475 protein-coding genes, 6 tRNA genes and 2 pseudogenes (2 of these 483 cut by a window edge) are annotated in these 439,354 nt (G+C 66.0%); 207 read left to right on the forward strand and 276 right to left on the reverse strand.

Annotated features, from left to right (window positions below):
* Positions 1-891, forward strand: the 3' portion of a protein-coding gene (locus tag ASF34_RS00485) for a multidrug efflux RND transporter permease subunit (protein WP_056157542.1). 2,271 nt of this gene lie to the left of the window's left edge; the window shows 891 of its 3,162 coding nt (coding positions 2,272-3,162); its start codon lies off the left edge, out of view; it ends in the stop codon at positions 889-891.
* 146 nt (positions 892-1,037) lie between these two features.
* On the opposite strand, the gene ASF34_RS00490 is transcribed toward ASF34_RS00485, so the two are convergent.
* A complete protein-coding gene (locus ASF34_RS00490; RefSeq protein ID WP_018043054.1) occupies positions 1,038-2,720 on the reverse strand; it encodes an acyl-CoA dehydrogenase family protein in 1,683 nt (560 codons plus the stop codon).
* Positions 2,721-2,910: 190 nt separating this feature from the next.
* On the reverse strand, positions 2,911-3,810 hold the full coding sequence (locus ASF34_RS00495) for a DMT family transporter (RefSeq protein ID WP_056157547.1): 900 nt from the start codon (positions 3,808-3,810) through the stop codon (positions 2,911-2,913).
* Between the two features lie 168 nt (positions 3,811-3,978).
* Between ASF34_RS00495 and ASF34_RS00500 the strand changes: the two genes are divergently transcribed.
* Complete coding sequence (locus ASF34_RS00500) at positions 3,979-4,863, forward strand: YihY/virulence factor BrkB family protein (protein ID WP_056141417.1); 885 nt, start codon at positions 3,979-3,981, stop codon at positions 4,861-4,863.
* Between the two features lie 124 nt (positions 4,864-4,987).
* Entirely contained in the window at positions 4,988-5,815 is an 828-nt protein-coding gene (locus ASF34_RS00505; RefSeq protein ID WP_056157550.1) for a transglutaminase-like domain-containing protein, read from the forward strand.
* Between the two features lie 46 nt (positions 5,816-5,861).
* Here ASF34_RS00505 and ASF34_RS00510 read toward each other — a convergent pair whose 3' ends face one another.
* Positions 5,862-7,643 carry a glucan ABC transporter ATP-binding protein/ permease gene (locus tag ASF34_RS00510; protein ID WP_056157553.1) on the reverse strand — a complete coding sequence of 594 codons (1,782 nt, stop codon included), beginning with the start codon at positions 7,641-7,643 and terminating at the stop codon, positions 5,862-5,864.
* Positions 7,644-7,921: 278 nt separating this feature from the next.
* Here ASF34_RS00510 and ASF34_RS00515 point away from each other — a divergent pair, with 278 nt between their 5' ends.
* Entirely contained in the window at positions 7,922-8,695 is a 774-nt protein-coding gene (locus ASF34_RS00515; RefSeq protein WP_018043049.1) for a motility protein A, read from the forward strand.
* 21 nt (positions 8,696-8,716) lie between these two features.
* Positions 8,717-9,547, forward strand: a complete 831-nt coding sequence (locus ASF34_RS00520; RefSeq protein WP_056157556.1) for an OmpA/MotB family protein — start codon at positions 8,717-8,719, stop codon at positions 9,545-9,547.
* A 13-nt stretch (positions 9,548-9,560) separates the two neighbouring features.
* Here ASF34_RS00520 and ASF34_RS00525 read toward each other — a convergent pair whose 3' ends face one another.
* The gene (locus tag ASF34_RS00525; protein ID WP_082493976.1) at positions 9,561-10,058 is read right to left on the reverse strand and encodes a CAP domain-containing protein; all 498 of its coding nucleotides are present in this window, start codon (positions 10,056-10,058) and stop codon (positions 9,561-9,563) included.
* Positions 10,059-10,094: 36 nt separating this feature from the next.
* On the reverse strand, positions 10,095-12,767 hold the full coding sequence (locus ASF34_RS00530; RefSeq protein WP_244478852.1) for a DUF3772 domain-containing protein: 2,673 nt from the start codon (positions 12,765-12,767) through the stop codon (positions 10,095-10,097).
* Between the two features lie 646 nt (positions 12,768-13,413).
* Here ASF34_RS00530 and ASF34_RS00535 point away from each other — a divergent pair.
* Positions 13,414-13,962, forward strand: a complete 549-nt coding sequence (locus ASF34_RS00535) for an HNH endonuclease (RefSeq protein ID WP_018043045.1) — start codon at positions 13,414-13,416, stop codon at positions 13,960-13,962.
* Between the two features lie 374 nt (positions 13,963-14,336).
* Here the strand turns inward: ASF34_RS00535 and ASF34_RS00540 are convergent, their stop codons facing one another.
* From ASF34_RS00540 to ASF34_RS00550, 3 genes are all read right to left on the reverse strand, one after another.
* On the reverse strand, positions 14,337-15,164 hold the full coding sequence (locus ASF34_RS00540) for an outer membrane protein (RefSeq protein WP_056157562.1): 828 nt from the start codon (positions 15,162-15,164) through the stop codon (positions 14,337-14,339).
* Between the two features lie 218 nt (positions 15,165-15,382).
* The gene (locus tag ASF34_RS00545; RefSeq protein ID WP_056158840.1) at positions 15,383-16,240 is read right to left on the reverse strand and encodes an outer membrane protein; all 858 of its coding nucleotides are present in this window, start codon (positions 16,238-16,240) and stop codon (positions 15,383-15,385) included.
* Positions 16,241-16,466: 226 nt separating this feature from the next.
* Positions 16,467-17,318: an outer membrane protein gene (locus ASF34_RS00550; RefSeq protein ID WP_018043042.1), complete on the reverse strand. Its 852-nt coding sequence runs from the start codon at positions 17,316-17,318 to the stop codon at positions 16,467-16,469.
* 229 nt (positions 17,319-17,547) lie between these two features.
* Between ASF34_RS00550 and ASF34_RS00555 the strand changes: the two genes are divergently transcribed.
* Entirely contained in the window at positions 17,548-17,871 is a 324-nt protein-coding gene (locus ASF34_RS00555) for an MmcQ/YjbR family DNA-binding protein (RefSeq protein WP_026175801.1), read from the forward strand.
* Here the strand turns inward: ASF34_RS00555 and glmM are convergent.
* The 7 genes from glmM to ASF34_RS00590 form a co-directional block, all read right to left on the reverse strand.
* Positions 17,868-19,208, reverse strand: a complete 1,341-nt coding sequence (glmM, locus tag ASF34_RS00560; RefSeq protein WP_026175800.1) for a phosphoglucosamine mutase — start codon at positions 19,206-19,208, stop codon at positions 17,868-17,870. The two genes, ASF34_RS00555 and glmM, sit on opposite strands and share 4 nt — an antisense overlap.
* Positions 19,209-19,306: 98 nt before the next feature.
* Complete coding sequence (locus ASF34_RS00565) at positions 19,307-21,223, reverse strand: hypothetical protein (RefSeq protein ID WP_244478853.1); 1,917 nt, start codon at positions 21,221-21,223, stop codon at positions 19,307-19,309.
* A gap of 320 nt (positions 21,224-21,543) precedes the next feature.
* Positions 21,544-23,463 carry an ATP-dependent zinc metalloprotease FtsH gene (gene ftsH / locus ASF34_RS00570; RefSeq protein WP_056157567.1) on the reverse strand — a complete coding sequence of 640 codons (1,920 nt, stop codon included), beginning with the start codon at positions 23,461-23,463 and terminating at the stop codon, positions 21,544-21,546.
* Between the two features lie 145 nt (positions 23,464-23,608).
* Complete coding sequence (tilS, locus tag ASF34_RS00575; RefSeq protein WP_056157570.1) at positions 23,609-24,616, reverse strand: tRNA lysidine(34) synthetase TilS; 1,008 nt, start codon at positions 24,614-24,616, stop codon at positions 23,609-23,611.
* Complete coding sequence (gene ybgF, locus ASF34_RS00580) at positions 24,613-25,581, reverse strand: tol-pal system protein YbgF (RefSeq protein ID WP_018043036.1); 969 nt, start codon at positions 25,579-25,581, stop codon at positions 24,613-24,615. The genes tilS and ybgF overlap by 4 nt, the downstream gene beginning before the upstream one ends.
* A 116-nt stretch (positions 25,582-25,697) precedes the next feature.
* Entirely contained in the window at positions 25,698-26,198 is a 501-nt protein-coding gene (pal, locus tag ASF34_RS00585) for a peptidoglycan-associated lipoprotein Pal (protein ID WP_018043035.1), read from the reverse strand.
* Positions 26,199-26,521: 323 nt separating this feature from the next.
* Positions 26,522-26,920, reverse strand: a complete 399-nt coding sequence (locus ASF34_RS00590; protein WP_018043034.1) for an Hpt domain-containing protein — start codon at positions 26,918-26,920, stop codon at positions 26,522-26,524.
* A 93-nt stretch (positions 26,921-27,013) separates the two neighbouring features.
* On the opposite strand from ASF34_RS00590, the gene ASF34_RS00595 reads away from it, so the two are divergent.
* Complete coding sequence (locus tag ASF34_RS00595; RefSeq protein ID WP_018043033.1) at positions 27,014-27,421, forward strand: response regulator; 408 nt, start codon at positions 27,014-27,016, stop codon at positions 27,419-27,421.
* An 11-nt stretch (positions 27,422-27,432) separates the two neighbouring features.
* Here ASF34_RS00595 and ASF34_RS00600 read toward each other — a convergent pair whose 3' ends face one another.
* Together ASF34_RS00600 and hemC are read right to left on the reverse strand one after the other, a co-directional pair.
* Complete coding sequence (locus ASF34_RS00600; protein ID WP_026175799.1) at positions 27,433-28,473, reverse strand: diguanylate cyclase domain-containing protein; 1,041 nt, start codon at positions 28,471-28,473, stop codon at positions 27,433-27,435.
* Positions 28,474-28,616: 143 nt separating this feature from the next.
* Positions 28,617-29,540: a hydroxymethylbilane synthase gene (hemC, locus tag ASF34_RS00605; RefSeq protein ID WP_026175798.1), complete on the reverse strand. Its 924-nt coding sequence runs from the start codon at positions 29,538-29,540 to the stop codon at positions 28,617-28,619.
* Between the two features lie 304 nt (positions 29,541-29,844).
* Here hemC and ASF34_RS00610 point away from each other — a divergent pair, with 304 nt between their 5' ends.
* Positions 29,845-30,120, forward strand: a complete 276-nt coding sequence (locus tag ASF34_RS00610) for a hypothetical protein (protein ID WP_244478854.1) — start codon at positions 29,845-29,847, stop codon at positions 30,118-30,120.
* 369 nt (positions 30,121-30,489) lie between these two features.
* On the opposite strand, the gene ASF34_RS00615 is transcribed toward ASF34_RS00610, so the two are convergent.
* Positions 30,490-30,789, reverse strand: coding sequence for an antibiotic biosynthesis monooxygenase family protein (locus tag ASF34_RS00615; protein WP_018043029.1), 300 nt, complete (start codon positions 30,787-30,789; stop codon positions 30,490-30,492).
* A 39-nt stretch (positions 30,790-30,828) separates the two neighbouring features.
* Positions 30,829-31,695: a Kdo hydroxylase family protein gene (locus tag ASF34_RS00620; protein WP_056157573.1), complete on the reverse strand. Its 867-nt coding sequence runs from the start codon at positions 31,693-31,695 to the stop codon at positions 30,829-30,831.
* Between the two features lie 332 nt (positions 31,696-32,027).
* Here ASF34_RS00620 and ASF34_RS00625 point away from each other — a divergent pair, with 332 nt between their 5' ends.
* Positions 32,028-32,471, forward strand: coding sequence for a hypothetical protein (locus tag ASF34_RS00625; protein ID WP_056157576.1), 444 nt, complete (start codon positions 32,028-32,030; stop codon positions 32,469-32,471).
* 453 nt (positions 32,472-32,924) lie between these two features.
* Here ASF34_RS00625 and ASF34_RS00635 read toward each other — a convergent pair whose 3' ends face one another.
* Complete coding sequence (locus ASF34_RS00635) at positions 32,925-33,398, reverse strand: Hsp20 family protein (protein WP_018043025.1); 474 nt, start codon at positions 33,396-33,398, stop codon at positions 32,925-32,927.
* Positions 33,399-33,577: 179 nt separating this feature from the next.
* Between ASF34_RS00635 and ASF34_RS00640 the strand changes: the two genes are divergently transcribed.
* A complete protein-coding gene (locus ASF34_RS00640; protein ID WP_056157579.1) occupies positions 33,578-34,582 on the forward strand; it encodes an alpha/beta fold hydrolase in 1,005 nt (334 codons plus the stop codon).
* Between the two features lie 88 nt (positions 34,583-34,670).
* Here the strand turns inward: ASF34_RS00640 and hisN are convergent, their stop codons facing one another.
* The 3 genes from hisN to ASF34_RS00655 form a co-directional block, all read right to left on the reverse strand.
* Positions 34,671-35,459: a histidinol-phosphatase gene (hisN, locus tag ASF34_RS00645; RefSeq protein WP_056157581.1), complete on the reverse strand. Its 789-nt coding sequence runs from the start codon at positions 35,457-35,459 to the stop codon at positions 34,671-34,673.
* Positions 35,460-35,616: 157 nt separating this feature from the next.
* Positions 35,617-37,563: an AI-2E family transporter gene (locus tag ASF34_RS00650; RefSeq protein WP_056157585.1), complete on the reverse strand. Its 1,947-nt coding sequence runs from the start codon at positions 37,561-37,563 to the stop codon at positions 35,617-35,619.
* A 265-nt stretch (positions 37,564-37,828) separates the two neighbouring features.
* Positions 37,829-38,629 carry a LamB/YcsF family protein gene (locus ASF34_RS00655; protein WP_056157588.1) on the reverse strand — a complete coding sequence of 267 codons (801 nt, stop codon included), beginning with the start codon at positions 38,627-38,629 and terminating at the stop codon, positions 37,829-37,831.
* A 340-nt stretch (positions 38,630-38,969) separates the two neighbouring features.
* On the opposite strand from ASF34_RS00655, the gene ASF34_RS00660 reads away from it, so the two are divergent.
* Positions 38,970-40,073, forward strand: coding sequence for a methyl-accepting chemotaxis protein (locus ASF34_RS00660; protein WP_056157590.1), 1,104 nt, complete (start codon positions 38,970-38,972; stop codon positions 40,071-40,073).
* Here the strand turns inward: ASF34_RS00660 and ASF34_RS00665 are convergent.
* Both ASF34_RS00665 and ASF34_RS00670 read right to left on the reverse strand, forming a co-directional pair.
* Positions 40,063-41,355 (reverse strand): nicotinate phosphoribosyltransferase, encoded by a 1,293-nt coding sequence (locus ASF34_RS00665; protein ID WP_056157593.1) that lies wholly within the window; start codon positions 41,353-41,355, stop codon positions 40,063-40,065. The two genes, ASF34_RS00660 and ASF34_RS00665, sit on opposite strands and share 11 nt — an antisense overlap.
* A gap of 379 nt (positions 41,356-41,734) precedes the next feature.
* Positions 41,735-42,238: a pyridoxamine 5'-phosphate oxidase family protein gene (locus tag ASF34_RS00670; protein ID WP_056144830.1), complete on the reverse strand. Its 504-nt coding sequence runs from the start codon at positions 42,236-42,238 to the stop codon at positions 41,735-41,737.
* Between the two features lie 187 nt (positions 42,239-42,425).
* On the opposite strand from ASF34_RS00670, the gene ASF34_RS00675 reads away from it, so the two are divergent.
* From ASF34_RS00675 to mobA, 3 genes are all read left to right on the forward strand, one after another.
* The gene (locus tag ASF34_RS00675) at positions 42,426-42,686 is read left to right on the forward strand and encodes a hypothetical protein (protein WP_156465617.1); all 261 of its coding nucleotides are present in this window, start codon (positions 42,426-42,428) and stop codon (positions 42,684-42,686) included.
* Positions 42,687-42,811: 125 nt separating this feature from the next.
* Positions 42,812-43,948, forward strand: coding sequence for an Mrp/NBP35 family ATP-binding protein (locus ASF34_RS00680; RefSeq protein WP_056157600.1), 1,137 nt, complete (start codon positions 42,812-42,814; stop codon positions 43,946-43,948).
* A gap of 5 nt (positions 43,949-43,953) precedes the next feature.
* Positions 43,954-44,568, forward strand: a complete 615-nt coding sequence (mobA, locus tag ASF34_RS00685) for a molybdenum cofactor guanylyltransferase MobA (protein ID WP_200913183.1) — start codon at positions 43,954-43,956, stop codon at positions 44,566-44,568.
* 3 nt (positions 44,569-44,571) lie between these two features.
* Here mobA and ASF34_RS00690 read toward each other — a convergent pair whose 3' ends face one another.
* The 7 genes from ASF34_RS00690 to ASF34_RS00720 all read right to left on the reverse strand — a co-directional run bounded on the left by ASF34_RS00690 (position 44,572) and on the right by ASF34_RS00720 (position 51,794).
* Positions 44,572-45,660, reverse strand: a complete 1,089-nt coding sequence (locus ASF34_RS00690; protein WP_056157604.1) for a nucleotidyltransferase family protein — start codon at positions 45,658-45,660, stop codon at positions 44,572-44,574.
* Between the two features lie 125 nt (positions 45,661-45,785).
* The gene (locus ASF34_RS00695) at positions 45,786-46,244 is read right to left on the reverse strand and encodes a peptidylprolyl isomerase (protein WP_018043013.1); all 459 of its coding nucleotides are present in this window, start codon (positions 46,242-46,244) and stop codon (positions 45,786-45,788) included.
* A gap of 4 nt (positions 46,245-46,248) precedes the next feature.
* Positions 46,249-46,722 (reverse strand): hypothetical protein, encoded by a 474-nt coding sequence (locus ASF34_RS00700; protein ID WP_156465561.1) that lies wholly within the window; start codon positions 46,720-46,722, stop codon positions 46,249-46,251.
* Between the two features lie 23 nt (positions 46,723-46,745).
* A complete protein-coding gene (locus ASF34_RS00705) occupies positions 46,746-47,312 on the reverse strand; it encodes a peptidylprolyl isomerase (protein WP_018043011.1) in 567 nt (188 codons plus the stop codon).
* 44 nt (positions 47,313-47,356) lie between these two features.
* Positions 47,357-47,857 carry a pantetheine-phosphate adenylyltransferase gene (coaD, locus tag ASF34_RS00710; protein WP_056157607.1) on the reverse strand — a complete coding sequence of 167 codons (501 nt, stop codon included), beginning with the start codon at positions 47,855-47,857 and terminating at the stop codon, positions 47,357-47,359.
* 446 nt (positions 47,858-48,303) lie between these two features.
* Complete coding sequence (gyrA, locus tag ASF34_RS00715; protein ID WP_056157610.1) at positions 48,304-51,060, reverse strand: DNA gyrase subunit A; 2,757 nt, start codon at positions 51,058-51,060, stop codon at positions 48,304-48,306.
* Between the two features lie 359 nt (positions 51,061-51,419).
* Positions 51,420-51,794: a YciI family protein gene (locus ASF34_RS00720; protein ID WP_056157613.1), complete on the reverse strand. Its 375-nt coding sequence runs from the start codon at positions 51,792-51,794 to the stop codon at positions 51,420-51,422.
* A 127-nt stretch (positions 51,795-51,921) separates the two neighbouring features.
* On the opposite strand from ASF34_RS00720, the gene ASF34_RS00725 reads away from it, so the two are divergent.
* Complete coding sequence (locus tag ASF34_RS00725) at positions 51,922-52,614, forward strand: HAD-IA family hydrolase (RefSeq protein WP_018043007.1); 693 nt, start codon at positions 51,922-51,924, stop codon at positions 52,612-52,614.
* 251 nt (positions 52,615-52,865) lie between these two features.
* On the opposite strand, the gene ssb is transcribed toward ASF34_RS00725, so the two are convergent.
* Together ssb and ASF34_RS00735 are read right to left on the reverse strand one after the other, a co-directional pair.
* The gene (ssb, locus tag ASF34_RS00730; RefSeq protein ID WP_056157616.1) at positions 52,866-53,435 is read right to left on the reverse strand and encodes a single-stranded DNA-binding protein; all 570 of its coding nucleotides are present in this window, start codon (positions 53,433-53,435) and stop codon (positions 52,866-52,868) included.
* A 181-nt stretch (positions 53,436-53,616) separates the two neighbouring features.
* Positions 53,617-54,633 (reverse strand): NADP-dependent oxidoreductase, encoded by a 1,017-nt coding sequence (locus tag ASF34_RS00735; RefSeq protein WP_056157622.1) that lies wholly within the window; start codon positions 54,631-54,633, stop codon positions 53,617-53,619.
* Between the two features lie 179 nt (positions 54,634-54,812).
* Here ASF34_RS00735 and ASF34_RS00740 point away from each other — a divergent pair, with 179 nt between their 5' ends.
* Complete coding sequence (locus ASF34_RS00740; protein WP_056157624.1) at positions 54,813-55,217, forward strand: DUF4174 domain-containing protein; 405 nt, start codon at positions 54,813-54,815, stop codon at positions 55,215-55,217.
* A 74-nt stretch (positions 55,218-55,291) separates the two neighbouring features.
* Here the strand turns inward: ASF34_RS00740 and ASF34_RS00745 are convergent, their stop codons facing one another.
* Complete coding sequence (locus ASF34_RS00745; RefSeq protein ID WP_056157627.1) at positions 55,292-55,804, reverse strand: hypothetical protein; 513 nt, start codon at positions 55,802-55,804, stop codon at positions 55,292-55,294.
* Between the two features lie 224 nt (positions 55,805-56,028).
* Between ASF34_RS00745 and ASF34_RS00750 the strand changes: the two genes are divergently transcribed.
* Complete coding sequence (locus ASF34_RS00750) at positions 56,029-56,790, forward strand: phosphodiester glycosidase family protein (protein ID WP_156465562.1); 762 nt, start codon at positions 56,029-56,031, stop codon at positions 56,788-56,790.
* Positions 56,791-56,800: 10 nt separating this feature from the next.
* Here ASF34_RS00750 and ASF34_RS00755 read toward each other — a convergent pair whose 3' ends face one another.
* The 4 genes from ASF34_RS00755 to ASF34_RS00770 all read right to left on the reverse strand — a co-directional run bounded on the left by ASF34_RS00755 (position 56,801) and on the right by ASF34_RS00770 (position 60,767).
* The gene (locus ASF34_RS00755) at positions 56,801-57,157 is read right to left on the reverse strand and encodes a hypothetical protein (protein ID WP_018043001.1); all 357 of its coding nucleotides are present in this window, start codon (positions 57,155-57,157) and stop codon (positions 56,801-56,803) included.
* Between the two features lie 20 nt (positions 57,158-57,177).
* The gene (locus ASF34_RS00760; RefSeq protein WP_056157630.1) at positions 57,178-58,296 is read right to left on the reverse strand and encodes an NADH:flavin oxidoreductase/NADH oxidase; all 1,119 of its coding nucleotides are present in this window, start codon (positions 58,294-58,296) and stop codon (positions 57,178-57,180) included.
* A 164-nt stretch (positions 58,297-58,460) separates the two neighbouring features.
* A complete protein-coding gene (locus tag ASF34_RS00765; RefSeq protein WP_056157632.1) occupies positions 58,461-60,404 on the reverse strand; it encodes a propionyl-CoA synthetase in 1,944 nt (647 codons plus the stop codon).
* A gap of 180 nt (positions 60,405-60,584) precedes the next feature.
* A complete protein-coding gene (locus ASF34_RS00770; RefSeq protein ID WP_018042998.1) occupies positions 60,585-60,767 on the reverse strand; it encodes a YdcH family protein in 183 nt (60 codons plus the stop codon).
* Between the two features lie 221 nt (positions 60,768-60,988).
* On the opposite strand from ASF34_RS00770, the gene ASF34_RS00775 reads away from it, so the two are divergent.
* From ASF34_RS00775 to ASF34_RS00785, 3 genes are all read left to right on the forward strand, one after another.
* The gene (locus ASF34_RS00775) at positions 60,989-61,207 is read left to right on the forward strand and encodes a YdcH family protein (RefSeq protein ID WP_018042997.1); all 219 of its coding nucleotides are present in this window, start codon (positions 60,989-60,991) and stop codon (positions 61,205-61,207) included.
* Positions 61,208-61,390: 183 nt separating this feature from the next.
* A complete protein-coding gene (gene purE / locus ASF34_RS00780; RefSeq protein WP_018042996.1) occupies positions 61,391-61,888 on the forward strand; it encodes a 5-(carboxyamino)imidazole ribonucleotide mutase in 498 nt (165 codons plus the stop codon).
* Positions 61,885-62,988, forward strand: a complete 1,104-nt coding sequence (locus ASF34_RS00785; protein WP_443136513.1) for a 5-(carboxyamino)imidazole ribonucleotide synthase — start codon at positions 61,885-61,887, stop codon at positions 62,986-62,988. Before purE ends, ASF34_RS00785 begins: the two co-directional genes overlap by 4 nt.
* Positions 62,989-62,995: 7 nt before the next feature.
* Here ASF34_RS00785 and ASF34_RS00790 read toward each other — a convergent pair whose 3' ends face one another.
* Positions 62,996-63,748, reverse strand: coding sequence for a helix-turn-helix domain-containing protein (locus tag ASF34_RS00790; protein WP_210166708.1), 753 nt, complete (start codon positions 63,746-63,748; stop codon positions 62,996-62,998).
* A gap of 959 nt (positions 63,749-64,707) precedes the next feature.
* On the opposite strand from ASF34_RS00790, the gene ASF34_RS22540 reads away from it, so the two are divergent.
* The 3 genes from ASF34_RS22540 to ASF34_RS00800 all read left to right on the forward strand — a co-directional run bounded on the left by ASF34_RS22540 (position 64,708) and on the right by ASF34_RS00800 (position 66,949).
* Positions 64,708-64,935 carry a hypothetical protein gene (locus ASF34_RS22540; protein ID WP_156465563.1) on the forward strand — a complete coding sequence of 76 codons (228 nt, stop codon included), beginning with the start codon at positions 64,708-64,710 and terminating at the stop codon, positions 64,933-64,935.
* A 273-nt stretch (positions 64,936-65,208) separates the two neighbouring features.
* Positions 65,209-65,496: a hypothetical protein gene (locus ASF34_RS00795; protein WP_056144612.1), complete on the forward strand. Its 288-nt coding sequence runs from the start codon at positions 65,209-65,211 to the stop codon at positions 65,494-65,496.
* A 580-nt stretch (positions 65,497-66,076) separates the two neighbouring features.
* Positions 66,077-66,949, forward strand: a complete 873-nt coding sequence (locus ASF34_RS00800) for a tetratricopeptide repeat protein (RefSeq protein WP_043764308.1) — start codon at positions 66,077-66,079, stop codon at positions 66,947-66,949.
* A gap of 160 nt (positions 66,950-67,109) precedes the next feature.
* Here ASF34_RS00800 and ASF34_RS00805 read toward each other — a convergent pair whose 3' ends face one another.
* From ASF34_RS00805 to ASF34_RS00830, 6 genes are all read right to left on the reverse strand, one after another.
* Positions 67,110-69,617, reverse strand: a complete 2,508-nt coding sequence (locus tag ASF34_RS00805; RefSeq protein ID WP_056157638.1) for a PAS domain-containing protein — start codon at positions 69,615-69,617, stop codon at positions 67,110-67,112.
* The gene (locus ASF34_RS00810) at positions 69,617-69,808 is read right to left on the reverse strand and encodes a type II toxin-antitoxin system ParD family antitoxin (RefSeq protein WP_056157641.1); all 192 of its coding nucleotides are present in this window, start codon (positions 69,806-69,808) and stop codon (positions 69,617-69,619) included. Before ASF34_RS00810 ends, ASF34_RS00805 begins: the two co-directional genes overlap by 1 nt.
* A gap of 179 nt (positions 69,809-69,987) precedes the next feature.
* A complete protein-coding gene (locus ASF34_RS00815; RefSeq protein WP_056157644.1) occupies positions 69,988-70,443 on the reverse strand; it encodes a GNAT family N-acetyltransferase in 456 nt (151 codons plus the stop codon).
* 5 nt (positions 70,444-70,448) lie between these two features.
* Complete coding sequence (gene glpX / locus ASF34_RS00820) at positions 70,449-71,444, reverse strand: class II fructose-bisphosphatase (RefSeq protein ID WP_056157646.1); 996 nt, start codon at positions 71,442-71,444, stop codon at positions 70,449-70,451.
* Between the two features lie 48 nt (positions 71,445-71,492).
* A complete protein-coding gene (locus ASF34_RS00825; RefSeq protein WP_018042987.1) occupies positions 71,493-72,815 on the reverse strand; it encodes a homoserine dehydrogenase in 1,323 nt (440 codons plus the stop codon).
* A 187-nt stretch (positions 72,816-73,002) separates the two neighbouring features.
* Positions 73,003-73,725, reverse strand: coding sequence for a ceramidase domain-containing protein (locus tag ASF34_RS00830; RefSeq protein WP_056157650.1), 723 nt, complete (start codon positions 73,723-73,725; stop codon positions 73,003-73,005).
* 86 nt (positions 73,726-73,811) lie between these two features.
* Here ASF34_RS00830 and xth point away from each other — a divergent pair, with 86 nt between their 5' ends.
* The 4 genes from xth (at position 73,812) to ASF34_RS00850 (ending at position 77,355) form a co-directional block, all read left to right on the forward strand.
* Positions 73,812-74,606 (forward strand): exodeoxyribonuclease III, encoded by a 795-nt coding sequence (gene xth / locus ASF34_RS00835; RefSeq protein WP_056157653.1) that lies wholly within the window; start codon positions 73,812-73,814, stop codon positions 74,604-74,606.
* Between the two features lie 159 nt (positions 74,607-74,765).
* A complete protein-coding gene (locus tag ASF34_RS00840) occupies positions 74,766-76,013 on the forward strand; it encodes a DUF3419 family protein (RefSeq protein ID WP_056157656.1) in 1,248 nt (415 codons plus the stop codon).
* Positions 76,014-76,039: 26 nt separating this feature from the next.
* Positions 76,040-76,666, forward strand: a complete 627-nt coding sequence (locus ASF34_RS00845) for a class I SAM-dependent methyltransferase (RefSeq protein ID WP_056157659.1) — start codon at positions 76,040-76,042, stop codon at positions 76,664-76,666.
* A 65-nt stretch (positions 76,667-76,731) separates the two neighbouring features.
* Complete coding sequence (locus ASF34_RS00850) at positions 76,732-77,355, forward strand: glutathione S-transferase family protein (RefSeq protein ID WP_056158854.1); 624 nt, start codon at positions 76,732-76,734, stop codon at positions 77,353-77,355.
* Between the two features lie 141 nt (positions 77,356-77,496).
* On the opposite strand, the gene ASF34_RS00855 is transcribed toward ASF34_RS00850, so the two are convergent.
* The 11 genes from ASF34_RS00855 to ASF34_RS00905 form a co-directional block, all read right to left on the reverse strand.
* The gene (locus tag ASF34_RS00855) at positions 77,497-78,396 is read right to left on the reverse strand and encodes a tetratricopeptide repeat protein (protein ID WP_056144582.1); all 900 of its coding nucleotides are present in this window, start codon (positions 78,394-78,396) and stop codon (positions 77,497-77,499) included.
* Positions 78,383-80,113 (reverse strand): dihydroxy-acid dehydratase, encoded by a 1,731-nt coding sequence (gene ilvD / locus ASF34_RS00860; RefSeq protein WP_018042980.1) that lies wholly within the window; start codon positions 80,111-80,113, stop codon positions 78,383-78,385. The genes ASF34_RS00855 and ilvD overlap by 14 nt, the downstream gene beginning before the upstream one ends.
* Before the next feature lie 417 nt (positions 80,114-80,530).
* Positions 80,531-81,340 carry an ethanolamine ammonia-lyase subunit EutC gene (gene eutC, locus ASF34_RS00865; RefSeq protein WP_018042979.1) on the reverse strand — a complete coding sequence of 270 codons (810 nt, stop codon included), beginning with the start codon at positions 81,338-81,340 and terminating at the stop codon, positions 80,531-80,533.
* Positions 81,337-82,737 (reverse strand): ethanolamine ammonia-lyase subunit EutB, encoded by a 1,401-nt coding sequence (locus ASF34_RS00870; protein WP_056157662.1) that lies wholly within the window; start codon positions 82,735-82,737, stop codon positions 81,337-81,339. The genes eutC and ASF34_RS00870 overlap by 4 nt, the downstream gene beginning before the upstream one ends.
* 69 nt (positions 82,738-82,806) lie before the next feature.
* On the reverse strand, positions 82,807-83,562 hold the full coding sequence (locus tag ASF34_RS00875; RefSeq protein ID WP_056157665.1) for a hypothetical protein: 756 nt from the start codon (positions 83,560-83,562) through the stop codon (positions 82,807-82,809).
* 256 nt (positions 83,563-83,818) lie between these two features.
* Positions 83,819-84,679, reverse strand: a complete 861-nt coding sequence (locus tag ASF34_RS00880; RefSeq protein ID WP_056144572.1) for a transglutaminase-like domain-containing protein — start codon at positions 84,677-84,679, stop codon at positions 83,819-83,821.
* 149 nt (positions 84,680-84,828) lie between these two features.
* Entirely contained in the window at positions 84,829-85,422 is a 594-nt protein-coding gene (locus ASF34_RS00885) for a LutC/YkgG family protein (RefSeq protein ID WP_056157668.1), read from the reverse strand.
* A 196-nt stretch (positions 85,423-85,618) separates the two neighbouring features.
* A complete protein-coding gene (locus tag ASF34_RS00890) occupies positions 85,619-87,208 on the reverse strand; it encodes a lactate utilization protein B (RefSeq protein WP_056157671.1) in 1,590 nt (529 codons plus the stop codon).
* Positions 87,205-87,948 (reverse strand): (Fe-S)-binding protein, encoded by a 744-nt coding sequence (locus ASF34_RS00895; RefSeq protein WP_056157674.1) that lies wholly within the window; start codon positions 87,946-87,948, stop codon positions 87,205-87,207. The genes ASF34_RS00890 and ASF34_RS00895 overlap by 4 nt, the downstream gene beginning before the upstream one ends.
* 93 nt (positions 87,949-88,041) lie before the next feature.
* Complete coding sequence (gene poxB, locus ASF34_RS00900; protein ID WP_056157676.1) at positions 88,042-89,802, reverse strand: ubiquinone-dependent pyruvate dehydrogenase; 1,761 nt, start codon at positions 89,800-89,802, stop codon at positions 88,042-88,044.
* Positions 89,803-89,883: 81 nt separating this feature from the next.
* Entirely contained in the window at positions 89,884-90,483 is a 600-nt protein-coding gene (locus tag ASF34_RS00905; protein ID WP_018042971.1) for a cysteine hydrolase family protein, read from the reverse strand.
* Positions 90,484-90,782: 299 nt separating this feature from the next.
* Here ASF34_RS00905 and ASF34_RS00910 point away from each other — a divergent pair, with 299 nt between their 5' ends.
* From ASF34_RS00910 to ASF34_RS00965, 11 genes are all read left to right on the forward strand, one after another.
* Positions 90,783-91,073: a GCG_CRPN prefix-to-repeats domain-containing protein gene (locus ASF34_RS00910; RefSeq protein ID WP_056157678.1), complete on the forward strand. Its 291-nt coding sequence runs from the start codon at positions 90,783-90,785 to the stop codon at positions 91,071-91,073.
* Positions 91,074-91,404: 331 nt separating this feature from the next.
* Positions 91,405-91,824 (forward strand): GIY-YIG nuclease family protein, encoded by a 420-nt coding sequence (locus ASF34_RS00915; RefSeq protein ID WP_156465564.1) that lies wholly within the window; start codon positions 91,405-91,407, stop codon positions 91,822-91,824.
* Positions 91,825-91,868: 44 nt separating this feature from the next.
* Positions 91,869-92,627, forward strand: a complete 759-nt coding sequence (locus tag ASF34_RS00920) for a phosphoadenosine phosphosulfate reductase family protein (protein WP_056157685.1) — start codon at positions 91,869-91,871, stop codon at positions 92,625-92,627.
* A gap of 53 nt (positions 92,628-92,680) precedes the next feature.
* Positions 92,681-92,833 (forward strand): hypothetical protein, encoded by a 153-nt coding sequence (locus tag ASF34_RS00925; protein ID WP_156465565.1) that lies wholly within the window; start codon positions 92,681-92,683, stop codon positions 92,831-92,833.
* Positions 92,834-92,903: 70 nt separating this feature from the next.
* Positions 92,904-93,173: a hypothetical protein gene (locus ASF34_RS00930; protein ID WP_056157690.1), complete on the forward strand. Its 270-nt coding sequence runs from the start codon at positions 92,904-92,906 to the stop codon at positions 93,171-93,173.
* Positions 93,173-93,424: a hypothetical protein gene (locus ASF34_RS22545; protein ID WP_156465566.1), complete on the forward strand. Its 252-nt coding sequence runs from the start codon at positions 93,173-93,175 to the stop codon at positions 93,422-93,424. The genes ASF34_RS00930 and ASF34_RS22545 overlap by 1 nt, the downstream gene beginning before the upstream one ends.
* A 234-nt stretch (positions 93,425-93,658) precedes the next feature.
* Positions 93,659-93,910, forward strand: coding sequence for a hypothetical protein (locus ASF34_RS00940; RefSeq protein ID WP_156465567.1), 252 nt, complete (start codon positions 93,659-93,661; stop codon positions 93,908-93,910).
* On the forward strand, positions 93,907-94,095 hold the full coding sequence (locus ASF34_RS00945; RefSeq protein ID WP_056157699.1) for a hypothetical protein: 189 nt from the start codon (positions 93,907-93,909) through the stop codon (positions 94,093-94,095). The genes ASF34_RS00940 and ASF34_RS00945 overlap by 4 nt, the downstream gene beginning before the upstream one ends.
* The gene (locus tag ASF34_RS23220) at positions 94,092-94,391 is read left to right on the forward strand and encodes a hypothetical protein (RefSeq protein WP_210166709.1); all 300 of its coding nucleotides are present in this window, start codon (positions 94,092-94,094) and stop codon (positions 94,389-94,391) included. The genes ASF34_RS00945 and ASF34_RS23220 overlap by 4 nt, the downstream gene beginning before the upstream one ends.
* Before the next feature lie 314 nt (positions 94,392-94,705).
* Positions 94,706-95,269, forward strand: coding sequence for a hypothetical protein (locus tag ASF34_RS00955; RefSeq protein ID WP_056157707.1), 564 nt, complete (start codon positions 94,706-94,708; stop codon positions 95,267-95,269).
* Between the two features lie 380 nt (positions 95,270-95,649).
* Positions 95,650-95,982 carry a hypothetical protein gene (locus ASF34_RS00965; protein ID WP_056157711.1) on the forward strand — a complete coding sequence of 111 codons (333 nt, stop codon included), beginning with the start codon at positions 95,650-95,652 and terminating at the stop codon, positions 95,980-95,982.
* A gap of 3 nt (positions 95,983-95,985) precedes the next feature.
* On the opposite strand, the gene ASF34_RS00970 is transcribed toward ASF34_RS00965, so the two are convergent.
* The 3 genes from ASF34_RS00970 to ASF34_RS00980 all read right to left on the reverse strand — a co-directional run bounded on the left by ASF34_RS00970 (position 95,986) and on the right by ASF34_RS00980 (position 96,742).
* Positions 95,986-96,195 (reverse strand): hypothetical protein, encoded by a 210-nt coding sequence (locus ASF34_RS00970; protein ID WP_056157714.1) that lies wholly within the window; start codon positions 96,193-96,195, stop codon positions 95,986-95,988.
* A gap of 120 nt (positions 96,196-96,315) precedes the next feature.
* On the reverse strand, positions 96,316-96,552 hold the full coding sequence (locus ASF34_RS00975) for a hypothetical protein (RefSeq protein WP_156465568.1): 237 nt from the start codon (positions 96,550-96,552) through the stop codon (positions 96,316-96,318).
* Between the two features lie 4 nt (positions 96,553-96,556).
* Positions 96,557-96,742, reverse strand: a complete 186-nt coding sequence (locus tag ASF34_RS00980; protein WP_056157719.1) for a hypothetical protein — start codon at positions 96,740-96,742, stop codon at positions 96,557-96,559.
* A gap of 130 nt (positions 96,743-96,872) precedes the next feature.
* Here ASF34_RS00980 and ASF34_RS00985 point away from each other — a divergent pair, with 130 nt between their 5' ends.
* The 12 genes from ASF34_RS00985 (at position 96,873) to ASF34_RS22550 (ending at position 100,404) form a co-directional block, all read left to right on the forward strand.
* Entirely contained in the window at positions 96,873-97,454 is a 582-nt protein-coding gene (locus tag ASF34_RS00985) for a hypothetical protein (protein WP_156465569.1), read from the forward strand.
* Positions 97,455-97,498: 44 nt separating this feature from the next.
* Positions 97,499-97,684 (forward strand): hypothetical protein, encoded by a 186-nt coding sequence (locus ASF34_RS00990; protein ID WP_210166710.1) that lies wholly within the window; start codon positions 97,499-97,501, stop codon positions 97,682-97,684.
* Positions 97,681-97,887, forward strand: a complete 207-nt coding sequence (locus ASF34_RS00995; RefSeq protein WP_056157730.1) for a hypothetical protein — start codon at positions 97,681-97,683, stop codon at positions 97,885-97,887. The genes ASF34_RS00990 and ASF34_RS00995 overlap by 4 nt, the downstream gene beginning before the upstream one ends.
* Positions 97,884-98,105 (forward strand): hypothetical protein, encoded by a 222-nt coding sequence (locus ASF34_RS01000; protein WP_056157733.1) that lies wholly within the window; start codon positions 97,884-97,886, stop codon positions 98,103-98,105. The genes ASF34_RS00995 and ASF34_RS01000 overlap by 4 nt, the downstream gene beginning before the upstream one ends.
* A complete protein-coding gene (locus tag ASF34_RS01005; protein WP_156465571.1) occupies positions 98,102-98,350 on the forward strand; it encodes a hypothetical protein in 249 nt (82 codons plus the stop codon). Before ASF34_RS01000 ends, ASF34_RS01005 begins: the two co-directional genes overlap by 4 nt.
* Entirely contained in the window at positions 98,347-98,613 is a 267-nt protein-coding gene (locus ASF34_RS01010) for a hypothetical protein (protein WP_056157740.1), read from the forward strand. The genes ASF34_RS01005 and ASF34_RS01010 overlap by 4 nt, the downstream gene beginning before the upstream one ends.
* Positions 98,610-98,738: a hypothetical protein gene (locus ASF34_RS23565; protein ID WP_274533735.1), complete on the forward strand. Its 129-nt coding sequence runs from the start codon at positions 98,610-98,612 to the stop codon at positions 98,736-98,738. Before ASF34_RS01010 ends, ASF34_RS23565 begins: the two co-directional genes overlap by 4 nt.
* Positions 98,735-98,935, forward strand: coding sequence for a hypothetical protein (locus ASF34_RS01015; RefSeq protein WP_056157744.1), 201 nt, complete (start codon positions 98,735-98,737; stop codon positions 98,933-98,935). The genes ASF34_RS23565 and ASF34_RS01015 overlap by 4 nt, the downstream gene beginning before the upstream one ends.
* Positions 98,936-99,005: 70 nt before the next feature.
* Positions 99,006-99,233 (forward strand): hypothetical protein, encoded by a 228-nt coding sequence (locus ASF34_RS01020; protein ID WP_056157746.1) that lies wholly within the window; start codon positions 99,006-99,008, stop codon positions 99,231-99,233.
* A 63-nt stretch (positions 99,234-99,296) separates the two neighbouring features.
* The gene (locus ASF34_RS01025; protein ID WP_156465572.1) at positions 99,297-99,533 is read left to right on the forward strand and encodes a hypothetical protein; all 237 of its coding nucleotides are present in this window, start codon (positions 99,297-99,299) and stop codon (positions 99,531-99,533) included.
* A gap of 28 nt (positions 99,534-99,561) precedes the next feature.
* Positions 99,562-99,810: a hypothetical protein gene (locus ASF34_RS01030; protein WP_056157752.1), complete on the forward strand. Its 249-nt coding sequence runs from the start codon at positions 99,562-99,564 to the stop codon at positions 99,808-99,810.
* 234 nt (positions 99,811-100,044) lie between these two features.
* Positions 100,045-100,404: a hypothetical protein gene (locus ASF34_RS22550; RefSeq protein WP_156465573.1), complete on the forward strand. Its 360-nt coding sequence runs from the start codon at positions 100,045-100,047 to the stop codon at positions 100,402-100,404.
* Positions 100,405-100,615: 211 nt separating this feature from the next.
* On the opposite strand, the gene ASF34_RS01035 is transcribed toward ASF34_RS22550, so the two are convergent.
* From ASF34_RS01035 to ASF34_RS01060, 5 genes are all read right to left on the reverse strand, one after another.
* Positions 100,616-101,200, reverse strand: coding sequence for a hypothetical protein (locus tag ASF34_RS01035; protein WP_056157755.1), 585 nt, complete (start codon positions 101,198-101,200; stop codon positions 100,616-100,618).
* Positions 101,201-101,507: 307 nt separating this feature from the next.
* Entirely contained in the window at positions 101,508-101,927 is a 420-nt protein-coding gene (locus ASF34_RS01045) for a hypothetical protein (protein ID WP_056157763.1), read from the reverse strand.
* Between the two features lie 11 nt (positions 101,928-101,938).
* Complete coding sequence (locus ASF34_RS01050; protein ID WP_244478855.1) at positions 101,939-102,622, reverse strand: hypothetical protein; 684 nt, start codon at positions 102,620-102,622, stop codon at positions 101,939-101,941.
* Between the two features lie 117 nt (positions 102,623-102,739).
* Positions 102,740-103,543 carry a hypothetical protein gene (locus tag ASF34_RS01055; RefSeq protein ID WP_244478856.1) on the reverse strand — a complete coding sequence of 268 codons (804 nt, stop codon included), beginning with the start codon at positions 103,541-103,543 and terminating at the stop codon, positions 102,740-102,742.
* Between the two features lie 120 nt (positions 103,544-103,663).
* Complete coding sequence (locus ASF34_RS01060) at positions 103,664-103,807, reverse strand: hypothetical protein (RefSeq protein ID WP_156465574.1); 144 nt, start codon at positions 103,805-103,807, stop codon at positions 103,664-103,666.
* A gap of 416 nt (positions 103,808-104,223) precedes the next feature.
* Between ASF34_RS01060 and ASF34_RS22555 the strand changes: the two genes are divergently transcribed.
* Positions 104,224-104,382, forward strand: a complete 159-nt coding sequence (locus ASF34_RS22555) for a hypothetical protein (protein WP_156465575.1) — start codon at positions 104,224-104,226, stop codon at positions 104,380-104,382.
* Between the two features lie 4 nt (positions 104,383-104,386).
* Here ASF34_RS22555 and ASF34_RS01070 read toward each other — a convergent pair whose 3' ends face one another.
* The 20 genes from ASF34_RS01070 to ASF34_RS01155 form a co-directional block, all read right to left on the reverse strand.
* Positions 104,387-105,178 (reverse strand): hypothetical protein, encoded by a 792-nt coding sequence (locus tag ASF34_RS01070; protein WP_056157771.1) that lies wholly within the window; start codon positions 105,176-105,178, stop codon positions 104,387-104,389.
* Between the two features lie 3 nt (positions 105,179-105,181).
* Complete coding sequence (locus ASF34_RS01075; RefSeq protein WP_156465576.1) at positions 105,182-107,641, reverse strand: hypothetical protein; 2,460 nt, start codon at positions 107,639-107,641, stop codon at positions 105,182-105,184.
* Between the two features lie 78 nt (positions 107,642-107,719).
* Positions 107,720-111,445, reverse strand: a complete 3,726-nt coding sequence (gene gpJ, locus ASF34_RS01080; protein WP_056157777.1) for a TipJ family phage tail tip protein — start codon at positions 111,443-111,445, stop codon at positions 107,720-107,722.
* Positions 111,446-111,516: 71 nt separating this feature from the next.
* Positions 111,517-111,969 carry a C40 family peptidase gene (locus ASF34_RS01085; RefSeq protein WP_056157779.1) on the reverse strand — a complete coding sequence of 151 codons (453 nt, stop codon included), beginning with the start codon at positions 111,967-111,969 and terminating at the stop codon, positions 111,517-111,519.
* Between the two features lie 144 nt (positions 111,970-112,113).
* A complete protein-coding gene (locus ASF34_RS01090; protein WP_056157782.1) occupies positions 112,114-112,626 on the reverse strand; it encodes a hypothetical protein in 513 nt (170 codons plus the stop codon).
* Complete coding sequence (locus ASF34_RS01095) at positions 112,626-113,042, reverse strand: hypothetical protein (RefSeq protein WP_156465577.1); 417 nt, start codon at positions 113,040-113,042, stop codon at positions 112,626-112,628. Before ASF34_RS01095 ends, ASF34_RS01090 begins: the two co-directional genes overlap by 1 nt.
* A 354-nt stretch (positions 113,043-113,396) precedes the next feature.
* Positions 113,397-117,038, reverse strand: coding sequence for a phage tail length tape measure family protein (locus tag ASF34_RS01100; protein ID WP_056157789.1), 3,642 nt, complete (start codon positions 117,036-117,038; stop codon positions 113,397-113,399).
* Entirely contained in the window at positions 117,039-117,359 is a 321-nt protein-coding gene (locus ASF34_RS23715; RefSeq protein WP_443136519.1) for a phage tail assembly chaperone, read from the reverse strand.
* A 20-nt stretch (positions 117,360-117,379) separates the two neighbouring features.
* Positions 117,380-117,790: a hypothetical protein gene (locus ASF34_RS01105; RefSeq protein WP_056157792.1), complete on the reverse strand. Its 411-nt coding sequence runs from the start codon at positions 117,788-117,790 to the stop codon at positions 117,380-117,382.
* Positions 117,787-117,987, reverse strand: coding sequence for a DUF7302 family protein (locus tag ASF34_RS01110; protein WP_056157795.1), 201 nt, complete (start codon positions 117,985-117,987; stop codon positions 117,787-117,789). Before ASF34_RS01110 ends, ASF34_RS01105 begins: the two co-directional genes overlap by 4 nt.
* Positions 117,987-118,919: a phage tail tube protein gene (locus tag ASF34_RS01115; RefSeq protein WP_056157798.1), complete on the reverse strand. Its 933-nt coding sequence runs from the start codon at positions 118,917-118,919 to the stop codon at positions 117,987-117,989. The genes ASF34_RS01110 and ASF34_RS01115 overlap by 1 nt, the downstream gene beginning before the upstream one ends.
* 37 nt (positions 118,920-118,956) lie before the next feature.
* Positions 118,957-119,367: a phage tail terminator-like protein gene (locus tag ASF34_RS01120; protein ID WP_082493983.1), complete on the reverse strand. Its 411-nt coding sequence runs from the start codon at positions 119,365-119,367 to the stop codon at positions 118,957-118,959.
* A 3-nt stretch (positions 119,368-119,370) separates the two neighbouring features.
* Positions 119,371-120,051 carry a hypothetical protein gene (locus ASF34_RS01125; protein WP_056157800.1) on the reverse strand — a complete coding sequence of 227 codons (681 nt, stop codon included), beginning with the start codon at positions 120,049-120,051 and terminating at the stop codon, positions 119,371-119,373.
* Positions 120,051-120,380, reverse strand: a complete 330-nt coding sequence (locus ASF34_RS01130; RefSeq protein WP_056157803.1) for a hypothetical protein — start codon at positions 120,378-120,380, stop codon at positions 120,051-120,053. The genes ASF34_RS01125 and ASF34_RS01130 overlap by 1 nt, the downstream gene beginning before the upstream one ends.
* Complete coding sequence (locus tag ASF34_RS01135) at positions 120,377-121,030, reverse strand: hypothetical protein (protein WP_056157806.1); 654 nt, start codon at positions 121,028-121,030, stop codon at positions 120,377-120,379. Before ASF34_RS01135 ends, ASF34_RS01130 begins: the two co-directional genes overlap by 4 nt.
* A complete protein-coding gene (locus ASF34_RS23280; RefSeq protein WP_227441005.1) occupies positions 121,030-121,173 on the reverse strand; it encodes a hypothetical protein in 144 nt (47 codons plus the stop codon). Before ASF34_RS23280 ends, ASF34_RS01135 begins: the two co-directional genes overlap by 1 nt.
* Before the next feature lie 164 nt (positions 121,174-121,337).
* Entirely contained in the window at positions 121,338-121,601 is a 264-nt protein-coding gene (locus tag ASF34_RS23285; protein ID WP_056157809.1) for a hypothetical protein, read from the reverse strand.
* Positions 121,602-121,694: 93 nt separating this feature from the next.
* Complete coding sequence (locus ASF34_RS01145; protein WP_056157811.1) at positions 121,695-122,198, reverse strand: hypothetical protein; 504 nt, start codon at positions 122,196-122,198, stop codon at positions 121,695-121,697.
* A gap of 5 nt (positions 122,199-122,203) precedes the next feature.
* Positions 122,204-122,482 (reverse strand): hypothetical protein, encoded by a 279-nt coding sequence (locus tag ASF34_RS01150; protein ID WP_156465578.1) that lies wholly within the window; start codon positions 122,480-122,482, stop codon positions 122,204-122,206.
* A 239-nt stretch (positions 122,483-122,721) separates the two neighbouring features.
* A complete protein-coding gene (locus tag ASF34_RS01155; protein WP_056157817.1) occupies positions 122,722-123,912 on the reverse strand; it encodes a site-specific integrase in 1,191 nt (396 codons plus the stop codon).
* A 694-nt stretch (positions 123,913-124,606) separates the two neighbouring features.
* Here ASF34_RS01155 and ASF34_RS22560 point away from each other — a divergent pair.
* The 3 genes from ASF34_RS22560 to ASF34_RS21925 all read left to right on the forward strand — a co-directional run bounded on the left by ASF34_RS22560 (position 124,607) and on the right by ASF34_RS21925 (position 128,474).
* Complete coding sequence (locus ASF34_RS22560) at positions 124,607-125,353, forward strand: hypothetical protein (protein ID WP_156465580.1); 747 nt, start codon at positions 124,607-124,609, stop codon at positions 125,351-125,353.
* Between the two features lie 121 nt (positions 125,354-125,474).
* A complete protein-coding gene (locus ASF34_RS01160) occupies positions 125,475-125,711 on the forward strand; it encodes a hypothetical protein (protein WP_056157820.1) in 237 nt (78 codons plus the stop codon).
* Positions 125,712-126,590: 879 nt separating this feature from the next.
* The gene (locus ASF34_RS21925) at positions 126,591-128,474 is read left to right on the forward strand and encodes an ATP-dependent nuclease (protein WP_162240019.1); all 1,884 of its coding nucleotides are present in this window, start codon (positions 126,591-126,593) and stop codon (positions 128,472-128,474) included.
* 313 nt (positions 128,475-128,787) lie between these two features.
* On the opposite strand, the gene ASF34_RS01165 is transcribed toward ASF34_RS21925, so the two are convergent.
* From ASF34_RS01165 to ASF34_RS01180, 4 genes are all read right to left on the reverse strand, one after another.
* Positions 128,788-129,018, reverse strand: a complete 231-nt coding sequence (locus ASF34_RS01165; RefSeq protein ID WP_056157822.1) for a hypothetical protein — start codon at positions 129,016-129,018, stop codon at positions 128,788-128,790.
* A gap of 11 nt (positions 129,019-129,029) precedes the next feature.
* The gene (locus ASF34_RS01170; protein ID WP_056157825.1) at positions 129,030-130,301 is read right to left on the reverse strand and encodes a phage major capsid protein; all 1,272 of its coding nucleotides are present in this window, start codon (positions 130,299-130,301) and stop codon (positions 129,030-129,032) included.
* A complete protein-coding gene (locus ASF34_RS01175) occupies positions 130,298-130,993 on the reverse strand; it encodes an HK97 family phage prohead protease (RefSeq protein ID WP_056157828.1) in 696 nt (231 codons plus the stop codon). The genes ASF34_RS01170 and ASF34_RS01175 overlap by 4 nt, the downstream gene beginning before the upstream one ends.
* A 197-nt stretch (positions 130,994-131,190) precedes the next feature.
* Positions 131,191-131,475, reverse strand: coding sequence for a hypothetical protein (locus ASF34_RS01180; RefSeq protein ID WP_056157830.1), 285 nt, complete (start codon positions 131,473-131,475; stop codon positions 131,191-131,193).
* Positions 131,476-132,355: 880 nt separating this feature from the next.
* Here ASF34_RS01180 and ASF34_RS22565 point away from each other — a divergent pair.
* The gene (locus ASF34_RS22565) at positions 132,356-133,096 is read left to right on the forward strand and encodes a hypothetical protein (protein ID WP_156465581.1); all 741 of its coding nucleotides are present in this window, start codon (positions 132,356-132,358) and stop codon (positions 133,094-133,096) included.
* A 23-nt stretch (positions 133,097-133,119) separates the two neighbouring features.
* Here ASF34_RS22565 and ASF34_RS01190 read toward each other — a convergent pair whose 3' ends face one another.
* From ASF34_RS01190 to ASF34_RS01215, 7 genes are all read right to left on the reverse strand, one after another.
* Complete coding sequence (locus tag ASF34_RS01190; protein ID WP_056157836.1) at positions 133,120-133,434, reverse strand: HNH endonuclease; 315 nt, start codon at positions 133,432-133,434, stop codon at positions 133,120-133,122.
* Between the two features lie 9 nt (positions 133,435-133,443).
* Positions 133,444-133,779, reverse strand: a complete 336-nt coding sequence (locus tag ASF34_RS01195; protein ID WP_056157838.1) for a hypothetical protein — start codon at positions 133,777-133,779, stop codon at positions 133,444-133,446.
* Positions 133,780-133,875: 96 nt separating this feature from the next.
* Positions 133,876-134,085 (reverse strand): hypothetical protein, encoded by a 210-nt coding sequence (locus ASF34_RS22570; RefSeq protein ID WP_156465582.1) that lies wholly within the window; start codon positions 134,083-134,085, stop codon positions 133,876-133,878.
* A 194-nt stretch (positions 134,086-134,279) separates the two neighbouring features.
* Positions 134,280-134,534, reverse strand: coding sequence for a hypothetical protein (locus tag ASF34_RS01200; RefSeq protein ID WP_056157841.1), 255 nt, complete (start codon positions 134,532-134,534; stop codon positions 134,280-134,282).
* Positions 134,535-134,702: 168 nt separating this feature from the next.
* Positions 134,703-135,131: a hypothetical protein gene (locus ASF34_RS01205; RefSeq protein ID WP_056157844.1), complete on the reverse strand. Its 429-nt coding sequence runs from the start codon at positions 135,129-135,131 to the stop codon at positions 134,703-134,705.
* Between the two features lie 30 nt (positions 135,132-135,161).
* Positions 135,162-137,003, reverse strand: coding sequence for an AAA family ATPase (locus ASF34_RS01210; RefSeq protein ID WP_156465583.1), 1,842 nt, complete (start codon positions 137,001-137,003; stop codon positions 135,162-135,164).
* Positions 137,000-137,368, reverse strand: coding sequence for a hypothetical protein (locus tag ASF34_RS01215; protein WP_156465584.1), 369 nt, complete (start codon positions 137,366-137,368; stop codon positions 137,000-137,002). Before ASF34_RS01215 ends, ASF34_RS01210 begins: the two co-directional genes overlap by 4 nt.
* Before the next feature lie 147 nt (positions 137,369-137,515).
* On the opposite strand from ASF34_RS01215, the gene ASF34_RS22575 reads away from it, so the two are divergent.
* Positions 137,516-137,944 carry a hypothetical protein gene (locus ASF34_RS22575; RefSeq protein WP_156465585.1) on the forward strand — a complete coding sequence of 143 codons (429 nt, stop codon included), beginning with the start codon at positions 137,516-137,518 and terminating at the stop codon, positions 137,942-137,944.
* 550 nt (positions 137,945-138,494) lie between these two features.
* On the opposite strand, the pseudogene ASF34_RS01230 reads toward ASF34_RS22575, so the two are convergent.
* The 5 genes and pseudogenes from ASF34_RS01230 to ASF34_RS01255 all read right to left on the reverse strand — a co-directional run.
* Positions 138,495-138,740, reverse strand: a pseudogene (locus ASF34_RS01230) (phage major capsid protein); the annotation flags it as partial.
* 64 nt (positions 138,741-138,804) lie between these two features.
* Positions 138,805-140,004, reverse strand: a complete 1,200-nt coding sequence (locus ASF34_RS01235) for a tyrosine-type recombinase/integrase (protein ID WP_056157860.1) — start codon at positions 140,002-140,004, stop codon at positions 138,805-138,807.
* A 1-nt stretch (position 140,005) separates the two neighbouring features.
* Entirely contained in the window at positions 140,006-140,599 is a 594-nt protein-coding gene (locus ASF34_RS01240) for a phage antirepressor N-terminal domain-containing protein (RefSeq protein WP_056158864.1), read from the reverse strand.
* A gap of 398 nt (positions 140,600-140,997) precedes the next feature.
* Positions 140,998-141,366 (reverse strand): hypothetical protein, encoded by a 369-nt coding sequence (locus ASF34_RS01250; RefSeq protein WP_056157867.1) that lies wholly within the window; start codon positions 141,364-141,366, stop codon positions 140,998-141,000.
* Positions 141,363-141,944: a hypothetical protein gene (locus ASF34_RS01255; RefSeq protein WP_156465586.1), complete on the reverse strand. Its 582-nt coding sequence runs from the start codon at positions 141,942-141,944 to the stop codon at positions 141,363-141,365. Before ASF34_RS01255 ends, ASF34_RS01250 begins: the two co-directional genes overlap by 4 nt.
* Positions 141,945-142,303: 359 nt before the next feature.
* On the opposite strand from ASF34_RS01255, the gene ASF34_RS22580 reads away from it, so the two are divergent.
* The 4 genes from ASF34_RS22580 to ASF34_RS01270 all read left to right on the forward strand — a co-directional run bounded on the left by ASF34_RS22580 (position 142,304) and on the right by ASF34_RS01270 (position 144,937).
* Entirely contained in the window at positions 142,304-142,759 is a 456-nt protein-coding gene (locus ASF34_RS22580; RefSeq protein WP_156465587.1) for a hypothetical protein, read from the forward strand.
* 151 nt (positions 142,760-142,910) lie between these two features.
* The gene (locus ASF34_RS01260) at positions 142,911-143,180 is read left to right on the forward strand and encodes a BrnT family toxin (protein WP_056157873.1); all 270 of its coding nucleotides are present in this window, start codon (positions 142,911-142,913) and stop codon (positions 143,178-143,180) included.
* Positions 143,162-143,641, forward strand: a complete 480-nt coding sequence (locus tag ASF34_RS01265) for a helix-turn-helix domain-containing protein (protein WP_082493995.1) — start codon at positions 143,162-143,164, stop codon at positions 143,639-143,641. The genes ASF34_RS01260 and ASF34_RS01265 overlap by 19 nt, the downstream gene beginning before the upstream one ends.
* 852 nt (positions 143,642-144,493) lie before the next feature.
* Positions 144,494-144,937, forward strand: a complete 444-nt coding sequence (locus ASF34_RS01270; RefSeq protein WP_156465588.1) for a hypothetical protein — start codon at positions 144,494-144,496, stop codon at positions 144,935-144,937.
* 7 nt (positions 144,938-144,944) lie between these two features.
* Here ASF34_RS01270 and ASF34_RS01275 read toward each other — a convergent pair whose 3' ends face one another.
* The 7 genes from ASF34_RS01275 to ASF34_RS01305 form a co-directional block, all read right to left on the reverse strand.
* A complete protein-coding gene (locus ASF34_RS01275) occupies positions 144,945-145,388 on the reverse strand; it encodes a hypothetical protein (RefSeq protein ID WP_156465589.1) in 444 nt (147 codons plus the stop codon).
* The gene (locus ASF34_RS01280; protein WP_162240020.1) at positions 145,378-145,809 is read right to left on the reverse strand and encodes an NlpC/P60 family protein; all 432 of its coding nucleotides are present in this window, start codon (positions 145,807-145,809) and stop codon (positions 145,378-145,380) included. The genes ASF34_RS01275 and ASF34_RS01280 overlap by 11 nt, the downstream gene beginning before the upstream one ends.
* 8 nt (positions 145,810-145,817) lie before the next feature.
* Positions 145,818-146,261 (reverse strand): hypothetical protein, encoded by a 444-nt coding sequence (locus ASF34_RS01285; RefSeq protein WP_156465590.1) that lies wholly within the window; start codon positions 146,259-146,261, stop codon positions 145,818-145,820.
* A 56-nt stretch (positions 146,262-146,317) separates the two neighbouring features.
* Positions 146,318-146,974, reverse strand: a complete 657-nt coding sequence (locus ASF34_RS01290; RefSeq protein WP_056157889.1) for a hypothetical protein — start codon at positions 146,972-146,974, stop codon at positions 146,318-146,320.
* Between the two features lie 141 nt (positions 146,975-147,115).
* Positions 147,116-147,346, reverse strand: coding sequence for a hypothetical protein (locus ASF34_RS01295; protein ID WP_056157891.1), 231 nt, complete (start codon positions 147,344-147,346; stop codon positions 147,116-147,118).
* A gap of 9 nt (positions 147,347-147,355) precedes the next feature.
* Positions 147,356-148,573 (reverse strand): phage major capsid protein, encoded by a 1,218-nt coding sequence (locus tag ASF34_RS01300; protein WP_056157894.1) that lies wholly within the window; start codon positions 148,571-148,573, stop codon positions 147,356-147,358.
* 279 nt (positions 148,574-148,852) lie between these two features.
* The gene (locus ASF34_RS01305; protein ID WP_056157897.1) at positions 148,853-149,134 is read right to left on the reverse strand and encodes a hypothetical protein; all 282 of its coding nucleotides are present in this window, start codon (positions 149,132-149,134) and stop codon (positions 148,853-148,855) included.
* A 472-nt stretch (positions 149,135-149,606) separates the two neighbouring features.
* Between ASF34_RS01305 and ASF34_RS22585 the strand changes: the two genes are divergently transcribed.
* Positions 149,607-150,089 carry a hypothetical protein gene (locus ASF34_RS22585; protein ID WP_156465591.1) on the forward strand — a complete coding sequence of 161 codons (483 nt, stop codon included), beginning with the start codon at positions 149,607-149,609 and terminating at the stop codon, positions 150,087-150,089.
* Positions 150,090-150,132: 43 nt separating this feature from the next.
* Here ASF34_RS22585 and ASF34_RS21930 read toward each other — a convergent pair whose 3' ends face one another.
* Entirely contained in the window at positions 150,133-150,447 is a 315-nt protein-coding gene (locus ASF34_RS21930) for an HNH endonuclease (protein ID WP_082493998.1), read from the reverse strand.
* 147 nt (positions 150,448-150,594) lie between these two features.
* Between ASF34_RS21930 and ASF34_RS22590 the strand changes: the two genes are divergently transcribed.
* Complete coding sequence (locus tag ASF34_RS22590; RefSeq protein ID WP_156465592.1) at positions 150,595-151,296, forward strand: hypothetical protein; 702 nt, start codon at positions 150,595-150,597, stop codon at positions 151,294-151,296.
* A gap of 17 nt (positions 151,297-151,313) precedes the next feature.
* Here the strand turns inward: ASF34_RS22590 and ASF34_RS01310 are convergent, their stop codons facing one another.
* From ASF34_RS01310 to ASF34_RS21940, 10 genes and pseudogenes are all read right to left on the reverse strand, one after another.
* Positions 151,314-151,592 carry a hypothetical protein gene (locus tag ASF34_RS01310; protein ID WP_056157900.1) on the reverse strand — a complete coding sequence of 93 codons (279 nt, stop codon included), beginning with the start codon at positions 151,590-151,592 and terminating at the stop codon, positions 151,314-151,316.
* Positions 151,585-152,343 carry a hypothetical protein gene (locus ASF34_RS22970; protein ID WP_244478858.1) on the reverse strand — a complete coding sequence of 253 codons (759 nt, stop codon included), beginning with the start codon at positions 152,341-152,343 and terminating at the stop codon, positions 151,585-151,587. The genes ASF34_RS01310 and ASF34_RS22970 overlap by 8 nt, the downstream gene beginning before the upstream one ends.
* Before the next feature lie 583 nt (positions 152,344-152,926).
* A pseudogene (locus ASF34_RS23720) lies at positions 152,927-153,253 on the reverse strand (helix-turn-helix domain-containing protein); the annotation flags it as partial.
* A gap of 41 nt (positions 153,254-153,294) precedes the next feature.
* Positions 153,295-153,528 (reverse strand): hypothetical protein, encoded by a 234-nt coding sequence (locus ASF34_RS22595; protein ID WP_156465593.1) that lies wholly within the window; start codon positions 153,526-153,528, stop codon positions 153,295-153,297.
* A 273-nt stretch (positions 153,529-153,801) separates the two neighbouring features.
* A complete protein-coding gene (locus ASF34_RS01330) occupies positions 153,802-154,938 on the reverse strand; it encodes a phage major capsid protein (protein WP_056157912.1) in 1,137 nt (378 codons plus the stop codon).
* Between the two features lie 20 nt (positions 154,939-154,958).
* Complete coding sequence (locus ASF34_RS01335) at positions 154,959-155,876, reverse strand: HK97 family phage prohead protease (RefSeq protein WP_056157917.1); 918 nt, start codon at positions 155,874-155,876, stop codon at positions 154,959-154,961.
* 146 nt (positions 155,877-156,022) lie between these two features.
* On the reverse strand, positions 156,023-157,777 hold the full coding sequence (locus ASF34_RS01340; RefSeq protein ID WP_162240023.1) for a phage portal protein: 1,755 nt from the start codon (positions 157,775-157,777) through the stop codon (positions 156,023-156,025).
* A gap of 10 nt (positions 157,778-157,787) precedes the next feature.
* Positions 157,788-159,476, reverse strand: coding sequence for a terminase large subunit (locus ASF34_RS01345; protein WP_056157920.1), 1,689 nt, complete (start codon positions 159,474-159,476; stop codon positions 157,788-157,790).
* Positions 159,473-159,712, reverse strand: a complete 240-nt coding sequence (locus tag ASF34_RS22600; RefSeq protein WP_156465594.1) for a hypothetical protein — start codon at positions 159,710-159,712, stop codon at positions 159,473-159,475. The genes ASF34_RS01345 and ASF34_RS22600 overlap by 4 nt, the downstream gene beginning before the upstream one ends.
* Before the next feature lie 324 nt (positions 159,713-160,036).
* Positions 160,037-160,372, reverse strand: a complete 336-nt coding sequence (locus tag ASF34_RS21940; protein ID WP_082494015.1) for an HNH endonuclease signature motif containing protein — start codon at positions 160,370-160,372, stop codon at positions 160,037-160,039.
* Positions 160,373-160,426: 54 nt separating this feature from the next.
* Here ASF34_RS21940 and ASF34_RS01355 point away from each other — a divergent pair, with 54 nt between their 5' ends.
* Both ASF34_RS01355 and ASF34_RS01360 read left to right on the forward strand, forming a co-directional pair.
* Entirely contained in the window at positions 160,427-160,615 is a 189-nt protein-coding gene (locus ASF34_RS01355) for a type II toxin-antitoxin system HicA family toxin (RefSeq protein ID WP_056158867.1), read from the forward strand.
* Positions 160,615-161,034 carry a type II toxin-antitoxin system HicB family antitoxin gene (locus tag ASF34_RS01360; RefSeq protein WP_056157926.1) on the forward strand — a complete coding sequence of 140 codons (420 nt, stop codon included), beginning with the start codon at positions 160,615-160,617 and terminating at the stop codon, positions 161,032-161,034. The genes ASF34_RS01355 and ASF34_RS01360 overlap by 1 nt, the downstream gene beginning before the upstream one ends.
* Before the next feature lie 77 nt (positions 161,035-161,111).
* Here ASF34_RS01360 and ASF34_RS01365 read toward each other — a convergent pair whose 3' ends face one another.
* The 20 genes from ASF34_RS01365 to ASF34_RS23725 all read right to left on the reverse strand — a co-directional run bounded on the left by ASF34_RS01365 (position 161,112) and on the right by ASF34_RS23725 (position 171,017).
* Positions 161,112-161,348 carry a hypothetical protein gene (locus ASF34_RS01365; RefSeq protein ID WP_056157929.1) on the reverse strand — a complete coding sequence of 79 codons (237 nt, stop codon included), beginning with the start codon at positions 161,346-161,348 and terminating at the stop codon, positions 161,112-161,114.
* A 321-nt stretch (positions 161,349-161,669) separates the two neighbouring features.
* Positions 161,670-161,745 (reverse strand) — tRNA-Thr (locus ASF34_RS01370).
* Positions 161,746-161,887: 142 nt separating this feature from the next.
* The gene (locus tag ASF34_RS01375) at positions 161,888-162,499 is read right to left on the reverse strand and encodes a hypothetical protein (RefSeq protein ID WP_056157930.1); all 612 of its coding nucleotides are present in this window, start codon (positions 162,497-162,499) and stop codon (positions 161,888-161,890) included.
* Positions 162,500-162,527: 28 nt separating this feature from the next.
* A complete protein-coding gene (locus ASF34_RS01380) occupies positions 162,528-162,857 on the reverse strand; it encodes a hypothetical protein (protein ID WP_056157933.1) in 330 nt (109 codons plus the stop codon).
* Positions 162,857-163,153, reverse strand: coding sequence for a hypothetical protein (locus tag ASF34_RS01385; RefSeq protein WP_056157938.1), 297 nt, complete (start codon positions 163,151-163,153; stop codon positions 162,857-162,859). The genes ASF34_RS01380 and ASF34_RS01385 overlap by 1 nt, the downstream gene beginning before the upstream one ends.
* Positions 163,153-163,323, reverse strand: coding sequence for a hypothetical protein (locus ASF34_RS01390; RefSeq protein WP_156465595.1), 171 nt, complete (start codon positions 163,321-163,323; stop codon positions 163,153-163,155). The genes ASF34_RS01385 and ASF34_RS01390 overlap by 1 nt, the downstream gene beginning before the upstream one ends.
* Positions 163,324-163,370: 47 nt before the next feature.
* Positions 163,371-164,618, reverse strand: coding sequence for a DNA cytosine methyltransferase (locus ASF34_RS21945; protein WP_082494018.1), 1,248 nt, complete (start codon positions 164,616-164,618; stop codon positions 163,371-163,373).
* A complete protein-coding gene (locus tag ASF34_RS01400; protein ID WP_056157944.1) occupies positions 164,615-164,809 on the reverse strand; it encodes a hypothetical protein in 195 nt (64 codons plus the stop codon). The genes ASF34_RS21945 and ASF34_RS01400 overlap by 4 nt, the downstream gene beginning before the upstream one ends.
* A complete protein-coding gene (locus ASF34_RS01405; protein ID WP_056157947.1) occupies positions 164,806-165,732 on the reverse strand; it encodes a YdaU family protein in 927 nt (308 codons plus the stop codon). The genes ASF34_RS01400 and ASF34_RS01405 overlap by 4 nt, the downstream gene beginning before the upstream one ends.
* On the reverse strand, positions 165,729-167,141 hold the full coding sequence (locus tag ASF34_RS01410; RefSeq protein ID WP_056157950.1) for a replicative DNA helicase: 1,413 nt from the start codon (positions 167,139-167,141) through the stop codon (positions 165,729-165,731). The genes ASF34_RS01405 and ASF34_RS01410 overlap by 4 nt, the downstream gene beginning before the upstream one ends.
* Positions 167,138-167,359, reverse strand: a complete 222-nt coding sequence (locus tag ASF34_RS01415) for a hypothetical protein (RefSeq protein ID WP_056157953.1) — start codon at positions 167,357-167,359, stop codon at positions 167,138-167,140. The genes ASF34_RS01410 and ASF34_RS01415 overlap by 4 nt, the downstream gene beginning before the upstream one ends.
* 4 nt (positions 167,360-167,363) lie before the next feature.
* Positions 167,364-167,621, reverse strand: coding sequence for a hypothetical protein (locus ASF34_RS01420; protein WP_156465596.1), 258 nt, complete (start codon positions 167,619-167,621; stop codon positions 167,364-167,366).
* The gene (locus tag ASF34_RS01425; protein ID WP_056157955.1) at positions 167,618-167,815 is read right to left on the reverse strand and encodes a hypothetical protein; all 198 of its coding nucleotides are present in this window, start codon (positions 167,813-167,815) and stop codon (positions 167,618-167,620) included. Before ASF34_RS01425 ends, ASF34_RS01420 begins: the two co-directional genes overlap by 4 nt.
* Positions 167,812-168,207, reverse strand: a complete 396-nt coding sequence (locus ASF34_RS01430; protein ID WP_056157958.1) for a RusA family crossover junction endodeoxyribonuclease — start codon at positions 168,205-168,207, stop codon at positions 167,812-167,814. Before ASF34_RS01430 ends, ASF34_RS01425 begins: the two co-directional genes overlap by 4 nt.
* Positions 168,204-168,695 carry a dCTP deaminase gene (gene dcd, locus ASF34_RS01435; RefSeq protein WP_244478860.1) on the reverse strand — a complete coding sequence of 164 codons (492 nt, stop codon included), beginning with the start codon at positions 168,693-168,695 and terminating at the stop codon, positions 168,204-168,206. Before dcd ends, ASF34_RS01430 begins: the two co-directional genes overlap by 4 nt.
* A complete protein-coding gene (locus ASF34_RS01440) occupies positions 168,692-169,051 on the reverse strand; it encodes a hypothetical protein (protein WP_056157960.1) in 360 nt (119 codons plus the stop codon). The genes dcd and ASF34_RS01440 overlap by 4 nt, the downstream gene beginning before the upstream one ends.
* Before the next feature lie 691 nt (positions 169,052-169,742).
* Positions 169,743-169,946 (reverse strand): hypothetical protein, encoded by a 204-nt coding sequence (locus tag ASF34_RS01445; protein ID WP_056157963.1) that lies wholly within the window; start codon positions 169,944-169,946, stop codon positions 169,743-169,745.
* On the reverse strand, positions 169,943-170,077 hold the full coding sequence (locus ASF34_RS23570; RefSeq protein WP_274533736.1) for a hypothetical protein: 135 nt from the start codon (positions 170,075-170,077) through the stop codon (positions 169,943-169,945). The genes ASF34_RS01445 and ASF34_RS23570 overlap by 4 nt, the downstream gene beginning before the upstream one ends.
* The gene (locus ASF34_RS01450) at positions 170,074-170,763 is read right to left on the reverse strand and encodes a GIY-YIG nuclease family protein (protein ID WP_056157966.1); all 690 of its coding nucleotides are present in this window, start codon (positions 170,761-170,763) and stop codon (positions 170,074-170,076) included. Before ASF34_RS01450 ends, ASF34_RS23570 begins: the two co-directional genes overlap by 4 nt.
* Complete coding sequence (locus ASF34_RS23725) at positions 170,763-171,017, reverse strand: YdaS family helix-turn-helix protein (protein ID WP_082494021.1); 255 nt, start codon at positions 171,015-171,017, stop codon at positions 170,763-170,765. Before ASF34_RS23725 ends, ASF34_RS01450 begins: the two co-directional genes overlap by 1 nt.
* A gap of 83 nt (positions 171,018-171,100) precedes the next feature.
* Here ASF34_RS23725 and ASF34_RS21955 point away from each other — a divergent pair, with 83 nt between their 5' ends.
* The 22 genes from ASF34_RS21955 (at position 171,101) to ASF34_RS01550 (ending at position 180,787) form a co-directional block, all read left to right on the forward strand.
* Positions 171,101-171,829, forward strand: a complete 729-nt coding sequence (locus ASF34_RS21955) for an XRE family transcriptional regulator (protein ID WP_082494024.1) — start codon at positions 171,101-171,103, stop codon at positions 171,827-171,829.
* Between the two features lie 200 nt (positions 171,830-172,029).
* Positions 172,030-172,392 carry a hypothetical protein gene (locus ASF34_RS01460; RefSeq protein WP_056157972.1) on the forward strand — a complete coding sequence of 121 codons (363 nt, stop codon included), beginning with the start codon at positions 172,030-172,032 and terminating at the stop codon, positions 172,390-172,392.
* 3 nt (positions 172,393-172,395) lie between these two features.
* Positions 172,396-172,545, forward strand: coding sequence for a hypothetical protein (locus tag ASF34_RS22605; RefSeq protein WP_156465597.1), 150 nt, complete (start codon positions 172,396-172,398; stop codon positions 172,543-172,545).
* A 1-nt stretch (position 172,546) separates the two neighbouring features.
* A complete protein-coding gene (locus ASF34_RS01465; RefSeq protein WP_056157975.1) occupies positions 172,547-172,750 on the forward strand; it encodes a hypothetical protein in 204 nt (67 codons plus the stop codon).
* Positions 172,751-172,753: 3 nt separating this feature from the next.
* Positions 172,754-173,251, forward strand: coding sequence for a hypothetical protein (locus tag ASF34_RS01470; protein ID WP_056157978.1), 498 nt, complete (start codon positions 172,754-172,756; stop codon positions 173,249-173,251).
* Positions 173,251-173,553: a hypothetical protein gene (locus ASF34_RS01475; protein ID WP_056157981.1), complete on the forward strand. Its 303-nt coding sequence runs from the start codon at positions 173,251-173,253 to the stop codon at positions 173,551-173,553. The genes ASF34_RS01470 and ASF34_RS01475 overlap by 1 nt, the downstream gene beginning before the upstream one ends.
* Positions 173,550-174,050, forward strand: a complete 501-nt coding sequence (locus ASF34_RS01480) for a siphovirus Gp157 family protein (RefSeq protein WP_056157984.1) — start codon at positions 173,550-173,552, stop codon at positions 174,048-174,050. The genes ASF34_RS01475 and ASF34_RS01480 overlap by 4 nt, the downstream gene beginning before the upstream one ends.
* On the forward strand, positions 174,047-174,727 hold the full coding sequence (locus ASF34_RS01485; protein ID WP_056157987.1) for an RAD52 family DNA repair protein: 681 nt from the start codon (positions 174,047-174,049) through the stop codon (positions 174,725-174,727). Before ASF34_RS01480 ends, ASF34_RS01485 begins: the two co-directional genes overlap by 4 nt.
* On the forward strand, positions 174,724-175,194 hold the full coding sequence (locus tag ASF34_RS01490) for a hypothetical protein (RefSeq protein WP_056157990.1): 471 nt from the start codon (positions 174,724-174,726) through the stop codon (positions 175,192-175,194). The genes ASF34_RS01485 and ASF34_RS01490 overlap by 4 nt, the downstream gene beginning before the upstream one ends.
* Positions 175,191-175,445 (forward strand): hypothetical protein, encoded by a 255-nt coding sequence (locus ASF34_RS01495; RefSeq protein ID WP_056157994.1) that lies wholly within the window; start codon positions 175,191-175,193, stop codon positions 175,443-175,445. Before ASF34_RS01490 ends, ASF34_RS01495 begins: the two co-directional genes overlap by 4 nt.
* Positions 175,442-175,921 (forward strand): hypothetical protein, encoded by a 480-nt coding sequence (locus ASF34_RS01500; protein WP_056157997.1) that lies wholly within the window; start codon positions 175,442-175,444, stop codon positions 175,919-175,921. The genes ASF34_RS01495 and ASF34_RS01500 overlap by 4 nt, the downstream gene beginning before the upstream one ends.
* Complete coding sequence (locus tag ASF34_RS01505; RefSeq protein ID WP_056158001.1) at positions 175,918-176,517, forward strand: hypothetical protein; 600 nt, start codon at positions 175,918-175,920, stop codon at positions 176,515-176,517. The genes ASF34_RS01500 and ASF34_RS01505 overlap by 4 nt, the downstream gene beginning before the upstream one ends.
* Positions 176,517-176,852, forward strand: coding sequence for a hypothetical protein (locus tag ASF34_RS22610; protein WP_156465598.1), 336 nt, complete (start codon positions 176,517-176,519; stop codon positions 176,850-176,852). Before ASF34_RS01505 ends, ASF34_RS22610 begins: the two co-directional genes overlap by 1 nt.
* Complete coding sequence (locus tag ASF34_RS01510; protein WP_156465599.1) at positions 176,849-177,547, forward strand: hypothetical protein; 699 nt, start codon at positions 176,849-176,851, stop codon at positions 177,545-177,547. Before ASF34_RS22610 ends, ASF34_RS01510 begins: the two co-directional genes overlap by 4 nt.
* The gene (locus tag ASF34_RS01515; protein WP_056158006.1) at positions 177,537-177,803 is read left to right on the forward strand and encodes a hypothetical protein; all 267 of its coding nucleotides are present in this window, start codon (positions 177,537-177,539) and stop codon (positions 177,801-177,803) included. The genes ASF34_RS01510 and ASF34_RS01515 overlap by 11 nt, the downstream gene beginning before the upstream one ends.
* The gene (locus ASF34_RS01520) at positions 177,793-178,209 is read left to right on the forward strand and encodes a hypothetical protein (RefSeq protein ID WP_056158009.1); all 417 of its coding nucleotides are present in this window, start codon (positions 177,793-177,795) and stop codon (positions 178,207-178,209) included. The genes ASF34_RS01515 and ASF34_RS01520 overlap by 11 nt, the downstream gene beginning before the upstream one ends.
* Positions 178,196-178,663, forward strand: coding sequence for a hypothetical protein (locus ASF34_RS01525; protein WP_056158011.1), 468 nt, complete (start codon positions 178,196-178,198; stop codon positions 178,661-178,663). Before ASF34_RS01520 ends, ASF34_RS01525 begins: the two co-directional genes overlap by 14 nt.
* Positions 178,650-178,883 (forward strand): hypothetical protein, encoded by a 234-nt coding sequence (locus ASF34_RS01530; RefSeq protein WP_056158015.1) that lies wholly within the window; start codon positions 178,650-178,652, stop codon positions 178,881-178,883. Before ASF34_RS01525 ends, ASF34_RS01530 begins: the two co-directional genes overlap by 14 nt.
* The gene (locus ASF34_RS01535) at positions 178,873-179,136 is read left to right on the forward strand and encodes a hypothetical protein (protein WP_056158017.1); all 264 of its coding nucleotides are present in this window, start codon (positions 178,873-178,875) and stop codon (positions 179,134-179,136) included. Before ASF34_RS01530 ends, ASF34_RS01535 begins: the two co-directional genes overlap by 11 nt.
* On the forward strand, positions 179,129-179,371 hold the full coding sequence (locus tag ASF34_RS01540; protein WP_056158021.1) for a hypothetical protein: 243 nt from the start codon (positions 179,129-179,131) through the stop codon (positions 179,369-179,371). The genes ASF34_RS01535 and ASF34_RS01540 overlap by 8 nt, the downstream gene beginning before the upstream one ends.
* Positions 179,358-179,636, forward strand: a complete 279-nt coding sequence (locus ASF34_RS01545) for a helix-turn-helix transcriptional regulator (protein WP_244478861.1) — start codon at positions 179,358-179,360, stop codon at positions 179,634-179,636. The genes ASF34_RS01540 and ASF34_RS01545 overlap by 14 nt, the downstream gene beginning before the upstream one ends.
* Before the next feature lie 50 nt (positions 179,637-179,686).
* The gene (locus ASF34_RS01550) at positions 179,687-180,787 is read left to right on the forward strand and encodes a tyrosine-type recombinase/integrase (protein WP_162240024.1); all 1,101 of its coding nucleotides are present in this window, start codon (positions 179,687-179,689) and stop codon (positions 180,785-180,787) included.
* Between the two features lie 34 nt (positions 180,788-180,821).
* Here the strand turns inward: ASF34_RS01550 and ASF34_RS01555 are convergent.
* The 3 genes from ASF34_RS01555 to argC form a co-directional block, all read right to left on the reverse strand.
* Positions 180,822-180,898, reverse strand: a tRNA-Arg gene (locus ASF34_RS01555).
* A gap of 715 nt (positions 180,899-181,613) precedes the next feature.
* The gene (locus ASF34_RS01560) at positions 181,614-182,147 is read right to left on the reverse strand and encodes a MucR family transcriptional regulator (RefSeq protein ID WP_056158029.1); all 534 of its coding nucleotides are present in this window, start codon (positions 182,145-182,147) and stop codon (positions 181,614-181,616) included.
* Between the two features lie 1,433 nt (positions 182,148-183,580).
* A complete protein-coding gene (gene argC / locus ASF34_RS01565) occupies positions 183,581-184,516 on the reverse strand; it encodes an N-acetyl-gamma-glutamyl-phosphate reductase (RefSeq protein WP_056158033.1) in 936 nt (311 codons plus the stop codon).
* A 217-nt stretch (positions 184,517-184,733) separates the two neighbouring features.
* On the opposite strand from argC, the gene ASF34_RS01570 reads away from it, so the two are divergent.
* The 3 genes from ASF34_RS01570 to ASF34_RS22620 all read left to right on the forward strand — a co-directional run bounded on the left by ASF34_RS01570 (position 184,734) and on the right by ASF34_RS22620 (position 186,241).
* Entirely contained in the window at positions 184,734-185,261 is a 528-nt protein-coding gene (locus ASF34_RS01570; RefSeq protein WP_026175764.1) for a hypothetical protein, read from the forward strand.
* A gap of 110 nt (positions 185,262-185,371) precedes the next feature.
* Complete coding sequence (locus ASF34_RS22615; protein ID WP_156465600.1) at positions 185,372-185,722, forward strand: hypothetical protein; 351 nt, start codon at positions 185,372-185,374, stop codon at positions 185,720-185,722.
* A gap of 345 nt (positions 185,723-186,067) precedes the next feature.
* Complete coding sequence (locus tag ASF34_RS22620) at positions 186,068-186,241, forward strand: hypothetical protein (RefSeq protein WP_156465601.1); 174 nt, start codon at positions 186,068-186,070, stop codon at positions 186,239-186,241.
* 73 nt (positions 186,242-186,314) lie between these two features.
* Here the strand turns inward: ASF34_RS22620 and ASF34_RS01580 are convergent, their stop codons facing one another.
* The gene (locus tag ASF34_RS01580; RefSeq protein ID WP_018042806.1) at positions 186,315-187,646 is read right to left on the reverse strand and encodes an MFS transporter; all 1,332 of its coding nucleotides are present in this window, start codon (positions 187,644-187,646) and stop codon (positions 186,315-186,317) included.
* Between the two features lie 368 nt (positions 187,647-188,014).
* On the opposite strand from ASF34_RS01580, the gene cyoA reads away from it, so the two are divergent.
* The 5 genes from cyoA to ASF34_RS01605 all read left to right on the forward strand — a co-directional run bounded on the left by cyoA (position 188,015) and on the right by ASF34_RS01605 (position 193,169).
* Entirely contained in the window at positions 188,015-189,136 is a 1,122-nt protein-coding gene (gene cyoA, locus ASF34_RS01585) for a ubiquinol oxidase subunit II (protein ID WP_056158040.1), read from the forward strand.
* A 132-nt stretch (positions 189,137-189,268) separates the two neighbouring features.
* Positions 189,269-191,272 carry a cytochrome o ubiquinol oxidase subunit I gene (cyoB, locus tag ASF34_RS01590; protein WP_018042804.1) on the forward strand — a complete coding sequence of 668 codons (2,004 nt, stop codon included), beginning with the start codon at positions 189,269-189,271 and terminating at the stop codon, positions 191,270-191,272.
* A gap of 5 nt (positions 191,273-191,277) precedes the next feature.
* Positions 191,278-191,907: a cytochrome o ubiquinol oxidase subunit III gene (gene cyoC / locus ASF34_RS01595; RefSeq protein WP_056158042.1), complete on the forward strand. Its 630-nt coding sequence runs from the start codon at positions 191,278-191,280 to the stop codon at positions 191,905-191,907.
* On the forward strand, positions 191,904-192,305 hold the full coding sequence (cyoD, locus tag ASF34_RS01600; RefSeq protein ID WP_018042802.1) for a cytochrome o ubiquinol oxidase subunit IV: 402 nt from the start codon (positions 191,904-191,906) through the stop codon (positions 192,303-192,305). Before cyoC ends, cyoD begins: the two co-directional genes overlap by 4 nt.
* A 120-nt stretch (positions 192,306-192,425) precedes the next feature.
* Complete coding sequence (locus tag ASF34_RS01605) at positions 192,426-193,169, forward strand: SURF1 family protein (RefSeq protein ID WP_056158044.1); 744 nt, start codon at positions 192,426-192,428, stop codon at positions 193,167-193,169.
* A gap of 4 nt (positions 193,170-193,173) precedes the next feature.
* On the opposite strand, the gene ASF34_RS01610 is transcribed toward ASF34_RS01605, so the two are convergent.
* The 5 genes from ASF34_RS01610 to ASF34_RS01630 form a co-directional block, all read right to left on the reverse strand.
* Entirely contained in the window at positions 193,174-195,264 is a 2,091-nt protein-coding gene (locus ASF34_RS01610; RefSeq protein WP_056158047.1) for a prolyl oligopeptidase family serine peptidase, read from the reverse strand.
* A gap of 98 nt (positions 195,265-195,362) precedes the next feature.
* Positions 195,363-195,614 (reverse strand): hypothetical protein, encoded by a 252-nt coding sequence (locus ASF34_RS01615; RefSeq protein WP_056158050.1) that lies wholly within the window; start codon positions 195,612-195,614, stop codon positions 195,363-195,365.
* 83 nt (positions 195,615-195,697) lie between these two features.
* Positions 195,698-196,177: a 30S ribosomal protein S9 gene (gene rpsI / locus ASF34_RS01620; protein ID WP_026175762.1), complete on the reverse strand. Its 480-nt coding sequence runs from the start codon at positions 196,175-196,177 to the stop codon at positions 195,698-195,700.
* 2 nt (positions 196,178-196,179) lie between these two features.
* The gene (gene rplM / locus ASF34_RS01625) at positions 196,180-196,641 is read right to left on the reverse strand and encodes a 50S ribosomal protein L13 (RefSeq protein WP_018042797.1); all 462 of its coding nucleotides are present in this window, start codon (positions 196,639-196,641) and stop codon (positions 196,180-196,182) included.
* A 922-nt stretch (positions 196,642-197,563) separates the two neighbouring features.
* Positions 197,564-197,980, reverse strand: a complete 417-nt coding sequence (locus ASF34_RS01630; RefSeq protein WP_443136514.1) for a PaaI family thioesterase — start codon at positions 197,978-197,980, stop codon at positions 197,564-197,566.
* A gap of 77 nt (positions 197,981-198,057) precedes the next feature.
* On the opposite strand from ASF34_RS01630, the gene ASF34_RS01635 reads away from it, so the two are divergent.
* Positions 198,058-198,615 (forward strand): CoA-binding protein, encoded by a 558-nt coding sequence (locus tag ASF34_RS01635; RefSeq protein WP_056158056.1) that lies wholly within the window; start codon positions 198,058-198,060, stop codon positions 198,613-198,615.
* Entirely contained in the window at positions 198,612-199,619 is a 1,008-nt protein-coding gene (locus ASF34_RS22625; protein ID WP_156465602.1) for an HNH endonuclease, read from the forward strand. Before ASF34_RS01635 ends, ASF34_RS22625 begins: the two co-directional genes overlap by 4 nt.
* Before the next feature lie 36 nt (positions 199,620-199,655).
* Here ASF34_RS22625 and ASF34_RS01640 read toward each other — a convergent pair whose 3' ends face one another.
* Positions 199,656-200,942, reverse strand: coding sequence for an MFS transporter (locus ASF34_RS01640; RefSeq protein ID WP_056158059.1), 1,287 nt, complete (start codon positions 200,940-200,942; stop codon positions 199,656-199,658).
* Between the two features lie 433 nt (positions 200,943-201,375).
* On the opposite strand from ASF34_RS01640, the gene ASF34_RS01645 reads away from it, so the two are divergent.
* From ASF34_RS01645 to ASF34_RS01655, 3 genes are all read left to right on the forward strand, one after another.
* The gene (locus tag ASF34_RS01645; protein WP_056158061.1) at positions 201,376-202,656 is read left to right on the forward strand and encodes an O-acetylhomoserine aminocarboxypropyltransferase; all 1,281 of its coding nucleotides are present in this window, start codon (positions 201,376-201,378) and stop codon (positions 202,654-202,656) included.
* Between the two features lie 109 nt (positions 202,657-202,765).
* On the forward strand, positions 202,766-203,164 hold the full coding sequence (locus ASF34_RS01650; protein ID WP_018042792.1) for a response regulator: 399 nt from the start codon (positions 202,766-202,768) through the stop codon (positions 203,162-203,164).
* A gap of 35 nt (positions 203,165-203,199) precedes the next feature.
* On the forward strand, positions 203,200-204,498 hold the full coding sequence (locus tag ASF34_RS01655) for an O-acetylhomoserine aminocarboxypropyltransferase/cysteine synthase family protein (RefSeq protein WP_056158064.1): 1,299 nt from the start codon (positions 203,200-203,202) through the stop codon (positions 204,496-204,498).
* Here ASF34_RS01655 and ASF34_RS01660 read toward each other — a convergent pair whose 3' ends face one another.
* The 3 genes from ASF34_RS01660 to ASF34_RS01670 form a co-directional block, all read right to left on the reverse strand.
* Entirely contained in the window at positions 204,499-206,844 is a 2,346-nt protein-coding gene (locus ASF34_RS01660; RefSeq protein WP_056158068.1) for a putative bifunctional diguanylate cyclase/phosphodiesterase, read from the reverse strand.
* A gap of 65 nt (positions 206,845-206,909) precedes the next feature.
* Complete coding sequence (locus ASF34_RS01665) at positions 206,910-207,632, reverse strand: RNA methyltransferase (RefSeq protein ID WP_056158070.1); 723 nt, start codon at positions 207,630-207,632, stop codon at positions 206,910-206,912.
* A gap of 317 nt (positions 207,633-207,949) precedes the next feature.
* Positions 207,950-208,498: a formaldehyde-activating enzyme gene (locus ASF34_RS01670; RefSeq protein WP_018042789.1), complete on the reverse strand. Its 549-nt coding sequence runs from the start codon at positions 208,496-208,498 to the stop codon at positions 207,950-207,952.
* A 205-nt stretch (positions 208,499-208,703) separates the two neighbouring features.
* Between ASF34_RS01670 and ASF34_RS01675 the strand changes: the two genes are divergently transcribed.
* Positions 208,704-209,915 (forward strand): NADP-dependent isocitrate dehydrogenase, encoded by a 1,212-nt coding sequence (locus tag ASF34_RS01675; protein WP_018042787.1) that lies wholly within the window; start codon positions 208,704-208,706, stop codon positions 209,913-209,915.
* A 66-nt stretch (positions 209,916-209,981) separates the two neighbouring features.
* On the opposite strand, the gene ASF34_RS01680 is transcribed toward ASF34_RS01675, so the two are convergent.
* From ASF34_RS01680 to glgX, 3 genes are all read right to left on the reverse strand, one after another.
* Complete coding sequence (locus ASF34_RS01680; protein ID WP_056144496.1) at positions 209,982-210,305, reverse strand: hypothetical protein; 324 nt, start codon at positions 210,303-210,305, stop codon at positions 209,982-209,984.
* Between the two features lie 35 nt (positions 210,306-210,340).
* Positions 210,341-211,978 carry a hybrid sensor histidine kinase/response regulator gene (locus ASF34_RS01685; protein WP_056158875.1) on the reverse strand — a complete coding sequence of 546 codons (1,638 nt, stop codon included), beginning with the start codon at positions 211,976-211,978 and terminating at the stop codon, positions 210,341-210,343.
* Between the two features lie 231 nt (positions 211,979-212,209).
* Positions 212,210-214,486, reverse strand: coding sequence for a glycogen debranching protein GlgX (gene glgX, locus ASF34_RS01690; RefSeq protein ID WP_244478862.1), 2,277 nt, complete (start codon positions 214,484-214,486; stop codon positions 212,210-212,212).
* 196 nt (positions 214,487-214,682) lie between these two features.
* Between glgX and ASF34_RS01695 the strand changes: the two genes are divergently transcribed.
* Positions 214,683-215,438, forward strand: coding sequence for an SHOCT domain-containing protein (locus ASF34_RS01695; RefSeq protein WP_043764302.1), 756 nt, complete (start codon positions 214,683-214,685; stop codon positions 215,436-215,438).
* Positions 215,439-215,540: 102 nt separating this feature from the next.
* Here the strand turns inward: ASF34_RS01695 and ASF34_RS01700 are convergent, their stop codons facing one another.
* The 9 genes from ASF34_RS01700 to ASF34_RS01740 form a co-directional block, all read right to left on the reverse strand.
* Positions 215,541-216,413: an NAD-dependent epimerase/dehydratase family protein gene (locus tag ASF34_RS01700; RefSeq protein WP_082494026.1), complete on the reverse strand. Its 873-nt coding sequence runs from the start codon at positions 216,411-216,413 to the stop codon at positions 215,541-215,543.
* Between the two features lie 42 nt (positions 216,414-216,455).
* Complete coding sequence (gene rfbG / locus ASF34_RS01705; protein ID WP_056158074.1) at positions 216,456-217,559, reverse strand: CDP-glucose 4,6-dehydratase; 1,104 nt, start codon at positions 217,557-217,559, stop codon at positions 216,456-216,458.
* Positions 217,556-218,329, reverse strand: coding sequence for a glucose-1-phosphate cytidylyltransferase (rfbF, locus tag ASF34_RS01710; RefSeq protein ID WP_056158076.1), 774 nt, complete (start codon positions 218,327-218,329; stop codon positions 217,556-217,558). The genes rfbG and rfbF overlap by 4 nt, the downstream gene beginning before the upstream one ends.
* 46 nt (positions 218,330-218,375) lie before the next feature.
* The gene (locus tag ASF34_RS01715; RefSeq protein ID WP_056158078.1) at positions 218,376-219,788 is read right to left on the reverse strand and encodes a glycosyltransferase family 61 protein; all 1,413 of its coding nucleotides are present in this window, start codon (positions 219,786-219,788) and stop codon (positions 218,376-218,378) included.
* Positions 219,789-220,398: 610 nt separating this feature from the next.
* Positions 220,399-220,710: an ETC complex I subunit gene (locus ASF34_RS01720; protein WP_018042781.1), complete on the reverse strand. Its 312-nt coding sequence runs from the start codon at positions 220,708-220,710 to the stop codon at positions 220,399-220,401.
* Between the two features lie 49 nt (positions 220,711-220,759).
* Positions 220,760-220,836: transfer RNA gene (locus tag ASF34_RS01725), tRNA-Pro, on the reverse strand.
* A gap of 128 nt (positions 220,837-220,964) precedes the next feature.
* Entirely contained in the window at positions 220,965-221,216 is a 252-nt protein-coding gene (locus ASF34_RS01730) for a PilZ domain-containing protein (protein WP_018042780.1), read from the reverse strand.
* Positions 221,217-221,288: 72 nt separating this feature from the next.
* Positions 221,289-221,483: a hypothetical protein gene (locus ASF34_RS01735; protein WP_056158080.1), complete on the reverse strand. Its 195-nt coding sequence runs from the start codon at positions 221,481-221,483 to the stop codon at positions 221,289-221,291.
* A gap of 53 nt (positions 221,484-221,536) precedes the next feature.
* Positions 221,537-221,800: a hypothetical protein gene (locus ASF34_RS01740; RefSeq protein ID WP_147832538.1), complete on the reverse strand. Its 264-nt coding sequence runs from the start codon at positions 221,798-221,800 to the stop codon at positions 221,537-221,539.
* A gap of 212 nt (positions 221,801-222,012) precedes the next feature.
* On the opposite strand from ASF34_RS01740, the gene ASF34_RS01745 reads away from it, so the two are divergent.
* Positions 222,013-222,714, forward strand: a complete 702-nt coding sequence (locus ASF34_RS01745; protein WP_056158083.1) for a glutathione binding-like protein — start codon at positions 222,013-222,015, stop codon at positions 222,712-222,714.
* Position 222,715: 1 nt separating this feature from the next.
* Here the strand turns inward: ASF34_RS01745 and ASF34_RS01750 are convergent, their stop codons facing one another.
* Positions 222,716-223,630 carry an MBL fold metallo-hydrolase gene (locus tag ASF34_RS01750; protein WP_056158086.1) on the reverse strand — a complete coding sequence of 305 codons (915 nt, stop codon included), beginning with the start codon at positions 223,628-223,630 and terminating at the stop codon, positions 222,716-222,718.
* A gap of 185 nt (positions 223,631-223,815) precedes the next feature.
* Here ASF34_RS01750 and ASF34_RS01755 point away from each other — a divergent pair, with 185 nt between their 5' ends.
* Both ASF34_RS01755 and ASF34_RS01760 read left to right on the forward strand, forming a co-directional pair.
* Complete coding sequence (locus ASF34_RS01755; protein ID WP_026175756.1) at positions 223,816-224,838, forward strand: LLM class flavin-dependent oxidoreductase; 1,023 nt, start codon at positions 223,816-223,818, stop codon at positions 224,836-224,838.
* A gap of 76 nt (positions 224,839-224,914) precedes the next feature.
* Complete coding sequence (locus tag ASF34_RS01760) at positions 224,915-225,283, forward strand: hypothetical protein (RefSeq protein ID WP_056158094.1); 369 nt, start codon at positions 224,915-224,917, stop codon at positions 225,281-225,283.
* Between the two features lie 157 nt (positions 225,284-225,440).
* On the opposite strand, the gene ASF34_RS01765 is transcribed toward ASF34_RS01760, so the two are convergent.
* A complete protein-coding gene (locus ASF34_RS01765; RefSeq protein WP_056158103.1) occupies positions 225,441-226,670 on the reverse strand; it encodes a GGDEF domain-containing protein in 1,230 nt (409 codons plus the stop codon).
* A gap of 403 nt (positions 226,671-227,073) precedes the next feature.
* Here ASF34_RS01765 and ASF34_RS01770 point away from each other — a divergent pair, with 403 nt between their 5' ends.
* From ASF34_RS01770 to rimM, 4 genes are all read left to right on the forward strand, one after another.
* Entirely contained in the window at positions 227,074-227,304 is a 231-nt protein-coding gene (locus ASF34_RS01770; RefSeq protein WP_056144470.1) for a hypothetical protein, read from the forward strand.
* A 17-nt stretch (positions 227,305-227,321) separates the two neighbouring features.
* Complete coding sequence (gene ffh / locus ASF34_RS01775) at positions 227,322-228,896, forward strand: signal recognition particle protein (protein WP_018042770.1); 1,575 nt, start codon at positions 227,322-227,324, stop codon at positions 228,894-228,896.
* Between the two features lie 111 nt (positions 228,897-229,007).
* Positions 229,008-229,370, forward strand: a complete 363-nt coding sequence (gene rpsP, locus ASF34_RS01780; protein WP_018042769.1) for a 30S ribosomal protein S16 — start codon at positions 229,008-229,010, stop codon at positions 229,368-229,370.
* Between the two features lie 12 nt (positions 229,371-229,382).
* Positions 229,383-230,069 (forward strand): ribosome maturation factor RimM, encoded by a 687-nt coding sequence (gene rimM, locus ASF34_RS01785; RefSeq protein WP_056158106.1) that lies wholly within the window; start codon positions 229,383-229,385, stop codon positions 230,067-230,069.
* 28 nt (positions 230,070-230,097) lie between these two features.
* Here rimM and ASF34_RS01790 read toward each other — a convergent pair whose 3' ends face one another.
* Together ASF34_RS01790 and ASF34_RS01795 are read right to left on the reverse strand one after the other, a co-directional pair.
* Positions 230,098-230,889, reverse strand: coding sequence for a bestrophin-like domain (locus tag ASF34_RS01790; RefSeq protein WP_056158109.1), 792 nt, complete (start codon positions 230,887-230,889; stop codon positions 230,098-230,100).
* Between the two features lie 79 nt (positions 230,890-230,968).
* Entirely contained in the window at positions 230,969-231,709 is a 741-nt protein-coding gene (locus ASF34_RS01795) for a class I SAM-dependent methyltransferase (RefSeq protein ID WP_056158111.1), read from the reverse strand.
* 137 nt (positions 231,710-231,846) lie between these two features.
* Here ASF34_RS01795 and trmD point away from each other — a divergent pair, with 137 nt between their 5' ends.
* The 4 genes from trmD (at position 231,847) to mtnA (ending at position 237,055) form a co-directional block, all read left to right on the forward strand.
* On the forward strand, positions 231,847-232,563 hold the full coding sequence (gene trmD / locus ASF34_RS01800; RefSeq protein ID WP_056158114.1) for a tRNA (guanosine(37)-N1)-methyltransferase TrmD: 717 nt from the start codon (positions 231,847-231,849) through the stop codon (positions 232,561-232,563).
* A gap of 157 nt (positions 232,564-232,720) precedes the next feature.
* Positions 232,721-233,887 (forward strand): phosphoserine transaminase, encoded by a 1,167-nt coding sequence (locus tag ASF34_RS01805; protein WP_056158116.1) that lies wholly within the window; start codon positions 232,721-232,723, stop codon positions 233,885-233,887.
* A gap of 209 nt (positions 233,888-234,096) precedes the next feature.
* Positions 234,097-235,689 (forward strand): phosphoglycerate dehydrogenase, encoded by a 1,593-nt coding sequence (gene serA, locus ASF34_RS01810; RefSeq protein WP_056158119.1) that lies wholly within the window; start codon positions 234,097-234,099, stop codon positions 235,687-235,689.
* Positions 235,690-235,957: 268 nt separating this feature from the next.
* The gene (gene mtnA / locus ASF34_RS01815) at positions 235,958-237,055 is read left to right on the forward strand and encodes an S-methyl-5-thioribose-1-phosphate isomerase (protein WP_056158122.1); all 1,098 of its coding nucleotides are present in this window, start codon (positions 235,958-235,960) and stop codon (positions 237,053-237,055) included.
* A 61-nt stretch (positions 237,056-237,116) separates the two neighbouring features.
* Here mtnA and ASF34_RS01820 read toward each other — a convergent pair whose 3' ends face one another.
* From ASF34_RS01820 to ASF34_RS01855, 8 genes are all read right to left on the reverse strand, one after another.
* On the reverse strand, positions 237,117-237,449 hold the full coding sequence (locus ASF34_RS01820) for a type II toxin-antitoxin system PemK/MazF family toxin (protein ID WP_026175753.1): 333 nt from the start codon (positions 237,447-237,449) through the stop codon (positions 237,117-237,119).
* A complete protein-coding gene (locus ASF34_RS01825; RefSeq protein WP_026175752.1) occupies positions 237,446-237,670 on the reverse strand; it encodes an antitoxin MazE family protein in 225 nt (74 codons plus the stop codon). Before ASF34_RS01825 ends, ASF34_RS01820 begins: the two co-directional genes overlap by 4 nt.
* A gap of 87 nt (positions 237,671-237,757) precedes the next feature.
* A complete protein-coding gene (locus ASF34_RS01830) occupies positions 237,758-238,753 on the reverse strand; it encodes a MaoC family dehydratase (protein WP_056158125.1) in 996 nt (331 codons plus the stop codon).
* A gap of 300 nt (positions 238,754-239,053) precedes the next feature.
* Positions 239,054-240,151, reverse strand: a complete 1,098-nt coding sequence (gene ychF, locus ASF34_RS01835; protein WP_018042758.1) for a redox-regulated ATPase YchF — start codon at positions 240,149-240,151, stop codon at positions 239,054-239,056.
* 13 nt (positions 240,152-240,164) lie between these two features.
* A complete protein-coding gene (locus tag ASF34_RS01840; RefSeq protein ID WP_082494031.1) occupies positions 240,165-240,611 on the reverse strand; it encodes a PIN domain-containing protein in 447 nt (148 codons plus the stop codon).
* The gene (locus tag ASF34_RS01845) at positions 240,547-240,828 is read right to left on the reverse strand and encodes a hypothetical protein (protein ID WP_082494065.1); all 282 of its coding nucleotides are present in this window, start codon (positions 240,826-240,828) and stop codon (positions 240,547-240,549) included. The genes ASF34_RS01840 and ASF34_RS01845 overlap by 65 nt, the downstream gene beginning before the upstream one ends.
* A 47-nt stretch (positions 240,829-240,875) precedes the next feature.
* Complete coding sequence (pth, locus tag ASF34_RS01850) at positions 240,876-241,496, reverse strand: aminoacyl-tRNA hydrolase (RefSeq protein WP_018042755.1); 621 nt, start codon at positions 241,494-241,496, stop codon at positions 240,876-240,878.
* Between the two features lie 234 nt (positions 241,497-241,730).
* The gene (locus ASF34_RS01855; RefSeq protein ID WP_026175751.1) at positions 241,731-242,426 is read right to left on the reverse strand and encodes a 50S ribosomal protein L25/general stress protein Ctc; all 696 of its coding nucleotides are present in this window, start codon (positions 242,424-242,426) and stop codon (positions 241,731-241,733) included.
* A 323-nt stretch (positions 242,427-242,749) separates the two neighbouring features.
* Here ASF34_RS01855 and ASF34_RS01860 point away from each other — a divergent pair, with 323 nt between their 5' ends.
* Positions 242,750-243,289: a retropepsin-like aspartic protease family protein gene (locus ASF34_RS01860; RefSeq protein WP_056158132.1), complete on the forward strand. Its 540-nt coding sequence runs from the start codon at positions 242,750-242,752 to the stop codon at positions 243,287-243,289.
* 24 nt (positions 243,290-243,313) lie between these two features.
* Here ASF34_RS01860 and ASF34_RS01865 read toward each other — a convergent pair whose 3' ends face one another.
* Positions 243,314-243,811 (reverse strand): pilus assembly protein N-terminal domain-containing protein, encoded by a 498-nt coding sequence (locus ASF34_RS01865; RefSeq protein ID WP_056158135.1) that lies wholly within the window; start codon positions 243,809-243,811, stop codon positions 243,314-243,316.
* 456 nt (positions 243,812-244,267) lie between these two features.
* Here ASF34_RS01865 and ASF34_RS01870 point away from each other — a divergent pair, with 456 nt between their 5' ends.
* From ASF34_RS01870 to ASF34_RS01910, 9 genes are all read left to right on the forward strand, one after another.
* Positions 244,268-244,435: a Flp family type IVb pilin gene (locus ASF34_RS01870; protein WP_056144408.1), complete on the forward strand. Its 168-nt coding sequence runs from the start codon at positions 244,268-244,270 to the stop codon at positions 244,433-244,435.
* Positions 244,436-244,715: 280 nt separating this feature from the next.
* A complete protein-coding gene (locus ASF34_RS01875; RefSeq protein WP_056158138.1) occupies positions 244,716-245,222 on the forward strand; it encodes an A24 family peptidase in 507 nt (168 codons plus the stop codon).
* 194 nt (positions 245,223-245,416) lie between these two features.
* Positions 245,417-246,223, forward strand: coding sequence for a Flp pilus assembly protein CpaB (gene cpaB, locus ASF34_RS01880; RefSeq protein ID WP_056158141.1), 807 nt, complete (start codon positions 245,417-245,419; stop codon positions 246,221-246,223).
* Between the two features lie 34 nt (positions 246,224-246,257).
* Positions 246,258-247,736: a type II and III secretion system protein family protein gene (locus ASF34_RS01885; RefSeq protein WP_056158879.1), complete on the forward strand. Its 1,479-nt coding sequence runs from the start codon at positions 246,258-246,260 to the stop codon at positions 247,734-247,736.
* Between the two features lie 76 nt (positions 247,737-247,812).
* Complete coding sequence (locus tag ASF34_RS01890) at positions 247,813-248,547, forward strand: CpaD family pilus assembly protein (RefSeq protein ID WP_056144399.1); 735 nt, start codon at positions 247,813-247,815, stop codon at positions 248,545-248,547.
* Positions 248,548-248,618: 71 nt separating this feature from the next.
* Entirely contained in the window at positions 248,619-249,863 is a 1,245-nt protein-coding gene (locus ASF34_RS01895) for an AAA family ATPase (RefSeq protein ID WP_056158144.1), read from the forward strand.
* 27 nt (positions 249,864-249,890) lie between these two features.
* Positions 249,891-251,339, forward strand: a complete 1,449-nt coding sequence (locus tag ASF34_RS01900; RefSeq protein WP_056158147.1) for a CpaF family protein — start codon at positions 249,891-249,893, stop codon at positions 251,337-251,339.
* Entirely contained in the window at positions 251,336-252,304 is a 969-nt protein-coding gene (locus tag ASF34_RS01905) for a type II secretion system F family protein (protein WP_056158150.1), read from the forward strand. Before ASF34_RS01900 ends, ASF34_RS01905 begins: the two co-directional genes overlap by 4 nt.
* A gap of 6 nt (positions 252,305-252,310) precedes the next feature.
* A complete protein-coding gene (locus ASF34_RS01910; protein ID WP_056158153.1) occupies positions 252,311-253,273 on the forward strand; it encodes a type II secretion system F family protein in 963 nt (320 codons plus the stop codon).
* An 8-nt stretch (positions 253,274-253,281) separates the two neighbouring features.
* Here ASF34_RS01910 and ASF34_RS01915 read toward each other — a convergent pair whose 3' ends face one another.
* Complete coding sequence (locus tag ASF34_RS01915; protein WP_082494034.1) at positions 253,282-254,091, reverse strand: tetratricopeptide repeat protein; 810 nt, start codon at positions 254,089-254,091, stop codon at positions 253,282-253,284.
* Between the two features lie 200 nt (positions 254,092-254,291).
* Here ASF34_RS01915 and ASF34_RS01920 point away from each other — a divergent pair, with 200 nt between their 5' ends.
* Positions 254,292-255,662, forward strand: coding sequence for a leucyl aminopeptidase family protein (locus ASF34_RS01920; RefSeq protein ID WP_056158160.1), 1,371 nt, complete (start codon positions 254,292-254,294; stop codon positions 255,660-255,662).
* A gap of 9 nt (positions 255,663-255,671) precedes the next feature.
* Here the strand turns inward: ASF34_RS01920 and ASF34_RS01925 are convergent, their stop codons facing one another.
* Positions 255,672-256,634 (reverse strand): EcsC family protein, encoded by a 963-nt coding sequence (locus ASF34_RS01925; RefSeq protein WP_056158163.1) that lies wholly within the window; start codon positions 256,632-256,634, stop codon positions 255,672-255,674.
* Complete coding sequence (locus ASF34_RS01930) at positions 256,631-258,091, reverse strand: AmpG family muropeptide MFS transporter (protein WP_056158166.1); 1,461 nt, start codon at positions 258,089-258,091, stop codon at positions 256,631-256,633. Before ASF34_RS01930 ends, ASF34_RS01925 begins: the two co-directional genes overlap by 4 nt.
* Before the next feature lie 321 nt (positions 258,092-258,412).
* Here ASF34_RS01930 and ASF34_RS01935 point away from each other — a divergent pair, with 321 nt between their 5' ends.
* Together ASF34_RS01935 and ASF34_RS01940 are read left to right on the forward strand one after the other, a co-directional pair.
* Entirely contained in the window at positions 258,413-259,579 is a 1,167-nt protein-coding gene (locus tag ASF34_RS01935) for a PAS domain-containing protein (protein WP_244474495.1), read from the forward strand.
* On the forward strand, positions 259,576-260,055 hold the full coding sequence (locus ASF34_RS01940; protein ID WP_056158168.1) for a response regulator: 480 nt from the start codon (positions 259,576-259,578) through the stop codon (positions 260,053-260,055). The genes ASF34_RS01935 and ASF34_RS01940 overlap by 4 nt, the downstream gene beginning before the upstream one ends.
* Positions 260,056-260,067: 12 nt before the next feature.
* Here the strand turns inward: ASF34_RS01940 and mutS are convergent, their stop codons facing one another.
* Positions 260,068-262,821 carry a DNA mismatch repair protein MutS gene (gene mutS / locus ASF34_RS01945; RefSeq protein ID WP_056158170.1) on the reverse strand — a complete coding sequence of 918 codons (2,754 nt, stop codon included), beginning with the start codon at positions 262,819-262,821 and terminating at the stop codon, positions 260,068-260,070.
* A 133-nt stretch (positions 262,822-262,954) separates the two neighbouring features.
* Positions 262,955-263,275 (reverse strand): hypothetical protein, encoded by a 321-nt coding sequence (locus ASF34_RS01950; protein ID WP_026175744.1) that lies wholly within the window; start codon positions 263,273-263,275, stop codon positions 262,955-262,957.
* A gap of 217 nt (positions 263,276-263,492) precedes the next feature.
* Between ASF34_RS01950 and hrpB the strand changes: the two genes are divergently transcribed.
* Both hrpB and ASF34_RS01960 read left to right on the forward strand, forming a co-directional pair.
* Positions 263,493-265,979, forward strand: a complete 2,487-nt coding sequence (gene hrpB, locus ASF34_RS01955) for an ATP-dependent helicase HrpB (RefSeq protein ID WP_056158883.1) — start codon at positions 263,493-263,495, stop codon at positions 265,977-265,979.
* Positions 265,976-266,419, forward strand: a complete 444-nt coding sequence (locus ASF34_RS01960; protein ID WP_018042730.1) for a DUF805 domain-containing protein — start codon at positions 265,976-265,978, stop codon at positions 266,417-266,419. Before hrpB ends, ASF34_RS01960 begins: the two co-directional genes overlap by 4 nt.
* A gap of 7 nt (positions 266,420-266,426) precedes the next feature.
* On the opposite strand, the gene cmk is transcribed toward ASF34_RS01960, so the two are convergent.
* Together cmk and aroA are read right to left on the reverse strand one after the other, a co-directional pair.
* Positions 266,427-267,059, reverse strand: a complete 633-nt coding sequence (gene cmk, locus ASF34_RS01965) for a (d)CMP kinase (RefSeq protein WP_018042729.1) — start codon at positions 267,057-267,059, stop codon at positions 266,427-266,429.
* A 5-nt stretch (positions 267,060-267,064) separates the two neighbouring features.
* Positions 267,065-268,414: a 3-phosphoshikimate 1-carboxyvinyltransferase gene (aroA, locus tag ASF34_RS01970; protein WP_056158172.1), complete on the reverse strand. Its 1,350-nt coding sequence runs from the start codon at positions 268,412-268,414 to the stop codon at positions 267,065-267,067.
* 250 nt (positions 268,415-268,664) lie between these two features.
* On the opposite strand from aroA, the gene ASF34_RS01975 reads away from it, so the two are divergent.
* The 4 genes from ASF34_RS01975 to ASF34_RS22630 all read left to right on the forward strand — a co-directional run bounded on the left by ASF34_RS01975 (position 268,665) and on the right by ASF34_RS22630 (position 269,865).
* Entirely contained in the window at positions 268,665-269,054 is a 390-nt protein-coding gene (locus ASF34_RS01975; protein ID WP_026175741.1) for a TIGR02300 family protein, read from the forward strand.
* 179 nt (positions 269,055-269,233) lie between these two features.
* Positions 269,234-269,309, forward strand: a tRNA-Ala gene (locus tag ASF34_RS01980).
* Between the two features lie 130 nt (positions 269,310-269,439).
* Positions 269,440-269,515 (forward strand) — tRNA-Ala (locus ASF34_RS01985).
* A 134-nt stretch (positions 269,516-269,649) separates the two neighbouring features.
* On the forward strand, positions 269,650-269,865 hold the full coding sequence (locus tag ASF34_RS22630) for a hypothetical protein (RefSeq protein WP_156465605.1): 216 nt from the start codon (positions 269,650-269,652) through the stop codon (positions 269,863-269,865).
* A gap of 173 nt (positions 269,866-270,038) precedes the next feature.
* Here the strand turns inward: ASF34_RS22630 and ASF34_RS01990 are convergent, their stop codons facing one another.
* Positions 270,039-271,916 carry a calcium-binding protein gene (locus ASF34_RS01990; RefSeq protein ID WP_056158173.1) on the reverse strand — a complete coding sequence of 626 codons (1,878 nt, stop codon included), beginning with the start codon at positions 271,914-271,916 and terminating at the stop codon, positions 270,039-270,041.
* A 327-nt stretch (positions 271,917-272,243) separates the two neighbouring features.
* On the opposite strand from ASF34_RS01990, the gene ASF34_RS01995 reads away from it, so the two are divergent.
* Positions 272,244-272,810 (forward strand): hypothetical protein, encoded by a 567-nt coding sequence (locus tag ASF34_RS01995; protein WP_056158176.1) that lies wholly within the window; start codon positions 272,244-272,246, stop codon positions 272,808-272,810.
* Positions 272,811-272,819: 9 nt separating this feature from the next.
* On the opposite strand, the gene rfbA is transcribed toward ASF34_RS01995, so the two are convergent.
* The 4 genes from rfbA to rfbC form a co-directional block, all read right to left on the reverse strand.
* Positions 272,820-273,710 carry a glucose-1-phosphate thymidylyltransferase RfbA gene (gene rfbA, locus ASF34_RS02000; RefSeq protein ID WP_056158179.1) on the reverse strand — a complete coding sequence of 297 codons (891 nt, stop codon included), beginning with the start codon at positions 273,708-273,710 and terminating at the stop codon, positions 272,820-272,822.
* Positions 273,707-274,615 (reverse strand): dTDP-4-dehydrorhamnose reductase, encoded by a 909-nt coding sequence (gene rfbD / locus ASF34_RS02005; RefSeq protein WP_018042722.1) that lies wholly within the window; start codon positions 274,613-274,615, stop codon positions 273,707-273,709. Before rfbD ends, rfbA begins: the two co-directional genes overlap by 4 nt.
* A gap of 1 nt (position 274,616) precedes the next feature.
* Positions 274,617-275,699: a dTDP-glucose 4,6-dehydratase gene (gene rfbB, locus ASF34_RS02010; RefSeq protein ID WP_200913185.1), complete on the reverse strand. Its 1,083-nt coding sequence runs from the start codon at positions 275,697-275,699 to the stop codon at positions 274,617-274,619.
* 77 nt (positions 275,700-275,776) lie between these two features.
* Positions 275,777-276,328: a dTDP-4-dehydrorhamnose 3,5-epimerase gene (gene rfbC, locus ASF34_RS02015; RefSeq protein ID WP_056158180.1), complete on the reverse strand. Its 552-nt coding sequence runs from the start codon at positions 276,326-276,328 to the stop codon at positions 275,777-275,779.
* 205 nt (positions 276,329-276,533) lie between these two features.
* Here rfbC and ASF34_RS02020 point away from each other — a divergent pair, with 205 nt between their 5' ends.
* A complete protein-coding gene (locus ASF34_RS02020; RefSeq protein ID WP_056144775.1) occupies positions 276,534-276,944 on the forward strand; it encodes a DUF2147 domain-containing protein in 411 nt (136 codons plus the stop codon).
* Here the strand turns inward: ASF34_RS02020 and alaS are convergent.
* The 9 genes from alaS to flgB all read right to left on the reverse strand — a co-directional run bounded on the left by alaS (position 276,937) and on the right by flgB (position 287,667).
* The gene (alaS, locus tag ASF34_RS02025; protein ID WP_056158182.1) at positions 276,937-279,615 is read right to left on the reverse strand and encodes an alanine--tRNA ligase; all 2,679 of its coding nucleotides are present in this window, start codon (positions 279,613-279,615) and stop codon (positions 276,937-276,939) included. The two genes, ASF34_RS02020 and alaS, sit on opposite strands and share 8 nt — an antisense overlap.
* 358 nt (positions 279,616-279,973) lie before the next feature.
* A complete protein-coding gene (gene recA, locus ASF34_RS02030; RefSeq protein ID WP_018042716.1) occupies positions 279,974-281,065 on the reverse strand; it encodes a recombinase RecA in 1,092 nt (363 codons plus the stop codon).
* 132 nt (positions 281,066-281,197) lie between these two features.
* Positions 281,198-283,867, reverse strand: a complete 2,670-nt coding sequence (gene cckA / locus ASF34_RS02035) for a cell cycle histidine kinase CckA (RefSeq protein ID WP_056158184.1) — start codon at positions 283,865-283,867, stop codon at positions 281,198-281,200.
* Positions 283,868-283,987: 120 nt separating this feature from the next.
* The gene (gene flhB / locus ASF34_RS02040) at positions 283,988-285,055 is read right to left on the reverse strand and encodes a flagellar biosynthesis protein FlhB (protein WP_056158185.1); all 1,068 of its coding nucleotides are present in this window, start codon (positions 285,053-285,055) and stop codon (positions 283,988-283,990) included.
* A gap of 50 nt (positions 285,056-285,105) precedes the next feature.
* Complete coding sequence (fliR, locus tag ASF34_RS02045) at positions 285,106-285,870, reverse strand: flagellar biosynthetic protein FliR (RefSeq protein ID WP_018042713.1); 765 nt, start codon at positions 285,868-285,870, stop codon at positions 285,106-285,108.
* Between the two features lie 31 nt (positions 285,871-285,901).
* Positions 285,902-286,168, reverse strand: coding sequence for a flagellar biosynthesis protein FliQ (gene fliQ, locus ASF34_RS02050; protein WP_018042712.1), 267 nt, complete (start codon positions 286,166-286,168; stop codon positions 285,902-285,904).
* A gap of 278 nt (positions 286,169-286,446) precedes the next feature.
* Complete coding sequence (gene fliE / locus ASF34_RS02055) at positions 286,447-286,764, reverse strand: flagellar hook-basal body complex protein FliE (RefSeq protein ID WP_018042711.1); 318 nt, start codon at positions 286,762-286,764, stop codon at positions 286,447-286,449.
* A gap of 29 nt (positions 286,765-286,793) precedes the next feature.
* Positions 286,794-287,204, reverse strand: coding sequence for a flagellar basal body rod protein FlgC (gene flgC, locus ASF34_RS02060; protein ID WP_018042710.1), 411 nt, complete (start codon positions 287,202-287,204; stop codon positions 286,794-286,796).
* 37 nt (positions 287,205-287,241) lie between these two features.
* Complete coding sequence (flgB, locus tag ASF34_RS02065; RefSeq protein ID WP_027174273.1) at positions 287,242-287,667, reverse strand: flagellar basal body rod protein FlgB; 426 nt, start codon at positions 287,665-287,667, stop codon at positions 287,242-287,244.
* A gap of 230 nt (positions 287,668-287,897) precedes the next feature.
* On the opposite strand from flgB, the gene ASF34_RS02070 reads away from it, so the two are divergent.
* The gene (locus tag ASF34_RS02070; protein ID WP_056158188.1) at positions 287,898-289,331 is read left to right on the forward strand and encodes a hypothetical protein; all 1,434 of its coding nucleotides are present in this window, start codon (positions 287,898-287,900) and stop codon (positions 289,329-289,331) included.
* An 11-nt stretch (positions 289,332-289,342) separates the two neighbouring features.
* Here ASF34_RS02070 and ASF34_RS02075 read toward each other — a convergent pair whose 3' ends face one another.
* Complete coding sequence (locus tag ASF34_RS02075; RefSeq protein ID WP_056158191.1) at positions 289,343-292,480, reverse strand: efflux RND transporter permease subunit; 3,138 nt, start codon at positions 292,478-292,480, stop codon at positions 289,343-289,345.
* 19 nt (positions 292,481-292,499) lie between these two features.
* The gene (locus ASF34_RS02080; RefSeq protein ID WP_056158197.1) at positions 292,500-293,693 is read right to left on the reverse strand and encodes an efflux RND transporter periplasmic adaptor subunit; all 1,194 of its coding nucleotides are present in this window, start codon (positions 293,691-293,693) and stop codon (positions 292,500-292,502) included.
* Between ASF34_RS02080 and ASF34_RS23575 the strand changes: the two genes are divergently transcribed.
* Positions 293,692-293,823, forward strand: coding sequence for a hypothetical protein (locus tag ASF34_RS23575; protein WP_274533737.1), 132 nt, complete (start codon positions 293,692-293,694; stop codon positions 293,821-293,823). The genes ASF34_RS02080 and ASF34_RS23575 overlap by 2 nt on opposite strands.
* A 55-nt stretch (positions 293,824-293,878) precedes the next feature.
* On the opposite strand, the gene ASF34_RS02085 is transcribed toward ASF34_RS23575, so the two are convergent.
* A complete protein-coding gene (locus ASF34_RS02085; protein WP_056158890.1) occupies positions 293,879-295,117 on the reverse strand; it encodes an amidase in 1,239 nt (412 codons plus the stop codon).
* A gap of 408 nt (positions 295,118-295,525) precedes the next feature.
* On the opposite strand from ASF34_RS02085, the gene ASF34_RS02090 reads away from it, so the two are divergent.
* From ASF34_RS02090 to ASF34_RS02100, 3 genes are all read left to right on the forward strand, one after another.
* Positions 295,526-296,254 carry a GntR family transcriptional regulator gene (locus tag ASF34_RS02090; protein ID WP_018042702.1) on the forward strand — a complete coding sequence of 243 codons (729 nt, stop codon included), beginning with the start codon at positions 295,526-295,528 and terminating at the stop codon, positions 296,252-296,254.
* 126 nt (positions 296,255-296,380) lie between these two features.
* Positions 296,381-296,605, forward strand: coding sequence for a hypothetical protein (locus tag ASF34_RS02095; protein ID WP_018042701.1), 225 nt, complete (start codon positions 296,381-296,383; stop codon positions 296,603-296,605).
* Positions 296,606-296,675: 70 nt separating this feature from the next.
* On the forward strand, positions 296,676-298,307 hold the full coding sequence (locus ASF34_RS02100) for a DEAD/DEAH box helicase (RefSeq protein WP_056158200.1): 1,632 nt from the start codon (positions 296,676-296,678) through the stop codon (positions 298,305-298,307).
* A 10-nt stretch (positions 298,308-298,317) separates the two neighbouring features.
* Here the strand turns inward: ASF34_RS02100 and ASF34_RS02105 are convergent, their stop codons facing one another.
* On the reverse strand, positions 298,318-298,731 hold the full coding sequence (locus tag ASF34_RS02105; RefSeq protein ID WP_056158892.1) for a nuclear transport factor 2 family protein: 414 nt from the start codon (positions 298,729-298,731) through the stop codon (positions 298,318-298,320).
* Positions 298,732-298,920: 189 nt separating this feature from the next.
* On the opposite strand from ASF34_RS02105, the gene ASF34_RS02110 reads away from it, so the two are divergent.
* From ASF34_RS02110 to ASF34_RS02135, 6 genes are all read left to right on the forward strand, one after another.
* Positions 298,921-300,108, forward strand: coding sequence for an ABC transporter substrate-binding protein (locus ASF34_RS02110; protein ID WP_056158203.1), 1,188 nt, complete (start codon positions 298,921-298,923; stop codon positions 300,106-300,108).
* Positions 300,109-300,298: 190 nt separating this feature from the next.
* Positions 300,299-301,168: a branched-chain amino acid ABC transporter permease gene (locus ASF34_RS02115; protein WP_018042697.1), complete on the forward strand. Its 870-nt coding sequence runs from the start codon at positions 300,299-300,301 to the stop codon at positions 301,166-301,168.
* Positions 301,169-301,172: 4 nt separating this feature from the next.
* Positions 301,173-303,638 (forward strand): branched-chain amino acid ABC transporter ATP-binding protein/permease, encoded by a 2,466-nt coding sequence (locus ASF34_RS02120; RefSeq protein WP_056158206.1) that lies wholly within the window; start codon positions 301,173-301,175, stop codon positions 303,636-303,638.
* A gap of 21 nt (positions 303,639-303,659) precedes the next feature.
* The gene (locus ASF34_RS02125) at positions 303,660-304,574 is read left to right on the forward strand and encodes a polysaccharide deacetylase family protein (RefSeq protein ID WP_056158208.1); all 915 of its coding nucleotides are present in this window, start codon (positions 303,660-303,662) and stop codon (positions 304,572-304,574) included.
* 121 nt (positions 304,575-304,695) lie between these two features.
* Positions 304,696-304,893 (forward strand): hypothetical protein, encoded by a 198-nt coding sequence (locus ASF34_RS02130; protein ID WP_018042694.1) that lies wholly within the window; start codon positions 304,696-304,698, stop codon positions 304,891-304,893.
* Positions 304,894-305,516: 623 nt separating this feature from the next.
* Positions 305,517-305,819, forward strand: a complete 303-nt coding sequence (locus tag ASF34_RS02135; protein WP_018042693.1) for a hypothetical protein — start codon at positions 305,517-305,519, stop codon at positions 305,817-305,819.
* Positions 305,820-305,954: 135 nt separating this feature from the next.
* On the opposite strand, the gene ASF34_RS02140 is transcribed toward ASF34_RS02135, so the two are convergent.
* From ASF34_RS02140 to ASF34_RS02170, 7 genes are all read right to left on the reverse strand, one after another.
* Positions 305,955-309,062 (reverse strand): efflux RND transporter permease subunit, encoded by a 3,108-nt coding sequence (locus tag ASF34_RS02140; protein WP_056158211.1) that lies wholly within the window; start codon positions 309,060-309,062, stop codon positions 305,955-305,957.
* A complete protein-coding gene (locus ASF34_RS02145; RefSeq protein ID WP_056158895.1) occupies positions 309,059-310,144 on the reverse strand; it encodes an efflux RND transporter periplasmic adaptor subunit in 1,086 nt (361 codons plus the stop codon). Before ASF34_RS02145 ends, ASF34_RS02140 begins: the two co-directional genes overlap by 4 nt.
* Before the next feature lie 390 nt (positions 310,145-310,534).
* Positions 310,535-310,798, reverse strand: coding sequence for a hypothetical protein (locus tag ASF34_RS02150; RefSeq protein ID WP_018042690.1), 264 nt, complete (start codon positions 310,796-310,798; stop codon positions 310,535-310,537).
* A 90-nt stretch (positions 310,799-310,888) separates the two neighbouring features.
* Positions 310,889-311,158 (reverse strand): hypothetical protein, encoded by a 270-nt coding sequence (locus ASF34_RS02155; RefSeq protein ID WP_018042689.1) that lies wholly within the window; start codon positions 311,156-311,158, stop codon positions 310,889-310,891.
* 337 nt (positions 311,159-311,495) lie between these two features.
* Positions 311,496-311,942, reverse strand: a complete 447-nt coding sequence (locus ASF34_RS02160; RefSeq protein WP_056158213.1) for a hypothetical protein — start codon at positions 311,940-311,942, stop codon at positions 311,496-311,498.
* A 158-nt stretch (positions 311,943-312,100) separates the two neighbouring features.
* Positions 312,101-312,688 (reverse strand): metallophosphoesterase, encoded by a 588-nt coding sequence (locus ASF34_RS02165; RefSeq protein WP_056158216.1) that lies wholly within the window; start codon positions 312,686-312,688, stop codon positions 312,101-312,103.
* A gap of 249 nt (positions 312,689-312,937) precedes the next feature.
* A tRNA-Ser gene (locus ASF34_RS02170) sits at positions 312,938-313,027 on the reverse strand.
* 458 nt (positions 313,028-313,485) lie between these two features.
* Between ASF34_RS02170 and flhA the strand changes: the two genes are divergently transcribed.
* Positions 313,486-315,603 (forward strand): flagellar biosynthesis protein FlhA, encoded by a 2,118-nt coding sequence (flhA, locus tag ASF34_RS02175; RefSeq protein WP_244478880.1) that lies wholly within the window; start codon positions 313,486-313,488, stop codon positions 315,601-315,603.
* A gap of 259 nt (positions 315,604-315,862) precedes the next feature.
* Here flhA and ASF34_RS02180 read toward each other — a convergent pair whose 3' ends face one another.
* The 3 genes from ASF34_RS02180 to fliI form a co-directional block, all read right to left on the reverse strand.
* Complete coding sequence (locus ASF34_RS02180; RefSeq protein WP_056158222.1) at positions 315,863-316,918, reverse strand: lysylphosphatidylglycerol synthase domain-containing protein; 1,056 nt, start codon at positions 316,916-316,918, stop codon at positions 315,863-315,865.
* A 141-nt stretch (positions 316,919-317,059) separates the two neighbouring features.
* The gene (gene fliJ / locus ASF34_RS02185) at positions 317,060-317,467 is read right to left on the reverse strand and encodes a flagellar export protein FliJ (RefSeq protein ID WP_018042684.1); all 408 of its coding nucleotides are present in this window, start codon (positions 317,465-317,467) and stop codon (positions 317,060-317,062) included.
* Between the two features lie 83 nt (positions 317,468-317,550).
* Entirely contained in the window at positions 317,551-318,906 is a 1,356-nt protein-coding gene (fliI, locus tag ASF34_RS02190) for a flagellar protein export ATPase FliI (RefSeq protein ID WP_018042683.1), read from the reverse strand.
* A gap of 419 nt (positions 318,907-319,325) precedes the next feature.
* On the opposite strand from fliI, the gene ctrA reads away from it, so the two are divergent.
* The gene (gene ctrA / locus ASF34_RS02195; protein ID WP_018042682.1) at positions 319,326-320,027 is read left to right on the forward strand and encodes a response regulator transcription factor CtrA; all 702 of its coding nucleotides are present in this window, start codon (positions 319,326-319,328) and stop codon (positions 320,025-320,027) included.
* Between the two features lie 412 nt (positions 320,028-320,439).
* On the opposite strand, the gene ASF34_RS02200 is transcribed toward ctrA, so the two are convergent.
* The 6 genes from ASF34_RS02200 to chpT form a co-directional block, all read right to left on the reverse strand.
* Positions 320,440-321,315, reverse strand: coding sequence for a CheR family methyltransferase (locus tag ASF34_RS02200; RefSeq protein WP_056158225.1), 876 nt, complete (start codon positions 321,313-321,315; stop codon positions 320,440-320,442).
* Positions 321,312-322,481, reverse strand: coding sequence for a chemotaxis-specific protein-glutamate methyltransferase CheB (gene cheB / locus ASF34_RS02205; protein ID WP_018042679.1), 1,170 nt, complete (start codon positions 322,479-322,481; stop codon positions 321,312-321,314). Before cheB ends, ASF34_RS02200 begins: the two co-directional genes overlap by 4 nt.
* 80 nt (positions 322,482-322,561) lie before the next feature.
* Entirely contained in the window at positions 322,562-322,945 is a 384-nt protein-coding gene (locus ASF34_RS02210) for a response regulator (protein ID WP_018042678.1), read from the reverse strand.
* A 23-nt stretch (positions 322,946-322,968) separates the two neighbouring features.
* Entirely contained in the window at positions 322,969-323,457 is a 489-nt protein-coding gene (locus ASF34_RS02215; RefSeq protein WP_026175731.1) for a chemotaxis protein CheW, read from the reverse strand.
* A gap of 38 nt (positions 323,458-323,495) precedes the next feature.
* Positions 323,496-326,210 (reverse strand): hybrid sensor histidine kinase/response regulator, encoded by a 2,715-nt coding sequence (locus ASF34_RS02220; RefSeq protein WP_056158227.1) that lies wholly within the window; start codon positions 326,208-326,210, stop codon positions 323,496-323,498.
* A 144-nt stretch (positions 326,211-326,354) separates the two neighbouring features.
* Positions 326,355-327,089, reverse strand: coding sequence for a histidine phosphotransferase ChpT (gene chpT, locus ASF34_RS02225; protein WP_056158229.1), 735 nt, complete (start codon positions 327,087-327,089; stop codon positions 326,355-326,357).
* Positions 327,090-327,281: 192 nt separating this feature from the next.
* Here chpT and ASF34_RS02230 point away from each other — a divergent pair, with 192 nt between their 5' ends.
* Positions 327,282-328,151, forward strand: coding sequence for a 3'(2'),5'-bisphosphate nucleotidase CysQ family protein (locus tag ASF34_RS02230; protein ID WP_056158233.1), 870 nt, complete (start codon positions 327,282-327,284; stop codon positions 328,149-328,151).
* Positions 328,152-328,161: 10 nt separating this feature from the next.
* Here ASF34_RS02230 and ASF34_RS02235 read toward each other — a convergent pair whose 3' ends face one another.
* Positions 328,162-328,638 carry a YHS domain-containing (seleno)protein gene (locus ASF34_RS02235; RefSeq protein ID WP_244478864.1) on the reverse strand — a complete coding sequence of 159 codons (477 nt, stop codon included), beginning with the start codon at positions 328,636-328,638 and terminating at the stop codon, positions 328,162-328,164.
* Positions 328,639-328,773: 135 nt separating this feature from the next.
* Between ASF34_RS02235 and ASF34_RS02240 the strand changes: the two genes are divergently transcribed.
* The 12 genes from ASF34_RS02240 (at position 328,774) to ASF34_RS02295 (ending at position 340,012) form a co-directional block, all read left to right on the forward strand.
* Positions 328,774-329,406 (forward strand): DUF1134 domain-containing protein, encoded by a 633-nt coding sequence (locus ASF34_RS02240; protein WP_056144752.1) that lies wholly within the window; start codon positions 328,774-328,776, stop codon positions 329,404-329,406.
* A gap of 142 nt (positions 329,407-329,548) precedes the next feature.
* The gene (locus tag ASF34_RS02245; RefSeq protein ID WP_056158239.1) at positions 329,549-330,271 is read left to right on the forward strand and encodes a hypothetical protein; all 723 of its coding nucleotides are present in this window, start codon (positions 329,549-329,551) and stop codon (positions 330,269-330,271) included.
* Between the two features lie 158 nt (positions 330,272-330,429).
* Positions 330,430-330,702: a hypothetical protein gene (locus ASF34_RS02250; RefSeq protein WP_018042670.1), complete on the forward strand. Its 273-nt coding sequence runs from the start codon at positions 330,430-330,432 to the stop codon at positions 330,700-330,702.
* A gap of 113 nt (positions 330,703-330,815) precedes the next feature.
* Positions 330,816-331,124: a hypothetical protein gene (locus tag ASF34_RS02255; protein WP_018042669.1), complete on the forward strand. Its 309-nt coding sequence runs from the start codon at positions 330,816-330,818 to the stop codon at positions 331,122-331,124.
* A 76-nt stretch (positions 331,125-331,200) separates the two neighbouring features.
* Positions 331,201-332,475: a diaminopimelate decarboxylase gene (gene lysA, locus ASF34_RS02260; RefSeq protein ID WP_056144296.1), complete on the forward strand. Its 1,275-nt coding sequence runs from the start codon at positions 331,201-331,203 to the stop codon at positions 332,473-332,475.
* A gap of 112 nt (positions 332,476-332,587) precedes the next feature.
* Positions 332,588-335,218, forward strand: a complete 2,631-nt coding sequence (locus ASF34_RS02265; RefSeq protein WP_056158242.1) for a TIGR02302 family protein — start codon at positions 332,588-332,590, stop codon at positions 335,216-335,218.
* Between the two features lie 99 nt (positions 335,219-335,317).
* Positions 335,318-335,503: a twin transmembrane helix small protein gene (locus tag ASF34_RS02270; protein WP_056158245.1), complete on the forward strand. Its 186-nt coding sequence runs from the start codon at positions 335,318-335,320 to the stop codon at positions 335,501-335,503.
* Between the two features lie 145 nt (positions 335,504-335,648).
* On the forward strand, positions 335,649-336,266 hold the full coding sequence (locus ASF34_RS02275) for an acyloxyacyl hydrolase (RefSeq protein WP_018042665.1): 618 nt from the start codon (positions 335,649-335,651) through the stop codon (positions 336,264-336,266).
* Positions 336,267-336,298: 32 nt separating this feature from the next.
* A complete protein-coding gene (locus ASF34_RS02280) occupies positions 336,299-336,871 on the forward strand; it encodes a cob(I)yrinic acid a,c-diamide adenosyltransferase (protein ID WP_018042664.1) in 573 nt (190 codons plus the stop codon).
* A 220-nt stretch (positions 336,872-337,091) separates the two neighbouring features.
* Positions 337,092-337,841 carry an electron transfer flavoprotein subunit beta/FixA family protein gene (locus tag ASF34_RS02285; protein ID WP_056158248.1) on the forward strand — a complete coding sequence of 250 codons (750 nt, stop codon included), beginning with the start codon at positions 337,092-337,094 and terminating at the stop codon, positions 337,839-337,841.
* Between the two features lie 128 nt (positions 337,842-337,969).
* Positions 337,970-338,920, forward strand: a complete 951-nt coding sequence (locus tag ASF34_RS02290; RefSeq protein ID WP_018042662.1) for an electron transfer flavoprotein subunit alpha/FixB family protein — start codon at positions 337,970-337,972, stop codon at positions 338,918-338,920.
* Between the two features lie 210 nt (positions 338,921-339,130).
* The gene (locus ASF34_RS02295) at positions 339,131-340,012 is read left to right on the forward strand and encodes a 3-hydroxybutyryl-CoA dehydrogenase (RefSeq protein WP_018042661.1); all 882 of its coding nucleotides are present in this window, start codon (positions 339,131-339,133) and stop codon (positions 340,010-340,012) included.
* Positions 340,013-340,207: 195 nt separating this feature from the next.
* Here ASF34_RS02295 and ASF34_RS02300 read toward each other — a convergent pair whose 3' ends face one another.
* From ASF34_RS02300 to upp, 3 genes are all read right to left on the reverse strand, one after another.
* Positions 340,208-340,510 (reverse strand): hypothetical protein, encoded by a 303-nt coding sequence (locus tag ASF34_RS02300; RefSeq protein ID WP_056158250.1) that lies wholly within the window; start codon positions 340,508-340,510, stop codon positions 340,208-340,210.
* 169 nt (positions 340,511-340,679) lie between these two features.
* Positions 340,680-341,696 (reverse strand): NAD(P)H-quinone oxidoreductase, encoded by a 1,017-nt coding sequence (locus tag ASF34_RS02305; protein ID WP_056158252.1) that lies wholly within the window; start codon positions 341,694-341,696, stop codon positions 340,680-340,682.
* Positions 341,697-341,781: 85 nt separating this feature from the next.
* Positions 341,782-342,444 carry a uracil phosphoribosyltransferase gene (gene upp, locus ASF34_RS02310; protein WP_018042658.1) on the reverse strand — a complete coding sequence of 221 codons (663 nt, stop codon included), beginning with the start codon at positions 342,442-342,444 and terminating at the stop codon, positions 341,782-341,784.
* A 214-nt stretch (positions 342,445-342,658) separates the two neighbouring features.
* On the opposite strand from upp, the gene ASF34_RS02315 reads away from it, so the two are divergent.
* The gene (locus ASF34_RS02315) at positions 342,659-342,925 is read left to right on the forward strand and encodes a hypothetical protein (RefSeq protein ID WP_018042657.1); all 267 of its coding nucleotides are present in this window, start codon (positions 342,659-342,661) and stop codon (positions 342,923-342,925) included.
* A gap of 77 nt (positions 342,926-343,002) precedes the next feature.
* On the opposite strand, the gene ASF34_RS02320 is transcribed toward ASF34_RS02315, so the two are convergent.
* Entirely contained in the window at positions 343,003-343,458 is a 456-nt protein-coding gene (locus tag ASF34_RS02320) for a DUF2852 domain-containing protein (RefSeq protein WP_056144279.1), read from the reverse strand.
* Positions 343,459-343,540: 82 nt separating this feature from the next.
* Entirely contained in the window at positions 343,541-344,185 is a 645-nt protein-coding gene (locus ASF34_RS02325; protein WP_018042655.1) for a TetR/AcrR family transcriptional regulator, read from the reverse strand.
* 195 nt (positions 344,186-344,380) lie between these two features.
* Here ASF34_RS02325 and zigA point away from each other — a divergent pair, with 195 nt between their 5' ends.
* Together zigA and ASF34_RS02335 are read left to right on the forward strand one after the other, a co-directional pair.
* Positions 344,381-345,601, forward strand: a complete 1,221-nt coding sequence (gene zigA / locus ASF34_RS02330) for a zinc metallochaperone GTPase ZigA (RefSeq protein WP_056158255.1) — start codon at positions 344,381-344,383, stop codon at positions 345,599-345,601.
* Positions 345,601-345,930 carry a hypothetical protein gene (locus ASF34_RS02335; protein WP_056158258.1) on the forward strand — a complete coding sequence of 110 codons (330 nt, stop codon included), beginning with the start codon at positions 345,601-345,603 and terminating at the stop codon, positions 345,928-345,930. Before zigA ends, ASF34_RS02335 begins: the two co-directional genes overlap by 1 nt.
* Here ASF34_RS02335 and ASF34_RS02340 read toward each other — a convergent pair.
* The 3 genes from ASF34_RS02340 to ASF34_RS02350 form a co-directional block, all read right to left on the reverse strand.
* The gene (locus tag ASF34_RS02340) at positions 345,920-346,111 is read right to left on the reverse strand and encodes a DUF1192 domain-containing protein (protein ID WP_018042652.1); all 192 of its coding nucleotides are present in this window, start codon (positions 346,109-346,111) and stop codon (positions 345,920-345,922) included. The genes ASF34_RS02335 and ASF34_RS02340 overlap by 11 nt on opposite strands.
* Before the next feature lie 29 nt (positions 346,112-346,140).
* Positions 346,141-347,055 (reverse strand): alpha/beta hydrolase, encoded by a 915-nt coding sequence (locus ASF34_RS02345; RefSeq protein ID WP_056158261.1) that lies wholly within the window; start codon positions 347,053-347,055, stop codon positions 346,141-346,143.
* 82 nt (positions 347,056-347,137) lie between these two features.
* Entirely contained in the window at positions 347,138-348,019 is an 882-nt protein-coding gene (locus tag ASF34_RS02350; protein ID WP_018042650.1) for a lytic transglycosylase domain-containing protein, read from the reverse strand.
* Positions 348,020-348,132: 113 nt separating this feature from the next.
* On the opposite strand from ASF34_RS02350, the gene ASF34_RS02355 reads away from it, so the two are divergent.
* Positions 348,133-349,761 (forward strand): ABC transporter ATP-binding protein, encoded by a 1,629-nt coding sequence (locus ASF34_RS02355; protein WP_056158264.1) that lies wholly within the window; start codon positions 348,133-348,135, stop codon positions 349,759-349,761.
* Positions 349,762-349,775: 14 nt separating this feature from the next.
* Positions 349,776-350,996 (forward strand): phosphopentomutase, encoded by a 1,221-nt coding sequence (locus tag ASF34_RS02360; protein WP_056158266.1) that lies wholly within the window; start codon positions 349,776-349,778, stop codon positions 350,994-350,996.
* Between the two features lie 33 nt (positions 350,997-351,029).
* Here ASF34_RS02360 and ASF34_RS02365 read toward each other — a convergent pair whose 3' ends face one another.
* The 7 genes from ASF34_RS02365 to ASF34_RS02395 form a co-directional block, all read right to left on the reverse strand.
* Positions 351,030-351,455, reverse strand: a complete 426-nt coding sequence (locus ASF34_RS02365; protein ID WP_018042647.1) for an acyl-CoA thioesterase — start codon at positions 351,453-351,455, stop codon at positions 351,030-351,032.
* Positions 351,456-351,585: 130 nt separating this feature from the next.
* Positions 351,586-352,110: a hypothetical protein gene (locus tag ASF34_RS02370; protein ID WP_043764301.1), complete on the reverse strand. Its 525-nt coding sequence runs from the start codon at positions 352,108-352,110 to the stop codon at positions 351,586-351,588.
* A 238-nt stretch (positions 352,111-352,348) separates the two neighbouring features.
* The gene (locus ASF34_RS02375; RefSeq protein ID WP_244478865.1) at positions 352,349-354,127 is read right to left on the reverse strand and encodes a pyrroloquinoline quinone-dependent dehydrogenase; all 1,779 of its coding nucleotides are present in this window, start codon (positions 354,125-354,127) and stop codon (positions 352,349-352,351) included.
* Between the two features lie 35 nt (positions 354,128-354,162).
* The gene (locus ASF34_RS02380) at positions 354,163-354,723 is read right to left on the reverse strand and encodes an ankyrin repeat domain-containing protein (protein ID WP_056158272.1); all 561 of its coding nucleotides are present in this window, start codon (positions 354,721-354,723) and stop codon (positions 354,163-354,165) included.
* Between the two features lie 29 nt (positions 354,724-354,752).
* The gene (locus tag ASF34_RS02385; protein WP_026175727.1) at positions 354,753-355,811 is read right to left on the reverse strand and encodes an SDR family oxidoreductase; all 1,059 of its coding nucleotides are present in this window, start codon (positions 355,809-355,811) and stop codon (positions 354,753-354,755) included.
* Positions 355,812-355,939: 128 nt separating this feature from the next.
* Positions 355,940-356,770, reverse strand: a complete 831-nt coding sequence (locus ASF34_RS02390; protein ID WP_018042642.1) for a transglutaminase-like domain-containing protein — start codon at positions 356,768-356,770, stop codon at positions 355,940-355,942.
* Positions 356,771-356,990: 220 nt separating this feature from the next.
* Entirely contained in the window at positions 356,991-357,491 is a 501-nt protein-coding gene (locus ASF34_RS02395) for a VOC family protein (protein ID WP_018042641.1), read from the reverse strand.
* 77 nt (positions 357,492-357,568) lie between these two features.
* On the opposite strand from ASF34_RS02395, the gene uvrB reads away from it, so the two are divergent.
* The 3 genes from uvrB (at position 357,569) to ASF34_RS02410 (ending at position 361,451) form a co-directional block, all read left to right on the forward strand.
* Positions 357,569-360,256: an excinuclease ABC subunit UvrB gene (uvrB, locus tag ASF34_RS02400; RefSeq protein ID WP_056158275.1), complete on the forward strand. Its 2,688-nt coding sequence runs from the start codon at positions 357,569-357,571 to the stop codon at positions 360,254-360,256.
* Between the two features lie 107 nt (positions 360,257-360,363).
* Positions 360,364-360,663 carry a hypothetical protein gene (locus ASF34_RS02405; RefSeq protein ID WP_056158278.1) on the forward strand — a complete coding sequence of 100 codons (300 nt, stop codon included), beginning with the start codon at positions 360,364-360,366 and terminating at the stop codon, positions 360,661-360,663.
* Between the two features lie 38 nt (positions 360,664-360,701).
* Entirely contained in the window at positions 360,702-361,451 is a 750-nt protein-coding gene (locus tag ASF34_RS02410; RefSeq protein ID WP_056158281.1) for a YidB family protein, read from the forward strand.
* Positions 361,452-361,458: 7 nt separating this feature from the next.
* On the opposite strand, the gene mutM is transcribed toward ASF34_RS02410, so the two are convergent.
* Positions 361,459-362,379: a bifunctional DNA-formamidopyrimidine glycosylase/DNA-(apurinic or apyrimidinic site) lyase gene (gene mutM / locus ASF34_RS02415; protein WP_056158283.1), complete on the reverse strand. Its 921-nt coding sequence runs from the start codon at positions 362,377-362,379 to the stop codon at positions 361,459-361,461.
* 144 nt (positions 362,380-362,523) lie between these two features.
* Between mutM and ubiE the strand changes: the two genes are divergently transcribed.
* From ubiE to ASF34_RS02435, 4 genes are all read left to right on the forward strand, one after another.
* The gene (ubiE, locus tag ASF34_RS02420) at positions 362,524-363,297 is read left to right on the forward strand and encodes a bifunctional demethylmenaquinone methyltransferase/2-methoxy-6-polyprenyl-1,4-benzoquinol methylase UbiE (protein ID WP_056158898.1); all 774 of its coding nucleotides are present in this window, start codon (positions 362,524-362,526) and stop codon (positions 363,295-363,297) included.
* A 211-nt stretch (positions 363,298-363,508) separates the two neighbouring features.
* Positions 363,509-365,065, forward strand: coding sequence for a 2-polyprenylphenol 6-hydroxylase (gene ubiB, locus ASF34_RS02425; RefSeq protein WP_056158286.1), 1,557 nt, complete (start codon positions 363,509-363,511; stop codon positions 365,063-365,065).
* 100 nt (positions 365,066-365,165) lie between these two features.
* A complete protein-coding gene (locus ASF34_RS02430) occupies positions 365,166-366,437 on the forward strand; it encodes a phosphopantothenoylcysteine decarboxylase domain-containing protein (RefSeq protein WP_056158289.1) in 1,272 nt (423 codons plus the stop codon).
* Positions 366,438-366,682: 245 nt separating this feature from the next.
* On the forward strand, positions 366,683-366,892 hold the full coding sequence (locus ASF34_RS02435) for a hypothetical protein (RefSeq protein ID WP_056158291.1): 210 nt from the start codon (positions 366,683-366,685) through the stop codon (positions 366,890-366,892).
* 23 nt (positions 366,893-366,915) lie between these two features.
* Here the strand turns inward: ASF34_RS02435 and ASF34_RS02440 are convergent, their stop codons facing one another.
* Positions 366,916-367,323 (reverse strand): VOC family protein, encoded by a 408-nt coding sequence (locus ASF34_RS02440; RefSeq protein WP_056158294.1) that lies wholly within the window; start codon positions 367,321-367,323, stop codon positions 366,916-366,918.
* A gap of 53 nt (positions 367,324-367,376) precedes the next feature.
* Positions 367,377-368,009, reverse strand: a complete 633-nt coding sequence (locus ASF34_RS02445) for a glutathione S-transferase family protein (protein WP_056158297.1) — start codon at positions 368,007-368,009, stop codon at positions 367,377-367,379.
* A gap of 459 nt (positions 368,010-368,468) precedes the next feature.
* On the opposite strand from ASF34_RS02445, the gene rpsT reads away from it, so the two are divergent.
* From rpsT to recF, 4 genes are all read left to right on the forward strand, one after another.
* Positions 368,469-368,735 carry a 30S ribosomal protein S20 gene (rpsT, locus tag ASF34_RS02450; RefSeq protein WP_018042629.1) on the forward strand — a complete coding sequence of 89 codons (267 nt, stop codon included), beginning with the start codon at positions 368,469-368,471 and terminating at the stop codon, positions 368,733-368,735.
* Between the two features lie 563 nt (positions 368,736-369,298).
* On the forward strand, positions 369,299-370,810 hold the full coding sequence (gene dnaA, locus ASF34_RS02455; protein WP_056158902.1) for a chromosomal replication initiator protein DnaA: 1,512 nt from the start codon (positions 369,299-369,301) through the stop codon (positions 370,808-370,810).
* Positions 370,811-370,987: 177 nt separating this feature from the next.
* Positions 370,988-372,109, forward strand: coding sequence for a DNA polymerase III subunit beta (gene dnaN, locus ASF34_RS02460; RefSeq protein ID WP_018042627.1), 1,122 nt, complete (start codon positions 370,988-370,990; stop codon positions 372,107-372,109).
* Positions 372,110-372,150: 41 nt separating this feature from the next.
* Complete coding sequence (gene recF, locus ASF34_RS02465) at positions 372,151-373,314, forward strand: DNA replication/repair protein RecF (protein WP_056158906.1); 1,164 nt, start codon at positions 372,151-372,153, stop codon at positions 373,312-373,314.
* A gap of 1 nt (position 373,315) precedes the next feature.
* On the opposite strand, the gene ASF34_RS02470 is transcribed toward recF, so the two are convergent.
* Entirely contained in the window at positions 373,316-373,942 is a 627-nt protein-coding gene (locus tag ASF34_RS02470) for a disulfide bond formation protein B (RefSeq protein ID WP_018042625.1), read from the reverse strand.
* A 10-nt stretch (positions 373,943-373,952) separates the two neighbouring features.
* Positions 373,953-374,108, reverse strand: a complete 156-nt coding sequence (locus tag ASF34_RS23040) for a DUF5993 family protein (protein WP_018042624.1) — start codon at positions 374,106-374,108, stop codon at positions 373,953-373,955.
* Between the two features lie 116 nt (positions 374,109-374,224).
* Here ASF34_RS23040 and ASF34_RS02475 point away from each other — a divergent pair, with 116 nt between their 5' ends.
* From ASF34_RS02475 to ASF34_RS23290, 8 genes are all read left to right on the forward strand, one after another.
* On the forward strand, positions 374,225-374,863 hold the full coding sequence (locus ASF34_RS02475) for a LysE family translocator (RefSeq protein WP_244478866.1): 639 nt from the start codon (positions 374,225-374,227) through the stop codon (positions 374,861-374,863).
* A 170-nt stretch (positions 374,864-375,033) separates the two neighbouring features.
* A complete protein-coding gene (recQ, locus tag ASF34_RS02480) occupies positions 375,034-376,890 on the forward strand; it encodes a DNA helicase RecQ (protein ID WP_056158300.1) in 1,857 nt (618 codons plus the stop codon).
* Between the two features lie 244 nt (positions 376,891-377,134).
* Positions 377,135-378,196, forward strand: a complete 1,062-nt coding sequence (locus tag ASF34_RS02485; protein ID WP_244478867.1) for a hydrolase — start codon at positions 377,135-377,137, stop codon at positions 378,194-378,196.
* Positions 378,197-378,354: 158 nt separating this feature from the next.
* Positions 378,355-380,574 carry a phosphoribosylformylglycinamidine synthase subunit PurL gene (gene purL, locus ASF34_RS02490; RefSeq protein WP_018042620.1) on the forward strand — a complete coding sequence of 740 codons (2,220 nt, stop codon included), beginning with the start codon at positions 378,355-378,357 and terminating at the stop codon, positions 380,572-380,574.
* A gap of 26 nt (positions 380,575-380,600) precedes the next feature.
* Positions 380,601-380,837 carry a BolA family protein gene (locus ASF34_RS02495; RefSeq protein WP_018042619.1) on the forward strand — a complete coding sequence of 79 codons (237 nt, stop codon included), beginning with the start codon at positions 380,601-380,603 and terminating at the stop codon, positions 380,835-380,837.
* A 22-nt stretch (positions 380,838-380,859) separates the two neighbouring features.
* Positions 380,860-381,366, forward strand: coding sequence for a DUF29 family protein (locus ASF34_RS02500; protein WP_056158303.1), 507 nt, complete (start codon positions 380,860-380,862; stop codon positions 381,364-381,366).
* Between the two features lie 45 nt (positions 381,367-381,411).
* The gene (grxD, locus tag ASF34_RS02505; RefSeq protein WP_018042617.1) at positions 381,412-381,753 is read left to right on the forward strand and encodes a Grx4 family monothiol glutaredoxin; all 342 of its coding nucleotides are present in this window, start codon (positions 381,412-381,414) and stop codon (positions 381,751-381,753) included.
* Positions 381,754-382,246: 493 nt separating this feature from the next.
* Entirely contained in the window at positions 382,247-382,642 is a 396-nt protein-coding gene (locus ASF34_RS23290) for a hypothetical protein (RefSeq protein ID WP_244478868.1), read from the forward strand.
* Positions 382,643-382,672: 30 nt separating this feature from the next.
* On the opposite strand, the gene ASF34_RS02510 is transcribed toward ASF34_RS23290, so the two are convergent.
* Positions 382,673-383,497, reverse strand: coding sequence for a hypothetical protein (locus ASF34_RS02510; RefSeq protein WP_056158308.1), 825 nt, complete (start codon positions 383,495-383,497; stop codon positions 382,673-382,675).
* Positions 383,498-383,729: 232 nt separating this feature from the next.
* Between ASF34_RS02510 and ASF34_RS02515 the strand changes: the two genes are divergently transcribed.
* Positions 383,730-383,978: a porin gene (locus ASF34_RS02515; RefSeq protein WP_244478881.1), complete on the forward strand. Its 249-nt coding sequence runs from the start codon at positions 383,730-383,732 to the stop codon at positions 383,976-383,978.
* Between the two features lie 7 nt (positions 383,979-383,985).
* On the opposite strand, the gene ASF34_RS02520 is transcribed toward ASF34_RS02515, so the two are convergent.
* Genes ASF34_RS02520 through ASF34_RS02530 form a run of 3 tightly spaced genes read right to left on the reverse strand, consistent with a single transcriptional unit; the run spans position 383,986 to position 386,060 of the window.
* Positions 383,986-384,474, reverse strand: coding sequence for a hypothetical protein (locus ASF34_RS02520; RefSeq protein ID WP_018042613.1), 489 nt, complete (start codon positions 384,472-384,474; stop codon positions 383,986-383,988).
* Complete coding sequence (locus tag ASF34_RS02525; protein WP_156465606.1) at positions 384,458-384,883, reverse strand: rod-binding protein; 426 nt, start codon at positions 384,881-384,883, stop codon at positions 384,458-384,460. Before ASF34_RS02525 ends, ASF34_RS02520 begins: the two co-directional genes overlap by 17 nt.
* A gap of 37 nt (positions 384,884-384,920) precedes the next feature.
* Positions 384,921-386,060 carry a flagellar basal body P-ring protein FlgI gene (locus tag ASF34_RS02530; RefSeq protein WP_026175720.1) on the reverse strand — a complete coding sequence of 380 codons (1,140 nt, stop codon included), beginning with the start codon at positions 386,058-386,060 and terminating at the stop codon, positions 384,921-384,923.
* 281 nt (positions 386,061-386,341) lie between these two features.
* Between ASF34_RS02530 and ASF34_RS02535 the strand changes: the two genes are divergently transcribed.
* Positions 386,342-386,773: a flagellar assembly protein FliX gene (locus ASF34_RS02535; protein WP_056158313.1), complete on the forward strand. Its 432-nt coding sequence runs from the start codon at positions 386,342-386,344 to the stop codon at positions 386,771-386,773.
* A 37-nt stretch (positions 386,774-386,810) separates the two neighbouring features.
* Here the strand turns inward: ASF34_RS02535 and ASF34_RS02540 are convergent, their stop codons facing one another.
* The gene (locus ASF34_RS02540) at positions 386,811-389,819 is read right to left on the reverse strand and encodes a PAS domain-containing protein (protein ID WP_056158914.1); all 3,009 of its coding nucleotides are present in this window, start codon (positions 389,817-389,819) and stop codon (positions 386,811-386,813) included.
* A 478-nt stretch (positions 389,820-390,297) separates the two neighbouring features.
* Between ASF34_RS02540 and dksA the strand changes: the two genes are divergently transcribed.
* Both dksA and ASF34_RS23045 read left to right on the forward strand, forming a co-directional pair.
* Positions 390,298-390,717 (forward strand): RNA polymerase-binding protein DksA, encoded by a 420-nt coding sequence (dksA, locus tag ASF34_RS02545; RefSeq protein ID WP_018042608.1) that lies wholly within the window; start codon positions 390,298-390,300, stop codon positions 390,715-390,717.
* Between the two features lie 206 nt (positions 390,718-390,923).
* Positions 390,924-391,100, forward strand: coding sequence for a hypothetical protein (locus ASF34_RS23045; protein WP_018042607.1), 177 nt, complete (start codon positions 390,924-390,926; stop codon positions 391,098-391,100).
* 278 nt (positions 391,101-391,378) lie between these two features.
* Here ASF34_RS23045 and flgH read toward each other — a convergent pair whose 3' ends face one another.
* From flgH to flgF, 4 genes are all read right to left on the reverse strand, one after another.
* Positions 391,379-392,146 (reverse strand): flagellar basal body L-ring protein FlgH, encoded by a 768-nt coding sequence (flgH, locus tag ASF34_RS02550; RefSeq protein ID WP_056158917.1) that lies wholly within the window; start codon positions 392,144-392,146, stop codon positions 391,379-391,381.
* Between the two features lie 50 nt (positions 392,147-392,196).
* A complete protein-coding gene (gene flgA, locus ASF34_RS02555; RefSeq protein ID WP_056158316.1) occupies positions 392,197-393,246 on the reverse strand; it encodes a flagellar basal body P-ring formation chaperone FlgA in 1,050 nt (349 codons plus the stop codon).
* Between the two features lie 67 nt (positions 393,247-393,313).
* Positions 393,314-394,105, reverse strand: coding sequence for a flagellar basal-body rod protein FlgG (flgG, locus tag ASF34_RS02560; protein ID WP_018042604.1), 792 nt, complete (start codon positions 394,103-394,105; stop codon positions 393,314-393,316).
* Positions 394,106-394,117: 12 nt separating this feature from the next.
* On the reverse strand, positions 394,118-394,858 hold the full coding sequence (gene flgF, locus ASF34_RS02565; protein ID WP_018042603.1) for a flagellar basal-body rod protein FlgF: 741 nt from the start codon (positions 394,856-394,858) through the stop codon (positions 394,118-394,120).
* Between the two features lie 273 nt (positions 394,859-395,131).
* Here flgF and fliL point away from each other — a divergent pair, with 273 nt between their 5' ends.
* The 6 genes from fliL (at position 395,132) to ASF34_RS02595 (ending at position 399,501) form a co-directional block, all read left to right on the forward strand.
* On the forward strand, positions 395,132-395,629 hold the full coding sequence (gene fliL, locus ASF34_RS02570; protein WP_056144178.1) for a flagellar basal body-associated protein FliL: 498 nt from the start codon (positions 395,132-395,134) through the stop codon (positions 395,627-395,629).
* Between the two features lie 23 nt (positions 395,630-395,652).
* Positions 395,653-396,870: a flagellar motor switch protein FliM gene (gene fliM, locus ASF34_RS02575; RefSeq protein WP_018042601.1), complete on the forward strand. Its 1,218-nt coding sequence runs from the start codon at positions 395,653-395,655 to the stop codon at positions 396,868-396,870.
* A gap of 7 nt (positions 396,871-396,877) precedes the next feature.
* Positions 396,878-397,393 carry a DUF6468 domain-containing protein gene (locus ASF34_RS02580; RefSeq protein ID WP_018042600.1) on the forward strand — a complete coding sequence of 172 codons (516 nt, stop codon included), beginning with the start codon at positions 396,878-396,880 and terminating at the stop codon, positions 397,391-397,393.
* Positions 397,390-398,238, forward strand: a complete 849-nt coding sequence (locus ASF34_RS02585) for a MotE family protein (protein WP_244478870.1) — start codon at positions 397,390-397,392, stop codon at positions 398,236-398,238. The genes ASF34_RS02580 and ASF34_RS02585 overlap by 4 nt, the downstream gene beginning before the upstream one ends.
* A 169-nt stretch (positions 398,239-398,407) precedes the next feature.
* Positions 398,408-399,079, forward strand: a complete 672-nt coding sequence (locus ASF34_RS02590) for an invasion associated locus B family protein (protein WP_156465607.1) — start codon at positions 398,408-398,410, stop codon at positions 399,077-399,079.
* Positions 399,080-399,126: 47 nt separating this feature from the next.
* Complete coding sequence (locus tag ASF34_RS02595) at positions 399,127-399,501, forward strand: hypothetical protein (RefSeq protein ID WP_018042597.1); 375 nt, start codon at positions 399,127-399,129, stop codon at positions 399,499-399,501.
* Positions 399,502-399,570: 69 nt separating this feature from the next.
* On the opposite strand, the gene ASF34_RS02600 is transcribed toward ASF34_RS02595, so the two are convergent.
* The 4 genes from ASF34_RS02600 to ASF34_RS02610 form a co-directional block, all read right to left on the reverse strand.
* Positions 399,571-400,086: a hypothetical protein gene (locus ASF34_RS02600; protein WP_082494039.1), complete on the reverse strand. Its 516-nt coding sequence runs from the start codon at positions 400,084-400,086 to the stop codon at positions 399,571-399,573.
* 623 nt (positions 400,087-400,709) lie between these two features.
* Positions 400,710-400,922, reverse strand: coding sequence for a hypothetical protein (locus ASF34_RS02605; RefSeq protein ID WP_026175717.1), 213 nt, complete (start codon positions 400,920-400,922; stop codon positions 400,710-400,712).
* Positions 400,922-401,047 (reverse strand): hypothetical protein, encoded by a 126-nt coding sequence (locus tag ASF34_RS23580; RefSeq protein ID WP_018042593.1) that lies wholly within the window; start codon positions 401,045-401,047, stop codon positions 400,922-400,924. Before ASF34_RS23580 ends, ASF34_RS02605 begins: the two co-directional genes overlap by 1 nt.
* A gap of 65 nt (positions 401,048-401,112) precedes the next feature.
* Positions 401,113-401,556, reverse strand: a complete 444-nt coding sequence (locus ASF34_RS02610) for a DMT family transporter (RefSeq protein ID WP_056144166.1) — start codon at positions 401,554-401,556, stop codon at positions 401,113-401,115.
* Between the two features lie 262 nt (positions 401,557-401,818).
* On the opposite strand from ASF34_RS02610, the gene ASF34_RS02615 reads away from it, so the two are divergent.
* Positions 401,819-402,067: a hypothetical protein gene (locus ASF34_RS02615; protein ID WP_018042591.1), complete on the forward strand. Its 249-nt coding sequence runs from the start codon at positions 401,819-401,821 to the stop codon at positions 402,065-402,067.
* 438 nt (positions 402,068-402,505) lie between these two features.
* The gene (locus tag ASF34_RS02620; RefSeq protein WP_082494043.1) at positions 402,506-405,820 is read left to right on the forward strand and encodes a hypothetical protein; all 3,315 of its coding nucleotides are present in this window, start codon (positions 402,506-402,508) and stop codon (positions 405,818-405,820) included.
* A gap of 29 nt (positions 405,821-405,849) precedes the next feature.
* Here the strand turns inward: ASF34_RS02620 and ASF34_RS02625 are convergent, their stop codons facing one another.
* Entirely contained in the window at positions 405,850-406,953 is a 1,104-nt protein-coding gene (locus tag ASF34_RS02625) for an alkene reductase (protein ID WP_056158322.1), read from the reverse strand.
* A 430-nt stretch (positions 406,954-407,383) separates the two neighbouring features.
* Entirely contained in the window at positions 407,384-408,268 is an 885-nt protein-coding gene (locus ASF34_RS02630; RefSeq protein ID WP_018042588.1) for an HpcH/HpaI aldolase/citrate lyase family protein, read from the reverse strand.
* A 214-nt stretch (positions 408,269-408,482) separates the two neighbouring features.
* Here ASF34_RS02630 and ASF34_RS02635 point away from each other — a divergent pair, with 214 nt between their 5' ends.
* Positions 408,483-408,827: a DUF167 family protein gene (locus ASF34_RS02635; RefSeq protein ID WP_056158325.1), complete on the forward strand. Its 345-nt coding sequence runs from the start codon at positions 408,483-408,485 to the stop codon at positions 408,825-408,827.
* A 2-nt stretch (positions 408,828-408,829) separates the two neighbouring features.
* Here ASF34_RS02635 and ASF34_RS02640 read toward each other — a convergent pair whose 3' ends face one another.
* From ASF34_RS02640 to ASF34_RS02660, 5 genes are read right to left on the reverse strand one after another with little or no spacing between them, the layout of a single operon-like run.
* Positions 408,830-409,201: a tRNA-binding protein gene (locus ASF34_RS02640; RefSeq protein ID WP_056158327.1), complete on the reverse strand. Its 372-nt coding sequence runs from the start codon at positions 409,199-409,201 to the stop codon at positions 408,830-408,832.
* A gap of 16 nt (positions 409,202-409,217) precedes the next feature.
* On the reverse strand, positions 409,218-410,045 hold the full coding sequence (locus tag ASF34_RS02645) for an FTR1 family iron permease (RefSeq protein ID WP_056158330.1): 828 nt from the start codon (positions 410,043-410,045) through the stop codon (positions 409,218-409,220).
* Between the two features lie 43 nt (positions 410,046-410,088).
* Positions 410,089-411,489, reverse strand: a complete 1,401-nt coding sequence (locus ASF34_RS02650; RefSeq protein WP_056158335.1) for a 4Fe-4S binding protein — start codon at positions 411,487-411,489, stop codon at positions 410,089-410,091.
* Positions 411,490-411,493: 4 nt separating this feature from the next.
* Entirely contained in the window at positions 411,494-411,829 is a 336-nt protein-coding gene (locus ASF34_RS02655) for a cupredoxin domain-containing protein (RefSeq protein WP_018042583.1), read from the reverse strand.
* A gap of 8 nt (positions 411,830-411,837) precedes the next feature.
* Positions 411,838-412,401, reverse strand: coding sequence for an iron transporter (locus ASF34_RS02660; RefSeq protein ID WP_056158337.1), 564 nt, complete (start codon positions 412,399-412,401; stop codon positions 411,838-411,840).
* Positions 412,402-412,670: 269 nt separating this feature from the next.
* Here ASF34_RS02660 and ASF34_RS02665 point away from each other — a divergent pair, with 269 nt between their 5' ends.
* Entirely contained in the window at positions 412,671-413,687 is a 1,017-nt protein-coding gene (locus ASF34_RS02665) for a DUF2336 domain-containing protein (RefSeq protein ID WP_056158339.1), read from the forward strand.
* A 94-nt stretch (positions 413,688-413,781) separates the two neighbouring features.
* Complete coding sequence (locus ASF34_RS02670) at positions 413,782-414,141, forward strand: hypothetical protein (RefSeq protein WP_018042580.1); 360 nt, start codon at positions 413,782-413,784, stop codon at positions 414,139-414,141.
* Positions 414,142-414,171: 30 nt separating this feature from the next.
* On the opposite strand, the gene ASF34_RS02675 is transcribed toward ASF34_RS02670, so the two are convergent.
* From ASF34_RS02675 to ASF34_RS02685, 3 genes are all read right to left on the reverse strand, one after another.
* Positions 414,172-415,353: a glycosyltransferase gene (locus ASF34_RS02675; protein ID WP_056158927.1), complete on the reverse strand. Its 1,182-nt coding sequence runs from the start codon at positions 415,351-415,353 to the stop codon at positions 414,172-414,174.
* 144 nt (positions 415,354-415,497) lie between these two features.
* The gene (locus ASF34_RS02680) at positions 415,498-416,865 is read right to left on the reverse strand and encodes an MATE family efflux transporter (protein ID WP_056158342.1); all 1,368 of its coding nucleotides are present in this window, start codon (positions 416,863-416,865) and stop codon (positions 415,498-415,500) included.
* Complete coding sequence (locus ASF34_RS02685; protein ID WP_056158345.1) at positions 416,856-417,341, reverse strand: gamma-butyrobetaine hydroxylase-like domain-containing protein; 486 nt, start codon at positions 417,339-417,341, stop codon at positions 416,856-416,858. The genes ASF34_RS02680 and ASF34_RS02685 overlap by 10 nt, the downstream gene beginning before the upstream one ends.
* 174 nt (positions 417,342-417,515) lie before the next feature.
* Between ASF34_RS02685 and moaA the strand changes: the two genes are divergently transcribed.
* Both moaA and ASF34_RS02695 read left to right on the forward strand, forming a co-directional pair.
* The gene (gene moaA / locus ASF34_RS02690; protein WP_056158350.1) at positions 417,516-418,550 is read left to right on the forward strand and encodes a GTP 3',8-cyclase MoaA; all 1,035 of its coding nucleotides are present in this window, start codon (positions 417,516-417,518) and stop codon (positions 418,548-418,550) included.
* A 77-nt stretch (positions 418,551-418,627) separates the two neighbouring features.
* Complete coding sequence (locus ASF34_RS02695; RefSeq protein WP_056158931.1) at positions 418,628-419,494, forward strand: NAD(P)-dependent oxidoreductase; 867 nt, start codon at positions 418,628-418,630, stop codon at positions 419,492-419,494.
* Here ASF34_RS02695 and miaA read toward each other — a convergent pair.
* Positions 419,472-420,425: a tRNA (adenosine(37)-N6)-dimethylallyltransferase MiaA gene (miaA, locus tag ASF34_RS02700; RefSeq protein ID WP_056158352.1), complete on the reverse strand. Its 954-nt coding sequence runs from the start codon at positions 420,423-420,425 to the stop codon at positions 419,472-419,474. The genes ASF34_RS02695 and miaA overlap by 23 nt on opposite strands.
* A 17-nt stretch (positions 420,426-420,442) precedes the next feature.
* Here miaA and serB point away from each other — a divergent pair, with 17 nt between their 5' ends.
* On the forward strand, positions 420,443-421,339 hold the full coding sequence (gene serB, locus ASF34_RS02705; protein WP_056158354.1) for a phosphoserine phosphatase SerB: 897 nt from the start codon (positions 420,443-420,445) through the stop codon (positions 421,337-421,339).
* Positions 421,340-421,352: 13 nt separating this feature from the next.
* On the opposite strand, the gene ASF34_RS02710 is transcribed toward serB, so the two are convergent.
* The 7 genes from ASF34_RS02710 to ASF34_RS02740 form a co-directional block, all read right to left on the reverse strand.
* On the reverse strand, positions 421,353-421,817 hold the full coding sequence (locus tag ASF34_RS02710) for a DUF1640 domain-containing protein (protein ID WP_056158356.1): 465 nt from the start codon (positions 421,815-421,817) through the stop codon (positions 421,353-421,355).
* A 138-nt stretch (positions 421,818-421,955) separates the two neighbouring features.
* The gene (locus tag ASF34_RS02715) at positions 421,956-423,482 is read right to left on the reverse strand and encodes a Do family serine endopeptidase (protein ID WP_056158934.1); all 1,527 of its coding nucleotides are present in this window, start codon (positions 423,480-423,482) and stop codon (positions 421,956-421,958) included.
* An 82-nt stretch (positions 423,483-423,564) separates the two neighbouring features.
* The gene (hflC, locus tag ASF34_RS02720) at positions 423,565-424,518 is read right to left on the reverse strand and encodes a protease modulator HflC (RefSeq protein WP_018042570.1); all 954 of its coding nucleotides are present in this window, start codon (positions 424,516-424,518) and stop codon (positions 423,565-423,567) included.
* Positions 424,515-425,693 (reverse strand): FtsH protease activity modulator HflK, encoded by a 1,179-nt coding sequence (hflK, locus tag ASF34_RS02725; protein WP_056158360.1) that lies wholly within the window; start codon positions 425,691-425,693, stop codon positions 424,515-424,517. The genes hflC and hflK overlap by 4 nt, the downstream gene beginning before the upstream one ends.
* A 185-nt stretch (positions 425,694-425,878) precedes the next feature.
* Positions 425,879-426,388 (reverse strand): dihydrofolate reductase, encoded by a 510-nt coding sequence (locus ASF34_RS02730; RefSeq protein WP_056158364.1) that lies wholly within the window; start codon positions 426,386-426,388, stop codon positions 425,879-425,881.
* On the reverse strand, positions 426,388-427,182 hold the full coding sequence (locus ASF34_RS02735) for a thymidylate synthase (protein ID WP_056158367.1): 795 nt from the start codon (positions 427,180-427,182) through the stop codon (positions 426,388-426,390). Before ASF34_RS02735 ends, ASF34_RS02730 begins: the two co-directional genes overlap by 1 nt.
* Positions 427,183-427,237: 55 nt before the next feature.
* Complete coding sequence (locus tag ASF34_RS02740) at positions 427,238-428,089, reverse strand: CPBP family intramembrane glutamic endopeptidase (RefSeq protein ID WP_244478871.1); 852 nt, start codon at positions 428,087-428,089, stop codon at positions 427,238-427,240.
* Between the two features lie 272 nt (positions 428,090-428,361).
* On the opposite strand from ASF34_RS02740, the gene ASF34_RS02745 reads away from it, so the two are divergent.
* Positions 428,362-429,006, forward strand: a complete 645-nt coding sequence (locus tag ASF34_RS02745; RefSeq protein WP_056158370.1) for an SspB family protein — start codon at positions 428,362-428,364, stop codon at positions 429,004-429,006.
* A 314-nt stretch (positions 429,007-429,320) separates the two neighbouring features.
* Here ASF34_RS02745 and ASF34_RS02750 read toward each other — a convergent pair whose 3' ends face one another.
* A complete protein-coding gene (locus tag ASF34_RS02750; protein WP_056158373.1) occupies positions 429,321-430,715 on the reverse strand; it encodes a cytochrome P450 in 1,395 nt (464 codons plus the stop codon).
* A gap of 138 nt (positions 430,716-430,853) precedes the next feature.
* Here ASF34_RS02750 and fumC point away from each other — a divergent pair, with 138 nt between their 5' ends.
* The 3 genes from fumC to ASF34_RS02765 all read left to right on the forward strand — a co-directional run bounded on the left by fumC (position 430,854) and on the right by ASF34_RS02765 (position 432,851).
* On the forward strand, positions 430,854-432,278 hold the full coding sequence (gene fumC / locus ASF34_RS02755) for a class II fumarate hydratase (RefSeq protein ID WP_027174402.1): 1,425 nt from the start codon (positions 430,854-430,856) through the stop codon (positions 432,276-432,278).
* An 11-nt stretch (positions 432,279-432,289) separates the two neighbouring features.
* On the forward strand, positions 432,290-432,481 hold the full coding sequence (locus ASF34_RS02760) for a DUF4169 family protein (protein ID WP_056158376.1): 192 nt from the start codon (positions 432,290-432,292) through the stop codon (positions 432,479-432,481).
* Between the two features lie 142 nt (positions 432,482-432,623).
* Complete coding sequence (locus tag ASF34_RS02765) at positions 432,624-432,851, forward strand: ribbon-helix-helix domain-containing protein (RefSeq protein WP_018042561.1); 228 nt, start codon at positions 432,624-432,626, stop codon at positions 432,849-432,851.
* A 12-nt stretch (positions 432,852-432,863) separates the two neighbouring features.
* Here ASF34_RS02765 and ASF34_RS02770 read toward each other — a convergent pair whose 3' ends face one another.
* Positions 432,864-433,631, reverse strand: coding sequence for a helix-turn-helix domain-containing protein (locus ASF34_RS02770; RefSeq protein WP_056158378.1), 768 nt, complete (start codon positions 433,629-433,631; stop codon positions 432,864-432,866).
* Between the two features lie 86 nt (positions 433,632-433,717).
* Between ASF34_RS02770 and ASF34_RS02775 the strand changes: the two genes are divergently transcribed.
* Positions 433,718-434,692 (forward strand): MBL fold metallo-hydrolase, encoded by a 975-nt coding sequence (locus tag ASF34_RS02775; protein ID WP_056158380.1) that lies wholly within the window; start codon positions 433,718-433,720, stop codon positions 434,690-434,692.
* Between the two features lie 91 nt (positions 434,693-434,783).
* Here ASF34_RS02775 and ASF34_RS02780 read toward each other — a convergent pair whose 3' ends face one another.
* From ASF34_RS02780 to ASF34_RS02790, 4 genes are all read right to left on the reverse strand, one after another.
* Complete coding sequence (locus ASF34_RS02780) at positions 434,784-436,169, reverse strand: heterodisulfide reductase-related iron-sulfur binding cluster (protein WP_056158383.1); 1,386 nt, start codon at positions 436,167-436,169, stop codon at positions 434,784-434,786.
* A 482-nt stretch (positions 436,170-436,651) separates the two neighbouring features.
* Positions 436,652-437,320, reverse strand: a complete 669-nt coding sequence (locus ASF34_RS22640; RefSeq protein ID WP_162240025.1) for a hypothetical protein — start codon at positions 437,318-437,320, stop codon at positions 436,652-436,654.
* Between the two features lies 1 nt (position 437,321).
* Positions 437,322-438,509, reverse strand: a complete 1,188-nt coding sequence (locus ASF34_RS02785) for an FAD-binding protein (RefSeq protein ID WP_056158385.1) — start codon at positions 438,507-438,509, stop codon at positions 437,322-437,324.
* An 88-nt stretch (positions 438,510-438,597) separates the two neighbouring features.
* A protein-coding gene (locus tag ASF34_RS02790) for a lipopolysaccharide biosynthesis protein (RefSeq protein WP_056158388.1) crosses the window boundary here: on the reverse strand, positions 438,598-439,354 show its 3' portion. Its footprint extends 692 nt past the window's final position; the window shows 757 of its 1,449 coding nt (coding positions 693-1,449); the start codon falls outside the window, past its right edge; the stop codon is at positions 438,598-438,600.

Raw genomic sequence — 439,354 nt, forward strand, 5'->3', positions numbered from 1 at the left:
CCGAACCGGGGCAAGATGCAGCGCGTGATCGTGCAAGCCGAGGACAGCCAGCGCCTCAAGGCGGCCGACCTGCTGAATTACGGGGTGAAGAACAGCCAGGGCGCGATGGTGCCGATGTCGTCCTTCGCCGATCTCAAATGGAGTGTCGGGCCGGCGCAGATCATCGGCTTCAACGGCTACCAGTCGGTGCGCATCACGGGCGAGCCGGCACCGGGCTACACCTCCGGCGATGCGATCGCCGAGATGGAGCGTCTGATGCAGCAGTTGCCCAAGGGTTTCGGCTACATTTGGACTGGCCAGTCGCTGCAGGAGAAGCAGGCCGGCAGTCAGGCGACGCTGCTGCTGGCCCTGTCGATCCTGATCGTGTTCCTGTGCCTCGCCGCCCTTTACGAGAGCTGGTCGATCCCGTTCTCGGTGCTGCTGGTGATCCCGCTCGGCGTCATCGGCTCGGTGGCGGCGGTCTACCTGAGGGGCATGCCCAACGACGTCTACTTCAAGATCGGGCTCATCACGATCATCGGCCTCTCGGCCAAGAACGCGATCCTGATCGTGGAGTTCGCCAAGGACCTGTGGCGGCCGGGCAAGTCCCTGGTCGATGCGACCATCGAAGCCTCCACGCTCCGCTTCCGGCCGATCGTGATGACCTCGCTGGCCTTCATCTTCGGTGTAGTGCCACTGGCCATCGCCTCGGGCGCGGCCTCGAAGAGCCAGCAGGCCATCGGTACCGGCGTGCTCGGCGGCATGATTTCCGCCACGATCCTGGCAGTCCTCTTCGTGCCGGTCTTCTTCGTCTTCGTCATGCGCCTGTTCAGGACGAAGCCGGTCGAGCACGAGCCGAAAGCGGCCGAGACGGGTTCGATTCCATCGAGCCATCACGCTCCGGCGGAGTAGGATCGGTTCTTCTCCGCATACCGGGAGAGGAGCCTCGACATGAAAAAGGCCTGGAGCCGGGGAGAAACCGGTTCCAGGCCTTTTTTCTTGAGATACTCACTTGGCGGCCGGGCTGACTGCCCGGTCGCCGCCTCCTAACGGAAGGCTCAGGCAGTCTCGAGCAGGCGGCGGGCGATGACCTGGGCCTGGATCTCCGCGGCACCCTCGAAGATCGAGAGGATGCGCGCATCGCAGAGCACACGGCTCACCGCGTATTCCAGCGCGAAGCCGTTGCCGCCATGGATCTGGAGGGCATTGTCCGCTGCCGCCCAGGCGACGCGGGCGCCGAGCAACTTGGCCATGCCGGCCTCGAGATCACAGCGCTTGCCCTCATCCTTCTCGCGGGCGGAGAAGTAGGTGAGCTGGCGCGCGATGTTGATCTCCACCGCCATCATGGCGATCTTGTCGGCGACGCGGGGGAAGTTGATCAGTGCCTTGCCGAACTGCACCCGATCCTCGGCGTAGCGGAGACCCAGGTCGAGGGCGTTCTGCGCCACGCCGATGGCGCGGGCCGCCGTTTGGATGCGGGCGGATTCGAAGGTCTGCATGAGCTGGGTGAAGCCCTTGCCTTCGACCTCGCCGAGGAGGTTGGCCGCCGGCACTTCGAAATTGTCGAAGGCGAGCTCGTATTCCTTCATGCCGCGATAGCCGAGCACGTGGATCTCGCCGCCGGACAGGCCGGCCACCGGGAAGGGATCCGCATCGGTGCCGCGCGGCTTTTCAGCAACGAGGAGCGACAGACCCCGGTGACCCTTTTCCTCGGGCTTGGTGCGCACGAGGCAGGTCATGATGTCGGCGCGGACCGGATGCGTGATCCAGGTCTTGTTGCCCGAGATCTTCCAGACGTCGCCGTCCTTCACGGCCTTGGTCCGGAGGGACGCGAGGTCGGAGCCGGTATTCGGCTCGGTGAACACGGCGGTCGGGAGGGTATCGCCCGACGCGATGCCGGGCAGGAAGCGGTGCTTCTGCTCCTCGGTGCCGCCGCACAGGATGAGCTCGGCGGCGATCTCCGAGCGGGTGCCGAGCGAGCCGACGCCGATATAGGCTCGGGACAGCTCCTCGGAGACGACGCACATGGAGATCTTGGGCAAGCCCATGCCGCCGTATTCCTCCGGAATCGTGAGGCCGAAGACGCCGAGCTCGGCCATCTTGGTGACGATCTCCATGGGGATGTAGGCGTTCTGGCTGTGCCACTCATGGGCGTGCGGCACGACTTCGGCGAGACCGAAGCGGCGCATCTCCGAACGGATCGCTTCCATGTCCTCGTCGAGACCGGATTTGCCGATAGTGGCAGAGCCGCCATTGTCGCGGATGCGTGCCACGAGTGCGGCGCGGTTCTCAGGCGTGTTGCCCTCGGCGATCATGCTCTCGACGGCATCCGTCCGGAACTTCATGACCTCGCGGGCGGACAGACCCAGCGAGCCGGTCGGACGCACGATCTCGCCCTGGCTCATGGGAATGCCGGAGAACATCTGGTCGAGATATTCTCCGATACCGATCTTCACGAGGAGCGCCTCCGTCTCCCCGAACTCACCGGTTTCGGTCAGGCGCGCCGCATAGGCGCCGAGTTCACGCACGCCCTCGGCATAGGTGGCGAGCCAGGCGAGGCCGTGGGCCGCATGCTGCTCGGCCTCGAGCTTCTCTGGCGAGATCTTGCCCTCGGCGGAGAGGACCTTCGCGCGAACCCGGCGGGTCGCCTCGGCGACGAGGGCCTTGGCGGCTTCGCCGGCGCCCTGGGCCAGTGTCAGGAGATCCTGCGGTTCGGTGGAGATGGCCGGGGAAGCGGACATGGTTCGAATCTCTCAAATCAGAATGAGGGTTGGCGCTCATTATAGGCAGGTTTGCCAAGTCTGTAGAGGCGTCTCGCCGCAGCGCGGCACTATCCCACCTGAATTCATTATTTCTCGCCGTGAAAAGCCTGGTTCTGCTCGGCAAAGCCAGGAGATCTGAATTTTATTGAGAGACGAATCAAAGAAAAACTCATCTTCGGCTGGCGACCGCGACCCCAATCGTGGCCACCGCCATGCCGGCCATCTGAATCGGGGCCAGTGTCTCGCCGAACAGGAGATAGGCCATCGCCGCCGAGACCGGAGGGACCAGAAAGAGCAGGGAGGCGACGCCGGCCACCTCGCCACGCCGGATCAGGGCGAGAAGAAGCAGGATACCCGCCACCGAATTCACCAGGATCGACCACGCCAGTCCGCCCCAGAGCGGCAGGGACGCGTCGAAACGGCCCTTGCCGAACAGAAGCGCCGCCGGCACGGCAAGGAGCGCGGCCCCGACGAACTGGATCGCCGCATTCGGCAGCAATTCGGCCTGCCCCGCATGGCTTTTCTGCCACAGAGTGCCGATGGTCATCGCCACCATCGCCCCGAAGCAGGCGACGAGAGGCAACGCCGGGATGCCGGACGCGTCCGCCGCACCGATCTTCGGGGCGAGTACGAGAAGCGCACCGGCGAAGCCCGTGGCGATCCCGGCCCAGCGACGCGGGCTGACGACCTCGCCAAGGAACGGCCGCGCCATCGCTGCCGTCAGAAGGGGCTGGAGACTGCCGACCAGGGCGGCGATGCCCGATGGCAGACCACGCTCCACCGACCAGAATACGCCGATGACGTAGATGCCCTGCATCAGCACGCCGGCCACCAGGGCATCGCGCCATCCCGCGCGGCTGCGAGGCCATCTCGCGCCGAGGCCGAAGGTGATGGCGCTCAGAACGATGGCGACGCCGACGAGCCGGATGGCGACGAAGGTGAAGGCCTCCGCATGGGGCGCCACGAAACGTGCGGCGACGAAGCCCGACGCCCAGATCAGGACGAAGACCGACGAGACCACGGAAGCGGGCAAGGTGCGGGTTGGGGAAGCCGGCGTATCGACTGACATGACGGTGGCGCAGGCAACACACCGAACCGCTGAACACAAGCCGCACCGGTAACGGGCGGTACTGCATCGACCTGACGACCGACCCGGACGTTGCGCCGTCGCCCGGCCTCGCGTTTAGACAGTCTGTATCGTCGAGCCCCACAGATCACGAGAAGCGCCCCACCTGCCGTGAGCCGTCTCCGCAACAGCGCCAACATCGCCAGCCTCGCCGCCCAGCGCTTCGTCTCACATGACGGCTGGGCGATCGCGAGCCATATCGCTCTCTCGATCCTGACCTCGCTGTTTCCCTTCCTGATCCTGCTCGCGGCTTTGGCCGGCCTCCTTGGCACCAAGTCGCTCGCCGACGAAGCCGGCATCCTTATTTTCGATGCGTGGCCTCGCGAGGTGGCCAAACCCATTGCCGGGGAGGTTCACCGGGTGCTCACCGAGCAGCGCGGCGGCGTGCTCACCATCGGTGCTCTCCTTGCCCTCTACTTCTCGTCCTCGGGTGTCGAAAGCCTGAGGGTGGGGCTCAACCGTGCCTATGGCCTGCGCGAGACCAGGCCATGGTGGCTCACCCGCCTCGAATCGATCGGCTATGTCGTCTGCGGCGCCTTCGCCATGCTCGCCTTCGCTCTGCTGGTTGTCCTGGGGCCGCTGATCTGGCGCAGGGTCATCGACGTGGCGCCGGGGCTCGAGCCGTTGAGCCTCACTGTCGCCCTCGGCCGCATCGGCATCACCGCCTTTCTTCTCGCGGCGGTTCTTGTCATCGCCCACAAATTCGTGGCGGCCGGCCGCCGTCCGATCCTCTCGGTGCTGCCCGGCGTCGTGGTGACGCTGGTGCTTTGGTTCCTGGCCGGCCTCGGGTTCGGCTTCTACCTCGACCGATTCTCCACCGCTTACGCCTCCACCTATGGCGGATTGGCGACCGCGATGGTCTTTCTGGTTTTTCTCTACTGGCTCGCCGCGATGTTCCTGTTCGGTGGCGAAATCAATGGCACCGTCATTGCAGCACGACGCCAGCGGCTCCAGGCCCGGATGCTGGCGAGACAGGCCGAGGCGCGCCGGCACTAAAGCAGGGTGCCGCCGGCCGGCATGCCGACATCCACCTGTGACCTTCGCGGCCTATGCCGAACGGTCTCGCGCGGGCATGAGGGCGGCAGGGCTGGCGCGATGGTCGGTCGGAGGTTCAAGGGTAATGCGCATCAGGTTCGGCTGCGAGATGGGCTACGACTTCGCCTATCCTACTCCGATGATCGTCCGGTTGACGGCGCATCCGAGCCGGTTCGCGCGCTCGACCGAGCCGGACCGTCTGGCCATCGGCCCCGAGACGCCGCACGAAGTGTTCATCGACGATTTCGGCAACCGGTGCTGCCGCCTCGTGGCACCGGCGGGGGCGGTGACCCTGTCGGTGGAGGGCTGGCTCGATGATGACGGCGATCTCGATCCGGTCGTGCCGCACGCGATCCAGCATCCCATCGAGGATCTGCCTCTGGAGGCCCTGCCCTTCCTGGTGGCGAGCCGCTACTGCGAATCCGATCTGCTCTCGAACGAAGCGTGGCGCCTGTTCGGCGATGTCCCGCCCGGATGGGCCCGCGCTCAGGCGGTCTGCGATTGGGTCCACGGCCATATCAGCTTCGGCTACGGCTATTCGAACGTAGACCGCACCGCTGCAGATGCCCTCGCCGTCGGGCGCGGGGTCTGTCGCGACTATGCTCACCTGTTCGTAGCGTTCTGCCGTGGCCTCAACATGCCGACGCGTTATTGCACCGGCTATCTCAGTTTCATCGGCGAACCAGAGCCGCATGCGCCCGGGGATTTCGCCGCCTGGACCGAAGTCTATCTCGGCGGCGCGTGGCATGTCTTCGACCCGCGCAACAACGCTCCTCGTCGGGGCCGCATCCTCGTCGCCCGGGGGCGCGATGCGGCGGACGTTCCATTGACCCATACGTTTGGATCGAACGTGCTGACGAAGTTCCGGGTCTGGGCTGAGGAAGAGGTGGAGATCGAGACCTCCGTCGGATAGTTCCCGGAGTGGCCCCCTCCCCGACTCCGGGGGAGGGGCGTTCATCCTAGGCCGCGAGTGCTAGGGCGGGCTCGGAGGCGTCCGCACCGGCCATGAACTGCGCTCGGGCGAGGTCGGCGAAGCGGCCGTTCTCCGCGACGAGTTCCTCGAAGGTTCCCGATTCGACGATCCGGCCCTCGTGGAAGACGAGGATACGGTCGGCGTTGCGAATCGTCGCCAGACGGTGGGCGATGACGAAGGTGGTCCGGCCTTCCATCACGGCCTCGAGGGCACCCTGCAGCTTGCGTTCTGTGGTCGCATCGAGAGCCGACGTCGCCTCGTCGAGGATCAGCACCGGCGGGTTCTTGAGCAACGCGCGGGCAATGGAGAGGCGCTGACGTTCGCCGCCGGAGAGCGAGCGGCCGCGCTCGCCGATGATCGTGTCGAGACCGTCGAACTGGCGATCCATGAACTCCGTCGCCTGGGCGCGGTCGAGGGCGTCGAGCATCTCCGCATCGGTAGCATCGGGACGGCCGACTTGGAGATTCTCGCGGATCGAGCGGGCGAACAGCATCGGCTCCTGGAACACCACGCCGATGTTGTGGCGCAGGGAGGCGAGGCCGATATCGCGGATGTCGGTACCGTCGATACGGATCGCGCCGGTATCCGGGTCGAACGCACGGTGCAGCAGACCCAGTGTGGTCGACTTACCCGAGCCGGTGGTTCCGACGAGGGCGATGGTTTGCCCGGCCTGCGCCGTGAAGGAGACACTCTCCACGGCCTTGCGGCGCGGGGTGTAGGAGAAGCCGACCTGATCGAAGGAGACCTCGCCCTCGAAACGGGCCACCTGCATGGCGCCGGGACGATCGTGGACGGCCGGGGTCGTGTCCAGAATCTCGAAATACTCGGCGATCTTGGGCATCTGCTGGAACAGACCGTTGATGCAAGTGGCGACCTGATCGAGGCGGGCGACGAGCATGGTGGCAAGGCTCATGAAGGCCACCACTTCGCCGATCGAGGCCATGCCGTGCTGATGCAGGGCGATACCCGTGATAAAGATGGCCGTCATGGTCAGGGTGGCGGCGGCGCGGGTCGCGACATTGGCGAGCGCCCACCACGACAGGACCGGGATCTGAGCCGCGAGCAGGTTGCGAATGATGCCGTGCATGGCCTCCTTCTCCGCCTTGGCGCGGGTGAAGGACTGGATGACGGCCACGTTGCCGAGGGCGTCGGAGGCATGGGCGGCAAGGCCCGACTGGTAGGCCTCGACCCGGCCCTGCAGCATCTCGGTGCGGCGCATGACGAAGGTGGTGAGCACGGTGAACATCGTCACCAGTACGACCAGGATCGAGCCGAGCTGCCAGTTCACGAACAGGGTCATCGGCAGGAGGACGGCCAGGGACACGACGGCGACGAAATGATCGCGGAAGAAGCCGAGCCAGAGCCAGAACATGCCGTTCGATCCTTCCAGCATCGCCTTCAGAACGCGGCCGGAATGGTTCGAGGAATGGAAGGCCAGGGGCAGTTCCAGCACATGCTCGAAGTAATTCGCCATCGAGGCGAGACGATTGCGATGGGCCAGCCGGTCCGCATGCAGTGCAATGGTGACGCCGGCCGCGATGGTGAACAGGCCGAAGGCGACCCATGCGCCGATGAGCGGCGCCAGTGTCGAGAAGGCGTTACCGTCGCTCTTCAGATGCGTCAGCTGATCGATGATGCGCCCCATGAGCAGCGGCTCGGCGAAAGCCGCGACCGCGAGGGCCACATTGGCGACAGCGAGTAGGGCTGCCAAGCGCCGATCGGCGCCCAGTAGGCCCATGACGCGCGCATAGAGACGAACCAACGGCATGACGACGTGTGCTCCGATGCCAATCACGGCGCGGTCCCTTTTGCCGGAACCTTCGCCCTCAACCCTTCGCCTTCGACCCGGCCCCCATTCATCGGAGATCACAAGCCATTCGGCGTGCTCGGCTTATCGCAAGGCCACCCTGAACGGCGAATGACAGGAATGCGCCGGGCGGACCGTTATCCTTTACGGTTCGTTCAGCGCGTCCGCCTAACTCTGGCCAAGTCGCTTTCCGCTCGGATGCTGTTCCGCGGTGCTGGGTAAGCCGACCAGGGTTCACCATGGATCTCGCAACCGGTATCGGGCTTCTCGGCGGCTTCGGTGTCGTCTTCACCCTGATCATGATCGATGGCGGCAACTTCGCCGCCTTTTTCGACAAGCACGCGGTCATCGTCATCTTCGGCGGTTCCACCGCGGCCACGATGATCCGTTTTCCGTTCGCCACGATGATGCATGGCCTGCCGATGGGCATGCGCTACGCCTTCACCATGCGGGCGATCAGACCGCGCGAACTCATCGAGGAGATCACCAAGATCGCCGACGTCGTGCGCAAATCCGGCCCGATGGCGCTGGAGAACATGGAGATCTCCGATCCCTTCCTGGCTCAGGGCGCTCGCTACATCGCCGACGGCTACGACCGCGAATTCATCCGCGACACGATGGAGCGCGACCGCGACAATTTCCTCATGCATCTCGATGAGGGCTCGAAGATCTACCGCGCCTTCGGGGACTGCGCCCCCGCCTGGGGCATGATCGGCACCATTCTCGGGATGGTGACGATGTTCGCCAACATGTCGGACCCCTCCAAGCTCGGCCCGGCCATGGCGACCGCGCTGCTCGCCACTCTCTACGGCGCGCTGATCTCCAACATGATCGCGCTCCCGCTCGCCGACAAGCTGCACGTGAAGCTGGAGGAGGAGGACGTCTCCCGCTCCCTCATCATCGACGGCATCCTGCTCATCCGCGACTCGAAGAGCTCGTCCCTCGTGCGCGAGATGCTGGTCGCTTATCTGCCGCACAACCACCGCGACGACCTCGCGGCGGAAGCAGCCTAGCGGGAAGAGGGGTAATCGGCCGTGGCCAGGAAGAAGCGCGGAGGCCATGGCGGTCACGGATGGTTCGTGACCTTCGCCGATCTCATGGCGCTGCTCATGAGCTTCTTCGTGATGATCGCAGCCTATTCCACCCAGGACCAGAAGAAGATGCAGGCCGTGGCCGGCTCCATGCGCGATGCGTTTGGCGTCAACAAGGAATCGCGCTTTTCCGGCATCATCGAGGTGAACGGCCTACCAACGCCGGGGCATATCAAGAACCGCAGCGATATCGCGCCGGAACAAGCCACCGATCGGCCAAAGCCGCCGGACAACGACTCGAATGCCCCGGAGGGGATTCAGGACAGCGGCTATCCGGAAGCGTTCGGCCTTGCCGCCGCCAGTCTGCGTCAGGCGATGCAGGACATGCCCGAGATCTCGGAACTCTCGAAGAACATCATCGTCAATCCGACGCAGAAGGGCGTTGATCTCTCGCTTGTGGATCAGGACGGCAGCACGATGTTCCCACACGGGTCGAGCCGCCCGAACGATCGGACCCGGCGCCTTCTTGAGAAACTCGCCCCCGTCATTCGAAAGCTGCCCAACCGTATCACCGTCACGGGCTATACCGCCACGGACCGGCCCGGCACGCGCCCCCCTGCCCCGCCCTGGGAGCTCTCGGCCGGTCGCGCCATCAGCGTGCGCGAAATCCTCGCCAGCGCCGGCGTGCCCGACGATCGCTTCGCTTCGGTCTCCGGCAAGGCGGATACCGAGCCGCTCTTTCCGGACAACCCGTACCTGTCCTCGAACCGGCGCGTGACGGTGACGCTCATGGGCGAGCAGGCACCGACGCCGCGCTCGATGAAGCTGCCCTGAGAAGAACGCGGGATCACTCGGCGACCAGCAACGCCCAATAGACCTTGTATTTCGAATTGGGTGCATAGGCCGTGGCGATGCCCATGCGTGTCGCCCGAGGGGCCAGCATGACGGCGTTATGGGCGGGGCTGTCGCGCCATCCCGAGAAGGCCTCCGCCAAGGTGTGGTAGCCGGCGGAAAGATTGGCCTGCGCGCCCGCATAGCCGAGCCGCTGCACCGCGATCTTCACCGTCTGGGCCTGGCTCGGCTTGTCTGCGGCCGCCATCGCCGCCGCCTCGGCTTCGGCCAGACGCTGCAGGTCCGGGTCGATCCGTAGTGGGGCACCGCCGCTTCGCGCACGATAGGCCGAGATCATATCACGCGCGGTCGCCGTATCGACCGATGCGCCGGAGGTGGTCATCGGCCAGTACAGGCTCGGAAGCGCACCGGTGGTCGGTGCTTCCTTGGCGCAGCCGGATAGCGCCAGACCGCCCAGAAGCGCGAGGCCGAACACCCGGAATCCCATCGTCATCGTTCTGGCCCCGCCTTCATCGTCGATCGTGTCGGTCTACGACACCTCCGCAGGGCTCCTACGCCGGTTCGGTTCACGGGGCGTTGCCGAGCGCATCGGCTCGGCTTCCTCGTTCGCGGAAGGGCTGACCTGCCGGTCATCGACCTCCTCCGCCTGAGCCGGCCGATCCTGGCTCCAGTTTTGCGCGAACACGCCGGCGATCTGCCCGAGCGCGGTCTGGACCGGCTCCAGGCCCTGGACGGTGACGACGCTCGATCCGGGGCCGAGAGCCGGGATGAACCCTGCGCCGGACAAGGCTTGAAACACGGAAAAGTTCAGGTCGCTCGTGACCTTCAGGCCCATGCTGACATCGATGATCATCGCGATCAGTTCGAATTCGAGGAAGGGATCGCCGATCTTGCGGAACACCACTCGCGGCGCCGGCTCCTTCAGCACGTCCGGATGGGCAGAGGCGCAGGCCACCAGCATCTCGGCGGCACGGACCGGATCCTGGTTGCGCAGGACGTTGACGGTGATGGTGACGCGGCCGGTGCGGTCGCCGCGAACCCGGTTCTTCACGATACCCGAGATGAGGTTCGAGTTCGGCACGATCACCGCCGAACGATCGAAGGTCTGGATCTCGGTGGAACGCACGGAGATGCGCTTCACGATGCCCTCGCTGTCGCCGATGAGCACCTGATCGCCGACGCGGATCGGTCGCTCCCAAAGCAGCAGCAGGCCCGAGACGAAGTTGTTGACGATGGATTGAAGGCCGAAACCGATACCGACCGAGAGCGCACCGGCGACGATGGTCAGCTTTTCGAGGCTCAAGCCCAGATAGGAGAAGGCCAGCGCCAGGGCGATCAGGAATCCGCAATAGCCGGTGATGGTGGAGATGGAGTTGCGCAAACCGGCGTCGAGGTCGGTGGCCGGCAGGTAGGTCTGTTCCAGCCAGCGCTGGACCGCGCGCGTGATGACGACGCCGATGACGAGAAGTCCCACCGCATACGCGATGGTCGAGAGCGAGATCGTCACGTCTCCGACCTTGAAGCCGAAGAAGGCGCTGCGTACGGAGGTGAAGACGTCGGTGGAATCGAGGCCCCAGGGCGCGAGCGCCAGCAGGGCGGCCACCAGGATCAGAACGACCCGGGCGAGCCCGGTCGACAGAACGGCGATCTGGTTGATCGAGCGCTTACGCAGCCCGGTATTGGCCTGAAGCGCTGTGGCGAAGCGGGTCTCGTCCTTGAGCGTACCGCCGATGAACGTGTCGGCGCTGGAGATCAGGAGGTAGAGCAACGCGATCAGGCACGCCGTCCAGACCAGCTGGTCGATGAGGAAGGCGGCGAAGGCGACATAGCCGACGAGGGGCGCGATGCCGATGACGATGACGGCCGCCCATCCGAGGAGGCGCGCCGGCCCGCCGATCGTGGTGGTGGATTCCGGCGCGACGTACGGACCGAAACACGCCTCCTCCTTGTCCGCCGTGTCAGCGAAACGATGCAGGCCGATGGCGAGGATCAGGATGGTGGCGAGGGCGCCGATGCCACGGGTGGCGATGGAGATCGACAGGGCGGCGTAGATGCCGGAATTGAGCGCCTCGATGGATTTCACCACCGTGATCACCGTGGCGATGCCGACGGCGAGCCGCGTCAGCCGCGACGCCGTCGAATCGCTGAGCGGAGCCGGGCGCCAGGACGGCTTTTCCGGCGACAGCAGCGCATCGCAAAGGGCTTCGACGAAGGCGATGAAGGCGAGGCCGCCGAGGATGGCGCCGGCCACCGGCATGAGTCGCTGCGGCAGCAGGTCCGTGGAATCGAGAGCGTAATAGACGGCGTAGCTTCCCACCACCGCCGGCACGGTGCCGAGGAGGAAGACGCGCCAGGCCGCCATCAGCTTCATGCGCTGAGTCGGATCGACCACGCTCTGGCTGCGCCGCCCGAGGCGCGGGGCGATGTTCCGGCGTCCGAAATACAGCGCCACGGAGATGCCCAGAGCTACCCCGAGTAGGAGGAGATTCCAGATCGATCCGTTGCGGCCGAACAGGCCGGCGATGTCGGTGACGGCGGCTTGCAGAGCCCGTATGTCGCGCGGGACATCGTCGGCGATACGCATCCAAAGGTCGGGATTCACCAGTGCCGACGAGCGCTCGAACAGGCCGCGAGTGAAAGCCGCCCTACGCTTGTTGGTGATCTGGTCGATGATCTGGTCGCTCTGCACGAGGAGCGATTTCGCCAGCCGCTGCGTCTCGTCGATCTCAGCGACCGCATGTTCGCGCTCGACCCGCTCCTTGGCGACGTCCTCGCCCTCCTCGCCTTCCTTCGGCTTCGGGCCGAGCTGCGTCAGGCGCTCGCGGGCGGCTTCGAGGCGCGGGGTGGTGGCATCGATGATTTGACGGATTCGGTCTGCGATGGCGTCGAGGCCGTCGCGTGCTTTCAGCAGGTTGGCGGGATCGACGTTGCGGCCTGCGAGAAGCTTCTCGCGCTCGTCGAGATTGGCCTTGGCTTCGTCGAGCCGGTCGCGGACATTCTTGATCGCCTCCGACACCGCCTGTTTCGGTGCTGGCGGCTTCGCGGCCGGAGCGGGGGCTGTAACAGCGGGTGGGACGGCGGCGGGCGGCGGCTTTGCCGGCTCCGTCTGCGCGGGGGCGGCGGGCGCCGCCTGGGCCAGAACCGGAAGGGGATTCAGTAGGGAAGCACCCATCCACGCGGCAAGGAGCGCTGCATGTCGCATTCTGCCCTTCATGAATCCCAGTTCCATGTCGTTCCTTTCATCGGCTCAGAACGCCCGCCCCTCTGGCGTCGGCAGGCGGACCCCGGCGCGTGGGGCAGGCACTTTGCAGGCCCCGTCTCTGGCAAGGGCCGTGGCCATCACGGGAGCGCCAGCGAAGGCACCTCACACGCCGCAAGCGGCCGCGGGTCAAAAGTCGGATCGTCGGATGGCCGATCAATGGGGCGAAAGGGTGCCGCAGACACATCATTCGCTGAGGCGGCCCGAAAGATTGTGGGCCGCGACGTCGGGGATCGACCGGGCAACCTTCACAAGCGTGTCATGCTGATATTAGACTACCGCGCAATGGACAGAGCCTTTTCGTATCGACGCGAGGAGGTGGCGTTGGCCGTCCATGTTGATGTGCCTCGCCACGAACCGGGCGTTCCCGCCCGATACGACCGCTTTTGGCTAAGCCCAGGCCGGTCCACCCTCCCCGATCATCTGTTCTCTTCGCATCCTGTGCCGGTCCGGCGACCGAGATTTGTTCGCCGGATGCCAAAGTCGAAGACCGAACTGCCGGGACCACCGATCTTTCATCATCCGGGGACGATGCCGCGCCGTAACGCGTTGCGTCGTCCCTTCGTCGATCCGTCAAGAGAGTAGCGCCATGCTGGATCTCCAAACGCTCGTCCTCAACGCGGATTACCGGCCGCTTTCGTATAATCCGCTGTCCCTATGGTCCTGGAAGGACGCTTTCACCGCCCTGTTCCTCGACAGGGTCACGTTGGTGGCCAGCTACGATGTCGAGGCCCGCTCGCCGAGCCGCGCCCTGCGGGTCCCGAGCGTCGTCGCCCTCAAGAACTACGTGACCCTGGCGCGCAGTCCGGCCTTCACGCGCTACAACATCTACCTGCGCGACACCTTCTCCTGTCAGTATTGCGGACTTCGGATGCCCTCGGGCGGGCTGACCTTCGACCACGTCATTCCGCGTTCGCGCGGCGGCTTGTCGAGCTGGGAGAATGTCGTAGCCGCCTGCTCACCCTGCAACCTGCGCAAGGCGAACCGCACTCCGGCGGAAGCGGAGATGCCGCTCCTGCATGAACCTCACCGGCCGACGCGGCATGAACTCCATCGTCGCCAGCCGGAATTCGATCACCGCGAATACCACCACACCTGGCTGGACTACCTGTACTGGGACAGCGAACTGGAAAGCTGACGCCGGTCAGTCGTTGGAAAAGCGCGGTGGAGGTTCGTTGTAGACCGGTGCGTTGGGGTTGTGTGTGGGAACGAGCTCCATGGCGAGCGGCGGCTGGTAGATGGTCCGCGCAATGCGTGGTGCTGGTCGGTAGCAATGGTCGCGATAGGGAAGCTGCGACGGCGGAAGGCTGCGATGGCGATCAACATCCGTGAGGTAATCATGTCCTACATGGACGCAGGATAGTCGGTCTCCCGCCTCGGCATTCGGCACAGAGACGAACGCGATAGCCGCAATGCCGACGACGATCGTAGATCGTAGCATGGCGCAATCTCTCGGAGTGAGGATGGGACAAGCGGCCGGGTGTCTTGAGTAGACTCCGGTTCAGGGGATAATCAGAACTTGATGCCGACCGCGCCACGAACAGTATTGACGTTTGCTTTCACGTCTCCGAATTTCGCGAACTGCAGATATTGGTACTCACCGCGTACGAATATGTTTTGTGTAAGCAGGTAATCTCCGCCGATACCAAGCGCATATCCAAGGCTGTATTTCTCTTTGATGGTGCCGCCGTTTTCGCTCAGGCCGCCGACCAGATTCGTTCGATTGATGTCCGAGTATTCCCTGAGATCGACGCTCACGTCATTGCCGACTACGGCTCGACCTATCGCCAACCCGGCTGTCACGAAGGGCAGAAATGCTCCCATCGGATAACCCGCTCGCATGCGTATCGTCGCATAATCCTGAAGGCTGGCATGCGCGGCGGTGGAAATCCTGTAAATATCATAGGTTCCGTTGCTGAGCATCACGCGCCGGGTGAGGCTGTCCTCTGATCGTCCTTTCTGATTGACGCTGGTATAATCGACCTCCAGGCCAATGACTGCCTCGTCGAATTGATAGTTGTAGCCGGCAAAGCCTCCAATCCCGACATCGTGGGGCCGAGCAGGTTTCAGAGTATTGCTTCCCGAGATGCGATACTCGCTCTCGATAGCTGTGCTGCGAAGGATCTGCGCAAGATCCGATTGACCGGAGGATCCGAAATTCAGCGACGTCGTGGTGTATCCGGCATGGCCACCGAAATAGCCACCGTTCCAATCAATCTCGGCCGAGGCCGTCTCGTAATCCGGGCCTCGCAACACGCCATAGTCAAGGTCGGCAGCGTGGGCTGCTGGATGGCAAACGAGGGCAACGCCGGTGAGGAGTGCAAGGGTGACGGTACGCATTGAGGTCGTCCTCAGGGCTGCAGCCCGATTGTTCTTTCCGAACCTTGCGTCGTTTCTAATACAGTAACCTTAATGGTCCGTTGCGGTCGGATTCAATGAATTACGGCAAGGTCTATTCTCGTGGTCGCACGACGAGAAAGCCCGCACGGCGCGGACCGGGCGGGCTTTAAGCGTGTATGTGTAAGACGCCCAAAGGTCTCGGCGCGCCGCGCCCTGCCCTACTCGTAGGGATTGCCGCCGCCGTAACCGCCGCCCCCGAAGGGAGCGGCACCGCCGGCGAAACTGTAGCGCAGTCCGACGCGGACCTCGTTGGCCGAGATGTCCTTCAGGCGTGTGCCGAAGCCGAAATCGTCGAGGCCAGTCTTGGCGCGGCCGAGATTGACGTAACGATAGTTCGCGTCGATCGCGAAGCCTGCGCCGATCTCGTAGGAGACGCCGCCGGTCAACGCCCAGGCCAGGGAGGTGACCGAACCGTTGCGACGCGCGGCAGCGGGGCGAGGGCCAACCACCGGGCTTCCGTCACAGAGCACGGGAACGGTGCAGGTCGTCTGAGTATAGGCGTTGCGGAAGTCCTTCTGAGCGATACCGATGCCGCCGCCGATGTAAGGGGTAAGCCCCCACCAGGTACCGAGATCCGCATAGACGTTCACGAGAGCCGTCAGCACGTCGAGCTTGCCGGCTTCGACGTTGTACCCGTTCGCGAAGTTCGAGCCCGACGAGTAGGTGCTGAAGCGGCTGGGCAGGCGCTGGTCGATGGTGGCGTCCATGCGCAGCCAGTTGTTGAAGCGGTAGCCGATGCCGCCGCCAAAGCCGGGCTGATGGCTCAGGCGCAGCCGCACCAGGGGCGGCGTGCCCGGTTCGACCAGCGTCGCGTCCTTGGGGTGATCGAAATAGCTCTCAGTGAAATCTGCGCGCAGGTACCAACCGGTGCCGATCTGGACCGGGGCGGGAGCCGGCGGAGGTGGCGGCGGCGGCAGGAGGTCCGCGGCGAGAGTCGGCGCGGCAGTGCCGATCGCCAGTCCGGCGAGGATCGCAGCGAGGGCTGCGGTGCGGTATGGGCGGGGCGGAGTCATCATGGTCCTCACGGAGGCATCGGCCGGAAAGCGCATGTTACGGATGCATGCCGGCGAGGGGGTCGACTGACCAAGATGATGAATTTAAAAGGTTATGATCGTCTTAACCCTAACGGCGCGTCAGCTGGAAAAGACAAATTGCGGCGGCGTTAACCCGGCGGTCGTGCGCGCACGAACGAAGACGGCGCGGATACCGATCCGCGCCGTCTTCGTGGTGTCATTGATACATTCAGTATTTACGGACGATCGGTTCCGGCATCGGTTGATACTCGACCGCCGGAGCAACGGCGCCGCCGAGGATCCAGCGCATGCCGACCTTCACATCATGCGAGGCGATGTCCTTCAGGTGGTAATCCGTTTTGCAGAAGGGCGGCGCGTCGCAGGTGATCGTGCCGGTCTGCGCTGAACCCATGTTGAGATAGCGATAGGCGAGCTCGAGCTTGAGGTTCGGCGTAATGGAATAGCCGAGACCGGCATGGGCCGCCCAAGCGAAACTGAGCTTCTGCTTCTCCGGACCCGAGCCAAAGCCGCCCTGATAAAGGCCTTGGCCGTTGTCGGTCACGCCGCCGAACATGTGGTGGGCAAAGCCGACACCTGCGCCCACGAACGGGGTGACGCCGTAATAAGTGCCGAGATCGACGTAGCCGTTGGCCATGCCGACCACTGAGGAGAACTTCCCGGACGTGCGATTGATGCCGCCGCTCGGCGTCTCGGCCGCATAGAAAATCCATTTCGCTTCCGAGCGGTACTCGCCGGTGAAATCGAAACGAAGCCAGGAATTGGCCTGATAGCCGATACCCGCGCCCACGAACGCCTGGTTGCCCAGATAATCCTTGAGGACATTGTACTTGTACGGGATCGGAGGGATGGTGACGTCCTTCGCGACGGTGTGCCCTTCGCCCAGAATACCGGCACCGGCGTCGCCGCGCAGATACCACGCCCCGCCGATCTCGATCGGCGGGGGCAGCGGCTCGGGCGGTAAAGTGGGAAGCAAGTCGGCGGCCTGCGCGAGGCATGGCGCTCCCACGCTCGCAAGGAGCGTGATCGAGCGCGCCAAGGCAGAAAGCTTGGAACGGCGCATAATGGATCCTTCAACTCGATCGTTCGGCTGAAGTGTGGGAGCACCAGCCTGGATGACGACTCCATCATCCGTCGGATGAGTTAAATCGTGCTTAACGTTAAACGTTAGCCTTTCCGAACCGTTAGAGTCCAAAGCCCTACTGCAACTTGCAGACGATATCGTCGCGTCGCAGGACTTGCATTCGCGCTGCGTCTCCCTGGTTGTCGTGAGTCATGAGGCGGAGAAATCGATGCGTCCTGAAGACGTGCGCGCCCTGGCGCTAATGCTGCCAGGCGTGGAGGAAGGCGCCCATATGGGCCATCCGGATTTTCGCATCGGCGGGCGGATCTTCGCCACCCTCTGGATCGACGACGAACGCGTCGTTCTCAAATTTCCGGCCGAGCATCAGGCGCTCTTGGTCGAGGCGGAGCCGGACCTGTTCGACCCCGTTCCCGGCGCCTGGGGGCGGCGTGGCTGGACCAACCTGTTCCTGGATGGAGCGGATGAGGAGACGCTCAGAAGCGCTCTCCTCACGGCATGGCGCTACCTCGCGCCGGAGGCGTTGCGTGATTAGGCCGCGGCCTTGGCAACGGCATCAACGATATCGTCCACTACTTCCGTGACGAGGCTACGGTCATCGCCCTCCGCCATCACGCGAATGACCGGCTCCGTGCCTGAGGGCCTGATGACGACGCGGCCGGTCTCACCGAGACGCTCGCGGCCATGGGCGATGGCGGTGACGACCGCATCCTGCTGCAGCGGCGCGCCGGAGCGGTAGCGCACGTTCTTGAGGATCTGCGGCAGCGGGTCGAAGCAATGGCAGACTTCGCTCACCGGCCGCTCCTGGCGCTTGACCACGCTCAGAAGCTGGAGTGCCGCTACGAGACCGTCCCCGGTGGTGGCATAATCCGACATGATGATGTGCCCCGACTGCTCGCCGCCGAGATTGTAGCCGTGCTCACGCATGTGCTCGAGGACGTAGCGATCACCGACCGCCGTGCGAGCGAGGCCGAGGCCGATCCCGCCGAGGAACCTCTCGAGGCCGAGATTGGACATGATCGTTGCGACGATGCCGGGCTGGGTCAGCCGGTCGTCGTCCTTCCAGGACCGCGCCACGACGGCCATCAACTGGTCGCCATCCACCGATTGGCCCTTCTCATCGACGATGAGAACACGGTCCGCGTCGCCGTCGAGGGCAATGCCGATATCCGCCCGCAACTCCCGCACCTTGGCGGCAAGGGCCGCGGGTGCCGTCGAGCCGACATCGTGGTTGATGTTGAAGCCGTCGGGGTCGACACCGATGGCGATCACTTCTGCGCCGAGCTCCCAGAGAGTTTCCGGCGCGACGCGGTAAGCTGCGCCGTTGGCGCAATCGACCACCACCCGCAGGCCGTCGAGGGTGACGTTGCGGGGCAGCGTGCGCTTAGCGAATTCGATGTAGCGGGCATGCACGCTCTCGATCCGCTTGGCGCGGCCGAGATCGCGCGGGCCGGCAAGCTTCTTGTGCAGCTCCCCGTCGATCAAGGCTTCGATGGCGCGCTCGACATCGTCGTTCAGTTTGAATCCGTCCGGGCCGAACAGCTTGATGCCATTGTCCTCGAACGGATTGTGCGAGGCGGAGATCATGACCCCGAGATCGGCGCGCATGGAGGGGGTGAGCATGGCCACGGCCGGCGTCGGCATCGGGCCGAGCAGCATCACGTCCATGCCCACCGATGTGAACCCCGCGACGAGAGCCGTCTCGATCATGTAGCCGGACAAGCGGGTGTCCTTGCCGATCACGACCCTGTGGCGGTGATCGCCCCGCTGGAACACCAATCCCGCCGCCTGCCCTACCTTGAGAGCGAGTTCAGGGGTGATCACCCCATTGGCGCGGCCCCGGATGCCGTCTGTGCCGAAATACTTACGCACGTTCTTCAATCCTGATCGTCACGGCCCGTCATAGCCGGTTTCGTTTCGCTGAATGGTATCGAAGCATGGCAAACGAATGGTGCTGCGTCCCAGTTCGGTCAAGCTTCGTCGCGGGTGAGGAGGCCGGTGAAGCCGGTGATGATCAGGGAAACGAGGACGGCGCCCTCGATCTGCTCTGCGATGCTGAAATAATAGAGCGCCACCCCTCGCCAGGTCGCCGTGTTCACCCGCCAAAACCGGTCCGTGCCGGCGTCGAAGAGCGGCATGAAGGTATCGAACGAATAGGCCAGCGGATCGAAGGCCGGGTAAAGGTTGACGAGCTTATCCCTCGCCTCGTCGCTGCTCGTGACGCCGGGCACGAAATCGGCCGCCGCCGTTCGGACGAAGATCTCTCCGTCCTGGCAGAGACGTGGCCCCGCTTTGCAGGATTCGAAGGCAGCGCCGGTATAGACGGCGGCCCAGACCACGATGACCACAATCGACCAGCCCACGGCCTTCCACGGATTGAACCCATAATCGGCCAGGACGTGCAGCAGCCAGTTGATGCAGCGCAGGAACCACCCGGTTTCACGCGCGTGCCGTTCGGCCACGCGGCGGGCGATTGCGATGCGGTGAGCATCCTCCTCGTAACCCTGGCTCGCCAGCACCTTGGCGAGATGGCGCCAAGGTTGCGGGCGAAGCCGGGTGAAGAGATCGTCGCGGGATTGCCCGCGGAGCCAGCGCTGCCTCGCCGTATGCGTCGGCAGCGAGGGCACTGCGTCGCCGTCTGGATTGTCTAGATGCTGGTATTCGAACCCGTCTAAGATGAGGTGATCGGCGTCGCGATCCTTCGCATCGCGAAACCTGTCAGGACCGAGACTACGGCGGAGGGGCACAGGAACTGGCCAGGCGGAGGCAAAATCCACATAGGTGCCCACCTTCAGCCGGGAGAGATCGACGATTCCGCGCGGGCGTCCGCATCCCGGATACCGCATGTCTGTGGCATCCGGCATGATCAGGTGCGAAATATTGGATTCGCTGAGATCGAGGGCAACGAAGCGCAAGGGATCGTCTTCAAAGCTCGCCACCCCATGCGCAGCTTCGCCGTGGGTGTCCTGGGCAATTGCGCTTGACAGGATGTGGCTGCCGGAGAGATCGAGGGAGCCGCGAATCTCGACCCCCGAGAGCAGGATCGCACCGGTGACATAGGCGTCGCGCCCTATGATGAATCGTCCCTTCGTCTCGATGCCGCGCCCATCGAGCGCACCGGACGGGCCACCCGTCAGAGTGCCTCCGCTGATCTCGAAATGATGCTCCACGGTTGCGCGGCTGAAATTGAGGCCACCGTTGATCGTGCTGGGAATGGGGACGTTGTCAGGTCCGACTCCGCCGCGCAGGATGACGCTGCCGATACGGCTGCCCTGGGCATTGATGGCGGTACCGTTCGGTTGGTGGAATGTCGCCCCCTCGGCGGCAAACTGCGCGGCAATGTGAGCGCTGACGAGGTGGCAGGTGCCCATGATGGTCGCGCCATCGAGGAAGATCCCCGCTACCGTCATGTCCTGCACATCAATGGCATCGCCGGCGGGGTTGTCGAAGACCGCACCCACGGCGACGAATTGCCCTCGGATCGTCGCACCGAGGAAGCGGCACCCTCCCTTCACCGTGGCATGATTGAGGAAAGACCCAGCCATGGAACTGCGCTGGGCGTTGATCGCATCTCCATTGGGGTGATCGAACACGGCTCCGTCTGCCGTGAATGTGCTGGCGATCGAGGCTCCGCTGATATCGCAGGTGCCGGTGAAGGTGGCATTCGAGATGAAGAGCGGTCCGGCAATTGTCACGCCTTGAGCCGACAAGCCGTTACCGATGCGGCTCTTCTCGAAAGACAATGTCCGCGTATGGCTGTTGCTGATGTCGATGCCGTCCGGGATCTCCGCATCGTCGATCCAGAGCGGCCGGACGAGGTAGCGGTCGGCACAGGCAAGGAGGCCCAAGACACGGCCGCCGACGAGCCGCACGCCCTCGGGAGCCACGGGCCAGTCCGTTCTCTCGGCGCAGACGAGAGCCCGGATCACGCTGGCGCGGATGGCCTCCTCGGGGGCGAGCCTTAGGATGTCGCCTGCACGGCCGGCCTCGACGAGACGGTATTCCGGATCAGTCAGTTCACCGATTGCGTCCTGTGCCGCTTCGTGCATCGATAGTGGCGCCTTATCGCGACGATGGACACGGCCGACCCGCGCCTCGCCATATGGTCGATCCGCGATGCCGTCCAGATCGGGCTTTGGCAACCAAAAGAAAAGCGGCGAGGTTGCCCTCGCCGCTTTGTTATCTTCGTAGAGTGATCACGTGGGCGTCACGCCTGCGGTTGGGGCTCCAGCCCACCCTCGCTGTCCCGCGGACGGCCGCGACCAGCGGAGGGGACGGAAGAACCGCGAATAGGCGCTGGTCCATCGCCCGCATCGCGGATGGGCGGCTTTCCCGCGATCAGGTTCTTGATTTCTTCCCCCGACAGGGTCTCGTACTCAAGGAGCCCCTGGGCGAGTGCCTCGAGATCGTCCTTGTGCTCACCGAGGATGCGACGGGCTTCCTCGAGGCCGGTCTCGACGAGACGACGGACCTCGGCGTCGATCTTCTGGGCGGTGGCCTCGGAAACCGTCTGCTGACGGCCCATGGACATCCCGAGGAAGACCTCGTCGTTGTTCTCGCCGTAGGCCACGGTACCGAGCTCAGGAGAGAAGCCCCACCGGGTCACCATCATGCGGGCGAGACGGGTCGCCTGCTCGATGTCGGACTGGGCGCCCGATGTCACCTTGTCGGCACCGAAGGTCATCTCCTCGGCGATGCGGCCGCCCATCATGATGGCAAGACGGGAGGTCATCTGCTCGAAGCTCATGGACAGCTTGTCGCGTTCCGGCAGCTGCATGACCATGCCGAGCGCCCGGCCGCGCGGAATGATCGTCGCCTTGTGGACGGGATCGGTGGCCGGCACGTTGAAGGCGACGATGGCATGGCCGCCCTCGTGATAGGCGGTGAGCCGCTTCTCATCCTCGGTCATGACCAGAGTCCGCCGCTCGGCGCCCATCATCACCTTGTCCTTGGCGTCTTCGAACTCGTGCATCGTGACGATCCGCTTGCCACGACGGGCCGCGAGGAGAGCGGATTCGTTGACGAGGTTCATCAGGTCGGCGCCGGAGAAGCCCGGGGTGCCGCGCGCGATGACCTTGAGGTCGACATCCGGTGCCAAGGGCACCTTGCGGACGTGGACACGCAGGATGCGCTCACGGCCGACGACGTCGGGATTCGGCACCATGATCTGACGATCGAACCGACCAGGACGCAGCAGGGCGGGGTCGAGCACGTCAGGGCGGTTCGTGGCCGCGATGATGATCACGCCCTCGTTGGCCTCGAACCCATCCATCTCCACGAGGAGCTGGTTCAGGGTCTGCTCGCGTTCGTCGTTGCCACCGCCCAGGCCCGCACCGCGATGGCGGCCGACTGCGTCGATCTCGTCGATGAAGATGATGCAGGGTGCGTTCTTCTTCGCCTGCTCGAACATGTCGCGGACACGCGACGCGCCGACGCCGACGAACATCTCGACGAAGTCGGAGCCCGAGATCGTGAAGAACGGCACGTTGGCTTCACCCGCCACCGCACGGGCAATGAGGGTCTTACCCGTGCCGGGAGGGCCGACGAGGAGCACACCGCGCGGAATGCGGCCGCCGAGACGCTGGAACTTCTGGGGATCGCGCAGGAACTCAACGATCTCCTGCAGGTCTTCCTTGGCTTCCTCGACGCCGGCGACGTCGTCGAAGCTCACACGGCCCGACGCCTCGGTAAGAAGCTTGGCCTTCGACTTCCCAAAGCCCATGGCGCGCCCGGCACCCGACTGCATCTGACGACTCAGGAAGATCCAGGCACCGATGAAGACAAGGATGGGCAGCCAGCTCACGAGCAGCTGAATGAACCAGGGCGTGTTGTCCGAGGGGGGACGCGCGGTGATCTGCACGCCTTTGCTCTGAAGCTTGGACACCAGGTTCGGATCGTTGGGCGCGTAGGAGGTGAAATTGCCACCACCGACATAGGTACCGCTCACGTCCTGCCCGGAGATCACCACCGTCTGGATCTTGCCGGAATCGGCATCGTTCAGAAGCTGGCTATAGGCGATCTCGCTGCCGCCGCCGCGATGTCCCGGATTCTGGAACAAGGTGACGAGCGCCAGCACGAGCAGGAAGATGACGACCCACAAGGCAAAGTTGCGGAAGTTCGGGTTCATCGATCAATCCCTGGGGGCGTCCGGTCCCGCGTTTGGTGTACGGATCACGCGGATGCATGTCGGCAATGTAGGCAGTGCCGCCCCCCTTGCCAAGTAAATCGGGCCAGCCTGCGGCAAGCCAGTCAGGGGAAAGGTGAGCGCGCCCCTAAGATGGAGACCGCCGGGGCGGGGCTGTGCGTAAGGAGAGGACGCCCTCCGCGTTCAGATCGACGAGGATGCCGCGAAGGGTCCTCCGCATGGCGGTGCCTGCAACGAGAGCCGGCCGGAGACCGTCGACGACGAGACGTTCCAGGCGTTCGAGGCGAATAGCCCCTCCCCCGCCAGCCTCGTGCAATGCGAGTCCGACAACGCGGATGAGGATCGCGTCCGGCAAAGCGGCCAGCTGAGGGGCATCCAATACGACGGCATCTGCGGTGATGCGGAGTGCGGCGAAGGCGGCGCAGGCGGCGTCGCGTAACGCGTCTTCGTCGCGAGCCATGCGGGCGGCGAGGCGGCGGAGCCGTTCGGGGCTGAGGCCTTCCGCCGCGAGATCTGGCATGAGGCGACGCAGGCGCGCGCGCGCGAAGCGCTCATCCACATTCGAGGGATCGCGCGCGGAAACCAGCCCATGGGCAGCGCAGTAGGCGACGAGGTCCGCCTTCGGGATATCGAGGAAGGGCCTCGCTAGGCGCATTCCCGGCGCGAGGTCGCGTTCGCGCCGCATCCCGGCGAGCCCCCCCGGACCGCTTCCGGCGAGGAGCCGCATCAGCACGGTCTCCGCCTGATCGTCGGCGGTATGACCGGTGAGAATGGTATCGGCACCGATCCGGCCCGCGCATCCTGCGAGGAGGGTGTAGCGCGCGCGACGGGCGGCGGCTTGAATACCACGTATCGGCTTGTCGCCGTCCCAGGTCAGGATGTGATGGCTCAGTCCGAGTGCCCTGGCGGTGAGACCGACGCTCCGGGCCTCGTCGCCTCCTTCTGCTCGGAGGCGATGATCCACCGTTGCAACCTGGATCGGATGCGCCGAACCGAGCCGGGCGGCCGCATGCATCAACGCGGTGGAATCCGGTCCGCCGGAGACGGCGATGAGAAGGCGGCTGGACCTGAGATACGGCGCTAGCGCGACGGCGAGCGTCGCATCGATGCCGTCACTCGATGGAGCGGCGTTCAAGCGGCGCAGCGTGCGCGTTTCTGCTCGCGGACCACGCTCTGGCGGACACCCTGTGCGGCGGAAGGAAATTTGCGTTCCAGTTCCGCGAGGGTCGCGCAGGCCTGTTCGCGAGCGCCGAGGGCATTCAGCGAGATTCCGAGCTTCAGCATCGCGTCCGGCGCCTGGGGCGAGCGGGCGTAATCCGTGGAGACCTTCAGGAACTGCTCGGCCGCCTCGCGGTTGCGGTTTCGCTGGAGGTAGCTCTCACCGAGCCAGTAGGTCGCCGACGGCACCTGCGCGTCGCGCGGATGCGACTGAATGAACTGGCGCAGGCTCATCTCCGCCTGTTCGTAATGCCGTCCGGCGATGTAGCCGTAGGCCGTCTCGTAATCCGCCCGTGCGTCACCCGTCGTGGTCGCGGCCACGCTGGTCATTGGGCGTGCCGGGCTCGGCAGCGTGCCGGTTGTGGGCACGCGTGAGGGGGGCGTGAGGTCGACGGGGCCGCCCAGGCCGGGAGGAGACAGGCCACGCTCCTCGTCATCGGCATCGACCACGGTGGGCGGCACACTCGGGCCCCGTGACGACGGCGCAGCGGCGATGGCGGCGGAGGGGATGGTCGTGCCGAGTTGCATCGGCCCGCCGGGACGGCCCGGATTCTGCTCCGGGTCGAAGGCATCGCTGCGCTTCTGCTGCTTTGCTTGTCCGGGATTGGTGCCGGACGGAGGGGCAGCAGGCTTTCCACCGCCGCCCTTGCCTTCCTGCAGCCGGTATTCGACGTCCTCCTGGAACTTGCGAAGCTGTTCTTTGAGCTGGCGATTCTCGTATTGCAGCGTCTCGATCTGACCCGCCATCTGGCGAGACTGGTTCTCGATGCGGTTCAGGCGAACGACGAACTCCGACGCATCCTGAGCCGCCGCCGGACCGACGGCGGTCAGAGGGGCGAGGAATGCGAGAAACGTGGCCGTGAGAAGCAGGCGGCGGAGCATGGGAATCGGCACCTGTGGTCGGATCGGACGGGGATGCATCGGCAGCGCTCCGCCGATAGCAGATGTGCCGGGACGCGGCAAAAATAGGGCCACGCCTGCAAAGGTCACCTTCGCCGTCAGGAGCCGGCGCCCCGGTCGAGGACGGTCACGGCGCGGCGGTTCTGAGACCAGCAGGAGATGTCGTTACACACGGCGACCGGGCGCTCCTTGCCGTAGGAGACCGTCCGCATCCTTCCGGCGGCGAGTCCACGCGAGGACAGGTAGTCCTTGACGGATTGAGCCCGGCGCTCGCCGAGCGAGAAGTTGTACTCGCGGGTGCCGCGCTCGTCGGCATGGCCTTCGACAAGGAATGTGTAGCGAGGGTAGCGCTGCAACCACTGAGCCTGTTTGTCGAGGGTGGCGGTGGCAGTCGGCGTCAGGTCGGTCGAATCCGATTCGAAGAAGACGCGGTCGCCGATATTGACGACGAAGTCTTGAGCGCTGCCCGGCGTATTGGCGCCGCCTGCAAAACCCGAGGCGTCGGCGAGATCCTTGTCGTTGGTGCAGGCAGCGACACTGAGCGCGGCGCAAAGGGCTGCCGCGAGCGGAAACACGCGAAAGCGCGCGGTCATGGACATGGTCTTGCTCTCCTCGGGCGGGGCGTCCGGTTCCGGGACGTCCCCACGGGGCCGTTCGGTGGTGCGACCTGTGTAGGTCGAGCGGGTTAAGCGAAGGTTCCGTCAACCTTGACGGGGTGTTTCAAAGGCCGAATTCCAGTCGCCGTATGTGACGCTCGGCACCTCGATTTCCCAGAATGGCCTCGTGACCTGCGCAACGATCCGTGTCGCACCTCAAATGCGGCAGTCACGCGACGGATACGCCGCGCGCTCCGCACTCTTGGCCAGTGTGCCTTCGGCGCAACGGGTCAGTGCCATGAGCTTCTCAAGGAGCACGATGGCCATCACTCGCGCGCGCCCAAGACGGCGAGGGCGGTCAGCGCGCGGTCGGCGGCGATCCGCCCTTCCTGCAGCGGGATGGCGATGTCGTCGCCCTTCAGGCAGGCCTGTTCGATGACCGAACAGCACCGCGAAAGGTCGAGAAAACCGAGAGACCCGCTCGATGCCAACAGAGCATGGGCATCCTGCGCGATAGTGGCCCGATCGTCGTTCCCGGCGGGAAAGCGGACGCGGATCTCGACGACGAGCAGGGACAGAAGCCGTTTCAGATGGTCGTGCCCGAGAAGAACCTCGAGTTCGGCGAGCGTTGCCTCGTCGCAGACCGTCCCTCTCCCCTTGTCGGACGTGTGCTCCACCGCTGCCTCACGCATCGTCGAAGGGTATTTGAACGACCCACCGTCCATGTCGCCGACGATCTCCGAATCGACGCGACCATTGATGGAAGCTTAACCATTAATGCAGTTATTTGTTGATGTATGAAAGGGTCGACAGCCGGCATGAGTGGCGCACCGAACGTTCTGATCGTCGAGGACAATTTCCTCCTGCTGGATATGTTGATGATCCAGTGCGAGCGTGCCGGCCTCACGGCCGTCGCGGCGTCCAGTGGCGAAGACGCTCTGACGCTTCTCAGGACGCGTGGTGCCGATTTCGACTGGTTGCTGACGGATATCAATCTCCCGGGATTGATCGATGGATGGACGGTGGCTCGCGCCTTCCGCGAGGTTCGTCCTGACCGCCCGGTCATCTATGCGTCGACGAATGCCTATTTCGATCGCAGGCCACTTCGAGGAAGCCTCTCGGTCCGCAAGCCGTTTCAGATCCGCGAGATCGTCGCCCTTGCCCGGATGATGGCGGCGGAGCGCGCCCTATCCCCTGCTCTGGTATCGCACCACGCATCGGCGTGAGACGGTCGCCGTCATTTCGCCGGAGGGGCTAGGCGGAATGTCCCGCGCCCATCCGCCTTGGCCGCATAGAGGGCCATGTCGGCCTCCGCGAAGAGGTCCTCCGGACTGTGGCTCACCATCGTGGCGATGCCGATGGAGACGCCGATCGTGAAGGTCCCCTGCCCCCAGGCGATGGGCGGCGCCATGGCGGCGATGATCCGTTTCGCCAGGGTCGCGAGGCCCTGTGTGCCGATGGTGGCGCCGACGACGACCCCGAACTCGTCACCCCCGATGCGTGCGACGAATTCCGTGTGGCGGCACGTCTCTTTGAGGCGGCGCCCCACCTCGGCGAGACAGGCATCGCCGGCCATGTGGCCATGAAGGTCGTTGACCTGTTTGAAGCCGTCGAGGTCGAGGAGCAGCAGGGCTCCCAGTCGGTCCATCCGGGTGAGGCGGCCGTAGAAGCTTGTGCGGTTGGGCAGGCCCGTCAGGGTATCGAACTCCGCAAGATAGCGTGTCCGGTCGGCGAGAATCTTCTCCTCGGTAATGTCCTGCTTCATGCCGAAGATGCGGACCGGTATTCCTCCCTCGCATTCCACCGTAGCGGTCAGGCGGATCCAGCGTCGGTTGCCCAAAGCCGTTACGATCTCGGCGTCCAGGGTAAAGCCGCCTCGCTCGGCGATGGCCTCGCTCCGAAGTGTGTCGAGGCGGACGCGTGACTCCGGGCTGTAGCAGCCCAGGGTCGTTTCGCGGTCCACCGCGGAGCCCACCGGCAGGTCGAACATCCGGTAGACGGCATCGGTCCAGGTCAGCGCCTCGTCTTCGAGGCGGCATTCCCACACTCCGATCCTGGCCACGGCCGAGGCGCGTTCGAAGATCTTACGGCTGTGGGCAAGAGACAGGGCCTGCGCGTCGATGAAGCGGGCCTGGTCCTCGATACGGGCCTGGAGGGCCGCGATCACTTGCGCATCCTCGCGGCGCTCGACCGTGATCTCTTCCCGTCCTGGGGTATCCCCGTCGAGATGGATCAGCATCGGTGAGCGGGACGACGAGTGGGCGCAGACCTCATCCATCTGTATCCCCGGGCCGCAAAGAGTATAAGACTGTACACTAACCGTAGCCGATCAGCGATTAACCGTTCCTCTCCTATCCGCAACGCGCGAAGTTGCCGCGCCTACCCCGGATCGGCACTGATGCCGTTGGAGTGAGAGACCGCTTATTGCAGATGTTTGGCGTAGGTGTCGCCGGCTGCGCGTTTCAGTTCGGCTCCGGCATCCTGTCCGATCCGAGCGGCGTCCGATACCGCGCCCCTACGGCGGACCGCCCATTGGGCGCTGCCGTCAGGCAGGAACAACAGACCGTCGAGGGTCAGCACGTCGCCGTCGATCCGCGCCAGGGCCGCGATGGGTGTGCGGCACGATCCATCGAGTTCCGCCAGGAGCCCGCGCTCGGCGTCGAGTTCGGACGTGGCCGTGGCGGATCGCAGAGGGGCGAGCAACGCACGAACGTCGGAATCCGCCTCCCGGCATTCGATGCCGAGCGCGCCCTGCGCCACGGCGGGGAGCATCTCGTCCACGGCCAGGACGCTCCGGGCCATGTCGGCCATACCAAGGCGTTCGAGGCCGCAAAGGGCCAGGAGAGTCGCCTCGCAGGTGCCCTCCTGAAGCTTGCGCATCCGGGTATTGGCGTTGCCGCGCATGGGGACGATGCGCAGGTCCGGGCGGCGCATGAGGACCTGAGCGGCTCGGCGCAGGGAGGACGTGCCGACGCGGGCGCCCGGCGCGAGGCCGGCAAAACCCTCCGCTTGCGCAGAGAGGAAGGCATCGCGCGGATCGTCCCGTTCCAGGATGCAGGCGATGACCAGTCCTTCGGGCAACCAGGTCTCGACATCCTTCATCGAATGCACGGCCACATCGACCACGTCGGCGAAAAGGGCCTGTTCGAGTTCCTTCGTGAAGAGTCCCTTGCCGCCGATCTCTGAGAGCGGTCGGTCGAGGATGCGGTCGGCCACCGTGTTGACGACCACCAATTCTGTTTCCAGCCCCGGATTAGCCGCCACGATCTTGTCGCGGACCATTCCCGTCTGTGCGAGAGCCATTGGGCTACCGCGGGTGCCGATGCGGAGGGGGCGCTGGATCATGGGCGATGGACGCCTGTGCAAGGACGCTACGGATGAAGCCGCCTCTATCGAGGACGGTTTCCCTCAGTAAGCAGTCCACGGTCGGCTGTCACCGTGGCGAAGGCTTCGCTCGAATCGCGCGCCAGGGTGTGGAAGGATTCATTTCATCCAAACCCGATCATCGAATCCTTACGAAAGACGGCCGACTGTGGCGAGATCTGCGGTCGAGACGAGAGAGATGGCTCCGAGCAAGCTCGAACGGTTCCGAGACGCGCATTTTCCCCAGGCCGACGACGAAGCTTCTGGTCAGCCAACCGAGCGGAGCGTGCCGTTGCGTCGCATCGACCCGCCGCACTCCGAAAAGTCTTCTCCTCGACGGCGGCGTGGCGTCTTCGGCCGAGCCTATGTCGGTCTCAAGCTGATCCTGACACTCGGGCCGCTTGCCTTCCTGCTTCTCTCGGCCGTCGCCGAATGTGGACCCCGCTCGTCGGCGCTCTTGCCGGACTTCCTGCAGGCCAGTGCCTGCGCACGGCGCGACCTCACCCGCCACGTATGGTCCATCGAAAGTACGCTGAAGACCGTATCGGACCGTCTTCGCTGAAGCCGTACGGCAGCGGTGTGATCCACGAAAGAATTTTTAATCCTAACCGAACGTTACGGCGAGTTGCGCAGATTTCAGCTGCATGCCGCACAGGTTGGTCTGTACCCCCTCCAAGAGCAAAGCCTGGGAGCGTGATGCAACCGGATTCGCCCGCCGTTCTTCCGTTGCACTCAGGCACCGCTGACATCGGGCTGCGCCCTGGCAGAGTGGTAGCATCGCGGCACGCCGATCGGAGCGACGCCAAGGACGTTTTCGGCGATGTCACGACGGTGCGCCGAGGCTGGGTGATGGGTCTTTCGCTGGATGCCGCGTGAAGCCCTGGGCGCTCCTCGACAGCCGCATCGAAATGCTTATCCGGCAATCCGGGCGTCAGAACGCCTGGAGGGTGAGCTCCGTATGCTCGACGCTGGGCGGTCCTTCGAAGAACGGAGAGACCATCGCACGATAATCCTTCCACGCCTGCGACCCGGTGAAGAGTTCGGTATGGTCGGCGAGCGTCTCCCACTCGATTAGCAGCCGGTAGCGCTGGGGTTTCTCCACGGAACGGCGCACGGCGAAGCTCTTGCAGCCTTTGGCGACCTTGAAGATCTCGGATGCTTTGGCGATGCTCGCTTCGAAATCAGCCTCCATGCCGGATTTGATGTCGATCTGTGCAATCTCGAGGATCATGGCGTGGTCCTAAACCCGGTCTCTGTGGTGGGGGTGATCTTAACGGAGTTTGCGCCCGAGCTTCTTGGCGAGGATCCGCTGCGGGCTGCGCTCCGGATCCGCCTGGCTCGTCACGGGCAGGTAGGCCGTCTGTTCCAACATGTAGCGGCCGCCCATGGCGCCATGCATGACAAGGTCCGAGAACGTCACCCAGGTCTGGCCCGGGGCGAACTGCACGTCGGCCTGGGGACCCTTCTGCTGGTACTCCATGTCCTGCTTCAGCGCATCGTGGAGATGCAGCATCAGGTGGTCGTATTCGGAGCGGCGCGCCTTGGTGATACGCAGGGCCGCCAGCAGCCGCGCCGACAAGGGCGAGTAGCCGGGCAGGCGCGGCAAGAACTTCTCGGCCATCGAGCCGAAATCCTCGCCCACCCGCCACAGGCGGGGCTGCCCGTTCGGGTTGATGTTGCGGAAGATGCGAAGGATGCGCTTCTCGCCGATCGGGTTCGACGGAAAGGCGTCCACATGCAGGCGTGTATCGTCCCGGCGCCAGCTGAGCTTGCGCTGGTCCACCTCGAACGGGCGGTAGGAGGTGCCGGCCAGCGTGATCTTGCCGGTATAGGCCGGCAGATGGCGGTCGATCAGCCCCTGGGCGAAGGCTTTGTAGCGGATGAGAAGTTGGCGCAGAGCCTCCTGCTCCTCCGGCGTTCCGGCTGCCCCTCTCAGTGAGGCCTCTTTGCCGCGGATGTTGACGTTCTTGGCCTTGCCGTCGGCAAAGGGTCGTTCGACGAAGCGCGTCTCGAAATCGCTGAAGGGGAAGTCTTCATCGTGGAAGACGAGAACCGAGCCGCTCTCCAGAGCTTCGACAAGGGAGGGGACGCCGGGCGCTGATCCGTCGCGGGCGACGGAAAGGATCGGACTGATCATTGGGGAAGCGTCCTCGAAAGCCGCGTGTGCCGCGCGGTTTAGCCGAAGCTCGGGCTTTCCGCCAAGGGCAGGACGCCAGGGGCAGGCTGCCAAGAGAAAGGGCGAGCCCGTCGCGGGCGACGACGCGCGCCAGAACATCGATACGATCTCGAGCGACTGATGATGCATTAGCGGTGGATGAATTCTTCACCCGGTTGTCATTGCCGCGGTGTCGGCCCAACCCTGTTCAAGCGAGCGAGAGCATCCGTCGCAACCTTGGCGCATGCCCGACCGTTCTCTCGGTGACGGGCCGGTCCAATGGTTCGGCCGCGACGGCAGCGAGGAAGCCGACGATGGCGACGTTGAAGGAATTCGAAGAGGCCCTGCGCGAGCAGGGCATGAACATGGCGCTCGCCCTGCTCCAGCGTCTGCGCGAACGCGACCGGGCGACCCGCACGATCAAGCCGGCACGACGCCTCACGGGGCAGAAGATGACGCCGGATCTGGCGCGAGCCATCCTTGATCTCCACGCCTCCACGGGAATGACCCAGCAGGAGATCGCCTTCAAGGTCGGCGTGAACCAGGGGCGGGTCAACGAGGTGATCAAGCGCGGCAAATGGCTGAGCGACAACCCGAATGCACCTGAAGCCGTGGCCCGCGACAAAGCAAAAGCCCGGATGCGCGGCGAGCCGAGACAGCACCGTCCCTCATCAAAACCTCCGGTTCGCAAGGAGGCTCCGGTCGCTGGACGCCGCAGGCAAAGCCCGCAGGGGCAACTCGTCTTCGGCGACCTCTGAATCCCCTACCGAAACTTGGCTGATCGGCTTGGAGTTACCTCGGTGAGACCGCGTTTCCGTGCGGTGGAAGACGAGGGGCGTTGGGCTGTGTTGAAGGTTTTCCGTTTCGTCTGCGTTATGTGTACCGTCCTCGGCATCAGTTGGCCCGCCATGGCACAGCGGCCATCCACCCTCGACATGACCTGCCCAGAGGCGAGAGCCGTCGTGTCACGGAGCCGGAGCATCGTCCTCGGGACAGGTGGATCGACCTACGATCGCTTCGTGCGCGACCGTGGCGCATGCGAGGTCACTGAGCTCACCATCCCCGCCTACGCTCCCACCCGCGATATGGCGGATTGCTTCATCGGCTACCGATGCCGGGAGTCGGGCCGAGGCGACCGGTTCGATGGATTTTGAACGGGAGCAGGCGCCCCGACCTCCCGGTCGAGGCGCTCATGGTCGAAAGACCGGCGATTACGCCGCTGCTTGCACCTGACCTTCGATCACGGGCGCTTTCACGGCGCCCGACGTGGCGATCTGGATCTGGCGGGGCTTCTTAGCCTCCGGGATCTCTCGGACAAGATCGATATGGAGCAGGCCGTTCTCCAGGGCCGCACCCGTCACCTGAACATAGTCGGCGAGCTGGAACCGGCGTTCGAACCCACGCGCTGCGATCCCCTGATGAAGAACCTCGGCTTTCCGGGTCGTATCGGGGCTACGCTCGCCCTTGAGCGTGAGCGCGTTTTCCTTCACCTCGATGGTGAGGTCGGATTCGGTGAACCCAGCCACCGCGACGGTAATACGGTAAGCGTTCTCGCCTGTGCGCTCGATATTGTAGGGCGGATAGGTCGGGACCGCATCGGCGCTCACGAACTGGTCGAGGGCCGAGAAAAGACGGTCGAAGCCGACGGTAGAGCGATAGAGGGGAGCAAGATCGAACTGGCGCATGACATATTCTCCGTAGGAAGCAACATGTAACGTTATCGTCCGCCCAAAGGGCCGGACCGTTGCGCCGCCGTATCGGCCAGCGCTCCTCCAATATCGGAGGTGCGTCGGAAGGCTTCAAGAGTCTGGATAGCCCTTCTCATGCAAAATTTACCGCTGCTTCTCTTGTCTGGATCCTCCACATGCTGACCCTTGCTTCCACGCCTGGAAATCCGGCCCCTCCGGGGGGGACGTTGGTCGTCGTCCATGCAGATGACGGGATCCGGCTGAGGGCAGCTCATTGGCGCCCGACGACCCGGTTGGCGAAGGGAACAGTGTGCCTGCTGCAGGGCCGGGCCGAGTTCATCGAAAAATATTACGAGACCATCTCGGAGCTGCGCCGGCGCGGGTTCGCCGTTGTCGCGTTCGATTGGCGGGGCCAGGGGGAATCACAACGGCAGGTCTCCGATGCGCATCGCGGCCACGTCGCGCGTTTCGACGATTACCGCCGCGATCTCAAGGCGATCGAGGATGCGATCCTGCGGCCGCTGATGCCGCATCCGCATATGTGTCTCGCCCATTCCATGGGGGGCGCCGTGGCGCTGACCGGGGCGATGGATGGGTGGCTGCCCTTCGCCCGTCTCGTGACGGTGGCACCGATGCTGTCGATCCGGATGATCCGCTTCCCGGCGGCGTCGTTCTTCCTTGCTCGTGTCCTGCACAGGCTGGGTCTCGGGCGCAGCTACATCCCGTTCGGCAAGCCCGCCTCTTTGGCTACGAAGCCATTCGCGGGAAACCGCCTCTCGGGTGATCCCGCCCGCTATGAACGCAACGCCCAGGCGGCCCGGGCCGTCGGCGCCAGCGCCGTGGGGGATCCGAGCGTGGCCTGGATCGTCGGCGCGTTCCGGGCGATGGCGAAGCTCGCCGATCCGCGAAAGGCCGCCTCGATCCGCATTCCGACTCTCGTGATCGGCGCCGGTGCCGACCCAGTTTGCGACACCGCGATCACGGAACGGTTCGTGGGCCGCCTCTCCTCCGGTTTCCTCCTCGTCCTGCCCGACGCCCGTCATGAGATCCTCTCGGAACGCGACGCGATTCGAGACGATTTCTGGGCGGCGTTCGACGCCTTCGTACCGGGGACGGTCGTGTCGGAAAGGGTTGAACACGCCGATGCGGGGCGGGCCGTCGCCGCCGCGATGACGCCGTGAGACACGCCCCCGATTGACCGGAAGAGGCCATCGCTTCTCCTCGGCCAAACGAGTGACGCAGAGCCTAAGCCTCTAAAGAATCAGTGTATTACGGGTTGAGGTGGCGCAGGACCGCTGCGTGGAGCCGGACGTCCCCGGCGGCGACGATCCGGCCGCCCTTCGCGGCTGAACCGCCATCCCAGGCGGTGACGATGCCGCCGGCACCCTCGATGATCGGGATCAGCGCGACGATGTCGTGGGCCTTCAAACCGGCCTCGACCACGAGGTCGATCTGGCCTGCCGCGAGCATGCAATAGGCATAGCAATCGGTGCCGTAGCGCGACATGCGCACGGCGCCCTCGATGCTCCGGAAGCGATCCTGCTCGTCGCCCGGCGCGAACAGGCGCGGATCGGTGGTGGCGAGCAGCGAATCGGCGAGGCGCTCGCAGCGGCGGGTCATGAGCTTGCGAGGGCCGCGAATGCCGTGGAACGAGGCGCTTGCCCCATCCCCTACGAAGCGTTCGCCGAGATAGGGCTGGTTCATCAGCCCGCGCACCGGCACGCCGTCATGGAGCAGGCCGATCAGCGTTCCCCAAGTGGGAAGCCCCGTGATGAAGGCGCGGGTGCCGTCGATGGGGTCGAGGACCCAGACGCATTCGGCATCCGCGTGGTCGGAGCCGAACTCCTCCCCGACGATGCCGTGGGTGGGGAATGTGCTGCGGATCCGTCCGCGCAGGATCGTCTCCGCCGCCCGGTCGGCCTCGGTGACGGGATCGAAGGCGCCGGTGTCCCGGCCCTTGTCGTCCATGCCGAACGAGGCCCGGAAGAAGGGCAGGATGGCCTGGCCCGACTCGGTGGCGAGGTCTTCCATGAACCGTGCGAGATCGACGACGCTCATCGAAAGCCTCCCTGTGGAACCGCCCCGCAACCGAAGCGGTGACGGGCGACCCGCGTCAAGCCCGGACCGCCACGAACAGGCCCGAAACACCGCCATCCCCCGGGCGGAATCAGCGGAATCGCACGGCTCTTCGGCCGCGGCGGAAAACCCGCCGCGTTCAGGTCGGGATGGCGGCGGCGACCGGCGCCGATGGCGGCAATTCGGGTGGTGTTTCCGGCGGAATCTCGGGCGCTGAAGACTCCGGTTTCGCGACCGAGGCTGTGGTGCCGGCCCGGGCGAGGACGGCCTGCAACGCGGCGTCGAGGGACGACACATGCGTATCCGCGCCGATAGCCGCCCGCTGACCTTCGTCGTTGAGGATCTCGTGATCGGCCTGCCAGAGACCGACGACGATGGGCAGGCCCGGCATGCGGTTCTTCAGCCGTCCGACGAGGCGGCGCAGATGCGTCGGCTCCCCGTTGATGGCGAGGGATACGATGCAGAGCATCCGGGCCGGGCCGGGATCGAACCCGTCGATCTGAACCCGGGCCACGTCGGAGAAGGGAACGATTCGGGTGCCGATGCCGCGCTTGTTCAGCAGTTGGGCCAGGATCGTGCAGGCCGATTCGTCGACGAAGCTGCGGCCCGTCACGCACAGGACCGCGCCGTCCTGCTTCCAGGCCGCCGGGATGTCGTCGGGAATGGCGAAATCGTCGTCGGGCACCTCGACCTCGCGGCGGTCGAGGCCGGCGATGAGGACGGCCACCGTGTCGCGAATGTCGTTCTTCTGCTCCGGGGTGAGCACGCCGCGGGCAGCGTCGCGGGCGGCGAGTTCGAGGCCCTTCAGCACCACGTCGTCGTAATAGGAGGAGAGTGAGCACTCCTTGAGGATCAGCTCGGCATGCTCTTCGGCCTCCTCCGGGTCGTCGGCAAGGATGCGCTGGTAGAAATTCTCCACCGGGGTCAGGGCCGGCCGGTCGCCGAACAGCACGTCGAGGAATTCGAGCTTGTCCACGTGCCGCCCCAGCACCACGAGGCAGACGGTGAGCGGCGTCGACAGCAGCAGGCCGACCGGTCCCCATAGCCATGTCCAGAACAGGGCCGAGACCAGCACGGCGAAGGGCGACATCCCGGTGGACTGCCCATAAAGCATCGGCTCGATGACGTGCCCGGTCAGCGGTTCGAGGATCAGGAACACCGCGAGCGTCGCGATGACCATCGTCCAGCCGGGATCGACCGCCGCCGCCAGGGCCAGGGGGAACAGGGCTGCCAAGGCCGCGCCGATATAGGGCACGAACCGCATGAGCGCCGAGAAGATGCCCCAGAGGGCCGGGTTGGGCACGCCGATGACGGAGAGGCAGATGCCGATCACCAGGCCGAAGGCGGCGTTGAGGGCGAGCTGGACCAGGAAGTAGCGGCTGAGACGCCGCGCGGCATCGTCCATCGCCACGGTGGTCCGGTGGAGATCGCTCGACCCGACGAGGCGGATCATGCGGTCGCGCAGGTCTTCGCGCTGCATCAGCAGGAACAGCAGCACGATGAAGACGATGCCGGTGGTGGCCAGCGGATGCAGGATCGGCGACAGGATGGTGTTGGCCAGGGCCAACGGGTCCGGTGCCCGCTCCTTCATCTCGACGACGACCGGCTTCTCGGGTGGCGGAGCGTTGGGTTTCCCGGCCTCGGGCTTCGGAGCCTCGGGCTTGGCGCTCTCCTCGCCGCCCTGGTGCATCGTCCGGCCGATATTGGCGACGTAATCGGCCAGCCGGCCGGCCGGGCTGTCGCGCAGGCCCTTGACCTTCTGCTCGATGGTGGTTCGGTAGCGGGGCACGTCCTTGGCCAGATCCGCGAGCTGGACGCCGATGAGGGTGGCCAACGCCGCCGCCACCCCGAGCGCCATGACGACGGAGGTGGCGACCGACAGGAACCGCCCGAAGCGCAGGCGCCGCAGCAGGTAGACGATGGGGCCCAGCACGAAGGAGAGCAGGACCGCGATGGCGATGGGAATCAGGACGTCACGGCCGATATAAAGGCCGGAGACGATCAGCGCGGTGACGATGAGGGGCGAAACCAGCGAAGGAGGAAGCGCTTCGGCCGCCGCGATGCGCGTCGCCCGAGGCGGCAACATCGGTTCCCGCAAAGGCGTCGCCCGGGAGATGCCGATTTTGCCACTCGCGGAACTCTTGGAACCGGCAGAACCCTTGCCACTCGCGGACCCCGCCTTCGGCGCCTGCGGCGATGCGGCCTCAACCGGGGTGGGTGTCGCCATGTCGGTCCCGTCTCAACGCTACGCATACGATGGGCGGCGGTTTCGCCAGCGTCGTCGCCATGGGGAACGGAGTATCGGCGGGAAACGATCCCTGCTGCTTTCGACGTTTGTATTCATTCCGAGATCAGGCGGCGGCGAAGGCGGCCAGTTCGAAGCCCGCTTCCCCGAGGGCCAGCCGCACCGCGCGCGCCGTCTCCACCGCCTGCGGCGTGTCGCCATGGACGCAGATCGTGTCGATGGACACCGCGATCCTGCGGCCGGACAGGGTGATCACCGCCCCCTCCTCCACCATGCGGCGGACCCGCGCCGCCGCCCTGGCCGCATCGTGAATGACGGCCCCTGGACGCGAGCGCGCGCAGAGCTGCCCGTCCTCCTCATAAGCTCGGTCGGCATAGATCTCCCGCACTACGGCGAGGCCGGCATCGAGAGCCGCGCGCTCGGCCGCGAGGCCCGGCATCACCACCAGGGGCAGGGTCCGGTCGATGGCGTGGACCGCCCGCGCGAGAGCCTTGGCCACATCCACGTCGGAGTTCGACAGGTTGGCGAGGGCGCCGTGCGCCTTCACATGGGTGACGCGATGATGGCCGAGGGCCGCGCAGGCCTGGAGCGCGCCGATCTGGTAGGCCACCCCGGCCTCGATCTCCCCCGCGCTTTCGGCGATGACCCGGCGGCCGAAGCCGCGCAGATCCTGAAATCCCGGATGGGCGCCGATGGCCACGCCGCGTGCCCTGGCCGCCGAGGCGGTGGCGACCATGATCGAAGGATCGCCGCCATGGAAGCCGCAGGCGATGTTGGCCGAGGTGACGAGATCGAGGAGGGCCGCGTCGTCGCCGAGCGTGTAGGGGCCGTAGCCTTCGCCGAGGTCGGCATTGAGATCGATCCGCATGAGGTCCGCCTTGTGGGGTCTGCCTTCGTCCATCGTCATAGGTTCGCCGATGCGGTTGCGAAGTTACCGGGGCCATACGTCGAGTAACCGATCCCGCATCCAGGCGGCCGTCGAAGGTCGGCCAGTACAACATTGCTTTCAAGCCAAGACAGTGTCGTTGCCACGATATATCCATCGGGATCAGGGCCCGTGAGCCGCCGATCCGAAACCCGATGGCGTGCTGCCTGTTCATGATGTCGGGTTTGGTTGTTCGGCATCATTATTTCGATGTGGGCGATGTCGGATCTATTGCGCCAAGTTCAGTCAGGACAACATCATTCATCGATTCTTATAAGATCGTGCCTCATTTGATCGATCGATTTTATTTGTCGGCGGGCACATGGGCGACGTGGTTTTCATGCGGGATGATCGGGCGGGGTCTCCGGATGCCGAAACCGGTGATTCGAGCCTGCGCGGCGTCGCGGCCGAGCTCGCCGAGCTCAAACGCATTTCCTCGGACAAGAGCCGCCGCATCCAGGGCATCACGGCGCAGGTGAAGATACTGGCCTTGAACGCGCTCATCGAGGCGGCGCGGGCCGGTGAGATGGGGCGCGGCTTCGCGGTGGTGGCGCAGGAGGTGCGCGCCATCGGCGCGGAGGTCGAGACCGTGGCGAAGGCCCTCGAAGCCGAATTGTGCGGCGGGATCGTCTCGGTTCAGTCCCAGGTCGAGAGATTGTCCGAGCGATCCCATAACACGCGCCTCATCGATCTCGCCCTCAATGCCGTCGAGCTGATCGATCGCAACCTCTATGAGCGGACCTGCGACGTGCGCTGGTGGGCGACCGATAGGGACCTGGTGGAATGCGCCGCCTATCCGACGCCGGAGCGGGCCGCCCATGCCACGGAGCGCCTGGCCGTGATCCTCGGGGCCTACACGGTCTATCTCGATCTCTGGCTCTGCGGATTGGACGGACGGGTCATCGCGCATGGGCGGCCCGACCGCTTCGGCGACATCGTCGGCCGTGACGTTTCGGGCGAGCCCTGGTTCAGGAAGGCGGCCGGCCTACCCGATGGCGACGCCTATGTCGCCGCCGAGGTGGCTCCCCAACCGGGTCTCGGTGGCGCGCAGGTCGCCACCTTCTGCGCCGGCATCCGCGAAGGCGGCCGGAGCGAGGGACGGCCCATCGGCATCCTGGCGATCCATTTCGATTGGGAGCCGCAGGCCCGGTCCATCGTGGATGGCGTTCGCATCGACCCTGCGGATCGCGAGCGGACGCGGGTGCTGCTGGTCGACGCGCAGGGGCTCGTCCTCGCATCCTCCGGCCGCCGCTCCCTCCTCCGGGAGATTCTGCCGTTTCGGCCGGGCGAGCGGCGGAGCGGCGCCGATTCGGCAGGCGCCGTCACCGCCTTCCACCGTACCCCCGGCTACGAGACCTATGCCGGGCTCGGCTGGTACGGCGTCATCGTGCAGCAGCCCGAGGAATGGCGGACGCTCACACGATGACCGGCATCGCCGCCATCTCCCCGGTGCCGAAGACGTGCTTGTAACGGGCGATCTCGTCGGCCGGCCCGATGGCCTTGGACGGGTTGTCGGAGATCTTCACGGTGGGGCGGCCGTTGGCGGCGATGACCTTGCAGACGATGGAGATCGGATCGAGCCCGTGATCCGGCACCAGCCCGCGGAAATCGTTGGTGAGCAGGGTGCCCCAGCCGTAGCCGATGCGCATCCGCCCGTGGAAATGCGCGTGGATCTCCTCGATCGTCCCGACATCGAGCCCATCCGAGAAGATCGCGAGCTTTTCGTGCGGGTCGCAGCCGCGTGACGCCCACCAGGCGATGGCCTCCTCGCCGCCCTCGATCGGGTCCTTCGAATCGATGCGGATGCCGGTCCAGGCCGTCATCCAGTCCGGCGCATGGGCGAGGAACCCGGTGGTGCCGTAGGTGTCGGGCAGCATCACCAGCAGGTTGCCGGCATAATCCTGCTGCCAGTCGCGCAGCACGTCGTAGGGCGCCTGGGCCAGGGCCGCGTCGTCCTCCGCCAGCGCGGAATAGACCATCGGCAGTTCATGGGCGTTGGTGCCCACCGCCTCGACTTCGCGGCGCATGGCGATGAGGCAGTTCGACGTGCCGAGGAAGGCCTCGCCCAAGCCCTCGCGCATGGCCTCGACGCACCAATCCTGCCACAGGAAGCCGTGGCGGCGGCGGGTGCCGAAATCTGCGATGGAGAGGCCCGGCAGGCGCTTCAGCCGCTCGATCTTCTCCCACACCCGGGTCATCGCCCGCGCGTAGAGCACCTGCAGCTCGAACTTGCCGAGCCCGCGCAGGATTCCGCGCGAGCGCAACTCGTTGAGGATGGCCAGCGCCGGCACCTCCCACATGGTGGTCTCGATCCAGGGACCGTGGAAGGTGAGGACGTATTGTCCGTCGCGCGCCTCGAGTTCGTAGTCCGGCAGGCGGAAGCCTTCGAGCCAATCCATGAAATCGGCCGAGAACATCTGGCGGTTGCCGTAGAAGGTGTTGCCGCGCAGCCAAGTGGATTCCCCCCGGCTCAGGCGAACCGTGCGGGCGTGATCGAGCTGCTCGCGCAATTCGCCCACATCGACGAAATCGGCGATGCGGACGGAGCGGCTGCGGTTCTGGATGCCGAAGGTCACGTCGGCGTCGCGATGGCGGCGAAAGATCGTCTGCGCCATCAGGAGCTTGTAGAAATCCGTATCGAGCAGCGACCGGATGATCGGGTCGATCTTGAAATTGTGGTTGTAAACCCGCGTCGCGAGATCGAGCATGGTCGGGAGGGATCCGGCGCGGGACCCGGGCGCCCGCTCGCTGGCGAAGAGCGCATGGGCCTCGGGCGGGAGTCAATCGTACACCCGGCGATTGGCGGGGGCTGACGTCGACTGAACGGTTCGGCCCCTCGGGTGTATCGCGGGCGAGCGAGGGGAGGCGCGGGTCTCTCTCCCCCTTGTGGGGAGAGGTCAGGAGTGGGGGCGGTCCCGCCAGCCTCCACCGGCGGAGGGTCGCCCCACCACCCCCACCTCCAACTCCTCCCCACAAGGGGGGGAGGGTCCCGCACAGTCTCGCGGCAGAGAGAGGCGTGCGCTGGAAGACGCAGGAGGGCGGCCACCCGGTTGGATGACCGCCCCGCTGTCCGTCGGATCAAAAAAATCAGGCGAGATCGACCTTCTTGGTCTCGGTCTTGGGCGACTCGCCGGTGAGGGCGGCCTTCACGTAGCCGTAGATGTGCAGGGCCGTGGCGTTGGGGCTGTCCCAATACTCGCCCTTCTCCGGGTGGATGCGGATGAGCGCGACTTCCGGGTCGTCCTTGCCGTTGGGGAACCAGGTCTTCATGCTCTCGCTCCACTTGTCGTCGACGATGGCCTGATCGGTGACGATCTCGGCCTTGCCGGCGATGGAGACGTAAGTCTGGCTCGACGGGTCGGAATAGGCGAGGTTGACTTGGTTGTCCTTGCCGATCTCCGCGGTCTTGGGCGTGTGCAGCTTGGTGAAGAACCAGATGTCGCCGTTCTCGTCGATGTCCTGGCTCCACATCGGGCGGCTGTAGAGCTTCCCGTCCTGATCCGCCGTGGTCATCATCGCGACCTTGATGTCCTTGACGAGATCGAACAGCTTCTTCGCGCCCTCGTGGTCGCGGTGGTTGCCCTGATGCATGAACATGGTCTCCTGAAGGTCTGTCGTCCGTATCGGGGCGCGGCGCTCCCGGTCGCGGGCCGGCCCTGAAGGCTGCACTCACAACGGGCCAGGGCTCGCTTGGTTCAGCGCCGTTCGGAGAAGAGGAAGAATGTCTTTGCCCGTCCCGATCCGGGGAATCCCAGGCCTGTTCCTCCTTAACCTGCTCATGGGTGCGGCCTGCGCCCTCCCCGTCCTCACCGCGCCCGTCGTGGCGCAGGTCCGCTTCGGTCCCGGCGTGCGAATCGGCGGTCACGATTTCTCCCACCGGCGCTACGGCAGCGTCCATATCCAGCGGGTGAAGCGGCTCCCCGGTCCCCCCGGATGCCGCCATGTCCGCAACGGGACGTATCGGCGCGGCGACGGCTCGGTCGTGCGCGGGCCGATGGAGCGGTGCAACCTCATCGCCATCCCGCCGGGGCGGCGCTGAATCCGTCCTCGTCGCGCATATCGGGGGGGTGAGACCGCAAGAGGTCTGGCGTTCTCGTCTTCGTCGGTTACATGCAGAGGGGCGTCCGGTCCGCCGTGTCCGCCTGCCTCGCCCGGAGAACCATCTTGGCCATTACTCGCGACGACGTGCTCAAGGCGCTGTCCGCCGTCACCGTCGATGCCGGCGGGACCACGCTGCCCGCATCGGGCCGCCTCTCGCAGGTGGTGGTCGACCCCACCAACCGGGTCATGTTCTCGATCCTGATCGACCCGAGCGAGGCGGATCGGTTCGAACCGATCCGTCGCAAGGCCGAGGGCACCGTCCTGGCCATGGCGGGCGTCTCCGGCGTGTTCGCGAGCCTCACCTCGGAGCGCGGCCCGAACCAGCCCGCCCCGCCGGCGCAGGCCGCGGCCCCGCAACCGCCCCAGCCGGGACGGCCCGCCCCTCCCCGCACCGGCCCTGCTTTGCCGGGCGTGCGCCACATCGTGGCCGTCGCCTCCGGCAAGGGCGGCGTCGGCAAGTCGACCACCGCCTGCAACCTCGCCCTCGCCCTCTCGGCGCAGGGGCTCAAGGTCGGGCTGCTCGATGCCGATATCTACGGCCCCTCGGTGCCCAAGCTGTTCGGCCTCTCCGGCAAGCCGAAGGTGATCGAGGAGCGCCTGCTCGCGCCCATGGACGGCTACGGCATCAAGGTCATGTCCATCGGCTTCCTGATCGAGCCCGAGACGGCGATGATCTGGCGCGGCCCGATGGTGCAGTCCGCCATCACCCAGATGCTGCGCGAGGTCGCCTGGGGCGAGCTCGACATCCTCGTGGTCGACATGCCGCCCGGCACCGGCGACGCCCAGCTCACCATGGCCCAGGCGACGCCGCTTTCCGGGGCCGTCATCGTCTCGACGCCGCAGGACCTGGCGCTGATCGACGCGCGGCGCGGGGTGACGATGTTCCGCAAGGTTTCGGTGCCGATCCTCGGCGTCATCGAGAACATGGCGACCTTCATCTGCCCGAATTGCGGCCACGCCTCGCACATCTTCGGCCATGGTGGCGCCCGCGACGAGGCGGCGCGGCTCGACGTGCCGTTCCTCGGCGAGATCCCCCTGAACATGACCATTCGCGAGACCTCCGATTCCGGTCGTCCCGTGGTGGCGGTGGACCCGGACGGACCGCACGCGAAGGTCTATCGCGGCATCGCCGCGCAGCTCTGGGCCAACCTCACCGGCGGGCCGGCCCCCCGCGCCGCGCCGCGCATCGTCATCGAATAATCCCGATGGAGCCCGTGCTCGGCGTGATCCTGGCCGGCGGCCTGTCCCGCCGGATGGGCGGCGGCGACAAGCCGCTGAGACTCCTGGCGGGCCGCACCCTCCTCGACCGGGTGGTGGAGCGGTTCACGCCGCAATGCGGTCTCGGCATCGTCCTCAACGCCAACGGCGACCCGGCCCGGTTCGCGGAATTCCCCGGCCCGGTCGTGCCGGACGGGGTGCCCGACAATCCGGGGCCGCTCGCCGGAATCCTCGCCGCCCTCGATCACGCCGCCGCGCGCCACCCCTCGGCGACGCATGTCGCCAGCGTCACGGGCGACGCGCCGTTCCTGCCCCTCGACCTGGTGGAGCGTCTTCGAACCGGCCTGTCCGGCGCGCCCATCGCCATGGCCTCATCGGCGGGGCGTGAGCATTTCACCGTGGCGCTCTGGGCCGTGTCCCTGCGCGACGATCTCCGTGCCTCCCTCGTCGAGCGCGGCGAGCGCCGCGTCGGCGCATTCCTCCGCCGCCACGGTGCCGTGGCGGTGGACTGGCCGGCGGACCCGGTCGATCCGTTCCTCAACATCAACACTCCGGAGGATCTGGCGCTGGCGGAGGCGCTGCTTCCTCACGCCGATCGGTGACTGCTATGGAGACGATGCCGGAAACCCGACCTGCGTCGGCTCGTAGCCCAGCATTTCCCCATGCGCGCAGACGGCTTGCGTGATGGCGATGCGCCCGGTCTCGTCGAGGCGTGCGGCGCCTGTTTCCAGGTGACGGCGCCAGGAGGGATCTCGGCTCCACGCCTCGACCCAGGAGGCTGCCAGGGCAACGGGCTGGTTCCGGGCCAGGGCCGCGATCAGGAAGCTCGCCTGAGTCAGGTCCTTCGCCTGTTTCTCTCGCTCGGTCCGCTCGTTCGCCACGATGAGCTTGTGGACGGCGTAGCGCTCTGGAGCAGGCACCGTGACCGAGATTCCGCCGGCATGGAGCAGTGTCGAGCGGACCGGGTCCCTGATGAGGAAATCGAGATAGCGAAGCGGCTGGGCGCTGACACCGCCGAGGGCCGGCATCGGGATGAGCGCCCCGGTCAGATCGTCCGAGCCGCGGTTCGAGACGAGAAACTCGACCCGAAACCCGTTGGCGTTCGCGAAAGCGCTCGTGCGGTCCGGCCGCGACAGGTTCGGCACCGGATGGAAGCTCGCATCCACGGCCTGAAGTTCCTCGTGAACGGGAGGCATGCTCTCTCCGATCGCGACCGAGATGCCGTAATCTTGTGCGAGATCGATGTCGCCGGTCCTGAGCGCTCTCATCGGGCGCTCTCCGACGAGGCCCGGATAGGTCTGGAACGCCACCGTGCCGACCAGGACCCCACGCAGGCGAAAGAAGCCTGCCTGCGCCAGACGTTCGAGGACCCGGCCCGTCAGGGCGTCCGCTGTCGGAAACCCGGCGCTCCGCAACATCCGAACCGCGTCGATACGGGTGCGGTAATCGACCCGCTGGCGGTCATGGGCCTCGACCCGGCGCGTGGTCTCGGCATCCGCCACCGTGCCCACATAGCGGTTGGATTTCGTGCCGGTCGCGGCATCGTAGCCCTGATAGTACCAGTATTCGCGCGCCTTGATGGTGCGCTTGATGAACTTGCCGTTCTCCGGAAAGTCGCGGTCGAACTCCGCATCGGCGCAGCGCTGATTGAGATCGGCGAAGACCGTCTGCGCGGTGGCATCGATGGACGGCATGGCTCGTACCCGCGTTACAGGAAAATCGCCGTTTTCCTGTAACGCACGGGGCTGAGCCCCACAAATGTGAAAGGGCGTCCGCGCGGGTCACGCGCGGACGCCCTTTTCATGGACAGGCTGTCGGATCAGGCGGTGCCGACCGTGGCCTTGACGATCTTGTCCGGCGAGCGGGGCGGCTCGCCCTTGTTGAGGCTGTCCACCACGTCCATGCCTTCGGTCACCTTGCCCCAGACGGTGTATTGCTTGTCGAGGAAGCGGGCGTCGCCGAAGCAGAGGAAGAACTGCGAATTCGCCGAATGCGGGAAGTTGGTGCGGGCCATCGAGCAGGTGCCGCGCACATGCGGCTCGTCGTTGAACTCGGCCTTCAGGTCCGGCAGGTCGGAACCGCCCGAGCCGGTGCCCGTCGGGTCGCCGGTCTGGGCCATGAACCCGTCGATGACGCGGTGGAACGGCACGCCGTCGTAGAATCCCTGCCCCGCCAGCGTCTTGAGACGCTCGACATGGTTGGGGGCGAGATCCGGGCGCAGCCCGATGACGACGCGGCCCTTGGTGGTTTCGAGGATGAGGGTTTCGGTATCGGCCATGGGGTCAGACTCCTTGTCCCTGGGGACCTTGGTAGATGAACCGCAGGGCGATCGGGCGCCCCGCGATGGCGGCGCCGAGCGCCGGCGTGATCGCGACCGGCGTGCAGCGCCGGATCGCGTCGAGGGTTGAGCGGGTCAGGATGTCCCTGCCGCGCTGATCGGCATTCTGCATCGAGAAGGTGATGCGAGGCTCGCCGATGACGGACCCGTCGCGGCGGAGCGCGCAACGGGCGGTGATCTCGGTGCGCGGGAAGCCGGCGAGGCCTTGCGGCACCTCCCAGCAGGCGGCGAGTCGGGGGTAGAGCTCCTGGAGCGTGTCGGCCGGACTCGCGGCGATGCCGCCCTCCGGGGCCTGCACCGTGGAGCGCAGGGACGCGAGCGGCGTCAGCGGCAATCCGGCTCCCGCCAGGGCAGCCGATGCAAAAGCCGCCGCGAGCGGGATGGCGACCGCCGACCCAGCGACCGCGAGGCGCGTCATACGCCTCACTGTCGCGCTTCCGCTCATTTGGCGCCTTGGGCCATCTGCATCTTCACGATCTTGTCCGGGTTCTGGACCGCGCCACCCGGAGCGCCCGCCGCCGCCTTCTTGATCTTGTCGACGACCTCCATCCCAGAGGAGACCAGTCCGATCACGGTATACTGGCCGTTCAGGAACGGCGCGTCGCCGAGGCAGATGAAGAACTGCGAGTTCGCCGAGTTCGGATCCGACGAGCGGGCCATGCCGAGCGTGCCGCGCCGGAACGGCGATTGGGAGAATTCGGCCGGGATGTTCGGCAGTGAGGAACCGCCGGTGCCGTTGCCCTTCGGGTCGCCGGTCTGGGCCATGAACCCGTCCATGACGCGATGGAACTTCAGCCCGTCATAGAAGCCCTTCTTGATGAGGGTCTTCAGCTGGGCCACGTGCTGCGGCGCGAGATCGGGGCGCAGCTCGATGGTGACGCGGCCGTCCTTGGTGTCGAGATAGACCGTGTTGTCGTCCGCCGCCCGTGCCACGGGCGCGAACCCGATCATGGCGGCAAGCGCCAGGGACAGGAAGGCGGTCCGCCGATGGAGGGTCCGATGAGTCATGAGGGGGCGGTCTCCGGTCCGTTGAAGGAGGTGGATGGAAGGGATCAGGCTTGCGCGAAGCGCGCGGCGAGCCGTTCCGCCACGAGGGGAGGAACGAAGGGCGAGACATCGCCGCCCATGGCCGCGATCTGGCGCACCAGGGTGGCGGTGATCGGCCGAACGCCGGTGGAGGCGGGCAGGAACACGGTCTGCACCTCCGGCGCCATGGCGCCGTTCATGCCGGCGAGCTGCATCTCGTAGTCGAGATCCGTGCCGTCGCGCAGGCCGCGGATGAAGATGCTGGCGCCCGAGCGCCGCGCGGCCGACACCGCCAGATCGTCGAAGGTGACGATGTCGAGGCTGGCGCCTTCGGCCTCCGCCAGGGGCGCGCAGGTCGATTGCAGCAGATCCGCCCGTTCCTCAGGCGAGAACATGGGGGCCTTGCCCGGATGCACGCCGATGGCGATCACCAGGTGCTGCACGAGCCGGCATGCCTGACGGATGACGTCGAGGTGTCCGTTCGTGACCGGATCGAAAGAGCCAGCGTAGAGCGCGGTGCGGATCATCACCGGTGGGCGTAGAGCATTTCGCCCCGAAACGGAACCGCCCGCGACCATCCCGGCCCGATGGCGAATCCTCCCGGCAATGGACCGGCGCACGAAAAAGGGCGGATGCCCCGATGGAGCGCCCGCCCGAAGTTTCGGTCTTCGAAGTCTGGTCGACGACGTCCGGCTTATGGATTCGCCAAGCGACGTGCCGGAACGTCAGAGCCTTTTCGCAACTCCACGCTGCGCCGAACGTCTCGTTCGGTCCGGCGCGGACGATGGAGCGATATCTCTCTGGGGCCGAACTTATCCGTGCACCGCGGCGCCGGATATGACTTGGCTGCAACACCGAAGATCAGTGACCGAAACGAGAATGCCGGCCAAGTCTTGCGACATGACCGGCATTCGGGTCGAAAGTTTTCAGACTGATTCCGAATGATTCCAGATCAGTTGGAATAAGGCCTCTTTCAGGGGGCGTCTCCCGTGGGATCGATTGCCGTCACCTCTCCGGCATCGTCATCACCTTCGCCTTCACCCTCGATATGCTCGACCGAGACCACGCGCTCGGTCTTCTCGGTGTTGAACACCGTGACACCCTGCGAGGCGCGGCCGACGATGCGGATATCGTCCACCGGCACACGGATGAGTTGTCCGGCATTGGTCACCAGCATGATCTGGTCGGAGGGCTGGACCGGGAAAGACGCGACGAGGTTGCCGTTGCGCGGGTTGACCCGCATCGCGGTGATGCCTTTGCCGCCGCGACCCGAGATCCGATACTCGAAGGACGAGCTGCGCTTGCCGAAGCCGCGCTCGGAGAGGGTGAGCACGAATTGCTGGGCCGCGCCCATTTCGGCGTAGCGCTCCTGGGAGAGAAGCGGCGCATCGGTGGCGATGTCCTCGGAATCGGCATCGCCGCCCTCGGTGTCGCCGATCACGGCCCGCTGCATCTTGAGGAAGGCGCCACGCTCCTCGGGCGTCGCGTCGAAGCTGTTGAGGATCGTCATCGAGATGACGCGGTCGTCCTGCGCCAGGCTGATACCGCGCACGCCGGTGGAATCGCGGCCCTTGAAGACGCGGACATCTTCCACCGGGAAGCGGATGCACTGGCCGGCCTGTGTGGTGAGCAGGACGTTCTGGTCCGCGCGGCAGATCTCCACGTGGACGATGTGGTCGCCCTCATCGAGCTTCATGGCGATCTTGCCGGCGCGGTTCACCTGCACGAAGTCCGAGAGCTTGTTGCGCCTCACGCCGCCGCTGGCGGTGGCGAACATGACGTCGAGCGTCTCCCAGGACGCTTCGTCCTCGGGCAGCGGCATGATCGTGGTGATGCGCTCCGTGCCCGCATCCATGGCGAGGATGTTGACCAGCGCCTTGCCGCGGGCGTTGGGGGCCGCCATCGGCAGGCGCCAGACCTTCTCCTTGTAGACCTGCCCCTGGTTCGAGAAGAACAGGACCGGCGTGTGGGTGCTGGCCACGAACAGGCGGGTGACGAAATCCTCGTCGCGGGTGGACATGCCGGAGCGGCCCTTGCCGCCCCTGCGCTGGGCTCGATAGGTCGAGAGCGGCACGCGCTTGACGTAGCCGGCATGGGACACGGTGACGACCATGTCCTCGCGCTGGATTAGGTCCTCGTCCTCGACGTTGGAATCCCAGTCGAGGATCATGGTCTTGCGCGGCGTCGCGTAGGCCTCGCGGACTTCGCGCAGCTCGTCCTTGACGATGGTCATGATGCGCAGGCGCGAGCGCAGGATGTCGAGGTAGTCAGCGATCTCGTCGGCGAGCTTCTGGAGCTCGTCGCCGATCTCGTCGCGGCCCAGAGCCGTGAGTCGCTGCAGGCGCAGGTCGAGGATGGCGCGGGCCTGGATTTCCGACAGGCGGTAATTGCCGTTCTCGTCCACGCGGTGGCGCGGATCGTCCACCAGGGCGATGAGCGGCGCGATGTCGAGGGCCGGCCAGAGGCGGCCCATCAGCGCCTCGCGGGCGGTGTTCGGATCGGGCGAGGTGCGGATGAGGCGGATGACCTCGTCGATATTGGCCACCGCGATGGCGAGACCGCACAACACGTGGGCGCGCTCGCGGGCCTTGCCGAGGAGGAACTTGGTCCGCCGCGAGACGACTTCCTCGCGAAAATCGACGAAGGCCGTGAGCAGGTCCTTCAGGTTCATCAATTCGGGGCGGCCGCCGTTCAGCGCCACCATGTTGCAACCGAAGGAGGATTGCAGCGGCGTGAAGCGGTAGAGCTGGTTCAGCACCACGTCGGCCATCGAATCGCGCTTGATCTCGATGACGATGCGCATGCCGTCGCGGTCGGATTCGTCGCGCAGGTCGGAGATGCCCTCGACGCGCTTCTCCTTCACCAGCTCGGCGATCTTCTCCATGAGCGTCGCCTTGTTCACCTGATACGGGATCTCGGTGAAGATCAGCGCCTCGCGCTCCTTGCGCAGCTCCTCCACATGGGACTTCGCCCGCATGATGACCGAGCCGCGGCCCGTGGCGTAGGCCTGCCGCACGCCGGCGCGGCCGAGGATCGAGCCGCCGGTGGGGAAGTCCGGGCCGGGGACGTATTCGGTCAGCTGCTCGATGGTGAGGCCCGGATCGTCGATGAGGGCGATGCAGGCGTCGATGAGTTCGCCGAGATTGTGCGGCGGGATGTTGGTGGCCATGCCCACCGCGATGCCGCCCGCTCCGTTGACGAGGAGGTTCGGGAAGCGCGCCGGCAGAACCTTCGGCTCCTCGCGCGACTCGTCGTAGTTCGGCTGGAAGTCGACGGTGTTCTTGTCGATGTCGGCGAGCAGCGCGTTGGCGGGCTTGGCCAGACGCGACTCGGTGTAGCGCATGGCCGCCGGCGGATCGCCGTCCACGGAGCCGAAATTGCCCTGCCCGTCGATGAGCATGAGCCGCATCGAGAAGTCCTGGGCCATGCGGACCAAGGCGTCGTAGATCGATTGGTCGCCATGCGGATGGTACAGACCGATCACGTCGCCGACGATGCGGGCCGACTTGACGTATTTCCGCTCGGGCAGGTGCCCGCTCTCATAGGCCGAGTAGAGGATGCGCCGGTGCACCGGCTTCAGGCCGTCCCGCGCATCGGGCAGCGCCCGGCTCACGATCACGCTCATGGCGTAATCGAGATAGGAGCGGCGCATCTCGTCGGTGATGGAAACGGGCTTGATGTCCGAGGCGGGCGGCGTCGCGCCGGCGCCGGTATCGTCTTTCTCTGCCAAGGTCTTCGATCTCTGCCTGTGACGGTCCCGGCGGGCCGGGTCCGCGTGGAGCGACGGGCGCTACTGAAAGTGGGGGCGGGGCGTTCCGCGTGGCCTCGAAAAGGCCGGCCGCGTCACGTCCTGGCTCGGACGTCCTTCATACGCCATCCGGTGCCGCTGCGCCACCGCCGGACATGTCGCGACGACATCGACAAACCCCATGCGTCGCAAGCGCTTGCGACGCCGATTTCAGCGCATGAGCGCCGGTTGTTTCCCGGCCTCTTCCCCGGATGGGTGGAGGCTCGGCGGAACCCGATCCGGGGCCCATGTCGGAGTATCGCGAGGCGGCCTAGAATGATGGGGTCGGAGCGTCGTGCCCCTCACCCCGCCGCGGCGGCCGCAAAGTCGGACATCTCGTAGAGCGGCCGAATCTCGATCTCGCTCGGGCCGGGCATCGGGTTGGGACAGCGCTTAACCCAGTCCAGCGCTTCCGCCATGTCCTTAACCTGCCAGAGCCAGAAGCCGGCGACCAGTTCTCCGGTCGCGGCGAAGGGGCCGTCGCTGACGGTGCGGGAGGCGCCGTCGAAAGCGACCCGCTTGCCCTTGGAGGACGGGCGCAGGCCCTCTCCGGCGAGCAGGATGCCCGCCTTGGCGAGTTCCATGTTGAACTCGCCCATGGCGGTGAGCAGGTCGAGGGACGGCATGATCCACGCCTCGCTGTCCACGGTCGCCTTGACCAGAACCATGACGCGCATCGATTCGCCTCCCCCGCTCGATCGAGCCCATGGAAGCACGCCGATGCGGTCCGTGTGAACTGGCAGAGCGCGAGGCCGGTTACCCGAGATCATCGATCCCGCAGCATCCATCCAAAGGGGCATCGTCATGCTCAATCGCCCGAAAGCCGTCGCTTTCGACATCATCGGCACCGTGTTCAGCATGGAGCCGATGCGGCCCGCGCTGGTGGCGATGGGCCTGCCGCCCCTCGCCCTGGACTTCCTCTACACCGCCGGCCTGCGGGACATGTTCGCCCTGGCGGCGACAGGCACCTTCGCGCCGTTCCAGTCCGTGCTGTCGGGGTGCCTGGACGAGGTGCTCGCCATGCACGGCCTCTCCGCCTCGCCGGAGGACAGGAATGCGGTACTCGGCATGATGAAGGCTCTTCCGCCGCACGAGGACGCCAAGGCGGCATTCGAGGTTCTGGCCGATTCCGGCATCCGGGTTTTCGCCCTGAGCAACGGCGCGGCCGCCACCACGACGGGACTGCTCCGCGCGGCAGGCATGGAAGGGCTCGTGGAGCGGGTTCTGTCCGTGGAGGAGGTGAAGCTGTCGAAGCCGCGCGCCGAGGTCTATTGCCACGCCACGCGGGCCGCCGCCCTCTCTCCGGGTGACATGGCGATGATCGCAACCCACCCCTGGGACCTCCACGGCGCCAGGATCGCCGGCCTCAAGACAGGCTACGTCGCTCGGGGTGTGCCGTATTCACCTGCACTTGAGCCGCCGGACCTGACCGGGGAGACCCTGCTGGAGGTCGCATCGGCGATGGCGCGGCTCGCGCCGTCGCAACCCGACGCCTGATGCCTGTTCTCTATTAGGGAGCCCGTCCGTCCTCTCCATGAGCGGCTGCTGGAGTCACCCATCTGCTCGACGTCTGTTCCTCGGTTCACGAGGGGGCGATATGAGGCGCAACGGCACGCCCTCTCCTTCCAGGAGAGGGGCCCCGCGCTGTCCGCGAGATATGTGACTATCGTAGCCGTGAGCGGACTTGGTGGAGGCCGATACACAATGCTTCCCGTCTGTCGGATGCCGATGACGGGAGCGGCAGATCCCTAGAACGGGATATCGTCGTCGAGGTCGTAATTGGGCTTCGACGAAGCCGCCGCCGGCCGACGCTCACCGCCCGAGGAACGGCCGCCGCCGTATTCGCCGCCGCGATCGCCGCCCCGGTCTCCCCCGCGATCCCCGCCACGGCCGCCGCCGTAATCGCCGCCACGGCTGATCTGGCCGCCGCCCTCGTCGTCGGCGCCCATTTCTCCGCCGCCGCCGCTGCGACCGTCGAGGAGCGTGAGTTCACCACGGAAGCGCTGGAGAACCACCTCGGTGGTGTATTTCTCGACGCCGGACTGGTCCGCCCATTTCCGGGTCTGGAGCTGGCCCTCGATATAGACCTTCGAGCCCTTGCGCAGGTACTGCTCGGCCACGCGGGCGAGGTTCTCGTTATAGATCACCACCGAGTGCCACTCGGTCTTCTCCTTGCGCTCGCCCGAGGCCTTGTCCTTCCAGGATTCGGACGTGGCGATGCGCAGGTTGACCACGGGATCGCCGGAGGCGAGGCGCCGGGTCTCGGGGTCGCGCCCGAGATTGCCCACCAAAATCACCTTGTTGACGCTGCCGGCCATGCCTCTCTCCTCTCGATCGATCTCACTGACGGAAAGGGCCTCACACGCCCTCCATCCCGCTCGCCCTTCATGAACTTCGGACAGGCGACCCGCAATCGGGAGGGCGAATTTGTCCCCACCGATCACAGGCCAATGTTCTATCTTTGTTCGTTTGGGCGCGCAAGGATCGCGCGCTTGGCCGTCACGCGATCCGCGCCAGCATCTTGCCGAAATTCCGGCCCTTCAGCAGCCCGATGAAGGCCTCCGGCGCCGCCTCCAGTCCGTCGACGATGTCTTCCCGGTGCTGGATGCGTCCATCCCGCAGCCAGGTTCCGACCTCGCTCAGGAACTCCTCTTCCTGGTCGGCGAAATCCCACACGATGAAACCGCGCAGGGTCAGGCGCTTGGTCAGGATGGCTCGCATGATGACGGGGCTGCGGTCCGGCCCCGAAGGCAATTCGGTGAGGTTGTAGCCCGAGACGAGGCCGCAGACCGGGATGCGGGCGAAGTCGTTGAGGAGCGGCAGTACGGCGTCGAAGACCGCGCCGCCGACATTCTCGAAATACACGTCGATTCCGTCGGGGCAGGCGGCAGCCAGCGCGCCGGGCAGGTCGTCGGTGCGGTGATCGACCGCCGCGTCGAAGCCGAGCACGTCGGTGAGGTAGGCGCATTTCTCAGAACCGCCCGCGATGCCGACGGCGCGCGCGCCCTTCAGCTTGGCGATCTGGCCGACGAGGGAGCCTACCGGCCCGGCAGCGGCGGCGACCACCACGGTCTCCCCCGCCTTCGGCTGGCCGATGGTGAGAAGGCCGGTATAGGCGGTCATGCCCGGCATTCCGAGGACGCCGAGCGCCGTGCTGACCGGCGCCGCCTCGGGATCGAGCTTGCGCAGGCCACGGCCATCGGAGACGGCAAAGTCCTGCCAGCCCCCGAAAGCGGTCACCACGTCGCCCTCTTGAAAATCCGGATGCCGCGAGGCTGCGACCTCCGACACGGTGGCTCCGACCATGGGTGCGCCGATGGCGACGGGCTCGGCATAGGATTTCGCCGCGCTCATCCGCCCGCGCATGTAGGGATCGAGGGAGAGGATGCGATTGCGCAGCAGCACTTCCCCCTCCCCCGGCGTCGGGGTGCGGTTCTCCTCGAGCCGGAAATGCGCGGCCGTCGGCTCTCCGTGCGGGCGGGAGGCGAGGACGATGCTGCGGTTCATAGCGACCATGATCTGACGCTCCGGTTGGGTTGAAGGATCTTCTGGACGGGCGTTCCAGTCTCAGGGGACATCTCGACAAGGCCGATCGGGCGCCGGTGTTCCAGCAACGAGGCCGAGGCACCGCCTGCGCCGAGCGGCGTTGATGCGCAAGGATTTCTCCCCCGCTCCGTCCCGATAGGACCGTCTCGATGACCCGCATGCTCCCCCTCGCCGCCATCGCCGCGATGTCCGGCTTCGCAGCGCCGGCTTCGGCCGACGACCCCCTCGCCGCCCATCGCTGGAAGTCGCGGGTGCTCGTCATCGTGGCCCCGGAAGGCGGAGATCCGCGCATCGAGGCACAAAGGCGCGAGGCGCGGGCGAGACGGGCGGATTACGCCGAGCGCGACCTCCTTCTGGTGGAAGCGATCGGGACCGGTGCCGAGGCGGACCGCATCCGTCGTCGGTTCGGAATCGACGCGGGGGATTTCCGCGTCGTGCTGGTGGGCAAGGACGGCGAGGCGAAGCTCACCGAGGCCGTACCGATCCCGTCGACCCGCCTGTTCTCGACGATCGATGCCATGCCGATGCGGAGGGATGAGAAGGGCCGGCGGTGAACGCGGCCAGACGTAACGAAAAAGGGGCCGCCGAGGCGACCCCTTTCCAGATTGATCTTCCCGAGCGGAACCGCTCAGTAGCAGCGCTCGACCAGGATCCGGCGGGGTCCGTAGGGAGTCCAGCGGGTGCGCGGGACGGTGTAGCATTCACCACCGTATCCGCCGTAGGCGGCAGGAGCATAGCCGTAGCCATAGGCCGGGTATCCGCCATAGCCACCGTAGCCGCCATAGAGTCCGCCGGCGGCGAGGCCGAGGCCGACACCGAGGCCGAGACCGCCGAGGCCGTAACCGTAGCCGCGGCCGTAACCGCCGCGCCAGCCGTAGCCGCGATGTCCACCCCAGCCACCGCGATAGCCGAAGCCTGCGCTCCGGAAGCCGCCGCGATAGCCGCCGAAGCCGCCGTGACCGAAGCCCCCACGGCCAAAGCCGCCATGGGCGAAACCACCGCGCCCGAAGCCGCCATGGCCAAATCCGCCACCGTGGCCGAAGCCACCGTGTCCACCCCAGCCGCCGCGGGCTTCCGCCGTCGCCGGGATCATCGCCAGAGCGCCGACCATCGCGGTCGCTGCCAGAACAATGCGTTTCATCGTCTTGTCTCCAAAGACAGGTTCTTGTCCCCAGTGGTTATAGAACACCCAGGATCCATGAACGGTTCATGGCACATTTTGTCCCGCACGCGTTGGGCCGATCACAGGTCGGTGAGAGCGGCGGTCGGCACGCCTTGAAAACGCCTCCCGTTTCGGGCGAGGACACCGCGCGCCACCTCGTCCGCACGGGAGGGCGGAAGATGGCTCCGCCTCGGGATTCAACGATGATGTCACTGCGACGCGCATTTGCCGGAGCCATGCTGTTCGCGTTCGCTGCGGGTCTCGCTCCCCAGCCCGCGCGGGCCGCGCCCGCCGTCGCGTCGCCGTGCAAGGCGGTACAGTCCGAGGGCGAGACCTTCACGGTCTGCATGGTGGATCTGCGCCGCGAGCGGGTGCGGGTGTTCTGGCTCGGCGCCAACGGTCTGCCCTATTCGTCGCTCTCGACGCTGGGGGAAAAGATCGGCCCCAAGCTCAGCTTCGCCATGAATGGCGGCATGTACGACAAGAGCCAGGCGCCGGTGGGCCTCTATGTGGAGGAGGGCCGCGAGATGAAGGGCGTCTCCACCGCCAACGGGCCGGGCAACTTCCACCTCAAGCCCAATGGCATCTTCTACGTGAAAGGCGAGCGCGCCGGCGTCGCCGACACGGCCCGCTACCTGCGCCAGAAGATCAAGCCGGATTTCGCCACCCAATCGGGGCCGATGCTGGTGATCGACGGCAAGATCCACCCGAAGATCTCCACCGACGGGCCGAGCCAGAAGATCCGCAACGGCGTCGGCGTCCGCGACGACGGCCGCACCGCCATCTTCGCCATTTCCGAGCGCCCCGTGACCTTCGGTTCCTTCGCGCGGCTGTTCAAGGACACGCTCGGCTGCGCCAACGCCCTGTTCCTCGACGGCAGCGTCTCCAGCCTCTACGCGCCGGGTATCAACCGGTCGGACATCAGCCGGCCGTTGGGGCCGCTGGTGGGGGCGGTGGCGAAGTAGGGCGGGCGGATCAGGCCAGCCGTGCCCGCTTGCCGAAGGCGACCCTGAGCCGCGCCTTGGCGAGTTCGGCGATCTCCGTCATCGATTCGATCCGCACCATCGGCATCTCCGCCCCGATGAGGCTCGTCGGCTCGAAGCTGAAGAGCAGGTGGCGCACGCCGATCTCCAGGGCCGTCACCCCGTCGGACTGGGTGAGATCCTCGCCGAAGATCTCGATGAGCGGCCCGTCCGGGTCGCCCTTCTCGATCTGGATGATGAAATAGCCGGCGGGTTCCTCCTCGTCATCCGCGCCGGAGATCAGGCTGATGCCGTTCTCCTCGTCGTAGCGGACGCGCTGCACCGTGATCGTCGTGATGTCGTCGTCCATTGTCTTTGCCTGAAATCGGGTCAGCGTTGCCCGAACTGGGTATCGCGGAACAGGGTCTTGAACTGGCGCGGCTGGCAGCGCCAGTACTGCTTGGGCGCACTCACCTGGGCGCCGAGCTCGGCCGCCGCATGCCACGGCCAGCGCGGATCGTACAGCATGGCGCGGGCGAGCGAGACCGCGTCGGCCTTGCCCTCGGCCAGGATCGATTCCGCATGGGCCGCCTCGGTGATGAGACCGACCGCGATGGTGGTGAGCCCGGTCTCGGCCTTCACCCGCTCGGCGAAGGGAACCTGATAGCCGGGCGAGAGCGGGATCTCCTGGCGGGTGGACAGGCCCCCGGTGGAGACATGGATCGCCGCCGATCCGCGCCGCTTGAGCGCATGGGCCAGTTCCACGGTCTCATCGAGCGTCCAGCCGCCCTCGACCCAGTCGGTGGCCGAGACCCGCATCCAGACCGGCTTGCCCGCCGGCACGACTTCGCGCACCGCCTCGAAACATTCCAGCGGAAAGCGCATCCGGTTCGCGAGGCTGCCGCCGTAATCGTCCGTGCGCTGGTTGGAGAGCGGCGAGAGGAACTGGTGCAGCAGGTAGCCATGGGCGCCGTGGAGTTCGAACCCGTCGATCCCGATGCGCAGGGCGCGCCTCGCCGTCTCCACGAACCCGTCGCGGATGCGCTTCAACCCCTCCGAATCGAGGGCGTGGGGCGGCACCTCACCCTCGCCATGGGCGATGGCCGACGGCGCCTCGGTGCGCCAGCCGTCCGGCATCTCCGGCTCGATCTGCGAGCCGCCATCCCAGGGGGCGCGGCTCGAGGCCTTGCGGCCGGCATGGTTGATCTGGATCGCGATGGGGATCGGCGCACGGAGCCGCACCGCATCGAGCACCCGGCCCAGCGCCAGTTCGGTCTCGTCCGAGTAGAGGCCGAGATCGGTGGGCGAGATCCGCGCCTCCGGCGAGATCGCGGTGGCCTCCAGTGTCAGCAGGCCCGCGCCCGACATGGCGAGCTGCCCCAGATGCATCAGGTGCCAGTCGCCCGCCTGTCCCGCATGGGCCGAATACTGGCACATGGGGGCGACGATGATGCGGTTGGGCAGCGTCAGGCCATCGAGGGACAGGGGCTCGAACAGGCGTGCGGTCATGTGCGGGCTCCGGTCTTCGGCTGACAGCCTAGATGGAGCACCTGAGTCGCCCGCGCCAGGGATGGACGGCTCCGTATCCGCGTTTCCATGGCGCTACGCATCTCTTTATAGCTGGCCCCCGGATCGGGTTCCGCTGGAGCTGCACCGGTCGAGGGAGGGAACGCTCACCCCCCGATCCCCCTCCCCTTCAAGCTCTCGCCGATCTCGTCCAGCACGGCGGCGTCGTCGATGGTGGGCGGGGTGGTCCAGGCTTCGCCGTCGGCGATCTTCTTCATGGTGCCGCGCAGGATCTTGCCCGAGCGGGTTTTGGGCAGCCGTGCCACGGTGAGCGCGAGCTTGAACGCCGCCACGGGGCCGATGCGCTCGCGGATGGAGGCGACGAGTTCGCGCTCGATCTCGGCGGTGTCGCGGGAGACGCCGGATTTCAGCACCACGAAGCCGCAGGGCTGTTCGCCCTTCAGCGCGTCGCGGATGCCGATGACGGCGCATTCGGCGACATCGGGATGGGCGGCCAGAACCGCCTCCATGCCCCCGGTGGAGAGCCGGTGCCCGGCGACGTTGATGATGTCGTCGGTGCGCCCCAGCACCGTGACGTAGCCGTCCGCGTCGACGATCCCGGCATCCGAGGTGTCGTACCAGCCGGGATAGGTGGTGAGGTAGCTCTGGCGGAAACGCTCGTCCGAACCCCACAGGGTCGGCAGGCAGCCGGGCGGCAGCGGGAGCCGCAGGGCGATGGTGCCCATCGTGTCGGGCGGCAGCGGCTTGCCGGCCTCGTCGAGCACCGCGAGGTCGTAGCCCGGCATCGGCACGCAGGCACTGCCATGCTTCACCGGCAGCATGCCGATGCCCACCGGATTGCCGGCGATGGCCCAGCCGGTCTCTGTCTGCCACCAATGGTCGATCACCGGCCGGTCCAGCGCCCGCTCGGCCCAGGCCACGGAATCCGGGTCGGCCCGCTCGCCGGCGAGGAAGAGGGAGCGGAAGCCGGAGAGGTCGTAGGAGGCGACGAGTTCGGCGCGCGGGTCGTCCTTCTTGATCGCGCGCAGGGCCGTGGGCGCCGTGAACAGGCAGGCGACGCCGTATTCCGCGGCCACCCGCCAGAGCGCCCCGGCATCGGGTGTCCCCACCGGCTTGCCTTCGTAGAGGACGGTGGTGCAGCCGTGCAGCAGCGGCGCGTAGACGATGTAGGAATGGCCCACCACCCAGCCGATGTCGGAGGCGCAGAAATACACCTCGCCGGGCTTCACGTCGTAGAGGTTGGGCATCGACCACGACAGCGCGACGCAGTAGCCGCCGGTATCGCGCACCACGCCCTTCGGCTTGCCCGTCGTGCCCGAGGTATAGAGGATGTAGAGCGGGTCGGTGGCCGCGACGGGGACGCAATCGGCGCTGATCCCGGCGGCCTTCGCCCGGGCCACGGTCTCGGCCCAGTCGCGGTCCCGCCCCTCCACCAGGCCCGCCTCGGCCTGCGGGCGCTGGAGGATGAGGCAGGCGTCCGGCTTGTGCGGCGAGGCCGCGATGGCCGCGTCGAGGAGCGGCTTGTACGGCACGATCCGGCTCGGCTCGATGCCGCAGGAGGCGGCCAGCACCACCTTCGGGGCGGCGTCCGTGATGCGTATGGCGAGTTCGTTGGCGGCGAACCCGCCGAACACCACGGAATGGACCGCGCCGAGGCGCGCGCAGGCCAGCATCCCGAACAGGGCTTCGGGAATCATCGGCATGTAGATGACGACCCGGTCGCCCTTCTCCACGCCGAGCAGCGAGAGGATGCCGGCGAGCATCGCCACTTCGTCGCGCAAGGCCGCGTAGCTGATCGTCCGCTTCGTGCCCGTGACGGGCGAATCGTACAGGATCGCCGCCTGCTCGCCCCGCCCCATCGCCACGTGGCGGTCTACGGCATTGTGGCAGGCGTTCAGCGTCGCGTCGGGGAACCAGCGTCCATACGCGCCGGCCTCCGGGTCGAAGGCGCGGGAGGGAGCGGTCTCCCAGTCGAGGGCGGCGGCGGCCTTCAGCCAGAACCCTTCGGGATCGGCGAGGGACGCCGCATGGATCGGGCGGTAGGCGTCCGTCCCTTCGGTCGAATCGGGAGGTGTCGCAGCAGCCTGCATGGCGGTTCGTCCCCGGGCGGCCGGTCTGAGGATGCCGGCATCTGCGGGGGAATGTAGCCCAACCTGCCCATGACGATACAAGGGACGAAGATACAAGGGGTGACGGCACAAACGAAAACCGCCGCGCTGGGCAACGCGGCGGCGAAGGTCAATCAAGAAAGGGGAATGATGTGGAACAGGCTAATGCACCGAGTCCGTTTCGGCACGCAGCCGATTGATCTCGTCCTTCAGGTGAAGTTTGCGTCGCTTCAATTCCGCGATCCGTAGATCGTTCTCGGAAGGGCTTTGAATCGCGGAGTGGATTTCCCGCTCGAGGGCTTCGTGCTTGAGGGCGAGCTGGCTCAGATGCGTCTGCAGCGACATGAGTCGTTTCTCCTGTCTCGTTCCGACTCAGGCAGATTGGCACAGTATGAGCCGGCTGTCGAAACCGAAATCGGCCCTGGGGGCAACATTGGTTAATCACGATCGCCGGAGCCCCCCCGGTGGAAGAAGCGTCTTCCAGAGCCAATTGCGGGCATCGTCTTGCCGCAAGAGCGCCTGTGCCGCATGGTTTCGGGACGGTGCGTGTCGAGGCTGCAGGTGCGATGGCGGGCGAGTTCGAGGATAACGGGACGGCGGAATTCGTCGAGGAACTGGCGCGGCTCCGCCAGGAGCACCGCGACCTCGACGGGGCCATCGACGCATTGGAACTGAGCGTCGCCGGCGACCAGCTGCAGATCCAGCGCCTCAAGCGGCGCAAGCTCGGCCTGCGGGACCGGATTTCCTATCTGGAAGACCAGATCACGCCCGACATCATCGCCTAGCTTCGGTTTGCCTTGGTCACAGGATTGGCCCGGGCACCGTCTTGCGGGCGGTCGCCCGCCCGCGTATGCGGCACGGTCCGGGTGCAGGATCGCGTCCCGGGATCGCGCCGCCACGAAGACATGGCCTGAACCCGGCCAAGCAGACCAGGCGACCGCGATCGTCTCGGGAAGGAAGTGACGACGATGGCGGGAGCGCCCCCGGTCGCGATCATCATGGGAAGCCAGTCGGACTGGGCGACCATGCAGCACGCCGCCGACACCCTCGACGCCCTCGGCGTGCCGCACGAGGCGTTCATCGTCTCCGCCCATCGCACGCCGGATCGCCTCGTCGCCTTCGCCAAGGGTGCGAAGCAGGCGGGCTACAAGGTCGTGATCGCCGGCGCTGGCGGGGCCGCGCATCTGCCCGGCATGACCGCATCCATGACCCCGCTGCCGGTCTTCGGCGTTCCGGTGGAATCGAAAGCCCTGTCCGGCCAGGACAGCCTGCTCTCCATCGTGCAGATGCCGGCCGGCATTCCCGTGGGCACCCTCGCCATCGGCCGGGCCGGAGCCGTCAACGCGGCCCTCCTCGCCACCGCCGTCCTGGCGCTGACCGACACCGCCCTCGCCGAGCGCCTCGATGCGTGGCGGGCCGCGCAGACCGCATCCGTGGCCGAGAGGCCGGAGACACAGATTCCGTGACCGACATGTCCCTCGCGCCCGGTTCCACCCTCGGCATCGTCGGCGGCGGCCAGCTCGGCCGTATGATCGCGCTGGCCGCGGCCAATTACGGCCTCAAGGTCCATGTCTACGCTCCCGATGCGGCGAGCCCGGCCTTCGATGTCGCGGCCGAGACGACCTGCGCCGCCTATGACGATGCCGAGGCGCTCGCCCGCTTCGCGGCGAGCGTCGATGCCGTGACCTACGAGTTCGAGAACATCCCGCGCGAGACCGCCGACCTGCTGGCGCGCCACGCGCCCCTTCGTCCTAGCGCCGACGCATTGTCCACCACGCAGGACAGGCTCTCCGAAAAGAGCTTCATCAACGGCCTCGGCATCGCCACCGCGCCGTTCCGGCAGGTGGACACGCCGGACGACCTCGCTCGTGCGCTGGAGGCGATCGGCCTGCCGGCCGTGCTGAAGACCCGCCGCTTCGGCTATGACGGCAAGGGCCAGCGCATCATCCGCACCGCCGAAGAGGGCGACCGGAACGCGATCTTCGCCGAGTTCGGTGGCGCGCCGCTGATCCTCGAAGGGTTCGTGCCGTTCGAGCGCGAGGTTTCGGTGGTGGCGGCGCGGTCCCCCGACGGGAGCTTCGCGGCCTTCGACCTGTGCGAGAACGAGCACCGCGATCATATCCTGGCCCTCACCCGCGTGCCCGCCCCGAACCTGTCGGAGGAGACCGCCCGGATTGCGGTGGAGATCGCCCGCCGGATCGCCGAGGCGCTGGATTATGTCGGGATCCTCGCCGTCGAGATGTTCCTGGTGCGCGACGGGGCCGGCGAGCACCTGATCGTCAACGAGATCGCGCCGCGGGTGCACAATTCCGGTCACTGGACCATCGAGGGCGCGGTGACGTCGCAATTCGCCCAACATGTGCGCGCCGTCTGCGGCTGGCCCCTTGGCGATGCTTCGCGCGTCGCCGGCGCTTCCGTGGAGATGCGGAACCTGATCGGCGACGATATCGACGCCTGGCCGTCTCTCCTCGCCGAACCCGGCGCGCATCTCCACCTCTACGGCAAGGGCGACGCCCGGCCGGGCCGCAAGATGGGCCATGTCACGCGGGTGATCCCGGCTTCGTGAGGACGGCTCAACCCTGCCGGAGGGCGCGGACGTCCTTCGCCGACATGCCGAACCGCCGCTTGAAAGCCTTGCTGAAGCCGGGTGCATCGGTGAAGCCGCAGGCATGCATCAGGACGTTGATGGGCGTGCGGTCGTTGGAGGCCGATGTCAGCCAGCGATGGATGCGGTCCAGCCGGGCATCGCGGATCTCGGCGGCGATCCCTTCGCCGTCGGCGAAGGCACGATAGAGTTTCGAGCGGGAGACGTTGAGCGCCGCGGCCATCGCTCGAGGCCCATACGACGCGTCATGCGAATGCCGTTCGATGTGCACGCGCGCGAGAGACCGGAGTACCTCGGACGAAGCCCGATCCCCATCGTCCCGAGCTCCGACGAGCGCGCGCACGATGTGAAGCGCGCCCTCGACCGCGAGCCCGGCTTCGGCCTCCGACATCCCCGTGGCAGATCGCGCGACGTCGTGCATGTAGGTCGTCAGCAACTCGGTGGAGGGACTCGCGCGGATGCGACGGCCGGTCAGGGCGTCGGCGTTCCCGACCCGTGCCTCGAAATTCACGCGAGGGACGCTGAAACGGAGCTCCCGATACGGCGACAGACCTCCCACGGCAAAGGGGCGGTCGAGCCTGATGAAGCCGATATCCCCCACACCGACCACATGACCGCAACTGCCCTGTTCCAAGTAGCCATGCCCCGACAGGAAGAAGCTGACGACGACCTCGTCGCGGCCGGCCCGCCGGATATGGCGTAGATCGCCCTCGACGCTCACCGGGCTGCTCTCCGTGAGAAGCAACGTCGTGTGCGCTGAAAGGGCGGCCAACCGGTTGGCGGAAAATGCTTCGTGGGGGTTCGGCCGGTCCACGATGCCGAGATTCTTCAACGCGGTGTTTCGCCAGAATTCGAAGGCTCGAACAGGCTCGACGTGCTTCGTCGTTTCGACAACCGTGAGCACCTTCGCGGGGGGAAACACGCACTACTCCTGGTCTCGTTCGAGGGGAACTCATGGCCAGCGCCCGACGCACGCGTGGAGGGGCGCATCACGTCGTGCCGACGTCACGATCGTAATCGTCAGCCGACCCAACAACATTCGATGGCGTTTTTGGTTCACTGATGAAGTCTTGTGGTAGACTGCGTAAGTATGGAGCGGCCTGTCGCGCCGCTGCATCCGGAGCCATGATTTTGGGACGGAGAGACAATTTCTGAACGTTGACCCAATCCGCTCGATGCGGGTATTTCCATTGGTGCAGCCCGCACGTTGCGCTATCTATGATGATTGAAATTAATAAGTATTTCTTCCAATGTTTCCTAAATGCTGTGATCATATCAAGTGGTATGTTTCTTATAATAGAACGGTATTTTTCTTTCTATAACAAGACTTATTGCTATATAACGTTATGAAATTGCGGGATGTACTAACAACGTGACTATTTTTATCGAGAATGGTAACTCTGGTTGTAATGTATAACAGTCTTCTATTATTGATCTGCTATCGAAGTCACCAAGCGAGTCTTGCGCCGTATAGTTCGTTTCACCTCTCGCGAGATGGTGGGGAATGCTGCAAGACATCGGTCGTTCAGTCGCCGAGTTGCCTTCCGCGATCGTCATTGTTGAGATGTCGATCCACGTGACATGGACAAATACTGATCGAGCATCGTCGTCGCGCCATCAGTGAGACTGGCGACGAAACAAAGTTCAACTTGAAATAGCAGCATGAACAGGAGAAGTTCCATGGCTTGGATCAAGCTCACGAAGGGATCTGGTCAAGAAATTTACGTCAATACGTCTCTTCTGATTGATGTAACTGCGTCCGGTTCCGGCTCACGGATCAGATATGCCGGACATTCCGGGGCCGCAGGTACTGTGAAACCGATATCCAGCAACGTCAATCAACCGCCTGAAGAAGTCATGGATCTGATCGGTCAGATCGAGACATTGAGACAATCAGGCCATTACTAGGACACTCTCGACCTTGGGCCACCTTATTCGTCTGTCGAAGGTGATTCGTATGCCGGTCACGTCAGGGACACTAGTACATACATACTAGTGTCGATGTCGGAGACGCTTGGCGTTATCTTTGGTGAATCTTTAGATTATTAAGTGAATACAATTTATTTCACGGACATTTAACGGAACATCTCGTATTGTCGCGTTGTGGCCGCTGAAGGCTGGGTTTCAGGGCTCATATCAGATGAGTTCGCCAGTAAAATATGTTATTCGAGGGACCTCGCCGTGGAACGGACAATCGTCGCATTCGCCAAACCAATAGCTCTGGGACTCATTTGTTTCGTATCGATACTCTACATATCGAAGAATGTTGGAGCAGCCTTCGTCATCAGCCTCGTCCCGTTGCTGTTGGGCTGGCTCGGGATCATGGAAACGTTTGCCTACGCGGTTGCGGCGATGGTGTTCTTGGCGGCGGTGGCATGGGCCGCGACGCCGGTATCGGTCAAAAGTATTCTGGCCGAACATTCGGAGCGTGCGCTCACCGATATCCAGCAGGAAATAAAGACGCGATAGGGCGAGCCGGTTGTATCGGGCCGGCGTGCTGATCCGGGGCGGGCAAGGGCAAGGGCCGCAAGGATTCGCTGGCCTTGCCCGGCCCCGTTCCGTTGACTCGTCGTCCATCGCCAATCCGCTCAATGGATGCATTGCGCCGGGCGGAGCCCGCTGGGTTCCCTCACCCTTGGGTGTTCGAGCCAGAGGCGTCGCCTCGTCGGCCGGGCTCGCGAATCTTCGATCCGGACGCCGGGCGTCTGTCCGAGACGGCCGGTCGAGCCATGGCGGGATAACCTCCAGGGTCATCGTGTAGGGCGTCGAAACTGCGTCTTGTCGGACACAGTCTGTCCTCGCCGTGACCTGCCGGACGGCCTTCGCGACCCCGCGCGGAAGCGAGCCTTACCTTCGCCACATCGCGCCGCTTCAGCGGGTGAGCCGGCGGGTTTTAAGCGCGTGTTCACCGCGATGCGAGACTGTGCCGGCACTCGTCGTCCTGTCCGGCATCCGAGGCGCTTCGAGGCGCCATGGTGGATGGGATGATCGATTGCAGCGGACGGGAGCGTGCCTCGGGGGGCATGGCGATCCCGAGGGGAGAGGGGCAATGACGTTTGTAGTGCCGCGTGCGAAGGCGGGTCTGGTCGGGGCCGTAGCGATCGCGGCGGCTTTGGCCGGGTGTGAGACCTATGGCGGTGGCGGGGCTTCGGCGACGCGCCAGTTCGCCGTGGTCGAGAGCGACGCCACGGGTGCCACCAGCGTCAACATCGCCTCGCTCACCGAGGTGATCCAGCGTAATCCCAACGATGCCGGCGCCTACGTCACCCGCGGCGCGGCCTATGCCCGCTCGGGCCAGTTCAACGACGCCATCGGCGATTTCACGAAGGCCGTCCAGATCGATCCGAATTCGGCCTCCGCCTACTACAACCGGGCGCTGGCCTACCGCCAGACCGGCCGCAACGATGGGGCACTCGCCGACTTCTCGAAGGCCATCTCGGCCGATTCCAACTACGGTCCCGCCTATATCGGTCGCGCCAACGTGCTGCGTGCCCAGGGCGATCTCGACGGTGCGATGTCGGATCTCAACCAGGCGATCCGCCTGACGCCGGAATCGGCCGAGGCCTACCATGCGCGCGGCCTCGTGCGTCAGCGCCAGGGCCAGAACACCCAGGCCATCGGCGATTTCGATGCCGCCATCGACCGCAATCCCTTCGTGGCGGCGCCCTACGCCGCGCGGGGCCAGAGCCTCATCGCCACGAACCAGTTCGACAAGGCGATCGAGGATTACAACGCGGCCCTCAACGTCAACAACAAGGACGCCAGCTCCTGGGCCTATCGCGGCCTCGCCTACGAGAAGACGAACCGCAAGAAGGAGGCGATGGAGAGCTATCAGCGCGCCGCCCAGCTCGAACCGGGCAACCCCGTGGCCAAGCAGGGGCTGGGACGCGTCTCGGGCGGTGTCGGATCGCTGTTCAACTGATCCGTCGCTAAGGTTACGCCGCGGCTTCACGAAGGGCGTCGCCGCATCGGCGACGCTCGCGCCGTCGTCCAGACGGATCCGGGCCGTCGGGCCTCGTCCGACCTCGCGACGATCGAGCGCCGCGTCGGAGCCGCCAGCGACGGACGAAACGCCCCGCCGATCAGCCGACGAGCCGGTTCGTCCGCTTCGTCGTCAGTTGCCTCAGAATGCGCCCGAGCTGTTCGGCCGAGTATGGCTTGTGCAGGAGTTCGAAGCCCTCCGCGCCATCCTGCGCCAGGACGTGGCTGTACCCGGACGCGAGAAGCACCGGCAGGCTCGGCAGACGCTCGCGCAATCGCTGGGCCAGGGCGATGCCGCCGATGCCCGGCATCACCACGTCCGAGAACACCGCATCGTATCCGTTGCCGTCCGTCCCGAGCTGCTCCAGAGCTTCCTCGGCGTTGACGGCCCAGGTGGTCCGGTAACCGAGATCTTCCAGGATCTGCGTGGCGAAGCGGCCGACCTCGATATTGTCCTCGACCACCAGGATGCGCTGGCCCATCCCCATCGGCGAGCCCGGCTCCGGTTGAAGCATCTCCCGGTCCGCGCCGTTCTGCTCGATCACGATCGCGGGCAGGTAGAGCGTGAACGTCGTACCGTGCCCGAGCCTGGTCGACACGTCGACATCGCCGCCGGACTGCTTGGCGAAACCGAACACCTGGCTGAGGCCGAGGCCGGTTCCCTTGCCCACCTCCTTGGTGGTGAAGAACGGCTCGAAGATGCGGCCCAATTGCTCAGGCGCGATTCCGGTGCCCGTATCGGTCAGCGAGATCGCCGCGAAGGCTCCGGGAGCGACCGCATGCCCACGGATCGGCGGCAGCTTCTCCTGCTGCACCAAAGTCAGGGTCAGGGTCCCCTCCCCGTTCATCGCATCGCGGGCATTCACCGCCATGTTGACGAGGGCGGTCTCGAACTGGCTCAGATCCGCCTTGACGAAGCAGGGCTCGTCCGGCGTCTCGACCGTCAGGCGGATGCGGGCCCCCGTCACGGTGTCGATCATCTCGGAGACGGCGCGCAGGCGCTCGCCGACCTCGAAGACCTCGGGCTTGAGGGCCTGGCGGCGGGCGAAGGCGAGGAGCTGCCCGGTCAGCTTCGCGGCGCGGTCGACCGTATCGGACACCGCGTCGAGGTAGCGCCGCTTGCGCTCTTCGGGCAGCTCCGGCCGGCGCAGGAAATCGACGGAGGAGCGGATGATGGTCAGGAGGTTGTTGAAATCGTGCGCCACGCCGCCGGTCAGCTGCCCGACGGCCTCCATCTTCTGCGACTGGCGCAGCGCCTCCTGCGTGCTGGCGAGCTCGGCCTCGGCGCGCAGCCGCTCCGAGATGTCCTTGGCGTAGTGGAACGCCCCGACGATGCGTCCTCCCTCGTCGCGCAACGGCGAGTAGGACACCTCCCAATAGGGCTTCGCCAGGTCGGGGTCGCCGAACTCCTCGGTGACGGTGAACGTCTCGCCTCGGAGGGCGCGCTCCATCAGGCCGCGCATGACCGGGGCCTGGTCCGCCGGGAAGAGGTCGGGGAACACCTCGCCGACCTGCACGCGGTGGGCGAAGATGCGGAAGAACTCGTCGCTATGGGCTTGGTTGAACGCGATGAGCCGGTACGCGGTGTCGAAGGCGCAGATGGGCGCGGCGCTGGATTGGAGGATGTCGCGCGAGAGACGAAGCTCCGCCGTCCGCTCCGCGACCTGCCGCTCCAGGTCGTCGTTCAGGGCCTGCAGCGCCTCCGCCCCGGCTTGTCGCGCAGTCTCGGCCCGGTAGCGCTCGGTGATGTCGCGGGAGATGCCGACGAGCTTGAGGGCACCGCCCTCGTCGGGCTGGAACGGCGCGAAGCTCACCTCCCACCAGCGGAGGTCGTCGCCGACGGTCTGGGCCTGCCCCTCGATGCGTGAGACTTCTCCGGCGGCCGCCCGCCGGACGGCATCGCGCAGCTTCGTGCGCTCGCCTTCCGGCCAGAGCCCGGCATATTCCTGCCCGACCACGTCCTGGAGCGATCCGATCCGGTTCAGTTCCAGGCCCCGCGCACTCATGAATTCCAGCGTGCCGTCGGCGGAGAGCACCTTCACGCAATCCGGGCTCGCCCTGAGGATGCCTCTGACGAAGGCGTCGCTGCGCTGGAGCGCCTCCCGGTCGGCGAGGCGCCTGTGCGCGTCGAGATGGAAGCCGATGAGGTCGGCGAACATCCTGAACATGCCGATGATCTCCGGCGTGTTCAGCCGGGCCGGACGAGGGTCGATGGCGCAGAGGGTGCCGAAGAAGCTGCCGTCCGGCAGGTTGATCGGCATCGAGATGTAGCTCTGGAAGCCGTACATCTCCGGGGTCGGATGCGCCTGGAACGCCGGGTCCTCGGACACGTGATCGATGACCACGCCCGTCCCGGACGAGCGGATCGCGTCGCAGATCGTGGTGGCGACCGGCAGCTCGCCGCCGGGCACCAGACCGAAGGCGATGTCGTCCTTGACGCTGCAGGCGACCCAGCGGTCGTCCGTCACCCTGGCGACGGCGGCAAAGCCCATGCCCGTCGTCCGACAGACCACGTTCAGGATGGTCTGAACCGCGGCGATGCCCTCGACCGCAATGATATCCGCCTGGAAGTCGTTCTGGGCGGACGGAACGGCGATTGAGGTGGTCATCATCGGTCCGCCGCTTTAACGGAGCGATGGCCGCGGGAGCGAGGCACCTTGTGGTCACGCTCGATCAAAAGGCGGAGACCGGCGCGGACGACTTCGCTGGCATTCGCATAATGCCCACTCGCGACCTGACCCTTGATGTAGCTCTCCAGCTCATGGGTCAGGGCGATGTTGCGGGTCGGCGTATTCGACATGGCCGGACGGTGTCATAGGCCCCCGGAGCTGTCAAAAGTTGGCAGCCCTGAGTTCCGCCGGGCATCCGCGTGAACCGTCGGCAACGCCCCCGATCCGAAAGCGGCCGGCCTGACATCCGCGCGATTCTGAGAACCGGGGCGGGGCTCGCATGTGGGATGCCGGCCACCCCATCATCCGCTCAGCCCGGACCCAGGATCCGGCGGTACTGGATGAAGCCCGACCGGTCGGCGAGCCTGTCGTAGAGGGCGCGGGCTTGGGTATTGTCTTCCATGGTCAGCCAGTGGACGCGGTCGGCGCCGGCGTGCCGGGCCTGCGCGGTCACGGCCTCGATGAGCGCGCGGGCGATCCCCCTGCCCCGTGCCTCAGGCGCCGTGAACAGGTCCTGCAGGTAGCAGTAGGGGCCGCGTGTCCAGGCCGAGGCGTGGAAGAGGTAGTGGACGAGGCCGACGGTCTCGCCGTCCGTTTCCGCCACCAGGGCGTGGAGCGGCACCAGCGGATCGTGCAGACGAGACCATGTCAGGTCGCGCATCTCCGGTCCGATCGCGGCCCGGTAGAAGTCGAGATAGCCCGACCACAAGCCCTCCCAGGCCTCGCGCTCGTCGGGCCGTACCGGGCGGATCGTCGAATCCGACACGGCGCTCAGGCCTCGAAACGCTCGGGCCGGCGATGTTCACCGACGATGCGGCGGACCGTACCGGTGGCGGAACGGTAGATGACCGTCTCGGTCACGATCATGCCGGACTTGAACCGCACGCCCTGCAGGAGCGCACCGTCGGTGACACCGGTGGCGGCCACGATCACGTCGCCCCGCGCCATGTCGGCGAGCTCGTACTTCCGGTTCGGATCGCTGATGCCCATGCGGGCCGCGCGCTCGCGCTTGTCGTGGCTGTCGAGGATCAGCCGGCCCTGCATGTGGCCGCCGATGCAGCGCAGGACGCCGGCCGCGATGACCCCTTCGGGCGCCGCGCCGATGCCGAGATAGATGTCGGCACCGGTCTCGTCGGGGCTCGTCGTGTGGATGATGCCGGCGATGTCGCCGTCCGAGATCAGGCGGATTCCTGCGCCGGTCTCGCGCACGGCCGCCACGAGGGCCATGTGGCGCGGCCGGTCGAGGATGATCGCGGTGATCTCGGATGGGGCGCAGCCCTTGTGCCGGGCGAGCGCGGCGATGTTGTCGGCCGGGCTGGCGTCGAGATCGACGAGGCCCTGAGGATAGCCGGGGCCGATGGCGATCTTCTGCATGTAGACGTCGGGCGCCGCCAGCAGCGACCCGTGCTCGGCGAGCGCCATCACGGCGATGGCGCCGGGCATGTCCTTGGCGCAGAGGGTCGTCCCCTCCAGGGGGTCGACGGCGATGTCGACCTTCGGGCCGACGCCGGTGCCGAGCTGCTCGCCGATATAGAGCATCGGCGCTTCGTCGCGCTCGCCCTCGCCGATGACGACGGTGCCGTTGATGGGCAGGAGGTTGAGCTCGCGCCGCATGGCGTCGACGGCGGCCTGGTCGGCCTCCTTCTCCCGCCCCTGCCCGCGCAGGCGGGCGGCGGCGATGGCGGCGCGCTCGGTCACCCGCGCCAGTTCGAGGCTCATGGTGCGGGACACCGGACGTCCCACCCCCCCAACGATATCGTCCGCCATCTTGGTCCCGTCCCTCACCTGGTGTCTGGGCCGCGATGGGCGGCCTTCTTATTCGCGTTCGATCCGGATCAATTGCGGCGCCTCGGCGAGGAGGCCATCGGCCGCGATGGCGTCGAGCGCCGCGCGGATGGTCCCTTCGGTGGCGGCGTAGGTGATCAGCACCAGGGGCACCGGCTGGCCGGAGCGGCCATGCGGGTCCTTGCTGGCGGCGCTCTCCGAGCGGCGCTGCAGGATGCTCTCGATGGAGATGTCGCGCTCGGCCATCCGCGTGGCGACGCCGGCCGCGACGCCGGGCCGGTCATGGACCGTGAGGCGAATGTAGTAGCCGCCCTCGTGCCGCTGCATCGCCACCCGCTCCGACGGGGCGAGACTCGCGGCGGGGCGTCCGAAGGTCGGGCGCGCGACGCCGGCCGCGATGTCGGCGATGTCGGCGACCACCGCCGAGGCGGTCGCCTCGCCGCCGGCTCCCGGGCCGATCAGGGTGAGTTCACCCACCGCATCCGCATCGATGGTGACGGCGTTGGTGACGCCCATGACCTGGGCGATGGCGGAGGATTTCGGCACCATCGTCGGGTGGACGCGCTGCTCGATTCCGCCCTCGGCCACCTGCGCGACGCCGAGCAGCTTGATCCGGTAGCCGAGTTCCTCGGCCATGGTGAGATCGAGGGGTTGGATCGCCGAGATGCCTTCCACCGAGACACCCTCGGCATCGATCTCCACACCGAAGGCGAGGCTGACCAGGATGGCGAGCTTGTGGGCGGTGTCGAACCCCTCGACGTCGAAGGTCGGGTCGGCCTCGGCATAGCCCAAGGCCTGCGCGTCCTTGAGGCAGGCCTCGAAGGTCAGGCCCTCCCTCTCCATCCGGGTGAGGATGTAGTTGCAGGTGCCGTTCATGATTCCGTAGACGCGCGACACGGCATTGCCGGTGAGCCCCTCGCGCAGGGCCTTGATGACGGGGATGCCGCCGGCCACGGACGCCTCGTAGGCCAGGGTCACGCCCTTGGCCTCGGCGGCCTTCGCCAGGGCCGCGCCGTGATGGGCGAGCAGGGCCTTGTTGGCGGTGACCACGTGCTTGCCGGCAGCGATGGCGGCTTCCACCGTGGCCTTGGCCGGCCCTTCCGAGCCGCCGATGAGCTCCACCACGCAATCGACCTCGCCCGAGGAGGCCAGGGCGACGGGATCGTCGAACCAGGTCACGCCGGTGAGATCGAGGCCGCGGTCGCGGGTCTTGTCGCGGGAGGAGACGGCGGTGACGCGCACCTCGCGGCCCGTGGCGGCGGCGATGGCTCCTGCGCGGCGAGCCACCATCCGAACGACGGAAGCACCGACGGTGCCGAGACCGGCGACGCCGAGGCGGAGGCTCTGTGACATGGACGCGATCCGTATCTGACTTCGCTCGGCCGAGAGCGGGTTACCCGTCGTCCAAGCCTGTGCGCGACGCCGCTCCTTCGAACGGCCGGCTCTTCTGCAACGAATCCCTGTGTGGTGCAAGAAAACCCGTCGTTCCTCGCGACGCGGCGTCGAGGGAGAAAATCGGAGACCGACGGAGCCGTCCTCGTCAGGGCGCGGAACGCCGATCGTCAACCGCTGCCTCGAAGCGCCACGCCGTGGCGATGAGGCCGTACAGGACGGCGGCGTTGAGGCAATGCCAGAAGAAATGGGTGCCGATCGGCAGGCTCGGGCAGAGGGCGGCGTCCAGGGTCCGGAAGGTCAGGGAGAGGGCGAACAGGGCGGCGATGGCGAGGAGCGAGAGGCCGGCGCGGCTCCGTGCCGGGCCGAGGGAGCATGTCTGGGGCATCAGCAAGCCGGCGGCGACGCCGACGAGGGCCAGGATGGCGGGCGCGTAGGCGATGGAACCGTTGCTCAAGCGGTCGACCGATTGGCCCGTGAGCGCGTCGAGGGCCGGTTCCAGCCCGGCCGCGAAGCCGGCAAAGCCGAGTGTCGTCAGGATCGCCGGAACGAGGGAAAGGCCGAGGAGACGCCGAAGGGCCAGGAAGAAATAGGCGTAGATGAAGAGGGCGATGGGGATGACGTCGGCGAGCATCGCCCAGCGGACGGCGAGGGTGTGGAACAGGAACGACCCGATGCCGACGAGGGCGACGAGCCCGGCCAGCGCCGTCGCCGCCCGGTCGCGTTTCGGGCCGGAGCCGGCGAGGCGGAAGGCCAGGAACGCGGCGACGAGGAAGGCGCCGTTGGAGGCGGCGTTCAGCGGCTCGGCCCAGAAGCCCGCATCCCCGCGCTCGCAATAGGCCCGGATCGGTGCGAACCAGCCGTCGGACATCCTGACTTCCTCCCCCGCGCATGCCTTGCCAGCCCGACGCGAAGGCCCGATGACGGGCGGCCCTCTCCGACCGGATCTCAGAGCCCATGCGGATCGCCACCTGGAACGTCAATTCGATCAAGCAGCGGGTCGGCCATCTCGCCGGCTTCCTCGACGAGGCCAAGCCCGACGTGGTCTGTCTGCAGGAGTTGAAATGCCAGGACGAGGGCTTTCCCCGCGCCGAGCTCGAGGCGGCGGGTTACGCCGTCGAGACCTTGGGGCAGAAGGCCTATAACGGCGTGGCGCTGCTGGTGCGGACGCCGCTCGGCATGAGCGAGGTCCGCCGTGGCTTGCCCGGCGACGAGACCGACGAGCAATCCCGCTACATCGAGGCGCTGATCTCGGGAGAGGATCTGGCCCCCGTCCGGGTGGCCTCGATCTACCTGCCCAACGGCAATCCGACGCCGGGACCGAAATACACCTACAAGCTCGCCTTCATGGAGCGGTTGCGGCTGCATGCGCGCGCGCTCCTGGCCGATGAGGAGGCCCTGGTGCTGGCGGGCGATTACAACGTGATCCCCGAGCCCGAGGACGCGGCGGACGCGAGCGCCTGGGTGAACGACGCGCTGTTCCTTCCCGAGACCCGTTCCGCCTTCCGCGCGCTCCTGGCGGAGGGCTTCACCGAGGCCGTGCGCGCCTGCGACCCCTCCCCCGGCCTCTACACGTTCTGGGATTACCAGGCCGGCTGCTGGCAGCGGAACCAGGGCATCCGCATCGACCACCTGCTGCTCTCGCCGCAGGCCGCGGACCGTCTCGTCTCCGCCTCTGTGCAGAAGCACCTGCGCGGCCTGGAAAAACCCTCGGACCATGTGCCGGTGACGGTCGAGCTGCGACCGCGCTGAACGAGACCCGCGCCATGGATGTGCCGGGCGGGGCAGGACAGGTGAACGAATGATCCGTCCCCGGAGCCATCCGGAGACGATCCTCCGTCACCGGGCGGTCATGCGGATGCCGTAACGGCCCTGGCGTCGATCACGCCAACCAGCGACGCGAGACCTCGCATGACGCGCGCAGCACGGGCCATCCGCCGCGAGACGAGTCTGGGGCTCACCCAGGCCGTCCATCGCAACCGGGCTTTCTCGAAGGCGGGCGTGTCGGAACGCCTGTTCACGGCGGCCTTCAGCGGTCTGGTCTATCCGCAGATCTGGGAAGATCCGGTGGTGGACATGGCGGCACTCCGGCTGCAGCCCGACGACCACGTCGTCACCATCGCCTCCGGGGGCTGCAACGCGCTCTCCTACCTTACGGCCAACCCGGCCCGGATCAGCGCCGTCGACCTCAACGGCGCCCATGTGGCCCTGGGGAAGCTCAAGCTTGCCGCCCTCCGGCATCTGCCCGACCATGGCGCTTTCTTCGGCTTCTTCGGCCGCCCTGCCCGGCCCGAGAACGTCGCTGCCTATGACGAGATCATCCGCCCGCATCTCGACGCCACGTCCCGCGCCTATTGGGAGGCCCGACGCCTCGACGGGCGCCGCCGCATCTCGGCCTTCGAGCACGGCTTCTACCGCTACGGCCTGCTCGGGCGTTTCATCGGCGCGGGCCATTGGCTCGCCCGCCGCTATGGCTGCGATCTCGGTGCCGTTCTGAAGGCGCGGGACCTCGCCGAACAGCGGACGATCTTCGAGAAGGAACTGGCCCCGCTCTTCGAGAAGGCCTTCATCGGCTGGCTCATTCGCCAGCCGGCCTCGCTCTACGGTCTCGGCATCCCGCCCGCGCAATACGTAGCCCTGGCGGGCGACGGCCCCGGCGGGATGGCGGCCGTCTTGCGCCACCGTCTCGAGCGTCTCGCCTGCGGCTTCCCGATCCGGTCCAACTACTTCGCCTGGCAGGCCTTCGGCCGCGCCTACGACACCGCGCCCGACGCATCGCTGCCGCCCTATCTGCAGGCCGGGAACCACGCGGCCCTGCGCGAGCGCGCCGGCCGCCTCGACTTCCGCCAGCAATCGATGACCGGATTCTTGCGGGAGAGCCCGGCCGCCAGCGTCGATGCCGTGATCCTCCTCGATGCGCAGGACTGGATGACGGATGCCGACCTCACCGACCTGTGGACCCAGATCACCCGCGCGGCCCGGCCCGGCGCCCGCGTGATCTTCAGGACGGCGGCGGACGAGCGCCGGCTGCCCGGCCGGGTGCCGGATTCCATCCTCGGTGCCTGGGATTATGCCGAGGAGGAGAGCCGCCGCCTCGGCGAGCAGGACCGGTCGTCGATCTACGGGGCGTTCCACCTCTACCGGCTGGCCTCGTCGTGAGCGAGGCGGCGCGGCTGATGGACCGGATGTACCGGCACCAGCGGCACATCTACGATGCGAGCCGGAAGTTCTACCTCCTCGGTCGCGACGGCATGATCGCGGATCTCCGCCCGCCCGCCGGGGGCAGCGTGCTGGAGATCGGCTGCGGCACCGGGCGCAACCTCGTGCGCATCGCGCGGACCTACCCGGATGCCCGCTGCTTCGGCCTCGACGTCTCGGCCGAGATGCTCGATACGGCGGGCCGTGCCACCGCCCGAGCGGGCCTCGCCCACCGCATCCGCCTCGCCCGTGGCGATGCCACGGACTTCGACCCCGCCGCCCTGTTCGGGGAGGCCGAGTTCGACCGGATCGTGATCTCCTACGCCCTGTCGATGATCCCGCCCTGGCGCGTCGTCCTCGCCGAGGCCGCCGGTCACCTCGCGCCCGGCGGCTCCCTGCACGTGGTCGATTTCGGCGATCAGGGCGGTCTGCCCATGCCGGCCCGATGGCTGCTCAACCGATGGCTCGCGGGGTTCCACGTCACTCCGCGTCAGGGGCTCGCCGACACTCTCGGCGAGGTCGCGCGGACGTCGCGGCGACGCGCCCGGATCGTGCAGCGGTTTGGCGGCTATGCCGTGCATGGGGTGATCGAGCCGGATCGAAGCCCTATCTGAGGGGTCGGACGGCAAGAGCCATTCGGCCTGCCCCTTCCTCCCGTCACAACAGGTTGTTTCTCCGCATGATTCTCTACGGCACGAGCTATTCGCCCTTCGTCCGCAAGATCCTCGTCACGCTGGCCGAGAAGGACGTCGCTTTCGAGCACAAGCCCGTCTTCTTCCACGCGCCGGACGAGTCGTTCCAGGCCTGCAGCCCGCTCGGCAAGATCCCGGCGATCGAGGATGACGGCTTTCGGCTGGCCGATTCCTCGGCGATCTCCGCCTATATCGAGGCCAAGCACCCGAATCCGGCCCTGTGGCCGCAGGCGCCGAAGGAGCGCGCACGCGCCGTCTGGTTCGACAAGTTCGGCGATACCGAGCTGTTTCCGGTGCTGATCAAGCCCTTCGCCGAGCGCGTGGTGAAGCCCGTCCTGATGGGCAAGCCCGGCGACGAGGCCGTGGCGGTGAAGGCGGTGACGGACGAGTTCCCGAAGCTCTACGATTACCTGGAGAGCCAGATCGACGGCCCCTACCTCGTGGGCGGCGCCTTCAGCATCGCCGACATCGCGGTCGCCACGACCTTCCACAACCTTCGGCTCGCCAAGGAGCCCGTCGATGCGAGCCGCTGGCCGAAGCTCGCCGCTTATATAGACGCGACGCTCTCGCGTCCGTCTTTCGTCACGGCGATCGCGGCGCCGACGAACTGAGCCAGCCGGGAGCCGGCTGTTGCTTCCTTCCCGGATCGCCTGGAGCGCTCTGCGCCGAAGGGGATGACGGTTCGGCGAAAAAGAGCGCGGCACAACAAAAGCCTAGAGATGTGCCCCGACCCGAGGTGGTCGGGCGCAGCTCTAGCGACGGCGCCGGGACGATCCGGTGACCTGCGATTGAGCCTGGAGGGCCTGGGCCTGAGCCTGGGCCTTCTCTTCTTCCGAGGCGGTGGCCCAGGCCTTATCGGACAGGGTGACGATCCAGTCGTCCTTGCGCCCTTGCGCCGATTCCCGCGCCAGCGACAGCCACATCAGGCCACGGGCCCGCTGGGCCGGAACGCCCTGCCCGTTCACCAGGAGGTCACCCAGCAGAGCCTGGGCCGGAGCATGGCCCTTCTCGGCGGCGAGGTTGAACCAGCGCGCCGCCTGACGCGGGTCGGCATCCACGCCGGTCCCTTCGAGGTAGAGTCGCGCGAGATTGTACTGGGCGTTCGGGTCGCCGAAATACGACGCCGCGTAGTTGAACATGTCGTAGGCCCGCTCCGGGTTCGGGCGCACGTAGGTGCCCTTGATCCCGTCGAGGAAATACGTGCCGAGCGCCGTGAAGGCGCTGGCGACCACGCCGGAATTCTGGGTGTCCGGCCCGTCGTCGGTGTTGTCGTCGGCGATGCGCGAGAAGAACTCGAAGGCCTTCAGGTCGTCGTGGGGCACGCCGTCGCCCTCGGCATACATTCGGCCGAGCTTCCACAGGGCGAGGGCGTGGCCCTGGCCGGCGGCGTATTCGAGGGCGCGGGCGGCCCCTTCCTTGTCGCCGGCATTGTAGTCGCGGACGCCCGAGCGAAGGGCTTCGCGCGCCGTGCGGTAACCGCCCGTCGCGGGCACGGGCGTGCGCGCGGCGGGGTCCAGCGCCAGGGCCGAGGTGGCGCCGACGAGGAGCAGCGCGAGGGCCGCTCCCATCCGCCTCACCCGACGTGCGGCGCGACCGGGATCGGCCCCTGCCGGCCGCGCGGGCCGGCGAAGGTCAGTCCTAGACATCCGCATAGGTTTGAATCTCCTCGGCGCCCCCGGGATGGGTGACGGCGCCGTCCACCGCGGGACCGACGGTCTGCATGTACTTCCAGAGATAGCCGGAGGTCGCGGTGTTGGTCCGCGGCGTCCATTCCGCCCGCCGCTTGGCGAATTCCTCGTCGGTCACGGCTACGTCGAGCGTGCCCTTGATCGCGTCGAGGGTGATCATGTCGCCATCGCGGATCAGGCCGATCGGCCCGCCGATGGCGGCCTCGGGACCCACATGGCCGACGCAGAAACCGCGCGTCGCGCCGGAGAAGCGCCCGTCGGTGATGAGGGCGACCTTGTCGCCCATGCCCTGGCCGTAGAGCGCGGCGGTGGTCGACAGCATCTCGCGCATGCCGGGGCCGCCCTTCGGGCCTTCGTAGCGGATGACGAGAACCTCGCCCTCCTTGTAGGTGCGCTTCTGGACCGCCTCGAAACACGCTTCCTCGCCGTCGAACACGCGGGCCGGGCCGGTGAAGACCTGCTTGTCTTCCGACATGCCGGCGACCTTCACGATGGCGCCCTGAGGCGCGAGGTTGCCGCGCAGGCCGACGACGCCGCCGGTGACGGTGATGGGCGCGTTGGCGGGCCGGACCACGTCCTGGTCCGGGTTCCAGGCGACGTGCTCCATGTTCTCGGCGATCGTACGGCCGGTCACCGTCATGCAGTCGCCGTGGATGAAGCCGTGGTCGAGGAGCGTCTTGATCAGGAGCGGAATACCGCCGACCTCGAACATGTCCTTGGCGACGTAGCGTCCGCCCGGCTTCAGGTCGGCGATGTAGGGCGTGCGCTTGAAGATCTCGGCCACGTCGAACAGGTCGAACTTGATGCCACATTCATGCGCGATCGCCGGCAGATGCAGGGCCGCGTTGGTGGAGCCGCCCGAGGCCGCGACGGCGGCAGCGGCGTTCTCCAGGCTCTTGCGGGTGACGATGTCGCGCGGGCGGATGTTCTTGGCGATGAGCTCCATCACCTTCTCGCCCGCGGTCATGCAGAATCTGTCGCGGATCTCGTAAGGGGCCGGGGCGCCCGCCGAGTAGGGCAGCGCAAGGCCGATGGCCTCGGAGACCGTGGCCATTGTGTTGGCGGTGAACTGCGCGCCGCAGGCCCCGGCCGAGGGGCAGGCGACCTGCTCCAGTTCGTCGAGATCGTCGAGGCTCATGTCGCCGACGGCGTGCTTGCCCACCGCCTCGAACAGGTCCTGCACCGTGACGGGCTTGCCTCGGAACGAGCCGGGCAGGATCGAGCCGCCGTAGATGAAGATCGACGGCACGTTGAGACGCACCATGGCCATCATCATGCCCGGCAGGGATTTGTCGCAGCCGGCCAGCCCGACGAGGGCGTCGTAGGCATGGCCGCGCATGGTCAACTCGACCGAATCGGCGATGACCTCGCGGGAGGGCAGCGAGGCGCGCATGCCGGCATGGCCCATGGCGATGCCGTCGGTGACGGTGATGGTGCAGAACTCGCGCGGCGTTCCGTTGGCGGCGGCGACACCCTTCTTCACCGCCTGCGCCTGGCGCATCAGCGAGATGTTGCAGGGCGCGGCCTCGTTCCAGCAGGAGGCGACGCCCACCAGCGGCTGGTGAATCTGTTCCTTGGTGAGACCCATGGCGTAGAGATACGAACGGTGCGGCGCCCGCTCGGGCCCTTCCGTGACGTGGCGGCTCGGAAGCTTCGACTTGTCTGTGGTACGCACGTCCATCGTCTCTCTCGGCCCCGGTCTCAGGCGCTTCGGGTGAAACCCGGCTGTCGGCTCTCAACGCGATGGCATGCGACGCCGGTGAAGCGTCGTTCGACACCGTGAAACGCAGTCTCGGAATTCAGCGGTAAAGTGTTGGGGAAACTGTCGTTTACCACGGATGTTGAGGTGGTCCCGGTTTATGGCGGGATCGCGGCGAATGAGGGCGTGTCCCAAGGCGAAGTCGGGATGCTTTCGCGGTGTTGCGACCCCGCCACAGCCACGCTTCGTCGGTGAGGACGGCGGGCGGGATCGGAGTCGGGGAGCGTTCGGCAAGACGACGCGCTGCGCCGCGAGCCGTGACGCGGCCCTAAATGGCGGATCTTCCGGGACGAGGGAGCGCGTGACGCTCGGGCTTCGCGGATGGCGTAGGCCGTTTCGTCAGGTCCGGGATGCGGTATCGATTCCGTCTTCCAGAGCCTGCTGACGCGGCGGCGGCTCCAGTTCCGGCCCGCTGCCGTCCTTGAGGTTCACGCCCGTAATTCCGCGCACGAAGGCCTCGCGCAGGAGCCAGTCGAGCTTGAACGCGGCGAGGTCGTGCGAGAGCCCGGCGGGTCGGACGTTCGAGATGCAGTTGCGTTCGGCATCCGAACGCCCGACGCGCGGGTCGAGGGTCAGGTAGATGCCGAGGCTGTCGGGCGAGGACAGGCCGGGCCGCTCGCCGATGAGCACGGCGACGGCACGGGCCTTCAGCGCCGCGCCGATCCCGTCGCCGAGGGCGACGCGCCCCTGCGTCGCCACCACGATGGGAGCCAGCGTCCATCCGGCCTTGTCGATATGCGGCTTGAAGGCGGCGAGGAACCCGGCCGCGCCCTCGTGCACCGCCCGGGCCGAGAGACCGTCCGCCACGACGATGGCGAGGTCCACCGGCTCAGAAGGTTTTTCGGCCAGGATCGTCGCGCTGTCCTCGCCGAGCGTGCGGCCGAGGTCTGGCCGGCGCAGGTAGGTGGCGCGGTCCGGCGCCGCCGAGGCGAGGGTGAGGGTGGGATAGCCCAGCGCCTCGATCCCCGCGGCGACCTCGGCGGCATCCATCGGCGTGTGGACCGCGTCCCGCGCCTGGGCATGGGCGAGCCCGAAGCGCAACACCTCGATGGTGGGCATGCCGGTGCCGGCGCGCCCGAGGCCGATCCGCGCCGGCGTCAGGCGGCTCAATCTGGTCCACGGATCCTCGGAGATGTCCTCGGCGCTCATGCGGCGATTCCCTTCTGCGCGGACAGGCCGGGAGCCGCCGCGATGAGCCGCGCGCTCGGCCCCTCTGGCAGGAGCGCGCCCTCGGCGTCGGTGAGGCCGATCTGTTCGAGCCACGCCTCGAATTCCGGCGCGCGTTTCAGGCCGAGCACCTCGCGCACGTAGAGCGAGTCGTGGAACGAGGTGGATTGGTAGTTCAGCATCACGTCGTCGGCACCGGGAATACCCATGACGAAGGTGCAGCCCGCCGCTCCCAGCAAGGTCAGGAGCGTGTCCATGTCGTTCTGGTCGGCTTCGGCATGGTTGGTGTAGCAGACGTCGCAGCCGAGCGGCAGGCCCATGAGCTTGCCGCAGAAATGGTCCTCCAGCCCGGCCCGGATGATCTCCCGCCCGTCATAGAGATATTCCGGCCCGATGAAGCCGACCACGGTGTTGACGAGGAGTGGCCGGAACGGGCGCGCGACGGCGTAGGCCCGTGCCTCAAGGGTCTGCTGGTCGATGCCGTGATGAGCATTGGCCGAGAGCGCCGAACCCTGCCCGGTCTCGAAATACATGCAGTTGTCGCCCACCGTGCCGCGTTTCAGGGCAAGGGCGGCTTCATGCGCCTCCTTCAGAATGGGAAGGGTGACGCCGAAACTGGCATTGGCCTTCTGCGTGCCCGCGATCGACTGGAACACGAGATCCACCGGCAGGCCCCGGTTCATCGCCTCCAGGGTGGTGGTGACATGGGTAAGGATGCAGCCCTGCGTCGGGATCGAGAGGCGCTGGATCAGGTCGTCGAAGAGGTGGAGCAAACCGCTCAGGGTGGAAACCGAATCCGAGGCGGGATTGAGCCCGATCACGGCATCGCCGCAGCCATAGGACAACCCGTCGACGATGGCGGCGGTGATGCCGGCGGCATCGTCGGTGGGATGGTTCGGCTGGAGCCGGACGGAAAGCCGGCCGGGCAGGCCGATCGTGTTGCGGAACTTCGTCACAACCCGGCATTTGCGTGCCACGAGGATCAGGTCCTGATGGCGCATGATCTTCGAGACGGCGGCGGCGATCTCCGGCGTGATGCCGGGCGAGATCCGGGTCAGCGTCTCTGAGGACGCCTTGATCAGGAACTCGCGGAAATCGCCGACGGTGAGATGGGCGATTTCCCTGAAGGCCACCGCATCGTGCGTGTCGAGGATGAGGCGGGTGACGTCGTCCTCCTCGTAGGGAATGAGGGGTTTCGCCAGGATCTCCGACAGCGGCACCTCGGACAGGCACCAGCGCGCCGCCATCCCCTCTTCCGCCGATTCCGCCGCGATGCCGGCGAGCCGGTCGCCCGAGCGCAGCGGGGTGGCCTTGGCCATGAGCGTCGCGAGATCCGCGAAGACGTGGGTCTTGGGGCCGACGATGTGGCGATAGGTCATGTCTCAATGCTCCTGCATCGCCGTCGCGAAAACCATGCGTCGCGAAAATCGAGCCACCCGGCAGGGTGGTTATTCCACCTCTCGCCTTGGGCTGAAAAGACCGAGCTCCCGAAAGATCTGCGCCTCGAGGACGGCGCGAAGGACGAGGCCGAACAGGGAGAACGGGAGAATCAGAATTTCCGTGAGGATCGAGGGCGGCGTCCCTGCCCTACCGGCTGGCTGATCGCTGGAGGCGAAGACCAGAATGCCTAGAAGGAGCGCGAGCGCTACGAGCGGTAGGGCCACGCGAAAGCCGATGTAGAAGATGGTCCAGACCTGACCGGCCGTGGCCCGAAACGCGGCCTGCGGCGTGACCTCCAACCCCTCGATCGCGAGGGTGGGTCCGACGGTGAAGAGACGGCTTGTCAGCCAGATGGTGAGGACGAAAGCGGGAATCATCAGAAGACCGAGCGCAGCCATGGGAAGGATCGCCACCCGCGCCCACAGGATGCCGATGAGAAACCATCCGAGGTGATAGGCGATAAGATCCTTCCGCCGCATCGCCTCGTTCAGCAGGGTCTGGGCGCTCTCCGGCCGCAAGCCGAGGACATGACGATAGATCGCCATCGTGTAAGGGACGAGGAGGATGGTGACGGCGATCTCGATGAGAGCGGCCGTCAGTGATCCGCTCGAGTTTTTCGAACCGCTCATACGGGCGGTGAGGAGAGACTGAACGATCAGGGCGAGGGCGACGAGCCCCGTCTCGCGCCACAGGGAAGTGACCGCGCGAAACGCATCGCGGTAAGCCGCGGATGTGGATCCGCGCGTCTGAAGAGGGGCTGCCATCCTGCCTCGTTCCCTACCGTCGTGCGCATGGGAAAAACCGATCTATAGCCGGCCGAACCAGCGTTCGACTGAAAAAAGCGAGGGTGATCCCCTTTAATTCAGTATCAGGCATAGGAGGGGGCAGGGCTTAGCGTCCGGCGGGATGTGTCGGCTCGATGTCGACCCCACATGACATCCCTTCCGAACATCGCGCGTGCCTCCTTCCAGATGAACCGGGCGCGGATCACAGGATGCCGTCATCCTGTGATCCTGTCGTTCAGGCCGCGCCCGCATGCGGGGCCGGCAACTCCGTCGAGATCGCGTCGACCGTGCGCTGGGGCGGGCTGCCGAGGCCGTCGGAGCGGGCGATGCGGATTTGCTGGTTGACCGGCTGCATGTTGCCATAGGGCGTCGAGAACGCGATCTCGGCGGCATCCCGGCCGACGCCGATGCGGACCAGGCCGTCGAGATCGGCCTGACGGGTGGCATCGAACAGCCACCACCGGCCGTCGAGATAGGCCTCGAACACCGCGTGGAAGTCGCTCGGCACAAGGCCGTGGGCGTAGCAGCTCACGAAGCGGGCGGGGATGCCCAGGGCCCGGCAGAAGGCCGTGCCGATATGAGCGAAATCGCGGCACACGCCGGCGCGCTTGAGCAGGCTCTCGTCGGCCGTCGTCTCGCCGTCGCTGGTGCCGGGCTGGTAGGTCAGGTGATCGTGGATCCAGTTGCAGATCGCGTTGACGCGCTGATGTCCCTTGGGGTGCGCCCCGAACTCGGCCTGCGCGAAGGGCGTCAGCCGGTCGGAGGAGACGAAGCGGCTCGGCAGCAGGAAGGGAAGGATGTCGAGGGGAAGCTGCGAGATCGGCGTCTCGTTGATCGTGGCCGGATCGGCCCGGTGGACGGTGAGTTCGACCTCGGCGTTGTACTCAAGGGAGAACTGGCCGGCGGGGACGTTCACGCCGAGATAGCGGTTCTGCAGGTCGGGCGAGATGTAGATTTCCCGCTTCAGGTCCGGCTTGAGCGTCAGCGTCTCGCTCAGAATCTCGAGGCTCTTCAAACGAGCCACTTCGATATTGAAGATGAAGGTCGTGTCCGAGAGTATGTTATAAGACAGACTGCAACCGAGCGTGTAGCGCATGGACGTTCCTTCCTCCGTTAGGGATGTCCTAGCAAGGATTACGCCCGTCGTGGCGACAAGGATCCTGCGGGAAAGGCCGAGTTCTGCCGTTTCCCGGGGGCAGTGCCAGGGGAGGCGCAGCCCACCCATCGCCCCTTGAGGCCGACCCGTCAGGCGTGGGGGAGCAGGATCACCGTGAGCGAGCGCACGCCCTGCGCGCCGTGGATCAGCACGCCCTCGATGTCGGCGGTGGCCGACGGACCGGTATGGAGCACGGCATAGGCCGCGCGGCCGAAATCCGGCCGGCGATAGGCCGCCTGGATGTTGACCAGGATGTCGGCGGGATCGAGCAGCACGACGAGATGCTGGGCGAGATAGGCCACCGCGTTCACCTTCAGCTCGTCCTGCGTGAACAGCACGGACCCGGTCTCGGCCACGCCGAACACGGCGCGGACGACGGCGACGTCCACATCGGCGAGATCAGCGGGAAACGTCACGCGAGAGAGATCGCGATTGCCGGCGATCTCCGGCACCGCCGAGGCGATCACCGCGCTATCGTCCAGCCGCTCGCGCACGGCGGCGAAGGGGTCCTCACCCGGAACCGGCGCCGCGATGCGCCCGCCCATGCGCTTCAGGCGCTCGCCGAACTCCGCCACGAGGTCGTCGCTGACAAGCGGCTCGAAGTCCGGGATGTCCGGCAGGGGATGGTCGCCGGCGGGGCGGTTCTTGCGGATGCGGGCCAGCGTGTCGTCGCGGGAGCTCATCGGCCAACACTCCAACTACGATCGCTTGGCCATAGGGCGTCTCTCAGGACGTAACTCCCCCGGATGCTCCCCCTCACCTTCGGCTGCCGCCTCGGCGCGCGCCCCGACGAGGGGGAGACGCGCCCCTCTACCCGCCAGCGGGGAGAGGGGATGCGCACCAGCCGAAGTGATCTCGCCGACACGGAAGGAGCTCTGCTCACGCGTCCGTCTCCGGCTTCTTGTCCATCCGGTTCTGCTTGTACCAGCTGTGGAAGCTCTGGCGCGGGCTGTCGGGCATCTCGCGTCCCTTCCCCCAGGTGTTGAGCGGGTTGTAGACCGCAAAGCGCGGCAGCGCCCTGAGGGCGGAATCGGCGGCACCGATGGCGGCGCGGTAGGTGGCGGGCCGGCTCAGCACCTGCCCCGCCGCCTTCATCATGCCCTGCTTCAGGAGCGGGATCTGGTGCTCCTCCGCCAGGACCTTGCGCCAGGCGAAGATCTGCTCGTGAATGTTGATCTTCACCGGGCAGACATTGGTGCAGCTGCCGTTCATGGTCGAGGAGAACGGCAGGGTCGAGTATTTCCGCTTGTTGAAGGTCGGGTCGATGATGAGGCCGATCGGGCCGGAATAGGTCGCGCCGTAGGAAAGGCCGCCGCTGCGCCGGTAGACCGGGCAGGTGTTCATGCAGGCGCCGCAGCGGATGCATTTGAGCGAGGTCCAGAACTCCTCCATGCCGAGCCGCTCGGAGCGGCCGTTATCGACCAGCACGTAGTGCATCTCGCTGCCCTCGCGGGGCGCGCGGAAATGCGAGGTGTACTGGGTGATCGGCGAGCCGAGGGCCGAGCGTGCGAGCAGGCGCAGGAACACGCCGAGATGTTCGATGCGCGGGATCAGCTTCTCGATGCCGATGGAATGGATCTGAAGCTTCGGCACGTTGCCCGAGAGGTCGGCATTGCCTTCGTTGGTGCAGGTCACCACCGTGCCGGTCTCGGCAATGGCGAAGTTGCAGCCGGTCATGCCGGCATCCGCTTCGAGGATGAACGGCCGCGTATGCATGCGCTGGCTCTCGGCCAGGTAGTGGGCGTCGTCATTCTCCGGGTCGGTGCCCATGGTCTTGGCGAAGACGGCGGCCACGTCGAACCGGGTCTTGTGCACCGCCGGCACCACCACGTGGCTCGGCTCCTCGTTGTCGAGCTGCTGGATGCGCTCGCCGAGATCGGTCTCGATCACCTCAATGCCCGTGCCGGCCATGTAGTGCCGGAAGCCGCATTCTTCGGTGAGCATCGACTTCGACTTGATCAACGACTTGGCGCCGTGATCCTTCAGGATGCCGTGGACGATACGGTTGTGCTCGGCTCCGTCCGCCGCCCAATGGACATGGACTCCGTTGGCCTTCGCATTCGCCTCGAATTCTTCAAGATACCGGTCGAGATTCGACAGGGTGTGCGCCTTGATCTGCGAGGCGAGGTCGCGCAACTCCTCCCATTCCGGAATACCGAAGGCCGCCGTGTCGCGCTTCTTGCGCAGATCCCACAGGCGTTCGTCATGGGCCTTCTGATGAAGTGGGGCCGCAAGGAAGCGCTCGGCGGCCTCGGCCTGATCGATCGGCCGGTTGCCGCGGATCTTGGCACCGCGCGGCTGAGGCTCCCGCGCCGCCTTCGCCTGGGGCTCGGCGCCGATCGGCCTCGTGGTCGCTTCGGCGTGATCGAGGCGGCGACCATCCTGGTCGCGCTCGCTCTCGTCGACGGCCTTGGCGACGTCCGGATGGATCATACGCTCGCGGGGACCGCTCTCCTCATGTGCGCTCATGCCGAGACTCCGTTGAGGATGCGGGCGATGTGGATGAACTTGAGCGGCACGCCGATCCGCGCGGCGCAGCCCTTCTGGTGCATCATGCAGGACGAGTCGGACGAGACGACGTATTCGGCCCCGGCACGGCTGTGGTCGCTGACCTTGTCGTAGCCCATCTTGGCCGACACGGCCGGCTCGAACACGCTGAACGTGCCGCCGAATCCGCAGCATTCGTCCGGCCGTGCCGGTGTGACGATCTCGATCCCCTTCACCTTGGACAGGAGATCGAGGGGCTTCGAATAGGCCGGCTTGTTGAGCTCGGAAGGCCGCGCGTGATGGATGCCGCGCAGGGCGTTGCAGTTCGAATGGTAGCCGACCTTGTGTGGGAACTCCGCCCAGGGGAAGGCATCGACCTTCAGCACGTCGTGCAGAAACTCCACCAGTTCGAAGGTCTTGGCACGGACGTCCTTCACCTCGTCCGTCTGCGGGATCGCGGTGAGATGCTCGCGCACCTGATGCGCGCAGGAGCCGGACGGGGCGACGATGTAATCGAACGGGGCGAAGTTCCTGACGAAGAGCGCCTCCGTCGCCGCAGCCTCGGCATGGCAACCGGTATTGGTCATCGGCTGGCCGCAGCAGGTCTGGTCGAAAGGATAGGCCACGTCGAGGCCGAAGCGTTCCAGCAGTTCCAGCGTCGCGATGCCGACTTCAGGCTCGAAAGCATCGACGTAGCACGGCACGAACAGTCCGATGCGCATGGAAACCGGTCTTCTCTCCTCGGATGCGGCCGCCGTTCAACCCGTCGGCCGCATCACCGTTCAGTTTGGATACGTTCAAAGATAGAGCGTGGTCTACCGGATGATGTTGGTCTTGGCGAGATCGAGAACCGAATCTCCGCGGCCACTCATCACCGCTCGCAGCACGTAGAGGCTGAACCCCTTCACCTGCTGTCCGTCGATCTTCGGGGGGATCGAGAGTTCCTGGCGGTTGACCACCACGTCGAGGACGGCCGGTCCGTCATGGGCGAGCACATCCCGGACCGCGCCCTCCAGTTCGGCCGGATCCTCCACCCGCACCGCGTGAAGGCCGACGGCCCGGGCCATGGCGGCGAAGTCCGGGTTCTCAAGGGCGACACCGGTCTCGAGATAGCCAGCGGCCTTCATCTCCATCTCGACGAAGCCGAGGGAGCCGTTGTTGTAGATCACGACCTTCAGCGGCAGCTTCTCCTGCCGCAGGGTCAGCAAATCGCCCATCAGCATGGTGAATCCGCCGTCGCCCGAGAGGGACACGACCTGCCGGCCGGGACAGGCCGCCTGTGCGCCGATGCCCTGCGCCATGGCGTTGGCCATGGAGCCATGCACCCACGAACCGAGGAGACGGCGCTTGCCGTTCATCTTCAGGTAGCGAGCGGCCCAGATCGTCGGTGTGCCGACATCCGCCGTGAAGACGGCGTCGTCCGCCGCCGCCTCGCTGACGAGCTTGGTGAGGTATTGCGGATGGATCGGGGACTTGGCCGATTTCAGTCCGAACCAGCCCTTGGTCGGCGCCCCGGTGGCGAGATCGTCGAGGTCTTCGCGGGCCTTGGCGTAATGTTTCAGGCTGGCATCGAGCCAGGCCCGGTCGGACTTGACGCCGAGCTTCGGCAGGAGCGCGGCGATCGTGTCGCGTACGTCGCCGACGAGACCGAGATCGAGCTTCGTGCGCCGGCCGAGCTGGTTCGGCCGCAGATCGATCTGCGCCACCTTGGCATGGGCCGGATAGAACTGCTTGTAGGGAAAATCGGTGCCCAGCATCAGCAACGTGTCGCAGTCGCGCATCGCCGCGTAGCCGGACGAGAAGCCGATGAGGCCGGTCATGCCGACATCGAAGGGGTTGTCGTATTCCACATATTCCTTGCCGCCGAGGGCATGGACGATGGGGCTCTTCAGGGCCTCGGCGAGCTGCAGCAGTTCGGCATGGGCGCCGGCGCAACCCCGGCCGCAGAGCAGCGTGATCTTCGACGAGCCGTCGAGCAGTTCGCCGAGCGCGTCGAGCTCGGCATCGGCGGGGCGGATAACGGGTTTGGTCGGCAGCAGGCCGGCATTGGGCGCGATGGCCCGGGCCGGCGCATCCTTCAACGCCACGTCGCCGGGGATGATCACCACGGCGACACCGCGCTCACCCACCGCGGCGCGGATGGCGTTCTCGAGGACGAACGGCAGCTGCGAAGGATCGGACACGAGTTCACAATAATGGCTGCACTGCGCGAACAGGGCCTTCGGGTCCGTCTCCTGGAAGTAGCCGGAGCCGATCTCGGCCGAGGGGATATGCGCGGCGATGGCCAGGACCGGCGTCCGGGTCCGGTGGCAATCGAACAACCCGTTGACGAGATGGACATGGCCGGGGCCGCAGGAACCGGCGCAGACCGCCAGCTCTCCCGTGAGTTGGCTTTCCGCGCCCGCCGCGAAGGCTCCGACCTCCTCGTGGCGTACATGCACCCAGTCGATGACGCCCCGCGCCCGGATCGACTCCGTGATGGCGTTGAGGCTGTCGCCGACGACACCGTAGATCCGCCGCACACCCACCTGCTGCAAGGTTTCGACGACGAGATCCGCGACGATGTCGATCTTCATGGGTTCAACTCCTGCTTCAGAAGCCGAACGATGATGCGCCGCACACGTTCCCGTCCGGCGGATACGAGGCGCCGGGACGGGTCAATCCGCGATGTCGCCGACGCCCGGAGCGATCACGGCAAAGAGATCACCGAGGGTGGCGAGGCTCGCGGCCTGCAGAGCGCTCGCGCTCACCACCGAACCATCGGGGCCGGGCAAGGCACGGGTGGCCGTGGTGGACGCCACAACCGTAGGGCTGAAGCCGAGGTTGAAGGCGCCGCGCGCCGTCGAGTTGATGCACATATGCGTCATGAATCCGGCGAGCAGCACCGACTGTACGCCGGATTCCTCGAGATGCTTCTGCAGGTTCGTGCCGACGAAGGCGTTGGGGTAATTCTTGACGATGACCGTCTCGCCGGCTTGCGGCGCCACCTCGTCGCTGATCCGCCCGATGGCGGCGGAGATGTCATAGGGCGAGCCCTGCCCGGCGTCGTGCTGGATGTGGACAATGGGGATGCCGGCCTCCCTGGCACGGTCGAGGAGTTCGCGCGCGGCGCGGATGGCGGGCTCCACCTGCTCCAGCCGCATGATTCCCTCGCGGTAGGTGTTCTGCAGGTCGATCATGATCAGGGCGGAGGCGCGCAATCGGGCCGGCGCCGGGCTCAGGCCCGAGACGTCGCGAAGGGTCTTGAGGTCTGGCATGGCGAGGTTCCGATCTGTCGAAGGCATGGTGGGCGTAAGAACGCTGCGGGGGAGGAGACCCCATCCACGGTCGACGTCAATCCCATCCGTCACGGCGGGGGCGCCCGCACCCGCCCGGGAGCGTAAGGCTCTCGTTCGCGCCTTTCTCAATCACGAAATCGCGCGTTCAAGCACCGGGTCGCCGTCGGTTGGTGCAGGCAGCGAAAATGTCAGAATTTGTTCAGCGATCGGGTGTCTTGATGCAGCACGCCCCGAGGTGAAGCTGTGGTCCCGAGGGGATGCGATCCGGAGTTGATGTCATGAAACACGTGAAGACTTTCGGCCTCATCGGCGCCGTCATCGGTGGCCTGACGATGGCTGCCGCGAGCACGACGACAGCCCAGGCCGCCGGCGGCTGCGGCTACGGCTTTTATCCGTCCGCGTTCGGATGCCGGGCCACATCCCGTGCGTACGGCTACTACGCGCCTCGTCCGGTGCCGGTCTACGGCTATGGCTACGGCTATAGGCCTCGTCCGTATTACCGGCCTTACGCCTATGGCCCCGTCCCCTATGCCTACGCCCCCCGACCCTACGTGCGGTTCGGCTACTGAGCGGTGAAGGGCTATGCTCCCGGCCGGGCCGGGAGCATCCTTGCCCACGGGCGAGGCCCGGGGTGCACCCATGACGATCCACAAGGCGCTTCCGAGCCAATCGGAGGCGCCTTCTTCATGTCTTGAGAGGAAGCGGAGACCGAGGTGACCGGATCAGCCTCGCATCATCACCGCGAAGGTGTGCGTGGCGACCCCGGTTGGGGCGCCAAAATGTAGATGGATCAGCTCCTTACCGGATTGTTGGACCCCGGATCACTCCACGGGATTGCAAGGGATTTCGGCGAACCGTCCAACCGACTTAGCGCCATAACATCCGTCGCGGGGTCAGGGTTTGGATGGGGGGCTGGCTATGCGCGGCAACAAAATCAGTTTCGTCTATTTCGCGACGTGCGAGGGCTTCACGAAGATCGGCGTTGCGCAGGACGTGAGTACGCGGATCAGGATCATCGGCACGTCGTGCCCATGGCCGGTGACACGCGAAGCGCACATCCTCGGCAACGAGCAGGACGAGGCGCTGCTTCACGGGTTCTTCCGGTCGGAGAAGCTGCATCATCGGAACGAGTGGTTCCGGCGGGAGGGCAAGCTGGCCGAGTTGCTGGATGCGCTCGCGCCGTACTCGCATTCCTTCACCGCGGCGACGGCGATGGCCGAGCACTGGTGGGCGAACGCCTATCATCCAACCCGCGAGAAGGATCGTATCGGCACGCGTGGCTGGCCCCCAACCATGGAGGAGGTCGCCGCGATCATCTGACCCCCGCTTCCCTCCCCTCCACCCTCACCGGAGGGCTTTGAGCGATGGCGCCCCTCCACGTCATGGCCCTGTCCGGCGGCAAGGACAGCACTGCGCTCGCGCTTCGGATGGCCGAGCTCGGCATGCCGATCGACCACTACGTCATCACCCCGACCGGAGACGAGCCGGCGGCGATGATCGCCCACTGGCGCAAGGTTGCCGAACTGCTGGGCAAGCCGCTGACCGTCGCATCCCAGGGCAAGAGCCTTGCTGGCGAGATTAAGCGCCAGGCCATGCTCCCAAACCATCGAGCGCGGTGGTGTACCCGTATCCTGAAGCTCGATCCCTATTACACCTGGATGCGCGCCCACTCGCCCTGCATCTCGTATGTCGGGCTTCGGGCCGACGAGGGCGATCGCGTAGGGATGATCTTTCCGGAAGAAGCCGGGGTCCAGGTTCGCTTTCCGATGAAGGAATGGGGCTGGACGATCCAAGACGTCTACGCCTACCTCGACCAGCGCGGCGTCACGATCCCCGATCGGACAGACTGCAACAACTGCTTCTGGGCACGGCTCGGCGAGCTGTACGTCCTGTGGCGCGACGACCGCCAGTCCTTCGATCTCGGCGCCGATCTGGAGGACTTCGTCAGCGAGGCCCGCGGCAAGCCCTACACGTTCCGCTCGCCGCAACGAGACGCATGGCCAGCCGGCCGTAGAGCGCTCGGGGCTGAGTTCGCGCGAGGTCGCGTACCGACCCGATCGCTCGCCAGGATGGAAAAGGACAAGCGCCGGGAGGTCGGATCATGCCGCGCGTGCACGCTGTGATTAAGCGCCCAATCCCATTCGACGAGGTCGTGGATAAGCTCCGAGAGTACCTCATGAACGCTGAGACCGAAGGCGGCGAGTCGTGGCGTGATCGGTTGGATAATGCGCTTGCGGATCTTCGTGTCGAGCTTTGCACGGAAGAGGATTCCGACGCCGAGACTGCTTTCCGCCTCAACGATCCCACCACCTCGGAGGCCGCAGCATGACCGCCCTCTCTCTCCTCCTCGCCGCAGGCTTGGGCCTGAGCCTTCCCGCCAACAGTGGGGGGATGTGAAGATGGACCAGAAACCAACCGACCATCCATCGCTATCCGAGATCGCCGCCCACATCCCCCTTGGCTTCGAATGCCGGGGCTGCGGCGGGTCCGCCTTCAACTGGGTCCAGAAGTGCGCCCGCTACGCCGAGACCGGCGAGGGCTGCTGCGCGGACTTCCGCGAGTGGGTCCGCAAGGCCAAGGCCGGCGAACCGAACATCGAACAGAAGCGCGAGGAGCGGAAGCGGATGCCCTTCATCGGCCTGCCGCTCGGCAACGGGGAGTGGGTCTGATGGACGGTATCCGCATCGAAATGAGCGACTGGCTGCAACCGAACGGAGCCGCGCTACGCCGCCATCCCCATCCTGGGCCTCCGGTGCTGGTTAAGATTGGCAGCGTCGCCGAGGTGATGGAAGCCTACCGGCCCGGCGATCTTGTGCTGGTTGGCGAGAACGTCTGGCATGGCCTTCAGGCCCAATTCGCCAAGAACGTCACGCCAGATCGGGCACTCTCCCCCCTCCCCGCCGCTCAGGGAGGACGGTGAAATGACCGTAGATCCTCGCTCCATCGCCGCAGCTTACCACGAGTACAGCCGGTCTAGCGGAGGGCTGCCGTGCCTTCTCCCCCAGGCCGCCGTTGCTGAGATCATCGAGGCGGTTCACTCGGTTGCCAGGAAGCACCAACGCAGCCGCGAAATCCAGATGCGGATACGGAAGGCTCTTCGGGATCGGAAGCCCCTCGCCCTCCCCGCCTCCGCAATTGAGGGAGGGACGGAGCCGTGAGCGAGCCAGAACCGATGGAAAAGAAGCTCGACAGCCTCACGATGCTTCGCGCGTTTCAGGGCGCCCGCCGCCTCGCCAAGCGCAAGCGCGATCCGAACTGGGTCTTCGCGGTGGAGATGTTCGGCCTCGGCAGCACCTACGCTTGGGCGATGTGCAAGCGGATGGGCGTCGATCCGGACAGCACGTCAGCGGCCCCCCTCCCCCTCGCGGGATGCACGAACGACCTCTTGGGAGCGGGACGGGGATGAGTGAGCCGAGCGCAGAGGAACGCATCTACGGACTGTTGTGGGGCGTCACGACCGAGGACCGGAGGGTCCACGAGGCCCGCAAGATCGCCCTCGCTCAGATCACCAAGGATGGCCAGCGCCGAGGCATCCAGTGGGCGAACGAGCAACTCGGCCAACCGAAATCAGGATGGGAGACACAGCGATGAGCGTCGGCGGCAGACTGATCGAAATCCTTCCCGTTCGGCTACCCGAAAGCGGACGGGAGGTGGTTCGCCTGTGGGTGGTGGATCGCCCTCACGGCTCGCCAGGTATGGCGGACGAAACCTGCGTCTACGCCGAGCCCCAGACCAGCATGCCGGAGATCGGCGACGACATCTGGTGGCAGGCCGGGGCGATCTACTTCGACGGCGACCAGCAGCACCTCAAGAAGGTCGGCTACTCGTTCTCCCCCTCCCCGGCGCAGGCCTCGGGCTCGCGAAAGACGGAGAGTGACCATGCCTGAGCGCTGCGAAAACTGCCGCTTCAGCAAAGCGTATCCTTACATGGGAGAGGAGGCTTTGTTCTGTCGGCGATACCCACCGATTTCTGGCCCATCGCCGCACCCAGACACCCGGCATGAGAACTGGTGCGGCGAGTATCAACCGAGAAAGCCAAGCGCTGGCACTGGAGCGGCTTCGCCTAGCCCGCCGCCCTCATTTTCTCATGGTCGACGCGGCGTCGTTGTCGGTGCGCCTCGTCGAAGCGTCATTGTGGAGCGACCCTGACCATGCCTGAGCGCAGACCGATGGTGCTGGAGCCTCTGCGGAGGATGGGGCGATGAGTGCGGGCGTGCAACTGATCCTGCCACCCCTACGACGCACGGCTGCCGATGCCGAACGGTTCGCCCGCGTCGTTCACGCCGGACAGTTCGACAAGGCGGGCCAACCGTACATCCGGCACTTGGAGCGGGTGGCCGCGAGAACCGAACGGTATTTCGCCGCCCATTTCGAGCATCGGCTGAGGCGCTGGGACGAGGCCATCCAGCTTGCATGGCTCCACGACATTCTTGAGCCCGATCCGCGTCCGTTTGGACCGGTGACGCGCGAGCGACTAGAGCAAGAGGGCTTCGACGAGGACGTCGTGGTCAAGACTGTCTTCCTTGGGCAACCCCCATCGGGTGGTAGTTACCTTGAGAAGGCCCAGACCTTCGCCATCTGGTACAGCACCGACCTTCACACCCTCCTCGTCAAGATCGCCGACGTCGAGGACAACTCCGACCCGGCCCGCCTGGCGCATCTGCCGGCTGAGACCCGAGCGCGTTTGGAGAAGAAGTACGGCGCCGCGTTGCCCGTCCTGAAGGCTGCGGCCGAGCGATTAGGGTGGAAGGAGATCACCAGATGAGGGCCAACAGCTACGTGAAATGTGACGCCTGCGTACACTGGGAGGTGCAAAGCTGGTGTGGCCGCTTCGGCAAATGCACAATCACTCTGCCGCCTTGGGTATCGGAAAAGCCGGTGGCCGATGGGGACGACGAACGCGAGACATGCGAATGGGATGGTTGCGATGTCGGCCATCCGAAAGCCTTGGAGACTGCAGCTGCAACCTTGCCCGCCGAGGCTCAGCGCCTACCCTAACCGCATGGACACCCCCACCGACCTACGCGCCACAGCCGCCCGCCTCGCCACGATGACGGACAGAGGCGCCTACATCCCCAAGGATCAGGTTGGGCTGTATGCTGAGGCGCTGAAGGCCTTGGCCGAGAAGCGGGAGAGGGAGAAGCGGTGAGCGACGAAGGCCCGCCCTGGCGCGAGCTCACGTCCGATGAATACGGCCCGCGCAACTTCCCCGACAGCAAGGGTGGCGCGGCTTGGGTCGCATCATCGGAGTGCCTGCGCGGCCTCCTCCAGCGCCAGCACGACGGCGAGTTCCGGCTGAGGCTGATCCTGCGCGAGTCAGCGGACTTCCGGAACTTCCCCGGCCGCGATCCGAACTGGAAGGGCGATTACGATTGGGGTCCAGACCTCGCCTTATGCTGCGCCGAGATCTGGATTGAGCGGAAGAACGGCCGGCGGAAGAGGGTCGACACGATGAGCACGCGGCCGATGCCCTGGTGAGCCCTAAACCGGCTCGGACACGGCTGGCAGGCCCAGCCATTCGAGCGCCGCGTCGAACGATCTGAAAAGACGCTGCCGGATTGTCCCCGCTTCCTCAAGCAGCGAGACCCGCCAGCTCGACTTGCCTTCCTCTCGCGCCAGATTGCCGACGACCTCGCCACCCTGGATCAGGTGATGCTCGTCGGGTCCGATGCGGTAGAGGCTCAGGGACATGGCTTCCTGACCGGCACCTTGATCGTCACCAGCTTGCCCGAGATCGGATCGAAAACGGTGAGCGTCATGGTGGCCTCCGGGCGTAGTCCGAAAGATGCCGGGGGAAGGGTTAACGAGGGGTTAACCAAAGCCCAGGACGGCATCCAAGCCGCGCTCGTAGCCGAGTTGCATGACGACCCGGTACTCCTTCGGCTGGTCTCGGACGATAGCGGAATTGACCTCTGGCAGTGGGTTCTTCATCGCGTAGACGGCGTGCCGCGCTCGGATCATGTACCGCTCCGCATCCGCCGAGAAATCCTCGTCGAAGGCCTCCGCGATGGCGCGGGCGACACGTTCAAGCATTACTGTGTCTGTCATTCCCTCACTCCCCCGAACCGGGCTTCGGCTTGCGCTCGCGGCGCTTGAGTTCGGCTTCGACGGCAAGATCAATGGCCTGACGGACGAACGACGCGCGATCCTTGTCGCCACGCACCTCGTCGATGCGGGCATTCGTGCCGGGCTTCAGCCGCAGCAGCACCTTCTCGAATTCGTTCTTCGGCCGCGCCATCGGACGGCTTGGACGGGATATCTCTGAACTCGTCAAGTTAGGCCGCATTCCACTCGCTTCCGAGATATCTCGGATTGTGTTCTACCACGGCGCACGGTAGGATGCGAGATATCTCGGAAGGAGCGAAGTGATGGGCCGTGAAATTCGTCGAGTGCCCCCGAACTGGTCTCACCCGACGCAGATGCGCTTCGGATGGGGCATGGGCGAAGGCTGGCATTCGAAGCTCTCCTATGTGGCCCTCCACGATCAGACCTACGCTGAGGCGCTAGCGGAATGGGAGGCCGACAAGGCTCGGTGGGATGCTGGCGAGCGCCCCGAGTACGCGTCCGAAGAAACGACGTTTGAGGGGTATTACGGCAAGCAGCCGGACCCGAAGCGCTACCGCCCTTTCAGCAATGAGGAGGCGACGTGGTTTCAGCTTTGGGAGACCGTGAGCGAGGGCACTCCGGTCTCACCACCGTTCGCCACCCTTGAAGAACTGGCCGCCTACCTCGCCGAATGGGGCGACTTCTGGGATCAAAGCCGCGCAGTCAGAGCAATGCTCGCTGCTGATATCGAACGGCTCTTGGTAGAGACCGACCATCAACATCAGTTCAAGGCTGGCTGGGGCAAAGAAGCCGCCGACGCATTCTGCAAGTCGGGCTGGGCGCCTTCGATGGTGATCCGCGACGGCGAAGTGCTGACCAACCCCGGCGAGATGGTGAGGGTCTGATGGCCTGCAACTGCATTGCCAAAATCGACGAGATGTTCGCGCCCTTGAACGGGCAGATCGGCACGCGCTTCACGGCTGACAGCACGGGCTTCAAGCAGACGGCCATGCTCGTCGTCGAGAAGGTCAATCCGCGCGGAAAGAAGCCGCCGGGCCTCCTCGCCAAGTTCTGCCCGATCTGCGGGACTGCCTACGAGCCGCCTGAGACGGTACCGCTGGAGGATGCCAAATGACCGACACCCTAGGCGACGCCCTCCCGCGCGAGATGACCCGCGTCCGCGACAAGGTGCTACCGGCCTACCTCACGATCCCCGAAGGCATCTTTGCCGCGACCATGATGCGGGCCTCGCTCGACGCCGCTCAGAAGGCCCTGGCCGAAGGCGATACCGTCGCGATGATCGGGTGCTTGGAAGACCTGCGGGGGTACGAGCTGTGAAACGCATCCCCATCAGCGCTGCCCGCCAAATCGCCGAGGCCTATGGCTACGATCAGGTCGTCATTTACGCGCGCAAGGTTGGTGACGACCCAGTGCCCCACGGCGAGCACATGACGACCTACGGCGCGAACAAGGAGCACTGCTCCGTCGCTTCCCGGATCGCCGACACCCTTCAGACCTTCATGGGCTGGAAGCCTGCCACCAAGGATATCGCGTGATGGAGATCAATAACACCGAGAAGCACGAACGCGTGCTCTACGCCCATCTCCGGCGGGGCCAACTCGATGCCCTGATCGAGAAGGCCGTGGCCGAAGCGTCCGGCATTTCGGTCGAGACCATCCGCAAGCACGGAAAGGTCGAGATCGAGAAGAACATGGAGGGCTCACCCTCCTACCACAGCGGTTACACGGCGACCGTCCGCGCGACGATACCGCTCTCGGAACTTGGAGAGGAGTTGCCGTGAGCGAGCAATACGAAAAGGCCCGTGCCATCGCAGAGGGTGCCGCCAATGGCTGGGACAAGTTCTCAGATACGGCAGGCGTCGCGCGGCTCGCCGACCAGATCAACCGTGCGATTGGCGATGCGGTCGCCAACGAGGTCCGGCAGCGCGACGGCTGGAAGGCGCTTTACGAACAAACCGATCCGAACGCCCCGAGCGAGCTGTGCAACTGCCGGATCGGCGATTGCACGCGGGTGACGGTTCGATGCCGGGAGTTCGCACGATGACCAGCCGCACCAAGCTCGCCGACGCCCCGACCCAACAGGGCTGGATATTGGATCAACGCCTAAATCGGATAGTCGTCATCCGCGTCTTTGTCTCAACGTGGATTGAGCAGGGGGAACGCTGGTGAGCGCCCAAGACAAGGCCGATGCCGCGCCGCTTATCGCCGAAGCAGACCGCTTGGAACGGTTGGCCGACGAAATGGCGGCGGATAGCACCCGGCATTGTGGCGGCACCGCAGAGAAGATGCGCGGACTGAAACAGGCTCATCTCGTCAAGATGGAAGCGCAGGCTTTGCGGGAGAAGGCAGAGAGGTTGGCGTCATGAAGAAGCGCACCCCTCTCGACACCCCCTAACCCTCACCTCGGGCATCCGGCGGGAGAAGAGGAACAGGACGATGAGCAACCTAATCAACGAACTCTACGAAATCGCCGAACAATTCTCGGCCGATGAGTATTCAGAGGAAGCCGAACTGGTACGGGACGCGATTGAGGAGATCGAGAGGCTGCGGGCAGTGATCGCAACGGCCGCATCGGCGGAGGCTGCGACCGAGCCCTGCGACTGCAAGATTGGTGACTGCAAGCGCATCACGCGCCGCTGCGTGGAGAGTGAGCCCATCCCCTAACCGCCCCCTCTCCAAGCTGGAGGCGCTGAGTTTCGTCGTGGTGGATCAAGGAGGGGAATGGTGATGAGCGAGACAAACGCAATGGTTGAAACGGTGGCCCAGGCCATCAGCGGAGCGCCGTTCCCGTCGAAGGCGTCCTACGCAAAGGCGCGGAAAGTGCTCGCCGCAATGCGCGAGATGAAGATGGTGGTTCGGCAAGACGGTGATGTCGTCCACATGCTGTGTGGCGAGCCTGACGAGATGTGGAAGTCGATGATTGATGGCGCCCTTGCGGCTCCGCCGACCACCACCCCAGGCTGATCCGCCCGGCGGAGGGGAGAAAGAAACGATGCGATATGTGGTTCTAGGCACGAACAATGATGGCGGGCGAAACGCGACGATCCATTCGACGCTCGACGAGGCGAAAGATGCGGTTCGCGCCTATCTGCTTGATCCTGAGAATGATCCGACGCCGACCGAGGACGATGCTCGCCGGATCGACGGCGAACTCTCCATCATCAACGGCTCGTATGTGGATGGCATTCGCGGGGCGGACGAATGGAAGGAATGGATCTACATCGCCCCGGTCAACGAGTAGCCCCTCCCCGCCCTGACGGCGGCCGGGCTTGAGGAGAAGACGCGGATGGCCATGACAGTCGGCGAACTCATCGCTTGGATGGCAGCGGGGGGCTGTGATCGGGATCATCGTCGTCCGGCTACTGTCGGCGCCGTATCTGATCTGGAAAGCGGACCAAGCTGAAATCGCGAGGCTGAAGGCGCTTCTGGAAGAGGACCGCCCGGCCTAAGCCAGACGACGCGTGAGGAGGTGAGGATGTTCGGTTGGATCAAGATGCAGGCCGCCCGTAAGGTAAAACACGCCCCGTGTCCGTGCTGTCATGGCGAAGCGCCGCAAAAGGGCATGCAGAAAGGTTTCCTGTGGCTCTGGCGGGATCAAACCGGTGCGACGCTTGGGTGGACCGGTTATCCTGAAGTCTGCCTGACCAGCGGGTACGCTTGTGAAGCATGCGGCGAAACGTACGAAGTGAGCAGCAACTATGTGCCTGGCTATGGCGTCAAAGACGAAAAAGGCTGGCCTCTAACGAGCGCTGGGGAGCGGATGCCGATCTCTGGGCAAACGCCATATCGCGAGCGAGATTTCATGCCAGCACAACCAATCCCCGGATGGGCTTGAGCCCAAACGAAATCGGCCCCGCCCAGCCGAAGCTGAACGAGGCCATTTGCAACACCAATGCAGGGCGAGGCGGCAGTACGTAAGGAATCCTTACCAACTGGCCGGCCGCGAAACGAACTAACAAAAAGACCCCGCACCAGCTTTCGCCGGGCGGGGTCTCTCGTGCTCTCAGGACGACCGACAGGCGCGGTAGCGCGTCGGGTGGGGGCGCCTACGCTGGCGATGCTCCAGGCGCGGCAGCTGATCCGGTCTGGAAGAAGTCCGAGATGTACGGCCGGGTGCGTTCGAGGAGCGGCCCAATATCCGGACGGCTCCATAGGAGCGCCAGGACGAGCAGGACAGCCCCTCCGAGCCCTACTCCCATCGCCAGACGGTTCTTCCTCGGGACCACGCCGTCAACCGCACCAGGCGCACTGATGTGGAGAACGGCGGCGACCACCGACAGAAGCCGGATCGGCGCGTAGATCTCCGAGTTCACGAACCACGCCGGCATGCCCGACAGGCGAAAGATCACCGCGAGGATGGCCTGCCCGTCGGTCGAGAGCCAAGCGAGGACGATCCCCACGATGAGGAAGTCCGTCCGCTTCGGCTGCTTCGCTCTGATCGCGGCCCACGCGTCCCGGCCGTAGATGTAGACCACCATCGTCGCCGCAGCTGCCTGCAGCACGCCGATGGCGATATTCATGTCCGAGTTGGGGACGAAGGCGTTGATGACACCGTAGACGATGGCCAGGAACAGCACCGTCAGCCAGATCGCACCGCGGATCTGCTCCGGTCGGTCGTCGTTGTAGATCACGATCCTGCATCCCTGCTGCTCGGGCGCTCCATTCCACGGAGCATGTCGTCCACGAGGCTCCTCGCCTCGCTGGTCTGGCCCGGTCGCGCTTTCTCGCGCTGCGCGTTGGTCCGCGCCCGGATGCGGCCGCTCTCGGCTCGAATTTCAGTGAGATCTCGGCGGGCTGCAGCCTTCACGCCTTGTGACTCCTCGGCTGTGCCGCGCTGTGCCGAGAGCATTCCGGCGACAGCGTGTTTGAGCCGAGTGGACTGATCCTCAGGGGGATGGTGCCGAGGGAAGAAGGTCATCATGATGCGCTCCCACCAGGTCATGGAGCGCCCCCGCTTCGACCGCGGAGCATGTCGCGCAGATCGCGCACCATCTCCACGAGGCCGGTGGCCATTTGGCTCGTATTGGCGAAGCCGTGCCTCGCATCCTGGGCCGTGCGCTCGACCTGATGAGACAGGTCCGACAAGGCCTGCGCCCTCGCGCCGAGCGTGGCCTCGACGCCGCGGAGCGCTTCCTTGAGATCACCGTGCGCGTCACGAGCGCCCTCGATGACCGTAATCATCGCCCGCTGCTCAGCCAGCCGCTCGGCATGGAGCTTCTGGATATCCTTGTAGAGGTGTCGGATCACGGCCAGCAGCACGACGATGAATAGGGCCAGGGCTACGCAGGTCGCGCCGAGCGTGCCCTGGCTCAGGTAGAAGTCGGCCGTCTTTTCGGCCGTGGCTTGCACGTTCGGCACGCGTCGGAACCCTACTTACCGGGCAGCTTTGCGATGGCCGGCAGAAGCACGTTCGTCTCGTTCGCCTCATCCACGAGATTGAGCTTGCGGAAGATGATCTTGGCCAGGCCCTCGGGACCGCCGGCCGCAGCAAGTGCCTTCGCCGGAGCGGCATCGACTGCGTACTGGATCGCTTTGGCGATGACGGCCGAGCCCACCGGGATGGACAGCTTGCCTTCCTTCACAGCCCCAGGGACGGCGTTCACAGCGTACTCGGTGACGGCGTTCGCCATCTGCTCCACGCGCTTCTGCGTGAGGAACAGGGCGGCCCAGGGATAGACCTTCGTCACAGCTTGGATGAGGAACCCGCCGAGGACCGGCACGATCACGGCGGTGAAGAGGTTGGCGGCGGCGAGGAGCCATTCGCCATACGGGAGGATGACGGCAGTCGTCGGCACGGTGGCGACGACTTCAGCGGCCAACGCGACGCCGGACAACAGCATCATCGACAGGCAGGCCATCGCCGCCGTCGCACGCGCGTGTTTGGCGAACACGGCGACGACCATGAACAGGATCGCGCCCACGCTGCCGAGGATGGCGGCATTGGCGTAGCTGGACGAGGGCGGGTAGCTCGCCGGCAGATCGATGTGGCCCATGGCGAACGTGGGCGAGACGGCACAGGCAAACGCCAGCGCCGCGAGGGAAAAGCGGGTCATGATGATCTCACGATGTGGGAGGGGGTGGTGACGAAAGCGCTATGGGAATGCCCATAACGTAACAAAATCACTGGGTTAGGGTGGTGTCGAACTACCGCAAAATCCTCGGTAGTTGCTTCACCCGAACCAGGGCCGCATCAGCCACGACGTCAGCCGCGAGCCCCACGAGGGCTTCACATCGTAGGTCGGCTCCGGCAGCGGCTTCGGAGCCGGCAGCACACCGCTCTTCCGCGGCGCCGGCTGGACGAGGGGGCTGGGGGAGGCAGAGGGGATCGGAGCCACGGTGACGGGCGGTGTCGGAATAGACGGAGCGACCGCGTTCGGCTCGTAGCCGGCGGCCACCAGCGCGGCCTTGAATGCGGTGTAGAGGGTGGCGACAGCCGGGCCGTTGGTGTCCGGGTTCACCATGGCCCGCGCGTTGGTCGGGTTCTCCCGGCCGGGGCCGAAGTAGTCCGCCAGCTTCTTGCCCGTGTACCAGCCTTCGCTGAGGCCCACGAAGAGCATGGCGGCGGCCACGTCGGGCGTCAGCATCAGCGAGGGGGTCACCTCCAAGTCCTGAGATCGCGTGAGGTAGCCGAGGTCCTGCAGGCGCCCTGTTGCCCGGCGGGCGTTGTCGCGTGCGGTGGCCTGAACCAGCCCCATTCCTCGGAAATCCCACCCGTCGGTCGGCAGCTTGTTGCCGAGGCGCCCGCCGTAGACCTTGTTCGCTAGAGCCTGCGGGTTGCGGACGTAGGGCTCGGCAGAGGCGAGCGTCGGGAACCGCGAGGGCCAGACCTGCCGAATGCGCGCCGCCGACGTGTAGTTAAGGTTCTCGGAGACCGGCTGCATCTGCTTGCCAGTCTCCCACGCTGCGGTAGCGAAACTGTAGGCCAGCAGGGCGATGCCCATGTCAGGCGGCGCCATGTCGAGCATGGCGTCCATTCCAGACACCTGCGACGCGGTCAGTCCGCCATTGAACGGCGTCCGACGCACAGCGTCAAAGAACGCGGCCCGGTTCAGGCTTGCGGCCATGGTTATGGTCTCACAGTTTCGGGGAAAGGATCAGCGCCGCCGCGCCGGCCGAGAGCAGACGAGGGACGGGATGCCCTCGATGTCGACGGACACGCAGACCGTGCGGGGACGAGTGGCTGCGACCGGCGAGGCCAGCGCGCAGAGAAGCGCGAACGCGAGAATGGCGCGGCCCATGGTGGTTCTCACGATGGGAGGGGTGGTGACGAAACCGAAACGGGAATTCCCGTAACGGAACAAATTCAATGGGTTAGCGTGGTGTCGAACTCATTCAATTTTGGAATGAGTTCGTTCTCACGATGTAGGGGTTGCGCGGCGACCGGCCGGCTCGGGAAGGGATTGGCGGGTTTCCGACTCAAAGCACCCGAGCGAGGCTTTGTGTTTTACGCACTCTTGCCGCCGGAGCGCATGCGACTACCATCGCCATCCACAGAGGTGGCAAGCAACATCTAAGGCAGAGCTAAAGCAACATGGGTCATAATTCGGGTTGGACGCCGAAGCTTGAGGTCATCATCGACACGGGGAAATTCGGAGACACGAAGGCCATCCGAGGCGATGGGGTCGATTTCGTATGCAGGGAGGCGGAGACCTACATGCGGATGATCATCGAAGCCGGGCTACCCTTCTGCCTGGAGGTCAACGCGCCGCCCGCCGAACACGACCAGATCCACGCGCACCTGAACGGTGTTGCCGCCTCCCTCGGAAAGCAGGGCTACCCTTCGCTTGAGGCGCTGCGCGCGGCAGGTGGATAGCCCCTCAGATCGTCGCGATGCGTTCGACGAACGTGGTCATGATCTGGAACAAGGCTGCGTTGTCCGCCGAGCTGAGCGCGGTGTGTGTCACGAACATTGAGATGCCGTGCGTGCCGTAGGCGTTGCCTTGACGGAACAGGGCGAAGTTGTTCGTCGCAATCGCAGATGATGCGCTCGGCGCGGCGGTGACGCTTAGTCCATCGTGATAGCGACTGTAGGCGTCCGCAGAGGCGCGCGTGATGGTCAGATGGCCCTGGTTCGACGGGAGAGCGATGCCATCCTGTGCCGCCGTTTGGTTGAGGCGGGACGTCAGGGCGTTGCCGCTGGAAACGCTGGCGTGGAAGAGGTTTCCGCTGGAGCTCGTGGTGCCGAACAGAGGGCCGGTGCCGGGTCCGAATTTACACGACGCGCCGGCGTTGTTGACCGTCAGGCCGAGCGAGTTCGCGCTGAACCCCATGTCGAGGAAGCCCGTAGAGCCGTCGGGCACGAGATTGCCGCGAGCGTTGTAGGCGATTTCGCCCGTGATGATGGGCGCGGCGCGCGAAGGCAGCTTCCAGTCGAGGAAGGCCGCTTGCTGCGTCGGTAGGCCAAAGGCGTGAACGGACCGAAACTTCGGCCACAGCAGGGCATCCTTGGAATCGGCGATCGTCTTGTTGATGAGCGACCGGATAGCCGAGGACGGCTGTACGGTCATCGCCGCCAGCAAATCCTTTGTCTCGGCCGCAAGCGGAATGTAGAGCTTCGGGATCGCCAGATTGGTGATCGAGAGATCCTTGGATCGGACGATGGTCGCCATGGCTCAGACCTTGTTCGTGAGGGCGAAGAGGAGGCAGTAATTGTCGAGCCGGCGGGTCACGCCCGAATTGTCGACGTAGGTATTGTTCGAGCCAGTGGGGCTGTCGCCCTCGCTGTCGCGCAGGTTGCCGCGCGCGCCCTTGGAGCGCCCACCATCGGCGGAGACGTTGCGGCCCCACGCGTAGGAGCACAGCCACGTCGCAGGCAGATCAGCGTTGAGCTTGATCTCGATCGTGTCCTTGCCGACGATCGCGACGGACTGGATGATGTTGGCCAGGACCGGCGAGGCCCCGCCTGCATCCCAGATGTCGAAACCGTTGTTGAAGGTCGGCAGCACCCAACTCGTGTCGAACACCAGCGGTCCGTAGGGCACGGACATCTTGATCCGGATCGACCGCTTTTGAGCGATGTAGGACAGCGGCCGGACGGCGACTTCCGGGAACGGGGTACCGTCAGCCAGCGCTTTCTCGATCTTAGCCGCCGCCCGCCCTCGGTTGCGGCCGATCATGCGATAATCCTCGGAGCCGCGGTGGATGCCGTCACCGCCGTCGAGGTCGCCCGTGCAATACAGCGACATGTGCACGATGGTGTTCGGATCGGCGGCTGCCGCATCCATCATCGCCATGTCGATCTCAGGCGTGGCAGGAGCGTCAGGATAGGCGCGCTGGGTCGGCGCATCCGACGACATGCGGAGATAGTAGGCCGCCTGACATCCCGCCTGACTGACCAGCATCGGGATGATGCCGCTTTGGCCCGTCTGCGCCTTCGTGTCCGCCTCCAAATCCTTCCGGAACTGGACGAGGCCGTTGGCATAGGAAAGGCGGGACGTGCCGAAGGCGTAGTCAGCCTGACCGTGGATGAACTCGATGACCGACATGCCGAAGGTTCGGCCCGACGCTACCGCGATCGGCATCGCGCTTGATGCGATGGTCAGCATGTTGGTGTAGTAGCCGGACCCCTTTGCGAGCCGGGCAAGCGTCGCGCCGCCACGACCGCCAGAGGCCACGAAATAGTTCGAGCCGAGGGTGGTAGGGGTGAGCCCGGTCAGCGCCGCGAGGTAGGTCGACGAGTGATGGGCGCTGGCCACCGCGCCGGTCTCACCGAGAGCGCTGTCCTGCGTCTCCACCGCATTGGTGAATGACGTCATGTCCGGGTTAGCGAGCAGTCGGATGCCGCCCGTGAACATCAGCGTGTCATAGAGGGGGGTGGTCGAGAGCAGCGGCAGTCCGGCGGTGCCAGTGGCGAGCGACTGGCCGTAAAGTAGCCGATATTTCAGGCTGGGAGCGACCTGGGGACCGCGTGCGGCGATAGTTGTGCCACCTCCTCCGCCTCCAGAGGAAAAGCCGCGAACGCCGCCAGGGTAGGACACCGATCCATCAAGGTAGACGATCCGGATCGGGCGGAAGTTCTTGTCCACCTCGGCATAGGCGATCGAGGTATCTTCGAGGTCGACGAGTTCCTGAGAGGTCCGGCCAGTGACGACCGAGCCATCTTCCGTGATGTAGTGAGCGCCGCGCCCCTCGCTGCCGACAGCGGCGTAGACAACCCGCTTGTTCTCCTCATCGTAGACGTCGGAATCGGTGATGAACGTGGCGGGCAGATCGGCGGTGCGCAGGTCGAGAGCAGTGACGGCCGGGTCTTGCGTCTTGCGATCGCAGGAGGTGAGCTCGACCGCGCCGGTGCCGCGCTCACCGAATAGCGGGCTGATGAACCGGGTGTTGGCGGGCAGATCGACCGAGCCGACGCCGGGCGTCAGGCAGGCGCGATAGGTGACTGTCCGAAGGCCGTCAGCGGCGAGAAGCGTCGTCGCCGGGAGGGCGGCCGTTCCATTGTCCGTACCGTCGGGCTTGTAGCTACGAAGCTCCAGGACCGGGACGTTGTTCGCGGCGGCGTTGGTGCCGGTGTTGTCGACGCGCCGGGCGATGCGGAACGTGAACTCGACGATCTCGCCATCGTCCAGGTGCGTCTTGGCGATGGAGGTGGCGTAGGCGTTGCCGGTGATGCGCAGCGCCGGCCCTTTGCCGGGGCCATCGGTGGTGATGCTGTAGGCCCCGCCGACGGTAAGCGGAGTGGCCGCCTGAGCCGTGGCGTTGGCGGCAGCGGTCCACGTTCGGATCGCCTCGCCAGGGCGCCCCCAGTACCGCGTCGAACGGACTGTCGTGCCATCTGCCGCGAGGTCCGTGCCGGGCGAGATGCCGGCAAGACCCTCCAGAGTGGTGACGCGGCTGGTCAACCCCGGGATCTGGCTGGTTAGGCCCTCGGCAGTCGTCAGGCGGTTCTCAATGTTGGTGAACCGGACGCCGACAGCACTAGTGCTGCTAAGAAGCTGCGTCTGAAACTGCGCAACCGTCATCCTGCGCGTGGCGAGCGGGCCAAAACCTTGGACCTGAGCATTGCCAATTAGCTCGACGAGGATGTCCCCTTCGGCCATCGGCAAGTTGGTCGTGCGAAACCCATCGGACATGCAGGCATCTCCCCGCGCGCCAGCGCCCGCGTGTCAGCGGGGCAGCGTCAGGCTCGGTGAATGGAAAGGCGTGTGGGGTTAGGTGATGGGCGCGAGCGAGCAGGCCCAGGCGAGCAGGCCCTTGGTGGTGTCGCCAGCGTAGGAGATGGTCGCGCCGCCAGTGCCGAGGTTCAGACGATCCTCGATCGCCATGGCTCCGGACGTCCCGGCGGAGGCCGAGGTGTTCGCCGTGATAATGAGCAGCCAGAAGTCTGCGGACACCTTCTGAATGGTTGCCGTGACGCTGCTGAAGGTCGTTCCGCTGACCGCGCCGACCGTGATGGTGCCGGCCACGAGGTCGAAGGCCACACGCGCATAGTCACCGTTGCCCGTGCCGCCGCTGTTGATAAGGTCGATACGGCCTGCTGAGCGGCCAGCGGCCTTCAGGCCCCAGACAGCGCGGAGCTTGGAGCCGGAGGCGAGGCCCGTGGCCTTGTAGGCGACCGTGTGCGTGCCGGTGGTCGCCGTCTCCGAGATCATCGTGGCGGCGGCGCCATCCGGCCCGGTGCCGTTGAGCGCCGCCGTGGCGGCCGTCTTCGTCCAGACCGCGTTCGTCAGGTCGTTCGGGAACTGCGTGACGTTGCCCGGCTGAGTGACGTAGAGGAGCGACTGCGAGGCGCTCGGCACGCTCGACACACCAGACCCGTTCTGCGCCGTGAGCCACCAGGTGATGTAGCCGAGCGAGATCGTGTCGGTGAGTGTGTCGGTCTGGTTCGCGTCGACGGCCTTGCTGGCGCTGAGTGCGGCACTGGCGAAGGTGGAACCGAAGCCCTGCGCGCGGAAAAGCTGGACGCTGCGAGCGTTGCCACCGGCCTGCTTGACCACATGGGTGACCGTTGTCCCGCTGAGCGTTGCCGAGGTGTAGGTCGGCACCGAGGGGGCAACGCTGTCGGCCGTCGCCTTGATCGGCGAGCCGCCGGCCGGGATGTACGAACTGATATCCGACCCCGCATCCGTCGAAAGCGCGCCCTCGACAGTGTAGGTCTCTCCGTCCGTCAGAGGCCCGGCCAGGATGGAGGTGCGGCTGGACGAGTTGAGCGGGATCGCCGTCCAAGCCGTTGCGCCTGTCGCGCGGTAGCGGCCGATAAGAGATAGGTCGTCCCGCACTGGCGTATTGCAGGTGAGGCGGAGGAAGGCTGCGGTCGTTGAGCCGTTGATCGCAGAGCGCTCGATCGCGGCGACGAGATTAACCGGCGTCGTCGCATCCGACGCAGCAACAGTGTGGAAGACGCTGGCGGTCCATTCGCCGGGCGTACCGCGGGCCGATACCGCCCTGGCCTGGATCTCGAGCGCATCACCCTTGGTGTAGCCGGCGATGACGACGGCCCCTGCTCCGGAGGGCCGGCTCGTCGTGGTCCACGTCGTGACGCCAGCCTTGCGGGTCTGAACATCGAACGAGGCGAGCGGGACGTAGCTGAGTGGGCTCGCCTCCAGGGAGACAATGACCGGATAGGGATTTGCGGTCGTGACGGAGTCGAGCGCTAGCTTGCCCGATGCGATGCCTGTCACCATCGGTGCCAGCGGAACATCTGGGACACTCTGTGCCGGCCCGCCGGCGCGGCCGCTCCAGGCCGGCGGCACATCGTTCGCCACCAGCGTCTCAATCTGAGGCGCGTGGTCGACGAGCGAAAGGCGGGCGGTGAAGTTCTCCATCGCCTCGACGCCCTTGACCGTGCAAGCGAGGGTTTCGCGTGTGGCTTCGCCGAACATGGCAAGGTCGTCACGGGCTGGCGTGTCGCCTGTACCCGTCAAGGTGATGGTGCTGGTCGTGCCGGCGATGGTCTGGACCGGCTGGATGAGAGAGGCGCCGTCAGCGCGCCGGAACCGGCAGGCGTAGCTCTTGCCGGCCTCCATGGTCACAGGCTCGTCGAGCATGACCACCTTGCCGACGACGGTGCGGACGCGGGCCGCGACCTGATTGCGGTCCAGCACGTCATGGCCGAGTTCGACCCGATCGCCGCGGGTGACGACCAGGCTCTCGAAGTCCTGGTTGACCGTGTAGCTGTGGGGCCGATGGATCAGTTCGTACTGGCGCTTGCGGGTCTCCTTCCAGACCTGGTCCGGGCTGGTGATGCCGGGCAAGTCCAGCTTCTCAAACACCTTCGGATCGCCGGAGAAGCCGGGCCACGGCACGATGCGCTCGGCCTGCGCGTATGAGTTCGTCTCGTCGAGGAAAGTGACGCGGAAGGCGTCTGGGAACTGCGAGTAGGAGGTCTCCCCCTGGAAGCCCCAGGAATTGCGCGGGGTGATGTGGGCCGTAATGGTTGTCAGCGCGCGGTCGACGACGACGCCCCAACTCGTTCCGCTATCATGTGGACTGGCCCGGCCGGCGCCAGCGATGTCGGAGAGCACGTCGAGGACGGATGCCTCGTAGTCGTGGACGCGGTTGTAGAAGAGGCTGTTGGCGACACAGAACGCGTGCCACTCCTTCAGAGCGTCGATCTCGTCTGCCGTCAGCGGATAGGTGATGCCAGGCCCGTTCAGGACATAGCGGAACAGCGAGGCCGGATTGCGGGTCTCCCGCGTGATGTAGGCGTTCGTCGCAGCGTCCCAATCCGGGCAAAGCGTCTGGGCATCGGCGTTGAACTCGTCGAGCGTGCCGTTCAGCTGGCCCGTGGCGCGGATGCGGACAGCCACGACAGCGAGCGGCTTGCCGAAGTTGATCGGGTATTCGGGCCGGAAGGAGCGGAGCGCCGACCACACCGAGCGGCCGGTCCGCTGGATCTCCTTCTTCGACAAATCCTGGTCCGGACGGTCGAAGTCGGCGCTGGTGCGAGCGAGTTCGATCTCGTAGCGCCCGCGCTCGGGGAAGGGGATCGCAAACGTCCGGGTGAAAGGCTTGCCCGACAGCTTGGCGAACACCGACAGCGGCAGCGTGCCGAGCCAGGGCTCCGTGCCGGCCTTGCGGTAGCGGGCGATGAACGTCGCCTCGACGGCAACCTTCCTGCCGTCCTTGTCGACGCCGCCAAGCCCGCCGGGGAACGTGAGATCGATGGAGGCGTTCGCCGCATCGGCCGCCGTGAACCGCGATTGTGGGCCAGCGGAAATGCCGGCGGACGTTAGCTCGACCTGCAGCGCCTTCTCGATGACCTGGTTCGGGTAGAGCGTGACGGGCGCATCGGAGGCGTAGCCCTCACGGACCTCGTACTGGACGTCTTTGTACTTCTCGATCGGAGTGTCGCCGATCCGGAGGTTCGTGAGGCGCAGCGGGCCGTAGCCGAAGGTGAAGAGCGCGCGGATGTATCGCTCGTCGCCCACCGTCTCGGTGTAGGGCAGGCCAGCATAGACCGGGGCGTAGCGCACCTTGCCGAGGACGAAAGGGATCACGCCGTCAGGGGTCGCCTGATTGCGGATGCCCTGAATGGCGTAGGTCGGGGCGTCCTTCTTGTCGGTACGCGAGGGGATCAGCGCGTTGATGAGGAGCGTGCCGGCGACGAGGACGGTAGCGGTGATGGCGGCGGAGGCTGCGGCAGTTGTTGCGGCGGTCGCACCAATGCTCAGCACTTCCAAAAGGCCGAGGGCGTAGTATTGCCCCGCCGCTACCGCCGCCACGGTCAAGGCGATGGTGAGCACGCTCTTCAGAACGTCGCCTTGCGGGACAACGCGGATGAGGACGTGCATCCCTGGCTTCGGCTTCACCGAACGCCAGAAGGGAGCATCGATCGGGTTGCCGTTGATCGTGACGCGAAGGCTGTCGATACCGAACGCACCCGCCTCTGGAAGAGCGCGCGACACGAGATCGGCCAGGGTCTGCCCCGCCCCCATTGCAAACTCGACGCGCCCTCTGGAGGGGTCGAGCAAATGGGGAAGCGCGAGAACGCTGACAGGGCCGCCCATCAAGCGGCTTCCATGGTCATGTCGAGGATGCGCGCTTTGTGCCGGTATGCCCCGACCAGACGCGGCGCCCAACGGCCCGTCGTGTGGTCGACGAGACAGCTGTCCTGATCCCGGTCGATGTGGAGCATGCGACCGCCGCCGATGGCGATGCCAACGTGATGGGCCAGGCCGGCACGCTGGAACACGAGGATGTCGAACTCCTGGACGACATCAAGCGGCAGGCCGCCAAGGGCGACCTCGACCCAAGGGCCGGCAGACGACGTGCCCTCGGCGAAGATAGCGGCGACCTCGGCGCGCTCATCGATCGACGGCACCTCGGCCGCATAGTCCGGCACGGAGATGCCGAGGCACTCGGCATAGACGAGGCGCGCCAAGCCCCAGCACGCGATACCGTCGCGCGTGAGTCCGCCAACCTGCCAGGGCAGGCCGATGTACGGCGTAGACCAATGCATGAGGAGCCTATCGGCTGAAGAGGTTGATGACGAGCGCGGCGCCCGCGCTGGCGCAGACGGCAACTGCGACCTGAACGCCGTCCCATCCGAGAGCGGCGCCGGTGATGGCAGCCGTCGCGCTCGAAAGGGCAACCTGCGTCCGCGTCACTGGAACAGGCTCGGGAAGCGGCTGGACGTCATCCGGCCGTCGGGCCAAGGTTCGGACGTGAATGGCTCGCGAGAGATGTCGAGGGAGACCTGAGCGGCGTCGTAGCTGCCCCGAACGCCACGTAAATTGGTATGACTGCGCTCGACCACCTCGGGCGAGCCAGCGAGCACTATGTCAAGATCAACACTTGCGTAGGTTCCGGGCGTGATGCCGCGGAGGACCTTGGCCATGTCCTTGTCGATGTTCTCAAACGTCAGTGTTGTCTTCGGCGGGCTGTCTTTCTGGTCGTCCGGCAGGACCGCGCCAACGAGAACGTAGAGGTAGTCGTTACCAGCGTGTTTGGTGCCGTAGACGAGAGGCTCAATGGAGAGGCGCACAGTTGGGTCGCTGGACAGGTAGGCCGGCGCCGTCAGGCTTGGGTGGCGGATTGTCACCAAAAGGACGGGCACTTGGTCGGTGTTGGGCGCATTCACCGCCGCGCGTGCGTTCAGAGAGACGACGCGGGGCATCAGAGAACCGCGAGGTTGAAGCTGAGACTGTACTGTGCCGCGCCGAGGTTGTTCGCTGCCGGCCGCGCATCACCAAACATGCAAAGCCACCAATCCGTGTTCTTCAGCGGCGCGCCGTCAGCCGTGTAGATGGGCGAGCCGTCGTCGGTGGTCAGTTGGACGTCGCCGCGCGTCTGGTCGAGGAACCAGAAGGGCAGCGCCTTATTGGCAGCCCAGAACGTATCGAAGGCGTTCCACTGCTCGACGTTGATGCGCAGAGCGAGCGAGATCGGCTTCGGGTCGATGCTGGTCCCAATGCGGTTTTTGGGCGGGCCGCGCTCCATCTGCGTCCGGAGGCGGCCGTCGCGAGAGCCTTCATTGAAGTTCTCACGGCTTGCCTTATCAGGGAGGCTGTCTGGCCATACAGGAACCGCCATGAAGCTTTTGCTCGCTCGTTCTGTTGGGTTATGCCTGTGTGCCGCGGCCCTTGCGGGCTGCATCCCATCCATGGGTGAGATGCGATCCACTGGGAGAAACCAGGTGGCCCTGACTTCGGCAAAGCCACCTGAGCAACTCGCTGGCTGCATCTCCGCCGCGTGGTCATCTGGCGATGCACTGCCAGCCTCGACGCAGCGGACAGAGAAGGGCTGGACGGTCCACTACACCGTCAACAATACGACTCTGGCCATCGTCGATATTGAGCCGCAAGGGCGAGGAAGCGCGGCAACCTACGTCGCCCTTAGCGACCATGGCGGAGGCGGGCTGTACCTGCCGAAAGTGCGAGCGTGCGCCTAACGACGGGCGACACGACGCTGGGCAAGGGCCTGTTGCCCCTGTGGGCTCCGGATGCCCTGTGCGGTGATTTCTGCAAAGGTGATTTCCGGCTTCCGGCCGCCCTGCCCGTCATCAACTTCCCTAGTTTCGGCCCGATAGCCATCTGGCGGGATGATGTTAGGGGCGAAGATGATCTGCTGCTGGGACCCATTCGCCGGCGGCGCCATCCAAGTCGGCGCATTCCCGACATATCCGCCGTCAGCCCAGCCACGACGGTTTGTCCGCATGGCTTCCAGGCTTGCGACGCCGATCCGGGCCGTGGCGGCGGCATCGAAGACGTACTCACCCTTATGGACCGGGCCAGCGACCTCGTTCCGCCCGCCTGAGCCAGTGAAGCCACCATTGGCGAAGCCGGGGCCGTAGAGGGCCGGGTTGGAGGCTCCACGAGCGCTCGCAGCTGCGATGTCCGTACCGGCGCCCCCGCCGAGGCCAATGGCGCTCATGATGGTGCTCAGGAAGCCACCGCCTGCACCTGAGCCACCCGCCCCCGCGAACAGGTTCGACATCACGCTATCAGCAGCTTTGGAAAGCAGCTTGTCGGCGAGGCGCCCCGTGATGGTCTCCAGCGACTTGACGAGCGTCGTGCCCTGGCGCAGGTCCGTCAGCATGGAGCTGAAGGCGTCGGTGGCGAGGGACTTCGTTTCGCGGAGGTTGTCGTTCAGGCGCAGAGCATCCGCCTCAACCGAGTCCAAGCCGAGGCCTGTGCCGCGGAGGCGCGACGCCACAGACTGCTCTTGCTGTGTACGCCCGATCTGCGCCCGGTCGAACAGGGCATCGCGACCGATGCGGCTATTTTCCAAGTTCGCCTGTGCCTTGGCGTAGGCCTCCGCCGTCTCGATGATGACCTTACGCTGCGTCTCCATCTCAGGCGTCAGCTGCGAGGCAGATGCCTTTAGGAGATCCTGGGAGGTGGCGAAGGTCCGCCCGAGAGCGCCGGCCCGCTGCAGGTCGTCGTTCAGCAGTTCCTGGATCTTCTGCCGGCGCGCCTCGGCCTCGGTGGTCTGATCCGTGAGAGTCGCCTGCTGACGAAGGGTGGCGACTTCGCGCTCGGCCGAGCGGATCGACGGAGCCCCCTTGTTGATGGCTCGATCCGCATAATCGATGACGCTCCCCACCGTGCGGCCGCCGCCGACGATCGTCGGATTGGCGCGCGCTGCGTCAGCACCAAGGATGGACGCTGCGCTCGTCCCGCGATCGGCCTTGAGAAGGTCAACGGCGCCCTGGGCGCCCGCAAAATGCGCGAGGTAGAGGTTGCGGTCGGTCGTCGCGAGACCGGCCTTCTCCAAGGCCCGCGAGTTCTGCTCGGTAAGGGCGCGGATCAACTCGACGCTATCGCCGCGATCGGTTCGACGAGCCAGTATTTCATCCCGCGACATGCCAGCGGCACGCTCCGGGAAGCGCTCCTTGTACAGGCCGAGCCACGTCTTTTCGATGAACTGGCCAAGGCCGGTTGCGGTCGAAAGCGGGTTCTTGGCGGTCGTGTCTCCGCTGCTCTCAGCACCGATGACGCGCTCCATGTAGGAGCTGATGCTCTGCGAACGTGTGGCCTGAACCTCCGTCGTCTTTTTCAGGCTGTCGATCGCGAGGTTCAGGTTCTCGGTCAGGCCTTCGCGCTCCGTGATAGCGCGAAGCGCGACGTTCCGCTCCGAAGCAATCGTCTGGAGCTCACGAGAGTCGAGGTTCGGATTGTTCATCCGCTCGTTGAAGGGCTGTGAGATGGTCTCACGCGTCGCGCCCGGCGCGAGGTTCAGCGCCCGGATCTTCTCATCGTACTGGAAGCGCAGATCGGCGATCTGACGATCGACCGGGTTTGCCCGATCGGTCGCCAGCTGATTTTCGGAGCGGGCCTGTCGATTGGCGGCGGCAACCGCAGGGCTGCCGAAGCGCTCGATGTCCTCGCGCGTGTTGCGCGCTTGGGTGCTCAGTTGCTCGAAGGCGGTGCGCGCCTGCGCCAGCAGTCCGGTATCCAGCCCGAACTTTACCGGGTCCGAGATTGCCTTCCGCAGTAGCTCGACGCGGTTCTGCGTGTCGCTGAAGGCAGCATTGGTCGGATCAAGCTCGCGGACAATCCCGCCGATCTCACGCGACCGCGCGGCAGCGCCGGCCCGTGTCGCCGCTTCCTGTTGCTTGCGCTGCTTGTCCAGCAATTCGTCAAGCTTCTTTTGCTCGGCGGCCGGATCACGTCCAGAGATAGCGCTGCGAAATGAACCGACGCGACTTGTCTGAGACGCCCTAGCGATCTCAACCGCCTTCTGAGCAGACGCAATTCTATCTTCCAGCGATCCGCCCGTAATACCCTTGTCAATAGTCTTCCCGATACGGTCCCAGACGTCGGCAACCACCGCCCCGACGGTAGAGGTCATACGCCCCCAGCCTGAAGTTAATTCGGTCGCGTCGGTCAAGCTTGCTTTGTAGGCATCAAATAGCACTCGCTGAGCCCCAAGACGATCGCCCTGGGACTGAAGCCGGCGGATCGTCTCCGACGTCCGATCATTTAGGAACCCCAACTGGCTATTGAGGGCTTCCGCGCCTTTGGCCGGGTCAGCGAATGCCGCCGCCAGGGCCTTGTTCGCATCGCCCAGATCCTGGCCGGTGGTGGCTGCGTAATCCTTCGCCGAGCCGATAAGGCCAACGTACATCTCTGTGCCGATTTTGCCCGTGGCGGCGTACTCGCCAGCCATCTGACGAGCCGAGCGGATGGATACGTCGCCAGCATCGGCAGCGGCAGGGGCCAGAGCGCCGATGGCAGCGCTAGTAGCCCCAGACGCCCGACCTAGCCCGGCGAGGTTTCGCTCAAGCTCCTTCTGCGATGAGGAATACGAAAGCCATGCGGCGACACCGCCGAGCACAATAGCCGTTACACCGCCGATGGCGCCGCCGACCAGCCCGATACGGCCAAGGAAGCCAGAAGCCGCCTCACCCGCCTGAGACAGGGCTCCCTTCACGCTCGCGCCGCCGGGGCCGGCAAAAACCTGCGCGATCTGCGGCCCCTGCTGCATGGCGATCATGCCGAGGCCGGAGCCGCTACCAAGCTGAGCAACGATATCGCCGCCCTGATAGAGGAGGTTCTGCGCCTGATCCGCGCGGAGGCGCCCGTTCTGATTGGCCGCCGTCGGCGCGGTCATGCCGGGTCGCACTGGCACCGAACCATCCGAAGACAGGCCGGAAAGGCGGCCCACGGGCGTCATGGCCCGCGAAACAGCATCGCCGGCCGCGCCGAGGTTCTTCCATGCCGCGGCAGTACGATCCGCCGCGCTGGCAGACGCACCGAAGCGGGCCTGAAGCAGCCCGAGGGTCCGGTCGTAGGTAGCGGTATCGAGGGCTCCCTGCTGAAGTCCGCGGTTCAAGGTAGAGGTCTGACGCTCCAGCATCTGCTGAGCGCGAAACGCTTGGTCGACCGAGGCGCGCACGCGATCAGTCGCCGTGCTCACGGAAAGCATGCGGCGGGACGCAGTCTCCGTCGTGACGGCGGTCCGCTCCGTCGCCTGACCGAGGTTGTCCTGAGCGGCAGCGGCTGACTGAGCATCGGTCTTGAACTTCTCCGCACCCTCGGAGATGTAACTGACCTTGATGCTGCGGACGGTATTCAGGGAGACCATCTACTTCTTCCTCCCCTCGTCCAGCTTCTTCGCGATGTAGCGTCGCCACTCGTCGTCCATCGCCCGGACCAGACGGCAGAACCGGTCGAATTCTTCGGTGGCCAAGATGCCGAACCGTTCGGCGTAGCGGTCGATCGACGCGAACTGGATTGGCCCCGGCGAGCCGAACCCCAGTTGCCGGTCGCCGGAAAGCCGCCAGAAGGCGTCCCAGGCGAAGATCAGGTGCTCGGGGAGGTCTGGACGGTCGATGAGCGCTTTTGGCTCAATCCCATCTTCTTCGGCCAGATCGGCCAGCCACTCGGCCCGCTCGCCCCACTCCAGCTGCCAGCGGAGGGCGGCGGTTAGTTTCCCTCCGCGTCCGTGACGCTGAGGTCAGCCTCATCAGCGACGACGCTGGCGGCCCAGAGCACGGCGCTGCGAAAGCGGGCGAAGTCCGGCTCGGTGAGCAGCTGGAGGGCGAGACCCGCCGAATACGGCACCGCCTCCCCTTCGTCCCCCGTCAGTCCACGCCAGTCCTCCAGAACCGCCTCGTGGAGGCATTCCGAGACGATCCGGTCGCGGGTATCGGGTTCGAGGCCGCGGACCTTCTTCTGCCGCGGCACCGCCTCGACCTTTTTATCCATGAGGCGCCGGTACTCGGTGTTGCCGAGACCGCGAACCTTCAGCTCCAGGCCATCCATGTCGGGGATGTCCCTGACCCACTGCCCCTGTTCGAGCTTGGCGGAGTCGGTCTTGAGGGCGGAGAGCTTCACGCGGCAGTGTCCTTCTTCGTGGGGGCGGCAGGCGCGGTCGGCGCGGGCTTCGCCTCGATTTCCTTGGCCAGACCCTTCTCGACGAGGAGGTCGGCGAACTCGTTGGACACCTCGGGCTCGTCGCCCTTGGTGAAGCGCTTCTCGTCCTTGCCGTTCGGGTAGCCGTCGAACGTCTCGGTGATGCGGATGGTCTTCATCAGGCAACCCCACGGGTGATCTGGAGGGATGCGCCGGTGGTGGCATCGAGCACGGCCCGGTAGGGAATGCTCACCATCACATCGTCGCTGTTACCGCCTGGCCGGCGCTCGCCGTTGCCGAGGATGATCTTGGGGAGCAGGAAGGTGTACTTCTGGTTCGTGGCGTTGCCGACCGTGAAGGTCAGGGCCGCGCTGCCGTGGTCGAGCACCTTCTGGTACAGCTCGTTCGTCTCGAAATAGCACTCCAGCGTGCCGGTGACCTCGCACATCCCGTAGCCGAAGGAGTCGGTGTAGAGGTTGCCGACGACCGGCCGGGTGCGCAGGTTGTTGTTCACCTCCAGGGTGAGGCTGCGGACCTTGGCCGGATTGGTAAGGCCAGAGACGGTCAGGTTCGCGACGTTGGCCGAGGCCGTTGAGATCGGCGTCGCTCCCGAAGCAGCATAGGTCGAGCCGGTGACGATCGCGGTGTCCAGCAGCTCTTTCTGCGCCATGATGGTCGCAGAGCCTGTGATGGCCGCGCGTGCCGTGATGGCGAGGCTGAGCATGCTCACCATGGCGCCGGTGAAGCGCGAATAGGAGCGCGCCGCGCCGCCGATGTTGATGGTTTCCTCGAACGAGAACGACTTCACGTCGGTGCCGTTTTTCAGGACGTTGGTCGTCCAGGTGCCGAAGAGAGCGCCCTCGAGCATGTCGTCGAGGCTGCCGTAGCTCAGCTCGAAATTGTAGGCTCCCGAGACGTCCTGGCCGAGCTGGAACTCGTCGCGGATGTTGCGGTCGGACTGGATCTCATCCGACGTGCCGGTGGTCTTGTTCGTCCGCGGCCCGCCGCCGGTGGAGCGGAACGTCTTGAACGAGGGCGTTGCCGGGGTCACCCCGTAGGTGGCCTCCGCGACATAGGCGATCCGTCGGCTAGAGCCGATTGCGATGGTCATGATGTGCTCCAGGGGTGAGGCGGAGAGCGATCAGCGCTCAGCCGAGGATGTCCGCGGTGTACGGGACTGCGATGGACAAGGTGAAGTACTTGCCGTTGTCGTTCCGGTCGTCGATCGCCGGAGATGACGGGGCGAAGGTCTGGACACCACCGAACTCTTTGGCTCGGAAGATCGCGGCGATTTCATCGGCCCATTGCAGGCCATCCGAGACGCCCTTGCCACGCTTCGCGTTGATCTCGATGCGGAAGGCGCCTTCCTCGCGGTAGACGTTCTCTCCCGGTGCTCCGACCGTCAGCTGATCGCCATTCGCAACGGGATAGGACACCTGCAGGAATGGGCTGTTATCGACCGGCGTGTCGCCAACCGTGTTGAGGCCAACGACGGGACACCGATCCCATTCCGATGCGAGTTTGGCCTCCACGGCATCGACGACGAGCTTCAGCGGCATCGGTCAGCGCCCCGGATCGATGTAGATGGCGGGCTGACGGGTGAGCCAGTCGCGGCGCTTATTGGCGCTGCCGCCTCGAACGTCTTTGGCGAGCTTGGCGGCCGATGCGCTATCAGCCCATTTGCCGACCGCGCCGCCAGGGAACGACCGGTACGAAAAGCCGACATAGGCGATGTTGCCGAACCGACGCTTCGCGAGAGTGGCGACCGCCTGATAGACGCCCTCCGGCGCCTGCTGGCTCTGCCCGCGCTCGATTTTACGGCTATACGGCTGCGCGTTAAGCGCGATGTACGACTCGGCCGGCGGCGGGTTCTGCGGGTCCATCTCGACGTTGTCGGCGAACCAGACGTGGCTGCGGGCGTACCGCTCGGTCTTGACCGGCGAATGGATGATAAGCTGCTCGTCCACCCACTGGATCACGTCGATCAGCAGGTGGAACTCGATGCTGACGATGCTGCGCGGGTTGATGCCCTGAAGGCTCTCGCGCTTCGCCCCGTCGATGAACGTGTCATGGTCCGGCACGTAGCCAAGCGCTTGGCGGTTGATGTCCTGCGCCTCGGTCAACGCCTCGGTGGCGAAGGTCGCCAGTTGAGCGCTCTGCATCTCGGGCGAGAGTTCTTCGTTGAGCATCACCGCGATATCGCGAGAGATCGGGTCGAGACGAACCGATGTCCGGCCGACCATCAGCCGGTGATCCACAAATTCCAGCGCACCACCTCACCACCGACACGGACGGGGTTTGCGACTTGGATGGTGCGGTAGCGTCCGCCGACTGTGAGGCCGCCGAGGCGAGCCGGATCGACCGTGAGGCCCGTAGGCGAGAGGACGACCTCGCTGTCTCCCTGGTTGATGCCGCCGGAGAGCTCGTCCGGCTTGTAGCCCCGCACGAAAGCGCGAAGCGTCAGATCCTGCGAGCCGTCGTCGGGCGCATCCTGGCCCCGCAACACGACGTCCTCACCCTTCTTGGCGAGTTGCCGATCTAGCTTGGCGATCTCATGGGCTGCGAGGCTCATGCGAACAGCATCCGCCGGTACTGAGACAGGATGGATTCGGCCTCGGGATGCGGGAGCGCGGCGTTCGCGCCCTGGACGTAGAAATCGGTCTGCCCGACGCCGTCCGTTTGCTCGCTCTTCACTGTGATATCCCGGCCCGACATGGACGCCGCGACCCCAACTAGCTGGATCACAGCGCGCTCGATGTCGGCCGGGAGATCCTCGGCAAGGGAGGTGACGCCGTTGACCTCGCGCTCCTCACCCGGAAGCAGCCACCCGGCCTCGTAGTCGATCGCGAGCCGCGAACCGCGCCAGCATGTGCGCTCGCCCGCCAGGGTCAGAAAAACTTCGCGCCCACCGACGACCTCAAAGGCCTCCGGGGCGTAGGTGACGCCATCAACGAAGGCACCGAGGATGCGAACGACAGGCCCGCGGTCGAGGAGGATTCCACCATCGTCCGTGCGGTAGCCGCAGAGATTGACCCGCTCGCGCACCGTTTCCCTACCGAAGACGCGCCGGCAGTAGGAGGCAGCCTGCTGCGAGGCCTGGTCGATCCAGCGATCCAGCTGAGCATCTGCGGGGGAGCCGGCAGGCAGGCCGAGATCTCCGCGCGCGTTCGCAGCCGTGGTGAGGCGCTTCTGTGCGGCCGGCGTGAGGACGGTGACGCTCATCAGTTGCAGATCACTCTGATGGTCACGGGGGTAGACGGAGCAGGCTCAAACGGCCCGTCCGTCAGAAGCAGGGTGCCCTTCGAGCGCTTCACCGCGACGGTGGCGCCCGACAGGGTCTGAGCCGTCACACCGCCGACGATCATCTGATTGCCGGACCACGTGGGGATGATGTCGACATCGGCCGCCGATGTGCACGCGGCCCAAGTGAACGTGGCGACCGGGGCCGTCAGGCTTGCGCTCGAGGTGGCGGTGTAGCGCTCGACGCGCTTCGGGGCGCCAGCGGCGCCGGTCGCGCCCGTTTCGCCCTTTAGTCCCGCGGCTCCCGGCTGTCCCGCAGCGCCAGCGTCGCCTTTCGGGCCTGCGACTCCAACCGGACCCTGCGGGCCTGTTCCCCCGGCGGCACCCGCGGGGCCAGCAGCACCCGCTGCGCCCGGAGTACCTGTGTCGCCTTTTTGTCCGGCATTTCCTGCATCTCCCTTTGGGCCGGCAACGCCTGACGGACCGGGATTTCCCTGCGGCCCAACCGCACCGGGATCGCCTTGAGGGCCTGCAGGACCGGTGCGCTGGACACCGTCGCCCATCATGGGGCTGATGGAGCGCAAGGTGCTCTCGGCCGGCGATACGAGCCCAAGGCTCAGGCATGCGAGAAGCCACAGGACGCGCATCAGCCGCCGTTCCCGTAGTTGAGTTCTAGGTTGCAGTCCGCCGATGGGGCAGCGAGCGCCATGATGGAGACGAATCCGGGGCTGGACGTGCCGAAGGTCTCAGCAGAGCGCGCCATCACCCGGACGCCAGTGGTCGGCGTCACCTGCTGCGTGAGATCGGCGACGCGGCGAGCGCGAATGTCGACGTTGCAGGGGTTGATGATGCGATAGCTCGTAACCGAGGCGGGCTTGTCGACCTGGAATTGCTTCGGGGTCGTAGTGATGCCCGCGAAGATGATCGGGTCTCCGCCGTTGGCGAATGAAAAGGGCGTGGAGAGGACGGTGAGCGGGGTGGTGGGACCGCCGCAGGGAAGCGCCTCTCGTGCCTTCCCCGTGGCGCAGTAGATGACATTGCCCAGAATGGGAGTGCCGTCCGGCTGCTGCCAACCGTTGTAGAAGCTCTGCGCCGAGACCACGCCCGTCAGAGCGAGCAGGGTCGCAATGGTGAGGATGATACGGCACATGTGGGTCAGTCCCGCGCTACGGGGCCGCGACGGCCACGAGGCTTGGCGTCGTTGTCGATCATGGCCTCAGCTTCGAGGGGCGCCTTGCCTGCTTCGGCTGCGACAGTCTCCGGCGCCTCGTCGGCGTGAGCGGAGCCGTCCAGCATCCGAGCGAAGCCGTTGGCCGTAAGCTCGACCGCGTGCGGACGCTCAACCTCATAGGCAGGGCTGTGAGAATGCTTGGTCTCCGCACCCTCGTTGTACGAGGTGAGCGGCTGAACCATCACGGTGTCAGATTTTGCCATGTCGGCAGACCCCTGTGAGAGGGAGGCGACGGCGCGAGGGCGCCGCCGGTCGTTGATGGAGAGGCTCACGCCGCCGATTAGACGACGGTGGTGAGCTGGCCCTGGACGAAAGCCGCCGGGCGGTAGACGGCGAGCGCGAGGCGCTCCTCGGCGCGAATGGTGATCATGTTCTTTGGCTGAGAAATATCAACGACTTAGCGGCCTATGGGCGCGCTATGGGAACATGCCGTTTCGTTTTCTCAGGGAGTGAGGAGCAGTTCCAGCTTCGGTGCGGCCAAAAGTTCTGCTGCCATCACCTCGAAAGCGTCGGTTCGGCGATGCCCTCCGACGATAGGGTGGGCGTAAATTTGAAGCGTCACGTCGAACTTCTGGTGTCCCATGAGCGAGGCCGCATCGGGAAGCGGGCACCCGTTGTGAATCCACCAACTCGCGGCGAAGTGACGAAGTGCGTGGAAGTGAAGTTGGTCGCCCTGACGATCCAGGCCAGCGCGCTTCAAGAGCGCCTGCCAATAGTGGACGTTGAAGGCAGACCACATGATCATGCGGCCGTTCTCGCCCCGAAAGACGAGATCGCGGTCGTTCTCGACGAAGCAGTCGTCCAGCCACCGGCTAAGGAGGGCGCGGACGTGGCTCGGCATCGGGACATCCCGCTCCCCCGATTTGGTCTTCGGCCCCTTCAGTATGTCAAAGGGTGTGAGGCTATGTCGGACCTCAATGACCCCCGCCTGGAAGTTGATGCGCGACCGCTTCAGGCCCATGATTTCGCCAAGGCGCAGACCACAGAACGCCGCGAGGTGGACCGCGCATTGCAGCATCCGATGGGTTCGGGCGTGCTGCCATTTCGCTCGGGTCTCGACCGTGGCGATTAGAGCCTGAACCTGCGGAAGGGTGAATGTGCGGATCGGGTCGGATTTGACGCTGCCGATCTCTTTCAGCGCATCTGCGACCGGGTTCACGGCGAGGTACTTCCGCTTGATGGCGAAGGCGCACATGAGCTTGAACTCAAGCACGCGCCCTTTGGCCGTTGCTGGCTTCAAGCGGCGCTCTCTAACCAGCTTCGCATACCAGTCCTCAACATCGACCGGCGTCACCTGATCCATCCGACGCTTGGCGAAATATGGAAGGACTGAGCAGCGCGCTGCGACGCCCAGGTTCTTCAAGCGTCCATGGCTGATCCGACCATCCCTCTGCCGATCCTCCATCACCCTCAGATATTCATCGGCGATTTGCTGGACCGTCCTGGGGACTAGCTTCGGCCGATGGATGCCCTCCACTTTGTCCGTCTCTACACGAGCCTTGAAAGCCTTCGCATCCTTCTGCTTGGCAAAGGTCTCAGACTCCTGCTTGTCTCCGTCCCGATACCTGACGCGCCATCCGACCTTTTTCTCTCCCTTCGCCGTGACCCATTCCCGCTTCTCAATGCTCGCCATGTCAGAGGTCTCCTCGGGTCGAAGGGGAAGCGCCGTGCGGCACAGCGGTATAGCTGACGTCCATCGCGGCCTGCCGACCCGTGGCCCACAACTCCGGCACGATAGGAAGTCGGAGCGCAAACCAGAGTGAGCCGGCGGAGCGACCTTCGTTGTTTCGCCCGCCCTCCGACCCCTCACGACGCATCCCCCGCGAAGAAGATTTCTTGAGTCCAGCATCCACAGTGGCACGTTTGGTTGGGACACTCTGATAGCTCGCAGCCGGGCTCACAGCCGCACTACGCGGCCGGCTGTGGGTTTGGAAAGACATGATCCCGGGTTCTCTGGGGCTCGAACCGGCTTCTCACGGCCGGTGGCTCCCTCGCCGGGGAACCAATGCCAGCGGACGACACTGGCGCCGGGAGGGTGAGAACACGCCTCAGAGAACGTGCCCGCTCGCCTTCCCCCTCTCGGGGTCTTGTATAGCGAACGGACTCCCAGCATAGTATCGCCGGTCGCGCCCGCTAGTTAAAGTGGGCACGTCGTTTTACGGGGCTCTTCACTCGGCAAGGTGATTAGCTTCCGTCTGAGATAGAACCGCCAACCCCTAGTAGGGCCCGGTTCGGGAGTTCTCACGCTCCGTATTCATCATGACACGAGAAACCCGAGCCCAGCAAGGCGGCGCGGCGTTCGCCGTGCGCATAGGGTGAGGGGCATCATGAACCAAGAAATTTCAAAGCTTCCAGCATCCGACAGCCGACCTGTGTTGGGTGCTAACGCAAATGATCGGTGGGCCGCTTTAGCGCGGGCAGGTGTTGGTCTTGTGCCAATAGTGGGATCTGCGCTCGTCGAAGTAGTCGCGGAGATTGTGCCTAATCAGAGAGTGGACCGTATCGAAGCTTATCTTCGAGCGCTTGAGGAGCGTATTGATCGTCTAAGCAGCGATGAGACGGCGGAAAATATTGCGAGCGAAATGAAGCGACCAGAAAAAGTCGCCCTAATTGAAGAGGGGGCGTCTGTTTCTGCACGACTCATTAGTAGTGATCGCCGCGGGCATATTGCACAAATTGTAGCGTATGGGCTGACCCAAGAGGTGTCAGGCACTTTGACGACCCAACGCTTCATTTTTTTATACGGCGAATTGGATGATGGAGATATTGCGCTTCTTATTTCTTGGGCCGAACCCATGGGAGCCGTTTGGCGTCTACATCCGCAAAGGGCAGATTTCCCTAATTCGGATGAGTATCATGTGGCCGAGGGGCTTCATGATGCATCCGTAATGAAACTTGAACGGCTTGGCCTGCTGCAATTTTTACCCAGAACTGGAGGTAATTCACATGCTCCAATCAATAATAGGTTTTCGGGCAGACCGGAGGGGTCTCACATTTTGTCACCGCTAGGAAGGGCGTTACTAAACCGACTTGAATTGAGCGATCTTCCCGGTGAAAGCGTCGGTAATGAATGAAATCTTAGCTTTTGATTCTTGAATGCCGTGTTGCAGCGGGATCTTGACTTCTGACCAACGCTCCCTCATATTGCGGACATGGCCGAGGGGTTGTCCCCGGCCGGATTGAGGGACTACCCCAATGGCCAGCACTTCCGCCCCTAACAGCCTCGACATCGCCGAGCAGGTCGCCCGCGTTCTCCGCTCGAACGCCGAGACCCAGAAGTTCATCGACGAGCAGGCGAAGCTCCGCGCCGAGGCCGAGAAGCTGGCCCGCGACCGCGCTCTTGCTCCCTGGCAGATCGTCCTTTCCAGCATGGCCGCTGGTGCCGCCCTGTTTGGTGCGGGCGCCGCCTTCATCAAGGTTTTCGGGGCTTGACCCCGGATCGCCTCCGCGACGTCCTGGCCCTGCTGCGCTGGTCGCAGCGGGGTCTTTCCGATGCGTTGGGCTGCGATGACCGCCTCGTGAGGCGCTGGGCTTCTGGCGATGCCTCCGTGCCGCCTGACGTTGCTTCGTGGCTGGAAGCGCTTGCGTCCGCGCATGAGAGGCACCCTGCCCCCGGTGGGTGGCGTCGGCGGGTCGCCTGAGACGATGGCAGCCATGGACCTGAGCGAGTTCTGCATTGGCGGCGAGTTCATGTGCGGCGACAAGCGGTAGCGTTGCACGGACATCGGCACGCGAGTCGTCGTTGCCATCTGAGTCGATGAGACCACAATCGCCAGGAAGTCGGGCGACGGACTTGTGACGACGCTCGTCGTTCCCGGTGCGGAAGCTGAGGCGATGGGTTGGTTCAATAGCCCCCCCCTATGGCGTGGCCGAGACCACCTTTGATGAGGACGGCCGCGAAACCTGTGAGTTGGTCTAATTTTACGTCTGCCCCGTCTTTCTTGAAATCAAACGATTGTTGCTTCGTTAACTCGCTAGCCTCTGAATCGACCGTATCAAACGCCTTCGCCATCTGAGCAATGCGTATCGACACCCTATACGCCGACAAATGTTGCGCGTGGACTTGACCCTTGTGGGTTTGCTCAGCAAGGGCCTCAAACGGTCGAGGATACGGTCCAGTCAATATTACCCTTGCTAAACTCTGAACTCGAACACCCGTATCCGACTTCTCCATGAATTAGCGTATGGTGCCAATTGCTTCAGAAATTTGAAAAGAACCTCGATATATGAGGAAGTTGAACTCGCGGGCCTCGACCATAACACGAGCAGGCACTAAACTCTTTGAAGGCACGTATGCAGCTAGGGAATGTCATGCGTTATAAAAGTTTTCGAATTGTCAATTTCAAAGGTATCAAGGACACAACAATTGATCTAGATGCCGGGCACGCTGCCGTTTTTCCATTCGTTGGGCTAAATGAGAGTGGGAAGACAACTATTTTAGAGGCTATACATAGTTTCTCGCCTGACCCAGCCACGAGCGAGTTAGTGGGCGGGGACGAAACTTCGGGAGTTCCTTATAAATTTCGCGTTCCCAGGCATCTAATATCAAGTTTTACGGGTAGAGTTTCAGTGATAGCGACAGTATCGGTTTCGAAGACAAACGCGCATGCTATTGAATTATTTTTGAGCAGAAGCGGAATAATAATTGATAGATCAAAGGTACCGAATGAGGTTGTCTTTGAAAGGCACCAGGATTTTGTAAACGGTGATTTTCAGAAAAGCAGCTTTGCGTTGAAGTTGTCTATGCAAGTAAAAACGGGAAAGCAGAAGAAATGGAGAGCACCAACTGCCGCTGAAATAGATTATATTCGAGACGCATTCTACGCTTTTACTCCCGATATAGCTTATTTTCCAACTTTTGTTTTCGATTTTCCGAAAACTATCTATCTCACTAATAAGGGTAATAAGGTTGATAAATTTTACCGTCGAGTTTTTCAAGACATTTTAGATTATGATGGGCAAGGACATAAGATCACAGACAATATCGTTCGTCGAATTCGCGAGCCAGATATGGTCGTCCCATGGACTTCGTTTTTAGGAATATTTGGTAGACACGATGCAAGGGAAAAAATCCAACACGTTATAGACCGTGCCGGCGCCGTTGTTACTAAAGTTGTCTTTGGTCGGTGGAATGAAATATTCGGAGAAAGCGCCCAGGGAAAAGAAGTCACTATCTCCTTTGACACAGAAGAGGGGACGATAACAGAGACCTCTGGCACAATTAAAAAAACCAATGAGCACGATATATTCATAAAGTTTCAAATTAAAGACGGAACTAGGCGGTTTGCCGTTAATGATCGGTCCCTTGGGTTTCGATGGTTCTTTGCATTTATGCTGTTTACACAGTTCCGCGTCGCGAGGAATGAATCTCAGAATATGCTGTTCTTGTTTGACGAGCCGGCGTCGAATCTTCACGCGGCCGCTCAGCAGAAGCTAATCGATAGCTTTCCTGAGATTGTGAAGGGAGAACATACACTGATTTACACGACCCACAGCCATTATATGATTGAGCCAAAATGGTTGGAGCAGACATTTATCGTTACAAACAGATCAGATACTCCCCTTAAATCAGTCTTAGAGGCGATATCACTGGATGATGAATCGCTTGATATTAAAGCTAATCGTTATAGGGCGTTTATTGACCTCCACCCTAACAAAACTAGCTATTTTCAGCCAATACTAGATAGACTGGAAGTGATACCGTCACGGTTCGATATAAAAAAGAGCTCTATCGTTTTAGAGGGTAAATCGGATTACTATGTTCTGCGATACGCAAAAGAGCTATTAAAGAAACGAGAGTTGCCCTTATTGCCGGGATTAGGGGCTGGCACATTTGGCGCCCTTGTTGCGCTCCACGTAGGGTGGAATTTAAAGTTTTTGTTTGTGCTTGACGGGGATAAGCAGGGTAAAAATGAAAAGAAACGATACGAAACAGAGTTTGGGGTGCCGCCTGATAGAGTCATTACGATAACTGACATTGTCCCAAGCGTAAGTGTCATTGAAGATTTATTTGATGTTGACGCGCTAGATATAATAAAAAATACATTAAATATAAATGAAAGGCCAAAGAAGGGCCAAATTCTTAGATTTTGTCAGGAAAGTTTAGCGAGTGATAATGTTATCCCGTTGGGTGAAGAATTCAATAAATTAGCAAGCATTGTTTTAGAAGATTTGGAAAAGAGGCTGGCCGTGTAAGTCGAGAGGGTTTCGTTCTCGTCAGTAGGCATCGCCGCTCTAAAGCGGCCCCTGCCCTTGCCGCCCCATACTGCCGGAGTGCGTTATCGCCGGCTGCGGTCGGGTTGCGGGGGCGAGGCTCTGTAGAAGCCGGCGCTGCGTCGCGCCACGGTGCCACTGGTGCGGGTTTCGGTGTCGCCAAGAGGACGAAGCGGCTGACGTGCGCTCATGGTTTGGGAATCGCAGGCGTCGGAAGTGATCTCGTTGTTCGTCTCGAATGTGCCCTGCCCTCAGTCGCAGGCCGATGTTGGAAGTTGGAGAATCCTGCTTGGCATTACGCGGGGCGCTGGCGCCGTCCGCGTGATTTCTGCGCCTCCGGCTCCGGTTCCGCCGGGGCGGGCTCCGGCGCCGCCTCTGGCGCGGCCTCCTCGAAGGTCACGAGGCCATTGCCCCGCAACTCCACGGCCCGCGAGCGGGAAACTTGATAGGGCTGGTCGGTCGCCTGCTTCAGGTCCGGACCCTCGAGATAGGTCCGGACCGGCTGGACGATCACGTCATCGGCCATGGTCGCCTCCCCTATGCCAGCGTGGCGGAGAGGCTACCGGTCACGAACGACGCCGGACGCTTCACAGTGAAGGCCAGGCGCTCCTCGGCACGTAGGGTGATGAGGTTGCGGCGGAAGTTGTCGCCGTCTTCCGACGAGGCCAGTACCTCGATTCCCATCCGGTCGAAGATCTGTGCCTGCGTCTTGAACGGACCGACGAGGAAGGTGCCCTTCGGCATCCGGTTCGTAGTCGCCACCGGCGTCTGCCAGATGCGCTGAAGGACGGACGCCTCGAACGGCGAGTTGCCGATGTAGCGGCCCTGCGTGTCCTTCATGGCCTGGAGCATCCGCCAATCGACGGCGTTCAGGACCATGCCGTCCACCTTCCAGTTCAGCGCCTCCACCTGAGCGATGGCCTGGATGAGCACGTCGAGGGGCGAGCCCGTCGCGTTCGTCCACTGCTTCACGAAGGCGCTGGCCTGCGGGACGATGCCGAGCAGGTTCTGGCCGGTGCCGTCGCCGAACAGAAGCTGCGCGTCCTCGACGTCGGCGAGGCCGTTGCGCGCCTCGGCGTCGATGGTGGCGGCGAGCGCCGGGGCGTCGTCGATGATCTGCCGGCTGGCGAGGAAGTAGTGCGCCAAGGTGCGAACCGGCGCCGTCACCTCCTCGAAGGCAAGGTCCGATTGCGGCTTCAGCGCGCCTTCCGCCACCATGGCGGCCCCGATGGTGCGGCTGGTCATCCGGGGGTAGGAGACCGCATTGGAGATGGTCGTCCCCTGCGCGACGAGATCGCGGACCGTGAGAGCATTCCAGGGCAGAAGAGCCGGATCGCTGACACGCTGGTCGCGGCCGACGAGAGAACCGCCGGAAGCCGTCACGCTGGTGATGTTCTTGTGCTCGTCCTCGGTCGAGGCGACTTCGGCACGAAAGCGCAGGCCCTGCCGGTCGCGGGAGCCATCGAACGACTTGTATTCCGGGGCCTCAACGAACCGCTGCCCCCAGGATTTCGGGCCGGCGAGAGACCCGCCACCGCCCCGCCGAGCCGCCTTCTGCTCTGCATCGGCCAGCCGGGCGTCCATGTCGCCGAGCTTCGACTTCACCTCGCCCATTGCGGCCTCGGCCTTGCCCAGGCGCTCGTCGGTCCTGGTGAAGAGGCCCTTGGTCTCGGTGTGGTTGGCGTCGAGGCGCTGCATCACAGCCGAACCCAGGTTCTCCGGGTTGTCGAAGGCGATGCGGAAGCGGCCGATGGTGTTGGCGGCGAGGAAGGCGGCGGAACCGCCGGCCAGGGTGTTGTGACGGTTCATCGGTTCAAGCCTTTCAGGTCGAGGAGATTGCGGTCGAGCGCCTTCACGAGGTCGCGCAACATTGGATCGTTGGAGGGTTGGGGTTCGTCGGAGAGTGCGGCCCAGCCGCCGGCCACGATCTGCCGGGCTGCGGCCTTGGACAGACCGCTCTTTCGAAGCAGGGTTTCGAGTTCGCCGCGCGCCGCGAGCTTCACGGAGCCGACGCGAGCGAGGGAGTTGGACGGCTCGTCCACGATAGAGACTTCGTGGAGGTTGATTGCCTTGAGGAGGCGCCTGGGTTCGCCGACGCGCTTGCCGTTAACAGCGCCGCCGGCCGGGACACGGTAGCCGATGGAGAGGCCAGAGATGGCCCCATCCTTCACCCGCTCGTAGTAGTGCCGCCCCCGGTCGGTGTTCATGCCGGATATGCGGCCCCGGACATGCAGGCCCTTGCTGTCCTCTGACATGGCCTTCCACACGCCAATCGCGGGCTCGCCACCGTACTCCGGCAGACCGTGATTGAAGTGCATCGGGACGGCAGGCAGGCCGCTCTGGACGCGACGGTCGAGACTGGCCTTGAAGGCGCCGGGCGCGATTGTGTCGCCATGGCTATCGATATTGCCGAAGAACGCGCCGTAGCCTTCGAACTCACCGGCATCGGTGTTGCCAGCGAGCTTTATTTCGAGCGGGGCTGAGAGGGTTTCGAGGTCCATCGATCACCTTCGTGGATCAAAGCGACGGACACGACAGACAGACCGCTCGAAGCGGTGTCGGTAGGTGTCCAGTTCAGCCTTGCCGCCTAGCGTCCGCCAGTGCGCCGAAGGTGTCTCGTCGAAGATGCCCCGTGCCACACGGTGACAGCCGAACCGATCGATAACGCCTAAAGCTTTACGGCAAGCGATAGGTTCCGTCAATGGCTGAGATGGCTGCCGATAGCCTTCCGGTCGCGGGCCGCGGCCTGTAGCTCGGGTGAGATGTTCGCCAAAGCTGTGCCGGCCGAGATGATCCGAACGGCGCTCTTAGCGACACCTTCAACGTCGATCAGCAGAGCGCAGGCGACAACGAGCCCCATCTCAGCCACGTCGGCAGGCTTGGCGCCGGCCTCGATCAGCTCGCGGAGCTTGTCGCGGATGGCTTCCTGCAACGGCTCGGAGCGGAGGTCTTCGTGGAGCGAGGCGTAAGGGTGATCGGACATGGTGTCTCCAGGGGTGGGGGTGAGTGAAAAGGTTCGGCCGATAGGGCGTGGACCGCATGGGAAGCGGCGTTCGCACTCGACAGAATTTTAGGAAGGGGGGTTTCGGCCGGATCGGGCTAAAGCCGATGGAGCGGCGAACGAAAAGCGGTTTAAACGGTGTATCAGTTCGTGCGTTATTTGCCGCCGAGAATGCCCGTTGGGGTACGTGGCACTTGGAACGGGGATCGCGGCCGATCCGGCTCGAGAAGGCTGTCCCAGGCATCGGTCCCGAGCTTTTCAGCCGCAAGCCGAGCCGCCTCTTTCTTCCCAGGACGCGGGATTGGCGGCGCTATCAGGCGTAGGTCGCGGGCCAGCCGCCGACTGGTCGAGGTCGCCGCCTCAATCGCCCTCGTGAGCCTTAGGTATTCGTCGGTTGGCAGGCCGGGCGTCACTCGATCCCGCAGTTCGGCTAGTCGGAGCCGGGCCGCGACATAGTCCGCCACCATATCGAGTTCGGCGTCTGAAATGGGCTTCCCGAGGGCCGAACGGGCTGCAATCACCCTGCGAAACTCGCGCTTTTCGGCACGGCGCATCCATGATGGCGGGGTCGGTTCAATCATCAATCGCCCTGCGGAAATCGAAAAAACGGCGAGGGGATCGGCGGGACGTCCGGCAGGGTCCGCACGCGAAAACCATTCCCAGCAAAAAAATCTGCGCGTGCGATCCTGTGCGATGCGTGGCCCTTAGGGCCTCTGAGTTTTGCTTCCCCCCCCGCCCAGTGCCAGATCATGGCTCGATGTAGGTAGACGCCTCAATTTCTTGGGTTGTCGATGAGCAAATTGCCATGCCAAGGTGTGCCAGCCAAGTTCGGGCACCTCCAGCCTAACGCATGCGGTGACAAATGTTCAAGCAGGATCTGGTCGTAAGACCTATCAGAGATTTTGTTTTCCCAATTGGGGTGGTGATAAATAACCGTTTCTTACTGAGAGGAACCGCCTTTTTTATTGGTGATAAAGGTTTTGCAATTACCGCTTCACACGTCATTGATCAGCTTCACTTCGATGACGATAAAAACCGGTATGTTGGTAGCGATATCGTTGGTCTATTTATTAATGAGGCCGCAAAGTGGGAGGCTGTTGGAATAATAGGCGCAGAAAAACACCCAGACGAAGACGTTGCCATCATAAAAATGGATGGAGCATTTCAGAGCATTTTTCAAGTAACGCCTTCACAGGAAAATTCCTCATGTGAATATGACCTCTGGGGGTATCCTGAACGAGTCGCGCACGAAATACGCGCTCTCGCAACGAATGCCGAAGAAGCCAAGCATATGATTTCGCCCGATCTCATATATAGTCGAGGTTATATTCGTAGGCGGATCTCTCGTTCTCTGGGGTCATCAATATACATTGGTCGTTTTTTCTATGAGCTGAGTGCTGTTGCTGGGGCATGCTGCTCGGGATCGCCGATTATTGCTCGCCCGCTTGTTGCAAATGCCCCTTATCGAGTAATAGGTGTATATATTGGAGAAGAGACAGCTGGTCAGCCTGCGGTAGGGTATGCGACGCGCTTCGATGACATTAAAAGTTGGATGCCCCAGCTAACCGGACAGCTTTTGCATCACCTGCCTGCCATCGGCTAAGGTGGAACTAGTGCGTTTCGGGCTCATCGCAGCCCATGCCTCTTTGCCCTCGCGTCCGCCGTCTTCTTCGTGTGGCATGAGCCGCATCGCAGCCGGACGTTGCTCTCGTCCAGGCCGGGACCGCCGTCGCTGATCTCCACCACATGGTCGCAGTAGATCCGGGTTCCTGTGCGCCCGCAGTCCTCACACTTTCGGCCCCGGGTCCGGAGAAGCCGGTCACGAAGCTCTCGCCATTCCGGCGTGCTGTAGAACGGCTGTCCGGGCTCGGTGCCTCGACTTACCTTAATCCTCGTATCGATCATGCGGAGTTGCGGCTTCAGGGTGGTGAGGCGGGCCATGGTCTGTCCCTATCGCTTGGTCACGTCGATCTCGTCCTCAGGCGTGAACCATCCGAGGAAGGCGGCTTCCAACACGGTGTTGACGGTATCGCCGAGAGAGATGGCCTTGGCGCGTGAGCCCGGCTCGGTGCTGTCGATCTCAGCTATCGTGTGCTCGCCATAGGGTCCGCCGACGACGCTGACGCTGAGGGTTCGCGGATGGTCCACGGTCTCCATCACCAAAACCTGCAACGCGCCTACGTCAGGCCAGCTATGGATGAGGCCGTGAGTGATCGGGTTATCGGGCATCAGATCCCCCAACTTTTTAGTTTGGATTTCGTCTTCGGTGCGAAGGGATGAACCCATGCGGTTCTCGCCCTTACCCGGCCGAACTTTGAGGGGTGCCCCGTATCGTGCCTAAAGCTGGCCAGCCGAGCTTGGTCCCGGCTGGCCTTTGATTGGCTAGAAGTTCATCTGTGGGAAGATGGTTTTAAGCACCTTCTTTCCTTCGTCCGCACCCGGTGCCGAAGCGACCTGATTTGCGGTTGCCTGGATAATTGCCTCGGCCTCGGCTTGGGTTAGAACCTTTTTGTCGACAAGTGCCAAAAGGGTCCGGGCATTCAAAATCAAGGCTGCAACCGAGGCCGCACCGGGATCGACTAAATCGGGCAAGAGCGTTTCTCCATGTACCGCGCTGGGTCGAGCCAAAGCGCCTTAACCTCATACCGCAAGTGGTATCTATCTCCACCTCAAACTGGTGGGTGGAGATAGGTGGGGGTAAGTGGAAGCTACCGACCCTCCACCACCCCTTATAGGGGGGTGGAGGGTGGTGATGGGGGTGACTGGCGAGGTGGAAGTGGAGAATCTCACTCTCCAGGTTGCGCCTCGCGGTGCGCCGCCTTGTGATGCTTCGGACAGAGCCATTCGATCCGAAGAGGGTCGGCATAGTCGGGGTGATGCGCCTCGGCCGGCTCGGATCGGCAAACCGCGCAAGGCTCCGGTCTCAAGGCGCCCTGCTTCTTCGCCTTCTCGACAGCTCGATGCGCGCGGCGCTTCTGAGGGTTGGCCTTGATCCACTTCTGCGAGCGGGCATAGGCGCGCGCCCTCGCGGCCGGGCTCATGCCCTTCCGTGGTCGTTCCATCGGCGATGTCCGTGATGGTTTCCACACTTCCACAGGTGAGGTGTGGAACGGTGTGGAAGTGTGGAAACTCCAGTCCACACCACCACCCCTTTAGGGGTGTGGGGTGGGGTGTGGACGCGCTAGGGGCCGAACCTCGGGTATGGAAGCTCAGTCAGCGGCGATCTCGCCGACCTCGATGAAGGTCCGGTCCATCGCCTTGTCGTCCTTGCCGGTGACGGCGACAAACATGCCGGTCTTGATCCAGACGGCGAGCATTCCCTTGATCCTCGCCCGGTCGGCCTTGTTCTCCGGGTCGAGGCCCAGCGCATAGGCGATCGGTTTGCCGATCCAGTCTCGAGCCTGCGAGTTCTCACGCCACCGGCCATCCCTGGTCGCGGCCTGCGCTTTTCTGAGGTCCGCGACCGACACGCCGTCCATCGGGTTCGGTGGCTTCCATTCCGTCACCACGCCGATGCTATCGCCGTCGAGGGCGAGGGTGCCGAGGCTCCCGCCATTGCCGAGCGGAACCGATTCCATCTTGAACCATGCCGACCCCTCGGACGGCGGCGGCGCGAGGTTCGCCTTGCCATTGTCCACCCGGAAGTGAAGCCTCCGATCCGGGATGCCCTATTTTTCGGCCTCGTCCTTTTGCATCCCATTGAGGGTCCGGGCCGAACGGACTGCCGCGAGCAGCGCCACAGCGCCGCGTGCATCCTCAATCGTGATCTCGGCCCCGCCGGTCTTGCGCGAGTGATGGACGAGCTCGACGCTGCATCCGGTCTCCCCTGCGAGCCGGCCCCATAGCTTCGCCACCCGATCCACGGCGTTGTTGTCGTTCTCCGTCACCTCATGGCAGGACACGAAGGGGTCCACGAACACCACGTCGATCTGGTTCGCCAAGATCGTCGCCTTCAGCGCATCCACCACAGGCACGGCTATCACCACGTCGCCGCGATGCATCTTGGCTATCGTGATGGGGTCGTCTCTGCCCGAATTGACGAACAGGCGCCCTTCGATCTCCGTCCGGTCGATCTCGAAATGTAGGCAGGCCGCTAGAATGCGCTTCTGCATCTCCTCAATCGGGTCTTCGCCGTTCCAGATCATCACCCGATGCCGGCCGTGCGGCTGGTGCCCGATGAGGTTCCGGCCGGTCACGAGGGCAAGCGCGTCCACGATGATGATGGACGATTTGCCGAGGCCGCCGGGCGAGATGGTGGCGCTGGTATAGTGGCGGATGAGATGCCGGCCGAGCAACCATTCCCGCTGCGGCAGGGTGCGCGGGTCCACCCATACGAACGGCCGGGCCTGGAAGGCGGGCGGCGGCGGTTCGGCCTGGTGCTCCGGCTCCGGCGATGGACCCCGATCCGCGGTGCCCTGGTGGTCGCCATCCTCCCGCTTGCCGCCTCGCCATCCGATGTCCTCGGGACGCAGGCCCAGGCGGTCGCATAGCCAGAACGCGGCCTCGCGCGCATCCCGCGCCGGCAGGTAGTCTTGCACGATGTCGATGGGAGACCGGCCGCCGTCCATCGCGTCGCCCATGTCGGCCACGCCAAAATCCTTGATCCCGTCCGGGTGGATCGAAAGGTCTTCCTCGTAAGTCTCGCCCAGGTCCTTTTGCTTGACGCGGTAGGCGCCGGTCCCGGACTGCCATTTCGCGGTCGGGAACATGCTCTGGACCCAGGCGTGAAGGTTGCTGAGAGCGCGGTCGTTCACTGTCCTCCAGAAGTCGCCGCCGCCGGTATCGTGACGGGCTCGCGCGGATGCCGCGGCCCGCTCGCTGATGGACGGTCCCATGCCCGCCTCGGCCCGCTTCTCAGCTTTCTTGCGGTCCATCTCGCGGGCCAGCTCGGCGGCGGCTCGCTGCGCCTCGCGGAATTGGTCGGCCCGTTCCTGAAGGTAGGCGACGAGGCGCGGGGCCTCGCGGATCTCCGTCGGCGTGCCGGGCACATGCCGGCCGGTCACGGTGAGGTATCGGCCTTCGGTGTAGATTTCGACCTGCGCAGCGTCGATCTTTCGACCGTCTACTAGGCCACGCACGAAGAACCGGAGACCCCGGCCGGATGGACTGATCTCGGTATAGGTCTCGGCGAAGTCTACCGCGACTTGCGCCCATGCCTGTAGCTTGCCGGTCTCCGGGTCGCGGCACTTGTCGAGGTCGATCCCGCTGTCCTCGATGTCGGGCGTGAGGACGTAGCCGATGCCGGGAAGGTTCTCGCGCTTGGCGCGGGCCACGGCCTGCTCATAGGTCGCCCAGGTCGCCGGGTCCGTCGAGGAGCCGTGCTGTCCGGTGTGCGGGTTAAGCGGCGGCTTGTCCCATTTGCCGACGCCCTGCCGGTTCACCTTCCATTCGTAGTTCCAGGCAAGCCAGTGCGGCCGCTCCCGCATCTCGCGGATGGCGGGCAGGTCCGGCAGGCCATTGAACGGCGGATAGGACGGCTTGGGCGGGCGCTCCATATTGGTGGTGCTCACATGGCCCCCGCTTTTTTCAGTGCGCTTACAAGGCGGGCGGTGAGGTCGCGTGTGCCCTGCCCCTCCACCTCGCGATAAATCTGCGCGGCGACGGCCTCGGAAACGTCAGTATCGCAGAGCTCTGGCGCCTGGACGTAGACGCGGACACGGACGCCCTCGGCGACTTGACGGATTGCGGTGAACCATCGGAAGCCGGGCATCGGAGCGTCGAGCATAGATCCTGAGCGCGTGACCTGCGCCATCTCGGCCTGCGAGGTATGGCGGACGCGGTGTGACCGATCGGGATGGCGAACGAAGAACCGGCGGTCGGCCTCGGTAACAGCCTCGAAGTCGACCGGGACGACGGGCATCTTACGGCGGCCCATCAGACAGACCGTCCGTGCGAAAGCGCGGCGGCGAGCGCGCTGCGCCCGGCCCCGTTGAACGAGACGTGCATGGGATTATCCTTGTGCCCGCGCACTGGCGGCTGCTACCGGAAGTTAGGCAGTTGCTGCCGGGGAGGAATGTCAGAAATGTCTAAGACAGAGCCGTTCGCAAGCTTCGCTAAAGTTCTGGAGAAGCATAAGGGCGTGCCGGAAGGTCGGACGGTGTTGTCTGTAAGAAAGGAACTAACAGAACGTTATTTTTGGCTATTCCAAGGAATTGAGAATTACGATGCTGCATTGAAGCACCAGGATAATACACTGGAGCTTAAAGTCGCTACGTTTAACGCTAATCGCGAAAACAACCTGGGAACGTTGACAATCAAACTTAAAACCGGCGGCGCAGCTCAACAGTATATCCTTGATCTGCGTTATGATAAGATACGTGTAGTGCAAGGGCAGCATCTTATGAGCGGAAACTCCCGCCAAGGGACATATGCCGCTGATGATGACGATGTGTTTCTTATCGCTCTAGGCAATCAGATACTTTCTGATCTTGGGGTCATCAACCACATCTGATTTCGTGATCCTGGCGCATAGTGCCGGGCCAGGATCGCGGCCCGCGCGTCGATGAGGGCCGCGTGAGAGCCGAATCGGGTGCCATCCTGCATCCGAGCGGCCCAGCCTTTCGGCGTCTGGTAGGCATGGCCCACGACGATCTCGCCGGCATAGATCGGGACGTGAGGCGAGTCAGGTTTGGTCGCTGCCACCGGCCTGTGCCTCGCGGGTCTTAAGCCACGTCCGGAGGGTCGCGCGTCGAGCGCACTGCTTCCCATTAAGACGGAACGCCGGAAGTCCTTCCTGTCGGATCAGGCCATAGGTCTGCCAGTATGACAGCCCCAGGAAACTGGCGATTGCCTTGACCCCGTGAAGGAGGTCGGCGCCGCCATCGCTGCTATCGTTCATGAGGGCATCCATGGGCAGTTTATGGGTGACGCATGCGCCGCGTTCCCAGGCAAATGGCGCAAAAGTTACGCAAAATCAGGCAATTAGCGGAAACGCACCCTACAATAGACAAATCCGCCCATTAGGCGGCTAAGTCATTATAAATACAGCGATTATCGTTCCCCGCTGTAATCGTGATCATGTTCTTGACGAAGTCGTCTTCGTTCTCGGTGGAGAGCAGAACCTCAATCGCCATGCGGTCGAAGAGCTGCGCGCCGAGCCGGAAGGCGCCGACGAGGAACTGGTTCACGGTCATCGCCAGCGTGGTGGCGACCGGCAGGCCCCAGAGACGCGGGGCGAGATTGCCCTGCGGCGAGCCGATGATGTACCGGCCCTGGGTGTCCTTGGTGAGCTCGATGCGGGCCCAATCAAACAGGCCCTGTCTTATCAATGACTTAGCGGGCTATGCGCAAACCATGCGTAAACGAGGCAGGCTAGATCGCGGCTGCAAGTGTCGGGCCTTCAATCCGGGGAGGCATGAGAGACGCCGCGAGACGGTCGCCGGGCTCGGCTCTGGCCCGTCCGCTGAGGATCGGATGGGCGTAGACCTGCAACGTCACGTCGAAGTGACTGTGACCGACGAGGGCGGCAACGTCGGACGGACCAACGCCATTGTGCATCATCATCGAACAGTAGAAGTGCCGGAGCGCGTGGAAGTGCATTTGCTTCCCGCCCGGCACCTTGAGCGACACCCGATCCAGCAAGGGATACCAGATTTCGTTTCGGAAGTTGCCCGGCGACATAGGGGCGCCGGTCGAACTCGTCAGGATGAAGCCCATCTCGTTCGGGACGTACCAGTCGGCCATGATCTCGCGTAGGGCATCGACCACGGGCGGCGGCATCGGCACGTCGCGGATGCCCGCCTTCGTCTTCGGAGGCTTGAGCTTGTCGGTGTCAGTGAGGCTGTGCCGAACCTCGATGACGTTGCGTGTGAAGTCGACGTGCTGCCCCCGAAGCGCACGGATTTCGCCGAGACGCAGGCCACAAAGCGAAGCCAGATAGACGAAGGCGCGAGTGAGATGGAAGCTGCGCTCGCGGAACCGGAACGGCCGATCCTGTACCGCCACGAAAAGGCGCTTAACCTCGGCTTCCTGAAAGGTCTTGATCCGCACGCGCGGCAAAGAGCCGATCTGCCGGATGGCCCCCTGAGCCGGGTTGGCTTTGGCGTGGCCGTACCGCTGCGCATACTCAAACACGCATTTCAGGTCGATGAGCCGGGTGCGTGCCGTCTGAGGTGCGAGACCCTGTTTCCGCACCACCGTGTGAAACCACGTCTCAATTTCGGAGGGCGTCACGTCCGCGATGAGCTTCTGGCCAAGCAGCGGCTTTATGTTCCGATCGACCGCCTTTTTCAGGTTCTCGTATCGGCCTTGCCCGATGATGCCGTTCCGAACGCGGTCCTCTTGTAGGCGCATGAAAGCTTCGCAGACTTCATCAACAGTCTTCTTCTCGCTCTCGGCAAGGTGAGTGCCGTCCGCCGTCTCACGCTCCACCTTCTGGCGGTAGGCGTCGGCCTGCTTCTTCATCTTGAAGGTGCGGCTTCGGTGCTTCCCACCGTCCTTATAGCGAACCTCCCATCCCGATTTCTTCTCGCCTTTCGGGGTCGTCCACTCGCGCTTGTTGACGCTCGCCATGTCAAAGGTCTCCTCGGGTCGAAGGGGAAGCGCCGTGCGTCACGGCGGTATAGGTGAAGTCCATTGCCGTCTGTCGTCCCGTGGCCCGCATCTCAGGGACGATAGGCAGGCCGAGGGCGAACCAGAGAGAGCCGGCGGCGCGGGCTCCGAAGGTCTGCCGGGCCTCGGTCACAAGCTGGCGCTTGACCGGCACCGTCTCCTCGCGGGCGGGGTCGAAGGGCAAGGTATCCGTGTGACGCGGATGCCTTTCCGGCGCGAAGAAATGCCGGAACAGCACGTCGTGGCACTCTCGCTGATAGGTCAGCACCAGGGCGCGGCTTTCGGCTTTCACCTGATTAGCGCCGATCCCGAAGAGCCAGCCCGGCAGGAGAGAGAGCGGCAGGGTTGCGGTCTCTTGAGCGCCGCCCGGCGAAGGTATGGTCATAATGGCCATACCTTCAGCCAAAATGGCGTCCCGCTTCGTCCGCCGTAGCTGCGCGGCCCAGTCGAGGCCGAGCCGGTCGGTGATGGGCTTGAGCGCGACGCGGACGGCGCCGGCTTCCTCAATGGCGAACAGGGTGTCGCCGTGAAACTCGATAGTCGTCAGCTTGGACATGGGGGTGATCCTCACGGGTTGCGGCTCCATCATAGAGGCGCAGGCGCCGCCCTCCGGGATTGGAGAGCGGCGTTCGTGAGGCCCGGCCGGGCTCGGTAGACCGACGCAAAACTGCGTTCGTGCTGCGGCCTCAGTTCTGAGGCGACCGTGCGAGCGGCCGGGCCGGGGGTGCTAGAGCGGCAATCTCGCCAAGTCGGCGGCGTAATCCCACTTCGCCTGAAGTCTGCGATGAAGGTCGCTCACCGCGTCAGCTATCGGAGCAAGGGCTTCCGGGCTGTAGGAAGTGCCGCAGGTTCCAAGCGCGTGGAAAACCTGAGACCACCGCCACACGTCTGCGATGTCGTTTTCCATGTCGCTGAAAGCGCACCAGATGGCGCTCGGGTGGGGCTGGTCCGCCATCAGAAGCCCCTCCATCCGCATCCAACCGTGCTCAGAACGAGAGCGGCGCGGGTCGAGGCCGGGGGCTCGCTGTTCCCGTGAAAGCGAGCGCCATCGTTTGCTGCCGGGATCATGTCGAACTGATCCCAGCCCGCCATTTCGTCCCGAAACGGGAGGGAAAGGCGCTGGATCGTGTCGCGGTTGCCGTACCGCTCCCACTGTAGCCAGCGACGCTCGTATTCGAGCCATGCGTCGTAGCTGTCGAGGAGGTCAGGGGTGAGCGGTGCGGCCACCGCCGAGGGCGAGCCGATAAGCGCCACGCTGCCGCCGATGAGCGGGAGCGAGGCGAGGCCGGAGAGGAAGCCCCGGCGGGATGCGGGGCCGCTCATGCCGTGAGTCCAGTCTGCTCGGCGAGACCATCGGCGTCACCGATGCCCCATTCCGCCATGTCGAGCTCGCGGTCGTCGTCGGCCTCTTGATCGTGACTCTCCTCGTCGTCCTCATGACCGGACCGCTTAAAACCCGCTCCAGCCCGCTCCAGCGCAGTCGCGTCGCCGTCCGGCGTGTTGGGGCCGAGGCCGAGTTGTCTCGCGTTCTCGCACCAGCCTAGCGCATCCTCGCCGCCCTGGTCGTCGGAGTTAGCGTCTTCGTCGGGCTCGACGTCCCCGTCGTCCTCAAGATCGGGGTCGCCGCCGGTCGCGTCGAGGAAGTCGATCCCCTCGGCGACGGCCTTCGCCACGCGACGACGAAGGGCGAGGAGGTCGGCGGCTTCCTGCCGGCGCATCTCAGCTTCGCGGATCTCCCACGACGGCATCTCATTCGGGCGCAGGCCGCGAATGGCGCGGGTCACAGGTCCGACCGTAGGCGCAGCCGGCAGCGGGGCGAAGAACGCCCGGCGCATATTTTGAAACGACATGGTGAATGGTCTTTCGCAGCTAAACAGGCTTCTCAGGGCCTGGGTCTTCAACCTTCTCAGGGGCATCCGACCAAACCAGTCAGCGGGACTGGCGCCGGGAGTCTGAGAACACGCTGCGAAACGTGCGCCACGGCCTTCACCCGAAGGCTCTTGTATAACCGTGGCACTCCCGGCATAGTGAGCCGGTCGCGACCCACGGTATCGGGCGCGTCGAAGATTTCGGCGACACTCCGGCCGGCAAGCCGCAGCACACGCCTATCGCAGATGGAATGCTATCCCCGGCAAGGGACCATTCCGAGAGTTCTCAGGCTCCATATTCACCATGACACGACAACCCCGCGCCCGGCAAGGCGGCGGGGGTTTCGTCGTGCACGTTTAGTAGAGGAGCTTGTTGCTCTGACGGAGTGCTCATGTCTGACGAAACGCCGACGCCATCGCTGGCCGATGCCGCAAGAGCTCAAAGGTCGCGCGTGGATGAAGCGGCAGCTAAAAGACTAAGCGATGAGGCCGCTCGACAAGCCGCCTTGGACAAAGTTGCTCTCGCATGGAAGGACGTTTCGGATCGATTTTCTCGTATTGTATCGAATGTTAACGATGAACTCGAGGGTACCGGCGCTTCCGTCTCAATGGTGAAGTCCGAATTTGATAAAAGTAAAAGAGAAGCGTCCGCTAGGTTCACCCTGTCCAGAGAGTGGACTCCGCAAATTAAGTCCTTTCTTCAGTTGTTCTGCGATTACGATGGGGCAATAAAAATCACTAGTAGCAATTCTGCTATCAAAGCTCATATGGAGGGCTATGTTTCGAACTTGCCAATGTCTTATTATGATGGGTACGTTCGAAAGTTTCTAGCCTTAGAACTGAAATAGCTACGGCTTCTTGGTCGCCTTTTGGATGCGGCGGACTTACTCGACGAACATCGGCGGGATACGCCATAGAGATCCCGCCGCATGAAATAAATGCGCCTAGGGCGCAGAGATTGCCCTTGCCTCTTGTGCGCCCAGGGCGTACACACTCCCCATGGATTTCGATTGGCACGATGAGAAGTCGGAGACGAACAAGGCCGAGCGCGGCTTTGGTTTCGACTTCGCCGCGCTGATCTTCCTCGGTCGGACACTCCTCAAGACCGATGACCGCCAGGATTACGGCGAGGTTCGTGTGAACGCCCTCGGCGAGGTCGACGGCGATATCTACAATGTCACTTTCACGGATCGCGGCGACGTGCGTTGGATCATTTCCGCCCGCCGCGCCAATCGGAAGGAGCGCAAGCTATGGCACGCGTCAGCCTAGACTACCTCAAGGCGAACCGGCCCCAGGTCGATCAAGCCAAAATGGACGCTACCACGGAAGCGGATATCCGCCGGCACATGGTCGAAGACGGCCACGAGCCGGACGCGGAACCCGTAGGCTATCGCGCCATGCCCTCGCCCGCCGATATCCGCGCACGGCTCGGCCTCACACAGGTTGCCTTCGCGAATGCGCTAGGTGTGCCGGCGGCTACCCTTCGGAACTGGGAACAGGGACGAAAGCAGCCGGACCCGGCCGCTCGCTCGCTATTGACGATCTTCGACCGTGAACCCGAAGCGGCGATGCGGGCGTTGGGGTTCGAAACAAAGCCGCCCTCGTTTCATGATGTCCTCGCCGAGATGGTCCGGGCAAGGAGTGTTGAGACTACGGTTGAGGATAAGGTCGGAATAGTGGTGGGTCAGTTGGAGGTACTTCTCGGGGTGCCGCCGGCCCACCACGAGTGATCTCGACAACCGCACCCCGGCTGCTAACCCTGCCGGGGCCTACGGCTTCCCCGTCGCCTTCTGGATGCCCGGCGGGAATTGTCGTGCACGCTTGCCATCCTCTCGCGGCAATCCACATTGTGAGAGGGCGGCAGCGAGTAGCGCCAGCTTTGCTCTACTGAGGTCGGGAGGATATTTTGAGCGAACAATCGGTCGAGAGCTTGAAGCTTATCAGACAGTATTTCGTCGCCAAAAGGCGGGATTGCGCAAGAATAGCGGTGGCAGATCTAAAACAAGGTATCCTTGCTGGCCAAATTAGTAAGGTTTTAGCGTATCAGAATGAAATCGAGACTATAGACAGAGCTATCGCTGATGAAGAGTCCGGTGAAAGCTCCCATCAGCCAGAAAGTATGAAAGGCCCTAGTAAGTCCCTCTAGCTGATGGGCTTCCCAATCTCGTTCGACCACACCCGCACGATGCGCGTGGTGATGCCGGCTCGGGTGAGGACAATCTACAAGCAGCAATGCCCTTACGAACCCGAGAATTCCTTATCCGAAAAATACATAGGAGGATTCGATGGCATCGGAAAACCTGACCTTTTTGCAGACCCACGGCAATCGGAATATCTACCGATTCGATCTCCCTTTGCCGACCGGTTCGGAGGTTTTCACGGAATATAGAGGGCGGACCTTTATTGTACGCGGTGATGGCTCACATCTCGAGACCCCGCCGGTTGAGACTTTCGAAACTGAGGAAGCCGCGCTGAAGTGGCTACACGACGCCTAGAATGGCTTAGGGTACTCAGGGCGGCGCGAGTATGCGCCACGACTGACCGTTGCCTTGACACCACAGACACCGGCTCGGGATTGCGGCATGAAAGTGCCGCAACTTTCTGATGCTCCGGATTTTCTGATGCGCGCCCTCGCCACCCTCGCCGTGTGTTCGCTCGCCCTGGCCGGGTGCCAGTCTTCGCGGGAGCCCAACCTCACTGTGGCCTCCACGCAAAGCCACACGCTTTCGCCCGCCCAAGTTGGGATTGTGAAGGCGGTAGTGCTCGCCGATCTGAAAGACCCCTACTCCGCTCATTTCGGACGAATTCTATCGGCGAAAACTGCACTATCGAACGGCCTAAACGGCTATGTCGTGTGCGGTGAGGTCAACTCGAAAAACAGCTACGGCGGCTATGTTGGGATGTCGCCCTTCATCGGAGCGTTCAAGCCCGACGGCAAAGAGTTCAAAGTTGTGGCAATGGGTGGCCCTGTCGTGATGACGGCAGAAGTCACAAAATATTGCGCCGAGGCCGGGATAACCTTTTAGGCCGCGCCTATTCGCCGAACGGGTCCACTAGAAGCGATCCGGTCGCCGGGATGGACGAGCTGATGATGGCCGAACTGATGGCCGCGCCTGCCGATCCGGCCGCGACCGAAACCCCGAATGCGCCGGCGAACCCGATCGCATAGTACTGGCCCGCCGCGACCGCCGCGACCGTGAGCGCGATGGTCAGGATGTTCTTGAGGGCGCCGTCGCCAGGAACCGGCTTGAGGACCACCATCGTTCCGATCTTGGGGCGCACACAGTCCCACATGGCCGGCGGAACCTCGATATTGTCCACGAGGGCGCGAATGATCCCGGCACGCTCGGCCGGCAGGCCCGGATAGCTGCGAACCACCATTTCGCCGATAGTCGTCCTCTCCGGCACCATAAGTGCCCGCTTGGCGTGCGGGTTCATGACGCTATCGAACGCCAAGACGGGGATCTCAGAAAGCATTGCGGGTCTCCACTTCACGATGCCGGTAAACGCCTGTCAGGCGATGAACCCAAGGGTTCCGGCTGTAGTCGACGATGCCGCTGTACGCCTGCCCGGACGTGGCATGGAGCATCCGGCCGGGGGTCGCGCGGATGCCGACATGGGCGTCCAGAGCGCCAACCCGGAACACGAGGATGTCGAAGTCCTCGGCGTCCTCCGGCGCCTTCCTGATCCAGGGACCGGCGGCCGACGTGCTTTCGGCGAACACCGCCGCAACCTCGGCTTTCTCGGCAATGCAGGCGACCTGGGCGGCATAGTCGGGGACAGTGATGCCGAGGTACTCACGATAGACGAGGCACGCCAACCCCCAGCACGCGATACCATCGCGCGTGAGGCCGCGCTCCTGCCAAGGCAGGCCGACGTAGGGGGCGCTCCAATGCATTGCCATGCCTAGTTGAAAAGCGAGGGGAACCGGCTGGCGGTCATCCGCCCTTCGGGCCACGGTTCGGAGGTGAAAGGCTCGCGGGATAGCTCTATGCCGACCTGCGCGGCGTCGTAGCTGGAAGCCACACCGCGCAAGCCTCGATAGCTGGTCTCAATGAAGTCAGGCGTCCCAGCGAGCACAACGAAAATGTCGGCACGCAAGTATGTCCCCGGAGTGATGCCCCGCAGAACAGCCGCCATATCTTTTGAAATGTTCTCGAACACAAGCCTCGTCTTCGGTGGCGCATTTTCCTGGTCGTCAGGCATAATCGCGCCGACCATCAGATAAATATAGTCCTCGCCAGCGTGCTTAGTGCCGTAGACCATAGGCTCAATTGAGAGGCGGACGGTCGGATCGCTTGATATACGAACGGGCTTTTCCAGACTCGGATGATAGATCGTCACGAGCATGATTGGCGTCTCTGCCGTACTAGGGGCATTCGCCCCCACGCGAGCATTGAGCGAGATTAGGCGGCCCATACGACGCGCTCCCCTTCCTGAAAGTCCGGGGTCTGTTCCCACCGGTGGATGAGCCGGGTACGGATGTCCCAGTGCGATATCGTGGTGAGTTGCGCGAAGGCGCCGATCCCGTGCGCCGGGTTACGCCTCTGAAGGTCCAGCAGCCGCACGCTGTCCGTCATAGGGTCGAAGTCCTCCAAAGCCTCGCGGCTCGAAACGATCTCGTGCACTCCCTCGACTACATCCGGCCCGGCCGGGTGCATGGCGATGTCCTCGACCGTCTGGATTTCCCATGGGAGCGGAATGCGCTCGTCGTCGTGGAACACGAAAGCGTCGAGGCCCGTGGTCTCAGACCTTCCGGCCACGGCGATGAGCCAGCGAGGGTCCGGCATTCGGTCCATCAGCGGCTTAGCCCGGTCGATGGCTGTCCGCACCGTGTCGAGGATCGTCGCCTTCAACTCGTCGTAGCTCGTCGCGCTGAGCGCGATTTCCTGAAACAGGATCGGGGCCAGCAATTGCGGCCCGGCCGCCGCGATGACCGCGTGAAGGTGCGGCATCTGCCAGACCTTCGGGCATGAGCCGGCGAAATGGCCGCCCTGGAACGCAGCGCCGTCCGTGATGACGTAGACGTATTCGGATTGCTTCACGACATTGATGGCTGTCACGGATCGCCCTGCCCTATCGGGTGGATGGAATCGCCGGCCGCGCACCAGGAATGGGATGCCGCCGGCTGTCGGGGTTGTTTCGGACACTCGCCGACTTGTCCGCCGCCGGACTGACCCGCATTTGCGGACCCGGCAGTCGCGTTACGCGGGGCGCTGGCGCCGTCCGCGTGATTTTTGAGCCTCCGGCTCCGGTTCCGCCGGGGCGGGCTCCGGCGCCGCCTCTGGCGCAGCCTCCTCGAAGGTCACGAGGCCATTGCCCCGCAACTCCACGGCCCGCGAGCGGGAGACCGGATAGGGCTGGTCGGTCGCCTGTTTCAGGTCCGAACCTTCGAGATAGGTCCGAACCGGCTGGACGATCACGTCATCCGTCATGATCGCCCCTTACGCCAGCGAGGCGGTGAGGCTGCCGGTGACGAAGGAGGCCGGACGCTTCACGGTGAAGGCCAGGCGCTCCTCGGCACGCAGGGTGATGAGGTTGCGGCGGAAGTTGTCGCCGTCTTCCGACGATGCCAGCACCTCGACGCCCATCCGGTCGAAGATCTGCGCCTGCGTCTTGAACGGGCCAACGAGGAAGGTGCCCTTCGGCATCCGGTTCGTCGTCGCCACCGGCGTTTGCCAGATCCGCTGAAGAACGGACGCCTCAAACGGCGAGTTGCCGATGTAGCGGCCCTGAGTGTCCTTCATGGCCTGAAGCATCCGCCAATCGACGGCGTTCAGCACCATGCCGTCCACCTTCCAGTTCAGCGCTTCCACCTGAGCGATGGCCTGGATGAGCACGTCGAGCGGCGAGCCCATCGCGTTCGTCCACTGCTTCGCGAACGCACTAGCCTGCGGCACGATGCCGAGAAGGTTCTGACCCGTGCCGTCGCCGAACAGAAGCTGTGCGTCCTCAACGTCGGCGAGGCCGTTGCGGGCTTCGGCATCGATGGTCGCGGCGAGCGCCGGGGCATCGTCGATGATCTGCCGGCTGGCGAGGAAGTAGTGCGCCAGTGTGCGAACCGGTGCCGTCACCTCCTCGAAGGCCATGTCCGACTGAGGCTTGAGCGCACCCTCGGCGACCATCGCCGCGTTGTTCGTGCGGCCGGTCATGCGAGGATAGCTGACCGCGTTCGACTCGGTCGTGCCGGCCGCCACCAGATCGCGTACCGTCAGCGTGTTCCAGGGCATCAGCGACAGGTCGGAGACGCGACGGTCTACCGGCACCAGGGAGCCGCCAGAGCCGGACACGCTGGTGATGTTCTTGTGTTCGCCTTCGGTCGAGGCCACCTCGGCGCGGAACTTCAGGCCCTGCCGATCGCGGGATCCCTGGAAGCCCTTGTACTCATCGGACTCGACAAAGCGCTGACCCCAGCTCTTCGTGGCGATGCCGCCGCCGCGACCGCCGCGGGCCGCCTTCTGTTCCACGTCCGATAGGCGGGCGTTCGTCTCGGTGGCGAAGCGTGACACCTCCCCGAACTTCTCCTTCACCATCGTCGCGATGGCGCTGATGTCGCCCCCCTGAGAGTCAGGCGGAGCCAGAGCGACACGGATGCCGCCGATGTTGCAGGATGCCAGGAAAGCGGCCGAGCCGGCGCCAACAGAGCGAATGAGTTTGGTCATGTGTCCTCACTTCCAGGCGCAGCACACGGCGAGAGCCTGCAATGGTTGGGTTCCGTCTGGCTCGTGCTGAGACGATCACCGCGACGGGCGACAAAACGAGAGCCTGAGGCCCTTCCAGTTCTGCCCTGCCACTCCCTCATCCCGAGGGCCGCGATAGGTGCCGCCCGCTGGTGCTAGGCGGCCATCACGCGCATCTCATCCCAAGACCCGCGCAAGCAAATTACAACTAAACCGCACGATAGGTTGCGTCAATCCGTGCAGCCAAACCAATAAGCGGAATCAATGGCTAGCGGCGCCGAGGCCGTTGCGGCGGAGAGCGACTTTGCTTTGAAGTTCAGGGCTCGCTTCGGCGAGCTTGGTCCCCACGGTGAGGAGCCGCGTCGCCGTTCGCCCGATCCCTTCAAGATCGAGGCACAGTGCCGTGGCAGTCGCCATAGCCGCCTCCACGACCTCAACCGGCGGAACCCCTTCCTCAATCATTCGACGCAGCACGTCCCTGACTTCGGCGTGGACCGGCTCGGCGGTCAGGTCTTCGTTCAGAGAGGCGTAAGTGTCTCGCATGGTCGGATCCAATCTTTGTCGGAAGGGGGGGGGCGGGGGGGGGCAGCACCCCCAAGGAGTGAGGCGCTTTCCGCAGCACTCCGCACGTCGGATGGTGCGGATTTCAAAGGGGTTTCATAGGGACGCGAAGTGGCAGCAAACCTTGTGCGATCTTAGCATCGGCTAACTTTAAGCATGGCGGCTAAGATGCTGTGCCCGAATTGATTTCGGCGCTCTGCCCGAACCGATTTCGAGGAAAAAAATCAGCATTTCCTCAGGGCCTTACGTGCGGACTCCGCACGCCACACCAACCGTCCAGGGGAAAAAAATCTGCGAATGCGATCCCATGCGATGCAGGCCCCTTAGGGCTGTAGAGTTTCGAGGTGCCCCCCTGCCTCCCTCAGGGCCAAGCGCTGCGGACTAAAACAGCTTCGGTGCTTGTGTTAGAAACCGTGGAGCTATGCCGCATTGGACGCGCTAGCGGAGGCCATCCTTGCACAAGTACCTTGCTGTACTAAGAACTGTGGCGCTCACCGTGGTAGCATTCGCTGCCGGCGCTGTTTTGTTCACGGACAACCTGTCAAAGCTCTACGATGCGACACAAAGAGTTTTAAACCCAGTTGGTGAGCCGTCAGATATTGTCTTACGAGATCCGTCGCCCATTTTTCTGGGAAGGTCTCGCTCTATTGAGGGGAAGGTAAGCGATACAGTTGCTGTTATTGCGGAATTCATCATAACAAAGAAGTCGGAACCAGAAATTGAAAACTGTGAAATCTTGTTCATCTTGGGGGATAGGTCGTACAAGGACAACGATAGATATATGGCTTTATCAAAGGGCAAGTTCGATAGAACGATTTCCGGATTTTTCACTTTCGATAAACAGAGTTATTCGAAGCAACTGAAAGTTCGGATTGAATGCTCTAATGCAGTCACAGGGTGGCTGGCGCTGCAAATGCCAAAGCTGCCACTGAAATGAGCCCCGCGCGCATCGCGCATGTAGATAAAACAGGCGCATAGGGCTAGCGAAGTCCATGCCGCCTCGCCCTCGCATCCGCCGTCTTCGTCGTGTGGCATGAGCCGCACCGCAGCCGGACATTCGCCTCGTCCAGGCCGAGGCCGCCGTCGCTGATCTCCACCACATGATCGCAGTAGATGCGGGTTCCTGTGCGTCCGCAGTCCTCGCACTTGCGGCCTCGGGTTCGGAGGAGCCGGTTACGAAGCTCTCGCCATTCCGGCGTGCTGTAGAATGGCTGGCCGGGCTCGGTTCCCCGGCTCACTGTTATGCGGGGTGCGAGGGTGCGCAGCTGTGGCTTGAGGGTGGTGAGGCGAGCCATGGAAGAGACCTTATCTGAAGATCATTATTGGCTGGTGAAAGGCGTCGCCGACCGTTGGTTTCTGCTTCCTCTGGCAAGAACGTCGCGGCGGTCGTATGCCAACTAGTAGGCGCACGGCGATGGGCTGCGTCGAGCATGGATCGGCAGATGGGCGAGAAAAAACAAAAAGCTGCTTGGGCTCGGCCTAATGCTGAAATTGTGGAGGCGTTGACACACCAAGTTGGTTTCATGCGCTCATCATGTCGGGCGTACGACAAAGGTTCTTTGCAGGAAGCTCAGCGCCTTGCGTCGGCTGTATACATAATCGTCGTAGACGGCGGCCAGAGAAGTCTCCTGACGCAATTGTCTGCTCGTAGAGACTTGCAGTTTTTTGACTCAACATACGCAGACGATCCGAGAAATCTAAGTGAATATATGCCAATGATATTAATGCGTGTGGGTGGGTTGAACGAGAAAGGAGATATTGATTGCAAATATGTCCCTGTCGTAAATGGCCCTATGACGTCGGGCGAGAATGTCAAATTCGTTGATTGGTGGGAGAGGCGAATAATATTTGATGATAAACGTGGAAACGCCTTGACAAGAAGGAGTATTGTTCGGGCGCTAAGGAGCCAGGACGGGGGTAGTCATTTCGACGAGCACCTTACAGACCCGGCGTATGTTGCATTGTCGCGAGAGAATGCCCCGGGTTGGGGATTTGGCGTAGATGGTGACATCAGCACTCCTTTCCCCCCCGGTGCGCATCTCGCCATGATGCGTGTCATAGCCTGGGAGCTAGAGAAAACACTGGTAGATGGTCAGTTGCTGAAGGGGCCGGTCGAGACCGGAACGTTTCCTGCTCCCGAATAGGCGTCGCATCACCTTGCTTACCGGCGTTGTGCGTCGATCTCGTCGTCAGGCGTGAACCACCCAAGTTCAGCGGCTTCCAGCGCATCGTTGAGCATGTCGCCGAGCGAGACCGCCTTGGCTCTGGCGCCGGGCTCCGTGCTGTCGATCTCGGCCATCGTAGACCACCCGAAAGGGCCGCCGGAGATGGAGACGCTGATGGTGCGGGGATGCTCCACCGTCTCAAGCGCCACGACCTGAAGGCCCCGGATTTCGGCCCATTCGTGGATGAGACCGTGAGTGTGGCGGCTATCACTCATCGTCGGTCGGCACCTTCGCGCGAGGCTGCGTCGGGATGTAAAGGGCGCGCCGCATATCGAGCGTCATGTCGTGACCGTCCGCGAGACCGGCGTGCGCTGCCTCGCGGGCCCGGAACCTCCGGTTCTCGTCCAAGGCTTCCTGCCGGCGCTTCTCGCTGAGATCCTCGGTCACATCCGCGTGCCCCATGGTTGGGCGGATTTCGTCGTGCCATCGGGCAACAGCAGCATCGCGCTCGGATTGCGTCGGCACCTGCTCCACGCTGGCGGACAGGCCGGCCTCGATTGACCCAAGCTCGCGCTGGAACGGGGCCGCGATCCGGTTGGCTTCAATCCGCAGCTCCGGTGGCTTGGGGGTGAAGCGAGGGTTGGCCCCGGCGATCGTGCCCTGCATCCAGTTGAGAAGCGCTTGGCGGATAGCCCAGAGCGGAAGGCCCATGAGCGACGCCACGAACATGCTGACCATCTCGTCGAGGTCGTCTGCCGTCATCTTGAGGTCCATGCCGGCCATGAACTTGAGGAGGGACGTCCGCACTTCCTCTTTGGTCGCCGGGATCAGCCCTAGCCGCAGGTCATCGGCCCGCGCCGTCAGCTGATTCCGCTCACTTTCGGTCGGAGCGGATCGGCTCGAGATCGAGTATCGACCTGGCCCCACCCATTCGGCCGCGCTCCGAAGGCGCGACACGATCCGGTCCACCTCCGGTGTGGGGTCGCCGATGGGCACCCTGATCGTCGAAGGGATCGTGGTTGTCATGAGCCTCACGCTCCATGCGGTCGCGCTTGAGCAGGGTGGTCGCCGCGTTGTCGGGGCGAGACCATTGGCGCGGCGCCGCACCGCGCGAGATGTCGGGGCGCGGCGCGGGCTCGTCCGCCCAATGGCCGCCGTTGAGCCAGGTCTTCGGGTGCTTCGTGTATTGGGGCTCTTCGTCGGTTCGCTCGGCTGCGTACCGCGCGACGCCCGCCATGAGATCGTCCAAGCTCGCCCGGCCGGCCTTCAGCACGCGGTCGAACACAGGCCGACACGCTTCCTTGCCGACCTTCCTCGGATAGAGGCTCCACCACCGGTCGAACGCCGTTGGCTCGATGACCGATAGAGTCCTCTTTCCCTTCCCTTGTTCTAACTTCCCATGTTCGGGTCTGGATTTCGGACCACCCCTAGTCTGGATTTCGGACGGGGGTGGTCCGGATTTCGGACTAGGGGGTGGTCCGAAATCTGTACTAGGGGGGTGGTCCGTATTTCGGACTACCCCCTGGTCTTCCGGGGCGCGGTCGAAGGCGAAGCTGTAGCGGTTTGAGACGTGGGACTGTGCGCCAGTGCGGCCGGGCACCTTCACCCGCTCGACTGAGATCCAGCCGCCCGCCTGCAGGTCGGAAATCGCCTTGATGACGGTGCTGCGCGCTGTCCCAACAGCCTGCGCCAGGGTGTCGTAGGAGGGCGAGCACTGCCCGGTCAGCGTGTTGTGGTGGTGTAGAAGGCGTGCCGCTACCGCCTTCGCAGCCGGCGAGAGCGCCGGGTCGCAGACGATGGCCTGAAGCAGCCGCCACTTGTGGAGGAGCGTGAGGGCTGGCGCGCTCACGGCGTGCCGTTCCGGCCGCCGGGGTGAACCGGAGTCGCGAGAGTGCTCATGATGTGGGATCCTTGGGGGCGACCGGCCGTACCGCACGGCGAGTGGCCCAAAGGGCTGAAACCGATGCTTTGGAGCGCTTAGCGCACGCCGATGGTCGGCCGGCTCACCGGTGGCGCTGCCGTTCGAGCCGCCGTGGTCTTCGCATGTCGCGCCAGGATCGCGCCTTGTGCGGCCTCAAGCGAGCCGTGGAAGCCTACCCGGGTACCGTCTGACATGCGCCCCGCCCAGGAATTGCGGCCGAGCTCGAAGGCCCGCCCGACCACCGCATCGCCAGCGTAGACGGGGACGAACGGAGAGGAAGGCTTAGCCACGGTTCGGCCGCGTCGCTTCGGCGCGAGAGCGCATTTCGTCGTTGATTGCCGACCTGAGAGCACAGACGGTTCGGCCCAACTTGAACGATGGAATGAGCTTCTGAGCCACCCGGTGCTTGGCCTGCCCTCTGGTGATCCCTAGGTGCGCGGCGATGGCCTCAAGGCCGTAGAGTGTGTCTGCAGGTTCTATCTTCATGGCTCGCCCTCATGCGCAAATCGTGCGTAAAACATGCGCAACTGCCGCGCCGGCCATGCGCAGACTTCATTGTCTTTTCAGGCACTTACCCAGCCATAGCCGGCCATCGTCAGCTGCATAGAAAAAGCCGCCAAAAGGCGGCTAAATCCTTGCTCTATATGAGCTTTTACCAGAAGGATGCTGACACGGGCCCAGTCTGTGTCGTTCAGGACGATACCGGTGGACGGGTAGAGAGCCAGCGTTGCCTGAAGGATGGCGAGGCGCAGGCGGTCGATCGGGGTTTCCGCGGTCGGCGTGAACGGCGCAGCATAGGCCGAGGCCTGCGGGATGATGCCGGTCAGGTTCTGGCCGGTGCCGTTGCCGTAGAGGATCTGCGCCTCCTCGACGAATTCGAGGCCGTAGCGTGCGCGGCCGTCGATGTAGGAGACCAGACCGGGGGCATCGTCGAGCAGCTGGCGCGAACCCTTGAAGATGTGGGCCAGCGTGCGGACGGGCGCCGACTTCAGGTCGAACGTCAGCTCGGACTGAGGCTTGCGGGCACCCTCGGCCACCATCGCCGCGGCGTTGGTGAAGCCGGTCTCCACCGGGTACTCGATGTTGTTCGACGAGGTCTGACCGGGGGTGATCAGGTCACGAACACGCAGCGGTCGATCCGGCAGGTTCACGATACCCTGGCGATCGGTGACGACGAGCGACGAGCTCGGAGAGACGCCGGTGCCGAGGGTGGCCGGGGCCGTCATGATGTTCTTCGTCTCGACGGTCGCGCGGATCTGGCCGCGATACTGCGAGCCCTGCTCCTTCACGCCCTTGAAGCCCTCGCTGTCGGCGAAGTGCTGACCGAGGCTCTTCGTCTCGGAGTTGCCGGGCCCCCCGCGACGAGCGCCCTTCTGCTCGACATCCGCGAGACGCGCGTCGAACTCGGAGACCTTGGCGTTCATCTCGGTGATGGCCTTGTCGGCCGCCGCCTTGGTCTCCTCGGTCATCTTGCCGAGGCTCTTCATTTCGCCCTCGGCCTTCTCGGCGAAGCGCTTCACCTCGTTGGTGGCCGCCTTGAGCCCGCCAGCGAGAGCCTTGAACTCGGCGTCGCCGGCGCCGCCCTGGGAGCCAGCGGCGGCTGCAGCGCCGCTGTCGGGCGGGGCGAGGTGGATGCGCGGGCCGATCTGGCACGCGAAGAGAACGGCCGCCGAAGCGCCGATGGAGGTCATGCGGGTCATGTGGTCGATTCCTTGATGGATCAGGGGAGCTTGAAGCCCGTCAGGGCGCTGCCGAGATCGGACAGTGCCGCCTTCGCTTCGGTTTCGGCCTGGTCGCGCCCCTCATCCCGAGGACTCGCCTTGAACAGCCGCGCGGCCATCGCGTCTGCCTGGGAATGCGAGAGACCCAACTCCTCCCGGAGCCAAGCCTTCACTTCCCGATCGTTGATCGCGCCTTTGGTCCAGCCGATGAGGCCGTCCGGGGCGCGTGAACCTGTCAGGGCCTCGTAGGTGTCGCGGAGGGCGTCCATGAGGAGCGCGCCGTCCTTCGCCGACTGGCCGTAAAAGTAGGAGCCCATGAACCCGTCATGGATGCGGATCGCTTCTTCGAGGCGCGTCGCGGCCTTTGCCGTATCCGGATCGGTCAGGACGGACGCCTTCAACTCGGCTCGAGCGAGCCGCTTCATCTCCATGACGCGCGCCTGCGCATTCGATGGATCATCGACGAGACTGATCTCGCCGAGGTGGAGGGACTTCAGGGTGCGCTTCGGCTCTCCCGGCTTCTGGCCGTAGGTGGCGCCATTCTTCTTCACCCGGTAGCCGATGGAGAGACCGCCCAGGGCACCGTCCTTGACGAGCTCGTAGCGCATCCGGCCGGCATCGGTGTTCATGCCCGAGAGCTTTCCCTCGACACGGAGGCCCTTGTCGTCTTCCTCGACGTTGGTCCAGACACCGACAGGGACGCCGTCTCCGCCGTATACGCCGTGCATGACGTGCATCGGGACGCCGCGGCCTTGTGATTTCCGCTCGGCGAGCGACTCCTTGAAAGCGCCCGGCAGGATCACGTCGCCATGGCTGTCGACATTGCCGAACATGGCGCCATAGCCGGAGAATACGCCCTCGGCGGCGTTCTCGGCGAACTTGAGCTCCAGCGGAGCAACGAAGACGTCAGGCTGCATGGGACACTCTCAGTCTCCGCACCTCCGAGCCGCTGCCCTCTATTGAAGAGCCGCACAGCAAGTGCTAGGTTTCGGTCAAGTCGTGAGGCGTTTCGGACGTTCGGCTCGGGGACGATCTTCAGATCGGGCATCGAGCATCACGGCGCTCAATCCCACAGCGTGACCAATTCAATGCGGCGCTTGCCGGCGTGGATTTCCGCGACGAAGGCTAGGCGGCGCTTACCGATCGTCTTTTCAAATACGATGCGCGGCTGACCGTTCGGCCCCGGGCGCTTGCCAGCAAAGATGCGATCGGGCTTCAACGCCACCTCACGTAGAAGTCCTACGTCCGTTGCGTTCGACAGCAGCCCGGGCCTTTTTTTGCGCACATGCGCGATGCCCTGATTTGTAACTGTGTGAGCGAAACCTGAAACGTCGATACCCGTCAGGCGACGTATCTCTCCGGCTCTTCGAACGGTCCCTAGCTGCGCCCGGACAGGCTTTCCTCCGAGCCCGACCGCATCGAAAGCGGCAGCCAGCCCGGATACCCAGCGCCCGCGAGCATCTCGCAGTTGACCGCCATCAAAAGCCTTAAGGGCCAGCCCCTCCGCCATCCTGGCCAGGGCGGCCAGAGCCATGAACCCAAAAGGGGCTTCGTCGAGCGCACCTCCGCTGGCCCTGTTCCGTTCAATCTGTGGGGCCGACTCTGGGGTGGCCGGCGCAGCCTGGCCAAGTTTCTCGATCGGTAACATCGCCGACTGCATGAAGAGGCTGTCGCCGCCAGGAAGCGGGGGCTTGTTCTCGCGGGACCGGATCTCGTTCGGGGTGCTGAGGCCATGGGTAACCTCGGCGCTGTAGAGCTCGGCGCGCCCTTTGCTGTCGGCGCGGAGCAGGCCTTCGACGTTGAACTCTGGGAAGTAGCGAAGCTGCTCGGCTGCCGTCAGACACTTCGACCAGATCGCCTGTTCGGTTGCCTTCAGGTGAGATCGCAGGGTGTAGGTCAGGAACCAGAGGTTCATCTGCTCGAGGCCGGTGCCCCAGGCGGTGGCCTTGTCCATGTGCCCGATCATGACCGGCAGGACGCCGAACCACCGGCAGATCACCTCGACGTTGAAGCCGCGGGTCTCGAGAAGCTGTGCATCCTCTGGCGGGATAGTGAGGGACTGGAAATCGAAGCCGCCCTCAAGCAGGGGCGTGGAGCCGGTGTTGTCGGCGCCCTTCCATCCAGCGATGAGCGCCTTTGCATCCTCACGCTGTTCTGGCGTGAGAAACATGGGCGCCTTCAGAAAGCCCGAGGGACGCATCCCGTTCTTGAAGATCCGCCCCGCCGACCGCTCGGCGCCCATAGCGCTGCCCAGGCTGTGCCGACCGGCGGCGATTGCCGACATGCCGATTTGCCCGTCGAGCGAGAAGCCCTTGAGATGGAGAACCTGATCCTCGGTGAATGTCTGCGTGAGGCCCTGGAAAGCGTATCGGTAGGTCAGCGACCCATCGACTTCCCGTGTGACTTGAACGCGGTCCGGCCGCATCGGAAGCAGCGCCACCACCCGCTCGTTCGCACCGCGGACGATCTCGGCGTAGGCGTTCCCCCAAAGCAGCTTGCAGGCGAACAGGGCCTGCCAGAACTCGACCGCCGTCATCTCGGCGTTGGGCTTGTCGTGGAGCACTCGGTAGAGTGGGTGCCCGCTGGCGACATTGTTCCGGCCCTGCGCGTCGCGCTCGTAAAGCGGCAACGGCAACGTCGCGATCGTCTGCGACATCAGGCGAGTGCACGCCCAGACTGCGTCCAGGGTGAGGGAGCTGTCGACGGTGACGCGCTCGCCCGAGTGGCTTTCCTCGCCGCCAAAATATGAGATCAGACGCTGGTCGGTGAGGCCCAACCCGCGGGCGACCGTCAGCGCCGCCTTGCGGAGTAGGCCCATGCGCAGTCCTTCAGGCGAAGATCGGCGCCGCGAGGAAGCCGCCGAGGTTGGCGTTGGCAGGCGCGGCGGGGTTGAGTGACATCGGGACCACTGCGTCGAACAGTGACATCACCGGGTCGATCTTCGCGTCGCCGGCATTCTGCTTCGTCGCCCGGATGGCGGTCGCGGTCGGTTCGATTTTCAGATTGCCCACGGCCCAGGCCATGAGGGTCGATCCGGAGTGGCGCAGCGTCCCGTTTGCGAGCTTCCGCTCGGCGGTCTTGATGGCGTTCATCATGCCATATCCCTGCGGGACACCGACGAGGAGCTTTGCTTCCTGCGTCACCCCGATCTCGGCCATGGCTTCGATGAACTCGCCGAGGCCTGCCGGGTCGACGCCGACACAGGCGAGAAGCCCGCGTTCCTTCACGTCCGAAACGATCTCCACGATGGCGGAGATGTCGCCGAGCTCATCATCGACGATAGTCAGTTCGCCGGCCCGCTCGAAGTCGCGGAGCTTGGAGGCAATCGACTTGCGGCGCTCCAGAACGCCCTTGTGGCACCAAGCATGGGTCCATGCGAGCCAGTCGCGAGACCCCCTCTCCCTGCCGATAACCGTGAGGCCGAACAAATCGTCCAGGCCGCCGCCATCGATGCCGATGCAGACGACCTCGGATCGGCTCAACACCTCGTCGAGGGTGAGTGCCGCATCCGCCCGATCGTTCCAGTAGTCGGCCCCTGACCAGCGGTTAGCGCGGAGGTCCATCCCGATCTGGACGTTGAGATGCTTGGCGAGGAAGGTCCGGCGAGTCTCTTCGCCCTTCGCCAATTCCTTGACGAGCTCGTCTTCCAGCCATTCCCGGCTGACAGATCGTCCCATGTTCGGGTTGGTGATGTAGAAGTTGTCCGGCTCCAGGTAGGCCTTCGCTTCCACCATCGCCTTCGGAAATTCGTAGATGACTGCGAGGCTCTTGCGATCGGGGATCTTGCCGTCGCGAACGTCGCGAAAATAGTCCAGCTTGTCCTTGAACACCCCGGCAGGCGGAGCATCGCTCTGCGTCGAGATGGAGATCACGAACCCTTCGGGCCGGGAGACCAGGCCGCCGGTGGCTTCGCGCAGCATCGCATCAGCCCGCGGCTTGCTCCCAAACTCCCATAGCTCGTCGATCAGGACGAACGCTGCCTTCTTGCCCACCACTGTCGCGCTATCGGCCGCGACGACCTTCAACGTGGCCTTTGTCACCCGGTGCGTGATCGTCCGGATGTGATCCTGGATGTGCATCATGCTGTCGAGTTCGGGGTCGGCCCGAACCATGTCGGCAGCTGGCTTGAAACTGTTCTGCGCGGCCTCAATCGTCGGTGCCAGGATCAGAAGCTCGTTCGACAGGCGCCAGTTGCGAAGCAGCGCCGTGAGCATGATGCCGGCCGAGACCGTCGACTTGCCGTTCTTCTTCGAGATGAGGAGGAAGAACTCCCGGATGAGGCGTTTGCCCTTCTCCGCATCGTAGGCGCCGAAGATCGCCGCCACGAAGTCGAAAACCCAGTCCTCGCAGGTTTCACCGAATGTCGGCGACCCGGCCACATCGACCACGATCAGCGACTTGAACACCTCCAGAGCCGCATCCGCCTCGCTTGGGAAGAGCGGTGGCGACGTAATCAGCGACCGGCCTGCCACGATGCGCTCGGCCCAGTCAGGGCAAGCTGTGGTCCAATCTTTCATCTGTTATCGACGATGAGCCTCGGCGCGGAAGGGGCAGAGAACTTGCCGCCCACCTTCTCAGCCGCAGCCTGTCGTTCGGCCTTCTTCCCGCCAGTGCCGGCCTTCTCAGCCTTCTCGTCCCTGGCGATATCGAGGATCGCGCGCGCTGCGGTCACCCGAGGCGCGGGGAATGGTGAGTTGTCCATGACGTCTTGCAACGTCGCGTAGGCTTTGGCGACGAGATCCGCGGCTGTCATGCTCGATGCCGGTTCCTGACGCGCCTTCACGATGATCTGAGCGGCGTCCTCGACCTGACGCTCTGCCTGCTTGACCGTAATCGCGTGTTTCGGCTTGCGGCCAGCGCCAGAGCGCTTTCCGCCCCGTCCGAGGCCAGTTGATTTCGTCATGCCGTATGAATTCCGCCCGTTTGATTTCGAAAGGACCGGGAGGATTTAATCTGCGAATGCGATCCCATGCGGTAGCCGGCCCTTAGACCGTAGACTTTCGACCGCCCCCTACCCTTCGGCAGATGCCACATCAGGCGCCTAGGATGGCCCAGGATGCCCGTCAGCCCCGTTGGGCTAGGTCGGCATCAATCCCATGCGCCGCGCCCGCTCAGCGGCCGTCTTGCGCCCATGGTGAGGAGGGCAGAGCGCCTGCCCATTGCGTGGGTCCAGCGGGTCGCCGCCATCACGTCTCTCGACGATGTGGTCGGCATAGAGCCGGACGCCACCTCGCCTGCCGTGGGCCGTACATCCGGGCCATTGGCACTTCCACCCTGCGCGCTTCAGCACCTCTTGGCGCCAGGCTGCGTGCTCAGGTGTCAGTAGCTCAGCGTCTGCTGCCTTGGGTGCCGGGATCGCTGTGCGAGTGTCTAGGGTTCCTAGACGAGGCTTCAGGGTGGTGAGACGGGACATATAAACTCAACACATCTGTTGACTTCCACAGAAGTGTGGAGTATGTTAGCCTTCATGAACGCGAACGAACTCCGCAAGCTCCTGGCCTCTAAAGGCTGCACCTTCGAGAACCACAAGGGCGGCTCAGGCCACCTTACGGTACGGAGGGGCGACAAGGTCTCTCAGTTGCCGATGCATGGCAGCCGGAAGGAACTCGGCACGGCGCTCGTGAACCGTATTCTCAAGCAACTGGATCTCAAGTGATGATCGGATACCGCATCGAACTGGAGCCGGATGACAACGGCTCCTTCCTCGTTACCTGCCCTGCCCTGCCGGAGGTTACGACCTTCGGAGATGATGAGTTCGAGGCACGCATTCATGCCGCCGACGCGATTGAAGAGGCGCTGGGTGGGCGGATTGCGAGCGGCGAAGCGATACCGCCTTTCGAGGACGACGCCGGAGCCATTCGGCTGTCGCTTCAGACCAAGCTGAAGGTGGTACTCTATCGCGAGTTGCTGGCCGCCGGCATGACGCGAGCGGACCTGATGCGACGGCTTCAGTGGAATAGGGAGTCGGTCGACCGGCTGTTCCGCCTAGATCACGCATCAAGGATCGACCAGATCGACATCGCAATGACCGCTCTTGGCAGAGAGGTTGATCCGACAGTCCGCCAAGCGGCTTAAGCTGCCCCTTCGTCTCTCTCCCGCCTCAGCGGCGAATTGGGGCGGCAAGAGTGAACTCCAGCCGCCCGAACTGATGTCTAAGCCGCAACGCTCTCGCGCTCAGGATACTGCATGCGCTCGTCGCCGGGTGGGAAGCCGAGGCGGCCAGCCTCATCCTTCGCCAGCGCGCGTGCGATCTCACGCGCCAGTTTGGCGTTGTCGAACTCGCCCTTCACCTCGGAGCCGCATGGGCGACCCTCAGTGTCTTCGACGTAGCGGGTGATGATGTGCCGCTCTACCGGTCGGACTTGGTAGCAAACCTTGCCGATGTTCATGCCTGATGTCCTGTCGTGTGGAAGCGACGGCCTTGGCCGCCTATCCGCGAGAACGCGGACCTCGTTGCCGTTCAGCGGCGAATTGGGGGATGGGCGGGGCGATGCGGGCGGGGCCTGCCATGAACCCCGCAATGTGAACCGAAGCCGGGGCCTCGTCCTACGGCCGGCAGATTATCACCGTGTCGCCGCATCGAACTGCTTCAAGACAGGCTTGGCACATGGCCCCATTCAACCCGCCACCCCGGTTTCAACCAACGGCGGGCACCTTGCCTTGAACTCTTCCATCTCCCTCGGCCTTGGGGCTGGGGAGAAGGGTGGAAATGGTGCCGGCGGGGTGGAATCGAACCCCCGACCTTCAGCTTACAAGGATGCTGCTCTGCCACTGAGCTACGCCGGCTTAAGCCTAGCGTGTGCTCGTTCGGATGATGATGGCCTCGGACATGGCAGCTTCCGATAATCTCCGGGGCGGCAACCCTGCGGTCGCAATTCTCACCCGTATGAACGTCACCACATCATGGTTTGAACGCCGTGTCAACCGCCTACTTCCAGCAACGGTGGAGGGCGTTTAGGCCAATGCGAAGCGCCCCCAATTCCGCGTCGTTCCGCGGGTCTTTCAGCATGACGCCAATGGCAACGAGAGCACCAGCACACGCGGCCCATTCGCCAGTGTCGGCGAGCGCAGTCTGCGCCTCGTGCCACTGCGCCTTGATCTTGTCGGCCTCCTCGAAGGTCATGTCGCGCGAGGTCGCCTTTCCACCGGGCGCGTCGCTGATGGCTTGGCATGGGAACTTCGGCGCGACGCCGACCACCTGATGAGCATAGCGCTGATAGAGCTCAATGTACTTCTCACTCGCGTTAAGCTGATCAATGGTGATCGTGCCGGCGAGGTAGAGCCGGCCGATCGGGAAGCCGGCTTTCGGATCACGGGCGCCAAGCGTTTGGTTCAGTCGAGGCGACTTCACAGAGCGCCTGTGAGGCTGGTTGAGAGCCACAGATAGGGCTTCGGTCTCGGTCATGTCTTCCTTGGCCTTCCTGGCCTCGCTACGGCCCTTGCGGGTGGTTGGGCGCTGGGGTTGCCCGCTTGCCTCGCGACGGGGCGCTGCGAGGCTCCGGAAGCGTTCGACTTGTTCGGGTGACTTGGCGAAAGCCATCGGGCGTCTCCGGGTGTCGGGGTGAGGGTTAGGCGGAGGGAGGGGTTAGAAACGAGGCCAAGACCTCGATCCGCCGCGCACTGCCGATCTCGAATGCCCGCTGCGAACCTTTCAGCTGGATCGATCCGAAGTCGTTGTACGGCTCACGAACGATGATGCCGGCCACGACCAGCTCGTCGACAGCGTCCTGAACACTCCGCATCGTTTTGTGAGGCTTGTGCGAGGTCACGACATCGCGCGGACTCATGCCGAACCATCGGGCGCATAGGCTCCGTGCTTCTTCGCTTAGCTCTCCCACGGTCCCCTCCTCTGTTTCGGTTCTGGCGAAGCTGGCGGCTTTGTCGGTGAGGGGAGGCATCAGGCGGGCTCCGCCAAATCGTCTCTGGTGAGTTGCGTCCGCACACCCTGCGTGGACTTCGAGCCGCGCGTTGGGCTGAACTCGTCCAGGATCGTCTCAACGATGTGAGAGACATGCCTGGGCTCCTTGATGCCCAGATCGAGAAGCGTTCGGACGACGTAGAAGCCGTACTCGTTCACTAGCTTCCGCATGGCCGGGGATAGGTCGTCGATGGAGCCCATGCGCCTCTGACGGCGAGCGTCGATTAGGGCGGAGAACTCTGGGGCAGACAGATCAGATAGCTTCCGGTCGCCCATCACTCGCTCCTATTTCGGGAGAATTCAGAGACGGCCCAGCCAACCGCGTAGGCTACAAGCATCGCCAAAAAGACGACGTAGCTGCTGCTCGGCTGGCCAAGCGCCTTGAGAGCGATCTTGTCCGTCACGGAGAGAACCAACATCGCGAAAATGATCAGAGCTACGTTCATCGCGCGTCCCTCTCTGCGGTCGGGGACTGACGGGGAGAGGTCATGGATCACTCCGCTGCCATGAGGACGGGAACGGACATGGCCTCGACGGCTTCGATGCGTCGGCCGATCCAGCGCATCGCGTTGACGGCCATGGAATTGCCCAGAGCCTTGTAGCGAGGGCCGTCGGCCATCATCCCGCGCGTGGTCGGGACGAGCGTGTAGTCGCGAGGAAATCCTTGCAGGGCCTCACACTCGCCTGGGGTTAATCGCCGGACGGCCCAGCCTTGTTGGACGCCGGGAAACCGCGTGGTGTCGAGGGTGTTGGCAAGGTCGGGAGAGGCATCAACGTTACGTGGCGCCCAACCGCTGTTCAGAGCGGACACCGTGAAAGCGACTGCTGGCGCATGTGCGCCAGACGCAAGAGGATGGCACGGATCACCAGCCTGCGGATTGGAGCGGTTCGCAGCGCTCGTAATCTGGGTCGTGTCAAAGGCAATAGGTACGATGGGCGTACCTCGGCCTGTACCGTCCTCGCTGGCATCAAAGCCCTCGGCACGCAGACTGTGCGAAACGCCGAGTTCTATGAGAGCGTGAGGCTTGTCGCCCCCACCGGTTGAAGCACGAAGGGTATGCCCAACCTCGTCGCCTAGTTCGCAGGCGGCACCGCCGTCTCGGCCACGCATTGCAATGCTGAAAGCAGCGCTGGCGGTAATTCCCGCCCCCGCAATACGGCGCGGCGCAAGATCCCCGCGCAAGCTCGCGCGCTCAAAAAGTACCGCTGCGGCACGGCGCCAATCTCCAAGATATCCGACAACGAACACACGCCGGCGTCGTTGAGGGACAGCCCGTCCAAATCCGTCCACTCGGACGTACTGAGCGTCAAGCACTCGGTAGGCGACGCCATACCCGAGTTCGCCCATGCCCCCGAGAATGGCACCAAAGTCCCGTCCTCCGTTCGATGACAGGACGCCGGGGACGTTCTCCCAGACCAACCATCTGGGGCGCAGGCGCTGAGCCAGCCTAAGATACTGGAGGGCCAAGTTGCCACGGTCGTCTGCCAAGCCGCCTCGGAGCCCGGCGACCGAGAAGGACTGACAGGGGGTTCCGCCCACGAGAAGGTCGATTGTACCGTACTGGCCGTCTTGGATCGTCGTGAAGTCGCCATGGAGCGGCACACCCGGGTAATGGTGGGACAGGACCGCGCGCGGCGCGGCGTCGATCTCAGAGAAGAATTGCGGCTGCCAACCGAGCGGGTGCCACGCGACGGTGGCGGCCTCGATGCCGGAGCAGACGGAGCCGTAGCGAAGCGTCATGCCGCCACCTCGTTCGTGAATAGCGCCACGACCCACATCGGGACCAAGGCGACCAACGCCAGGCGCAGGATCATTCCCCGCGTCAGCTCCACCTGCTGCTCATCCCGTCCGGTCAGCAGCACCCCGCCCCGGTCGTCCCGGTCTGCGCAGACGGTCTTCTCGCCCTTGGAGGTGAGGAGGAGGCGGGTCATGCTGCCCTCACTGAAAGCAGGTTGTGGACGCCGTGAAAGTCCCTCGGCGCGATGCCGAACTCCGTCAGGAAGCGTTGCGGGACTTTGGTTTTCGGGCTGTCCGGTGGGCTGGAATGGCGGGAGAGATCCCACTGGCCGCCGGTCTTCTTCCACTGGCGGAGGGCGTCTCTCCAGCGGTCGTCTGAGAGCCGGGCGAGGTAATCCTCGGAGGATACGGCTACCGGCTGAGATTGGCCGCCGAGGTAGTCCTTCCATTTTCCAGAGAAGAGGAAGGCATCCGCTGATTTCACATACTGCGTGCCGATGTTGCCGAGGTCGGCCTGCTCGGCGGCATAGTTGCGCGCAGATCGCTCAAGGTCGGCTTCGGACGCGCCATTCTTGATCGCTGCGTCGTAGCGCTTCCGAGCTGTCTCGGTTGGGAATGAGCTTTTCTTTTTCGGGAATGCGGCTCTGAAATTGGCGAAGCCAGCGTCCGTCCCCTTGGGGACTATAGGGGTATTAATAGGTGTAGGTGTAGGTGCTTTCCGTTCGCTTTCGTTCTGCTTTCCGTTTTCATAACCTGATGCTTTGCCCAGATCGTTATTTTCCAATGACTTAGGTCGCCCACCTTGCTTGCCGGCGGCGCGTTTCTTCTCGACTTTTTCCGTGACGAATTCGTGCTCGCGAGTGAGCCTTTTCTGCGTCCAGAACCCATCGTCGAGAGACCAGAACGCCATTACGGCGGGCTTCAGGGATGACCAGCGCTTGGCCGTCAGACCAAGCATCCGAGTGATGCGAGCATCGTCATCGGGCAGGCGGCAGTCCGGCGAGCGCCAAGCGAACATGAGGAGGCGAAGGTAGGCGCCATGCTCCTCATTGGTCAGGTGAGCCGTGTCCGCGATGTAGGCGTCCGTGAACAGCGGCAGGCTTGGGAATGCGCTCATTGGGCCATCTCCGCGAGGACGTTGCAGGCGATGTCGCAAAAGCAGTCGATGCGAACCGTGGGGCCGGATCGCTGCTTCAGGATCTCGATTTCGAGGACGTTGCGACGGTGGCAGAGACGGTCTGTCTCCTCGTCCGTCCGCTCGACTTTCCGCTCCAGGTAGTAGGCCTCCCGGAAGAGGCCGATCACCACGTCAGCGTCCTGCTCGATGGAGCCGCTGTCGCGGAGGTCGGACAGGACTGGGCGCTTATCCTCCCGGCTCTCGACGCTTCGGTTGAGTTGCGAGAGGGCCACCACAGGCGAGCCAAGTTCCTTCGCCAGCCCCTTGAGGGCTGCGGAAATCTCGGTGATCTCTTGGACCCGGTTGCCGGCGTAGCGCTTGGATGGGCGGATGAGGCCGATGTGATCCACCACCAGGGCGGCGAAGGGCATTCCCATCCGCTCGGCCCGCATCTTCATCTGACGGGCGCGTGCGCTGATCTGAGAGATGGTCAGGCCAGGCTGCTGCTCAATCCAGAGCGGAATGTCGGCGCACTCATCGGCGGCGCGGCGCAGGCGCTCCATGGCTACCCGAGAGAGGCCACGCGCCTCCGCGATGGACCGATAGCTGATCTCGTCGAATTCGCGGGGATTGTAGGCTGCCGAGGCGAGGACGCGCTCGGCCAGCTCGTCAGCGCCCATCTCCAAGCTGACGAAACCAACGGCGCCTGCAATGCGGGCGCTGGACATACCGATGTGAATGGCAGTCGCCGTCTTTCCCATGCCGGGCCGGCCGGCGAGAATGATAAGCTGGTTCTCGCGCATACCGAGGGTGGCGCGGTCGAGGCTGGGAAGGCCGTAGGGGGCACCCGTGATGACCCGCCCTGCCCTAGCGTTGTCCACGCGGGTAATGACGCTCTGGACGCTTTGGCCGATGGAGGTACGGCGCAGCCCAGAGGACAGGGCTGACGTCGCCACCTCGTCCAGATCCTCAATCATCTGCGCGGCGTAATCGGCGGGGCTCGCGACCGCGCCGGCCATCATGGCGGCGGTGCCGGCCTGACAGGTCTCCAGCACCCGTCGCATCTGTGCAGCCTGGGCAATGAGGCGGGCATAGCCAGGCGCACCGCTCACGGTGGTGGCCTCTGCAACGAGGCGGCCGAGATACTGGCCCACCGTCGCGCCACCGAGATCGGCATTGCCGAGGACGGCCTTCATAAGCTTGAAGTCGATGGTCTCGCCGACATCGCGGCGCTGGCACATCGTCTCGAAGATGTGGCGGTTCACGTCCTCGGCGAAATCCTCCGCGCGCACGTACTCGCGCACACGGTCGAGGATATCCGGGTTGTGAAGCACAGCACCAATCAGGCCCTGCTCGGCCTCGATAGCGTTCGGGGGCGCCTCTGCGCCAGGATGCGCGTACCCACTCATCCGCGGCGACGCTGCGCCAGCGAGTGATCAACGGCCTCGTGTGCCGCGGTCTGCTCAGGGGTCTGGAACAGCGTCAGGAAGGTGCGCCAAGCCTTGCCAGCGGCGATCCCGTCAGAGAGGTTGCGGCTGTGCTCAGCGGCGTCACGGGCTCGCACATAGCTATCCCAAGCCGCAGCAGCGCGGTCCTCTTGGTGACGCGTGAAGTCGACCACGTTCATGCGGTTACTCCTTCGATAGCTTGGAGAGGGCGGCGTAGCGACTGATCACAAAGCGTCGCGGCAACGACGGCATAGCGTTCAGGAGAGCGAGGGCTTCGGCGCGGCGCGCAGGTTCTGCGACCCGGCCAAGAGCGATGGCAGCGGGGCGAGCCTCGGGAGCGGCCGCACACGCCTTTGTCAGACGCAGGGCGAGCTTGCCGCGCATGGCATTGGTGAGGTTGTCGGCGAATGGTCCCAAGCCGTGGAAGTCGCAGCCGGTCATGCGCGCCTCGCTTGCACGAGGAGGTCACGCCTACAGAGTTGCTGCCGGGCCAGAACGCGAGCGACGTTGGCTTCTGAGATGTTGAGGCGCGCACCGATCTCAGCGGTGTCGTTGCGCTCCCACCACAGATCAGCGATCTCGGCGCGCTGACGGTGCGTCAGATTTTCGAAGGGGGTGAGCGCGACCTGCTTCATGCCGACACCTCGGCAGATGCGATGGCGGTCTTGCGCGTCGGGACGGCCTTCGTCTCCATGACGCGTACGAAGGCGCCGTCCACGTTCGGCGACCATTCCATCTCGATCCGCTGGCAGGCGCTGTCGTCCGACACAGCACCGACGCTGACCAAAAGATCCGAAAGGGCCTTCTCGAGGTTCCCTAGGTCACGACGCCGGTTGTCCGGCTTCCCGATCTGGATGTTGAGCGCGTAGGGACCGTCAATCCGCTTCGCCCGGATCGCCAGCTTGGCGACTATGGACGCTTCCTTGATCCATGCTTTGTAGGCATCCGTCTTCCGACGGCCCTTGCCGGACACGCTGAAGAACAGGTTGTTCGTTGAAGGCGGAATGGCGACGGTAAAGCAGATCATGGTCGCACTGCCTCTAGAATGGCAGCGACCGGCTCATCGGCTTGATTGTCGTACTTGCTGCCTGCGTAGGTGCGCTCTGGCGGCGCAACCATCTGGTGGAAGACGATTTGTGCGATCGGCTGGCCGGCTTTGATGACGACCGGGCCAGACGCGTGGCAGACGATTTCCAGCGTCAAGAAACCGGTCCATCCCGGCTCTAGGCAGGTATTAAAGCAACTCACGCCTTGGCGAGCCATCGTGCTCTTGTCGAGGACGAAGGCCATCACATCTTCGGGGATCGCGAAGTGCTCCACCGTGGAGGCAAGGCTGAATTCGCCCTGGTGGAGGGTGAGATCCTGCTTGATGCGCACGTCGTACCCGCCATGGCTCAAGCCGAAGCTGAGACCGGTCTCGTGAACACTGCGCTCGACGAACGGCTCGACGATGTGACGGCGTTCGCCATCAACAAGAACGCCGCGCTCGCGGATCATGTAATCGGAGAGGATCATGCTGCCCCCCGATCTTCGTTGCGAAGGCGGGACTTCAGTCCCGCGATGCCCGCTTCGATCTCTTCCAACGCTCCAACATCGCGGCGAAGAGCGCCCAAACGGACTGCCAGAAGCTCGTTCTCAAGGGCTTGGATCTCCAGCCGGACTTGCTTCTCAACGGCTTCCTGAAGCACCACCAGCAATTCGGCGCTCACCGTCTTTGGCGACCTGAACAAGAGCCCCCAGATCGACCCATGGGGCTGCCGCAGCCGAGCGGCGACATGCTTGGCGACTTCCTTGATTGGCTGCCCCGTAACGCGCGCCTCGCTCTCAACGAGACGGCGCGCATAGGTGCTTGCGATGGTGACAGTCGTCATCACCCTGCCCTTTGGTTGCGTGATTTGTGAATGGTGGTTGCGCACAGCGTGACCAGCTCCGTGGGAGACATCGTCTCGGCCACGGAGGGTTGGTTATGCGGAACGGAGGAGATCTGAAGGTTGGCCGGCTGATCTTTGAGGAGATCGCAGCTGACGAGACGTACCTGGAACACCTGGAAGCAGTCAGACAGAGCGGACGACGCTACACACCCGGCAAGGTGTGCAACCGACCGTCCGTCAAAGAGCGTCCGAAGGCCGGCAAGCCGCGGAAGCCGAAACAACTCGAAATGGATCTGAGCGCACGGGGTCATGCTGAGACCCCGAGCCGCTTGGCAACGCGGATGCAGGACGCCGCAACGTGCTCACCATGGCGCTGAGCGATGAGACAGTACCGAGGGTGCCATTGATCGCTGACCCAACCCGGCACCTCAAATTCCCGAGGAGCATTTGGCGGCCGACCACCTACACGCGGCCTATAATCAGGGTGCCCCTGAAGAGTGATGCAAATGAGCGCTTTGTAGGTGCCCATCTGGGCAGCGATCTCTTGCAGCGAAAACCCGCACTGATAGAGCGCCACCATCTCATCCGCACGCTTCGTCCAATAGTTATTGCGCCGTTTCTTAGGGCGATAAAGAGTGTGCCCTCTGACGACCTGCGACGTGCGCTCTTCAATGCATCCACCAGCCATCGCTCAAGCTCCCAGAAGCCAAGCGACGAGCATCGCTGCAATCCACGGGGCGAGCACGTAGGGGATGGGACTGTCGATGAGGGGCAGCCGGCTCTCGAAAGGGCCGACCAGATCGAGCGAACCCATCTGATCGGCCAAGCCGAGGGAGGAGCAACGCCCGTCATGGGCCTCGGACGCGCGGATGCGCGGAACGGTGAGAACGCTCATCGGATCGTATTCCATTTGAGAGGAGCGGAGATCGGGGTGAGGTCAGGGCCGGGGCCGCGGATCACCACGAAGGCGACCCAGGCGGCACAGATGGCCGCCACGACGAGGCAGAGAGCGCCTTCGGTCGTCATGCCGCCGGCCCCTTCTTTACGGCGGGACGATCTTCTTCCTCTGGCTCAGAAAGCGTCCACCATGCCGCAGCGGCACCATTCTCGCGCACCCACTCCGCTTCTATCTGGAGAAGGGTCCGCTTATTCTCTTCGTCTTGGATAGCTTGGTTGTGACGATCAACTTCCTCGAACTGTGCATCTGTGGCGGCACGCGCTTCGTTGATTGTCTTAAGTGTAATATCGTGACGCCCTGCGTCGTTCAGAAGAAGGGAGGCTGCCGACCAATACTGAGCGCTGATCATATTGGGCGCTACGACCCAAGTTGGCAGACGCATTCTCCGTGCGAGAGCCTCGGGGCCTCCGATAACCGCAAGGATCTCTTGGTGAAGGCAACGTTCACGCCCCCAAGCATTATCAGGAAAATTTCGCCCAGAGTTGCGCTTGATGAGAGGGATAGGCAGGTCTTCGTAGCCGAAGTTTTCGGATGTCATCTCATCAGAGAACGTAAACCACTCTCCCGTCAGACGGCGGGCGGCAAATCTCTGATGAAGGGCGCTTTCCTCATCGCGACCTCCTTTGACAATCCTGATGATGCGCAGTGCGACAGACTGGTTGGTCTGCAATTGCCGAAGGCGCTTAACAACGTCATTGGCAATCCCGATCTTGACGGGGCCGGTGACGCCTTGCCGAATGAAGTACACCGCCATCAGAGAGCCTTTCCATGGTGGTCTGCGCTGTCAGCGGAGATGATTGCTGGCGAGAAGAGATCAGGGCGCAGCTCATGCCGGGGAACGCCGGTGGCTTGCTCGATCTTGGCGACCCACTCTGCGGGTGCGCCGCGCTTGCTCTTGTTTAGCCAGGTCCAGACGTTCGACTGCGTCGTGCCAATGGCATTCGCTAGGCGAAGTTGGCCCTTTTTGATTTCAGTAGCGCGAGCGAGGGCTTCATGGGCGGGACTCATACCGACCGTATATACCGGAAAAACGGTACATTCAACCGCTATTCCGGTTGGGACGGTCGGTTAGTGTGTCGGTAGCAGGCGTTATGGAACACCTCGGCAACCGATTGAAATCAGCCCGTGAACGTGTTGGCCTGTCTCAAGCAGAGCTAGCAGAGCGAGTGGGCATGTCGCAGCAAGGGGTGGCTGACATCGAAACGAAGGGCGGTAGGCCTCGAAAGCTCATCGAGATCGCGCGCGCCTGTGGTGTGTCGCCAGAGTGGTTGCTAGGCGAGACGCAGGACCGGGGCGGCGAAGTTCCATCGGAAGGCCTAAAGCCGCGACAGGTGCGGCAGGCTTCGCCTTCATCAGCTTCTCGAAAGACGCTGCCGGAGTACGATATCCGAGCTGGGGCCTCCTACGGCGGCGGAATGGATGACCAGGCTTGGCAGAACGGCGATGTCGCTGGGCATGAGCCGGTAGCAGCATGGGGCCTGCCTTCTGCCTACGTCGAGAAAGAGCTCGGCCTTACATATGGGTTTGCCGACATCCTTCCGGTGCGCGGTGATTCCATGGACGACGGAAGCGCCAAGGCTCTGACCTCGGGGGACCGCGTGGTGATAGACCGGAAAGACACCGATCCGCGCCAGGGCGGGATTTTTGCGGTCTGGGATGGAGATGGCGTAATCATCAAGCAGGTGGAGATCGTTCGCAACTCGAACCCGCCGCAGATCGTCTGCACTTCTCGGAATGCTTATTACAAACCGATCATTCTCAATATGGACGGCAACGTTCACATTATTGGCAGGGTCTCCGCGAAATTCTCTCGGATGTAACCGGAGCGTCCATCATTAGACGGCCAACGCCTCGCCCCGCGCGAGGCGTTTCTGTTTCTGTGGAAAAGAACGAGCGGTACGGGGGACCGGAAACCGCACGATCCGACCGGAAAATACCGAAACGGTAGAACACGACCGGAATACCGGTTGACACCGATACCGGAATTTCGGTAGGTTGTCTTCATCAGCTCCCCGAGCCGATGGAGATCGAAGTGTCCAGCGAAAAGCCCGTCCCGTCCTTCCCGGTCCCTGATTTCGACCGCCCAACCGTCATCTTCGGCGCCGAGCATTCTGCCTATCTGACGAAGGCTCAGATGGGCGATGAGTTCTACTCAGGCCAGCACCCCATGTGCCGGGTGGCTTCCAAGCTGTTCTTCAGCGGCGGGAAGCTGGAGGATTACGGTATCCGCCTGAAGGGTGAGATCGACAGCGCCAAGGCGCATGCGGCCATTCAGGGCTTGCTCGGCAGCTTCGCTCCGAAGCACGAGATCAAGATCGGCACCGTCGGCGTAGCACTCGCCAACTGGTGCGTGCCGGTTGCCTCTTCCGAGAAGGCAGCCTGAGCCATGGGCACCTTCTCCGGAAACCTCGCCCCCTTCGCGTTTCTGCTGATCCTGCTCGGCGGCCTCGCTGTCGGCTTCCTCCTCGACAGCCTCCGCCACCATCGCGCTCGCACTGCTGACCGGCAGGCCTCCTCGTTCGTGTGGAGGGCTTGAGATGGCTGAGCGCCTCAATCTCACCGACGCGGAAGTCGAATGGCTGCGTGCCAATGCGAGCAGCAATTCGGTCGCTGATGGGCTGATCCGTCAGTACCAAATGGTCGTCGCCTGCTCTCAAGACCCCGGCGCACGCGGCGTCTTCGCTGCCATGCTGGACGACTGGCGCCGCACTCGGCCCGCTCTCGCCAAAGCGGAGGCCTGAGCCATGCCGACCTTCGATCACCCCCACTTCTCCGACCGCGACATGGTAATTCAGGCCGCGCTTCGTGAGGACGCCCGCAACAACCGGGCTCCGCGGTATCGGCAGACGCCTGTCACCGGCATCGCCTCTCGCCGGGTCACGGTTCAGGAGAAGGTCGAGCAGAACGTTGCTCGCCAGATCATCGCCGGCCGGACGTGGTTCGAAGCCGTGATGCGCCGGAACGAGATGATCGCCGGCATGGCGCGCCTCAACCTCAACGGCATCGACACCAGCGCGATTGAAGTGGCGAACACCCTCGTCGCCCAGGCCGAGACGCAGCTGGCGACGGTAAACGGCATCCTCCTCGACGCTCACACCGACCTCGACATGGAGGACTTCGAAGACCTGCGCACTGCGATGCATGCCCGCTTCGACAGCCTCACCGCCCCATCCCTGGACGATCCGAACGCCGAGCATCGGCAGGTTCCGTTCGACGTCCTCTCCAACCTTCGGAGCGCCTAATGTCGTTCGCTCTCAAGCCCCGCACCGGCACCAAGTGCTACCACCTGTTCCACGGCAACACGAAGATCGGCACGCTCGCGGCCCCTATCGAAGGCTCTGAGGCCGGAAGCGCCTGGGCCATTCTGATCGGAGATGCGGTTGCCGATCATGGCGCCCTGCCCGCTCCGCTCCGGCACTTCTACACGGAGTTCGCCTCCCTGGACGCGGCGCTGGCGTTCCTCGGCCTGTCTGAGGCTCCCGAGCACCCCGTCTACGTGCCGTGGTCCTATCAGGACAGCTTCGTGTCGGCGGTGGCGGCATGAGCGCCCCCCTCGCCCACGATGTCCTCATCGGACAGGCCATTATCTCCGAGATCCAGGCTGCTGGCATCGACGAGGACGACTCTGACTTCGCCACGCTGGTCGAAGCCGAATGCGACGTGATGGAGCGCATGCGCCGGATCATCCGTGCGGCCCGCTACCACGAAGCGCAGAGCAAGGCGCTTGCCGAGCTTCAGGCTGAAATGCGGGAGCGCAAGGCGCGTATCGACGCCAAGGCTGAGAAGCTACGCGACGCTACCAAATGGGCGATGGGCGAGCTTGGCCTGTCGAAGCTCGCGGCACCCGATTTCAACGTCTCGCTATCGGCCGGCCGCGTTCCGCTCGTCATCACTGACGAGGCCGCCATTCCGGACGATCTCTGCCGCACGAAACGCGAGGCCGACAAGACCGCGATCCGCGAGGCACTGGATGCCGGTCGCGACGTGCCTGGCGCCGCTTTCGGCAATCCCTCTCCGACCCTGACCGTGAGGGCGAAATGAGCTTCACCGACACTCAGATCGGCTATCTCTCTGCCGGCCTCGACCGCAGCAAGGTCCGCTCCCGCGAGCAGGCTGGCCGCAAGCTCAGCTACGTGGAGGGCTGGTGGGCTATTGCCGAGGCCAACCGCATCTTCGGTTTCAGCGAGTGGTCTTCCGAGACCGTCGATATCCGCTGCGTCGCCGAGGCCCCGCGCAAGATCGGCAAGACCAATCCGCGCGACGGCCACGCCGTCTCCTACATCGCCCGCGTCCGTGTCGTCGTTCAGGCAGATGGATCGCCGGTTGTGCGTGAGGGTGTCGGCTCCGGTCACGGCATCGACGTGGATCTCGGCCTCGCCCATGAGAGCGCGATTAAGGAAGCCGAGACGGACGCCCGCAAGCGCGCCCTGATGACCTTCGGAAACCCGTTCGGCCTCGCCCTTTACGACAAGGAACAGACGAACGTCGTGGATGCCCCGTCAGAGGAAGACAGGGCTACCGCCGAGTACGTCGCCAGCGTCAAGCGCCAGATCGCCGCTCACTCGGATGCTGCCACGCTGATCCCCTGGTGGAACTCTGCCGAGGAAAAGCAGGCTCGGCGCGACTTCGGCCTTTCGCGCGAAGACGTGGACGCCCTCAAGGTGATCCTCATGAAGCGCATTGAGGCCCTGTCTCCGCAGAAGGAGGCCGCGCAATGAGCGCCGTCCTCGCCTCCTACGTGAAGATGAGCACGCTCGTGGACGGCACTATGCGTGTTGTCCTCGATATCGAGCCTACCGCGGCCCCCGAGGCATTCGCCATGTTGGGCGCGCCGGGCTCACCGATTGCTCTCGCTCGGATCACCGCCGCCGCTGCGATGGCGCAAGACCGGAAAGCGCAGGCGACGGCGGATAAGAAGCCTTTGAGCCTCGCGAGCAAGGTCGCCCTGCGGTGCCAAGAGCGCGATTTCCACACCTACTTGCTGGAGACGCAGCGCGGCTTCGTCCTCGACGCTCACACGGAGTTGGATGGCGAGGCGAGCCAAACCGACCTCAACGCCGAGGCTCTGCGCCGCGTCCTCGGCATCCAGTCCCGTCGTGAAATCGTGGATGGATCAGAGGCGGGCCGGCAATGGCTGAACCTCGAAGCCGACTACCACCACTGGCAGCGTCGGAGGGCTGCATGACGAAGCTCAGCTTCAAACGGCGCGCGCTCCTCACGACGATTGCGTCGATGCCGCATTCTTCAACTTTTGAGGCCTTCCGGTTCGCGTTTTCCGACTACGCCGGCGGCCCAAAGTGGATGGCGAAGAAGCTCGACAGTCTGGCGAGGATGGAGAGGGCCGGGCTTATCGTCCGGGTGGGCACCTCCGATAAGGGGCAAGCGACTTGGTGCATTTCACGCAAGGGAATGAACGCCCTTGAGGTGACGCCATGAAGGCCGAGAAGCGCCGCGCCGTCCCCATGAAGCTCCAGCGGGACCTCGCTCTGAAGCTCTGCGCCGATCTTATGCGCCAGGCCGGAATGGTCCCGGTCGAGGTCACCCCGAAGTTCGAGCTCGACCACGTTCCGGCGCTGGCACTGCGCGACTTCGACCCAACGACCGGCGAACACCGCCCGCATCAGCACGACCCCGCACACCTCGTCTGGATGACGAAGGAAGCTCACGCCGCCAAGACCTTTGGCAACGGGGCGACCACGCGCGGCGCCGACGCTGGCGAAATCGCCCACCATCGACGGCTCTCCGCGAAGGAGATGGAGTTCCGCGCCCGGATGCTGGCGAAGGAGCACGGCACCGAGCCGCCCGAGCCGAAACGCAAGCACAAGATCCCACGACCTCCGAAGCGGCAAGCGAAGCCGCAACGCACGGCAACCCGCCCCCTCGCCAAGCCCCTACTCGGAGCCGCCCCATGACCACCCCCTCCCTCACCAACCCGAACCCGAAGCGCGATGGGGCTGCGGCCGGTTACTTCGACAGCCTGATGCAGATCGTTGCCTGGGTACGCGAAGCCCAGCAAATCCCTCAGCCTGAGAATTCCATCAGCATTGACGATGTCGACGCGGATGAGATCGAAGCCGCGGCCTATTTCATAGATCGGATTTACTCCCCCGGAGACCCGGTGCGGGCGGCGTTGGAGGAGGCCGTTGCCTTCCTCGAAATGGACGACGAGGCCAGCACCCCTGGCACGGACCTCTACACGTGGCTCACTGTCGTCGGCCGACCCCTTAGCCGCGCCGCCCTCTCCGTCTCGACACCGACAGGTGAGGGGGAGGAGCTGGAGATCATCCAGCACGTGAAGTCGAAGGGCCTCTACGAGGTAGTGACCCGCGACGCACAGGTTCAGACAGACACGCCGCTTTCCGACTATGCCTTCGTCTGCGTCTACCGCAACGCCATTACCGGAGTGACGTGGGTTCGCCCCGTCTCGGAGATGGATGACGGACGCTTCGTCACCGTGCGCGCCGTCGCCCCGACATCAGCTTCCAAAAGCTCAGGGGAGGAGGCGTGATGGCGAAGCACTCTCCGACGCCATGGCGGATCGCCCTCTCTCCACGGCGCAAGACCCTTTGCATCCTCTCCGATGAGGCGTGGATCTGCGGCGAGCTTTTGAATGGTAACGGCGAATTCTACCATGAGGGTCGCGCCAACGCTGAGCGTATTGTTCATGCGGTCAACGTTTTTGAAGATTTGGTCAGCGCGCTGAAGGAAGCGCGAGGTGCGCTCGCTCTGACGACAACGCCGGAAGCAATCCAATCTTCGTCGGTTCAGCACGCATGGGCGCAGGCCGTTGCTGCGGAGGCTCGTGCTCGCGCCGCTCTCGCCAAAGCGGAGGCCGCATCATGACCACCCCAACACCACCGTGCCTGGGAGAGCGGGAGGCCGTGGCGCGGACGGACGAGGCCTGTTCATGCTGCGGGCTTACGATTGAGGAATGCTCTGAACGCTACATGCTCGGCATCGAAGCAAAAGAGGCATTGCAGGCCGATGCGGATCTATGGCCGGCCTTAAAGGCCAATTTCCATCTGATGCACGCGAAAGCCTTCGAGCAGGGCTACCTCGCGGGCCGAGCTAGATTCGACCCCATCCGCACCGAGAACGAAACCCTGCGGGCCGAGATTGCAAAGGTAGGCCCGGCCACAAACGACACCCGCCCTGCTCGCTTCAGCGCTAATGGCCTGCCTCTAACCTGGGAGCCGGATAGTCCGATCTATGAATCGCCCCAGCAGGTTTACGACCGAGGAATTGCCGCCGCGCTTGCCAAGTTCCCGCTAGGCCCACCTCTACTGAAGACGGTGGCGGACAAGAACGCCCAGATTGAAACCCTGCGGGCCGAACGGGATGCGGCGATAGCCAGGGCCGAGGAGCAAGCCAACCGCATTGCGCAGATGGAGCGCTGGCTTGGCCTAACCGGCGACCCAGCCCTGCGACCAACCATCGAGGCATCGCACGAGTTGGCCGCCCAGTTCGACGACCGGTTTCGCGCTCGCGTCCGCGAGAATTTTGCCCTCACCACACCGGAGCATCCCCATGGCGTTTAAGGTCTTCATCTCTGGATACGGCATATATGAAGCCGAAGGCACGCGCGAAGAGGTCGAGGCGGACGCGGAAGACAAGCGCCGGTGGGAACGTGCTCGCCGATCCCTTGTCTGGGACGCGAGCCTCAGTACGCCTCTCGATAAGATCACCGCCGAGATTGCCGAGCTTTGGTCCGCCGGCAAGGGCGTGCCGACCGAGATGCTTCAAGAGCGCAACCGCCTCATGGCTCTTGTGACGGAGCATCCCCATGGCGATTGAAGCTGAGGCGCTGCAGGCGATCCTCAAACAACACATCAAGGTCGACGCTACCGGGCTCTCTCCGGCCGTCGCCAGCGCCTTCGTGACCGGCTTTGATGAAGCTGTGGAGGCCATCCGCTCCGCGCTAGCAGAAGACACGGCGCGCGCGGCGGAGGGGTGGGAACCGATTGAGACGGCGCCCCGGAACAAGGCGATCCAAGTCTACGTCCCCCATCTCGACTACTACGGCAACGAAGGCGTCTACGCCGGGATGCTCGTCGACATGGGGACTGGGCTTCGTTGGATGACCTTCGCGTGGGCCATGGGCCGCGACATGAACGAGGAGGTTCTTCCGACTCATTGGCGCCCCCTTCCGGCCCCTCCCGCCCTTCCGCTCACCAAGGAGGCCGCCGATGCCAACCGCTGAGACCTTGCGCGCGCTCCTTGCTCTGGTGGAGGAGGCGAAGGCTGGAAGCCGGGAGTTGGACGAGGCGATCCACGGCGCGCTGCTGCCGGACGATCCGTGGTGGCAGGCCATCGTGGAGGGGCGCCGCCTCGTCGCCGCCGGCCAGGAAGACACGAAGATCGATGCCTGCAACTGCAACCTTCGGGCCGACAGTTGGGCGACCGGCTCTCGTGTTCATGCCTACACCACCTCCATAGACGCCGCGCTCGCGCTGGTCGCCAAGGTGCTGCCGGACACAGTGAGGCCAGCCCTCGTTCAGCTTCCATGGGGGCACTGGAGATGCTCTCTCCGTTGCGTCGAACTGGGCGAATGGCCTGCGTCTTACTACGATGCCGTCACTCTCCCCCTCGCAATCCTGGCTGCCCTTCTCCGCGCCCTCCTCCAGCAATCGGAGACCGCCCATGTCGAGCGCTGAGACCGCCCACCCCATCGAGTGGCGGGATGACGGAGCTGGTGGGGAGACGGCTGTCCAGAATGGGGAGGCTATCGGCTCCGTCAGGACGAGCGCAATCTTAGAAGAGAAATGGGTCGCCGACATGTTCCGGCGTGACGCTCAGCTTGCCTACTTCCCCACCGCCTCTGCCGCCCGCTCCTTCGTCGAGAAATCCGTCAAGGAGGCCGGCCATGGGGAGTGACGTGCTCACGATCTCGCAAATCGCGATCCTGAGAGAGCTCGCTCGTCTCGGCGACAGCGGCGGGCTGACCGGCAACCTTGCACCTCGGCTGTTCGGCCCGGTTGCAACGTCGGAACGTGTGCGCCGGCCGTGCCAGGCCATGGCTGCCCTGGGCTTCGTAAGGCGCCATCCAACCAACGACCAGCGCTGGTTCATCATTGAGTTTGGCCGCTCTGCCCTTTCGACCACGACGAAGGGAGTGGGCCATGAGTGAGGTGAAGCTGACGGAAGCGCAGCGAAAAGCTCTGGAATGGGTCGGCGAGAAGGCCCGCCGGCCGTGGGCTAAGAGGCGCAAGAACTATCCGAAAATGATCTCACTTGAGATCCTCGTCCGAGATGGTCTGGTCGAGCGGACGCGGGATTTCCCATACGACCAGTTCTCTCTGTCGGACCTCGGCCGCTCCGCTCTCGCTCTCGACAATGAGGAGGCAAGACGTGGCAAAGGCTAGGAGCTCCACCGGAACGCGCGACTACCCGCTGCCGCCAGGCGTGGCCCCGATCGGCGTGTCCCGAACCGAGGCGGCTTGGCTCGTGGGCGTCTCCCCCAACACCTACGACGTCATGGTGAAGGACGGGCGCATGCCGAAGCCTAAGCGGATCGGCTCGCGGACGATCTGGGATCGATACGAGGTTGAGCGCGCCTTTCGCGAGCTGCCCGGCGACGATGCCGTCTCAGCATCCGACAAAGACCCGTGGGGCAACCTTGTCCTCTGACGCTGGGCGGCGGCATGCCTAAGAAATTGCCGCGCTACTGCGTCGAGGACGTGGACCGGTACGGCAAGGTGCGGATCTATCTGCGCCGGCCGGGCCAGAAGAAGATCCGGCTTCACGGCACGCCGTGGGCGCCCGACTTCATGCGGGCCTATGCCGACGCGCTCGAAGGGGTTGTGGTAGCCGAGCCCGCGAGGATGGACGAGGTTGGGCCGGGGACGTGGCGCGCGCTCTGTGTCGCCTACTTCGCCTCATCGGAGTTCGCCCGGTACGACGTGATGACGCGCAAGCGCCGGCGCTCGTCGCTGGAGGCTACCTTCGCCGAGAAGCCCGATCCGAAAGGCCGAGCGACCTATGCGGAGTTTCCTGTGCATAGGATGACGTCCGCCGCGATCCGCCTGCTTCGGGACAGGAAGGCCGACACGCCCGAGGGAGCGAATAATCGGCTGAAGGCGATCCGGGCGGTGTTCAAATGGGCGAACAAGCCCGACGTCCAGGCCGCATCGCACGACCCGTCGAAAGCCGTACAGCGCATCCAAAATGTAACCGACGGGCACCATACGTGGACCGAGGCCGAGGTGAACCGGTTCATCGACAAGCACCCCATCGGCACCAAGGCGTACCTCGCCCTGTGCCTGCTGCTCTACGGCGGCGGCCGGCGCTCCGACGTGGTGCTGTTCGGGCCGCCCCACATCCACGTCGAGAACGGCGAGAAGTGGCTGACCTACACCCAGCACAAGGGGCGCAACAAAAACCCGATGAAGATCCAGGTGCCGATCCTGCCGGAGCTAGATGCGGCAATCGGCAGCACGGCTTTAGGGGCTGAGACCTTCCTCGTCACCTCGTTCGGCAAGCCGTTCACCTCGAACGGGTTCGGCAACAAGATGAAGGAGTGGTGCGTCGAGGCCGGCCTTCCGCACTGCTCGTCCCATGGACTGCGAAAGGCGGGGGCAACGCTGGCCGCCGAATCAGGGGCAACGGTCAACCAGATGATGGCGATCTTCGGCTGGCGGACGAGCGACATGGCCGAGCTCTACACCCGTAAGGCCGAGCAAAAACGCCTCGCCGGCAAGGGTATGAGCCACATCAAATTCGTTCGCAGCGCGATCCAACCTGATGACCACCATAAGATAGGATTGGACTTTCAGGAATAATAAGCCAATACTTTCAATGCCACTTAACAGAAGGTGGCGACCCCGGTTGGGCTCGAACCAACGACCTGCCGCTTAGAAGGCGGCTGCTCTATCCAGCTGAGCTACGGAGTCGGGGTGCCGCGCCCCGTCTAGCACCGCCCTCCCGACCTGTCATTAGCCTCGGGCGAACCCTGGCTTCACACGGCGAGAGCCTGCCGGAGGAAGCGACGACGTGCGTTCGGTCGCCTCGGCGGGGGGCGGTCTGGGATCCCGCAGCCTCAGCGACCTCGGGACCGGGCTAGGATGCCGCGCAGGCCTTCCGCTTATCGTCGGCTCTACCTGGGCAAGCTCGCGCAGCGGAAGTCCCGTGAGAGACGGTCGGACAAGAGGTCCGCTATGAGCCTGCAAGGCTATAGGCCGACACAGACGGTGCGTCTTCGGCCGGGGGAACTCATCGACGGGACTCGTAATCGACCTCGCCGAGGCGGCGGGTGCCCTCCGAGGCCGTGACCGAGACGATAAAATCGAACGACCCGACAGCGCGGCCTCCTTGCCAGAGGTCCCGAATCCGCATCGCCGAACTTCCGGCAGACCTCTCAGCAGCAGCGCCGGCCTTCCCCGGCCTCAGCGAGTAGACTGATGGTACAAGGCCAAACCAGCAGTCGATAATGAAACTGCCATGCATCTTACGATGACCGATCGTCAGCTCTCACCACAGCCGCTCATATATTCAGCAAAGCTGTCCAGTCACGAGAAAGCCCACTCCCGGCATCGCGCTGGGAGTGGGCTTTCTCGTCACCGATTGGATACATCCGACGTCGCCCAAACAGGCGCCGTCGGACGGGCATCAGGCCGCCTGCTTCTTGCGGGGGCCACGGCGCTTCTTTTCGGGCGGGGCGGCGACGGCTTCCTCCTCCGGCTCGCTCACGACCTCCTCGGGCGCAGCCTTGGATACGGGGGATACGGTCTTGCGGCGCTGCTGACCGAGACCAAGGGCGCGAGCCAATTCTGAACGCTGTTCGGAATAGGCAGCCGACGTCATCGGGTAGTCCGGCTGCAGGCCCCATTTGGCCCGATACTGTTCGGGGGTCAGACCGCGGAGTGTGAGGTGCCGCCGAAGCGTCTTGTACTGTTTGCCGTCCTCGAAGCTGACCAAGTAATCCGGCGTCACGGAGCGGCGGATTTCCTGTGGTGTCGCCTTCGGCGGGCCGGTCTCAGCGGCAGGTGCGCTGCTCGTGCTCACCGAGCGGATGGCCTCGTGCACATCGCTAAGGAGCTTAGGCAGTTCGGCGCTCTGGACGTGATTGTTGCTGACATACGCGGAGACGATATCCGCGGCCAAGGTGATGAGACGGGCTGAGTCGGTGTCGGATTCACTCATGATATTCGCGCCATCGGTTCGCTATGTTGATACTGTACGCTAGCCTATGCTCCGTTCGCGCGTGTAGCAAGATGTTATTGAAAGAAATCCACTGGTTTACGGATCAATCGTTCAAATATTTCGCGTGTTCGCCGTCTGCGAGCCCCACATCCTTGGTTGCGCATACGTTTGGAGGGTGAAGCGAACAGAATTTACCGAGTGTTCTGCCGCATTAGAGCGTCACGGAAGCCCGCTCAACATGGGGTCCAGCGAAGGACGGTATGAAGAACTTTGCCACCGGCGCGAGGCATCGGTAAAAACGGTCTCAACCAATCATTGCAGATTTTTCGGCCTCGGAAGCCCAGGCGGTCGAGCCTAGCGTTCATGCGAGTCGATCCCAATTGCGGATATGTTTGACAGCGGTCCGTGGGCGGGCACCGTGCGGTCGCCAGCCGCGATCGTCGCTCGCTCTTTGGCGGTACTTCCGTTCAAGTGTCCGTCAGAACGCTCCCCTTCCAACACTTGCCGGTCTACAAACGAGTCGGCCACATAACGCTTGGCAGCCCTCGAATCGCGATGATCGTGGTCTATGCCAGCAGATTGCACGGAGTCTGCGATGATGTGTACTCTCATAAAGTCGTATGTATGCTCTCCCTCTAATGTTTTAAGCTGAGGCGACAGATGGCGCGGCAGGTGTGTTTGTAACTCTTTCGCCAAAAATCGTCTCCACCACCGGATAAACGATCATCTTGTCACAGGACGGAGAAAGGCCAATCGGCCACGGTCAGAGAATCACCAGTGGATCCCGCTTCTCTTGTCAAAAGTGAATGAACCGCCTCTCTCACACAGTCATCAAGCATCGACCCTTAACTTGATCGATGATAAATAGTTCCTCGGCTGCGCATTTAAACCGTTTTTTTAAACAATAAAATCGATCGGTCTTGCGAGCTTCGATGTCGAATTTTGCAAAATAATTCGGTCGTCACTGGTCTCTCGGCATCAGAAAGCCGGGCTGTGACTGGAGGTGACGGTGGGCAGCCTCGCTGGAACGCGATCGACAGGCGTTAGCGGTGCCCCAATAGGCTGGCACCGATGCAATTCAAGCGCGCGGAGATGGCGGGGACTGGGCGTTCGCAGGAATAGCTCGGCGCGAATCGGGAGACGGCTTCCGCGATGGGCGGAAGACATTGCTGTGCCTCTTCTGGATAATAGGATCGTGCTTTCCCGGTGCGCGACCGGTTGCATGCTACGGGCTGATCCCCGCGCAGACCCTCGATGATGGTGCTGAACGACCCAGTGGCGGTCGTGATCCCGGCCCCTGGAATCGCGACGTGCCGTCGTCGCGCGAGGTCATCATCGCGAGGGGCGGGAACGTAGCGATTGGGCGGATTGGGGCATGTCCGGCACCGGGGACATGACGTGATTCGACCTCTTCCCCAATCCGCGTCGCGATATCAATCCAGACCGAGCATGAGGCCGATATTCTGCACGGCGGCACCCGATGCGCCTTTGCCGAGATTGTCGAGCCGGGCCACGAGCAACGCATGAGCATGGTCAGGCGTACCATAAACCCGTAATTCGAGGTGATCGCTGTCGTTCAGAGCTTCGGCGTCCGGCTTGTCGTCCGGGTTGGTCCGAACCACGGTCACCATCGTGCTTCCGGCATAATGCGCAGCGAGGGCCGCTTGCAGCGCAGCAGCATCCGGATGCCCCGGCAGGGTATCGAGGTGGAGTGGGATACTCACCAGCATGCCCTGGCGGAAGTTTCCCACGGACGGGATGAAGATCGGCCGCCGGGTCAGGCCGCCATAGACCTGCAGTTCCGGCAGGTGCTTGTGAGCAAAGCCGAGACCATAGAGCTGAAAAGCCGGTGCCTCTCCGGCCTCATATGCCTCGATCATGTTCTTGCCGCCGCCGCTATAGCCGCTGACCGCGTTGACGCTGATAGGCGTATCGGGCGGCAGCAATCCAGCATCGACCAGTGGCCGCACGAGAGCGATGGCCCCGGTGGGATAGCAGCCGGGATTCGCGACGCGCCGCGCCTCGCGGATCACTTGTGCCTGACCGGCATTCAATTCGGCAAAACCGTAAGCCCAGCCCGGGCTGATGCGATGGGCGGTGCTCGCATCCAGGATGCGGGGTCCGCCATTGGGCATGCCATCGGCCAAGGCCACCGTTTCCTTTGCCGCATCGTCGGGCAGGCAGAGAACGACGAGATCCACATCCGCCAGAAGGGCGCGTTTGACCGCTATGTCCTTGCGGCTCTCGTGCGGGATGCTCTTCAGGGAAACACGGCCCTCGCGCTCCAGGCGTTCGCGAATGCCAAGGCCGGTGGTGCCTGCCTCCCCATCGATGAACACTGTAGGCTTTGCCACTCCGCTTTCACTCATTCCAAAAGTCCCGTTCGTCTCGCCTGGGATGGGAGCCGCCATGCGCGTTTGCGAGGTGGAGGCTGCGGCCTCTCAAGTCAACATCGCGGTTTTACGACGTTTCCGGCTGCGCCGCCTGTATCGTGTTGCTTTCTCACGGATTGATGACACGCCGTCCACCGGGAACCGGCCCCCTCGGTGCAGGTTGATCGCACGGAAACAAGCATAGGCTCGAACGATGGCGGCCAGCGCTGAAAAGACCGACCCTAAACTATGGGACAGGATCAAGTCCGAGGTGACCGCTTCCGACAAGGGAGGCAAGGCTGGGCAATGGTCAGCCCGCAAGGCCCAGGCGGCAACGAAGGCTTATAAGGAGGCCGGAGGCGGCTACAAGGGCAAGAAATCCGACGAGAACAGCCTGACGCAATGGTCGAACGAGGAATGGGATACGAAATCCGGCAAGCCCAGCGGTAAGACCGGGGAGCGCTATCTTCCAAAGAAGGCCCGCTCATCCTTGTCGAAGGACGAGTATGACCGCTCCACGAGAAAGAAGCGCGCGGACACCAAGGACGGCAAGCAGTTCTCCAATCAGCCAAAGGATGTGGCCGAGAAATCCGCGGCCGCTAGGAAGGCCGGGACCAAGCAAGGAAGGGCGTCCGGCGGCCCGACGAAGGCGGAGCTGATGCAGAAGGCCAAGTCCGCGAACATTCGTGGCCGGTCAACCATGTCGAAGGACGAACTCGAAAAGGCGCTCCATGTCGCGTGACCGCATGGCCATGCGGATGCCCAAGCTCGTCTTCCATATCCGTTTTGAACGGAACTGAACCGCGCGGAGTTCTGCCCCAGACATCACCCGCCGTTCAGGATTTTGCCTAGATGATCGCCAGACCCGTCGTTCTCAGCCTATGTCTCGCCCTGTCACCGACGGGAGCCGTCGTCGCGCAGATCATCGAAGCGCCGGCCGGTATCGGTACCGTCCCGTCGAGCCGCGGCGAGGCTATGACACCGGAGGGTGGACGCAGCCAAGCGCCGTCGAGCGCGGCAGTACCAGCCAACGGATCTACGGAAAAATCTCGTGCCAGCCAGGCTCCTGTCGGTGGTGCGGGCGTGGCAACGGGCACGTCGTCCGGCGCGGGCGTCGGCACCGGCATCGGCGGCCCGCCCGGAACCGGGGCCCTGCCGGGCACCGGCGGGACCTCGGGCGGCCCGGGCGGGATCAATCGCTGACCTGACCGGCACATCCGCACCGCCGCCCTTCCGCAATTCTGAAACTCGAAAGGCTACGCTATGCCTATCCACGCGACGCTCGTTTTCGCAGGTCTCGCATCTTTCACGGTTCTAGCGACTGGCGTGGGTACGGCCGAAGCATCGTGCCTGCGACAGGTCACCAACCGGTCCACATTCACCCTGGTGGTGGGCCAGGAGGGTAGTCCCACCGTGACGGTTCGCCCCGGCACCTCCAGATCGATCAGGCTCGATGGACCGGCCCCTGTTGATGTCTCGGGCTATTGCGGCGGAGGGCTGCGCGGTGGCGTGCCCCTCGGACAACCTGTCCTTCGACGAAGCTTCGCTGTGACCGCCGTGAAGGACCGCTGCTTCTACCAGGTCGGCAATGGCTTCTTTGAGCGTGAGCTTGGTCCGAGCTTTTTCCCGCGTGAGGATGCCGGCGCTTTTGCCCTCAATAATCCGCGTCAGGGAGATCTCGCACTCGGTCCGTCGACTGACGCCTGCGCCGCCATCCGCTAAGCGACGAGCTGGAACGAGAAAGGCCCGCATGATGGCATGCGGGCCTTTCTTCATAGAGCCTCTTACCCAGGAATCAGTAAGCAGCGACCTTCCGGTTGATGACGAGCGCGCTCAGGGTCGCGACCGCGCCGGACAGGAGATAGACGCCGACCCAGGCCAGGCCGAACCGGCTCGACAGGCTGAGTGCCACGAGCGGCGCGAAGCCGGCTCCGATCAGCCATGCGAGGTCCGAGGTAAGCGCAGCGCCGGTATAGCGGTAGCGCGTCCCGAGATTCTCGGTCACCGATCCGGAGGTCTGGCCGTAGGAGAGGCCGAGCAGACCGAAGCCGACGAGGACGTAGATCGTCTGACCGGTCTCGCTATCACCAAACAGCAGGGGCGCGAGGATGCTGGCGAGGCTGAACAGGCCGATGAGGCTCGCTGCGATTCCCACCAGTCTGCGCCGGCCCACCTGATCCGCCACGATTCCCGAGATCACGATCGCGCCAGCAAAGACGATGGACCCGACGAACTGCACCAGCAGGAACTCGCCGGCCGAGCGTTTCGTGAACAAGGTGATCCAGCTGATCGGGAAGATGCTGACGAGGTGGAACAGCGCGAAACTCGCCAGCGGCACGAAAGCGCCGATGAGGACGGTCCGGCCCTGTGCGCGAATCATCTCCCAGACCGGGGTCGGGGCGAGTTCACGGGTCTCGAGCAGCTGAGTGAACTCCTCCGTCGCGACGAGGCGAAGCCGGGCGAAGAGGGCGACCACGTTCACCGCGAAGGCGACGTAGAACGGATACCGCCAGCCCCAATCCAGGAAGTCGTCCATGGTCAGATTGGCGAGGAAGAACGAGAAGAGGGCACTGGCGAGCCCGAAGCCGATGGGCGCTCCGAGCTGCGGGATCATCGCGTACCAGCCCTTGCGATCGCTGGGGGCCTTGATCGACAGGAGCGACGCCAGGCCGTCCCAGGCTCCCCCGAGGGCGAGCCCCTGCCCTATCCGGAAGGCAGCGAGCAGCCAGATCGAGGCCATGCCGATGCTGTGATAGGTCGGCAGAAAGGCGATCGACACCGTAGAGCCGCCGAGCAGGAACAGGGCGATGGTCAGCTTCACACCCCGCCCGTGCCGCCGGTCGATCTCCATGAAGATCACCGAACCGATGGGCCGCGCGACGAAGGCGAGGGCGAAGAGAGCGAACGCGTAGAGCGTCCCATCCAGCGCCGGCACGAACGGGAAGAAGACCTTCGGGAAGATCAATACCGAGGCGATGCCGAAGACGAAGAAGTCGAAGAACTCCGACGTCCGGCCGATGAGGACGCCGACGGCAATGTCGCCGGGGGCGACTTCGGGTTCGGTAGCGCCGGCCCGGGCACCTGTGCTCAGATGCGGCGGGGTCTGCAACGCGTAATCTTGGCTCATGGACGGCCACATTCGCTGCTTGAAGGGTGGGAGGACACGCCGCACTTGGCGCGCCCCTGTGTTCCGATTATGAAGGCTTGTTGCACTGCGGCAAAGCGATGCAACGGAACGTTTCGCGGATCGCTATGGCATATTGTCCGCGATTGATGCTCCCCTTCTTACTGCCTCTCGTCAGAGAAATCAGCTATGCTCTAAACGCCCGGCTGATTGAAGCCGCAGGCCCTTGCCAGGGCGCCTTTGCACTGCGCAGGAGAAGCCCGTATCGAACCGGTGTCGCGGTAAGCGGTCCGGTCCGAACCGCCGCTTCTCGTAAACCAGATGTTTCCTCCCGACGTTCCGTCCACGGACGTCTCACTGCAGCCGGTCGGATGTCATCCAGATCCTTGCGCGCTCTCGCTATCCTGCCTCTCGTGGCCCTTCTGTCGGGCTGCAACATGGTCGTCATGCAACCCGCGGGCGACATCGCCACGCGCCAGCGTGACCTGATCGTTGCCTCGACGGGGCTGATGCTGCTGATCATCTTACCCGTGATCGCATTCACGCTCTTCTTCGCCTGGCGCTACCGTCAGTCGAACACCGAAGCCGAGTACGATCCGGACTGGCACCACTCGACGCAGCTCGAGGTGCTGATCTGGTCCGCCCCGCTCGTGATCATCATCGCCCTTGGCGCGCTGACCTGGATCAGCACGCATACGCTCGATCCCTACCGGCCCCTCAGCCGCATCGACGCCTCGCGGCCCCTCTCGCCGGATGTGAAGCCGTTGACCGTGGAGGTCGTGGCCCTCGACTGGAAATGGCTGTTCTTCTACCCCGATCTCGGCATCGCCACGGTGAACGAGCTCGCGGCACCGGTGGATGTACCGATCAACTTCAAGATCACCTCGGCCTCCATGATGAACTCGTTCTTCATCCCGGCGCTGGCGGGGCAGATTTACGCCATGGCCGGCATGGAGACGAAGTTGCACGCCGTCATCAACAAGGCTGGCGTCTATGAAGGCTTCTCGGCCAATTACAGCGGCGAGGGCTTCTCGCGGATGAACTTCAAGTTCCACGGCGTAACCCAGGAAGGGTTCGACCAGTGGGTGGCCAAGGCGAAAGCCGAAGGTAAGGAGCTCACCCGCGACGCCTTCATCGCACTGGAAAAGCCGAGCGAGCGTGAGCCGGTGAGCTACTACTCCTCCGTCGCGCCAGGCCTCTACAATGCGATCCTCAACATGTGTGTCATCGAAGGTAAGATGTGCATGGGCGAGATGATGAGCATCGACTCCAAGGGCGGCGCCGGCAAGGAGAGCCACGCCAACCAAGAGCGACTCCGCTACGACAACCGTCATGCCGTCCGCGGCGAGGAGGCGCAGGGTGCGACGTTCCCTGCCTCCGAGAAGAAGCCGCGTACCCAAGAGGTCGACCCCGCCAAGGGGCATGACCACCACGACCATTCCGGGCCGGACACGAAGCAAAGCGACCCCGCCCCGGCTCAATTGAACCGCTAGGCCGACGCGATGACGCGCGGCCTTCGGGACAGGCGCGTTACGGCGACGGCACCACTAAATTGAACCCATGAGAGACGGGTACCGAGTCGATCGGTACGTCCCCTCGCCGACAACCGGGAACGAAGCGATCCCATGTTTGCCAATCTCGATCTTCAGAAGCTCGTCTTCGGGCGCCTGACTCTCGAAGCCATCCCATATCACGAGCCGATCCTGCTCGTGACCTTCATCGGCGTCGCCATCGGTGGCGTCGGGCTTCTGGGCCTCATCACCTACATGCGCTGGTGGGGTCCGCTGTGGCGCGACTGGTTCACCTCCGTCGACCACAAGAAGATCGGCATCATGTATGTGGTGCTCGCCCTGGTGATGCTGCTTCGCGGCTTCTCCGATGCGCTCCTCATGCGTTCGCAACAGGCCATGGCGTTCGGTGCCAACGAAGGCTATCTGCCGCCGCATCATTACGACCAGATCTTCACCGCCCATGGCGTGATCATGATCTTCTTCGTGGCGATGCCCCTGGTCACCGGCCTGATGAACTTCGTCGTGCCGCTGCAGATCGGCGCCCGCGACGTGTCGTTCCCGTTCCTCAACAATTTCAGCTTCTGGATGACCGTTAGCGGTGCCGCGACGATCATGGCCTCGCTGTTCGTCGGCGAGTTCGCCCGCACCGGATGGCTCGCCTATCCCCCGCTCTCCGGCCCTGCCGGCAGCCCGGGCGTGGGCGTCGACTATTATATCTGGGGTCTCCAGATCGCCGGTATCGGCACCCTGCTGTCGGGTATCAACCTCATCGCCACCATCGTGAAGATGCGTGCCCCCGGCATGACGATGATGAAGATGCCAATCTTCACCTGGACCGCCCTCTGTACGAACATCCTCATCGTCGCCGCCTTCCCGATCCTCACGGCCGTTCTCGCGCTGCTCTCCCTCGACCGCTACGTGGGCACGCACTTCTTCTCGAACGACCTCGGCGGCAACCCGATGATGTACGTGAACCTCATCTGGATCTGGGGTCACCCGGAGGTCTACATCCTGATCCTGCCGGCCTTCGGCGTCTTCTCGGAGATCGTCTCGACCTTCTCCGGCAAGCGGCTCTTCGGCTACGCATCCATGGTCTACGCCACCGTGGTCATCACGATCCTGTCCTACCTCGTCTGGCTGCACCACTTCTTCACGATGGGCTCGGGCGCCTCCGTGAACTCGTTCTTCGGCATCACGACGATGATCATCTCGATCCCGACGGGGGCGAAGCTCTTCAACTGGCTCTTCACCATGTACAAGGGCCGCATCCGCTTCGAGGAGCCGATGCTCTGGGCCATCGGCTTCATGGTGACCTTCACCATCGGCGGCATGACCGGCGTTCTGCTCGCCGTGCCCCCGGCCGATTTCGTGCTGCACAACAGCCTGTTCCTCATCGCCCACTTCCACAACGTCATCATCGGCGGCGTTCTGTTCGGCATGCTGGCCGGCATCACCTACTGGTTCCCGAAGGCCTTCGGCTTCCGGCTCGACCCGTTCTGGGGGAAGATGTCGTTCTGGTTCTGGCTCTCGGGCTTCTACTTCGCCTTCATGCCGCTCTACGTCCTCGGCCTGATGGGCGTGACCCGCCGCGTCCAGCATTTCGACGACCCGTCGCTGCAGATCTGGTTCATCATCGCTGCCTTCGGCGCTGGTCTGATCGCACTCGGCATCCTCTCCTTCATCATCCAGCTCGTGGTGAGCTTCATGCGGCGCGAAGCATTGCGTGACCACACCGGCGATCCGTGGGGCGGCCGGACCCTCGAATGGTCGACCTCCTCCCCGCCGCCGGACTACAACTTCGCCTTCACGCCGGTGATCCACGACCACGATGCGTGGTCGGACATGAAGCGTCGCGGCTATGCGCGACCGCTCAAGGGCTTCCGTCCGATCCACATGCCGAAGAACACCGGTACGGGCATGATCCTGGGTATCCTCAGCATCGGCTTCTCGTTCGGTATGATCTGGTACATCTGGTGGCTTGCGGCGCTGACCTTCATCGCCATGGCCGTCGTCGCCATCGGTCACACGTTCAACTACAACCGCGACTTCTACATCTCGGCCGACGCCGTCATCGGTACCGAGACTGAACGGACGCGGATGCTCGAAGGTCGGGTCTGAGAACCATGGCGTCGCATTCCCCCACCCTCGCCAAGGACGGCGAGGCACCCTCCTTCTACATGGAGGAGGATCACCATCCCGAAGGCGGCACCATGCTCGGCTTCTGGATCTACCTGATGAGCGATTGCCTCATCTTCGCGGCCCTGTTCGCCACATACGCCGTTCTCGGTCGCAACTATGCGGCAGGTCCGTCCCCGAAGGACCTGTTCGACCTGCCGCTGGTGGCGCTGAACACCTCGATGCTGCTGTTCTCCTCCATCACCTATGGCTTTGCCATGCTGGAGATGGCCAAGGGCGAACAACGGCGGATGCAGCTTTGGCTCGGCGTGACCGGCCTGTTCGGCCTCGCCTTCATCGGACTCGAACTCTACGAGTTCGCCCACCTCATCCATGAGGGCGCCGGACCCCAGCGTAGCGCCTTCCTGTCGTCGTTCTTCACGCTGGTAGGCACCCACGGCCTGCACGTGACCCTCGGCCTCGTCTGGCTCATCGTCCTGATGGTTCAGACCGAACGGAAGGGCCTGATCCCGGAGAACCAGCGGCGCCTTCAGTGCCTGTCGATGTTCTGGCACTTCCTCGACGTCATCTGGATCGGCGTCTTCACCTTCGTCTACCTCATGGGAGTGCTGCAATGAGCGCCGCCAGCCAGTCCGCCCATGCCGCTGACCATGAAGAGGACGTGAAGGGCCACGGCGACCAGAGCGGTCATGGCTCCTTCAAGGGCTACGTCACCGGCTTCGTGCTCTCCGTCATCCTCACCGCCATTCCGTTCTGGCTGGTGATGGGCGATGTGCTTGGAAACCCCCGTTTGACCGGCCTCGTTATCATGGGCTTCGGCGTCGTGCAGATCGTGGTCCACATGGTCTACTTCCTGCACATGAACACCAAGTCCGAGGGTGGGTGGACGATCCTGGCATTGATCTTCACCCTGACGTTGGTGGTGATCACGCTCACGGGCTCCGTCTGGGTGATGTATCATCTAAACACCAACATGATGCCGATGACGCCGACCAGCCTCCATCAGCACCATTAGCGCATCGCCCCGGAACGGTATCCTGTTCGCTAGACAGACGATGCGACACCGGAAGCCCATGGCCCTGTCCCGGATGCGAAACCCGCGGCGGGGCCATGGCTTTTGTGCCGACCCGCCCCGATGAATACGGGTAGGTCCTCGCAACGCGCGACGCCGACGCTTGCCGCGATCGGCGTCCTGACACTCGTGGCCGTAGTGGCTTTCGCGGCACTCGGGACATGGCAGGTGCAGCGCCGCGCGTGGAAGCACGACCTGATCGCCCGGGTCGACGCGAGGATCCAAGCCGATCCGGTCCCCGCGCCAGGGCGCGCTGCCTGGCCCGCGCTTGATGTCGGGACAGACGCCTACAAGCGCGTCGTCGCCACCGGGACCTTCGCATATGACCGGGAGACCCTGGTCCAGGCGGTCACGGAACTCGGCGGCGGTTTCTGGGTGATGACGCCGCTGGTGGGGGCCGATGGTTCCAACATCCTTGTCAATCGCGGCTTCGTTCCGGCGCAGATGCGCGATCCCGCGACCCGCGAGATCGGTCGGCGGGCGGGTGAGGGCCGCGTCACTGGTCTGCTGCGCTTGTCCGAGCCCGGTGGCGGTTTCCTCCGCCGCAACGACCCCGCTGCCGATCGCTGGTACTCGCGCGATGTGGCGGCCATCGCCGCTTCGCGTGGCCTCGGCTCGACCGCGCCTTACTTCATCGATGCCGATGCGGAGCCCAATCCCGGCGGGTATCCCGTGGGCGGGCTCACCGTGGTCGCCTTCAGCGACAACCACCTCGTTTACGCGCTGACTTGGTATGCGCTCGCCATCATGGCGGCGGCCGGTGGCGCTTATGTGATCCGCGACGGGATGCGCCGACGCGACGCCTGACCGGTCAGCCCTCCTCCGGAACCCAGCCGATGGACTGCCGGAGGAATCCCATGCCGAGGGCGAGGAAAGCGGCCGTCTCGGAATTGTCCTTGCCATAGCCGTGGCCGCCGGCCGCCGGCTCGAAGAAGGCCGGGTCGTACCCGAGATGGCGTAGCTTCTCCGCCATCTTGCGGGCATGCCCGGGATGGACGCGGTCGTCGCGTCGCGTCGTGGCGATGAGGATCGGCGGATAGGGCTTGCCCGCTTCCGCTGTGTGATAGGCCGAGATGGCGCCGAGGAAACTCCAATCCGCCTCCACATCGGGGTCGCCGTACTCGGCGATCCAGCTCGCGCCCGCCAGGAGCTTCGAATAGCGCCGCATGTCGATGAGGGGGATCGTGCAGAACAGGGCGCCGAAGCGCTCGGGGTAGCGGGTCAGCATGTTGGCGATGAGGAGGCCGCCATTCGAGCCGCCCTGCGCGGCGATGCGCTGGGGTTTCGTGACGCCGCGCGCCACGAGATCCGCCGCCACCGCCGCGAAATCGTCATGCGCCAGCGCCTTGCCCTCGCGCCGGCCGGCCTGATGCCAGCGGGTGCCGAACTCGCCGCCGCCCCGGATGTTGGCGACGACGCCGATGCCGCCCTTCTCCAGCCAGAGTTTGCCGAGCACGGCCTGGTAGGTGGGAAGCAGCGAGATCTGGAAGCCGCCATAGGCTGACAGATGCACGGGCGTGTCACCGCTCGCCTCGGCGGGGCCGACCTGGACGTAGGGGATACGCTCGCCGTCCACCGAGACGGCCTCGTGGCGGGTGACCGTCAACCCCTTGGTGTCGAAGGCCGATGGCGTCGTGCGCAGGATGGTGGGAGCCGAGAGATCGCCGGGGATCGACAGCAGCGTCGGCGGCGTCAGCGGATCTTGAACCATCGCGAGCAGAGACCCGTCCGACTCGCTCGGCTCGGAATCGAAGGGCCAGACGGACACGCTGCCGATCTCCGGCAGGCCCGGAAGGCCGAGGCGGTTCCAGCCGCCCTCCTCCGGTTCGAACACGCTGTAGGACGGGCGCAGATCGTCCAGGGCATCGACGATGAGGCGCGGTCCGGCCCAGGACACGTTCTGCAGCGCCCTGCGGTCGGAGGGCGTCCACAACACGGTGAAGGCGCGATCCCCGTCGAGGAAGGCCGGTAGGCCGATGGCCAGGACCGTATCGGGCACGTGGAGCGCGCCGCCGATGCTCCAGTCCGAGCGGGTCCGGATGACGAGATGGTCGCCGTGGAGGGAGATTTCGGCGTCGGTGGGGGCATCGATGCGGTGGGTCGGCCCAGTTCGGTCACCGATATGCAGGATGCCGTCGAAGAAGCCGGTGCGCTCCATGAATACCACGCGCTCGGAGGGCGCGGCGTGGTCGACCTCGCCCCACAGGCCCATATTCTCGGGAGCGGTCTCGAACAGGATGGTGGCCGCGAGCGGGTCCTGGCCGCGCGTCCAGAGCCGGACCGTGCGCGAATAGCCGGAGCGGGTGGCCATGCCCTCGCCGAGGGCGCTGGACAGGATCAGCGTGTCGCGGTCCAGCCAATCCGCCCCGCCTTTCGCCTCGGGCAGGGTGAAACCGTCGGCGACGAAGCTGAGCGTCGGCAGGTCGAACTCGCGCAGGATGGTGGCGTCGCCCCCTCCCCGGCTCAGCTTCAGCAGGGCGCGGTCATGGGTGCCGGGGATGAGCGTCGCCCCGCCCCAAACCCAATCCACGCCTTCGGTTTTCGCCAGCCCGTCGATGTCGAGGAGGGTCTCCCAGGCGGGGGTGCCGGCGCGGTAGGAGGCCTCGTCGGTGCGCCGCCACAGGCCGAGGGGATGCTCGGCATCGCGCCAGACGTTGTAGAGGAGATGTCCGCGTCGTGACACGAGGGGGATCTTGTCAGGCCGGTCGAGGATGGCCTTCACCGCCTCGCGGTCGCGCTCCATGACAGGGTCGGTGAAGCGGGCCAGCGTCTCGGCATTGCGCGCCTCGACCCAGGCGACGGCGTCTTCACCCTCCACCTCTTCGAGCCAGAGATGGGGGTCGTCATCGGGTTCGGCGCGGGTGGGGCGGGGGTCGAAGGTGGGTGTCGTCGGCTGGCTCATGCCCTGAAACTAGGGCGATTCCACCGGAATGGCGACGGCTTCCGAGCGGAATCGGACCCCCCTTTCGACCGGTACGCGACGGGTCTTCGCGCGAATCCCTAACCCTCGAGCGTTCCCCAGCTCGGCTTCCAGGCGCTCTGCGGATCGATGACCACGATTTCCATGCCGCCCTCGTTGGCCACATGGACGGCGATGCCGAAGGCCTGGGCGATGGGGAGCACCCCGGTGGTGCTGAACTGGCGTCCGTCGGCGAGCTTCACTTCGCCCTTCACCTCGTCGCCGGCCTTCGACAGGCAGAGCGTGACCGCGGTGACGACGGGGGCGTGAACGCGCCGGAAGACGTTGGGCATCGAGTGACCTTCGGACTGTGTCGCGACAAACGAAAAGGGCGGCACGAGGCCGCCCTTTCCAAAAACCGATTGAACCGAAACGCTCAGCGCTTCGAGAACTGGAAGCTGCGGCGAGCCTTCTTGCGGCCGTACTTCTTGCGCTCGACCACGCGGCTGTCGCGGGTCAGGAAGCCTTCGCGCTTCAGCGGCGCGCGGAGCTCCGGCTCGTAATAGGTGAGCGCCTTGGACAGGCCGTGGCGCACCGCGCCGGCCTGGCCGGAGAGACCGCCGCCATGCACCGTGACCGTGATGTCGTACTGATCGACGCGGTTGGCGATGGTGAGCGGCTGGCGCAGGATCATGCGCAGCACGGGGCGGGCGAAGTAGGTCTCGACCGTGCGGCCGTTGACCACCACGGTGCCGTTGCCGGGCTTGATCCAGACGCGGGCGACCGCGTCCTTGCGCTTGCCGGTGGCATAGGCGCGGCCTTGGGCGTCGAGCTTCTGAACGTGGACGGGAGCCGCGTTCTCGGGATCTTCGACGTTGGCGCGGTTCAGGTCGGAGAGGGACTGGAGGGTCGCCATGATCAAGCGCTCACGTTCTTGCGGTTGAGGCTGCCGACGTCGAGCGCCTGCGGCTGCTGGGCGGTGTGGGGATGCTCGGTGCCCTTGTAGACCCGGAGGTTGCCCATGATCTGGCGGAACAGCGGTCCACGGGGGAGCATGCGCTCCACGGCCTTCTCGACCACGCGCTCGGGGAACCGGCCGTCGAGGATGAACTTCGCGGTCCGCTCCTTGATGCCGCCCGGGTAGCCGGTGTGGTGGTAATACACCTTCTGCTCGCGCTTGCGGCCGGTGAACTTCACCTTCTCGGCGTTGATGACGATGACGTTGTCGCCGCAATCGACGTGGGGCGTGTAGGAAGGCTTGTGCTTTCCACGCAGGCGCATCGCGATGATGGTGGCGAGCCGGCCGACGACCAGACCCTCCGCATCGACGATGATCCACTTCTTGTCGACGTCGGCGGGCTTCAGAGAAAAGGTCTTCATCCCGTGGCGTTCCGTATGATGTCTTGCAAAACGATGCGCCGCCACGTGAGACACGCAGCGGCGTTGGAGGCTGCAATACGGGGCTGCGGATGAGTCGTCAAGGCATTTCGGGTGAGCGGAATCGGCAAAAACCGTAAGCGGATGAAGCATTTCGGGGCTGAGGTATCAGGATACCGCATCCTTCGCGCTCCCCTCCCACCCGCGACCTCATCCTGAGGCGCCCGCGCCAGCGCGCCTCGAAGGAGCCCTCCAGCCATCTTGCGTGATCTGGACCCCTCCTTCGAGGCCTCCGCTGCGCTGCGGCGCCTCAGGATGAGGTGGATGGGTGGGAATGGCCGGGTGCTTCGGCGGGTTCGAGAATGGGCACGTCGCCATCGGTCAGCCAGATCGGCTGAAACGTGAGGAAGCTTGACTGTCGGGGGCTGGGCTATCCGGCCCCCCCTCTCCCCGCACGCGGGGAGAGGATCACAGGCACCTTGTCGTGCCTGTGATGAGCGGAGCGATGGTGAGGGGGCGTCGCCGGAAGAGGCTCCCCCGGAACCGCCCCCTCGCCCTCGGCTGCCGCCTCGACGCGCCGACGACGGGGTCGTCGCGTCCCTCTCCCCGCGCGGCGGGGAGAGGAGATGCTCACGGTGGGCGAGGATTTCGCGCGGACTGGCAGCGTCGGTTGGTTCCCCACTTGTCAGGATGCGCACTTCCCCTCTCCCCGCATGCGGGGAGAGGATCACAGGCACCTTGTCGTGCCTGTGATGAGCGGAGCGAGGGTGAGGGGGGCGTCGCCGGAAGAGGCTCCCCCGGAACCACCCCCTCACCCCCGGCTGCCGCCTCGACGCGCCGACGACGGGGTCGTCGCGTCCCTCTCCCCGCGAGCGGGGAGAGGGGATGCTCACGGCGGACCCACAGAGGGGGGAGGGTCACGTGCTCACCGCTCCGGCGGGATCGAGTACGTCCCCGTGGCGTGGCAGACGAGGTCGTCGGAGCCGGTGGCGAAGAGGCGTGCCTCCCCCACCGCGAGGCGCTTGCCGAGCTTGAGGAGCGTGGCCTCGGCGACGAGGCCGGTGGGGCCGGGTTTGCGCAGGAAGTTGAAGGAGAGGTTCGTCGTCACGGCGAGGCCCACCGGGCCGATATTGGCGAGGATCGCCGCGTAGAGGGCGTAATCGGCCAGCGCCATCATGGCCGGGCCGGAGATGGTGCCGCCGGGGCGCAGGAAGCGCTCGTGATGGTCGAGCCGCATCCGCGCGGAGAGCGGACCCACCGATTCGAGGTGGAAGGCCGGCCCGTCATGGTTCATCTGCGGGAAGTCCCGCTCCAGAAAGGCGAAGGTCTCAGGCAGGGTCATGGCAGTCGTCATGGCTCGCCTTGCAGCACGGGGCGCGATGACGGACAAGTCTATGAGCCCGTCACGCAAGAGTCCCGATGACCGACACCGTCGCCGTCCGCCATGATCCGTCGCGCCACGACCGCTATCCCGATGCGCTGATCCGCCGGCTCCTCACGGAAACGAAGACCATCGCCCTCGTGGGCGCGTCCGCGAACCCGGCCCGGCCGAGCTGGATCGTGCTGAAATACCTCCTGTCGCGGGGCTACGACGTGATCCCGGTCAATCCCGGCCTCGCCGGGCAGATGCTGCTGGGCAAGCCCGTCGCCGCCCGCCTCGCCGACCTCCCCGGCCCGGTCGACATGGTCGAGATTTTTCGGAACTCCGACGCAGCCGGCGGCCTCGTGGACGAAGCCCTTGCCTTGCCCGTGCGGCCGAAGATCGTCTGGATGCAGCTCGGCGTCCGCGACGATGACGCCGCCGCCCGCGCCGAGGCGGCGGGCCTCACCGTGGTGATGAACCGCTGCCCCAAGATCGAGTACGGGCGGATCTCGGGTGAGATCGGCTGGACCGGGGTGAACTCTCGGATTTTGAGTTCGAAGCGGCCGGTTTTGGGGGGTAAGGGGGTTCAAAGGCTAACGATTGAACGGGGGTGAATGTGCGCGCCACAAAGGACTCTTTTACACGGGCGATTGTTAATATCCTTGCAAAAAGAGCGGCAAATATTTGTTCAAACCCTGAGTGTCGTGCGATTACCAGCGGCCCAGCTAAGGAAGATGGTCGGGTTATTATGGTCGGAGAGGCGGCTCATGTTTATGGGGCGAGGCCTGGGTCAGCTAGATATGATCCTTTAATGAGTTCTACCCAGAGACGAGCAATTACAAATGCTGTTTGGCTCTGCAAAAACTGCCACAAGATTGCAGATGATGATTCAGTCAATTTTTCGCCGTCCCTCTTATTCGAGTGGCGAAATATACATGAGAAATACATCATGGATAGATTGGGAAAAACTAATGATATATTGCGGCGTAGGCTTGTAGAAGAAGAAATATCTGAACTTAATCGTATTAGTTATACTGCTAGACAGATTTTGATCGATAGGCCTTATGCTTGGGAATATCGGTTAACCGCGGAAGTGCTAAAGTGCAAACTAAACCCAATATTGCTGCGAGCTAGATCTCTTGAAAAAGGTTTGTATTGCAAGCCTATCGTAAGATTGAAAAAGCAGGATGCTTATTGGTGGTTTCAAGAAAGAATTGTGGAGATGGGTAATATCGCTCCTGCACTGTCTGGAATAATTAATTCTGAGTTTCAGGAAGCCTGGGGTGCACCAGGTGTCGCCGGATCCCCAGCGGACATAATAAGAGTATGCAGCCTCTTCGAAGAAGCCTGTGATCAAATTCTTCTATGGGAAGAAAAAGTAAAATTTACTCTGATCCCAGATGAGTTTCAACGACTTAGCAGTTTTCTTTCAGGAATAGGAACGCGCCTCATAGATCAGGTTGGTGTCGTACCTCAAAAATTGAATGATATTTTCGATAAAAAGAGGCCAGATGGACATTATGAAATCAATATTACAATAGATCTTCCAGATAGATGGTACGAGAAATATTCTATTGAGCTTGAAAATATATCAGATGGAATGATGAATTCGCTTTAAAAAATAATTTAATGTTGTTGATTTATAATCGAGATGTTATTTAATTGAGGTGTTTCCCGTTTCCTCCATCAACGCCACAGCCACAAAGCTAACCCCAGCCGCCACAGCCAAATAAAGCCCCACCCAACCGATCCCGCCCCAGTCACTCAACCGCTGCGCCAGATACGGCGCGGCGGAGGCGCCCAGGATGCCGGCAAGGTTGTAGGTCACCGAGGCGCCGGTGTAGCGGACGCGGGTGGGGAAGAGTTCGGGCAGCAGGGCGCCCATGGGGCCGAACAGCCAGCCCATGGCGAAGAGGCCGAGGCAGAGGAAGCCCAGCACCAGGCCCCCCTGCCCGCTTCCCAGCATCGGGCCGAGCAGCAGGCCGAGCGACGCGGTGAAGGCGAGGCCGGTGAGGAGGACGGGGCGGCGGCCGTAGCGGTCGGCGGCCCAGCCCGAGAGCGGGATGCCTAAGCCCATGAACAGCACCGCGACGCATTCGAACAGCAGGAAGGTCGGGCGGGTAAAGCCGAGTTTCGAGACGCCGTAGCTCAGGGCGAAGACGGTGGAGAGGTAGAACACCGCGTAGCAGGCCACCATGGCGAAGGTGCCGAGCAGCGTCGCCTTGATGTATTTCGTGAAGATGACGGCGAGCGGCACGCGCTCGGGCGGGGCCTTCTCCATGGCGGCCTTGAAGACCGGGGTTTCGGTGAGCTTCAGGCGGACATAGAGCCCGACGCCGACGAGCACGGCGGAGGCGAGGAACGGGATGCGCCAGCCCCAGGCCTGGAAATCGGCCGGGCTCAGGGCGAGGGCGAGGCCGAGGAAGCCCAGATTGGCGGTGATGAAGCCCACCGGCGCGCCGAGCTGTGGGAAGATGCCGTAGAGGGCGCGTCGCCCCGGCGGGGCGTTCTCCACCGCCAGCAGGGCAGCACCCCCCCATTCGCCGCCAAAGCCGATGCCCTGGCCGAAGCGCAGCACGCAGAGGGCGAAGGGCGCCCACCATCCGGCGGTGGCATAGGTCGGCAGGCAGCCGATGAGCACGGTGGAGAGGCCCATGATCATCAGCGAGGCCACCAGCGTCGCCTTGCGCCCGACCCTGTCGCCGAAATGCCCGAAGAACGCCGCCCCCAGCGGCCGCGCGATGAAGGCGATGGAGAAGGTGGCGAAGGCCGCCAGCGTCTGCACCGAGGGATCGTCGGCCGAGAAGAAGATCGGCCCGATCACCAGGGCGGCGGCCGTGGCATAGACGTAGAAATCGTAGAACTCGATCGCCGTGCCGACGAAGCTGGCGATGAGGATCCGCGCGGCGGGAACGGGAGGGGGCGGAGCAGGCTGGAGCATGTGCGGCGCTATAACCGCAGGCGGGGGCGAGTGCCATGCGAATTCGTGCAGGATCGTGCCGGGGGGGCCCCCTCTCCCCGCCGGGCGGGGAGAGGATCGTGGACACCTCGTTGTGTCCGCGATGAGCGCAGGCGAAGCCGGAGCGAGGGTGAGGGGGTATCGCCGAGTGGTGCTCTTCCGGACGCACCCCCTCACCCCCGGCTGCCGCCTCGACGCGCTCCCCGACGAGGGGGAGACGCGTCCCTCTCCCCGCCGAGCGGGGAGAGGAGAACCCCACCTCGCGACACCACCCACCCTTGACCCGCGCGCATCGTCCGCCATAAAGAACTTCTGTTCGTTTAAGCGGAACGGGGGCGTGGCTCCTCTTCCGTCTGGCCCGGCACAGGCGCTAGAACGATGTCCAGTGCGTGCCCGCCGGCCCCCGGAGTAAGTGATGACCGACCGTATCCCAGGCTTCAACACGCTGGCGATCCATGCCGGCGCCGCTCCCGATGCCACCACGGGCGCGCGGGCCACGCCGATCTACCAGACCACGTCCTTCGTGTTCGACGACGTGGACCACGCCGCCTCGCTGTTCGGGCTGCAGGCCTTCGGCAACATCTATTCGCGCATCACCAACCCCACCAACGCGGTGCTGGAAGAGCGCATCGCGGCGCTGGAAGGCGGCACCGCCGCCGTGGCGGTGGCCTCGGGCCACGCGGCCGAGTTCCTCACCATGCACGCGCTGATGCAGCCGGGTGACGAGTTCGTGGCGGCCAACAAGCTCTATGGCGGCTCGATCAATCAGTTCAACCATTCCTACAAGAGCTTCGGCTGGAACGTGGTCTGGGCCGATACGGACGACCCGGATTCGTTCGAGCGGGCCATCACGCCGCGCACCAAGGCGATCTTCTGTGAATCCATCGCCAATCCGGGCGGGGTCATCACCGACATCGCCGCCCTGTCGGTGATCGCCCGGCGCCACAAGATCCCGCTCATCGTCGACAACACCATGGCGACGCCGTACCTGATCCGCCCCTTCGAGCACGGGGCCGACATCGTCGTGCATTCGGCCACCAAGTTCTTGGGCGGCCACGGCAATTCCATCGGCGGCCTCGTGGTCGACGGCGGCACCTTCGCCTGGGCCGGCGACGACCGCTACCCGATGCTGTCGCAGCCGCGCCCCGAATATTCCGGCATGGTCCTCTCCGAGACCTTCGGCAATTTCGGCTTCGCCATCGCCATCCGGGTGCTCGGCCTGCGCGATCTCGGGCCCGCGCTCTCGCCGTTCAACGCCTTCCTCATCCTGAACGGCATCGAGACCCTGCCCCTGCGGATGCAGCGCCACTGCGACAACGCGCTCGAGGTCGCCACCCATCTCGACGCCCATCCGGCGGTGGAGTGGGTGAGCTATCCGGGGCTGGAGACCGACAAGTATCACCAGCTCGCCCGGCGCTACACGCCGCTCGGCTCCGGCTCGGTCTTCACCATCGGCCTCAAGGGCGGCTATGAGGCCGGCGTGAAGCTGGTGGCCAATCTCCAGCTGTTCTCCCATGTGGCGAATATCGGCGACACCCGCTCGCTGGTGATCCATCCGGCCTCCACCACCCACCGCCAGCTCACCGACGCGCAGAAATCCGCCGCCGGGGCCGGGCCGGAAGTGGTGCGCCTCTCCATCGGCATCGAGGACCCGGCCGACCTGATCGAGGATCTCGACGCGGCGTTAAGCGCTTGATTTTGCTGGCAGGCCTGGGCGCGTCTCCAGCCCGGCGCCCCCGGGTTGACCCTCGGCGGCGTCGGGATTACCCCGCGAACCATTCCTCCATCGAGATCGTTCGCATTGCATGACGCATGATCCTTTCGAAACTTCCGGCGAGCCCCCGGTCATCCTCCTGGTGGAAGACGACGGCCTCCTCCTGATGGAGGCGGCCGATACCCTGGTCGATGCGGGGTTCCGCGTCCTCGAAGCGCCGCAGGCCGACAAGGCGCTCACCATCCTCGAACGCAACGAGGAGATCGACCTGATGATGACCGACGTGGACATGCCGCAGGGCTCCATGGACGGGTTCGCGCTGGCCCGCCTCGTCGCCCATCGCTGGCCGACGATCCCCGTCCTCGTCGTCTCCGGCATGGGCACGCCCGGTCCGCACGACATGCCCGAGGGCGCGCGCTTCATCCCGAAGCCCTACGCGCCCACCACCCTGGTCCGGACATTGCGGGCCTTCGCCAGGCGCGCTGCCTGACCCCGCCACCTCTTTCGAAGATCGCGACGCCCATCATGGCCACCGAGACCCGCCCGCTCCGCTTCGCCACCCAGGCCGTCCATGCCGGCGCGGCACCCGACCCCGCCACGGGCGCGCGCGTCCAGCCGATCTACTTCACCAACGGCTTCGTGTTCGAATCCACCGAGCAGGCCGCCGACATCTTCGCCATGCGGCGCACCGGCTTCTCCTATTCGCGCGGCTCGAACCCCACCGTCGCCGCCCTGGAGCGCCGGGTCGCCGCCCTGGAAGGCGCCAAGGCGGCCGTGGCCGTCTCGTCGGGCCAGTCCGCCCTACTCCTCGTGCTGATGACGCTGATGAAGAGCGGGGACGCTTATGTCGCCTCGCCGCGCCTGTTCGGCGGCTCGCTCGGGCTGATGAACCGCCTCGACGGGCGCTACGACCTCAAGCCGCTCTTCGCCAAGGGGCTGACGCCCGCCGATTTCGAGGCCGCGATCACGCCGCAGACGAAGGCCATCGTCTGCGAGTCGATCGTCAATCCCTGCGCCACGGTGATGGACATCGCCGGCATCGCCGAGGTCGCCAAGCGCCACAACCTGCCCCTGGTGGTGGACAACACCCTCGCCTCCCCGGCCCTGATCCGGCCGATCGAGCACGGGGCCGACATCGTGTTCCACTCGACCTCGAAGTTCCTCGGCGGCTCCGGCCAGACCATCGGCGGCATCATCTGCGACGCGGGCACGTTCGACTGGCCGGCGGCCGTGGGGCGCTACAACCTCATCACCGAGCCCTGGGCCGATTACGACGGGCTGGTCGTCTCCGACCGCTTCCCCGATTTCAGCTTCGCGGTCGCCTGTCGACTCTTCGGCCTGCGCGACCTCGGCCCCGGCCTGTCGCCGATGAACGCCTTCCTGACGCTCACCGGCATCGAGACCCTGCCCCTGCGGATGAAGCGGCATTGTTCGAACGCCAAGGCGGTGGCCGCCTTCCTCAAGGACCATCCGGCGGTGGCATGGGTGAGCTATCCGGCGCTGCCCGGCCAGAAGGGCGAGGAACTGGCCGCCCGCTACGTGCCCGATGGGCCGGGCTCGATCTTTACCTTCGCGCTGAAGGGCGGAGAGCCGGCGGCCGTGAAGTTCATCATGGGCCTGGAGCTCGTCTCGCACCTCGTGAATATCGGCGAGATCAAATCCCTGGCGATCCACCCGGCCACCACGACGCACCGCCAGCTGAGCGCGACCGACAAGACGGCGGCCCTGGTCGGGCCGGAGACGGTACGCCTGTCCATCGGCCTGGAGAATGTGGAGGATCTGATCGCCGATATCGCCCAGGCGCTGGATCAGACCGCCGCCTGATCAGGCGAATTTGAGCGCGGCGGAGACCGCCGCTCCCAGGGAGGCGGCTCTGCCGCCGTGCTTCTTCAGGAACCACGGCACCCGGCTCTGCGGCATGGGCTTGCTGTACAGGTAACCCTGCGCATAGGCGCAGCCCTGCTCGCGTAGGAATTCCGCCTGCGCCTCGGTCTCGACACCCTCCGCGGTGACGTCGAGGCCGAGATTCTGGCCGAGCTGCACCACCGCCGTGACGATGGCGGCATCGTTGGGGTCTCGTTCGAGGTCGCGCACGAAGCTGCGGTCGACCTTGATCTCGTCCACCGGATATTGCTTCAGGTGGGTGAGGGAGGCGTAACCGGTTCCGAAGTCGTCCAGGGCGACGCGGATGCCGGCGCGGTGCAAGTCCGAGAGGATCGCCGAGACGCGGTCGCCATGGCCGCCGAGGAGCACCGTCTCCGTCACTTCCACGCCGATCCTGTCATGGGCGAGCCCCGCGGCGGAGAGATCGGCGATCAGGCATTCGGCGAGGTTGTCCTGCGCGAACTGCGCCGAGGACAGGTTCAGGAACACCCGGCCGGGATCGTACCCTTGCGCGATCCATCCCGCGATGTCGGCGAAGATCTGGCGCGCCAGGACATGGCCGACCGCGATCCCAATCTCCGCATCGTCGAAGACCGTCGAGAAACTCGCCGGCGAGAGGAGGCCGCGGGTGGGATGCTGCCACCGCGCCAGGGCTTCGAAGCCGATGATCCGACCCGAGGCGAGGCTGATCTTGGGTTGATAATAGGGGATCAGGCCGCCGACTTCGAGCGTCGACCTCATCTCGCGGGCGACGGAGACGCGATGTTCGATATCCGCCCGAAGCGCCGGAATGAAGAGCGTCGCGCGGTTTCGTCCGGCCGCCTTGGCCGCGTAGAGGGCGAGGTCCGCGTTGGTGAAGAGGTCGGTCGAATTGGCGGCGTGTTCCGGGTAGAGGGCGAGGCCGAGACTGGCGCGGAGCGAGACCACGCGCCCCGATACCCCCATCGCCGGTTTCAGCACGTCGAGGATCGCCCGTGACAGGGCATGGATTCGCCGGCTCGGCTGGTGACGGTCTTTCTCGCAGGGCGCGATGATGACGAACTCGTCGCCACCGAGGCGGGCGACGAGATCGTGTTCGCCGATGGCTTTGCCGAGACGCCGGGCGACCTCCTTGAGCACCGCGTCGCCCGCCTCGTGGCCGAGGGTGTCGTTCACTTCCTTGAACGCATCGAGATCGATGAGGATGAGGCCGACGCGCTCTCCCGAGGCTTCCGCCCGGCTCAGCGCCGCATCGAGGGTGGTCTGGAACAGGGCGCGGTTCGGCAGGCCGGTGAGGACGTCGCGCTGGGCAGCGAGGCGGATCCGCTCTTCCACCGCCTTGCGGCTCGTCATGTCGACGAGGCTCGAAATGATGCGGGTCGACCCGTCCATCTCGACGGTGACCGCCGACAGCATGGCGTCCCGTCGCACCCGCCCCTGGGCTCCCGTGCTGATCTCGATCTCGTCGGCGGTGCCGGTCCTGTCGAGTTCCGCCTGGATCAGGCGGCGGGCATCCCCGTCGAGGAGATCGCGCGTCCTGTATTGTGTCAGGTCTTCCCCGTCGTCGAGCCCGTAGAAGCGGTTGGCGGCGTCGTTGGCATCCACGATCTGGCCGTCGTCCCGGCGGGACACCACGATCGGGATCGGCACCGCCTTGAACATGGTCTCGAACAGGCGGCGGCTTTCCGCCAGTTCCGTGTTGGCACGGCGCTCGGCCTGGGTCGCCATCCATTCCAGACGCCTGAGGCGGTTCGACCGCACCACGAACAGCAGCATCGCGATGTTGGACACCAGCACCGCGAGGCAGATGCCGAATGCCGTGGATGGCAGGGGGCCGGGCAGGAGATAGCCCGCCGTGAGCGCGACCGACGCGAGCGCGCTGCTCGCCACGCTCCAGAAGAAGCGTGTCGGCACGACGATCATGTAGATCGCGGGCAGCAGGAGCATGACGAAGAGCGCGATGTCCGACCGCGACGAGCACAGGAGCGCGACGCAGCCGGCGACGACGATCTCCCACGTCACCATGACGGCCTGCAGCCTGCCGAAGCTCGCGACGTTCCGGGTCGCCAGCAAACAGATGAGGGAGATCAGGATGACGCCGCTACGGGCCGGTACGGCGACCCAGAAATGGGTCTGTCCCGCAAAGCGCCAGTCGCTCAGGAGAAATAGCGTGTTGAGGAGAACGCCGCAGAGGAAGACCAGCCGGGCATGGCGGAGGGTCTCGGGCAGGCGCTCCTGCTGGAACGCCGTTTCCCGCTCGACCGAGACGAATTCGCCGCCAATGGCGCTGAGACGATGCTTCCACATGGTGCATCACACTCTCACGCAATCGTCGCGCAGGCGTTAAGAACCGGCTACAGCGATAACAATAATCACTCTTTCGCCTTGATCCTGGTCATGGCGCGCAACGCCCCGCGAAACGTCCGGACATCCTGCTCCGTCATGGCCATGCGGTGCAGCATGTCGCGCATGTTGCGGGCGATCACGTCCCGCTTCTCGGGCGGGTAGAACCCGCTTGCGTCGAGGCTGCCTTCCAGGCTGGCGACGAGGGAGGCCATCGCCTCGCGCGTGGCGGGCGGCGACTGCATCTCGCCGGTGAAGGGGAGCCGGGCCTGGCCCGAGGCCTTGCGCCATTCGTAGCCGACGAGGAGCACCGCCTGGGCGAGATTGAGGGACGGAAAGTCAGGGGAGACGGGAAAGGTGACGATGGCGTCGGCCAGCGACACCTCGTCGTTGGTGAGCCCGATCCGCTCCCGGCCGAACATCACGCCCACGCGCTGACCCGCCCGCGCGGCCACATCCGCCATCGCCTCGTCGGGGGCATAGGCGCGCTTCATCTGCCCGCGCTCGCGGGCCGTGGTGGCGAGCAGATAGTTCAGGTCGGCGATGGCCTCCGGCACCGTGGCGAAGACGGTGGCGCCGTCGAGCACATGTGTCGCCCCGGAGGCGGCTTCGCGCACGCCCTTCTTCGGCCAGCCGTTCTTGGGGGCGACGAGGCGGAGTTCGGAGAGGCCGAAATTGGCCATGGCGCGGGCGACCATGCCGATATTCTCGGCCAGCTGCGGTTCGACCAGGATGACGACGGGGGCGATCATCGTCGCCCTCTGCCACGGGGCGGGCCGGACGCATAGTCCGTATGGGGAGGATGGGGAGCCGCGGGGCGATCGCTTCGAGCGATGACCCTCGGGAGAAACGCCTTACAGCCTGTTCGATCGGATTTTTCGGCGGATTTTCGTGCCAATTGAAGAGATCATCCAATCAAATCTCCTCATCCTGAGGTGTCCTTTGCAGGAGCAAAGGGCCTCGAAGGAGCCCTCCAGCGGTCGCGGGATCCCTGGAAGGCTCCTTCGAGGCCGCTACGCGGCACCCCAGGATGAGGTAAATGCTTGGAAAAAACGACTCAGACAGGCGCTCAGATCTTACCGTCGAGACCCATCTGGTAGTATTTGTGGATGATCTTGTCCTGGTTCTCGAGGAGCCAGTCGATCGAGGGCTCGTTGGTCATGGCCTTGCGGATCGCTTCCGTCATGCCCTTGCGCTGGATCTCGAACAGGGCCTTGTGATCCACCGTCTCCGCCTCGATCACGCCGGGGCTGAGCCAGACCGAGCAGATGATGCCGAGATCGTTGGCCTTCTCCTTGGGGATGTAGCCGAGGCGCACCGCGTCGAGGACGCCGTTGGCGATGGCGAACTGCACCGTGCCCATCAGGATGGAGGTGTACTTTGATTCCGTGACGCTGACCTTGGAGACGCAGAGCGTCACCGGCCGCACCATGATGTCGGTGTTCAGGAGCGCGAAGACGCGGGAATGGCCGACCACCTGATCGCCCGTGAGGGTGGCGAGCGCCGTGCCGACCGGCCCGTCGAGCTCTCCGATGATGACCTCCGGCTCGGAGGCGGTGTTGGGCGGGCCGCCGGCGACCAGGGCCTCGCCGGCCCGCAGGATGATGCGTTCGCTCATGGACATGTCCTTCTCGATGTCGGAATGGCCCGCACATTCCCGCCCCGTCGCCGGATGTCCAGGGGGATCGGCGAATTTCGAGCCCGCCGACGCCCCGCCCGATCTGTAAGGGGCACGGCTTTCGCGTCCTGTTGCAGCGCGCTATGACCGCCGCAGCGGGAGCGCGGCCGGCCCCGGCCGCGTGATGAGAAAGGTTCTGAGGATCATGTCGAAGATCAAGGTGGCGAACCCGGTCGTCGAACTCGACGGCGACGAGATGACCCGGATCATCTGGAGCGAGATCAAGAACAAGCTCATCCACCCCTATCTCGACCTCGACCTCGACTATTACGACCTCGGCGTCGAGCACCGCGACGAGACGAACGACAAGGTCACCGTCGATGCGGCCGAGGCGATCAAGCGCCACGGCGTCGGCGTGAAATGCGCCACCATCACCCCCGACGAGCAGCGGGTGGAGGAGTTCAAGCTCAAGGAGATGTGGCGTTCGCCCAACGGCACGATCCGCAACATCCTCGGCGGCGTGATCTTCCGTGAGCCGATCATCTGCAAGAACGTGCCGCGCCTCGTTCCCGGCTGGACCCAGCCCTTCGTCATCGGCCGCCACGCCTACGGTGACCAGTATCGCGCCACCGACTTCAAGGTGCCCGGCAAGGGCCGCCTGACCATCAAGTTCGAGGGCGACGACGGCACAATCATCGAGAAGGAAGTGTTCAAGTTCCCGGCCGCCGGCGTCGCGATGTCGATGTACAATCTCGACGAGTCGATCCGCGACTTCGCCCGCGCCTCGCTGAATTACGGCCTCGCCCGCAAATATCCGGTCTATCTCTCGACCAAGAACACCATCCTCAAGGCCTATGACGGCCGCTTCAAGGACCTGTTCCAGGAGGTGTTCGACGCCGAGTTCAAGGCGAAGTTCCAGGCGCTCGGCATCACCTACGAGCACCGCCTCATCGACGACATGGTCGCCTCCTGCCTCAAATGGTCCGGCGGCTACGTCTGGGCCTGCAAGAACTACGACGGCGATGTGCAGTCGGACACCGCCGCCCAGGGCTTCGGCTCGCTCGGCCTGATGACGTCGGTGCTGATGACGCCGGACGGCCAGACCGTGGAGGCGGAAGCCGCGCACGGCACCGTGACGCGCCACTACCGCGAGCATCAGAAGGGCAAGGAGACCTCCACGAACTCCATCGCGTCGATCTTCGCCTGGAGCCGTGGCCTCGCCCACCGCGCCAAGCTCGACGACAACGCGGATCTGGCCAAGTTCGCCAACACCCTGGAGAAGGTCTGCGTCGACACGGTGGAAGCCGGCTTCATGACCAAGGATCTCGCCCTCCTCGTTGGCCCCGATCAGAAATGGCTCTCCACCACCGGCTTCCTCGACAAGGTCGACGCGAACCTGAAAACCGCCATGGCCTGAGGGCGAGGCTCGGGTTCCCCCTCTCCCCGCCGGGCGGGGCGAGGGGAATGCCCGGCCATCGCCGCTTCAGGTTGAAGACCTTGCCGCTTCAGCGTTGCGCTTACGGGTCGCGGCGGCTTTCTTTGCCGAGGCGGAGCGCTGCTCGGCGGTGCGGGAGGCCGAGGCCTTTCCGCCGGCGGCGCCGCCCTTGTGGGCCGCCGGGTGGGAGCTCGATTTGCCCCTCCCCGATCCGCCCGGATGCTTGCCGCCGCCATCGTCCTTGTTGACGGTCGCCCAGGCGCGGGCCTCGGCTTCCTTCTCCGGGACGCCGCGCTCCTCGTAGGAGTCCGCGATGTGCTCGGCCTTGCGGATCTGCTTGTCGGTGTATTTCGACTTGTCACCTTGTGGCATGGCGAGTTTCCCGTATCGGGCCCCTCGCCGCTGCCTCAGCTGCCGTCGGCCGGACCGTCCAGGATGGCGCGAACGCGGCGGATGAGATCGGTCCGGCGATAGGGCTTGTTCAGAAGGTCGAACTCCGAACCCCCGGCATCGGTTCGCTCGAGACTCGCCTCGGCGTAACCGGTGGTCAGCAGGACCTTCAATCGGGGTTGCCGCCGCTTGGCCTCGCGGGCGAGCATGATGCCGTTCATCCCGCCCGGCATGATGAGGTCGGTGAACAGCAGGTCCACCGAACCGCTCGAATCCAGGATTTCCAGCGCCTCGCGGCCGTTCCGGGCCATCAACAGCGTGTAGCCGCTGTCGCGCAGGATGGTTCGCGCCAGTTCGGCCACGTCCTCACGGTCGTCGACGATGAGGATGGTCTCGGTCCCCTGGCGATCCACCGTCCCCGGCACGGCGCGGTTGGGCTCCCGGTCGTCCTCGGCGGCGGCGGGGAAGGACAGGCGGACGCGCGTTCCCTCGCCGACGACGGACTCGATCTGCGCCGCGCCGCCGGATTGCTTGGCAAAGCCATAGACCATCGAGAGGCCGAGCCCCGTGCCCTTGCCCTCGTCCTTCGTCGTGAAGAACGGCTCCATCACCCGCGCCAGGGTCGGCGGCGAGATTCCCGCCCCGGTATCGGTGATGGTCACGGTGACGTAGCGACCCTCACCCAGGGGTTCCGACCCGCCGAAATCCTGTGAGCCCAGATCCTGCGCGCCGATATCCCGGTTCTCGGTGGAGATCACGACAGTGCCGCCCTCCGGCATGGCATCGCGGGCATTGATGAGGATGTTGAGGAGGGCGACCTCCGCCTGTGCCGGGTCGACACGGCAGTTCCAAAGGTCTTCGCCCAGGTCGAGCCGCAGCGTGATCGCGTCACCCAGGCTGCGCGCGGCCATATCCTCCATGCCCTTCACGAGGGCGTTGAGATTGACCGCGCGGCCGTCGAGACGCTGCTTGCGCGCGAAGGCGAGAAGCTGCTGGGTCAGGGTGGTCGCCCGTTCGGCGGCGGTCCGGATGTTGTCGGTGGCGCGCCGAAGGCGGTTCCGGTCCGCATCCGGACGGTCGAGCCCGTGGCTCAGAATATCGATGTAGCCGACGATGACCTGGAGAAGGTTGTTGAAGTCGTGGGCGATGCCGCCGGTCAGCTGGCCGAGCGCCTCCATCTTCTGGGCCTGACCCAACGCCTCCTCGACGGTGCGGCGGCGGGAGACGTCGAGCTGCGAGGCGAAGAAATACACGAGCTCGCCGGCCGCATTGTAGATCGGCGCGACGAACAGCGCGTTCCAGAACGTCGATCCGTCCTTGCGGTAGTTGACGATCTCGGTGGCGAATTCCCGCCGGGCCTGGATCGCCTCGCGCAGGGCATTCACGCTGTCCCGGTCGGTGTCCGGTCCCTGCAGGAAACGGCAATTGCGGCCGATGATCTCCTCGGCTTCATAGCCTGTCAGGCCGAGAAAGGCCTTGTTGACGAAGACGATCGGATTGTCGTCCTGCCGCGGGTCGGTGACCACCATCGGCATCCGGGTCGCTTCGACGGCCGTAAAGAAGATGTCGCTGGTGTGATCGGCGATCTCCGACACCGCTCCCGTTCTCACGCGCGGCGGTACACCAGCAGGCGGCTTCTCGGGGCTATCGGTCATCATCTGTCGATTGTCGTGCCAGGGAATGAAGGTGGGTCAGAAATACCCAACGGCTGGCACATCATCCGTTTCCCTCGACACATCTCGCGATGACGACGCAGGCGCCCCCGTCGTCATCGATCGAAACGACCTGGAGTTGCGCCCGACCGTCCGGGTCGGGACGCATCTCCAGGTTGTCGTCGTGCCGCGCCCGTCGTGGCCGACGCGGCATTCACCTCGGCGGAGCGCGGGTCAGGTCGCCGAGGGGGCGAAGCGCACGCTCTCGATATTGGCGCGTTCGAACGCCTGCATCACGTGCTGGTACGAGCGCTCCATCTCGGTCGCCTCGTCGCCTTCGGTCTCCTCGGGCTTCAGCACGAACATCAGCATCGAGCGTCCGGTGACGTCGTAGCGGTCGCCGATGGCCCAGGTGCCGACCTCCTGGCTGTCGGGCAGGTTGGTGTCGAGGAGCCGCGTCCAGCCGACGCCGCCGACGGAACCCGGCAGGGTGAAGGAGACGAGGTCGCTGTAGGCGTTGTAGAGGATCAGCAGCGTCGCATCGCCTCCCCGGCGGTGGATGCCGGAGGCCTGGGCGCGGCCGTCGAGCAGGACGGCGATGGAATGCGCGCCGCCATCCGTCCAGTTCTCCGTGGACATTTCCTCGCCGTCGGGCCTCAGCCAGGTGACGTCCTTGACGCCGAGGTCTTCGTCATAGGCGCCGGAGAGGAACCGGCCGCGGGTGAGGATCGGCAGGGCCTCGCGCAGGATGGTGAGGCGCTGCGTGAACTCGGCGAGGTCGCGACCAGCATCGTCGATCCCCTCCCAATCGAGCCAGGAGATCTCGTTGTCCTGGCAATAGGCGTTATTGTTGCCGCCCTGGCTGCGGGCGAACTCGTCGCCGGCGAGCAGCATCGGCGTTCCCCGCGAGAGGAACAGCGTCGCCATCATGTTGCGCATCTGGCGGGTGCGCACCGCCTTGATCGTCTCGTCGTCGGTGGGGCCTTCGACGCCGTAATTGTTGGATAGGTTGTGGGAATGCCCGTCCCGCCCGTCCTCGCCATTCGCGAGGTTGTGCTTCTCGTTGTACGAGACCGTATCGTTCAGCGTGAACCCGTCATGGGCGGTGAGGAAGTTCACCGAGGCCCAGGGCTTGCGCCCACGCTTGTTGAACTTGTCGGCCGACCCGGTGATGCGCGAGGCGAGGCTCGGCAGAAGACCGGAATCCCCGCGCCAGTAGCCGCGGACATCGTCGCGGAACCGGTCGTTCCATTCCGCCCAGCCGGGCGGGAAGCCGCCGACCTGATAGCCGCCGGGGCCGCAATCCCATGGCTCGGCGATGAGCTTGACCGAGTTCAGCACCGGGTCCTGCCGGCAGGTGTCGAGGAAGCCCCCGCCCTCGTCGAACCCGTGCGGCTCGCGCCCGAGGATGGTGGCGAGGTCGAAGCGGAAGCCGTCGACCCGCATTTCCGTCGCCCAGTAGCGCAGGGAATCGGTCACCAGCTGCAGGACGCGCGGGTGCGACAGGTTGAAGGTGTTACCGGTGCCGGTATCGTTGATGTAGTAGCGCTCGTCGCCCGGCATCAGGCGATAGTAAGAGGCGTTGTCGACACCCTTGAACGACAGGGTCGGCCCCTTCTCGTTGCCCTCGGCGGTGTGGTTGTAGACCACGTCGAGGATCACTTCGAGGCCGGCGCCGTGCATGCGCGCCACCATCTCCTTGAACTCGGAGAAGGCGAAATCCGGCACCGCCGCGTAGCGCCGGGCGGGCGTGAAGAACGAGATCGTGTTGTAGCCCCAGTAATTCACCAGGTTCTTTTCCTGGAGATAATCGTCCTGCACGAAGGCATGGACGGGCAGGAGCTCCACCGAGGTGACGCCGAGGCTCTTGATGTAGTCGAGCACGGCCGGGTTGCCGAGGCCGGCATAGGTGCCGCGCAGCTTCTCCGGCACGGCCGGATGCAGCTTGGTGAAGCCCTTCACATGGGTTTCGTAGAAGATCGTCTTCTCCCACGGCACGTGGGGCTTGCGGTCCCGTCCCCAGGTGAAGGCCGGGTCGATGACGCGGCTGCGGCGGGTGAAGGGCGCGGAATCTCGCTCGTCGAAGGTGAGGTCGTCGCCCGTCTCCATCTGGTAGCCGAACAGGGCCGGGTTCCAGGTGATCGAGCCGACGAGACCCTTGGCGTAGGGGTCGATCAGCAGTTTGTTCGGGTTGAAGCGGTGCCCGGCCTTGGGCTCGTAGGGACCATGGACCCGGTAGCCGTAGATCGTGCCGGGGCGCGCGTCGGGCAGGTAGCCGTGCCAGATCTCGTCGGTATATTCGGGCAGTTCGATCCGCTCGAGTTCCTGCTCTCCGGCATCGTCGAACAGGCAGAGCTCGACCTTGGTGGCATGGGCCGAGAACAGGGCGAAGTTGACGCCGAGGCCGTCCCAGTTGGCGCCCAGCGGATAGGGCGATCCCTCTTTGATGCGCGATCGCACCGCCTTCGTCTGCGTGGCGGCTTGCGGCATCGGGGGGTTCTTGGCGACCATGATCACTCCAGGGGGGGCTCGCTGCCTGAGGCGGAGCCCGACGGCATGAATTCTGCCGAGTGAACGTTCATGCTTGACCGTAAGGTCCGCCGGCGCGGAAACTTTTTGCGGTGCGAGAGGCACTTTCGCGTCAATGCCGTACTATGGTCGGGTCGCTTTGCCGCGCTCGACATCGTCGCCGTTCTGGAGCCAGCCCATGCCCGACAGATCTTCCGTTTTGCAGACCGTCGCCGACCGGCACGGCGTCAGCGTCGACGCCGTGCGCCATCTCATGCGCGCGCTGGAGGCGGGCAATGGGACCATGGCCCAGTTCAACCACCCCGAACTCGGAGGGTTCGGCCAATGGTCGTCCGGCGGCATGACCATGATCGGCAACATGTTCGACGCGAATCTCAAGTCGCGCGTGGCGGCGATCTGCTCGGATCTCGCCCAATCCCTGCCCCCCGGCGGCTGGGACGACGGCTCGGCTTCCGCGACCTGGTGGCCCGCCGAACTCGGCCGACCGGCGACGTCCGGCTCGCAGAACGGCATGCGCTACGCCTATTTCCCGGATAGCCGGTTGCTCGCGGTGGAAACGGCGGGAACGCTCGTCCTCTACGATACCGGGCATTACGACATTTCCGGCGTCTCGCAGCAGCAGGGCGATACGCAGAGCCTCCGCTTCAGCGGCCGCAACGGTTACGTCGACCTCGAATCGCTCCAGCGGGTCAGCGTGGCCCCCACGCCGGAACGCTCCCTCGAACCGAAGCCGTTCCACCCCGACCCGATCGCGGCCCCGCCCCGCACCGAAGACCGCCCGCCCCCGACCCCGGAGCCGGGCTTCGCCCAGGCCGGAGTCCCCTCGGGCGACGTGATCTCGACCCTCGAGCGCCTGTCCGAACTCCACCGCAAGGGCGTGCTCACCGAGGCGGAGTTTTCGTCCAAGAAGGCCGAACTTCTGGCGCGGTTGTAGGGGGCGTCAGCCTGGAAAGGTCTGCCCCGGCAGACTTTTTCAGGCTCGCGGGGTGGCTCAGGTTTTCAGAACGAAATCGGAAACCGCCATCGCCACATTCGCTCAAGCGCTGCCGACGCCCAGGCGGCCGCGCGCGTCGGCGATCAGCTGGGCGATCCCGTCATCGAGATCCACCCGAGCGGTCCAGCCCAGATCTCGCAGGACGGAGGTATCGGCCACCATTTCCGGCGGCTCTCCCGCGCGGGGAGGAAGCGACCGCTGCCAGGGCCGATCGAAGCCGCTCGCCCGGATGGCGCGTTCGACGAAATCACCGAGCGGCACCGCGACACCCGACCCCAGGGGCACATCCTGCCATGCGGGAAGCCGTCCGCGCGCATCGATCAGGGCGAGGATGGCCGCCACGGCATCGTCCACATGGACGAAATCGCGGCGTTGCGTTGCCGGCGTGGTCACGAGCGGCCTCAGGTTCTCGACGAGTTGCAAGGCGAGACCGGGAACGAACTTGTCCGGGTCGTCCCCCGGACCGTAGATCATCTGCAATTCCGCATTCGCCACATGCACGCCGGTTCGACCCTGCGTGACGAGGAGGCGAGCGAGATCGACGAACTGGCGTTTGGTCAGGGCATAGAGGTTCACCGTCGGCGGCAGTGTCGTCGCCGTATTGATAAAGAGTGTTCCCGCACCCATCGCCCCGAGCAGCGCCGCGCTCAACGTCACGTTGGCATCCACCATCGTCGCAGCGCTCTCGCCCCGCCGCCCCTGAGCGGCGGCGAGGTGGATCAACACATCTGGCGCGAGCGCCCCCACATGCCGTGCCGCCTCATCCGCGCCGGAGAAGCGGTGAATGGAGGCCCCACCGGATTCGAGCACCGAGGAGGGACGCGCCAGGAGGGCGACGTCGTCGCCCCGCGCCACGAGTGCGGCGGTGACTCTCTTGCCCAGGAAGCCGGACGCCCCGGTTATCGCTACCCGCACCGTACCGGCCTCCTTGCAAGGTCAAAACGAAGCCGCGCTGCTCTACGGGCGCGCGGCCATATCGGCGAGGAACAGGTCGATCTCGGCCTCGCTCAAGGCACCGACCGGCTCACCCGCCAGCCGACGCTGCGACCAGTCGACGATCCGCTCCAGGGTCCGGTCCAGGCGCCATGTGGGCCGCCAGCCGAGGCGCTGGCGTGCCTTCGAGCAATCCAGCGACAGGGCATGCGCCTCGTGGACATGCCCGTCCTTGTCCAGTTCCCAGCGCGCCGTGCCACCATACAGCTTCACCATCCGGTCGACGATGTAACCCACCGGGCGGATGTCGTCCCCGTCACAGGCGAAGTTCCAGCCTTCGGCCCAGTCCTGGCCGTCCTCGTACAGGTGCTCGGCGATGCGGAGATAGGCGCCGATCGGTTCGAGCACGTGCTGCCACGGCCGGGTCGCGCCCGGATTGCGGATCACCGCCGGCTTGTCCGCCTCGAAGGCCCGCAGGATGTCGGGGACTAGGCGATCCTCCGCCCAGTCGCCGCCACCGATGACGTTGCCCGCGCGCACCGAGGCGACCCGGGCCGAATCTGGCGTCGAGAAGAACGACTTGCGCCAGGAGGCGATGGCGATCTCGCACGCGCCCTTGCTGCTGCTGTAGGGATCGTGACCGCCCATCGGGTCGTTCTCGCGATAGCCCCAGGGCCATTCGCGGTTCTCGTAGCACTTGTCGCTGGTTACCGAGACGACCGCCTTCACCGAAGGCGTGGCGCGGACGGCCTCCAGCACATGGATCGTGCCCATGACGTTGGTGGCGTAAGTCTCGGCCGGCTCCCGGTAGGACAAGCGCACCAGGGGCTGGGCCGCCAAGTGAAGCACGATCTCCGGCTGCGCTTGCGCGATCAGGCGCTTGACGAGGTCGGCGTCACGGATGTCGCCGATATGCGACGTCATGCGCTCGGCGATTTCCGCCTCCTCGAACAGGCTAGGCTGCGTCGGGGGCGCAAGCGACAGGCCCGTGACCTCGGCTCCCCAGCGGGTAAGCCACAGGGACAGCCAGGCGCCCTTGAAGCCGGTATGGCCCGTGACGAAGACACGCTTGCCGCGCCACCACGCGGCGCCACCGCGTTCGGATGCGGCGCTCACTGCGGCGCTCATGCCCACACCTTCCACGGAGCCTTGCCGGACGCCCACAGGCTCTCGAGCATGTGCTTGTCGCGGAGCGTATCCATCGGCTGCCAGAACCCGCGATGTTCGAACGCCATCAGTTCCCCGTCGCCGGCGAGGCCGCGCAGCGGCTCCTGCTCCCAGACCGTGAGGTCGCCGGCGATGCGCTCGATGACCTTGGGCGACAGCACGAAGAAGCCGCCATTGATCATCGATCCGTCGCCCTTGGGCTTCTCCTCGAAATTCGTGACGACCTTGTCGTGGATACCCAGGGCACCGAACCGACCCGGCGGGTAGGCGGCGGTGAGGGTGGCCTGCCGGCCATGCGCGCGATGGAAGGCGAGGCTGGCGGTGATGTCGACGTCGCCAAGCCCGTCGCCGTAGGTGAAGAAGAATTCCTTCTCGTCGCGGACATGGTCCGCCGTCCGCAGCAGCCGGCCGCCCGTCATCGATTCCTCACCGGTATCCACCAGCGTCACGCGCCAGGGCTCGGCCCAACGGCGATGGAACACCATCTCGCCACTCGAGAGGTCGATCGTCATGTCGGAATTGTGGAGCGCATAATTGGCGAAGTATTCCTTGATGACATAGCCCTTATAGCCACAGCAGATCACGAAATCGTTCACGCCATGAGCGGCATAGATCTTCATGACATGCCACAGGATCGGCCGGCCCCCGATCTCCACCATGGGCTTCGGCTTCACCGACGTTTCTTCGCTGAGACGAGTACCGAGTCCGCCTGCGAGAATAATCGCCTTCATAGTCTCTCCTCGGAATATGTCTGAACAGAAAGGTTATCGAGCGACATCAGCCGGCGGCCAGCACCCTATCGATATCCGCGATATTGGGCGACCACTCGGACGTTACTGGGTTCATGGGCTGAAGCATGAACGTATGATGATGCCCGTAGACGACCGACAACCGCGTGAAGCACGTCTGCACGCCCAGCATCTTGGATTTGGCCAGCGTCGTGGGCGCGATCTCGAGGACCCTCACGCCAGGCTTAGCGAAGACGAGATGCGACAAGCCGGCGCCATGTGCGCCGATGACCAGTTCCGCCTCGCGGAAGAGATTGATTTTGTCGAGCAAGCCAAGCTCGCTGAGCACCATCGGCGTGATGCCACGTTCGGCGAGAGCCGTCTCGAATTCCAGTTCGCCGGCCATGGAGCGGCGTGCCGAATCGCGGCGGGAAATATAGAAGCGGCGGGGCATGTCGCGGTCGTTCCGGTGTTCCGCCGCGGCGATAAGGTCGCCGTAGGTACTCTGGAAGGCATCCCGGCGAGGAAGTACGCCGATCTCCCCGTATCCTACATACAGCCGGCGACAGAAAACCGGGCCCTCAATTGCGACAAGCTTGTCTTCGGCAATGCCGAGCGCTCCGAGCGCGTCTTTGGCCAAGCTCAGATGTTGCTTCCGGAGCAGGATCGGGCAGTCGGGCGTGCTAGGATCGAGGCGCCAGGCCAAGCCGCTCAGCCGTCGCACGATCCACTCGAAATAACCTTTGTGCCGGCCGGCGCAGCTGAAGGCTGCTTCGAAGAGGGGTACGGATGTCGGGTCGGTCACGCTTGGTCCAGCGCCGGTCGTTTCCTGGAAGACGCTTCCGTCCGCCGACCAGATCATTCCCAGTTCGTTAATGAAAACGTCTTTGTATTCCGTGACGACGGGAAACTTCTGTTGTTTGAGACGTACTTCGAATTTGGTAAGCAGCGTCTTGACGAGTTCCTCGATCTCCGGCTCGATCCCTTCGAGGCGCACGACCTCGATACGCGACGGGGGCACACTGAAGTTTTCCGAGTCGGTGGGGAAACGATGTGTGACGGTTTCCGTTCGTGCAGCGAGCGGCGTTATGAACCTTGAGATCAGCCGACGGACTTCGCGGCGTGTGACGCGGTCTTTCGGCATCTTCTTGAGGCGTACCGCGAGCCGCTTAGCCTTGTCCGATTTGAAATCAGGAGGAAGCCCATTCAGCATTTCAGCGGCGTCGAGTGGTCGCTTCCACTTCGTAAGCAGTGACGCGAGTTTGATGACGCGATCGGCATCGTCGATCTGTCGGCTCTCGTCACAGCAACGTTTAATCTCTACTTCATCGCCGAGCTCGAGAGCGGCGCGCAGTTGATAATCGAGAAAATAGGGATGATCGACGGGGCTCTCGCTCTTCTTTGCGGCCAGAAGGAGTTTCAGCCAGCGCCCAGCAGAAGCGAAACGTTTCAGCTTGCGCATTGTCCGGCGATAGCTCTCATTGGCGGGCGATCCTATCGATGTTATAATAGACGAAGTATCCATCAATGTCGTATCGCGATCCATCTGTCATAACCTCACGGCGTACATTGATCGACTGTCGCCCAGCAGCCTGCGCATATGACATCTTGGTAAATAATGGCGGCTGTCATCCCCGTTGATCCCCGGGGTGCATTAGCCAGTATGGGAGCGAATGACGTTTGCGACACCTGCAAACGATCCGATCGTCGGCTGGGTCGTATATGCAACCACTTCCAATGTCATGGCTGCACGATCCTTTGAGTCTCTCGGCGCCGCGATCACGACATCATCCACGGGGAGGTCCGCTATAGCATGAGAGTGCTGTCGTCCATTCCCATCGAAAAGGCAGGTCTCATGCCGATATCGATTGACCATCGGCCCTCTCCGGTCTCACTCCCAGAATGTCACCCGATAGTGTAGCATGGGCACAATGACCGATCATGACATGCGCGAATCACGCGCCGCACTTATGTTGCTCGCTGTCGCCGTGGCGTCGGTCCTGATATTCGGAGCCGTCACGATTCTCATTCAGCTCTGAGCCGAATGCACCGACCACCGTGCCCCGGCGACCTCAGTGGGTCCAGGGCGCCGTGCGGTTGAATTTGAAGTTGTCCGAATAGGACAGGCCCTTGCGGATCGCGGGCTTCTGGGGCTGCTCTACCCGGAAGGTGATGCCGTTGCGGGTGGCGTAGGCGACGGCCTCGTCCTGGGTCTCGAACGACAACCTGACCTGCTGCAGCATGTCCGACGATCCGGTCCAGCCCATCAGGGGGTCGGTGTCGCGCGGGGAGCTCTGGTCGAATTCCAGTAGCCAGGCCTTGGTGCGGGCCGTGCCGGATTGGGAGGCATCCTTGGCGGGCTGATAGATTCGAGCACTCGGCATCGTGGGGTCGATAGCTCCAGCAGGAGAGAACGGCCGATACGCACGCGATTGGTCGGGGCGATAGGATTCGAACCTACGACCCTCTGGTCCCAAACCAGATGCGCTACCAGGCTGCGCTACACCCCGACACGCTCGCGCGCAGAGCGGAGGTACGGTTTTTGGAAGCAAACAGCAAGCGCGCCGCAGCGATAAGCGCCACGATGGTGAAGGAGAGCCGAAATCTGCGGCCCCTCCCCTGTCGGCGGCGCTGCGGATCAGACGGAGAACGCGACGCCGAGCTTCCGGTCCCGTCTCCAGACGACCGTGCAGGCGCGCGGTTTGGCGTAGGCGGTCATCACCAGGATGAACTCGTCCGGAACCTCGTCCGGAGTCTCGACCTCGATCTGTGCGCCGGTCTCGGACTGGTCCCAGACCAGGCAGTCGATATCCGCCCGCTCGCCCGCGAAGGAGAGGGCCCCGATGCGGAATGCACCTTTCCGCGAGGCGCGGCGACGATTGGTGGTCACGTCATGGATCCAGCTCTAACCTGACGCCGACTGTCACCCTGGCCGGTTAATTTTCAGGCTATCGGTACAGGATCAGACCATCACGTCGACGACACGGTCCTGGCCTGCCGGACGGGCGGTCACCGTCGGTGCAGTGGGCGCGCCGACATTGACCGAGACCAGTTTCGGTTCGTCCTCCCCATCGCGAAGGGCCTCCATGCGGGCGCTCGTCACCACGTCGAGGGCCTTCAGCAGTCCCAGCGTGTTCAGCGAAACCGTGATCGTCATCGGGAGAGGCCTCCGTCGATGGATGGTGCTGCCATGTCTTGCAGCTTGGGACGCTACACGAGGATGTCGAGGACGCGTTTCTCGGTGTCGAGGGTCGATTTCATCACCGCCGTGTTGACCTCGAAGCTCGCCTTGCTCTCCATCAGCTGCATGGCCGAGCTCGACAGGTCGACCTGGGTCGGGCTGGGGAGGACCTGATCCACCTGGGTCGGGCTGGGCATGGTCATGCCCACCGAGGCGATCTGTTCCGCCGCGTTGCTGAAGCGCTGGGAGGCCGCCACCATCCCGCCGCCGCTGATCGAGATAGCGCTGCTCATCCTGCCGGTCTCCCGCTCGGGTACCCCCGTGAGCAATCATGCAAGCACGAGAAGCCTGAAGCAATCGGTCGAACAATCCCTCGCATTCTAGCGACCTGCCATTCGACCAGCCCGGCATTCGCGTGAGCGGCGCGGCTTGACCTCGGTGCCGCCGGTCGCCAACTCGACCTTCGGCGTTGCCCGGCACTCGCGGCGCGCTGAAAGGAATTTCGATGATCGATCTGCATTACTGGCCGACGCCGAATGGCCACAAGGTGACGATGTTCCTGGAGGAGGTCGGGCTCCCCTACGCGATCAAGCCGGTGAACATCGGCAAGGGCGAGCAGTTCAAGTCGGACTTCCTCGCCATCGCCCCCAACAACAGGATGCCGGCCATCGTCGATCACGACCCGCCGGGGGGCGGCGCTCCGATCACGCTCTTCGAATCGGGCGCGATCCTGCTCTATCTCGCAGAGAAGACGGGGCGCTTCATCGCCGCCGACCTGCCGGGTCGGGCCGAGGTGCTGCAATGGCTGTTCTGGCAGATGGGCGGACTCGGTCCGATGCTCGGCCAGAACCACCACTTCTCGCAATATGCGCCGGAGAAGATCCCCTACGCCATCGAGCGCTACGTCAAGGAGACGAACCGGCTCTACGGTGTCCTCGACCGGCGCCTGGCCGACCGGGCTTTCGTCGCTGGCCCCGATTACTCCATCGCCGATATGGCCTCCTATCCGTGGATCGTCCCCTGGGAGAAGCAGGGCCAGAACCTCGACGATTTCCCTAACCTCAAGCGCTGGTTCACGGCCATCGCCGAGCGCCCCGGCACCAAGGCGGCCTATGCCCGCGCGCCGGAGGTCAACCCCGACCACGGCAAGACCATGAGCGAGGACGCCAAGAAGGTGATGTTCGGCCAGACCGCCAAACGGGTCTGACCTATCGCCGTAGGCTGTCCAGCCTCACCGGGGCGGCGTGCGGGCGGGTCGCCAGCATGCCGTCGATGAGCGCCAGCACCTCGGCCCGGCCGCAATTGGCGGCCGGCTCGAACGGGGTCCAGGTCTGGGTGAAGTCGAGTTGGGCGAAGACGTCGCGGTAGCGGCGCAATTCGTTGGTGGTCAGCGGCACCCCGCGCACGAAAGCCTTGTGGGCCGAGATCGTCTCGGCCCGGCGGAAATCCTTCGGGTCGAGCTCGAATTTCAGGGCATCGCCGCAGAACAGGATCTTTCGCCCCCGGTCGAACAGGATCGCGTGGCCGTCGAAATGCCCCGCCGTGCGGTGGAGTTCGAGGCCGGGCAGCGGTTCGAGGAAATCGTCGTAGGGCCAGGAGACCTGCAAGGCCGCGCTCCAGATGAAGTCGGCGGCCGGAAGGCAGAGTTCCGGGTCGAACCGGTCCTGCAGCTGCACCAGCGCCCCATAGGCATGCGGGTGCGAGGAAGAGAGCACCTGCATCCCGCCGAGGGACGCGATGTGCTTCAGCGCCGCCTCGCTGAAGACCGGGCAGGCCTCGAAGCCCATATTCCCGTCGGGCGTCTGGATCAGGTAGGCGCTCGGCCCGATGCCCGAGACGGGGTCGTTCCAGAAGCGCCAGATGCCCGGCTCCAGCTCCTCCCAATGACAGGGGAAGCGGTCCTGCGCCTCGCGCTCGCTCCAGAACTGCCAGCCCTTCTGCGGCACCACGTGACGTGCGTCGAGGCACATCGGACACGAGGGCGGCGGCGCGAAATGGCGCTGCCAGAACCCGCAATTGTCACAGGTATAGGCGGGGAGATCGAGGGCGCCGGCGAAGGGCAGGTATCCGGGAGACACGGTGGCGTTGCTCGGGTTCGGGGCGGGATGTCGAGGCCCGGCCATATAGGTCGCGTGGCGGGCCTGTCGCGGGTCGAATGACGAGAGGATCGCTTCGGGGTCGGCCGGGACGCATGGCTCCTGCGCCGGACGGCCCGGTTGCGAAGCGGCGGCGGCGTCGCGATCTCTTCCGGGTGGGAACGTTCATGGCCGGCGCGAGCCGGTCGCTCATGCAAACGGACACGCGATTCATGATCCCTCTTTCCGTTCTCGACCTCGCCTTCGTGCCGCATGGCGCGACGCCCGGGGACGCCCTGCGGAACACCCTCGACCTGGCGCGGGCCGCCGAGCGCCTCGGCTATCGGCGGTTCTGGCTCGCGGAACACCACAATATGGTGGGCATCGCCAGTGCGGCGACCTCCGTCGTCATCGGCCACGTCGCCTCGGGCACGAGCCGAATCCGTGTCGGGGCCGGCGGGGTCATGCTGCCGAACCACTCGCCCATGGTCATCGCCGAGCAGTTCGGCACGCTGGAGACCCTGTATCCGGGCCGGATCGATCTGGGCCTCGGGCGCGCTCCGGGCACAGACCAGCGGACCTTGCGCGCCCTGCGGCGCTCGCCCGAGACGTCCGACCAGTTTCCGCAGGACGTCCTCGAACTCCAGGCCCTGCTCGGCGACGCGCAGCCGGGCCAGGTGATCCAGGCCGTGCCGGGGACGGGCACCAAGGTGCCGCTCTGGATCCTCGGCTCCAGCCTGTTCGGAGCGCAGCTGGCGGCCATGCTCGGCCTGCCCTACGCCTTCGCCTCGCATTTCGCGCCGGATGCGCTGATCGAGGCGCTTTCCGTCTATCGCGAGCGCTTCACCCCGTCCGAGCAGTCGACGGCGCCCCATGCCATGGTGGGCGTCAACGTCGTGGCGGCCGAGACCGATGCCGAGGCGCGCCGCCTGTTCACCTCGGCGCAGCAGCAATTCGCCAACATGTTCCGGGGCACGCGGGGCCTGCTGCCGCCGCCCATCGACGATATCGAGACCTACTGGTCGTTCTCCGAGAAGCGCCAGGCCTCGGGGATGCTCGCCCGCGCCATCGTCGGTTCGCCGGAGACCGTGCGCCGGGGGCTCGCCGACCTGATCGCCGAGACCGGGGCGGACGAACTCATGGTGGCGAGCGCCATCCACGACCATGCCGCCCGCGTGCGCTCCTACGAGATCCTGGCGGATGTCGCCGCGGCGCCGGTCCGGGCCGCTCCGGCGCGGGAACTCGTCGCGGGCTGATCCCGGCTCCGCCGGGCGGGGTCTCGCATCGCTCGGGCGGTGTGCCTATGGTGCGCCACCAACCTCACGGGCCGACATGATCAAGAAGACGCACCTTCCCTCCGACGCGACGCTCGCGGACGTCGTCCCCACCCTGGAGGAGGCCGACGCCTATCTGAGCCGGCTGCTCACCAACATGCGCTTCTGCCAGAAGCGGCACGGCAATGCCTCGGTCCGCATCGCGGTCACGGGCAAGGGTGGCCACCCGTCCTACCGGGTCGATTACGTCAAGCCGGTGGCGCCGGACCCGGACGGCACGCCGTTCGACGCCTATGGCGGCAAGGCCCATTACAGCTTCACCGCCATCAACATCATGGAGACGAACTGGAGCAGTCGGTCGATGAGTATCGACGAGGTGCTGAAACTTCAGGCGGACTTGAGGAAGCCGAAATTCGAGGAACGGTGAGTCCGGGGGCCTCGCTCTGATCGCTCTCGGCCGAGCCTGCTGCATTTATCCCTCTGCTTTTAGGCAGGGCGCGTCCCTCTCCCCCTTGTGGGGAGGAGGGTCCCACGCATCCCGCGAGATGCGTGACTCTCATAGCGCTCGACCGCAGGCGGTCGGTTCAGCCCGCCAAGGGGATGCGGGAGGCCCGGTCGGGCAGGCGCGCGGTCTTCGCCCCGCCCGTTTGACCTGCGCCGAAGCCCGGCCGGGACGCGAAGGGCAGGAATGTCCAGCCGTCTCGTGTCCGGCCCTTCGTGGCGTAGAGCGCAGAATCCGCGCATTCGATGAGTTCCTCCGGCGTGTGGTGTCTGCCGGGGACGGCCGAGGTCACGCCGATGCTGATCGTCAGCCCGATGGTCTCCCCGCGCCAGAGGAAGGGCGAAGCGCGCAGGGCCGCGTTGGCCTGCTCGGCGATCTCGGTTGCCGCATCCCCCTCGATCCCACGAAGCAGGATGCCGAATTCGTCGCCGCCGAGCCGCGCGAACATATCGGCGGGGCGGATGCTCCGCCGCACCACGTCCGCCACGTGTTTGAGCGCGGCGTCGCCGGCCACGTGGCCGAGACCGTCATTGATCCCCTTGAACCGGTCGAGGTCCATCAGCATCACGCTGAACGGCTCGCCGGTCTCGCGCGCGCACTCCCCGGCGAGCTGCCGCATGAACTCTCGGCGATTGGGCAGGCCGGTCAGGTCGTCCTCGGCGGCCAGCCGCTCCACCGTCGCCATCAGGTTGTCGACCACCGAGACGATGAAGCCGAAATTCCAGACGATGCCCGCCAGGATGAAGACCAGCAGGTCGATGGCGGCGAGGGAGACCAGGGACACATCCGGTGCGATGCCGCTGAGCCTCACCGTCACCGCGCAGGCGACGATGCCATGAGCCGTGATCGCGACGGTCAGCGCGCTCATCGTGATGAGCGCGCCCAGCTCCCGAATCCGGCGCCGGGCGAGATAGAGGACGGCGAGCGCGAGAGGAATGCATTGCGACGTGACGTAGAGCGGGTTCTGGCCCCACCAGGGTTGCCAGGTGAGTGCCATGGCGAGCACGCTGGCGGCCAGCAGCCCGGCATGGAGAGCCCAACGCGGCCCGTCCCCGTGGAAGCGGCGCAGGCCGACCGTGTTCAGATAGAAGGCCAGACAGGCGACGGCGTTCCCGCCGACGGTGGTGGCGAAATTCCCGACGCCGCCATCGAGGGCGAGCAGGATGCCGCCCGCCACATGAGCCACGCTGCCCGCCAGCCAGTAGCGCACGCCCGGCAGCGTCCTGTAGCGATAGAGGATGGCGGCCCAGAGCACGCAGTGGGAGAGCCCGGCTATCAGCACGACCAGATACAGCGTGTAAAAATCCGGCATGCGGGACGGGCACTCTCTCTTTCGGGTCACACGCTCACTGAGCAAGCTTGGCGGTTTGGATGTCTGAATACGCTATTCACCGCCGTTTGGGCGACTCGGTGCCTCTCACAAAACTCCCGCTGCGCCGTTGCGCCGTGAGCAAGAAGAGCCGTGAGCGGGACGCGACCGGGAGTTTCGTGAGGTACTCCCAAGGCCGGCGTCGACATGAATGCATCGCCCGCTCGACCATGATCTTGACTTGCGCGGGCTCTCGGACTAGTCCGCCAACCTCATATCCGACGACATGTCGTCAATACGAACGCCGACCGGCCCTGCGAGGCCGGAGGTCAACGCCCGACAGCGCGATGCGCCCTCGGGCGAGTTTCGCGTTGGAAACAGGCCGTCGCTCCGCCGATCCAGACGAGTGAGTCTCGCCCTGTCGCAAGCGCATGAACCCCTTCGCATCGAGGATGCGGTCAACGACGTCTGCCCCTGGTCGGGCAAGCCGATCGCGGCCGATTCCCTGACGCTCTACAACGGGTCCGTCGTCGGGTTCTGCAATCCCGATTGCCGGGACAAGTTCGCGTCGGCGATCAACGCCTTCGAGGCGGCGCTGCAGGTGCGGCGCGTCTCGTCCGCCGGCCTGTTCCAGTAGGTTCGGAGAGCCAGACGATGTTCGAAGGTCTGTCCGACCGCCTGTCCGGTATCCTCTCGGGGCTCACCCGTCGCGGTGCGCTCACGGAAGCCGACGTCACCGCCGCCCTGCGTGAGGTGCGCCGCGCGCTGCTCGAAGCCGACGTCGCCCTCGAAGTGGTGCGCGGCTTCACCGAGAAGGTCCGTGAGAAGGCGGTGGGCGCCGTCGTCGTCAAGTCGGTGACGCCCGGCCAGATGGTCGTGAAGATCGTCAACGACGAACTCGTGGCCATGCTCGGCTCCGAGGCCGGCCTCATCGACCTCAACGCCCCCGCCCCCGTCGCCATCCTGATGGTCGGCCTCCAGGGCTCGGGCAAGACCACCACCACCGCCAAGATCGCCCGGCGCCTGACCAACCGCGACAAGCGCAAGGTGCTGCTCGCCTCCCTCGACACCCGCCGCCCGGCCGCCATGGAGCAGCTGGCGATCCTGGCCAAGCAGGTCGGCGTCGACAGCCTGCCCATCGTCGAGGGCCAGTCGGCGGTGCAGATCGCCCGCCGCGCCATGGATGCCGCGCGGCTCGGCGGTTTCGACGTGGTGATGCTCGACACCGCCGGCCGCATCACCCTCGACGAGGCGCTGATGGCGGAGGCCGCCGAGGTCAAGGCGGCGACGAATCCCCACGAAGTCCTGCTGGTGGCCGATGCGCTCACCGGCCAGGACGCGGTGGTCACCGCCCGCGCCTTCGACGAGCGCCTGGGCGTCACCGGCATCGTGCTGACCCGCATGGACGGCGATTCTCGAGGTGGCGCGGCGCTCTCCATGCGCGCCGTCACCGGCAAGCCGATCAAGCTCGTCGGCACCGGCGAGAAGGTGGACGCGCTCGAGGAGTTCCATCCCTCCCGCGTCGCCAACCGCATCCTCGGCATGGGCGACATCGTCTCCCTCGTGGAGAAGGCGGCCGAGACCATCGACCATGAGCAGGCGCTCCGCACCGCGGAGAAGATGCGCAAGGGCAAGTTCGACCTCGACGACCTGTCGATGCAGCTCGCCCAGATGGAGAAGATGGGCGGCATCGGCGGCCTGATGGGCATGCTGCCGGGCATGGGCGCCATGAAGAAGCAGGTCGAGGGCGCCAATCTCGACGAGAACATGTTCAAGCGCCAGCGCGCCATCATCTCCTCGATGACCGCGCAGGAGCGCAAGAATCCCGACATCCTCAAGAATTCCCGCAAGAAGCGCATCGCCGCGGGGTCGGGGACGAAGGTGGAGGAGCTCAACAAGCTCCTCAAGATGCACCGGACCATGGCCGACATGATGAAGGCGATGGGGTCGGGTAAGCGCGGCATCGGCCAGGCGCTCGGCTCGATGTTCGGTCTGGGTGGGGGTGGCTTGGGCGGCGGGATGGGCGGCATGCCCGGCCTTCCCCCCGGCATGCCCGAGCCGACGCCCGAGCAGATCGAGGCCATGCAGAAGCAGATGGGCGGCAAGCTGCCTCCCATGCCGCCGGGCTTCGGCGGCGGAAAGATGCCGGGCCTTCCGGGGCTCGGAGGACCGAAGGGGCCGGGCGGTCTGCCGGGCCTCGGCGGTTTCCCGTTCGGGAAGAAGAAGTAGGGGCGAATGGGGAGTAGCGAATAGCGAAGGGGCGGCAGGCCGGCCCTCTTCGCTACTCACTACTCGCTATCCGCCCAGAACGATCAGATCACCAACCTCCAGGAGCACACCATGTCCCTCAAGATCCGTCTCACCCGTGGCGGCGCCAAGAAGCGCCCGTATTACCGCATCGTCGTCGCCGATGCCCGCGCGCCCCGCGACGGCCGCTTCATCGAGAAGGTCGGCGTCTACGACCCGATGAAGGCCAAGGACGATCCGGCCCGCATCGTGCTCGAGTCCGAGAAGATCCAGGCCTGGCTCGCCAAGGGCGCCCAGCCGACCGACCGCGTCCTGCGCTTCCTCGACGCCGCCGGCCTCGCCAAGCGCCCCGCGCGCAACAACCCGCAGAAGGCCGAGCCGGGCGAGAAGGCCAAGGAGCGCGCCGCCAAGCGCGCCGAGAAGGCCGCCGCCCCGGCCGAAGACGCCGCGGCCTAAGGCGTTTTCGCGATGGCGCGCCGTCCCGGAGGCAGCAACCCCACCGGCGATGGCGGCCGTCGCGACCGCCCGGGCCGCATCGGCTCGGGCTCGGCGACCTCCGCGCATCGGCCCCGGCCGATGCCGGAGGTGCCGCTCCCGTCCACCGATCCGAGCCTCGTCCAGATGGGCGAGTTCGGCCGTGCGCACGGGCTCAACGGCGAAATCCGCCTGAAATCCTATACCGGCGACCCGCAGGCCATAGGCTCCTACGGGCCGCTCATCGGCGCCGGGGGCCAGCGAATCGAGCTCACCGACGTGCGCCGGGCGGGCGGAGCCTCGCCCGACCTGCTCGTGGTGCGGGTGAAGGGCGTCTCCGACCGCAACGGCGCCGAAGCCCTGAATCGCCTCGCCATCTACCTGCCGCGCGAACGCCTCGGCACCGCGGAGGACGAAGACGAGTTCTTCACGGCCGATCTCGTCGGCCTCGACGTGGTGGATGTGTCCGGCGCACTCCTCGGCACCGTCACCGACGTGCCGAATTACGGCGGCGGCGATCTCCTCGAGATCAAGCCGTCCCTCGGTGGTCCCACCGCGCTCCTGCCTTTCACCAAGGCCTTCGTCCCGACCCTCGACGTCGCCAACGGGCGGATCGTGATCGATCCGCCCGACGACCTGTTCGCCCCCGCCGGGCCGAAGCCGCCCGACGAGCCCGCCTGAGGCGCGGGCGACCCGACCGGGCCGTCGCTCAGGGCTTGACGGTCGTCATCGCCGTCCGCGCCATCTCCAGCGGCGCCGACGTCACCGGCATCGGCCCGTCGAAGGGCCGCTCGTGCAATCCGATCATGCCCAGCGTCGTCACCGTGGCGACCGAGAACAGGATCATCGCCACGGCCTGCGGCACCGGCTTGTCCACGTGGATCAGCCCGATGGACACGAGGGTGAGCAGCGCCAGCACCATCAGCGTCAGCCATTTCGACTGGTCGCCCTGAACGTCGGCGAGGCCGAGGCGCGTGCCGCGCTCGGCCCGCAGGTTCATCACCGCGTCGAGAAGGCTCCCATGCGCGGCGGCTCCCGCCTCGGCGCTGTGCCGGGGATCGGCCACGGACTGCATCAACTCGCCCAGGGCCTCGTTGGCGGTCGCCGACGACTCGCCCACCGTCATCTTCGGCCATTCGTCGTCGATCAGCGCGTTCGCATAGGCGACCAGCTTGGAGCGGATCGCGGACATGTCGGAGGCCGTGGCGAGGCTCAGGTCATGCACGGCGAGGAGGTTGGTCTTCTCCGACTGGACGATCTTCGTCGCCTGCCGCTGACGCTCCCAGGCGTCGTTGGCCACGAAGCCCGTGAGCAGCGCCAGCATCACCGAGATGGCGTTGAAATAGGGGGCGACGACGCCGATCCCGAGCTTGTGCATGCCCGGCCGCGTCGCGGACCAGGTGGAGAGAAGGCTGATGGCACCCATGCAGACCGCGAAGACGGCGCTCAGAAGGACGAACATCAGCCAGACAGGCTGATCGAGCCAAAACGTCAGGACCACGCACTCATTCTCCCGCTCGGTGTTCGAGGCGGGGCCACCCTAGCGCTTCGCCGCTACCGAACCGTGAATCCGGGCGCGATCACCGCCGGTCGGATCGCGTCGCCACGTCCTTGCACGGGGTGATCGCGGAGGGGGCGGGACGCGCGTCGACCGTGGGCGCCTCGAAGATCGCGAGATAGCCGACCCCGCCCTCCAGCACCGAGAAGCCGGTCTCTCGGTAGCCCGCCGCCGCGAGTTCGCACCGGAGCAGGGCCGGCGGCGTCCCGTGCCGAGAGGGAATCGCGTCGGCATCGACGATCCCGACCCGGCCGCCGGGCTTCATCGCGGCGGCGAGGTTGTGCAGGAGGCCATAGGGCTGGCTGATCTCGTGGTACATGTGGACCAGCAGGGCCGCGTCGAGGGAGCCGGGCGGGAGCCTCGGATCATGGGGCTCGCCCCGCACCACGGTGACGTTGCCGAGCTTGGCCTGCGCGATGCGGGCCGTCAGGTCGGCGAGGTAACGCGGCGTCACGTCCTCGGCGACGATCCGCCCCTGCGGCCCGACCCGCTCGGCCAGACGCACCGTGTAATAGCCGCTGCCGGCCCCGATATCGGCCACCGTCTCCCCGGGCGCGATCCGCATCAGCCGGGCGACCTGGCCGACCTCGTCGACCTTGTCGCGCTGGGCTTCCGACGCCCAGAGCGGCGCGATGATCTCGGCCACCGGCCTGTCCGGCTTCGGAAAGGCGGAGGCGGGGGCGCCGGGAGGTGCCAGCGGTTCTGCGGCGAAGGCCGGGACGATGAGGGTGAGGACGGCCGCGAGGGCGAGACGAGGAGGCATGGCGAGACAACGAAGCGGCCCGCCCGGAAGTGCCCTCCCCCGGTTGCGGCGCGTTGGCGTTCGTCGGCGGAGCCTGTCGCGGCGTAAGAAAGAAGGGCGTTGTTGACCCGCCCTCACCACACGCGCCATCAAGCGCCATGACGCCCGCGCCCTGGTCCGCCACGATCCTCACCCTCTACCCGGAGATGTTTCCCGGCCTCCTCGGGATGTCGCTCTCGGGCGATGCGCTCGCGCGCGGAACCTGGGCGCTCGAAGCCCGGCAGATCCGCGAGCACGGGATCGGGCGCCACCGGGCGGTGGACGACACCCCGGCCGGCGGCGGCGCGGGCATGGTGCTGCGCTGCGACGTGCTCGGCGCGGCCATCGATGCCGTTGCCTCCCCCGGCGATACCCGCCCCCGTCTGCTCATGAGCCCGCGCGGCCGCCCCCTGACGCAAGCGCGCGTGCGCGAGCTGGCGGAGGGGCCGGGCATCGTCGTGGTCTGCGGCCGGTTCGAGGGGGTGGACGAGCGGGTCATCGCGGCGCGGGGCCTCGAGGAGGTCTCCATCGGCGACTACATCCTGTCGGGCGGGGAGGTCGCGGCCTTCGTCGCCATCGATGCCTGCGTGCGCCTGCTGCCCGGCGTCATGGGCAAGGCGGTCTCGGGCGACGAGGAGAGTTTCGAGGGCGGGCTCCTCGAATACCCGCACTACACTCGGCCGCGGGAATGGGAGGGCCGTGCGATTCCCGACATCCTCACCGGCGGCAACCATGGCGCCATCGCCCGCTGGCGGCGGGAGGAGGCGGAACGGATCACCCGCGAGCGCCGGCCCGACCTGATGGGTGCGAGCAAGTCTCACCCGACAAAGGCCTGATTCTCAAAGACTTGATCGGAAATACCCGCTCCGTTGTGCCGGGCGGGACTGAATTTATCGCCCGAGCATCTTGCTAAGTCGCCGGGACGGGTCCATTGGCAGCGCCGGGCCACTCCTCCCCAACGAGGAGCATTCATCTGTAAGGATGGACTTTGTCATGACACGTCCCACCACGCGCCCCCGCGTGCCGAATTTCTCGTCCGGCCCCTGCACCAAGCGTCCCGGCTGGACCCTGCAGGCCCTTCAGAACGCCGCGCTCGGCCGCTCGCACCGCTCCCCCGCCGGCAAGGCCAAGCTGGTCGAGGCCATCGAGCTGACCCGCACCGTGCTGCGCGTGCCCGCCGATTACCGCATCGCCATCGTCCCCGCCTCCGATACCGGCGCCGTCGAGATGGCCATGTGGTCGATGCTCGGCCCCAAGACCGTCGAAGTGGCCGCCTGGGAAGCCTTCGGCTCCGAATGGGTCACGGACGCGCTGCAGGAACTGAAGATCTCGCCAATCGTCCACGAGACCGCCTATGGCGTGCTGCCGGACCTGTCGGCCATCGACACCAAGCACAACGACGTCATCTTCACCTGGAACGGCACCGCCGCCGGCGTCCGCGTGCCGAATGGCGACTGGATCGCCGCCGACCGTGAAGGCGTGACCATCTGCGACGCGACGTCGGCCGCCTTCGCCATGCCCCTCGACTGGGCCAAGCTCGATGTCGTCACCTTCTCCTGGCAGAAGGTGATGGGCGGCGAGGCCGCGCACGGCATGCTGATCCTCTCGCCCCGCGCCGTCGCGCGCATCGAGAGCAACACCCCCGCCTGGCCGATCCCGAAGGTCTTCCGCATGGCCAAGGGCGGCAAGCTGATCGAGGGCATCTTCAAGGGCGACACGATCAACACGCCCTCGCTCCTCGCGGTGGAGGATTACCTCGACACCCTGCGCTGGGCGCAGAGCATCGGCGGTCTCGACGCGCTCCATGCCCGCGCCGACGCCAATACCAAGGTCGTCCACGACTGGGTGGCGCGGACCCCCTGGATCGGGCACCTCGCCGTCGACCCGGCGACGTATTCGAACACCGGCGTCTGCCTCGTCATCACCGATCCGGACGTGCTGGCCAAGGGTGACGCCACCGTGGCGGCGGTCGCCAAGGGCATCGCCGACACGCTCGATGCCGAGGGGATCGCCTTCGACATCGGCGCCTATCGCGACGCGCCGGCTGGCCTGCGCATCTGGTGCGGCGGCACGGTGGAGACCTCGGATCTCGAGGCCCTGATGCCCTGGCTCGACTGGGCCTACGCCGCCCAGAAGGCGAAGCTCGCCAAGGCTGCCTGAGGCAATGCTTCCCTCCCCCTCTCCCCTCCGCGGGAGAGGGTGGCCCGCGCAGCGGGTCGGGTGAGGGGAGCGCGCCGTCCGGAGAGGTCGTCCCCTCTCCCGGTCGCTCCGCGACCACCCTCCCCCGCAATGGGGGGAGGGTTGAGACCTGCCGCGCCCTCACGCCTCACCTCCGAAATAATTCCCTTCCTCAAGAGCCGGAGGCCATCATGGCTGCTCCCAAGGTGCTCATTTCCGATTCCCTCTCGAACGCGGCCGTCCAGATCTTCCGTGACCGTGGAATCGACGTCGACTTCTTCCCCAACCTCGGCAAGGACAAGGAACGCTTCGCGGCCGTCATCGGCCATTACGACGGTCTCGCCATCCGCTCGGCCACCAAGGTCACGGAGAAGGTGCTGGCCCAGACCTCGCGGCTGAAGGTCATCGGCCGGGCGGGAATCGGCGTCGACAACGTCGATGTCGCCGCCGCCACGGCGCGCGGCGTCATCGTCATGAACACGCCCTTCGGCAATTCCATCACCACCGCCGAACACGCCATCGCGATGATGTTCGCTCTCGCGCGGCAGATCCCGCAGGCGGATCTCTCCACCCAGGCCGGCAAGTGGGAGAAGAACCGCTTCATGGGCGTCGAGCTCACGGGCAAGACGCTGGGCATCATCGGCTGCGGCAATATCGGCGCCATCGTGGCCGACCGCGCGGTGGGCCTGAAGCTCAAGGTCGTGGCCTACGACCCCTACCTCTCCCCCGAACGCGCCCTCGAGATCGGCGTGGAGAAGGTCGAGCTCGACGCGCTGCTGGCACGGGCCGACATCATCACGCTCCACGTGCCGATGACCGACAAGACCCGCAACATCCTGTCGGCCGAGAACCTCGCCCGGACGAAGCCCGGCGTGCGCATCGTCAACTGCGCCCGTGGCGGCCTCGTGGACGAGCTGGCGCTGCGTGCCGCCCTCGATTCGGGCCATGTGGCCGGGGCGGCCTTCGACGTGTTCATCGAGGAGCCCGCCACCGCCAACCCGCTCTTCGGCCACCCGAACGTCATCTGCACGCCGCATCTCGGCGCCTCCACCAACGAGGCGCAGGAGAACGTGGCCCTGCAGGCCGCCGAGCAGATGTCCGATTACCTGATGACCGGGGCGATCACCAACGCGATCAACTTCCCGTCGATTTCGGCCGATGAGGCTCCCCGGTTGAAGCCGTTCGTGGCTTTGGCCGAAAAGCTCGGCTCGTTCCTCGGCCAGCTCACGGACGCGCCGATCGAGGGCATCCGCATCACCTACGAGGGCGCGGTCGCGGGCATGAACACCCGCGCGCTCACCGCGGCAGCGGTGACCGGGGCGCTGCGGCCGTTCCTGCAGGACATCAACATGGTGTCCGCCCCCGCCCTGGCGCGGGAGCGCGGCATCGTGGTGGACGAGATCAAGCGCGAGGGCGGCGCGAGCGACTACGAATCCGTCATCCGCATCACCGTGGATGCCGAGGACATGCCGCGCGACGCCGCCGGGACGGTGTTCCATGACGGCAAGCCCCGGATCATCGAGATCCGCTCCATCGCCATCGACGCCGCCTTCGCGCCGCACATGCTCTACGTGCGCAACCACGACAAGCCGGGCTTCATCGGCCGGCTGGGCACCATCCTGGGCGAGGCCGGCGTCAATGTCGCGACCTTCAACCTCGGCCGCGAGGAGGAAGGCGGCAACGCCATCTGCTTCTGCGCCGTGGATGCGCCGATCTCGGAGAGCGTGCGGGCGGAGATCGAGACGATCCCGCAGGTGAAGCGGGCACGGCCGGTAAGCTTCTGAGCGCGTAGCCCTCTTGTAGGGGGCACGCTGCCGTCATCCCGGGGCGCCGAAGGCGAGCCCGGGATCCAGAGCCGCCAACGGCGAATAGTCTTGCTCGACCTGCGTTTCTGGATCCCGGGCTCCGCTGCGCGGCCCCGGGATGACGTGGTGCAACACCGGATGTTCGGTCGATCGACGCGGCCTGGTCGATCGCTCCGCGCTCTGCGATGGGGCGGGCGCGTGGCCCAAGGACTGGCCCTTCCGCCCGGAACATGCGAGAGGCCCGCGCATGAACATCGACGGCACACCCTACCGCACCATCCTGCCCGCCGCCGACGGCGCGTCCGTCGAGGTCATCGACCAGACCCGCCTGCCCTTCGCCTTCGAGATGAAGCGGCTCGCCACCCTGGACGAAGCGGCCGTCGCCATCCGCACCATGATCGTGCGGGGAGCACCTCTCATCGGGGTGACGGCGGCCTACGGCCTTGCCCTGGGCCTGCGACGGGACGCTTCCGATGCCGGGATCGACCATGCCGTCGAGACCCTGGCCGCCACCCGCCCCACCGCCATCAACCTGCGCTGGGCGCTGGACCGTGTCGCCGCCAAGCTGCGCGAGGTCGAAGTCTCGGAGCGCGCCGCCTACGCCTTCGCCGAGGCCGGGCGCATCGCCGAGGAGGATGTCGAAAGCTGCCATGCCATCGGCCGCCACGGCGCCGCGATCCTGGCCGATCTGCACGAGGCCAAAGGTCGCCGCCTCAACGTGCTCACCCATTGCAACGCCGGTTGGCTCGCCACGGTGGATTGGGGCACCGCCCTCGCGCCGATCTACGTGGCGCACGAGGCCGGCATCCCGGTCCATGTCTACGTGGACGAGACCCGGCCGCGAAACCAGGGCGCGGCGCTCACCGCCTTCGAGCTCAATGCCCACGGCGTGCCGCACACCGTCATCGCCGACAATGCCGGTGGCCACCTGATGCAGCATGGCGAGATCGACGTCTGCATCGTCGGCTCGGACCGCACCACGGCCTCGGGCGACGTCTGCAACAAGATCGGCACCTACCTGAAGGCGCTGGCGGCCTCCGACAACCGCATCCCGTTCTATGCCGCCCTGCCCTTCTCCACCATCGACTGGACCCTGGACGACGGCGTCGCCCAGATCCCGATCGAGGAGCGCGACGGCCGCGAGGTCTCCCACCTCACCGGCCGCCTCGCCGATGGCGGCTTTGCCACGATCGAAGTGGTGTCGCCCGGCAGCCCGGTGGCGAACCCCGCCTTCGACGTGACGCCGGCGCGGCTGGTGACGGGCATCATCACTGAGCGCGGCGTGGCCTCGGCGGATGCGGAGGGATTGTTGGCGCTGTATCCGGAGCGGCGCTCGGCGGCTTAGCCGAGGGACGACTCCGCGCCTTTCCCGGCGGCTGCTCAGGGCCCTTTTTCGACTCGACCGGTCATATCGAGGCTAGACCGAGGAAAACGAAGATCGCCCGGTCGAGCCGGGCGATCTCGTCCTCGTCCAAAGTTCCTATCTTGTTGCCGAGCTTGGACTTCGGAACGGTCGTCACCTTGTCGGCCATCAGGCGAGACGGAGCGCGCAGACCATTCCGCATGCTTGGCGTCAGTGGGACCCGGAATAGGGGTGCGTCCGTCGGATCGGTCGTCAATGCACAGACCGTGATGGACTCGGTGGCGTCGAAGCGATCATCCTGAATGATCACGACCGGACGTGGCTTACCGGCGTAATCCTTTCCCCCTGAGACCGTCCAAATCTCCCCTCGCCTCACGCCTCGTCCCAAGACGATGCGGCATTGATGAAGCTCTGATCGTCCTCGGCATGACGGCTCGTGGCGACGGCCGCCGATTGCCGATGCGCTTCCTCGGCGAACGACGAGGAGCTTGGGTCCGGAATCCAGATTCTCACCGGCTTCAGACCCTGGCGGCGCAAGCGAGCGTGACGCTGACGGATCGTCTCTGTGGTCTGTTCGGACTTCGGTGGGGCGTTCATGGCAAACCTCGGGGCTTGACGGCCCATGCTAACCACTCCGGAGCACGAATGCCAAAGGCATCTGCCTTCGGCATCGGACCGTCTCCATCAAACGGGGGCGTCCCATTGCCAGAACACCGACCCGGTAAACTCGAACACCCGTTCCCCGCGCTGGTTCTGCGCGGTGTTGTGGTGGGTCGCGACGCCCCAGCCGGGGCGTGAGGCCGACTCGCGCTTGTCGAGGAGGGTGCAGGCGTAGCGAATCGTGTCGCCGGCATAGACCGGGGCGAGCCAGCGCATGTCGCGAAAGCCCGGCGAGGGGCCGAGCTGCGGCACAGGACCGGCCCGTTCCGTCAGGGCGATATCGCGCTGGCGGGTGATGTGCAGGCGCTTCATCCACACGGCCGCCGTGTGCCAGCCCGAGGCGCAGAGGGCGCCGAAATGGGTCTTTCGGGCGGCGTCCGCATCGAGATGGAAGGCCTGCGGGTCGTAGTCCCTCGCGAAGGCGATGATCGCCTCCGGGGTGAAGACGTGCCGGCCGAGATCGCGGATCGTGCCGAGCTTCGCCTGTTTGAGGAAGAGGAGCGTCTCCGCATCGTCGCCCTCGATCACCTCGACCGGGTCGCCTGGCGTCACCGCGCGGGGCGGCAGGGGATCGGCCCCGCGCCGGGCGAACATGACGGTAAACGCCTGAATCATGACCGACTCGTCGCGCCCGTTCACGACCGTGAGGGTGAAGCGGACGAAGCCGCGATCCGGCTTCGAGTTCGAGGCGCGGCACTCCTCCACCTTGGTGACGATCCGCAAAGCGTCACCCGGCAGGACGGGGCGGAGCCAGCGCAGCTGCGAGATGCCGGGCGAGCCCATGGAGGTGGCGCCGCGAAAGACATGGGCCTGGAGCAGGCGCATGCCGAACCCGGCCGTCTGCCAGCCGGAGCCGATCAACTGCCCCGCCAGCGTCGCCTTCGCGGCCTCCTCGTCGAGGTGGAAGGGCTGCGGATCGAACTCCCGCGCGAAGGCGACGATCGCCTCCCGCGTCACCGTGAGCGGGCCGCCCTCGATGACGTCGCCGGGGGTGAAATCCTCGAAGGTGATGCCGGTCATTGAACCTCTCGTCTTCGGGTCGAAGAGTTTCGGGTCGAAGGATGGCGTTGCGCTCGCTACAGGGGCGGCCCGCCTCTCCCCGCTTGCGGGGAGAGGATCACCAGCACCTCGTCGTGCTTGTGATGAGCGGAGCGAGGGTGAGGGGGCCGTGCCGGAGGAGGCTCGTTCGGACGAGCCCCCTCACCGTCGGCTGCCGCCTCGCCGCGCCGACGACGAGGTCGTCGCTTCCCTCTCCCCGCCTGCGGGGAGAGGGGATGGGCGTCCTCACCCCGGCGGATGCCGACAGGCCGGTCCAGTTCCTCAATTGGCGAAGCGGAAATGCAGCACGTCTCCGTCCTGCACCACGTAGTCCTTGCCTTCGAGCCGGAACTTGCCGGCCTCCTTGGCGCCGCTCTCGCCCTTCAGCGTGGTGTAATCGTCGAACGCGATGGTCTCGGCGCGGATGAAGCCCTTCTCGAAATCCGTATGGATCACGCCGGCGGCGGCAGGCGCGCGGGTGCCCTTCTCGATGGTCCAGGCGCGCGCCTCCTTCGGACCCACGGTGAAGTAGGTGATGAGGCCGAGAAGCTCGTAGCCCGCGCGGATGACGCGGTTGAGGCCCGGCTCCACGAGCCCCACCGCTTCGAGGAAGTCGCCCTGGTCGGCCAGCGGCATCACGGCGATCTCGCTCTCGATCTTGGCCGAGACCACCACCGCGCGCGCACCCTCGGCCTTGGCCTGGGCGATCACCGCCTCGGAATAGGCGTTGCCCTTGTCGGCATCGCCCTCGTCCACGTTGCAGACGTAGAGGACGGGTTTGGCCGTCATCAGCCCGAGGGTCTGGAACAGCTTTTCCTCCTCCGGCTTGCGGCTTACCAGACGGGCGGGCTTGCCCTCGCGCAGCAGCGGCAATGCCCGCTGGACGAGGTCGAGCATCTCCTTGGCTTCCTTGTCGGCGCCCTTGGCCTTCTTCTCCAGGGCGAACAGGCGCTTCTCCAGGCTGTCGAGATCGGCGAGCATCAGCTCGGTCTCGATGGTCTCGATATCCGCCTTCGGGTCGACCTTGCCCTCCACATGGGTCACGTCACCATCGGTGAAGCAGCGCACCACATGGGCGATGGCATCGACCTCGCGGATATTGGCGAGGAACTGGTTGCCGAGCCCCTCCCCCTTCGAGGCGCCGCGCACGAGGCCGGCAATGTCCACGAAGGTCAGCCGCGTGGGGATGATCTCCTTCGACGTGGCGATCCGCGCCAGATCGTCGAGGCGCGGGTCCGGCACCGCCACCTCGCCGACATTCGGCTCGATGGTGCAGAACGGGTAATTCGCCGCCTGTGCCGCCGCGGTCTGCGTCAGCGCGTTGAAGAGGGTCGACTTGCCGACGTTCGGCAGGCCGACGATGCCGCATTTGAAGCCCATGATCGCGTGTCCGTCAGGTGAGTGCCAGCGTAGCGCTGGCGTGAGGCGTGAACGGGTTGATGACCCGAACCGTGTCGAGGATCTGTCCATCGGACAGGTCTTCGGACACGAAAGATTTGCACCCGGCCTGGATGGCCGATGCGATGGCCAGGCTGTCCCACCAGGAGAGGCGATACTGCATCTCTATCGCGATCGCCGTGCGGTGGGCCTGCGTATCCAGCGCTGCCGTGCAAGCAGGATAGAGGGTCGCCAGATAAGCGGCGGCGGCGCTCGGCGTGACGAGTTTACGCTTGTGCACCAGGACGGCGTAGCACTCGTTGAGGATTTGCGGACTGATCACGAGCCGGCGTTGACCGAATGCCAGTTTGATCAGGCGCACACTCGTCGCCCGCCTGTCAGCCGCCGCCGGATCCATGGCGTAGACCAGCAGGTTCGTATCGAAGAACAGCCGGTCGGTCATAGAGCTCCTCGCGCCCGGGCAGGTTTTCGGACACGCCCGACCAGCCGGGACCGTCGAGAAAGGCGCTCAAGGCGGCCAACTGATCCGCGACCTTGGGTGTCCTGCGGTCGGCCAAGGCCTGGCTCACGAAACGCGACAGGCTTTGCCCGCGCTTCGCCGCCTCGACCCGTGCCCACGCGAAAAGGTCTTCCTCCAGCGTGATGGTGAGGTTCTTCATGATGTCCACCTCCAGGACCGGAGATATCGTGTTCCCGTGTTTTCGTGTCAATCACGGCCGGTGGCCGCCGCATTGACCTGCTTGACGTCGTCCCAGCCCCGGCCCGCCATGGCGAGGTGGACCTTGTTCTGGAAGCTCGCATCCTCGCCCTGGGCCAGCAGCGGAGCGTGGTCCGCCACGGCGCGGCAGAGATCCTCCACCCAGGCCCGCTCGCCCTTGCCGAAATCGTTCAGCACGTAGGCATGAACCAGGGCCTTGTCGCCCGGATGACCGATGCCGAGACGGACGCGCCGGTAATCGTTGCCGCATTGGGCGGTGATCGAGCGCAGGCCGTTATGGCCGGCATTGCCGCCGCCGAGCTTCACCCGGAGCTTGGCCGGGGCGAGGTCGAGTTCGTCGTGCAGGACGATGACGTCGGCGAGGGCGATCTTGTAGAAGCGCTGCGCTTCCGAGACCGAGCGGCCGGATTCGTTCATGAAGGTCTGCGGCTTCAGCAGGACGACCCGTTCGCTGCCGAGCGTCGCCTCGGTCACCTCGCCCTGGAACTTGCGCCGCCAGGGCGCGGCGCGGTGGACGCGCGCCATCTCGTCGAGGGCGAGAAAACCGATATTGTGGCGGTTGCCCGCATAGCGGGCCCCTGGATTGCCGAGCCCGACGATCAGGCGCATGGCATCATCTCCAAGACGAGTTCGTCACGAGAGCGCTCTCCGCCGAAGTGGATGCCGGTTCGGCGGAAAAGAGCGCGGCAAAGCAGAAGATCTGGAGCTGCGCCCGACCCAACGTGGGCGGGCGCAGCTCCAGGACGGACGACGAAGAGGCGACGTCAAACGAAAAGGTGCCCCGACCTCGCGGCCGGAGCACCCGTGGAGAAAGACGAGACCGGGGCGCGAAGCCCCAGGGCCTCAATCCTCCTTCTTGTCTTCCTCGGCCTCGGCGGCCTCTTCGGCCTCAGCCTCGGCCTTCTCCTCGGCAGCTTCCGTCGCCTGCGCCTCGGCGATCGCGGCCTCTTCGGCCTCGACCTCGGCGCCGAGCACGGTCGGCGGCACGACGTTGGCGACGACGGCCTCGGCCTCGCCGGTGAAGGTCGTGTTGGCCGGCAGCGTCACGGCTTCGATGTGGATCGAATCGCCGATCTCGAGACCGGTCAGATCGACCTCGACCGCGTCGGGGATCGCGTCGGCCGGGACTTCGAGCGAGAGCGTGTGCAGCACGACGTTGAGGGTGCCGCCGTTCTTCTTGATGCCGGGAGCCTCGTCCTCGTTGATGAAGTGCACGGGCACTTCGACGGTGAGGTTCTGGCCCGCGACGACGCGCAGGAAGTCCACGTGCAGCGGCACGCCGGTCACCGGATCGAGCTGGAAGTCGCGCGGGATCGCGCGGGTCTTCTTGCCGCCGGCGTTGATCTCGAACAGGGTGGTCTTGAAGCCACCGGCGTAGATCAGGGTGCGGGTGCGGACGAGGTCGATGGCGATGGCCTGCGGAGCCTGGCCGCCACCATAGATGACGGCGGGAACGTTGCCCTGGCGACGAACTTCCCGGGCGGCCCCCTTGCCGACCCGGTCGCGTGCCACGGCCTCAAGCGGCTTTACTGCGCTCATGGCGTGATCCTTCAAAAAAACAGAAAAAAGCCGCGCAACGCCAAAGGCCGCCCGAAACGGACGGCCCTCACCGATCCACGACGCGCCCGTGCCTCCAAGGGTGTCTGGCGAGCGCGTGAGGTGCATACCCGCAAGAGCCGCGAAGCGCAATAAGCGCCGAGACGCGCGAGCAAGAGCCGGGACGCGACTGGGGAGAATGCCCGGCATCCCACCAATGCGGCGTTCATCATCCGAAGGGTCGGCTCCCGCCTTATGCGGACAAGCGAAGACTTCGTTCATTCGCTCCGCCGAGGATCGTACCCCGTGTGGCGAGGGATCCATCGATGACGCAGCCGGTCCTCTGGGCGCTGGGAGTCACCTCCGTCGCGGCGGCGGTCAGTTTGACCCTGGTGACGCGCTTCGAGAATGCCGCCCGCCCTCGGGAGCGCGGCGACGCGGTCCTCAACCTCGACAGCGCGAGCCTCGGCGGGACGAACCCGACGCGTTTCGCGCCCAACTCCGTCATTCTGGCGGCCGATTCCCTCGGGCATTTCTCCACCGAGGTCGACGTGGCGGGGCGCAGCCTGAGAATGCTGGTGGATACCGGGGCGAGCATCTGCGCCTTCAGCTACGAGGACGCGCAGCGCCTGGGGCTCCATGTCTACGAGCGCGACTTCAACCGTCGCGTCGACACCGCCAACGGCTCCGTCTCCGTCGCGACCGTACGGATTCCGGTGATGCGGGTCGGGACGATCGGCATCCGCGACGTCGAGGCCGTGATCCTGCCCAAGGGGCGTCTCGGCAAGAGCCTCCTCGGCATGTCGTTCCTGCGGCGTCTCGAGGATTTCAAGATGTCCGACGGCCGGTTGACGCTGCGCGGCTGACGCGACCTCGCACCGCGCGCCGGCCTACTTTTGGCCGCCCCCGCCCCCGCCCCCGCCCGTGGCCAGGTTGCGGCGGGCATCGGCCTGTCCGCTCACGTCTCCGAAATACTTCGTCGCGTCGCCCAGCTGCATCGACGGCATGCAGTTCGGGGTGCAGGAATAGGATTCGCGGTCGAGTCCGCGCTGGACCGTGACGATCGACCCCTGCGCGGCCTGCACGCTGATGGTGGTCTCGGCGAGCATCGTGCCGAACGCGTCGAGGGCGATGAGGTTCGTCGAGCCGAAGCTCTTGCCGGTGAGGATGACGATCCCGTTCCGCTGAAGGGCGACATCCGCCACGAGGGGGTTCCCCACGATGACCGTCTGCGTCCGCTCGGGCAGGCGAATGACCTTGGCATTGTCGACGCTCACCGCCACGATGGCGGGCGCCGTCTCCGCGTGAGCGGGCGCCGCGCCGAGAGCGAGGAAGAGAGCGATGCCCGCCGCTCGGGCACGACGCTTCAAGGGCGAGGGTGTCGGCATTGACCGGTGGCCCATGGCTCGGGTGATCTCGGCTGCGACGGCGAGGTTCCGACAGGAGCGCGAGCACCGGAGGGGTCGGCCGCCTTTGTCGTCATGACAGTCTTATCGGCGTGTTGGTAAACGAAGATCTAACGTCGACATAAAGGCGGTAGATATCGTTGCGCTCTCTCGAGCCTTCGTTGATGCAGATCGGTTGTATATCCCTCTGTCTAAAGGTTGTATTCTAAATATTTGCACTTTTTGGCTGTATATCGAGGTGGCGATTACTTTGAATGATCCACTCATCCATTCAGTGATTATTCACCACATGGCAATCGGGGATGGTACTGATCGGTTTTCCGGCTCTGTTTAACGTAATTTCAAGACAGGACAGTCCATCTTCATCCTCAGTCGCCGGTCGAAATACACCGCTCCTCGACGGCCACTTCGCAAGACGAACCATCAAGGAATACGATCATGTCGAACCTCTTCAAGCGTTTTGCCGCCGACGAGTCGGGTGCAACGGCGATCGAATACGGCCTCATTGCTGCCCTCATTGCTGTTGCGGTCATCACCGTACTCACCACCATCGGCACCAACCTGAATGCGACCCTCACCAAGGTTGCAACCGGCGTTAACAAGTAAGATGGTTTGAGGCAGTCCGGGTTCGGATTGCTTCCCTTAATCTTGCGCAAATGGTCGTCCACGCAGGTGATGCGTGGATCGGACACCTCGCCGGACGATCCGCCCCGATCGTCCGGCAGAGCTCGTTGAAGTCCTCCTGCTCGATGTGGACGGTGCGACAGCGAGCGTCGACCTCCGGTGGGGTCCCGACACGGCCTTTGCCGCCGCGACCGAACACCCTGTGGCGACGGCGTTTCACGGGCGACGATCCGACCTTCGACTCCAGACCGAGACGTCCCCGATGGCGAGTGTCACGCTCCTGATCGTCTTCCCGTTCCTGATGGCCTATGCGGCCGCTCGGGACCTGCTGACGATGACGATTCCGAATGCGGTTTCCCTGCTGTTGCTGCTCGGATTCGCGGCCTTCGCCGCCGCGACCGGGATGTGGGCGTGGGATCTCCTCAGTCATCTCGGAGCCGGCGCGGCGACGCTGGTCGTGACGTTCAGCCTCTTCGCGCTGGGCAAGATCGGCGGAGGCGATGCCAAACTCGCTGCCGCCACCGCGGTGTGGATCGGGTTCGACCAATTGGCGCAATACCTGGTCGTCGCTTCGCTTGCCGGTGGCGCACTCTCCGTGGCGATCCTCGTCGCGCGGGCGCATCCCCTGCCGTCACTCCTCGGTCGCCTTCCCTTCGCCATCCACCTTCACGATGCGAAGACCGGCGTGCCCTACGGGATCGCCCTCTGCCTCGGAGCGTTGATCGTGATTCCGGAAACGATGACCTGGGCAAGAATGATGGCATCGTGAGGCCGAATACACGCAGCGGGTGAGCTTGCCGGGCCGGGTCCGAATCTTGTCGAACCCGGTGCTTTATCGACCTGACCTATCGTGGGTCGAACAAGATTCGCATGCGTTAGTTTTCGTTAACCGTAATTTGAGGAATCCCGGCGAAGCCTGAACGGCGACGGCAACAGGCCGTCCTGTCAGGTTCGAACACGGCGATGAAACCAGCCCGCCTTGCCGTCATCGCCATCGCGCTCGCCGCCGGTTCGGGCGCCGCCTTTCTGATGAGCGGCAGCGATGCGCCGCCTCCGGTCCAGGCCGTGGTCGAGGCGCCCCCTCCTCCCCCGCTCCCCGTCACGGATGTCCTGGTGGCCGCCGCGGACCTGCCGATGGGGCAGAACATCCAAGCCGCCGACCTTCGCTGGCAGCCCTGGCCCGACCAGGCCATCACCGTCGGCTACATGACGCGCACGGCCTCGCCGAACGGCATGGACACCATCGTCGGCTCGATCGTCCGCACCGCGTTCCTCGCGGGTGAGCCGATCCGCCCGCAGAAGCTCGCGCGGTCCGACGGCGGCTTCATGGCGGCGATCCTGCCCTCCGGCATGCGCGCGGTCGCCATCGTCACAGATACGCGCGGATCGAGCTCGGCCGGTGGCTTCATCCTTCCCAACGACCATGTCGACGTCATCCGGACCTATCGCGACGAAGACGCATCGCGTTCCGGGGGCGGCGAGGTCCAGATTTCGGAGACGCTGCTCACCGACATCCGTGTGCTCGCCGTCGGCCAGATCGTTCAGGAGCGGAACGGGACCAACGTCGTCACCGGCGAGACCGCGACCCTCGCTCTGACACCCGCCCAAGCCGAGACCGTCACCCTGGCCCAGAAGGTGGGACAACTCTCCCTCTCCCTGCGCAGCCTCATGGATGCCGGCCGGACCGTGGATGCCCCGCCGGAGACTCAGCAGGACACGGCCCTGACGGTCGTCCGCTTCGGCGTCGCCAAACAACAACCGCGTCGCTGAGATGCCGAACCGCGCGATGATGAAGGATTCTCCGATGACCACGAGACACCGGGTCCGCGTGGGCAGCCTGTCCGTTCTCGCGACCCTCGCCGGCCTGGTCCTCGCCGCCGCCACCGCCGTGGCGGCGCCGCGGGACGGTTTCACCGCCGCGCCGATCGTCGATGTCGGCGGCAACGAATCCGGGACCTCGCGTCGCGTCGAGCTGACGACCGGGCGCTCCCTGGTGATCGACCTGCCGCGCGACGCCAAGGAGGTCTTCGTCGCCAATCCGAAGGTGGCCAATGCCGTCGTGCGCTCGACCCGCAAGGTCTTCGTCATCGGCATGGAGGACGGTGCGACCTCGATCTTCATCATGGACGCCGAAGGCCGCCAGATCACCGCCCTCGACGTCACCGTAGCGCGGGACCTCAAGCTCGGAACCCTGCGGCAGATCCTGCTCCAGAGCATTGCGGGCGGGCGGTTCGACATCCGGACCGCCGGCGATTCGCTGATCCTGTCGGGCTTCGTCGGCTCGGCGGCCGAGTCGGCCCAGGCCATGGACATCGCGACCGCCTTCGTCGGCCAGGCCGGCGGTGCCCCCGGCGGAGCCGGGGCCCGGGGCGCCGTCATCAACAACCTCACCATCCGGGGCAAGGATCAGGTGATGCTCCGCGTCACCGTCGTCGAGGTGGCCCGGACCGTGCTGAAGCAGTTCGGCGTCAATCTCAGCGGCAACTGGTCCGGCCTCAACCTCGCGAACGTCGCGCCCTTCGGTCTCAATGGCGGCCAATTCCCGAACGGGAACGAGATCAAGGCGACGATCAACGGAGGCGGCGGGGCGAGTGTCTCGGCCACCCTGCGGGCCTTCGAACAGGCCGGTGTCTCACGCATTCTCGCGGAGCCGACGCTCACCGCGATCTCGGGGGAATCCGCGAAATTCACCGCCGGCGGCGAGATTCCCGTCCCCGCCTCTCAGAACTGCACGGGGGGCGTCTGCTCCATCGGCATCGCGTTCAAGACCTATGGCGTGACCCTGAACTTCACCCCCGTGGTGATGGCGGAGAACCGCATCTCCGTGCGCGTCGCAACGGAGGTCTCCGAGATCGACCAGACCAACTCCTTCACCTTCGTCCAGGGCGATTCCACTGTCGCGGTGCCCGCCTTCACCCTGCGCAAGACCGAGACCACCGTCGAACTCGCCTCCGGCGGGACCATGATGACCGCCGGCCTGATCCAGCAGCGCAGCAAGGCCGCCGTCGGTGGACTTCCCGGCCTCGTGAACCTGCCCATCCTCGGTGCCCTGTTCCGCTCGCGGGACTACCAGCGGCAGGAGACCGAACTCATGATCATGGTCACGCCCTACATCGCCAAGGCGATGGAGGCGAAGCAGGTCGTGCGGCCGGATGACGGCTTCATCGATGCCCAGGACGGTCAGGGTATCCTGCTCGGCCGCCTGAACCGGGTCTACGGCTCGGGCGGCGCCGCGCCGCTGGGCGCCAATTACCGTGGCCGCGTCGGCTTCATCACGGACTGACGCGGCGATCTAAGATCGCGACGCCACGATTTCTCAGGACGAAGCGGCCCAGGCACCCTCAGGACCCGACCCCTCAATGTCACTCCTTCCCTTCCGCTCCCCCGTCGCACTCCTCGCGTCGATCGCCCTGGCCACCGCCCTCGGTGCGTGCCGTGCCGACCGCGCCGAGACCACCGGCTCGCTCTATCCGGCCGATTACCGGGTCCGCCATCCCATCGTGCTCGCCGATGCCACGCGCTCGCTGGACGTCTTCGTCACCGGGACCGGCCATGTCGATCCGCGACAGCGCGCCGATATCGAAGCCTTCCTGCTGGAATTCCGCCGCTACGGGCGCGGCACCCTCATCCTCGACATCCCGCGCGGGGTCTCGCCGTCGCAGGGTGCCGCCGTGGAGCGGACCGGGGCGGCGATCCGCAGGCTCGGCGCCGACAACGGCATCGGCGGACGGCAGATGATCGTCACCGGCTACGCGGTGGCGGACCCGTTCCTCGCCGCTCCGCTGCGGCTCAGCTTCCAGCGCATGGAGGCGAAGGTCGCCAGCCAATGCGGCGTCTGGCCCCAGGATCTCGGCGTGGGAAGCCCGGGCTTCTCCTCGCGCAACGAGGCCCACTGGAATCTCGGCTGCGCCATGCAGGCCAATGTGGCGAGCCAGGTGGCCGATCCGGTCGATCTCGTTCGCGGCCGGCCGGAAGGGCGCATCGACTCGATCCGGCGCACCGTCGACATCAATAAGCTGCGCGAGGGCAAGGATCCATCAACCATATGGCGTCAGGATGGGAAGACGTCGGTGAAGTCAGCCATCGAGAACTGATCGGCGCGTCCCTTCCCGTCGTTCGACAGAGCTTCGGCCCTCGTTGTCACCCACAGCCCGGACCCCGCCCCATGCCTGACTTCAACGAGTCACCCGAGCGCGTCATCGCTCCGGTGCCGCGGATCACGATCCAGGCATTCTGCGAGACGGGCGAGACGGCCGCGTCGATCGAGGCGGCGGGAAGCGACAGGCGGCTGCAGAAGGCCCAGATCAAGATCCAGATGGGCGGCGGCCCCGCCGCCGTCGAGGCGTTCCGCCACGCGCCCACGCCCAACGTGGTCATCATCGAGACGCAGGGCACGAAGTCGCGTCCCCTGGAGATCCTCGATTCCCTGGCGGAGGTCTGTGACGAAGGGACGAAGGTCGTCGTCATCGGCCACGTCAACGACGTGCAGCTCTACCGCCAATTCATCCAGCGCGGCGTGAGCGAGTATCTCATGGCGCCGGTGGAGCCGATCGTCCTGATCCAGGCCCTGTCCGACCTGTTCACGGCGCCCGGTGCCAAGCCGGTCGGCCGCACCATCGCGGTGGTCGGCGCCAAGGGCGGCGTGGGCTCCTCCACCATCGCCCACAACCTGGCATGGACCGTGGCGCGCGAGCACGGAATGGCGACGGTCATCGCCGATCTCGACATCGCCTTCGGTACGGCGAGCCTCAACTTCAACCAGGACCCGCCGCAGGGGATCGCGGAAGCGGTCTTCGCGCCCGAGCGCCTCGATTCCAACCTCCTCGACCGCCTGCTCTCGAAATGCAGCGACAACCTCTCGCTGCTCTCCGCGCCGGCCACCCTCGAACGGACCACGGACCTCACCGAGCCGTCCTTCGACAACCTGATCGACCTCCTGCGCGCCGCCGTGCCCTGCGTGGTCCTCGACGTGCCCCATACCTGGTCGGCCTGGACCCGGCGCCTGCTGATCTCGTCCGACGAGATCATCGTCGTCGCCCAGCCGGAGCTCGCCTCCCTGCGCAATCTCAAGAACCTGCTGACCCTGCTGCAGCAGAACCGGCCCAACGACGCCCGGCCGCGCATCGTCCTCAACAGCGTCGGCGTGCCGAAGCGCCCCGAGATCTCGGCCGGTGAGTTCGCCAAGGCCCTGGACGCCACGCTGACGGCGGCGATCCCCTACGATCCGGCCCTGTTCGGCACGGCGGCCAACAACGGTCAGATGATCGCCGAGGTCCAGGCGGGCGCCAAGGCCTCGGACGTGTTCTCGGAGCTCGCAGCGCGCATGATCGGGCGTTCCGAGACGCGTCGTGTCCGCGGGAACCTGTTCGAGCCTCTCCTGTCGCGGCTGTCCCGACGCAAGGCGTCGTGATGGCGGCGCGCTGCGTGGAGGTCCGTCATGTTCGGTAGGAGGAGCCCGGCCTCGGAGATCCCGAAGGCGGTCGCGGTTCCGTCCGCGCCAAAGCCGCAGGTTCCGATTCCCGTCCTCGACGACCAGCCGGGCGTGGCGAAGACCCAGCAGGTGGAACGGCTCGTCCCCGTCCGGGAGGCGGTGAAGTCGGAGGATTACTTCCGCACCAAGAGCATGATCTTCGGTGCGCTGATCGAGGCCATCGATCTGGCGCAGCTATCTCGCCTCGACGTCGAATCGGCGCGCGAGGAAATCCGCGACATCGTCTCGGAGATCATTGGCCTCAAGAACATCGTCCTGTCCATCGCCGAGCAGGAGGAACTCCTCGACGACATCTGCAACGATGTCCTCGGCTACGGACCGCTGGAGCCGCTGCTGGCCCGGGACGACATCGCCGACATCATGGTCAACGGCGCCAACCGGGCCTTCATCGAGGTCGGGGGCAAGATCCAGCTGACCAACGTGCGCTTCCGTGACAACCAGCAGCTGATGAACATCTGCCAGCGCATCGTCAGCCAAGTCGGCCGGCGCGTCGACGAATCCTCGCCGATCTGCGACGCGCGCCTCCCCGACGGGTCCCGCGTCAACATCATCGCGCCGCCGCTCGCCATCGACGGGCCGGTGCTCACCATCCGCAAGTTCAAGAAGGACAAGCTCACCCTCGACCAGCTCGTGACCTTCGGGGCGATCTCGCCCGAAGGGGCCCGCATCCTGCAGATCATCGGGCGCGTCCGCTGCAACGTGGTGATCTCCGGCGGTACGGGGTCCGGCAAGACCACCCTGCTGAACTGCCTGACGCGCTACATCGACGAGGACGAGCGGATCATCACCTGCGAGGACGCGGCCGAGCTGCAGCTGCAGCAGGCCCACGTCGTCCGCCTCGAGACCCGGCCCGCGAACATGGAAGGGTCGGGGCAGGTCACCATGCGCGACCTCGTGAGGAACTGCCTGCGCATGCGGCCGGAGCGGATCATCGTCGGCGAGGTGCGCGGCCCGGAGGCGTTCGACCTGCTCCAGGCCATGAATACCGGCCATGACGGCTCGATGGGCACCCTCCACGCCAACTCGCCCCGCGAGGCGCTGGCCCGTATCGAATCGATGATCACCATGGGTGGGTTCAGCCTGCCCTCGCGGACCCTGCGGGAGATGATCGTCGGGTCGATCGACATCATCGTCCAGGCGACGCGCCTGCGCGACGGTTCGCGCCGCATCACCCACATCACCGAGGTGATGGGGCTAGAAGGCGACGTCATCATCACCCAGGACCTCTTCGTCTACGATGTGCTCGGCGAGGACGCGAACGGCAGGCTCATCGGGCGCCATCGCTCCACCGGCATCGGCCGTCCGCGCTTCTGGGAGCGCGCACGCTATTACGGTGAGGAGAAGGCCCTGGCCGCCGCCCTCGATGCGGCGGCCGACAGCGCCGGCAGCTCATGAACGCGCTGCAGATGCCCCTCGCCGTCGGGCTCGCGGCGGTGGCGGCCGGGGCCATCGCCTATGTGGTGCTGACCCCCCTCCTGTCGGGGGAGAACCGCGCGGCCAAGCGCATGCGAGCAGTCAGCGTGGTGACGTCTCCCGGCAGTCGCGCGGTCACGGCCAGCCGGCGCGAGCAGGTGGCCAGGAGCCTGAAGGAAGTCGAAGCCAAGCGCGGCGGGACGAAGGTCACGCTCGAACTCAGGATCGCCCGGGCCGGCCTGGATTGGACGAAGCAGAAGTTCCGCGTCGTCTCCGTGCTCATGGCCGTCGTCGCCGGCCTCTTCGTCTTCGTCCTGACCTCGCACAAGCTCGCGACCCTGGCGGCCCTGTTCGCCGGCGGGTTCGGCCTGCCCCTGTGGATGCTGAGCGTCCTGCGCAAGCGGCGCATCGCCGCCTTCATCGCCGAACTGCCCACCGCCATCGACATCATCACCCGCGGCGTGCGCGCCGGCATCCCGGTGGGCGACTGTTTCCGCATCATCGCGCGGGAAGCCGAGGAGCCGATCCGCAGTGAGTTCCGCCAGGTGGTGGAATCCCAGACCCTCGGTCTCAGCCTCGGCGATGCCATGGTGCGGATGTACGAGCGGGTGCCCGTCTCCGACGTCAACTTCTTCGCCATCGTCATCGGCATCCAGGGCCGGTCCGGCGGCAATCTCTCGGAAGCCCTGAGCAACCTCTCCAAGGTCCTGCGCGAGCGCAAGAAGATGGCCGGGAAGATCCAGGCCATGAGCATGGAGGCCAAGGCCTCGGGCGGCATCATCGCGGCCCTGCCCTTCATCGTTGCGGTGCTGACCTACCTGTCGAGTCCGGCTTACGTCTCGCTGCTCTGGACGACGGATACCGGCAAGATGGCCCTCGTCGCCTCCGCGATCTGGATGTCGATCGGGGTCTTCGTGATGAAGAAGATGATCAGCTTCGAGGTCTGACCGCCCATGTTGTCCCTCATCGGCGAAAAGCTCATCGATCCGCGCTTCATCGGCATGGTTCTGGCCGGGGTGGCGGCCGCGGCGACGGCCTTCGCCCTGCTGCAGCCGCTTCTGGAGCCCGACAAGCTCAACAAGCGCATGAAGCTGATCGGCGACGAGCGCGAGGAACTGCGCCGCCGCGAGCGTGACCGGCTCAACAATCGATCCACCCTGCGCGTGGCGCCGAAAGCGTACATGAAGCGGGTCGTGGACCAGTTCAACCTGAGCCGCTGGCTCGGTACCGATACCGCCCGGCGGCAATTGATCATGGCCGGATACCGCTCGCCGGGCGCGGAGACCGGGTTCCTGTTCTTTCGCATGATCACCCCGATCGCGGTCGGACTGGCGGCGATCTTCTATCTGTTCGTCCTGAAGGTGCTGGACTACTCCGTCACCGTTCGTCTCATGATGGTCATCGCGGCCCTGCTGCTCGGCATCAAGGGACCGGAACTCTACCTGCTCAATGCCACGAAGAAGCGTCAGGCCGAGATCCAGGCGGCTTGGCCCGATGCCCTCGACCTCGCCCTGATCTGCGTCGAATCCGGGATGTCGGTGGAGCACGCCATCCGCCGGGTCAGTATCGAGACCGTGACCCAGTCGGTCGCGCTGGCGGAGGAACTCGCCGTCACTGCGGCGGAACTGTCCTACCTGCCCGATCGCCGCATGGCGTTCGAGAACCTCGGCAACCGTGTGGGCCTCGATGCCGTCAAGGCGGTCACCACCGCCTTGATCCAGGCCGAGCGCTACGGCACGCCCGTGGGCCAGGCCCTCCGCGTGCTGTCGCAGGAGAGCCGCGACCACCGCATGAACGCCGCCGAGAAGAAGGCCGCCGCCCTGCCGCCGAAACTGACCGTGCCGATGATCCTGTTCTTCCTGCCGGTGCTGTTCGTCGTGATCCTGACCCCGGCGATCATCCAGATCTACCGCTGAGGCGGCGCTCAGCCCCGCGGCATGTCGCCGGCGAGCGGGCGGCTTGAGGATCTGGGTGCTTTCTGCGCCCGGGCCTGGGCGGTCATCGCGCGCAGGGAGGCGGCGTTTGCGGCTGCCTCCTCCGGGGTCAGGTCACCCCGGGTCAGTTCCTCCGCCTCCGCGAGCTTGCCCCTTAATCCGAGGACCAGAGCGAGATTCTGCCGCACCCGTGCATCCGCGCGCGGCTGGGCCACGGCGTTGCGCATCACGGTCTCGGCCTGATCGAGCTGCCTCGCCAGAGCGTAGGAGAGGCCGAGATTGGACAGGACCGTGGGATCGTCCGGCTGGATCTTCAGCGCGGCCTCGTAGAAGCCCTGCGCGCGGGCATGGTCGCCCATCTGGTCGGCCACCGCGCCCTGGGCGGACAGCACGCGCCAGTCCGGCCGGGCCGGGGTATGGGCGTTCTGGAGCACTTCGGCGGCCTCGGTGAACCGTCCGACCTCCGCCAGGGCCTTGCCGTAGGCCGCCAGCACGGCCGAGTTCTTGGCGTTGCGCAGGGCCGTCTGCTGCAGCACGGCCACGGCCTGCGGCTTCTGGTTCGTCGCCTTCAGCGCCTGCGCATAGCGCAGGGCGAGGCCGACATCGTTCTGATCGGCGTTGTATTTCTGGCCGAGCGCATCGACGTCGCGCAGGGTCACCACCTCGCGGCTCGGCGCGCGCCCGAAACTCTTCAGGGAGAGCCCGCCGATCGAGCCGGTGGTCTCCGGTGAGCCCGACTGGCAGGCGCTCGCCAGGAGGCCGAGCAGCGTCACGCCGGCGAGACGCAGCGGGAGCGTCATCCCCGTCCGGGCCGGCTGCGATGACGAGGGCTGGTTTGAACGCAACGACACCATGACGTGCTCCGCACGAGCCTGCCGGTCGACGCTTCACGTCTCCGGTCGTGCGGTGATAGACCGTTAACCCTAATCGCCGGTTAACCCACCTTCAGGGCGTCCAAGGGTCAGCCGGCCGCGTCACGCAATGCCCCCGAGATCCGACCCTGCCCCATCTCAGCCCCGACGATCCCACCGCCCTCCCGATCTTCTGCATCAGGGGCGAGGAGTGGAGCAGTTTCGAAGCGGAACTCGGCGCGCGGCACGGGGCCTTCGCCAAGGCGACCGACTTTCAGCCGAAAGCCGGGCGTGTGGCGCTGCTTCCCGCCGAGGATGGCCGCGTGGATAGGGTCCTGTTCGGCCTCGGTGACGGAGCCGATCCGTTCCTTGTCGGCAAGCTGCCCTCGCTGCTGCCCCCCGGAACCTACCGGCTCGAACCCAGCCCCTCCCTCGACAGGCAGGCCGCTTCCCTGGCCTGGCTGCTCGGAAGCTATCGCTTCACGCGCTACCGCAAGCCGCAGCCGAAGGGGCCCGTCCTCGTGACCCCGGAGGGTGTCGATGCCGCCGAGATCCGCCGGATCTCTGAGGCGGTCGCCCTCGGGCGCGACCTCGTCAACACGCCCGCCAACGACCTCGGCCCCGAGGAGATCGAGGCCGTCGCCCGAGCCCTGGCCGATCGCCACGGTGCGGCGATCTCCGTGACCGAAGGGTCGGAGCTCGCCCGCGACTTCCCCCTCGTCCACGCGGTCGGCGCGGCCTCCCCCCGCGCGCCCCGCCTCATCGACATGATCTGGGGAGACGCGGACGCTCCGAAAGTGACCCTCGTCGGCAAGGGCGTGGTGTTCGATACGGGCGGCCTGGACATCAAGCCGTCGAGCGGCATGCTGCTGATGAAGAAGGACATGGGCGGTTCCGCCGCCGCCCTCGCCGCCGCCGCGATGATCATGGGCTCCGGCCTGAACCTGCGCCTGCGCGTCATCGTTCCCACCGTCGAGAACGCCATCGCCGGCAACGCGTTCAGGCCCGGCGACGTGTTCCGGAGCCGCGCCGGGCTGACGGTGGAGATCGGCAATACCGATGCCGAGGGGCGCCTGATCCTCGCCGACGCCCTCGCTTTGGCCGACGAGGAGAAGCCCGATCTCCTCATCGATTTCGCCACCCTCACCGGAGCGGCGCGGGTCGCGCTGGGGCCGGATCTGCCGGCCTTCTTCACCGAGGACGACGCCCTGGCCTCGGCCGTCTACGATGCGGGACAGGTCGCCGCCGACCCGGTCTGGCGGCTGCCGCTCCACAAGCCCTATGCCAGCCTGCTCGATTCCAAGGTCGCGGACCTCAACAACGTCTCCGGCGGCCCCTTCGCCGGGGCGATCACCGCCGCTCTGTTCCTGCGGCGGTTCGCGCCGGGCACGCGGGCGCATGTGCATTTCGACCTGTACGGCTGGAACCCGTCGACCAAGCCCGGAAGGCCGGAAGGCGGCGAGGTCCAGACCGCCCGCCTCGTCTACGCCCTCCTGAAGGAGCGCTATCCGGCCCGGTAGCGGGCGACTTCAGGCCGCGAGCTGCGCCTTCTCGGCGATATAGGCGACGCGCACCACGTCCTTGCCATAGGTCCGTTCCAGGCGGCGCACGGTGAAATGGGCGCGTGCCATCGCCTGGAAATGGTTCATGAAGGCGGTGTTCACGGCCGCCCCCCCGACCGCGCCGAGGATCGGCACCGCCTGCGCCGCGACCTTCTGCGAGACGACGAGGCCGAACCGCGCCGCGATCTGCGTGGAGAAGCGGATCAGGGCCGGGGCCGCCTCGTCGAGCAGGGCGCGGTTGCCGGCATAGCGCGCCGCTTCCGACATGGTCTTGGCGAGTGCGGCGCGCACGGCGAAATACCCGCTCTCCGTCAGCGCCGTCTCGGCGCCGCTGCGTCCGCCCAGCGCGAAGACCTGGACGCAGGCCAGGGCGTTTTCCGGGTCCGACAGGTCTTCGCCCTCTTCCCGCGCGATCTGCGCGATGGAGCGCAGCATCAGCGTGGTCGAGACCGGCAGTTCCACCGGCAGGGTCGCGATGCCGAAGGCACCGCCCACGGCGCCGGACAGGGCCGCCATCGCCTTGTGTCCGAAATCGCCGGTGGGCAGGAAGCGCGCGAAGCGCTCGCCCGCCGTGCTGGCCGCCGGCACGGGGAGGTCGTCGAGCACCGGCACGGCGGTCGCCCCGGCGGCCGAGGCCGGGACGATGGTCTTCTCGGCCTCCGGCAGGGTCGCGAGGGCGACGCGCAGGGCCGTCCGCATGGCCCCTTCCGTGGCGCGCGACACCGCGTCGGTCACGGGCGCCGGAAGGCTGCGGCTGATCATGTCGAGGGGAGCCCCCGCCACCGCGGACAGGCGCGCGGCGAGGCCGGGCGTCTCCAGCGTGCGGACGGCACGCACGAGCGCGGCGCGGTCGGCATCGTTGAGGTCCGGGCCGGCCGACGCTTCGGCCGGGGTGGAGCGGGTATCGTCGACGAGGGAAATGTTGCTCACGTCTGCGGTCTCATCCGTGTTTCGGGCGCCGGCGCGCCGGGCCGATCGCTGGAAGCAAGCGTGAGGCCCGCGGGATGGTTCCCGCTCACGGTCTCGGTGTCGCCCGAGGCGGCGGTCTCGGCGGCGGCGCGGGCCGCGCTGCGTTCACCGGCGCGCCCGACGAAGAAGCACAGGATCAGCACCGGGATGCCCACCGCCGCCGTGAAGGCGAAGAAGACCGGGTAACCGTAGCTGGCGACCATGAAGCCGGACGTGCCCGCCACGAGCTTTCCCGGCAGGGCGTAGAGCGAGGAGAACAACGCGTATTGCGTGGCCGCGAAGCCCGGCGCCGTGAGGCTCGACATGTAGGCGATCAGCGCCATTCCGGCGAAGGATCCGCAGAAATTGTCGATGGAGATCGCGGCGGTCAGGCGCCAGACTTCCGGTCCGCCATAGGACAGCCACGAGAAGGAGAGGTTGGAGGCCGCGCCCAGGAATGCGCCGGCGACGAGGGTGGGGAACAGCCCGAACCGGGTCATCGCCCAGCCGCCGACGAAGGCGCCGGCGATGCCGACCCAGATGCCGTAGAGCTTCGACACCGCGCCGATCTCGGTGAGGGTGAAGCCGATTTTGAAGTAGAGCGGGCTCGCCATCACGCCGGAGATGAAATCCGGCATGCGATAGAACGCGACCAGGATGAGGATCGCCCACAGGCCCGGGCCGAGGCGGGTATGCAATTCGGTGAGGGGTTCGAGCACGGCGGCGCGGAACGACCAGGCCTTCGCCGGTGCGCCGGCCGGCTGCGCGGATGCGGCGTCCAAAGCCTCGGCGTGCTCCCTGTCGAAGGCGGGAGCGAGGAGCGCGGCGATCATGCCGACGCCCATGAGCCCGGCCATGCTGAAATAGGCCACCGACCATCCGGCCCAGTCGGCGATGAACAGGGCGCCCGCCCCGGCGCACATGAGCGCCAGCCGGTAGCCGAGGTTCGAGGTCGCCGCCATGACGCCCTGGAGATCGGTGCCGGCGGCATCGATGCGCCATCCGTCGATGACGACGTCCTGCGTCGCGGCGCAGATCGCCACGAGGAAAGCCCCGAGGCCGAGGAGGACGAGGCTGCTCGCCGGGTTGGCCGTGGCCATGAGCGAGAGCGCGAGGGCGACGGCGACCTGTGTGGCGATCATCCACGAGCGCCGGCGGCCGATGCGGGCGCTCAGGACGGGAACGTCGAAACGGTCGATGAGCGGCGCCCAGAGGAATTTGAGGGTGTAGGGCAGCGCCAGGTAGCTGAAGAGGCCGATCGCCTTGATGTCCACGCCGGAATAAGCGAGCCGCGTGGAGAAGGTGCCGAGCACGAGCAGCAGCGGCAGGCCGGACGAGAAGCCCAGGGCCAGCATCAGGACGATGCGGGGATCCTCGACAATATCCCGCAAGGCGAGCTTGGTGCGCCCCTTTCCCGATACCTCTGCACTCTGAGCCATTCGTGGAACTCCTGAAGGCTTATGACCCTTTAGGGTCGGCTGCCATGTTCGCCGGACGCCGGTTCGTCCAAGGGGTCGTCACGACGCGGTACGGCCTGTGCCGCCTCGTGTGACTGGAATGAAGAATGGTAACCAGGAACTTAATGAATGCGCATACTTTGTAGGTAGCTATTGGCTCGCAATGAGACATATTCCTTGCCGGCGAGTCGACGTAACGAGGAAATATCCTCCCGATCTATTTGCCGAGGCGGTCGTTTCGGTCTGTGCCGTCGAAGTGCTGCTGTCATCGGATGAGGGCGGTGGTACAAGCGTGATGTCAGGATGATGGGCAGCAGCAACAATCAGGTTTCGGCCGGACTTCGCCCGGTGGGGAACGCCTCCGTGGATGCCAAGATGTTCGCCATGGCTTTCGACGCCAGTCCCACGCCCATGGTGGTGACTGACCCTCGCCTTGCCGACAACCCCATCGTCTGGGTCAACGACGCTTTTCTCACCCTCACCGGTTATGCGCGCGCGGACCTGCAGGGCCGCAACTGCCGCCTGCTCCAGGGGCCGGACAGCGATCCGCGGACGATCGATGCCATCCGCGACGCCTTGAGGCGGCAAGCACCCGTCGAGGTCGAGCTGTGCAACTATCGTAAGGACGGCTCCTCCTTCTGGAACGCCATGACGATCTCGCCGGTTCGCAACGACTCGGGCGAGCTGGTGTATTACTACGCCGCCCAGGCCGACATGACCGAGAAGCACGCTCTCGAACTCGCCCTGCAGGAAACGAACGACGAGCTCGAACGGCAGGTTCACGAGCAGACCGCAGACCTGCGGGCCGCCCTGGAGGAGAAGACCGCGCTGCTCCACGAGGTCGATCATCGGGTCAAGAACAACCTGCAGGTCATCTCCTCCCTGGTCTTGCTGAAGGCGCGGCGAACCCCCCAGGGCGAGGCGCGCGATGCCCTTCAGGGCATGGCCGAGCGCATCGGCGCGCTCTCCATGGTGCATCGCATGCTCTATTCGGCCGGGGACGTGACCCGCTTCAATCTGGAAGAGTTCGCCGACGATTTCATGTCCGACCTCACCGCCGGCATCGACCCGGCGCGCACGGCGGTCACCGCCGAGGTCGACCCGATTTCCCTGCCGGCCGCCATCGCGGCACCCCTCGCCCTGATGCTGCACGAACTCGCCACCAACGCCGTGCGCCACGCCTTCCCGAACGATCGCGAAGGACGGGTCAGCATTTCCGCCCGCCGGTGCGAGACCGGCCTGCGCCTCCAGATCGAGGATGACGGGATCGGACGGAATGCCGCGGTGCCGAACCCGGCCGGGTTCGGCTGTTCCCTGGTGGAGATGGTGGTGAAGCAGCTGCGCGGGGTCATCACCTGGCACGAACCCGGTTCGGGGACGCGGGTCGAGATCGTGATTCCCCTTCAATCGGAGAGCCCCAGACCCGCCACGTCCGCGCCGCGTGAAGCCACGCTAGGGCAGGCAGGGTGAGCGCCGGGGACGCACTTCGTATCCTCGTCGTCGAGGACGAGGCGCTCATCGCCCTCGAACTCCAATGCCTTCTGGAAGATCTCGGCCACGTCATCGCCGGGGTGGCGGCAAGCTCGGCCGAAGCCATCGAACTTGGGAGGGCGACCTCCCCCGACATCGCCCTGGTGGACATCCATCTCATCGACGGCCCGACCGGGGTCGAGGTGGCGAGGATCCTGAGCCTCGACCCGCGCACCAGCGTTGTGTTCATGACCGCCAATGACAAGCGCATCCCCGCGGATTTCGCCGGTGCATTGGGCGTCATCGCCAAGCCCTATTCGGAACGCGCGGTCGCGGGTGCGTTGCGCTACGTGGCGGCGATCCGGGCCGGGGGGCAACCCGAGCCGCACGGATCGGACGGGTTCCGGCCGGCGTCGGAGGGCGTGGCGGAGGATGCCCTCTGGTCGCAGAAGCCCTGGGCCGGGGCGAGGCCCTGACGCCTCCGGGCCTCAGTTCATGTCGTCGCGAGCCGTCTTCTTGAGGCGATAGAGCACTTCCAGCGCCTCGCGCGGTGTCAGGGCGTCGGGATCGATCCGGTCCAGCTCCTGCCGCAGGGGATCGTCTGCCGCGGGAGCCTGCACCTCCGGCAGGGGCGGCGGGGCGAGGCTGGCGAAGAGCGGCAGGTCGTCGATGCGCGGACGGGTCGGGCGGTCGCGCTCCGCCTTCTCCAGGTTTTTCAGGATCGAGCCGGCCCGGGCGATGACCCCGGCGGGCAGGCCGGCGAGACGGGCGACCTGAAGGCCGTAGGACCGCTCGGCCACGCCCGGCACGACCTCGTGCAGGAACACCACTTCGCCCTTGTGCTCGGCCACTTTCAGCGTCGCGTTGTCGAGCCGCGTGAGACGCTGGCTCAGGGCCGTGAGTTCGTGGAAATGGGTGGCGAAGAGCGCGCGGCACCCGTTCTGTTCGTGGAGGTATTCGAGGCAGGCCCAGGCGATGGAGAGACCGTCGAAGGTCGCAGTGCCCCGGCCGATCTCGTCGAGGATGACGAGGGAATGCCGGCTCGCCTGGTTCAGGATCGCGGCCGTCTCCACCATCTCGACCATGAAGGTCGATTGCCCGCGCGCCAGATCGTCGGCGGCGCCGACCCGCGAGAACAGCCGGTCCACCACCCCGAGATGCACGCGGGTGGCCGGTACGAAGGCGCCCATCTGGGCGAGGACGGCGATGAGGGCGTTCTGGCGCAGGAAGGTCGACTTGCCGCCCATATTCGGCCCGGTGATGAGCCGGATGCGGCCGCGCCCTTCGCCGGACAGGTCGCAATCGTTGGCGATGAACGGCTCGCCGGACCGCCGCAGGGCGGATTCCACCACCGGATGGCGGCCGCCCTCGACGACGAAGCTGAAACTGTCATCGACGAAGGGCCTGCGCCAATCCCGTTCCACAGCCAGTTCCGCATGGGAGGCGGTGACGTCGAGGCTGGCCAGGGCGTCGGCGATGGCGGCGACGGTCTCGGCCTGGGCCATGATCCGAGCGGCCAGCGCATCGAAGACCTCGGTCTCGAGGGCCAGCGCCCGGTCGGCCGCCCCCGAGATGCGGCTTTCGAGATCGTTCAGTTCCACGCTCGAGAACCGCATGGCATCGATCATGGTCTGGCGATGGATGAACGTCTCGCGCAAGGCGCCCTTGAGGCAGGTCTCGCCCACCGCCTGCGGCACCTCGATGTAGTAGCCGAGCATGTTGTTGTGCTTGATCCGCAGGGTGCGGCATCCGGTCTCCTCGGCATAGCGCGCCTGCAGCCCGGCGATGACCTTGCGTGAATCCTGGCCGAGCAGCCGGGCCTCGTCGATCTCGGCATCGTAGCCGGCGCGCACGAAGCCGCCGTCGCGTCGGTTGAGGGGAAGGTCGTCGGCGAGCGCCGCGCGCAGATGCTCGACGAGATCGGCATCCACCGTGCCGAGGCGCTGGACGATGCCGGTGAGATCCTCCGGCAAGGCTTTCACCTCTCCACACCGCTGCGAGATCGCCAGGGCCGCGTCGAGACCGTCGCGCAGGGCCGCGAGATCGCGCGGCCCTCCGCGCCCGAGGCCGAGCCGCGATAGGGCGCGGGCGATGTCGGGCGCCCGCGCCAGGGCGTCGCGCAGGCTTCGGCGAAGGGCGCCATCCTCCACGAGGAACGACACCGCTTCGTGGCGGCGCCTGATCGCCGACAGGTCGGTGAGAGGGCCGGCGAGATGCTCGGCCAGCAGCCGCGCGCCGATGGCCGACACGGTGCGGTCGATGGCGTCGAGCAGGCTGCCGGTGCGCTCGCCCGAGAGGGTCCGGGTGAGTTCGAGATTGGCGCGGGTCGCCGCGTCGATGGCCAGCGTCGCCCCGCTCGTCTCCCGGGTCGGCGGCGACAGGGCGGGCCGCGCGCCGATCTGCGTGCGCTCGATATAGAGCAGGGCCGCTCCGGCGGCGGCGAGCTCCGCCCGCCCGAACTGCCCGAACCCGTCGAGGGTCGAGACGCCGAACTGTTCCTTGATCCGCCGTTCCGCCGAGGCCGGTTCGAGCTCCGCCTGCGCCAGGGGCGTGACCGGGGCCTTCACCTCGCGCCAGAGGCCGGCGAGCGACGGGTCGGAATGGATCGACTCGGAAAGCACGATCTCGCGCGGATCGTGGCGGGCGATGGCAGCACCCAGTTCGCCTTCGGGTACCTCGCTGAGCGAGAAGCGGCCGGTGGAGATGTCCACGGCGGCGATGCCGTAGGCATAGCCGGATTCCGAGAACTTGCGGCGGCCGAGAGCGAGGAGGATGCTGGCGCGCGACGGGTCGAGGAGACGGTCCTCGGTGATCGTACCGGGGGTGACGAGGCGAACGACCTCGCGGCGCACCACGGATTTCGGTCCCCGCTTCTTGGCCTCCGCCGGGTCCTCGGTCTGGGCACAGACCGCGACGCGATGGCCGAGGGCGATGAGGCGGCTGAGGTAATCGTCCGAGCGCTCCACCGGCACCCCGCACATGGGGATGTCCGCCCCGCCATGCTTGCCGCGCTTGGTCAGGACGATGCCGAGGGCACGCGATGCGATCTCCGCATCCTCGAAGAACAGTTCGTAGAAATCCCCCATCCGGTAGAACAGGAGGCAATCCGTGTTGGCCGCCTTGATCTCGATGTACTGCGCCATCATCGGCGTCGCGCCGGCGATGTCGAGGGGCGAGGCGCTCACCGTCTCCTCGGCCGGGACGCTGGTCTTCGGGCTGGAGCGGGCGGCGCGTTGGGACATGCGCCATCATAGCAGAGGCCGCCGGACCGGATCAGCGCCCCTGCCAGCATCATCTGGGGAGAACCGTGATCCCACGAAAAAAGGCCGATGCGTCTCCGCACCGGCCCTTCCGACGATGAAGCCGAAGAACGGCTCAGTAGCGCGGGCCGCCCGTCGTGGTGCCCTTGCGCTGCATGTAGCCCGGCTGCTGCGGGTTGCGGGAGTTCGGATCGCCGTGGCTGTAGGCGGCCGGGGCGCGGCGGTGGCGCATGCCGTGACGATGATGGTGGTGGCGATGGCGCATGCCGCGATGGCTGGCGTAGCCCGGGTGATGACCGCGGCTGACGACCTCGGTGGCGAGCGTATCGCCGGCGATCACGGGAGCGGCCGGCATGGCCGGGGCGGCGGAAGCGGCGCCGAGGCCGAGGGCGCTGAAAAAGGTTCCTGCCGCCAGGGCAAGTGCAATCTTGGTCATCGAGTAGTCCATCCGTTCGGATCGCGCCGCGCGCGTCGAGGCAACAAGTCGTTTGCCCGGACTCCGTTCCCATTCTTTTCGATGCCCGATGACGCAGCGAAAAGCCGCCGAACGCATGAGGATCATGGGATGATTTTCGCATCGCGCACGTGATCCGCGCCGGCATGGCGAAACGGGGTTGCGCATCCTCCCGCTTGCCCGCACCACCACATCCGCGATGGCGACAAACCCCTCCCCCTCCGCTGCCCTGCCGATCGATGCGGCCCTGCCGGGCCTTCTCGCGGCTCTCGAAGCCGGTCATTCGGCAGTGCTCGTGGCGCCCCCCGGAGCCGGCAAGACCACCCGTGTCCCGCTGGCCCTTCTCGACGCGCCGTGGCTCGGCGCGGCCGGCCGGATCATCCTCCTCGAACCACGGCGCCTGGCTGCCCGCGGCGCGGCCGAGCGCATGGCCACCACCCTCGGTCAGCGCGTGGGCGAGACCGTGGGGCTGCGCGTCCGCCTCGGCTCGAAGATCTCGCGGGCGACGCGGATCGAGGTCGTCACGGAGGGGGTCTTCACCCGCATGATCCTCGACGATCCGGAGCTGTCCGGCATCGGCGCCGTGATCTTCGACGAGTTCCACGAACGCTCCCTCGACGCCGATCTCGGGCTCGCCCTCGCCCTCGACGCGCAGTCCGGCCTGCGCGACGACCTGCGCATCCTCGTCATGTCCGCGACCCTCGACGGGGCGAGGGTCTCACGCCTCATGGGCGATGCGCGGATCGTCGAATCCGAAGGCCGGGCCTATCCGGTCGAGACACGCCACACGGAGCGCGATCCCAACCGGCGGATCGAGGATGCGATGGCCGACGCCATCCTGCGCGCCCTGCGGGCCGATCCCGGCTCCGTCCTCGCCTTCCTTCCCGGACAGGGCGAGATCCGTCGGGTCGCGACGCTCCTCTCCGAACGGGTCGACGAGAGTACCGAGATCGCGCCGCTTTACGGCGCCCTCCCCCCGGCCGAGCAGGACCGCGCCGTGGCGCCCGCCCCGCCCGGAACCCGGAAAGTGGTGCTGGCGACCAGCATCGCCGAGACCTCGCTCACCATCGAGGGCGTCCGGATCGTGGTCGATTCCGGCCTGTCCCGCGTGCCGCTCTACGAGCCCGGCATCGGCCTGACGCGCCTCGTCACCGCCCGCGCCTCCCGCGCCTCTGTGGACCAGCGGCGCGGTCGCGCGGGGCGGACCGAGCCGGGCATCTGCCATCGCCTCTGGTCGGAGGCGGCGACCAGCGCCCTCGAACCCTTCACGCGGCCGGAGATCCTGGCCGCCGACCTGTCCGGCCTGCTCCTCGACTGCGCCGCATGGGGCGTCTCCGACCCAGCCACCCTGTCGTTCCTCGATGCCCCGCCCGCTCCCGCCCTGGCGGAGGCGCGCGCGATGCTGCGCGATCTCGCCGCCCTCGATGCCGACGGGCGCCTCACCGAGACGGGGCGGGCCTTGCGCGCCATCCCCCTCCCCCCGCGCCTCGCCCGGATGGTGGTCGCGGCGGCCGGGTTCGGGCGGGCGCGGGAGGCGGCGGATCTCGCCGCGATCCTGGTGGAGCGCGGCCTCGGGGGAGACGATGCCGACCTCTCCGTCCGCGCCGACCGGTTCGCCCGCGACCGCGGACCCCGCGCCTCCGACATGCGGCGTCTGGCGCGCGGCTGGGCCGAGCAGGCCGCCGGATTCGCGGGCGCGGTGACGACGGCCGATGTTTCCGGGGCCGGAGCGCTCCTTGCGCTGGCCTATCCCGACCGCGTCGCCCGCTCGCGGGGGCGGGACGGCGAGTTCGTCATGGCGAACGGACGCGCCGGGCGCGTGGACCCGGCCTCGGCCCTTGCCCGCGAACCCTTCCTCGTGGTGGCCGACATCGCCGGCACGGCGGCCTCCGGGCGCATCCTCGCCGCTGCCGCGATCCCCCTGGACGACATCGAGGCCGCGTTCGCGGAACGGATCGACTCCGTCACCCAGGTGGTGTTCGACAAGGGCTCCCGGTCCCTGAGGGCGCGCGCCTCCCGCCGCCTCGGTGCCGCGACCCTCGGCGAGCGGATCCTGCCGGTGCCGTTGGATGCGGCATCGGCCGTCATCCTGGCGCGGGGCATCGCCGGGCTCGGACTCGACAGCCTGCCCTGGACGCCGGCCCTGGCCCAATGGCGGTCCCGCCTGAGCTTCCTGCGCGCGGCCGAGGGCGAAGCATGGCCCGACCTCTCCGACGCGGCGTTGAGCGCATCGGTGGAGAACTGGCTCGCGCCGGAGATCGAGGGACGCACTGGCCTCGACGCCGTCACCGCCGACGATCTCGGCCGCGCCCTCAACGCACTCCTCCCGTGGGACATGCGTCACCGCCTCGACGCGGAGGCGCCGACCCATGTGGAGGTGCCCACGGGGTCGCGCATTCCCATCGACTACGATGCCGAGGGCGGTCCGGTCCTGGCCGTCCGGGTGCAGGAGCTGTTCGGCCTCGACCGCCATCCCGCCATCGCCGGCGGACGGGTGCCGCTGGTTCTCCACCTGCTGTCACCGGCCTCGCGGCCGATCCAGATCACGAAGGACCTGCCCGGCTTCTGGCGCGGCTCATGGAGTGCCGTGCGCGCCGAGATGCGCGGGCGTTACCCGCGCCATCCCTGGCCGGACGATCCGTTGACCGAGCCGCCGACCCGGCGGGTGAAGCCGAGGGGGACATGATGAACACGCTTGATTCGTTCGCGGCGCTCTTCGATCCGCGAGGACGGATGTCCCGCCGGAGCTATCATCGCCGATTGATCGGGATGCTGCTGCTTTTCTTCGTCTCCGGCAGCGTCGCCATCCTTGCCGCGTCGCTGGATGCGCGGTTCACGGGCCTCGCCATCGTCGGTGTCAGCGTGGCCGGAATAGCTGTCCTGCTCATGGTGGCGACGATCCGGCGCCTGCACGACCGGGGCCGGACGGGATGGTGGATGCTGCCCGACGTCATCACCACCCTGGCTGGCTTCGCGCCGCTCGAGACTCTCGCCGACGTCTATCCGTGGCCCGTGATCGCCGCCACGCTGGCCATGACCGGGTTCAACCTGTGGTTCTTCGTGGAAACCATCTGCCGGCGGGGTACGCCCGGCCCGAACCGCTACGGGCCGGAGCCCGAGCGGTAAGCGGGTGTCAGTGGACGCGCGCCCGGTCCACCACGGCGCGGGCCGCCTCGAAGGCCTCGTCCGCATCGAGTTCGGTGGTGTCGAGGAGGACGGCGTCGGCGGCCGCCTTGAGGGGCGCCGTCGAGCGTTGCGCGTCCCGCGCATCGCGGGCGACGATGTCGGACAGGATCGCCCCGAGGCTCGCCGACTCGCCGCGCCGCAGGAGTTCGAGGTGTCGGCGCCGGGCGCGCTCCTCGGCGGCGGCGGTGATGAACAGTTTCACCTGGGCCTGCGGACAGACCACCGTGCCGATGTCGCGCCCGTCGAGGACGGCACCGCTGGCACCGCCGGCGAAACGCTGCTGCCAGGCGAGCAGGGCCGCACGCACCGCCGGGATCGACGAGATGCGGGAGGCCGCGTCTCCCATCGCCCGCTCGCGCAGCCTCGGGTCGGCGAGCCGGTCGGCGATCAGCGTCGCGGCGGCCCGAGCGGCGGCGGCGTGATCGTCGAGATTGCAGCCGGCATCGATGACGGTGAGGGCCACGGCCCGGTAGAGCAGACCCGTATCGAGATGCGGCAGCCCGTAATGCGCGGCGAGGCGCTTGGCGAGGGTTCCCTTGCCCGAGGCGGCGGGTCCGTCGATCGCGATGACCATCGGCATGGGGCTCACTCCGCGATGCGGCCGCCGAGCGCCCGCATCGTCGGCAGGAAGCTCGGGAAACTGGTGGCGATCATCGCGCCGTCATCGACGGTCACGGGTTGCTTCGTCGCGAGGCCCATCACCAGGAAGGCCATGGCGATGCGGTGGTCGAGATGGGTGGCCACGGTGCCGCCGCCACGCGCGGCGGAGCCGTCGCCCTCGACGATGAGGTCGTCGCCCTCGATCCGGTAGGTCACGCCGTTCTCGCGCAAACCATCCGCCACGGCGGCGAGGCGGTCGGATTCCTTCACCGTCAGTTCGTGCAGCCCGTTCATCCGGGTGACGCCCTCGGCAAAGGCGGCGGCCACGGCGAGGACGGGATATTCGTCGATCATCGCCGGGGCGCGCTCGGCCGGCACGTCGACGCCCTTGAGGCGGCTGGCGCGGACATGGAGATCGGCCACGGTCTCGCCGCCCTCGTCGCGCTCGTTGCGACGCTCGATATCGGCGCCCATCTCCAGCAGCGTCGTGATGAGGCCGATGCGCAGCGGGTTCATCATGACGCCCTGGATCGTCACTTCGGAGCCCGGAACGATGAGGGCCGCCACCAGCGGGAAGGCCGCCGAGGACGGGTCGGCCGGCACGATGACGTCGGTGCCGCGCAGGGTGGGCTGGCCCGTGAGGGCGATGCTGCGACCGTGGCCGCCGGGTCCGTGAGGGCTCACCAGTACCTCGGCACCGAAGAGGCGGAGCATCCGCTCGCTATGGTCTCGGGTCGCCGCCGCCTCGATCACCGTCGTGGTTCCCGGCGCGTTGAGGCCGGCGAGGAGCACGGCGGATTTGATCTGCGCCGAGGCGACGGGAGTCTCGTAGGTGATCGGAATGGCTTCCCTCGGCCCGCGAAGGGTGAGGGGCACGCGGCCGCCCTCCTCCTCGCTCAGAACCTGCGTGCCCATGCGGATCAGCGGATCGAGGATGCGGCGCATGGGGCGCTTGCGCAGGGAGGCGTCGCCGTCGAAGGTCGCGGTGACGTCCTGCCCGCCGACCACGCCCATCATCAGGCGCGAGCCCGTGCCGGCATTGCCGAAATCCAGCACGCCGGCCGGATCGGTCATTCCGCCGATGCCGACGCCGCGCACGACCCAGCGCCCCTCCCCGAGACGATCGATCCCGGCTCCGAGGGCTCTGGCGGCCTCCGCCGTGCGAAGGACGTCGTCGCCTTCGAGCAAGCCCTCGATGCGGGTCTCACCGATGCTCAGGAGACCGAGGATCATCGCCCGGTGGGAGATCGACTTGTCGCCCGGCGGCCGCAGCGCGCCGCGCAAGGGCGAGCCGGCGGAAGCGGTCAGGGGCTGCGGTTCGGAAGTGTGCGACACGGGAATGATGACTTTTCGGCTTCTGGCGCAGTCGGGCCGTCGGAGCCGACCCTTCGGCCGGCGGCGACGTCATGGGGCCGGTTACCACGCAGGCGGGGCGGCGTCATCCGACCCGTCGCGGCCTCAGCGGGGTCGAATCCGGGCGAGGTTCGGGCCGAACGCGGTGGATCGCCGGCGCGGGAGCATTTGACAGGACGGTTTCACCCGACTAACGGGGCGCCTCTCCCAAATCCCTATCAGAGGTTCGCCCGTGGCCAGACCGGAACTCGGCTTGAAGCGTCAATGCATGAGCTGCGGCGCGAAATTCTACGATCTCGACAAGGATCCCGCGACCTGCCCGAAATGCGGGACCATCTATCAGGCCGCCGCGACGTCGCGCATCGCCGCTCCCGCCCTCGCCTCCCGCGCCGCGGCCGTTCCGGCTGACGACGACGAGGATACGGACGCCGAGAAGGGCGGTCCCGAGATCGTGTCCCTCGACGAGGTCGAGGCCGCCGAGGACGAAGCGGATACCACGACCGGCGACGACGACGCCGATTCGACCGACGCCGACGACACCTTCCTCGAGGAGGAAGATACCGGCGACGACGACGTGGCCGATCTCATCGACGGCGATATCGAGAACGACGAAGAAAGCTGAGGCGCGTCCCCGCCTCGCTTTGCCTGTCCCGAGGCCCAGCGCCGAAAATTCTCGGCGATGAATGCGATTAGGGGCTTGAGTCCGGGCAACGGCCCGAATATAGAACCGCCTCCGCCGGACGCCGCGAGGCAGATTGGCGGAACGACCATCGCGAGACGTGTTGCGGTGGTCCCAGAAGTGGGGCCTTAGCTCAGCTGGGAGAGCGCTTCCATGGCATGGAAGAGGTCATCGGTTCGATCCCGTTAGGCTCCACCATTTCTTTTCATCCGGTTCGCGGATGTCGCCCCGAGGGGCGCCGTCAAACGAATCGGACAAGACCAGTCTCGGTGAGGTTCACCGAAGATGACGACATTCGCGAGACGGCGTCGCGATTGTCCTGGAATGTGGGGCCTTAGCTCAGCTGGGAGAGCGCTTCCATGGCATGGAAGAGGTCATCGGTTCGATCCCGTTAGGCTCCACCATTCACTTTCAGCCGCCTGCCCATCCTCTCCAGGGCCGTGTGTCGTCCCGCCCCGACCACTGACTTTCCAAGATCGCCGGCAAGGCCGTTGTCCCTCCCTGGTCGATGCTGCCACGCGCGTTCCCCGGAACACCGATGCGTCTTGGCATCGCGAATGCCGCGGCTTGTGGGGTGATAACTCTACCGCGCGGAATGGTGTCGCCCTTCGAAATTCAATCGTGCGTATGTCCGGTCGCAAGCTCGATTGCGGAAGACGTCGGCTCTGATCGGTCCATCGAGATCATCCTGCCCGATACGGGAAGCTTTGACGTGAGGGAGATGCAGAGCGACCTGTTCGTCTTCGGCGCGTGACGGGTGCGCCTCGGCCCATGGGCTTCGTGAGCGGGCAATCCGCTTGCCCCGCCCATCGGTCGGGCAGGGACGTCGCCGCCCCGCCCCGCCCCGGCATAGGCCTCGGATACCCGTGTCCGATGCCGATCACGCCGCGATGCGCGGCGCGACCGGCCTGTGGGAGACGATCCCGCTCAGACGATGTGGAAATCCTGGTACGTGAGCGCGATCGGGTGATCCAGCACGGCGAACGTCACCGCCGAGGCGCTTCCGCTGCCGTCCTTGTCGTAGGACAGGGTCCCCGTGCTGCGGTCGTAGAGGATGCGGTCGCTGGAATCCGCCGAACCGGTGGAGAGATCCTTGAACGCCGTGGCGGCCAGCGTGCCCGTGGGCAGGACCGGGGCGACCGCCTTCGCGATCTCGATCGTATCGGCGGTCTCGAAATCCGTGATGTGATCGACGTTGGCGGCGGAGAAGGCGGTGCTGAAGCGGAACGTGTCGCTGCCCGCTCCGCCGGTGAGGACGTCCTTGCCGAGCAGGCCGTCGAGCTGGTCATCGCCGGCATTGCCCACGAGGGTGTTGGCGACCTTGCTCCCCGTGATGGCGTCGGCGAAGACCGAGCCGAGGACCGCTTCGATGGAGGTCAAGGTATAGGTGCTGCCGAAGGTGCCGGTCGCGGTGCCGGCGCCGAGATCCACGATGGCGCCATTGACGGCGCCGAAAAGGTCGTCGTTCCGGAAATCGAGGGCGTCGATGCCGGACCCACCGTCGATCGTGTCGTTTCCGGCGTGGCCGGTGAAGCGGTTCGCAAGGCTATCGCCGGTCAGGTGGTCGTCGAACTGGGTGCCGACGATGGCCTCGATCCCGATCAGCTTGTCGGTGGTGCCGAAGCCGTCCGTCGCCGTGCCGGCCGCGAGATCGACCGTGACGCCCGAGCCGCCGCCATTGTCGACGTCCCTGTCGTAGCGAACCTCGTCGAAGCCCTTGCCGCCGTTGATCGTGTCGTTACCGCCGAGCCCGTAGAACCCCTCGTAGGCGGCGCTCGCGGCGTTGCCTCCGGTCAGGATGTCGACATATTGCGTGCCGCGCACGACCTCGATGCTGATCAGCGTGTCGTGGTTGCCGAACCCGTCCGTGGCGGTGCCCTTCGCGAGGTTGACGGTCACGCCCTGGAGCGCGCCGAAGCTCGCGTCCCTGTCGTAGCGGGCCGCGTCGTTGCCGCCGCCGCCGTCGAGGGTATCGTCACCGGCGAGGCCGATCAGGCTGTCGAAGCTCCGGTCGTTCGTGTCGTTGCCGTGCAGCTTGTCGGCGTATCGGGTTCCACGCACGCCTTCGATGTTGCTGACCGTATCGGTGGTGCCGAACCCGTCGATGGCGGTCCCCGCCGCGAGGTTCACGGTGACGCCGCTGTTGCCGCCGAAACTGGCGTCCTTGTCGTAGCGCAGTTCGTCGTAGCCCGAGCCGCCATCGATGGTGTCGTTCCCGCCGAGGCCGAGGAAGAAGTTGTTCGCGCTGTTCGGGTCGGTGTCCCCGCCCGAGAGCTTGTCGTCATAGGCGGTGCCTCGCACCGATTCGATGTTGCGGAGCGTATCGACGGTCCCGAACCCGTCGACGGCCTTGCCGGTGGTGAGATTGACGGTGACACCCTGCGTGCCGCCGAAGGCCGCGTCGCGATCGTAGCGGACCTCGTCGAAACCGCTGCCGCCGTCGATCACGTCCTTGCCGGCGAGCCCGTAGAAATACTCCCCCGTGATGTCCAGGGCGACATTGCCTCCCGTAAGCTTGTCGGCGAGTTGCGTTCCCATCACCGCTTCGATTGAGATCAGCGTATCGGCGCTGCCGAATCCATCCGTGGCCTTGCCGGTGGCGAAGTTGACGATGACGCCCTTCGTGCCATTGTTCCGAAAATCGTTCGCATAATTGGCGATATCGAATCCGGCGCCACCGTCGATCCGATCCTTCCCGTCGAGGCCGGAGATGACATCGTCGCCTGCCATGCCATTGATGGTATCGCTCTGGCCGAGCGCATCCAGGTAGCTGTCGTTACCGGGTGTGAGATTGACCACCGACATGTTCGCCCCGCCGTCAAATCAATGATTCGTGTTGAATTCGAAGTGTTCGAAAAGGAATGGCGGGTGTTGATACCCCGGTCGTGTCCGAGATCAAATAGTCTTTGTGCGACGACGCAGTGATGGCCGTCATCCGGACGTGGGAAGATTGGAGGTTGGTCGTCCGGGCCGGGGTATTGCTCGGCTGCCCATGCCGGCCTTCGGCGCGGCCCTCCATCCCCCGGCACAGCCCTGTCGGAGGCCGGCGATCCCGCTCCGCGTGACGATGCTGCATGACCGGCGCTACGGCGACGGCGTGTGCAGGCAAGCGCCGCATGATAATCCGGGGTCATGACGCGTCCCGCAACACCGCTCGCCCTCACCTCGCGCTCCGCTTCGGACGCCGAGCTGCTGATCGAGACCCTGAGCGCACGGCTCCTGAACGGCGACAGCGCGACGACGGTGCTGGAGGGCTGGTGCGAGGAGCGTCGGCTCGCGTCGGAGGCCCGTCTGGTGGCGACGCGGGTTCCGGGTCCCGAACGGCTCCCCAGCCCGGTGCAGAGCCGGCGGCTGGCTTTGTCCGACGGAGAGGCGGTTCGCTACCGGCACGTCCGTCTGAGTTGCGCCGGCTACGTCCTGTCGCAGGCCGAGAACTGGTACGTCCCGGCGCGTCTGACGACGGAGATGAACCTGTCCCTCGACATGACGGAGGCTCCCTTCGGCCGGGTGGTCCACACCCTGTTCCCGAAACGCCGAAACCTCCGGCTGCTGAGATTGTGGCCGCGGGATGCGGGTGTTCCCGGCCCGTCGGATCTCGTCTTCGCCATCGAGGCGATCCTCTCGGACCGGTCGGGGCGTCCGATCTGCGAGGTCAGCGAGACCTATACGGGCGCCATCCTTGCCAGGGGCGAGGTCTAGGCGAGCGGCTCACTCGTCCAGGCGGGATTCCGGGTCGAGCTTCGACAGTTTCAGCAGGTTCTGGCCGTAGGCGGTCTTGGCGAAGAGCTCGCCGCGGGCGATCAGCTGCGCCTTGTCGATGAAGCCCTGGAGATAGGCGATCTCCTCCAGGCAGGCGACCTGGAGGCCCTGCCGGTTCTGCAGCGTGCGCACGAACTCGCCCGCCTCCAGCAGGCTGTCATGCGTCCCCGTATCGAGCCAGGCATAGCCGCGCGACATGCGCTGCACATGGAGTTCGCCGAGGTCGAGATAGGCCTGGTTGACGGATGTGATCTCCAATTCGCCGCGCGCCGAGGGCTTCACGGCGGCGGCGATGTCGAGCACCCGGTTGTCGTAGAAGTAGAGGCCGGTCACCGCCCAGGGGCTCTCCGGTACCTGGGGCTTCTCGACGATGCGCAGGGGCCGTCCGTCACGGTCGAGGGTGACCACGCCGTAAGCCTCCGGGTGATCCACGTGATAGGCGAAGATCGTCGCGCCGGTCTTCCGTTCGCGCGCCTGTTTGAGCATGGCGCTCATGCCCGAGCCGAAGAACAGGTTGTCCCCCAGCACGAGGGCGACGTCGTCCGTGCCGACGAAGTCGCGACCGATGGTGAAGGCCTGGGCGAGACCTTCCGGGCGCGGCTGAACGGCGTAGCTGAAGGAGAGGCCGAACTGCTCGCCGGTGCCGAACAGACGCTCGTAATTGCCGAGATGCTCGGGGCTCGAAATGATCAGGATCTCGCGGATGCCGGCGAGCATCAGCACCGAGACCGGATAATAGATCATCGGCTTGTCGTAGACGGGCAGCAGCTGCTTGTTGATCGACAGGGTCGCCGGATGGAGGCGCGTGCCGGACCCACCGGCGAGAACGATGCCCTTCATGACTGTGCCTCTGCTGAATGATGCGCGGGGCCGACAAGCCGGTCGAGGATGTCGTCGAGGGCTGCCTGCCAGGGGCGCGGCGCCAGCCCGTAGGCCTTCGTCAGGCTCTCCGTCGACAGTTCCGAATTGGCGGGCCGCCGCGCGGGCGTCGGATAGGCGCTGGTGGGGATGCCGTTGACCGGAACGCTCCGGCCGCCGCGCGCGGCCGAGCCGGCGACGATGGCTTGCGCGAAACCGTGCCAGGTGGTGGCGCCCGCATTGACGAAGTGATGCGTCCCCGTGGGCGCGTCGCTGTCGGCGGAAAGACGCAGGGCGATGTCCGCGAGGGCGGCGGCGAGATCGGCGGCGGAGGTCGGGCAGCCGCGCTGGTCGTTCACCACGTTCAGCGCATCCCGCTCGGCTGCGAGCCGCAGCATCGTCTTCACGAAGTTGCCCCGGTGCGGGCTCACGACCCAGGCGGTACGCAGGATGGCGTGGCGCGGATTGGCGGTGCGGACCGCCATCTCGCCGGCGGCCTTGCTGGCGCCGTAGACGCTGGTCGGACGGATCGGCGCGTCCGGCGCGTAGGCGCCCGATGCGGCGCCGTCGAAGACGTAATCGGTGGAGACGTGGACGAGGGGGATGCCCCGCCGCGCCGTCTCGGCCGCCAGGATGGCGGGTGCCAGGGCGTTGAGGCGCCAGGCTTCCACCACCTCCGACTCGGCCTTGTCCACGGCGGTGTAGGCGGCGGCGTTCACCACCGCCCCGATGGTGCGCTCGGTAAAGATCCGCGCCACGGCTGTGGCATCGGTGACGTCGAGTTCGGTACGGGTCGGGGCGACGAGGGTCACGCCCGCGCCCCAATGCCGGGAGGCCTGCAGTTCGGTGCCGACCTGGCCCGCCCCGCCGAGGATCAGGATATCCATCTCAAGCCTTCGTCGGCTGCGTGCCGAGGCCGAGGCGCTCGCCGGTATAGCGGCCCTCGCGGATCGGGCGCCACCACGCCTCGTTGTCGAGATACCAGCGCACGGTCTCCTCAAGCGCTTCCTCGAAGGATTTGGTGGGGGTCCAGCCGATCTCCCGCTCGGCCTTGCCGGGATCGATGGCGTAGCGCCGGTCGTGGCCCGGCCGGTCGGCCACGAAGGAGATCAGGCGCTCGTGCGGCCCATGCTCCGGCCGCAGCCGGTCGAAGGCGGCGCAGAGAGCCTTCACCACGGCGAGGTTGTTGCGCACCGAGCGGCCGCCCAGGAGATAGGTCTCCCCGAGGCGGCCCCGTTCCAGCACCGCCACGAGGCCGCGTGCATGGTCCTCCACGTGGATCCAGTCGCGCTCGTTGAGGCCGTCGCCATAGACCGGCAGGGGCCGGCCTTCGAGGGCGTTGAGGATCATCAGGGGGATCAGCTTCTCCGGGAAATGCCGGGGGCCGTAATTGTTGGAGCAGTTCGTCACCAGAACCGGCAGGGCGTAGGTCTCCCCCCAGGCCCGTGCCAGATGGTCGGAGGCGGCCTTGGAGGCCGAATAGGGCGAGCGCGGATCGTAGCGGCTGTCCTCGGTGAAGAACCCGTCCGGCGGGAGCGAGCCGTAGACCTCGTCGGTGGAGACGTGGAGGAACCGGAACGCCGCCTTCGCTTCGCCGCCGAGGCTTTCCCAGTAGGTACGGGCGCCATCGAGCATCACCTGCGTGCCGACGACGTTGGTGCGTATGAAGGCGCCCGGGTCGGTGATCGAGCGGTCCACATGGCTCTCGGCGGCGAGATGCATCACCGCGTCGGGCCGGAACTCGGCGTAGAGGGCGTGTACGGCGGCGGGATCGCAGATGTCGCCGGTCACCAGCCGGTGCCGCGGATCGCCATCGAGGGGAGCCAGCGAGATCGGATTGGCCGCATAGGTCAGCGCGTCGAGGGTCGCGACCTCATGGCCGAGATCCTGGACGAGGTGCAGGACCAGAGCCGAGCCGATGAAGCCACAGCCGCCCGTGACCAGAATGCGTTGGGATTTGGCCATGTTCATAGATCCTGGTGGTCACGCATGGGCGGTTCGGTATCGCGTCGTTCCGACGTGCCTTCGCCGAGGGGGCGGGCGGTACTTCAGAACACCGCGCCCAGATCGGCGAAGGACGGTGCCACGCGGTCCTTGTCGGACAAGACCGCCTCGTCCTCGCCGACCGGCCAGTCGATAGCCAGATCCGGATCGTTCCAGGCCAGATTGCGGTCGTGCTCGCGGCTGTAATAGGCCGACACTTTGTAGGCGACCATGGTGTCGGGTTCCAGGGTGCAGAACCCATGGCCGAAGCCCACCGGGACGTAGAGTTGTTCGCCCTCGGCGGCGTCGAGCCGGACGGCGACATGCTGTCCATAGGTCTCGGATCCGCGCCGCAGGTCGACGGCGACATCGAGGATGGAGCCCGACAGGACGCGCACGAGCTTGGCCTGGCCCGCCGGTGCGAGCTGGAAATGCAGGCCGCGAACGGTCCCGCTCTGGGCGGAGAAGGATTGGTTGTCCTGCACGAAGGCGTCGGCGATCCCGGCACCGGCCAGGATATCGGCCCGGAAGGTCTCCGAGAACCAGCCCCTGTCGTCGCCGAAGCGATTGGGCACGACCCGCTTCACCGCGGGAATCCGTGTCTCGACCACACGCATCGCGATTCTCCATTCAACTTCGGCGGTCTCTAGGCGCGTGCCGGGGCGCCCTGTCAAGGCATGCGGGGGCGTATCGGGCCGGTCTCGACCCTGCGCTTGCCCCTCCCATGCCGGAGGGCTAACTCCGCTTCCCGCGAGGCGGGGCCGCCCCGGCGGCCGCCGGAACCGTTCGAGAGGACGAAGGATGACGATGAAGTTCACAGCGATGCCAACGCGATCCGCCGTGGCCGTCATGGCCCTGATCGCGATGACGGGAGGGGGCTTCGCCCAGAAGGGGGCCGACCCGAGCGGGGTCTGGCTCACCGAGAACGGGGATTCGAAGGTTCGGATCGCGCGCTGCGGCGGTGGCTATTGCGGCACCCTGGTGAGCGTGCCGGGCAAGGGCCTCGATTCCAAGAACCCGGATGCCTCGCTCCAATCCCGCAGCCTGATCGGCGTCCAGATCATGAACGCGGCGACCCCGTCCGGGGACGGCTACGAGGGTTCGCTCTACAACCCCAATGACGGCAAGACCTATTCCGGCAGTCTCACGGTCAAGGGGCCGAACGTGGTCGAAGTGGCGGGCTGCGTCATGAGCGTTTTCTGCAAGCGCCAGACCTGGAAGCGCGTCAACTGACGGAGAGCGCCTGGGCGATGGCGTCGATCGCCGCCTGGGCGCCGGTTCCCTCCGGGCCACCGGCCTGGGCCATGTCGCGGCGTCCGCCGCCGCCCTTGCCGCCGAGATGCCCGGCCCCGGCGCGGACGAGGGAGACCGCGTCGAACCGGTCGGTCAGATCCTCGGTGACGCCGACGACGAGGCCGGCCTTGCCGTCCGGCGATACGCCCACCAGGGCGACGATGCCGGAGCCGATGCGGCTCTTGCCGGCATCGGCGAGACTCTTCAGGTCGCGCATCTCGACGCCCTCGACGACCTTGGCCATCAGCTTGACGCCGCCGACCTCGACGATGCCGTCGTCGTTCCCCGACGAGCCGCCCATGGCGAGCTTCTTCTTGGCGTCCGACAATTCGCGCTCCAGGCGGCGGCGCTCATCGATGAGCGCGCTCAGCCGCTCGGGCACATCGGCACTCTGGACCTTGAGGAGCCCGGCGATCTGGCCGAGGGTGCGGCTCTCCTCGGCGCGGTGACGACGGGCCGCCCCGGCGGTGAGGGCTTCGATGCGGCGCACGCCGGCGCCGACCGCGCTCTCGCCGAGCACCGAGATCTGCCCGATCTCGCCCGTGCGGCCCGCATGGGTGCCGCCGCAGAGTTCGATGGAGAAGGCCGGAAGCCGGCCCTCCTCCGCGAGGTCGCCCCGATCGTCGACCGGGCGTCCCATGGAGACGACGCGCACCTCGTCGCCGTATTTCTCGCCGAACAGGGCGCGGGCGCCTGAGGCGACGGCCTCGTCCTGGGCCATCAGCTTCGTCACCACGGGCGTGTTCTGCAGGAGCACCGCATTGGCGATGTCCTCCACGGCGCGGAGCTCGGCCTCGTCCATGGGTTTGGGATGGCTGAAATCGAAGCGCAGGCGCTCGGCCGAGACCAGCGAGCCCTTCTGGGCCACATGGTCGCCGAGCACTTGGCGCAGGGCCTCGTGCAGAAGATGGGTGGCCGAATGGTTGGCGCGGATCGCCGACCTGCGGGCGTGATCGACGGTGAGCTCCGCTGCCTGCCCCAGGGTCAGCCGCCCCTCGTCGACGGTGACGTGATGCACGAAGAGATCGCCGAGCTTCTTCTCCGTGGCGGTGACCCGCGCGGTCAGGCCCGACGCGGTCAGGCGGCCGGTATCGCCCACCTGACCGCCGGATTCGGCATAGAACGGGGTCTGGTTGAGCAGTACGAGGCCGGTCTCGCCGGCCGACAGGCTCTCCACCTCGGCCCCGTCGCGCAGGAGCGCGGTGACGATGCCCTCCGCGCCCTCGGTCTCGTATCCGAGGAACTCCGTGGCGCCGACGCGCTCCTTGATGCCGTACCAGACCGTCTCGGTGGCGGCCTCGCCCGAGCCGGTCCAGGCGGCGCGGGCGGCCTTGCGCTGGCGCTCCATCGCCTGACCGAACGCGTCGGTGTCGACGCCGATGCCGCGGGCCTTCAGGGCGTCCTGGGTCAGGTCGAGGGGGAAGCCGTAGGTGTCGTAGAGGGTGAAGGCGGTCTCGCCGGACAGGTTCTGACCGGAGACCAGGGTGCGGCTCTCGGAATCGAGGATGGCGAGGCCCCGCTCGAGGGTGCGACGGAAGCGGGTCTCCTCCAGGCGCAGGGTCTCCGAGATCAGGCTCTCTGCGCGTGTCAGTTCGGGATAGGCCTGCCCCATCTCGCGGACCAGGGTGGGGACCAGGCGGAACATTACGGGCTCGCGGGAGCCGAGGAGTTCGAGGTGGCGCATGGCCCGGCGCATGATGCGGCGCAGGACGTAACCGCGGCCCTCGTTCGACGGCAGCACGCCGTCGGCGATGAGGAACGAGACGGAACGCAGGTGATCGGCGATGACGCGGTAGGAGGCGACGGTGCCGGCCTCGGGAGGACGGCCGACGGCGTGGCTCACCGCATCGATGAGGGCCTTGAACAGGTCGGTGTCGTAATTGCTGGTGACGCCCTGGAGGATCGCCGCCATGCGTTCCAGGCCCATGCCGGTGTCGATGGAGGGGCGCGGCAGAGCGAGGCGGTGGCCCGGCTCGATCTGCTCGTACTGCATGAAGACGAGGTTCCAGAATTCCAGGAACCGGTCGCCGTCCTCGTCCGGCGAACCGGGAGGACCGCCCTGGAGGCCGGGTCCCTGATCGATGAAGATCTCCGAGCAGGGACCGCAGGGGCCTGTATCGCCCATCTGCCAGAAATTGTCGGAGGTGCCGATGCGGATGATCCGGTCGTCGCCAAAACCCGCGATCTTCTTCCAGAGATCGGCCGCATCGTCGTCATCCGCATAGACGGTGACGAGCAGCCGGTCCTTCGACAGGCCGAATTCCTTCGTGATCAGGCTCCAGGCCAGTTCGATCGCCTGCGGCTTGAAATAATCGCCGAAGGAGAAGTTGCCGAGCATCTCGAAGAAGGTGTGGTGGCGGGCCGTATAGCCGACATTGTCGAGGTCGTTGTGCTTACCGCCGGCGCGGACGCATTTCTGCGCCGTGGTGGCCCGGTTGTAGGGCCGCTTCTCGACGCCGGTGAAGACGTTCTTGAACTGCACCATCCCCGCATTGGTGAACATCAGGGTCGGGTCGTTGCGGGGGACGAGGGACGACGACGGCACCACGGCGTGGTCCGCCTTGGCGAAATAGTCGAGGAAGGCCGACCGGATCTCGTTGACGCCGCTCATCGTGAAATGACTCTGTCGTGCGCTTTGGGCCGTCGAGACGACGACCCGAGGCTTCTTCGTGGCTTGCGCCCTCATAAGGAGGCCGGACCGTCGAGTCACGCCCGGTCGATTGCGGTGGGTTCCGCTTTTTCACGACGTGGGCTGCAAAACGGCCGCAGCACCCGTTGCGTCCCCTCGGAATGGCGGTTCGAGGGTGGCTTCGTAAGTCCGCCGCGGGCCACGCGAAGGTAGTGCGCGCGAGCCGTTCGGGCTCTCGTCGAGGTCAAGCCGGAGGGCGGATCGATACCGCGCCGATCCGATCATCAAAAAAGGCCGCCGCAGGGAGCTGCGACGGCCATTTCGATGACTTGCGAGGCGATCAGGCCTCGCCTTCGTCCAGATCGTCCTCGGTGGGCTTGGCCGTCTCGAGGATCTTGTCTGCGAGCAGGCCGGAATTCTGCCGGATCGCCGCTTCGATCTTGTTGGCGATGTCCGGATTATCGCGCAGGAAGCCCTTCGAGTTTTCGCGGCCCTGGCCAAGGCGCTGGCTCGCATAGGAGAACCAGGCGCCGGACTTCTCCACGATCCCGGCCTTCACCCCGAGGTCGATCAACTCACCGACCTTCGAGACGCCCTCACCGAACATGATGTCGAATTCCACCTGCTTGAAGGGCGGCGCGACCTTGTTCTTGACCACTTTGACGCGGACTTGGTTGCCGATGGCCTCGTCACGGTCCTTCAGGGTCGAGATGCGGCGGATGTCGAGGCGCACCGACGCGTAGAACTTGAGCGCATTGCCGCCGGTGGTCGTCTCCGGGCTGCCATACATGACGCCGATCTTCATCCGGATCTGGTTGATGAAGATGACCATGCATTTGGAGCGCGAAATCGAGCCCGTGAGCTTGCGCAGGGCCTGGCTCATCAGGCGCGCCTGAAGACCGGGCTGGCTGTCGCCCATCTCGCCCTCGATCTCGGCGCGGGGCGTCAGCGCCGCCACCGAGTCGACAACGAGCACGTCGATGGCACCCGAGCGCACCAGGGTGTCGGTGATTTCCAGGGCCTGTTCGCCGGTATCGGGCTGCGAGATCAGGAGATCGTCGAGCTGCACACCGAGCTTGCGCGCATAGACCGGATCGAGGGCGTGCTCCGCATCCACGAAGGCGCAGACTCCGCCCTTCTTCTGGGCTTCGGCGATGGTGTGAAGGGCAAGGGTGGTCTTGCCCGAGGATTCGGGGCCGTAGATCTCGATCACCCGGCCACGCGGCAGGCCGCCGACGCCGAGCGCGATGTCGAGGCCGAGCGACCCGGTGGAGACGGTCTCGACCTCCGCCACCTTATCGTTCTTGCCGAGCCGCATGATCGAGCCCTTGCCGAAAGCACGCTCGATCTGGGACAGCGCGGCATCGATCGCCTTCGCCTTGTCCTTGTCCACCATCGGGGAATCCACAACTTTCAGCGCGGGCTGGGCCATTCGTCGGCATCCTTATGCATGGGGAGAGCTCAAGGCTCAATGTGCCTCGGATGCGAATGATGTACTTGTTTTGTTCTCTTTTCGCAAGGTGCCTGGTGCCGATTTCGCATCATTCGGTGGGAGAACGTCGCCCTAACGGGCGATCGTCTCCTTCACCGTTTCCACGAGCTGCTTGAGGCTGAAGGGCTTGGGCAGGAAATTGAAATCCTCGCCCTCGGGGAGGTTCTTGCGGAACGCGTCCTCGGCATAGCCGGAGACGAAGATCACCTTCAGGTCCGGGCGGTGCTTGCGCAATTCGCGCAGCAGCGTCGGACCGTCCATCTCCGGCATCACCACGTCGGAGACGACGAGGTCGATGGTCTGGTCGACATCGCTGATGAGGGCCAGGGCGTCGAGGCCGGAGGCGGCTTCCAGAACCGTGTAGCCCCGTGCCGACAAGGCTCGGCTGTTGACCGCGCGCACCGGATCCTCGTCCTCGACCAGCAGGATCACGCCCTGCCCCGTATGATCGGGCGAGGGTTTGCGCGGGGCGGATTGCCCGCTGCCGGGCTTTTCGACGTCGCGTGCTCCCCGGAGCCGGCTGGCGGCGATCTCCGCGTTGCTCTGCGGGGCGGCGGATGCGAGGGCGGGATCGGGGGCGGGCTCGGCGGCCGGTTCGTGACGCGGCAGGTAGATTCGGAAGGCCGTGCCGCTGCCCACGGTCGATTGCACGTCGATGGTGCCGCCGCTCTGCTTGACGATGCCGAACACGGTGGAGAGGCCGAGGCCCGTCCCCTTGCCGATGTCCTTCGTGGTGAAGAACGGCTCGAAGATCTTCTCCATCACGTCGGGCGGGATGCCCTCGCCGGTATCCAGCACCTCGATCAGAACGTGGTCGCCCGCCGGTGCGCCGGGCCGGCGCTCGGTGTTCTCCAGTCCTTCGAGGATGTTGGCGGTGCGGATCAGCAGGCGGCCGCCATTGGGCATCGCATCGCGGGCATTGACCGCGAGATTGACGATGACCTGCTCGAACTGGTTCACGTCGGCCTTGATCGGCCAGATGTCGCGCCCGTGCTTGAGGTCGAGGTCGACACGCTCGCCGAGCAGGCGCTTCAGCAGCAGCGTCAGGTCGGACAGCGCCTCGCCGACATTCATCACCTCCGGTCGCAGGGTCTGGCGCCGCGAGAAGGCCAGCAGCTGCCGCACCAGGCTGGCTGCCCGGTTTGCGTTCTGCTTGATCTGCATGATGTCCTGGAAGGCCGGATCGGTGGGCCTGTGGCTCGCCAGCAGAAGGTCGGAATAGCCGATGATGGCCTGGAGGACGTTGTTGAAATCGTGTGCGATGCCGCCGGCGAGCTGGCCCACTGTGTCCATCTTCTGGGTCTGGGCGATCTGCTGTTCGAGCTGGCGCTGCGCCGTGGTGTCGAGGGCGTAGAGGATCACGCGCTCGCGGTCGGGCTGGGAGGACCCATCCTCCGCAGCCGCGGTGTCGCCGCCGGCCGGGCTGAGCCAGACCCGCGCCGAGCGGTTCCCCGGCCCCGCCAGTGCGACCTCGATGGGTTGCACCTCGATGGTCCCGTCGGCGGCCTTCACCAGGGCGCTCTCGAGGGCGGCCCGGTCGCGGTCGACCAGGGCCTCCCACATGGTCGGCTCGGTGCCGAGTTCGCCGCGCCCGTCCGGCACGGCCTGGCGCGGCGTCCCGCCGAAGAGCCTGGCGAAGGACGCGTTGGCGCGCGCGATGCGCCCGGTGGGGTCGAGGGTCGCGATGGCGATGGGGCTGTTGTTGAGGAAGCGAGCGAGCCGCACTTCGGCGGCGCGCTGCGGCTCGTCGCTCTCGGCCCCGGCCGAGCGGTTGAGCACGAAGGTGCGCGACGGTCCGGGCTTGCCGTCCTGGCCGAAGGCCACGCGGTGATAGAGCCGGGTCGGCAGGGGCTGGCCGTTGCGGCGCCGCAGGTCGAGGTCGAAACGGTCCGTGCGGACCTCGCCGGGTAGTCCCTCGGTGGCGGTGAGCACATCGGCGCTGGGCGCGATATCGGGCAGGCGCAGGCCGCCCGAGCCGACCGTGGCGAGGTCGTAGCCGAGCCAGAAGGCCAGCGTCGCGTTCATGTAGACGATGGAGCCCGACGGATCGATGGAGAGGAAGCCGGCCGGCGCATGATCGAGGTAATCGATCGCGTGCTGAAGCTCCTGGAAGACGTTCTCCTGGCGCTCGCGCTCGTGGGTGATGTCGGTGACCGTCCACAGGGTCGCCGGAAGTCTCGGCCGCTCCACCGCCCGCACGGCGATGCGGAACCAGGCGAAAGCGCGCTCGGTCTCGCCCTGGGGCGGGGGCGCCATGCGGATCTCCTCCACATGGCCGCGCCCGTCATGGGCCGCCTGGGCGAGGCGGTAGACCGCCTCCGATACGTCCGGCGAGCCGACGAAGACGCGCTCCACCGGCCTGAGGTTGGAGAAGGTCTCCCCGCCGGAGATCCGCAGGTAGGCCTCGTTGGCGTAGATCAGGCGGCCGCCATCCTCGACGACGATGGCGCCTTCGGGCGAGGCGTCGACGATGGCCTTGGTGATGTCGTCGCGGCCGGTCTGGCCCGCGAGCTGGAGCGCGCCGATCGCCAGGGCGAACAGGCAGAACACGCCCGCCATGGCGAGCAGGGCGAGAAGACCCAGAATGAGCGGCTGCGCCTGCTCGTTGGCGACGAAGGACAGGCCCACCGCCGCGCCGACGAGAAGTCCGGCCAGGACGAGGAGCAGCCCGACCCGCCCAGGCCTTTCCGACCGGTCGATGGCGCTCGACACCGGTTTCGTTGGTCCGCTCACCTCAGCCATCTCGGCGCCATTCCACCCTCGAGCGATCCCGGTTAGCGCCCAGGCCGCGTCGGCAGCAAGGGTGTCCGCCGGACGTTAGGGACAAGTCTCGTCAAAAAAGGTGCATAAAGCGTGGCGCTTTCACGCCGCCCTGCGCTTCAGCCGCATGACGAAGCCGATCACCTCGGCCACGGCGCGGTAATGCTCGGCGGGAATCTCGGAATCGATCTCCACCGTCGCATGGAGCGCCCGCGCCAGCGGCGGGTTCTCCATGATCGGCACATCGTGCTCCTTGGCGACGGCGCGGATGCGCAATGCCAGGGAATCGACGCCCTTGGCGACGCAGATCGGCGCCGCCATGCCCGCCTCGTAGCGCAGGGCGACGGCGTAGTGGGTGGGGTTGGTGACGACGACCGTGGCGGTGGGGACGTCGGCCATCATGCGCTTGTTGCCCCGCGAGGCGCGGATCTGCCTCATCCGGCCCTTCACCTCCGGATTGCCCTCGCTCTCCTTGTGCTCCTGCTTCATCTCTTCCTTGGTCATGCGCAGCTTCGAGCGCCAGCGGAAGCGCTGGTACAGGGCGTCGCCCATGGCGATGACCACGAAGATGGCGAGCATGCCGCCGAGAAGCTTGAGGGCGATGCCGAGGATCGCGGGCAGCATCGCCGCCGGATCGAGCCGGGCGAAGACCTCGAGCCGGTCGCGCTCGTTCCACAGGATGGTGCTCGCGACGACCCCCACCAGCATCAGCTTGGCGAGCCCCTTGAGGAACTGGACCAGGGCCTCGACGCCGAAGATGCGCTTGATGCCGGCCATCGGCGAGATCCGATCGAATTTCGGCATCAGGGCATCGGTGGAGAAGACAAGCGGGTGCTGGACGAGACCGCCGGCGAGGCCTGCGATGACCACGAGGCTGACCGGAATCACGAGCGCCTGGGCGCAGATGAGCAGCATCCGCATCCCCATCTCGGTATAGGCGGTGGGGTCGGAGGGGACCTGATGCGCGTTCATCAGGAAGGCGCGCAGGCTCACCACGAGATCCTTGGCGATCGTTCCCGATGCCAGCAGCAGCGCCATCGTGAAGGCTGCCAGGATGAAGAAGGTGTTGACCTCGATGCTGTTGGCGACGTTGCCCTGCTCGATCGCCTTTTCGATGCGCCGTTGAGTCGGCTCTTCTGTCTTGTCTTCCTGGTCGCTGTCGTCGGACACGGCTCAGCGCTCCCCTGTCCGGCGCATCGTCGGAACGTTCGACACCGCCTTCATCGCCCGGTCAACTCGCCGAGGTAGCGGCCGATATCGTCGAGGAAGACGCTCATCATGATGCCGAGGCTGCCGAACAGGATCAGCATGCCGATGAGCACGGAGGCCGGCACCGCGATGAAGAACACCTGCATCTGCGGCATCAGGCGCGAGAGCACGCCGAGGCCGACATTGAACAGGATCCCGAAGGCGATGAACGGCGCCGAGATCTGGACCGCCAGGAGGAAGCCGCGCGCCATGGCCCGGAGCGCCAGCTGGGCCGCCTCGCCCATGGCCAGAACGCCGTCGGGCGGCAGCATCACGTAGCTCCGGCCGATGGCATCGAGCGCCACATGATGCAGATCGGTGGCGAGGATGAGGGTGATGCCCAGCATCATCAGGAAGTTGCCGAGCGCCGCCTGCTGGCCGCCCTGCGTCGGGTCTACGGTCATCGCGTAGGACAGGCCGAGCTGCTGCGAGACGATGACGCCCGTGGTCTGCAAGGCGGCCAGCACCATGCGGACGGTGAGGCCCAGGACGAGCCCGATCAGCAATTCGCCGATGAGGAGCGAGATCAATCCGGGCGCCGCTAGGGCCGCGCCCTGCATCGGCAGCAGCGGTCGCACCATCGGGAACAGGATCAGCGAGACGAGGAGCGCGAAGGCGAGACGGATGCGCGGGGAGACGGATTGCTCGCCGAGCCCCGGCAGCAGCATCATCAGCGTGCCGATGCGCGCGAAGGTGAGCAGGTAGGCCGCCGCGATGCCGGGCAGGAGCAGGTTCATGATCCTGCATAGCAGCGCCCGGCCCGGCGCGTCATCCGCCCGATACGATGCGGGCGGCGATGCGGGTCATGTAGCCGGCGAGCGCGTCGCCCATGAAGGGCAGCATGAACAGGAGCGCCGCGAAGACGGCGACGATCTTGGGCACGTAGATGAGCGTCTGTTCCTGGATCTGCGTCAGCGCTTGGAGCAGCGACACGATGAGGCCGACCACGAGGGCGACGATCATCAGCGGCCCCGCCACCTTGAGGAAGACGAAGATTCCGTCCCGGGAGACGTCGAGGATGGCAAGGCCGGTCATGGACTGATGTCTCGTTGTGGGTGAAATGGCAGCGTCTGGTGCGCATCCCCCTCCCCACTGAGGCTACTGGATTCGCACATTTCGCGGGTTGCGCGGCCCTCCTCCCCCTTGTGGGGAGAAGTTGGAGGTGGGGGTGGTCGGGTGACCCTGATGCTGCGGAGGCTGGCGGAGCCACCCCCACTCCTGACCTCTCCCCACAAGGGGGAGAGGGACGCGATCTGCCTGAAAGGGAAAAACGGGTGGATCCAGTCGCCCGGTGAGCTGAGGGGATGCTCGCGCTAGATCTGCATCCGCATGATTTCCTCATAGGCGGAGATCACGCGGTCGCGGACGGCGACCAGGGTCTGCAGGGCGGTCTCGCTCTCGGCGACGGCGGTCACCACGTCGACGACATTGGCCTTGCCGCCCGCCACCGACAGGGCCTGGGCATCGGCTTTCGCGCCGCTCTCGCCGATCTTGTCCATGGCCGAGGTGAGCAGCGAGGTGAACCCGCCATCCGCCCCCGAGGTCGGGGCGATCCTGGGCGTACCGCCCTTCATCCCGCCGATGTTCTGGACGGCGGCGTAGGCTCCTGCGGCGAAGGCGTTGGTCGGCATGGCGGCGGACTTTCGGGAGAGGAAGAGCGTCAGGCCTTGAGGATGGCGAGGGTGGCGTTGATCATCTTGCGTGTCGCGGTGACCATGTTCAGGTTGGCCTCGTAGGAGCGCTGGGCCTCGCGCATGTCCATGTTCTCGATCAGCCCGTTGACGTTGGGCATCCGCACCTCGCCGCGCGCATCGGCGCTGGGATTTCCCGGATCGTACTTGGTGCGGAACGGCGAGTTATCCCGCCTCACCCGCCCGGCCTCGATCATCGACGCGCCGGTCTCGCGGTCGATATGCTGGGTGAAGGTGGGGATCTTGCGCCGGTAGGGTTCGGCGCCGACCCCGCTCGGGGCCGAATCCGCGTTGGCGATGTTCTCGGCGATGATCCGCATCCGGCCCGACTGGGCCTTGAGGCCGGATGCCGCGATGGTCAGGGATTTCAGGAATTCCACGGCGCGTACTCCGCAAGCTTAAGGGTGGGCGGAACGATCAGCGCTTGCCGATGGCGATCTTCAGTTTGTCGAGGCTCTTCTGGTACATCGTCGCGGCGAGCTGATAATCGGCCTGGTTGTCACCGGCCTTCATCATCTCCTCCTCGAGATTGACCCCGTTCCCGCTCGGCCTAATCTCGAACCCGTTGAACCGGCGCGGCTCCGCGCCCGGGCCTTCGGGGCCGCCGTTGAGAGCGATGTGAGCCGGGCTGGTGACGGCGAGGCCCGAATTGCCACCCGTTGATCCGGAGGGCTGGGCGAGATCGCCGGTCCCGCCGCCGAAGCTGGGGCTCGCGAGATCGCGCGGCTTGAAACCCGGCAGATCGGCGTTGGCGACGTTCTCGGCGAGAAGCTTCTGGCGCGTCTGATGCCACTGCATCCGCGTGCGAAGCATGGAGAGAATGGGGAGATCGGTGACGGACACGGTGCTCGGAGCCCCTCGGCGCCGCCGGACGACCCCGGAGCGATGGGCAAAATCTGCCGCCTCCATGGTTAACGTCCGGTTAAGAGCCTGTCTGTCAGCAGCGGATGCTCGGCGCGGAAGTTGCCTGTTAACGAACTCTTAACGTTATTGCCTTCCGCCGCTGCGATCGTGATATCAGGACAACCTGTGCTGCGTAGGGCCTCCGGCCCGAAACCCGAAAGAGCCCGATCTTGTCAGCGTTCTTTAATTCGGACGGCTCCTTCCCGCTCCAGTTCCTGATCATATTCGCCGTCATTTTCGCCGTTCTGGCCGCCATCGTCCTGATCTTCCGGCGGTTCTCCGGCAGGGGCATGGCCCTGTCGAAATCCGGTCCGCGCGGCCGTCAGCCCCGTCTCGGCATCGTCGACATCTACGAACTCGACCGGCAGCGGCAGCTGATCCTGCTGCGCCGGGACAATGTCGAGCATCTGCTCCTCGTCGGCGGTCCCAACGACGTCATCGTGGAGCGCAACATCCACCGGGGCGCGGGAGCCCGGCTCCCGCTCGACGAGTCGGCCCGGGCGGAGCCGCTCCCCGAAGAGCCGGTCTTCGAGCCGGCCCGGCCCGCCGATCCGCCCGCGCCGCCGGTCATGCAGCCTCCCGTCTTCCACGAGCCCAGGGCGCCGATTCCGGAACCGGCCGCGATCGTCAACGCGCCCGCCGAGCCCCCTGGCGAGGGCCTCGCCGAGTCGAAGCCCGCTCCCCGCTTCACCAAGGCGGATCTGATTGCGGCGAAGGCGGCGCGGCGGAACCCGCCGCCGTTGGCCAACCTGAAGCCCGAAGCTCCGGACCTGCCACGTCCGGCGCTCACCGCGCCGGACGTGGTCGCCGAACCGATCGTCCCTGCCGTCGAAGCGCAGAAGCCAGTCAAGGCGCCGGAAGCCCCACCCGCACCGGTGGCGCCCGCCGTGATCGAGGCGCCGAGCCCGGAGAAGGCCCCGGAGAAGGCCCCGGAGAAGGCCCCGGAGAAGGCCCCGGAGAAGGCCCCGGAGAAGGCCCCGGAGAAGGCGGTGCGGCCACAACCTCCGGTGAAACCCGCGCCCGTCGCGGAGGCGGCTCCCGTCGTTCCGCCGACCCTGGCGCGGCCGACGAGTTCCCGCCCCGTGGACGCGGCCATCCTGTCCGACATGGCGCGGCAGCTCGAAGAGGCCCTGCGCCGGCCATCGGCCGCGATCTCCCCGTCCACGCAGGCCGTCCCGTCGACACCGCCAAAGGCGCCCCCCGTGCCCCCCGCCGAGCCGAAAGCGGCGGCGGCGAAGCCCGAACCGCGTCCCGAACCCGTTGCCCCGGAGAAGGCAAAGGCGGACCAGCCGATCGACCCGATGGCGGCCGCCATGGCCACGCCCGTGGAGATCGTCCCGGACGAGTCGCCCGTGGTTCCTGCGAAGGACAAGCCGGCGAGTGCCAGATCGGCTCCGACCGAACCGGTCTTCGCCGATGCCGTGTCGAGCGAGCCCGCACGGAGCGAACCGGTGACCACCGAACCGGACGTGTTCCTTCCGGCCCCGCCGCCTCCACCCGCTCCCAAGAAGGTGACTGCCGCGAGCCAGAATCCCTTCTCCGTGGAGGAGATCGAGGCGGAGTTCGCGCGGTTGCTGGGACGTCCCCTCGACAAGAAGGGCTGACCCCGCCGCGGCTATTCCGCGGCGGAGCGTGACGGGAAGCCCTTTCCGTCATTGGCGAGTGTGGTCCGCAGGGCGAAGGCCCCCTCGGTGGGCTCGTCCTTGCGCCCGATGAAGCGACCGAAGAGCCGGACGAAGAAGCGCGACAGGTCGTCCACCAGGACGAAGATCGCCGGCACGAAGATCAGCGACAGGCCCGTCGAGACAATGAGGCCGCCGATGACCGCGACGGCCATCGGCGCGCGAAATTCGCCGCCGATGCCGAGCGCCATGGCCGACGGCACCATGCCCGCCGCCATGGCGATGGTGGTCATGACAATGGGCCGGGCGCGTTTTCGGCCGGCGTCGATGATGGCGGTGGCGCGGTCGACGCCCCGCGCCATCTCCTCGATGGCGAAATCCACCAGCATGATCGCGTTCTTGGTCACCACGCCCATGAGCATCAGGATGCCGATCACCACCGGCATCGAGATGGGCATGTGGAAGATCAGCAGCCCGAGGATCGCCCCGCCGATGGAGAGGGGCAGCGAGAACAGGATGGTGAGCGGCTGAAGGAAGTTGCCGAACAGCAGCACCAGAACGCCGAACACCATCATCAGTCCCGCGCCCATGGCGAGCGCGAACCCTTCGAACACCTCCCCCATGATTTCCGCGTCGCCGGTCTGGCTGATGCTCACGCCCGGCGGCAGGTTCTTCGCGGTCGGCAGCGCCATCACGGATTCGATGAGGGTGCCCAGCGCGTCCGAGCCCTCCATGTCGGCCTCCAGGGCCACGCGGATCGAGCGATCGTAACGGTCGATCGCCGTGGGACCACGCCCGAGGCTGAGATCGGCCACCGTGGAGAGCGGAACGGAGGCGCCCCCCTTCACCGGGACTTTCAGGCTCTCCAGCTGGGACAGGTCTCCGCGCAGGGCGAGGGGCAGCTGAACCCGGATCGGAACCTGCCGGTCGACGGCGTTGAACTTGGCGAGGTTGGCGCCGATGTCGCCGATCGTCCCCACCCGCACGGTCTCGGCGATGAGGTCCGTCGAGACTCCGAGATCGGCCGCGACGCCGGCTTTGGGGCGGATGCGGATCTCGGTGCGGTCGAGGGGGGCGGTGGAGAGCACGTTGACGAGGTGGGGCACGGAGGCGGCCTCGCGCTGCAATTGCGCCGCCGTCTCCGAGACGAGGCGCAGGTCCGGCCCCGAGACGATGAGGGCGAGATCGCGCTGGCCGCTGTCGCGCAGGGACCAGAACCGGATGTCCGGCTCCTCCCGCAGGATCGCGCCGATGACCCTGTCGAGCTGCTTCTGGGTGCGGTGACGGGCGTTCTTCGGAGTCAGGTTGATGGTGAAGCTCGCGAGCCGCACCTCCTTCTTGGCGGGCAGCTGGCGGCCGCCATCCACGAACACGCTGCGCACTTCGGGCAGCGCCTTGATCCTGTCGACGATGCCGTCCGTGACGCGGGTGGTGTCGGCGAGACGGGCACCGGGCGGCAATTCGACCACGAAGATCGTCCGTGCCGCATCCTCCGCAGGCAGGAAGCCGGCGGGCAGCAGACCGGTGGACATGATCGATCCGGCAAAGCAGGCGAGCCCCACCACCAGGGTGATGAACTTGTGCCGCACCGACCACGCGACCACGCGGGTATAGGCCCGCATCACCGGCCCCTCGCGCTCGTGATCCGGTCCGTGATCGCGCAGGAAATAGGCGGCCAGCAGCGGCGTGATGAGGCGCGCCACCAGCAGGGACATGAACACGGCCGCCGCGATGGTGAGGCCGAACTGCTTGAAATACTGGCCGGCGATGCCGCTCATGAAGGAGACGGGTGCGAAGATCGCGATGATCGTGGCGGTGATCGCGATGACGGCGAGGCCGATCTCGTCTGCGGCCTCGAGAGCCGCCCGGTAGGCGGATTTCCCCATCCGCATGTGCCGGACAATATTCTCGATCTCGACGATGGCATCGTCCACCAGAATGCCGGTCACGAGGGTGATGGCGAGCAGGCTGACCGCGTTGAGCGAGAAGCCGAGGGTGCTCATCACCCAGAAGGTCGGCAGCACCGAGAGGGGCAGCGCGATGGAGGCGATGAGCGTCGCCCGCCAATCGCGCAGGAACAGGAACACCACGATGACGGCAAGCGCCGCGCCCTCGATGAGGCTCAGCATCGCCGAATGGTAGTTGCCCACCGTGTTGATGACGGAGGTGTCGATCAGGTCGAACCGGACACCGGGATGCTTGGCGGCGAGATCGGCGATCTTGCGCGCCACGGCGCTGGCGACCTCGGCATCGCTGGCGCCCGTCGCGCGTGAGATCGCGAAGGCGACGACGGGCTCGCCGTTGAAGCGCGCGAAGGTGCGCGGCTCTTCCGAGCCGTCCACCAGCGTCGCCAACTCGTCCAGTCGGACCTTGCGGTTGCCCGGCACGACGATCGAGGTCTGGGCCAGGGTGTCGAGGCTGGCGGCACCGGCCAGCGTCCGGATCGACTGTTCCTGGCCGCCGAGTTCGCCGCGCCCGCCCGCCATGTCGGCCGAGGTGAGGCGGAGCTGGCGGTTCACGTCCGCCGCGGTAATGCCCAGCGCCAGGAGCCGGTCGGGTTTGAGCGTCACGCGGATCTCGCGGGCGACACCGCCCAGGCGCTCGACGCCACCGACGCCCTTCACGCCCTGGACCTGCCGGGCGATCACGTCGTCGATGAGCCAGGACAGGTCCTCCGGCGTCATGGCCGGTGCCGAGGCGCCGTAGACCATGATCGGCAGTCCGGCGATCTCGACGCGGCTGATGATCGGCTCGTCGATGGTGCGCGGAAGCGTCACCCGCACCTTGGCGATGGCGTCCTTCACGTCGTTGACGGCGCGGTCCACGTTCACTTCGAGCCTGAACTCGATGGTGGTGGCCGAGACGCCCTCCGAGATCGTCGAGATGATGTGCTTGACGCCCTTCACCCCGGCAACGGCATCCTCCACCACCTTCGTCACCTGGGTCTGCAGCTCGGAGGGAGCCGCGCCGGCCTGGGTGACCTGGATCGCCACGATCGGGATGTCGATGTTCGGGAACTGCGTGATCGGCAGCGAGCGGAAGCTGACGAGCCCGAGGATCATCAGGACGAGGAACAGCACGATCGAGGTGATCGGCTTGCGGATCGCCCAGGCGGAGATGTTGAGGCGCATGGGCTGACGGGTCCGATTCTCAGCGCGACGTCACGGAGGCGGCGGCTTCGGCCTTCGGCTGCACCGGTCTGACCCGGTCGCCATGGCGCAGAAAGCTGCTCGCCCGCGCGACGACGGCCTCGCCGGATCTCAACCCCTCGCGGATTTCCATGAACCCGTCCGCCGCGAGGCCGGAGACGACCTTGCGGGCCTCCACCGTGCCGTCATTCACCACGTAGACGAGGGCCGCGCCATCGATCCCGTAGAGTACGGCGGAGAGGGGAACGGCCACGGAGTTGCGCCGCGCCACCTCGACCTTGCCGCGGGCGAAGGCACCGATACGCAGGGCCGGGTCGCGGTCGAGGCTGATGCGGATCTTGCCGAGGCGCGTCAGCCGGTCGATCTCCGGGTCGATCCGGCGGACCTTGCCCGTCACGATCCTCCCCTGGTCCGCTTCGAGACGCACGATGTTGCCGCGCTCGATCCGGGGCATCCAGGTTTCCGGCACCTCGCCTTCGAGTTCGATTTCGCCGCGCGCGATGAGCCGGAACAACGGTTCGCCCGTGGAGGTCGCCGCCGCGCCGATCCGGGCGATGCGGCGGCTGACGATGCCTCCGTCGGGTGCCTTGATGTCGGTGCGCGCGCGCCTGAGGGCGATCTCGTTGCTCTGCGCCCGCGCCGCCGCGAGATCCGCTTCGGCAAGTTGCAGGCCGCCCTTCGCGGCAGCGAGCCTGCCTTCGCCGCCTTGGGCGGCCGAGACCCGCTGCTCCAGCACCGCCGCCGTGGCGTTCCCGGTCTTGATGAGTGAGCGGGCACGCTCCAGCGAAAGATTGGCCTCGATCTGCGCGGCCTCGGATTGGACGATCTGGCTGCGGGCCTGAACGATGGCCGCCTGAGCCTTGGCGATGGCGGCGACGTTGGCCGCCTCCTGCGTGGCGATCATCTCCAGGGAGAGCCGGGCCAGAACCTGCCCTTTCTCGACCTCGGCGCCTTCCTCCACCAGCAATTCGGTGATGCGGTAGCCCTCGATTTCGGGCGCCACCAGGATCTCGTCGCGCGGGACCAGGGTGCCGGTGACCACCGCCTGCTCGACGATCTCGCGATCGGCGGCGGCGACGATGGTCACCGCCGGCGCGGGCGCGGTGGAACCGCTCGCCGGCGGGACTTCCGCCGCGTGGATCACATGGGACGACACAAGGAGCGGAAGGATCAATAAGAGCCGAAGCAGGCGCATGAAGAGGTGGCTCACCGTTCGGCGGATCGATCTGGAAGACATCGTCGGCGCGGAGCCGCTTTATACGCTGATGCAGCGTGACACCGGCGTTTTCGTGACGCTCGACGCATTGCGTGTCGCAATACTTTGACCTTCGTCGGTGCGACCCGCCGAAATGTACCGGTGTCCGGACATTCGGGACGACCTCATGGCCAGTCGGTGAAAGCTTTCTCCAGGAATTTTGCCGCCGCGAGCGCTCGCGCATCGTCTCCGAAGCGGGCGATGACCTGCACCCCGAGCGGCGGGCCCTCCCCCGGCACGGGGACGGTGACGCACGGCACGCCCATCATCGTCCAGAGCCGGTTGAAGCGGGAATCGCCGGTGGAGGCGTAACCCTCCGGCGCTGGGCCCGGGGCCGAGACCGTCAGCAGGACGTCGAGGTCGGAATTGCGCAGGATGTCCCTCAGGCTGCGCCTGGCGTGATGCGCCACGCGCCGGGCCGCGTCGTAGGCGGCGGCCTCGATGGTCCGGGATGTGTCGAGATGGGCGCGCAGGAGCGGCGGGAGCGAATCGCGGTGGGTTTCGTATTCCCAGGCGAGGGCTTGCGCGGATTCGAAATCCTGGATCGTCGCATGCTCGTCGAAGGCATGGCGGAACTCGTCGGGCAGCGTGAAGGCGCGGATGCCGGCGCCCGCCGCTTCCGCCATAGCCCGCGCCCGGTCGAGGGCCTCCAGCGCCTCGGGTTCGGCAGCCTCGCAATAATCCGGGACGAGCAGCCCGATCCGCGGCACCGTGGCGGGCTGGTCGATCTCCGGCCGGCCGGCGATGAGGGCGAGGGCATGGGCGGCATCGGCCGCGCTTGCGGCGAACAGGCCGAGCGTGTCGAGGGTCCAGGAGAAGCATTTCACCCCCACCGTCGGCAGCAGTCGGAACGACGGTTTCACGCCGACCACGCCGCAATAGGCAGCCGGCCGGATCACCGAGCCGCCGGTCTGAGTTCCCAGGGCCAGCGGCAGCATGCCCGCGGCCACGGCCGCCGCCGAACCGGCGGAGGATCCGCCCGGCGTGCGGCCCGGCGCACGGGGATTGCGGGTCTCGGTCGGATCGATGAAGGCGAAGGCGGTGGTGGTGGTCTTGGCCAGGGGCACTGCGCCGAGGCGCTTCAGCCGCGCCACGATGGGGGCATCGGCGCGCGGCTGCCAGCCACGATAGATCGACGACCCCATCTGCGTCGGCAGGTGGGCGGTGTCGATGATGTCCTTGATGCCCACCGCGATTCCAGCGAGCGGTCCCGCATCGGGAACGTGCGGATCGGGATCGGTCGCCACGAAGGCGCGGATCGATGGTTCGTGCTCGGCTATCGCGTCCCGGGTCAGCGCCACGGCCTGCGCGGGGGTGAGCGACCCCGCTTCGATACGGGCGCGCATGGACAGGAGCGAGAGCATCGTCATCGGGTGGCTCGCGGGGACGCGGTTGATGGGAAGCGGGTGGCTCGTTCTAAGCAGGTTTCACCAAGACGGTCACCGGTTTGGCGTTCCGAAACCTCTGACACCCCAAAGGTAGGAGCGAGGTGAAACCTCGGCCTGCCGACGCGAACCCGCTCAGGGGGCGGCGAGGAGCGTCTCCGGCCGCCCGTTCGGATCGTCGAGGTGATGGCAGTTGCGCCGGGGAACGTCCAGCGGAGCGCCGTTCCGCGAGGCGTCGGCCTTGCAACTTCCGGATGAGCCATTCATTGCCGCTCAGCTTTGGTCTCTCTCATGCATGGCGCGTCGGCCGAGGGAGAGCGACGATGGAAAGCGTGCCCGAGACACGCGCCAGGCCGGAGCGCTTCGAGAGTAGGGATGTGGGAGACGATGGCGGGAGTCGAGACGCAGGCGGCCAAGGATCGCGTGGGCATGATGTGCCAGTCCCTGCGCCGCGCCATCGTCGAGCGTGCGTTGGCACCCGGTGACCGCCTGCCGGAGGATGCCCTGGGCGAGCGCTTCGGCGTGAGCCGCACCATCGCGCGGCAGGCTCTGGGGCAACTCGCCGGTGAGGGACTGGTGGAACTGCGCCGCAACCGGATCGCCATCGTGGCGACCCCGAGCTGGGAAGAGGCGCGCGACACGTTCGAGGTCCGCATTTCCCTCGAGCGCCTCGTGGTCCAGCGCCTGGCCGGTCGCCTCACCGCCGAGCAGGAAGCGATCCTGCTCGCCCATATCGACCAGGAGGACGCGGTTCGCGGCGGACCCGAAGCCCCGTCGATCCGCCTCGCCACCGAGTTCCACTTGCTTCTGGCGCGGATGACCGGCAGCCCCGTCCTCGTCCGCTACGTGGCCGAGCTCGGCTATCGCTGCGCGCTGACCCTCTCGCTCTACAGCCGGCCGCATTCGTCCGATTGTGCCGTCAACGAACACCGCGAGATCGTGGCCGCGCTGATGGCCGGCGACGTCGACCGGGCGACCCACCTGATGGATCACCACCTCGATGCCGTGGCGGTGCGCGCGCACATCGTCGCCGAGCCGCCGCGAGACCGCGACCTCGGCCGGGTCCTGGCGCCCTACGTCACCGAGAAGAGTACGTTGCGACGCCGGGCTGGTTGAAGCGGCGCAAATGCGATTCCGCGCCGGCTTGCGACATGCGCCAATCCATCGGCTTTAATCTCTCGGCAACCCTGAAAGCCTAGGCCCCTCTCCTCGGACAGCCGGCCCTGACAGGAGAAGCCCGCCTTGCGTGAACCGTTCGTTCCCGATGCGCTGGCCGAGCGGCTGCGGGCCAAGCGGCGCAATACGAGGCCGGTAGCGGCCCTGGTCTGCGAGCCCGCCAAACCCGTCTTCGCCGAGTTGCTCGATGGGCGCGGGCATGGCACCGGGCAGTTCGTGCGTCTGTCGCAGGGCATGGTGGAGCGCATCGCGCGGGTGATGCGCGATGAGGTCGTCGGCGGAGGGGCTTGAGCGGCCGGCGAGGCCGCATCCCGCTGGACTGCTGTTCCGGTTCTGCGAGAACGGCCGTACAGAGCCGGCGATGGATCTCAGACCCTACCAGCGTGCCAGCCTCGATGCCCTCTATGCCTCGTGGCGCGACGAGACCGGCGATGGGCTGATCGTCCTGCCCACGGGGGCGGGCAAGGCCTTCGTCATCGCGGCCCTGGTGCGGGAGGTGATCGCCGAGCGTCCCGATGCGCGGATCGCCATCGTCACCCATACCCGCGAGCTCATCGCCCAGAATCATCGTGAGCTCATGACCTACTGGCCGGATGCGCCGGCCGGCATCTACTCGGCCGGGCTCAACCGGCGCGAGACCGCGACGCAGATCCTGTTCTGCGGCATCCAATCGGTCTGGAACCGCCTCGACGCCATCGGTGCCTTCGACGTCGTGGTGGTGGACGAGGCCCATCTGATCCCGCGCGATGCCGAGACCCGCTACGGTCGGTTCCTCTCGGGCCTGCGCGCCGCTCGGCCGGACCTGCGCGTCGTCGGCCTCACCGCGACCCCGTACCGGCTCGATAGCGGCCGCCTCGACGAGGGCGAGGGCCGGCTGTTCGAGCGGATCGTCTACGAGGCCAATGTCGGCGACCTGATCCACCAGGGCTACCTCGCCCCCCTGATCTGCAAGGCCACCGCCACGGCGCTCGACGTCTCGGGCGTCGCCAAGCGCGGCGGCGACTACATTCCCAGCGCCCTCGAAGCGGCGGTGAACCAGGACTGGATCACCCGCGCGGCGGTGGAGGAAATGGCCGGTTTCGGCCGCGACCGCCGGGCCTGGCTCGCCTTCTGCGCGGGCGTCGCCCATGCGGAGGCGGTGCGCGATGCGGTTCGGGCGGAGGGCTTCAGCTGCGAGATGGTGACGGGCGAGACCGGCAAGCGCCAGCGCGACCGGATCGTGCGCGACTTCACCGCCGGGCGCCTGCGCTGCCTCACCTCGGTGGGCGTCCTCTCCACCGGCTTCAACGTGCCGCGCGTGGATCTCATCGCCCTGTTGCGGCCGACCCAGAGCACGGGGCTCTACGTCCAGCAGGTGGGTCGTGCCTTGCGCACCGCGCCGGGCAAGTCCGATGCGCTGATCCTCGACTATGCCGGGCTGGTGCGGATGCACGGGCCGGTGGACATCGTCACCGCGCGCAGTGCCGCCGCGATCAAGGGCCGTGAGGGCGAGGTGCGGGCCAAGCCCTGCCCCGGCTGCGGCGCGCTCATCGCCCTCAATGCCAGCACCTGCGAGGCGTGCTGGGTGGAGCCGGACAAGACCGAGGAGGATGGGCCTGGCCACGAGGCAGCGGCCGACGACGAACATCCGATCCTGTCCCGCACGGTTCCGGTCTGGCAGGGTATCTCCCGATGGCGGCTCGGTCGCCATGCGGCGTCCGGCAGCCTCGATGTCGAGTTCCGGACCGAGGACGGATCGAGCCACCGGGTGCGGATCGCCCTGGAGCAGGCGGGCTATGGTCGCGAGAAGGCGGTGCAATGGTGGCGCCAGCTCGGCGGGGCGCGAGATGTGCCCATGACCGTCGTCGAGGCCCTGGCGCGGACCGAGGAACTCACCCGCCCCGCCGCCATTCTGGTCCGCGCCAACGGCCGGTTCTCGGAAAGCGTCAGCTACCGCTTTGCGGACGGCCGGACCTTCGTCGATACACGGCGGCTCGCCGGAGCCGACGCCTGAGCGCGCTCGCCTATGCCGAGACGCCGTGCTTCGTGAGCAAGCGTTCGGCGCTGTCGTTCCAGACCTCCATCGTCACGATCAGCCCGTCACGGACGGTGAAGCGGTCGACGTAGCGGTTGCCCTCGAACGGGGTGCCGTCCGGCCATTCGCCGTAGAGGGTGCCGAGGCTGTAGACCGTGGTGAACCCCTCCCCCGGCACCACGTCCAGACGCTCCATGCGCTTCTTCACCCAGGCATAGCGGCCCGCGTTGAACGCCGTCACCTCGCGCGGATGCCGGAAGACGCGGCCGCCGGTGAAGACGATCTCGATCCCCGGCGCCATGTAGCCCGCCGCCCTCTCCGGATCCGGCACCATGGAGGCTTCGAGATAGGCGGTGACGATGGCCGCGTCGGTGCCGGTATCGGTGCTCGATCTGTCGCTCATGCTCTCGCTCTCCATTCGATCCCGAACCTGCCCGAAGCTCGACCGAAGTGCATGCAATAAGTGTATGCAATTTGGCGTGAAAGCAGGCAGGGGAATTCGCGCGCCGCTGAATAATTGAGTTATTTCAATATCCTGGCAAATGGCATGGCGGTTGCGGCGACGGATGCAATTCTTCCGGAGCTCCGATCCATGCGCAAGCACAGCCCATCGCCGATGACCCGCCGCCTCGCCCTCGGCGCGACCGCCTTGATCGGGCTTGCGCTGATCGCGCCGGTCAAGGCGGCCGAGTCGATCAAGATCGGCCTCGTCACCGCCCTGTCCGGTCAATCGGCGAAATCGGGCGAAGCGATCTCGCGCGGCATCGGGCTCGCCATCGACGAGATCAACGCGGCCGGAGGCGTCCTCGGGCGTCCCCTGGAACTCGTGGCCCGCGACGACGAAGCCAACCCGTCGAAGGGCGTGCTGGCCGCCCGAGAGCTGGTCCAGCGCGTCGGCGTCGTCGCCCTGGTCGGCGGTCTCGATACCCCGGTATCCATGGCGATCGTGCCCATCGCCAACCAGATGAAGGTGCCCTTCCTCGGCCCCTGGGCGGCGGGCACCGGCATCACCCGCAACGGTGCAGCCGACAATTACGCGTTCCGCGTCTCGGCGGTGGACGCCCTCGTGGACGAGGCCCTCGTCGCCTACGCCGTCAAGACCTACCAGGCCAAGAAGCCCGGCATGATCCTCGTCAACAACGCCTGGGGCGAGTCGAACCAGCAGGGCCTCACGGCGGCCTTGAAGGCCGCGGGCCTGCCTGCCGCCGGCATCGAGAAATTCGAGGCGTCCGATGTGGACATGGTGCCCCAGCTGACCCGGCTGAAGGAGGCCGGCGCCGACGCCCTGTTCATGGTCGGCAATGTCGGACCCTCGGCCCAGGTGGTGAAATCCCTCGACCGGATGGGCTGGACCGTTCCCGTCGTGTCGCATTGGGGACCGGCCGGCGGTCGCTTCGACGAACTGGCCGGCCCGAGCGCGGCCAAGGTCCATTTCATCCAGACCTTCACCTTCGCCGGCAACGCCTCGCCCAAGGCCGTCGCCGTGCTCGATGCCCTGAAGGCGAAGTACTCGGCGATCAAGTCGATGGCCGACGTGACCCCGGCGGTGGGCATCGCCAACGCCTATGACGCGACGCATCTCCTGGCCCTCGCGATCGGCGAGGCCAAGTCCACGAAGGGGCCGGACGTGCGCGACGGCTTCTACAAGATCGCCACCTATCCCGGCCTCATCAAGACCTACGACAAGCCCTTCGCCCCGGACCGTCACGACGCGCTCGGCCCGCAGGACTACGTCTTCACGCGGTTCAAGGACGGCGAGATCGTCGCCGTGGCGAACTGAGGGAGCGGCCATCGCCATTTATCCCACCCGCCACCTAATCCTGAGGCGCCGCGAAGCGGCCTCGAAGGAGGTCTCCGGAACTCACTGTGCGAACTGGACGCCTCCTTCGAGGCCTCCGCTTCGCTTTGGCGCCTGAGGATGAGGTGGCTGGGTGGGATGGACGACATGATACGGTGAAAGTGAGAATTCCATGCTGACCGGCTCCCTCGTGAGCGGCCTCGGTCTCGGGAGCATGTACGGGCTCATCGCCCTCGGCTTCCATGTGACTTATGCCGTCTCCGGCACCGTGAACTTCGCGCAAGGCAGCGCCGTCACCCTCGGGGCGGTGCTCGGCTACATGCTCGGCATCACGCTCGGCTGGCCGATGCCCCTGGCGGTGGCGGCGGCCCTGGCCGGCTGCGCGCTCCTCGGCATCGTGGTCGAACGCATCCTGGTACGGCCCTTCGTCGAGCGTGGCTCCGATGCTTGGCTGCTGGCCACGGTGGCGGGCGGCGTGGTGCTCGACAACGTCATCCTGTTCACTTTCGGCAAGGAGCCGCGCAGCCTGCCCTCGCCCCTGGCGCGTGACCCGATCGACCTGTTCGGCACCGGGATATACCCGCTGCAGATCGTGATCCCGGTGGTCGGCCTCGCCGTCGCCTTCGCCATCCGCACGGTGTTCCGCCGGACCGATCTCGGCCGCGTTCTCCTGGCGGTGGCGCAGAATGCCGACGCCGCGCGGCTGATGGGCATCGACGTGCGTCGCACGGTGGCCTGCGCCTTCGCGCTCTCCGCCCTGCTCGCTGGCGCGGCGGGCCTCCTCATCGCTCCGCTGTTCTCGGTCTCGGCCGAGATGGGCACCCTGTTCGGCATCAAGGCCTTCGCCGTCGCCATTCTCGGCGGGATCGGCTCCGCCACCGGCGTGGTCCTGGCCGGGCTGCTCTACGGCGTCGTGGAGGCCCTGGTCACCGGATATCTCGGCTCCGGCTACACCCAGATCGTGGTGTTCTCGGTGATCATCCTCGCGCTGGCGCTGCGCCCCGACGGCCTTCTCGGCCGGGCCGCCGTGAACAAGGTCTGAGCCGATGCGCGCCGGAAGCTCCGCCCTGCCCCTCGCCATTCTCGCCCTCACCGTCGCGGGGATCGGCCTCGTGGCCGCCACCGACGGCTACAGCCATTTCATCATCGCCCTCGTGGCGTTGACGACGCTGGCCGGAACGGGGCTGAACGTCCTCCTCGGCCTTACCGGTCTGATCTCCTTCGGCCATGCCGGATTCTACGCGATCGGCGCCTATGCGAGCGCCATCCTGACCCTTTCCGGGGTCAGCTTCTGGCTGGCGCTCCCCGCTGCCGGCCTGCTCTCCGGGGTTCTCGGCGGCGTGCTCGCGATCCCCGCCATGCGGGTGAAGGGCCCCTATCTCGCCATGGTGACGATCGCCTTCGGCTTCATCGTCGAGCATGGGCTGATCGAAGGCGGTGCGCTCACCGGAGGCCAGAACGGCCTCGTCATCGCCACCGGCCCGACCCTGTTCGGATTCCCGTTCCTGGAACGCGAACTCGCGATCCTGTCGGTGCTCGGCGCCGGCCTCGCCCTCTACGGATTCCACCGCCTCGCGCGCAGCCGCCTCGGCCTCGCCATGCGGGCGGTGCGGGACGCGGACGTCGCCGCCGCCTCCCTCGGCTTCGATCCGGTGCGGGTGAAGACCCTCGCCTTCATGATCTCGGCGGCACTGACCGGTCTCGCCGGGGCGGTGCTGCCGCCCTTGATGCTGTTCATCGCGCCGAGTTCGTTCCCGTTCACCCAGTCGATCCTGTTCGTGCTCTCGGTGGTGGTGGGCGGTGCCGGCACGGTGCTGGGGCCGCTCTTCGGTGCCCTCGTCACCGTCCTCCTGCCGGAGACCCTGTCTGGTCTCGCCGAATACCGCCTGCTGTTCTTCGGCCTCGCGACGCTGGTCGTGCTGTGGCTGGTGCCGGCGGGCATCGTCGGCAGCCTTGCCCGGCTGCTGCCGCGCCGCCTCACCGGGGCCGCGTCCGGAACCGGCGGCGACGTCGCGTCCTATCTGGCCCAGCCACAGCCCGAGGCGCTCGCGGTGGAGGGGATCGGCATCAGCTTCGGCGGCATCAAGGCGGCGCAGGACGTCTCGGTGACGGCCGCCCCCGGAGCCGTCACCAGCATCATCGGCCCGAACGGGGCCGGCAAGACCACCGTGCTCAACATGGTCTCGGGTTTCTACCGGCCCGGTGCCGGGGCGATCCGACTCGCGGGTCGGGATCTCGCCGGACTGTCCGCCCACCGCATCGCCCGCGCCGGAATCGCGCGGACCTACCAGACCACGCGGCTGTTCGGCTCACTGTCTGTCATCGATAACGTGACCCTCGCCATCGCCCCCGGACGCCTGTTCAGGGCGGGCGCAGGAAGCGACGTCGATGCTGCCACCGCGCTCCTCGCCTTCGTCGGCTATACCGGGGCCCTCCACCGGCCCGCCGCCGAACTGCCGCATGTGGACCGCCGCCTCGTGGAGATCGCGCGCGCTCTGGCGGGCCGACCGCGCGTCCTCCTTCTCGACGAGCCGGCGGCGGGCCTCACCCGCGCCGATACCGACCGCCTGGGCAGCCTCCTGCGTCGGATCGCGGAGTGCGGAATCGTGGTGGTCCTCGTCGAACACGACATGCCCCTCGTCATGGGCATCTCGGACCATATCCTCGTCATGGATGCAGGACGACCCATCGCGCTGGGGGATGCCGCCACGGTACGGGCGGATCCCGCCGTTCTGCGGGCCTATCTCGGAGGCGCCGACACCCCTGCCCGGCCGCGTCCGTCCCCATGGACGGGCCCCGCCGACGCGGTCCTCTCAGCCCTCGACCTGACCGCAGGCTACGGTGCCGCTCCGGTCCTCGACCGGCTGTCCCTCGATGTCCGTCCGGGCGAGACCGTGGCGCTCCTCGGGGCGAACGGGGCCGGCAAATCCACCGCCATGCGCGCGCTCAGTGGCCTGCTGCGTCCGGTGGACGGATCCGTCATCTTGGAGAACCGCTCCGTTGCCGGCCTGCCGGCCCATGCCATCGCCCGCCTCGGCCTCGCCCTCGTCCCCGAGGGCCGGCAGGTCTTTCCGGAGCTGTCGGTCGTGGAGAACCTGCGCCTCGGCGCGCATGGACGGAAGACCGCCATCGATCCGAGCGAGGTGGAGGCCCTGCTCGACCGGTTCCCCCGCCTGCGCGACCGGGCGACGAGCCGGGCCGGCCTGCTGTCCGGCGGAGAGCAGCAGATGCTCGCCATCGCGCGCGGGATGATGGCGCATCCGCGCATCCTCCTCCTCGACGAACCCTCCCTCGGGCTTGCGCCGTCCATGATCAACGCCCTCTACGCCGTGGTGGCGGAGTTGCGCGACCAGGGCGTCACCATCCTCATCGTCGATCAGATGGCCGCACTGGCCTTGACCGTTGCGGATCGCGGCTACGTCCTGGAGCAGGGCCGCGTCGTCGCCACCGGATCGGCGGCGGAGCTCTCCGCCGATGAAGGTCTCGCCGCCGCCTATCTCGGCGCTGCGTGACAATCTGAGCCTATGAGACAGATGAAGGAGCGCGACGCTTTGACGGACGCAGGTAACGACCATGGCCGCTATGCCTACAGCGCCCTGCCCGACCGCCCGGTCTACGATTGGCCCGGGGGCAAGCGCCTCGCCGTCTACGTGGCGCTCAATCTCGAGACCTTCGATTTCGGATCGGGCCTCGGCGCCGAACTGGCTCCCGGCGGCCCTCAGCCCGACGTGCTGAATTACGCCTGGCGCGATTGGGGCAATCGCGTCGGTGCCTTTCGGATGAAGGCCCTCTTCGACGAGCTTCGCCTTCCCGCCAGCGTGCTGGTCAACAGCCGGCTCTACGAGGATTGTCCCGGCCTGATCGAGGCCTTCCGGGCGCGGGGCGACGAGATCGTCGGGCATGGCCGCACCAATGCCGAGCGCCAGGGCAACCTCGAAGAGGAAGCCGAGCGGGCACTCATCGCCGAGGCCACCGCCACCCTGACGCGGGAGGAAGGGAAGCCCCCCGCCGGATGGCTCGGCCCCTGGATCTCGCAATCCCGCGTCACGCCCGATCTCCTGGCGGAGGCGGGCTACCGGTATCTCCTCGACTGGGCGCATGACGACCAGCCGGTCTGGTTCTCCACCCGCGACGGCGGTCGCATCCTCTCCGTGCCGTATCCACAGGAACTCAACGACATCCCCGCTATCGTCGCGAGGAAGGACTCCGCGCGGGACTTCGCCGCCATGATCGTCGACGCGTTCGACGAGATGCTGGTGCAGTCGCGGGAGGCGCCCCTCGTCATGGGGATCGCTCTGCATCCCTACATCGTCGGCCAGCCGCACCGGCTGCGGCCGCTCCGGGAGGCGCTCACCCATATCGCCTCCCATCGCGACGAGATCTGGCTCACCACCGCCGGAGGTATCGCAGGCCACGTGTTGGCGAGCGCGGTAGCCGATCCGCGATAGGGCGGACGCCACGGGGCAATCGACCGGGACGACGAGAATGGCCACTCCGTCCGTAATTCGCCGGTCAGAGATGCGGTATAAAAGGGTGGAAGGCGCCGGAACCTTGCGCCATATAGGGGACATGACCGAAACATCGACATACCCCTACACCCTGGAAATCCTCAGCCCCCGCACCGAGGGCGCGACCTATCAGTGGGCCATTCGCAAAGGCGGCAAGCTCGTCCAGCGCTCGGATCGCAGCCTGACCAGCGAGGCCAAGGCCCGCGAGAACGGACTCGCCCAGATCGAGAAGCTTCTTTCCGGCTTCGGCGAGCGGTAAGCTCGTCGTCCTTCGATCACGGTTGCATGAGCGGCGGCTGACCCATCAACGCGGTAATGCCGTGAATTACGCGCGCTTCGAAGAAGCCCCCGTCGGGAATGCCCGGCGGGGGCTTCTTTCGTTTCCATCGTGACACGGACGCCCTCGAACGGTCGGTCCGTGTCATCAGCCAGGATATCGCGCGGTCTGTCGGAACATCGCTGTCGGTGAAACCTTGGCAGCTTGAGGCGGCAAGCTGCTTCGGAATCTTTTCTGGCATATTATATCCCAGTAGTGCATTCCTGAGTTCGATTGCTGGGAGGCCGTTTCATGGCAAAGCCGATACAACCCGATCGTCCGATCTGGCCCCAACTTCCGGACAAGCCCGGCGACGTCGATCCGGTTTTCGAAGATCAGACTCCGTCGAGCGAGCCCGCGCCGAGCTTGCCGCAAGCCGATCGCATATCCGCCGACCCGGCAGAGGGTAGCGAGCCCGTGCGCCTGCGTTGAGCGCCGAAGTCATTCCTGGTGAGAGCCACGAGTCGCAGGCCAGCACGAGACGGATCCGCTGCGAAGCTTGAAACCTCTCGTCGGCCGCGTTGGTTGACGTCCCAGAGATCCACTCGTGAACTTTGGGACATTTGATGACGAAGAACGCCGCGTTACTCGCCAGTGTGTTGTTGACCGCCTCGGCACCTGCCTTCGCGCAGTCGGCGGGTCCCGCCGAGATCAAACAGCCGGGTCCGGCGCGCATGACCTCGCCGGGCACGTCGGATGTGCCGGTGGTGAAGCCGGGCGGCATCGATAACAGCGGTCCGGGTTCCATCGGGACCGAAGCCTATGGCTCCACCGGCGCGGAAAGCCGCTCGAACAATTCGGGGGCCGCGGGCAACGCCAACAAGCCGGAAGTCGCGATTCCCAACACCGGCGGTGGTGGCGGTCGATAAACGGAAGGCGATGGACGACCGACCGGCCCGCGTGAGGGGGGCACAATCGCGGGCCGGTCGATGTACCGCGCATTCATGGCCTGAACGCGCGATCCCTGGAATGCCCGGTGGAGCCGGGCGCGAACGACGTCCTGCTCAGGATGCCGCGGGGTGAGCCATCGCGGCCTCGCCGGGCGATGCCCGTTCTCCCGCCGGCTCCCGCTTCACGCGGAACCAGAGGGCGTAGAGGGCCGGGAGAAACAGCAGGGTCAGCAAAGTGCCCACGCCGACGCCGCCGATGAGGACGTAGGCCAGCGCTCCCCAAAACACCGAGTGGGTGAGCGGGATGAAGGCGAGCATGGCGGCGGCGGCGGTCAGGATGACCGGGCGGGCGCGTCGCACGGTCGATTCGACGATGGCCTCGTAATCCGACAGCCCCGACGCCCGGTCATGGTGGATCTGATCCACCAGAATGAGTGTGTTGCGCATCAGGATGCCCGACAGGGCGATGAGGCCGAGGATCGCGTTGAACCCGAACGGCTGATGGAAGATCAGCAGGGTCGGCGCGGCGCCCACGAGGCCCAGCGGCGCGGTGGCGAACACCATGAACATGGTGGCGAAGGAGCGCACCTGGATCATGATGACCGTGAGCGTCACGATCAACATGATTGGGAACACCGCCACGAGCGACATCATCGCCTTCGCGCTTTCCTCCACGGCGCCCGCCGTGTCGATGCGGTAGCCTGGTGGAAGCTTGGCCTTGATCGGTTCCAGCAGGGGGAAGATCTGGGCGTGGATGTCCGGCGGCTGTTTCCCGTCGAGGACGTCGCCCTGAACCCGGATGTAGCTTTCCCGGTTGTAGCGCTTCAGCACCGCATCCTCGCTGCGGCTCTCGAGCCGCGCGACCTGGGAGAGGGGTACCTGGCGCCCGTCCTTCGTCGCGAGGGTGAGGTCCCCGACTTCGCCGAGCGAGCGCCGTTCCGGGCCGGGGCTGCGTAGCAGGACATCGACCGAGCGCAGGTTCTCGCGCACCTGGGTGGCCGGCATGCCGTTCAGGTAGCTCTGCAATTGCTGGCCGGCCTCCTTCGGTGTCAGGCCGATCAGGCGCAGTCGCTCCTGGTCGAGAGCGAGGTGCAGGTTGGGGGTCTTGTCGCCCCAGTCGAGATGGACCATCCGCATGTTCGGGTTGGCCGCCATGACGTCGCTGACCTCGGCGGCGATGCCCCGGATCACGTCGAGATTCGGCCCGACCACCCGGAAGGCCACGGGGAAGCGGATCGGTGGCCCGAAGACGATCTGCAGGACCCGCACCCGTGCCTCGGGGAAGCGCCCCTCGTCGACGAGTTTGCGGACCTTGGTCCGCAGGGTGTCGCGCGCCGCCGCATCGGCGGTCTGGACGACGATCTGCGCGAAGGCGGGATCGGGCAGTTCGGGATCGAAGGACAGGACGAAGCGCGGCATGCCCTGGCCGACATAGCTCGTGATCTCACCGGCTTCCGGCAACTCGCGCAGGGCGGATTCCAGCCGCGTCACGCTGGCCTCGGTGGTGGCGAAGGCCGAGCCCGCCGGCAGGGTCACCTCGACGATGAGCTCGGCGCGCTCCGAGTTCGGGAAGAACTGCTGCTCCACCTTGCCCATGGCCACCACCGCGCCGGCGAACAGGGCCACGGTGATACCGGCCGCCATCCATTTGTGGTCGACGGACATCCGCACGAGGCGGCGCAGGCGCTGGTAGTTCCTTGTGGCGTAGATCGCGTCGTGGCCACCTTCCACCCGCTTAATGTTCGGCAGGAGCTTGACCCCGAGATAGGGCGTGAAGGTCACGGCCACGATCCAGGAGATGATCAGCGAGAAGGCCACCACCCAGAAGATGTTGCCGGCATATTCGCCGGCCGTGGACGCCGCGAAGCCCACGGGGAGGAAGCCCGCGATGGTGACGAGGGTGCCCGTCAGCATCGGCGCAGCGGTGGCGCTCCAGGCATAGGTCGCCGCCTCGATCCGGTCGGCGCCCTCCTCCATGCGCACGACCATCATCTCGATGGCGATGATCGCGTCGTCGACGAGGAGGCCGAGCGAAATGATGAGGGCGCCCAGGGTGATGCGGTCGAAGTCGCGACCGGTGATCATCATCACCACGAACACCGCCGACAGGGTGAGCGGCACGGCCAGCGCCACCACGATGCCGACCCGGAAGCCGAGCGCGGCGAGGCTGACCACGATCACCACCCCCAGGGCGGTGAAGAACTTGACCATGAACTCGTGGATGGCCTCGTCGATGACCTTGGCCTGGTCGGTGATCTTCGTGAACGAGATGCCGACGGGCGTTTCATGATGGATCGCGATCTCCTCGGCATTGAGCGCCGCACCGAGATTCAGCCCGTTGAAGCCGGGCTTCATCACCAGGCCGAGCATCAGCGCGGGCTCGCCATCGTTGCGGATGGCGAAGGTCTTCGGATCCTCGTAGCCGCGCTTCACCTCGGCGATGTCGCCGAGCTTGAAGCTGCGATCGCCCGCCGCGACGGGCAGGTCGCGGAGGGCATCGAGCCCATCGATGGCGCCGTCGAGGCGGAGATAGACGCGCGGTCCCCCCGCCTCGACGAATCCGGCCGGGGTCACGTCGTTCTGGTTGGCGAGAGCCGCCAGCAATTGCTGGCCGGTGATGCCGAGCGTGGCGAGGCGCTGGTAGGAGATCTCGACGAAGATCTTCTGGGCCTGCTCGCCGAGGATGTTGATCTTCTCGACGCCGGGTACGCGCAGCAGGCGCTGGCGAAGCTCCTCCGCCCGCATCACCAATTGCCGGTGCGGTAGATCTTTGGCCTGAAGTGCGTAGAGAGCGAAGTAGATGTCGGAGAATTCGTCGTTGAACAGCGGCCCCAGCACGCCGCGCGGCAGGCTGGAAGCCTGGTCGGAGAGCTTCTTGCGCGCCTGATAGAACTCCGCCTGGAGCTTGGCCGGAGGCATGTTGTCCTTGAACAGCACCTTCATCAGCATGAGCCCGGGCCGGACCGTGGTCTCGACGCGGTCGTAGTAGACAAGCTCCTGCAGGCGCTTCTCCAGCGGATCGGCGACCTGGCGCTGCATCTCGTCCGTGGTGGCGCCGGGCCATGCGGCCGAAACCACCATGACCTTCACGGTGAAGGCGGGGTCCTCGGCCCGACCGAGCTTCTCGAAGGCGAAGAAGCCGGCGCCGGTGAGCGCGATCAGCAGGAACAGCGTGACCGCCCGCTCCCGGACGGCGAGCGCGGAGAGATTGAAGCCGCTCACGGTGCCACTCCGGTCGTCGCGAGGGGCGAGACCCGGACTTTCTGCCCGGCCTTGAGGAGATGCGCCCCGAGGGCCACGATCCGGTCGCCGGGATTCAGGCCGGAGACGATGTCGGCGTTCTCCTCGGCCATGCGGGCGACGGCGACGGATTGGGCCGTGACGGTCTGGGTCTCCGCGTCGTAGCGCCAGACCGACGCGCCCTGGCCCTGGTCGAACAGGGCGCCGAGCGGCACCGCCACCGCGGCCGCCCGTGCGGCGTCGGTGGATTTGAGTTGGAGCGTCACCGTGGCGCCCAGTGGTGCGGTCTCGCCGCCGCCCGAGAGAATGTAGCGCGCCCTGTAGGTCCGGGTCGCGGCATCCGCCGTGGCGGAGAGCTCACGCAGCCGCGCCGGATAGGTCACCTCGCCCTCGGCATAGAGGATGGCCGAAGCCTCGCCCTGCGCGGCGCGCCGGCTCCCCTCGGGCAGGAACACCTCGGCCTCGCGGGCGCCGTCGCGCGCCAGCTTCACCACGGTCTGCCCGGCGGCGACAACCTGGCCCGGTTCGGAGGGCACCTCCATCACGACGCCGTCGGCATCCGCCTGCAACTCGGAGTACCCGGCCTGATTGGCGATCTGGCTCGCCTGCGCCTCGGCATTGGCGAATTGCGCGATGGCGGAATCGGCCGCACCCTTGTTCTGGTCGTAGGTCTGTTTCGAGGTCCAACCGTCGGAGACGAGCTTGCGGCTGCGCTCCTCATCGGCCTTTGCCTTGATCATCTGTGCGCGAGCCGCCTCCACCGAGGCACGGGCTGCATTGAGCGCCAGGCTGAAGTCGGTCCGGTCCAGGCGCATCAGCGGCTGGCCCCGCGTCACCCGATCCCCCGGGTCGACGAGCCGTTCGAAGATCTTGCCGCCAACGCGAAAGCCGAGATTGCTCTCGGTCCGAGCCCGGACGACGCCGGTATAGCGCGCGATCCCTCCGCCACCCCGCGCGACCTCGACGGTCTGGACCAGGGGCGGTTGAGGCGACACGGCGGTCTCACCGGGCGAGCAGGCCGCCAGGGCAAGACCGACAATCCCGAGGGCAATCCTCGCATCCATCACGCATTCCCCCGGCAACCGCACCATCATTGAGATGATGATCGTAATATATTTGGGCGTGGGCCAGCGTCAAGGGTGTGGCGGGATTATGCTGAAGCCATGCAGGCAGCCGGGATAGCGAGGGCACGACCGTGACGGTGCGCGGCCGGCGGCATCACCGTCGCCGACCCGCTCTTCGAAGCGAAAACGGCGGCCGAGGGAGATCAGACAAATTGGGAAGCTTCGGCCAAAGCGGCGCAGCCGTGGTACGCTCGCTGCGATCGTATTCCGATCACCATGTTCCGAGCGCCGAGCGATCGATCAGGAGCGGCAGCGAGGCGCCGGGACACGTGCTGATGCCCGGTAGCGACGCATATTCGCTGGGACGTCGGTCGCGGCGCCGGGGAAGGCTCATTCCCGCAGGGGGCGAGCTTCGAGGATGGCCGCCAGAATGAAGGGACGCTTCATCAGCGGACCGGTATTCCCGCGGTTGACGAAGTCGTTCGCGCCGGGATGTCGTCGCACGGCTTTACCGAGATCGAGCCGGTAGCCCTCCTTGAAGACGAACGGGGGCGCCATGGAATTCGCGAGGTAAGTTTCGACGGCAGCCGCCACCTCCTCCTGGGAGATGAGGTTCAGTTTGCAAAGGGCGGCTGTCGTCAGCTTCTCGGTCATTCGGAACGGTAAGGCTGCGGGGCAATCCCCGCAACCGTCCCACCGTCGCGCCGTACCGAAGAAGACGGGTGAGCGTATGGCGCCGCCGTCTTAGCGGTCGCGACGCTCCCGAACGGTGCCACGCTCTTCACGCCGCTCCATCCGCTCCTCGCGCCGATCCGGATCGACACCGAGCACGCCCCCGACGGTGCCCGTCGCGGCCCCGACCGCACCGCCGACCACCCCACCGACGGGACCGGCCGCACGATTGCCATCCTCGATCCCGCGTTCGGCGCCCCGTACCGTCCCCTGGGCCTGTGCCGATGCGGCCAGGGCGAGGGGCGAAAGAAGGACGGCCGCAGCGATAAGGGCATGTTTCATGAGGGTCTCCTCGACTGATGGATCGAACGGGAGGCTCACTTGGGCGAGCCTACCCTGCGTGATCGGTCAACGGTCGAAAGACGGATTGGTCGCAAGCGTGGCCCTAAGAGACACGTTGGAGCGTCAACTAGAGCTGCGCCCGACCACGTTGGGTCGGGGCACATCTCCAGGCCTTTGTTGTGCCGCGCTCTTTTTCGCCGAACCGGCATCCGCTTCGGCGTAGAGCGCTCGAGGGCGTTCCATCAGGGCAGGTTGGAGATGACGGAGCGGCACCGGGCCAGGGAGGCACGTCGAAGGACGAAGCTCCTTGGACGCCAACTCGCTGTTCCAATCAAACCTATGGCTTGACCGGAGCCTTCTTGGACGGCTCCGCGTGTTTGATGCTGCCTGTCTCGGAGACTCGATCCCGCGCCTGATCGAGGCGCTTCTTCGAGGCGACAAGCTCGCGCTGTGAGCCGGCAAGCTGCCCCTTGGCTGCGTCGCGCGCGGCAGCAGCTTGTTGAAGTTCCTCTCGCGCAGAGGCGAGCTTGCCTTGCCACTCACGCAGGAGATCGTTGTTTGCCTGTTCCAACTCTTTTTGGCGGTTGACCGCCCCGTCGCGATCCGCCCGCAGAAGGCCGACCTGATCGGTGAGATCGCGGTATGCCGAAGCCCTGTTCGCGAAGGCTCCCCATCCTGCAAAAGCGTAGACCGCCAGAATCAAGTTCAACGCCACCGTACGTGTCGGCGTCCAAGCAAACAGCACCGCAAGTTTCCAGCGCAGAAGTTCAAGCAGGCGAGGCATGGACCGTTTGTCTCCCACCGCAACTGGGCGGACCCCCTGGTCCGAACGGCTGACCGATGAATGTCGAGAGAATGCCCGTGCAGCGTTAATGCCTGCTTACGACGAGCAAGAGTGAGCCGCTCCTGAATGTATCACGAGGTCGCCGTCGACGACCGCCGCTATGAACGAGAGTGTCGATCAATCGCCGCGTCGCCGTTACCGTCCCGCTGGAGTTCTTCCGGCAGGACGAGCGCAAGGTTCTGGCGGGCAATCAGATCGGTGACGCCGACAGGCCGGTAGGCCCAGGCATCCACGCCGACATCGCATGAAAAGCGGGTATCGGGCAGCGATCCATGGGTGTGGCCATAGAGGTGCCGCGTCCCGCGCCACAAACCCGGCCAAGCCCGATGGGCGTAGTGAGCAAGGAACAGTCGCCATTCCTTGCCGGCGGCATCGCTGACGGTGATCCGCGCACTCTCCTGCGGCGGCTTTACCCATGGCAGTTCGAGGACCCGATTGGTGTCGTGATTGCCGCGGATCAGCCGCTTTCGCCCCCTCAAGGCAAAAAAGATCTCCGCACAGCGAGCCCGGCTGGCGCCGGCCGCGAAATCGCCGAGATGCCAGACTTCGTCGTCGTCGCCGACGACCTCGTTCCAGCTTTTGATCAAAGCCGCGTCATGATCATCGAGCGATCTGAACGCAGCTCCCCGCTGCCGCAGAATGTGAGAATCTCCAAAATGCGTGTCGGCGGTAAAGAATGTGGCCATGCGACTCCCACGGCGCCGGGTGCCTCGAGCGGTCGCCTGCCATTCAAACGCTTCCACTTTGCGGGGGATCGGCACTCCGGCAGAAAAGTCGCGTTGATCAGGACGCTGCCATGCACTTCCAACGCTCGGCCGCGTGCGTGCGAGACAGAAGTCGAGCGGAATTCAGATTTGGCCGACACGGAATGGGGGGAATTCGTGGGGGCCGTCCGTCAGGCCGAACTCGCAAGCAAATGCAAGGGTTTGGCTAAATGGCGGAGGGAGCGGGATTCGAACCCGCGATACCGTTTCCGGTATACACACTTTCCAGGCGTGCGCCTTCAACCACTCGGCCACCCCTCCAGTCTCTCACATCGTTGCCAGCTTTTGCAGCGGCGGCGATGAGCGAGTGGCGTGCTGTACAAGCCGAGTTCCCCCCGTGCAAGGGACCAGCGTACCGATCCGGTGAGGAAACATGCGATTTTCCGGTTGCCGCCGGGTGCCTGTGTCCCATCGGCACCGGGGCGGTCGCGACTGAGGGCGGAGATTGCGTCACCGCTTGAGGATCAGGCTGGCCGAGCGCGATGCGTCGAAGGATGCCACGGGCAGGTGCGATACCGCGGGCTCGGGGGATCGGACCCGGTATCGCCAGGGATCCTCTCGGATCGGGAACGGCGCGAGCGAGACCGAGTTTTATCGACCTCCACCGTGCCTCGTTAACTCTTCGCTAACCCTGAGCCCGGCAATTCTTGCCGGGTCCACGTGGGACGTGAAGGGTGTCGAGAATGAGCGAGGCGGGCTCCGCCGCGTCGGGTCCGGGGATGAGCGTCTCGCAATTCGCGAGCTTCGCGATCCCGAACCGTGCCAACCTGACCGCGCTTTCGAAGCGCACGGACCTGTTCTTCGCCACCGCCGTGATGGGTATCCTCACGGTGCTCATCTTCCCGCTGCCCGCGTTCCTGCTCGACCTGCTGCTCGCCGTCTCGATCATCATCTCGGTGCTGATCATGATGACGGGGCTGTTCATCGACAACCCGCTCGAATTCACCGTCTTCCCGACCCTGCTCCTCGTCGCGACCCTTCTGCGGCTGGCCCTGAACCTCGCCTCGACGCGGCTTATCCTCGGCCATGGCCACGAGGGGACGGCGGCGGCGGGCCACGTCATCGAAGCCTTCGGCAACTTCGTGATGGGCGGCAACTTCGTCATTGGCATCATCGTGTTCGCGATCCTCATCATCGTGAACTTCGTCGTCATCACCAAGGGTTCGGGCCGTATCGCGGAAGTCGCCGCCCGCTTCACCCTCGACGCCATGCCCGGCAAGCAGATGGCGATCGATGCCGACCTCTCGGCCGGCCTCATCGACGAGAAGGTGGCGAAGGCCCGACGCGCCGCGCTGGAGGAGGAATCCTCGTTCTTCGGCGCCATGGACGGTGCCTCGAAATTCGTGCGCGGAGATGCCATCGCCGCGCTGCTCATCACCTTCATCAACGTGATCGGCGGCATCATCATCGGCGTCGCCCAGCAGGGCATGCCCTTCGGCGCGGCCGCGAAGTCCTACACGCTGCTCACCATCGGCGACGGCCTCGCGAGCCAGGTGCCGGCCCTCATCGTCTCGACGGCGGCGGGTATCCTCGTCTCCAAGGCGGGTGTGAAGGGCTCGGCCGACAAGGCGCTGGGCAAGCAGCTTGCCAACTACCCGAAGGCGCTCGGCATGTCGTCGGGCGTGATGGTGCTGCTCTCGTTCCTGCCGGGCATGCCGATGCTGCCCTTCCTCGCCCTCGCGGGGGCCTCGGGCTACGCCGCCTGGCACTTCGCCAAGATCGCCCGCGAGGCCCCTCCCCTCGACTCCGATGGTGCGCCGATGGACGCCACCGCGGTGGCTGCGGCCCAGGCCGCCAAGGAGGAGACGGTGACCGATCTCCTCAAGCTCGACGACCTCAAGCTCGAAATGGGCTACGCGCTCCTCGCCCTCGTCAACGGACAGGAGGGCCAGGACCGGCTGACGGACCAGATCAAGGCCCTGCGCCGCCAGCTCGCGGCGGAACTCGGCTTCGTCATGCCCTCGGTCCGCATCCTCGACAACGTCCAGCTCGACTCCAACGCCTACGTCGTGCGGGTGAAGGAGATCGAGGCCGGCACGGGGCAGATCTTCCCCGGCCAGTTCATGGCCATGGACCCGATGGGCGGACAGGTTCAGCTGCCCGGCCAGCACATGCTGGAGCCGACCTTCGGCCTGCCGGCGACGTGGATCGACGCCTCCCTGCGCGATCAGGCCCAGCTCAAGGGCTACACCGTTGTGGACGCGGCCACCGTGGTCTCGACCCATCTCACCGAGATCATCAAGGCGCATGTGTCGGAGCTGCTGAATCACGTGGAGGTCCAGAAGCTGCTGAAGGAGCTCTCGAAGGACCATGCCGACCTCCTCAAGGAGGTGGTGCCCTCGCAGATCGGCACCACTGGCATCCAGCGCGTGCTGCAATTCCTCCTCGCCGAGCGGGTCTCGATCCGCGATCTCGGCTCCATCGTCGAAGGCATCGCCGAGGTGGCGGGCCATGTGAAGAACCCGCGCGACATCGTCGAGCATGTCCGCGCCCGCCTCGGCCGCCAGATCTGTGCGCAGTACCAGGGCCATGACGGCATGCTGCCGATCATCACCCTGTCACCGGCCTGGGAGCAGGCCTTCCTCGAATCCATCGCGGGCGAGCGCGACGAGCGCTATCTCGCCATGCAGCCGTCCAAACTCTCGGAATTCGTCAACACGGTGCGCGACCGCTTCGAACAGGCCGCGCGCACGGGCGAGATGCCGGTCCTCGTCACCTCGGCTCAGGCCCGGCCTTTCGTGCGTTCCATCATCGAGCGCTTCCGCCGTGAGACGGCGGTGATGAGCCAGGCGGAAATCCACCCGCGCGCCCGGCTGCGGACGGTGGGTTCGGTCTGAGGCCGAGATCCGGAAACACGGTGAGGGTCCGCCCGACCGTATCGCGGCGCTCTAAAGGCTCCTTGAGCCGTTTTTCCAAAGCTCCGCCTCATCCTGAGGTGCCGCGTAGCGGCCTCGAAGGAGACGTCCAGAGATCGCGCGACCACCGGAGGTCTCCTTCGAGGCCTTCGCTGCGCTTCGGCACCTCAGGATGAGGTGATCTGATTGGATGATGGACCTTCGTGAGAGCACCCGCTGAGACATCCGATCGAGCGGAGGCTCAGAGCGGCTTCTTCTCCAGCTTCTTCTCAATCCTGGTCGGATCGAGACCGGGCGCGACGACCGGCGGTGCTGGCACGGCCGAGGCCTGCGGCGCATTCGCGAGGTCGGCGAGGCGTGAGCGCTCGTAGAGCAGGACGACCACCACCGAAATCAGCGCCGGGATCCAGAAATAGAACACCCGGAACACGATGACGGCCGCGATGATCGCATCCTTCTGTCCGGGATCGGTGATCTGCATCGCCGTGATGAAGACCAGTTCGAAGACGCCGAGCCCGCCCGGTGCGTTCGAGACCAGGGCGACGGAGAACGAGGCGAGGAAGATCGCGATGACCGCGATGGGGCCGGGATTCACCGCCTCAGGCAGGGCGAAATAGAGAATGCCGGCCGCTCCGAGCAGTTCGAGGGGCGCCGCCAGGAGCTGCCGTCCCATGATCGCCGGACGCGGATATTCGAGCTTGAACTTGCGGATGTGGAGCGGCGGGAGGCGCAGGATCGACCCGGCGACGTAGAGCGCGACGAAGGCCAAAAGGCCGATGCCGACGATGAGCGCGGTCTTCGGGTCGGTGAGAAAACCGGGCAGGATCCCCTTGAGCCGTGAGAGCAGCTGCGGTTCGATCACCAGGACGATGCCACCGAGCAGGATCGTCCCGAGGAAGAAGGTGAACGAGCACAAAGCCACCAGCACCGCCACCTGGGCGGCCGAGAGGCCCTTAGCCGTGTAGGCTCGGTACCTCACCAGGGCGCCCGAGAAGACCGAGGCGCCGATATTGTGGGAGAGCGCGTAGGTCGTGAACGAGCACACCGCCACGAAGAACCACGAGATTCCGCGCACGCCGAGATGCAGCAGCGCGATCCGGTCGTACCAGGCGAGGGCCGCATAGGCGACGAGGGTCGAGAGCCCCGCCAGGGCCATGCGATGGGGCGGGATGGCGACGATGGCCCCCCATACCGCCGCCATCGATGTGGTCTTCAGCTCCTGGTAGAGAAAGTAGCCGGAGATCGCGATCGCCAGGATGCCGATGAGCGGCCAGGCGAAATCCTTGATTGTCTTCATTGCGAACCGGTCATGCCCCCACAGCCCAGACTACCTGCACGACCGCGCTGAGCATCGCAAGCGAGACGGCCGGCTAAGGCATTCCCCGGACAGATGTCATGTGAACATGACGACTTCGTGCCGCCCGCGCCGACGGATCGCTCAAGCGCGGATGCGGGAGAGACCGATACCGTCCATGGCGGCCTGGTCGCGGGCCGCTTCGGCGACGCGTTCGGCCGTGCGCTCGCGATCCTCGAGGATCTCGATCTTCTTGAGCTCCTCGAACGCCTCGCCGAGTTCGGCCTTGGCATCGGTGAGCTGGCTCTCGAGGGCGAGTGCGGATTGGCGCATGTTGTCCCGGCGGGTCGCGGCGGCGCGGGCATAGGTGGGATAGGCGAAATGGCCGGTATCGGTGATGCCGGCGCGGCCTTCCTCGTAGGCGACCTCGCGGTCGAGTTCGGATGCCATCCGGTTGAAATCGGCCATCATCATTTCGATTTGCGTCACCCGCCGACGCTTCTCGTCGACCTGGAAGCGGCGCAGCCGGATCAACGTGTCACGCGATTTCATATTGAGGGTCCCATTCCACGCCACGCACGAAAGGCCGGTGCTGTCGGCGCCTGAAGCGAATGAGATGACGTTCCGAACGTCACTCAGGCGCTTCCGACGATCGCTGCCAACCGTTGATAACCCTCGCCTATCGAGGTTGCTTCTTCCTTACTCTGACCCAGAAAAGCCTCGATACTTGGCATCAACGCCACCGCCTCGTCGACTTCCGCCGACGCGCCGGCCCTGTAGGCACCGAGCCGGATCAGCTCTTCCATGTCGGCATAGGTGGACAGGATGCGCCTTGCGCGCCTCACGGTGGGCAGATGGACGGGATCGCAGGACCGAGGCATCGTCCTGGAGACCGAGCGCAGCACGTTGATGGCGGGGTAGCGTCCCCGCTCGGCGATGCCGCGCTCCATGACGATATGGCCGTCGAGGATGCCGCGCACCGCGTCGGCCACCGGTTCGTTGTGGTCGTCGCCTTCCACCAGCACCGTGAAGAGGCCCGAGATCGCGCCCTGCCCCGTTCCGGGGCCGGCGCGCTCGAGCAGGCGCGGCAACTCGCTGAAGACCGTCGGCGTGTAGCCCTTGGCGGTCGGCGGCTCGCCCGCGGCGAGGCCGATATCGCGCTGGGCCATGGCGAATCGGGTGATCGAATCGATCATGCAGAGCACCTGCGCGCCCTGATCGCGAAAGTACTCGGCCATGGCCAGGGTGACGTAGGCCGCGTTGCGCCGCATGAGGGCCGGCTCGTCCGACGTCGCCACCACCACCACGGACCGGGCGAGGCCGGCGGGGCCGAGATCGTCCTGCAGGAACTCCTGCACCTCGCGCCCGCGCTCGCCCACGAGGCCGATCACCGCCACGTCCGCCGCCGTGTAGCGCGCCAGCATGGACAGGAGGACGGATTTGCCGACTCCAGAGCCGGCGAAGATGCCCATGCGCTGGCCGGCGCACATGGTGATGAAGGTGTTGATGCAGCGGATGCCCAGATCCAGGGGCGGGCCGACCCTGCGCCGGGCATGGGCCGGTGGCGGGTCCGCGCGCAGGGGGTAGATGGCCGGGCCGGGCGGCAGCGGGCCGAGACCGTCCACGGGTCGACCGAGGGCGTCGATGGTTCGTCCGAGCCAGCCGGCGGACGGACGAATCGCGCCGGCCGCCTCGTCGCGCACCATCGCCGGACATCCGCGACGGACGCCCTCGAGGGATCCGAACGGCATCGCCAGTGCCCGGTCGCCTTGAAAACCGATGATCTCGCAGGGAACGGCGCCTGTGGCGTTCTCCACCATGATGTCGAGGCGCCCTCCGAGGCGCATGGCGCCCACCGGCCCTGCGACCTCGACCAGCAGCCCCTTGATGGCGACCACGCGACCATAGGTCTCCAGCGTCTCGATTCCGGCCAGGGCGGCCTGGGCCGAGGCCAGATTGAGTGTGGAGGAAACCCGGGGTCGCACGGTCATCTGCGCTTCTCGCAACGTTTCGTTTACCTCCCTCCTTAACACTGCGTATATCGGGCACGAAGCGGTCCGTCGTCATTGGGTGGCGGATGCCTTTCGGTACCGGTCACGATGTGCCGCTTGGGAGTGTCTCTTGAGTTACATGTGACGACAAAGGCAAATCGATCAAGTGCTTAGCGGAATGTTTTGATGTAATGCATCTGCCGGCTCCTCACCTCGCGGGGCCAAATGACCGATCTGCGGCAGCATCATTTCTCGAGACATTCAAATCTGTGCTTGCCACCGAGAATCAGGTTTTGTTAACGATTAACCATTAGCGTTTCACGTCTATGACGAGGGAGCGTCCGCCACGGGCCGGTGGTGGACGAACGGCGGGGGCTTGCCCGAACGCTGAATACGGCCGGCTGGGCTGGGGACCGACGATGCGGGTACTTCTGATCGAAGACGACAGCGCGACCGCGCAGAGCATCGAACTGATGCTCAAGTCGGAGAGCTTCAACACCTACACGACGGATCTCGGCGAGGAAGGAATCGACCTCGGCAAGCTCTACGACTACGATATCATCCTTCTCGACCTGAACCTTCCCGACATGTCGGGCTACGAGGTGCTGCGCAACCTGCGCGTGGCGAAGGTCAAGACGCCGATCCTGATCCTCTCCGGCATGGCCGGCATCGAGGACAAGGTGAAGGGCCTCGGCTTCGGAGCCGATGACTACCTCACCAAACCTTTCCATAAGGATGAGCTGGTCGCTCGCATTCACGCGATCGTCCGCCGCTCGAAGGGCCACGCCCAGTCGGTCATCACCACCGGTGACCTGATCGTGAATCTCGATCAGAAGACCGTCGAGGTGACCGGCAGCCGGGTCCATCTCACCGGCAAAGAATATCAGATGCTGGAGCTTCTCTCGCTGCGGAAGGGCACGACTCTGACGAAGGAGATGTTCCTCAACCACCTCTATGGCGGCATGGACGAGCCAGAACTGAAGATCATCGACGTTTTCATCTGCAAGCTGCGCAAGAAGCTCGCCAACGCCTCCTCCGGCAAGAACTACATCGAGACCGTCTGGGGACGCGGCTACGTGCTGCGCGAGCCCAACGAAGGCGAAGAGCGCATCGCCGTCTGATCCGTCTCGCTTCGGAACTCGGAAAAAAAGGCCTCGCGTGAGCGGGGCTTTTTTGTTGGGCGATGGGTCTGCGAATCGGGACGCTGGCGAGACGAGAGACGGCTAGCAGTTGAGTGTCGACGAGGTCGGGCTCGATGCGGAGGTCGGCCCCTCCCCCGTTCGTATCGCCCCGGCGAGGCCAAAGGCCACGGTTGCGCCTGGCCTGCGTAAGGGACTGGAACCGGTGGCGCTTCTGCCAAGCCGCAGGCCGTCGCGGACTTGCGCGATCTCCGCTTCGGATCTCGTGTCGGGGATGGCGGATGCCGGAACCCACCGGACACGTGCGATCGATCCAGGCGCCGGCCGGCCGGGCTTTCGGAAGACGGCGACCTTGATCGATGCGCCTTAGCGGCCCAGGCCGGCAGGTCGTGACCTACAACCCCACGACCTTGCGCAGCATCGGTTGAGGCTGGGTGGCCAGGCCCGGCCGTGCGGCGCTCGGCGCCTGGCCGTAGAGCCCGCGATGCTGCGGGTGTGGTACGAGCCGGTCGGTGAGACCGATGACCGTCTCGGCGGCGCCCAGAAGGACGACGCCGTCCGGGGTCAGGCTGGAACTGAGACGTCCCAAGACGTCGCCCTTCGTCGGCGCGTCGAAATAGATCAGCACGTTGCGGCAATAGATGATGTCGAACGTCCCGAGCGAATCGAACGGATGCAGCAGGTTCAGGGGGCGGAAATCCACCATCTGGCGCAGGCTCGCGGAGATCCGCCATTGCTCGCCCACCTGCTCGAAATGCTTCAGCAGGGATTGCACCGGCAGGCCACGCTGGACCTCGAAATGGCTGTAGAGACCGGCCTTGGCCTTCTCCAGCACCTCGGTGGACAGGTCGGTGGCAACGATGTCCACCTGCCATCCGGCGAGGCGCGGCGCGGCGTCCTGGATCAGCATGGCCAGGGAATACGGCTCCTGGCCCGTGGAGGACGCCGCGCACCAGATCCGCAGGCGGCGCTGGGCCGCACGGCGCACCAGGGCTTCCGGCAGCAGCACGTCCCGGAACAGGTCGAAGGGGACGCGGTCGCGGAAGAAGAAGGTCTCGTTCGTGGTCATCGCCTCGACCACCGCGCGTTCCAGGCTCTGGTCGCGTGATGCCTTCAGCATGGTGACGAGATCGTGGAGGGTCGCGAGATTGAAGCGACGGCAAACCGGCGTGAGCCGGCTTTCGATGAGGTAGCGCTTCTCGGCGCTGAGGGCGAGGCCAGAGCGCGTCTTGAGGTAGCCGCGCAGGAAGTCGAACTCGAGGTCGGTCATGCGCCATGCCCCGTCAGGAGGTTGCGGAGTGCCGATCCGAGCTCACCGAGCGGCAGGACGGCCTGGGCGAGGCCCGCCTTTGCGACGCTGCCGGGCATGCCCCAGACGGTGCTGGTCGCCTCGTCCTGGGCGAGCACGGGCGCACCGGCATCCGTGAGGGAGCGCGCGCCGTTGGTCCCGTCCGATCCCATTCCGGTGAGGATCACGGCGAGGGCCGCCGCGCCGTAGAGGGCGGCGGCATCGTGGAACAGCACGTCCACCGCGGGTCGGCAGAAATTCACGACCGGTCCGTCGTCGAGCCGGATCGAGAGGTCGTTTCGGCTTCCCTGCAGGCCCATATGGCGGCCCCCCGGCGCCACGTAGATGCGGCCCGGCTGGATACGCTCGTCGGGCTTCCCTTCCGCGGCCGGCAGGCCGACTCTGGCACCGAGATGTTCGGCGAACACCGCCGTGAAGACCGGGGGCATGTGCTGGACGATCAGCACCGGGAACTGGCGCAGGGTGGCACTGCCGATCTTCTCCAGTACTTCACCGACCGCGCGCGGGCCGCCCGTGGAGGAACCGATGAGGAGGCAGCGCGGCGGGATCCCGGTGCGGGCCTTCGGGCGCAGGACGAACGGCGTCGCCGGTCGTTGAGCCGGCGCCGGGGCGATGTGGACCGCTCCCACCGCAGCCGGAGCCGCATGCGGTCGTCGCCGGGCACGGGCGGCTCCGAACACGCGGACGCGCTCGATCAGTTCGACGCGGAACGTGTCCGAGGTGGTGACGCCGCGATTGCTCTCCGGCTTGGCGAGGTAGTCGACGGCGCCGAGGGCGAGACATCGCAGGGAGATGTCGGCGTTGCGCGTCGTCAGCGTCGACATCATGACGACCTGGACGCCCGGGCTCTTGGCGAGAATCAGAGGCAGGGCCTGCGTCCCGTCGAGTTCCGGCATGTCGATGTCGAGGAGCACCACGTCGGGATCGGTGCGCGCCATGGAGTCCAGTGCGATCCGGCCGTTGGAGGCGGTCGCCACCACCTCGAATCCCGCCTCGCCGATCCATCGGGCGACGAGGCCGCGAACGACAGCCGAATCGTCGGCGATCATGACGCGCACACGAGCGGCGTTGTTCGCGGTGCCTCCCGCGGAGGGAGCGAAGACTGGAACGGAGGCGGCAGCGGCCATGGAACTCTACGCTTCGTCGTGATGACGGGGACTATTCAGCGACGATCCTGCGAGACCAGAGATCCACGCCGCCTTCCGTGTCAGGCGGCGTCGGCCTCCTGGCCGAAACCCACCTGTTCGAGCTTGGCCGTGACGATGTCGCGGTCGAAGGGCTTCATGATGTACTCGTCGGCGCCGGCATGCAGGGCCCTGGCGATGGCGCCGACGTCGTTCTCCGTGGTGCAGAACAAAACCTTCGGCACCATCCCGCCGGGGGTCTGGCGCAGGGCACGGAGGAACTCGTAGCCGTCCATGGTCGGCATGTTCCAGTCGAGCAGGATCACGTCGGGCATCGCTTCGATGCAGGCCGTGAGGGCCTTGGCGCCGTCCTCGGCTTCACCGACCTTGAAATTCATGGTCTCGAGGATGCGCCGCGCGACCTTCCGGATGACGGCGGAATCGTCGACGACGAGACAGTTTTTCATGGGGCTGTCCTCGATCTCGAAGGTCAGGCGGCGCCAGCGATGTCGCGCTGCGTTCCGAAGGCGAGAAGCGCATCGACATCGAGGATGACGAGGAGCCGGCCATCGAGGCGGTGCACACCGAGGGAGAGATTCCGCCAGCGGGAATCGAGGTTGATGGGCACCGGCTCGTGCGTGTCGCCTCCCAGCTTCAGCACCTCGCCGACACCGTCGACCACGAGGGCGAAGGTTTCTCCGCCCTGCTCGAGCCCGATCGCCATCTTCTGGCTATCGTCGGCACGATCCGGGAGACCGAGACGACGGCGCAGGCAAAGGGCCGTGACCACGCGTCCGCGCAGGTTGAGAAGACCGACGATCTCCGGCGGAGCCAGCGGTACGGGCGTCACCCCGGCGGGGATGAAGACGTCGTGAACCCGGTCGATGGCGAGGCCGAACATGGTGTCGGCGACGAAGACCGTGATGAAGTCGGTGATGGCGCCGTTCTCGACGCCCTTGTTGCTGTTGGCGGCCTGCATCATGGCTCAGATTGTCCGATCTCGTTCGAGGGCCAAGTTCAGGCGGCTTTGGGAAGGCTGACGATGTCGACTTCGCCGAGGGCCGAAATCAGCCCGCTGCGGTCGAACTTCGCCACCAGATCGAGGATCGAGAGGGATCGAGCCCGTTCGATGGCGTCGACGCCGACAGTGCCGGAGAGGCCGATGACCGGTAGCTGGGAGAGACGCTCGTCACCCTTCCGCATGGCGGCCACGAGGTCGAAGCCGTTTCGGCCCGGCATTTCCAGGTCGCACACCACCACGTCGATACGACCGTTGGCCATCAGCGTGGTGAGGGCGGCTTCCGCGCTTCCGGCGGTGATCACGTTGTAGCCGGCGGCCTTCAGGACCGGGCTGAGCATGTCGCGGAAGAAGGCCGAATCGTCCACGAGAAGCAGCGTCGCATTGCGCTTCTCGGGCTTGTGCGCGCCCCGTGCCCAGTCGTCATAGGCCAGCGGCAGGAAGTGGGCGATGTTGATGATCTCGGTGGCGCGTCCGCGCAGGACCGCCGAACCGATGAGGTCCGAACGCTCGGCTGCGATCTCCACGTCGAGACGCTCCTCGACGATGTCGATGATCTCGTCGACCACGAGGCCCATGGCCCGTTCGCCGTCCGAGAATACCACCAGGGCCTGCGTGCCTTCGCTCCTGATCTCGATCGATTGATCGGCCGGGACCAGCGGCATGAGCCGGCCGCGATACTGGATGAGCGGGCGTCCGCCGACCCACTCGATCTTGTCGGCTTCGATCTCCTCGAGCCGCGTGACGAGGGAGAGCGGTACCGCCTTGAAGCTGCCTCCGCCGCCCTTGAACACGAGCAGCGTCGCCTTGGCATCGGCGGCATCGGTCTCCTCCGGCTCGGCATCCACCGGGATGGCGCCCGTCTGCGTGCCCTGGCTGACCTGACGGGCGATGCCGTTGGGATCGACGATCAGGACCACCGCGCCATCGCCGAGAATGGTGTTGCCGGCGAAGAGCGGCAGGTGGCGCAGCTTGGACGACATCGGCTTCACGACGATCTCTTCCGTGTGGAAGACTTCGTCCACCAGGATGCCGAAGCGCTGGCGACCGACCTGTGCGACCACCACGAAACCGGAATCGATGCTCTCGGCATTCTCCTTCTGACCCAGCACCCCGGTGAGGGTCACGATCGGCAGAAGGCGCTCGCGCAGGCGCAGCACCGGCGAGCCGTTGATGCGCTCCACCTTCTGGGCGGTGGCCTTGTCGACGCGCACGAGTTCTAGCACGGCCACCTGCGGCACGGCGTAGCGAAGGTCGCCGGCCTTGACGATGAGGGCGGCGATGATCGCCAGGGTCAGCGGGATCTTGATGGTGAAGGTGGTGCCGCGGCCGAGCTGCGTGTTGATGTCGATGACACCGCCGATCAGCTCGATATTGGTCTTCACCACATCCATGCCGACGCCGCGACCGGAGACGGAAGTGACCGCCTTCGCGGTGGAGAAGCCGGGATGGAAGATGAACTTCGCCACCTGGGCGTCGGTCATCTTGTCGATGTCGCTCTGGCTCGCGACGTTGCGCTCCACGGCCTTGCGGCGGATGGCGGCGAGATCGAGGCCCTTGCCGTCATCGGCGATCTCGATCGTGATCGTGCCACCCTCGTGATAGGCGGCGAGACGGATCGTGCCACGGGCCGGCTTGCCCGCCGCCTTCCGGTCGGCGGTGGATTCGATGCCGTGATCGGCCGAATTGCGGACCATGTGGGTGAGCGGGTCCTTGATGACCTCGAGCACCTGACGGTCGAGCTCGGTCTCGGCACCGCTCATGATGAGCTCGATCTGCTTGCCGAGTTCCGACGAGAGGTCGCGGACCACGCGCGGCAGCTTCTGCCAGGCATTGCCGATCGGCTGCATGCGCGTCTTCATGACGCCTTCCTGCAGCTCGGCCGTCACGTGGCTGAGGCGCTGCAGGGGAACCTTGTAGGTCGAGTCGTCGTGGCGGCGGGCGATCTCGAGGAGCTGGTTGCGGGTCAGCACCAGCTCGGACACCATCGTCATGAGGTGTTCGAGTGTGTCGACGTTGACGCGGATGCTCTGGACCTTCGAGGCGCCGCCCTCTGATTCCCCGGAGGGAGCGTCCGACCCGTTCTTACGGTTGGCGCCCTTCGACGACGAATCCTCGGCGAGCGACGCAGGTTCGACCTCGGGAGCTGTGAATTCCGGCTGCTTCGGTTCGGCCATGGCGACGGGTGCCGGCTCCAGGGGGAGCGGCTCCGACAGGTCGGGACCTTCGGCTTCGAGGAAGGCGCGCTCCAGATCGTCGAGGGAGACTTCGCCGGGCTTCAGCTCACGAACGACGGGGTCGGGGAGTTTCGTTTCGACCACCGGGGCCGGCGCTACGAACGGGGCGGCCGACATCGCATCGAGGGCGTTGATCAGGTCGTCGTCGTTGCCGGTCGGCTCGGTGCCGGTGATTTCGAGATCGCCGAGGATCTGCTTGAGCCTGTCCAGCGTCACGAGGATGAGACTGACGGCGGGGCTGCTCACCGGCATGCCGTCGCGGAACTGGCCCATCAGCGTCTCGGCCGCATGCGCCAGCGCTTCGAGGCGCGGCAGGCCGAGGAAGCCGCACGTCCCCTTGATCGTGTGGACGAGGCGGAAAATGTTCCGGAGGATCGTCTGGTTGTTGGGATCCTGCTCGAAGCGGACGAGCTCGGCGTCCACGGTATCGAGATGCTCTGCGCTCTCGGTCAGAAACTCACGCAGCAAGTCATCCATTAGAGGCACTCGGTCCAGACGCGCACTAGGTTTGTGCGAGTTCCACCTTGAGGCCGACAGGTTAGTGAAGAGTTTCGAGAGAGAGACAAATTCACAAGTCGCGGCAGGATTTGATCCAGCCTGCCGCGACGGTCGTTCCGGCGATCAGGCGAGCGACGTCTCGGGCGGCTCGCTGTCGGAGGGGCGCGTATCCTCCAGGGGGCGCCCGGCGGGTGCCGCAGCCGGTGCGACGATGGCGGCCACCGGCTCGGCGCGGATCGTCACTTCGTCGCCCTCGATTCCGAAGCGGACGTTCATCGCGGCCGCGCGGGCCACGAGCCCGGCATAGAACGGCAGGATGCTGTGGGCGTCCACTGCGCCGTTCTCCGGCGTTCCCGCGATCAGATCCTCCACATGGGCGGGGATTCGGGCGTGCGACCCCTTCGATGTGATGACGATGGAGGGGGCCTCCCCGTCGCCGCTGACGACCACGTCGATCCGGCCGCCACGGGGAATGGTGGTGGTGGCGATCATCACGAGGTTGAGGAGGAGCTTGACCTTGTTCTTCGGATAGAGCGCCTGCGGTGCGCTCCAGGCCAGTTGGGTCTTCTCGTCGCCGAACATCCCGCGCGAGACTTTCTCGGCATCGGCCAGGTCGATCGACGCGCCCGCGGATCCGGCGGCGCCGAACGCGATGCGGGCGAATTGCAGCCGTGCCGAGGCCTGCTTCGCGCTCTTGCCGATCAGTTCGAGGGCGAATTCCCGCATCGAGGTGTCGCTTTCGTCCTCCAGGACTTCGAGCCCGTTCACGATGGCGCCGACCGGGCTGATGACGTCGTGGCAGACGCGCGAGCAAAGCAGCGCGGAGAGATCGAGGGAATCGAGATCGACGGGGGTCATCGTGCTCTCCGCACAGGGCAATGAAGGGGCCGCGGATGCGGCCGGTCCGTCGGCTTCGAGAGATGAAACCAACCGAGGGCGGCACCGATAGACGGCACAGGATGCTTTGAAAAGCGACGCGAGGAGTGCGTAGTCCGCTTCGGAGCCGACTCTAGAGTCGACAAGGCGCGGCTCGCAAGGCAAGACTTTCCTATGCCCCTCGATCCGCGGATGCGCGACAGCATCGCGACGACATTGACCGACATCGCCTGTGAAGCCGGCGACATCCTCCGCCGACATCATGGTGGCGACTGCGCGCACGTGATCAAGCCGGACGGGACTCCGTCGAGCGTCGCCGACATCGCATCCGAAAAGCTGATCTTCGATGCCCTGAGGCAACGCTACCCGACGATCCCCATCGTCTCCGAGGAATCCACTCACGACCTGCCGCCGGCCGACTTGTTCTTTCTCGTCGACCCTCTGGACGGCACGCGCGATTTTCTGGCCGGAAACCCGGATTACAGCGTCAATATCTGCCTGATCGAAGGGAACAGGCCGGTCGCATCGGCCGTGGCGGGTCCGGGCATCGGCCGCGTCTGGGGGGCCGGCGCCACGGCCTTCGAGGCGGTGATCCATCGCGGGCGACCGACGACGCGGAATGCGATCCGGGTCCGGAAGGTGCCGGAGGACGGACTCGTCGCCCTGGTCAGCCGGCGCCACGGCGATACCGAGACGGAGGCCTGCCTCGCGGGACTTCCCATCGGCCAGAGGCGCGGTGTCGCATCGGCCTTGAAATTCTGCCTCATCGCGTCCGGCGAGGCCGACATCTACGTCCGCTGCGGCCCGACCATGGAATGGGACACCGCCGCCGGGGACCATGTGCTGACCACCGCCGGCGGCTGCGTCATCGTGTCGTCGGGGCGTGAGATCACCTATGGCCATTACGGCATTTTCTACCGTAACGGCCCTTTCGCGGCCCTCGGAGATCCGAGCTATACGGGTCGCCTCGGCCTGCCCGATCGCGGGCCGAGCACGAGTACGGTCCGCCGGGGATCTGCCGCGCAGACCACGCCTTCCGTGTGAGAACGCCGTCTCAGGGTGGCGCGCCATCCTCGGTGAGCTTGCGCAGGGCCGGCCATTTCTCCTCCGCCGCCACGACGATGGCCGGCGACGCGACGACCCTCGAACGGTGTTCCCGATTGCGGAACAGGTAGAGACCCTCCCCCGCCGGACCGGCCAGGATCGCGAAGATCTGCGGGTCCGTGTCCACGATCCGGCCATCGAGCACCCCGATCGGATCGTAGCCGGACAGACGCGGCGCATAGGCGGAGGGCGCATCGCGGAAGGCCGCCAGGTTTCCCGGGCGCGAGAAACGCCAGGTCCGACCTTTCCAATCCCATTCGAAGGCCGGTTTGCCCGGTACCGGCTGTCCCTCGGGATCGAGGAAATAGCTGACCGCGTCGAACCCATCGAGGGCGATGAGTCCTGGCCGCGCGAAGGAGGCACGAGGTACGACGAGGCACGATGCCAGCGCGATTCCTGCAAGGTTACGGCGCGTTAACCCTATCATGCGGTACTTCATGCTCTAATCGGCGCTACGCGGGCTCGTGCCTCCGCTTGTCCCGGCTCGGACAAATCCGGCCAGGAGAATGTCGGCGAACGGGACGGATGTCGAACCTTGTGATGGGCGAACATGGTGCTCCGGATGACAGATCCTTCGAACCCCCTCGCCGCATCGGGCGAGCCCTCGCCGCTCACAGCCCGGCGCCGCGCTCTCATCCTCGGTGCAGCCGCAGCCGCCCTGCTCATCGCGGCGCCCGTAGCTCCGGCCCTGGCCTTCGACGAGCCGCCCCCCGGACGGTTCCGGCCCGCCGAGATCGTGGATAACGGGCATAAGTTCTTCGGCTCGATGTCGCGGGGTCTCGCCCTCACCGTGGAAGAGGCGACCCGGCGCTGGGGCGAGCCCAACGGCTACATCCTCGGGCAGGAAGCGTCCGGCGCCATCGTCGGCGGCGTCCGCTACGGCGAAGGCACACTCTATACACGCAATGCCGGGCAGCGCCGGATCTACTGGCAGGGACCGTCCATCGGGTTCGACCTCGGCGGCGACGGCGATCGCACGATGATGCTTCTCTACAACATGCCCTCGGTCTCCGGCCTCTACCGGCGTTTTGCCGGGGTCGACGGCTCCGCCTATTTCATCGGCGGGTTCGGGATGACCGCCGTGACGAATGACGGAATGGTGGTGGTGCCGATCAGGACCGGCGTCGGTGCGCGCCTGGGGATCAATGTCGGCTATCTGAAATTCACGTCGAAGCCGACCTGGAACCCCTTCTGATCCGACCCGACTCGTGGGCCTCGGCCGGCGGCGGTTCGTCTCGAACCCGTCAAAGGATTGGTCTCGCCTGGGGGATATGGTCTAAAGACATGCACGTCGCGGTCTGTCCGACCGCGCCAGGGGCTAGGAAGAGCATTCCCGCGTGATCGAAACCGTGATGATCTTCGCGCTCGGCTTCCTCGCTGCGAGCCTGTGCGCCCTCATGGTCCTGCCGGCCGTCAATGCCCGGGCGACCCGCCTCGCCAAGCGCCGGCTCGAAGGCCTCGTTCCCCTCTCCACCTCCGAAATCGCCGCAGAGAAGGATTATCTGCGTGCGCGTTTCGCCGTCACCCAGCGCCGCCTCGAGCGGAAGGTGGAAGCGGCGCGTGCCAGCCGCCATGCGGATATGGCGGCCATCGGGGCGCGGACCCTCGAGATCGCCGCTCTGTCGCGGAACGTGGAGGAGCGGGATGCCGCCCTGGCATCGACGCGGGCGACCCTGGACGGTGTCGAGCGCGACCTCGCCACCGCGCGCGCGGAGGGAACCCTCAGCCTCGCCACGCTCGAAGTTCTCGAGAACGCCCATCGCGATCTCCTCGACGATCTCCACGCCCTGCGCGAGGCGCGAGCGGCGCAGGCTGACGCGCCAGCCGACGACGAGGCGGGGCAGAACCTGCAGGAGCGCTACTCGGCGCTCCTCGCCGAATGTGAGGCCCTGCGCACGGCAAAGGCGTCTCCCGACGCTGAGATCGCCGCCCTTCGCCAGCGCATCGTCGAGGTGGCGGATTCGCTGCTGCGACAGAACCGGCTTCCGTCCGTCGATGTTTTCGCCATGCCGGGCTCGCAGGCCGGTTCAATTCCGGTGAAACAGACCGAACCCGTCTGATTTACCCGCGGGTGGAGAGAGGGCCGTTGCAGGCGGCCGGAGGAGTGGCGTAGAAGCCGCGTCTTCATGGGATGACCACCGGCGTGCCTTGTTTCGACCATGCAAAGGCATCATCGGGTTCGTTACATCCTCACTGTCTGAGACGGATCGCGTTCCCTATGACTTCCAAGATGACTTCGCTTGCCCTCGCACTCGTGACAGTGTCCGTGTTCTCGTCGGCGGCGGCCTTCGCCCAAGCCGCTCCCCAGACGAAGCGGGGCAACGAGACGCTCAAGAAGTATTGCACCGGCGATTACCTCACCTATTGCGGCAACCTCTCTCCCGACGATCCGGCGGTGGACAAGTGCTTCCAGACCAACTGGACCAAGCTGTCCGAGAATTGCCGCCGCGCTATCGACGCCTACGAGAAGACGGGCGGCAAGAAGGGCTGATCCCCTTCATTGAGGCCCCGGTGCCTCAGGCAGCACAAAGCGTGGCCGTTGCGCTCGCATCAGCGGGACGCAACGGCTATGATGCCGACGCCCGAGGCTCCGGACCCACGTTGATGTTGTTTCGTTCCCGACTGACGTTGCTCCTCGTTCTGGGCTGCGTGTCCCTGGCCGGCTCCGGCTGCGGCCGACGCGGTGCCCTGCAGGCCCCCGATACGCGGGCACCGGTGCAATCCTCCGGAGTCGGGCTCGGATCGTCCCCGGTGGCGGATTCCACCGCCGTGGCCGACGGCGACGATCTCGACCCCTCGGCGATTTCCGGCACGCCTCAGGCGATCAAGGAAGCGCCCGTGCAGACATCGAAGGGCGTCAAGCGCGGCTACACCATTCCCAAACAGCCCTTCATCCTCGATCCGCTGCTGTAGAGGATCGCCGGCGGGCCGACCGCCGCGCTCTCCTTTTCAAATCCGCGTTTCAGGATCCGCGTCCCAAGGCCCGTCGATGCACCATTTCCATTATCGCGACGGCCTGCTGGCGGCCGAGGATGTCGATCTGACCGGCCTGGCCGCGGAGGTCGGTACCCCGTTCTACTGCTACTCCACCGCGACGCTCGAGCGGCATTACCGCGTCTTCGCCGAGGCCTTCGCCGGGGACGACGCCCTCGTCTGCTACGCGATGAAGGCGAATTCGAACCAGGCGGTGCTCACCACGCTGGCGCGTCTCGGCGCGGGGATGGACATCGTCTCCGAGGGCGAGTTGCGCCGCGCCCTTGCCGCCGGCGTCGATCCGCAGCGGATCGTGTTCTCCGGCGTGGGCAAGACCCGCGAGGAGATGGCGGCGGCGCTGCATGCCGGCATCTACTGCTTCAACGTGGAGAGCGAGCCCGAGCTCGAAACCCTGTCCGAGGTGGCCTCTTCTCTTGGCGCGACCGCTCCGGTCTCCGTCCGGGTCAACCCGGACGTGGATGCCGGAACCCACGCCAAGATCTCCACCGGAAAATCCGAGAACAAGTTCGGCATCCCCATCGGGCGCGCGGCCGATGTCTATGCCCGCGCGGCGTCCCTGCCGGGGATCGCGGTGTCCGGCGTCGACATGCATATCGGCAGTCAGATCACCGATCTCGCGCCCTTCGCCCATGCGGCCGGGCTGCTGGCGGAACTGGCGCGCAGCCTGATGGCGCAGGGTCACCCCCTGCATCACATCGACTTCGGCGGTGGCCTCGGCATTCCCTATCGCGAGGACAACGCCCCTCCCCCGGAGCCCGCCGCCCTGGCGGAGATCCTACGCCCTCACTATCGGTCCCTCGGCCTGCGCCCTGTCTTCGAGATCGGCCGCATGATCGCCGGCAATGCCGGCATCCTGGTCACCCGCGTCCTCTACGTGAAGCGCACCGAGGGCCGTACCTTCGTCATCGTCGACGCGGCGATGAACGACCTCATCCGCCCGACGCTTTACGAGGCCTACCACGCCCTCCGTCCGGTCATCGAGCCCGGTGCCGACGCCCCACGCCTCGTCGCCGATGTGGTCGGACCGGTCTGCGAGAGCGGCGATTACATCGCGCTGGGCCGCGATATTCCCGATGTCGCACCGGGCGACCTTGTCGCCGTGATGACGGCGGGCGCCTACGGGGCTGTCCAGGCCGGAACCTACAATACGCGCCGCCTCGTGGCCGAGGTTCTGGTGAGCGGCGACCGCGCGGCCATCGTCCGGCCGCGTCAGACCTACGACGACCTCATCGGCCTCGACCGCGTGCCCGACTGGCTGCGGTCGGAATAGCCGCGCCCGCGATGCGGGTGGGCCGATTTGACCCGATCGCCGTGCGCCGCCACCATGCTAGGCTGACAGCGCGGGATGCGGCGAGCACTCACCGCCTCGGGAGCCCAGCAGAATGGACGAGGCCGACGCGACGACCTCCGGTGCGACCCAGATGACGACCCCGAAGCCGCCGGCCGCGCGAAGCCGGCTCGATCGGCTCGTGTCGCGATCGCAGGCCGCCGGGCTGTGGGAGCGGGCATGGCCCCTGCTCTGGCGGGGGCTCGCCGTGATCCTCGCCTTCCTGGCGGTCTCATGGCTGGGGCTCTGGCTCGATCTGCCACCGATCTGGCGGATCTCGGGGCTTTCCGCTTTCGCCGTCGCACTCCTCGCCGCGCTGGTTCCCTTGATCCGGCTTTCCCGCCCGAGCCGCCGGGATGCCCTCGCGCGGCTCGACCGCGATGCCGCTGCGGGCAATTCCAGCCTGTCCCACAATCCCGCTTCCGCCATCGAGGATACGCTCGCCGTCGGGACGACAGATCCGGCGACACAGGCTCTCTGGGCCCTGCACCAGCGCCGTGCGGCCGAGGCGGTGGCACGATTGAACGTCGGCCTACCGCGTCCGGGTATGCCGCGCCGAGACCCTTTCGCCCTGCGTGCGGGGCTCGTCGTGGCGGCGGTCGCCAGCCTGTTCGTCGCCGGCCCGGAATGGCGCCAGCGCATCGGCAGCGCCTTCGACTGGCACGAGGCCGCCGGCCCTGCACCGAGCTTTCGGGTGGATGCCTGGATCGATCCGCCGCTCTACACCCGGCTTCCGCCCCTCGTCGTCACCATGAACGGCACCGAGCAGCGCCTGCGCGCACCGGTGAACGCGACGCTGATCGTCCGGATCGCCGGCCAGGGCGATGTCGTGCTGACCCCGAATGCCGGTTTCAAGCCAATGCCTGGCAAGGAAGCGCGTCCGGACCTCCGTGAGGACCGCTTCCAGCTCGTCGGTGGCACCGCCGATCTCGTCATCGCCGCGGGCTCGGCGCCCACGCAGCATCTCATCGTCGAGACCATCCCCGATCTCGCCCCGGAAGTCAGGCGTATCGGCGGCCTGGAGGTGAATGCACGCGGTACCTTCAACCTGACCTACCGAGCCAAGGACGATTACGGCATTGGCTCGGCCGACGGGATCATCGAGCCCCTGGCCGGCGCGCGCTCCCTGGTTCCGGTGCCGAAGATGCCACTCGCCCTGCCTTCCGATGTGAGCGGGGACACCGACACGAAGACGCTGGTGGATCTGACCGACAATCCATGGTCCGGCGCGCGTGTCCGCCTCACCCTCGTGGTCAAGGACGAGGCCGGCCAGGAGGGGCGGACCGAGACGGCGGAGATCACGTTGCCGGCGCGGCCGTTCCGCGAGCCACTGGCGCGCGCCTTGGCAGAAGAGCGCCGACGCCTCGTCACCGCTCCCGACGAAAACCGGCGCCGGGTGCAGACAGCCCTCGACGCGCTGATGATCGCGCCGGACCAGTTCACACCGCAGCCGTCGATCTTCCTCGGGCTGCGCGCCGCATCCCGCCGGCTCAAAGCTGCGCGGACCGACGAAGCCCTCGTCGAGGTCGCCGACCTGTTGTGGGAGATGGCGCTCAAGATCGAGGACGGCGATCTGTCCGACGCGGAGAAGAGCCTGCGCGCCGCACAGGACAAGCTGAAGGACGCCATCGAGCGCAACGCGCCGGACGAGGAGATCAAGAAGCTGACGGAGGACCTGAAACAGGCCCTCGACAAGTTCATGAAGCAGATGGCCGAGCGCCAGCAGAAGCGGCCTCAGCAGCAGGGCGAGAAGGGCAAGTCGCAGCAGAACGCCAAGACCGTCACCCCGGACGATCTGAACAAGATGCTGAAGGACATGGAAGAGGCGATGAAGCGCGGCGACACCGCCGAGGCGCAACGCCTGCTCGAAGAGCTTCGCAGCATCCTCGAAAATCTTCAGACAGCCGAGCCGGGAGCCAAATCCGACCCGAATGGCCGTGAGATGAGCAAGCAGGCCGAGGAACTCGACAAGATGTCCCGCGAGCAGCAGGTGCTCCGCGACGAGACCTTCAAGGACGGCCAGAACAAGCGCGGCCAGCAGCCCGGGCAGAAGCAGGGCCAGAAGCCCCAGCGCGGCCAGCAGGGGCAGCAGCAGAATGGCGATCAGGGCCAGCAGGGCGGAGAGCAAGGGCAGCAAGGCCAAAAGGGTCAGAAGGGCCAGAAAGGCGAGCAGGGCCAGGGCGGCGCCGGCGAACGCCAGCAGGCCCTGCGCCAGCGGCTCGAGGATCTGCAGAAGCGGATGAAGGAGCTCGGGATGCAGGGCGAGGAAGGCCTCGCCGACGCCGAGGAGGCGATGCGCGACGCCGAAGGCGCCCTCGGCGAGGGCAAGGAAGGCGATGCCGTCGACGCTCAGGGCCGCGCCCTCGATGGCCTCAAGCGCGGGGCCGACGGGATGCAGAAGCAGATGGAGGAGATGGCCCAGGGCGAGGGTGAAGGCGAGGGCGAGCAGGAGGGCGGCGAGAACCCCAGTCAGCAGGGGCAGGCCGGCAATCGCGACGACGATCCGCTCGGCCGTCCGACGAAGGGCCGCGACCTCTCCGACGGCCGTGGCAAGGTTCCGACCGCCGACGAATCCGCGGTCCAGCGCACGCGCCGGATCATGGAGGAGTTGCGCCGCAAGCTCGGCGATCCGAGCCGGCCGAGAGAAGAGCTCGACTATTTCGAGCGACTGCTCCGGCGAAACTGAGGAGCGCATCCGTTCATCGGGTGCGATGCCCTGCCCTATGGGCTAGGGTAACACCGGAGCCATATGGGCTTCGTCCCCGCGTTCCGAGCCCGAGCCGTCATGTCCTCCAACTCCCTCGTCCTCGCCGCCTGTCTCGCCGTGGCCGTCGTGCTGTTGCTCGGCCTCGTCAACATGATGCGCGGCGGCAGCGCCAACACGTCCCAACGCCTCATGCGTCTGCGCGTATTGCTGCAGTTTCTGGCGATCGTCTTCATCATGGGCGTGGTGTGGTGGCGCTCTGCCTGAGCCACGATCACATCTCGGTGAGTGTGGCGGACGGGCCTCACACGCGATCTAACACGATGACGAGGCGGGATTACTGAGCCGCCGGACTGCCACCAGCGTATTTCAGCGTGGTAGGAAGGTTCCGTTCACTTTGGATCCGTCATCGATGCAAGCCATCTGCTCTCGCCTGGTCGCCGGCATTCTCGCCCTGCCTGTCGTGTGTTCCGCCCAGGCGGCCGATCTCGGATCGCCGCCTCCCGCCGCGGCCTACGTCACGCCTGTCCAGCCGCTGAGCATCGTCTCCGAGGTGCGTATCGGCGGGGCCGTCCAGGATCCCGGCAGCGCCGAGAAGAACACCAACGCCATCAACGGTGAGATCCTGTTCTACAAGCCAATCGTGAGCCTCGACCCGTTCTGGCAGGCCTTCGTGGCGCGCCCGACCGTGGGTGGCAGCTACAACTTCGATGGCCGCACCAGCTACGCCTATATCGGCCTGACCTGGACGGTGGACCTCTTCCCGCAGACCCTGAACAACCGGGTCTTCCTCGAAGGATTCTTCGGCGCGGGCGCGCATAACGGCTATACTGGCCTGAAAGCCAACGCACCGGCCGGCTTCAACTCCCTCGGTTGTAATCCGCTGTTCCGCGAAGCCGCGGCGCTCGGCTATCGTCTGACCGAGCATTGGAGCATCATGGCCACCGTCGAGCACATGTCGAATGCCGGCCTGTGCCACGAGAATCGCGGCCTGACGAATTTCGGCGGCAAGATCGGTTACACGTTCTAAGCCCGACGCCTGGATCTGAGATCGGATAACCCTTGGTCACCCTGAACCGCATCTACACGCGAACCGGCGACAAGGGCTCCACGGCGCTCGCCAATGGCGAACGTCGCTCCAAGGCGGATCTGCGGGTCGAGGCCTACGGGACGGTCGACGAGACCAATGCCTGCATCGGCCTCGTCCGGCTCCATGCCGATATCGTCCTCGACGCCATGCTCGGCCGCATCCAGAACGACCTGTTCGATCTCGGTGCCGATCTCGCGACCCCGGAAAGCGACGAGCCGCCGGCTTACGAGCCCCTGCGTATCGTCGCGAGCCAGGTGAAGCGCATCGAGGCGGATATCGACCTGCTCAACGCCGAGCTGTCGCCGCTGAAATCCTTCGTGCTCCCCGGCGGTTCGGCAGCCTCCGCCGCGCTCCATCTCGCCCGCACGATCTGCCGCCGTGCCGAGCGCCTGACGGTGGCCCTCGCTGCCGTGGAAGGCGAGCGCGTCTCGCCGGAGGCGCTGCAATACCTGAACCGCCTGTCGGACTTCCTCTTCGTGGCGAGCCGCACGGCAAATGCCAATGGAGCCGACGACGTGCTCTGGGTTCCGGGCAAGAACCGCTGAAGCGGGATATCTGGTAGACCGCATACAAGCGAACGTGGATTACGATTCGCATGTGTTCGACGCGGGGCTAGACTGTCGCACGCGTTGACAAGTCTGAAATCCCCCCGTTACGGTCCGCCGCTTCATTCCAAGAGGGTGCCCGGACCTTCGACCGCGTCGAAGGCCCCTCGCGCGCTGCGCCGGCCCTTGCCAAGAAAATCATTGGAGGATTGTGACCGCCATGAAGGTTCTGGTGCCCGTCAAGCGGGTCGTCGACTACAACGTCAAGATCCGCGTCAAGGCCGATGGTTCGGGTGTCGAACTCGCCAACGTCAAGATGTCGATGAACCCCTTCGACGAGATCGCCGTCGAAGAGGCGATCCGTCTCAAGGAAAAGGGCAAGGCGACCGAGATCGTCGCCGTGTCCATCGGCCCGCAACAGGCGCAGGAGACGTTGCGCACGGCTCTGGCCATGGGTGCCGACCGGGCGATCCTGGTGAAGACCGACGGGCTCGTGGAGCCGCTGGCGGTGGCCAAGATCCTGAAGGCAATCGTCAAGAAGGAGGCCCCCGGCCTCGTCATCCTCGGCAAGCAGGCCATCGACGACGATTCCAACCAGACCGGACAGATGCTGGCCGCCCTGCTCGACTGGCCACAGGGCACCTTCGCCTTCAAGCTCGAATTCGGCGAGGGTTCGATCGACGTCACCCGTGAGGTCGATGGCGGCCTGCAGACCGTCACCCTCGCCCTGCCGGCGATCGTGACTACGGATCTGCGCCTGAACGAGCCGCGTTACGCGTCGCTGCCCAACATCATGAAGGCGAAGAAGAAGCCTCTCGAGGAGCTCAGCCCCGATGCCCTCGGCGTCGATGTGACGCCCCGGGTCAAGGTGCTGAAGACCGTCGAGCCGGCCGGACGCAAGGCGGGCATCAAGGTCGGCTCTGCGGCCGAACTCGTCCAGAAGTTGAAGGGCGAAGCCTCGGTCATCTGAGCTTCGCGCTCGCGCATCGGCCGTCGCAGGATGGCCGGTGCCGGCCCACAATCCCTCCCTTCGGCCGCATACCGGCGCGACGCCGCGACGGATGCCAGGCCGCACCGCAATGAGGTTCGACACATAGCATGGCCATTCTCCTCCTCATCGAGCACGATAACGGCGCCGTGCGCGACGCCAGCCTGAAGGCACTCTCCGCCGCCAAGGAAATCGGCGGACCGATCCACGCCCTGGTCGCCGGTGCGGCGAGCCGCCCGGCAGCCGATGCCGCCGCCGCCCTCGACGGTGTCGACAAGGTGCTGCTGGCCGAAGACGCCGCCTACGACCACGCTCTGGCCGAGCCGACGGCCGCGCTGATCGTCTCGCTCGCGGGCGATTACGACGTGATCATCGCCGCCGCCTCCACCACAGGCAAGAACGTGCTACCGCGCGTGGCCGCCCTCCTCGACGTGGCGCAGATCTCGGACATCATGAGCGTGATCTCGCCCGACACGTTCGACCGGCCGATCTATGCCGGCAACGCGATCCAGACCGTCCAGGCCGCCGAGGGCAAGAAGGTCATTACGGTCCGCATGGCGGCGTTCAAGGCCGCTGCCGCCGGGGGATCGACGGCCCCGGTGGAGCCGGTCTCGGCGAGCGCGCCGGCATCCTCCAAGTCGACCTTCAAGGGCGAGGAGATCGCTCAGTCCGACCGGCCCGAACTGGCCGCTGCCAAGATCATCGTCTCGGGCGGCCGCTCGCTCGGCTCCTCGGACAAGTTCAAGGAGCTCATCGAGCCATTGGCCGATGCCCTCGGGGCGGCGGTGGGCGCCTCGCGCGCCGCGGTCGATGCCGGCTACGCTCCCAACGACTGGCAGGTCGGACAGACCGGCAAGGTCGTGGCGCCGGACCTCTACGTGGCGGTGGGCATCTCCGGCGCAATCCAGCATCTGGCCGGAATGAAGGACTCGAAGGTCATCGTCGCCATCAACAAGGACGAGGACGCGCCGATCTTCCAAGTGGCGGATTACGGCCTGGTCGGCGACCTGTTCCAGATCGTCCCCGAGCTTCAGGCCGAGATCGCCAAAGCCAAGGGCTGATCCCGGGTCCCGGAACCACGACAGGACTTCGCCGCGGGCATCTGCGACGGAGTTCTTTTCCCATTTAAGCGCTTGCCCGGGCTGCACCTCAGCGAGAAAATGATCTAGGAATTTTGTGCGCCGCATTTCAATTGCGGTGCCAACGCCTCGATCGCTAGGCGGGCGTTCTGCGGCCGAACCGGCCGCGCCTCAGGGGTGCGAGTTCAAGCGATGGCCATCGAGATCAAGACCGTCGGAATCATCGGCGCCGGCCAGATGGGAAGCGGCATCGCCCATGTCTGCGCCATGGCCGGGCTGGACGTGCGGCTGAACGACCGCGACACCGCCCGCATCCATAGCGGGCTCGCGACGATCGACGGCAATCTGGCACGTCAGGTCTCCAAAGGCACGATCACCGATGAGCAGAGGCGCAGTGGCGTCGCCCGTATCCTCGCCGCCGAAAGCTACGACGACCTCGCCCCCTGCGATCTCGTCATCGAGGCGGCGACGGAAGACGAGGCGACCAAGCGCCAGATCTTCACCGCCCTGTGCCCGTCGCTGAACCCTGATGCCATCGTGGCGACCAACACGTCGTCGATCTCGATCACGCGCCTCGCCGCCGCGACCGACCGGCCGGAGCGGTTCATCGGCATCCATTTCATGAATCCGGTTCCGGTCATGCAGCTCGTGGAGCTGATCCGGGGCATCGCCACGGCGGACCCGACTTACGTCTCCGCCAAGGCCTTCATCGCCAAGCTCGGCAAGACCTCCACCATGTCGGAGGATTTCCCGGCCTTCATCGTCAACCGCATCCTGCTGCCGATGATCAACGAGGCGATCTATACGCTCTACGAGGGTGTCGGCTCCGTGGAGGCCATCGACACCGCGATGAAGCTCGGCGCCAACCATCCGATGGGCCCGCTGCAGCTGGCCGATTTCATCGGTCTGGATACCTGCCTCTCGGTGATGCAGGTGCTCTACGAAGGGCTGGCGGATTCGAAGTACCGTCCCTGCCCGCTTCTGGTGAAATATGTCGAAGCCGGCTGGCTCGGCCGGAAGACGAAGCGCGGCTTCTACGATTATCGCGGCGAAGTCCCGGTTCCGACCCGCTGAGAGGCGGCAGGCCGGGAAAGCTCAAGCCCAGAGTGAGAGTCGTGGCTCATCGGGCGAAGATTTCTTGCGAGTGATCTCGCCAGATCAACGACGCTTCTCAAAAAAAACGCTACGGCTTCGACGCGGTTAAGTCCGCCGCAATGCCGTAGCGCGCTGTCGTCGTTGCCGGTCGTTAGAACCGACATGACCTCTGGCCTATTTCTGGCCACCGTTAGCCGACGGCTGGGCCGGCGCCGGGTAGGCCGGGTTGCCAGCGGGAACGTTGCCGGTGTTCGCGGACGACGCTCCGTTTCCAGCCCCATTCACGGAACCGGTAACTTGAGCGCGGGAGGCGTCCTGGCTCTGCGACGCGTAGTCCTTCGGGGAATTTGCACCCTGCCAAGTCATCAGACCGGCGATCGCGATGGCGAGGAGGACGAGGCTGCCGATCAGGACGTAGAGGACCGGCTTGCCCTTCTTGCCTTGACGTGCGTTCTGGCCGTCGAGTCGTTCTGCCATGGAAAACCTTTCGGAGCTCGGCCGAGTGCGGCCGTCATGTTCAACCTGAGACATTGATGTCCCATCTGGTGACTTGAACGCGACGGCTGAGCTCCCTGTTCCGACGCGATCGGCCCTGGCGAAGGCATCTGACGGAAAAGCCGCACCGCTATCGAGGTGAAGTCCTGCTTCAGCGCCCGGTCGTCAGCATGATCTTGCCCAGATGCGCGCTCGACTCCATCAGCGCATGGGCCTCGGACGCCTTCTCCAAGGGGAAGGTGGCGTGGATGATCGGCTTCATCCGGCCGTCGGCGAGGAGTGGCCAGATGTCCCGACGCAGGCCCTCGGCGATGGCCGCCTTTTCTGCTTTGGGACGCGCCCGCAGGGTCGCACCGGTGAATGTAAGCCGCTTCATCATGATCGGCGTCATGCTGAAGCTCTCGACCTTGTAGCCTTGCATGAAGGCGATCTGCACGAGGCGTCCCTCGATCGCCAGGGAGGCGAGGTTGCGGGCGAGGTAGGGCGCGCCCACCATGTCGAGGATGACGTCGACGCCCTTGCCCTCGGTGAGGCGCTTGATCTCCTCGGCAAAATCCGTCTCGCGGTAATTGATCGCCTCGTCGGCGCCGAGCTCCTTGCAGAACGTGCATTTCTCGGTCGAGCCGGCGGTGGCGAAGACCCGCGCGCCGTGCAGCTTCGCCATCTGGATCGCCGTAGAACCGATGCCGCTCGATCCGCCATGGACGAGGAAGCTTTCGCCCGGCTTCAGACGTCCGCGCTCGATAACGTTGCTGTAGACGGTGAAATAGGTCTCCGGCAGTCCGGCGGCCTCGATCAGCGAGAGCGGAGCCGGGCGCGGCAGGCATTGTCCGGTCTCGGCCACGGCGAATTCGGCATATCCGCCGCTGATGGTGAGGGCGCAGACCTCGTCGCCGATGGCGAAGCCCTCAGCCCCCTCGCCGAGGGCCGCGATCCGGCCGGCGACTTCGAGGCCCGGGATTTCGGTGGCGCCCTTCGGCGGCGGATATTTGCCTTCGCGTTGCTGGATGTCGGGCCGGTTCACGCCGGCCGCGACCACTTCGATGAGCACCTGGCCGGGACCGGGCTGGGGCAGCGGCACCGTCTCGAGCCTCAGGACGTCCGGCCCACCTGCTCCCGCGAACCGGATCTGGCGCATGGTCTCTGGCAGGTCTGGGCTTGAGGTCATCGCATCACATCTCCGGTTGGCGTGACCCGTCATGTGCGGCCGGAGGGCGGGTTGGCAAGGGCGCAGTTGGTAAGCGAGGACTGTCTCAACGGGTGCCGTACATCCGGTCGCCGGCATCCCCGAGGCCGGGCACGATATAGCCGTGGTCGTTGAGGTGGCTGTCGATGGAGGCGGTCCAGACCGGCACGTCGGGATGCCTCGCCTGGAGCTTGGCGACGCCTTCCGGCGCGGCGAGAAGGCAGACGAAGCGCAGGTCGCGCGCGCCGCGCTGCTTCAGGAGGTCGATGGCGGCGATGGCGGAATTGGCCGTGGCGAGCATAGGGTCGAGGACGAGGACGGTGCGGTCGGCGAGGTCGGACGGTGCCTTGAAATAGTATTCCACCGCCTCAAGCGTCTCGGGGTCGCGATAGAGCCCGACATGAGCGACGCGCGCGGAGGGCACCAGCGAGAGCATGCCATCGAGGAAGCCGACGCCCGCGCGCAGGATCGGGGCGAGAACCAGCTTCTTGCCCGCGATCTGTGGCGCTTCCATCGCCTGGATTGGGGTTTCGATCGTCACCCGCTCCAGGGGAAGGTCGCGGGTGACCTCATAGGCGAGGAGCATCCCGATCTCGTTGAGGATCTGGCGGAAGCCCTTGGTCGAGCGCTCCTTCTGTCGGAGCAGGGTCAACTTGTGCTGGACCAAGGGATGGTCGACCACCGTGACCGTCGCGCGGATCTCCGCGCCGGTAACGTCCGTATTCGCCATCGCCTTCACTCCCCCAAGAAGCGGCCCACCGTGCCACGAGCGGCACCGGCCCGACCCCACGCACTTTTGAACTCCCGCCCTTATGGCCCCCCGGGGCATGAAAATCCGATAAAGAAGCGCGGCCATGACGCGGTGGGGGCGCGTCCCGGTCGTCGGAGCGAGGCAAACAGGGTGGTCCGGATCGTCGATGAAACTTATCCGAAACAGCACGCCCATGAGCAAGTCCGCCCGTAACGACCGGGTCCGCTATCGCGCCACGTTCCTTAACACGCTCGGGGCGTCCCTGGTGATGGTCGGCTTCTTCCTGCCGGGGATGCGGCTCTACGAGGGGTATGACCACCGCCTGTCCCGCGCCGAGGCGTGGAGCGTCTCGCTGCGGTTCTTCCAGACCGAGCCGGGTGCGGTGAGCGTGACGGCGCTGATCCTCGGCTTCTGCCTGCATTTCATTGCCCTGCATCACCTGAAGAAACTGCAGGATTGATCGGGCCGCTGGACGAACGAAAAAGGGCTCCCGGCATCGCTGCCGGAAGCCCTCCGTGACCCCGGATGGGGTATCGATCAGACGTTCTGCGTCGGGCCGCTCGTATTGCGCTTGGCCATGAAGGCGTCGAACTGCTCGCGGTCCTTGGCGCGCTTCAGTTCCTCTACGAACTCGGCGAAGGCGCGGCTCTCCTCCTGCAGCGCCTTGCGCTGGGCGTTGAGCCGGTCGAGCTCGGCGCGGCGGTAATCGTCGAAGGCGAGGTTACCGGTGCCGCGCAGATCCGCGGCCTCGAACGCCTGGGCAAAGCGCGATTTGCGCATGCCCGCCTGCCAATCAGAGCCGCGGCCGATCATGCCGCGCAGTTCGGACAATGCCGGGTAACCCGCCACCTTCCAGGCGATGTAGGCCGCCGCCAGCGGCCACCAGTAGAAGAACGCGACGACGACGGCTCCGATCTCGAAAGAGCGGCGGGGAAACGGACCGCTGCGGCAGGCTTTGCCGGTGGCCCAGGGAGAGGTCGAGGAAAAGCTCACGGCTCACAGCTCCGATGTTAATGTGAACCACATTTACTTGCGAACGCGACGTGGTGGTTTCAAGGGTCGTTTTCAGAGAGTGTCAGGCCGAGTGTCGGGGACGACCCGCGCCATGGACGAGGGCCAGCACGCCGGCGCGTAACAGCTCGTATTTATCTGGCATGCCCGGCCCCTTCGGCAGATGGCCGGAGGCCGAGAGCGTGGCGAGCCCGTGCGAGAGGGCCCAGACTTCCAGGGCGACGAAACGAGGCTCGACTCCGCCGAAGCCATCCGGAAACGTCGATTTCAGCGCTTCAAGCAGAAGGTCGAAGGGGCTGGGCCTCGGCGGGACGTCGGAGGCTGCTTGCTCCGCCGTCATCGGGGCGCCACGCGTCTCGAAGATGGCGGCATAATAGCCGGGCTCTTCCTCCGCGAAGGCGAGATAGGCCTCCCCCATTCGGGTGAAGCGCTCCAGTGGTGTTCCGCGCGAGGTGAGTGAGCGTGCCAGACGCTCGGCGAGGTCGGTGAAGCCACGGCCGGCCACCTCCTCCAGCAGAGCTTCGCGACCCCGGAAATGGCGATAGAGCGCGGCCGGTGTCACGCCGACGAGGCGAGCCGCATCCACCAGGGTGAAACCGCCCACACCACGTTCGGCGATGAACCGGCGCGCCGCTTCGATCAGCGCCTCTTTGAGGTTGCCGTGATGGTAGCTTCGCCGGTCTCCCGGTCCTTCTCGCCAGGGTCGCACTGGATTCCATCCTCGGGCGATCGCCGGCCAGCGGCTGCACCTTTGCCGCGACTCTGCCGGGATGGCCCTCCCCTAACACGCGGAGCGCGCTTTTCGACCCTCCTCTGTCTACCCGGGGACAGAGATTTTCGAACGGCGATTGACAGGGACGATCTCACGAATTGTAATGGTATTACATTACATAATGGATGTCCGATGAACCAGCGCGATCACCGTCTCCCCGTCACCGTCCTTTCCGGCTTTCTCGGTGCCGGCAAGACGACGCTGTTGAACCACATTCTCAACAACCGCGAGGGGCGACGCGTCGCCGTGATCGTCAACGACATGAGTGAGGTGAATATCGACGCCGCCTTGATCCGCGAGGGCAGCGCCAACCTCTCTCGCACCGACGAACGCCTGGTGGAGATGACCAATGGCTGCATCTGCTGCACGCTGCGGGACGACCTCCTGGCCGAAGTCCGGACGCTCGCGGAGGAAGGGCGGTTCGATTACCTCCTGATCGAAGGCACGGGCATCGCCGAGCCGCTGCCGGTGGCGAGCACCTTCTCCTTCCGCGATGAAGACGGGGCTGCGCTGAGCGATATCGCCCGCCTCGACACCATGGTCACCGTGGTCGACGCGGTGAGTCTCCTGCGCGATTACGGTTCGACGGCGTTCCTGCGCGACCGGGGCCAGACCGCGGGAGAGGAGGATGCCAGGACCCTCGTTGACCTTCTCGTGGAGCAGATCGAATTCGCCGATGTGGTCGTCGTCAACAAGGCGGGTGATGTCGGGGCGGATCAGCTCGCTCTGGTCCGCTCGGTAATACGCGGACTCAATGCCGATGCCCGCATCATCGAGGCTTCCCATGGCCGCGTCGCGCTCGATCAGGTTCTGGATACCAGCCTGTTCAGCGAAGAGAAGGCGCAGAAGCACCCGCTTTGGTTCAAGGAGCTCTACGGCGCCGCCGAGCATGTGCCCGAAACCGAGGAATACGGAATTGGCTCCTTCGTCTACCGCGCCCGCCGTCCCTTCGCCCCCGAGGCATTCGACGCTTTCACCAAGACCACATGGCCGGGCCTCATCCGCGCGAAGGGGCATTTCTGGTTGGCGACGCGGCCGGACTGGGTCGGCGAATTCTCCCTTGCCGGTGCCATCGCGCGGGTCTCGCCGATGGGGGCGTGGTGGGCCTGTGTGCCGAAGGCCCGCTGGCCGGAGGATGCGGAGTGGCGCACCCATTTGTCCCGGACCTGGAGTGAGCCCTGGGGCGACCGCCGCCAGGAACTCGTCTTCATCGGAACGGGCCTCGATCGCGTGGCGATCACCGCCGCACTCGATGCCTGCCTGGTCGGTTCCGAGGATGTGACGCGGTTCGATCCGGCGCCGTACCGCGCCCTGCCCGATCCGTTTCCCGCCTGGCAGCGTGCCGCCGCCTGATGGCGTTCTTTTCCCTCAAGGATGCCCGCGCTCGCTCGGCCGCACGCTCGGCCGATGCGGCGAGGCTCAAAGGCGAGCTTCGCCTGGGTCTCGGGCTCGGCGAGGATGACGTCCTCGCCGTCAACGAAATCGCCTGTGGCGAGCCCGGCTGCGCCGATCGCGAGACCATCGTCCTGGTGATGCGGGTCGGCGAGCCGACGCGGGCGCTGAAGATCGCGCGTGGACTGGAGGCGGTCGAGCCCGACGACATCGCCCGGCTGGGGGCGAAAGAGGATGCCATGAGGCGGGAGGGCGCGACCCCGCCCGGAGCTTCCGCGCCTATAGTTTGAAAATCGAGGATGCCCGGTCCAGGGCGGTCTTCTTGCCCGTTCGGGCCGATTCCAGCCGCTCGATCTCGGCGCGCAGCAGGGCGATCCGTTCGGCGATCTCGTCGAGGGAGAGGGTGTCGAGGCTTTCGCCGATCGTATGGGAGACCGTGCGCTTCGGCCGGTCCGTGTCGTCGTCGCGCATGGCTCGTCTCCCTGTCATCCGGCGCTCGCCTAACGGTCCCACCGCGAGACCGAGCGAACGTGCTGTTGAGTGCCGGCATATTGCTTGAGGAATGTCGTCATTTCCGACAGTTCCGGCGCCTTCGAGCGGAAGGTGACCGAGAGGGCGAGAAGCGTGTCGGCATGGTCGAGACCGGGATAGATCCGCTCCTGCACCGGCACGCGCACCGCGCGCAGCCGCGCCGCGAGGCTCTGGGTATTCTGCGGGCGCACGATGGTGTCGTTGTCTCCGCTGGCGAGGAAGGCTGGGGGCGAATGAGGACCGGCGAAGGTGATCGGCTGCGTCGCCGCCGGATCGGGCGCCTGTCCGAACACGTCCCGCGAGGTGTCCTGGTCGAAAGGATGGAAGTCATAGGGGCCGGATAGACCGGCCACGGCCCGGATCACCTTCGGGTCGACCCCCACCTTGCGCAGGTAGCGCGGATCGAGCCCAAGCATCAGGGCATTGTAGGCCCCGGCCGAATGGCCCGCGAGAACGATGCGGCGCGGGTCGCCACCATATTCGGCGATGTTGTCGCGGACCCAGGCGATGGCGGCGGCACCATCGTCGAGGAAGTCGGGGAACCGCACTTCCGGGTAGACCCGGTAATCGGGGATGACGGTGACGAAACCCTGGGCCGCCAAGGCCTGACCGACGAATTCGTAATCGTCCTTCGCGCCCGATTTCCACGAGCCGCCATAGAAGAAAACCAAGACCGTCGCATCCGCCGCGCCGCCGACGGGCGTGAAGACATCGAGGCGCTGCCGCGGATGGGTGCCGAAGGCGGCGCTCTTCTGGGCGAGCCGGCCGCCTTGGTCGCGCGGGCCGATGGCATCGAAGAGGGCGAGGGGCGAACAGGCCGTGACCCCGAGGGCGGCCAGTGCGAGGCAGGCGAGAGTGGCGAAGGCGGCGAAGGCGCGGGTCATGCATCTCTCAAACGGGGAAACGAAGACCCGAATGACACGTGCCGCACGGCGGATTCATGACCGGAAGAAGGGTTTTTCGGATTCAGGTGCGCAGCACGATGCAGGCGCCTCCGACCTTGCGGATGCGGCTGCACAGGATATCGCCCGCCGCCCGGCTCTCGGCCGGGATGCGGACCCGGTAGAAGGCGCGCGTGCCGCGACTGCGCAGGCGCGTCCCGATGATCATCGGCCGCACCTCGCCGATCACGCCGGCGTAGAGTTTCCGGGTGCGGGAGAAGCTCTGGAGGGCGAGGGATTTCGAGAAATTTCCGGCGAGCTGAATGCCCCAAGGGGCGGCCGGCCCCTCGTTGCCGCCGAGGGCAAAGCGATCGCCGCGTGAGGGTATCCGCAACGCGGCGGTGACCTGCAGGCAGGTCTTCGGCGCTTCCGCCTTCGATGATTCCTTCTTGGGGGCTTCTGCCTCCCCCTCGGCTCCGTTGACGGCCGCGCCCCCGCGCCAATCCTCGGCCGGTGCACCGGTGATCGCCATGACATAGGCGCGCGTCTCGGCGGGCAGGCCGCCCGTTCCGGCGAGCCAGCCCGAGACCCGGCCCGCGCCGCCGTTATAGGCCGCGGCCGCGAGGCCGAGATTTCCGAACTGGCGATTGAGGTCGGCGAGGAGATGGGCGGCGTGCGGGATCGCCTGTTCGGGATCGAACGGGTCGGTCAGCCCGCGCTCGCGTGCCGTTCCCGGCATGAACTGCGCAACACCCTGCGCGCCCACCGGGCTCACGGCCGTGACGCGAAAACTGCTTTCCCGCCAGATCAGCCGTGTCAGGAACGGCACGGGCAAGCCGCGCACCCTGGCCGAATCCTCGATGAGGCGGCAGAGCGCCTGCTCCACGGTTTCGGTCGCCACCTCGGCCGAGGCCGGCGCGGCGGCGAGGAGACAACAGGCGAGGATCAGGCTGCGGAGGGATGTCACGGGGCGTTTGTAATGGCGTCTGGCGCCGGATCAATCGCCGTTCGCCGATCTCATCGCGCCGCGCTATAAGAGCCTCGGCTTCCCCTCTCCGCGGACCCGGTGCCCTTCCCTCGATGACTGACACGCTGCTCGACGTCCAAGACCTGTCGGTCGCCTTTCGCTCGCGTGAGCGTGAGACGCTGGCAGTGGATCGCGTGAGCTTCACGATTCACAAGGGCGAGACCGTGGCCCTGGTCGGCGAGTCCGGGTCGGGCAAGTCGGTGACGGCTCTGTCGATCCTGCGTCTCCTCGATGGCAGCGCCGTCCATCCCGGCGGTCGCATCCTGTTCAAGGGACGGGACATTCTGGCCTTGCCGGAGCCGGAGCTGCGTAAGATCCGCGGTGCCGACATCACCATGGTGTTCCAAGAGCCGATGACCTCGCTCAATCCGCTGCACACGATCCAGCGGCAGATCGGCGAGGTTCTGGAGATTCATCGCGGCCTGTCCGGCCGCAAGGCCCGGGTCCGCATTCTCGAATTACTCGAACTCGTCGGCGTCCGCGACGCCGAGCGGCGCATGGGCGCCTATCCGCACGAATTGTCGGGGGGGCAGCGCCAGCGCGTGATGATCGCCATGGCGCTCGCCTGCGAGCCGGACCTGCTGGTGGCGGACGAGCCGACCACCGCCCTCGACGTCACCGTCCAGGCGCAGATCCTCACGCTCCTGGCCGATTTGCAGAAGCGCCTTGGCATGTCGATGTTGTTCATAACCCACGATCTCGGCATCGTGCAGCGCATCGCCTCGCGGGTCTGCGTGATGCTCGCCGGCCGCATCGTCGAAGCGGGGCCGGTGGACGAGATCTTCGCCAGACCCAAACACGAATATACCCAGCGCCTGCTCGCCTCGGAGCCGAAGGGGCGTGCGAACCCGGTTGCGGACGACGCTCCGCGCCTGCTCGAAGCCGGTCCGCTCAAGGTGTGGTTCCCGGTCCGCGAGGGGCTTCTCCGGCGCACCACCTTCCACGTGAAAGCGGTGGATGGTGTGTCCCTCGCCGTGCGCGAAGGGGAGACGATCGGGATCGTCGGGGAATCGGGATCGGGCAAGACCACTTTGGGGCTCGCCCTGCTGCGCCTCACCGGCAGCGAGGGCCCTATCGTCTTCCTCGGCCAGTCCATCGCCGGGCTCGGCCCCGGAGCGATGCGACCGTTCCGGCGCGACATGCAGGTGGTCTTCCAGGACCCCTACGGCTCGCTCTCGCCGCGCATGACGGTGGCCGACATCGTCGCCGAGGGCCTCGTCGTGCAGGGGGCGGTGACGTCGCGCACGGAGCGGCGCGCTGTGGTCGCCAAGGCACTGACCGATGTCGGTCTCGATCCGGCGACGATGGATCGCTATCCGCACGAGTTCTCCGGCGGCCAGCGCCAGCGCATCGCCATCGCCCGCGCCATGGTGCTGAAACCGCGCTTCGTCGTCCTCGACGAACCGACCTCGGCCCTGGATCGGTCGGTTCAGGCTCAGATCGTCACCCTGCTCCGCGACCTGCAGAAGGAGCGCAAGCTCGCCTACCTCTTCATCAGTCACGATCTGAAGGTCGTGCGCGCGTTGGCGAACTACGTGCTGGTGATGCAGAACGGCAAGGTCGTGGAGGAAGGCCCGGCGGAGGCCATCTTCGCCCGGCCGCAGACCGAGTACACGAAGGCCCTGTTCGCTGCCGCCTTCGAGCTCAACAGCGCCACCACCGAAGACGTGGTCCCGGCCTGAACACGACGGGACCCATGGCGCGCGTCTTCCTCATCGTCCTCGATTCGGTCGGCATCGGCGGAGGGCCGGACGCTGCCCGCTACGGCGACGAGGGCTCGGACACGCTTGGCCATATCGCGGAAGCCTGCACCGCCGGTGTGGGCGATCGCGAGGGCCTGCGAGGCGGCCCCCTCGCTCTGCCGAATTTGACGCGTCTCGGCCTCGGTCTCGCCGCCGAGGGGGCGAGCGGCCGCATCCCGCCCGGTCTCGAGCCATCCGGTCCGGTCGATGGGGCCTACGGCCATGCCGTCGAGACCGCGCCCGGCAAGGATACACCCTCCGGCCATTGGGAGATCGCGGGCGCCCCCGTCACCGAGGAATGGGGCTACTTCCCCGACAGGGTGCCGGCCTTCCCTCCTGCCCTCACTCAAATGCTGATCGAACGGGGCGAACTCCCCGGTATCCTCGGCGATTGCCACGCCGCCGGCATCCCGATCGTCGAGCGCCTCGGGGCAGAGCATGTCCGGACGGGTAAGCCGATCTGCTACACCTCGGCCGACAGCGTCTTCCAGATCGCCGCTCACGAGGAATCGTTCGGGCTGGACCGGCTCTACGAGCTCTGTCGGACCGCCCGCGAGATCTGCGACCCCTACCGGATCGGCCGAGTCATCGCCCGCCCCTTCCTCGGCTCGGAGGAGACCGGTTTCCGGCGCACGGCGAATCGTAGGGATTTCGCCACGCAGCCGCCGGGCGAGACCCTCCTCGACCGCTTGAGCGAGCGGGGACGCGTCGTGGTCAGCGTCGGCAAGATCGGCGACATCTTCGCCCACCGCGCCACAGGCCGCGAGATCAAACCGGCCGGCAATGCCGCCTGCCTCGATGCGGCGCTGGCCGCGTTCTGCACCCTCCCCGATGGCGGGCTGGTCTTCCTGAACCTGGTCGATTTCGACACGGAATACGGCCACCGCCGCGATGTGCCCGGCTACGCCGCCGAGCTGGAGCGCTTCGATGCGCGCGTGCCCGAGATCCATGCGGAGCTCGCGGAGGGCGATGTCTGCATCGTCACTTCCGACCATGGCAACGACCCGACATGGCCGGGGACGGAGCACACCCGCGAACAGGTGCCGGTTCTGGCCTTCGGTCCCGGTCTTTCCGCCCGGTCACTCGGGCGTAGGGAAACCTTTGCGGATATCGGCGCCTCCATCGCCCACCATCTCGACGTCGGCGAATTGGTACGCGGCACGTCGTGGTGGTGAGTCGGTCCCGCTCATTCCCGGCGGGAGCGAACCTCACACCTCCCAGGTCTCTTCCACTTCCGGCGGGATCGGCCTCGGACGGCGGTCGCTGCCGATGGCGACGAAGGTGAACAGGCCTTCCGTCACCTTCATGGTGGTCTCGCCTTCGCGCTCGCGGCGCCAGACCTCGACCTGGATGCGAAGCGAGGTGCGGCCGACCTTCACGATCCAGGCATAGATGCTGACCTCGTCGCCGACGATGACAGGGCGATGGAAGGTCATGGCATCGACGGAGATCGTGGCGCAGCGGCCCCGCGCCCGCCGCGCGGCCACGTTGCCCGCCGCCAGATCCATCTGCCCCATCAGCCACCCGCCGAAAATATCCCCGGCCGGATTGGTGTCCGCGGGCATCGCGATCGTGCGAACTACGGGAGAGCCGCGGTCGGTGGGCTGTCGCGTCTCGGAAACATCGGTCGACATGGGGTGGTGCGGGCTCCCGTGATCTCGGCCGGCCAATGCAAGCGGCACGCCGCCTGTGTCCTCCTGTCACATCCGACCGGCGGCGAAAAGGTGAGCCGCTTGAGGGGTGGCGGAGGTCGTCACGCCCTGATCACAGTCCGGACCGTCCCGTTCCTCCCTGCGCCGGCGAAGGCGGGCGCTTGCGCAGAATTACCGCCCCGCCCGCCAGCAGCGCGATGCAGAGCAGGGCGTAGGGCAGGCTCAACAGCAACAGGAAGAAGCCGACGCTCGCTTCATCACCGCTGGCGCCGCCAGGGTTCCGATCGAGAAGCCAGCCCAGGACGCCCGTGACCGCCAGGAGGACGATACCGTTCAGCAGGATGGCACCCCCGACGGCGAGGCAGCCCCAGCCGATGCGTCGACGCTCATCGCCCACGCGGGCAAGGAGGAGCGTCACGGCGATCACCACGGCGGCCTGAAGACCGATGGCGAGGAAAGGCAGCATGTCTAAAGCCGGTCCCGGCAAGGGTATGGCGGCATCCCGAATTCCGGGGTTGGGTCGGACCATCATACCGATGAGGGCGGTCAGGGCGGGAAAGATCACCCCGCCGATCGCCCAGCCCACGAACAGGCCGAAGACGCTACTGATGAGCCAGCGCCGGGTGTTGGGGTTCATGTGATCGCTTCCCGCCATTGGGCAAATACGCTTCGCCCGGTCATCGCAAGCTGGCGTCCGTCGTACGCCGTCTCCTCGATCATGCCGATTCTCGAACCCCTACCACGGTGGTTCGTAGCCTTGCAGGCCAAGCTTGCAGGAGGGAGGTTCGGCATGGCGTCGCCGCGGCCGAATGCGCCACGCTTTTAAAGGCGATGTGAAGTCCGTCGAGGCAAGCATGCAAAATGACGAGAGCCCGTCAGTCCGGCAGGGCGAACACGATGAGCGCGTCGCCGGTGCCGAAGCCCGAGCCCTTGGTGAACGAAGCTCCGCCGGCCGCCACGGCCACGTATTGCCGGCCGTCCAGTGAATAGGTGATCGGCGGCCCGCCGATCCCGGCGCCGCACTGGAACCGCCACAGCATCTCGCCAGTGGCAGAGTCATGGGCGTCGAGATGTCCGTCTTCCTCACCGGAGAAAACGAGACCGCCGGCGGTAGCGAGCGTGCCGCCGGAAAGGCGGCTTCCCGCCTTGACCGACCACTTGATCGCGCCGCCCTTGGCGAGGTCGATGGCCGTGAGCGTGCTGAAGGAGGGCTCTCCCTTCGCCTCGCTCGTTTCGGTGAAGCGGATCTGCGGCCTGCCATTCGATGCCGGGACGGTCCTCACCGTGTAGGTGGTCGCGCCGTGCCGGACCTGGGCGTAGGCCATGCTCGTTGTCGGATCGAAGGCGACCGGATGCCAGGAGATCGCCCCGAGGGGACCGGGGCTGACCACGGTTCCGGTTTCTGTGGGCGGTGCGTAGAGGTTCTTCTGCGTGGTCAGCGGCGCGGACTTGCCGAGGAGCGTGCCGGTCGCCCGGTCGTGAACGTAGAGCCAGCCGGTCTTGCTCGCCTCTGCGACCGCCTTTACCGGCCCTTTGGGCGTCGGGTAATCGAGAAGGAAGGGCGGGCTCGCGACGTCGTAGCCCCATTCGTCGTGCGGGACCTGCTGATAGTACCAGCGCAGCGTGCCGGTCTTCACGTCGAGCGCAACGAGGCTCATCGTGTAGAGGTTGTCGCCAGGCCGTGAGAGGCCGAAATTCTGCGGTGCGGGGTTGCCCGTGCCGACATAGATCAGGCCGAGATCGGCATCGTAGGCCGGGGTCATCCAGAGCGAGCCACCGCCGACCTTCCAGGCCTCCCTCTGCCGGGGGGCGGCCGCCTTCTCGGCGGCGATGTCGCGGTTGAGCGGCACCCCATCGGCGGTCTTCTCGGCGAAGCCGCCTTCCCAGCCATCCTCCTTGGTGACGTACCAGCGCCAGCGCTCCTCGCCGGTGGCCGCATCGTAAGCGGCGAGCCAGCCGCGGCGTCCGTAGCCGCCTTCGATCCCGACCACGGCGCCGCCGTCGAGCCCGCCCTTCTCGTCCTCCACGTGGAGGCCGTAACCGGCCCCGGCCACGCCGACGATGACGAGCCCGTCGGCCACGAGGGGCGGCATCTTGAACCCGAGCCGGCTCGATCCCTGGATCGCACCCGCGCCGAGCGTTCCGGCGAGATCGGAGGCGGTTTCGGACTCGCCCTCCTCCGGGCGGACGGCCTCATGGTCCCACAAGACCTTTCCGGTCTTGGCCTCGAGAGCGATGACCCGCCCGTCCATGGTCGCCTCGAAGACCTTGCCGCCCGAGACTGCGACACCGCGATTCGAGGGCGGGCCGAAGATCTTCTCCGTCCGGGCCTTGTGGGTGTAGGTCCAGATCACCCGGCCGGTCTTCGCCTCCAGGGCAGCCACGTGGTTCTGAGTGGTGGAGAGATACATCACGCCGTCCACCACCACCGGCTCGGCCTGGAAGTAGCCGGTGATCCCTGTCTGGAAGATCCAGGCCGGGCGCAGCTTGGCGACGTTGCCTCGGTCTATGATTGTGAGCGGCGAGAAATGCCGGTTGGTATGGTCGCGGCCGAACATCGGCCATTCCTCGGCGTGCGCACTTGGAGTGAGCGTCAGCGTGCCGGCCAGCAGGGACAGGGAGGACGCGCGCGCGATCGAAAGCCGAGATGTCATGCCGCTTCGCCCCTGGTGAATCATGAAAACCCGGCTCAATCGATCACGAGTCGGGCGAGTCGTTCGACGGCCTCGAGCTGAAACGGGGTATCCGCAGCAATCATGGAGCGGGCGAGATCGGCGGCGCTCTGCCCGTTTCCGTCGCGCTTGGTTGGGTCGGCGCCTTTCGACAGGAGCAGTTCCACCATTTCGGTGCGGTTGAACATGGCCGCCGTCATCAGCGCCGTACGCGTACCGGTTCCGGTGCCGTCGATAGTGGCGCCCTTCTCCAGCAACAGCTCGACGATGGCCATGTCGCCCTTGAAGGCTGCGCCGGCGAGTGGCGTCTGTCCGCGGTCGTTGGAGAGTTCGGGGTCGCCACCGTTGTCGAGGATGAGGCGCGTGGTCTCGACCTGCCCGTTATAGGCGGCCAGCATCAGCAGGCTGTCGCCCTTATCGTTGAGGAGGTTCGCCGGGAGCCCCTGTGCGAACAGTTCCGCCAACTCGTCCACATGCCCCGCTCGCGCGTATTGAAAGACCCGGCCCGCGAAGGCCAGGGTCTCCGAGTCGAGTTCTGGAAGCGCTGGGGTGGGCGAGGCCGGCGTTTCGGATTGCATCGTCACTTTCTGTCTCAGTGAATGCTGTCTCAGGGAATGACTTTTTCGGCCCGCAGCCGGCCGAACAGGTCGAGGAAGCTGTCGTCGCTGGGCTGATAATCGAGGAAGCCGAGCCGGCGGCTGCGCGCCATGTCGGTGACAACCTCGATCGGACGGCCGAGATCCGCATCGGTGTGCCATGCGGAGGCGAGACGGTCGAGATCGGACTCGACCAAGCCATGGCGCTTCGCCAGCTCGGCCCAGACCGGCCCGTCCTGCGCCATCTGCTCCTCGAGTGGGGTCGGCGAGCCGGGATAGGGAGCCGGTTCGAGGCCGAACCATTCCGCGATGCGGCCCCACATCCACGACCAGCGGAAGACGTCGCCGTTGACCACGTTGAACGCGGTGTTCGCCGCGGCGGGATCGGTGGAAGCCCAGGCGAGATGACGGGCCAGCAGCCGCGCATCGGTGACGTCGGTCAGGCCGTTCCATTGCTGCGGCGAGCCCGGGAACAGGAACGGACGTCCGGTCTCGCGGCACAGAGAGGCGTAGACGGCCAGCGTCACACCCATGTTCATGGCGTTGCCGAGGGCATAGCCGACGATGGTGTGCGGACGGTGCACGCTCCAGCCGAATCCCTGGCGCTTGGCGGCAGCGAAGACCTCGTCCTCCTGTACGTAGTAGAAATTCTCCACCGGCAGGCGGTCCTGGTCCTCGCGAAACGGCGTCTGCGGCAGCGTGCCCTTCCCGTAGGCTTCGAAGGGTCCGAGATAATGCTTGAGGCCGGTCACCAGGGCCACGTGGCGCAACGGAGCGGATTGCAGGGCGTCGAGGAGGTTGCGCACCATGGCGCCGTTGACGCGGCAATTCTCGGCCTCGGTCGCCTGCCGCATCCAGGTGGTGATGAACACATGCGTCGGCGCGAGGTCCGACAAGGCCGCCAGCAGGGAAGCAGGATCGGTGAGGTCCGCCGTCACCGGGGTCACACCCTCGATATCCACGGGCCGGCGCGCCAGACCCAGGACGTTCCAGCCCTCGGCGACGAGGTGACGGGCGAGGTTGTTGCCGACGATGCCGCTCGCACCGGCGATGAGCGCCGTACCCTTGATCCTGTCCGACATGCTGTCTCCAATAGAGGTGCATTCCTCCTCGGCCCATCCGAAGGAGGGACCGGCCGAGGAGGGAATGTGTCTATCGGAACGCGGGAGGCCGGATGTCGATCCGGCGCGGATCCGCTTCAGGCGACGGGTGTCAGTTCACCGGTCTCGCTGATCTCGTCGGTATGCACGTCGAAGCTCGCGAGCAGGGCCGTGCTGAAGCTCGTGGAGATCGCCACGTCGGTGGCGTCGCGGCCGCGCGCGATGAGGATGCGGCCGATGCGGCGCTTGTTGTTGCGGGCGTCGAAGGTGAACCAGCGCCCGTCGAGATAGACTTCGAGCCAAGCCGAGAAGTCACCCGGCGGCACCACGGGCACGCCGATATCCCCGAGATAGCCGGTGCAGTACCGCGCCGGGATGTTCATGCAGCGGCAGAAGGCCACGGCCAAATGGGTGAAGTCGCGGCAGACGCCGATCTTCTGGGTATAGGCCTCGTAGGCCGTACGGGTGGCGTCGGCCTTCTGGTAATCGAACTTGATGTGCCGATGCACGAAATCGTGGATCGCCTGGACCCGTGCCCAGCCCTCGGGTGTGGTCCCGAATAGACCCCAGGCGATGTTCGAGAGCTTGTCGGTCTCGCAGTAGCGGCTGCCGAGCAGGAACGGCATGACGTCGTCCGGCAGATCCTGCACCGGATGCTGTTTCGCCTCGGGTACGAGCTCGTCCAGCTCGCCGGAATCTTCGATCATGAAATCGGCCGACACCGTGATTCGGCCACCGGGGGCAAGGATGCGGGTGCAGACGTTGCCGAACGGATCGAGGTAGCTATGGGCCTCCACCGGCGGCTCGATCGTCATCGTCTCCGGTGTCAGCAGGTCTCCCGCGCGCGAGGGATGGACGTTGAGCATCAAGGTGATCGGCGTCGGGCCGAACGTGTCGTAGCCGATCGTGTAGCCGGTCCGGATTTTCATAAGTTCGCTCGCATCAGGCAATGGGACAGGTGGGATCGCTACTCATTTCCACCCGCCGCCGGCGCGCTCCCGCGGCCTTCGGCCTTGCTCGAGCGAGGGGCGTCGAGGCGGCGACGGTCTGGTGCCGTCATGCTCGCCTCAGCCACCCTCACCGAGGGTGGCACCGTCTGAATAAGCAGGTAGCACACCGGAGGGTTGCCGCCTAACGGTTTGCCGCTCCTCATGAATGCTCTCCAGCCGCGCGGAGATCGGCGAGGTCGAGGCGGCGGGTGAACATGGTGAGGCCGCCCTCCGCGTCACGCGGCCAGTCCGCTTCCGGTCTGTCCCGGTAGAGTTCGACACCGTTCATGTCGGGATCACGCAGGTAGAGCGCTTCGCTGACACCATGGTCGCTGGCGCCGTCGAGGGCGATGCCGGCTTCGTCGAGTCGGCGCAGTGCGTCGGCCAGGCTTGCCCGCGTCGGGTAGAGTATGGCGAGGTGGAACAGGCCGGTCGTGCCGGGCGCTGGCGGGCTGCCGCCTTCGCTCTCCCACGTGTTGAGCCCGATATGGTGGTGGTAGTCCCCGGCGGCTATGAAGGCGGCCTGGGTGCCATAGCGAGCCTTCAGGGTGAAGCCGAGCACTCCGCAATAAAAGGCCAGCGCTCGGTCGAGATTCGCGACCTTGAGATGGACATGGCCGATCCGCGCCTGCGGATGGATCGGGTTCGACGTCGTCGTCATGATGGGTCTCGCTCCTGATCGTCGCGAAGCGATGGGCCGCCCTTTCCCCTTTCGTTCCGCGGGGCCATATTCCACCCATGCCTCCTGCGAACAAACCCCGCGTCTCCTCGGCGAAGGCTTCGAAGCCCGAGCTGAAACCGCTCGACGAGCATCTGGCGGCCCTGCTGAGCCCGGCGCTCAACCGCAACCGGCTGCCCGCCGTGGAGAATCCCACGCCGCCGGCTCCGCCGAAGAAGCCCGGCAGGCCCAAGAAAGCCGCATCGCCCCCCGGCGGTTTCGGTGAAGCGCCGCAGGCCGGGTTCACCCTCGGCGATGCGGCCGAGGTCGACCCACGCCTTGCGCAGGCGTTGGGGATCACGCCGCCGGAAGACGGTCCGGCACCCGAGGCGCTGGCGAACGAGGATGAGGGTTCGCTGGCCAGTGACGGCGTGTCCGCCACGGTGGACGCCCTGTCGCGCCTCCTCACCGAAGGCAACCCGCTGTTCCGGGACGGCAAGACCTGGGCGCCGCATCGCCCGGAGCGGCCGAAGAAATCCGAGGGCGGCCTCGCCTTCACGTTGAAATCCGAGTTCGAGCCGGCGGGCGATCAGCCGCGCGCCATCGCCGAACTGGTGGAAGGGGTGAATAAGAACGAGCGCGATCAGGTGCTGCTCGGCGTCACCGGCTCCGGCAAGACCTTCACCATGGCCAAGATCATCGAGGCGACGCAGCGCCCCGCCCTGATCCTGGCGCCGAACAAGACGCTGGCGGCGCAGCTCTACGGCGAGTTCAAGAGCTTCTTCCCCGACAACGCGGTGGAGTATTTCGTTTCCTACTACGATTACTACCAGCCCGAGGCCTATGTGCCGCGCTCCGATACGTTCATCGAGAAGGAATCCTCGATCAACGAGCAGATCGACCGGATGCGCCACTCGGCCACCCGCGCTCTGCTCGAGCGCGACGACGTCATCATCGTCGCGTCGGTCTCGTGCATCTACGGTATCGGCTCGGTGGAGACCTACACCGCCATGTCGTTCACGGTGTCGCTGAACGAGCGGATCGAGCAGCGCCAACTGGTCGCCGACCTCGTGGCTCTCCAATACAAGCGCATCCAGTCCGATTTCGCCCGCGGCACCTTCCGAGTGCGTGGCGACGTGATCGAACTCTGGCCCGCCCACTTGGAGGATCGCGGCTGGCGCATCGGCCTGTTCGGCGACGAAATCGAGTCGATCACCGAATTCGATCCGCTCACCGGTAAGAAGATCAACGACCTGAAATTCGTGAAGGTCTACGCCAACTCGCACTACGTTACGCCACGCCCGACGCTCCAGCAGGCGATCAAGGGCATCAAGACCGAGCTGAAGCTCCGGGTCGACGAGTTGACCAAGATGGGCCGGCTCATCGAGGCACAGCGGATCGAGCAGCGCTGCACCTTCGACATCGAGATGATCGAGGCGACGGGCGCCTGCAATGGCATCGAGAACTATTCGCGCTACCTCACCGGCCGCAAGCCCGGCGAGCCGCCGCCGACGCTGTTCGAATACCTGCCCGACAATGCCATCGTCTTCACCGACGAAAGCCATGTCACGGTTCCGCAGATCGGCGGCATGTATAAGGGCGACTTTCGCCGCAAGGCGACGCTGGCCGAATACGGCTTCCGCCTGCCCTCCTGCCTAGACAACCGCCCGCTCCGGTTCGAGGAATGGGACGCCATGCGGCCGCAATCGGTCCACGTCTCGGCGACCCCGGCGAAATGGGAGATGGAGCAGACCGGCGGCGTCTTCGCCGAACAGGTCATCCGCCCCACCGGCCTCGTCGATCCGGTCATCGAGATCCGCCCTGCCCGTTCGCAGGTCGACGATCTGCTGGGCGAAGTGCGCGAAGTGGCCCAGGCCGGCTACCGCACCCTGGTGACCACGCTCACCAAGCGCATGGCCGAGGACCTGACCGAGTATTTGCACGAGAACAGCGTCCGCGTGCGCTACATGCATTCGGACATCGACACGCTGGAACGGATCGAGATCATCCGCGACCTGCGGCTCGGGGCGTTCGACGTGCTCATCGGCATCAACCTGCTGCGCGAGGGCCTCGACATCCCGGAATGCGCACTCGTGGCGATCCTCGACGCCGACAAGGAAGGCTTCCTGCGCTCCGAGACCTCGCTGATCCAGACCATCGGCCGCGCCGCACGCAATGCCGATGCGCGCTGCATCCTCTACGCGGACAACATCACCGGCTCGATGGAGCGGGCCATGGCGGAGACCGAGCGTCGCCGCCTGAAGCAACTCGCCTATAACGAGGAGCACGGCATCACGCCGCAGAGTGTGAAGCGTGGCATCTCCGACATTCTCAGCAGTGTCTTCGAGGGCGACCACGTCAAGGTGGATACCGGGCTCGCCAAGGACGCCGTCACCATCGGCCATAACTTCAAGGCCGTCATCGCGGATCTCGAGAAACGCATGCGCACGGCCGCCGCCGATCTCGATTTCGAGGAAGCGGCGCGCCTGCGCGACGAGCTCAAGCGCCTGCAGGCGACGGAACTCCTGCTCTCGGATGATCCAATGGCGCGCCAGGGTGACGTGGAGCGCGATGCCGGAAAGTACGGCGCGAAGCGGAGTCGCATCTCGAAGCCGAGCCTCGACAATATGGGGCCGGGTACCGACCGGGAACTACCGGTCGGGGGCGAGGCGCCGCTCTGGGCCGAGCGGCCGAAGCCGCGTTCGACGCAGGGGCTCGGCGGCCAGAAGCCGAAATACAAGGGCGGTGGCGGGCGCAAGCGCGACTGAAACACGCATCGTCGTCGGAACCCCCGGCCTAGGCTCGGGCTTGGAGAAGCATGTGACGGCGGCCCTTCACCTGTCGCCCCCATGCCTCGAACCGACGGAGCGATCCCATGCGCAAGGAACCTCTTATCCGGGCGAGCCTGCTCCTCGCTGCCGGAATCCTCCTGGTGCAGACCGCGCCCGCCCAGGCGATCTCCGATCGTCGCGACCAACCGACGGCTGCCGACGTGCCGTCCGAAACCCGATCGGGCGAGACAGCCGGTTCGAAGCCCATCGGCGACGTGAAGCCGCCGAGCGCCATCCGCCCCTCGACGGCTGTCACCGAGGATGACGGAAAGACCTCTCGGACCAACCCACTCGATCATCTGCCCGCGCGCGACCGCGCCGGGACCGGCGGACGCCGGGAATAGAATTCGCCGTCAAGGCTCGCTGCTCAGGAGGAACAACCATGGGATTGCTCGATCAGGTCATCGGCGGTGTGCTCGGTAACGTCCTCGGAGGCGGCCGGGGCAGCGATCACCAGCAAGGCGGCGGTTCCAGTGGCGGCGCGCTCGGAGGCTCCCTGTCGCCCATCGTCCAGGCTTTGCTGATGCTGCTTCTGCAGAAGGGCGGCGGCGGCTTGAGCGATATCCTCGGCGGCGGTCGGGGCGGCCCGCCGGATATGGAGCAAGGCCGGCGCGGGCCGCCCGAACCCTATGACGACGGCGACCAGGGCGGCTTCAATCAAGACCCGTACAATGAGGGCCGAGACCGGGGCGGCCATGGCGGCGGATCGCGCGGATCGTCGCCCGAAGGCGATTTCAGCGACCTGTCGGGGATGCTCGACGGACCCGGCGGCGGCCAGGGCTACCAGGGCTCTCGCGATCAGGGCCATTCCTCCGGCGCGGGGCCTTACAGCCGCCTCGACCAGGAGCAGGGCGACGATCTCGGTGGGTTCGACGGGTTGATCGACCGGCTCCAGCGGGGCGGTCTCGGCGACGCCATCGGTTCCTGGATCGGGCATGGACAGAACCAGCCCGTGGAGCCGAACCGGCTCGCGGACGCCCTCGGTTCGGACACAGTGAACACGTTGCAGAGCCGCACCGGGCTCTCCCGCGATGATCTGCTGTCGCAACTTGCACAAGCGCTTCCGGGCGTCATCGACGGGCTGACCCCGCAGGGGCGCAAGCCGGATCCGGAAGAGCGTCGCGGCTGGTAATACCGAGTCAGGCCCGGCGAACAGTAGGTTTGCCGGGCTTCGCAGGCTGACAGGTGGCACAGTAGAAGGTCGACCGTCCCGATTGCACGATCCGCGCGATGGTGCCGCCGCAGCCTTTCGTGGTGCAGGGCTCGCCCGTGCGGTCATAGACCCGGAACGCATGCTGGAACGAGCCCGACCCGCCATCGGTATGGGCGTAGTCGCGCAGGGTGGACCCGCCGGCGGCGACGGCCTCGGTGAGTACGTCGCGGATCATCCGCGCGAGCAACCGCGCTTTCGTCGTCGGCCGCCCGTCTTCCTTTGCCAGGATTCCCGCCGGCAATTCGGGGTGCAGTCCCGCGCGGTGAAGCGCTTCGCAGACATAGATGTTGCCGAGACCAGCAATCAGCCGCTGATCGAGGAGAGCGGCCTTCAGCGGCGTGATCTTGTTGCGGAAGAGGAGCGCCAGGCTCTCCGGGCTCATGGCTTCGCTCAGCGGCTCTATCCCCATCGCGGCGAAATGCTTACAGCCGGCGAGGTCCAGGGTCGGCACGAGGTCCATGAAGCCGAAACGTCGCGCGTCGTTGTAAGTGACGGTGGCGCCGTTCGACATCGCCATCACCACATGATCGTGCTTGGCGTTGCCGAGCGCCCCTTCGAGGTAGAAATCTCCCGGCGAGACGTTACGGCCGTCCGGCAAGGCCACGTCGAAGCGCCCGCTCATGCCGAGATGCAGGATCAGCGTCTCCCCGGTGTCGAGACCGGCGGTGAGATATTTCGCCCGTCGCGCCAGATCGGTCACCGTGGCGCCTTCGAGCCGCTGTGCGAAGCGCTCGGGGAAGGGAAACCGCAGGTTCGGCCGGCGCAGGGTCACACGGGAGAACGTCGCGCCCACCATGACGGGGGAAAGACCGCGACGGACGGTTTCGACTTCGGGCAGTTCGGGCATGGAGGGGGGCGAGGCTCTGGATCGGGGACGGCGCCTACATGACAAGAGCGGCATCCGCCACCCGATCGTCATGCACCTGCCTAACCCGGCACATGGCGATCCGTGCCGGCTTTCGCTATGACGCTCGCGCAAGAGGATGGTGACATGAGTTCGGCCGAGCGATCGAAGGACGAGACCAGCACGCATTTCGGGTTCGAGCAGGTTGCGCTCGACGAGAAGCAGGGGCGTGTCGACGACGTGTTCCGCTCCGTGGCGAAACGCTACGACCTGATGAACGACCTGATGTCGGGCGGGCTCCACCGCGCCTGGAAGTCGCATCTCATCTCGATGCTGCGGCCACCGCGCAACCGGCCTTTCCACCATCTCGACGTGGCCGGCGGCACCGCCGACATCGCCTTCCGCTGCCTGGAGGCGGGGGGCTCCGAAACCCATGTCACAGTGCTCGACATCAACGAGTCGATGCTGCGGGTCGGTGCGGAGCGGGCCGGCCACCGCTATGACGGCCGGATCGATTTCGTCACCGCGAATGCCGAGTCGCTTCCCCTGCCGAACGAGGCGTTCGACGCCTACACCATCGCCTTCGGCATCCGGAACGTTCCCCGGATCGACCTGGCCCTGGCCGAGGCACGCCGCGTCCTGAAGCCCGGCGGGCGCTTCCTCTGCCTGGAATTCTCAAAAGTCGATCTGCCCGTCCTTGACCGGATCTACGACGCCTACTCGTTCCACGTGATTCCTCGCTTGGGCGCGAGCGTGGCCGGCGATGCGGATTCCTACCGGTACCTCGTGGAATCCATCCGCAAATTCCCGACCCCTGGTCGATTTGCCGGCATGATCGAAGACGCCGGGTTCAAGCACGTCACCCACCGGCCCCTGTCCGGCGGAATCGTCGCGATCCATTCCGGCTGGAAGATCTCGTGACGTCAGATCGGATCGATCTGCCCGATCTGGTCCTACACAGCTCCCTCATCCTGAGGTGCCGCGATAGCGGCCTCGAAGGAGGCCTCCAGATCGCAGGGTGGCCTCTGGAAACCTCCTTCGAGGCCGCCGCTCCGCATCGTCACCTGAGGATGAGGTTCAGTGGTGGGACGAGTGCTGGTCCTGCCGTGATCACGCATGTCGAAAGCATCCCATGCTAGGCGCCATCGTCTATCTCATCCGCGGTGCCGGGGTCGGCTTCGTGCTGGCACGCGAAGGCGGGCTGTCGTTCATCGACCCCACCGAGCTGCCGCCGCATCTTCGCTTCGCCCTTAAGCTCGGGCGGATGCTGGAGCGGCCGGGCCTCGGCGCCGGGGCGGGTCCGCTGCAACGTGCGCTGACCCGGCTCGGCCCTTCCTACGTCAAGTTCGGCCAATTCCTGGCGACGCGGCCCGACATCGTCGGCATGAATGCCGCCCTCGATCTCGAGAATCTGCAGGACCGGGTTCCGCCCTTCCCGCAGGAACAGGCGATCCGCGTGGTCGAAGCCGCCTTCGGCAAGCCGGTCCGCGAGCTGTTCCTGTCCTTCAGCGAGCCCGTGGCCGCCGCGTCCATCGCCCAGGTCCACAAGGCCCACATCCTCGACGCGAACGGCGTCGAGCGCGTGCTGGCGGTGAAGATCATGCGGCCCGGCGTGCGCGAGCGGTTCCAGCGCGATCTTCAGGTGATGCGGTTCATGGCTCGCGTGGTCCATGCCCTGTCGCCGAAGGCGGAGCGCCTGCGCCCGCGCGACGTGGTCGAGATCCTGGCCCGCTCCGTGATGATGGAGATGGATTTCCGGCTCGAAGCCGCGGCCATGTCCGAGCTCGCGCAGAACACAAAGGACGATGCCGATTTCCGCGTGCCGAAGCCCGAATGGGAGCTGACCGCGCGGGACGTGCTGTCGAGCGAGTGGATCGAGGGCATCCGGCTCAATGATCGCGCCGCCATCGTCGCTGCCGGCCACGACCCCAAGGCGCTCGGCCTCGCGGTCATCCAGTCCTTCCTGCGGCAGGCGATCCGCGACGGCTTCTTCCACGCCGACATGCATCCCGGAAACCTGTTCGTCGATGCGAGCGGCACGCTCGTGGCGGTCGATTTCGGCATCATGGGCCGGCTCGGGATGATGGAGCGGCGCTTCCTCGCCGAGATCCTGCTCGGCTTCATCCTGCGCGACTACAAGCGCGTGGCGCAGGTGCATTTCGAGGCGGGCTACGTGCCGGCCCACCATTCGGTGGAGGATTTCGCCCAAGCCATCCGCGCCATCGGCGAGCCGATCCACCAGCGTCGGGCCGACGAGATCTCGATGGCCAAGGTGCTGACCCTGCTCTTCGACATCACTGCCCTGTTCGACATGAGCACCCGCACCGAACTGGTGATGCTGCAGAAGACCATGGTGGTGGTGGAGGGCGTCGCCCGTTCCCTGGACCCGCAACTCGACATGTGGACCGGAGCGGAGCCGGTGGTCCGCTCGTGGATCGCGCGTAATCTCGGACCTCTCGGGCGAATCGAGGGTGCGGGACGGGCGGCCCTGACCTTGTCCGACGTCGTCACCGACCTGCCCGATCTCGCCCAGCGCCTGCGCCGGATTCTCGTGCGTCTCGACGAGAGCGGAACCGGCGACCGCAAGGCGTTGCAGAGCATAGCCCGCAAGGAGCGTCGACGGGCGCTGTGGTCCACGGCGGCGCTCTGGGCCATCGCGGTAGGCGCACTGGTGATGGCGTTCCGGTAAGGGCCGGGTGAACGGGATGGCGCGGACACCGCTGTTCGTGGCCGCACTGTCATATCCGTTCGCTGTGGACGATCACGAAGTGCGGGAGTAGCCCTCCATCATGACCCTCCCCCTCCAGAACCGACGCATCCTGCTCGTGATCGGTGGCGGTATCGCCGCCTACAAGTCGTTGGACCTGATCCGCCGCCTCCGCGAGCGCGGGGCGCGGGTGCGTCCGCTGCTCACGGCGGGGGCGCAGGAATTCGTCACCCCCCTCGCCGCTGCCGCCCTCGCCGGGGAGCGCGCCCATACCGACCTGTTCGACCGGGCGGAGGAAGCCGATATCGGCCATATCAAGCTGGCGCGCGATGCGGATGCCATCGTGGTCGCGCCTGCCACCGCCAACCTGATGGCGCGGATGGCGAGCGGAGACGCCTCGGACCTCGCCTCCACGGTTCTCCTGGCGACGACCCTCCCGATTCTGATCGCTCCGGCGATGAATGTCCGCATGTGGCAGCATCCGGCGACGCGTCGGAACCTGGCGACGCTCAAGGGCGACGGTGTCCGAGTGGTCGGACCCAATGACGGCGCCATGGCCGAAGCGGAGTTCGGTCCGGGCCGCCTCGCGGAACCCCTGGAAATCGCCGATGCGGTCGAGGCCATGCTCGGTGAAATTTCGACGGCATCCTCGGCGGCGACCGGGGGATTCGGATTTCTCGCCGGTCGTTCGCCGCAGAAGCCTCTCGCGGGCCGGCGCGTCCTCGTGACGTCCGGCCCGACGCATGAACCGATCGACCCCGTACGCTACCTCGCCAACCGCTCGTCGGGGCGACAGGGCCATGCCATCGCCGCCGCTGCCGCAGAAGCGGGCGCGGAGGTCACGCTGATCTCCGGTCCCGTTTCCATCGCCGACCCGAAGGGCGTTACAATCGTGCGTGTGGAGACCGCGCGGGAGATGCTTGCTGCGGTGGAGGCCGCCCTCCCCGCCGACCTCGCTGTCTTCGCCGCGGCGGTGGGGGACTGGCGCCCGGCTCAGGACAGGACGTCGAAGATCAAGAAGGACGGAGCGGCCGTGCCGCCCCTCTCCCTTGTGGAGAATCCGGACATTCTCGCCACCATCGCCAAGCGCAGTGAAGGGCGCCCGAAGCTGGTGGTCGGCTTTGCCGCCGAAACCGATTCGGTGATCGCCCACGCTCGGTCGAAGATCGCCCGCAAGGGCTGCGATCTGCTCGTCGCCAACGATGTCTCCGCCGAGGGCGGCGTGATGGGCGGCACCGCCAACACCATCCATCTGCTCGACCGGGACGGTGGGTTGGAGACATGGCCGACCCTCGACAAGGACGAGGTCGGGCGACGACTCGTGGAGCGCTTCGCCGCGCGGCTCGCACCGTGATGCGGATCAATCTCGCAGATGCCACGTTAAGACTTGACGAACCCTTCGCACCGCATCATGTGGGCGCAACCGCCGTTGCCCGGCATATGCTCGGCTCGGTGGATCACAGGAACTTTCGAACCCAATGCCCAGCGACAGTAGTCGATGGACCGCGCCGAATTCGGCCGACAGCGTGTTGAGCGCCTGATCGCGTGATCGGGTTCACCCGCGATCGGCCTTGCCGGCCGGTCGAACGAGGTGAGCCCATGACCTTTCAGACCTTTGCTTTCCGCCGTGCCCGCTCGCGCGTCGCTTCGCCCGCCCGCGACAACAGCGTGGCGTTGATCCTTCTCGTGATGATGTCGCTGGTCTTCGCGCCCGTAATCGGCATGCATCTCGTGGCGGCCTTCGCCCCCGCTTCGCTTCCCTCGACGCTGATGACGCGCTCGGCCGGTACGGCGCTTCCGCCGGGCTGAGCTCGGCGGCCACGAAGCACGCCTTAGGATCGCGGCGGCATGGCTGCCGGATCCATATGCATCAGCTCCCAGACGTGGCCGTCCGGATCCTGGAACGAGCAGCCGTACATGAAGCCGTAATCCATGTTCGGCTTCCAAGGCTTGGCGCCGGCCGCCAGCGCCTTGGCCAAGGTATCGTCGACGTCCTGACGTGATTCGCAGGAGAGGCAGGTCAGCACTTCGGTGGCCTTCGACGCATCGCAGATGTCGCCGGTGATGAAGTCACGAAAGCGCGCTTCCGTCAGCAGCATCACGAAAATTCTGTCCGACACCACCATGCAGGCCGCATTCTCGTCGGTGAAGGCCGGATTGAACGTGAAGCCGAGGGCGCCAAAGAAGGTCTTAGAGGCTTCGAGATCCTTCACCGGCAGATTGACGAAGATCATCCGCATGTCTGTCGCTCCTTCTCATGATTCCGGTGGGCATGGTGGGTCGCGGACAGCGATCAGCCCGCTTCCTGCTGCTGGGCCGCCAGGGCGGATTCTTCGGCCGTGATCTTGCGGAAGGAGGGGCGATCCTTGATCCGGGCCACGTAGGCGACGATCAAGGGTTCTTCCGGGACGAGTTTGAAGGCGGTCATCCAGCCGAGTGCGGTACCCCAAAGGATGTCGGCGGCGCTGAATCGCTCGCCTAGAAGATACGGCCCCTTCGACAGGCCCGCGACGATGCTGTCGAGAACCGCGTCGAAGCTGCCATAGGGGGACATCGCCATCGGGCCCGGCTCTCTTTCGAGCGCGCGGTCGATCACCGCCGGCTCGAAGCACGACCCGTACAGAATCATCCAGCGAAGATAGGGACCGCGCAGCGGGTCCCCGATCGGCGGCGCGAGGCCCTTCTCGGCGAACTCGTCGGCGAGATAGAGATAGATCGCGGCCTGCTCGGTGATGACCGCATTCCCGTGCCGGATGGCGGGGACCTTGCCCAGGGGATTGATCGCCAGATAGGCGGCCTCGCGATGCTCCCCCGCCCTCATATTGAGGACGTGTAGGCGGTAGGGCACCTGGAGCTCGTCCAGCAGGATGCGGACGCCAGACGAGCGCGTGTTGGGTGAATGATAGAGCGTGATGTCGGAGGTCATCGATTCCGTTTCGCGTGCGAATCGTGGAAGGCCACTTTCTCCGAAGCCCGGTCCCGGTCAAACATCGTCTCATCGTTAGGCGAAAAAAGACGGTCGCCGGATGATCGTGTCGGGAACGAGAGGGTTGTATCGGGGCGCCCCCTTCAATTGTCGAAGCGGCGGATAACCTCTCCGTATTTCAACGCAATACTTGCCGTGATGGTGCTGCGTTGTCCGATCGGCGTCATTCTGTGCAGAATGTCGATGGCTCGGCCGAGGGTTCGGCAGCATCGGCGGCGCGGACATTCGCGCCTGTCGCGTTGACGGAATGCCGGGGCGTGTCTATAGAGCGCGCTTCGCCGACAGGCCGCACTCAAGCAGCCCGTCGGCTTCGCCATTGCCCGAACAACCTTCGCGCGTAGACCGACACACCAAGCCCGCGGGCTCGTCGGCATCGCCCTACATGAACGAGGATGCCCCATGGCCAACACCGTGTCGGCCAAGAAAATGACCCGCAAAATCGCGAAGCGGACCGCTGTGAACCGCTCGCGCCGCAGCCGTATGCGTACCTTCCTCCGCAAGGTCGAAGAGGCGATTTCCGGCGGCGACCAGTCCGTTGCGCTGACCGCCCTGCGGGCAGCCGAGCCCGAGATCATGCGGGCCGCTCAGCACGGCATCGTTCATAAGAACAACGCCTCCCGGAAGGTTTCGCGCCTCGCGGCGCGGGTCAAGGCTCTTGCAGCCTGATCCTTCCTTCCTCGGATGACGCGAAAGAAGCCCGGCCTCAGTGCCGGGCTTCTTTCGTTTCAGGCTCGGTTTTCCGCCCCGTTCCCGATACTTTTTCCGCACGAGCACGCCGGATGTCTCGTGGCGGGTGCCGGTCATCTCTCGATGGTCCGGCCGGCTGGTCATCGCTTCAATTTGAGTCGAACCGTTAACCCTACTTGCGAATCTGCCGTGTTGCGGAGTCTAGGAGGGCTGTGTAGATTAATGATCTCTCGCCAGAAGCGGGAAAATTCACACTTAATTCAAACCTATCCGAATCGTCCGCAAGGTTTCGGGCGGCTCAGGACTCGGTGCGGATCAGCGAGACTCTCACGGCACCTCACACAGCTTTCCCCGCAACCCCCGTTGTTAGGAGAACCGTAGCTTATTGTTGATAGGCTCCTCTCATCGGCAAAAGCCTGCGGTGGAGATGTTGACTCCGCAGGATCTCTATGGGTTCCGCGAATTCCTTGCGGGGCGTGAAGTCAGTCCAGTGTGCGTACGTTCCGAGCGGCGGCTTCGCCCTCGGCGCGAGGAGAGCGATGATGCATGTCGACGGTAGCGTGGCGGGTAACGCCGAGACCGGCATGGGTGGCGCAGGGGGATCGGACACGGTTGCTGCCTGGGCGCGCGTGAAGCGGCGCCTGCGGGCGGAATTGGGCGAAGACGTCTTCGCCAGCTGGTTCGCGCGTCTCGAATTGGTGGAGGTGGTCTCCGGGACCGCCCGCCTTAGCGTGCCGACCCGATTCCTTAAGAGCTGGATCGAATCCCATTATCTCGACCGTGTCCTGGCCACGTTCCGCAGCGAGGTAGAGAGCGTCTCGCTTATCGAGGTGGGCGTGCGCGGGGCAGGTGCTCCCCCACGCGTCGTTTCGGGTGCGGTCAAGTCCTCGGCTCCCGCGAGTCCCCTCGCCCGTCTCCAGGCCGCCAGCAACGCGCAGCCCTCATCCGGCGAGATGAGCTTCCCAGCCGAGGCGGAATCCTCCTCTCAGGCGCGCGGCGAAGCCTCCAGTGACCTCAACGGCGCGCCCCTCGACAATCGCCTCACCTTCGCGAGCTTCGTCGTCGGCCGATCCAATGCCCTGGCACACGCCGCAGCCGAGCGCGTGGCCCGTCATGATGGGCAGGGCGCCCTCTACAATCCGCTCTATTTCCATGCCGGCGTGGGCCTGGGTAAGACCCACCTTCTCCACGGCATCGGCCATGCCGCTCGTGAATCCGGCCGCCGTGTGATCTACCTGACCGCCGACCGCTTCATGTACGGCTTCGTCAACGCCCTGAAGACCCAGAGCGCGCTCGCCTTCAAGGAGAAGCTGCGCGCCATCGATCTGCTCATCCTCGATGACGTCCAGTTCATCCAGGGCAAGTCGATCCAGGCCGAGTTCGGGCACACGATCAACTCGCTCATCGATGCGGGCCGTCAGGTCGTCGTCGCCTCGGACCGCCCGCCCACCGAACTCGAAGCCCTGGAAGAACGGGTCCGTTCCCGTCTGGCCGGCGGCCTCGTGGTCGAGATCGGCACGCTGGACGAACAACTGCGCATGTCGATCCTGTCGGCGCGGCTCGCTGCCGTGCGGGTGGCGCATCCGAATTTCGAAGTGTCGCCCACCGTCGCCACCTATGTCGCCCGCGCGATCACCGCCAATGGCCGCGATCTCGAAGGCGCCGTGAACCGGCTTCTCGCCCATGCCACGCTCACCGGCACCGCCGTGACCATGGAGACGGCAGAAACCGCGATCCGCGACCTCGTGAAGAACCGGGAGCCCAAGCGCATCAAGATCGAGGACATCCAGAAGCTGGTTGCCTCGCGCTACAACGTCTCGCGTTCCGACATCCTGTCGGAGCGGCGGACCGCCGCCGTGGTCAAGCCGCGCCAGATCGCGATGTATCTGTCGAAGGTGCTGACTCTACGGTCGCTGCCCGAGATCGGCCGCCGCTTCGGAGGCCGCGACCACACCACAGTGCTCCACGCGGTCCGCAAGATCGATAAGCTGATCGGCGAGGACAATGTGCTGAACGACGAGGTCGAGCTCCTCAAGCGGATGCTGCAGGACTGACTGGCGGGATCGGAGCAATGCGGGAGACGTCCCTCCCGCATTGCCCTGGATAGAGCGTTCCGCGCTCTTGCGTTCGGACAGGGCCTTCGCCAAGTTCACCGGCCAAGCCGCCGGCTCCATCCGTCACCGTTTTCGGGGTGGGCGACGTTTTTTTTAGAATGACCACGAGTTGTTGCGATGAAAGTCACTGTCGAGCGCGCGGCTCTCCTTCGATCGCTCGGCCACGTGCATCGTGTGGTGGAGCGGCGCAACACGATTCCGATCCTCTCCAACGTGCTCCTGCGCAGCGGGCCTGATGGACTGGAGCTGAAGGCGACCGACCTCGACATCGAGGTGACGGAATCCGTGCCCGCCGACATCGTCGATCCGGGTGCCACCACGGTGCCCGCGCATGTGATCTACGACATCGTGCGCAAGCTTCCCGATGGAGCGCAGGTCTCGCTGGAGACGAGCGGCGAGACCGGTCAGATGACGATCCGTTCCGGGCGCTCGCGCTTCTCCCTCGGTGCCCTGCCCGAGGGTGACTTTCCGGATCTCGCCGCCGGCGAACTCGGCACCAGCTTCGCCATTGGTGCCAGCGACCTCAAGCGCCTCATCGAGAAGACACAGTTCGCCATCTCCACAGAGGAGACGCGTTACTACCTCAACGGCATCTACCTCCACACGATCGAGGTCGACGGCGCGCTGAAGATGCGTGCGGTCGCCACCGATGGCCATCGCCTCGCCCGCGTCGAGATCGATGCCCCCGAGGGCAGCCGTGGCATGCCGGGCATCATCGTGCCGCGTAAGGCCGTGGCGGAGATTCAGAAGCTGGTCGAGGATGGCGGCGAGACCGTCGAGATCGACCTCTCGCCGGCCAAGATCCGCTTCCGCTTCGCCAGCGGTGTGACACTGATCTCCAAGCTCATCGATGGCACCTTCCCCGACTACCAGCGGGTGATCCCGTCGGGGAACGACAAGTTCCTCACTGTGCAGCGCGACCAGTTCGCCCGTGCCGTCGACCGTGTCTCGACGATCTCGTCCGAGCGCGGCCGCGCGGTGAAGCTCGCCGTGCAGGAGGGCCGCCTCGCCCTCTCCGTCAACAACCCGGATTCCGGTAGTGCCACGGAAGAGCTCGACGTCGATTACGAGGCCTCCGCCCTCGATATCGGCTTCAATGCCCGCTACCTCCTCGATATCACCAGCCAGCTCGAGGGCGACACCGCTCTGTTCAAGCTCGCCGATCCCGGCTCGCCGACCCTGATCCAGGACCGCGAGGGCGCTTCGGCGCTGTATGTGCTGATGCCGATGCGGGTGTGATCGACGTCGTTTCGCCGATTACCCAAGAAAGTTCGGGCATCGTGGATCCATCCACCGACGAACCGTCCGTCGTCGGTCTGCGTCTCACCCGTGTCATCTGCCGCGACTTCCGCAACCATGCCGATCTCGACCTCGCTGTCGGGAGCCGCTTCGTCGCGCTTGTCGGAGAGAACGGGGCGGGGAAGACCAACCTGCTCGAATCGATTTCGCTCTTCTCCCCCGGCCGTGGCCTGCGGCGCGCGGACCTCTCGAGTATGGCGCGGAATGCCGGCTCCGGCGGGTTCGCGGTCTCCCTCGCGCTGAAACAGGGAGAGGACGAGCATCGCATCGGCACGGGCTTCGAACCCGCCGTGGGCGACGGCCGGGCTACGCGTCTGTGTCGGATCGACGGCGAGACGGTAGGCTCCCCCGTAGCCTTCTCCGAGTTCTTGAGGGTGGTCTGGCTGACGCCGGATCTCGACGGTTTGTTTCGCGGGCCCGCCGGCGACCGCCGTCGCTTCCTCGACCGCCTGGTCCTTGCCGTCGACGCGACGCACGGCGCCAGGGTGAACGCGCTGGAGCGGGCGCTCCGATCGCGCAACCGCCTGCTCGAAGAGCGACCCAGCGACGGGCAATGGCTCGATGCGGTCGAGCGCGAAGTCGCCGAACTCGGCGTCGCTGTGGCGTTGGCGCGGCGCGAGACCGCCGAGCGGCTGGATCGCCTCATCGCCGAGACCCGCGATGACGCGCAGCCCTTTCCATGGGCGGGGCTCAGGCTGGAAGGCGACCTCGACGATCTCGTGGCCGTCTGGCCGGCCCTGGAGGCGGAGGACCGGTTCCGCGCCGCCCTCCGCCAGGGCCGCCACCGCGACCGTGCCGCCGGCCGCACCCTGGTCGGCCCGCAGGCCACCGATCTCGTAGTCCGGCATGGACCGAAGGACGTAGCCGCCGCAACCGCCTCGACGGGTGAGCAGAAGGCGCTGCTCATCGGCCTTGTGCTGGCCCATGCGCGCTTGGTTCAGGCCATGTGCGGCATCGCTCCCGTCATCCTGCTCGATGAGGTCGCGGCGCATCTTGATCCGCGACGGCGGGCCGGCCTGTTCGATGCCTTGGCCGCCCTGCAGGGGCAGGTTTGGATGACCGGCGCCGATCCGGCGCTGTTCGCCGAATTGGACGGCCGGGCCGACATGGTTTTGGTCTCCGACGGACGTATCGTGCGCGCCTGAATCACCGCGCGATGAGCCGATCGAACATCTCGTAGTTCACCGGATTGTCCGGACACAGGCCGAACCCGCATTCGGCGAAGGTCGAGCCGGCATTGGCCAGCGCCACGACGAGAAACAGCAGGACCACGGAAAGACCGAGCGCCCCGGCTCGGGTGCCGGGAAGAACCGTCGGCGCCGTTCCGGTGGGCTGCCCAAGGACCGAGACCGTCTCCGGGCGGGACACGGCGGCCTCAGGGGTGAACTGCCGATCCCACAGGCACAGGATGGCGACGGCGACGATCACGCCGGTGAAAGCGATGAGCGCCCAGACATAGAAATGGAGGCCGAACAGGGCCGAGCCGTAGGTCCCGGTTCCGGGGATGATGTGCAAAGCCGTCTGACGGGCGGAGACCGCGCCCCCTACCACAGCGCTCAGGATGACGATGGCATAATGTGACGGTCTCGGCCGGTCGCAGATATTGAGGACGAGCCCCAGGCCGACCGCCGTGAAAGCGGCGCGCTGAAGGACGCAGAGCGGGCACGGCAATTCTCCGAGGACGATCTGAAACCAGAACGCCACGAGCAAAATGAGGCTGCAGCCAAGGAGTCCCGCTGCGTTGAGCGCGCGGGCGAGGGACGATGCGGACATTCCGTGGCCTTCAGAAGACGAGCGGCAGGGCGTCGGTGGCGTGCTCGCGGAACAACGCCAGCAACACGCCCAGGGACAGGCCCCAGAGGAGCAAGGCCAGGCCGCGTCTCCCGGCGATCGCCGCCCCCGTGGCGCCAGCGAAACCGAGGAAGGGAAGGACCATCATGGGATAAACTCGCCGGTCTTTCATCGGCCCGCGATGACGACCCGCTGACCCTTGCCCATCTGAGCAGACATCTCCTTTCGGGTGACTTAAGATGTGAAGTCTTTGTATGCCCTGTATTGCAACTGTCGACCGGAGCAGGCGTCATTCCCATCGCGCATCTCGTCGTCTTCGCCGCCATCTATGCCGCCGCCGTAGCCTCCCCCGGACCCGGCGTCGCAGCCTTGGTGGCGCGTGTCCTCGCCGAGGGCACCCGCGGCATCGGTGCCTTCGTCGCGGGCTTCATTGTCGGCGACCTGATATGGTTCGCCGTCGCGGCGGGTGGATTCGCCCTGGTGGCGCAGACCTTCGCGCCGCTCCTCGTCGCCCTGAAATATGCCGGCGCGGTCTATCTCGCTGTCCTGGCGTTCAAAGCCTGGACATCCCGGGTCGGCGTGATCGACGCGGAGCCTCTTCGTGACGAGGGTGCATTGCGCCTGTTCGCGGGCGGCCTCGCCGTCACCCTGGGCAACCCGAAGGTGATCCTGTTCTTCCTGGCCCTGCTGCCGACCTTCGTCGACCTCGACCGGATCGATGCTCCGGGGCTGGCGGAACTTGGCGCTACCATCGTTCTCGTCCTCGGCACCATCCTCTCTGGTTACGTCCTGGCGGCCGAACGAGCCCGGCGCGTCATGACCTCCGCCCGGGCGCGACGACTGCTCAATCGTGGAGCCGGGACGGTCATGGCCGGTGCCGCCGTCGCGATCGCGTCCCGTTGACACGTTCGAGATCGAGGTGAGGTGGTGGTCCCGACGATTGACCTCGGGGCCCAGGGCCGTCAAAGCCACCATCCTGGCAAATGACGGCCTCGACGGCGGCATTGCCGTGCCGAGGATCGTCGCGCGGCGTCCGCCTGCCGCCCTTCCCTGACCGCGATGACGGGCCCTGCATGACCGACCGCCTCGACGAAGCTCGACGCGCCCTCAAGACCACCTTCGGCTACGACGATTTCCGGCCCGGACAGGACGAGGTGATCGGTGCCGTCCTGGATGGGACGGATGTCTTCGCGGTGATGCCGACGGGCTCGGGCAAGTCGATGACCTATCAGCTGCCGGCGCTGGTCGAATCCTCGCTCACGGTGGTCGTGTCGCCGCTGATCGCCCTCATGCACGATCAGGTCCAGCAGATGATCGGTTTCGGCGTCGAGGCGGCGACCCTGAACTCATCGGTGGCGGAAGCGACGTCCCGGGAGACCTGGCGCAAGATCCGCAGCGGCGATCTGCGGCTCCTCTTCGTCTCGCCTGAGCGGCTGATGATGGAAGGGCTGATGGATGCCCTGCGCGGGGCGGGCGTCCGGCGGCTGGCCGTGGACGAGGCTCATTGCGTCTCGCAATGGGGGCATGATTTCCGCCCGGAATACCGCGATCTCTCCAAGGCGCGCGAGGCGTTGGGGAATGTCCAGACCGTGGCGCTCACCGCTACCGCCGATAAGGCGACGCGGGCCGACATCACCGAGCGGTTGTTCCCGGCTGGTCGCGACCTGAAGGCCTTCGTCCATTCCTTCGACCGGCCGAACATCCGGCTGACTTTCACGCCGAAGGACAACCCGACCCGCCAGATCGAGCGCTTCTTGCGCCACCGACGCTCCGAGAGCGGCATCATTTACTGCTCGTCGAGGAAGCGCACGGAGCAACTCGCGGAGGTGCTCGCCAAGGATGGGTTCAACGCCCTCCCCTACCATGCCGGCCTCGACCAGGGCACGCGCATGAAGAACCAGGACACGTTCCTTCAGGAGGACGGGGTGGTGATGACCGCCACCGTCGCCTTCGGCATGGGCATCAACAAACCGGACGTGCGCTTCGTCTGCCACGCCGACATGCCCTCCAATGTCGAGGGCTACTACCAAGAGATCGGCCGCGCCGGCCGCGACGGCCTGCCCGCCGACACGCTCACGATTTACGGCCTCGACGACATGTCGCTCCGCCGCCGGCAGATCGACGAGAAGGACGTGCCCGATGAGCGCCGTCGCGTCGAGCGGCGCAAGTTGGAGGCGATGATCGCTCTTTGCGAGGGGGCGACCTGCCGGCGGCAATCGCTCCTCGGCTATTTCGGCGAGGCGAGCGAGCCCTGCGGCCGCTGTGATCTGTGCCGCAGCGGCATCTCGCTCATTGATGCCACCGTGCCGGCGCAGAAGCTGCTCTCGGCCATCGTGCGAACGGGGCAGCGATTCGGCGCGGCTTATGTCTGCGACGTGGTCCACGGCAAGGAGACCGACACGATTCGGCGCAACGGGCACACGGCGCTGAAGACCTTCGGCGTCGGTGCCGACAAGCCGCTACCGGCATGGCGGGCGATGCTGCGCCAGCTCTTCGCGGCCGGTGCCGTGGCGGAGAACGACGACGGGTTCGGCGGGCTCTCCCTGACTGAAAAGGGCGAGGCCATCCTGTTCGGCCGCGAAGCGATCCAGATGCGGCCGGACCCGGAGCCGAAGGTGGCCGAGCCTCGCGACCGCAAGCGCAGCGGCGCGGCGCGCGAAGATGCGACCCTCGATCTCGATCCAGCGACGGAAGCTCTGTTCCAGCACCTGCGTGGCCTGCGCGCCACCATCGCCCGCACGGAGGGCATCGCCGCCTTCATGGTGTTCCCAGACCGGACGCTGATCGAGATGGCGCGGGCGAAGCCGGTGGATCTCTATGCCCTAAGGACGGTCCAGGGCGTCGGCGAGCGCAAGCGCGATGCCTACGGGGAGCGGTTCGTCACAGCAATCGCGGAGCATCTCGCTCATGGGGCCGGGGGCAACGCCTGATGCGAATTCGCACTCGTACGAGGTCGACCTGATCGTGTAGGGACCGGTTCCGGCGCTTCGCTTGCAGGCGCCGCCCACCTTCTCCTCCTGCTGCACGGATAAACATCCCATCGCTTCGGAATCACCCGCCACAGATCTCCTTCCGCGCCAGATCTTCTACATGCCGGGTTTCGATCCGCGTGAGCCTGAAACCTATTGGGGCTTGTTTCGGCGCGAGAGCAGACTCACAGCGGTTAGGCGCGGCATGGCCATCGCCGTGAGCGACCCGGTGCGGTCGGAAGATGGCTTGCGCCTCGATTGGACGGTGAACGTGGACGGGGCCCCCACGCGCTATACCCTGCTGCGCTGGGACGACATCGTCCGCGCCCGCTTTCCGCGATCGAACTGGCGACGCCTTGTGGAGGTCCCCGCCCTATGGTGGCGCCTCTACCGCAGCGGCTACGTTCGCAGGTTTCGGCGGGAAGCCAAGCGCTTTGCCCGCGTGATCATCGGCGTCCACCAGATCTATGCCGGCCTGATCGTCGCATCGGTGATCCTGGCGGCGTTGCCGGCTCTGCTCGGACCGTCAGGCTGGCGACCCTGGTTGATCGCGGCGATCCCGGTCATCTCCTACGCCCTCCTCGCCGGCCTGATGGGCTTGACCCGGTCCAAACCGTTCTATGTCGCCCACCTCGTGGACGACGCCGCATTCACCCACGACCACGCCAGCGGTGCCGAGACGCGCATGCGCCGGCGTCTCGACGCCTTCGCCGATGAGATACGCACCGCTGAAGGCAGAGCAAGCGAGATCGTCGTCATCGGACATTCCTCATCGAGCTTTCTCGGCGTCGAGGCTCTCGACAGGGTCCTCACGCAGGATCCAAGCTTCGGGCAGCGTGGCACGCCGGTTTCCTTCGTCAGTATCGGCAGCGTGATCCCTTGGATCACCCTCGATGCACCGGCTGGCGAGATGCGCGCGGCCCTCGCGCGGGTGGCGGCATGCCACGCCATCCGTTGGCTCGACGTGCGTGCGAAGTGGGACTGGCTTTCGGTCCACCAACGCGACGTCCTCAGCGCCTCCGACATGCCCTCCCCGCCTGCACATCGGCCGGTGGAGATCCATGTCCGCATCACCGACCTGATCGAGAAGAACATCATCGCCCGGCGCAAGTGGAATCTGTTCCGCATGCATTTCCAGTTGCTGATGTCGAGCCTGAACCCACAGGCATTCGATTACGTCGCCTTCGTCGCTGGTCCCGAGCCTATCCACAGCGCCATCGATCGCCTGCGTCTTCCAGGTGAGCCCGCCTCCGAGAAGGTCCTCTGACGCAGCGTTTCCGCCAGTCCGCATGGCCGGACGCCGCTTTGATGAGTTGCCAGCACGGGCGCTTACCCTCTAGAGCCGACCGGACTTGGTGAACCTCGCAAACCCATTCCGAGATCGGGAGGGGCGCGACAGATACCTGAGCGGTCGAGAGGGGTCGCATGTTCCGCAACGATGTTCCGATCACACCGGAGCTGGTACGCCAGCATGGCCTGACGCCGGACGAGTACGAGCGCTTCCGTGGCCTGATCGGACGCGATCCGACCCTGACCGAGCTCGGCATCGTCTCGGCCATGTGGAACGAGCACTGCTCCTACAAGTCCTCGCGCAAGCACCTGCGCGGCCTGCCGACCTCGGCGCCATGGGTGATCCAGGGACCCGGCGAGAATGCCGGTATCATCGATATCGGAGACGGACTGGCCTGCGTCTTCAAGATGGAGAGCCACAACCACCCGAGCTTCATCGAGCCCTATCAGGGCGCAGCGACAGGGGTTGGTGGCATCCTGCGCGACGTGTTCACCATGGGGGCGCGGCCGATCGCGGCGCTGAACGCTCTGCGCTTCGGCTCTCCGGACCATCCCCGCACGCGCCACCTCGTCTCCGGTGTGGTGGCCGGCATCGGCGGCTACGGCAATTCCTTCGGCGTCCCAACCGTGGGCGGCGCCGTCGGTTTCCACCCGCGCTATGACGGCAACATCCTCGTCAACGCCATGGCGGTGGGCCTCGCCCGCACCGACGCGATCTTTTATGCGGCGGCAACAGGCGTCGGGAACCCAATCGTCTATCTCGGCTCTAAGACCGGCCGCGACGGCATCCACGGCGCCAGCATGGCCTCGGCTGAGTTCGACGACGCCTCCGAATCGAAGCGCCCCACGGTGCAGGTCGGCGACCCCTTCGCCGAGAAGCTGCTGCTCGAAGCCTGCCTCGAACTGATGGCGACGGGGGCCGTCATCGCGATCCAGGACATGGGTGCGGCCGGCCTCACCTGCTCGGCCGTCGAGATGGGCGCCAAGGGCGATCTCGGCGTAGAGCTCCACATCGAGAAGGTGCCAGCCCGCGAAGAAAACATGAGCGCCTACGAGATGATGCTCTCGGAGAGCCAGGAGCGCATGCTCATGGTGCTCAAGCCCGGTATGGAAGCGGAAGCCGAGGCCATTTTCGTGAAATGGGGCCTCGATTTCGCGATCATCGGGCACACCACCGACACTCTGCGCTTCGTGGTGAAGCATGACGGCGTCACGATGGCCGACCTGCCGATCAAGGAACTCGGCGACGAAGCCCCGCTTTACGACCGGCCGCACATCGCCAACACGCACCAGCCGGTGATCGCGGCCGCCGACGTGCCTGCGCCGATCGGCAATGCCGAGGCCCTGAAGAAGCTGGTCGGCTCCCCCGACCTCTCTTCGAAGCGCTGGGTCTACGAGCAGTACGACCACTTCATCGGCGGCAACACCGTGCAGAAGCCCGGTGGCGACGCCGCCATCGTTCGCGTCGAGGACGGACCCAAGGGGCTAGCCCTGACCGCCGATGTGACTCCGCGCTATTGCGAGGCGGACCCGGTGCAAGGCGGCCGGCAGGCCGTGGCGGAAGCCTGGCGCAACATCACGGCGGTGGGCGCCAAACCTCTCGCCATCACCGACAACCTGAATTTCGGCAACCCGGAGAAGCCCGAGGTGATGGGGCAGCTCGTCGGCTGCCTCAAGGGCATCGGCGAGGCCTGCCTCGCCCTCGACTTCCCCGTCGTCTCCGGCAACGTCTCGCTGTACAACGAAACCAACGGCGTCGGCATCCTGCCGACCCCGACCATTGGCGGCGTCGGCCTTCTCGACGATGTCACGAAACACGCCACAATCTCGCTGAAGCGTGACGGCGATATGCTCGTCCTCGTGGGCGCCACGGAAGGCTGGCTCGGCCAATCGGTCTATCTCTCGGTGGTTTCCGGGCGCGAGGATGGTGCGCCGCCGCCGGTCGATCTCGCGGTAGAGCGCCGCAACGGCGATTTCGTGCGCAGCCTCATCGTCTCGGGCCTCGTCGACACCGTGCACGACCTCTCCGATGGCGGGCTTGCCGTGGCCCTCGCCGAAATGGCCATTGCCGGTGGTATCGGCGCGACCCTGCCGGATGCGCCCGCCGGTCTTCCCGCGCATGCCTATCTCTTTGGAGAGGACCAAGCCCGCTACCTCCTCAGCGTCGACCCGGAGAACGTGCCGGACCTTCTCTACAGCGCGAACGCGCAGGGTATTCCGGCCTCCGTCATCGGCTTCGCTGGAGGGCAAGATTTGACCTTGCCCGCGGGCGAAACCATATCCGTCTCGGATCTGCGCGAGGCGCATGAAGGCTGGCTGCCGACCTACATGGCGACCCGGCCTGCCACGGTCTGAACGTCACTCGAAAGGGATTGAGTCCGATGCCGATGGATGCGCGCGATATCGAGGCCATGATCCGCGAGGCGCTGCCCGACGCCACGATCGAGATCAAGGATCTGGCCGGCGACGGCGACCATTATGCCGCCACGGTGATCTCCTCGGCCTTCAAGGGAAAGACTCGTGTGGCGCAGCACCAACTCGTCTACGGTGCGCTTCAGGGGCGGATGGGGGGCGTCCTGCACGCCCTTGCGCTCACCACCGGTGTCCCGCAAGATTAGGGGCGATCAACAGGGCGTCCCCATGGACCAGCCGAGCCTGTACGACGACATCGTGAGCGGGACCGAGCAGCAAGCGTCGGCCCTGCGCGCCCTCTCGCGACGGTCCGACCTGTCCAATATGCTGGACTGGGAGAATGTCGCCGAGGAGATAGAGAGCGTGGGGCGTTCACAGGCCCAGGCCGGTGAAAGCCTCCGCACTCAAAGCCCGGCGCATCTCTTAGAGCGGCTATCCGCGCCACGCACCCTCCCCGTGGAGCATTGGCGCAGGGAGGTTGGGGCCTTCCAGATCGATGCCCGCGGACGTTGCGAACCTTCCATGTCGCAGCGTATCGACTGGTTCAACGGCTGGGCCGCAACCCAGGAACTAGCCAAGCCGGGACGGACCGCATACGGCGATACGCTGATCTCCAACTTGCCGTTTCAATGCTCCTTGGGCGTGGACGATCCCCTGGTCACCCCATTCTATATTGACGACGCGCTTTTGAGGATCGCCGAAACGACGATCTTGAAATCGCCGGAAAAACACTGATTTCAAGCGCTAGTTCCCCGCCTCAGTCCTGGAAAGGATATTTGCATGACCGACGTCAACGCCGCCATCAAGACCGAGATCGATTCCCAGGACGTCGTCGTGTTCATGAAGGGCACGCCACAGTTTCCGATGTGCGGCTTCTCCGGCCAGGTCGTGCAGATCCTCAATTACCTCGAAGTGCCGTTCAAGGGCGTGAACGTTCTCGACGACATGGCGATCCGCGACGGGATCAAGGCCTTTTCGAATTGGCCCACCATTCCGCAGATCTACGTCAAGGGCGAGTTCGTGGGCGGTTGCGATATCACCCGCGAGATGTTCCAGTCGGGAGAATTGCAGCAGTTCCTCACGGAGAAGGGTGTGGCTGTAAAGGCGACTGCAGTCGCCTGAAGCGACCAAAGTTCAATGTTAAATGTCGATTAAGGGCGCGCGAGTGCCCTTTTTCGTGTCGCTCGCACTTTATCGGGACAAGAGCGCAACGGCCGATTTTACATTGAACCTTGGGCAGGGGGGCCTTGGGCTCGAGGATGAGGGGCGATTGGCTACCCATCCAAGGTCATCGCGGGCCACGTCAGAGGGTCATCGAGTTATGTAGAATATTAGATAAGTTACATAGGAGGGTGATATTTTTTGGTTAAATCATAAATCTTGAGTATCAATGTGATTAAAAACGAGCAAATTTCAGTGATTATTGGGTTTTATTGGGCGAGCAGCCATTTTTATTATTTGAAAATGAACCGATAATAAATCCTTCTATTTGATATTTCCTCAATAATCTGAGATTTGTTCCCGCGACGATTAGCTGGGTTTCAGTTTAATTCGCCCATGGATGGGGTGAGGCGGCCGACACTTACTATACTTTTGGAGGAGGTCCCATTCCAGATTGTATGAACCTGTAATCGAGTGTGTTGCCGCACTGCGAAAACTTCGTGGCGATGCAAAATGCAAATTAAGCGTAAACAATCGTGGCGGACGGGAACTTGTTGCCGGAATCCACATTGTCGGTTTATACGCACACAACGACCCATGCGAAGTTCGCACGGCTCAAGGTCTGGTGACCGCAATGCCAGTGTTTGAAGCAAAGAATCTGGATTCAGAATTCGAGGGACAGGCTCTCCTCGCGGCCATTCTGTTCCCCACCCAGGAAGTGCAGGATCGGGCACTGACCCATGGCCGCAACCGCGCTGCACGCGGGTGCGCTATGGCTGATCCCCTCACTGTTGAAGCGCGGTATCCGCATTCCCTGCGTGATCCAGAGATCGAAGTACAGCTGTCCTGATTCCGCGCGTACTCGATATCGTCAGTCTGCTCACCAAGTTTGGCTGGTGATCAGGCCGTGTTTCGTAACAACCGCCCAGTTCCGCCCGCGTCTCTCGACGGAATCGACCTTGCCGACGCCTGGGATCGTGTCCCCTGGGCCGACCTCCACGAGGCGATGACGACGGTCTTCGATGACGGCCACACCGTTATAGACCTCGCGCACAGCCCATCCATCGATGACAGCCGGTGTCGAAGCTTTTGCCTTGTCGGGAAGGGATCCGGTTTCCGTTGGCTCAGGCTGCTGAGGCTTGGCGGCTTGCGTCGCCGCTACAGGAGCGGCCGGAGCGGGCGCCGCCGCTCGCTTGTCCAATTGCGACGTCAGAGCAGCGATTTTTGCCGTCTGGTCTCGCTCTGTTTGATCCTGCCGGTCGGCGAGGCTCGTGACTTTCGAAACGATAGCCTGTTCGGCCTTGCCGATCCGGTCGTTGAGGGCGGCGGACCGATTCTTCGCTTCGCTGCGGACAGACTCGGTAGCATCCTGCACCTGCGCGAGAACCTTTCCTAGCTTCTCGATTTCGGTCTGTAGACGGGCGACATCCGCCTGGCGGATTTCCAGACGGGATTGGATCTGCGCTAGCTGCTCCGAGGATGGATCGGATTTCGGCGAAACGAGGCTCATCGCTCCTGCGCCCACAGCGAGCCCAATCACGAGGGCCGCCGCCGCCACTCCGCCAAGAAGCGGGGAAATCGATGGCAGTCGCCGACGATTCTCCGGCATCGGCGCGGGCTTCACCTTGGTGCCGCTAACGGCTTGTTTCAAAAGCGCTTCCGGCGACCGATCGGACTCCGCCGCCCCGATGACCTTACCCGCCATGTCTCAAGCTTCCCGTTTGACCGTGTCACCAATGATTAAGGACGTTTGTTTACCGAAAGGTTACCGTATGGCGGACGGGAACCGGTATCGATCGTTCGTGGCCGAAAGGGTATAGCGAATTGTTCCGACGGAGCATTGAGGAGCGGTACACATGGTGAGGGCGACACTGATCGGCAGCCTGACGTTCGGTGTGGCCACGACCCTGACATCTCTCGCGATTGCGCTTGAGCCGATGAAGCCGGAGCCGCAGCAGGCGGCAAAGCCTTGTCCCAGGCACGGCTCGGGGTTCATTCGCATTCCCGGCTCGGAAACCTGCATCCGCATTGGCGGACGGGCAACGACGGGGCTCGACCTACGCTCCCGCGAAGGCGACCCCGCCTCCCGATTGATCGCCGGCGGCCGCCTCGCCGTCGATACTCGCACGGAGACAGGTTATGGTCCGGTTCGGACCTATGTGCGGATCGACGCGGGACAGCGTTGAAACGTTGTCAAAGGTTGCGCGACAGCACCAGTGGCTGGCTCCGACCCGCCGGTCCCTTGCCATAGGGAGACGGCGGCTGAGAGGGGCGTCCATACACGGTGGCCGTTCTCGAGCGGTTCATGTCGTCGGCCAGGGACTTGACCAGACTTTCGGAGACCGTGCGTGCCGTTGCCAGCACGATCTGACTGGTTTCCACCACCTGGGCGAATCGCCGGTGGGCGGTTTTAAGCTCCTCAATGGATTCCGGGGCGAACCGTGCCAAGGCGATGGCATTGGCTTTGGCCACTTCCAGGCTCTGCATGTAGGACGCCCCCAGAGCGGTCTTCCGCTCGGTCTGTGATAGGCCCTGGCGCAGACGCCCGACGCGAACGTGGCCTCCCTCCTCCGAGAGGATGTCCTCCAGCGCCTGCATGGTTTGCATGATGTGCGCAATCAGCGCATCGGCGCCAGCCTTGTCCGCGATGCGAAGAGATTTGGTCTCAGTTGCGGCTTGCATTTCCAGCCTCCTGCATCTTGATCATCTCGCGGTAGACCTGATCGGCGATGCCGACCCCCCCGCTCTTTGCCATTTGACCCGCATATTCCTTGGTCAGCATCGAGCGGTAAACCGCTCCGCCGGTGCCATTGTCGCCGAGGGGGCCATCAGTGCCCTCCGAGGTGGCGAGCCGCTCCAGGGTCTGCTCCAGAAACATCGTCTCGAATTCGTTGGACGCCTTACGAGCCTTGATCTCCGCCGGTGTCTTGGCCGTGGCCGCCGCTGCAAGTTTGCTATTTGCGGACGTCGACGCCGCCTTTGTCGTCTCGTCTTTGAGGCCATTACCGACCGACTTGGCGATATCGCCGACGATAGCCCGGCCGACCCCGATGGCGGCTTTGGCGGCGAGGGGTGCGAACAGCATGGTCATCGCCTCTTGGGTGGGAGGAGGAAGAGAGGGAGGTGCATCACATCACCTCGATATCGGCCTGGAGGGCGCCGGCAGCTTTGATGGCCTGGAGGATCGAGATCAGGTCGCGTGGGCCGACCCCCAACGCGTTCAGGCCATCCACCAACTCACGCAGGGTGACACCTTCCTTGACCATGGCGAGCTTGTTGCCTTCGCCTGTATCGACCTTGACGCCGGTGCGCGGCACCACGGTAGTCGTGCCGTTGGAGAGTGGCGCAGGCTGGCTGACTTGCGGCTGCTCGGTGATGGTGACGGTCAGATTCCCCTGAGCGATGGCGACGGTGGATACGCGCACGTCGCGGCCCATGACGATGATGCCCGAGCGCTCGTCGACGACGACCCGCGCCGTCTGATCGGGCTCGATCTTCAGCTGCTCGATCTCGGTGACGAGGCGGATCATGTTGCCGTTGTACTTCGCCGGGATCTGCAGGGTGACGGTGGCCGGGTCGGTGGGTTCGGCGGTGTCGGCGCCCATGAAGTCGTTGATCGCGGCGGCGATCCGCTTCGAGGTGGTGAAGTCCGGGTTGCGCAGGGACAGGCGCAGGGAGCGCATGTCGTTCATCTTGAACGCCGTCTCCCGCTCGATCATCGCCCCGTTGGGCACGCGCCCGTTGGTGGGCACCCCGCGCGTGATCTTGGCGGCATCGCCCTCGGCCGAGAAGCCCGCGATGGCGACCGATCCCTGGGCCAGGGCGTAGACCTCGCCATCGGCGCCGAGGAGCGGCGTCACCAGCAGGGTGCCGCCCTGGAGGGATTTGGCGTCGCCCAGGGACGAGACCGTGATGTCGATCCGGTTTCCCTGTGTGGCGAAGGGCGGCAGGCTCGCCGTCACCATCACGGCCGCGAGGTTCTGGGTGCGCATGGTGGCCCCCCTCGTGTTGACCCCGAGCCGCTCGAGCATCGCCTGGAGGGACTGCCGGGTGAAGGGGATGTTGTTGAGGGTATCGCCGGTGCCGTTGAGGCCGACGACGATACCGTAGCCCACCAGCTGGTTCTGCCGCACGCCTTCGATGCTCGCGAGATCCTTCACCCGCGACAGGGCGAAAGCCTGGCCGCTCAAGCCGAAGACCAGCGCCAGCAGCGCCGCGCCGCAGGTGAGGAGTGCCGATTGGAAGGTCCGGGCGGTCGCGATTGGCATGATGCGCTTTGCTGGTCGGCGGGGCATGTCGTGGACGTTGGACATGCCGGATGGTCTGCCAGGACCATGCCAACTGTCCATGTCGGTCAAGCATCTGACAAAAAACGCTTATTTTTCGAGATGGCGTTTTCCGTGCTCACGGTGGGAACCGCTTTACCTGCCGACCCGGCAGCTTCTGCCCGGTCGTTTACGGATGGTTAACCATCGAGGGCGGATTCTGCTGGGCGAAACGATCGTCGTGCCGATGCGCGAAGCGACGCCCTGATTTTCGGAGACGGCTCATGCGCGTCGATAACCGCCTCGTCTCCCACGCCTCGGCCTCCGCTTCGCCCGCTTTGCGTAAGACGGATGCGTCCTCTTCCTTCCTGCTTGGCGGTGACGCAGCGGCGAGCACCTCTTCGGCCACCACCGCACCCACCACCTCCCTGGCGGGGCTCGACGCGATCCTGACCCTGCAGGGTCAGGGCGAGCAGCCCGGCGAGCGCCGCCGTCGCTTCGCCAAGCGTGGCCACGACCTTCTCGACGGTCTCGACCGGCTGAAGGCTTCCCTGGTGATGGGAAGGGTTTCGACGCGTGAACTCCAAGCCATCGCGAGCCGACTCTCAGAGCGTGCCGGGTCCAGCGGCGATCCGCGCCTCGACGGGCTCATCGCCGATATCGAGCTGCGTGCAGCGGTGGAACTCGCCAAGCTCTCGGCCGCTCAAGCCACCTGACCGAACCTGTCGTCATAAGCGAAAGCCTTCTGGCGCTTCAGCTTTCCATCATCTCGCGGATCCGGCCGGCCAGGATCTCCACCGGAAACGGCTTGGTGATCATCTGCATGCCCGGATCGAGCTGGCCGTTGCCGAAGATGGCGTTCTCGGCATAGCCGGTAATGAACAGCACCTTCAGATTGGGCCTGGTTTCGCGGGCCTGATCCGCCAGTTGGCGACCGTTGAGGCCGGGAAGGCCGACATCGGTCACGAGCAGGTCCACACGCTCCTGGGTGAGCAGGATCTTCAGGCCGGACAGGCCGTCCGGGGCCGAGATCGCGCGGTAGCCGAGGTCTTCCAGCACATCGACGATGAGGTCGCGCACCACCCCCTCGTCTTCGACCACGAGGACCGTCTCCCCCGCGCCGAGACGGGCCGCCTCCGTGATGGTGTCCGCCGTGCCTGGCTCCGGGACCGCTTCGACGGAGCGGGGCAGGTAGAGCTTCACCGCCGTACCGTGCCCGACCTGCGAGTCGATCTTGGCATGGCCGTCCGACTGCCGGGCGAAGCCGTAGATCATCGACAGGCCGAGGCCGGTCCCCTGCCCCAGGGGCTTCGTGGTGAAGAACGGGTCGAAGGCTCGGGCGATGACGTCGGCCGGCATGCCGGTGCCGGTATCCGATACGACGATACGGACATACGCGCCCGGCTCCACCCCCGGATGCAGTCGGGCATAGGCGCGGTCGAGTTCGGAATTGCTGGTTTCGATGCGCAGCCGGCCGCCATCCGGCATGGCATCGCGGGCATTGATGGCGAGGTTGAGGATCGCGTTCTCGAGCTGGTGGGGATCGCACAGGGTCGCCCACAGCCCCTCCCCCATGACGATGTCGAGGGAGATCGTCTCGCCGATCGTCCGGCGCAGGAGGTCTTCGAGGGATGCGATCAGGGCGTTGGCGTCGACCAGCTTCGGATCGAGTGGCTGGCGCCTGGCGAAGGCGAGGAGCCGGTGAGTCAGCGCCGCGGCCCGGTTGGCGGAGGACATCGCCGCCTTGGCGTAGCGTTCGATATTGTCCATCCGGCCCTGCGACAGGCGGGTCTGCATCAGGTCGAGGGAGCCGACGATCCCGGTGAGCAAGTTGTTGAAATCGTGGGCGATCCCGCCGGTGAGCTGGCCCACGGCCTCCATCTTCTGGGCCTGACGCAAGGCGTCCTCGGCGAGTGCGAGGGCGGCCGCCTGCTCGCGCTCGGCCGTGGTGTTGCGGCCGCTGGCATAGATCCGCCCGTCCTCGAACGCGCCCGTCCAGGCGAACCAGCGGTAGCTGCCGTCGGCGTGGCGCAGCCGGAACTCGAAGGGGTCGGTGAGCGGTTCGGCGACGATGGCCGAGAAGGTCGCGCAGACGGCGTCGCGGTCGTCGGGATGGGCGAGATCCGCGAAGGAGCGGTCGGCGAGATCGGCGGATGTCCAGCCGAGAAGGGTCGTCCAGGCGGTGTTGATCGCTGCGATCCGGCTGTCCGCTTCCGTCACCATCAGCAGATCCTGCGACAGGCGCCAGGCCCGATCGCGCTCCTGGGTCCGCTCCTGGACCTCCTGGGTCCGGGCCTGGACCTGTTGTTCCAGCGTCTCGTTCAGGCGTCTCAGCGCATCTTCGGCGAGCGCGCGGTCGGTGACGTCGTGCCCCTCGGCGAAGATGCCGGTGACGCTGCCGTCGGCCTCCGTGATCGGCTGATAGACGAGGTTGAGGATGCGCTGTTCGAGGCCGCCATCTTGTCCGGCCTGGATCGTCACCGGCATGTTCCGGCCGATGAAGGGCCTGCCCGTCTCGTAGACCTCGTCGAGAAGCTCGAAGAAGCCTTGTCCCTCCACCTCCGGCAACGCCTCGCGGACGCCGATCCCGATGATGTCGCGATGCCCGACGAGCTGGAGATAGGCCTCGTTGGTGTACTCGAACACGTGCGAGGGTCCGCTCAGGACGCACATGAAGCCGGGTGCGTCCTGGAACAGGGTGCGCATGCGGTCGCGCTCCGCCGTCCTCTGCCGGACTTCCGAGAGGAGGGCCTCGTTGGCCTGCCTCAGGGCTTCGGCCGCCTCCTGACGCATGCGAACGGCTTCGGCGAGGACAGCGTTGCGCTCGCGCTCGGCCTCATAGGCCGAGACGCTGGCGAGACTCGACGAGATCTGTCCGGCCAAGAGCTTGAGAAAGCTCAGGTAATCGGCATCGATGGGCCGGTGCGGGTTCAGCCCCACCGTGACGATGCCCAGCGGCGCGCTTCCACCCTGTCCGACCAGGGGCAGGCTCACCGCCTGCGCGGGTGGCCTCGACCAGTCGCCGGTCGGCCAGTTCTGGGACGGATCGAGATCGACGATCGTCTCGTGTCCCGTGCCCCCGAGCAAGCCCGCGAGGGGGCCGGCGGGATCGATGACCTCCGGCAGGGCGGCATGGTCCGCCGACATCCCGGTGGCGGCGGCGAGACGGGCGAGGCTGCCCCCGTCGTAGAGATGGATGGCACTGAAGGGCAGATCGCGACGGGCCTCGCCGAGGCTGGCCTCCACCGCCCGCAGCACGTCGGAGCGGCTCTCCGCCCGAGCGAGACTCTCGCCGAGGAGACGCAGGATTCCGAGGCGCCGCTCGCTGATGACGCGGTTCGTCTCTTCGCTGACCGCGCAGAACAGGCCGCCCACCGTTCCGTCGTCGGCGAGGACCGGGCTGTAGGAAAAAGTGTGGTAGGTTTCCTCGGGATAGCCGTTGCGCTCGAGGAGCAGCAGCAGCCCGCGATCCCAGGTCGCCTCGCCGTCCTCGTAGACGCTGCGGATGCGCGCCTCGATGTCGTCCCAGATCTCGGCCCAGAGGATCTTGGTGGGTTTCGCGAGCGATTCCGGGTGCTTGAGGCCGAGCGTCGGGCGATAGGCGTCGTTGTAGAAGAACGCGATCTCCGGCCCCCAGCCGAGCCACATCTCGAACCGCGAGGTCAGGAGGATGCGCAGGGCGACCTTCAGCGCCTCGGGCCAGCGTTCCGGCGGCCCCAGCGGAGTCTGCGACCAGTCCTTGGCCCGCATCAGGGCCGCCATCTCGCTCGAGCCGACGAAGATGTCCGAATGTCCGGCGATGGGCTTCGGCAAGGTTCGGCTTTCCGGCACTCTCAGGGCCTCGGTTTCGCGCGGCGGGCGAGATCACGCGGCCGGTCCGGGGACCGACGTGAAACGACCCTATAGGTTACGGCGCACCGGCCGCAAACTGGACTCTCCCAATCGTCCGATGGCATTCGCAGGAGAGCGGACCACCGCCATCCGACGGGTTTTCGACCGCCATGCGACGGGGCTTCGCACCGCCATCCGGCCTGGTTTCCGCCCGAAGGCCAAGGGCGGCGCGTTCGTCTCGGGGGGCGCCTGGCGGATGCACCCGTTGCGTGTTTGTCGCAGGGGGCACGCAACACCGAATCCGAGGGGGGTAGGACCAACGGGTGCGTTGTAGTGTCGGGCGCCCTCAAGTATAGGCACGCGAAACATCGCCGCGTACCGGCTGTGACGGACTTGCGAAGGGGCGAGGATGGCGACAGTCAAGATCGACGACGGTTACGTGCCGTCCGAGGACGAGCCGTTCATGAACGAGCGGCAACGTGAGTATTTCCGCCGTAAGCTGGTGGGATGGAAAGCCGACATTCTGCGCGAAGCGCAGGATACGCTCGTGGCACTTCAGACCGAAAACGAGAATCATCCCGACCTGGCCGACCGGGCCTCGTCGGAGACCGACCGGGCCATCGAGTTGCGGGCCCGCGACCGCCAGCGCAAGCTCACCGGCAAGATCGACGCGGCGTTGGCCCGGATCGAGGACCGAAGCTACGGATATTGCGAGGAGACCGGCGAGCCGATCTCGCTGAAGCGCCTCGACGCCCGTCCCATCGCAACCTTGTCGCTGGAGGCGCAGGAGCGCCACGAGCGGCGCGAGCGCGTCTATCGCGACGAGTAGCGTCGATGGTGTGGCCCATCGAACGGACCTGTCGCGACCGCCGGTGGTCGTGACAGGTTTCGGCGGTCGCCCCTGAAGTTCTAGATCCTGAATACCTCGCCGAGCATTCAACAGAAGCTTGGCCTTAAACGATAATTGCCCGCCCGGAACCTTCGTCCTGGTGTCACGATTACTGATACGACGTCGCGTCGATCAAGGATCCCGACATGGACAATGAAGTTCTGATCCTCGTGCTTGCCCTCGCAACCTTCGCGCTCGTCGTCGGGGTGGCGTTGTGGCAGCGCGCCCGCGTCGCCAAACTCAAGAAAGACCCCGAACGCTCGGCCTTCGTCGACAATCACGGAACCGCACCGCGCCCCAACCGGCCCGGTACCGAGCATTGACCGGGACGGTCCCTCTGGGCTGGTCGACAAGATTTATTCACGCACCGTCGTCGGTCTTGCGGGCCGCGCGCGTTCCCTAGCTCGGAAGGCACCGGGTCCACGCCTTTCTTCGACGGCCGTTCCTCTATCCAAGACGGTTCGAGCTGAGACATGGCGCGCTTCCTCTCCTGCAAGGAGAGGGGACCCGAGCGGCCCGCGAGATGTGTGACTATCGTAGCCCGGCATGTGCAGGTTCCACGACGCAGAACATAAGACCGCTCGGGCGAACTGGCTCAGCCTCAGAACGGCAGCAGGATGTCGACGAGCTGCTGGCCGTAGCGGGGCTGCTGCACGTCGGTGATCTGGCCGCGGCCGCCATAGGCGATGCGGGCCTGGGCGATCTTGGAGGAATCGATCGTGTTGTCGGATTCGATGTCCTCCGGCCGCACCACGCCGGCGACGATGAGTTCGCGCACCTCGAAGTTGATGCGGATTTCCTGCTTGCCCTCCACCACGAGGTTCCCGTTGGGCAGGACCTGATTGACGATGGCGGCGATGTTGGTCGTCACCGTCTCGTTGCGCTGGACCGACCCCGAACCATCGCTCGACGAGGTCGACGTCCCGGCGAGGAGCTTGTCCGGGCTGATCCCGGCGGCGGCGACGGCGGCGCTGCTCTCCAGCCCGAACGCGTTGGGGAGCCCCATGCCTTCCGCGTTGGAGCGGGAGCGCTTCGTCTCGTTGTTCAGGTTGGCCCTGTCGGTGACGTTGACCTTGATCGTCACGAGGTCGCCGATCCGGGCGGCGCGCTGATCCTTGAAGAAGGCGCGCGATCCCGTCCGCCACAGCGAATTGGGTGCGTAGGAGACGGGTTGCACGTCCGGCATGGGCAGGCGCACCGGGCGGTAGCCCGGCTGCGAGGTGGGGTCCTCGATGGAGGAGAGCGCCGGGGTGGCGCCGACCTGCGACAGCCGGTCCACCGTGTTGCAGGCGCCCAGGGCCGAGCAGGCCACCAGGATCGCCGCGAGGGAGAGTGGCGTCTTGATGAGGGGCATGGAACGGGCGGTCATGGAGCGGTTGGTCATGGGAGCCAGCTTTTCTCGTGAGGATCGGGGCGGTGTCAGCGGCCGGCGTCGAACGCCGCACTGGCCTGGCGGCCGATGCTGGCGGAGGAGCTGACCGAGACGCGGCCGGGGCCGATCACGGTGGCGGCGAGGGTCTTCTTGGAGACGGGATTGGTGACGGTGATCGCCGCGCCCAGACGTCCGTTCTCGTTGGCCTGTCCGCGCAGGGAGAGGTTGAGGCCGGGCGAATCGAACACGATGGTCACGGCCTCGCCGCGCTGGACGAGATCGGCCGGAGCGATGTCTCCGGAGCGGAGGATGGAGCCGGCGCTCAGGCTGCGCTGGGCGATCTGACCGACGGCGACCACCGAGCCGGCCTGGGCATCCGGGGGCGTCGCCTCGCGGGGGCGGCGCTCGACGGTGACGTCGCCGGCCGTCACGGTGTCCCCGCGGTTGAGCGTGCGGGAGAGGATCTGGACCTCCCGGATTTCCTGCACCAGCCCGGCGACCCGCAGGGAGGCCTGGCGCTCGCCCAGGGTGATGAGGGCGGCGACCCGCTTCAGGCGCGGATCGTAGGTGACGTCGAGGGCCGCCGCCTGGCCATCGAGGTCGAGGGGCGCCAGCAGGACGGTGTTCTCGCCGTCGAGGCGGAGGGCGAGGTTGCGCGGGTCGAGGCCGTAGGCCGTCTCCAGCACGCGCTTGATCGCCGCCTCGATCTCGGTGGGGCCGACGCGCCGGGCGGCGCGCTGCACCGAGACCTGGTTCCGGCCGCCGGTCTCGATCTCGCCGAGGCCGAGGGGGGCCACCGCATCGGCGATGCGGCGGGCCTGGATCGTCCCCGACGCGCCGAGCGCCGGGGCGCGGAACAGCGGGCGCCGCGCCAGATCCGCCGGCGCCCCTTCCACCAGATCGCCCAGCGTCAGGATATCGCCGCGCGCGGTGACGTCGCCGCGAAGGCGCAGCCGCTGGCCGGGCTCCTCGGCGAGAACCTGGACCGTCATGAAGCCGAGGGCCGCGAGCGCGAGGAACGTGCGCACGACGATGCCGGGCGTGAGCGTGCCGACGCGGCGCGGCTGGGCGGTGGGGATCTGTCTCAGGGCGAACATGGCGCGACGCTTTCGGAGGCGGGCTGAAACGGAGAGGCGAAGCGGGACGGTCAGGCCGGACGAACCGTCAGGCGCGGAACATCTGCGAGGTCGTGGAGAGCATCTGGTCGGCCGCCGTGACGACCTTCGAATTCATCTCGTAGGCACGCTGCGCAGCGATCAGCGACGAGATCTCGGTGACGGCGTTGACGTTCGCCTCTTCGAGATAGCTCTGCTGCAGGTTGCCGAAGCCCTCCGAGCCCGGCAGGCCGTTGATGGCGGGGCCGGAGGCGGCGGTCTCGACGAACAGGTTGTCGCCGATGGATTCGAGGCCGACCTTGTTGACGAAGCGGGCGAGCTGGAACTGGCCGAGATTCTGCGGCGCGGTCTGCCCCGGCACCGTCGCCTGGATCGAGCCCTGCGCGCTGATCGTGACGCTGGTGGCGTTGTTGGGCACCGTGATGCCCGGGTCCACGAGGTAGCCGTCGCGGGTGACGAGCTGGCCCTGGGCCGAGAGGTCGAACGAGCCGTCGCGGCTATAGGCGGTGCGGCCGTCGGGCATGGTCACCCGGAACAGGCCCTCGCCGCGGATGGCGACGTCGTATTCCTTCTCCGTCGAGGCGAGCGGCCCCTGCGACATCGTCCGCGCGGTGGAGGTCGTCTTCACGCCCGATCCGAGGGCGAGGCCGGCGGGAAGCTGCGTGTTCTGGTCCGAGGTGGACGAGCCGGCCCGGCGCAGGTTCTGGTAGAGCAGGTCCTGGAAATGGGCCGTCTGGCGCTTGTAGCCGGTGGTGCGCAGGTTCGCGATGTTGTTCGAGATGACTTGGACGTTGAGTTCCTGGGCCGCCATGCCCGTGGCGGCTGCGTAGAGGGCGCGCATCGCCTGGGTTCCTTACGCGACGTCGGCGAGGCGGCGGATCGCCGTGCCCCGCAGCTCGTCCAGGCGCGAGATCACGCCCGAGACCATGGTGTAGGTGCGGTTCACGTCCATCAGCCGGGTCATCTCGATGACCGGCTTGACGTTGGAGCGTTCGAGGGCACCCGATTCGAGGCGGCCGTTGATGCCGGCGGCCACCGGAGCCGCCGCCGACCCGTAGAGGTTGGCGCCCTCGTTGGTGAGCGCCTGCGGGTTGGCGAAGGTCACCATCCGCACGCGACCGCGGATGCCGAGATTGGTGGAGACGGTGCCGTCCGGCCCGATGGAGAGGCCGGTCTCCTGGGCGTTGATCTGGATCGGGCCGCCCTCGCCCTGCACGGCGTAGCCGTCGCTGGTGACGAGATTGCCCTGGGGGTCGGTCTCGAACGCGCCGTTGCGGGTGTAGCGGTCGCCGTTCGGGGTGCGGACCACGAGGAAGGCCTCGCCGCGCACCGCGACGTGGAGCGGATTGCCGGTCTGCTCGATCGGTCCCTGAGCGAGGTCGAGGGCCGTGCCCTGGTCGATGACGTAGGAGACGCGGCGGTCTGGCCGATGGAACGAGTCGGCGCTCGCCACCGGCATCAGGTATTCCTGGAACCGCGAGCTGCGGCCCTTGAAGCCCGTGGTGGAGACGTTCGCCATGTTGTTGGCGATCACGTCGAGCTCACGCTGCAGGGCGACCTGACTGGAGACTCCGACAAACAGCGCGTTCTGCATGGATCGAATAAGCCTTGGGCTGCGGCGACGTTAAGGTTACCCGCACGGCCCGTGCCATCTCCAAAAAATCTAAAAAGATCAGTGAAATCAACGTTTTGTGGCGAAGAGAGGCCGGTCGCACCGTCTTCCCGCCGCATCCCCGCGGCAAGAACCACCCGGCAGGTTTTGCCGCCTTAACGAGACGTTAACCGTAACCTTGGATAGATCCCTCCACGGGGTCGCGGGGGCTCAGCGCCGGTCGCACCCTGGGACGAGATTCGATGGGGGCGATCCATGGCCAAGAAGCCCAAGACGGCCCCCGCCGCGGACGGGGAGGACGCCGGAGGCGAAGCCCCTAAAGGCGGGAAGAAGAAGATCATCATGATCGGCGCGGCGGTGCTGGTGCTGGCCGGCGGCGGCGGGTTCTTCATGATGAAGAAGAAGGGCGGCGACGATCACGCCGCCGTGGAGGTGAAGAAGCCCCTGGTCTTCCTCGAAGTGCGCGAGATGGTGGTCAACCTCGCCAACGAGCCCGGCCAGGACAAGCCGCGCACGGCCAAGGTCAAGGTCTCCCTCGAACTCAAGGACGCCAAGGTGGAGGGCGAGGTGAAGCCGCTGATGCCGCGCATCGAGGACACCTTCCAGGTCTACATGCGCGAGTTGCGCCCGAGCGACCTCGCCGGTTCGGCCGGATTGTACCGGCTCCGCGAGGAACTGCTCCGCCGGGTCAACGTCGCGATCCATCCGGCACGGGCCGAGGCCGTGCTCTTCAAGGACGTGATCGTCCAGTAACCCCCATCGGTGTCGAGACGGTCATGGCAGGTCCCGAAGACGAGGTCGAAGAGGACGATTGGGCAGCCGCCCTGATCGCGCAGAACGCCGAAGGCGGCGAGACCTCGCTGGCCGACGAGTGGGGCGCGGCGCTGGCCGAGCAGGGCACGAGCACGCATGCCAGCGACGTCGCCGCCGAATGGGCGACGATGATCGAGGACGGGGAGACCGACAATCTCCCCGAACTCGCCGGCAACGACCGCATCCTGAACCAGGACGAGATCGACGGCGTCCTCGGCTTCTCCTTGCGCGAATTGTCGGCCTCGGGCGCCGGCGGTGTCCGCGCCATCGTGGATTCGGGCGTCGTCCAGTACGAACGCCTGCCGATGCTGGAAATCGTCTTCGACCGGATGATCCGGTTGTTGTCGACCAGCCTGCGCAACTTCTTCCAGGACAACGTCGAGGTCACCCTCGACAACATCACCTCGGTCCGCTTCGGCGATTATCTCAACGCCATTCCGCTGCCGACCCTGCTCGGGGTCTTCCGGGCCGATGCCTGGGAGAATTCCGGCCTCGTCACGGTGGAATCGAACCTGGCCTACTCGACCCTCGACCTGCTGCTGGGCGGCAAGCGCGGCGGCTCGGCGACCCGGCTCGACGGGCGTCCGTTCACGACCATCGAGATGCAGCTGGTGCGGCGCCTCGTGGAGATCATCCTCAGCGATCTCGAACTCTCGTTCCAGCCGCTCTCCCCGGTGCGCTTCGGCATCGACCGGATCGAGACCAACCCGCGCTTCGCCACGATCACCCGGCCGGCCAACGCCGCCATCCTGATCACCCTGAAGCTCGACATGGACGGCCGCGGCGGCCAGCTCCAGATCCTGTTTCCCTACGCCACCATCGAGCCGATCCGTGAACTGCTCATGCAGAGCTTCATGGGCGAAAAGCTCGGCCGCGACCACACCTGGGAAAGCCACCTCGCCACCGAGATCTGGCAGGCCGACGCCACCATGGAGGCGGTCCTCCACGAGATGATGCTGCCCCTGAAGAAGGTGCTGTCCCTGAAGGTCGGCGACACGCTGATGTTCGACACCAAGCCCACCGACCTCGTCAACGTCCGCTGCGGCGACTGGGCCCTGACGCAGGGGCGCATCGGCCGTGTCGACGACAACATCTCGGTGCAACTCACGCGGCCGCTCCGGCGCTCGCGCACCACGTTCCAGGCCTTCGAGGCCTCCATGAACAACCGCAACGACGGGTGACCCGCGCATGAGCCTCCTCGTCACCCTCGCCGCCGACGTCCTCGTCGCCATCCTCCTCGTGGCCAGCATCGTCTCGTCGGTGCGGCTCAGCCGGCGCATCACCCGGATGAAGGCCGACGAGGCGGCCCTGCGCCAGACCATCGGCGATCTCGTGGTGGCGAGTTCCACCGCCGAGCGGGCGATCATCGGCCTGCGCGCCACCCTCGACGAGTGCGACCGGACCCTCGCCGACCGCCTCGGCACGGCGGAGCGCTACGCCGCCGACCTCTCCGCCCACGTCCAGGCCGGCGAGACCGTGATCGCCCGCATCTCCGCCATCGTCTCCCATTCGCAGCCCTCGCGGGTGGCCGTGGTGCCCCCCGTCGAGATCCGCCCCTCAGAGATCCGCGCCGCGCCGGTGGAGGCCGGGGACACGAAGGCCGCGCCGTCGAGCCCCAACGGTGAGCGCCTCGGCGCTGCCGCCGCCGCCGCCCTCGCCATGTCCGAGCGGGCGCTCGGCCGCCTGCGGAGCCGCGCCGCATGACGACGCCTCGCTCCCTCGTCCGCGCGGGACAGACCCGCCTGGGACAGCTCCGCACCGGCCGGCCCGGCGCCGCACAGGCGCGTCCCTACAAGCTGCGGCTGATCGATGCGGTGACGCTGGCGGCCGTGGGCCTCCTCGTGCTCAAGCTCGGCGCCATCGCCGTCGACGATCTGGGGCCGAGCCCGGCCTCGGCCGACGCGCAGCTGCCGGAGTTCGCGCGGGTCCTCGCCAAGGCCCGGACCAATTACGAACTGCCGGACCCGCAGACCACCGGGTCCGTGACGCCCAAGGAACCGGAAAAGCCCGCGGCCGAACCGGAGCCGCCCGCGCCGCGCCCCCCGCCTCCCCCGGAGCCGATGCCGGCCAGCGAGCGCGCCATCCTCGAAAAGCTCTCGGCCCGTCGCGATGCCCTCAAGCAGCGCGACGAGACCCTGAGCCTGCGCGAGCAGATGCTCGGAACCGCCGAGCGCAAGCTCGAAGAGGGCGTCAAGGATCTCAAGCGCAACGAGGACAGGCCCGACGGCGCCGCCGCGCGGCAGGCCGAGGCCGAGAGGATGGGCCTGAAGAACATCGTCACCATGTATGAGACGATGAAGCCGAAGGACGCCGCCCGCGTCTTCGATCGCCTCTCCCTCGACGTGCTGGTGCCCATCGTCCTGGCGATGAACCCGCGCAAGATGGCCGACGTGCTGGCGCTGATGCAGTCGGAGCCCGCCGAGAAGCTCACCGTGGCGCTCGCCAACCGCGCGCGCGGCCAGACGCCGACGCAGCAGCCCGTCGTCATGGGGCTCGGCCCCAACGAGCTACCGGCCATCGACCAGGGCGGCCAGGACAGGCGTCGCTGACCCGGACGGTCGAGCGGGGTAGACGGGGCTCGCGGGAAAATTCGGCAAGGACGACCGGGTCGGATTGCCGGTGGGCGACGAATCGCGATGCCGGCGGGTCCATTGCGCTCGCGGGCCGGGAGGGCTAGGCGGCAGGTCTGATTTCGTTCGAATGCCGGATGCCCGCTCGATGCGTTGGAGACATGTTTTGCCCGTGGTCGGCGTGATGTCGTTCGCCGCGATCACCGCCTGGAACGGCGCCTCGGCGCAGGAGGCCGCGCCGGAGCAGGACGCACCGGCCGCCTCCGACGCGCCGGCGAAGCCCAAACCCAAGCCGAAGCCGAAGCCCGCTCCGAAAGCCCCCGCCCCGGTCGCCGCTGCGCCCGCCGCCGTGGCCCCGGCCAAGGCGATCTGGCCGGAAGGCGCCAGTGCGCTGAGCGAGAGCTATGGCGATTGGAGCATCAATTGCTCCCGCGAGAACCAGGTCTCGATCTGCTCGGTGGTGCAGGCCCAGGGCTCGAAGCGCGAGAACCGCCGCGAATTCGCCATCGAGTTGAAGCCGCCCGCGAACGATCGCACCGATGGGCTGATCCTGATGCCGTTCGGATTCCAGATCGAGGCCGGGTTGAGCTTCAAGATCGACGACGCGGTTCTCGGCAAGGGCGCGCCCTACTACACCTGCAGTTCGGAAGGCTGCCTCGTCCCGGTGAGCCTGCCGACCCTGGCCACCGACACGATGAAGACCGCCAAGAACCTGCTCATTCTCGCCCCGAAGCAGGACGCCACCGAACCCACGACGATCACCGTGCCGCTCAACGGCTTCGGTGCCGCCCTCGCGAGGGCCAGCGCACTCTCGCACTGACGGCAAACAGTCGGGCGACGGGACAGACAGGTAGGAACACGCCACCCATGAAGCAGATCGTGCTCGCCTCGCTCTTGTTGGGGACCCTGACGGTTCCTCTTGCCGCCCAGCCCGCGCCGGATGCGCCTCCGCCGCCGGACACCAAGGAGGAGCGGCAGAAGAACACCGCCGCCAAGCTCGCCGGGCTGCTCCAGTTCGTCTCGGCCTCCTGCCCCGAATCGAAGCCGAACTACGAGACGTTCAAGACTGTGGTGCGGGGCCTCGGCATCGAGCCGGATGCTCTCGCGGGCGGCGAGCTGATCCTGCGGGTCAAAGCCTATGCCGATGTCTACGGCAAGGATGTACCGGCCAATTGCGCCAAGGCCGTCGCCAATTTCGGCGAGACCGGCACGATCATCCCGGGGCTCGTCGTCAAGAAATGACGGGGTCGGGTGGTCTCCGGACTTGATATCGGGGCGTGACCGGCGTCGTCATGCCGGTCGTCCATGCGGCTATGACGCGCGATCGGAGATGGATGACTGCTCGAGCAAATTTCGACTGACGATGTCGTAATTTGCTGATCTTACGAAGTGCGCCTGTGCGCGGACTTCCTCCGTGACGGTGCCTCTCTCATAAAGCCAGGATGCTACATCGGCCCAGTCCCAAAGGGCGTGGCTGGATGTGAGGCAAGCAACGGGTCTTGGAAAATTCTCCCCCCGCTCTCCTTTCGCGTAGAGAGAAACCGCCGCTTTCGTCAGTCCCGAACGCTTTGCGATATCGGCTAAACTGACGAGGTGATCGGGCTCGATCCGTACGATCCGAGCGCCAGCACCTTCGATATCCGACACGGCACTCGTGACTGCGCCTTCGAAGGATTCACTGTCCCGCGTAAAATCCAGAAGAATGACGCCCTTCTGCAGAGAGATGGTCGCGTCGTCGCAGCCGGCTTCGTAGAAACGATCCTCGAAATCGTCGGCGAAGGGATCCAGCCCAGATGCTATGATCGTGAACCTAAACGCCTTCATCATCAGGCCCCTCGATGCAGTGATGACAGCGCGCCACTGCACGCGCGATGTCGTTCGCGTGCGCAATCGGGTGTCTTGGAGTGGACCAGACCGAGATACGACACCCGTCGCGATCATGATGTGGGCACCATAGCCGGCCCCAGGCGTGACCGGACACAGGGGTCCAGGACCAGCCCGCGCTTATCGCGGCATCGACGGCGGCTTCTATCTCCTTGTTCGGGTGACGGGGTCTTGCTCCCATCAGCCATTCCAATGTAGGCGCTTGTTAACGGCTGTCAACACCCCTGCGTTCCTCCGTTGCGCGACGCTTCCTTCGCCGCTCAAATCATCCTGCTAAAAATTCCTGATCGGATTTCTCTCAGCGGATGCTCACGCCAGAGTCGATCATATGCAAAAGTCGATCCTCCGATCGGACCTCCTCATCCTGAGGTGCCGCCGCATGGCGGCGGTCTCGAAGGAGGCCTCCAGATCCCTCGATGCCGGCTGGAAGCCTCCTTCAAGGCCGCTGCGCGGCACCTCAGGATGAGGTAGAGCTTTGGAAACACACCTCAAACAGGCTTCGGAACACTCACAGGGATCGGGAATGCGCCCGATTCGACAGAACCGGTCCGAGGGACGCGCGGGCGTCAGCGCTTCTGCGTCGCGGTGATGGACGCGTCGGGGCAGTTCGGCAGGATCGCCTTGCCGACCGTGTTGTTCGGATCGCAGGCCGGGACGGCTGGGGCTCCGCCATTCTCGGCCCGTTCAGTGCGAAGCGCCTCGAAATTCCAGACGCCCACCCAGATCACCGCGAGGATCGCGACGAGACCCAGCAGGACCAGGGGCATCAGGCGACGCATCAGCGGGGAGCCGTCTGCTGGACGGGGGCGGTATGCGCCGTGTCGCCGTTGCGGACGAAGGCATACAGGATCCCGACCGCGAGGATCGCGACGACGGCGATGAGGACGGGGAAGTAACGGTGCATGGGTCTTCCTGGTTGAGAGTAGCGCTATAACGGCGGACACCGTGGAAACGGTTCAGCCCGGCGGACTAGAAAGTCGCCACGAGGGCGACGCCTGCGATCATCAGCAGACCGCCTGCGATCCGCCACAGGGTCGCCGGGTGGCGTTCGAAACCGATCCAGCCGAAATGATCGAGCAGGATCGAGGTGACGACGCCCGCCGTCACGAGCATTCCGAGGAACGGGGCCGCCCCGATCTGGCGGGCCACCATGAGCTGCGCCACGACGATGCCGCCCCCGAGCACGCCGCCGAACCAGGCCCACCAGGGCACGTCCAGGACCTGGGCGGCGGACGGCAGGGTCAGCTTGCCCGAGACGAGGCCGGCGAGCGTGATGCAGGCGGCCGTTCCCGCCGCGACGACGAGGCCGGCGCTCAGGGATCCGCCGAGGCTCTTGGCCAGAGCGCCGTTCTGTCCCGCCTGCACGGCGTTCGCGATGCCCGCGAGAAGAACGGCGCCGTACAGATACCACATCGGTTTCCGGCTCCGTCGAGTGACCCCTCTATCTAGGGCGGCCACGGCCGGGGGTGGTGCGACATCTGCGGCCTGCGCGTTTCGGGGATGATTTGGCCGTGGTCGGGCGTCTATCCCATACCCTCCGCCCCGAGGGGGATTGTCTGACTTCCCCCCGTCCGGTTCGCGCCGGGCGGGGTCTTTACCGTCGCGATCTTCGTTCTCCCGTCATGGATATTCCGGGTCGTTCTGGCGTTGGCCCACCGGATCGACAGGAGAATTCATGAAGACCTTGGCACTCACCTTTTGCGCCCTCGCCGTCTCGTCGCTCGCCCTCGCGCAGATGACGACCTCCGCCGATGCGCGCTCGCGCCATTCCAAGCGCGGATTTGGAACCCATAGCCTCTCGAACAACACCGGCGGCCGTCGCGGGCGGGACAGTTCCGCAGCGAGCGGCAATTCCAGCCAGCCCTCGCGCCGGTCCGGGGCCGGAAGCGCCGGTGGCGGCAGCGGCGGTACCGGTGGGATGTAGACCGGAACCGCCTCCTCGTTCGCCGCCCGACGTCGGACGGGCCGGCCTCGACTCGGCCCGCGGCATCGACGCGCGAGCCGCCTCGGCGGTGGACATGCCCGTCTTCCGATGTGGCAAATGTGGGATGTCACATGGTAACGTTGCGGCCTTCCTCCCAAGGAAGGTCCTTCTGAACACCTCCCCGCCCGGCGAAAGCCGGCGCGGGGTTTTTTTGATCGGACATCGGCGGAAGGCTGTCTTTCCGGGGGGAATCCAGGGGGCGCGCAGTTTCGAGACATCGCGCCGAGTGGGCGTTAGGCGGGCGTTAGCCTCGACAGTGGAGACTCGCCGGCGGTGTAGCGTGTCGCGGGAATCGGTTTCGGATTCTCCGGGCAATCCGGTGTGGCGTGACCTTCGATGGGAATGGGGGCCGAAATCGCGAGACGACGGCGCCGGCTCATGGCGGGCTTCGTCGCGACCTCGATCCTCGGCGGGACGCTGGTCTCGGGCAGCGAGGCCGAGGCGGCACGCCTCCTCACCCTGAAGGCGAACCAGGTCGGGCGCTACGCCCGGATCGCCATGACGTTCGATTCGGCGGTTCCGGTGAAGGCTCGGATCTCCGGCCTCGTCCTGCTGGTGAATTTCGGTGAGCCCAGCACCTCGGCGCCCGAGAAGATCGCGGGCGAGATCCCCGATTTCGTCACCATGGTCCGGCGGGACCCCGACGGGACCGGCCTGCGCATCGCCCTGCAGAAGCCGTATCGCCTCAACGTCCAGACGGCGGGCGAACACGTCTTCGTGGACCTGCTGCCCGAAGACTGGTCCGGGCTCCCCCCTCCGCTGCCGCCTGAGATCGTGGCCGAACTCGTCCGCCGGGCACAGATCGCGGAAGCCGCCATGCGCGCGGCCAAGCCCGTTATCGAGCCCAAGCGCCTGCCCCTCGAACTCTCGCGCCTGCCGACCCTGACCCGGCTCAGCCTGCGGCTCGCACCGGAGACGACCGCGCGGTTCGACGAGGCCGGATTGGCGACGCGGCTGACGATTCCCGGTCCCTGGCGCATCGACGACCTCGCGCCCCGTGGGCGCACGAAGCCCGCCATTGAGGCCTTGAGCGTCGAGAACGACGGTGACGGCGGCCGCCTGCTGGTGACGCCCGCCGCCGGCTACGAGATCCGGACCGGACGGGACGAGGACGGCGTGACGCTGGACGTCTTCCGCAAGGCCGCGCCCCCGGATGCCAAAGCTTCGGATATCAAGCCATCCGCGGCGGACGCGAAGGTCGCGGCGGGGGACGCATCGTCCAAACCCGCGACGGCGCCGGTGAGCGCCGCGCAGGCCAGACCGGCCGGCATCCCGGCGCCCACTCTCCCGCAGAAGACCGTCGTCCTGCGCCCGGCCGGACCCGGCCTCGCCTTCCCGTTCCAGCGCCAACCGGCGGCGGCCCTGTTCGAGCGGGCCGGCATCGCCACCCTGGTGTTCGAGACGCCCGAGACGGTCGCCGTCCCCCCCGGAGATCCGGTCTTCGATCTCGTCAGTCAGCCCCGGCGGCAGGGTGCCTTCGTCTCCCTGAGCTTCAAGGTTCCCCGCGAGCGGCTCCTCGATCTCGTCCCCATCGGCGATGCGGATGCGCCCACCGGCTGGGAACTCGTCGCCGGTGAGAACCTGTCGGCGAGCGAAACGCTGTCCACGATCCGCAACACGGAAGCGAGCGGCCGCATCGGCATCGGCATCCGCCTGCCCCACCCCGGCGGGGCGACCTGGATCGAGCGGGGCGGCGAGCGGATCGGCGTGGTGACCGGCTATGGCCCGAAGCCCGCCGGCATCCCCAAGCGGCAGGCCTTCGTGGATTTCGAGCTGCTGCCGAGCCGCCAGGGCGTGGCCGTCCTCGCCAAGGCCGACGATCTCCTCGTGCGGCCGGACATGGACGGCGTCGTGATCGCCCGCGAAGGCGGCATGGCGGTCTCCGGGGTCGCGCGCCCGGCCGAACCGGCCCTCACCGCCGTGAGCGACCTCGCCATCGAGCGCCAGCCCTGGGACGCGGCGCGGAGCGGCAATATCGGCGAGAACCTGCGGGAGCAGTTGAACGCCGTGGTCGACGCGCCGCGCCCGGCGCGCGGGCCGCTGAGGCTGGCCCTGGCGCGGAGCATGCTCGCCAACGGGCTCGGCCTGGAAGCCCTCGGCGTCCTTCAGGTGGCGGCCAGCGAAGATCCGGTGATGGCCGGACAGCGCGAACTCGCCATCCTCACCGCCGTAGCGAACGCGCAGATGGCCCGTTACGCCGATGCGCGGAAGGCCCTCGACTCCGAATACCTGCGGGCCGACCCGGAGGCGCGGCTGTGGAAGGGCTATCTCGATGCCAAGGCGGGGCGCTGGCCCATCGCCGATACGGCGTTCCGGGACACGGCGGGCATCATCGAGCGCTATCCCGACGACCTGCAGAGCCTGCTTCGCTCGGTTGCGGCGGAGGCCGCCATCGAGACCGGCGACTGGACCACCGCGAGCCAGCAGATCACCACCGCGCAGGCGCGCGCGTCCGACCGCTCGGTCTCGGACCGCCTGGCTTTCCTGCGTGCGCGGATCGACGAGGTGACGGGCCAGACGAGCGCGGCGCTCGATACCTATCAGCGATTGTCCGACACGGCGGACCGGCCGACCGCCGCCGTGGCGACCCTGCGCGGCACCGTCCTCGCCCATGCCCTCGGCAAGATGCCGGTGGCCGAGGCCATCGAACGGCTGGAAACGCTTCTTCTCACCTGGCATGGCGACGAGATCGAGCAGAGGACGATCGCAGGGCTCTCCAAGCTGAACATGGAAGCCGGGCGCTGGCGCCAGGCTTTCGCCGCCTCGCGCAAGGCGGATGCGCTGGCGTCCGGATCGGCGATCAGCCGCGAGCTCCACGACAGTGCCCAGGACCTGTTCGACGACCTCTTCCTCACCGAGAAGGGGGCACGGATGTCCGGCGTGGAGGCGCTGGCGCTGTATTTCGATTTCAAGGACTTCGCGCCGATCGGCCGGCGCGGCGACGAGATCGTGCGCCGCCTCGCCGACAAGCTGGTGGAACTCGACCTGCTCGATTCGGCGGGTGAACTGCTGCAGCATCAGGTCGATCACCGTCTCACCGGCCCGGCCCGCGCCAGCGTCGCCGCGCGGCTGGCGACCATCCGGATGATGGACGAGAAGCCGCTCCAGGCGCTCCAGGTCATCGACGCCACCTATCAGCCCGAATTGCCCGAGGATCTGCGCCGTGCCCGCGCGCTCATCCGGGCGCGCGCCCTGTCCGACCTGTCGCGCACCGATCTCGCCCTGGAGACCATCGAGGCGGAGACCGGCGCCGACGTGGAGCGGCTGCGCGCGGACATTCTCTGGAGCGGCCGACGCTGGCGCGAGGCGGGCGAGGCGCACGAGGCCATGGTCGGCGAGGCCTGGCGCCTGCGCAAACCCCTCGACGATGCCATGCGCGCCGACATCATCCGCTCGGCCATCGCCTACGGCCTGTCGAACGAGTCCCTCGGGCTGGAGCGCCTGAGGGCGAAGTTCGCCGAGCCCATGGCCGAGAGCGCCGACGCCCGCACCTTCGCCCTGCTCACCCAGCCGAACGCGGTGCGGAGCCAGGCTTTCCGCGAGATCGCGCAGCGGGCCACCAAGGCGGAGACCCTCCAGGCTTTCCTGAAGGAATATCGCAAGCGCTACCCGGAGATGTCGGTGCCACAACCGGCCAATGCCGGTGGCGAGCAGGCCGAGGCGCAGGGCGGCGAGCCCTCACCGAAGGGCTGAGGCCCGCCTCTCCACGCCGGGATGAGGCGTCAGCGCCGGAACGCGACGGGGCCGATCATGCCCGGCCAGTCGGAATAGCCGTTGGCGCCCCCGCCATACCAATACGCCTTCGGAGCCTCGGCGAGCGGTGCGCCGGTGCGGAGCCGCTCCACGAGATCGGGATTGGCGATATAGGGCCGGCCGAAGCTGAACAGGTCCGCCCTCCCCTCGGCGAGGTCCTTCTCGGCGAGTTCGAGCGTGTACTGGTTGTTGCCGATATAGGCGCCCCGGAAACGCTCGCGGATCTGGCCGAAATCCACCTCGTCCGGTACGTCGCGGGTCTGCTGGGTCACGCCCTCGATCGTGTGGACGTAGAGCAGGTCGAATGCGTTCAGGGCATCGATATAGGCGCCGAAGGTCGCCTTCGGATCGCTGTCCAGCGCCGTCTTGCCCGGCTCCGTGGTGGCGGGCGACAGGCGGATGCCGACGCGCTTGCCGCCCCAGACCTCGGTCACCGCCTTCACCACGGCGAGGGGGAAGCGCAGGCGGTTCTCGATGGACCCGCCATACTGGTCGGTCCGCTTGTTGGTGGAATCGCGCACGAACTGTTCGAGCAGGTAATTGTTGGCCGAATGGATCTCGACACCGTCGAACCCGGCGCGCTTCGCATTCTCGGCGGCCTTGCGATAATCCTCGACGATGCCCGGGATCTCGTCCGTCTCCAGCGCACGGGGCGTCTCATGCGGCTTCATGCCGGATTTGGTGAAGGCCATGCCTTCGGGCTTCAGGGCCGAGGGCGCCACCGGCGACTGGCCGTTCGGCTGCACGTCGGGATGCGAGATGCGGCCCGTATGCCAGAGCTGCAGGAAGATGCGGCCCTCGTTGGCGTGAACCGCCGCGGTGACGGGCTTCCATCCCTCCACCTGCGCATCGGTCCAGATGCCCGGCGTCAGCGCGTAGCCGACCGCCTGGGGCGAGATGTTGGTCGCCTCCGAGATGATCAGGCCGGCATTGGCGCGCTGGGCATAGTAATCGACCGCGAAATCCGGGGGGATGCCCTCGTCGGAGGACCGGCTCCGGGTCAGCGGCGCCATGACGACGCGGTTCTTGAGGGTGAGGTCGCCGAGGGTGAAGGGTTCGAGGATCGGGCTCATGAGGCGCGTGCTGTCCTAAACGGGGTGAGACAGGCCCCCGACCGGGAGGCCTCGCGTTCACCCGTTCACGCGACCGAGCCGTCCCGCTTTCATGAGGGAGGCGGGACGGGGCTGGTTGGGATGAAGCGCTATGGACGGGCAATCCCGCCGCCCGATCCGTTGTTCCCGCACCCCTCCCCGATTGCACGGGGTGCGCATTCCCTCGCCCCGCTTGCGGGGAGAGGGACGCGACGACCCTGTCGTCGGCGCGTCGAGGCGGTAGCCGACGGTGAGGCGGCGATGTCGGATGAGACACCATCGGAACCGCCCCCTCACCGTCGCTCCGGCTTCGCCTCCGCTCATCGCGGACACGGCGAGGTGTCCGCGATCCTCTCCCCGCTTGCGGGGAGAGGGGGGCTCTCTCCGCCGTTCATGGAGGAGACGACCTGCCTCAGTATCCCCTGGCGGCGATGGAATCCGACCAGTTCACCGCGCGGCGGGCCATGCTGATATGCTGGCGCTCGTACATGCGGCCCTCGACCTTGATGGCGCCGCGCCTGGCGTTCTCCGGCTTGTCGAAGGCCTCGATCACCAGGGTGGCGCGGCGCACCTCTTCCTCGGTCGGGGCGAAGGAGGTGTTGGCCGGCTCGAGCTGGTTGGGATGGATCAGCGTCTTGCCGTCGAAGCCGAGGTCGCGCGCCTGGCGGCACTCGGTGCGGCACCCCTCGATGTCGCCGATGTCGTTCCACACGCCGTCGAGGATGGTGAGGCCCTCGGCGCGGGCGGCGGCCAGGGTGAACATCATCCAGGGCAGCATCGGCACCCGGCCGGGCACGAGCTGCGCCCAGGTGTCCTTGGCGAGATCGTTGGTGCCAAGGACGAAGCAGGTGAGCCGGGTGCGCCGGTCGCGCCGGGCCTTGGCGATGTCCTGGATGTTGAGGATCGCCGCCGGGGTCTCGATCATGGCCCAGACGTCGATGCTCTCGGGCGCGTCGAGGGCTTCGAGATGGTTGGCGATGCTCTCCAGCACCGCGGGCGAGGACACTTTCGGCATCAGGATGGCGTCGGGACGCGCTTCGATGGCCGCCTTCAGGTCCGCTTCGCCCCAGGGGGTCTGCGGAGCGTTGACGCGGATCACGAGCTCGCGGTCGCCGTAGCCGCCGCCCTTCACCGCCGCGCAGACCTGCTCGCGGGCCAGCACCTTCTCGTCCGGGCCCACCGCGTCCTCGAGGTCCAGGATCAGGGCATCGGCCTGCAGGGTCTTCGCCTTGTCGAGGGCTCTCTGGTTCGAGCCGGGCATGTAGAGGACGCTGCGGCGCAGGCGGAGATCGGACATGAACGCATTCCAGTGACGATGCGGTGGAGCTTAATGCAACACGGCTGCCGGGACAGCCCTGCGGATATAAAATGCGTGTCGATGATCCGCGTTTGACCGGCGCGGGCGTAGCCTTTGCAGCGAAATGCCGATCACACCGCATCGCCGCGAGGGCCTTGGGAAAATTCACCGGGTTCGCGGGAAACCGGCCCGGACCATGCACGGACAGGGAACCATGCTGCCAACGACCGAAACCCGTCCGTACACGGCGACGCAGGAGGGCGTCCGGCTCGCCGTGCGCCTGACGCCGCGCGCGAGCCGGACCGGCCTCGACGGTCTCGTGGAGGGCGCCGACGGGCGCGTCTGGGTCCAGATGCGGGTCGCCGCACCTCCGGTGGAGGGGGCGGCCAACACGGCGCTGATCGCCGCCCTCGCCGAGGCCCTGGACCTGCGCCGGTCCGACATCCGCATCGTCACCGGGGATACGGCGCGACAGAAGATCCTGGCGTTCGACGGCGACCCCGCATCGCTCGTCTCACGCCTCGACGCCTGGATCGCCGGCGCGGCCAAACGTCGGTGAGATCAGAACAGGCGGCTTCCGTCCGGCACGGCGTGGTCGGGGCGGAACAGCACGACGGCGCCGTTCGTGTCGGCGAAGCCCAGGGTCAGGACCTCCGAGAGGAACTTGCCGATCTGGCGCGGGGGGAAGTTCACCACCGCGGCGACCTGCCGGCCGACCAGATCCTCCGGCCGGTAATGTTCGGTGATCTGGGCGCTGGAGCGCTTGGCGCCGATGGCCGGACCGAAATCGATGACGAGCTTGAGGGCCGGCTTGCGCGCTTCGGGAAACGGCTCGGCGGAGACCACCGTGCCGATCCGGATATCCACGGCCAGGAATTGGTCGAAGCCTATCGGGGCCGCCGCCGGAGCCGCCGAATCGTGGTTCACATGCATGGTCCGCCTCCCCGGTTCACGCCGTCCGCAGGGTCCGCCGCCTCTTGTCGGCCGACGACCATTGCATGAGCGCGACCATCACCAGGATCGTGCCCAGATAGACGATGACCTGCAGCCCCGTCGGGCGGTCGGTATAGCCGACGAGGGCATGGAGCACGCGGCCGACCATGCTGCCCTCGGACAGGATGTTGGCGGTGTTCCAGAGCGGCCGGTCGAGCACGGTGATGAGCCCGGCATTGGTGAGGAACTGCGCCGCCTGCGCGGCGAGGCCGGCGGCGAGGAAGATGATGAGCGCGCTGGTGACCGAGAAGACGTAGCGGGTCGGGATCGCCGCCAGGCCGAAGTAGCTCACCGCCGAGATCAGGATGCCGGCGCCGACCCCGGCCAGCGCCCCGATCTGCAGGTCGGGGCCGGACGTGCCCGAGGCGACGAGGCCGTAGAGGAAGAGGACGAGCTCCGCGCCCTCGCGCAGGATCGCCGCGCCGACGACGAAGGCTAGGGCGGCGGATGTGGTCTCGCCCCGGCGCACGGATTCTCCGGCGGCCTTGAGTTCACCCGCGAGCTCGCGCCCGTGGCGGCTCATCCAGGTGTTGTGCCAGATCAGCATGAGGACGGCGGTGGCGAGGACGGCCGCGTTGAGGATGTCCTGCCCCGCGCCCTCGAACGCGTCGGAGATCGCTTCGGCGAAGAGCGCCACGAGGCAGGCGCCGGCAAGCCCGCCGACCACGCCGAGGCCGATCCAGCGGCCGCGCCCGGCGATGCCGCGCGTCGCCGCCAGCACGATGCCGATGATGAGGCCGGCCTCGATGACCTCGCGGAAGGCGATGACGAATGCTCCGATCATGCGGAGATGTCCTTCGATGTCGCGGGTGGGCTGTGTGAGCGCCCTACCAGATCCAGAACAGAAGCACCCAGCCGGAGACCGACAGGGTGGCGGCGGCGGCGATGCAGGCGGTGGCACCCGCCCGGCGCCATCCGCCGGTGGTGAGCCCCGCCACCTGCCAGGCGAGCCACGCGCTCCACAGGCTCGCGCCGATGAGCAGCCCGGCCCGCATCTCGGCGACGTAGGGAAGCGAGAGCCCCTCCCCGCGCAGGAAGGTGACGGTGAGGGCCGAGAGGCCGAGGAAGACGCCGCATCCCGCGATGGGGATCAGCGTCTGCGTCAGGTGGTGGAAGCGCGATGCCGACCAGGGGCCGAGGCAGCGTGTGGCAAGGGCCACGAGGGTGGAGAGGCCTACCCCGAGGATGACCGTCGCGGCGCCGATATAGGCCAGCAGCAGGCCGCCATCGAGGAGCGTCATGACGTCGTTGTGCTCGGGGTAGTTGGTGAGCACGAACCACGGCAGGGTGGTCTCCAGAGGCCAGACCATCCCGTGTTCGATGAACCAGGTGGCGAGCCATTGCTTGGCGTCGATGAACCAGGGGCTCGACGACCATTGGAAGGCGCCGGCCGCGAGACCCATCATGCCGAACAGGATCAGGACCGTCTGTTCGAGGCTCGGCTCGGAGCCGGCCACATGGACGATCTCGTAAGCGGGGGAGCGCCGGGCGAGGCGGACCGCGCCGCGATAGCCGCTGCAGCGCCCGCACATATGGCAGGAGCCGGCCCCGCGCATGGTCTTCACCGGCACCAGGGGCGCGCAGTTGAAGGCGGTGCCCTGCGGCTTGTCGGAGGCGGCCCAGGCGGGGCGGTCCACCTGGAAGCTCACCGGCGCGAGCTTGGCCAGGACCGCGAAGACACCGTTCACGGGGCAGAGATAGCGGCACCAGACGCGCTTGTTGCGGCCATAGACAAGGCCCACCGCAATCGCCGCAACCGTCGAGCCGCCCAGAACGGCGAGTACCGGCTTCGGATAGCCATAGACGCTGACCATCTGGCCGTAGACGGTGGTGCCGGCGAACGCGATGAAGGGCCAGCCGCCCCAGGTGATCCAGCGCGGCACCGCGCGGCCGAGGCTCCAGCGGCTGGCGAATTCCGTGAGCGTGCCCTCGGGACACAGGACCCCGCACCAGGCCCGGCCGACGAGGACCATGCTCACGAGGACGAAGGGCCACCAGATGCCCCAGAACGCGAATTGCGCGAGGACCGTCAGGTTGTTCCAGAGATGGGCGGTGCGGTCCGGCAGGGGCAGGAAGGCCGGCACGGCCACGAGGACGAGATAGACCGCCACCACCGCCCATTGCACGCTGCGGATGATCCCGCCGTGGCGCTGGAGCCAATGGCCGAGTTCCGCGAGGCGCTGGTCGATCCAGGCTTCACGCAGGTCCGTCGAGACGCTCGCCGCCATCGGGCTACTTCGCCACCAGCTTGGCTTTGGCTTCCGGATGGAAATCGTCGAACACGTCGTAGGTGCCGGGGTCGAGGGTGCGGAACACGATGGCCGAGGTCGAGCCGGCGGCCAGGGCCTTCTCGCGCTTCAGCTCCATGCTCTCGAACTCCACCGGCGAAGCGCCGGTATTGCTGATCTCCAGCTTGAAGCGGGTATTGGCCGGCACCTCGATGATCTCGGGGATGATCACGCCATCCTTCATCTCGACCTTGATCACCGGCATGTCGTTGGCCGACGCAAAGCCGATGCCGGTCGCCATGACGGCGCAGGCGAGTGCGAGGCTGCGGACGTGCTGCATCACGGGGCTCAATACGCCCCCTTCTTGCCGGTGCCGGCGAAGGTGAAGTCTTGGATCAGGTCGAACGGCTTGAACCATTCGGCGACGCCCGTCTCCTTGTCCACGTGGCGGCCGAAATGCTGGTTCTTGCCGGGAGGGGCCACCGTGAGCTTGAGCCGGTAGCGGCCGGGGCCGCTCAGCTTGACGTTGTCGCCGTAATGCGGGCCGTCATTGGCGACCATCGGCATCAGCGAGCCGCTCACCTTCGGGCCCGTGGCGGCCTCGCCCTCCAGCTTCGTCAGTTCGAAGCTCACGTCGAGGGAGGGGAGCCAATCGCCCTCGGCGAAGCCGTTGCGATTGTCCTTGGCCGCGCGGATATCGGCTTCGAGGTGGATGTCGGATTGCGCGGCGGCGCGCATCATGTCCGGCGGGGCCATCTCGATCGGCTGAAGATAGACCGCCGTCACTTCCAGCCCGTCCTTCAGCATGGGAGGGCCGATCGGCGTCTCCTTGGCCGAGGCGAAGCCGGTGCCCAGGGCCGCGAAGGCCAGCAGGGAGGCGGAAATCAGGGCGGAGTGAGTGATCTTGCGCATCGTCTCTAGCGCGTAAACCAGCGCTCAGCCGATGCAAAGGTGCTTCTTTGCCGAATCGATATATCAGAACAATTCCAATGTGTTGCGCCCGCCCTTGGAACGATGGCCGGAGGGCGGTCCGACGGCCTCTATGCCGCACCGCCCTCCCGAACGGCCACCGGGCCGCAGGCCGAGCCGGCCGGACGAACCGCCCGTTAACGGTGGCGCCACCAGTATCGTCGTCCCGTGGTCCTGCTGGCACGCAAGGTCGGGCGGAGACATCAGCGCCCATGGCGACCGCACTCGTAGCCCTCGTTCAGCAACTCGACCGCACCATGGCGGGTGCTTCGACGGAGCGCCGCGAGTCGATCCTGCACGATCTGACGTCACTATTCGCCGAATACGCGCCGCGTCTCGGCGCCGACCACGTCCGCGCCTTCGACATGGTGATGTTGCATCTGGCCCGGTCGATGGAGGAGGCCGCCAGAAGCGACCTGTCGCGCCGCATCGCCCCGATCGCGAACGCGCCGCCGCGCCTGATTCGCGACCTCGCCTTCGATCCCGCCGCCGCCGTGTCCGTTCCGACCCTCGAAGCGGCGACGCTGCTGACGCTCGACGATCTGACCGCGATCGCGCGGGTCTGCGGCCAGCCCCAGCTCCTGGCCCTGACGCGTCGGAAGACCCTCATCGAGCTCCTCACCGACATCATCGTCGAGCGGAGCGACGCCGCTGTATCGCGTGCGGTGGCGGGCAATCCCGGCGCGCGATTCTCCCTCGACGGCTACAGGGAGCTCGTCGGCCGCAGCCTGTCCGATCCGGAACTCGCCGCGCGGCTTCGCGACCGCGACGACGTACCCGACATCCTGGCGCAGGAAGGTGCCCTGTGGGACGGCATCGCCCCGCCCTCCCCGGACGATCCGGCCCGCGCCATCTTCGCGGCCGAGGTGTTCGTGGGCGCCCAGTTCCGCCAGGGCGAGATCACCGAAACCGTCATCGTCGGCTGGCTCGATTCGGGCCGCGAGACGGAAGCGCTCGTGGCGCTCGCCCGCCTCGCTGGGGTTCCCAGCGCCATGGCCATCGAGGCCTATCACGCGCCCTCCTACGAGCCGCTGCTCTACCTCCTCCGCTCGGTGCGCTTCGGCTGGAAGATCCTGAAGCTGTTCATGGCCTCGAAATCGGATCGGGAGACGCCGCCCGAAGTGATGCGGGGGATGACGGAGGCGTTCCAAGCCCTCTCCGTCACCACGGCGCAGCGCGTCGTACGGATGAACGCGGCCCGACGGCAGATCGACGCCGACCATGACTGACCGCCTCGCAGGCGCTTGGCCGCACGGAACCGGTGCCGCGCCGAACGGGCGGCGAGCCCTCACCTGTCTGACGACGTTGTAAGAAGTCGCTCTCATGCCTCAGCTTCGCAAGGACATCAGGACCAGTTTCGAGCATGCCCGGCGGAAGGTCGAGGCCTATGCCTCGGGCAGCGAGGACTTGTCCGGCGAATTGCGTCGCTGGACGGATTCTACCCTTCGGTTCATCGAGCCCGAGGCCACGATCCGAACTCTTCACCGCATCGTCCTGGAAAGGGCAGACGATCTCGCCGGTCTGATGGCGGAGCGGCCCCGGCCCCGCGACTCGTCCATCGCCACGGCCAAGAGCCACCTGACGGCCGCGTTCGAGGATCTGGAGGATGCCATCCTGAAACACGGCATCCTCACGCCGGCGGGCGAAAAGGTCGGCCTTGGAATCGCCGGCAGGCCGATCTGAGCGCTTCGCTTCCGGCCGAGTCTCGGAGCGTCAGCGTGAGACGGGATCGCCCGCCATGGCCTTGGCCTCTGGCAGCAGGGGCGATGCGGGAGCGGGGGATTGCAGGCGGCTCCGCAGGGCCGCGCCTGTGCGCAGCACGACGAGGACGAGGGACGCCACGCGGATATGGCGGGGCAACTGCTTCGGACCGAGGGGGCGGTAGACCAATTTGGGGCTGACGCGCTCGATCTCGGCCACGGCGAGGCCGACGAGGGGCTGCTGGGCGATCCGGCGCGCCTCCGCCGCCGGGATCGCCAGTCTGCGCGACCAGGCCCGCGTGGTCGCCAGGCGCCCCGTGGCGTGGAGGCGCCGCAGGCGACGGCGCCACAGGTACCGGTAGAGCGCCCGCGGCACCGCTTCCATGCGGGCGTCGCAGAGACTGTCGGGGATTTCACAGCGTGCCCGGATCGTATCGGCCACGCCGCCCGGCGCCCGGCCGACCAGACGCCCCGACACGGTGACGACCACGTCCTTGGCGTGCCGGACCCGGAGCCCGTGCTGGAGCAGGGCCGCCACGAAGGCGCCGTCCTCGCCGAGCGGGATCATCGGCATGCCGCCCACCAGCCGGTAGGCCGAGAGCCGGACGGAGAGCGTGGCGCCGATCGTCGTGCGGTGGCAGGGCCAGGGATCGTGCGGATCGTGGTCGATCCGCGCTTCCAGCTCCGTCAGGAGATCGCTGTAGGCGTCCTCGAGCTTGCCGCGCGCGCGAAGGGATTTGGGCAGGGCCGCCCATTCGGCCTCGTCGATCTGGATGCGCCCGGCCACCGCGTCGGCGCCGGCATCCAGAGCCGCGAGGTTGCGGGCCACCCAATCCGTGGGGACGCGGCTGTCGGCGTCCGAGGTCAGGATGGTGCCGGCCGTGCCGTCGGGGCCGATCCATTCGGCGGCGGCATCCATGGCGGCGCGCCGCGCCCAGCCGGCATGGGCGCCCTCGAAGGTGACGCAGCGGACGCGGACGGGAATCGACATCGCCTGCGCGAGCTCCGCCACGATCCGGTCCGTGCCGTCGGTGCAGTTGTTGAGGAACAGGTACAGGCCGAGGCTGCCCGGCCGCACGCCGTCCTGCGCGTCGATGGCGCGAAGGCACGCCTCGATCCGCTCGGCCTCGTTGCGGACCGGGATGGCGATGACGGTGTCGGGGGCCGCCGAGGGAAAGCGGGGCGACGTGTCGATCCCGGGGGCGACGTCGGCGAGGGTCGAGTAGGGCACGGGGGACTCCGATGGGGCGGCGCGGGCCAAGCCCGCTTCCGTTTCCCGGCAGGTGAGAGGGCCGGACCTTATCCATCGAAGCTGAACGGCAGCCGTCCGGTGCGACGATCAGGCGCCCGACGGTTTCGCGAAGGTCCGCCGTGCCAGGCCCGGATAGGCCAGGGCCTGGCTGGCACCGCGCGCGGCCAGCAGCGTCAGGAAGGCGAGCCAGAGGCCCATATTGCCGAAGCCGCCCGCATGGGCGAGGCCGATGGCGACGGCGTAGATGCCGGTGGCCGCGATCATCAGGTTGCGCATCGCCCGCGTCCAGGTCGAGCCGATATAGATCCCGTCATAGGCGAAGGGCACCGAGGCCACGAGGGGCGCGAGGGCGGCGGGGACGAGATAGGCGCGCGCCGTCTCGCGCACCTCCGGGCTCGTGGTCACGGTATCGATGAAGGCCGCCCCGAAGGCCAGGAACAGCGCCGCCACCGCGAGGCCGAAGGCGACGCACCAGACCAGGCTGAGCCGCGCCGCCCGGCGGAACCCGGCCTCGTCGCGGGCGCCCACCGCCTGCCCGCACAGGGTTTCGGCCGCCGTGGCGAACCCGTCGAGGAAGAAGCCGCCGATGAGGAAGAGATTCCACAGCACCGCATTGGCCGCCAGGACCACGTCGCCCGAGCGCGCGCCGAGGGCCGAGAACAGGGCGATGGCGCCGACGAGGAGCAGGGTCCGGATCATCACGTCGGCATTGACGCTGAGCATGCGCGCCAATGCCAAGGGATCGCGAACGACGCGGAACGGCACCGAGAACGGCCGCGACCCGAGCCGGGCCAGGAGAAGGAGACCGAGGGCGGTCCCGGTGGCCTCGGCCAGGAGGGTGGCGATGCCGGCGCCCGCGACGCTGAGATCGGCCCACAGCACGAGGACGAGCGTGAGCGCGATGTTGACGAGGTTGATGGCCACCTGCAGCAGGAGGCCGAGATCCGTCCGCCCGCGCCCGAGCACCGAGCCGAGGATGGCGTAGTTCGCCAGGGTGAAGGGGGCCGCGAAGATGCGGATGTGGAAATAGGTGGCGAGCCCCGCGATCACCGCCGGGCTGGCGCCGCTGAGCGCGAAGGCCCCGGCGGCGATCGGCCCTTGAGCCGCCGTGATGACGAGGCCGACGAGGAGGCCCGCCGCCAGGGAGCGCGCGAGGATACGGTCGACCTCCCCGGCATCGCGCGCGCCCACCGCCTGCGCGGTGAGCCCCGCCGTCGCCATGCGCAGCGAGCCGAACGACCAGAACACCGCATCGAAGATCACTGCCCCGAGCGCCATGGCACCGAGAAGCGCGGGATCGCCCAGCCGCCCGATCACCGCCGCCCCGACGAAGCCGAGGAGCGGGGTGGTGACGTTGGCCAGCGTCATCGGCAGGGCCAGCGCCAGGATGCGGCGGCTGGTGGCGGGTGTCGGTGTCGCGATACCGTGCGGGTCCGCGGTGGCGGTCAGTGACATCCGCACCCGCTGCCGCAGCTTCCCTCGCCCTTCGGTGGCTCACCCTTGGGGCCGGCGGCCGGACGACGGGCGGCGTCGCGCACGAGCCCGCGCTCTTCGAGTTCGGACAGGTACGTCGCCCACCGGTTCCGGTATTCCCGGCCGAGGTCGTAGAGATAGCCCCAGCCGAACAGCCCGGTATCGTGCATGTCGTCGAAGGTCAGCTTCACCGCGTAGTTGCCCACCGGCTCCACCGAGAGGATCGCCACGTCGCGCTTGCCGCCGATGACCTTGCGCTCGGACGGCGAGTGGCCCTGCACCTCGGCCGAGGGGCTGGACACGCGCAGGTACTCGGCGGGCAGGGCGAACTTGCCGCCATCCTCGAAGGACACGTTGAGCGTGCGCTTGTCGCCGGACAAACGGATCTCGGTGGGCCACCGCTCCGGCGGAGCGACCTGCCGGCCGGTGGAGTGGGGATCGGCGTGATGCTGGCTCATGCGAGAAATCTCATGCCCGAAAGCGGGTGGGATGCAATATATGTGTAGAGCGCAGGGGGCATGCGTCCGAGTATGCTTGCCCTATCCGCCGTCGCGCCTCATATGCCGGACATGCTAGGTTCACCGCGCGACCACGCTCCGGACGTCCCCCCAGGCCAGAATCCCGAGTCCCCCATGGGTGTTGCCTTCGCCGAACGCGTCGCATCGAAGGCACCCGCGCCTTTGATAGACCCCTTCCAGCGCGCGATCACCTACCTTCGCATCTCCGTGACGGATCGCTGCGACCTGCGTTGCGTCTACTGCATGTCGGACGACATGCAGTTCCTGCCCAAGCGCGACCTACTCACCCTCGAGGAGCTGGACCGGCTCTGCGGCGTGTTCATCGACCGGGGCGTTCGCAAGCTGCGGATCACGGGCGGTGAGCCGCTGCTGCGCCGTGACATCATGCATCTCTTCCGGCGGCTGTCCCGCCATCTCGGCTCCGGCGCTCTCGAAGAGCTGACGATGACGACGAACGGGACGCAGCTCGGTCGCTTCGCCCCGGAGCTCGCCGAGCTCGGCGTCAAACGCGTGAACGTGTCCCTCGATACCCTCGACCCCGACAAGTTCCGCGCGGTCACCCGGCGCGGCGACCTCAAGGTAGTGCTCGACGGGATCGAGAAGGCGCGCAAGGCCGGGATCAAGGTCAAGATCAACGCCGTGGCGCTGAAGGGCGTCAACGAGGACGAGATCGCCGACATGATCGCCTGGGCGCATGGCGACGGCATGGACATGACCCTCATCGAGGTCATGCCCCTCGGCGAGGTCGAGGGCGACCGTACCGATCAGTTCCTGCCCCTCTCCGTCGCCCGCGCCCGTCTCGAGCAGCGCTACACCATGGTGCCCCTGCCCGACCGGACAGGCGGACCGGCGCGCTACGTGCGCATCGCGGAGACCGGCGGGCGGCTCGGCTTCATCACGCCGCTGACCCATAATTTCTGCGAGAGCTGCAACCGGGTCCGTCTCACTTGCACCGGCAAGCTCTACATGTGCCTCGGCCAGGAAGATGCGGCCGACCTGCGCCACGCCCTGCGCGCCTCGCCGGACGACGCCCTCGTCACGCAAGCCGTCACCGATGCCATCGCGCGCAAGCCCAAGGGCCACGACTTCGTCATCGAGCGCGCCCGTCCGGCCGCCGTGCCGCGCCACATGAGCGTCACCGGCGGCTGAGGCTTCCCCGAACGTTTGACCCCTTGGACCATCGTATCTAGACCCGCCTCCAACGAAATGACGGATGGAGACGGATGATGGCGAAGGTCGCGTTCCTGGGCCTCGGCGTGATGGGCGGCCCGATGGCGGGGCACCTCGCCAAAAAAGGCCATTCCGTCACCGTCTACAATCGGACGACGGCCAAGGCGGAAGCCTGGGTGAAGGCCAATGGGGGCGCCTTCGCGGCGACGCCCCGCGAGGCGGCGGCGGGGCAGGAGATCGTCTTCGCCTGCGTCGGCAACGACGACGACCTGCGCGGCGTGACGCTGGGTGAGGACGGCGCCTTCGCCGGAATGGAGATGGGCGCGATCTTCGTCGATCACACCACGGCCTCGGCCGAGGTGGCGCGCGAACTGTCCCAAGCCGCGTCCGAACTCGGCCTCGGCTTCATCGACGCTCCGGTGTCCGGCGGACAGGCCGGTGCCGAGAACGCGGCGCTGACCGTGATGTGCGGCGGGGACGAGGCCAGCTACGCCAAGGTCGAGCCCGCGATCCTCAGCTTCGCCAAGGCCTCGCGCCTGATGGGACCGGCGGGCTCCGGCCAGCTCACCAAGATGGTCAACCAGATCTGCATCGCCGGCATCGTCCAGGGCTTGTCCGAGGCGATCCACTTCGCCAAGCGCGCCGAGCTCGACGTGGATGCGGTGCTCGACGTGATCTCGAAGGGCGCGGCCGGTTCCTGGCAGATGGAGAATCGCGGCCGGACCATGAATGCCGAGAAATTCGATTTCGGCTTCGCCGTCGACTGGATGCGCAAGGATCTCGGCATCCTGCTGCTCGAAGCCCGGCGCAACGGCGCCAAGCTCCCCGTCACCGCCCTCGTCGACCAGTTCTATGCCGACGTGCAGGCCATGGGCGGCAACCGCTGGGACACGTCGAGCCTCATCGCCCGCCTGGAGAAATGAGGCTCGTCGCCACGGCGAGGGCCGCGTCGGGATCGGTCCAGGCCCAGTCCTCGCCCATTTGGTGGCGGAACCAGGTGAATTGCCGCTTGGCGTAGCGCCGCGTATCGCCCTGGCCGCGCTGGATCGCCTCGGCGAGGGTGATCGTCCCGTCGAGATGGGCGATGAGGCCCGGCACGCCATGCGCCCGCATGATCGGCAGGAGCGGATCGAGGCGGCGCTGCCTCAGCGCGGCGACCTCGTCGAGGGCGCCCGCCTCGATCATCGCCACGAAACGTCGGTCGATCCGGGCGCGCAGGGTCTCGCGTTCGGGGGCGAGGAACAGCTTGACCAGGCGTTTGCCCGCCAGCGGCCCGGCGACGCGCTCGCCGTGAAACGCCGAGATCGGCCGCCCGGTGGCGGCGAAGATTTCGAACGCCCGCATGATCCGGGCGCGGTCGGTGGGCCGCAGGGTCGCCGCTCCGGCGGGGTCGACCGCCGCGAAGTCGGCATGGAGCTCTTCGGTGGCCCGGTCCTCGGCCCGCGCGCGAAGGGCGGTTCGGATCGCCTCCGGGACCGGAGGCAGGTCGGACAAACCCTCTTCCAGGGCACGAAAATACAGGCCGGTGCCACCGACGAAGATCGGAAGTCGGCCGTTCAGATCGACGAGAAGGCGCGCGGCATCGCGGGCGAAGTGCCCGGCCGAGTAATTCACCGCGCCATCCACCTCGCCGTAGAGCCGGTGAGGCGCCAGCGCCTCCTCTTCGACGCTCGGCCGCGCCGACAACCGCCGCAGGTCGGCATAGACCTGCATGGAATCGGTGTTGATGACCACGCCGTCGTGACGGCGCGCGAGTTCCGTCGCGAGGCCGGACTTGCCCGAGGCGGTGGGCCCTGCGATGAGGATCGCCGCCGGGGGCGCCTGTCTGTGTGATCCGTCCGTGACCGGCGGCAAGGCGTGGACACTCCCCGATGACCCTCGTCGCGACCCTGATAGCAAACGAGAGCCGGCCCGCCATCACCGATGCGGTGCTGGCGGAAGCCCGTTCCGTGCTGCGGACCGATCACCAGCCGCGCATCCTCCATGGCGAGGTGGCGGCCGAGATCCTGTTTCCGGGCTCCGGGGACGACGTTTCCGCGATGGCGCGGCGCCTGCGGGCGGCCTTCGCCGCCGAACCGTTCGACGTCGCCGTGCAGGTCTCCGGCGCCCACCGCCGCAAACGGCTGTTCCTGGCCGACATGGATTCCACCATGATCGAGCAGGAATGCATCGACGAGCTGGCCGACACGATCGGCCTGAAGGACCGCGTCGCCGCCATCACCGAGCGGGCCATGCGCGGTGAGATCGCCTTCGAGCCGGCTCTGCGCGAGCGTGTCGCCCTGCTGCGCGACCTGCCGGTCGGCGTAGTGGACGATCTCATCCGGGACCGCATCACCCTCACACCGGGGGGGCGCGTCCTCGTCCGGACGCTGAAGGCCAACGGCGCCCATACCTGCCTGGTCTCCGGCGGGTTCACCCTGTTCACGGGGCCGATCTCCGCGACGATCGGCTTCGACGAGGCCCACGCCACCACCCTCGGGGTGAAGGACGGCCATCTCACCGGCGAAGTGCTGGAGCCCATCGTCGGCAAGGAGACGAAGCGCGCGACGCTCATCGCCCTGCGCTCGCGCTTCGGCCTCGACCGTGCGGACACGCTGGCGGTGGGCGACGGGGCGAACGATCTCGACATGCTCGGCGAGGCCGGGCTCGGCGTGGCGTTCCGGGCCAAGCCCAAGGTCGCGGCGGCGGCGGATGTCCGCATCGACCACGGCGACCTGACCGCGCTTCTCTACCTGCAGGGGTACGGGGCGAACGAGTTCGTCGCGTAGGACGACGACGCCGTCAGCGGACGATCCGTGCCAGGGCGATGACGGCGCCGAGGATGATCAGGGTCTGAAAGCCGATCGTGCCGAACATCCACTTGATGATATCGGCTTTCGTGGCTTCGATCTTGGCCTCCAGCCGTGCCTCGGCTTCGCGAAGGTCTGATCTCGTGGACATCTTGAGCGCCTCGATATCGGCTCGGGTCGACAAGCGGAGCGCTTCGACATCCGCCTGGGTCGACACGCGAAGCGCCTTGATATCATCTTGCGTCGACAAGCGAAGCGATTCCACGTCCGCTCGCATCGATACGCCAAGCGTTTCGATATCGACTTTCACCGACCCGATATCGGACTTCGTGGCGATGTCGCCCTGAAACAGCTCGGTGAACGCGTCCGCGAGGCCCTCGGCCTGTTCGGAGGACAGCTTCGCCTTCTCGCGAAGGGAGCGGGCGAATTTCAAGGTGTCGAAGGCGACCGCCGTCATCGGTTGCTGGTCTCTATAGCGTCGAGATCAGCCTACGCGCCGGACGGCGAGTCGCACAAGGCGAATGTCCCGCCTCGACGGCATAGCGAGGCCCATCCCGCGTGCGGAATGGGCCGATACTCTCGATGGAGACGGTGCCTATTCGAGACCGATCGCCACGAAGCGAACGTCGCCGGATGCGGCCGCCACGAGGAGGAGAACCGATTTGCGGTTCTCCTTCTTCAGCTGATCCACCCGCTTCGTCACGTCGGCGGGGGACGAGACGGATTCCTGACCGACCTCCACGATGACCTCGCCGGGCTTGATCTGCTTGTCGGCGGCGGTGGAATTCGGGTCGACGCGTGTCACGACCACGCCCTTCACGCTGTCCTTGATGCTGAAACGGCGGCGCAGTTCGTCGGTGATCCCGGACAGGTTGAGGCCAAGGGCCTGACGGATGGCGGGCTCGGCCGCGTCCGGCTGCTTGGCGTTGGCGAGCTGGGGCTTTTCGGGGTCGTCGAGGCGGCCGAGGGTGACGGATTTCGTCGTCTCGGCACCCTTCCGGACCACGATGACCTCGACCACCTTGCCCACCGGCGTGGAAGCGACGATGCGCGGAAGGTCGCTCGACGACTTCACCACAGTCCCGTTGAACTTGGTGATGACGTCGCCGATCTCGAGGCCCGACGTCTTGGCAGGGCCCTTCTCGTCGACGCCCGCTATGAGCGCGCCCTTGGCGCCGCCCTTGAGGCCGAGAGCATCGGCGGTGGCGTCGTCGACGTTCTGGATGCGCACGCCGAGCCAGCCGCGGCGGACCTCGCCGAACTCCCGGAGCTGGTCGATCACCTGCGACGCGGTGGCGGAGGGAACGGCGAAGCCGATGCCCACCGAGCCGCCTGTCGGCGATAGAATCGCCGTGTTGATGCCGATGACCTCGCCGTCCATGTTGAACAGCGGGCCGCCGGAATTGCCCTTGTTGATGGCCGCGTCGGTCTGGATGTAATTGTCGTAAGGGCCGGATTCGATGTTGCGCCCGCGCGCGGACACGATGCCGGCCGAGACCGAACCGCCGAGGCCGAACGGGTTGCCGATGGCGATGACCCAGTCACCGGGGCGCATCTTCTCCGAATCGCCGAACGGCACCGCCTTCAGCGGCTTGTCGGCCTCGGGCTTCACCCGCAGGACGGCGAGATCGATCTTGGGATCCTTGCCGATGATCTCGGCCTTCAGCTTGGTGCCGTTGTGCAGGATCACCTGGATGTCGTTGGCGTCGCCGATGACATGGTTGTTGGTCACCACGATGCCCGAGGCGTCGATGATGAACCCCGAGCCGAGGGAATTCGACTTGCGCGATTGAGGGCGCGGGGAATCCCCGTCGCCGCGCTGGCCCCGCTTGTTGAAGAACTCCTCGAAGAGATCCTCGAACGGCGTGCCCTGGGGCAGCTGGGGCATCGTCCGGCCGGGCGCCTTGGCTTCCACCGTGGTGGAGGCCGAGATGTTCACCACCGCGTCGGTGACCTTGTCGGCGAGGTCGGCCAGGGATTCGGGACCCTTGGCGAGGGCCGGTCCGGCGAGGCCGGTGATGGCCACCGTGGTGGCGAGCGACAGGGCGGCGAAGGCCGAGCGCGCTGAGTGGCGGAATGCCCGGGGACGTCGCGCCGTCGTGGCGCCCGCAGCGGAAATCATGGTCGACCTCTTGTTGAAACGAGGCATTAGATCGTCCGCCGTGGCGGACGATCAAGGGCCGGTCGGGCGATGAGGCCGGGCTTCAGCGAGCCGTGCCGGTCGTCGCGCCCGCATCCGCAGCTCCGGTGGCCCGCGGGGCGGTCGCCGGAGCGCGGCCCTGCGGATCGTTGAAGTAGCGGAAGAAGTCCGAGTTCGGGTTGATGACGAGGCGCGTCTCCGGCCCCTTCAGGCTCGTCTCGTAGGCCTGCATCGACCGGTAGAAGGCGAAGAAATCCGCATCCTTCCCGAAGGCCTCGACGAGGATGCGGTTCCTGTCGCCGTCGCCCTGGCCGCGCAGGGTCTCGGCGGTCTGGTTGGCCTCGGACAGGACTACCGTCACGTCACGGTCGGCCTTGGCCTTGATCGTCGCCGAGATCTGGTCGCCGTTGGCGCGGATGTCGGCGGCTTCGCGGTTCCGCTCCGTGATCATCCGCTTGTAGACGGCGGTGGAGTTCTGCGCCGGCAGATCGACGCGGGTCATGCGCAGGTCGACGATCTCGACGCCGAGCTCCTTGGCCTGGGTGTTCACGTCGCCCTGGATGACGTTCATCAGGTGCGAGCGCTCGGTCCGCACGATGGCGTCACGGGTCGAGCGGGCCAGAACGTTGCGCAACGACGAGTTGGTGAAGCTCGCCAGCAGCGTGTTGGCGCGCAGCACGTTGTTGGCCGACTGGTAGAAGCGCAGCGGATCGATGATGCGATAGCGCGCGAAGGCATCGACTTCGAGGTTCTGCCTGTCGGCGGTCAGGAGCGTCTGGACTGGGAGGTCGAGGTCGAGGACGCGCTTGTCGAACAGGACGACGTTCTCGATGAACGGGACCTTGAAGTAGAGGCCGGGCTTCTCGGTGCCCGTCTGGTTGAGGACCGTGCGGACACGGCCGAACTGGATCACCAGGGCCTGCTGCATCTGGCCCACGGTGAAGACCGAGGCGTAGAGGGCGACGGCGATCACCGCCAGGAGGAAGACGCCGCCGGTGCGGAGTGCGGAACCGTTCATCGGGCGGCTCCTGGATTGGCGTTGCGATTGCCGAATTCGGTCAGCGGAAGCACCGGAACGACACCCGCGCCGGTTGCACCACCGGCCACGCCGGTTCCGTTCTGGTCGATGATGACCTTGTTGACCGAGCCCAGGACCCGCTCCATCGTTTCGAGGAAGATGCGCTCACGGCTGATCGCCGGTGCGAGCTTGTAGGATTCGTAGACCTGCTGGAAGCGGGCCGCCTGACCGGTGGCATCCGCCGTCGCCTGCGTCTTGTAGGCCTCGGCCGCCTGGACGATCTGCGAGGCCTTACCGCGAGCCTGCGGAACCTCGCGGCTCGCATAGGTGCGGGCTTCGTTCTGTGCGCGCTCGGCATCCTGCTGAGCGGCGTTGACGTCGATGAAGGCGGGCCTGACGTCCGGCGGCGGATTGACCGCCACGAGCTGGACCACCTCGATCCGCACGCCGGCGCCGTACTCGTCGAGGGCCTTCTGGGTGATCTCCTTGACCTCCTGGGCCACGCTGGACTGCTCGTTGGTGAGGATCGCCTGGATGTTGCGGCGACCGATCACCTCGCGCATGGCGCTCTCGGAGATCGCCTTGATGGTGCCTTCGGGATTCTCGAGGTTGAAGACGAAGTCCGACGCCTTCAGCGGGTTGATGCGCCACTGCACCTCGAAATCGAGGTCGACGATGTTCTCGTCACCCGTGAGCATCAGGCTCTCCTCGGGCAGGTCGCGGGACCGCGACTGCGACCCGACGCCGGCGCGGTAGCCGATCTGGACGCTGTTCACCTGCCCGACATTCGGCTTCGTCACCGCGCCGATCGGATAGGGGAAGTTGTAATGCGGGCCCTGCCCGGTGGTGTTCGTGTAGCGGCCGAAGATCGTCTCGATGCCGACCTGCTGAGGCGCGACCGTGTAGATGCCTGTGGCGAGCCAGATGAACAGGACGATGCCGCCGGCCACGGCGACACCCCTGCCGCCGCCCATGGACCCGCCAGGGATGATCCCGCGCAGGCGGTCCTGGCCGCGACGGAGGATCTCTTCGAGGTCCGGAGGCGTCTTTCCGCCGCCGCCACCGCCGCCGCCGCTACCCCACGGGCCGCCCCCGCCTCCATTGCCGCCGCCGCCACGGCCCCAGGGCCCTCCCCCGTTGCCGCCACCGCCGCCGCTTTGATTGCTCCAAGGCATGCTCGCCGATATCTCCTGCTGAGGCAGTGTCGTTCGAAGGCGGCCCGCCGCGCTCTCGCCTCGGGCCGATCCGTCCCACGGTACTGAGTGTCGCCACTCCGTCCTGTCAAGGCTGGCAAGTGGGCATCACGAAGAGGAAAGGCAACAGTGCCGAGCGCTCTTGCGCGATGCGTCGCGGCGTAGAGTTACCGGACCCGTTCCAGATCAACGAACGCGAAGGCGCATTCATCCCGCTCGCCGGGCGGATGCGCGACACGCGAGACTTCGCGGAAATCCCCCGCGTCGTAGGCCGGGAACACCGTATCCCCCTCCGGGCCGATCTCGACCTCGGTGAAATGGATGCGGTCGGCATGGGGCAGCGCGAGGGCATAGATCTCGCCGCCCCCCGCCACCATCAGCTCCTCCGCCTCCCCCGCCGCCGCCAGGGCGCCTGCCCAATCGTGGACGACGGCCACGTCGGCGGCCGAGAACGACCGGTCGCGGGTCAGCACGAGGATGCGCCGGCCCGGCAGCGGCCGGCCGATGGAATCGTAGGTCTTGCGGCCCATCAGGACCGGCTTGCCCATGGTCAGCGCCTTGAAGCGGCGCAGGTCGCTGCCGAGGCGCCAGATCAGGCCGTTGTCGCGGCCGATGACCCCGTTGCGGGCCACCGCCGCGATGAGGCTCACGCGGGGGCGATCGGTGCCGGACGCCATCAGACCGCCACCGGCGCGCGGATGGCGGGATGGGGCGCATAGCCTTCGATGGCGATGTCCTCGAATCGAAAATCGAAAACCGAGCGGACCTCCGGGGCGAGGACGAGGCGCGGCAGAGGACGCTGCTCCCGCGTGAGCTGCAGCCGGGCCTGTTCGAGATGGTTCACGTAGAGATGGGCGTCGCCGAGCGTGTGGACGAAGTCTCCCGGCTCCAGGCCCGTCACCTGGGCGATCATCGCCGTGAGCAGCGCATAGGAGGCGATGTTGAACGGCACGCCGAGGAATACGTCGGCCGAGCGCTGATAGAGCTGGCACGAGAGCCGGCCATCGGCGACGTAGAACTGGAACAGGCAATGGCAGGGCGCCAGCGCCATCCTGTCGAGGTCGGCCGGGTTCCAGGCCGAGACGATCAGCCGGCGCGAATCGGGGTTTCGCCGTATCTCGTCCACGAGCCAGGAGATCTGGTCCACGGCGCCGCCGTCGGGCTTGGCCCAGGAGCGCCATTGCTTCCCGTAGACCGGGCCGAGATCGCCGTTCGCATCGGCCCATTCGTCCCAGATCGTGACGCCGTTGGCCTGCAGCGCCCGCACGTTGGTGTCGCCGGTGAGGAACCACAGCAATTCGTGGATGATCGAGCGCAGGTGCAGCTGCTTCGTCGTGACGAGGGGAAAACCCTCCGCCAGGTCGAAGCGCATCTGGTGGCCGAAGATCGAGAGCGTCCCCGTGCCGGTCCGGTCGTCCTTGCGCGTTCCCTCGGAGAGGATGCGTTCGAGAAGCTGATGATAGGCGTGCATCGGGGTCCCGTGTTGCATCTCCCGCGATACCGCGAACGGGGCCGCGAGGCGAGCGTCAGGCGGGCGCCGGCCACAGCAAGTAGGCGACCACGGCGAGATTGCTCCAGACGTGGAGCAGGATGCAGGGCCAGAGCCGCCCGGTCCGCCAGCGCAGCCAGCCGAGCATCAGGGCCAGGGGAATCAGCGAGACCGGGCGGGCGATGCTGCCGACCTGGATGTGGAGCAGCACGAACAGGGCGGAGGTGGAGAGGATCGCACCCCACGGCTTGAGGAAGCGCGAGGCCCGCTCGAACATCGCCCCGCGCATGAGCACCTCTTCCGCCACCGGCGCCAGCACGATGGTGAAGGCGAGCCAGGCGATGGCCCCGGTTCTGCTGAGCAGCGGCGACAGGCCGACATTGCGGCCGAACGCCATGTGGAAGACCTCCGCCGTCCCGATCACCCACAGGATGTGGAGGAACGGCCAGAGCAGGAGGATGGCCAGCAGCCGCGAGGGCGCGAGGCCCGGCGCCTCCACGGGGGTCAGCGCGAGTCTGGCGCGCCACGACCCGCCACTGGACCGGATCGCCGCGCCGATGACGATGGCGACGATGAGGCATTGCCGCAGGATATCGCTCGCCACCTCGCGCAGGACGAGCTGCTGCGGATACAACCGGGGGCGGCGGGCCTCGGTGGCGAAGGGGTCTATGCCCTGCAGGATGTCCGCGCCGACGCGCACGACGAGCAGGGCGGCGATGGCCGCCGCGACCATCACGAACAGGGTCGCCAGGACGAGGCCGATGGCATCGCGAAACGCCGCCGCGGCGAGGCGGATCGGGGACCGGCGCGACCGCGCGCCACCGGAGGTGGCCAGCATTGCGCCGATTGCCCGGTTGTCGGAGAACTCCACGTCAGGATCGGGCTTCAAAAGCGACGCCTCTCCCTCTATATTCGTGTCGTTCGGTCGAAAGGCCGAACTGGGTGCCTGACAATCTTCGGCCAAGGCCGCTCGATCCCGGCGCTTTCACCAGAATCCCGGGTACGTGGATACGGTGTCAATTCACCGCCCCCCGTGGAGACCACGGTGGGAACGGCGCGATTGAAACCAGTGCCCGAGTCCGGCAAGCCTTCACGTCAATTCACCGACCCGGTGCGCCGTCGGCGCGACATTCCGGCAGGTACCGGGCAAAGCGACAAGCGATGGCAGACGATCTCATCCGTTACGACCTCCTGGTTCAGGATGCCCTGCGCGGCGTCGTGCGCAAGGTGCTGACCGACGCGGCCCGCGAAGGTCTCGCCGGCGAGCACCATTTCTACGTGTCGTTCCGGACGGAGGCGCCGGGGGTGCGGATGTCGCAGCGCCTGCGGGAGAAATACCCCCAGGATATGACCATCGTCCTCCAGCATCAGTTCTGGGATCTCGGCGTCACCGAGCATTCCTTCGAGGTCGGCCTGTCATTTTCCGGAGTTCCCGAGCGCCTGCTCGTGCCCTTCGACGCCTTGAGCGGGTTCTTCGACCCCTCGGTGCAGTTCGGCCTCAAGTTCGATCTGAACGAGACGGCGGACGAGGACGCGCAGGACGATGCGCCGCAACCTCCCGGCACCAAGAACGCCGCGCGGGGCGCGGCTTCCGAGCCGAGCGAGATCATGCCGAAGGGTAACGCCGTCTCGGCGATCGGCGCCAGCGTGCCCAAGCTCCTCCCCGCGCAGGGCGCGAGCCAGAACCTCGACAAGACCGAGGACGGCCCCGACGGCAAGCCTGCCCGCCCCGCGGCCAAGAAGCCCGAAGGCGGCGAAGCCGGTGCCGAAGTCGTCAGCCTCGACGCGTTCCGCAAGAAGAGCTGAGATTAAAGTCGCTTTCTGGAACCCTGCGCGGGCTCCGGAACCGACTCCGCTTCGCTCGTCTCGGGCCACTGAATTCGCACATTCGCTCGACGTTTGTTCCCTCTATCGAGGGCGGCGGCGTGAAGCGCGACGTGCTCCCTCTCCTTCCAGGAGAGGGGACCTGCGGTCCACGCGAGATGTGTCGGTGCCGTAGCCTCCTGGGGGAGGTGAGCAAGTCACACTGAATCTGGACGACCTCAATTCTGAGATCCCGCCCTCTTTTCCAAACACCTGCAGCGCAGCGGAGGGTGATCCGCGACCCGCCGCAGCGGGTCTCAGCCCCGCCGTTCCACCTGCATCCGCAAGCCATGTTCCGGCCGCAGCGTCACCCGCTGGAGCGGCGTGACGGGGGCGTGGTCGGGTGACAGCGAGAAGCGCGCGGCGCGGGCGATGTGCGCCAGGACGATCACCGCCTCCTGCAGCGAGAAGCTCTGGCCGATACAGACGCGGGGGCCCGCGCCGAACGGCAGATAGGAGAAGCGCCGAACGGTGGCCCGGTTCTCCGGCAGGAAGCGCTCCGGCATGAACGCCTCGGGATCGTCCCACAGGGTGCGGTGGCGGTGGAGCACGTAGGGCGCCACCATGATGAGCGAGCCCTTGGGGATCTTGATCCGGCCGATCCGGTCCTCCGCGATGGCTTGACGGCTCAGGAACGGCACCGGCGGGAACAGCCGCATCGTCTCTTCCATCACCGCCTTGGTGAAGGGGAGCGCGTCGGCATCGAACCCGTCGCCCTGCACGGCATCCACCTCGCGCTCGACGCGGGCACGGGCCTCGTGATCCTGCGACAGGCAATAGAGCGCCCAGGTGAGCGCGTTCGCCGTGGTTTCGTGGCCGGCGGCGATGAAGGTGACGATGTTGGCTTTGACCTCCAGATCGCTGAGGCCCTTGCCGGTTTCCGGGTCCTGTGCCTGAAGCAGCAGGGTCAGGAGGTCGGAGGGGGCCGTTCCGGCGTCGAGCTGCGTGCGCCGGCGCGCGATGAGGGCGTTCACCACCTCCTCGAAGAAGCGGATCGCCGGCCGCGCCCGGAGCCGGCCGATGCGCGGCACGAAAGCCGCCACGCCGAACACGTCCATCGGGTCCACCGGCCCGACCGATTCGAGGAACCGGGTGATGGCGCGGCCCAACGCATCGGGGTCGCTGGACAGGCCCTCGGTGAAGATCGTCCGCTCCAGCACGTCGAGGGTGACGCGGGTCATTTCCAGGGGCACGTCCACGGTGGTGGCGTCGCGCCGGGCGAGGCGGCGGCCGATTCGCGCGCCCGCCTCGTTCATGGGGGCGGCGAAGCCGAGGACGTGGCGGGCCGAGAAGATCGGCGCCAGGGTGCGCCGCTGCAGCTTCCACTCCTCGCCCTCCGCCGTGAGGAGGCCGTTGCCGAGCCCCGGCGCGAGCACCCGGCGCTGCAGGTCGTCCTTGCGGTAGTTGGCGGCGTTCTCCACGAACAGGTAGCGGATCAGGGCCGGGTCGCTGACCACGGTGACGCGGCCCATCGCGCCTTCGCGCGCCACCACGGGCTCCACGAAATGCTCGTCGAGCCAGGTAGTGATCGGGTTGGCGCGCACCGCCTTGAGGAAGGCGAGCAACCCCGGCTGTTCGCGCCGGGGGCGCGGGACGACGGGGCGGAAGCGCGGGAGGGCGTCGGGCTCCAGGGTCGCGGCGTCCAACGGCATCGGCAATCGTCCTCGCTTTGTCCCGGAGCGTGCCTGACTCCGGCACGGACCTGTGACGCCTTTGAAAGAAAGCACCATCGCGGTTTTCGGCCGCACCGTTTAAGTAGGGCCGCATACCCCGCCATCTAAGAGGCCACGATGTCGCCGCTCGAAAGCCCCACCGAAACGTCCGCCACCCGGACCGAGTCCGACACGTTCGGCCCCATCGAGGTTCCGGCCCATCGCTACTGGGGCGCGCAGACCCAGCGCTCGATCCAGAACTTCAAGATCGGCACCGAGAAGATGCCGGCCCCCCTCGTCCATGCCCTCGGGATGGTGAAGCAGGCCGCCGCCCTGGTGAACCAGGATCTGGGCGCCCTCGACCCGAAGGTGGCCCAGGCCGTGGCCGCCTCCGCCGCCGAGGTGGTGTCCGGCGAGCACGACCAGGAATTCCCCCTCGTGGTCTGGCAGACGGGCTCGGGCACCCAGTCGAACATGAACGCCAACGAGGTCATCGCGAGCCTGGCCAACGAGCTGCTCGGCGGAAAGCGGGGCGGCAAGTCGCCGGTCCACCCCAACGACCACGTGAATCGCGGCCAATCCTCCAACGACGTGTTCCCCACGGCGATGCACATCGCGGTCTCGCGCGAGATCAACGACCGGCTGCTGCCCTCCCTGAAGCACCTGCACGACGCGCTCCAGGCGAAGTCCGAGGCGTTCTCGTCCATCGTCAAGATCGGCCGGACCCACCTGCAGGATGCGACGCCCGTCTCCTTGGGCCAGGAATTCTCCGGCTATGTCGCGCAGGTGGCGTTGGGCACCGAGCGGGTGAAGGCGACGCTTCCGGGCGTTCTTGCTCTCGCGCAGGGCGGCACGGCGGTCGGCACCGGCCTCAATGCCCATCCGGAATTCGCGGAGAAGTTCGCGGCCAAGGTCGCCGAACTGACCGGCCTGCCCTTCACCTCGGCCGCCAACAAGTTCGAGGCGCTGGCCACCCACGACGCCCTCGTCTTTACGCAGGGCGCGCTGTCCGCCCTGGCGGCGGGCCTGTTCAAGATCGCCCAGGACATCCGCTTCCTCGGCTCCGGCCCGCGCTCGGGCCTCGGCGAACTCTCCCTGCCGGAGAACGAGCCGGGCTCGTCGATCATGCCGGGCAAGGTCAACCCGACGCAGTGCGAGGCCCTGACCATGGTCTGCGCCCAGGTGATCGGCAACGGCACCACGGTGAGCTTCGCCGGCTCCCAGGGCAATTTCGAGCTCAACGTGTTCAAGCCGGTCATCGCCAATGCGGTGCTGCAATCGATCCGCATCCTCGCCGATGCGGCCGTGAGCTTCGCCGACAATTGCGTCGTCGGCATCAAGGCCAACGAGGACAAGATCGCCGACCTGATGAGCCGCTCGCTCATGCTGGTGACGGCGCTCGCTCCCTCCATCGGCTACGACAAGGCCGCCGAGATCGCCAAGACCGCGCACAAGCGCGGCACCACCTTGAAGGAAGAGGCCCTGCGCCTCGGCTACGTCACGGAGGAGGAGTTCGACCGCGTCGTGCGCCCCGAGACCATGCTGGCACCGAGCGTCGACTGACGAGGTTCGATATGGGCGAGATCATCAACCTGCGCTCGGTCCGCAAGGGCAAGGCGCGGGCCGAGAAGGAGGCGAAGGCGGAGGACAACCGCATCGCCTTCGGCCGGCCGAAGAAGGCCAGGACCCTGGCCGAGGCCAAGAAGGCTATCGAGTTCTCGCGCCACGAAGGCCACAAGCTCGTGGGACCGGATTCGGACGGGTGACAAGCGTGACGCTTCACCCTCCCCCCTCTGCGGGGGAGGGTGCCTGCGGAGCAGGCGGGAGAGGGGGCGACCTCTCCGGATACGGCGCTCCCCTCTCCCGACCCACTTCGTGGGCCACCCTCCCCCGCAAAGGGGGGAGGGAATGACCGAGCCGACCCCCGGCACCACCAAACGCTCGGTGATGATCGCCGGCCACCGGACCAGCGTATCGTTGGAGACGCCGTTCTGGGAGGCTTTGCGCGAGATCGCCGCCGCCCGCGGGCAGTCGGTTCAGGTGCTGATCGGCGAAATCGACGAAGCGCGGGGCGCGCAGAACCTGTCCTCGGCGATCCGGGTGTTCGTGCTGGCCGAAGTGCGCCGGCCGAACTGAAGCCGCGGGCGTCTATGGCCGCCGGATACCGACGAGGCTCGCCGAGGCGGGCGCGCCGAACGTCTCGCGGAAGGCGTTGGCGAAATGGGCCTGATCGGCGAAGGCCGCATCGTGGGCGGCTCCCGTGAAGGTTTCACCCCGGATGACGGCGTCGATCGCCCGCCGCATGCGCAGCCACGACCGATAGCGCCGGAACGGAACTCCGACATCGCGGGTGAACAGATGCTGCATCCGCGAGGAGGACAGCCCGACGGAGGCCGCAAGGCGCGGTGCCGACATGCCCGTGTCCTGGCAGGTGCCGAGGTCGGCCATGATCCGGGCGATGCGCCCATCGAGCGTCGGTCCGTTCCGGCGCACCGCGAAACCGGCGAGATCGGCGATGGCCTGCCCGGCCCAGACCGTGGCGCGCGGGCATTCGTAGAGCGCACGCAAGGGCTCGATCTCACCCCGCATTGCGACGCGTGCCCCTTCGATGTCCTCGCCGGCGGCGATCAGGCCCAGGAGAGCCCGCGCTCCCGCCTCCGGCTCGAGATAGAGCACGGCCAGGGGGTCGCCGGCGCAATCGAGTTCGTGCCGCATCCCGGCCGGGACGAAGGCCGTGCGGCAGGCGATCCACGGACCGGGCCTGAACCGGATGCGGAAGGGGCCATACAGGCCCGCCAGATAGACCGGCGCACCATGCTGATGGCTGGCGTTGTAGGCGAGCGGTCCGGCAAAGAAGGTATGCCCGCCCTCGACGTGCCAAAGGGGGCCGAGGGCGGGGGCAGCACGTTCGTTCAAGCGGTGTCCCCTCCCCACGCGCTAGGCCGGTCATCCCCGCCTCGCGGCCCACCGGCGCGGCGGGGACAGCCGGAGATCCTGCGACGATGATCACATTGAGCCGCCGCCTTGTCACGGGCGCCCTCGCGGGCCTCGCTCTTTCCGGCGCGAGGCCGGCCCTGGCCGGTGCGGCCGCCCTGGCCGAGGCGTCGGCGTCGCGGCGCATCCGGCTCGGCGCCTTCACCATCACTACCTTGCTCGACGCGGACGAGACCATCGACGGGCCATGGCCCATCGTCGGCGAGGACCGCCCGAGAGAGGAGGTGCAAGCGCTGATGCGGGAAAACCGGCTTGCCCCGGACCGCTTCACGCCGGGCTTCACCCCGACGCTGATCGAGACCGGCACACAGCGCATCCTCTTCGATACCGGAAACGGCGAGGTCGGGTTCATCCCCAGGCCGGCGGGAGGGCGGCTGGGTCGGGCGCTACGGCGCGCTGGAATTGCGCCGGAGACGATCGACCTCGTGGTGATCACGCATTGCCATACGGACCATATCGGCGGCCTCCTGGAGGGCGGCATTCCGCAATTTCCCAACGCGGCCTATGTCGTGGGAGAGGCGGAATACCGCTTCTGGACGGCGGAGGAACGCCTCTCGGCGCCGGCGGACAGCAACACCTACCGGTCGGCCGCAGTGGTGCGCAGCCACCTCGTCCCGCTGCGCGACCGCATCCGCTTCGTCGGACCCGGCGACACGGTCGCGCCCGGCATCGACGTGGTGGCGGCCTTCGGGCACACGCCGGGGCACCTTGCCTTCCATTGCGAGAGCGAGGGGCATCGGATGCTCGTGTGGGGCGATTGCGCCCATCACGAGGTGGCATCGTTGAGCCACCCCGAATGGCACGCGTTGTTCGATCTCGACAAGGATCAGGGCATCGCGACCCGTCGGGCGATCTACGCGATGGCCGCCACCGAAAGGCTGCTGGTGGCGGGCTATCACACGGCGTTCCCCTCGCTCGGCCATGTCGAAGCGCGAGGGACGGGCTATCGCTGGATTCCGGTGAGCGAGTCCGGAACTCCCTGACCCCCCTCTTCCCGTCCGCGGCCGATCCCAGCCATCGACAGGACATGCGCAGGTCTTGGGCAAATGGTCAGGTCCTGGCGTCGCTTCGCGCCTACTCCGCCGCCTCCAGCACCCGCGTCCCGCCCAATCCTTCCAGTACCGCCGGCTTCGGCCCGCCCGTCGCCCAGTCCAGCAGTTCCACCGTGTGCACGATGGGGATGCGCGTGCCGTTCCCGATCTGCGTGGCGCAGCCGATATTGCCGGTGGCGATGAGATCGGGGCGCATGCGCTCGATATTGGCCACCTTCCGGTCGCGCAGGCGCCCGGCGATCTCCGGCTGGAGGATGTTGTAGGTGCCGGCCGAGCCGCAGCAGATATGGCCCTCGGGCACGTCCTTCACGGTGAAGCCGGCCTTCTTGAGCAGGTTCTTCGGCTCGGTGCGGATGCCCTGGCCGTGCTGCATCGAACAGGCGGAATGGTAGGCGACCACGAGATCGCTCTCGAACAGCGGCGGCATCAGGCCGAGGTTAGCGACGTATTCGGTCACGTCCTTGGCGAGGGCCGAGACCCGCGCCGCCTTGTCCGCATAGGCCGGGTCGTCGCGGAACATGAAGCCGTAATCCTTGATCGTCGTGCCGCAGCCGGAGGCCGTGACGATGATCGCGTCGAGGCCGTCGCCGTCCATCTCGGCGATCCAGGCATCGATGGTGCGCTTGGCCTGGGCGTGGGAGGTCTCGGACTTGCCCATATGGTGGGTGAGCGCGCCGCAGCACCCCTCCCCTTTCGCCTGGACCACCTCGACGCCGTGGCGGGTGAGAAGCCGGACCGCCGCCTCGTTGAAATCCGGCCGCAACACGCTCTGGGCGCAGCCGCGCAGGAGGGCGACCCGGCCCGCGCGGGCGGGTGCGGCCTCGCCCTGGAGCAGGGCGCTGGCTTCCCGCGCGCGGTTGTCGGCGGGGAAGGTGCCGGGCCGGTCGTTGACGGTGCGGTTGGGCAGGAGCGCGGGGGCGAGGTCGAGCATCGCCGCGAGGCGGTTGCCGACACGGGGCAACTGAGCGACGAGGGGCCGGAACGGCGAGCCGAGCTTGGCGGCCAGAAGCGCCAGGCGGAAGCGGTTCGGATAGGGCAGCACGAAGGCGAGCACGCTGCGCAGGAGCCTGTCGCTCAACGGCCGGCGATAGGTCTCCTCGATATGCGTGCGGGCGTGATCCACGAGGTGCATGTAATGCACGCCGGACGGACAGGTCGTCATGCAGGACAGGCAGGACAGGCAGCGGTCGACATGCTTGACCACCTCCGGTGTCGCCGGCTTGCCGCCCTCCAGCATGTCCTTGATCAGATAGATGCGACCGCGCGGGGAATCGAGTTCGTCGCCGAGGAGGAGATAGGTCGGGCAGGTGGCGGTGCAGAACCCGCAATGCACGCAGGTCCGCAGGATCTTCTCGGACGCCGCCATCGCCGGCTCGGCAAGCTGCGTCAGGCTGAAATTGGTCTGCACGGCGTTTCCTCGGGGTCCCGATACGTCAGCCCGCCCGGCGATCTTCCGCCGCCCAGCGCTGTTTCCCGCAGCTTAGAGGGAATTCGGTCGGAAGCCGAGGCTTGGAACGGCTCTAAGCGGCAGCCTGCCGCACCTTCATGATTTGGAAGTCATGCATTCGGGTAGGGGACGGCGAGAGTGAGGTTGCCGTGGATGACAACGGCAAACATTACTGCCGCGCCCTTTAACGGCAAAACCGTCAGCCCGCGAGCGAGTCAGACCCCGAGGTCATGACGGTAATATCGCCGAGCTAGGCAACAACTCAAATGATGCCTCGCAAGGTGGGAGGAGCCGTTCGGAAACCGAAAGCATTAGATTAGTCTATCTATTGAATTGCACGAAAAATTTCTATTTTTCAAATGTAATTGAAAGGCTGTAATTAGATTTTAATTTCAACATTTAATTATGACTATGGAGTTTTAAAAAAATAGCTGCATCTTAATCTAATTATTTCTATCATTTCTTCTCAAATAGACGCAAACGGCTCCGCCGACCCACCAGGAGGGATCTTCAAAGCTTTTTGGCTCATCATCATGATGAAAGAAATCGACAACGTCGATACTTGCTTCACTGTGTAGATATTCGATGCATTGGTCTTTTTTTAATTTAATATCTTTCAAGCACTCGTCTCTCGTGTTACCTTTGCCGAATATGAAGCCACAAATTAAGCCATATTTAACTGAGCCCCTCGATAGGGTGTCAGAACGCTTCAAAACGCCAAGAATCCGCTTTGCATCCTTAGCAAATCCCACAGTGGCCGCGTTTCTTTTCACTTCAATTGGAATAATCGGTCTCTCTTTCTTATCAAATATCATTATGTCTACACGCTTTGCGCCATCAACTAATTGGGGAATTGCGCCTCGTACTTTTTTGGCACCGGATTGCTCAAATATTTCTTTAAATGGATATTCCATTACGATGAATTCTTCGTTCAAAGACCCATCAGGATTTTGAGATAAAGCATCATAAATTGCTTCGGTGATTTTTGTCTGCAGGACACCTTCAATGCCGGAGTCATTTATAGAAAAACCATTACTAATTTTTTCATAGAAGTCATTTGCATCAATAATTCCATCTAAAACGGCTTCAATAAGTTCGTCTTTTTTTATCATCTCAAATCCCAGCATACATCCGACCGGGGTTGAACACCCCCTTCGGATCGTGGGCCGCCTTGATCCCGGCCGTCATCCGCAGCAGGGGATCGGACAGGGGCTCGAAGACGGCGGTGGCCGCGCGCACCGCGTCCGGCGCCCGCACCAGGGTGGCGTGCCCTCCGGTGGAGCGCAGGACGTCGCGGATGGTCTCGGCGCCGGCATCACCCTCGGAAGAAGTGGCGAGCCAGACGAGGCCGCCGCCCCAATCGTAGAACCAGCGCGCCTGGCGCTGCGCCGCGATGGCGGCGGTGACGGCGGGTCCTTTGGTCGGCGTGGTGGAAATCCGCCATATTGCGGCCGCGCGCGGCTCCGTCAGCGGGATCACGTCGCGGATCGCGGCCCACAGGACGGCGCCGATCCCGTCCTCGATGATCTCCGGCTCGCCGAAGCGCCGCAGGAGCTTGCGCAACTCGCCGAGGCGATAATCGAGGGAGTCCGAAAAGCCCTCCAGACGCATCAGGGTGCGTGGGCTCGGCCCGTCGAGGCCGCTCGGCAGGTGAGCGGCGCCGGTGAGTTCGAACGGCGATCCGAGGGCGGCGCTGAGGGCCGCCACCGCCGTGGCGTCGTCCAGGCCGGAAAAGGCCAGGGTCGCCGTCCGTTCCTGGACCGGCAGCACCTTGAAGGTCACCTCGGTGAGGAGGCCGAGAGTGCCCCACGAGCCGGCCATGAGCTTGACGAGGTCGAGGCCGGTGACGTTCTTCATCACCCGCCCGCCGGACTTGATGGCCTCGCCGCGCCCGTTGACGAAGCGGACGCCGATCAGGCTGTCGCGGGCCGCGCCCGCATTGATCCGGCGCGGTCCGGCATTGTTGGTGGCGGCCACCGCGCCGAAGGTCGGCTCGCCGCCCGAGCCCATCAGGATGCGGTGGTCCATCGGCTCGAAGGGCAGCATCTGGCCGCGTTCCGCGAGCAAAGCCTGGACCTGCGCGAGGGGAGTGCCGGCGCGGGCGGCGACCACCATCTCGGCCGGTTCGTAGAGCGTGATGCCGGAGAGTTTCAGGGAAGAGAGAGTCGATTCGTCCTGCGCAGGGCGGCCGATGGCGGCTTTGGTGCCCCCGCCGACGAGGCGCATCGGCTCGGCGCGGCCGGCCGCATCGGCGACGATGGCTTGCGCCTCGCCTTCGTCCTGAGGCTCGTATGTCCGCATCGTTTCCCGCCCGTTGTGATGCTCGCCGGCATCCTTTGCCGAACCATATGCGGGAAGCGATGCCCCCCTTTCAAGCGGCGCTCCTGTCTCAGGCGGTCGGGGTGACGGTACGCTGCCGCAGATACGCGGCGGCGAGGCCGCGCAGGCCGGCGATGTCGAACAGCGCCACGAGCAGGGCGTAGACCAGCACGCCGAGGGGCAGGGAGATGGCGAGGGCCATGGCCGGGTCCATGTGCCGGAACGGCGCGAGGCAGGCCATCATCGCCAGGGTGGCGGTGCAGGCGGCAAAGACGTCCCACCAATCGATCCGCAGGCGCTGCGGTCCGGCGAGAGCGCGGACCGCCAGCCACAGGGTCGAGGCGACGAGGCCGGCGCTCTGCGCCATGGCGATGCCGGGCGCCCCGAAATGCGTGGGCAGGACGAGCAGGCAGACGGCGTTCACGACGAGGCCGACGATGGCGGCGGCGATGACCGGCACCGTCTTGCGGCGGATCTGGAAGATCGGGTTGAGGCCGAAATTGAGCAGCGTGCCGCAGAGCAGGCCGGGAATGAGGATCAGTGCGTAGAGGGCGAAGGGTCCGCGATACGCCTCCGGCACGATGAGCCCCTGGATCGCCGGAAGCACCGCCCAGAGCCCGCCGGCGCAGGGCACCATCAGGGCCACCACGATGCTTGCGTTGCGGCCGATCTGGGCTTCGGCCGCCACGTGGCCCTCGTGCTCGTCCACCCGCACGGCGAGCTGGAACAGGATGAGGTCGAGGGCCGTGCCGATCATGCTCAGGCTGCGGGTGGCGACATCGGCGGCCAGGGCGAAATAGCCGGCCTCCGCCAGTCCGAACCACATG

This window comes from Methylobacterium sp. Leaf106 (assembly GCF_001422895.1).
GTDB classification, from domain to species: domain Bacteria; phylum Pseudomonadota; class Alphaproteobacteria; order Rhizobiales; family Beijerinckiaceae; genus Methylobacterium; species Methylobacterium bullatum.

Excerpts from the sequence above, each read along its gene's own strand:
- ASF34_RS00490 (WP_018043054.1), bottom strand. The coding sequence starts at position 2,720 with ATGTCCGCTTCCCCGGCCATCTCCACCGAACCGCAGGATCTCCTGACA.
- ASF34_RS00495 (WP_056157547.1), bottom strand. The coding sequence starts at position 3,810 with ATGTCAGTCGATACGCCGGCTTCCCCAACCCGCACCTTGCCCGCTTCC.
- ASF34_RS00505 (WP_056157550.1), top strand. The coding sequence starts at position 4,988 with ATGCGCATCAGGTTCGGCTGCGAGATGGGCTACGACTTCGCCTATCCT.
- ASF34_RS00510 (WP_056157553.1), bottom strand. The coding sequence starts at position 7,643 with ATGCCGTTGGTTCGTCTCTATGCGCGCGTCATGGGCCTACTGGGCGCC.
- ASF34_RS00515 (WP_018043049.1), top strand. The coding sequence starts at position 7,922 with ATGGATCTCGCAACCGGTATCGGGCTTCTCGGCGGCTTCGGTGTCGTC.
- ASF34_RS00525 (WP_082493976.1), bottom strand. The coding sequence starts at position 10,058 with ATGACGATGGGATTCCGGGTGTTCGGCCTCGCGCTTCTGGGCGGTCTG.
- ASF34_RS00530 (WP_244478852.1), bottom strand. The coding sequence starts at position 12,767 with ATGCGACATGCAGCGCTCCTTGCCGCGTGGATGGGTGCTTCCCTACTG.
- ASF34_RS00535 (WP_018043045.1), top strand. The coding sequence starts at position 13,414 with ATGCTGGATCTCCAAACGCTCGTCCTCAACGCGGATTACCGGCCGCTT.
- ASF34_RS00540 (WP_056157562.1), bottom strand. The coding sequence starts at position 15,164 with ATGCGTACCGTCACCCTTGCACTCCTCACCGGCGTTGCCCTCGTTTGC.
- ASF34_RS00545 (WP_056158840.1), bottom strand. The coding sequence starts at position 16,240 with ATGATGACTCCGCCCCGCCCATACCGCACCGCAGCCCTCGCTGCGATC.
- ASF34_RS00550 (WP_018043042.1), bottom strand. The coding sequence starts at position 17,318 with ATGCGCCGTTCCAAGCTTTCTGCCTTGGCGCGCTCGATCACGCTCCTT.
- ASF34_RS00555 (WP_026175801.1), top strand. The coding sequence starts at position 17,548 with ATGCGTCCTGAAGACGTGCGCGCCCTGGCGCTAATGCTGCCAGGCGTG.
- ftsH (WP_056157567.1), bottom strand. The coding sequence starts at position 23,463 with ATGAACCCGAACTTCCGCAACTTTGCCTTGTGGGTCGTCATCTTCCTG.
- ybgF (WP_018043036.1), bottom strand. The coding sequence starts at position 25,581 with ATGCTCCGCCGCCTGCTTCTCACGGCCACGTTTCTCGCATTCCTCGCC.
- pal (WP_018043035.1), bottom strand. The coding sequence starts at position 26,198 with ATGTCCATGACCGCGCGCTTTCGCGTGTTTCCGCTCGCGGCAGCCCTT.
- ASF34_RS00590 (WP_018043034.1), bottom strand. The coding sequence starts at position 26,920 with ATGGACGGTGGGTCGTTCAAATACCCTTCGACGATGCGTGAGGCAGCG.
- ASF34_RS00595 (WP_018043033.1), top strand. The coding sequence starts at position 27,014 with ATGAGTGGCGCACCGAACGTTCTGATCGTCGAGGACAATTTCCTCCTG.
- ASF34_RS00600 (WP_026175799.1), bottom strand. The coding sequence starts at position 28,473 with ATGGATGAGGTCTGCGCCCACTCGTCGTCCCGCTCACCGATGCTGATC.
- hemC (WP_026175798.1), bottom strand. The coding sequence starts at position 29,540 with ATGATCCAGCGCCCCCTCCGCATCGGCACCCGCGGTAGCCCAATGGCT.
- ASF34_RS00615 (WP_018043029.1), bottom strand. The coding sequence starts at position 30,789 with ATGATCCTCGAGATTGCACAGATCGACATCAAATCCGGCATGGAGGCT.
- ASF34_RS00620 (WP_056157573.1), bottom strand. The coding sequence starts at position 31,695 with ATGATCAGTCCGATCCTTTCCGTCGCCCGCGACGGATCAGCGCCCGGC.
- ASF34_RS00625 (WP_056157576.1), top strand. The coding sequence starts at position 32,028 with ATGGCGACGTTGAAGGAATTCGAAGAGGCCCTGCGCGAGCAGGGCATG.
- ASF34_RS00635 (WP_018043025.1), bottom strand. The coding sequence starts at position 33,398 with ATGCGCCAGTTCGATCTTGCTCCCCTCTATCGCTCTACCGTCGGCTTC.
- ASF34_RS00640 (WP_056157579.1), top strand. The coding sequence starts at position 33,578 with ATGCTGACCCTTGCTTCCACGCCTGGAAATCCGGCCCCTCCGGGGGGG.
- hisN (WP_056157581.1), bottom strand. The coding sequence starts at position 35,459 with ATGAGCGTCGTCGATCTCGCACGGTTCATGGAAGACCTCGCCACCGAG.
- ASF34_RS00650 (WP_056157585.1), bottom strand. The coding sequence starts at position 37,563 with ATGTTGCCGCCTCGGGCGACGCGCATCGCGGCGGCCGAAGCGCTTCCT.
- ASF34_RS00655 (WP_056157588.1), bottom strand. The coding sequence starts at position 38,629 with ATGACGATGGACGAAGGCAGACCCCACAAGGCGGACCTCATGCGGATC.
- ASF34_RS00660 (WP_056157590.1), top strand. The coding sequence starts at position 38,970 with ATGGGCGACGTGGTTTTCATGCGGGATGATCGGGCGGGGTCTCCGGAT.
- ASF34_RS00665 (WP_056157593.1), bottom strand. The coding sequence starts at position 41,355 with ATGCTCGATCTCGCGACGCGGGTTTACAACCACAATTTCAAGATCGAC.
- ASF34_RS00670 (WP_056144830.1), bottom strand. The coding sequence starts at position 42,238 with ATGCATCAGGGCAACCACCGCGACCACGAGGGCGCGAAGAAGCTGTTC.
- ASF34_RS00675 (WP_156465617.1), top strand. The coding sequence starts at position 42,426 with ATGGGTGCGGCCTGCGCCCTCCCCGTCCTCACCGCGCCCGTCGTGGCG.
- mobA (WP_200913183.1), top strand. The coding sequence starts at position 43,954 with ATGGAGCCCGTGCTCGGCGTGATCCTGGCCGGCGGCCTGTCCCGCCGG.
- ASF34_RS00690 (WP_056157604.1), bottom strand. The coding sequence starts at position 45,660 with ATGCCGTCCATCGATGCCACCGCGCAGACGGTCTTCGCCGATCTCAAT.
- ASF34_RS00695 (WP_018043013.1), bottom strand. The coding sequence starts at position 46,244 with ATGGCCGATACCGAAACCCTCATCCTCGAAACCACCAAGGGCCGCGTC.
- ASF34_RS00700 (WP_156465561.1), bottom strand. The coding sequence starts at position 46,722 with ATGACGCGCCTCGCGGTCGCTGGGTCGGCGGTCGCCATCCCGCTCGCG.
- ASF34_RS00705 (WP_018043011.1), bottom strand. The coding sequence starts at position 47,312 with ATGACTCATCGGACCCTCCATCGGCGGACCGCCTTCCTGTCCCTGGCG.
- coaD (WP_056157607.1), bottom strand. The coding sequence starts at position 47,857 with ATGATCCGCACCGCGCTCTACGCTGGCTCTTTCGATCCGGTCACGAAC.
- ASF34_RS00720 (WP_056157613.1), bottom strand. The coding sequence starts at position 51,794 with ATGCGCGTCATGGTTCTGGTCAAGGCGACCGTGGACAGCGAGGCGTGG.
- ASF34_RS00725 (WP_018043007.1), top strand. The coding sequence starts at position 51,922 with ATGCTCAATCGCCCGAAAGCCGTCGCTTTCGACATCATCGGCACCGTG.
- ssb (WP_056157616.1), bottom strand. The coding sequence starts at position 53,435 with ATGGCCGGCAGCGTCAACAAGGTGATTTTGGTGGGCAATCTCGGGCGC.
- ASF34_RS00735 (WP_056157622.1), bottom strand. The coding sequence starts at position 54,633 with ATGGTCGCTATGAACCGCAGCATCGTCCTCGCCTCCCGCCCGCACGGA.
- ASF34_RS00740 (WP_056157624.1), top strand. The coding sequence starts at position 54,813 with ATGACCCGCATGCTCCCCCTCGCCGCCATCGCCGCGATGTCCGGCTTC.
- ASF34_RS00745 (WP_056157627.1), bottom strand. The coding sequence starts at position 55,804 with ATGAAACGCATTGTTCTGGCAGCGACCGCGATGGTCGGCGCTCTGGCG.
- ASF34_RS00750 (WP_156465562.1), top strand. The coding sequence starts at position 56,029 with ATGATGTCACTGCGACGCGCATTTGCCGGAGCCATGCTGTTCGCGTTC.
- ASF34_RS00755 (WP_018043001.1), bottom strand. The coding sequence starts at position 57,157 with ATGGACGACGACATCACGACGATCACGGTGCAGCGCGTCCGCTACGAC.
- ASF34_RS00760 (WP_056157630.1), bottom strand. The coding sequence starts at position 58,296 with ATGACCGCACGCCTGTTCGAGCCCCTGTCCCTCGATGGCCTGACGCTG.
- ASF34_RS00765 (WP_056157632.1), bottom strand. The coding sequence starts at position 60,404 with ATGCAGGCTGCTGCGACACCTCCCGATTCGACCGAAGGGACGGACGCC.
- ASF34_RS00770 (WP_018042998.1), bottom strand. The coding sequence starts at position 60,767 with ATGTCGCTGCAGACGCATCTGAGCCAGCTCGCCCTCAAGCACGAAGCC.
- ASF34_RS00775 (WP_018042997.1), top strand. The coding sequence starts at position 60,989 with ATGGCGGGCGAGTTCGAGGATAACGGGACGGCGGAATTCGTCGAGGAA.
- purE (WP_018042996.1), top strand. The coding sequence starts at position 61,391 with ATGGCGGGAGCGCCCCCGGTCGCGATCATCATGGGAAGCCAGTCGGAC.
- ASF34_RS22540 (WP_156465563.1), top strand. The coding sequence starts at position 64,708 with ATGGCTTGGATCAAGCTCACGAAGGGATCTGGTCAAGAAATTTACGTC.
- ASF34_RS00800 (WP_043764308.1), top strand. The coding sequence starts at position 66,077 with ATGACGTTTGTAGTGCCGCGTGCGAAGGCGGGTCTGGTCGGGGCCGTA.
- ASF34_RS00805 (WP_056157638.1), bottom strand. The coding sequence starts at position 69,617 with ATGACCACCTCAATCGCCGTTCCGTCCGCCCAGAACGACTTCCAGGCG.
- ASF34_RS00810 (WP_056157641.1), bottom strand. The coding sequence starts at position 69,808 with ATGTCGAATACGCCGACCCGCAACATCGCCCTGACCCATGAGCTGGAG.
- glpX (WP_056157646.1), bottom strand. The coding sequence starts at position 71,444 with ATGGCGGACGATATCGTTGGGGGGGTGGGACGTCCGGTGTCCCGCACC.
- ASF34_RS00825 (WP_018042987.1), bottom strand. The coding sequence starts at position 72,815 with ATGTCACAGAGCCTCCGCCTCGGCGTCGCCGGTCTCGGCACCGTCGGT.
- ASF34_RS00830 (WP_056157650.1), bottom strand. The coding sequence starts at position 73,725 with ATGTCCGACGGCTGGTTCGCACCGATCCGGGCCTATTGCGAGCGCGGG.
- xth (WP_056157653.1), top strand. The coding sequence starts at position 73,812 with ATGCGGATCGCCACCTGGAACGTCAATTCGATCAAGCAGCGGGTCGGC.
- ASF34_RS00840 (WP_056157656.1), top strand. The coding sequence starts at position 74,766 with ATGACGCGCGCAGCACGGGCCATCCGCCGCGAGACGAGTCTGGGGCTC.
- ASF34_RS00845 (WP_056157659.1), top strand. The coding sequence starts at position 76,040 with ATGTACCGGCACCAGCGGCACATCTACGATGCGAGCCGGAAGTTCTAC.
- ASF34_RS00850 (WP_056158854.1), top strand. The coding sequence starts at position 76,732 with ATGATTCTCTACGGCACGAGCTATTCGCCCTTCGTCCGCAAGATCCTC.
- ASF34_RS00855 (WP_056144582.1), bottom strand. The coding sequence starts at position 78,396 with ATGCGGATGTCTAGGACTGACCTTCGCCGGCCCGCGCGGCCGGCAGGG.
- ilvD (WP_018042980.1), bottom strand. The coding sequence starts at position 80,113 with ATGGACGTGCGTACCACAGACAAGTCGAAGCTTCCGAGCCGCCACGTC.
- eutC (WP_018042979.1), bottom strand. The coding sequence starts at position 81,340 with ATGAGCGCCGAGGACATCTCCGAGGATCCGTGGACCAGATTGAGCCGC.
- ASF34_RS00870 (WP_056157662.1), bottom strand. The coding sequence starts at position 82,737 with ATGACCTATCGCCACATCGTCGGCCCCAAGACCCACGTCTTCGCGGAT.
- ASF34_RS00875 (WP_056157665.1), bottom strand. The coding sequence starts at position 83,562 with ATGGCAGCCCCTCTTCAGACGCGCGGATCCACATCCGCGGCTTACCGC.
- ASF34_RS00880 (WP_056144572.1), bottom strand. The coding sequence starts at position 84,679 with ATGCGCTACACGCTCGGTTGCAGTCTGTCTTATAACATACTCTCGGAC.
- ASF34_RS00885 (WP_056157668.1), bottom strand. The coding sequence starts at position 85,422 with ATGAGCTCCCGCGACGACACGCTGGCCCGCATCCGCAAGAACCGCCCC.
- ASF34_RS00890 (WP_056157671.1), bottom strand. The coding sequence starts at position 87,208 with ATGAGCGCACATGAGGAGAGCGGTCCCCGCGAGCGTATGATCCATCCG.
- ASF34_RS00895 (WP_056157674.1), bottom strand. The coding sequence starts at position 87,948 with ATGCGCATCGGACTGTTCGTGCCGTGCTACGTCGATGCTTTCGAGCCT.
- poxB (WP_056157676.1), bottom strand. The coding sequence starts at position 89,802 with ATGAAGATCGACATCGTCGCGGATCTCGTCGTCGAAACCTTGCAGCAG.
- ASF34_RS00905 (WP_018042971.1), bottom strand. The coding sequence starts at position 90,483 with ATGCCAGACCTCAAGACCCTTCGCGACGTCTCGGGCCTGAGCCCGGCG.
- ASF34_RS00910 (WP_056157678.1), top strand. The coding sequence starts at position 90,783 with ATGAAACACGTGAAGACTTTCGGCCTCATCGGCGCCGTCATCGGTGGC.
- ASF34_RS00920 (WP_056157685.1), top strand. The coding sequence starts at position 91,869 with ATGGCGCCCCTCCACGTCATGGCCCTGTCCGGCGGCAAGGACAGCACT.
- ASF34_RS00925 (WP_156465565.1), top strand. The coding sequence starts at position 92,681 with ATGAACGCTGAGACCGAAGGCGGCGAGTCGTGGCGTGATCGGTTGGAT.
- ASF34_RS00930 (WP_056157690.1), top strand. The coding sequence starts at position 92,904 with ATGGACCAGAAACCAACCGACCATCCATCGCTATCCGAGATCGCCGCC.
- ASF34_RS22545 (WP_156465566.1), top strand. The coding sequence starts at position 93,173 with ATGGACGGTATCCGCATCGAAATGAGCGACTGGCTGCAACCGAACGGA.
- ASF34_RS00945 (WP_056157699.1), top strand. The coding sequence starts at position 93,907 with ATGAGTGAGCCGAGCGCAGAGGAACGCATCTACGGACTGTTGTGGGGC.
- ASF34_RS23220 (WP_210166709.1), top strand. The coding sequence starts at position 94,092 with ATGAGCGTCGGCGGCAGACTGATCGAAATCCTTCCCGTTCGGCTACCC.
- ASF34_RS00955 (WP_056157707.1), top strand. The coding sequence starts at position 94,706 with ATGAGTGCGGGCGTGCAACTGATCCTGCCACCCCTACGACGCACGGCT.
- ASF34_RS00970 (WP_056157714.1), bottom strand. The coding sequence starts at position 96,195 with ATGTCCCTGAGCCTCTACCGCATCGGACCCGACGAGCATCACCTGATC.
- ASF34_RS00975 (WP_156465568.1), bottom strand. The coding sequence starts at position 96,552 with ATGACAGACACAGTAATGCTTGAACGTGTCGCCCGCGCCATCGCGGAG.
- ASF34_RS00980 (WP_056157719.1), bottom strand. The coding sequence starts at position 96,742 with ATGGCGCGGCCGAAGAACGAATTCGAGAAGGTGCTGCTGCGGCTGAAG.
- ASF34_RS00985 (WP_156465569.1), top strand. The coding sequence starts at position 96,873 with ATGGGCCGTGAAATTCGTCGAGTGCCCCCGAACTGGTCTCACCCGACG.
- ASF34_RS00995 (WP_056157730.1), top strand. The coding sequence starts at position 97,681 with ATGACCGACACCCTAGGCGACGCCCTCCCGCGCGAGATGACCCGCGTC.
- ASF34_RS23565 (WP_274533735.1), top strand. The coding sequence starts at position 98,610 with ATGACCAGCCGCACCAAGCTCGCCGACGCCCCGACCCAACAGGGCTGG.
- ASF34_RS01020 (WP_056157746.1), top strand. The coding sequence starts at position 99,006 with ATGAGCAACCTAATCAACGAACTCTACGAAATCGCCGAACAATTCTCG.
- ASF34_RS01025 (WP_156465572.1), top strand. The coding sequence starts at position 99,297 with ATGAGCGAGACAAACGCAATGGTTGAAACGGTGGCCCAGGCCATCAGC.
- ASF34_RS01030 (WP_056157752.1), top strand. The coding sequence starts at position 99,562 with ATGCGATATGTGGTTCTAGGCACGAACAATGATGGCGGGCGAAACGCG.
- ASF34_RS22550 (WP_156465573.1), top strand. The coding sequence starts at position 100,045 with ATGTTCGGTTGGATCAAGATGCAGGCCGCCCGTAAGGTAAAACACGCC.
- ASF34_RS01050 (WP_244478855.1), bottom strand. The coding sequence starts at position 102,622 with ATGACCCGCTTTTCCCTCGCGGCGCTGGCGTTTGCCTGTGCCGTCTCG.
- ASF34_RS01055 (WP_244478856.1), bottom strand. The coding sequence starts at position 103,543 with ATGGACGCCATGCTCGACATGGCGCCGCCTGACATGGGCATCGCCCTG.
- ASF34_RS01060 (WP_156465574.1), bottom strand. The coding sequence starts at position 103,807 with ATGGGCCGCGCCATTCTCGCGTTCGCGCTTCTCTGCGCGCTGGCCTCG.
- ASF34_RS22555 (WP_156465575.1), top strand. The coding sequence starts at position 104,224 with ATGCGGATGATCATCGAAGCCGGGCTACCCTTCTGCCTGGAGGTCAAC.
- ASF34_RS01070 (WP_056157771.1), bottom strand. The coding sequence starts at position 105,178 with ATGGCGACCATCGTCCGATCCAAGGATCTCTCGATCACCAATCTGGCG.
- ASF34_RS01075 (WP_156465576.1), bottom strand. The coding sequence starts at position 107,641 with ATGTCCGATGGGTTTCGCACGACCAACTTGCCGATGGCCGAAGGGGAC.
- gpJ (WP_056157777.1), bottom strand. The coding sequence starts at position 111,445 with ATGGGGGCGGGGCAGACCCTGGCCGATCTCGTGTCGCGCGCTCTTCCA.
- ASF34_RS01085 (WP_056157779.1), bottom strand. The coding sequence starts at position 111,969 with ATGCATTGGTCTACGCCGTACATCGGCCTGCCCTGGCAGGTTGGCGGA.
- ASF34_RS01090 (WP_056157782.1), bottom strand. The coding sequence starts at position 112,626 with ATGCCCCGCGTCGTCTCTCTGAACGCACGCGCGGCGGTGAATGCGCCC.
- ASF34_RS01095 (WP_156465577.1), bottom strand. The coding sequence starts at position 113,042 with ATGGCGGTTCCTGTATGGCCAGACAGCCTCCCTGATAAGGCAAGCCGT.
- ASF34_RS01100 (WP_056157789.1), bottom strand. The coding sequence starts at position 117,038 with ATGGTCTCCCTGAATACCGTCCGCAGCATCAAGGTCAGTTACATCTCC.
- ASF34_RS01110 (WP_056157795.1), bottom strand. The coding sequence starts at position 117,987 with ATGAAGACCATCCGCATCACCGAGACGTTCGACGGCTACCCGAACGGC.
- ASF34_RS01115 (WP_056157798.1), bottom strand. The coding sequence starts at position 118,919 with ATGACCATCGCAATCGGCTCTAGCCGACGGATCGCCTATGTCGCGGAG.
- ASF34_RS01120 (WP_082493983.1), bottom strand. The coding sequence starts at position 119,367 with ATGCCGCTGAAGCTCGTCGTCGATGCCGTGGAGGCCAAACTCGCATCG.
- ASF34_RS01125 (WP_056157800.1), bottom strand. The coding sequence starts at position 120,051 with ATGGTCGGCCGGACATCGGTTCGTCTCGACCCGATCTCTCGCGATATC.
- ASF34_RS01130 (WP_056157803.1), bottom strand. The coding sequence starts at position 120,380 with ATGAGCCTCGCAGCCCATGAGATCGCCAAGCTAGATCGGCAACTCGCC.
- ASF34_RS01135 (WP_056157806.1), bottom strand. The coding sequence starts at position 121,030 with ATGAGCGTCACCGTCCTCACGCCGGCCGCACAGAAGCGCCTCACCACG.
- ASF34_RS23280 (WP_227441005.1), bottom strand. The coding sequence starts at position 121,173 with ATGATCGTCGGCGGTGTGACGGCTCAGACCCTGTCGGGCGCCACCGTC.
- ASF34_RS01145 (WP_056157811.1), bottom strand. The coding sequence starts at position 122,198 with ATGTGCCGTATCATCCTCACCATTGCGACCCTGCTCGCTCTGACGGGC.
- ASF34_RS01150 (WP_156465578.1), bottom strand. The coding sequence starts at position 122,482 with ATGGCAAAATCTGACACCGTGATGGTTCAGCCGCTCACCTCGTACAAC.
- ASF34_RS01155 (WP_056157817.1), bottom strand. The coding sequence starts at position 123,912 with ATGGCGAGCATTGAGAAGCGGGAATGGGTCACGGCGAAGGGAGAGAAA.
- ASF34_RS22560 (WP_156465580.1), top strand. The coding sequence starts at position 124,607 with ATGAACCAAGAAATTTCAAAGCTTCCAGCATCCGACAGCCGACCTGTG.
- ASF34_RS01160 (WP_056157820.1), top strand. The coding sequence starts at position 125,475 with ATGGCCAGCACTTCCGCCCCTAACAGCCTCGACATCGCCGAGCAGGTC.
- ASF34_RS21925 (WP_162240019.1), top strand. The coding sequence starts at position 126,591 with ATGCGTTATAAAAGTTTTCGAATTGTCAATTTCAAAGGTATCAAGGAC.
- ASF34_RS01165 (WP_056157822.1), bottom strand. The coding sequence starts at position 129,018 with ATGGCCGATGACGTGATCGTCCAGCCGGTCCGGACCTATCTCGAGGGT.
- ASF34_RS01170 (WP_056157825.1), bottom strand. The coding sequence starts at position 130,301 with ATGAACCGTCACAACACCCTGGCCGGCGGTTCCGCCGCCTTCCTCGCC.
- ASF34_RS01175 (WP_056157828.1), bottom strand. The coding sequence starts at position 130,993 with ATGGACCTCGAAACCCTCTCAGCCCCGCTCGAAATAAAGCTCGCTGGC.
- ASF34_RS01180 (WP_056157830.1), bottom strand. The coding sequence starts at position 131,475 with ATGTCCGATCACCCTTACGCCTCGCTCCACGAAGACCTCCGCTCCGAG.
- ASF34_RS22565 (WP_156465581.1), top strand. The coding sequence starts at position 132,356 with ATGTTCAAGCAGGATCTGGTCGTAAGACCTATCAGAGATTTTGTTTTC.
- ASF34_RS01190 (WP_056157836.1), bottom strand. The coding sequence starts at position 133,434 with ATGGCCCGCCTCACCACCCTGAAGCCGCAACTCCGCATGATCGATACG.
- ASF34_RS01195 (WP_056157838.1), bottom strand. The coding sequence starts at position 133,779 with ATGGGTTCATCCCTTCGCACCGAAGACGAAATCCAAACTAAAAAGTTG.
- ASF34_RS01200 (WP_056157841.1), bottom strand. The coding sequence starts at position 134,534 with ATGAGCCCGGCCGCGAGGGCGCGCGCCTATGCCCGCTCGCAGAAGTGG.
- ASF34_RS01215 (WP_156465584.1), bottom strand. The coding sequence starts at position 137,368 with ATGGGCCGCCGTAAGATGCCCGTCGTCCCGGTCGACTTCGAGGCTGTT.
- ASF34_RS22575 (WP_156465585.1), top strand. The coding sequence starts at position 137,516 with ATGTCTAAGACAGAGCCGTTCGCAAGCTTCGCTAAAGTTCTGGAGAAG.
- ASF34_RS01235 (WP_056157860.1), bottom strand. The coding sequence starts at position 140,004 with ATGGCGAGCGTCAACAAGCGCGAGTGGACGACCCCGAAAGGCGAGAAG.
- ASF34_RS01240 (WP_056158864.1), bottom strand. The coding sequence starts at position 140,599 with ATGTCCAAGCTGACGACTATCGAGTTTCACGGCGACACCCTGTTCGCC.
- ASF34_RS01250 (WP_056157867.1), bottom strand. The coding sequence starts at position 141,366 with ATGAGCGGCCCCGCATCCCGCCGGGGCTTCCTCTCCGGCCTCGCCTCG.
- ASF34_RS22580 (WP_156465587.1), top strand. The coding sequence starts at position 142,304 with ATGTCTGACGAAACGCCGACGCCATCGCTGGCCGATGCCGCAAGAGCT.
- ASF34_RS01260 (WP_056157873.1), top strand. The coding sequence starts at position 142,911 with ATGGATTTCGATTGGCACGATGAGAAGTCGGAGACGAACAAGGCCGAG.
- ASF34_RS01265 (WP_082493995.1), top strand. The coding sequence starts at position 143,162 with ATGGCACGCGTCAGCCTAGACTACCTCAAGGCGAACCGGCCCCAGGTC.
- ASF34_RS01270 (WP_156465588.1), top strand. The coding sequence starts at position 144,494 with ATGAAAGTGCCGCAACTTTCTGATGCTCCGGATTTTCTGATGCGCGCC.
- ASF34_RS01275 (WP_156465589.1), bottom strand. The coding sequence starts at position 145,388 with ATGCTTTCTGAGATCCCCGTCTTGGCGTTCGATAGCGTCATGAACCCG.
- ASF34_RS01280 (WP_162240020.1), bottom strand. The coding sequence starts at position 145,809 with ATGCATTGGAGCGCCCCCTACGTCGGCCTGCCTTGGCAGGAGCGCGGC.
- ASF34_RS01285 (WP_156465590.1), bottom strand. The coding sequence starts at position 146,261 with ATGCTCGTGACGATCTATCATCCGAGTCTGGAAAAGCCCGTTCGTATA.
- ASF34_RS01295 (WP_056157891.1), bottom strand. The coding sequence starts at position 147,346 with ATGACGGATGACGTGATCGTCCAGCCGGTTCGGACCTATCTCGAAGGT.
- ASF34_RS01300 (WP_056157894.1), bottom strand. The coding sequence starts at position 148,573 with ATGACCAAACTCATTCGCTCTGTTGGCGCCGGCTCGGCCGCTTTCCTG.
- ASF34_RS01305 (WP_056157897.1), bottom strand. The coding sequence starts at position 149,134 with ATGCGAGACACTTACGCCTCTCTGAACGAAGACCTGACCGCCGAGCCG.
- ASF34_RS21930 (WP_082493998.1), bottom strand. The coding sequence starts at position 150,447 with ATGGCTCGCCTCACCACCCTCAAGCCACAGCTGCGCACCCTCGCACCC.
- ASF34_RS22590 (WP_156465592.1), top strand. The coding sequence starts at position 150,595 with ATGGGCGAGAAAAAACAAAAAGCTGCTTGGGCTCGGCCTAATGCTGAA.
- ASF34_RS01310 (WP_056157900.1), bottom strand. The coding sequence starts at position 151,592 with ATGAGTGATAGCCGCCACACTCACGGTCTCATCCACGAATGGGCCGAA.
- ASF34_RS22970 (WP_244478858.1), bottom strand. The coding sequence starts at position 152,343 with ATGACAACCACGATCCCTTCGACGATCAGGGTGCCCATCGGCGACCCC.
- ASF34_RS01330 (WP_056157912.1), bottom strand. The coding sequence starts at position 154,938 with ATGACCCGCATGACCTCCATCGGCGCTTCGGCGGCCGTTCTCTTCGCG.
- ASF34_RS01335 (WP_056157917.1), bottom strand. The coding sequence starts at position 155,876 with ATGCAGCCTGACGTCTTCGTTGCTCCGCTGGAGCTCAAGTTCGCCGAG.
- ASF34_RS01340 (WP_162240023.1), bottom strand. The coding sequence starts at position 157,777 with ATGGGCCTACTCCGCAAGGCGGCGCTGACGGTCGCCCGCGGGTTGGGC.
- ASF34_RS01345 (WP_056157920.1), bottom strand. The coding sequence starts at position 159,476 with ATGAAAGATTGGACCACAGCTTGCCCTGACTGGGCCGAGCGCATCGTG.
- ASF34_RS22600 (WP_156465594.1), bottom strand. The coding sequence starts at position 159,712 with ATGACAGCCGCGGATCTCGTCGCCAAAGCCTACGCGACGTTGCAAGAC.
- ASF34_RS21940 (WP_082494015.1), bottom strand. The coding sequence starts at position 160,372 with ATGTCCCGTCTCACCACCCTGAAGCCTCGTCTAGGAACCCTAGACACT.
- ASF34_RS01355 (WP_056158867.1), top strand. The coding sequence starts at position 160,427 with ATGAACGCGAACGAACTCCGCAAGCTCCTGGCCTCTAAAGGCTGCACC.
- ASF34_RS01360 (WP_056157926.1), top strand. The coding sequence starts at position 160,615 with ATGATCGGATACCGCATCGAACTGGAGCCGGATGACAACGGCTCCTTC.
- ASF34_RS01365 (WP_056157929.1), bottom strand. The coding sequence starts at position 161,348 with ATGAACATCGGCAAGGTTTGCTACCAAGTCCGACCGGTAGAGCGGCAC.
- ASF34_RS01375 (WP_056157930.1), bottom strand. The coding sequence starts at position 162,499 with ATGGCTTTCGCCAAGTCACCCGAACAAGTCGAACGCTTCCGGAGCCTC.
- ASF34_RS01380 (WP_056157933.1), bottom strand. The coding sequence starts at position 162,857 with ATGCCTCCCCTCACCGACAAAGCCGCCAGCTTCGCCAGAACCGAAACA.
- ASF34_RS01385 (WP_056157938.1), bottom strand. The coding sequence starts at position 163,153 with ATGGGCGACCGGAAGCTATCTGATCTGTCTGCCCCAGAGTTCTCCGCC.
- ASF34_RS01390 (WP_156465595.1), bottom strand. The coding sequence starts at position 163,323 with ATGAACGTAGCTCTGATCATTTTCGCGATGTTGGTTCTCTCCGTGACG.
- ASF34_RS21945 (WP_082494018.1), bottom strand. The coding sequence starts at position 164,618 with ATGACGCTTCGCTACGGCTCCGTCTGCTCCGGCATCGAGGCCGCCACC.
- ASF34_RS01400 (WP_056157944.1), bottom strand. The coding sequence starts at position 164,809 with ATGACCCGCCTCCTCCTCACCTCCAAGGGCGAGAAGACCGTCTGCGCA.
- ASF34_RS01405 (WP_056157947.1), bottom strand. The coding sequence starts at position 165,732 with ATGAGCGCATTCCCAAGCCTGCCGCTGTTCACGGACGCCTACATCGCG.
- ASF34_RS01410 (WP_056157950.1), bottom strand. The coding sequence starts at position 167,141 with ATGAGTGGGTACGCGCATCCTGGCGCAGAGGCGCCCCCGAACGCTATC.
- ASF34_RS01415 (WP_056157953.1), bottom strand. The coding sequence starts at position 167,359 with ATGAACGTGGTCGACTTCACGCGTCACCAAGAGGACCGCGCTGCTGCG.
- ASF34_RS01420 (WP_156465596.1), bottom strand. The coding sequence starts at position 167,621 with ATGACCGGCTGCGACTTCCACGGCTTGGGACCATTCGCCGACAACCTC.
- ASF34_RS01425 (WP_056157955.1), bottom strand. The coding sequence starts at position 167,815 with ATGAAGCAGGTCGCGCTCACCCCCTTCGAAAATCTGACGCACCGTCAG.
- ASF34_RS01430 (WP_056157958.1), bottom strand. The coding sequence starts at position 168,207 with ATGATCTGCTTTACCGTCGCCATTCCGCCTTCAACGAACAACCTGTTC.
- dcd (WP_244478860.1), bottom strand. The coding sequence starts at position 168,695 with ATGATCCTCTCCGATTACATGATCCGCGAGCGCGGCGTTCTTGTTGAT.
- ASF34_RS01440 (WP_056157960.1), bottom strand. The coding sequence starts at position 169,051 with ATGACGACTGTCACCATCGCAAGCACCTATGCGCGCCGTCTCGTTGAG.
- ASF34_RS01445 (WP_056157963.1), bottom strand. The coding sequence starts at position 169,946 with ATGAGCGTTCTCACCGTTCCGCGCATCCGCGCGTCCGAGGCCCATGAC.
- ASF34_RS23570 (WP_274533736.1), bottom strand. The coding sequence starts at position 170,077 with ATGACGACCGAAGGCGCTCTCTGCCTCGTCGTGGCGGCCATCTGTGCC.
- ASF34_RS01450 (WP_056157966.1), bottom strand. The coding sequence starts at position 170,763 with ATGGCGGTGTACTTCATTCGGCAAGGCGTCACCGGCCCCGTCAAGATC.
- ASF34_RS23725 (WP_082494021.1), bottom strand. The coding sequence starts at position 171,017 with ATGAGTCCCGCCCATGAAGCCCTCGCTCGCGCTACTGAAATCAAAAAG.
- ASF34_RS21955 (WP_082494024.1), top strand. The coding sequence starts at position 171,101 with ATGGAACACCTCGGCAACCGATTGAAATCAGCCCGTGAACGTGTTGGC.
- ASF34_RS01460 (WP_056157972.1), top strand. The coding sequence starts at position 172,030 with ATGGAGATCGAAGTGTCCAGCGAAAAGCCCGTCCCGTCCTTCCCGGTC.
- ASF34_RS22605 (WP_156465597.1), top strand. The coding sequence starts at position 172,396 with ATGGGCACCTTCTCCGGAAACCTCGCCCCCTTCGCGTTTCTGCTGATC.
- ASF34_RS01465 (WP_056157975.1), top strand. The coding sequence starts at position 172,547 with ATGGCTGAGCGCCTCAATCTCACCGACGCGGAAGTCGAATGGCTGCGT.
- ASF34_RS01470 (WP_056157978.1), top strand. The coding sequence starts at position 172,754 with ATGCCGACCTTCGATCACCCCCACTTCTCCGACCGCGACATGGTAATT.
- ASF34_RS01475 (WP_056157981.1), top strand. The coding sequence starts at position 173,251 with ATGTCGTTCGCTCTCAAGCCCCGCACCGGCACCAAGTGCTACCACCTG.
- ASF34_RS01480 (WP_056157984.1), top strand. The coding sequence starts at position 173,550 with ATGAGCGCCCCCCTCGCCCACGATGTCCTCATCGGACAGGCCATTATC.
- ASF34_RS01485 (WP_056157987.1), top strand. The coding sequence starts at position 174,047 with ATGAGCTTCACCGACACTCAGATCGGCTATCTCTCTGCCGGCCTCGAC.
- ASF34_RS01490 (WP_056157990.1), top strand. The coding sequence starts at position 174,724 with ATGAGCGCCGTCCTCGCCTCCTACGTGAAGATGAGCACGCTCGTGGAC.
- ASF34_RS01495 (WP_056157994.1), top strand. The coding sequence starts at position 175,191 with ATGACGAAGCTCAGCTTCAAACGGCGCGCGCTCCTCACGACGATTGCG.
- ASF34_RS01500 (WP_056157997.1), top strand. The coding sequence starts at position 175,442 with ATGAAGGCCGAGAAGCGCCGCGCCGTCCCCATGAAGCTCCAGCGGGAC.
- ASF34_RS01505 (WP_056158001.1), top strand. The coding sequence starts at position 175,918 with ATGACCACCCCCTCCCTCACCAACCCGAACCCGAAGCGCGATGGGGCT.
- ASF34_RS22610 (WP_156465598.1), top strand. The coding sequence starts at position 176,517 with ATGGCGAAGCACTCTCCGACGCCATGGCGGATCGCCCTCTCTCCACGG.
- ASF34_RS01510 (WP_156465599.1), top strand. The coding sequence starts at position 176,849 with ATGACCACCCCAACACCACCGTGCCTGGGAGAGCGGGAGGCCGTGGCG.
- ASF34_RS01515 (WP_056158006.1), top strand. The coding sequence starts at position 177,537 with ATGGCGTTTAAGGTCTTCATCTCTGGATACGGCATATATGAAGCCGAA.
- ASF34_RS01520 (WP_056158009.1), top strand. The coding sequence starts at position 177,793 with ATGGCGATTGAAGCTGAGGCGCTGCAGGCGATCCTCAAACAACACATC.
- ASF34_RS01525 (WP_056158011.1), top strand. The coding sequence starts at position 178,196 with ATGCCAACCGCTGAGACCTTGCGCGCGCTCCTTGCTCTGGTGGAGGAG.
- ASF34_RS01530 (WP_056158015.1), top strand. The coding sequence starts at position 178,650 with ATGTCGAGCGCTGAGACCGCCCACCCCATCGAGTGGCGGGATGACGGA.
- ASF34_RS01535 (WP_056158017.1), top strand. The coding sequence starts at position 178,873 with ATGGGGAGTGACGTGCTCACGATCTCGCAAATCGCGATCCTGAGAGAG.
- ASF34_RS01540 (WP_056158021.1), top strand. The coding sequence starts at position 179,129 with ATGAGTGAGGTGAAGCTGACGGAAGCGCAGCGAAAAGCTCTGGAATGG.
- ASF34_RS01560 (WP_056158029.1), bottom strand. The coding sequence starts at position 182,147 with ATGAGTGAATCCGACACCGACTCAGCCCGTCTCATCACCTTGGCCGCG.
- argC (WP_056158033.1), bottom strand. The coding sequence starts at position 184,516 with ATGAGTGAAAGCGGAGTGGCAAAGCCTACAGTGTTCATCGATGGGGAG.
- ASF34_RS01570 (WP_026175764.1), top strand. The coding sequence starts at position 184,734 with ATGGCGGCCAGCGCTGAAAAGACCGACCCTAAACTATGGGACAGGATC.
- ASF34_RS22615 (WP_156465600.1), top strand. The coding sequence starts at position 185,372 with ATGATCGCCAGACCCGTCGTTCTCAGCCTATGTCTCGCCCTGTCACCG.
- ASF34_RS01580 (WP_018042806.1), bottom strand. The coding sequence starts at position 187,646 with ATGAGCCAAGATTACGCGTTGCAGACCCCGCCGCATCTGAGCACAGGT.
- cyoA (WP_056158040.1), top strand. The coding sequence starts at position 188,015 with ATGTCATCCAGATCCTTGCGCGCTCTCGCTATCCTGCCTCTCGTGGCC.
- cyoB (WP_018042804.1), top strand. The coding sequence starts at position 189,269 with ATGTTTGCCAATCTCGATCTTCAGAAGCTCGTCTTCGGGCGCCTGACT.
- cyoC (WP_056158042.1), top strand. The coding sequence starts at position 191,278 with ATGGCGTCGCATTCCCCCACCCTCGCCAAGGACGGCGAGGCACCCTCC.
- cyoD (WP_018042802.1), top strand. The coding sequence starts at position 191,904 with ATGAGCGCCGCCAGCCAGTCCGCCCATGCCGCTGACCATGAAGAGGAC.
- ASF34_RS01605 (WP_056158044.1), top strand. The coding sequence starts at position 192,426 with ATGAATACGGGTAGGTCCTCGCAACGCGCGACGCCGACGCTTGCCGCG.
- ASF34_RS01610 (WP_056158047.1), bottom strand. The coding sequence starts at position 195,264 with ATGAGCCAGCCGACGACACCCACCTTCGACCCCCGCCCCACCCGCGCC.
- ASF34_RS01615 (WP_056158050.1), bottom strand. The coding sequence starts at position 195,614 with ATGCCCAACGTCTTCCGGCGCGTTCACGCCCCCGTCGTCACCGCGGTC.
- rpsI (WP_026175762.1), bottom strand. The coding sequence starts at position 196,177 with ATGGCGACCCTCCAGTCCCTCTCCGACCTGAACCGCGCCAACGTCGAA.
- rplM (WP_018042797.1), bottom strand. The coding sequence starts at position 196,641 with ATGAAGACCTTTTCTCTGAAGCCCGCCGACGTCGACAAGAAGTGGATC.
- ASF34_RS01630 (WP_443136514.1), bottom strand. The coding sequence starts at position 197,980 with ATGACCCTGCCTGAGACCTTCGCCTTTCTGGAGCGGGACTTCCCGCAG.
- ASF34_RS01635 (WP_056158056.1), top strand. The coding sequence starts at position 198,058 with ATGACCGACACCGTCGCCGTCCGCCATGATCCGTCGCGCCACGACCGC.
- ASF34_RS01640 (WP_056158059.1), bottom strand. The coding sequence starts at position 200,942 with ATGCTCCAGCCTGCTCCGCCCCCTCCCGTTCCCGCCGCGCGGATCCTC.
- ASF34_RS01645 (WP_056158061.1), top strand. The coding sequence starts at position 201,376 with ATGACCGACCGTATCCCAGGCTTCAACACGCTGGCGATCCATGCCGGC.
- ASF34_RS01650 (WP_018042792.1), top strand. The coding sequence starts at position 202,766 with ATGACGCATGATCCTTTCGAAACTTCCGGCGAGCCCCCGGTCATCCTC.
- ASF34_RS01655 (WP_056158064.1), top strand. The coding sequence starts at position 203,200 with ATGGCCACCGAGACCCGCCCGCTCCGCTTCGCCACCCAGGCCGTCCAT.
- ASF34_RS01660 (WP_056158068.1), bottom strand. The coding sequence starts at position 206,844 with ATGTGGAAGCATCGTCTCAGCGCCATTGGCGGCGAATTCGTCTCGGTC.
- ASF34_RS01665 (WP_056158070.1), bottom strand. The coding sequence starts at position 207,632 with ATGATCGCCCCCGTCGTCATCCTGGTCGAACCGCAGCTGGCCGAGAAT.
- ASF34_RS01670 (WP_018042789.1), bottom strand. The coding sequence starts at position 208,498 with ATGAGCGAACGCATCATCCTGCGGGCCGGCGAGGCCCTGGTCGCCGGC.
- ASF34_RS01675 (WP_018042787.1), top strand. The coding sequence starts at position 208,704 with ATGTCGAAGATCAAGGTGGCGAACCCGGTCGTCGAACTCGACGGCGAC.
- ASF34_RS01680 (WP_056144496.1), bottom strand. The coding sequence starts at position 210,305 with ATGCCACAAGGTGACAAGTCGAAATACACCGACAAGCAGATCCGCAAG.
- ASF34_RS01685 (WP_056158875.1), bottom strand. The coding sequence starts at position 211,978 with ATGACCGATAGCCCCGAGAAGCCGCCTGCTGGTGTACCGCCGCGCGTG.
- glgX (WP_244478862.1), bottom strand. The coding sequence starts at position 214,486 with ATGGTCGCCAAGAACCCCCCGATGCCGCAAGCCGCCACGCAGACGAAG.
- ASF34_RS01695 (WP_043764302.1), top strand. The coding sequence starts at position 214,683 with ATGCCCGACAGATCTTCCGTTTTGCAGACCGTCGCCGACCGGCACGGC.
- rfbG (WP_056158074.1), bottom strand. The coding sequence starts at position 217,559 with ATGAGCGCCGCAGTGAGCGCCGCATCCGAACGCGGTGGCGCCGCGTGG.
- rfbF (WP_056158076.1), bottom strand. The coding sequence starts at position 218,329 with ATGAAGGCGATTATTCTCGCAGGCGGACTCGGTACTCGTCTCAGCGAA.
- ASF34_RS01715 (WP_056158078.1), bottom strand. The coding sequence starts at position 219,788 with ATGCGCAAGCTGAAACGTTTCGCTTCTGCTGGGCGCTGGCTGAAACTC.
- ASF34_RS01720 (WP_018042781.1), bottom strand. The coding sequence starts at position 220,710 with ATGCCGAGTGCTCGAATCTATCAGCCCGCCAAGGATGCCTCCCAATCC.
- ASF34_RS01735 (WP_056158080.1), bottom strand. The coding sequence starts at position 221,483 with ATGACGATCACGGTTTCGCTGAACACGCTGGGACTGCTGAAGGCCCTC.
- ASF34_RS01740 (WP_147832538.1), bottom strand. The coding sequence starts at position 221,800 with ATGAGCAGCGCTATCTCGATCAGCGGCGGCGGGATGGTGGCGGCCTCC.
- ASF34_RS01745 (WP_056158083.1), top strand. The coding sequence starts at position 222,013 with ATGATCGATCTGCATTACTGGCCGACGCCGAATGGCCACAAGGTGACG.
- ASF34_RS01750 (WP_056158086.1), bottom strand. The coding sequence starts at position 223,630 with ATGGCCGGGCCTCGACATCCCGCCCCGAACCCGAGCAACGCCACCGTG.
- ASF34_RS01755 (WP_026175756.1), top strand. The coding sequence starts at position 223,816 with ATGATCCCTCTTTCCGTTCTCGACCTCGCCTTCGTGCCGCATGGCGCG.
- ASF34_RS01760 (WP_056158094.1), top strand. The coding sequence starts at position 224,915 with ATGATCAAGAAGACGCACCTTCCCTCCGACGCGACGCTCGCGGACGTC.
- ASF34_RS01765 (WP_056158103.1), bottom strand. The coding sequence starts at position 226,670 with ATGCCGGATTTTTACACGCTGTATCTGGTCGTGCTGATAGCCGGGCTC.
- ffh (WP_018042770.1), top strand. The coding sequence starts at position 227,322 with ATGTTCGAAGGTCTGTCCGACCGCCTGTCCGGTATCCTCTCGGGGCTC.
- rpsP (WP_018042769.1), top strand. The coding sequence starts at position 229,008 with ATGTCCCTCAAGATCCGTCTCACCCGTGGCGGCGCCAAGAAGCGCCCG.
- rimM (WP_056158106.1), top strand. The coding sequence starts at position 229,383 with ATGGCGCGCCGTCCCGGAGGCAGCAACCCCACCGGCGATGGCGGCCGT.
- ASF34_RS01795 (WP_056158111.1), bottom strand. The coding sequence starts at position 231,709 with ATGCCTCCTCGTCTCGCCCTCGCGGCCGTCCTCACCCTCATCGTCCCG.
- trmD (WP_056158114.1), top strand. The coding sequence starts at position 231,847 with ATGACGCCCGCGCCCTGGTCCGCCACGATCCTCACCCTCTACCCGGAG.
- ASF34_RS01805 (WP_056158116.1), top strand. The coding sequence starts at position 232,721 with ATGACACGTCCCACCACGCGCCCCCGCGTGCCGAATTTCTCGTCCGGC.
- serA (WP_056158119.1), top strand. The coding sequence starts at position 234,097 with ATGGCTGCTCCCAAGGTGCTCATTTCCGATTCCCTCTCGAACGCGGCC.
- mtnA (WP_056158122.1), top strand. The coding sequence starts at position 235,958 with ATGAACATCGACGGCACACCCTACCGCACCATCCTGCCCGCCGCCGAC.
- ASF34_RS01825 (WP_026175752.1), bottom strand. The coding sequence starts at position 237,670 with ATGAACGCCCCACCGAAGTCCGAACAGACCACAGAGACGATCCGTCAG.
- ASF34_RS01830 (WP_056158125.1), bottom strand. The coding sequence starts at position 238,753 with ATGACCGGCATCACCTTCGAGGATTTCACCCCCGGCGACGTCATCGAG.
- ychF (WP_018042758.1), bottom strand. The coding sequence starts at position 240,151 with ATGGGCTTCAAATGCGGCATCGTCGGCCTGCCGAACGTCGGCAAGTCG.
- ASF34_RS01840 (WP_082494031.1), bottom strand. The coding sequence starts at position 240,611 with ATGACCGACCGGCTGTTCTTCGATACGAACCTGCTGGTCTACGCCATG.
- ASF34_RS01845 (WP_082494065.1), bottom strand. The coding sequence starts at position 240,828 with ATGAAGAACCTCACCATCACGCTGGAGGAAGACCTTTTCGCGTGGGCA.
- pth (WP_018042755.1), bottom strand. The coding sequence starts at position 241,496 with ATGCGCCTGATCGTCGGGCTCGGCAATCCAGGGGCCCGCTATGCGGGC.
- ASF34_RS01855 (WP_026175751.1), bottom strand. The coding sequence starts at position 242,426 with ATGAGCGCAGTAAAGCCGCTTGAGGCCGTGGCACGCGACCGGGTCGGC.
- ASF34_RS01860 (WP_056158132.1), top strand. The coding sequence starts at position 242,750 with ATGACGCAGCCGGTCCTCTGGGCGCTGGGAGTCACCTCCGTCGCGGCG.
- ASF34_RS01865 (WP_056158135.1), bottom strand. The coding sequence starts at position 243,811 with ATGCCGACACCCTCGCCCTTGAAGCGTCGTGCCCGAGCGGCGGGCATC.
- ASF34_RS01870 (WP_056144408.1), top strand. The coding sequence starts at position 244,268 with ATGTCGAACCTCTTCAAGCGTTTTGCCGCCGACGAGTCGGGTGCAACG.
- ASF34_RS01875 (WP_056158138.1), top strand. The coding sequence starts at position 244,716 with ATGGCGAGTGTCACGCTCCTGATCGTCTTCCCGTTCCTGATGGCCTAT.
- cpaB (WP_056158141.1), top strand. The coding sequence starts at position 245,417 with ATGAAACCAGCCCGCCTTGCCGTCATCGCCATCGCGCTCGCCGCCGGT.
- ASF34_RS01885 (WP_056158879.1), top strand. The coding sequence starts at position 246,258 with ATGACCACGAGACACCGGGTCCGCGTGGGCAGCCTGTCCGTTCTCGCG.
- ASF34_RS01890 (WP_056144399.1), top strand. The coding sequence starts at position 247,813 with ATGTCACTCCTTCCCTTCCGCTCCCCCGTCGCACTCCTCGCGTCGATC.
- ASF34_RS01895 (WP_056158144.1), top strand. The coding sequence starts at position 248,619 with ATGCCTGACTTCAACGAGTCACCCGAGCGCGTCATCGCTCCGGTGCCG.
- ASF34_RS01900 (WP_056158147.1), top strand. The coding sequence starts at position 249,891 with ATGTTCGGTAGGAGGAGCCCGGCCTCGGAGATCCCGAAGGCGGTCGCG.
- ASF34_RS01905 (WP_056158150.1), top strand. The coding sequence starts at position 251,336 with ATGAACGCGCTGCAGATGCCCCTCGCCGTCGGGCTCGCGGCGGTGGCG.
- ASF34_RS01910 (WP_056158153.1), top strand. The coding sequence starts at position 252,311 with ATGTTGTCCCTCATCGGCGAAAAGCTCATCGATCCGCGCTTCATCGGC.
- ASF34_RS01915 (WP_082494034.1), bottom strand. The coding sequence starts at position 254,091 with ATGACGCTCCCGCTGCGTCTCGCCGGCGTGACGCTGCTCGGCCTCCTG.
- ASF34_RS01930 (WP_056158166.1), bottom strand. The coding sequence starts at position 258,091 with ATGGCTCAGAGTGCAGAGGTATCGGGAAAGGGGCGCACCAAGCTCGCC.
- ASF34_RS01935 (WP_244474495.1), top strand. The coding sequence starts at position 258,413 with ATGATGGGCAGCAGCAACAATCAGGTTTCGGCCGGACTTCGCCCGGTG.
- mutS (WP_056158170.1), bottom strand. The coding sequence starts at position 262,821 with ATGTCCCAACGCGCCGCCCGCTCCAGCCCGAAGACCAGCGTCCCGGCC.
- ASF34_RS01950 (WP_026175744.1), bottom strand. The coding sequence starts at position 263,275 with ATGACCAAGATTGCACTTGCCCTGGCGGCAGGAACCTTTTTCAGCGCC.
- hrpB (WP_056158883.1), top strand. The coding sequence starts at position 263,493 with ATGGCGACAAACCCCTCCCCCTCCGCTGCCCTGCCGATCGATGCGGCC.
- ASF34_RS01960 (WP_018042730.1), top strand. The coding sequence starts at position 265,976 with ATGATGAACACGCTTGATTCGTTCGCGGCGCTCTTCGATCCGCGAGGA.
- cmk (WP_018042729.1), bottom strand. The coding sequence starts at position 267,059 with ATGCCGATGGTCATCGCGATCGACGGACCCGCCGCCTCGGGCAAGGGA.
- ASF34_RS22630 (WP_156465605.1), top strand. The coding sequence starts at position 269,650 with ATGCGTCTTGGCATCGCGAATGCCGCGGCTTGTGGGGTGATAACTCTA.
- ASF34_RS01990 (WP_056158173.1), bottom strand. The coding sequence starts at position 271,916 with ATGTCGGTGGTCAATCTCACACCCGGTAACGACAGCTACCTGGATGCG.
- ASF34_RS01995 (WP_056158176.1), top strand. The coding sequence starts at position 272,244 with ATGACGCGTCCCGCAACACCGCTCGCCCTCACCTCGCGCTCCGCTTCG.
- rfbA (WP_056158179.1), bottom strand. The coding sequence starts at position 273,710 with ATGAAGGGCATCGTTCTCGCCGGTGGGTCCGGCACGCGCCTCCATCCG.
- rfbD (WP_018042722.1), bottom strand. The coding sequence starts at position 274,615 with ATGGATATCCTGATCCTCGGCGGGGCGGGCCAGGTCGGCACCGAACTG.
- rfbB (WP_200913185.1), bottom strand. The coding sequence starts at position 275,699 with ATGAACATGGCCAAATCCCAACGCATTCTGGTCACGGGCGGCTGTGGC.
- rfbC (WP_056158180.1), bottom strand. The coding sequence starts at position 276,328 with ATGCGTGTGGTCGAGACACGGATTCCCGCGGTGAAGCGGGTCGTGCCC.
- ASF34_RS02020 (WP_056144775.1), top strand. The coding sequence starts at position 276,534 with ATGCCAACGCGATCCGCCGTGGCCGTCATGGCCCTGATCGCGATGACG.
- alaS (WP_056158182.1), bottom strand. The coding sequence starts at position 279,615 with ATGAGCGGCGTCAACGAGATCCGGTCGGCCTTCCTCGACTATTTCGCC.
- recA (WP_018042716.1), bottom strand. The coding sequence starts at position 281,065 with ATGGCCCAGCCCGCGCTGAAAGTTGTGGATTCCCCGATGGTGGACAAG.
- cckA (WP_056158184.1), bottom strand. The coding sequence starts at position 283,867 with ATGGCTGAGGTGAGCGGACCAACGAAACCGGTGTCGAGCGCCATCGAC.
- fliR (WP_018042713.1), bottom strand. The coding sequence starts at position 285,870 with ATGAACCTGCTCCTGCCCGGCATCGCGGCGGCCTACCTGCTCACCTTC.
- fliQ (WP_018042712.1), bottom strand. The coding sequence starts at position 286,168 with ATGACCGGCCTTGCCATCCTCGACGTCTCCCGGGACGGAATCTTCGTC.
- fliE (WP_018042711.1), bottom strand. The coding sequence starts at position 286,764 with ATGCCGACCAACGCCTTCGCCGCAGGAGCCTACGCCGCCGTCCAGAAC.
- ASF34_RS02075 (WP_056158191.1), bottom strand. The coding sequence starts at position 292,480 with ATGCGCCTCAACATCTCCGCCTGGGCGATCCGCAAGCCGATCACCTCG.
- ASF34_RS23575 (WP_274533737.1), top strand. The coding sequence starts at position 293,692 with ATGAAGAGGTGGCTCACCGTTCGGCGGATCGATCTGGAAGACATCGTC.
- ASF34_RS02080 (WP_056158197.1), bottom strand. The coding sequence starts at position 293,693 with ATGCGCCTGCTTCGGCTCTTATTGATCCTTCCGCTCCTTGTGTCGTCC.
- ASF34_RS02085 (WP_056158890.1), bottom strand. The coding sequence starts at position 295,117 with ATGCTCTCGCTCCTGTCCATGCGCGCCCGTATCGAAGCGGGGTCGCTC.
- ASF34_RS02090 (WP_018042702.1), top strand. The coding sequence starts at position 295,526 with ATGGCGGGAGTCGAGACGCAGGCGGCCAAGGATCGCGTGGGCATGATG.
- ASF34_RS02100 (WP_056158200.1), top strand. The coding sequence starts at position 296,676 with ATGGATCTCAGACCCTACCAGCGTGCCAGCCTCGATGCCCTCTATGCC.
- ASF34_RS02105 (WP_056158892.1), bottom strand. The coding sequence starts at position 298,731 with ATGAGCGACAGATCGAGCACCGATACCGGCACCGACGCGGCCATCGTC.
- ASF34_RS02110 (WP_056158203.1), top strand. The coding sequence starts at position 298,921 with ATGCGCAAGCACAGCCCATCGCCGATGACCCGCCGCCTCGCCCTCGGC.
- ASF34_RS02115 (WP_018042697.1), top strand. The coding sequence starts at position 300,299 with ATGCTGACCGGCTCCCTCGTGAGCGGCCTCGGTCTCGGGAGCATGTAC.
- ASF34_RS02120 (WP_056158206.1), top strand. The coding sequence starts at position 301,173 with ATGCGCGCCGGAAGCTCCGCCCTGCCCCTCGCCATTCTCGCCCTCACC.
- ASF34_RS02125 (WP_056158208.1), top strand. The coding sequence starts at position 303,660 with ATGAAGGAGCGCGACGCTTTGACGGACGCAGGTAACGACCATGGCCGC.
- ASF34_RS02130 (WP_018042694.1), top strand. The coding sequence starts at position 304,696 with ATGACCGAAACATCGACATACCCCTACACCCTGGAAATCCTCAGCCCC.
- ASF34_RS02135 (WP_018042693.1), top strand. The coding sequence starts at position 305,517 with ATGACGAAGAACGCCGCGTTACTCGCCAGTGTGTTGTTGACCGCCTCG.
- ASF34_RS02145 (WP_056158895.1), bottom strand. The coding sequence starts at position 310,144 with ATGGATGCGAGGATTGCCCTCGGGATTGTCGGTCTTGCCCTGGCGGCC.
- ASF34_RS02150 (WP_018042690.1), bottom strand. The coding sequence starts at position 310,798 with ATGACCGAGAAGCTGACGACAGCCGCCCTTTGCAAACTGAACCTCATC.
- ASF34_RS02155 (WP_018042689.1), bottom strand. The coding sequence starts at position 311,158 with ATGAAACATGCCCTTATCGCTGCGGCCGTCCTTCTTTCGCCCCTCGCC.
- ASF34_RS02160 (WP_056158213.1), bottom strand. The coding sequence starts at position 311,942 with ATGCCTCGCCTGCTTGAACTTCTGCGCTGGAAACTTGCGGTGCTGTTT.
- ASF34_RS02165 (WP_056158216.1), bottom strand. The coding sequence starts at position 312,688 with ATGGCCACATTCTTTACCGCCGACACGCATTTTGGAGATTCTCACATT.
- flhA (WP_244478880.1), top strand. The coding sequence starts at position 313,486 with ATGAGCGTCTCGCAATTCGCGAGCTTCGCGATCCCGAACCGTGCCAAC.
- ASF34_RS02180 (WP_056158222.1), bottom strand. The coding sequence starts at position 316,918 with ATGAAGACAATCAAGGATTTCGCCTGGCCGCTCATCGGCATCCTGGCG.
- fliJ (WP_018042684.1), bottom strand. The coding sequence starts at position 317,467 with ATGAAATCGCGTGACACGTTGATCCGGCTGCGCCGCTTCCAGGTCGAC.
- fliI (WP_018042683.1), bottom strand. The coding sequence starts at position 318,906 with ATGACCGTGCGACCCCGGGTTTCCTCCACACTCAATCTGGCCTCGGCC.
- ctrA (WP_018042682.1), top strand. The coding sequence starts at position 319,326 with ATGCGGGTACTTCTGATCGAAGACGACAGCGCGACCGCGCAGAGCATC.
- ASF34_RS02200 (WP_056158225.1), bottom strand. The coding sequence starts at position 321,315 with ATGACCGACCTCGAGTTCGACTTCCTGCGCGGCTACCTCAAGACGCGC.
- cheB (WP_018042679.1), bottom strand. The coding sequence starts at position 322,481 with ATGGCCGCTGCCGCCTCCGTTCCAGTCTTCGCTCCCTCCGCGGGAGGC.
- ASF34_RS02210 (WP_018042678.1), bottom strand. The coding sequence starts at position 322,945 with ATGAAAAACTGTCTCGTCGTCGACGATTCCGCCGTCATCCGGAAGGTC.
- ASF34_RS02215 (WP_026175731.1), bottom strand. The coding sequence starts at position 323,457 with ATGCAGGCCGCCAACAGCAACAAGGGCGTCGAGAACGGCGCCATCACC.
- ASF34_RS02220 (WP_056158227.1), bottom strand. The coding sequence starts at position 326,210 with ATGGATGACTTGCTGCGTGAGTTTCTGACCGAGAGCGCAGAGCATCTC.
- chpT (WP_056158229.1), bottom strand. The coding sequence starts at position 327,089 with ATGACCCCCGTCGATCTCGATTCCCTCGATCTCTCCGCGCTGCTTTGC.
- ASF34_RS02230 (WP_056158233.1), top strand. The coding sequence starts at position 327,282 with ATGCCCCTCGATCCGCGGATGCGCGACAGCATCGCGACGACATTGACC.
- ASF34_RS02235 (WP_244478864.1), bottom strand. The coding sequence starts at position 328,638 with ATGATAGGGTTAACGCGCCGTAACCTTGCAGGAATCGCGCTGGCATCG.
- ASF34_RS02240 (WP_056144752.1), top strand. The coding sequence starts at position 328,774 with ATGACAGATCCTTCGAACCCCCTCGCCGCATCGGGCGAGCCCTCGCCG.
- ASF34_RS02250 (WP_018042670.1), top strand. The coding sequence starts at position 330,430 with ATGACTTCCAAGATGACTTCGCTTGCCCTCGCACTCGTGACAGTGTCC.
- ASF34_RS02255 (WP_018042669.1), top strand. The coding sequence starts at position 330,816 with ATGTTGTTTCGTTCCCGACTGACGTTGCTCCTCGTTCTGGGCTGCGTG.
- lysA (WP_056144296.1), top strand. The coding sequence starts at position 331,201 with ATGCACCATTTCCATTATCGCGACGGCCTGCTGGCGGCCGAGGATGTC.
- ASF34_RS02265 (WP_056158242.1), top strand. The coding sequence starts at position 332,588 with ATGGACGAGGCCGACGCGACGACCTCCGGTGCGACCCAGATGACGACC.
- ASF34_RS02270 (WP_056158245.1), top strand. The coding sequence starts at position 335,318 with ATGTCCTCCAACTCCCTCGTCCTCGCCGCCTGTCTCGCCGTGGCCGTC.
- ASF34_RS02275 (WP_018042665.1), top strand. The coding sequence starts at position 335,649 with ATGCAAGCCATCTGCTCTCGCCTGGTCGCCGGCATTCTCGCCCTGCCT.
- ASF34_RS02285 (WP_056158248.1), top strand. The coding sequence starts at position 337,092 with ATGAAGGTTCTGGTGCCCGTCAAGCGGGTCGTCGACTACAACGTCAAG.
- ASF34_RS02290 (WP_018042662.1), top strand. The coding sequence starts at position 337,970 with ATGGCCATTCTCCTCCTCATCGAGCACGATAACGGCGCCGTGCGCGAC.
- ASF34_RS02295 (WP_018042661.1), top strand. The coding sequence starts at position 339,131 with ATGGCCATCGAGATCAAGACCGTCGGAATCATCGGCGCCGGCCAGATG.
- ASF34_RS02300 (WP_056158250.1), bottom strand. The coding sequence starts at position 340,510 with ATGGCAGAACGACTCGACGGCCAGAACGCACGTCAAGGCAAGAAGGGC.
- ASF34_RS02305 (WP_056158252.1), bottom strand. The coding sequence starts at position 341,696 with ATGACCTCAAGCCCAGACCTGCCAGAGACCATGCGCCAGATCCGGTTC.
- upp (WP_018042658.1), bottom strand. The coding sequence starts at position 342,444 with ATGGCGAATACGGACGTTACCGGCGCGGAGATCCGCGCGACGGTCACG.
- ASF34_RS02315 (WP_018042657.1), top strand. The coding sequence starts at position 342,659 with ATGAGCAAGTCCGCCCGTAACGACCGGGTCCGCTATCGCGCCACGTTC.
- zigA (WP_056158255.1), top strand. The coding sequence starts at position 344,381 with ATGAACCAGCGCGATCACCGTCTCCCCGTCACCGTCCTTTCCGGCTTT.
- ASF34_RS02335 (WP_056158258.1), top strand. The coding sequence starts at position 345,601 with ATGGCGTTCTTTTCCCTCAAGGATGCCCGCGCTCGCTCGGCCGCACGC.
- ASF34_RS02340 (WP_018042652.1), bottom strand. The coding sequence starts at position 346,111 with ATGCGCGACGACGACACGGACCGGCCGAAGCGCACGGTCTCCCATACG.
- ASF34_RS02345 (WP_056158261.1), bottom strand. The coding sequence starts at position 347,055 with ATGACCCGCGCCTTCGCCGCCTTCGCCACTCTCGCCTGCCTCGCACTG.
- ASF34_RS02355 (WP_056158264.1), top strand. The coding sequence starts at position 348,133 with ATGACTGACACGCTGCTCGACGTCCAAGACCTGTCGGTCGCCTTTCGC.
- ASF34_RS02360 (WP_056158266.1), top strand. The coding sequence starts at position 349,776 with ATGGCGCGCGTCTTCCTCATCGTCCTCGATTCGGTCGGCATCGGCGGA.
- ASF34_RS02365 (WP_018042647.1), bottom strand. The coding sequence starts at position 351,455 with ATGTCGACCGATGTTTCCGAGACGCGACAGCCCACCGACCGCGGCTCT.
- ASF34_RS02370 (WP_043764301.1), bottom strand. The coding sequence starts at position 352,110 with ATGAACCCCAACACCCGGCGCTGGCTCATCAGTAGCGTCTTCGGCCTG.
- ASF34_RS02375 (WP_244478865.1), bottom strand. The coding sequence starts at position 354,127 with ATGACATCTCGGCTTTCGATCGCGCGCGCGTCCTCCCTGTCCCTGCTG.
- ASF34_RS02380 (WP_056158272.1), bottom strand. The coding sequence starts at position 354,723 with ATGCAATCCGAAACGCCGGCCTCGCCCACCCCAGCGCTTCCAGAACTC.
- ASF34_RS02390 (WP_018042642.1), bottom strand. The coding sequence starts at position 356,770 with ATGAAAATCCGGACCGGCTACACGATCGGCTACGACACGTTCGGCCCG.
- ASF34_RS02395 (WP_018042641.1), bottom strand. The coding sequence starts at position 357,491 with ATGACGACGACGTCGAACCCGATCCATCCGCAGGCGCGGATCGGCCAT.
- uvrB (WP_056158275.1), top strand. The coding sequence starts at position 357,569 with ATGCCTCCTGCGAACAAACCCCGCGTCTCCTCGGCGAAGGCTTCGAAG.
- ASF34_RS02405 (WP_056158278.1), top strand. The coding sequence starts at position 360,364 with ATGCGCAAGGAACCTCTTATCCGGGCGAGCCTGCTCCTCGCTGCCGGA.
- ASF34_RS02410 (WP_056158281.1), top strand. The coding sequence starts at position 360,702 with ATGGGATTGCTCGATCAGGTCATCGGCGGTGTGCTCGGTAACGTCCTC.
- mutM (WP_056158283.1), bottom strand. The coding sequence starts at position 362,379 with ATGCCCGAACTGCCCGAAGTCGAAACCGTCCGTCGCGGTCTTTCCCCC.
- ubiE (WP_056158898.1), top strand. The coding sequence starts at position 362,524 with ATGAGTTCGGCCGAGCGATCGAAGGACGAGACCAGCACGCATTTCGGG.
- ubiB (WP_056158286.1), top strand. The coding sequence starts at position 363,509 with ATGCTAGGCGCCATCGTCTATCTCATCCGCGGTGCCGGGGTCGGCTTC.
- ASF34_RS02430 (WP_056158289.1), top strand. The coding sequence starts at position 365,166 with ATGACCCTCCCCCTCCAGAACCGACGCATCCTGCTCGTGATCGGTGGC.
- ASF34_RS02435 (WP_056158291.1), top strand. The coding sequence starts at position 366,683 with ATGACCTTTCAGACCTTTGCTTTCCGCCGTGCCCGCTCGCGCGTCGCT.
- ASF34_RS02440 (WP_056158294.1), bottom strand. The coding sequence starts at position 367,323 with ATGCGGATGATCTTCGTCAATCTGCCGGTGAAGGATCTCGAAGCCTCT.
- ASF34_RS02445 (WP_056158297.1), bottom strand. The coding sequence starts at position 368,009 with ATGACCTCCGACATCACGCTCTATCATTCACCCAACACGCGCTCGTCT.
- rpsT (WP_018042629.1), top strand. The coding sequence starts at position 368,469 with ATGGCCAACACCGTGTCGGCCAAGAAAATGACCCGCAAAATCGCGAAG.
- dnaA (WP_056158902.1), top strand. The coding sequence starts at position 369,299 with ATGCATGTCGACGGTAGCGTGGCGGGTAACGCCGAGACCGGCATGGGT.
- dnaN (WP_018042627.1), top strand. The coding sequence starts at position 370,988 with ATGAAAGTCACTGTCGAGCGCGCGGCTCTCCTTCGATCGCTCGGCCAC.
- ASF34_RS02470 (WP_018042625.1), bottom strand. The coding sequence starts at position 373,942 with ATGTCCGCATCGTCCCTCGCCCGCGCGCTCAACGCAGCGGGACTCCTT.
- ASF34_RS23040 (WP_018042624.1), bottom strand. The coding sequence starts at position 374,108 with ATGATGGTCCTTCCCTTCCTCGGTTTCGCTGGCGCCACGGGGGCGGCG.
- recQ (WP_056158300.1), top strand. The coding sequence starts at position 375,034 with ATGACCGACCGCCTCGACGAAGCTCGACGCGCCCTCAAGACCACCTTC.
- ASF34_RS02485 (WP_244478867.1), top strand. The coding sequence starts at position 377,135 with ATGGCCATCGCCGTGAGCGACCCGGTGCGGTCGGAAGATGGCTTGCGC.
- purL (WP_018042620.1), top strand. The coding sequence starts at position 378,355 with ATGTTCCGCAACGATGTTCCGATCACACCGGAGCTGGTACGCCAGCAT.
- ASF34_RS02495 (WP_018042619.1), top strand. The coding sequence starts at position 380,601 with ATGCCGATGGATGCGCGCGATATCGAGGCCATGATCCGCGAGGCGCTG.
- ASF34_RS02500 (WP_056158303.1), top strand. The coding sequence starts at position 380,860 with ATGGACCAGCCGAGCCTGTACGACGACATCGTGAGCGGGACCGAGCAG.
- grxD (WP_018042617.1), top strand. The coding sequence starts at position 381,412 with ATGACCGACGTCAACGCCGCCATCAAGACCGAGATCGATTCCCAGGAC.
- ASF34_RS02510 (WP_056158308.1), bottom strand. The coding sequence starts at position 383,497 with ATGGCGGGTAAGGTCATCGGGGCGGCGGAGTCCGATCGGTCGCCGGAA.
- ASF34_RS02515 (WP_244478881.1), top strand. The coding sequence starts at position 383,730 with ATGAAGCCGGAGCCGCAGCAGGCGGCAAAGCCTTGTCCCAGGCACGGC.
- ASF34_RS02520 (WP_018042613.1), bottom strand. The coding sequence starts at position 384,474 with ATGCAAGCCGCAACTGAGACCAAATCTCTTCGCATCGCGGACAAGGCT.
- ASF34_RS02525 (WP_156465606.1), bottom strand. The coding sequence starts at position 384,883 with ATGACCATGCTGTTCGCACCCCTCGCCGCCAAAGCCGCCATCGGGGTC.
- ASF34_RS02530 (WP_026175720.1), bottom strand. The coding sequence starts at position 386,060 with ATGCCAATCGCGACCGCCCGGACCTTCCAATCGGCACTCCTCACCTGC.
- ASF34_RS02535 (WP_056158313.1), top strand. The coding sequence starts at position 386,342 with ATGCGCGTCGATAACCGCCTCGTCTCCCACGCCTCGGCCTCCGCTTCG.
- ASF34_RS02540 (WP_056158914.1), bottom strand. The coding sequence starts at position 389,819 with ATGGCGGCCCTGATGCGGGCCAAGGACTGGTCGCAGACTCCGCTGGGG.
- dksA (WP_018042608.1), top strand. The coding sequence starts at position 390,298 with ATGGCGACAGTCAAGATCGACGACGGTTACGTGCCGTCCGAGGACGAG.
- ASF34_RS23045 (WP_018042607.1), top strand. The coding sequence starts at position 390,924 with ATGGACAATGAAGTTCTGATCCTCGTGCTTGCCCTCGCAACCTTCGCG.
- flgH (WP_056158917.1), bottom strand. The coding sequence starts at position 392,146 with ATGACCGCCCGTTCCATGCCCCTCATCAAGACGCCACTCTCCCTCGCG.
- flgA (WP_056158316.1), bottom strand. The coding sequence starts at position 393,246 with ATGTTCGCCCTGAGACAGATCCCCACCGCCCAGCCGCGCCGCGTCGGC.
- flgG (WP_018042604.1), bottom strand. The coding sequence starts at position 394,105 with ATGCGCGCCCTCTACGCAGCCGCCACGGGCATGGCGGCCCAGGAACTC.
- flgF (WP_018042603.1), bottom strand. The coding sequence starts at position 394,858 with ATGCAGAACGCGCTGTTTGTCGGAGTCTCCAGTCAGGTCGCCCTGCAG.
- fliL (WP_056144178.1), top strand. The coding sequence starts at position 395,132 with ATGGCCAAGAAGCCCAAGACGGCCCCCGCCGCGGACGGGGAGGACGCC.
- fliM (WP_018042601.1), top strand. The coding sequence starts at position 395,653 with ATGGCAGGTCCCGAAGACGAGGTCGAAGAGGACGATTGGGCAGCCGCC.
- ASF34_RS02580 (WP_018042600.1), top strand. The coding sequence starts at position 396,878 with ATGAGCCTCCTCGTCACCCTCGCCGCCGACGTCCTCGTCGCCATCCTC.
- ASF34_RS02585 (WP_244478870.1), top strand. The coding sequence starts at position 397,390 with ATGACGACGCCTCGCTCCCTCGTCCGCGCGGGACAGACCCGCCTGGGA.
- ASF34_RS02590 (WP_156465607.1), top strand. The coding sequence starts at position 398,408 with ATGCGTTGGAGACATGTTTTGCCCGTGGTCGGCGTGATGTCGTTCGCC.
- ASF34_RS02595 (WP_018042597.1), top strand. The coding sequence starts at position 399,127 with ATGAAGCAGATCGTGCTCGCCTCGCTCTTGTTGGGGACCCTGACGGTT.
- ASF34_RS02600 (WP_082494039.1), bottom strand. The coding sequence starts at position 400,086 with ATGATGAAGGCGTTTAGGTTCACGATCATAGCATCTGGGCTGGATCCC.
- ASF34_RS02605 (WP_026175717.1), bottom strand. The coding sequence starts at position 400,922 with ATGCGTCGCCTGATGCCCCTGGTCCTGCTGGGTCTCGTCGCGATCCTC.
- ASF34_RS23580 (WP_018042593.1), bottom strand. The coding sequence starts at position 401,047 with ATGCACCGTTACTTCCCCGTCCTCATCGCCGTCGTCGCGATCCTCGCG.
- ASF34_RS02610 (WP_056144166.1), bottom strand. The coding sequence starts at position 401,556 with ATGTGGTATCTGTACGGCGCCGTTCTTCTCGCGGGCATCGCGAACGCC.
- ASF34_RS02615 (WP_018042591.1), top strand. The coding sequence starts at position 401,819 with ATGAAGACCTTGGCACTCACCTTTTGCGCCCTCGCCGTCTCGTCGCTC.
- ASF34_RS02620 (WP_082494043.1), top strand. The coding sequence starts at position 402,506 with ATGGCGGGCTTCGTCGCGACCTCGATCCTCGGCGGGACGCTGGTCTCG.
- ASF34_RS02625 (WP_056158322.1), bottom strand. The coding sequence starts at position 406,953 with ATGAGCCCGATCCTCGAACCCTTCACCCTCGGCGACCTCACCCTCAAG.
- ASF34_RS02630 (WP_018042588.1), bottom strand. The coding sequence starts at position 408,268 with ATGTCCGATCTCCGCCTGCGCCGCAGCGTCCTCTACATGCCCGGCTCG.
- ASF34_RS02635 (WP_056158325.1), top strand. The coding sequence starts at position 408,483 with ATGCTGCCAACGACCGAAACCCGTCCGTACACGGCGACGCAGGAGGGC.
- ASF34_RS02640 (WP_056158327.1), bottom strand. The coding sequence starts at position 409,201 with ATGCATGTGAACCACGATTCGGCGGCTCCGGCGGCGGCCCCGATAGGC.
- ASF34_RS02645 (WP_056158330.1), bottom strand. The coding sequence starts at position 410,045 with ATGATCGGAGCATTCGTCATCGCCTTCCGCGAGGTCATCGAGGCCGGC.
- ASF34_RS02650 (WP_056158335.1), bottom strand. The coding sequence starts at position 411,489 with ATGGCGGCGAGCGTCTCGACGGACCTGCGTGAAGCCTGGATCGACCAG.
- ASF34_RS02655 (WP_018042583.1), bottom strand. The coding sequence starts at position 411,829 with ATGCAGCACGTCCGCAGCCTCGCACTCGCCTGCGCCGTCATGGCGACC.
- ASF34_RS02660 (WP_056158337.1), bottom strand. The coding sequence starts at position 412,401 with ATGCGCAAGATCACTCACTCCGCCCTGATTTCCGCCTCCCTGCTGGCC.
- ASF34_RS02665 (WP_056158339.1), top strand. The coding sequence starts at position 412,671 with ATGGCGACCGCACTCGTAGCCCTCGTTCAGCAACTCGACCGCACCATG.
- ASF34_RS02670 (WP_018042580.1), top strand. The coding sequence starts at position 413,782 with ATGCCTCAGCTTCGCAAGGACATCAGGACCAGTTTCGAGCATGCCCGG.
- ASF34_RS02680 (WP_056158342.1), bottom strand. The coding sequence starts at position 416,865 with ATGTCACTGACCGCCACCGCGGACCCGCACGGTATCGCGACACCGACA.
- ASF34_RS02685 (WP_056158345.1), bottom strand. The coding sequence starts at position 417,341 with ATGAGCCAGCATCACGCCGATCCCCACTCCACCGGCCGGCAGGTCGCT.
- moaA (WP_056158350.1), top strand. The coding sequence starts at position 417,516 with ATGGGTGTTGCCTTCGCCGAACGCGTCGCATCGAAGGCACCCGCGCCT.
- ASF34_RS02695 (WP_056158931.1), top strand. The coding sequence starts at position 418,628 with ATGGCGAAGGTCGCGTTCCTGGGCCTCGGCGTGATGGGCGGCCCGATG.
- serB (WP_056158354.1), top strand. The coding sequence starts at position 420,443 with ATGACCCTCGTCGCGACCCTGATAGCAAACGAGAGCCGGCCCGCCATC.
- ASF34_RS02710 (WP_056158356.1), bottom strand. The coding sequence starts at position 421,817 with ATGACGGCGGTCGCCTTCGACACCTTGAAATTCGCCCGCTCCCTTCGC.
- ASF34_RS02715 (WP_056158934.1), bottom strand. The coding sequence starts at position 423,482 with ATGATTTCCGCTGCGGGCGCCACGACGGCGCGACGTCCCCGGGCATTC.
- hflC (WP_018042570.1), bottom strand. The coding sequence starts at position 424,518 with ATGAACGGTTCCGCACTCCGCACCGGCGGCGTCTTCCTCCTGGCGGTG.
- hflK (WP_056158360.1), bottom strand. The coding sequence starts at position 425,693 with ATGCCTTGGAGCAATCAAAGCGGCGGCGGTGGCGGCAACGGGGGAGGG.
- ASF34_RS02730 (WP_056158364.1), bottom strand. The coding sequence starts at position 426,388 with ATGGCGTCCGGCACCGATCGCCCCCGCGTGAGCCTCATCGCGGCGGTG.
- ASF34_RS02735 (WP_056158367.1), bottom strand. The coding sequence starts at position 427,182 with ATGCACGCCTATCATCAGCTTCTCGAACGCATCCTCTCCGAGGGAACG.
- ASF34_RS02745 (WP_056158370.1), top strand. The coding sequence starts at position 428,362 with ATGGCAGACGATCTCATCCGTTACGACCTCCTGGTTCAGGATGCCCTG.
- ASF34_RS02750 (WP_056158373.1), bottom strand. The coding sequence starts at position 430,715 with ATGCCGTTGGACGCCGCGACCCTGGAGCCCGACGCCCTCCCGCGCTTC.
- fumC (WP_027174402.1), top strand. The coding sequence starts at position 430,854 with ATGTCGCCGCTCGAAAGCCCCACCGAAACGTCCGCCACCCGGACCGAG.
- ASF34_RS02760 (WP_056158376.1), top strand. The coding sequence starts at position 432,290 with ATGGGCGAGATCATCAACCTGCGCTCGGTCCGCAAGGGCAAGGCGCGG.
- ASF34_RS02765 (WP_018042561.1), top strand. The coding sequence starts at position 432,624 with ATGACCGAGCCGACCCCCGGCACCACCAAACGCTCGGTGATGATCGCC.
- ASF34_RS02775 (WP_056158380.1), top strand. The coding sequence starts at position 433,718 with ATGATCACATTGAGCCGCCGCCTTGTCACGGGCGCCCTCGCGGGCCTC.
- ASF34_RS22640 (WP_162240025.1), bottom strand. The coding sequence starts at position 437,320 with ATGATAAAAAAAGACGAACTTATTGAAGCCGTTTTAGATGGAATTATT.
- ASF34_RS02785 (WP_056158385.1), bottom strand. The coding sequence starts at position 438,509 with ATGCGGACATACGAGCCTCAGGACGAAGGCGAGGCGCAAGCCATCGTC.